General features: G+C 66.5%; 424 protein-coding genes, 3 tRNA genes, 3 rRNA genes, 7 pseudogenes and 1 other annotated feature (2 of these 438 only partly in view). Of the genes and pseudogenes, 226 read left to right on the top strand and 211 right to left on the bottom strand.

Annotated elements, in window-relative coordinates:
* The 3 genes from K0O64_RS23265 to metG all read right to left on the bottom strand — a co-directional run.
* A protein-coding gene (locus K0O64_RS23265) for an NAD(P)/FAD-dependent oxidoreductase (protein WP_220045778.1) crosses the window boundary here: on the bottom strand, window positions 1-299 show its start. Its footprint begins 874 nt before the window's first position; the window shows 299 of its 1,173 coding nt (coding positions 1-299); the start codon lies at window positions 297-299; the stop codon falls past the left edge of the window.
* A gap of 96 nt (window positions 300-395) precedes the next feature.
* Window positions 396-1,745, bottom strand: coding sequence for an NADP-specific glutamate dehydrogenase (gene gdhA, locus K0O64_RS23260; RefSeq protein WP_071949459.1), 1,350 nt, complete (start codon window positions 1,743-1,745; stop codon window positions 396-398).
* A 1-nt stretch (window position 1,746) separates the two neighbouring features.
* Window positions 1,747-3,297, bottom strand: a complete 1,551-nt coding sequence (gene metG / locus K0O64_RS23255; RefSeq protein WP_071949460.1) for a methionine--tRNA ligase — start codon at window positions 3,295-3,297, stop codon at window positions 1,747-1,749.
* 25 nt (window positions 3,298-3,322) lie between these two features.
* Here metG and K0O64_RS23250 point away from each other — a divergent pair, with 25 nt between their 5' ends.
* The 3 genes from K0O64_RS23250 to rsmA all read left to right on the top strand — a co-directional run bounded on the left by K0O64_RS23250 (window position 3,323) and on the right by rsmA (window position 6,309).
* Entirely contained in the window at window positions 3,323-4,150 is an 828-nt protein-coding gene (locus K0O64_RS23250) for a TatD family hydrolase (RefSeq protein ID WP_071950351.1), read from the top strand.
* A 126-nt stretch (window positions 4,151-4,276) separates the two neighbouring features.
* On the top strand, window positions 4,277-5,398 hold the full coding sequence (locus tag K0O64_RS23245; protein ID WP_071949461.1) for a resuscitation-promoting factor: 1,122 nt from the start codon (window positions 4,277-4,279) through the stop codon (window positions 5,396-5,398).
* A complete protein-coding gene (gene rsmA / locus K0O64_RS23240) occupies window positions 5,395-6,309 on the top strand; it encodes a 16S rRNA (adenine(1518)-N(6)/adenine(1519)-N(6))-dimethyltransferase RsmA (RefSeq protein WP_220045777.1) in 915 nt (304 codons plus the stop codon). The genes K0O64_RS23245 and rsmA overlap by 4 nt, the downstream gene beginning before the upstream one ends.
* On the opposite strand, the gene K0O64_RS23235 is transcribed toward rsmA, so the two are convergent.
* Window positions 6,297-7,109, bottom strand: a complete 813-nt coding sequence (locus K0O64_RS23235) for a serine/threonine-protein kinase (RefSeq protein ID WP_071949463.1) — start codon at window positions 7,107-7,109, stop codon at window positions 6,297-6,299. The genes rsmA and K0O64_RS23235 overlap by 13 nt on opposite strands.
* Before the next feature lie 67 nt (window positions 7,110-7,176).
* On the opposite strand from K0O64_RS23235, the gene K0O64_RS23230 reads away from it, so the two are divergent.
* Together K0O64_RS23230 and K0O64_RS23225 are read left to right on the top strand one after the other, a co-directional pair.
* The gene (locus K0O64_RS23230) at window positions 7,177-8,130 is read left to right on the top strand and encodes a 4-(cytidine 5'-diphospho)-2-C-methyl-D-erythritol kinase (protein ID WP_071949464.1); all 954 of its coding nucleotides are present in this window, start codon (window positions 7,177-7,179) and stop codon (window positions 8,128-8,130) included.
* 324 nt (window positions 8,131-8,454) lie between these two features.
* Window positions 8,455-10,089: a fatty acyl-AMP ligase gene (locus K0O64_RS23225; RefSeq protein ID WP_071950352.1), complete on the top strand. Its 1,635-nt coding sequence runs from the start codon at window positions 8,455-8,457 to the stop codon at window positions 10,087-10,089.
* Between the two features lie 10 nt (window positions 10,090-10,099).
* Here K0O64_RS23225 and K0O64_RS23220 read toward each other — a convergent pair whose 3' ends face one another.
* On the bottom strand, window positions 10,100-10,705 hold the full coding sequence (locus K0O64_RS23220; RefSeq protein ID WP_071950353.1) for an O-methyltransferase: 606 nt from the start codon (window positions 10,703-10,705) through the stop codon (window positions 10,100-10,102).
* Window positions 10,706-10,746: 41 nt separating this feature from the next.
* Entirely contained in the window at window positions 10,747-12,759 is a 2,013-nt protein-coding gene (locus K0O64_RS23215; RefSeq protein WP_083542860.1) for a universal stress protein, read from the bottom strand.
* A gap of 177 nt (window positions 12,760-12,936) precedes the next feature.
* Here K0O64_RS23215 and K0O64_RS23210 point away from each other — a divergent pair, with 177 nt between their 5' ends.
* Both K0O64_RS23210 and K0O64_RS23205 read left to right on the top strand, forming a co-directional pair.
* A complete protein-coding gene (locus K0O64_RS23210; RefSeq protein WP_071949465.1) occupies window positions 12,937-13,956 on the top strand; it encodes an epoxyqueuosine reductase in 1,020 nt (339 codons plus the stop codon).
* A gap of 9 nt (window positions 13,957-13,965) precedes the next feature.
* On the top strand, window positions 13,966-14,619 hold the full coding sequence (locus K0O64_RS23205) for a DUF998 domain-containing protein (RefSeq protein ID WP_071949466.1): 654 nt from the start codon (window positions 13,966-13,968) through the stop codon (window positions 14,617-14,619).
* Between the two features lie 35 nt (window positions 14,620-14,654).
* Here K0O64_RS23205 and K0O64_RS30335 read toward each other — a convergent pair.
* The 9 genes and pseudogenes from K0O64_RS30335 to K0O64_RS23165 all read right to left on the bottom strand — a co-directional run.
* Window positions 14,655-15,062, bottom strand: a pseudogene (locus tag K0O64_RS30335) (DUF6611 family protein); the annotation flags it as partial.
* Window positions 15,063-15,144: 82 nt separating this feature from the next.
* Entirely contained in the window at window positions 15,145-15,720 is a 576-nt protein-coding gene (gene pth, locus K0O64_RS23200; protein ID WP_071949467.1) for an aminoacyl-tRNA hydrolase, read from the bottom strand.
* Window positions 15,721-15,726: 6 nt separating this feature from the next.
* Window positions 15,727-16,392: a 50S ribosomal protein L25/general stress protein Ctc gene (locus tag K0O64_RS23195; RefSeq protein WP_071949468.1), complete on the bottom strand. Its 666-nt coding sequence runs from the start codon at window positions 16,390-16,392 to the stop codon at window positions 15,727-15,729.
* 135 nt (window positions 16,393-16,527) lie between these two features.
* Entirely contained in the window at window positions 16,528-17,394 is an 867-nt protein-coding gene (locus K0O64_RS23190) for an oxidoreductase (RefSeq protein ID WP_071949469.1), read from the bottom strand.
* Window positions 17,395-17,433: 39 nt separating this feature from the next.
* Window positions 17,434-18,087 (bottom strand): LpqN/LpqT family lipoprotein, encoded by a 654-nt coding sequence (locus K0O64_RS23185; RefSeq protein ID WP_225933522.1) that lies wholly within the window; start codon window positions 18,085-18,087, stop codon window positions 17,434-17,436.
* Complete coding sequence (arsC, locus tag K0O64_RS23180; protein WP_071949470.1) at window positions 18,084-18,425, bottom strand: arsenate reductase (glutaredoxin); 342 nt, start codon at window positions 18,423-18,425, stop codon at window positions 18,084-18,086. Before arsC ends, K0O64_RS23185 begins: the two co-directional genes overlap by 4 nt.
* Entirely contained in the window at window positions 18,426-19,406 is a 981-nt protein-coding gene (locus tag K0O64_RS23175; protein WP_071949471.1) for a ribose-phosphate diphosphokinase, read from the bottom strand.
* A 94-nt stretch (window positions 19,407-19,500) separates the two neighbouring features.
* Window positions 19,501-20,976 carry a bifunctional UDP-N-acetylglucosamine diphosphorylase/glucosamine-1-phosphate N-acetyltransferase GlmU gene (gene glmU / locus K0O64_RS23170; protein ID WP_071949472.1) on the bottom strand — a complete coding sequence of 492 codons (1,476 nt, stop codon included), beginning with the start codon at window positions 20,974-20,976 and terminating at the stop codon, window positions 19,501-19,503.
* 7 nt (window positions 20,977-20,983) lie between these two features.
* A tRNA-Gln gene (locus tag K0O64_RS23165) sits at window positions 20,984-21,055 on the bottom strand.
* A gap of 51 nt (window positions 21,056-21,106) precedes the next feature.
* On the opposite strand from K0O64_RS23165, the gene K0O64_RS23160 reads away from it, so the two are divergent.
* From K0O64_RS23160 to K0O64_RS23145, 4 genes are all read left to right on the top strand, one after another.
* A complete protein-coding gene (locus K0O64_RS23160) occupies window positions 21,107-21,742 on the top strand; it encodes a TetR/AcrR family transcriptional regulator (protein ID WP_071949473.1) in 636 nt (211 codons plus the stop codon).
* Between the two features lie 62 nt (window positions 21,743-21,804).
* Window positions 21,805-22,314 carry a GAF domain-containing protein gene (locus tag K0O64_RS23155; RefSeq protein WP_220045776.1) on the top strand — a complete coding sequence of 170 codons (510 nt, stop codon included), beginning with the start codon at window positions 21,805-21,807 and terminating at the stop codon, window positions 22,312-22,314.
* Window positions 22,315-22,393: 79 nt separating this feature from the next.
* Window positions 22,394-26,068 carry a transcription-repair coupling factor gene (gene mfd, locus K0O64_RS23150; protein WP_220045775.1) on the top strand — a complete coding sequence of 1,225 codons (3,675 nt, stop codon included), beginning with the start codon at window positions 22,394-22,396 and terminating at the stop codon, window positions 26,066-26,068.
* Window positions 26,065-27,189: a nucleoside triphosphate pyrophosphohydrolase gene (locus tag K0O64_RS23145; RefSeq protein WP_220045774.1), complete on the top strand. Its 1,125-nt coding sequence runs from the start codon at window positions 26,065-26,067 to the stop codon at window positions 27,187-27,189. Before mfd ends, K0O64_RS23145 begins: the two co-directional genes overlap by 4 nt.
* On the opposite strand, the gene efeB is transcribed toward K0O64_RS23145, so the two are convergent.
* The 3 genes from efeB to efeU form a co-directional block, all read right to left on the bottom strand.
* Entirely contained in the window at window positions 27,162-28,463 is a 1,302-nt protein-coding gene (gene efeB / locus K0O64_RS23140) for an iron uptake transporter deferrochelatase/peroxidase subunit (RefSeq protein ID WP_071949477.1), read from the bottom strand. The two genes, K0O64_RS23145 and efeB, sit on opposite strands and share 28 nt — an antisense overlap.
* Window positions 28,444-29,544, bottom strand: a complete 1,101-nt coding sequence (gene efeO / locus K0O64_RS23135) for an iron uptake system protein EfeO (protein ID WP_225933782.1) — start codon at window positions 29,542-29,544, stop codon at window positions 28,444-28,446. Before efeO ends, efeB begins: the two co-directional genes overlap by 20 nt.
* A 62-nt stretch (window positions 29,545-29,606) precedes the next feature.
* Window positions 29,607-30,572 (bottom strand): iron uptake transporter permease EfeU, encoded by a 966-nt coding sequence (gene efeU, locus K0O64_RS23130; RefSeq protein WP_071949479.1) that lies wholly within the window; start codon window positions 30,570-30,572, stop codon window positions 29,607-29,609.
* Window positions 30,573-30,752: 180 nt separating this feature from the next.
* On the opposite strand from efeU, the gene K0O64_RS23125 reads away from it, so the two are divergent.
* From K0O64_RS23125 to K0O64_RS23105, 5 genes are all read left to right on the top strand, one after another.
* On the top strand, window positions 30,753-31,484 hold the full coding sequence (locus tag K0O64_RS23125; RefSeq protein WP_071949480.1) for a lytic transglycosylase domain-containing protein: 732 nt from the start codon (window positions 30,753-30,755) through the stop codon (window positions 31,482-31,484).
* A 75-nt stretch (window positions 31,485-31,559) separates the two neighbouring features.
* On the top strand, window positions 31,560-32,846 hold the full coding sequence (gene eno, locus K0O64_RS23120) for a phosphopyruvate hydratase (protein ID WP_071949481.1): 1,287 nt from the start codon (window positions 31,560-31,562) through the stop codon (window positions 32,844-32,846).
* 15 nt (window positions 32,847-32,861) lie between these two features.
* Window positions 32,862-33,557: an FtsB family cell division protein gene (locus K0O64_RS23115; protein ID WP_220045773.1), complete on the top strand. Its 696-nt coding sequence runs from the start codon at window positions 32,862-32,864 to the stop codon at window positions 33,555-33,557.
* On the top strand, window positions 33,550-34,047 hold the full coding sequence (locus K0O64_RS23110) for a DUF501 domain-containing protein (RefSeq protein WP_071949483.1): 498 nt from the start codon (window positions 33,550-33,552) through the stop codon (window positions 34,045-34,047). The genes K0O64_RS23115 and K0O64_RS23110 overlap by 8 nt, the downstream gene beginning before the upstream one ends.
* Window positions 34,032-34,994 (top strand): Ppx/GppA phosphatase family protein, encoded by a 963-nt coding sequence (locus K0O64_RS23105; RefSeq protein WP_174714142.1) that lies wholly within the window; start codon window positions 34,032-34,034, stop codon window positions 34,992-34,994. The genes K0O64_RS23110 and K0O64_RS23105 overlap by 16 nt, the downstream gene beginning before the upstream one ends.
* Window positions 34,995-35,001: 7 nt before the next feature.
* Here the strand turns inward: K0O64_RS23105 and K0O64_RS23100 are convergent, their stop codons facing one another.
* From K0O64_RS23100 to K0O64_RS23080, 5 genes and pseudogenes are all read right to left on the bottom strand, one after another.
* Entirely contained in the window at window positions 35,002-35,499 is a 498-nt protein-coding gene (locus K0O64_RS23100) for a DUF4383 domain-containing protein (protein WP_225933521.1), read from the bottom strand.
* Between the two features lie 41 nt (window positions 35,500-35,540).
* Window positions 35,541-36,014: a DUF4383 domain-containing protein gene (locus K0O64_RS23095; protein WP_071949484.1), complete on the bottom strand. Its 474-nt coding sequence runs from the start codon at window positions 36,012-36,014 to the stop codon at window positions 35,541-35,543.
* Between the two features lie 276 nt (window positions 36,015-36,290).
* A pseudogene (locus K0O64_RS23090) lies at window positions 36,291-37,396 on the bottom strand (NDMA-dependent alcohol dehydrogenase).
* An 18-nt stretch (window positions 37,397-37,414) separates the two neighbouring features.
* Window positions 37,415-38,689 (bottom strand): cytochrome P450, encoded by a 1,275-nt coding sequence (locus tag K0O64_RS23085; protein ID WP_071949485.1) that lies wholly within the window; start codon window positions 38,687-38,689, stop codon window positions 37,415-37,417.
* Between the two features lie 130 nt (window positions 38,690-38,819).
* Complete coding sequence (locus K0O64_RS23080) at window positions 38,820-40,109, bottom strand: sensor histidine kinase (RefSeq protein ID WP_071949486.1); 1,290 nt, start codon at window positions 40,107-40,109, stop codon at window positions 38,820-38,822.
* Window positions 40,110-40,145: 36 nt separating this feature from the next.
* Between K0O64_RS23080 and K0O64_RS23075 the strand changes: the two genes are divergently transcribed.
* The gene (locus tag K0O64_RS23075; protein ID WP_071949487.1) at window positions 40,146-40,838 is read left to right on the top strand and encodes a response regulator transcription factor; all 693 of its coding nucleotides are present in this window, start codon (window positions 40,146-40,148) and stop codon (window positions 40,836-40,838) included.
* On the opposite strand, the gene K0O64_RS23070 is transcribed toward K0O64_RS23075, so the two are convergent.
* The 7 genes from K0O64_RS23070 to K0O64_RS23040 form a co-directional block, all read right to left on the bottom strand.
* On the bottom strand, window positions 40,825-41,016 hold the full coding sequence (locus K0O64_RS23070) for a ferredoxin (RefSeq protein WP_071949488.1): 192 nt from the start codon (window positions 41,014-41,016) through the stop codon (window positions 40,825-40,827). The genes K0O64_RS23075 and K0O64_RS23070 overlap by 14 nt on opposite strands.
* A gap of 75 nt (window positions 41,017-41,091) precedes the next feature.
* Window positions 41,092-41,778 carry a response regulator gene (locus K0O64_RS23065; protein ID WP_071949489.1) on the bottom strand — a complete coding sequence of 229 codons (687 nt, stop codon included), beginning with the start codon at window positions 41,776-41,778 and terminating at the stop codon, window positions 41,092-41,094.
* Window positions 41,775-44,306 (bottom strand): DUF4118 domain-containing protein, encoded by a 2,532-nt coding sequence (locus K0O64_RS23060; RefSeq protein WP_096312144.1) that lies wholly within the window; start codon window positions 44,304-44,306, stop codon window positions 41,775-41,777. Before K0O64_RS23060 ends, K0O64_RS23065 begins: the two co-directional genes overlap by 4 nt.
* A 7-nt stretch (window positions 44,307-44,313) precedes the next feature.
* Window positions 44,314-45,183, bottom strand: a complete 870-nt coding sequence (locus K0O64_RS23055; RefSeq protein WP_071949490.1) for a potassium-transporting ATPase subunit C — start codon at window positions 45,181-45,183, stop codon at window positions 44,314-44,316.
* Between the two features lie 3 nt (window positions 45,184-45,186).
* Window positions 45,187-47,226 (bottom strand): potassium-transporting ATPase subunit KdpB, encoded by a 2,040-nt coding sequence (kdpB, locus tag K0O64_RS23050; RefSeq protein WP_230986057.1) that lies wholly within the window; start codon window positions 47,224-47,226, stop codon window positions 45,187-45,189.
* Between the two features lie 104 nt (window positions 47,227-47,330).
* The gene (gene kdpA, locus K0O64_RS23045) at window positions 47,331-49,001 is read right to left on the bottom strand and encodes a potassium-transporting ATPase subunit KdpA (protein WP_071949491.1); all 1,671 of its coding nucleotides are present in this window, start codon (window positions 48,999-49,001) and stop codon (window positions 47,331-47,333) included.
* Complete coding sequence (locus tag K0O64_RS23040) at window positions 49,001-49,090, bottom strand: potassium-transporting ATPase subunit F (RefSeq protein WP_071949492.1); 90 nt, start codon at window positions 49,088-49,090, stop codon at window positions 49,001-49,003. Before K0O64_RS23040 ends, kdpA begins: the two co-directional genes overlap by 1 nt.
* Before the next feature lie 262 nt (window positions 49,091-49,352).
* On the opposite strand from K0O64_RS23040, the gene K0O64_RS23035 reads away from it, so the two are divergent.
* On the top strand, window positions 49,353-50,054 hold the full coding sequence (locus tag K0O64_RS23035; RefSeq protein ID WP_071949494.1) for a type III PLP-dependent enzyme domain-containing protein: 702 nt from the start codon (window positions 49,353-49,355) through the stop codon (window positions 50,052-50,054).
* A 10-nt stretch (window positions 50,055-50,064) separates the two neighbouring features.
* Here the strand turns inward: K0O64_RS23035 and rfbB (K0O64_RS23030) are convergent, their stop codons facing one another.
* From rfbB (K0O64_RS23030) to K0O64_RS23005, 6 genes are read right to left on the bottom strand one after another with little or no spacing between them, the layout of a single operon-like run.
* On the bottom strand, window positions 50,065-51,060 hold the full coding sequence (rfbB, locus tag K0O64_RS23030) for a dTDP-glucose 4,6-dehydratase (RefSeq protein ID WP_071950360.1): 996 nt from the start codon (window positions 51,058-51,060) through the stop codon (window positions 50,065-50,067).
* 30 nt (window positions 51,061-51,090) lie between these two features.
* Window positions 51,091-51,948 (bottom strand): LLM class F420-dependent oxidoreductase, encoded by an 858-nt coding sequence (locus K0O64_RS23025; RefSeq protein WP_071949495.1) that lies wholly within the window; start codon window positions 51,946-51,948, stop codon window positions 51,091-51,093.
* 12 nt (window positions 51,949-51,960) lie between these two features.
* On the bottom strand, window positions 51,961-52,800 hold the full coding sequence (locus K0O64_RS23020; RefSeq protein WP_071949496.1) for an LLM class F420-dependent oxidoreductase: 840 nt from the start codon (window positions 52,798-52,800) through the stop codon (window positions 51,961-51,963).
* A gap of 15 nt (window positions 52,801-52,815) precedes the next feature.
* Window positions 52,816-53,649 (bottom strand): LLM class F420-dependent oxidoreductase, encoded by an 834-nt coding sequence (locus tag K0O64_RS23015; RefSeq protein WP_071949497.1) that lies wholly within the window; start codon window positions 53,647-53,649, stop codon window positions 52,816-52,818.
* A gap of 29 nt (window positions 53,650-53,678) precedes the next feature.
* A complete protein-coding gene (locus K0O64_RS23010; RefSeq protein ID WP_071949498.1) occupies window positions 53,679-55,163 on the bottom strand; it encodes an ATP-binding protein in 1,485 nt (494 codons plus the stop codon).
* A gap of 4 nt (window positions 55,164-55,167) precedes the next feature.
* Window positions 55,168-56,868: an NAD(P)/FAD-dependent oxidoreductase gene (locus K0O64_RS23005; protein WP_071949499.1), complete on the bottom strand. Its 1,701-nt coding sequence runs from the start codon at window positions 56,866-56,868 to the stop codon at window positions 55,168-55,170.
* A 284-nt stretch (window positions 56,869-57,152) separates the two neighbouring features.
* Here K0O64_RS23005 and infA point away from each other — a divergent pair, with 284 nt between their 5' ends.
* From infA to truA, 8 genes are all read left to right on the top strand, one after another.
* Window positions 57,153-57,374 (top strand): translation initiation factor IF-1, encoded by a 222-nt coding sequence (infA, locus tag K0O64_RS23000; protein ID WP_005140011.1) that lies wholly within the window; start codon window positions 57,153-57,155, stop codon window positions 57,372-57,374.
* A gap of 63 nt (window positions 57,375-57,437) precedes the next feature.
* Window positions 57,438-57,551: a 50S ribosomal protein L36 gene (gene rpmJ / locus K0O64_RS22995; RefSeq protein WP_003879483.1), complete on the top strand. Its 114-nt coding sequence runs from the start codon at window positions 57,438-57,440 to the stop codon at window positions 57,549-57,551.
* A gap of 167 nt (window positions 57,552-57,718) precedes the next feature.
* Window positions 57,719-58,093, top strand: coding sequence for a 30S ribosomal protein S13 (gene rpsM, locus K0O64_RS22990; protein ID WP_071949500.1), 375 nt, complete (start codon window positions 57,719-57,721; stop codon window positions 58,091-58,093).
* 6 nt (window positions 58,094-58,099) lie between these two features.
* Window positions 58,100-58,513: a 30S ribosomal protein S11 gene (gene rpsK / locus K0O64_RS22985; protein ID WP_047331954.1), complete on the top strand. Its 414-nt coding sequence runs from the start codon at window positions 58,100-58,102 to the stop codon at window positions 58,511-58,513.
* 14 nt (window positions 58,514-58,527) lie between these two features.
* Window positions 58,528-59,133: a 30S ribosomal protein S4 gene (rpsD, locus tag K0O64_RS22980; protein ID WP_036340802.1), complete on the top strand. Its 606-nt coding sequence runs from the start codon at window positions 58,528-58,530 to the stop codon at window positions 59,131-59,133.
* A gap of 93 nt (window positions 59,134-59,226) precedes the next feature.
* On the top strand, window positions 59,227-60,279 hold the full coding sequence (locus K0O64_RS22975) for a DNA-directed RNA polymerase subunit alpha (RefSeq protein ID WP_071949501.1): 1,053 nt from the start codon (window positions 59,227-59,229) through the stop codon (window positions 60,277-60,279).
* A gap of 59 nt (window positions 60,280-60,338) precedes the next feature.
* On the top strand, window positions 60,339-60,947 hold the full coding sequence (gene rplQ, locus K0O64_RS22970) for a 50S ribosomal protein L17 (protein WP_071949502.1): 609 nt from the start codon (window positions 60,339-60,341) through the stop codon (window positions 60,945-60,947).
* Window positions 60,886-61,833: a tRNA pseudouridine(38-40) synthase TruA gene (gene truA, locus K0O64_RS22965; protein WP_164520126.1), complete on the top strand. Its 948-nt coding sequence runs from the start codon at window positions 60,886-60,888 to the stop codon at window positions 61,831-61,833. Before rplQ ends, truA begins: the two co-directional genes overlap by 62 nt.
* On the opposite strand, the gene K0O64_RS22960 is transcribed toward truA, so the two are convergent.
* From K0O64_RS22960 to K0O64_RS22940, 5 genes are all read right to left on the bottom strand, one after another.
* Window positions 61,830-62,513 (bottom strand): cutinase family protein, encoded by a 684-nt coding sequence (locus K0O64_RS22960; RefSeq protein WP_096312143.1) that lies wholly within the window; start codon window positions 62,511-62,513, stop codon window positions 61,830-61,832. The genes truA and K0O64_RS22960 overlap by 4 nt on opposite strands.
* A 3-nt stretch (window positions 62,514-62,516) precedes the next feature.
* Window positions 62,517-63,173 (bottom strand): cutinase family protein, encoded by a 657-nt coding sequence (locus K0O64_RS22955; protein ID WP_096312983.1) that lies wholly within the window; start codon window positions 63,171-63,173, stop codon window positions 62,517-62,519.
* 55 nt (window positions 63,174-63,228) lie between these two features.
* Window positions 63,229-63,900: a cutinase family protein gene (locus K0O64_RS22950; RefSeq protein WP_096312142.1), complete on the bottom strand. Its 672-nt coding sequence runs from the start codon at window positions 63,898-63,900 to the stop codon at window positions 63,229-63,231.
* Window positions 63,901-63,978: 78 nt separating this feature from the next.
* Entirely contained in the window at window positions 63,979-64,572 is a 594-nt protein-coding gene (locus K0O64_RS22945) for a cutinase family protein (RefSeq protein ID WP_083542997.1), read from the bottom strand.
* Window positions 64,573-64,696: 124 nt separating this feature from the next.
* Window positions 64,697-65,698 (bottom strand): EamA family transporter, encoded by a 1,002-nt coding sequence (locus K0O64_RS22940; protein WP_071949505.1) that lies wholly within the window; start codon window positions 65,696-65,698, stop codon window positions 64,697-64,699.
* Window positions 65,699-65,772: 74 nt separating this feature from the next.
* Here K0O64_RS22940 and K0O64_RS22935 point away from each other — a divergent pair, with 74 nt between their 5' ends.
* Both K0O64_RS22935 and eccB read left to right on the top strand, forming a co-directional pair.
* Window positions 65,773-66,339, top strand: coding sequence for a CGNR zinc finger domain-containing protein (locus K0O64_RS22935; protein WP_071949506.1), 567 nt, complete (start codon window positions 65,773-65,775; stop codon window positions 66,337-66,339).
* 36 nt (window positions 66,340-66,375) lie between these two features.
* The gene (eccB, locus tag K0O64_RS22930) at window positions 66,376-67,722 is read left to right on the top strand and encodes a type VII secretion protein EccB (protein ID WP_071949507.1); all 1,347 of its coding nucleotides are present in this window, start codon (window positions 66,376-66,378) and stop codon (window positions 67,720-67,722) included.
* On the opposite strand, the gene mycP is transcribed toward eccB, so the two are convergent.
* Together mycP and K0O64_RS22920 are read right to left on the bottom strand one after the other, a co-directional pair.
* Window positions 67,687-68,997, bottom strand: coding sequence for a type VII secretion-associated serine protease mycosin (mycP, locus tag K0O64_RS22925; RefSeq protein ID WP_071949508.1), 1,311 nt, complete (start codon window positions 68,995-68,997; stop codon window positions 67,687-67,689). The two genes, eccB and mycP, sit on opposite strands and share 36 nt — an antisense overlap.
* The gene (locus tag K0O64_RS22920) at window positions 68,994-70,316 is read right to left on the bottom strand and encodes an EsaB/YukD family protein (protein WP_164520125.1); all 1,323 of its coding nucleotides are present in this window, start codon (window positions 70,314-70,316) and stop codon (window positions 68,994-68,996) included. The genes mycP and K0O64_RS22920 overlap by 4 nt, the downstream gene beginning before the upstream one ends.
* 92 nt (window positions 70,317-70,408) lie before the next feature.
* Between K0O64_RS22920 and eccCb the strand changes: the two genes are divergently transcribed.
* From eccCb to K0O64_RS22900, 4 genes are read left to right on the top strand one after another with little or no spacing between them, the layout of a single operon-like run.
* Entirely contained in the window at window positions 70,409-73,927 is a 3,519-nt protein-coding gene (gene eccCb, locus K0O64_RS22915; protein WP_096312140.1) for a type VII secretion protein EccCb, read from the top strand.
* Window positions 73,915-75,084: a type VII secretion-associated protein gene (locus tag K0O64_RS22910; RefSeq protein ID WP_096312139.1), complete on the top strand. Its 1,170-nt coding sequence runs from the start codon at window positions 73,915-73,917 to the stop codon at window positions 75,082-75,084. Before eccCb ends, K0O64_RS22910 begins: the two co-directional genes overlap by 13 nt.
* 57 nt (window positions 75,085-75,141) lie before the next feature.
* Window positions 75,142-75,441, top strand: coding sequence for a WXG100 family type VII secretion target (locus K0O64_RS22905; protein WP_198044466.1), 300 nt, complete (start codon window positions 75,142-75,144; stop codon window positions 75,439-75,441).
* Between the two features lie 15 nt (window positions 75,442-75,456).
* Complete coding sequence (locus K0O64_RS22900) at window positions 75,457-75,750, top strand: WXG100 family type VII secretion target (RefSeq protein WP_071949512.1); 294 nt, start codon at window positions 75,457-75,459, stop codon at window positions 75,748-75,750.
* 136 nt (window positions 75,751-75,886) lie between these two features.
* Here the strand turns inward: K0O64_RS22900 and K0O64_RS22895 are convergent, their stop codons facing one another.
* On the bottom strand, window positions 75,887-76,159 hold the full coding sequence (locus tag K0O64_RS22895) for a hypothetical protein (RefSeq protein ID WP_071949513.1): 273 nt from the start codon (window positions 76,157-76,159) through the stop codon (window positions 75,887-75,889).
* Between the two features lie 139 nt (window positions 76,160-76,298).
* Here K0O64_RS22895 and K0O64_RS22890 point away from each other — a divergent pair, with 139 nt between their 5' ends.
* Genes K0O64_RS22890 through K0O64_RS22880 form a run of 3 tightly spaced genes read left to right on the top strand, consistent with a single transcriptional unit; the run spans window position 76,299 to window position 80,683 of the window.
* The gene (locus tag K0O64_RS22890) at window positions 76,299-76,859 is read left to right on the top strand and encodes a hypothetical protein (protein WP_321189714.1); all 561 of its coding nucleotides are present in this window, start codon (window positions 76,299-76,301) and stop codon (window positions 76,857-76,859) included.
* The gene (typA, locus tag K0O64_RS22885) at window positions 76,856-78,754 is read left to right on the top strand and encodes a translational GTPase TypA (RefSeq protein ID WP_071949515.1); all 1,899 of its coding nucleotides are present in this window, start codon (window positions 76,856-76,858) and stop codon (window positions 78,752-78,754) included. The genes K0O64_RS22890 and typA overlap by 4 nt, the downstream gene beginning before the upstream one ends.
* A 21-nt stretch (window positions 78,755-78,775) precedes the next feature.
* Window positions 78,776-80,683 (top strand): ABC transporter family substrate-binding protein, encoded by a 1,908-nt coding sequence (locus tag K0O64_RS22880; RefSeq protein ID WP_220045772.1) that lies wholly within the window; start codon window positions 78,776-78,778, stop codon window positions 80,681-80,683.
* 2 nt (window positions 80,684-80,685) lie between these two features.
* Here the strand turns inward: K0O64_RS22880 and K0O64_RS22875 are convergent, their stop codons facing one another.
* The 4 genes from K0O64_RS22875 to K0O64_RS22860 all read right to left on the bottom strand — a co-directional run bounded on the left by K0O64_RS22875 (window position 80,686) and on the right by K0O64_RS22860 (window position 85,334).
* Window positions 80,686-81,630, bottom strand: a complete 945-nt coding sequence (locus K0O64_RS22875; RefSeq protein WP_096312137.1) for a hypothetical protein — start codon at window positions 81,628-81,630, stop codon at window positions 80,686-80,688.
* A 127-nt stretch (window positions 81,631-81,757) separates the two neighbouring features.
* Complete coding sequence (locus tag K0O64_RS22870; RefSeq protein WP_125477487.1) at window positions 81,758-82,729, bottom strand: hypothetical protein; 972 nt, start codon at window positions 82,727-82,729, stop codon at window positions 81,758-81,760.
* Between the two features lie 266 nt (window positions 82,730-82,995).
* Window positions 82,996-84,051 (bottom strand): class I SAM-dependent methyltransferase, encoded by a 1,056-nt coding sequence (locus K0O64_RS22865; protein ID WP_217353540.1) that lies wholly within the window; start codon window positions 84,049-84,051, stop codon window positions 82,996-82,998.
* 32 nt (window positions 84,052-84,083) lie between these two features.
* Window positions 84,084-85,334, bottom strand: a complete 1,251-nt coding sequence (locus tag K0O64_RS22860) for a chloride channel protein (RefSeq protein WP_096312134.1) — start codon at window positions 85,332-85,334, stop codon at window positions 84,084-84,086.
* 40 nt (window positions 85,335-85,374) lie between these two features.
* Here K0O64_RS22860 and mshB point away from each other — a divergent pair, with 40 nt between their 5' ends.
* Window positions 85,375-86,241 carry an N-acetyl-1-D-myo-inositol-2-amino-2-deoxy-alpha-D-glucopyranoside deacetylase gene (gene mshB / locus K0O64_RS22855; RefSeq protein ID WP_096312982.1) on the top strand — a complete coding sequence of 289 codons (867 nt, stop codon included), beginning with the start codon at window positions 85,375-85,377 and terminating at the stop codon, window positions 86,239-86,241.
* 116 nt (window positions 86,242-86,357) lie between these two features.
* Window positions 86,358-86,813 carry a hypothetical protein gene (locus K0O64_RS22850; RefSeq protein WP_096312133.1) on the top strand — a complete coding sequence of 152 codons (456 nt, stop codon included), beginning with the start codon at window positions 86,358-86,360 and terminating at the stop codon, window positions 86,811-86,813.
* Here K0O64_RS22850 and K0O64_RS22845 read toward each other — a convergent pair.
* Window positions 86,810-87,784 carry a hypothetical protein gene (locus tag K0O64_RS22845; RefSeq protein WP_071949522.1) on the bottom strand — a complete coding sequence of 325 codons (975 nt, stop codon included), beginning with the start codon at window positions 87,782-87,784 and terminating at the stop codon, window positions 86,810-86,812. The two genes, K0O64_RS22850 and K0O64_RS22845, sit on opposite strands and share 4 nt — an antisense overlap.
* Before the next feature lie 219 nt (window positions 87,785-88,003).
* Here K0O64_RS22845 and K0O64_RS22840 point away from each other — a divergent pair, with 219 nt between their 5' ends.
* The 3 genes from K0O64_RS22840 (at window position 88,004) to dapC (ending at window position 92,281) form a co-directional block, all read left to right on the top strand.
* Window positions 88,004-90,583 carry a bifunctional FO biosynthesis protein CofGH gene (locus K0O64_RS22840; RefSeq protein WP_096312132.1) on the top strand — a complete coding sequence of 860 codons (2,580 nt, stop codon included), beginning with the start codon at window positions 88,004-88,006 and terminating at the stop codon, window positions 90,581-90,583.
* 253 nt (window positions 90,584-90,836) lie between these two features.
* Complete coding sequence (fdxA, locus tag K0O64_RS22835) at window positions 90,837-91,160, top strand: ferredoxin (protein WP_071949524.1); 324 nt, start codon at window positions 90,837-90,839, stop codon at window positions 91,158-91,160.
* 14 nt (window positions 91,161-91,174) lie between these two features.
* Window positions 91,175-92,281, top strand: coding sequence for a succinyldiaminopimelate transaminase (dapC, locus tag K0O64_RS22830; RefSeq protein ID WP_096312131.1), 1,107 nt, complete (start codon window positions 91,175-91,177; stop codon window positions 92,279-92,281).
* 39 nt (window positions 92,282-92,320) lie between these two features.
* Here the strand turns inward: dapC and mspA are convergent, their stop codons facing one another.
* On the bottom strand, window positions 92,321-92,959 hold the full coding sequence (gene mspA, locus K0O64_RS22825) for a porin MspA (protein WP_096312130.1): 639 nt from the start codon (window positions 92,957-92,959) through the stop codon (window positions 92,321-92,323).
* A 184-nt stretch (window positions 92,960-93,143) separates the two neighbouring features.
* On the bottom strand, window positions 93,144-94,703 hold the full coding sequence (locus tag K0O64_RS22820) for a PucR family transcriptional regulator (protein WP_096312129.1): 1,560 nt from the start codon (window positions 94,701-94,703) through the stop codon (window positions 93,144-93,146).
* Window positions 94,704-94,787: 84 nt separating this feature from the next.
* Here K0O64_RS22820 and pruA point away from each other — a divergent pair, with 84 nt between their 5' ends.
* The 3 genes from pruA to K0O64_RS22805 are packed head-to-tail and all read left to right on the top strand — an operon-like array spanning window position 94,788 to window position 98,136.
* Window positions 94,788-96,419, top strand: a complete 1,632-nt coding sequence (gene pruA, locus K0O64_RS22815; protein ID WP_220045771.1) for an L-glutamate gamma-semialdehyde dehydrogenase — start codon at window positions 94,788-94,790, stop codon at window positions 96,417-96,419.
* Window positions 96,419-97,375: a proline dehydrogenase family protein gene (locus K0O64_RS22810; protein ID WP_220045770.1), complete on the top strand. Its 957-nt coding sequence runs from the start codon at window positions 96,419-96,421 to the stop codon at window positions 97,373-97,375. Before pruA ends, K0O64_RS22810 begins: the two co-directional genes overlap by 1 nt.
* A gap of 14 nt (window positions 97,376-97,389) precedes the next feature.
* A complete protein-coding gene (locus K0O64_RS22805; RefSeq protein ID WP_220046528.1) occupies window positions 97,390-98,136 on the top strand; it encodes a sulfite exporter TauE/SafE family protein in 747 nt (248 codons plus the stop codon).
* Here K0O64_RS22805 and K0O64_RS22800 read toward each other — a convergent pair.
* The 3 genes from K0O64_RS22800 to K0O64_RS22790 all read right to left on the bottom strand — a co-directional run bounded on the left by K0O64_RS22800 (window position 98,111) and on the right by K0O64_RS22790 (window position 100,529).
* Window positions 98,111-99,421, bottom strand: a complete 1,311-nt coding sequence (locus K0O64_RS22800; RefSeq protein ID WP_425574793.1) for an acyltransferase family protein — start codon at window positions 99,419-99,421, stop codon at window positions 98,111-98,113. The genes K0O64_RS22805 and K0O64_RS22800 overlap by 26 nt on opposite strands.
* A gap of 23 nt (window positions 99,422-99,444) precedes the next feature.
* Entirely contained in the window at window positions 99,445-99,948 is a 504-nt protein-coding gene (locus K0O64_RS22795; RefSeq protein ID WP_220045769.1) for an Rv2253 family sensor-like surface protein, read from the bottom strand.
* A gap of 86 nt (window positions 99,949-100,034) precedes the next feature.
* On the bottom strand, window positions 100,035-100,529 hold the full coding sequence (locus K0O64_RS22790) for an NUDIX domain-containing protein (RefSeq protein WP_220046526.1): 495 nt from the start codon (window positions 100,527-100,529) through the stop codon (window positions 100,035-100,037).
* An 81-nt stretch (window positions 100,530-100,610) separates the two neighbouring features.
* On the opposite strand from K0O64_RS22790, the gene K0O64_RS22785 reads away from it, so the two are divergent.
* Together K0O64_RS22785 and K0O64_RS22780 are read left to right on the top strand one after the other, a co-directional pair.
* Window positions 100,611-102,011: an acyl-CoA synthetase gene (locus K0O64_RS22785; RefSeq protein ID WP_220045768.1), complete on the top strand. Its 1,401-nt coding sequence runs from the start codon at window positions 100,611-100,613 to the stop codon at window positions 102,009-102,011.
* Window positions 102,008-102,355 carry a VOC family protein gene (locus tag K0O64_RS22780; RefSeq protein WP_220045767.1) on the top strand — a complete coding sequence of 116 codons (348 nt, stop codon included), beginning with the start codon at window positions 102,008-102,010 and terminating at the stop codon, window positions 102,353-102,355. Before K0O64_RS22785 ends, K0O64_RS22780 begins: the two co-directional genes overlap by 4 nt.
* Window positions 102,356-102,359: 4 nt before the next feature.
* Here K0O64_RS22780 and malQ read toward each other — a convergent pair whose 3' ends face one another.
* Complete coding sequence (gene malQ / locus K0O64_RS22775; protein ID WP_225933517.1) at window positions 102,360-104,324, bottom strand: 4-alpha-glucanotransferase; 1,965 nt, start codon at window positions 104,322-104,324, stop codon at window positions 102,360-102,362.
* Window positions 104,325-104,406: 82 nt separating this feature from the next.
* On the opposite strand from malQ, the gene K0O64_RS22770 reads away from it, so the two are divergent.
* The gene (locus K0O64_RS22770) at window positions 104,407-105,306 is read left to right on the top strand and encodes a hypothetical protein (protein ID WP_220045765.1); all 900 of its coding nucleotides are present in this window, start codon (window positions 104,407-104,409) and stop codon (window positions 105,304-105,306) included.
* Here the strand turns inward: K0O64_RS22770 and dapD are convergent.
* Complete coding sequence (dapD, locus tag K0O64_RS22765; RefSeq protein WP_071949536.1) at window positions 105,303-106,247, bottom strand: 2,3,4,5-tetrahydropyridine-2,6-dicarboxylate N-succinyltransferase; 945 nt, start codon at window positions 106,245-106,247, stop codon at window positions 105,303-105,305. The genes K0O64_RS22770 and dapD overlap by 4 nt on opposite strands.
* A 49-nt stretch (window positions 106,248-106,296) precedes the next feature.
* On the opposite strand from dapD, the gene dapE reads away from it, so the two are divergent.
* Window positions 106,297-107,370 carry a succinyl-diaminopimelate desuccinylase gene (dapE, locus tag K0O64_RS22760; protein ID WP_220046525.1) on the top strand — a complete coding sequence of 358 codons (1,074 nt, stop codon included), beginning with the start codon at window positions 106,297-106,299 and terminating at the stop codon, window positions 107,368-107,370.
* Here dapE and K0O64_RS22755 read toward each other — a convergent pair.
* Window positions 107,360-109,429, bottom strand: a complete 2,070-nt coding sequence (locus K0O64_RS22755; RefSeq protein ID WP_220045764.1) for an AAA family ATPase — start codon at window positions 109,427-109,429, stop codon at window positions 107,360-107,362. The genes dapE and K0O64_RS22755 overlap by 11 nt on opposite strands.
* A 71-nt stretch (window positions 109,430-109,500) precedes the next feature.
* Here K0O64_RS22755 and log point away from each other — a divergent pair, with 71 nt between their 5' ends.
* The 7 genes from log to K0O64_RS22720 all read left to right on the top strand — a co-directional run bounded on the left by log (window position 109,501) and on the right by K0O64_RS22720 (window position 115,136).
* The gene (log, locus tag K0O64_RS22750; protein WP_071949538.1) at window positions 109,501-110,064 is read left to right on the top strand and encodes a cytokinin riboside 5'-monophosphate phosphoribohydrolase; all 564 of its coding nucleotides are present in this window, start codon (window positions 109,501-109,503) and stop codon (window positions 110,062-110,064) included.
* Between the two features lie 50 nt (window positions 110,065-110,114).
* Window positions 110,115-111,926: a long-chain-acyl-CoA synthetase FadD6 gene (fadD6, locus tag K0O64_RS22745; RefSeq protein WP_096312979.1), complete on the top strand. Its 1,812-nt coding sequence runs from the start codon at window positions 110,115-110,117 to the stop codon at window positions 111,924-111,926.
* A gap of 142 nt (window positions 111,927-112,068) precedes the next feature.
* Complete coding sequence (folP, locus tag K0O64_RS22740; protein WP_225933777.1) at window positions 112,069-112,893, top strand: dihydropteroate synthase; 825 nt, start codon at window positions 112,069-112,071, stop codon at window positions 112,891-112,893.
* Window positions 112,890-113,828 (top strand): glucosyl-3-phosphoglycerate synthase, encoded by a 939-nt coding sequence (locus tag K0O64_RS22735; RefSeq protein ID WP_071949541.1) that lies wholly within the window; start codon window positions 112,890-112,892, stop codon window positions 113,826-113,828. Before folP ends, K0O64_RS22735 begins: the two co-directional genes overlap by 4 nt.
* A 51-nt stretch (window positions 113,829-113,879) precedes the next feature.
* Complete coding sequence (locus K0O64_RS22730) at window positions 113,880-114,230, top strand: DivIVA domain-containing protein (RefSeq protein WP_096312119.1); 351 nt, start codon at window positions 113,880-113,882, stop codon at window positions 114,228-114,230.
* 5 nt (window positions 114,231-114,235) lie between these two features.
* Window positions 114,236-114,805, top strand: a complete 570-nt coding sequence (locus K0O64_RS22725; RefSeq protein WP_096312978.1) for a DNA-3-methyladenine glycosylase I — start codon at window positions 114,236-114,238, stop codon at window positions 114,803-114,805.
* A gap of 163 nt (window positions 114,806-114,968) precedes the next feature.
* Window positions 114,969-115,136 carry a DUF3117 domain-containing protein gene (locus K0O64_RS22720; RefSeq protein ID WP_005059648.1) on the top strand — a complete coding sequence of 56 codons (168 nt, stop codon included), beginning with the start codon at window positions 114,969-114,971 and terminating at the stop codon, window positions 115,134-115,136.
* 57 nt (window positions 115,137-115,193) lie between these two features.
* On the opposite strand, the gene glgA is transcribed toward K0O64_RS22720, so the two are convergent.
* Window positions 115,194-116,357 (bottom strand): glycogen synthase, encoded by a 1,164-nt coding sequence (gene glgA, locus K0O64_RS22715; protein WP_164520123.1) that lies wholly within the window; start codon window positions 116,355-116,357, stop codon window positions 115,194-115,196.
* 180 nt (window positions 116,358-116,537) lie between these two features.
* Here glgA and glgC point away from each other — a divergent pair, with 180 nt between their 5' ends.
* A complete protein-coding gene (glgC, locus tag K0O64_RS22710; protein ID WP_071949545.1) occupies window positions 116,538-117,752 on the top strand; it encodes a glucose-1-phosphate adenylyltransferase in 1,215 nt (404 codons plus the stop codon).
* Between the two features lie 33 nt (window positions 117,753-117,785).
* On the opposite strand, the gene K0O64_RS22705 is transcribed toward glgC, so the two are convergent.
* Both K0O64_RS22705 and K0O64_RS22700 read right to left on the bottom strand, forming a co-directional pair.
* Window positions 117,786-118,400, bottom strand: coding sequence for a DUF4126 domain-containing protein (locus tag K0O64_RS22705; protein WP_071949546.1), 615 nt, complete (start codon window positions 118,398-118,400; stop codon window positions 117,786-117,788).
* Between the two features lie 58 nt (window positions 118,401-118,458).
* Complete coding sequence (locus tag K0O64_RS22700; protein WP_096312118.1) at window positions 118,459-119,100, bottom strand: NADPH-dependent F420 reductase; 642 nt, start codon at window positions 119,098-119,100, stop codon at window positions 118,459-118,461.
* 94 nt (window positions 119,101-119,194) lie between these two features.
* On the opposite strand from K0O64_RS22700, the gene K0O64_RS22695 reads away from it, so the two are divergent.
* A complete protein-coding gene (locus K0O64_RS22695) occupies window positions 119,195-119,767 on the top strand; it encodes a TetR/AcrR family transcriptional regulator (protein WP_083542870.1) in 573 nt (190 codons plus the stop codon).
* Here the strand turns inward: K0O64_RS22695 and K0O64_RS22690 are convergent.
* The 7 genes from K0O64_RS22690 to K0O64_RS22660 all read right to left on the bottom strand — a co-directional run bounded on the left by K0O64_RS22690 (window position 119,727) and on the right by K0O64_RS22660 (window position 125,692).
* Window positions 119,727-120,116, bottom strand: a complete 390-nt coding sequence (locus K0O64_RS22690; RefSeq protein ID WP_225933516.1) for a nuclear transport factor 2 family protein — start codon at window positions 120,114-120,116, stop codon at window positions 119,727-119,729. The two genes, K0O64_RS22695 and K0O64_RS22690, sit on opposite strands and share 41 nt — an antisense overlap.
* A 70-nt stretch (window positions 120,117-120,186) precedes the next feature.
* On the bottom strand, window positions 120,187-120,861 hold the full coding sequence (locus tag K0O64_RS22685; RefSeq protein ID WP_071949550.1) for a methyltransferase family protein: 675 nt from the start codon (window positions 120,859-120,861) through the stop codon (window positions 120,187-120,189).
* Window positions 120,862-120,868: 7 nt separating this feature from the next.
* Window positions 120,869-122,458, bottom strand: coding sequence for an ABC transporter permease (locus tag K0O64_RS22680; RefSeq protein WP_071949551.1), 1,590 nt, complete (start codon window positions 122,456-122,458; stop codon window positions 120,869-120,871).
* A complete protein-coding gene (locus K0O64_RS22675) occupies window positions 122,455-123,378 on the bottom strand; it encodes an ABC transporter ATP-binding protein (protein ID WP_071949552.1) in 924 nt (307 codons plus the stop codon). Before K0O64_RS22675 ends, K0O64_RS22680 begins: the two co-directional genes overlap by 4 nt.
* On the bottom strand, window positions 123,344-124,021 hold the full coding sequence (locus K0O64_RS22670; protein WP_071949553.1) for a TetR/AcrR family transcriptional regulator: 678 nt from the start codon (window positions 124,019-124,021) through the stop codon (window positions 123,344-123,346). Before K0O64_RS22670 ends, K0O64_RS22675 begins: the two co-directional genes overlap by 35 nt.
* A gap of 105 nt (window positions 124,022-124,126) precedes the next feature.
* Window positions 124,127-124,387 carry a hypothetical protein gene (locus K0O64_RS22665; RefSeq protein ID WP_125477486.1) on the bottom strand — a complete coding sequence of 87 codons (261 nt, stop codon included), beginning with the start codon at window positions 124,385-124,387 and terminating at the stop codon, window positions 124,127-124,129.
* 639 nt (window positions 124,388-125,026) lie between these two features.
* Window positions 125,027-125,692 (bottom strand): O-methyltransferase, encoded by a 666-nt coding sequence (locus K0O64_RS22660; protein ID WP_071949555.1) that lies wholly within the window; start codon window positions 125,690-125,692, stop codon window positions 125,027-125,029.
* Between the two features lie 220 nt (window positions 125,693-125,912).
* Here K0O64_RS22660 and sigE point away from each other — a divergent pair, with 220 nt between their 5' ends.
* The 4 genes from sigE (at window position 125,913) to tatB (ending at window position 129,239) form a co-directional block, all read left to right on the top strand.
* A complete protein-coding gene (gene sigE / locus K0O64_RS22655; RefSeq protein ID WP_071949556.1) occupies window positions 125,913-126,686 on the top strand; it encodes an RNA polymerase sigma factor SigE in 774 nt (257 codons plus the stop codon).
* A 142-nt stretch (window positions 126,687-126,828) separates the two neighbouring features.
* Complete coding sequence (gene rseA / locus K0O64_RS22650) at window positions 126,829-127,263, top strand: anti-sigma E factor RseA (protein WP_071949557.1); 435 nt, start codon at window positions 126,829-126,831, stop codon at window positions 127,261-127,263.
* Between the two features lie 79 nt (window positions 127,264-127,342).
* On the top strand, window positions 127,343-128,836 hold the full coding sequence (htrA, locus tag K0O64_RS22645) for a serine protease HtrA (RefSeq protein ID WP_071949558.1): 1,494 nt from the start codon (window positions 127,343-127,345) through the stop codon (window positions 128,834-128,836).
* Between the two features lie 4 nt (window positions 128,837-128,840).
* Window positions 128,841-129,239, top strand: coding sequence for a Sec-independent protein translocase protein TatB (tatB, locus tag K0O64_RS22640; RefSeq protein WP_071949559.1), 399 nt, complete (start codon window positions 128,841-128,843; stop codon window positions 129,237-129,239).
* Between the two features lie 72 nt (window positions 129,240-129,311).
* Here tatB and K0O64_RS22635 read toward each other — a convergent pair whose 3' ends face one another.
* From K0O64_RS22635 to K0O64_RS22620, 4 genes are all read right to left on the bottom strand, one after another.
* The gene (locus K0O64_RS22635; protein WP_096312116.1) at window positions 129,312-130,451 is read right to left on the bottom strand and encodes an Mrp/NBP35 family ATP-binding protein; all 1,140 of its coding nucleotides are present in this window, start codon (window positions 130,449-130,451) and stop codon (window positions 129,312-129,314) included.
* Window positions 130,452-130,480: 29 nt separating this feature from the next.
* Window positions 130,481-131,674, bottom strand: a complete 1,194-nt coding sequence (locus K0O64_RS22630; protein WP_096312115.1) for a lytic transglycosylase domain-containing protein — start codon at window positions 131,672-131,674, stop codon at window positions 130,481-130,483.
* A gap of 115 nt (window positions 131,675-131,789) precedes the next feature.
* Window positions 131,790-132,344, bottom strand: a complete 555-nt coding sequence (locus tag K0O64_RS22625; protein ID WP_096312114.1) for a DUF1003 domain-containing protein — start codon at window positions 132,342-132,344, stop codon at window positions 131,790-131,792.
* On the bottom strand, window positions 132,341-133,648 hold the full coding sequence (locus K0O64_RS22620) for a magnesium transporter MgtE N-terminal domain-containing protein (RefSeq protein ID WP_096312113.1): 1,308 nt from the start codon (window positions 133,646-133,648) through the stop codon (window positions 132,341-132,343). The genes K0O64_RS22625 and K0O64_RS22620 overlap by 4 nt, the downstream gene beginning before the upstream one ends.
* 24 nt (window positions 133,649-133,672) lie before the next feature.
* Between K0O64_RS22620 and K0O64_RS22615 the strand changes: the two genes are divergently transcribed.
* Entirely contained in the window at window positions 133,673-134,641 is a 969-nt protein-coding gene (locus K0O64_RS22615) for an HpcH/HpaI aldolase/citrate lyase family protein (protein WP_096312112.1), read from the top strand.
* On the opposite strand, the gene K0O64_RS22610 is transcribed toward K0O64_RS22615, so the two are convergent.
* Window positions 134,638-135,111: a DUF4190 domain-containing protein gene (locus K0O64_RS22610; protein WP_071949565.1), complete on the bottom strand. Its 474-nt coding sequence runs from the start codon at window positions 135,109-135,111 to the stop codon at window positions 134,638-134,640. The two genes, K0O64_RS22615 and K0O64_RS22610, sit on opposite strands and share 4 nt — an antisense overlap.
* A 4-nt stretch (window positions 135,112-135,115) precedes the next feature.
* Entirely contained in the window at window positions 135,116-135,739 is a 624-nt protein-coding gene (locus K0O64_RS22605) for a DUF4190 domain-containing protein (protein ID WP_096312111.1), read from the bottom strand.
* Between the two features lie 152 nt (window positions 135,740-135,891).
* Here K0O64_RS22605 and K0O64_RS22600 point away from each other — a divergent pair, with 152 nt between their 5' ends.
* The 6 genes from K0O64_RS22600 (at window position 135,892) to K0O64_RS22575 (ending at window position 141,521) form a co-directional block, all read left to right on the top strand.
* Window positions 135,892-136,410: a general stress protein gene (locus K0O64_RS22600; protein WP_096312110.1), complete on the top strand. Its 519-nt coding sequence runs from the start codon at window positions 135,892-135,894 to the stop codon at window positions 136,408-136,410.
* Window positions 136,411-136,578: 168 nt separating this feature from the next.
* A complete protein-coding gene (locus K0O64_RS22595; RefSeq protein ID WP_096312109.1) occupies window positions 136,579-137,991 on the top strand; it encodes an ABC transporter substrate-binding protein in 1,413 nt (470 codons plus the stop codon).
* The gene (locus K0O64_RS22590; RefSeq protein ID WP_096312108.1) at window positions 137,988-138,908 is read left to right on the top strand and encodes a carbohydrate ABC transporter permease; all 921 of its coding nucleotides are present in this window, start codon (window positions 137,988-137,990) and stop codon (window positions 138,906-138,908) included. The genes K0O64_RS22595 and K0O64_RS22590 overlap by 4 nt, the downstream gene beginning before the upstream one ends.
* On the top strand, window positions 138,908-139,744 hold the full coding sequence (locus tag K0O64_RS22585) for a carbohydrate ABC transporter permease (RefSeq protein ID WP_096312107.1): 837 nt from the start codon (window positions 138,908-138,910) through the stop codon (window positions 139,742-139,744). The genes K0O64_RS22590 and K0O64_RS22585 overlap by 1 nt, the downstream gene beginning before the upstream one ends.
* 11 nt (window positions 139,745-139,755) lie before the next feature.
* The gene (locus tag K0O64_RS22580; RefSeq protein WP_096312106.1) at window positions 139,756-140,928 is read left to right on the top strand and encodes an ABC transporter ATP-binding protein; all 1,173 of its coding nucleotides are present in this window, start codon (window positions 139,756-139,758) and stop codon (window positions 140,926-140,928) included.
* Window positions 140,925-141,521, top strand: coding sequence for a suppressor of fused domain protein (locus tag K0O64_RS22575; RefSeq protein ID WP_096312105.1), 597 nt, complete (start codon window positions 140,925-140,927; stop codon window positions 141,519-141,521). The genes K0O64_RS22580 and K0O64_RS22575 overlap by 4 nt, the downstream gene beginning before the upstream one ends.
* 3 nt (window positions 141,522-141,524) lie before the next feature.
* Here K0O64_RS22575 and corA read toward each other — a convergent pair whose 3' ends face one another.
* A complete protein-coding gene (corA, locus tag K0O64_RS22570) occupies window positions 141,525-142,631 on the bottom strand; it encodes a magnesium/cobalt transporter CorA (RefSeq protein ID WP_096312104.1) in 1,107 nt (368 codons plus the stop codon).
* 137 nt (window positions 142,632-142,768) lie between these two features.
* Here corA and K0O64_RS22565 point away from each other — a divergent pair, with 137 nt between their 5' ends.
* Both K0O64_RS22565 and K0O64_RS22560 read left to right on the top strand, forming a co-directional pair.
* Window positions 142,769-143,938: an NAD(P)-dependent malic enzyme gene (locus K0O64_RS22565; RefSeq protein WP_071949574.1), complete on the top strand. Its 1,170-nt coding sequence runs from the start codon at window positions 142,769-142,771 to the stop codon at window positions 143,936-143,938.
* Window positions 143,939-143,975: 37 nt separating this feature from the next.
* The gene (locus tag K0O64_RS22560; protein ID WP_071949575.1) at window positions 143,976-144,800 is read left to right on the top strand and encodes a glycine betaine ABC transporter substrate-binding protein; all 825 of its coding nucleotides are present in this window, start codon (window positions 143,976-143,978) and stop codon (window positions 144,798-144,800) included.
* Window positions 144,801-144,805: 5 nt separating this feature from the next.
* Here the strand turns inward: K0O64_RS22560 and K0O64_RS22555 are convergent, their stop codons facing one another.
* On the bottom strand, window positions 144,806-145,636 hold the full coding sequence (locus K0O64_RS22555; RefSeq protein WP_071949576.1) for an SDR family NAD(P)-dependent oxidoreductase: 831 nt from the start codon (window positions 145,634-145,636) through the stop codon (window positions 144,806-144,808).
* Between the two features lie 101 nt (window positions 145,637-145,737).
* On the opposite strand from K0O64_RS22555, the gene K0O64_RS22550 reads away from it, so the two are divergent.
* The gene (locus K0O64_RS22550; RefSeq protein WP_071949577.1) at window positions 145,738-146,112 is read left to right on the top strand and encodes a DUF732 domain-containing protein; all 375 of its coding nucleotides are present in this window, start codon (window positions 145,738-145,740) and stop codon (window positions 146,110-146,112) included.
* An 85-nt stretch (window positions 146,113-146,197) separates the two neighbouring features.
* Here K0O64_RS22550 and K0O64_RS22545 read toward each other — a convergent pair whose 3' ends face one another.
* A complete protein-coding gene (locus K0O64_RS22545) occupies window positions 146,198-149,947 on the bottom strand; it encodes a multifunctional oxoglutarate decarboxylase/oxoglutarate dehydrogenase thiamine pyrophosphate-binding subunit/dihydrolipoyllysine-residue succinyltransferase subunit (RefSeq protein WP_096312103.1) in 3,750 nt (1,249 codons plus the stop codon).
* Between the two features lie 177 nt (window positions 149,948-150,124).
* The gene (locus K0O64_RS22540) at window positions 150,125-150,880 is read right to left on the bottom strand and encodes a hypothetical protein (protein ID WP_096312102.1); all 756 of its coding nucleotides are present in this window, start codon (window positions 150,878-150,880) and stop codon (window positions 150,125-150,127) included.
* Window positions 150,881-151,020: 140 nt separating this feature from the next.
* On the opposite strand from K0O64_RS22540, the gene K0O64_RS22535 reads away from it, so the two are divergent.
* Window positions 151,021-152,268, top strand: a complete 1,248-nt coding sequence (locus K0O64_RS22535; protein WP_096312101.1) for a multidrug effflux MFS transporter — start codon at window positions 151,021-151,023, stop codon at window positions 152,266-152,268.
* On the opposite strand, the gene K0O64_RS22530 is transcribed toward K0O64_RS22535, so the two are convergent.
* The gene (locus tag K0O64_RS22530) at window positions 152,265-153,365 is read right to left on the bottom strand and encodes an Rv2629 family ribosome hibernation factor (RefSeq protein WP_096312975.1); all 1,101 of its coding nucleotides are present in this window, start codon (window positions 153,363-153,365) and stop codon (window positions 152,265-152,267) included. The genes K0O64_RS22535 and K0O64_RS22530 overlap by 4 nt on opposite strands.
* Window positions 153,366-153,663: 298 nt before the next feature.
* Here K0O64_RS22530 and K0O64_RS22525 point away from each other — a divergent pair, with 298 nt between their 5' ends.
* The 3 genes from K0O64_RS22525 to K0O64_RS22515 all read left to right on the top strand — a co-directional run bounded on the left by K0O64_RS22525 (window position 153,664) and on the right by K0O64_RS22515 (window position 156,913).
* The gene (locus K0O64_RS22525; protein WP_225933775.1) at window positions 153,664-155,448 is read left to right on the top strand and encodes an MFS transporter; all 1,785 of its coding nucleotides are present in this window, start codon (window positions 153,664-153,666) and stop codon (window positions 155,446-155,448) included.
* A gap of 59 nt (window positions 155,449-155,507) precedes the next feature.
* Entirely contained in the window at window positions 155,508-156,008 is a 501-nt protein-coding gene (locus tag K0O64_RS22520; RefSeq protein WP_096312099.1) for a DUF4232 domain-containing protein, read from the top strand.
* 74 nt (window positions 156,009-156,082) lie between these two features.
* The gene (locus K0O64_RS22515; RefSeq protein WP_174714141.1) at window positions 156,083-156,913 is read left to right on the top strand and encodes an SDR family oxidoreductase; all 831 of its coding nucleotides are present in this window, start codon (window positions 156,083-156,085) and stop codon (window positions 156,911-156,913) included.
* 40 nt (window positions 156,914-156,953) lie between these two features.
* Here the strand turns inward: K0O64_RS22515 and K0O64_RS22510 are convergent, their stop codons facing one another.
* From K0O64_RS22510 to K0O64_RS22485, 6 genes are read right to left on the bottom strand one after another with little or no spacing between them, the layout of a single operon-like run.
* The gene (locus K0O64_RS22510; RefSeq protein WP_083542873.1) at window positions 156,954-157,517 is read right to left on the bottom strand and encodes a hypothetical protein; all 564 of its coding nucleotides are present in this window, start codon (window positions 157,515-157,517) and stop codon (window positions 156,954-156,956) included.
* A gap of 38 nt (window positions 157,518-157,555) precedes the next feature.
* Window positions 157,556-158,482 (bottom strand): alpha/beta hydrolase fold domain-containing protein, encoded by a 927-nt coding sequence (locus K0O64_RS22505; RefSeq protein ID WP_096312098.1) that lies wholly within the window; start codon window positions 158,480-158,482, stop codon window positions 157,556-157,558.
* 2 nt (window positions 158,483-158,484) lie between these two features.
* Window positions 158,485-159,963 (bottom strand): flavin-containing monooxygenase, encoded by a 1,479-nt coding sequence (locus tag K0O64_RS22500; protein ID WP_096312097.1) that lies wholly within the window; start codon window positions 159,961-159,963, stop codon window positions 158,485-158,487.
* The gene (locus K0O64_RS22495) at window positions 159,945-160,670 is read right to left on the bottom strand and encodes an SDR family NAD(P)-dependent oxidoreductase (protein ID WP_096312096.1); all 726 of its coding nucleotides are present in this window, start codon (window positions 160,668-160,670) and stop codon (window positions 159,945-159,947) included. Before K0O64_RS22495 ends, K0O64_RS22500 begins: the two co-directional genes overlap by 19 nt.
* Window positions 160,667-161,422: an HpcH/HpaI aldolase family protein gene (locus K0O64_RS22490; protein WP_096312095.1), complete on the bottom strand. Its 756-nt coding sequence runs from the start codon at window positions 161,420-161,422 to the stop codon at window positions 160,667-160,669. Before K0O64_RS22490 ends, K0O64_RS22495 begins: the two co-directional genes overlap by 4 nt.
* Window positions 161,419-162,390 carry a zinc-binding dehydrogenase gene (locus K0O64_RS22485; RefSeq protein ID WP_096312094.1) on the bottom strand — a complete coding sequence of 324 codons (972 nt, stop codon included), beginning with the start codon at window positions 162,388-162,390 and terminating at the stop codon, window positions 161,419-161,421. The genes K0O64_RS22490 and K0O64_RS22485 overlap by 4 nt, the downstream gene beginning before the upstream one ends.
* Window positions 162,391-162,494: 104 nt before the next feature.
* Between K0O64_RS22485 and K0O64_RS22480 the strand changes: the two genes are divergently transcribed.
* Together K0O64_RS22480 and K0O64_RS22475 are read left to right on the top strand one after the other, a co-directional pair.
* Window positions 162,495-163,343 carry an SMP-30/gluconolactonase/LRE family protein gene (locus K0O64_RS22480; protein WP_096312093.1) on the top strand — a complete coding sequence of 283 codons (849 nt, stop codon included), beginning with the start codon at window positions 162,495-162,497 and terminating at the stop codon, window positions 163,341-163,343.
* Between the two features lie 2 nt (window positions 163,344-163,345).
* Entirely contained in the window at window positions 163,346-164,152 is an 807-nt protein-coding gene (locus K0O64_RS22475; RefSeq protein ID WP_096312092.1) for a thioesterase family protein, read from the top strand.
* Between the two features lie 72 nt (window positions 164,153-164,224).
* Here the strand turns inward: K0O64_RS22475 and K0O64_RS22470 are convergent, their stop codons facing one another.
* Both K0O64_RS22470 and K0O64_RS22465 read right to left on the bottom strand, forming a co-directional pair.
* On the bottom strand, window positions 164,225-165,577 hold the full coding sequence (locus tag K0O64_RS22470) for an FAD-binding oxidoreductase (protein WP_096312091.1): 1,353 nt from the start codon (window positions 165,575-165,577) through the stop codon (window positions 164,225-164,227).
* On the bottom strand, window positions 165,578-168,964 hold the full coding sequence (locus tag K0O64_RS22465; protein ID WP_096312090.1) for a TM0106 family RecB-like putative nuclease: 3,387 nt from the start codon (window positions 168,962-168,964) through the stop codon (window positions 165,578-165,580).
* Window positions 168,965-169,194: 230 nt separating this feature from the next.
* Between K0O64_RS22465 and K0O64_RS22460 the strand changes: the two genes are divergently transcribed.
* Window positions 169,195-169,467 (top strand): cupredoxin domain-containing protein, encoded by a 273-nt coding sequence (locus K0O64_RS22460; RefSeq protein ID WP_225933515.1) that lies wholly within the window; start codon window positions 169,195-169,197, stop codon window positions 169,465-169,467.
* A 12-nt stretch (window positions 169,468-169,479) separates the two neighbouring features.
* On the opposite strand, the gene K0O64_RS22455 is transcribed toward K0O64_RS22460, so the two are convergent.
* Window positions 169,480-170,025 (bottom strand): LppP/LprE family lipoprotein, encoded by a 546-nt coding sequence (locus K0O64_RS22455; protein WP_071949591.1) that lies wholly within the window; start codon window positions 170,023-170,025, stop codon window positions 169,480-169,482.
* 71 nt (window positions 170,026-170,096) lie between these two features.
* Here K0O64_RS22455 and K0O64_RS22450 point away from each other — a divergent pair, with 71 nt between their 5' ends.
* Both K0O64_RS22450 and K0O64_RS22445 read left to right on the top strand, forming a co-directional pair.
* On the top strand, window positions 170,097-171,803 hold the full coding sequence (locus K0O64_RS22450) for a DEAD/DEAH box helicase (protein ID WP_071949592.1): 1,707 nt from the start codon (window positions 170,097-170,099) through the stop codon (window positions 171,801-171,803).
* Window positions 171,800-172,939, top strand: a complete 1,140-nt coding sequence (locus K0O64_RS22445) for an acyltransferase family protein (protein WP_071949593.1) — start codon at window positions 171,800-171,802, stop codon at window positions 172,937-172,939. Before K0O64_RS22450 ends, K0O64_RS22445 begins: the two co-directional genes overlap by 4 nt.
* 81 nt (window positions 172,940-173,020) lie before the next feature.
* Here K0O64_RS22445 and K0O64_RS22440 read toward each other — a convergent pair whose 3' ends face one another.
* From K0O64_RS22440 to K0O64_RS22415, 6 genes are all read right to left on the bottom strand, one after another.
* Window positions 173,021-173,881 carry an endonuclease domain-containing protein gene (locus K0O64_RS22440; RefSeq protein WP_071949594.1) on the bottom strand — a complete coding sequence of 287 codons (861 nt, stop codon included), beginning with the start codon at window positions 173,879-173,881 and terminating at the stop codon, window positions 173,021-173,023.
* A 60-nt stretch (window positions 173,882-173,941) separates the two neighbouring features.
* Window positions 173,942-174,559, bottom strand: coding sequence for a TetR/AcrR family transcriptional regulator (locus K0O64_RS22435; protein WP_096312089.1), 618 nt, complete (start codon window positions 174,557-174,559; stop codon window positions 173,942-173,944).
* Window positions 174,559-175,797, bottom strand: a complete 1,239-nt coding sequence (locus K0O64_RS22430; RefSeq protein WP_071949596.1) for a cytochrome P450 — start codon at window positions 175,795-175,797, stop codon at window positions 174,559-174,561. The genes K0O64_RS22435 and K0O64_RS22430 overlap by 1 nt, the downstream gene beginning before the upstream one ends.
* A gap of 195 nt (window positions 175,798-175,992) precedes the next feature.
* Window positions 175,993-176,262, bottom strand: coding sequence for a hypothetical protein (locus K0O64_RS22425; RefSeq protein WP_071949597.1), 270 nt, complete (start codon window positions 176,260-176,262; stop codon window positions 175,993-175,995).
* A gap of 60 nt (window positions 176,263-176,322) precedes the next feature.
* Complete coding sequence (locus tag K0O64_RS22420; protein WP_071949598.1) at window positions 176,323-176,952, bottom strand: TetR/AcrR family transcriptional regulator; 630 nt, start codon at window positions 176,950-176,952, stop codon at window positions 176,323-176,325.
* A complete protein-coding gene (locus K0O64_RS22415; protein ID WP_071949599.1) occupies window positions 176,942-178,261 on the bottom strand; it encodes an aromatic ring-hydroxylating oxygenase subunit alpha in 1,320 nt (439 codons plus the stop codon). The genes K0O64_RS22420 and K0O64_RS22415 overlap by 11 nt, the downstream gene beginning before the upstream one ends.
* A gap of 95 nt (window positions 178,262-178,356) precedes the next feature.
* On the opposite strand from K0O64_RS22415, the gene K0O64_RS22410 reads away from it, so the two are divergent.
* The gene (locus K0O64_RS22410; RefSeq protein ID WP_071950372.1) at window positions 178,357-180,117 is read left to right on the top strand and encodes an N-acyl-D-amino-acid deacylase family protein; all 1,761 of its coding nucleotides are present in this window, start codon (window positions 178,357-178,359) and stop codon (window positions 180,115-180,117) included.
* A gap of 4 nt (window positions 180,118-180,121) precedes the next feature.
* Here K0O64_RS22410 and K0O64_RS22405 read toward each other — a convergent pair whose 3' ends face one another.
* The 3 genes from K0O64_RS22405 to tap are packed head-to-tail and all read right to left on the bottom strand — an operon-like array spanning window position 180,122 to window position 183,906.
* Window positions 180,122-181,261: an epoxide hydrolase family protein gene (locus K0O64_RS22405; protein WP_096312088.1), complete on the bottom strand. Its 1,140-nt coding sequence runs from the start codon at window positions 181,259-181,261 to the stop codon at window positions 180,122-180,124.
* 45 nt (window positions 181,262-181,306) lie between these two features.
* A complete protein-coding gene (locus tag K0O64_RS22400; RefSeq protein WP_071949601.1) occupies window positions 181,307-182,674 on the bottom strand; it encodes an FAD-binding oxidoreductase in 1,368 nt (455 codons plus the stop codon).
* A complete protein-coding gene (gene tap, locus K0O64_RS22395; RefSeq protein WP_071949602.1) occupies window positions 182,665-183,906 on the bottom strand; it encodes a multidrug efflux MFS transporter Tap in 1,242 nt (413 codons plus the stop codon). The genes K0O64_RS22400 and tap overlap by 10 nt, the downstream gene beginning before the upstream one ends.
* A 52-nt stretch (window positions 183,907-183,958) precedes the next feature.
* Here tap and K0O64_RS22390 point away from each other — a divergent pair, with 52 nt between their 5' ends.
* Both K0O64_RS22390 and K0O64_RS22385 read left to right on the top strand, forming a co-directional pair.
* Window positions 183,959-184,783 carry a uracil-DNA glycosylase gene (locus K0O64_RS22390; protein WP_096312087.1) on the top strand — a complete coding sequence of 275 codons (825 nt, stop codon included), beginning with the start codon at window positions 183,959-183,961 and terminating at the stop codon, window positions 184,781-184,783.
* Window positions 184,784-184,858: 75 nt separating this feature from the next.
* Window positions 184,859-185,890: an LLM class flavin-dependent oxidoreductase gene (locus tag K0O64_RS22385; RefSeq protein WP_096312086.1), complete on the top strand. Its 1,032-nt coding sequence runs from the start codon at window positions 184,859-184,861 to the stop codon at window positions 185,888-185,890.
* A 17-nt stretch (window positions 185,891-185,907) separates the two neighbouring features.
* On the opposite strand, the gene K0O64_RS22380 is transcribed toward K0O64_RS22385, so the two are convergent.
* Both K0O64_RS22380 and K0O64_RS22375 read right to left on the bottom strand, forming a co-directional pair.
* Window positions 185,908-186,345, bottom strand: coding sequence for a nitroreductase family deazaflavin-dependent oxidoreductase (locus K0O64_RS22380; RefSeq protein ID WP_071949605.1), 438 nt, complete (start codon window positions 186,343-186,345; stop codon window positions 185,908-185,910).
* Window positions 186,346-186,352: 7 nt separating this feature from the next.
* Complete coding sequence (locus K0O64_RS22375; protein ID WP_071949606.1) at window positions 186,353-186,784, bottom strand: HIT family protein; 432 nt, start codon at window positions 186,782-186,784, stop codon at window positions 186,353-186,355.
* 36 nt (window positions 186,785-186,820) lie between these two features.
* Here K0O64_RS22375 and K0O64_RS22370 point away from each other — a divergent pair, with 36 nt between their 5' ends.
* Window positions 186,821-188,212: an amidase gene (locus tag K0O64_RS22370; protein ID WP_096312085.1), complete on the top strand. Its 1,392-nt coding sequence runs from the start codon at window positions 186,821-186,823 to the stop codon at window positions 188,210-188,212.
* Here the strand turns inward: K0O64_RS22370 and K0O64_RS22365 are convergent.
* Window positions 188,209-191,367: an AAA family ATPase gene (locus K0O64_RS22365; RefSeq protein WP_225933514.1), complete on the bottom strand. Its 3,159-nt coding sequence runs from the start codon at window positions 191,365-191,367 to the stop codon at window positions 188,209-188,211. The two genes, K0O64_RS22370 and K0O64_RS22365, sit on opposite strands and share 4 nt — an antisense overlap.
* Window positions 191,368-191,405: 38 nt before the next feature.
* Window positions 191,406-191,909: a DNA-deoxyinosine glycosylase gene (locus tag K0O64_RS22360; protein ID WP_071949608.1), complete on the bottom strand. Its 504-nt coding sequence runs from the start codon at window positions 191,907-191,909 to the stop codon at window positions 191,406-191,408.
* A 26-nt stretch (window positions 191,910-191,935) separates the two neighbouring features.
* Between K0O64_RS22360 and K0O64_RS22355 the strand changes: the two genes are divergently transcribed.
* From K0O64_RS22355 to K0O64_RS22345, 3 genes are all read left to right on the top strand, one after another.
* The gene (locus tag K0O64_RS22355) at window positions 191,936-193,054 is read left to right on the top strand and encodes an adenylate/guanylate cyclase domain-containing protein (RefSeq protein ID WP_071950374.1); all 1,119 of its coding nucleotides are present in this window, start codon (window positions 191,936-191,938) and stop codon (window positions 193,052-193,054) included.
* An 81-nt stretch (window positions 193,055-193,135) separates the two neighbouring features.
* Window positions 193,136-193,693 carry an ATP-binding transcription factor AbmR gene (gene abmR / locus K0O64_RS22350; protein ID WP_071949609.1) on the top strand — a complete coding sequence of 186 codons (558 nt, stop codon included), beginning with the start codon at window positions 193,136-193,138 and terminating at the stop codon, window positions 193,691-193,693.
* Between the two features lie 118 nt (window positions 193,694-193,811).
* A complete protein-coding gene (locus K0O64_RS22345) occupies window positions 193,812-195,023 on the top strand; it encodes a PE-PPE domain-containing protein (RefSeq protein ID WP_125477485.1) in 1,212 nt (403 codons plus the stop codon).
* Here the strand turns inward: K0O64_RS22345 and K0O64_RS22340 are convergent.
* Both K0O64_RS22340 and K0O64_RS22335 read right to left on the bottom strand, forming a co-directional pair.
* The gene (locus tag K0O64_RS22340; protein ID WP_096312083.1) at window positions 195,020-196,930 is read right to left on the bottom strand and encodes an ABC transporter ATP-binding protein; all 1,911 of its coding nucleotides are present in this window, start codon (window positions 196,928-196,930) and stop codon (window positions 195,020-195,022) included. The genes K0O64_RS22345 and K0O64_RS22340 overlap by 4 nt on opposite strands.
* Entirely contained in the window at window positions 196,927-198,672 is a 1,746-nt protein-coding gene (locus K0O64_RS22335; RefSeq protein ID WP_096312082.1) for an ABC transporter ATP-binding protein, read from the bottom strand. The genes K0O64_RS22340 and K0O64_RS22335 overlap by 4 nt, the downstream gene beginning before the upstream one ends.
* Before the next feature lie 148 nt (window positions 198,673-198,820).
* On the opposite strand from K0O64_RS22335, the gene K0O64_RS22330 reads away from it, so the two are divergent.
* Together K0O64_RS22330 and K0O64_RS22325 are read left to right on the top strand one after the other, a co-directional pair.
* Complete coding sequence (locus K0O64_RS22330) at window positions 198,821-199,387, top strand: DUF3558 domain-containing protein (protein ID WP_425574792.1); 567 nt, start codon at window positions 198,821-198,823, stop codon at window positions 199,385-199,387.
* A 50-nt stretch (window positions 199,388-199,437) separates the two neighbouring features.
* Window positions 199,438-199,932 (top strand): DUF3558 domain-containing protein, encoded by a 495-nt coding sequence (locus K0O64_RS22325; protein WP_425574795.1) that lies wholly within the window; start codon window positions 199,438-199,440, stop codon window positions 199,930-199,932.
* Here the strand turns inward: K0O64_RS22325 and K0O64_RS22320 are convergent.
* Window positions 199,929-200,435, bottom strand: a complete 507-nt coding sequence (locus tag K0O64_RS22320; protein WP_425574791.1) for a SixA phosphatase family protein — start codon at window positions 200,433-200,435, stop codon at window positions 199,929-199,931. The genes K0O64_RS22325 and K0O64_RS22320 overlap by 4 nt on opposite strands.
* 116 nt (window positions 200,436-200,551) lie before the next feature.
* On the opposite strand from K0O64_RS22320, the gene K0O64_RS22315 reads away from it, so the two are divergent.
* Both K0O64_RS22315 and K0O64_RS22310 read left to right on the top strand, forming a co-directional pair.
* Window positions 200,552-201,703 carry a metallophosphoesterase family protein gene (locus K0O64_RS22315; protein ID WP_096312080.1) on the top strand — a complete coding sequence of 384 codons (1,152 nt, stop codon included), beginning with the start codon at window positions 200,552-200,554 and terminating at the stop codon, window positions 201,701-201,703.
* The gene (locus K0O64_RS22310) at window positions 201,700-204,321 is read left to right on the top strand and encodes an AAA family ATPase (RefSeq protein WP_096312079.1); all 2,622 of its coding nucleotides are present in this window, start codon (window positions 201,700-201,702) and stop codon (window positions 204,319-204,321) included. Before K0O64_RS22315 ends, K0O64_RS22310 begins: the two co-directional genes overlap by 4 nt.
* A 9-nt stretch (window positions 204,322-204,330) precedes the next feature.
* Here K0O64_RS22310 and K0O64_RS22305 read toward each other — a convergent pair whose 3' ends face one another.
* From K0O64_RS22305 to K0O64_RS22290, 4 genes and pseudogenes are all read right to left on the bottom strand, one after another.
* Window positions 204,331-205,695, bottom strand: coding sequence for a wax ester/triacylglycerol synthase domain-containing protein (locus K0O64_RS22305; protein ID WP_071949618.1), 1,365 nt, complete (start codon window positions 205,693-205,695; stop codon window positions 204,331-204,333).
* A 91-nt stretch (window positions 205,696-205,786) separates the two neighbouring features.
* Window positions 205,787-207,775 (bottom strand): molybdopterin-containing oxidoreductase family protein, encoded by a 1,989-nt coding sequence (locus tag K0O64_RS22300; RefSeq protein WP_096312078.1) that lies wholly within the window; start codon window positions 207,773-207,775, stop codon window positions 205,787-205,789.
* A gap of 66 nt (window positions 207,776-207,841) precedes the next feature.
* A pseudogene (locus K0O64_RS22295) lies at window positions 207,842-209,208 on the bottom strand (LLM class flavin-dependent oxidoreductase).
* 92 nt (window positions 209,209-209,300) lie between these two features.
* Window positions 209,301-210,512: an acyl-CoA dehydrogenase family protein gene (locus K0O64_RS22290; RefSeq protein WP_071949621.1), complete on the bottom strand. Its 1,212-nt coding sequence runs from the start codon at window positions 210,510-210,512 to the stop codon at window positions 209,301-209,303.
* 128 nt (window positions 210,513-210,640) lie between these two features.
* Here K0O64_RS22290 and K0O64_RS22285 point away from each other — a divergent pair, with 128 nt between their 5' ends.
* Window positions 210,641-211,900 carry an alpha/beta fold hydrolase gene (locus K0O64_RS22285; RefSeq protein ID WP_071949622.1) on the top strand — a complete coding sequence of 420 codons (1,260 nt, stop codon included), beginning with the start codon at window positions 210,641-210,643 and terminating at the stop codon, window positions 211,898-211,900.
* 11 nt (window positions 211,901-211,911) lie between these two features.
* Here K0O64_RS22285 and K0O64_RS22280 read toward each other — a convergent pair whose 3' ends face one another.
* Genes K0O64_RS22280 through K0O64_RS22265 form a run of 4 tightly spaced genes read right to left on the bottom strand, consistent with a single transcriptional unit; the run spans window position 211,912 to window position 217,355 of the window.
* Window positions 211,912-213,558: an oligopeptide ABC transporter substrate-binding protein OppA gene (locus K0O64_RS22280; RefSeq protein ID WP_425574794.1), complete on the bottom strand. Its 1,647-nt coding sequence runs from the start codon at window positions 213,556-213,558 to the stop codon at window positions 211,912-211,914.
* A 49-nt stretch (window positions 213,559-213,607) separates the two neighbouring features.
* A complete protein-coding gene (locus K0O64_RS22275) occupies window positions 213,608-215,458 on the bottom strand; it encodes an oligopeptide ABC transporter ATP-binding protein OppD (protein WP_071949624.1) in 1,851 nt (616 codons plus the stop codon).
* Window positions 215,455-216,381, bottom strand: coding sequence for an oligopeptide ABC transporter permease OppC (locus tag K0O64_RS22270; RefSeq protein ID WP_071949625.1), 927 nt, complete (start codon window positions 216,379-216,381; stop codon window positions 215,455-215,457). Before K0O64_RS22270 ends, K0O64_RS22275 begins: the two co-directional genes overlap by 4 nt.
* Window positions 216,378-217,355, bottom strand: coding sequence for an oligopeptide ABC transporter permease OppB (locus K0O64_RS22265; RefSeq protein WP_071950375.1), 978 nt, complete (start codon window positions 217,353-217,355; stop codon window positions 216,378-216,380). The genes K0O64_RS22270 and K0O64_RS22265 overlap by 4 nt, the downstream gene beginning before the upstream one ends.
* A 126-nt stretch (window positions 217,356-217,481) precedes the next feature.
* On the opposite strand from K0O64_RS22265, the gene K0O64_RS22260 reads away from it, so the two are divergent.
* The 10 genes from K0O64_RS22260 (at window position 217,482) to K0O64_RS22215 (ending at window position 226,194) form a co-directional block, all read left to right on the top strand.
* Complete coding sequence (locus K0O64_RS22260; RefSeq protein WP_156909900.1) at window positions 217,482-217,688, top strand: hypothetical protein; 207 nt, start codon at window positions 217,482-217,484, stop codon at window positions 217,686-217,688.
* A gap of 116 nt (window positions 217,689-217,804) precedes the next feature.
* Window positions 217,805-218,050: a hypothetical protein gene (locus tag K0O64_RS22255; RefSeq protein ID WP_156909901.1), complete on the top strand. Its 246-nt coding sequence runs from the start codon at window positions 217,805-217,807 to the stop codon at window positions 218,048-218,050.
* A gap of 74 nt (window positions 218,051-218,124) precedes the next feature.
* Window positions 218,125-218,616 (top strand): beta-class carbonic anhydrase, encoded by a 492-nt coding sequence (locus K0O64_RS22250; RefSeq protein ID WP_071949627.1) that lies wholly within the window; start codon window positions 218,125-218,127, stop codon window positions 218,614-218,616.
* Between the two features lie 99 nt (window positions 218,617-218,715).
* A complete protein-coding gene (gene cysD / locus K0O64_RS22245) occupies window positions 218,716-219,645 on the top strand; it encodes a sulfate adenylyltransferase subunit CysD (protein ID WP_071949628.1) in 930 nt (309 codons plus the stop codon).
* Window positions 219,590-221,530: a sulfate adenylyltransferase subunit CysN gene (gene cysN, locus K0O64_RS22240; protein WP_269147110.1), complete on the top strand. Its 1,941-nt coding sequence runs from the start codon at window positions 219,590-219,592 to the stop codon at window positions 221,528-221,530. Before cysD ends, cysN begins: the two co-directional genes overlap by 56 nt.
* Window positions 221,527-222,255, top strand: a complete 729-nt coding sequence (locus tag K0O64_RS22235) for a 3'(2'),5'-bisphosphate nucleotidase CysQ (RefSeq protein WP_071949630.1) — start codon at window positions 221,527-221,529, stop codon at window positions 222,253-222,255. The genes cysN and K0O64_RS22235 overlap by 4 nt, the downstream gene beginning before the upstream one ends.
* A 9-nt stretch (window positions 222,256-222,264) precedes the next feature.
* Window positions 222,265-222,864: a cysteine hydrolase family protein gene (locus K0O64_RS22230; protein WP_071949631.1), complete on the top strand. Its 600-nt coding sequence runs from the start codon at window positions 222,265-222,267 to the stop codon at window positions 222,862-222,864.
* A 416-nt stretch (window positions 222,865-223,280) separates the two neighbouring features.
* Complete coding sequence (locus K0O64_RS22225; RefSeq protein ID WP_096312072.1) at window positions 223,281-224,366, top strand: hypothetical protein; 1,086 nt, start codon at window positions 223,281-223,283, stop codon at window positions 224,364-224,366.
* Window positions 224,367-224,592: 226 nt separating this feature from the next.
* On the top strand, window positions 224,593-225,684 hold the full coding sequence (locus K0O64_RS22220; RefSeq protein WP_096312071.1) for a hypothetical protein: 1,092 nt from the start codon (window positions 224,593-224,595) through the stop codon (window positions 225,682-225,684).
* Window positions 225,685-225,720: 36 nt separating this feature from the next.
* Window positions 225,721-226,194 carry an Rrf2 family transcriptional regulator gene (locus K0O64_RS22215; RefSeq protein ID WP_071949634.1) on the top strand — a complete coding sequence of 158 codons (474 nt, stop codon included), beginning with the start codon at window positions 225,721-225,723 and terminating at the stop codon, window positions 226,192-226,194.
* On the opposite strand, the gene K0O64_RS22210 is transcribed toward K0O64_RS22215, so the two are convergent.
* Complete coding sequence (locus K0O64_RS22210; RefSeq protein ID WP_071949635.1) at window positions 226,191-226,583, bottom strand: VOC family protein; 393 nt, start codon at window positions 226,581-226,583, stop codon at window positions 226,191-226,193. The genes K0O64_RS22215 and K0O64_RS22210 overlap by 4 nt on opposite strands.
* 92 nt (window positions 226,584-226,675) lie before the next feature.
* Between K0O64_RS22210 and K0O64_RS22205 the strand changes: the two genes are divergently transcribed.
* Window positions 226,676-227,800 (top strand): TDT family transporter, encoded by a 1,125-nt coding sequence (locus tag K0O64_RS22205; RefSeq protein WP_225933512.1) that lies wholly within the window; start codon window positions 226,676-226,678, stop codon window positions 227,798-227,800.
* Between the two features lie 45 nt (window positions 227,801-227,845).
* Here the strand turns inward: K0O64_RS22205 and K0O64_RS22200 are convergent, their stop codons facing one another.
* Window positions 227,846-228,259 carry a VOC family protein gene (locus tag K0O64_RS22200; RefSeq protein WP_071950377.1) on the bottom strand — a complete coding sequence of 138 codons (414 nt, stop codon included), beginning with the start codon at window positions 228,257-228,259 and terminating at the stop codon, window positions 227,846-227,848.
* A gap of 78 nt (window positions 228,260-228,337) precedes the next feature.
* Here K0O64_RS22200 and K0O64_RS22195 point away from each other — a divergent pair, with 78 nt between their 5' ends.
* Genes K0O64_RS22195 through K0O64_RS22185 form a run of 3 tightly spaced genes read left to right on the top strand, consistent with a single transcriptional unit; the run spans window position 228,338 to window position 231,142 of the window.
* Window positions 228,338-229,240, top strand: a complete 903-nt coding sequence (locus K0O64_RS22195) for an LLM class flavin-dependent oxidoreductase (RefSeq protein ID WP_174714205.1) — start codon at window positions 228,338-228,340, stop codon at window positions 229,238-229,240.
* A gap of 53 nt (window positions 229,241-229,293) precedes the next feature.
* On the top strand, window positions 229,294-230,463 hold the full coding sequence (locus K0O64_RS22190; protein WP_096312069.1) for a lactate 2-monooxygenase: 1,170 nt from the start codon (window positions 229,294-229,296) through the stop codon (window positions 230,461-230,463).
* Window positions 230,464-230,467: 4 nt separating this feature from the next.
* The gene (locus K0O64_RS22185; RefSeq protein ID WP_071949637.1) at window positions 230,468-231,142 is read left to right on the top strand and encodes a pyridoxamine 5'-phosphate oxidase family protein; all 675 of its coding nucleotides are present in this window, start codon (window positions 230,468-230,470) and stop codon (window positions 231,140-231,142) included.
* Here the strand turns inward: K0O64_RS22185 and K0O64_RS22180 are convergent.
* The 6 genes from K0O64_RS22180 to K0O64_RS22155 all read right to left on the bottom strand — a co-directional run bounded on the left by K0O64_RS22180 (window position 231,090) and on the right by K0O64_RS22155 (window position 237,203).
* Complete coding sequence (locus K0O64_RS22180) at window positions 231,090-232,523, bottom strand: MFS transporter (protein WP_071949638.1); 1,434 nt, start codon at window positions 232,521-232,523, stop codon at window positions 231,090-231,092. The genes K0O64_RS22185 and K0O64_RS22180 overlap by 53 nt on opposite strands.
* Window positions 232,524-232,733: 210 nt before the next feature.
* A complete protein-coding gene (locus K0O64_RS22175) occupies window positions 232,734-232,982 on the bottom strand; it encodes a hypothetical protein (protein WP_099973841.1) in 249 nt (82 codons plus the stop codon).
* A gap of 85 nt (window positions 232,983-233,067) precedes the next feature.
* Window positions 233,068-233,295 (bottom strand): hypothetical protein, encoded by a 228-nt coding sequence (locus K0O64_RS22170; RefSeq protein ID WP_071949640.1) that lies wholly within the window; start codon window positions 233,293-233,295, stop codon window positions 233,068-233,070.
* 76 nt (window positions 233,296-233,371) lie between these two features.
* On the bottom strand, window positions 233,372-234,448 hold the full coding sequence (locus K0O64_RS22165) for an NAD-dependent epimerase/dehydratase family protein (RefSeq protein ID WP_096312068.1): 1,077 nt from the start codon (window positions 234,446-234,448) through the stop codon (window positions 233,372-233,374).
* A gap of 45 nt (window positions 234,449-234,493) precedes the next feature.
* Window positions 234,494-235,837 carry an APC family permease gene (locus K0O64_RS22160; RefSeq protein ID WP_071949642.1) on the bottom strand — a complete coding sequence of 448 codons (1,344 nt, stop codon included), beginning with the start codon at window positions 235,835-235,837 and terminating at the stop codon, window positions 234,494-234,496.
* A 43-nt stretch (window positions 235,838-235,880) separates the two neighbouring features.
* A complete protein-coding gene (locus K0O64_RS22155) occupies window positions 235,881-237,203 on the bottom strand; it encodes a flavin monoamine oxidase family protein (RefSeq protein ID WP_071949643.1) in 1,323 nt (440 codons plus the stop codon).
* A 102-nt stretch (window positions 237,204-237,305) separates the two neighbouring features.
* On the opposite strand from K0O64_RS22155, the gene K0O64_RS22150 reads away from it, so the two are divergent.
* The 9 genes and pseudogenes from K0O64_RS22150 (at window position 237,306) to K0O64_RS22110 (ending at window position 258,053) form a co-directional block, all read left to right on the top strand.
* Entirely contained in the window at window positions 237,306-238,157 is an 852-nt protein-coding gene (locus K0O64_RS22150) for an ion transporter (RefSeq protein ID WP_071949644.1), read from the top strand.
* Between the two features lie 120 nt (window positions 238,158-238,277).
* Complete coding sequence (locus K0O64_RS22145; protein WP_071949645.1) at window positions 238,278-238,637, top strand: hemophore-related protein; 360 nt, start codon at window positions 238,278-238,280, stop codon at window positions 238,635-238,637.
* Window positions 238,638-238,962: 325 nt separating this feature from the next.
* Window positions 238,963-240,573, top strand: a complete 1,611-nt coding sequence (locus tag K0O64_RS22140) for a PfaD family polyunsaturated fatty acid/polyketide biosynthesis protein (RefSeq protein ID WP_071949646.1) — start codon at window positions 238,963-238,965, stop codon at window positions 240,571-240,573.
* 8 nt (window positions 240,574-240,581) lie between these two features.
* Entirely contained in the window at window positions 240,582-247,310 is a 6,729-nt protein-coding gene (locus K0O64_RS22135; protein ID WP_156909903.1) for a type I polyketide synthase, read from the top strand.
* The gene (locus tag K0O64_RS22130) at window positions 247,307-253,813 is read left to right on the top strand and encodes a beta-ketoacyl synthase N-terminal-like domain-containing protein (protein WP_071949648.1); all 6,507 of its coding nucleotides are present in this window, start codon (window positions 247,307-247,309) and stop codon (window positions 253,811-253,813) included. The genes K0O64_RS22135 and K0O64_RS22130 overlap by 4 nt, the downstream gene beginning before the upstream one ends.
* Complete coding sequence (rfbA, locus tag K0O64_RS22125) at window positions 253,810-254,679, top strand: glucose-1-phosphate thymidylyltransferase RfbA (protein ID WP_071949649.1); 870 nt, start codon at window positions 253,810-253,812, stop codon at window positions 254,677-254,679. Before K0O64_RS22130 ends, rfbA begins: the two co-directional genes overlap by 4 nt.
* Window positions 254,679-255,676 (top strand): annotated as a pseudogene (rfbB, locus tag K0O64_RS22120) (dTDP-glucose 4,6-dehydratase). Before rfbA ends, rfbB (K0O64_RS22120) begins: the two are co-directional and overlap by 1 nt.
* A gap of 16 nt (window positions 255,677-255,692) precedes the next feature.
* Window positions 255,693-257,132, top strand: a complete 1,440-nt coding sequence (locus K0O64_RS22115) for a sugar nucleotide-binding protein (RefSeq protein WP_071950379.1) — start codon at window positions 255,693-255,695, stop codon at window positions 257,130-257,132.
* Window positions 257,133-257,144: 12 nt separating this feature from the next.
* On the top strand, window positions 257,145-258,053 hold the full coding sequence (locus tag K0O64_RS22110) for a class I SAM-dependent methyltransferase (protein ID WP_083542875.1): 909 nt from the start codon (window positions 257,145-257,147) through the stop codon (window positions 258,051-258,053).
* A 277-nt stretch (window positions 258,054-258,330) separates the two neighbouring features.
* On the opposite strand, the pseudogene K0O64_RS22105 reads toward K0O64_RS22110, so the two are convergent.
* The 3 genes and pseudogenes from K0O64_RS22105 to K0O64_RS22095 form a co-directional block, all read right to left on the bottom strand.
* Window positions 258,331-259,417, bottom strand: a pseudogene (locus K0O64_RS22105) (IS3 family transposase).
* 90 nt (window positions 259,418-259,507) lie between these two features.
* A protein-coding gene (locus K0O64_RS22100) for an IS3 family transposase (RefSeq protein ID WP_096312061.1) occupies window positions 259,508-260,772 on the bottom strand; the annotation gives its coding sequence in 2 pieces (ribosomal slippage) (window positions 259,508-260,466 and window positions 260,466-260,772; 1,266 coding nt in all).
* Window positions 260,339-260,470, bottom strand: a sequence feature (AL1L pseudoknot). It overlaps the preceding gene by 132 nt.
* Window positions 260,773-261,222: 450 nt before the next feature.
* A complete protein-coding gene (locus tag K0O64_RS22095) occupies window positions 261,223-261,519 on the bottom strand; it encodes a hypothetical protein (protein ID WP_125477480.1) in 297 nt (98 codons plus the stop codon).
* Window positions 261,520-261,793: 274 nt separating this feature from the next.
* Here K0O64_RS22095 and K0O64_RS22090 point away from each other — a divergent pair.
* Together K0O64_RS22090 and K0O64_RS22085 are read left to right on the top strand one after the other, a co-directional pair.
* A protein-coding gene (locus tag K0O64_RS22090; RefSeq protein ID WP_096311543.1) for an IS3 family transposase occupies window positions 261,794-262,953 on the top strand; the annotation gives its coding sequence in 2 pieces (ribosomal slippage) (window positions 261,794-262,085 and window positions 262,085-262,953; 1,161 coding nt in all).
* A gap of 151 nt (window positions 262,954-263,104) precedes the next feature.
* Window positions 263,105-263,986, top strand: a complete 882-nt coding sequence (locus K0O64_RS22085; protein WP_125477479.1) for an ETEC_3214 domain-containing protein — start codon at window positions 263,105-263,107, stop codon at window positions 263,984-263,986.
* On the opposite strand, the gene K0O64_RS22080 is transcribed toward K0O64_RS22085, so the two are convergent.
* The 3 genes from K0O64_RS22080 to K0O64_RS22070 all read right to left on the bottom strand — a co-directional run bounded on the left by K0O64_RS22080 (window position 263,974) and on the right by K0O64_RS22070 (window position 265,669).
* Window positions 263,974-264,909 (bottom strand): S1 family peptidase, encoded by a 936-nt coding sequence (locus K0O64_RS22080; protein ID WP_071949654.1) that lies wholly within the window; start codon window positions 264,907-264,909, stop codon window positions 263,974-263,976. The two genes, K0O64_RS22085 and K0O64_RS22080, sit on opposite strands and share 13 nt — an antisense overlap.
* A gap of 176 nt (window positions 264,910-265,085) precedes the next feature.
* Window positions 265,086-265,262, bottom strand: a complete 177-nt coding sequence (locus K0O64_RS22075; RefSeq protein ID WP_083542877.1) for a helix-turn-helix domain-containing protein — start codon at window positions 265,260-265,262, stop codon at window positions 265,086-265,088.
* Window positions 265,263-265,596: 334 nt separating this feature from the next.
* A tRNA-Arg gene (locus tag K0O64_RS22070) sits at window positions 265,597-265,669 on the bottom strand.
* 132 nt (window positions 265,670-265,801) lie between these two features.
* Here K0O64_RS22070 and argS point away from each other — a divergent pair.
* From argS to rho, 6 genes are all read left to right on the top strand, one after another.
* Complete coding sequence (gene argS, locus K0O64_RS22065; RefSeq protein ID WP_071949655.1) at window positions 265,802-267,454, top strand: arginine--tRNA ligase; 1,653 nt, start codon at window positions 265,802-265,804, stop codon at window positions 267,452-267,454.
* Window positions 267,451-268,869 carry a diaminopimelate decarboxylase gene (lysA, locus tag K0O64_RS22060; protein ID WP_071949656.1) on the top strand — a complete coding sequence of 473 codons (1,419 nt, stop codon included), beginning with the start codon at window positions 267,451-267,453 and terminating at the stop codon, window positions 268,867-268,869. The genes argS and lysA overlap by 4 nt, the downstream gene beginning before the upstream one ends.
* A 6-nt stretch (window positions 268,870-268,875) precedes the next feature.
* Window positions 268,876-270,180, top strand: coding sequence for a homoserine dehydrogenase (locus tag K0O64_RS22055; RefSeq protein ID WP_071949657.1), 1,305 nt, complete (start codon window positions 268,876-268,878; stop codon window positions 270,178-270,180).
* A 5-nt stretch (window positions 270,181-270,185) separates the two neighbouring features.
* Complete coding sequence (gene thrC, locus K0O64_RS22050; protein WP_220046524.1) at window positions 270,186-271,262, top strand: threonine synthase; 1,077 nt, start codon at window positions 270,186-270,188, stop codon at window positions 271,260-271,262.
* 13 nt (window positions 271,263-271,275) lie between these two features.
* Window positions 271,276-272,220: a homoserine kinase gene (gene thrB, locus K0O64_RS22045; RefSeq protein WP_220045763.1), complete on the top strand. Its 945-nt coding sequence runs from the start codon at window positions 271,276-271,278 to the stop codon at window positions 272,218-272,220.
* A 282-nt stretch (window positions 272,221-272,502) separates the two neighbouring features.
* Window positions 272,503-274,407, top strand: a complete 1,905-nt coding sequence (rho, locus tag K0O64_RS22040) for a transcription termination factor Rho (RefSeq protein ID WP_220045762.1) — start codon at window positions 272,503-272,505, stop codon at window positions 274,405-274,407.
* 89 nt (window positions 274,408-274,496) lie between these two features.
* Here the strand turns inward: rho and K0O64_RS22035 are convergent, their stop codons facing one another.
* The 3 genes from K0O64_RS22035 to K0O64_RS22025 form a co-directional block, all read right to left on the bottom strand.
* Window positions 274,497-275,690: an integrase core domain-containing protein gene (locus tag K0O64_RS22035; protein ID WP_220045761.1), complete on the bottom strand. Its 1,194-nt coding sequence runs from the start codon at window positions 275,688-275,690 to the stop codon at window positions 274,497-274,499.
* A gap of 114 nt (window positions 275,691-275,804) precedes the next feature.
* Entirely contained in the window at window positions 275,805-276,611 is an 807-nt protein-coding gene (locus tag K0O64_RS22030) for an RsiV family protein (RefSeq protein ID WP_225933510.1), read from the bottom strand.
* Between the two features lie 78 nt (window positions 276,612-276,689).
* Window positions 276,690-277,316, bottom strand: a complete 627-nt coding sequence (locus tag K0O64_RS22025; RefSeq protein WP_220045760.1) for a TetR/AcrR family transcriptional regulator — start codon at window positions 277,314-277,316, stop codon at window positions 276,690-276,692.
* A 173-nt stretch (window positions 277,317-277,489) separates the two neighbouring features.
* On the opposite strand from K0O64_RS22025, the gene fadD1 reads away from it, so the two are divergent.
* From fadD1 to K0O64_RS21945, 16 genes are all read left to right on the top strand, one after another.
* Complete coding sequence (gene fadD1, locus K0O64_RS22020) at window positions 277,490-279,064, top strand: fatty-acid--CoA ligase FadD1 (RefSeq protein ID WP_220045759.1); 1,575 nt, start codon at window positions 277,490-277,492, stop codon at window positions 279,062-279,064.
* Between the two features lie 145 nt (window positions 279,065-279,209).
* Entirely contained in the window at window positions 279,210-279,440 is a 231-nt protein-coding gene (rpmE, locus tag K0O64_RS22015; protein WP_096312054.1) for a 50S ribosomal protein L31, read from the top strand.
* A gap of 87 nt (window positions 279,441-279,527) precedes the next feature.
* Window positions 279,528-280,595, top strand: a complete 1,068-nt coding sequence (gene prfA, locus K0O64_RS22010) for a peptide chain release factor 1 (RefSeq protein ID WP_220046522.1) — start codon at window positions 279,528-279,530, stop codon at window positions 280,593-280,595.
* The gene (gene prmC, locus K0O64_RS22005; RefSeq protein WP_220045758.1) at window positions 280,592-281,449 is read left to right on the top strand and encodes a peptide chain release factor N(5)-glutamine methyltransferase; all 858 of its coding nucleotides are present in this window, start codon (window positions 280,592-280,594) and stop codon (window positions 281,447-281,449) included. Before prfA ends, prmC begins: the two co-directional genes overlap by 4 nt.
* The gene (locus K0O64_RS22000) at window positions 281,446-282,099 is read left to right on the top strand and encodes an L-threonylcarbamoyladenylate synthase (RefSeq protein ID WP_071942377.1); all 654 of its coding nucleotides are present in this window, start codon (window positions 281,446-281,448) and stop codon (window positions 282,097-282,099) included. Before prmC ends, K0O64_RS22000 begins: the two co-directional genes overlap by 4 nt.
* A gap of 33 nt (window positions 282,100-282,132) precedes the next feature.
* Window positions 282,133-283,335, top strand: a complete 1,203-nt coding sequence (locus tag K0O64_RS21995; protein ID WP_071942379.1) for a glycosyltransferase family 4 protein — start codon at window positions 282,133-282,135, stop codon at window positions 283,333-283,335.
* A gap of 238 nt (window positions 283,336-283,573) precedes the next feature.
* Window positions 283,574-284,050 carry an ATP synthase subunit I gene (locus tag K0O64_RS21990; protein ID WP_071942381.1) on the top strand — a complete coding sequence of 159 codons (477 nt, stop codon included), beginning with the start codon at window positions 283,574-283,576 and terminating at the stop codon, window positions 284,048-284,050.
* A gap of 7 nt (window positions 284,051-284,057) precedes the next feature.
* Window positions 284,058-284,813 (top strand): F0F1 ATP synthase subunit A, encoded by a 756-nt coding sequence (gene atpB / locus K0O64_RS21985; protein WP_047331758.1) that lies wholly within the window; start codon window positions 284,058-284,060, stop codon window positions 284,811-284,813.
* Between the two features lie 71 nt (window positions 284,814-284,884).
* Entirely contained in the window at window positions 284,885-285,136 is a 252-nt protein-coding gene (locus tag K0O64_RS21980) for a F0F1 ATP synthase subunit C (RefSeq protein WP_036343982.1), read from the top strand.
* 5 nt (window positions 285,137-285,141) lie between these two features.
* Window positions 285,142-285,654: a F0F1 ATP synthase subunit B gene (locus tag K0O64_RS21975; protein ID WP_096312050.1), complete on the top strand. Its 513-nt coding sequence runs from the start codon at window positions 285,142-285,144 to the stop codon at window positions 285,652-285,654.
* Between the two features lie 3 nt (window positions 285,655-285,657).
* A complete protein-coding gene (locus K0O64_RS21970; protein WP_071942385.1) occupies window positions 285,658-286,989 on the top strand; it encodes a F0F1 ATP synthase subunit B/delta in 1,332 nt (443 codons plus the stop codon).
* A gap of 59 nt (window positions 286,990-287,048) precedes the next feature.
* Window positions 287,049-288,698 carry a F0F1 ATP synthase subunit alpha gene (atpA, locus tag K0O64_RS21965; RefSeq protein WP_096312048.1) on the top strand — a complete coding sequence of 550 codons (1,650 nt, stop codon included), beginning with the start codon at window positions 287,049-287,051 and terminating at the stop codon, window positions 288,696-288,698.
* Window positions 288,699-288,716: 18 nt separating this feature from the next.
* A complete protein-coding gene (locus tag K0O64_RS21960) occupies window positions 288,717-289,640 on the top strand; it encodes a F0F1 ATP synthase subunit gamma (RefSeq protein ID WP_096312047.1) in 924 nt (307 codons plus the stop codon).
* A 23-nt stretch (window positions 289,641-289,663) separates the two neighbouring features.
* Window positions 289,664-291,094, top strand: coding sequence for a F0F1 ATP synthase subunit beta (atpD, locus tag K0O64_RS21955; RefSeq protein ID WP_071942391.1), 1,431 nt, complete (start codon window positions 289,664-289,666; stop codon window positions 291,092-291,094).
* Window positions 291,095-291,121: 27 nt separating this feature from the next.
* Window positions 291,122-291,487 carry a F0F1 ATP synthase subunit epsilon gene (locus tag K0O64_RS21950; protein ID WP_071942393.1) on the top strand — a complete coding sequence of 122 codons (366 nt, stop codon included), beginning with the start codon at window positions 291,122-291,124 and terminating at the stop codon, window positions 291,485-291,487.
* 17 nt (window positions 291,488-291,504) lie between these two features.
* Entirely contained in the window at window positions 291,505-291,948 is a 444-nt protein-coding gene (locus K0O64_RS21945; RefSeq protein WP_071942395.1) for a DUF2550 domain-containing protein, read from the top strand.
* Between the two features lies 1 nt (window position 291,949).
* Here K0O64_RS21945 and K0O64_RS21940 read toward each other — a convergent pair whose 3' ends face one another.
* Window positions 291,950-292,543 carry a cob(I)yrinic acid a,c-diamide adenosyltransferase gene (locus K0O64_RS21940; RefSeq protein WP_096312046.1) on the bottom strand — a complete coding sequence of 198 codons (594 nt, stop codon included), beginning with the start codon at window positions 292,541-292,543 and terminating at the stop codon, window positions 291,950-291,952.
* Between the two features lie 62 nt (window positions 292,544-292,605).
* On the opposite strand from K0O64_RS21940, the gene murA reads away from it, so the two are divergent.
* From murA to rrf, 4 genes are all read left to right on the top strand, one after another.
* Window positions 292,606-293,856 (top strand): UDP-N-acetylglucosamine 1-carboxyvinyltransferase, encoded by a 1,251-nt coding sequence (gene murA, locus K0O64_RS21935; RefSeq protein WP_096312045.1) that lies wholly within the window; start codon window positions 292,606-292,608, stop codon window positions 293,854-293,856.
* Between the two features lie 287 nt (window positions 293,857-294,143).
* Window positions 294,144-295,664 (top strand): 16S ribosomal RNA (locus tag K0O64_RS21930).
* 353 nt (window positions 295,665-296,017) lie between these two features.
* Window positions 296,018-299,141 (top strand): 23S ribosomal RNA (locus K0O64_RS21925).
* A 131-nt stretch (window positions 299,142-299,272) separates the two neighbouring features.
* Window positions 299,273-299,385 (top strand): 5S ribosomal RNA (gene rrf, locus K0O64_RS21920).
* Together the 16S, 23S and 5S rRNA genes form the textbook arrangement of a ribosomal RNA operon.
* 63 nt (window positions 299,386-299,448) lie before the next feature.
* Here the strand turns inward: rrf and K0O64_RS21915 are convergent.
* The 4 genes from K0O64_RS21915 to K0O64_RS21900 all read right to left on the bottom strand — a co-directional run bounded on the left by K0O64_RS21915 (window position 299,449) and on the right by K0O64_RS21900 (window position 303,868).
* A complete protein-coding gene (locus K0O64_RS21915) occupies window positions 299,449-299,946 on the bottom strand; it encodes a methylated-DNA--[protein]-cysteine S-methyltransferase (protein WP_220046521.1) in 498 nt (165 codons plus the stop codon).
* An 8-nt stretch (window positions 299,947-299,954) separates the two neighbouring features.
* Entirely contained in the window at window positions 299,955-301,445 is a 1,491-nt protein-coding gene (locus K0O64_RS21910; RefSeq protein ID WP_220045757.1) for a DNA-3-methyladenine glycosylase 2 family protein, read from the bottom strand.
* A 63-nt stretch (window positions 301,446-301,508) separates the two neighbouring features.
* Window positions 301,509-301,892, bottom strand: coding sequence for a hypothetical protein (locus K0O64_RS30330; protein ID WP_344791567.1), 384 nt, complete (start codon window positions 301,890-301,892; stop codon window positions 301,509-301,511).
* Between the two features lie 371 nt (window positions 301,893-302,263).
* A complete protein-coding gene (locus K0O64_RS21900; RefSeq protein WP_071942406.1) occupies window positions 302,264-303,868 on the bottom strand; it encodes an adenylate/guanylate cyclase domain-containing protein in 1,605 nt (534 codons plus the stop codon).
* 49 nt (window positions 303,869-303,917) lie between these two features.
* Here K0O64_RS21900 and nucS point away from each other — a divergent pair, with 49 nt between their 5' ends.
* Window positions 303,918-304,592 carry an endonuclease NucS gene (nucS, locus tag K0O64_RS21895; protein WP_220045756.1) on the top strand — a complete coding sequence of 225 codons (675 nt, stop codon included), beginning with the start codon at window positions 303,918-303,920 and terminating at the stop codon, window positions 304,590-304,592.
* Window positions 304,592-304,888, top strand: a complete 297-nt coding sequence (locus tag K0O64_RS21890) for an Rv1322 family protein (protein WP_220045755.1) — start codon at window positions 304,592-304,594, stop codon at window positions 304,886-304,888. Before nucS ends, K0O64_RS21890 begins: the two co-directional genes overlap by 1 nt.
* 3 nt (window positions 304,889-304,891) lie before the next feature.
* Here K0O64_RS21890 and mce read toward each other — a convergent pair whose 3' ends face one another.
* Window positions 304,892-305,362, bottom strand: a complete 471-nt coding sequence (gene mce, locus K0O64_RS21885; RefSeq protein ID WP_071942412.1) for a methylmalonyl-CoA epimerase — start codon at window positions 305,360-305,362, stop codon at window positions 304,892-304,894.
* A gap of 92 nt (window positions 305,363-305,454) precedes the next feature.
* Here mce and K0O64_RS21880 point away from each other — a divergent pair, with 92 nt between their 5' ends.
* The 3 genes from K0O64_RS21880 (at window position 305,455) to K0O64_RS21870 (ending at window position 308,047) form a co-directional block, all read left to right on the top strand.
* Entirely contained in the window at window positions 305,455-306,636 is a 1,182-nt protein-coding gene (locus tag K0O64_RS21880; RefSeq protein ID WP_096312042.1) for an acetyl-CoA C-acetyltransferase, read from the top strand.
* Between the two features lie 129 nt (window positions 306,637-306,765).
* Window positions 306,766-307,140: a DUF3817 domain-containing protein gene (locus K0O64_RS21875; RefSeq protein ID WP_071942415.1), complete on the top strand. Its 375-nt coding sequence runs from the start codon at window positions 306,766-306,768 to the stop codon at window positions 307,138-307,140.
* Between the two features lie 13 nt (window positions 307,141-307,153).
* Window positions 307,154-308,047, top strand: a complete 894-nt coding sequence (locus K0O64_RS21870) for a tetratricopeptide repeat protein (protein WP_220045754.1) — start codon at window positions 307,154-307,156, stop codon at window positions 308,045-308,047.
* Here K0O64_RS21870 and glgB read toward each other — a convergent pair.
* On the bottom strand, window positions 308,044-310,254 hold the full coding sequence (gene glgB, locus K0O64_RS21865) for a 1,4-alpha-glucan branching protein GlgB (protein WP_220045753.1): 2,211 nt from the start codon (window positions 310,252-310,254) through the stop codon (window positions 308,044-308,046). The genes K0O64_RS21870 and glgB overlap by 4 nt on opposite strands.
* 25 nt (window positions 310,255-310,279) lie before the next feature.
* A complete protein-coding gene (locus tag K0O64_RS21860; protein WP_220045752.1) occupies window positions 310,280-312,367 on the bottom strand; it encodes an alpha-1,4-glucan--maltose-1-phosphate maltosyltransferase in 2,088 nt (695 codons plus the stop codon).
* A gap of 234 nt (window positions 312,368-312,601) precedes the next feature.
* On the opposite strand from K0O64_RS21860, the gene glgP reads away from it, so the two are divergent.
* Together glgP and K0O64_RS21850 are read left to right on the top strand one after the other, a co-directional pair.
* Window positions 312,602-315,184: an alpha-glucan family phosphorylase gene (gene glgP / locus K0O64_RS21855; protein ID WP_220045751.1), complete on the top strand. Its 2,583-nt coding sequence runs from the start codon at window positions 312,602-312,604 to the stop codon at window positions 315,182-315,184.
* 120 nt (window positions 315,185-315,304) lie between these two features.
* Window positions 315,305-316,027, top strand: a complete 723-nt coding sequence (locus K0O64_RS21850) for an MspA family porin (RefSeq protein ID WP_225933509.1) — start codon at window positions 315,305-315,307, stop codon at window positions 316,025-316,027.
* A 70-nt stretch (window positions 316,028-316,097) separates the two neighbouring features.
* On the opposite strand, the gene K0O64_RS21845 is transcribed toward K0O64_RS21850, so the two are convergent.
* The 3 genes from K0O64_RS21845 to K0O64_RS21835 all read right to left on the bottom strand — a co-directional run bounded on the left by K0O64_RS21845 (window position 316,098) and on the right by K0O64_RS21835 (window position 320,901).
* The gene (locus K0O64_RS21845) at window positions 316,098-317,540 is read right to left on the bottom strand and encodes a neutral zinc metallopeptidase (protein WP_220045750.1); all 1,443 of its coding nucleotides are present in this window, start codon (window positions 317,538-317,540) and stop codon (window positions 316,098-316,100) included.
* A gap of 74 nt (window positions 317,541-317,614) precedes the next feature.
* Window positions 317,615-319,573: an ATP-dependent DNA helicase gene (locus K0O64_RS21840; RefSeq protein ID WP_220045749.1), complete on the bottom strand. Its 1,959-nt coding sequence runs from the start codon at window positions 319,571-319,573 to the stop codon at window positions 317,615-317,617.
* 32 nt (window positions 319,574-319,605) lie between these two features.
* Window positions 319,606-320,901, bottom strand: coding sequence for a nicotinate phosphoribosyltransferase (locus K0O64_RS21835; RefSeq protein WP_220045748.1), 1,296 nt, complete (start codon window positions 320,899-320,901; stop codon window positions 319,606-319,608).
* A 66-nt stretch (window positions 320,902-320,967) separates the two neighbouring features.
* Here K0O64_RS21835 and clpS point away from each other — a divergent pair, with 66 nt between their 5' ends.
* The 9 genes from clpS to K0O64_RS21790 all read left to right on the top strand — a co-directional run bounded on the left by clpS (window position 320,968) and on the right by K0O64_RS21790 (window position 328,229).
* A complete protein-coding gene (gene clpS / locus K0O64_RS21830) occupies window positions 320,968-321,273 on the top strand; it encodes an ATP-dependent Clp protease adapter ClpS (protein ID WP_071942432.1) in 306 nt (101 codons plus the stop codon).
* 4 nt (window positions 321,274-321,277) lie between these two features.
* Window positions 321,278-321,865, top strand: coding sequence for an oxidative stress transcriptional regulator AosR (aosR, locus tag K0O64_RS21825; protein WP_071942434.1), 588 nt, complete (start codon window positions 321,278-321,280; stop codon window positions 321,863-321,865).
* Between the two features lie 2 nt (window positions 321,866-321,867).
* On the top strand, window positions 321,868-322,896 hold the full coding sequence (locus K0O64_RS21820; protein ID WP_096312034.1) for a P1 family peptidase: 1,029 nt from the start codon (window positions 321,868-321,870) through the stop codon (window positions 322,894-322,896).
* A gap of 102 nt (window positions 322,897-322,998) precedes the next feature.
* Complete coding sequence (locus K0O64_RS21815) at window positions 322,999-323,667, top strand: rhomboid family intramembrane serine protease (RefSeq protein WP_071942438.1); 669 nt, start codon at window positions 322,999-323,001, stop codon at window positions 323,665-323,667.
* A complete protein-coding gene (gene murI / locus K0O64_RS21810; protein ID WP_071942440.1) occupies window positions 323,664-324,485 on the top strand; it encodes a glutamate racemase in 822 nt (273 codons plus the stop codon). The genes K0O64_RS21815 and murI overlap by 4 nt, the downstream gene beginning before the upstream one ends.
* Window positions 324,486-324,542: 57 nt before the next feature.
* The gene (locus K0O64_RS21805; protein WP_096312033.1) at window positions 324,543-325,316 is read left to right on the top strand and encodes a cyclic nucleotide-degrading phosphodiesterase; all 774 of its coding nucleotides are present in this window, start codon (window positions 324,543-324,545) and stop codon (window positions 325,314-325,316) included.
* A gap of 19 nt (window positions 325,317-325,335) precedes the next feature.
* Entirely contained in the window at window positions 325,336-326,115 is a 780-nt protein-coding gene (gene rph / locus K0O64_RS21800) for a ribonuclease PH (protein ID WP_071942444.1), read from the top strand.
* Window positions 326,112-326,723 carry an RdgB/HAM1 family non-canonical purine NTP pyrophosphatase gene (gene rdgB, locus K0O64_RS21795; RefSeq protein WP_071942446.1) on the top strand — a complete coding sequence of 204 codons (612 nt, stop codon included), beginning with the start codon at window positions 326,112-326,114 and terminating at the stop codon, window positions 326,721-326,723. Before rph ends, rdgB begins: the two co-directional genes overlap by 4 nt.
* A 48-nt stretch (window positions 326,724-326,771) precedes the next feature.
* Entirely contained in the window at window positions 326,772-328,229 is a 1,458-nt protein-coding gene (locus K0O64_RS21790; RefSeq protein ID WP_071942448.1) for an MFS transporter, read from the top strand.
* On the opposite strand, the gene K0O64_RS21785 is transcribed toward K0O64_RS21790, so the two are convergent.
* From K0O64_RS21785 to K0O64_RS21775, 3 genes are read right to left on the bottom strand one after another with little or no spacing between them, the layout of a single operon-like run.
* Window positions 328,219-328,578: a DUF3817 domain-containing protein gene (locus K0O64_RS21785; protein WP_071942450.1), complete on the bottom strand. Its 360-nt coding sequence runs from the start codon at window positions 328,576-328,578 to the stop codon at window positions 328,219-328,221. The genes K0O64_RS21790 and K0O64_RS21785 overlap by 11 nt on opposite strands.
* The gene (locus K0O64_RS21780; RefSeq protein WP_071942451.1) at window positions 328,575-328,970 is read right to left on the bottom strand and encodes a hypothetical protein; all 396 of its coding nucleotides are present in this window, start codon (window positions 328,968-328,970) and stop codon (window positions 328,575-328,577) included. The genes K0O64_RS21785 and K0O64_RS21780 overlap by 4 nt, the downstream gene beginning before the upstream one ends.
* Window positions 328,971-329,019: 49 nt before the next feature.
* Window positions 329,020-329,760, bottom strand: a complete 741-nt coding sequence (locus tag K0O64_RS21775; RefSeq protein ID WP_071942453.1) for an LAGLIDADG family homing endonuclease — start codon at window positions 329,758-329,760, stop codon at window positions 329,020-329,022.
* A gap of 84 nt (window positions 329,761-329,844) precedes the next feature.
* Between K0O64_RS21775 and K0O64_RS21770 the strand changes: the two genes are divergently transcribed.
* The 4 genes from K0O64_RS21770 to K0O64_RS21760 all read left to right on the top strand — a co-directional run bounded on the left by K0O64_RS21770 (window position 329,845) and on the right by K0O64_RS21760 (window position 331,336).
* Window positions 329,845-329,928: transfer RNA gene (locus K0O64_RS21770), tRNA-Leu, on the top strand.
* 407 nt (window positions 329,929-330,335) lie between these two features.
* The gene (locus K0O64_RS30190; protein WP_262871691.1) at window positions 330,336-330,461 is read left to right on the top strand and encodes a hypothetical protein; all 126 of its coding nucleotides are present in this window, start codon (window positions 330,336-330,338) and stop codon (window positions 330,459-330,461) included.
* A complete protein-coding gene (locus tag K0O64_RS21765; protein WP_164520122.1) occupies window positions 330,458-330,622 on the top strand; it encodes a hypothetical protein in 165 nt (54 codons plus the stop codon). Before K0O64_RS30190 ends, K0O64_RS21765 begins: the two co-directional genes overlap by 4 nt.
* Before the next feature lie 531 nt (window positions 330,623-331,153).
* Window positions 331,154-331,336, top strand: coding sequence for a hypothetical protein (locus tag K0O64_RS21760; RefSeq protein ID WP_071942455.1), 183 nt, complete (start codon window positions 331,154-331,156; stop codon window positions 331,334-331,336).
* An 8-nt stretch (window positions 331,337-331,344) separates the two neighbouring features.
* On the opposite strand, the gene K0O64_RS21755 is transcribed toward K0O64_RS21760, so the two are convergent.
* The 9 genes from K0O64_RS21755 to K0O64_RS21715 all read right to left on the bottom strand — a co-directional run bounded on the left by K0O64_RS21755 (window position 331,345) and on the right by K0O64_RS21715 (window position 340,746).
* Window positions 331,345-333,072, bottom strand: a complete 1,728-nt coding sequence (locus tag K0O64_RS21755; RefSeq protein ID WP_225933771.1) for a CocE/NonD family hydrolase — start codon at window positions 333,070-333,072, stop codon at window positions 331,345-331,347.
* A gap of 181 nt (window positions 333,073-333,253) precedes the next feature.
* Entirely contained in the window at window positions 333,254-335,626 is a 2,373-nt protein-coding gene (locus K0O64_RS21750; RefSeq protein WP_071942457.1) for a lysylphosphatidylglycerol synthase transmembrane domain-containing protein, read from the bottom strand.
* A gap of 45 nt (window positions 335,627-335,671) precedes the next feature.
* On the bottom strand, window positions 335,672-336,217 hold the full coding sequence (locus K0O64_RS21745) for a chromate transporter (protein ID WP_071942459.1): 546 nt from the start codon (window positions 336,215-336,217) through the stop codon (window positions 335,672-335,674).
* Window positions 336,214-336,789: a chromate transporter gene (locus K0O64_RS21740; protein WP_071942461.1), complete on the bottom strand. Its 576-nt coding sequence runs from the start codon at window positions 336,787-336,789 to the stop codon at window positions 336,214-336,216. Before K0O64_RS21740 ends, K0O64_RS21745 begins: the two co-directional genes overlap by 4 nt.
* Window positions 336,782-337,771 carry a phospholipase D-like domain-containing protein gene (locus K0O64_RS21735; RefSeq protein ID WP_071942463.1) on the bottom strand — a complete coding sequence of 330 codons (990 nt, stop codon included), beginning with the start codon at window positions 337,769-337,771 and terminating at the stop codon, window positions 336,782-336,784. The genes K0O64_RS21740 and K0O64_RS21735 overlap by 8 nt, the downstream gene beginning before the upstream one ends.
* 90 nt (window positions 337,772-337,861) lie before the next feature.
* On the bottom strand, window positions 337,862-338,455 hold the full coding sequence (locus K0O64_RS21730) for a hypothetical protein (RefSeq protein ID WP_071942465.1): 594 nt from the start codon (window positions 338,453-338,455) through the stop codon (window positions 337,862-337,864).
* Between the two features lie 86 nt (window positions 338,456-338,541).
* Window positions 338,542-339,153: a hypothetical protein gene (locus K0O64_RS21725; RefSeq protein WP_220045747.1), complete on the bottom strand. Its 612-nt coding sequence runs from the start codon at window positions 339,151-339,153 to the stop codon at window positions 338,542-338,544.
* A gap of 14 nt (window positions 339,154-339,167) precedes the next feature.
* Window positions 339,168-339,854, bottom strand: a complete 687-nt coding sequence (locus K0O64_RS21720) for an MspA family porin (protein ID WP_071942469.1) — start codon at window positions 339,852-339,854, stop codon at window positions 339,168-339,170.
* A gap of 208 nt (window positions 339,855-340,062) precedes the next feature.
* Window positions 340,063-340,746, bottom strand: coding sequence for an MspA family porin (locus K0O64_RS21715; protein ID WP_071949661.1), 684 nt, complete (start codon window positions 340,744-340,746; stop codon window positions 340,063-340,065).
* A 386-nt stretch (window positions 340,747-341,132) separates the two neighbouring features.
* On the opposite strand from K0O64_RS21715, the gene K0O64_RS21710 reads away from it, so the two are divergent.
* Window positions 341,133-341,705, top strand: coding sequence for an Rv2240c family protein (locus tag K0O64_RS21710; RefSeq protein WP_083542557.1), 573 nt, complete (start codon window positions 341,133-341,135; stop codon window positions 341,703-341,705).
* A gap of 72 nt (window positions 341,706-341,777) precedes the next feature.
* On the opposite strand, the gene K0O64_RS21705 is transcribed toward K0O64_RS21710, so the two are convergent.
* On the bottom strand, window positions 341,778-343,238 hold the full coding sequence (locus K0O64_RS21705) for a hypothetical protein (protein ID WP_217353539.1): 1,461 nt from the start codon (window positions 343,236-343,238) through the stop codon (window positions 341,778-341,780).
* A gap of 199 nt (window positions 343,239-343,437) precedes the next feature.
* Window positions 343,438-343,962, bottom strand: a complete 525-nt coding sequence (locus tag K0O64_RS21700) for a hypothetical protein (protein ID WP_071942475.1) — start codon at window positions 343,960-343,962, stop codon at window positions 343,438-343,440.
* A 78-nt stretch (window positions 343,963-344,040) separates the two neighbouring features.
* Between K0O64_RS21700 and K0O64_RS21695 the strand changes: the two genes are divergently transcribed.
* Window positions 344,041-344,304: a hypothetical protein gene (locus K0O64_RS21695; RefSeq protein ID WP_099973839.1), complete on the top strand. Its 264-nt coding sequence runs from the start codon at window positions 344,041-344,043 to the stop codon at window positions 344,302-344,304.
* On the opposite strand, the gene K0O64_RS21690 is transcribed toward K0O64_RS21695, so the two are convergent.
* From K0O64_RS21690 to K0O64_RS21680, 3 genes are all read right to left on the bottom strand, one after another.
* Window positions 344,301-345,083, bottom strand: coding sequence for an SDR family oxidoreductase (locus tag K0O64_RS21690; protein ID WP_071942479.1), 783 nt, complete (start codon window positions 345,081-345,083; stop codon window positions 344,301-344,303). The genes K0O64_RS21695 and K0O64_RS21690 overlap by 4 nt on opposite strands.
* A 1-nt stretch (window position 345,084) precedes the next feature.
* Window positions 345,085-345,345, bottom strand: a complete 261-nt coding sequence (locus K0O64_RS21685) for a hypothetical protein (protein WP_071942481.1) — start codon at window positions 345,343-345,345, stop codon at window positions 345,085-345,087.
* A gap of 120 nt (window positions 345,346-345,465) precedes the next feature.
* Window positions 345,466-346,950 carry an aldehyde dehydrogenase family protein gene (locus tag K0O64_RS21680; RefSeq protein ID WP_071942483.1) on the bottom strand — a complete coding sequence of 495 codons (1,485 nt, stop codon included), beginning with the start codon at window positions 346,948-346,950 and terminating at the stop codon, window positions 345,466-345,468.
* Between the two features lie 74 nt (window positions 346,951-347,024).
* Between K0O64_RS21680 and K0O64_RS21675 the strand changes: the two genes are divergently transcribed.
* Entirely contained in the window at window positions 347,025-347,309 is a 285-nt protein-coding gene (locus K0O64_RS21675; protein WP_071942485.1) for a DUF1330 domain-containing protein, read from the top strand.
* 1 nt (window position 347,310) lies between these two features.
* Here the strand turns inward: K0O64_RS21675 and K0O64_RS21670 are convergent, their stop codons facing one another.
* Together K0O64_RS21670 and K0O64_RS21665 are read right to left on the bottom strand one after the other, a co-directional pair.
* Window positions 347,311-347,967, bottom strand: coding sequence for a CoA transferase subunit B (locus K0O64_RS21670; RefSeq protein ID WP_071942487.1), 657 nt, complete (start codon window positions 347,965-347,967; stop codon window positions 347,311-347,313).
* Window positions 347,967-348,728, bottom strand: coding sequence for a CoA transferase subunit A (locus K0O64_RS21665; protein WP_220045746.1), 762 nt, complete (start codon window positions 348,726-348,728; stop codon window positions 347,967-347,969). Before K0O64_RS21665 ends, K0O64_RS21670 begins: the two co-directional genes overlap by 1 nt.
* 177 nt (window positions 348,729-348,905) lie before the next feature.
* Here K0O64_RS21665 and K0O64_RS21660 point away from each other — a divergent pair, with 177 nt between their 5' ends.
* From K0O64_RS21660 to K0O64_RS21640, 5 genes are all read left to right on the top strand, one after another.
* Complete coding sequence (locus tag K0O64_RS21660; protein ID WP_071942491.1) at window positions 348,906-349,661, top strand: IclR family transcriptional regulator; 756 nt, start codon at window positions 348,906-348,908, stop codon at window positions 349,659-349,661.
* Window positions 349,662-349,758: 97 nt separating this feature from the next.
* The gene (locus tag K0O64_RS21655; protein WP_071942493.1) at window positions 349,759-351,336 is read left to right on the top strand and encodes a methylmalonyl-CoA mutase family protein; all 1,578 of its coding nucleotides are present in this window, start codon (window positions 349,759-349,761) and stop codon (window positions 351,334-351,336) included.
* On the top strand, window positions 351,336-351,734 hold the full coding sequence (locus tag K0O64_RS21650) for a cobalamin B12-binding domain-containing protein (protein ID WP_071942495.1): 399 nt from the start codon (window positions 351,336-351,338) through the stop codon (window positions 351,732-351,734). The genes K0O64_RS21655 and K0O64_RS21650 overlap by 1 nt, the downstream gene beginning before the upstream one ends.
* Window positions 351,735-351,737: 3 nt before the next feature.
* Window positions 351,738-352,694, top strand: coding sequence for an LLM class F420-dependent oxidoreductase (locus tag K0O64_RS21645; protein WP_071942497.1), 957 nt, complete (start codon window positions 351,738-351,740; stop codon window positions 352,692-352,694).
* Complete coding sequence (locus K0O64_RS21640) at window positions 352,691-353,728, top strand: CaiB/BaiF CoA transferase family protein (protein WP_071942499.1); 1,038 nt, start codon at window positions 352,691-352,693, stop codon at window positions 353,726-353,728. The genes K0O64_RS21645 and K0O64_RS21640 overlap by 4 nt, the downstream gene beginning before the upstream one ends.
* Here the strand turns inward: K0O64_RS21640 and K0O64_RS21635 are convergent.
* A complete protein-coding gene (locus K0O64_RS21635; protein WP_083542558.1) occupies window positions 353,716-353,988 on the bottom strand; it encodes a 2Fe-2S iron-sulfur cluster-binding protein in 273 nt (90 codons plus the stop codon). The two genes, K0O64_RS21640 and K0O64_RS21635, sit on opposite strands and share 13 nt — an antisense overlap.
* Before the next feature lie 130 nt (window positions 353,989-354,118).
* Here K0O64_RS21635 and K0O64_RS21630 point away from each other — a divergent pair, with 130 nt between their 5' ends.
* The 5 genes from K0O64_RS21630 (at window position 354,119) to K0O64_RS21610 (ending at window position 359,523) form a co-directional block, all read left to right on the top strand.
* Entirely contained in the window at window positions 354,119-355,513 is a 1,395-nt protein-coding gene (locus tag K0O64_RS21630) for a class I adenylate-forming enzyme family protein (protein WP_071949662.1), read from the top strand.
* Window positions 355,491-356,396 (top strand): acyl-CoA dehydrogenase family protein, encoded by a 906-nt coding sequence (locus tag K0O64_RS21625; protein WP_071942503.1) that lies wholly within the window; start codon window positions 355,491-355,493, stop codon window positions 356,394-356,396. The genes K0O64_RS21630 and K0O64_RS21625 overlap by 23 nt, the downstream gene beginning before the upstream one ends.
* Complete coding sequence (locus K0O64_RS21620; RefSeq protein WP_071942505.1) at window positions 356,383-357,471, top strand: acyl-CoA dehydrogenase family protein; 1,089 nt, start codon at window positions 356,383-356,385, stop codon at window positions 357,469-357,471. Before K0O64_RS21625 ends, K0O64_RS21620 begins: the two co-directional genes overlap by 14 nt.
* A 4-nt stretch (window positions 357,472-357,475) precedes the next feature.
* Complete coding sequence (locus tag K0O64_RS21615) at window positions 357,476-358,240, top strand: enoyl-CoA hydratase/isomerase family protein (protein WP_071942507.1); 765 nt, start codon at window positions 357,476-357,478, stop codon at window positions 358,238-358,240.
* Between the two features lie 83 nt (window positions 358,241-358,323).
* Window positions 358,324-359,523 (top strand): IS30 family transposase, encoded by a 1,200-nt coding sequence (locus K0O64_RS21610; protein ID WP_071949663.1) that lies wholly within the window; start codon window positions 358,324-358,326, stop codon window positions 359,521-359,523.
* Window positions 359,524-359,588: 65 nt separating this feature from the next.
* On the opposite strand, the gene K0O64_RS21605 is transcribed toward K0O64_RS21610, so the two are convergent.
* On the bottom strand, window positions 359,589-360,353 hold the full coding sequence (locus K0O64_RS21605; protein ID WP_071942509.1) for an SDR family NAD(P)-dependent oxidoreductase: 765 nt from the start codon (window positions 360,351-360,353) through the stop codon (window positions 359,589-359,591).
* A 91-nt stretch (window positions 360,354-360,444) separates the two neighbouring features.
* On the opposite strand from K0O64_RS21605, the gene K0O64_RS21600 reads away from it, so the two are divergent.
* Together K0O64_RS21600 and meaB are read left to right on the top strand one after the other, a co-directional pair.
* A complete protein-coding gene (locus K0O64_RS21600; RefSeq protein ID WP_071942511.1) occupies window positions 360,445-361,596 on the top strand; it encodes a thiolase family protein in 1,152 nt (383 codons plus the stop codon).
* A gap of 16 nt (window positions 361,597-361,612) precedes the next feature.
* Window positions 361,613-362,494: a methylmalonyl Co-A mutase-associated GTPase MeaB gene (gene meaB, locus K0O64_RS21595; protein ID WP_071942512.1), complete on the top strand. Its 882-nt coding sequence runs from the start codon at window positions 361,613-361,615 to the stop codon at window positions 362,492-362,494.
* A gap of 3 nt (window positions 362,495-362,497) precedes the next feature.
* Here the strand turns inward: meaB and K0O64_RS21590 are convergent, their stop codons facing one another.
* From K0O64_RS21590 to K0O64_RS21555, 8 genes are all read right to left on the bottom strand, one after another.
* Entirely contained in the window at window positions 362,498-363,154 is a 657-nt protein-coding gene (locus K0O64_RS21590) for a TetR/AcrR family transcriptional regulator (protein ID WP_096312031.1), read from the bottom strand.
* A 160-nt stretch (window positions 363,155-363,314) separates the two neighbouring features.
* Window positions 363,315-364,085, bottom strand: a complete 771-nt coding sequence (locus K0O64_RS21585) for an acyl-CoA dehydrogenase family protein (RefSeq protein ID WP_071949664.1) — start codon at window positions 364,083-364,085, stop codon at window positions 363,315-363,317.
* Between the two features lie 24 nt (window positions 364,086-364,109).
* Window positions 364,110-365,225, bottom strand: coding sequence for an acyl-CoA dehydrogenase family protein (locus K0O64_RS21580; RefSeq protein ID WP_425574838.1), 1,116 nt, complete (start codon window positions 365,223-365,225; stop codon window positions 364,110-364,112).
* Window positions 365,226-365,230: 5 nt separating this feature from the next.
* On the bottom strand, window positions 365,231-365,665 hold the full coding sequence (locus K0O64_RS21575) for a nuclear transport factor 2 family protein (RefSeq protein ID WP_071942518.1): 435 nt from the start codon (window positions 365,663-365,665) through the stop codon (window positions 365,231-365,233).
* On the bottom strand, window positions 365,646-366,863 hold the full coding sequence (locus tag K0O64_RS21570; RefSeq protein ID WP_071942520.1) for a metal-dependent hydrolase family protein: 1,218 nt from the start codon (window positions 366,861-366,863) through the stop codon (window positions 365,646-365,648). Before K0O64_RS21570 ends, K0O64_RS21575 begins: the two co-directional genes overlap by 20 nt.
* A gap of 2 nt (window positions 366,864-366,865) precedes the next feature.
* Window positions 366,866-367,195, bottom strand: a complete 330-nt coding sequence (locus K0O64_RS21565; RefSeq protein ID WP_071942522.1) for a hypothetical protein — start codon at window positions 367,193-367,195, stop codon at window positions 366,866-366,868.
* Window positions 367,188-368,519, bottom strand: a complete 1,332-nt coding sequence (locus K0O64_RS21560) for an aromatic ring-hydroxylating oxygenase subunit alpha (RefSeq protein WP_071942524.1) — start codon at window positions 368,517-368,519, stop codon at window positions 367,188-367,190. The genes K0O64_RS21565 and K0O64_RS21560 overlap by 8 nt, the downstream gene beginning before the upstream one ends.
* Before the next feature lie 4 nt (window positions 368,520-368,523).
* Window positions 368,524-369,054, bottom strand: coding sequence for a carboxymuconolactone decarboxylase family protein (locus K0O64_RS21555; RefSeq protein WP_071942526.1), 531 nt, complete (start codon window positions 369,052-369,054; stop codon window positions 368,524-368,526).
* Window positions 369,055-369,291: 237 nt separating this feature from the next.
* Here K0O64_RS21555 and K0O64_RS21550 point away from each other — a divergent pair, with 237 nt between their 5' ends.
* The 7 genes from K0O64_RS21550 (at window position 369,292) to K0O64_RS21520 (ending at window position 376,723) form a co-directional block, all read left to right on the top strand.
* On the top strand, window positions 369,292-370,587 hold the full coding sequence (locus K0O64_RS21550; RefSeq protein WP_071942528.1) for an amidohydrolase family protein: 1,296 nt from the start codon (window positions 369,292-369,294) through the stop codon (window positions 370,585-370,587).
* Window positions 370,588-370,694: 107 nt separating this feature from the next.
* Complete coding sequence (locus K0O64_RS21545; RefSeq protein ID WP_071942530.1) at window positions 370,695-371,861, top strand: acyl-CoA dehydrogenase family protein; 1,167 nt, start codon at window positions 370,695-370,697, stop codon at window positions 371,859-371,861.
* A 34-nt stretch (window positions 371,862-371,895) separates the two neighbouring features.
* A complete protein-coding gene (locus K0O64_RS21540) occupies window positions 371,896-373,110 on the top strand; it encodes a CaiB/BaiF CoA transferase family protein (protein WP_071942532.1) in 1,215 nt (404 codons plus the stop codon).
* Window positions 373,111-373,142: 32 nt separating this feature from the next.
* Window positions 373,143-374,291: a thiolase family protein gene (locus tag K0O64_RS21535; RefSeq protein WP_071942534.1), complete on the top strand. Its 1,149-nt coding sequence runs from the start codon at window positions 373,143-373,145 to the stop codon at window positions 374,289-374,291.
* On the top strand, window positions 374,291-375,439 hold the full coding sequence (locus K0O64_RS21530) for an acyl-CoA dehydrogenase family protein (protein ID WP_071949665.1): 1,149 nt from the start codon (window positions 374,291-374,293) through the stop codon (window positions 375,437-375,439). Before K0O64_RS21535 ends, K0O64_RS21530 begins: the two co-directional genes overlap by 1 nt.
* Window positions 375,440-375,578: 139 nt before the next feature.
* A complete protein-coding gene (locus tag K0O64_RS21525; protein WP_071942536.1) occupies window positions 375,579-376,220 on the top strand; it encodes a TetR/AcrR family transcriptional regulator in 642 nt (213 codons plus the stop codon).
* Window positions 376,217-376,723, top strand: a complete 507-nt coding sequence (locus K0O64_RS21520) for a hypothetical protein (protein WP_071942538.1) — start codon at window positions 376,217-376,219, stop codon at window positions 376,721-376,723. The genes K0O64_RS21525 and K0O64_RS21520 overlap by 4 nt, the downstream gene beginning before the upstream one ends.
* 19 nt (window positions 376,724-376,742) lie before the next feature.
* On the opposite strand, the gene K0O64_RS21515 is transcribed toward K0O64_RS21520, so the two are convergent.
* The 8 genes from K0O64_RS21515 to K0O64_RS21480 form a co-directional block, all read right to left on the bottom strand.
* Complete coding sequence (locus tag K0O64_RS21515; RefSeq protein ID WP_071942540.1) at window positions 376,743-376,940, bottom strand: ferredoxin; 198 nt, start codon at window positions 376,938-376,940, stop codon at window positions 376,743-376,745.
* A complete protein-coding gene (locus K0O64_RS21510) occupies window positions 376,937-378,139 on the bottom strand; it encodes a cytochrome P450 (RefSeq protein WP_071942542.1) in 1,203 nt (400 codons plus the stop codon). Before K0O64_RS21510 ends, K0O64_RS21515 begins: the two co-directional genes overlap by 4 nt.
* Before the next feature lie 106 nt (window positions 378,140-378,245).
* Window positions 378,246-379,052, bottom strand: coding sequence for an NAD(P)-dependent oxidoreductase (locus K0O64_RS21505; RefSeq protein ID WP_071942544.1), 807 nt, complete (start codon window positions 379,050-379,052; stop codon window positions 378,246-378,248).
* Window positions 379,049-379,867: an NAD(P)-dependent oxidoreductase gene (locus tag K0O64_RS21500; RefSeq protein ID WP_071942546.1), complete on the bottom strand. Its 819-nt coding sequence runs from the start codon at window positions 379,865-379,867 to the stop codon at window positions 379,049-379,051. The genes K0O64_RS21505 and K0O64_RS21500 overlap by 4 nt, the downstream gene beginning before the upstream one ends.
* A complete protein-coding gene (locus K0O64_RS21495; RefSeq protein WP_071942548.1) occupies window positions 379,867-380,736 on the bottom strand; it encodes an alpha/beta hydrolase in 870 nt (289 codons plus the stop codon). Before K0O64_RS21495 ends, K0O64_RS21500 begins: the two co-directional genes overlap by 1 nt.
* Entirely contained in the window at window positions 380,733-382,379 is a 1,647-nt protein-coding gene (locus tag K0O64_RS21490; protein ID WP_071942550.1) for a thiolase C-terminal domain-containing protein, read from the bottom strand. The genes K0O64_RS21495 and K0O64_RS21490 overlap by 4 nt, the downstream gene beginning before the upstream one ends.
* Complete coding sequence (locus K0O64_RS21485; RefSeq protein WP_071949666.1) at window positions 382,376-382,660, bottom strand: ferredoxin; 285 nt, start codon at window positions 382,658-382,660, stop codon at window positions 382,376-382,378. Before K0O64_RS21485 ends, K0O64_RS21490 begins: the two co-directional genes overlap by 4 nt.
* An 8-nt stretch (window positions 382,661-382,668) precedes the next feature.
* On the bottom strand, window positions 382,669-383,976 hold the full coding sequence (locus tag K0O64_RS21480; protein WP_071942552.1) for an NADH-ubiquinone oxidoreductase-F iron-sulfur binding region domain-containing protein: 1,308 nt from the start codon (window positions 383,974-383,976) through the stop codon (window positions 382,669-382,671).
* A 53-nt stretch (window positions 383,977-384,029) separates the two neighbouring features.
* Between K0O64_RS21480 and K0O64_RS21475 the strand changes: the two genes are divergently transcribed.
* On the top strand, window positions 384,030-384,503 hold the full coding sequence (locus K0O64_RS21475) for a hypothetical protein (protein ID WP_071942554.1): 474 nt from the start codon (window positions 384,030-384,032) through the stop codon (window positions 384,501-384,503).
* A gap of 14 nt (window positions 384,504-384,517) precedes the next feature.
* On the opposite strand, the gene K0O64_RS21470 is transcribed toward K0O64_RS21475, so the two are convergent.
* The 4 genes from K0O64_RS21470 to K0O64_RS21455 form a co-directional block, all read right to left on the bottom strand.
* On the bottom strand, window positions 384,518-385,426 hold the full coding sequence (locus tag K0O64_RS21470) for an alpha/beta fold hydrolase (protein WP_071942556.1): 909 nt from the start codon (window positions 385,424-385,426) through the stop codon (window positions 384,518-384,520).
* A 61-nt stretch (window positions 385,427-385,487) separates the two neighbouring features.
* Window positions 385,488-385,877 carry a Rieske (2Fe-2S) protein gene (locus K0O64_RS21465; RefSeq protein ID WP_071942558.1) on the bottom strand — a complete coding sequence of 130 codons (390 nt, stop codon included), beginning with the start codon at window positions 385,875-385,877 and terminating at the stop codon, window positions 385,488-385,490.
* A 4-nt stretch (window positions 385,878-385,881) separates the two neighbouring features.
* Window positions 385,882-387,027, bottom strand: a complete 1,146-nt coding sequence (locus K0O64_RS21460; RefSeq protein WP_220045745.1) for an amidohydrolase family protein — start codon at window positions 387,025-387,027, stop codon at window positions 385,882-385,884.
* A gap of 26 nt (window positions 387,028-387,053) precedes the next feature.
* Complete coding sequence (locus K0O64_RS21455; RefSeq protein WP_220045744.1) at window positions 387,054-388,145, bottom strand: amidohydrolase family protein; 1,092 nt, start codon at window positions 388,143-388,145, stop codon at window positions 387,054-387,056.
* Between the two features lie 229 nt (window positions 388,146-388,374).
* On the opposite strand from K0O64_RS21455, the gene K0O64_RS21450 reads away from it, so the two are divergent.
* The 3 genes from K0O64_RS21450 (at window position 388,375) to K0O64_RS21440 (ending at window position 395,413) form a co-directional block, all read left to right on the top strand.
* Complete coding sequence (locus tag K0O64_RS21450; protein ID WP_220045743.1) at window positions 388,375-389,367, top strand: acyl-CoA dehydrogenase family protein; 993 nt, start codon at window positions 388,375-388,377, stop codon at window positions 389,365-389,367.
* Window positions 389,368-390,546: an acyl-CoA dehydrogenase family protein gene (locus tag K0O64_RS21445; protein ID WP_071942564.1), complete on the top strand. Its 1,179-nt coding sequence runs from the start codon at window positions 389,368-389,370 to the stop codon at window positions 390,544-390,546.
* 1,027 nt (window positions 390,547-391,573) lie between these two features.
* On the top strand, window positions 391,574-395,413 hold the full coding sequence (locus tag K0O64_RS21440) for a hypothetical protein (RefSeq protein ID WP_220045742.1): 3,840 nt from the start codon (window positions 391,574-391,576) through the stop codon (window positions 395,411-395,413).
* 63 nt (window positions 395,414-395,476) lie between these two features.
* Here K0O64_RS21440 and K0O64_RS21435 read toward each other — a convergent pair whose 3' ends face one another.
* From K0O64_RS21435 to K0O64_RS21420, 4 genes and pseudogenes are all read right to left on the bottom strand, one after another.
* Window positions 395,477-396,841: a cytochrome P450 gene (locus K0O64_RS21435; RefSeq protein WP_071942568.1), complete on the bottom strand. Its 1,365-nt coding sequence runs from the start codon at window positions 396,839-396,841 to the stop codon at window positions 395,477-395,479.
* Between the two features lie 38 nt (window positions 396,842-396,879).
* Window positions 396,880-397,077 (bottom strand): ferredoxin, encoded by a 198-nt coding sequence (locus tag K0O64_RS21430; RefSeq protein ID WP_071942570.1) that lies wholly within the window; start codon window positions 397,075-397,077, stop codon window positions 396,880-396,882.
* A 34-nt stretch (window positions 397,078-397,111) separates the two neighbouring features.
* Window positions 397,112-397,972 carry a mycofactocin-coupled SDR family oxidoreductase gene (locus K0O64_RS21425; RefSeq protein WP_071942572.1) on the bottom strand — a complete coding sequence of 287 codons (861 nt, stop codon included), beginning with the start codon at window positions 397,970-397,972 and terminating at the stop codon, window positions 397,112-397,114.
* A 59-nt stretch (window positions 397,973-398,031) separates the two neighbouring features.
* Window positions 398,032-398,476, bottom strand: a pseudogene (locus K0O64_RS21420) (SDR family NAD(P)-dependent oxidoreductase).
* 318 nt (window positions 398,477-398,794) lie between these two features.
* Between K0O64_RS21420 and K0O64_RS21415 the strand changes: the two are divergent.
* Genes K0O64_RS21415 through K0O64_RS21355 form a run of 13 tightly spaced genes read left to right on the top strand, consistent with a single transcriptional unit; the run spans window position 398,795 to window position 413,934 of the window.
* A complete protein-coding gene (locus K0O64_RS21415) occupies window positions 398,795-400,297 on the top strand; it encodes an aldehyde dehydrogenase family protein (RefSeq protein WP_220045741.1) in 1,503 nt (500 codons plus the stop codon).
* On the top strand, window positions 400,294-401,499 hold the full coding sequence (locus tag K0O64_RS21410; protein ID WP_220045740.1) for a CaiB/BaiF CoA transferase family protein: 1,206 nt from the start codon (window positions 400,294-400,296) through the stop codon (window positions 401,497-401,499). The genes K0O64_RS21415 and K0O64_RS21410 overlap by 4 nt, the downstream gene beginning before the upstream one ends.
* A gap of 17 nt (window positions 401,500-401,516) precedes the next feature.
* Entirely contained in the window at window positions 401,517-402,728 is a 1,212-nt protein-coding gene (locus K0O64_RS21405; RefSeq protein WP_071942578.1) for an OB-fold domain-containing protein, read from the top strand.
* Complete coding sequence (locus K0O64_RS21400) at window positions 402,725-403,894, top strand: thiolase C-terminal domain-containing protein (RefSeq protein WP_071942580.1); 1,170 nt, start codon at window positions 402,725-402,727, stop codon at window positions 403,892-403,894. The genes K0O64_RS21405 and K0O64_RS21400 overlap by 4 nt, the downstream gene beginning before the upstream one ends.
* On the top strand, window positions 403,884-404,690 hold the full coding sequence (locus K0O64_RS21395) for an MlaE family ABC transporter permease (RefSeq protein ID WP_071942582.1): 807 nt from the start codon (window positions 403,884-403,886) through the stop codon (window positions 404,688-404,690). The genes K0O64_RS21400 and K0O64_RS21395 overlap by 11 nt, the downstream gene beginning before the upstream one ends.
* Window positions 404,690-405,538 (top strand): MlaE family ABC transporter permease, encoded by an 849-nt coding sequence (locus K0O64_RS21390; RefSeq protein WP_005144282.1) that lies wholly within the window; start codon window positions 404,690-404,692, stop codon window positions 405,536-405,538. The genes K0O64_RS21395 and K0O64_RS21390 overlap by 1 nt, the downstream gene beginning before the upstream one ends.
* A 9-nt stretch (window positions 405,539-405,547) precedes the next feature.
* A complete protein-coding gene (locus K0O64_RS21385; RefSeq protein ID WP_220045739.1) occupies window positions 405,548-406,825 on the top strand; it encodes an MCE family protein in 1,278 nt (425 codons plus the stop codon).
* Window positions 406,822-407,847 carry an MCE family protein gene (locus K0O64_RS21380; protein ID WP_071942588.1) on the top strand — a complete coding sequence of 342 codons (1,026 nt, stop codon included), beginning with the start codon at window positions 406,822-406,824 and terminating at the stop codon, window positions 407,845-407,847. Before K0O64_RS21385 ends, K0O64_RS21380 begins: the two co-directional genes overlap by 4 nt.
* On the top strand, window positions 407,847-408,929 hold the full coding sequence (locus K0O64_RS21375; protein ID WP_220045738.1) for an MCE family protein: 1,083 nt from the start codon (window positions 407,847-407,849) through the stop codon (window positions 408,927-408,929). The genes K0O64_RS21380 and K0O64_RS21375 overlap by 1 nt, the downstream gene beginning before the upstream one ends.
* Window positions 408,929-410,356, top strand: a complete 1,428-nt coding sequence (locus K0O64_RS21370) for an MCE family protein (RefSeq protein WP_096312026.1) — start codon at window positions 408,929-408,931, stop codon at window positions 410,354-410,356. Before K0O64_RS21375 ends, K0O64_RS21370 begins: the two co-directional genes overlap by 1 nt.
* Window positions 410,353-411,708 (top strand): MCE family protein, encoded by a 1,356-nt coding sequence (locus K0O64_RS21365; RefSeq protein ID WP_220045737.1) that lies wholly within the window; start codon window positions 410,353-410,355, stop codon window positions 411,706-411,708. The genes K0O64_RS21370 and K0O64_RS21365 overlap by 4 nt, the downstream gene beginning before the upstream one ends.
* Window positions 411,708-413,417, top strand: coding sequence for an MCE family protein (locus K0O64_RS21360; RefSeq protein WP_071942596.1), 1,710 nt, complete (start codon window positions 411,708-411,710; stop codon window positions 413,415-413,417). The genes K0O64_RS21365 and K0O64_RS21360 overlap by 1 nt, the downstream gene beginning before the upstream one ends.
* Before the next feature lie 13 nt (window positions 413,418-413,430).
* Entirely contained in the window at window positions 413,431-413,934 is a 504-nt protein-coding gene (locus K0O64_RS21355; protein WP_156909708.1) for an Rv2253/PknI dimerization domain-containing protein, read from the top strand.
* A gap of 4 nt (window positions 413,935-413,938) precedes the next feature.
* Here the strand turns inward: K0O64_RS21355 and K0O64_RS21350 are convergent, their stop codons facing one another.
* The 3 genes from K0O64_RS21350 to K0O64_RS21340 form a co-directional block, all read right to left on the bottom strand.
* Entirely contained in the window at window positions 413,939-414,394 is a 456-nt protein-coding gene (locus K0O64_RS21350) for an Rv2576c family protein (protein WP_071942600.1), read from the bottom strand.
* Between the two features lie 2 nt (window positions 414,395-414,396).
* Complete coding sequence (locus K0O64_RS21345) at window positions 414,397-414,852, bottom strand: hypothetical protein (RefSeq protein ID WP_071949668.1); 456 nt, start codon at window positions 414,850-414,852, stop codon at window positions 414,397-414,399.
* 134 nt (window positions 414,853-414,986) lie between these two features.
* Window positions 414,987-415,763 carry an Rv1363c family protein gene (locus tag K0O64_RS21340; protein ID WP_156909709.1) on the bottom strand — a complete coding sequence of 259 codons (777 nt, stop codon included), beginning with the start codon at window positions 415,761-415,763 and terminating at the stop codon, window positions 414,987-414,989.
* Window positions 415,764-415,957: 194 nt separating this feature from the next.
* Here K0O64_RS21340 and K0O64_RS21335 point away from each other — a divergent pair, with 194 nt between their 5' ends.
* Entirely contained in the window at window positions 415,958-416,332 is a 375-nt protein-coding gene (locus tag K0O64_RS21335) for a hypothetical protein (RefSeq protein WP_425574839.1), read from the top strand.
* A 43-nt stretch (window positions 416,333-416,375) separates the two neighbouring features.
* Here K0O64_RS21335 and K0O64_RS21330 read toward each other — a convergent pair whose 3' ends face one another.
* The gene (locus K0O64_RS21330; protein WP_071942605.1) at window positions 416,376-417,653 is read right to left on the bottom strand and encodes a cytochrome P450; all 1,278 of its coding nucleotides are present in this window, start codon (window positions 417,651-417,653) and stop codon (window positions 416,376-416,378) included.
* Between the two features lie 139 nt (window positions 417,654-417,792).
* On the opposite strand from K0O64_RS21330, the gene K0O64_RS21325 reads away from it, so the two are divergent.
* Window positions 417,793-418,479, top strand: coding sequence for a TetR/AcrR family transcriptional regulator (locus tag K0O64_RS21325; RefSeq protein WP_071942607.1), 687 nt, complete (start codon window positions 417,793-417,795; stop codon window positions 418,477-418,479).
* On the opposite strand, the gene K0O64_RS21320 is transcribed toward K0O64_RS21325, so the two are convergent.
* A complete protein-coding gene (locus K0O64_RS21320) occupies window positions 418,395-418,808 on the bottom strand; it encodes an Rv2576c family protein (RefSeq protein ID WP_071942609.1) in 414 nt (137 codons plus the stop codon). The genes K0O64_RS21325 and K0O64_RS21320 overlap by 85 nt on opposite strands.
* A 147-nt stretch (window positions 418,809-418,955) precedes the next feature.
* Between K0O64_RS21320 and K0O64_RS21315 the strand changes: the two genes are divergently transcribed.
* Genes K0O64_RS21315 through K0O64_RS21305 form a run of 3 tightly spaced genes read left to right on the top strand, consistent with a single transcriptional unit; the run spans window position 418,956 to window position 422,261 of the window.
* Entirely contained in the window at window positions 418,956-420,170 is a 1,215-nt protein-coding gene (locus K0O64_RS21315) for an acetyl-CoA C-acetyltransferase (protein ID WP_225933770.1), read from the top strand.
* Window positions 420,170-420,943 (top strand): enoyl-CoA hydratase/isomerase family protein, encoded by a 774-nt coding sequence (locus K0O64_RS21310; protein ID WP_071942613.1) that lies wholly within the window; start codon window positions 420,170-420,172, stop codon window positions 420,941-420,943. Before K0O64_RS21315 ends, K0O64_RS21310 begins: the two co-directional genes overlap by 1 nt.
* A 19-nt stretch (window positions 420,944-420,962) precedes the next feature.
* Complete coding sequence (locus tag K0O64_RS21305) at window positions 420,963-422,261, top strand: acyl-CoA dehydrogenase family protein (protein ID WP_071942615.1); 1,299 nt, start codon at window positions 420,963-420,965, stop codon at window positions 422,259-422,261.
* Here K0O64_RS21305 and K0O64_RS21300 read toward each other — a convergent pair.
* Together K0O64_RS21300 and K0O64_RS30400 are read right to left on the bottom strand one after the other, a co-directional pair.
* Window positions 422,258-423,541, bottom strand: coding sequence for an HNH endonuclease signature motif containing protein (locus K0O64_RS21300; RefSeq protein WP_071942617.1), 1,284 nt, complete (start codon window positions 423,539-423,541; stop codon window positions 422,258-422,260). The genes K0O64_RS21305 and K0O64_RS21300 overlap by 4 nt on opposite strands.
* 231 nt (window positions 423,542-423,772) lie before the next feature.
* Window positions 423,773-424,078 (bottom strand): integrase core domain-containing protein, encoded by a 306-nt coding sequence (locus tag K0O64_RS30400; RefSeq protein WP_425574840.1) that lies wholly within the window; start codon window positions 424,076-424,078, stop codon window positions 423,773-423,775.
* Here K0O64_RS30400 and K0O64_RS21290 point away from each other — a divergent pair.
* Both K0O64_RS21290 and K0O64_RS21285 read left to right on the top strand, forming a co-directional pair.
* On the top strand, window positions 423,960-424,268 hold the full coding sequence (locus K0O64_RS21290) for a transposase (protein ID WP_071942619.1): 309 nt from the start codon (window positions 423,960-423,962) through the stop codon (window positions 424,266-424,268). The two genes, K0O64_RS30400 and K0O64_RS21290, sit on opposite strands and share 119 nt — an antisense overlap.
* Window positions 424,225-425,486, top strand: a protein-coding gene (locus K0O64_RS21285) for an IS3 family transposase (RefSeq protein ID WP_096311544.1) whose coding sequence is annotated in 2 segments (ribosomal slippage) — window positions 424,225-424,513 and window positions 424,513-425,486 — 1,263 coding nt in all. Because the reading frame shifts where the segments join, the coding sequence is not laid out codon by codon here. The genes K0O64_RS21290 and K0O64_RS21285 overlap by 44 nt, the downstream gene beginning before the upstream one ends.
* A gap of 384 nt (window positions 425,487-425,870) precedes the next feature.
* Here the strand turns inward: K0O64_RS21285 and K0O64_RS21280 are convergent.
* The 4 genes from K0O64_RS21280 to K0O64_RS21265 are packed head-to-tail and all read right to left on the bottom strand — an operon-like array spanning window position 425,871 to window position 429,224.
* Window positions 425,871-426,836, bottom strand: coding sequence for a phosphotransferase family protein (locus K0O64_RS21280; protein WP_096312020.1), 966 nt, complete (start codon window positions 426,834-426,836; stop codon window positions 425,871-425,873).
* Window positions 426,833-427,618 (bottom strand): SDR family NAD(P)-dependent oxidoreductase, encoded by a 786-nt coding sequence (locus tag K0O64_RS21275; RefSeq protein ID WP_096312019.1) that lies wholly within the window; start codon window positions 427,616-427,618, stop codon window positions 426,833-426,835. The genes K0O64_RS21280 and K0O64_RS21275 overlap by 4 nt, the downstream gene beginning before the upstream one ends.
* Window positions 427,615-428,730, bottom strand: a complete 1,116-nt coding sequence (locus K0O64_RS21270; RefSeq protein ID WP_096312018.1) for an NAD-dependent epimerase/dehydratase family protein — start codon at window positions 428,728-428,730, stop codon at window positions 427,615-427,617. The genes K0O64_RS21275 and K0O64_RS21270 overlap by 4 nt, the downstream gene beginning before the upstream one ends.
* Entirely contained in the window at window positions 428,730-429,224 is a 495-nt protein-coding gene (locus K0O64_RS21265; protein ID WP_225933507.1) for a nuclear transport factor 2 family protein, read from the bottom strand. Before K0O64_RS21265 ends, K0O64_RS21270 begins: the two co-directional genes overlap by 1 nt.
* A gap of 88 nt (window positions 429,225-429,312) precedes the next feature.
* On the opposite strand from K0O64_RS21265, the gene K0O64_RS21260 reads away from it, so the two are divergent.
* From K0O64_RS21260 to K0O64_RS21235, 6 genes are read left to right on the top strand one after another with little or no spacing between them, the layout of a single operon-like run.
* Entirely contained in the window at window positions 429,313-429,957 is a 645-nt protein-coding gene (locus K0O64_RS21260) for a TetR/AcrR family transcriptional regulator (RefSeq protein WP_096312016.1), read from the top strand.
* A gap of 27 nt (window positions 429,958-429,984) precedes the next feature.
* Window positions 429,985-430,803 carry a TauD/TfdA dioxygenase family protein gene (locus K0O64_RS21255; protein ID WP_096312015.1) on the top strand — a complete coding sequence of 273 codons (819 nt, stop codon included), beginning with the start codon at window positions 429,985-429,987 and terminating at the stop codon, window positions 430,801-430,803.
* The gene (locus K0O64_RS21250; RefSeq protein ID WP_071942633.1) at window positions 430,803-431,930 is read left to right on the top strand and encodes an LLM class flavin-dependent oxidoreductase; all 1,128 of its coding nucleotides are present in this window, start codon (window positions 430,803-430,805) and stop codon (window positions 431,928-431,930) included. Before K0O64_RS21255 ends, K0O64_RS21250 begins: the two co-directional genes overlap by 1 nt.
* Window positions 431,927-433,096: a sulfotransferase family protein gene (locus K0O64_RS21245; protein WP_071942635.1), complete on the top strand. Its 1,170-nt coding sequence runs from the start codon at window positions 431,927-431,929 to the stop codon at window positions 433,094-433,096. The genes K0O64_RS21250 and K0O64_RS21245 overlap by 4 nt, the downstream gene beginning before the upstream one ends.
* 7 nt (window positions 433,097-433,103) lie before the next feature.
* The gene (locus K0O64_RS21240) at window positions 433,104-433,937 is read left to right on the top strand and encodes a sugar phosphate isomerase/epimerase family protein (protein ID WP_071942637.1); all 834 of its coding nucleotides are present in this window, start codon (window positions 433,104-433,106) and stop codon (window positions 433,935-433,937) included.
* On the top strand, window positions 433,924-435,132 hold the full coding sequence (locus K0O64_RS21235) for a hypothetical protein (protein WP_071942639.1): 1,209 nt from the start codon (window positions 433,924-433,926) through the stop codon (window positions 435,130-435,132). Before K0O64_RS21240 ends, K0O64_RS21235 begins: the two co-directional genes overlap by 14 nt.
* A 9-nt stretch (window positions 435,133-435,141) precedes the next feature.
* On the opposite strand, the gene K0O64_RS21230 is transcribed toward K0O64_RS21235, so the two are convergent.
* Window positions 435,142-435,858, bottom strand: a complete 717-nt coding sequence (locus K0O64_RS21230) for an enoyl-CoA hydratase/isomerase family protein (protein WP_071942641.1) — start codon at window positions 435,856-435,858, stop codon at window positions 435,142-435,144.
* A gap of 73 nt (window positions 435,859-435,931) precedes the next feature.
* Here K0O64_RS21230 and K0O64_RS21225 point away from each other — a divergent pair, with 73 nt between their 5' ends.
* On the top strand, window positions 435,932-437,461 hold the full coding sequence (locus K0O64_RS21225) for an AMP-binding protein (RefSeq protein ID WP_071949669.1): 1,530 nt from the start codon (window positions 435,932-435,934) through the stop codon (window positions 437,459-437,461).
* A gap of 50 nt (window positions 437,462-437,511) precedes the next feature.
* Here the strand turns inward: K0O64_RS21225 and K0O64_RS30395 are convergent, their stop codons facing one another.
* The gene (locus tag K0O64_RS30395; RefSeq protein ID WP_425574837.1) at window positions 437,512-437,841 is read right to left on the bottom strand and encodes a putative endonuclease domain-containing protein; all 330 of its coding nucleotides are present in this window, start codon (window positions 437,839-437,841) and stop codon (window positions 437,512-437,514) included.
* Here K0O64_RS30395 and K0O64_RS30390 point away from each other — a divergent pair.
* Complete coding sequence (locus tag K0O64_RS30390; RefSeq protein WP_425574836.1) at window positions 437,840-438,046, top strand: hypothetical protein; 207 nt, start codon at window positions 437,840-437,842, stop codon at window positions 438,044-438,046. The two genes, K0O64_RS30395 and K0O64_RS30390, sit on opposite strands and share 2 nt — an antisense overlap.
* 364 nt (window positions 438,047-438,410) lie before the next feature.
* Window positions 438,411-439,813 (top strand): annotated as a pseudogene (locus K0O64_RS21215) (IS1380 family transposase).
* Between the two features lie 362 nt (window positions 439,814-440,175).
* Here K0O64_RS21215 and K0O64_RS21210 read toward each other — a convergent pair.
* The 9 genes from K0O64_RS21210 to K0O64_RS21170 all read right to left on the bottom strand — a co-directional run bounded on the left by K0O64_RS21210 (window position 440,176) and on the right by K0O64_RS21170 (window position 449,810).
* Entirely contained in the window at window positions 440,176-440,508 is a 333-nt protein-coding gene (locus K0O64_RS21210; protein ID WP_220045736.1) for a putative quinol monooxygenase, read from the bottom strand.
* A 24-nt stretch (window positions 440,509-440,532) separates the two neighbouring features.
* A complete protein-coding gene (locus K0O64_RS21205) occupies window positions 440,533-443,487 on the bottom strand; it encodes an FAD-binding and (Fe-S)-binding domain-containing protein (RefSeq protein ID WP_220045735.1) in 2,955 nt (984 codons plus the stop codon).
* Entirely contained in the window at window positions 443,477-444,520 is a 1,044-nt protein-coding gene (locus K0O64_RS21200) for an NAD(P)-dependent alcohol dehydrogenase (RefSeq protein ID WP_071942645.1), read from the bottom strand. The genes K0O64_RS21205 and K0O64_RS21200 overlap by 11 nt, the downstream gene beginning before the upstream one ends.
* Window positions 444,517-444,837, bottom strand: a complete 321-nt coding sequence (locus K0O64_RS21195) for a CBU_0592 family membrane protein (protein ID WP_096312014.1) — start codon at window positions 444,835-444,837, stop codon at window positions 444,517-444,519. The genes K0O64_RS21200 and K0O64_RS21195 overlap by 4 nt, the downstream gene beginning before the upstream one ends.
* A gap of 49 nt (window positions 444,838-444,886) precedes the next feature.
* Window positions 444,887-445,138, bottom strand: coding sequence for a ferredoxin (locus tag K0O64_RS21190; RefSeq protein ID WP_071942647.1), 252 nt, complete (start codon window positions 445,136-445,138; stop codon window positions 444,887-444,889).
* Window positions 445,135-446,517, bottom strand: coding sequence for an NADH-ubiquinone oxidoreductase-F iron-sulfur binding region domain-containing protein (locus tag K0O64_RS21185; RefSeq protein ID WP_071942649.1), 1,383 nt, complete (start codon window positions 446,515-446,517; stop codon window positions 445,135-445,137). The genes K0O64_RS21190 and K0O64_RS21185 overlap by 4 nt, the downstream gene beginning before the upstream one ends.
* On the bottom strand, window positions 446,514-448,043 hold the full coding sequence (locus tag K0O64_RS21180) for a purine-cytosine permease family protein (protein WP_083542562.1): 1,530 nt from the start codon (window positions 448,041-448,043) through the stop codon (window positions 446,514-446,516). The genes K0O64_RS21185 and K0O64_RS21180 overlap by 4 nt, the downstream gene beginning before the upstream one ends.
* Before the next feature lie 2 nt (window positions 448,044-448,045).
* A complete protein-coding gene (locus K0O64_RS21175; protein ID WP_071942651.1) occupies window positions 448,046-448,507 on the bottom strand; it encodes a hypothetical protein in 462 nt (153 codons plus the stop codon).
* A 115-nt stretch (window positions 448,508-448,622) separates the two neighbouring features.
* The gene (locus tag K0O64_RS21170) at window positions 448,623-449,810 is read right to left on the bottom strand and encodes an aromatic ring-hydroxylating oxygenase subunit alpha (RefSeq protein WP_225933506.1); all 1,188 of its coding nucleotides are present in this window, start codon (window positions 449,808-449,810) and stop codon (window positions 448,623-448,625) included.
* Between the two features lie 433 nt (window positions 449,811-450,243).
* Here K0O64_RS21170 and K0O64_RS21165 point away from each other — a divergent pair, with 433 nt between their 5' ends.
* From K0O64_RS21165 to K0O64_RS21130, 8 genes are all read left to right on the top strand, one after another.
* On the top strand, window positions 450,244-450,990 hold the full coding sequence (locus tag K0O64_RS21165) for a TetR/AcrR family transcriptional regulator (protein ID WP_164520121.1): 747 nt from the start codon (window positions 450,244-450,246) through the stop codon (window positions 450,988-450,990).
* Between the two features lie 354 nt (window positions 450,991-451,344).
* Entirely contained in the window at window positions 451,345-451,524 is a 180-nt protein-coding gene (locus tag K0O64_RS21160; RefSeq protein WP_096312012.1) for a hypothetical protein, read from the top strand.
* 30 nt (window positions 451,525-451,554) lie between these two features.
* A complete protein-coding gene (locus tag K0O64_RS21155) occupies window positions 451,555-453,393 on the top strand; it encodes a hypothetical protein (protein ID WP_220045734.1) in 1,839 nt (612 codons plus the stop codon).
* A 30-nt stretch (window positions 453,394-453,423) separates the two neighbouring features.
* Window positions 453,424-454,482: a hypothetical protein gene (locus K0O64_RS21150; protein WP_071942658.1), complete on the top strand. Its 1,059-nt coding sequence runs from the start codon at window positions 453,424-453,426 to the stop codon at window positions 454,480-454,482.
* Window positions 454,483-454,490: 8 nt separating this feature from the next.
* Window positions 454,491-454,748, top strand: a complete 258-nt coding sequence (locus K0O64_RS21145; protein WP_125477476.1) for a hypothetical protein — start codon at window positions 454,491-454,493, stop codon at window positions 454,746-454,748.
* Between the two features lie 108 nt (window positions 454,749-454,856).
* Window positions 454,857-455,240, top strand: a complete 384-nt coding sequence (locus K0O64_RS21140; RefSeq protein ID WP_125477475.1) for a hypothetical protein — start codon at window positions 454,857-454,859, stop codon at window positions 455,238-455,240.
* The gene (locus K0O64_RS21135) at window positions 455,167-455,556 is read left to right on the top strand and encodes a hypothetical protein (RefSeq protein ID WP_220046548.1); all 390 of its coding nucleotides are present in this window, start codon (window positions 455,167-455,169) and stop codon (window positions 455,554-455,556) included. Before K0O64_RS21140 ends, K0O64_RS21135 begins: the two co-directional genes overlap by 74 nt.
* Window positions 455,472-456,875, top strand: coding sequence for an IS1380 family transposase (locus K0O64_RS21130; RefSeq protein ID WP_096312009.1), 1,404 nt, complete (start codon window positions 455,472-455,474; stop codon window positions 456,873-456,875). Before K0O64_RS21135 ends, K0O64_RS21130 begins: the two co-directional genes overlap by 85 nt.
* A gap of 135 nt (window positions 456,876-457,010) precedes the next feature.
* Here the strand turns inward: K0O64_RS21130 and K0O64_RS21125 are convergent, their stop codons facing one another.
* On the bottom strand, window positions 457,011-457,322 hold the full coding sequence (locus K0O64_RS21125; RefSeq protein ID WP_096312008.1) for a type II toxin-antitoxin system PemK/MazF family toxin: 312 nt from the start codon (window positions 457,320-457,322) through the stop codon (window positions 457,011-457,013).
* Window positions 457,319-457,624 (bottom strand): hypothetical protein, encoded by a 306-nt coding sequence (locus K0O64_RS21120; RefSeq protein WP_096312965.1) that lies wholly within the window; start codon window positions 457,622-457,624, stop codon window positions 457,319-457,321. Before K0O64_RS21120 ends, K0O64_RS21125 begins: the two co-directional genes overlap by 4 nt.
* A gap of 139 nt (window positions 457,625-457,763) precedes the next feature.
* Between K0O64_RS21120 and K0O64_RS21115 the strand changes: the two genes are divergently transcribed.
* A complete protein-coding gene (locus tag K0O64_RS21115; protein ID WP_096312964.1) occupies window positions 457,764-458,042 on the top strand; it encodes a hypothetical protein in 279 nt (92 codons plus the stop codon).
* Window positions 458,043-458,053: 11 nt separating this feature from the next.
* Here K0O64_RS21115 and K0O64_RS21110 read toward each other — a convergent pair whose 3' ends face one another.
* The 3 genes from K0O64_RS21110 to K0O64_RS21100 form a co-directional block, all read right to left on the bottom strand.
* The gene (locus K0O64_RS21110; RefSeq protein ID WP_096312007.1) at window positions 458,054-458,542 is read right to left on the bottom strand and encodes a MerR family transcriptional regulator; all 489 of its coding nucleotides are present in this window, start codon (window positions 458,540-458,542) and stop codon (window positions 458,054-458,056) included.
* Complete coding sequence (locus K0O64_RS21105) at window positions 458,535-459,761, bottom strand: coiled-coil domain-containing protein (protein ID WP_225933505.1); 1,227 nt, start codon at window positions 459,759-459,761, stop codon at window positions 458,535-458,537. Before K0O64_RS21105 ends, K0O64_RS21110 begins: the two co-directional genes overlap by 8 nt.
* A gap of 360 nt (window positions 459,762-460,121) precedes the next feature.
* Window positions 460,122-461,373: the 3' portion of a helix-turn-helix domain-containing protein gene (locus K0O64_RS21100; protein ID WP_174714139.1), read on the bottom strand. Its footprint extends 44 nt past the window's final position; only the last 1,252 of its 1,296 coding nucleotides appear in the window; its start codon lies beyond the right edge, outside the window — the gene reads right to left on this strand; it ends in the stop codon at window positions 460,122-460,124.

Genomic DNA, 461,373 nt, shown 5'->3' with positions numbered 1-461,373 from the left:
ATCAGGTAGTCGTAGGGCAGCGGCGGCCCGCTGAACAGTTCGACCTGCCGCGCCGCGGTATCGATGCGGGTGGCGGCGTCGACCACCAGCTCGATGCCCGCGCCGAGGATGTCGGCGTAGGCATGTGTGGCGTCATCTGAACCGGTGATCAGCTGGTGCAGCCGGATCCGTTCGACGAAGTCGGGGCGGGGGTTCACCAGGGTGATGTCCACTCCCGCGCGCAGCCGCAAATGATTGGCCGCGATCACTCCGGCGTAACCGCCGCCGATCACCACAACTTTCACTCGTTGCTCGGTCATCACATCTCTCCTTTGAGGTCGCTGAGCGTGCTGACCTCGAGACACCATCCGCGCCGCGGTTGTGACATCCGCGGTCGCAAGTGTGGTTCAGATCACTCAGACTAAGCCCAGAGCAAGCATCGCGTCCGCGACCCGGATGAAGCCGGCGATGTTGGCACCCGCGGCATAATTTCCCGGCTGTCCGTACTCCTCGGCGGTGGACAGACACCGGTCGTGAATGCGGCGCATGATCTCCGCGAGCCGTGCTTCGGTGTCCTCGAACGTCCACGAATCGCGCGAGGCATTCTGTTGCATCTCGAGCGCGCTGGTGGCCACCCCGCCGGCGTTGGCCGCCTTGCCCGGCGCGAACGTCACCCCGGCTGCGTCGAAGCGCTTCACCGCCTCGGGCGTGCACGGCATGTTGGCGCCCTCGGCGACGATGCGGCAACCAGAGTCGATGAGCATGTCTGCGTCGTCTCCGCCGAGCTCGTTCTGGGTGGCGCAGGGCAGTGCGATGTCGCAGGCCACCTCCCACACACTGCGAGATGTCACCAGGTGCGCCGTGCCGCGGCGGGCTTCGACGTAGTCGGCGATCCTGCCGCGGCGCGACTCCTTCACCTCTTTGAGAAGTTCGAGATCGATGCCCTTCTCGTCGTAGACGTACCCGCTGGAATCCGAGCAGGCGACCACCGAGCCGCCGAGTGCGTGCACCTTCTCGATGGCGTAGATCGCCACATTGCCGGATCCCGAGACCACCACCTTCTTGCCGTCGAACGACTGGCCTTCAGCACGCAGGATCTCGTCGACGAAGAACACCGTCCCGTACCCGGTGGCCTCGGTGCGGACCTGCGAGCCGCCCCAGGTCAGCCCCTTGCCGGTGAACACCCCGGACTCGTAGCGGTTGGTGATCCGCTTGTATTGGCCGAAGAGATAACCGATTTCGCGCATCCCCACGCCGATGTCACCGGCGGGCACATCGGTGTACTCGCCGAGGTGCCGGTACAGCTCGGTCATGAACGACTGGCAGAACCGCATGATCTCGCCATCCGAACGGCCCTTGGGGTCGAAGTCCGAGCCGCCCTTGGCGCCGCCGATGGGCAGGCCGGTCAGCGAGTTCTTGAAAATCTGCTCGAAGCCGAGGAACTTCACGATCCCCAGGTACACCGACGGATGAAATCGCAGTCCGCCCTTGAAAGGGCCCAACGCAGAATTGAATTCGACTCGGAAGCCGCGGTTGATCTGCACGGTGCCGGAGTCGTCGAACCACGGCACGCGGAAGATGATCTGCCGTTCGGGCTCGCACAACCGGCGGATGACCGCGGTGTCGACGTAGTCGGGATGCTTCTCGACTACCGGGCCGAGGCTGTTGAGCACCTCGTACACGGCCTGATGGAACTCGACCTCGCCAGGGTTGCGCCGGGCGACCTCGTCATAGATGTCGTGCAGTTCTCGGTGTAGTTCAGTCATCTCAATCGGTTTGGTAGCGGGGGAAGACACCGGTGGGTGCCGGCAGGTCGGTGCCCGGCGCGATGCGCACCGCGACCGCGCCGAAATCCCGCGCCGACTCGGTCTGCCCGAGCAGATCGAGGAGCTTGCCCGCGGAGTCCGGCATGACTGGCTGCACCAGCAGAGCCGCGATGCGCACGACCTCGAGCGTTACGTACAGCACGGTGCGGAACCGTTCCTGGTCGGCGGCGGCCTCCGACTTGCGCAGGACCCACGGTTCCTGCGCCGAGAAGTAGCGATTGGCCGCCCCGAGCATCGCCCAGATCGCCTCCAGCGCAAGGTGCATGGCGGGCACGTCGAAATGTGCGCGCACCCGCGGCAGCAACTCGTCGGCCAGTGCCAGCAGTTCCCGGTCGGCGTCGGTGAACTCGCCCGGCTCCGGCACAGAGGCGCCGAGGTTCTTGTTGACCATCGACAGCGAGCGCTGTGCCAGGTTCCCGAACTCGTTGGCCAGATCGGCGTTGATACGGCCGATGATGGCGTCCTCGCTGTAGCTGCCGTCCTGTCCGAACGGCACCTCCCGCAGCAGGAAGTAGCGCACCTGGTCGAGCCCGAACGCGTCGACGAGCGCGAACGGGTCGACGACGTTGCCCACCGATTTACTCATCTTCTCCCCGCTGTTGAGCAGGAAGCCGTGCACGAAAACCCTTCGGGGAAGCTCGATTCCGGCCGACATCAGGAACGCGGGCCAGTACACGGTGTGGAACCGGATGATGTCCTTGCCGATCATGTGCAGATCGGCGGGCCAGTACTTGCGGAACGCCTCGGAGTCGATGTCTGGAAAGCCCGCGCCGGTGAGGTAGTTGGTCAACGCGTCGACCCACACGTACATGACGTGGTCGGGGTGGTCGGGGACCGGGACACCCCAGTCGAAGGTGGTCCGCGAGATCGACAGGTCGCGCAGCCCGCCCGAGACGAAGCTGACGACCTCGTTGCGGCGGACGTCGGGGCCGATGAACTCGGGGTGCGCCGCATAGTGGGCGAGCAGCCGCTCGGCGTATGCCGACAGCCGGAAGAAGTAGGTCTGCTCCTCGGTCCACGTCACCGGGGTTCCGGTCTCGATGGAGTACTTCGCACCGTCGGCGCGGGTCTCGAGCTCGTCCTCGGTATAGAAGCGCTCGTCGCGCACCGAGTACCAGCCCGAATAGGAGTCGAGGTAGATGTCGCCCGCGGCGTCCATCCGCTTCCAGATCTCGATGGAGGCGTCGATGTGGTCGGCGTCGGTGGTCCGGATGAACCGGTCGAATGAGGCGCCCAGCTTTTCCTGCATCGCCTGGAACGCATCGGAGTTGCGCCGGGCCAGATCCGCGGTCGGGATGCCCTCGGCCGCAGCGGTCTGCACCATCTTCAACCCGTGCTCGTCGGTGCCGGTCAGGTAGCGCACGTCGAATCCGTCGAGCCGCTTGAAGCGGGCGATCGCATCGGTCGCGATGTACTCGTAGGCGTGCCCGATGTGCGGCGCCCCGTTGGGGTACGCGATCGCGGTGGTGAGGTAGTACGGCGGCTTGGTCATGTCAGGATCACTTTAGGGTGTGGACGTGAGTTCGAAACGCGAGCCGCCGCCCCTGCCAGAGCCGTTGACGCCGCTGATCGATGCCCACACCCACCTAGATGCGTGCGGTGCCCGCACTGCCGACGACGTGCGCGCGATCCTCGACCGCGCAGGCGAAGCCGGAGTGGTGGCGGCGGTGACCATCGCCGACGATCTCGACGCCGCCCGCTGGGCCGCGCAGGCGGCGACGTGGGATCCGCGGGTCTACGCCGCGGTCGCGCTGCATCCGACGCGGGCCAACGCCCTCAACGACGATGCCCGTGCCGAACTCGAACAGCTGGCCGGCCACGAGCGGGTGGTGGCGGTCGGGGAGACCGGCATGGACCTCTACTGGCCGGGCAAGCTCGACGGCTGCGCCGATCCTTCCGCTCAGCGGGAGTCTTTTGCCTGGCATATCGACCTCGCGAAACGCACCGGCAAACCGCTGATGATCCACAACCGCGACGCCGACGCCGAGGTGCTCGACGTGCTGCGCGCCGAGGGCCCGCCGGAGACCGTCATCTTCCACTGCTTCTCGTCTGGCCCCGAGATCGCCCGCACCTGCGTCGATGCGGGCTGGGTGCTGAGCCTGTCCGGCACGGTCAGCTTCAAGAACGCCCGTGACCTGCGGGAGGCGGCCGTCTTGATCCCGCCGGACCAGCTGCTGGTCGAGACCGACGCTCCATTTCTGACCCCGCATCCGTTTCGCGGCGCCCCCAACGAGCCGTATTGCCTGCCCTACACGGTGCGCGCGCTGGCCGAGGTCGTCGACCGCCCGGCGGAGTTGCTGGCCGAGCAGTCATCGGCCACCGCGCGGCGGGTCTACGGTGTCTAAGGGTCTGTTGAGAGCGGCGAGCTCGGGTTGCTCCGGACCGGGATGGTTCGTTACCGTCTTGTGATCAAAGGGGAGCCAGATTGGCGCCCCTGATTGTTTGTTAGTGCCTAGGCAGGACCGAAACTCTTGAATGCGTTGACCAAGCTGCATCAGTCGCCGTCACCGATCCTTCGACTCGTCGTCGCCGCAGTGCTGCTGACGCTGGCCGGTGCCGGGGCGTTCGCGGTGAGTTCCCACAAAACCGTGACTCTGAACATCGATGGTGCCCAGATGAAGGTCAGCACCATGAAGTCGCGGGTCATCGACGTCGTCGAGGAGAACGGCTACTCGGTCGGCGACCGCGATGATCTCTTCCCCGGCGCCAATCAGACCGTCAGCAATGCCGAGACGATCGTGCTGCGCCGCAGCCGTCCCCTACAGATCTCGCTGGACGGTCAGGACGCCAAGCAGGTGTGGACCACCGCCTCGACCGTGGACGAGGCGCTGGCCGAGCTGCGGATGACCGACACCGCGCCGGCCGCGGCCTCGCGCGGCAGCCGCCTGCCGCTGGAGGGCATGGCCCTGCCCGTGGTGAGCGCCAAGACGGTGCAGATCAACGACGGCGGCGTGGTCAGCACTGTGCACCTGGCCGCCCCCAACGTGGCTGGCCTGCTGGCCGCCGCCGGTGTTCCGCTGGAACAGGCGGACTCCGTGGTGCCCGCGCCGTCCTCCCCGGTGATCGCCGGAATGCAGATCCAGGTGACCCGGACCCGGATCGAGAAGGTCACCCAGCAGATGCCGCTGGCGCCGGTGGCCCAGCGGATCGAGGACCCGACGCTGAACATGAGCCGCCAGGTCGTGGAGGATCCGGGAACGCCCGGCGTGCAGGACGTGACTTTTGCTGTCGCCAAGGTCAACGGGGTGGAAACGGGTCGCCTGCCCGTTGCCAACATTGTCGTTGTCCCGGCGCGGGATTCGGTTCTTCGGGTCGGCGCGAAGCCGGGAACCGAGGTGCCTCCGGTGGAAAACGGGCCGATCTGGGATGCCATTTCCAGGTGCGAAGCGGGTGGAAACTGGGCCATCAATACCGGCAACGGTTACTACGGCGGTGTGCAATTTGATCAAAACACCTGGGAAAGAAACGGCGGTCTGCGCTATGCTGAGCGTGCCGATCTGGCGACCAGGGAAGAACAAATTGCGATTGCTGAAGTAACAAGATCGCGACAAGGCTGGGGAGCGTGGCCCGTGTGTGGTAGGGGTGCATCGTGACAATTCGTCTGCTTGGGCGAACCGAGATCCGAAATCTCGCCAAAGAACTCGACTTCAAGCCGCGTAAATCTCTGGGCCAGAATTTCGTGCACGACGCAAATACCGTGCGCCGTATTGTCTCCGCCTCCGGGATCAATAAGCACGACCATGTCCTGGAAGTCGGCCCCGGGCTGGGTTCTCTGACTCTGGCGTTGCTGGACCGCGGCGCGACCGTGAGCGCGATCGAGATCGACCCCGTGCTGGCCCAGCGCCTGCCGAAGACTGTTGCTGAGCACTCGCACAGCGAGATCCACCGGCTCACCGTTCTGAACCGCGACATCCTCGGGATCGAGCGCTCCGACCTCCTCGAGCCGCCCACCGCCGTGGTCGCGAATCTGCCTTACAACATCGCCGTTCCGGCGCTGCTGCACCTGCTCGCCGAATTCCCGTCGATCCGCACCGTGATGGTGATGGTCCAGGCCGAGGTCGCCGAGCGGCTGGCGGCGGAGCCCGGTGGCAAGGACTACGGCGTGCCCAGCGTCAAGGTGCGGTTCTTCGGCAAGGTCCGCCGCTACGGCGTGGTCTCGCCGACGGTGTTCTGGCCGATTCCGCGGGTGTACTCGGGTCTGGTGCGCATCGACCGTCACGAGGTCTCGCCGTGGCCGACCGACGACGGCTTCCGCGAGAAGGTGTTCGAGCTGATCGACATCGCCTTCGCGCAGCGGCGCAAGACGGCTCGCAACGCCTTCCTCGAGTGGGCGGGCACGGGCAACGAGTCCGCCGAGCGACTGCTGGCTGCCAGCATCGATCCCGCCCGCCGCGGCGAGACGTTGACGGTCGCCGACTTCGTCCGGCTGCTGCAGCGCTCCGGTGACTTCACCGCCTCGACGGACTCTTCGGAAGGCCCGTCGCGACCGGCTCAGGTGTTCTGAGCGCTCCGACCCACCGTCTCGGCGAGGTGATGCACCAACTCGGTGCATGACGCATATCGCCGGTCCGGATCCTTGGCGATGGCTCGGGCCAGCACCATGTCGAACGACCTGGACAGCCAGGGCGTCGTCTTCGATACCTCCGGCGGTGGCTGATGCAGGTGCGCGTCCACCAGCGCCAGCGGGTTGTCGCACACGAATGGCGGTGTGCCGGTGAACAATTCAAGAGCCGTGCACGCCAGCGCGTATTCGTCGGTCGCCGCCTGCGGTAGGCGGCCCTGCAGTAATTCCGGCGCGGCGTAGGGCAACGAGGCGATGACTTCCGCGGGGCGGTGCCACACATCCTCGGCGAGGATGTGTGCGACGCCAAAGTCGATCAAGACCGCGCCTTGCGAAAAGTCTTGGTGGACAAGGATGTTCGCTGGCTTGACGTCACTGTGGACGACGCCGTCGTGGTGGGCGTGGTCGAGCGCCGCGGCGATCTGGCCCAGCGCTTCGAGCCGGAGCTCGAGTGATCCCAGCTTCGTCGCATTCCCGCCGTCGACGTACTGCATCGTCAGCCAGTGCGGGCCGTGGTCGTAGACGGTGACGATGTGTGGGTGCCGCAGCCGGTCGGCGATGCGGTATTCGCGTGCCAGCCGGGAGATGCTGGCCGGCGTCCGATGCTCCTCGTCGAGCACCTTCAGCGCGACGAGCTCCGGTGTCCTGCCGGGGTCGCGGGCGAGATACACCGCCGCCTCGCCGCCGCGGCCCAGCTCGTTTTCGACGACGTAGCCCGCGAACGACTGTCCGGGATGAGCCACGGTTCGACCCTAGATCGCGGGTGGACGACGGCCGGGCGAATCGCGCACGGCGCGATAGTCTCGTGCGGTGTCCTCGTCCAACGGCTCCATCGCCACCGAATGGGTGCCGACCGGATCGGTGACCGTGCGGGTGCCGGGCAAGGTGAATCTCTATCTGGAGGTCGGTGACCGCCGTGCCGACGGCTACCACGAGCTGACGACGGTCTTTCATGCCGTGTCCCTGGTCGACGAGGTGACGGTTCGCAACGCCGACGTGCTGTCCCTGCAGACGGTGGGGGAGGGCGCCGAGCAGCTACCGGCCGACGAGCGCAACATCGCCTGGCAGGCGGCCGAGCTGATGGCCGAACATGTCGGGCGCGCACCCGATGTCGAGATCTCGATCGAGAAGTCGATCCCGGTGGCCGGCGGGATGGCCGGCGGCAGTGCCGACGCCGCCGCGGTCCTGGTCGCGATGAACAACCTGTGGGAGCTGGGCCTACCGCGCCGCGACCTGCATGCGCTGGCAGCGCAGCTGGGCAGTGACGTGCCCTTCGCCCTGCACGGCGGTACGGCGCTGGGCACCGGCCGCGGCGAAGAGTTGGCGACGGTGTTGGCCCGCAACACCTTTCACTGGGTGTTGGCCTTCGGTGAGGACGGCTTGTCCACGGCCGAGGTCTACCGCGAGATCGACCGGCTGCGGGCGACGGGAGATCCGCCACGGCTGACCGATCCCGAGCCGCTGCTGGGCGCGTTGGCCGGCGGCAACCCGCGTGAGCTGGCCGCCCTGCTCGGCAACGACCTGCAGGCGGCCGCGCTGAGCCTGAACCCCGCGCTGCGCCGGACCCTGCGCGCGGGCGCCGAAGCGGGCGCGCTGGCCGGCATCGTGTCCGGCTCCGGACCGACGTGCGCGTTCCTCTGCGAGTCGGCTTCCGCCGCGGTGGATGTCGGAACCGAACTGGCGGGCGTCGACGTGTGCCGGACCGTGCGGGTGGCCAGCGGCCCGGTCCACGGCGCCCGCATCGTGCCGGGGCAGGCCGGCTGAGCCGTCCGCTCCAACTGTGACGCGCTTCTCATTAGCCCGTAAAACTTGGCGGTAACTTAAGGGGAGTTTAAGATAGTCGACGGTGATGACTCGCGGCCTGGCACTGCATACATGCGAATCGCCCACCCCGGTCAGGGGCGGGCGGTGGCCCGGCAATACCACCGCTTCCGTCGCATCATCACCATTTCGAGACCGAACCGCTCCCCAGTCGTACCAGCGTGCCTCCTATGCAGCACGTTCTAGCAGGTGGAGCATGAAAAGCAGGGCGTTCGCATCGTCTGGAACGTCGCTGATCCGCCAGCTCCGGATGCCGAGGAGGTCGTCGTGAGCCGTTTCACCGACAAGATGTTCCACAGTGCCTTGACCAGTAGCAAGGGCATGGTCACGGGGGAACCGCACGAGCCGGTTCGGCACACGTGGTTCGAGGTGCACGAACGCGCCCGCCGCATTGCCGGTGGCCTGGCTGCCGCCGGGATCGGCCTCGGTGACGCGGTCGGCGTGCTGGCCGGTGCTCCGGTGGAAATCGCACCGACGGCCCAGGCGCTGTGGATGCGCGGCGCCAGCCTGACGATGCTGCACCAGCCCACCCCGCGCACCGACCTGGAGCAGTGGGCCAAGGACACCGCCACCGTCATCGACATGATCGAGGCCAAGGCCGTCATCGTCTCCGATCCGTTCCTCGTCGCGGTGCCGGTGCTCGAGGAGCGCGGCGTCAAGGTGTTCACGGTCGAGGCGCTGCTGGCCGCCGAGCCCGTCGACCCGGTCGAGACCTCCGAAGACGATGTCGCGCTGATGCAGCTGACGTCCGGTTCGACCGGGTCTCCCAAGGCCGTCGTCATCACCCACCGCAACATCCACTCCAACGCCGAGGCCATGTTCATCGGCGCCAAGTACGACATCGAAAAAGATGTCATGGTCAGCTGGCTGCCCTGCTTCCACGACATGGGCATGGTCGGCTTCCTCACGATCCCGATGTACTTCGGCGCCGAGTTGGTCAAGGTCACGCCGATGGACTTCCTGCGCGACACCCTGCTGTGGGCCAAGCTCATCGACAAGTACAAGGGCACCATGACGGCGGCGCCGAACTTCGCCTACGCGCTGTTCGCCAAGCGCCTGCGCCGTCAGGCCAAGCCCGGCGAGTTCGACCTGTCCACGCTGCGGTTCGCCCTGTCGGGCGCCGAGCCCGTCGAGCCCGCCGACGTCGAGGACCTGCTGGACGCCGGTAAGCCCTTCGGCCTTCAGCCCGAAGCCATCCTGCCGGCCTACGGCATGGCCGAGACCACGCTGGCGGTGTCGTTCTCCGAGTGCGGTGCCGGCCTGGTTGTCGACGAGGTCGACGCCGATCTGCTGGCCGCACTGCGCCGCGCCGTTCCCGCGTCCAAGGGCAACACCCGCCGGCTGGCCACTCTCGGCCCGCTGCTCAAGGACCTCGAGGCGCGCATCGTCGACGAGGACGGCAATGTCTTGCCTGCCCGCGGCGTGGGCATCATCGAGCTGCGCGGCGAGTCGCTGACGCCGGGCTACATCACCATGGGCGGTTTCGTGCCTGCCCAGGACGAGCACGGCTGGTACGACACCGGTGATCTCGGCTACCTGCTGGAGAACGGTCACGTCGTGGTGTGCGGTCGCGTCAAGGACGTGATCATCATGGCCGGCCGCAACATCTACCCGACCGATATCGAGCGGGCCGCCAGCCGCGTCGAAGGGGTGCGCCCCGGCTGCGCTGTCGCGGTTCGCCTCGACGCCGGGCACTCTCGCGAGACCTTCGCGGTGGCAGTGGAATCCAACGCCTGGCAGGACCCGGCCGCGGTGCGGCGCATCGAGCACGAGGTGGCCCACGAGGTGGTCGCCGAGGTCGACGTGCGGCCGCGCAATGTCGTGGTCCTCGGGCCGGGCACCATCCCGAAGACGCCGTCGGGCAAGCTGCGTCGCGCCAACTCGGTCGCGCTGGTCACCTAGACCGGCGGGGTCACACCCGGCAGCTGATCTCCATGGCGTCGGAGTCCCGCACCGGGAAGCTCACGCCCACAAAGCCATTCGCGGGATCGCGGATGTAGGAGACATAGGGTTGCGCGTCGGCCAGGCCCGTGTTGTCGGCGACGACGAGCGCCCCCTCGCGCAGGCGCGGCTCCAGCACCTGAACGACCGGGACGTAGAGGTCCTTCCAGCCGTCGAGCAGGACGAAGCCCACCGGCTCGTTGATGTCGGCCAGCGTCTGGGTCGCATCGCCTTCCAGCACCGTGATCACGTCGTCGAGGCCGACCTCGGCGAACGTGGACCGCGCGGCCGCGACCTTGGCGGCGCTGAGCTCGGTGGTGACCACTCGACCGGTGCCGTTGTCGCGCACCGCACTGGCGAGGTGAATTGTGGAGAGTCCCAACGATGTTCCGAACTCCACCACCAGCTCGGGCCGGGTTGCGCGCACCAGCGTGTAGAGCAGTTGTCCCGACTCTGGGGTCACCGGCAGGTAGAAGTCGCTGAACGCATCGGCCCGTTCCTGGGCGGTCTTCGCCGCGCGCAGCTGGGCGCCGCGCTCGTGAAGCTGGGCCATCTGCTGGCCGGCTTCGGCGTACATGCGGTCGATGGCCGATGCCACCAACGGATCGCGGAGGGTGTTCACCGCGCCGAGACTACTCCCGCTTCCTGACGGATCGGTGGCCTCTCGTGGGCGGGGGCGTCCACAGGCTGGGGGACGAGCAGGACCGGGATGTCGGTGTGCGACACCACGGCCGCCGCGACGCTGCCGTGCAGGTGACCGAGCAGACCGTTGCGCCGATGCGGACCCAGCACGATCATGCTGGCGCGGTGCTCATGCGCGGCTTCGACGATGCCCTTCCAGGTCGGCGCCGCTTCGATCGCCAGGCTGCACGACTCGAATCCGGCGGCACGGGCCAGTGCGGCGCCATGTTCGGCGGTCTGTTCGGCGGCCTGACGGACCTGGCTGGCCCGATCGGAGTCGAAGGGCTGGCTGTCGCAGGGCGTGAAGCCGACGTCGACGGGCTGCCACACGCAGACGACGACAGCGTGACGGTACGGCGAAAGTTGCTGGGCGGCTTGGGAAATCGCATGCCGCGCGAGATCTGAGCCGTCATAGGCGAACAGCACAGGCCCGCTCGGTTGCGATGGGTGACGATGTGCGGCCGGTGCCGCTCGCGGTGCCGGGATCGGGGCTGCCGATGGCAGGCCGCGCAGCCGTGCCAGCAGCGGTGGCGAATACCAGGCGGGGGAGTCGCCGTCCAAGAACTCGTCGAGATCCGGTGTCTGGGGCCGGGCTCCGCTGAGCGCGTAGACCGCGACACCGAACACCGCACCGCCGATCGCGAGCGCGAATCCGACCCACAGCGCGACGCCGATGCCTTCCACGAGGTCGCCGGAGTATCGCGTCGCGAGGTGCGCGAAGATTGGGGCCACCATGAATGCCGCGACGGCGCGCAGCAATTCGATGATTGCGAACACCCGCTGCAGACTGTTGGACTGCAGCGAGAATCCGGCGACGAACAACGCCGGTGCGACCGTGGCGCCCAGTGCCAAACCGGTCAGTGCCGAACCGACAAGGGCGAGTGGCACATTCGCGGGCAGGGACGCCATGAAGAACGCGATGCCGACGGCCAGCAGAGCCATGCCGACCAGGGGCAGGAAGTGCATGCCGCGGCGGGTGATGACGGCGCCGAACACCACGGCCATGACGACCGCGCCGCCGAGTTCCGGCAGATAGATGAGACCGACGTGGACCGGGCTGAAGTGCTGCATGAACACCGATGCCGTCAGCGCGGTCGCGGCGATCGAGGCCGCCGCGGCGAACAGTGCGACACCGACGCCCGCCACCGGGATCGCGCTTGTCAACATCGTCCGGATGGTCAACAGCGGGCGCCGTGCGCGGAACTGGTAGACGATCAGTGTCAGGATCAGCGCCAGACCGCCGAACATCGGTGCGGTGACGGCGAAGTCGGAGATCTCGTGGGTGGTCAGCTGCGCCGCGCCGACGAACGCGGCCGTGCATCCGACGGTCGCGAGCGCGATCGCCTTCAGGTCGCGTGGCGCCTCCGGGTCCGCGGGCGGAGCATCGTCGAACGTGAGCGCCGCCAGGATGAGAGCAAGGAGCGCGACGGCCGCGACAATCCAGAACAGCGGCCGCCAGGCGTGTGCCTCGGCCTGCACGCCGCCGATGAACGGGCCCAGTGCGACAGCGCCGAACACGCACATATTCATGATGACCGCGGTATTGCGGAGCTTCTCCCGCGGAAAGCCGATCGTGAGGGGCGGGGCGGCTGCGATCAACAACATGCTCGTCGCCAGACCCTGCAGGACGTGGCCGGCGATGAATGCCGTCGCATTCGGTGCGGCGGCGGCGATCACGGAGCCGACGACGAGGACCACGGCGTACACCAGCAGCATGCGTCGCTGCGGAAGGTGTTGTGCGAACTGCACGGCGAGCACGGTGCCCACGGCGTAGGCGGCGTTGCCCAGACCCGAACTCAGCGACAGCGTCTGCGTCGTCATGTGCAGTTGCTCGGAGATGATCGGGACCAGCGGATCGAGCGCGGCGGACAACGCCAGGTAGGGGATCAGGGCGAGGGTGACCATCGCGGCCACGGCCGGATAGCGTCCGGCCAACGGGCCCTGGCGCATCAGCTCAGTCCTCCCTTCCCCGCTGAATGAGCGGGCTGCGCTGCCGACAGAAGCTGGGGCGCGGGGAGACAGAGCATGGCGTAAAACAACTTTACATAGGTAACGAATATTCCGCGTGTTGGCGTGGGATGGATCACGCATGACCACCTAGCTGAGTATGGTGTACTGTACTCAGATATGAACATTGCCGACCATCCGACCGTGCGGGCCGTGCGCGCCCGGCAGCGCCAGCAGCGGGCCGCAGTGATCGACGCCGAGTGGTTGCGCGAGCTGTGTCTGGCGGCGGGGGCCGATGACGTCGCGTTCGCCAGCGTCGACAACCCCGACCTGGCGAGTGAACGCGAGCATGTCGAGGCCGCGCTGCCCGGGACGAGGACCTATATCTCGCTGGTGGTCCGGATGAACCGCGACAATGTGCGCTCGGTCGCGCGCAGCGTGGCGAACCAGGAGTTCCACCGCGGCGGGGAAGTCATCAACGAGGCCGCGCACCGCATCACCCGCGCTTTAGAGGATGCCGGTCATCGCGCGCTGAATCCGTCGGCAACGTTCCCGATGGAGATGGACCGCTATCCGGGCCGGATCTGGGTGGTCGCGCACAAGCCCGTCGCGGTGGCCGCCGGTCTGGGTGTGATGGGCATCCATCGCAACGTCATCCACCCGAAGTTCGGCAACTTCATCCTGCTGGCCACCATCCTCGTCGACACCCCGGTCAGCAGTTACGGTGCACCACTGGACTATTCACCGTGCCTGGAATGCAAGCTCTGTGTCGCGGCCTGTCCCGTCGGAGCCATCAAGAAGGACGGCGCGTTCGACTTCGTCGCCTGCTCGGTGCACAACTACCGGGAGTTCATGGGTGGGTTCACCGACTGGGTGCAGACGATCGCCGACAGCGAGGACGCCGACGACTTCCGTTCGCGCGTTACCGATTCGGAGTACGCATCGATGTGGCAGAGCCTGTCGTTCAAGGCGAACTACAAGGCGGCCTACTGCCTGGCGGTCTGCCCGGCCGGTGAGGACGTCATCGAGCCCTACCTCGACGACCGCAAGGCATTCATGAACCTGGTGTTGCGGCCGCTGCAGGAGAAGGTCGAAACCCTTTACGTGCTGCCGAATTCCGCGGCCAAGGAACACGCGGAGCGGCGCTACCCGCATAAACCGGTCAAGGTCGTCGACTCGGGGATACGGGGTCGCGCGTAGGCTGGTTCGATGGTGCGCGCCCTCGGCTGGGTCGGTGTTGTCGGTTCGGCGCTGGCGATAGTCGTTGTGCTCGGGCTCGACGCCACGGTCGGCGGCCGGCACACCCGCGGCCGGGAACTGCGCTCGGCGACCATCTCGGAGTATGTCTACACCGCTGGCAGTGCGGCTTTCGTCGCAGCCGTGCTGATTCTCGCGGTGGCCTCGGCGGCACTCCTGTATGGCCTGATCCGCGCCGGCCGGGTCCGGCTGTGGTCGGCACCGTCGGTGTTGATGATGCTGTGGGTGGTGGCCCTGCTGGCGATCGTCGCGTTCCCGAAGCACAACTGGGTCACCGGTCCGAGTCTGTCCGGCACCGTGCACCGCTACGCGACCCTGGTCGCGTTCGTCGCGCTCCCGGTGGCGGTGCTGCTGATCGCCCGGGGCAGGGACAGTGCCGTCCGAGCGGCCAGATGGCTCACGGTCGTCGGAATCGGTTGGCTCTCCGTGCTATTCGGAGCCATCGCGATCGGTCTGGTCACGGGTCAACGGTGGTGGACGCTGATCCCGCTTGGAGTCGTCGAACGTGGGATCGCCGGATTCGAGGTGGCCGCGCTAGTGGCGCTCGGGGTGTGGCTGGCACGCCACGAGGGTGCTGAACTGGTCGTCGCGTCGAGTAGGTCGTAGACCTGCCACCACCGTGCTTCGTGCTCCGGTGGGGAGATCCGGCCCTCCTCCAGGTCCAGATCCGCATGATCCAGTGCCTGTGCCATGACCCGCAGCTGTGAATACCGCTGATCGGCCTCGTCGTGGCCCAGTCCGGCAATCTTGACCGCCCACAGGGTGCGGACCCGCATTCGCGCCTGGCCCGCGACCGCGAATGTGATTGCGCCCGCGGCGATATAGAGCATCGTCCCGGCGATCAGCGCGGCTGCGGACATTCCGGCCGCCTCGCCGGCGATCTGGAGAACCAGCCACAGCGTGGCACCCCATAGCGGCCAGCTGCGCCAGACCTTCAGCATCCGCCGTTCCCACGCCGTGATGCCGGGAGGAAACACCACCAGGCGATAGCGGGCGACACCATAGCGCGCGGGGTATATGTCGAAAGAGCCCCAAACAGAAGTGGTCACGCACTTAGGTCTACGTCCGCCGCGGGCCCGAGAGGCCGATCTCTACGGAATCCTGACGCCTGCGCGCCGGATCCTTACGACTTCACCAGGCGTGCACCTGATTCTGGGCCGTCTCCAGCCCGACCTCGATCAGCAGCTCGGTAGCATCGGCGGCCTGCTCGCAGATCGCCGGGACCTCCGAGCGCTCGGCGGCGGTGAACGGCTCCAGGACGAACGCCGCCGGGTCCTTACGTCCCGGCGGCCGGCCGACGCCGATGCGGACCCGCTGAAAGTTCTTGGTGCCCATCGAGTTCGCCACCGATCGCAGACCGTTGTGGCCGCCCTCGCCGCCACCGAGCTTCAGCCGGATCCGGCCGAAGTCGATGTCAAGCTCATCGTGGATGACGATGATGTCGGCCGGCATGACCGAGTAGAACTTCGCCAACGGCCCCACCTGGCGCCCCGACTCGTTCATGTAGGTGCGCGGTTTGGCCAGCACGACGGGACGGTGCGCCAGTCGGCCGGTCACGATCTCCGCGCCGGAACGCTTGTGCACCTGAAACTGTCCGCCCATGCGGGCGGCCAGCACGTCGGCCACCATGAAGCCGAGGTTGTGCCGGGTCTTGGCGTACTGCGGACCCGGGTTGCCGAGGCCGACAACCAACAGGGGATCGGCCATTCGGGCTTACTCGGCCTCGGCCGACTCGCCCTCGCCCTCGGCGGCTTCGGCTGCCTCGGCAGCGTCAGCGGCCTGCTCCTCGATCGACTCGCCGCCGCCCTCGGACTCCAGCTCCTCGGCCGACGGAGCGGTGACGATGTTGACGACCAGCAGCTCCGGATCGCTGAGCAGCGTGACGCCCTTGGGCAGCTCGACCTGGCCTGCGGTGATCTGGGTGCCTTCTTCGGCGCCTTCGATCGACACGGTCAGGCTCTCCGGGATGGACAGCGCCTCGGCCTCGATGAGGATGGCGTTGGCGTCCTGGGTGACCAGGGTGCCGGCGGCGGCTTCGCCCTCGAGATGCACGTTGACCTCGACGCTGACCTTCTCGCCGCGGCGGACGATCAGCAGATCGGCGTGCTGGATGTTGCGGCGGATCGGGTGGACGGTGATGGCCTTGGTCAGCGCCAGCTGTTCCTTGCCATTGATGTCCAGGGTCAGCACCGCGTTGGTGCCGGCGTTACGCAGGACGGCGGCGTAGTCGTGGGCGTTGAGCTCAAGGTGCTGCGGCTCGGCACCGTGGCCGTACAGGACGACGGGAACCTTGCCGTCGCGACGGGCTTGGCGCGAGGCGCCCTTGCCGGTCTTTGCGCGCACGTCGGCGGTGAGGTTGTTGGTGGCGTTCTTGGCCATGATCGGTGCTCCTGTGTTGCCTTGTCCGGGTCTTCCGCACGGCTAAGGCAGGCACCAATGAAAGGAAGCCTCGTCGATAACGGTGGCTGGACCACCCTCGCCGTGACGCGGCCCCCAGGGTAGCCGATCAGGGGTTCAGAGCGGAAATTCGATGCCCGTGAGCTGCTCGGACAGCCGCCACAGCGCCGTCGCGGTGGCCTGATTGCGGGCCAGCGGGCTGCGCGGTGACTGACCGGTCGGCCCCCGCATGGCGAACCTGGGGCCGATGAAGCTGTTGCCGGGCAGGTCCACGGCCGCGGCGTACAGGGTCTGCCGGGCACCGAAGTCGGGGCTGGTGGCGAAGACCGCATTGCCGGTGTCCCAGATCCTGGTGCCGAACCGGTTGCCGGTGTGGCCCTGCAGGTTGGTGGCCGAATAGCCGGGATGGGCGGCGTGGGACTTCAGCGGCGATCCGACCGCGTCGAGGCGCTTCTGCAGCTCGCTGGTGAACAGCAGGTTGGCGAGTTTGGACTGGCCGTACGCCAGCCACGCCGAGTAGGGCCGGGCCTTCCAGTTCAGGTCCTTGAGGCTGATCTTGCCCAGCAGGTGCATGAACGACGACACCGTGACGACGCGGTCGGTCACCTTGGGTAGCAGCAGGTTGGTCAGCGCGAAGTGGCCCAGGTGGTTGGTGCCGATCTGGCTCTCGAAGCCGTCCTTGGTGACGGCATAGGGGACCGCCATGATGCCCGCGTTGTTGATCAGGACGTCGACGCTGTCCACACCGTCGGAGAATTCCCGGATCGAGGCCAAGCTCTGTAGGTCGAGGCTGCGCACCTCGACGTCACCGGTCATCGTGGCGGCGGCTTCGGCGCCCTTGCTCTGGTTGCGGCACGCCAGGATCGTCTGGGCGCCGACCCGGGCCAGCTCGCGAGCGGTGACCAGACCCAACCCGCTGTTGGCTCCGGTGACGATGACGGTGCGGCCGGCGAACGACGGCAGATCTGCGGCGGTCCAACTCATGGCGATCACTCTAGGGTCACCGCTCGCGAGGCGGGCGGCCTACTTCTTCAGCGTGACGCTGAAGCCCTTGATGATGGCCTCGACATCGTCGGACGCCGCGGCGGCCTGGTCGGCCAGCGTGGTCACCGTCAGCTGCACCAGATAGCGCTGGAAGGCCGGCGCCGGCGTCACCGGGATCACCACCCGGTTGTAGGAGTGCAGGCGCTTGCCGTTGAGGTCGTAACTGCCCTCGATCATCGAGGACGGGAATCCGTTGAAATCGGCCGTGGAGGCGTTGAGTTTGGTGAAGTTCTGCGACATTTCGGCATCGACGCTGGCGTGCTTGAGTGCCTCACCCACATCGAAGTTGCCGGTCAGCTTGAACACGATCACCATCGCCGTCGGATAGGTGTTGTTCTTCGCGATCACCTCGGTGCCCGGCGAGAAGTTCGAGTTGTTGTATTTGGTCCAGCCCGGTGGCCGCGGCAGTGTCACGCTGATGTCGGTGAGCTTGTCCAGCGGGATCTGCTCACCCATAACACCGACGCCGTAAAGGTATTCGGCGATCGGCTGCGGCTTGGCCGATGTGGTGGGGCTGCTCGCCGTGGTGGTGGCCGGTGTGCTCCAGATCGAGGAGTAGTCCGGCGGCGTCGTCCCGCACGCCGCCACGGTCATGGCCAGCGTGAGGGACAGGGCTGCGCGACGCGCTCTCACAGAATTTCGTGTACCGATTCGATCGGGCGGGCCAACCGAGTGCCCTTGGGCGTCACCACGAACGGCCGCTCGATGAGAATCGGGTTGGCTGCCATGGCATCCAACAGCTCGTCGTCGCTGGCCTCGGCGAGATTCAGCTCGGTGTACAGCGATTCGCGCTTGCGCACCGCGGTGCGTACGTCGATGCCGGCGTCGGCGATCAGTCTGGCGATCTCGGCGCGCGATGGCGGCGTCTTGAGGTACTCGACGATCTCCGGCTGAATCCCGTTGTCGCGCAACAGGTCCAGGGTCTTGCGGGACGTACTGCAGCGCGGGTTGTGATAGATGGTGCTTGACAACTACGCGTCTCCGTCGAAAAGGCCTGTGACCGAACCGTTTTCAAACACGGCGCGGATGGTGCTGGCCAGCAGCGGCGCGATCGACAGCACGGTCAGCTGTGGGAACCGCTTGGCCTCGTCGATCGGCAGGGTGTTGGTGACGATCACCTCGCGCGCACCGCTGTCGGCTAGTCGCTCGCGGGCCGGGTCCGACAGCACGCCGTGGGTGGCGGCGATGATGACGTCCTTGGCGCCGTCGTCGTGCAGCAGCTTGACCGCGCCGGCGATGGTGCCGCCGGTGTCGATCATGTCGTCGGTCAGCACACAGGTCTTACCCGCCACATCACCGACGACCCGGTTCGACTTCACCTGGTTGGGGACCTTCGGGTCGCGAGTCTTGTGGATGAACGCCAGCGGGGTGCCGCCGAGGGCATCGGCCCACTTCTCGGCGACGCGGACCCGGCCCGAGTCCGGCGAGACCACCACGACGTTCTCGCAGTTGTAGTTGTCCCGGATGTAGCCGGTCAGCAGCGGCTGGGCCCGCATGTGGTCGACCGGCCCGTCGAAGAAGCCCTGAATCTGGTCGGTGTGCAGGTCGACAGTGACGATGCGGTCCGCGCCCGCGGTCTTGTAGAGATCGGCGACCAGGCGGGCGGAGATGGGCTCGCGGCCGCGGTGCTTCTTGTCCTGGCGGGCGTAGGGATAGAACGGCAGGATCGCGGTGATCCGCTTGGCGCTACCGCGCTTGAGCGCGTCGATCATGATCAGCTGTTCCATCAGCCACTTGTTCAGCGGCGCGGGATGGGACTGCAGGACGAAGGCGTCGCAGCCGCGAACCGATTCGTCGAAGCGGACGAAGATCTCGCCGTTGGCGAAGTCTCGTGCGGTCTGCGCGGTGACCTGGACGTCGAGCTCTTTGGCGACCTGTTCGGCCAGCTCCGGGTGCGCGCGGCCCGAGAAGAGCATCAGGTTTTTACGGTTGTCGGTCCAGTCCGTGCCCACTGTGTGCTGCCCTTGCCGGTCGGGGGTCGATACGGGCCAATCGTACGGTGCTACGACCCTGGGTTACCAAAAAGGCAACATTCGGCGACGCCGGTCACTCCGTCGGCTCGCCCGACTCGGACTGCTGCGCCTTGGCCGCGGCCTGCGCCGATGCGCTGCCCGGCCGCTTGCGCAGCACCCAGTCCTCGATATTGCGCTGTGGCCCAGCCGACACCGCGAGTGCGCCCGGGGGCACGTCGTCGCGCAGTACCGTGCCTGCGCCGGTGTAGGCGCCGTCGCCGACGGACACCGGGGCGACGAACATCGTGTCCGAGCCGGTGCGCACGTGCGAGCCGATCGTGGTGCGGCTCTTGTTCTCGCCGTCGTAATTCACGAACACGCTGGAGGCGCCGATATTGCTGTACTCGCCGATGTCGGCGTCGCCGACGTAGGTCAGGTGCGGCACCTTGGTGCCTGCGCCGATCACCGCGTTCTTGGTCTCGACGAACGTCCCGAGCTTGCCCTTCGTCCCCAGTTCGGTGCCCGGACGCAGGAACGTGAACGGTCCGACCGTCGCGCCGTCGCCGATCGCCGACTCGCTGCCGTGGGTGCGAACCACCGAGGCCTCGTCGCCGACGCTGACGTCGGTCAGCGTGGTGTCCGGCCCGATCTCGCAGCGCGCGCCGATGCGGGTGGCACCCAGCAGCTGGGTCCCCGGCCGGATCACGGTGTCGCGGCCGATGGTGACATCGACGTCGATCCAGGTGCTCAGCGGGTCGACGACGGTGACCCCGGCGCGCTGATGGGCGGCGACCACGCGGCGGTTGAGCTCGCGGGCCAGGTCGGCGAGCTGCACCCGGTCGTTGACGCCGGCAACCAGGGCTGCGTCGTCGACGTGTTTGGCGTGCACCGCCCGGTGATCGGCGCGCAGGATCGAGATCACGTCGGTTAGGTAGAGCTCGTGCTGGGCGTTGTCGCTCGAGAGCCGGCTCAGCGCTGAGCGCAGCTCGGCGATGTCGAAGGCGTAGACCCCGGCATTGACCTCACGGATCGCGCGCTGCTGCGGGGTGGCGTCGGTCTCCTCGACGATCGCGGTGACCTCGCCGTCCTGGGTGCGCAGGATCCGGCCGTAACCGGTCGAATTCGGCAGCGTCGTCGTGACGATCGTCGCCGCGGCGCGCTGGCCGCGGTGGAGGGCGATCAGTTCGGCCAGCGTCTCGGCATCCAGCAGCGGGACGTCACCGGAGGTCACGACGACGGTGCCGGCGAAATCCTCGGGCAGCCCGGACAACCCGCACAGCACCGCGTGACCGGTGCCGAGCTGCTGCTCCTGCACCGCGACCTCGATCGTGCGGCCCAGCTGGTCGGCGAGTCCGGCGACCACCGGGCCGATGCGTTCGCGATCCTTACCGAGCACCGCGACCAGGTGCTGTGGCGCGACCTTGGCGACCGCGTGCAGCACGTGGGAGAGCATGCTGCGCCCGCCGAGGGTGTGCAGCACCTTGGGGGTGTCCGATCGCATGCGGGTGCCGGCCCCGGCCGCCAGCACCAGGACGGCGGCATCAGTGTTTGTGGTCACCGGGCCTCCCATATGACTGCTCCGTCGCCAGGACTCGAACCTGAACTATCTGAACCAAAATCAGAGGTGCTGCCGATTACACCACGACGGACTGGCCGAAATGTCCGCCTGAGACTCTAGTGCAAACCAGTACTCTTCCTGGATGGCAGCACCGGAGAAGGAGCCGCGCCCACCGCGCGCCCGGATGACGGGCACCGAACGTCGGCGCCAGCTCATCGACGTGGCCCGCACGCTGTTCGCCGAGCGTGGATATGAGGGCACCTCGATCGAGGAGATCGCCCAGCGCGCCAATGTCTCCAAGCCCGTCGTCTATGAGCACTTCGGTGGCAAGGAAGGTCTCTACGCGGTGGTCGTCGACCGCGAGATGTCGGCCCTGCTCGACGGCATCACCTCGTCGTTGACCAATAACCGCTCCCGGGTCCGGGTCGAGCGGGTCGCCCTGGCTCTGCTGACCTACGTCGAGGAGCGCACCGACGGTTTCCGCATCCTGATCCGGGACTCCCCGGCGGCGATCAGCACCGGCACCTATTCCAGCCTGCTCAACGATGCCGTCAGCCAGGTGTCCTCGATCCTGGCCGGCGACTTCGCCCGCCGCGGCCTGGACCCGATGCTGGCGCCGCTGTACGCCCAGGCCCTGGTCGGTTCGGTGTCGATGACCGCGCAGTGGTGGCTCGACACCCGCGAACCGAAGAAAGAGGTAGTGGCCGCTCATCTGGTGAACCTGATGTGGAACGGGCTGACCCATCTCGAAGCCGATCCGCAGTTAGAGGGCGAGTGACCCGCGACCCGCGATAATCTACGCACACGTCCAACAGTGGGGTAGGCAGAGGGGGTCGACGCGTGGTCGACACACGGAACGTGATCGCTCAGGTGCGGGTTCGGCTCAAAGATGCCGAGCGGGTCGAGGACGTCCAGCAGGTCGTCAAGGTCGCGGCTCGGCAGATCGCCGGTGCGCATGGTGCCACGTTCGTGCTCCTCGACGGCGACATGTGCTACTACGCCGACGAGGACTCGATGAGTCCACTGTGGAAAGGCCAGCGGTTCCCCGTCGCCGACTGCATCAGCGGGTGGGCGATGATCCATCGCACCGCGGTGGCGATCGGAGACATTCGCCGCGATGAGCGCATCCCGCAGGACGCCTACCGGCCGACCTTCGTTCGCAGCCTGGTCATGACACCGATGCTGGGGCCCGATCCGCTCGGGGCGATCGGTGTCTACTGGGCTCACCCGGGGCAGCCGGATCCCGCCGTGACCGATGCGCTGAAGGCTCTGGCCGACGTCGCGGTGGCCGCACTCCAGCAATTTCCCGAAGGCATCGCCGACCCGGGCTTCACGGTCGCCGGTCGCTGAGGCGACCTGCGTCACAGCGCGCGAGTGAATCGCGGCCCGCCGCAACGTCTTCGGTGGTGCCGCCTAGACTGTAGTAATCATGACCGCACCGGGGCACCAGTATGTTCAGACCCCGATCGCGGGGCTGGTGGACTTGGCGCTGACCGCGCCGGAATTCGTCGCCCTGGCGCAGCGCGCCGCCGAGCGTCCCGACGAACTCGCCCTGGTCGGACCTGCCAGTGCTCAGCTGTATGCCGCCTGCGCGGTGGCCCGTAAGGGCCCGCTGCTGGTGGTCACCGCGACGGGCCGCGACGCCGACGATCTCACCGCCGAGCTGCGGGGTGTGTTCGGCGAGTCGGCGGCGATGTTCCCGTCCTGGGAGACCCTGCCGCACGAGCGGCTCTCGCCCGGGGTGGACACCGTCGGCGCGCGGCTGATGCTGCTGCGTCGGCTGGCGCACCCCGACGACGAGCGCCTTGGCCCGCCGCTGTGCGTGGTGGTCACCACGGTCCGGTCGCTGCTGCAGCCGATGGCTCCCGATGTCGGCACCGTCGAACCCGTGACGCTGACGCCCGGTGCGGAGTTCGACTTCGACCAGCTGATCGCGCGCCTCGTCGAGCTGGCCTACACCCGCGTCGACATGGTCGGTAAGCGCGGCGAATTCGCCGTCCGCGGCGGCATTTTGGATCTTTTCCCGCCGACGGCCGAGCACCCCGTCCGGGTGGAGTTCTGGGGCGACGAGGTCAGCGAGATGCGGATGTTCTCGGTGGCCGATCAGCGCTCGATCCCCGAGATCGACGTGCCCGCGGTGGTGGCGGTGCCGTGCCGTGAGCTGCTGCTCACCGATGAGGTGCGGACGCATGCCGCCAAGCTGCTCGCCGACCGGCCGCGCGGCGACGGCAATCAGGTCACCGGCAGCGTCGGCGACATGCTGGCCAAGCTGGCCGAAGGCATTCCCGTCGACGGGATGGAAGCCCTGCAGCCGGTGCTGCGGCCCGACGACTTGACTCTGCTCATCGATCATCTGCCCGACGGCTGCCCAGTGTTGGTGTGCGATCCGGAGAAGGTGCGCACCCGCGCGGCCGACCTGATCAAGACCGGCCGGGAGTTCCTCGAGGCGTCGTGGTCGGTGGCCGCCATCGGGGGTGACGCCCCGATCGACGTCGAAGAACTCGGTGGTTCCGGGTTCCGCGAGCTCGACGAAGTGCACGACGCGGCCCGCAAGTCCGGCCACCCGTGGTGGACGGTGAGTCAGTTGGCGGCCGAGGACGCCACCGAACTCGACGTGCGGCCCGCCCCGTCAGCCCGCGGCCAGCAGAGCAACGTCGACGAGATCTTCGCGATGCTGCGCGCCCACGTAACGGCCGGCGGCACAGAAAATTATGCCGCCGTCGTCGCACCGGGCACCGGAACCGCGCACCGGGTCGTCGAGCAGCTCGGCGAGCGCGACACCCCCGCGGCGATGCTCGAGGCCGGCGAGGCCCCGAGGGCCGGTGTGGTCGGCGTCCTCAAGGGTCCGCTGCACGACGGCATCATCGTGCCGGGCGCCAACCTGGTGGTGATCACCGAAACCGACCTGACCGGCAACCGGGTCACCGCCACCGAGGGCAAGCGGCTGGCGGCCAAGCGCCGCAACACCGTTGACCCGCTGGCGCTCACCGCGGGCGACCTGGTGGTGCACGATCAGCATGGCATCGGCCGGTTCGTCGAGATGGTGGAACGCACCGTCGGCGGTGCGCGACGTGAGTACCTGGTGCTCGAATACGCTTCGGCTAAACGCGGTGGCGGGTCCGACAAGTTGTTCGTGCCGATGGACTCCCTCGATCAGCTGTCCCGGTACGTCGGCGGCCAGGAGCCCAGCCTGAGCCGGCTCGGCGGCAGTGACTGGACCAACACAAAGACCAAGGCGCGCAAGGCGGTTCGCGAGATCGCCAGCGAGCTTGTGGCTCTCTACGCCAAGCGGCAGGCCGCGCCGGGCCACGCCTTCGGCCCGGACACCCCGTGGCAGGCCGAGATGGAGGACGCGTTCGGCTTCACCGAGACCATGGATCAGCTGACCGCCATCCAGGAGGTCAAGAACGACATGGAGAAGCCGGTCCCGATGGACCGGGTGATCTGTGGTGACGTCGGCTACGGCAAGACCGAGATCGCGGTGCGTGCGGCATTCAAGGCGGTGCAGGACGGCAAGCAGGTCGCGGTGCTGGTGCCCACCACGCTGTTGGCCGACCAGCATCTGCAGACGTTCACCGCGCGGATGGCCGGGTTCCCGGTGACCGTGAAAGGCCTGTCGCGCTTCACCGATCCCGCCGAGTCGCGGGCGGTGATCGAGGGGATGGCCGACGGCAGCGTCGACATCGTGATCGGCACGCACCGGCTGCTGCAGACCGGTGTGCGCTGGAAAGACCTCGGCCTGGTGATCGTCGACGAGGAGCAGCGTTTCGGCGTCGAGCACAAGGAGCACATCAAGAGCCTGCGCACCCATGTCGACGTGCTGACCATGAGCGCCACGCCGATTCCGCGCACGCTGGAGATGAGCCTGGCCGGCATCCGGGAGATGTCGACCATCCTCACCCCGCCCGAGGAGCGGTACCCGGTGCTGACCTATGTCGGCGGCCACGACGACAAGCAGGTCGCGGCGGCGTTGCGTCGCGAACTGCTGCGCGACGGGCAGGCGTTCTACATCCACAACCGGGTCAGCAGCATCGACGCCGCGGCCGCGCGGGTGCGGGAACTGGTGCCCGAGGCTCGGGTCGTGGTGGCACACGGCCAGATGCCCGAAGAGTTGTTGGAGCGCACCGTCGAAGGCTTCTGGAACCGCGAATACGACATCCTGGTCTGCACCACGATCGTCGAGACCGGACTGGACATCTCGAACGCCAACACCCTGATCGTCGAGCGGGCTGACACCTTCGGCCTGTCGCAGTTGCACCAGCTGCGCGGCCGCGTGGGCCGAAGCCGCGAGCGTGGCTACGCCTACTTCCTGTACCCCAAGGAGATGCCGCTCACCGAGACCGCCTACGACCGGCTGGCCACCATCGCGCAGAACAACGAGCTCGGTGCCGGTATGGCAGTTGCGTTGAAGGACTTGGAGATTCGCGGTGCCGGCAATGTGCTGGGCGCCGAGCAGTCGGGGCACGTCGCCGGTGTCGGATTCGATCTGTACGTCCGGCTGGTCGGGGAGGCGGTCGAGGCGTACCGAGCCGCGGCCGACGGCAAGACGGTGACCACCGCCGAGGAACCCAAGGATGTCCGCATCGACCTGCCGGTCGACGCCAATCTGCCGCCGGACTACATCGAAAGCGACCGGTTGCGTCTGGAGGCCTACCGTCGGCTGGCGGCGGCCGCCGACGATGCCGGCATCGTCGGCGTGGTGGAGGAGTTGACCGACCGCTACGGGCCGCTGCCCGAGCCCGCGCAGCGCCTGGTCGCGGTGGCGCGGTTGCGGCTGGTGTGCCGCAGCTACGGTGTGACGGAGGTGGCGGCCACCGGAAGTGGTTCTCCCACAACGATTCGCGTCTCACCGCTGACCCTGCCGGACTCCGCGCAGCTGCGGCTGAAGCGGGTTTATCCCGGTGCGAGCTACCGCGCGACGACATCGACGGTGACGGTGCCGATTCCGCGGTCCGGCAGCGGTGTCGGCGCCCCGCGGATACGGGACCTGCAACTGGTGCAGATGGTGGCCGATCTGCTCCGCGCACTTGACGGACAACCGCAGGGCGAGCTTGATATAACCACGTTCACACCGGCCGGATCGGCGAAGGGAGAGCGGCGGTGACCGTCATCCTGGTCGATCCGCGCCGCCCGTCGCTGGTGCCCGTCGAGGCGGTCGAACTGCTCGGCGGCGATGTGCAGTACACCGAGGAGCTGCCGATCAAGGTGCCGTGGTCGTTGCCGTCGGGACGGCCGGTGTTCACCGGTCAGGACGCGCCGGTGCTGCTATCCTCGGATCGCAAGCATCCCGAGGTGCGGGCCCGGCTGGCCGCCGGTGAACGGCTGATCGCCGCGCCCGAGCCGCAAGCCGGCGAGCGGCTGGTCGACGCCGTGGCGATCATGGACAAGTTGCGCACCGCCGGGCCCTGGGAGAGTGAACAGACCCACGACTCGCTGCGACGCTATCTGCTGGAGGAGACCTACGAGCTGTTCGACGCGGTCCGCGGCGGCAACCTCACCGAGTTGCGTGACGAACTCGGAGATGTGTTGCTGCAGGTGCTGTTTCACGCGCGGATCGCCGAGGAGGCATCGCACCACGCATTCACCATCGACGATGTGGCCGACGCGCTGGTGCGCAAGCTCGGCAATCGGGTGCCCGCGGTGCTGGCCGGAGAGTCGATCTCGCTGGAAGACCAGATTGCGCAGTGGGAGCAGCGCAAAACTCTGGAAACAAACAACCGCGTCTCCTGCGTCGGCGATGTGCCGACCGGACAACCGGCGCTGGCGTTGGCGCAGAAGGTGATTGCCCGGGTGACGACCGCCGGGATGCCGCCGGAGCTGATCCCGTCCTCGATCCTGTCGGTGACCGTCGCGGCCGAGAAAGACGCCGAGAACGAGCTGCGCACCGACGTCCTGGAGTTCATGGACACCGTGCGCGCCGTCGAACGTGCGATCGCGGCGAACCGCAGAGATGCCGACGCCCCGAGTGAACTGGATGCCGCTTCACCGTTGGGCGCGGTCACCGCCGACGAATGGCGCAGGCACTGGCCTGCGCGGGCCGCCGAGGGACTCGACCTGCCGCTGGTGCCCGAAGTGGTCACCGACGACGACCTGCTCGACGACGTCGAAATGGTCCGTGTCGACGACGAATTGGACCTGCCCGAGCTCGCCGACGACGTCGACCTGGACGACCCCGAGACCGCCGACGAGCCGGCGGATCAGCCGAACAGCGTCGAACCCCAGTAGTCGCCGTCGCGCAGGCCCGGCGGCACGGCGAAGATTCCGCTGCCGGTGTGGGTGATGTATTCGTTGAGCAGGTCGCGGCGGGCCAGTTCCATCTGCATCGGGATGAACTGGGTCGCCGGATTGCGCACGAACGCGATGAAGAACAGCCCGGCATCGAGATGCCCGAATCCGTCGGAGCCGTCGGTGAAGTTGTAGCCGCGGCGCAAGATCTGGATGCCGTTCAGATGCTGCTGGGACGCCAGGCGCACGTGGGCGTCGCGGTCGATCAGCGGCTCGTTCTTGTTGTCGACGATGTCGAAATTGAGCTCCTCGAACTCCTGCTTGAGCCCGTTCGGCGCGCCGCTGCCCTTCTGTCGGCCGATCACCCGCTCCTGTTCGAGAAGCGTTGTGCGGTCCCAGGATTCGATGCGCATCCGGATGCGGCGACTGATCATGTAGCTGCCGCCGGTCATCCAGTCCGGGCCGTCACCTTTGGCCACCCAGACCTGCTGGTTGAGCGTGTCTGTGTCCTCGGCCTTGATATTGGCCGTTCCGTCCTTGAATCCGAACAGGTTTCGCGGGGTGGCCTGTTCCCGGGTGGTCGACGACGTACGGCCGAACCCGAGCTGGGAGTAGCGCACGGCCACCGTGCCGAAGCCGACCCGGGCCAGGTTGCGGATGGCGTGCACCGCGACCTGGGGGTCGTTGGCGCAGGCTTGCACGACGATATCGCCGCCGCAGCGCGCCGGATCCATGGTCTCGTTGGGGAACTTGGGCAGGTTCTCCAGCAGTGGCGGCTTCTGGCTCGCGATCCCGAAGCGGTCCGTACCGTCCTTGAGGAAGAACGACGGACCGAAGCCGATGGTCAGCGTCAACTGCGACGGCGCGAGCCCCAGCGCCTCACCGGTATCCGACGGCGGCGCATAGGGATTGAGGCCGATCGCACCGTCGTGGACGGCTTCCTCGCCGGCGGTCATCCGCTCGGCCATGCCGGTCCACTCTTTGAGCATGGCGACGACATCGGCCCGGTTGTCGGTCGTCACGTCGAAGGTGGCGAAGTGCATCCGGTCCTGAGCGGGGGTGACGATCCCGGCCTGGTGTTCGCCGCGGAACGGAACCGGCTTGTCCAGTCCGTGGTCGAGGGTGCTGGCCGCAGATGCCCGGCCGGCCAACGCCCCGGCGCCGGCCGCGCCGACCACCGCAGCGGTGACGCCGGCCGCGCCGAACAGCTTGCGCCGCGACAATCCTGCGGGTGCCGGCGCCGACTTCTCGTCGTTACTGGGGAGCGATGACACCCTGCACCTGGCTAACTTCCTTGCTCAACGCGTCGATGGCGCGCGAGAGTTCCTGCCGCTGCGGCTCGGTCACGGTGTCGTACAGGACGAACCCGTCACCCTTGCGGTACTTGTTCAACAGCGCCTCCACGTCGGCGAAGCCCTTGTCGACCCGCTTGCCCAGATCGGCGTTGCGGCTGTCGAGGATCGGCCGGACCGACGCCACCGCGGTCTGGCTGCCCTGGACGTTGGCGTTGAAGTCCCACAGGTCGGTGTGGCTGAAGATGTCCTCTTCACCGCTGATCTTGCTGGCCGCGATCTCGTCGAGCAGACCCTGTGCGCCACCGGCGATCTGGGTGGAGTCAATGGTCCAGCCCGGTGCCTCCACACCTTCGTGCAGCTCCTTGATGTCGGCCAGCAGCTGGTCGGCCAGGGCGTTGGCGTCGGGCTGCAGACCGGTGACCCAGAGCTGCTTCTCCAGCGCGTGGAAGCCGGTCCACTTCTGGCCCGGTTCCAGGTCGGCTTCCCGGAGGTCGATGCGCGGGTCGAGATCGTTGGGGAACGATTCGGCCACCGGCTCGATGCGCTCGTAGTAGGTGCGCGCGACCGGGTATTGCGCCTTGGCCGCCGCGACGTCACCCTTCTTGATGGCGTCGACGAACAACTGGGTGGCCGGGATCAGGGCCTCGCTCTGGCTGTTGACGTAGCGCTTGTAGCTGTCGCTGGCTTCCTTGAATTCGCCCTGGGTGTCGACTGAGACGGCGTTACCGGTGACCGTGAAGTCGCCGCGGATACCGTCGCCGATCATGCCGGGTTTGCACGCCGTCTTGTAGGTGCCGGGCTCGGCGAGCTGCACGACCAGCTTGCGCTGCAGTCCGGGGGAGATGTTCTCGACCTCGCCCATCACCCGCTCGCCCTCGCCGTAGACGTAGAACTCGGTGACCTTGGTGCCGTTGTTGGTGATCACGAAGGTGCTCGGCCCGGTGGGGGCCTGCGTGCCCGACAGCTTGCATTCGGTGTCGGAGGCGTTGACGGTGATCTCGGACGCCGCCTTGGTGCTCGAATCCGCGGACTTGTTCTCTTTGGCGGTGCAGGCGGCCATGGAGACTCCGGCCAGAATCGCCGCGGCAGCGGCAGTACCGGTCTTGATGCCGTGGGTCAGCGTCACTGATGGGACCTTTCGGTAAGGGGAGAGCGCTCCGATTCTTCGGAGGCATCGGCATTTTCGGGAGAGACGTCGGTGGCCGGAGCCGGCTTCGGCGCGGGGCGGGTGGGCCGCAGGAACAGCGCCAGGACGACGACGATGTAGGCCAGCCAGCAGATCAGCTGCAGCACAGTCGGGGTGGGGGTGACATTGAGGACGCCCTGGATGATCTCGCCGTACCAGGCCGACCAGTTGAAGGCGCCGCTGATGTCGAAGGCCCGGTTACCGAGGCCGGGCACCCAGCCGACGGTCTGCAGCGCCCCGACGCCGTAGGACAGGACGCCCGCCGCCACCAGGATCAGGAACACGCCGGTGTAGGAGAAAAACTTTGCCAGGTTGATCCGGACGGCGCCGGCGTACATGCCCCAGGCGATCACGGCGGCGACCAGCACGCCGATGAACAGGCCCAGCAGCGGCCACGCGGTTTCGGCCTCGGCGTAGCCCACCATGAACAGCGCCGTCTCGAAGCCCTCGCGGCCCACGGCGAGGAACGACAGGGAGAACACCGCCAGCGCGCCCGTTTCGAGCGCCTTCGTCATGCCTGCGCGCAGATCCCCGGACATGCTGGCCGACGCCTTGCGCATCCACAGCACCATCGAGGTGACGATCACGACGGCGACCAGGGACGCCACCCCGGCGATGGCCTCGGCGGCCAGATTGTCGACCGTGTAGGCGCTGTACTGAATCGTCAAGAACACGCCCACCGTCATCAGGACGGCGGCGCCGACACCGAGCCACACCCACTTCAGGGCGTCGCGGCGGTCGGATTTCACCAGGAACGCGATCAGGACCATGACGATGATCCCGGCCTCGAGACCCTCGCGAACACCGATCAGCCCGCTGCCGAAAAGCTGCGCGCCGACATTCGGGGCGGCAGCGCTGTACGTGGTGTGGATGCCGGTCGAAACAGCCGCCAGGTCGGTCATCGGCGAGTCCTAACTAACTTCATTGGTTGCACGCTCAAGCAAGGCTTACCAAACCAAGGTTCGGCTCACCTTAACAGATGCTTGGTAACCAAATTACCGGCTCGTCGGCATCGCCGGTAGGGACTAACGACACGGCAGCCGTGGGACGATGAACAAGATTATTCAGGCCTGAGGAGTGCTGTGTCGTCAACGCGTTGGCTGCGTGCTGTCGCCGTCATTGCGGCGGCGGCCATGTTGCTGGCGGCAAGTTGCTCCTGGCAGCTGGGCACGCCGATTCCCGACGGTGTCCCGCCGCCGCCGGGCGATCCGGTGCCTGCGGTCGACACCCACGCCAAGGGCCGCCCGGCCGATCAGCTGCACCAGTGGGCCGCGCAGCGGGCACCCGCGCTCGGTATCCCGATCACGTCGCTGGAGGCCTATGCCTATGCCGCGCGGGTGGCCGAAGTGGAAAACCCCAACTGCCATCTGGCCTGGACGACGCTGGCCGGCATCGGCATGGTCGAAAGCCACCACGGCACCTACCGCGACGCGATCATCGCGCCCAATGGCGACGTCAGCCCGCCGATCAGGGGAGTGCATCTCGACGGCACCAACGGCAATCTCGAGATCATCGACGACGAGCAGACCCTGGCCAATGACGAGCCGGTCTATGCCCGGGCGATGGGCCCGATGCAGTTCATCCCCGAGACGTGGCGGCTCTACGGCGTCGACGCCAACAACGACGGGGTAATCAGCCCGGACAACATCGACGACGCAGCGCTTTCGGCGGCGGGGTACCTGTGCTTCCGCGGCAAGGACCTGGCCTCGCCGCGCGGCTGGATGAACGCGCTGCACGCCTACAACCACTCCGACCAGTACGCCCGCACCGTGCGGGACTGGGCGACGGCGTACGCCGAGGGGCACGCGCTCTGACCCAGCTCTACGAGGCCTGCGTGCACGCGACCATTTAGGCTATTCGTCGCACACCACGACGCAAGGAGACAGCCAGTGCCCATCATCGAGCAGGTCGCGGCCCGCGAGATCCTCGACTCCCGCGGCAACCCGACCGTCGAGGTCGAGGTGGCCCTGATCGACGGCACCTTCGCGCGTGCCGCCGTCCCGTCCGGCGCGTCGACCGGCGAGCATGAGGCCGTCGAGCTGCGCGACGGCGCGGCCCGCTACGGCGGCAAGGGTGTGGAGAAGGCCGTCGAAGCGGTGCTCGACGAGATCGCCCCCGCGGTCATCGGGCTGTCGGCCGACGATCAGCGTCTCGTCGACCAGGCGCTGCTGGACCTGGACGGCACCCCCGACAAGTCGCGGCTGGGCGCCAACGCCATCCTCGGCGTCTCCCTCGCGGTGGCCAAGGCCGCCGCGGACTCCGCGGCCCTGCCCCTGTTCCGCTACCTCGGCGGACCCAACGCCCACATCCTGCCGGTGCCGATGATGAACATCCTCAACGGCGGCGCGCATGCCGACACCGGCGTCGACGTCCAGGAGTTCATGGTCGCGCCGATCGGGGCGCCCAGCTTCAAGGAGGCGCTGCGCTGGGGTGCCGAGGTCTACCACTCGCTGAAGTCGGTGCTCAAGAAGCAGGGCCTGTCCACCGGGCTTGGTGACGAGGGCGGCTTCGCGCCGGACGTCGCGGGCACCAAGGCCGCGCTCGATCTGATCGGCACGGCCATCGAGGCGGCCGGCTTCACGCTCGGCACCGACGTCGCACTGGCCCTCGATGTGGCGGCAACCGAATTCTTCACCGCCGGTAAGGGTTACGCCTTCGAGAAAGAGGTCCGCACCGCGGAGCAGATGGGCCAGTTCTACGCCGAACTGCTGGACTCCTACGCGCTGGTGTCGATCGAGGATCCGCTGTCCGAGGACGACTGGGACGGCTGGGTCGAGCTCACCACCGCGATCGGCGACCGGGTGCAGTTGGTCGGCGACGACCTGTTCGTCACCAATCCCGAACGGCTCGAGGACGGTATCGAGCGCGGCGCGGCCAACGCACTGTTGGTGAAGGTCAACCAGATCGGCACGCTCACCGAGACGCTCGACGCGGTCGCGCTGGCCCACAACAGCGGTTACCGCACGATGATGAGCCACCGCAGCGGCGAGACCGAGGACACCACGATCGCCGACCTGGCGGTGGCCGTCAGCAGCGGACAGATCAAGACCGGTGCGCCGGCGCGCAGCGAGCGGGTGGCCAAGTACAACCAGCTGCTGCGCATCGAGGAGGCGCTCGGCGATGCCGCGCGCTACGCCGGCGATCTCGCATTCCCGCGGTTCGTGGTCGGCGAGTAGGACTCGAAAGAGACTGTGGCGGAAAGCAAGCGGCCCGACTCGAGGCGACGCTCACCGGCCTCCCGGCCGGGGGCGTCGGGTCGGGTCCGCTCGCGTACGTCGCCTGCGGCCAAGCGGGAACCGCGGCCTTCCGAGACCAAAGCCGCGCCGGAGGCGGTCGGAGCCGCCGCGGCTACAACCGGTCGAGGCCACAGCGTCACCGAACCGGTCCGGCGCGCGATCGCGGCGTCGGCCGAGCACCAGAGTGAGCAGCGCCTCGGATTCACGGCGCGCCGCGCGGCCATTCTGGCGGCGGTGGTCTGCGTGCTCACCCTGACCATCGCCGGACCGGTGCGCACCTATTTCGCGCAGCGCACCGAGATGAAGCAACTCGCCGCGTCGGAAGCCGCGCTGCGCAAGCAGATTGCCGATCTGCAGGCGCAGAAGGACAAGCTGGCGGATCCGGTGTACATCGCCGCCCAGGCCCGCGAGCGGCTGGGGTTCGTGATGCCCGGCGACATTCCCTATCAGGTGCAGTTGCCCGCCGGTGCCGCCGTCGCCCCCGACACCGGCCCCCAGGTCGCCCCGGTGCATAGCAACGACCCGTGGTACACCTCGTTGTGGCACACCATCGCCGACACTCCGCACGGCCCGCCGCCGGTCCCGGCCACCGACCCCGGACTGCCGTCGCCGGAGCCCGCGCCCGCCCCACCTGCGACGCCCGGTGGTTGATCCCGCCGATCTCGACGCGGTGGCGCGGCAGCTGGGTCGTGAGCCGCGCGGCGTCCTGGAGATCGCCTACCGATGCCCCAATGGTGAACCGGCAGTGGTGAAGACGGCGCCCCGGCTGCCGGACGGCACCCCGTTCCCGACGCTGTACTACCTGACGCACCCGGTGTTGACCGCCGCCGCGAGCCGGCTGGAGTCCGACGGGCTGATGCGGGAGATGAGCGAGCGGTTGCAGCAGGACCAGGAGCTCGCCGCCGCGTACCGGCGGGCGCACAAGTCGTATCTGGCCGAGCGCGACGCCATCGAGCCGTTGGGTACGACGTTCACCGGGGGCGGCATGCCCGACCGGGTCAAGTGCCTGCACGTGGTGATCGCGCATTCGTTGGCAAAAGGCCGCGGCGTCAACCCGTTTGGCGACGAAGCGTTGGCAGTGCTGGCCGCCGAGCCGGGGATGGCGGGAATTCTCGACAAAGGGGAGTGGACATCAACGTAGAGACGAACCGGGTTGCGGCCATTGACTGCGGCACCAACTCGATCCGGCTGCTGATCGCCGACCTGGCCGCCGGGCGCCTCCACGATGTGCACCGTGAGATGCGCATCGTGCGGCTGGGCCAAGGTGTCGACGCCACCGGGCAGTTCGCCCCGGATGCGTTGGCCCGCACGCGGGCCGCACTGGCCGACTACGCCGCCTTGTTGAAACAGTTCGACGTCGGCAAGGTGCGGATGGTCGCGACGTCAGCGACGCGGGATGCGTCCAACCGCGATGAGTTCTTCGCGATGACCGCCGAGGTGCTGGACCCGGCGGTGCCCGGTGCGGTCGCCGAGGTGATCACCGGCAAGGAGGAAGCCGAGTTGTCCTTCAACGGCGCCGTCGGTGAACTTGACAGTGCCGCAGCACCTTTCGTGGTGGTCGACCTCGGCGGCGGTTCCACCGAAGTGGTGCTGGGTAACGAGGCGGGTGGCGTGCAGGCCAGTTTCTCGGCCGATATCGGCTGCGTGCGGCTCACCGAGCGCTGCCTGCACTCCGATCCGCCGACCGCCGCCGAGATCGCGGCCGCGCGGGATGTGGTGCGGGAACGGCTCGGCGAGGCGCTGCGGGTGGTGCCGGTCGATCAGGCCAAAACCTGGGTCGGCGTGGCGGGCACCTTCACCACGATCGCCGCACTGGCCCAACACCTGACCACCTACGACCCGGAGGCGATCCACCTCTCCCGCGTCGGCTTCCCGGATCTCTTGGCGGTCTGCGACCAGCTCGTCGGGATGACCCGCAAGCAGCGCGCCGCGCTCGGCCCGATGCACGAAGGCCGCGTGGACGTGATCGGCGGCGGCTCGATCGTCGTCGAGGAGCTGGCCTACGCGTTGGGGCAGCGGGCCGGCATCGACGAACTGGTGGTCAGCGAGCACGACATCCTCGACGGCATCGCGCTGTCGATCGCCTGAGCGTCGCTCAGTCCTCGTCCTCCGGCAGGATCAGCGGCTCTCCGTCGGCCCCGGTGGGCGTCTTGGTGCCCGCCAGCGTGAGGCCCAGCACGACCATCACCACGCCGATCGTGAAGTGCAGCCAGTTGTCGGCGTTGTTGAGTGGCAGCATGTTTCGCGGTCCGGCGAGGTCGATCAGCAGGCCGTAGACCCACAGGCCGAGATAGATCACCCCGCCGCCGATCAGGTAGGCCCGCGCACGGGCGAACGTGCGCGCGAGCACCAGGCCCGCCACGCCGAAGGCGAGGTGGAGCAGGTTGTGCACCACCGACACCTCGAAGACGCCGAAGAGTTCAGAGTGCGAGCCGTGCGCCCAGTGCAGCTGATCCAAGTGGGTGGTCAGCCCGGGGATGAAGCCGGCGATCGCGACGGCGAGGAATGCCGCGGCGACAAGCACCGCGGCCCCCTGTACCGCCAGCAGGCCGATCCGCGGTCGCTGGAGCCTGCCGGAACGGGCTGTCTCCACGGAAGTCTGCATACCCGTCAATACGCGCGATCAACCCGCGGTCAGCGCGTCGTGCGCGGCACCGCGGTATCCGACGTCACCGCAGTACGCCGGGTGAGGAGCACGCCAAGGGCGATCATCGCGGCACCGAGGACGAAGTGCAGCCAATTGTCGGCGGTGTTGACCGGGATGAAGTTGGCCTGGCTTTCGCGGTCGATCACCAGTCCGTAGAGCCACAGCACCAGGTAGATGACGCCACCGCCGATCAGGTAGCCGCGGGCGGTGTTGACGGCCCGGGCCAGCAGCAGTCCGGCTACGCCGAAGATCAGGTGAACGATGTTGTGCAGCACCGACACGTTGAAGATCCCCAGCAGCTGAGCTCCGGAGTGGTGGCCTGCGCCCTGCAGCATGTCGTAGTTGGTGGTGATGCCCGGGATGAAGCCGAGGATGCCCACCAGAAGGAAGACCGCCCCAACAGCGAATGCTGCCTTCTGGACCGCCGTATATCTCCGCGTTCGGGTGATTGTGACTGACATGGATGTTCCCTCCCTCGAGTTGTCCCAGATCGATACCCGGGGAGGGAGCAGGCAAACAAGAATAGAGACGCCGCCACCGTGATGTCGGTGGCGGCGTCTCTGGAACTAAAGCTTGACCTTGCAGCCGCTACCGATGTTGTGACAGTGGTGGCCGCCGTCGCAGGCATTACAACGACAGGTGCAGCCACCGGTGTGCATGGGATCCGGCATCGTGATCATCTCCTCAGCGTGATCCACCTCACAATAGCCAGTCGCGCCCCGAACGTGAAGGGTCGATCAGAATCGGATCAGACCGCGCAGGTTCACTCCGGCGTGCATGTCGGCATAGCCCTGGTTGATGTCCTCGAGGGAGTACTCGCGGGTGACCAGTTCATCGAGCTTCAGTTGTCCGGAGCTGTGGAGTTCGAGCAGCCGCGGGATGTCGCGGCGGGGACTGGATGAGCCGAAAAGCGATCCGCGGACCTGCTTTTCGTACAGCGTGAGGTCGAAGAGCGACATGTCGACGGAGGTGTCGGCCGGGTGCGGGATAGCCGTCATCACCACTCGGCCCCGCTTGCCGACGAGACTCAGTGCCTGGGCGACGTAGGCACCTTCGGCGACGTCGGTGCTGACCACACAGACGTCGGCCATCGCGCCGCGGGTCATATCGGCGATCAGTGCCTGGGCCTCCTCGACGGTGGCGGCTGCGTGCGTCGCGCCGAACTCCAGCGATCGGGTGCGCTTGTACTCGACCGGGTCGAGCGCGACGATCATCCGGGCGCCGGCGATGCGCGCCCCCTGGACCGCATTGATCCCGATGCCTCCGACACCCATCACCACGACGACATCGCCGTCTCGGGTCTCCCCGGTCCGCACCGCACTGCCGTATCCGGTGGTGACACCGCAACCGACCAGCGCGGCGGTGTCGAGCGCGACCGATGAGTCCACCTCGACCACCGACGACACCGGCACCACCGTGTATTCGGAAAACGTTCCGAGGACACACATCTGACCCAAGCCTTGACCTCGGGCATGGAAGCGGAAGGTGCCGTCGAGTTGGGGCCCGGCGATGATCGCCGCGCCGAGCACGCACAGGTTGCTCATCCCGCGGGCGCACGGCTCGCAACGACCGCAGGCCGGAATGAAGCTGAGCACCACGGGATCACCCTCGGCGACGTCCTTGACGCCGGGACCGACCTCGACGACCACGCCGGCGCCCTCATGACCGCCGACCACCGGCAGTTGCATCGGCATGTCGCCGGTGACCAGATGGTCGTCGGAGTGACAGAGTCCGCTCGCGGTCAACTTGACCAGTACTTCGTCCTGCTTGGGTCCGTCGAGCTCTACCTCCTCGACTTCCCATTTCTGGTGCAGCCCCACAACACTGCGGCCTTCGTCTTCATAGCAGGTCTCCTTGTGTATCAGCGCTTTTCGGGTGTCCAGGTAGCAGGCAGGCTGTTGATGCCGTTGATGAAGTTGGCCAGCGCATAGTCGGGCTGGGGGGCCGAGATGTCCGGAATTCGGGTGTACACCTCGGTCAGCAGTGTGCGCAGCATGGTGCGGGCCAACGCCGCGCCCAGGCAGAAGTGCGGACCACCACCGCCGAAGGCGATGTGCGGGTTCGGATTTCGTAGGATGTTGAAGGTGTGCGGGTCTTCGAAGACATCTTCGTCGCGGTTGGCCGAGTAATACCAGAGGACGACTTTGTCGCCGGCCTTGATCTCCGATCCCCGCACCGTGACGTCTTGGGTGGCGGTTCGGCGCATGTGCAACAGCGGCGACCCCCAACGCAATACTTCCTCGACCGCGGTGTCGATGCGGCCCGGGACATCCGCGACGAGCAGGGCCCGCTGGTCGGGGAATTTGGAGAGCGCGGCGATGGCGTGTGCCGAGGCATGCCGGGTGGTGTCGTTGGAGGCGACACCCATCAGCACGAAGAACGCCTTGAGTTCGTCGTCGGTCATCTTCTTGCCGTCGAACTCGGCCTGCACCATCCAGGTCAGCAGGTCGTCGCCGGGGTGTGCCCGACGTTCTGGGATCAGTTCGGCGGCTACCGCATGCAGGTCCATCACCGCGCCCATGAACAGCTCGAGTTCGCTTTGGTCGCCCCGAATGTTCGGGTCGGTCCAGCCCACCAGGCGCTGCGCGGCCCGGACTGCTTTGTCACGCTGATCGCCTTCCGGCAGCCCGAAGAAACTGCCGAAGATGCGCCCTGGCAGCTTCACCGAGACCAGCTCGACGAAGTCACCCTCACCGAGGTGGGCCATTTCGGTCACCAGGTCGCGGGCGTGCCCGCGGATCCAGTCTTCCAGGCGGCGAACGTTTTTCGGCTTGAATGCCTCGGTCGTGATGCCGCGCAACTGGGTATGTCGGGGTGCGTCCATCGCGATGAACGACTGGGCGATCTCGACCGCCTCGGGCGCGAAGTCCTCCATCGTGATGCCTTGGGCGGAGGAGAAGATCTCGGGGTGGCGGCTGGCCATCCGGATGTCTTCGAGCTTGGTCAACGACCAGAAGCCCTTGGTGTTCAGTTCGGGCGGTAACAGATCCGATTCGGCGGGCCTGCTCCACGGCACCGGGTTCTCCCGGCGGAGCACGGCGAACGCTTCGTCTTTTTCTTCCGGGGTCTTGGCCCAAAACGACCGGGCACTCAGGTCGATGTCACCGTGGGTGGGCGCGGTGGTGGGGGCGGTCATGAGCGTCCTCTCGTGGCTGCCGCGCGCGCTGGTGTGGTTCGCGTCACGTCGGCGTCGCACCCATGGTCGCCGCAGCGGAATGCGCCTGGGACCGGCGCGCGTGCCAATCACTGGCCTGCGCGGGCCAGCGTCAGGACTCGATCGGCGCCCGGAAGGTCACGGCCAGACCGCCGCCGCCGCGTGCGGCGAAGTCGACGCGACCGCCCATCGCCTCGACGATCTGCTGCACGATCCAGAGGCCGAGTCCGGCGGTACCGCGCTGACCGCCGGCGCTGACGTATTTGGCGGTCAGCTCGCCGAGATCCTCGACGGGAATGCCCGGCCCGCGATCGAGCACCGCGATCACCAACTCGTCTTGGTCGCGAGTGCAGGTGACGTCGACCGGGGCGTCGCGGCTGTGCCGGGATGCGTTCTCCAACAGATTGGTCAGCACGCGCCGCAGACCCTGGGCGTTGATGACGATCGCACCGAGGTCACCGGTCGACGTCAGCCGCAACCGCGGCGGAGTCAGCCCGACAGCGTCGGCGGCCGCGGTGACGACGTCCGTGACGTCGACCCGTCGCACCCGGCCGGACGAGAATGTGGGCCGACGGCTCAGCGCGACGTCGGAGAGCGCCTCGATCATGTCGGCGAGGTGGTGCACGTGGCGATCGGCAAGCCGCAGGCTGGTGTCGCGGTCGGCGGACGACATCGGCGGCTCCGAGGTGAGCGCGCTCATCAGCGCCTCCAGAGAGGCGATCGGGGTGCGGAACTCGTGGACCAGGACCTGTAGGCCGTCCTGTTGGGACTGATAGGACCGCAGCAGCCGGGCGCGCAGATCCCGTTCCTCCTCGGCGGCAGCGTGTTCGGCTTCGGCTTCCACCAATGCGTGGACGCGGGAGCGGTGCTCGCGTTCGGCCAGCGCCGAGAGCCCCGCGGTGATGATCGCGATACAGACCACGAAGAACGCCCACCAACCGGTCTGCACCGCCGCGTCGACCGCGAACGGGGTACGGGGCGAGGTCGCCAGCGCGAGCGGGATGAACGCGGCGCTGAACAGCACGGCCGTCGTCAGTGCCTCGGCGAACGAGAGCCGGGCCGCCGAGGCCACGATGACCGCGACCGGAACGGACACCACGGGGCTGTAGGCGCCGCCGGTGAGTGCGACAACGGCCAGGGTGAATCCCGAGTCCAGGGCGGTGATCAGCCACGAGTAGCGGGTGCGCCGCACTTCGAGGTGGGCGTTGGCCAGCACTATCGCGGCGTAGAGCAGCGCGGCGCCGAGGACGGCGAACGTGGCTGCCGCGTGCTGGCGGGCCCAGGCCGGACCGATGAGCAGGACGACGCCGATCGCCAAGACGATCGCCGTGCGGACCGCGACGACGATGCGGGCCAGTGCGTAGCCGTCGTCGGTGTTGGTCAATCGATCCAGCGGTCTCACCCGGCTGACCCTAAGGTTGGGTCTAGCATCGCGGCAATGAACGCCCGCGCCGGGGGAGCGAAGATCATCGTGGCGATCATCGACGACCACGAGCTGTTTGCCCAGGGTCTGGCCCTGCTGCTCACCCGGGAGTGGGGCGAGCTGTTCACCGTCGGCGGCCAGACCACGTATGTCGAAGAGGCCGCCGATCTGGTGGCGGGTTGCCAGGCCGATGTCGCGATCATCGACCTCACCATGCCGCCGCTGGGCGGGGTGGCGGCGATCCGGCACGTCAAGGCCCGGCATCCGGCGACACGCATTCTGGCGCTGTCGGGGACCGACGACATGGGGTTGGCCGAAGAGGCATTACGTGCCGGTGCTGACGGATTCCTACCGAAAACGGCACGGCCGGAAGCTCTGGCCGGCCCGCTGTGGACGATCGCCGAGGGCCTGTGCGTGGTGGACCGGACACTTCTCGACGCGCTGCTGAGCAATACCCGCAGGCCGCCGTCGGCGTTGTTGGACGGTCTCTCCGACCAGGACTTGCGGTTGTGGACACTGCTGGCCACTGGAATGGAAACCACCGACATCGCCGCGCGGATGCTGGTTTCGGAGTGCACGGCCAAGCGGATGGTCGCCGCGTTGTTGCACAAGCTCGGCGTGACGAACCGGATCGCCGCGGCGGCCATGGCGGGTCGCTACCGCTTGCTCGACGACCTTGCCGACGCCGATCGGCTCAGCTCACCGTGATGGCCAGTGCCGGGCACATCGCGGCAGCGCGGGCGGCGCGATCACGTTCGGATTCAGGCGGATTGGCGTCGAGGACGACGACCTGATCGGCGCCGTCCGGAAGGTCGAACAGCTCCGGTGCGGCCATCAGGCATTGTCCGTGGCCCTCGCACAGGGTGTAGTCGACGGTGATGTGCATGGCGCCAGTATCGGCGCGGTGGCGGCGGCGCGGGCGGTCCGTGCGCGCCAGATGTGGCCTGGCCGGGCCAGCGCCTCACAGCTCGAAGCGGTAGCCCATGCCCGCTTCGGTCAGCAGGTGCCGTGGGTGCGACGGGTCGTCCTCGAGCTTGCGGCGCAGCTGCGCCAGGTACACCCGCAGATAGTGGGTTTCCTTGGCGTACGCCGGACCCCACACCTCTTTGAGCAGTTCCTCGCGCCCCACTAGCTTGCCGCGGTTGCGCACCAGCATCTCGAGCATGCCCCACTCGGTGGGGGTCAGATGCACCTCGGCGCCGTTCTTGGTGACCTTCTTGGCAGCCAAATCGACTGTGAACGAATCGGTTTCGATCACCGGTTCGTCGGTCTCCGAGGCGGCCGCGCCGCGGCGCACCGCTGCCCGCAACCGGGCCAGGAACTCGTCCATGCCGAACGGTTTCGTCACGTAGTCGTCGGCGCCGGCGTCGAGCGCGTCGACCTTCTCCGCGGAATCGGTGCGCGCCGACAGTACGATCACCGGCGCGCTGAGCCAGCCGCGCAGTCCGCCGAGTACCTCGATGCCGTCCATGTCAGGCAGTCCGAGGTCGAGCACGATCACGTCGGGCGGGTGCTCGGCGGCGGCCTTAAGCGCGGCGGCACCGGTCGCGGCGGTGATCACCTCGTAGCCGCGTACGCTCAGATTGATCCGCAACGCCCGCAGTATCTGCGGCTCGTCGTCGATCACCAGCACCTTGACCTTGTTCACGGCCGGTCTCCCGGCGGTGCGGCGAGGTCGACGATCACGGTCAGCCCGCCGCCGGGGGTGTCGGTGGCCGAGATTGTACCGCCCATCGCCTCGACGAATCCCCGCGCTACCGAAAGGCCAAGTCCGACACCGTATTTGTTGTTGCGGTCGCCCAGCCGCTGGAACGGCTCGAACAACTGCTCCTCGGTGCCGCGCGGCACGCCGGGCCCTTCGTCGACGACGTTGATCAGCATCCGCGTCCCCACCCGGCCCGCGTTGACCCGCACGATCGAATCCGGTGCGTAGCGCAGCGCATTGTCGATCAGGTTGGCCAGCACCCGTTCCAGGAGACCGGCGTCGGCCAACGCCACCGCGTCGCCGACGTCGACCTTGACGTGGTCGGGCCGCAAGGCCGCGAATCCCGTTGACCCGCGGCTGATGCTGAGCACCGCGCGCTGAACCACCTCCTCGAGATAGACCCGCTTGAGCTCGGGCCGCACGACACCGGCAGCCAGCCGCGACGAGTCCAGCAGATTGTCCACCAGCGCGCTCAGCTGATCGACCGATTCCTCAACTGTGGCAAGGAGTTCGGCGGTGTCTTCCTCGGAGAACCCGATGTCGTCGGAACGCAGGCTCGACACCGCCGCCTTCGCACCCGCCAGTGGGGTGCGCAGGTCATGGCTGACCGCCGACAACAGTGAGCGGCGCAGTTCGTCGGCCTTCTCGATGGCCTCGGCCTTGCTGGCCTCCGCCGCCAACTCCCGCTGACGCACCAGCCCGGCGGCCTGTTTGGCGACGGCGGTCAGCACCCGGCGGTCGCGGGCGGGCAGGCTGCGGCCCGCAAGCAGCATCCAGAACTCGTCGTCACCGACCTCGATCGCGGTGTCCGCGGAATCCACTGTGACACAAGGGTCTTTGCCCACGCACGCGACGATCTGCTCATCCTCGTCGCGCACCCGCAGCACGCTGACTGCGCGCTGCGAATATGTCTCGCGTACCCGTTCGAGCAGGGTATTTAGATCGGCGCCGCGCAGTACCGACCCGGCGAACAGGGTCAGCAGCTCGGCTTCCTGCGAGGCGTGTCTGGCCTCGCGTTGCCTGCTGGCCGCCCGGTCGACCAGTACGGCCACCGCGACGGCGAGCATCAGCAGCACGAGTTCGGTGATCGCCGCGTCGGGTTCGGCGATGGTGAACGAATAGCGCGGCTCGGTAAGAAAGTAGTTGAGCAGCAGGCCCGACAACATGGCCGAGAGCACCGCCGGGATCACTCCACCGAGCAGCGCGACGATCAGCACGCCGACCACGAACAGCGCACTCTCGCCGCCGATGGTCAGGTACCTGTCGAGCAGAATCGCGGTCAGCGCGCAGATGACCGTCGGCACGATGACCGCGGCCAGCCACGAGATCACGCGGCGCTCCCGCGGCGAGGCCGCCCGCAGCGAGAAGCCGCGCCTGGCCTCCTCGTGGGTGACCATGTGCACGTCGATCTTGCCGGAGTCCTGGACGATCGCCGCGCCGATACCTTCATCGAAGATGCGAGCCCACCTCGACCGGCGTGAGGTGCCGATCACCAACTGCGTTGCGTTCATCTCACGGGCGAAGTCCAGCAACGCTTTTCCCACATCGTCACCGACGACGGTGTGCACGGTGGCGCCCACGCTGCCGGCCACCTCACGCACCCGGCCCATCTGCGGCGCCGACACCCCGGACAGTCCGTCACCGCGCACCACGTGGACGACCATCAACTCGGCACTGGATTTCGAGGCGATTCGGGATGCCCGCCGCACCAACGTCTCCGACTCCGTACCGCCGGTGACGGCCACGACGACGCGTTCGCGGGCCTCCCACGTCGCGGTGATCTTGTTGTCGGCGCGGTATTTGGCCAGCGCCGCGTCGACCTGGTCGGCCAGCCACAGCAGCGCCAGCTCGCGCAGCGCGGTCAGGTTGCCCCGGCGGAAGTAGTTCGACAGCGCGGCGTCGACCTTCTCGGGTGCGTAGACATTGCCGTGAGAAAGTCTGCGCCGCAATGCTTCCGGGGTGATATCGACCAACTCGATCTGGGCCGCGCTGCGAACGACCTCGTCGGGAACGGTCTCCTGCTGTTCGATGCCGGTGATCTGCGCGACGACATCGTTGAGGCTCTCCAGGTGCTGGACGTTGACGGTCGAGATCACCGTGATGTCCGCATCGAGCAGTTCTTCGACGTCCTGCCAGCGCTTGGCATTCTTGCTGCCCGGGGTGTTGGTGTGCGCGAGCTCGTCGACCAGGACAACGTGCGGCTTGCGCGCCAGGACCGCAGGCACATCCAGTTCCGGGAAGCGGCCACCGCGGTAGTCGACGTAGCGGGGCGGGATGGTCTCGATCCCCTTCAGCAGTTCGGCGGTCTTCGCGCGTCCGTGGGTTTCGACGACGGCGGCCACCAGATCGGTTCCGCGTTCCAGCCTGCGATGGGCTTCGCCGAGCATGGCGAACGTCTTACCGACGCCGGGTGCCGCGCCCAGATAGATACGCAGCTCACCGCGTTTGGTCGCGTACGCGGGCGTGCTCACCTCAACATCATCCGCCTGGATACTTCTGATCGAGCGCAATGTTGAGTTCGAGCACGTTGACGTGCGGTTCGCCGAAGACGCCAAGCGTGCGGCCGTCGGTGTGTGCGGCCACCAGCGCGCGGATCTGATCGCTGCCGACGCCACGTGCCTTGGCGACCCGGGCGATCTGCAGGTCGGCGTAGGCGGGGGAGATGTCGGGGTCCAGGCCGCTGCCGCTGGCGGTCACCGCATCGGCAGGCACCACCGAATCCGAGCCGGCACCCTTGACGGGCATGATCTGGCCGATCGAATAGTCGGCGCCCGGTGTGGCGCACTGCACCCGGACACCCCGGTACGTGTCGAGGAACGGCCGTGCGGTGGTGTCGCACGGTTCGTTGACGCTGACCACCGTCGTCGGGTGCACGACGGTGCCCGTCGCGTCCCGCGGTCCGATGACCGACAGCACCGCACCCACGCCATTGCCGGTGCAGAACGGCCGGGTGCCGTTGACTCCGTCGAGATCGCCGACGGCCTTGCTGCGGGTGCACACCTGCGTCAGCAGGCTGGGCTTGTCAGGTAGGTCGACGATGTCTTCCGGCCCCAGGTTCGACGCGCTGGTCGACAGGGGGTCGTACCCGTCACCCGCGGCCGAGGGGCGGCTCTGGAAATAGCGCGGTAGTGGGTTGCCCTGAGCGTCGGTGAACGACTGCCCGATCAGGCTGGAGCCCAGGGGTTTTCCGTTCACTTCGATGATCGAGCCGTCGGCTTTGTCGTGCAGTCCGGGGATCTGGCCGACCAGCCAGATGAACAGCGGATAGCCGATTCCGACGATCACCGTGAGTACGAGCAGCGCCCGCAGCGCGGCCCAGTGCTGACGAACGAGACTGGAGAAGGTCATGTTTCACATCCCTGGCAGGAATTGGATGGCGAGGTCGATCAGCTTGATTCCGATGAACGGGGCGATGATGCCACCGAGGCCGTAGATACACAGGTTGCGGCTCAGGAGCTTCGATGCGCTGCTGGGGGTGTATCGAACACCTCTGAGCGACAACGGGATCAACGCGATGATCACCAGGGCGTTGAAGATGACCGCGGACAGGATCGCTGACTGGGGGCTGTGCAACCGCATGATGTTCAGCAGATCCAGGCCGGGGAACAGCGCCACGAACATCGCCGGGATGATCGCGAAGTACTTGGCGATATCGTTGGCGATCGAGAACGTGGTGAGTGCGCCGCGGGTGATCAGCAGCTGCTTGCCGATCTCGACGATCTCGATGAGCTTGGTCGGGTCGGAGTCCAGATCGACCATGTTGCCGGCCTCTTTGGCGGCCGAGGTCCCGGTGTTCATCGCGACGCCGACGTCGGCTTGGGCCAGCGCGGGTGCGTCGTTGGTGCCGTCGCCGGTCATTGCGACCAGCTTGCCGCCCTCCTGCTCGCGTTTGATCAGGGCGAGCTTGTCTTCGGGGGTGGCCTCGGCGAGGAAGTCGTCGACACCGGCCTCGTCGGCGATTGCCTTGGCTGTCAACGGGTTGTCGCCGGTGATCATCACCGTGCGGATGCCCATGCGGCGCATCTCGTCGAAGCGTTCCCGCATGCCGTGTTTGACGACGTCCTTGAGATGAATGACGCCCAGAACCTGGGCTCGGCCGTCGACCACCTGTCCGACCACCAGAGGTGTGCCGCCGCCCGTGGAGACCTCGTCGACGAGCGCGCCGAGCTCCGCGGGCACGCTGCCGCCCTGCGTGCGCACCCAGTCGGCGACCGTACTCGCCGCTCCTTTGCGTAGCAGGTGTCCGTTCTCCAGGTCGATACCGGACATCCGGGTGGCGGCCGAGAATTCCACCCACTGCGCGTGGACGAGCTCACCCGGCGTGCGGGCCCGCAGGCCGAATTTCTCCTTCGCGAACACCACAATCGAACGGCCCTCGGGGGTTTCGTCGGCCAGACTCGAGAGTTGGGCGGCATCGGCGAGCTGCTCGGGTGTCACACCGGGCAGCGGCACGAAATCCGACGCCTGCCGGTTGCCGAGCGTGATCGTTCCGGTCTTGTCGAGCAGCAGGGTGTTGACGTCACCGGCAGCCTCGACGGCGCGTCCCGACATGGCCAGCACATTGCGCTGCACCAGCCGGTCCATCCCGGCGATGCCGATGGCGGACAGCAATGCACCGATGGTGGTGGGGATCAGGCAGACCAGCAGGGACACCATCACGATGCCGGACACACCGTCCGCGGTGAGCGAAAGCGAGTCCAGCACACCGGGATTGTTGGCCTTGGAGAAGATGGCCAGCGGCTGCAGGGTCGCGACGGCGAAGATGAAGATGAGCGTGAGCGCGGCCAGCAGGATGTTGAGCGCGATCTCGTTGGGTGTCTTCTGCCGGTTGGCGCCCTCGACCAGGGCGATCATCCTGTCGATGAAACTCTCGCCCGGCTTCTGGGTGATCTTCACGACGATGCGGTCCGAGAGCACGGTGGTGCCACCGGTCACCGCGGAGCGATCGCCGCCGGATTCCCGGATCACCGGGGCGGATTCGCCGGTGATGGCGGATTCGTCCACCGAGGCAATCCCTTCCAGCACGTCACCGTCACCGGGGATGACCTGGCCGGCCTCGACCACGACGAGGTCGCCCTGGCGTAGTAGCGGCGCGGCCACGAGTTCTTCGTGACCATCGGTGAGCCGGCGAGCCATGGTGTCGGCCTTGGTCTTCCGCAGCGATTCGGCCTGCGCCTTACCGCGGCCTTCGGCCACCGCCTCGGCGAGGTTGGCGAACACCACGGTCAGCCATAGCCAGAACACGATCAGCCAGCCGAACCAGCTCGGGCTCAACGCGGCCAGCAGAGTGGCCCATACCGCGCCGATCTCGACGATGAGCATGACTGGATTTCGCCACAGGGTGCGGGGGTCGAGCTTGCGCAGCGCGTCGGGCAGCGCCTTGGTCAGCATGGCGGGATCGAGCAGGCTCGTGCGGGTCTTGCCGGTGCCGCCCGGCGTGACACCAGAGTGACGTTCGGCGACCAGCGTTGCGCCAGAGTGACGTTCGGCGTTCATCAGTGAATTCCTTCAGCGAGGGGACCGAGTGCAAGCACGGGCAGGAAAGTGAGGGCGACGAGGATGAGCGTCACCCCGGCGACCATCCCGACGAACTGCGGCCGGTGGGTGGGCAGCGTGCCGATCGACTCCGGGGTGTGCCCCTGTCTGGCCAGCGCGCCGGCGAGGGCGAGGACGACGATGATCGGCAAGAACCGGCCGAACACCATCGCCAGGCCCAGTGCGGTGTTGTACCAACCGGTGTTGACGCTGATGCCCGCGAACGCCGAGCCGTTGTTGTTGGCAGCGGAGGTGAACGCGTAGAGCACCTCGGACAGGCCATGCGGGCCGCTGTTCAGCATGCCGGCCCGCTGACCGGGCATCGCCATCGCGACGGCAGTCCCGGTCAGCACCAGCAGCGGGGTGACCAGGAAATAGCTTGCCGCCAGCTTGATTTCGCGCGGTGTGATCTTCTTGCCGAGGTACTCCGGCGTGCGCCCGACCATCAGGCCGGCGACGAACACCGTGATGACCGCGAGGATCAGCATGCCGTACAGGCCCGACCCGGTACCACCCGGCGCGACCTCGCCGAGTTGCATGTTGAACATCGTCATCATGCCGCCGAGGCTGGTGTACGAGTCGTGGAACGAATCCACCGCGCCGGTCGACGTCAAGGTGGTGGCATCGGCGAAGATCGCGGAATCGGCTACGCCGAAACGCTGTTCGACGCCCTCCATCGCCGAGCCGACCGCCGTCGGCACGGTGCCGTGCGCCTGCAACTGGAAGCGCAGCATCAGTGTGACGCTGATCAGAGCCAGCACCGCCATCACCGCGGCGATCGCGTAACCCTGTTTTTTGCTGTCGACCATGCGGCCGAAGGTGCGCGGCAGTGAGAAGCTGATCACCAGAAGCAGAAAGATCTCGACCCAGTTCGTCCATCCGGTGGGGTTCTCGAACGGATGCGCCGAATTGGCGTTGTAGAAGCCGCCACCGTTGGTGCCCAGTTCCTTGATCGCCTCTTGGCTGGCCACCGGGCCACCGGTGATCGTCTGGTGGCCACCGGCCAGGGTGTCGACGGTCTGGTCATGCAGATGGAAGTTCTGGATCACCCCGCCGGCGAGCAGGATGACGGCGCCCACCACCGCGATCGGCAGCAGGATGCGGATGGTTCCGCGCACCAGGTCCACCCAGAAGTTGCCGAGCTCAGCGGTGTTGCGGCGGGCGAACCCGCGCACCAACGCGACCGCAACGGCCATGCCGACCGCCGCCGAGACGAAGTTCTGCACGGCCAGGCCTGCCATCTGCACGAGGTGGCCCTGGGTGGACTCGCCGGAGTAGGCCTGCCAGTTGGTGTTGGTGACAAAGCTGACCGCGGTGTTCCAGGCCAGCGCCGGGGTCATCGGAGTGGCCGGGTCGTGCAGGTGCAGCGGCAGCTTGCCCTGCACGAGTTGGAAGGTGAACAGGAACAGGATGCCGACCGCTGAGAACGCCAGCACGCTGCGGGCGTAGGCGCCCCAGGTCTGCTCAGCTTTGGGGTCGGCGCCGATCAACCGATAGATGCCGCGCTCGACCGCGGAGTCTTTCGACGAGGTGTACACGCGAAACATGTAGTCGCCGAGCGGAATGTGAACCGCTGCCAGCGCGAGGATCAAAAGGACGAGGAAGGCGATCCCCGCTGAGGTCGTACTCACTAGAACCTCTCCGGGAAGAGCAGGGCCGCCGCGACGAACAGTGCCAGCAGCACCGACAGGATCAGGCCGATGACGTTCTCGTAGTTCACAGTCGCTCGACCAGTTTCTGCACCAGGCCGAGCACCGCGAACACCGTCGCGGTCAGTACGACGTATAGGAGGACACTCATGTGGCGACGCTAAGTCGCGAAAACACCCTCGGCCGCCGGCATTGACGGTTTCTTTACGCCGGCGGGGGAGGTCTTTACGCGGTTCGGTCGCCCGTCGGATTCAGCGAGCCCACAGCGATATCGGAGCCACGTCGAGGTTTGGGCGCGCACGGTCGAAGGCGGGGAAGGAAGAAGGTTTTCAGGTGACACTGTCGACAAGCTTTCGGTCATTGGTTCGGGCGCGCCCGGCCGCCGAGCACCCGGACATCCGCCGCATGATCGGCTACCGGGACTCGTGTGCGCCGGCCGAGGTGTCATTTCCCGCCTCGGCTCTACTCGACGCCCGGGTAGCGCGCTGGGTGCGCGAGCAGAGTCTGGTGGTGGATGTGCGCACGATTGCCGAATTGCACTCGGCCATCTCGGCCGGCATTCATCCGGCGCTGATGACCGTCCATGCCGACCTGCTGGGTGCCGGCGGCATCCACCGTGCCAGCGCCGCCGGCGTGGCCCGACTGGTTCTCAGCCGTCCTGAACAGGTCGGATCGTTGCAGACCAACCACACCCATCAGGTCCTGTTGCGCATGGCGGATGCCACGACAAGCTACCCCAACGACACGATCGACGCCGTGATTGGCTGCCGGTCAACGACTTTGATCGGACTGCTGTGCGAGGTGAGCGCTGTCGGGCGTCCGGCAGCGGTCGGCAACATGATCGCCGCGATGGATCACATCCGCCGTCGTCACAAGATCGTGCTGACCCGGCTCATCCTCGGCGTCGGCGATGCCATCCCCACCGCCGGGAGTTCGGTCGTTCGGCGTGACCTCGCCGAAGAAGTCGACGAGTCCGTCGATGATGCGTGCGCCACCCTGCGGTTTCCGCGTCCCACGATCGTCATGACGGCGTGATCACCGAAAGTCATTGACCGCGTTCGGCGTAGGTCGCCTCGACCTGCTCCTTCAGCGGACCCCACCACCACTCGTTGTCGCGATACCACGCGATGGTGCTCGTCAGCCCCTCGGTCAAATCGATGTGTTTGGGCGTCCAGCCGAGTTCTGCGCGCAGCACGCTCGCGTCGATCGCGTAGCGCAGGTCGTGGCCGGCCCGGTCGGGAACGTGGTCGAAATCGCCTGCATCGCAACCCATCAACTGCAGGATCAGGCGCAGCACCGACAGGTTGTCGAGCTCGCCGTCGGCGCCGATGAGATAGGTGGATCCGGCCACCCCGTCTTCCAAGATGCGCCACACCGCGCTGTTGTGGTCTTCGACGTGGATCCAGTCGCGCACGTTGGCGCCGGCACCGTAGAGCTTCGGTCGGCGCCCGGTCAGGATGTTGGTGATCTGGCGGGGGATGAACTTCTCGATGTGCTGATACGGCCCATAGTTGTTGGAGCAGTTGGAGATCGTCGCGCGTAAACCATAGGAACGCACCCACGCGCGCACCAACAGGTCGGCCGAGGCCTTGGTCGCAGAGTACGGGCTCGACGGGTTGAACGGAGTGTCCGCGGTGAACCGTTCGCCGCCGTGCAGGGGCAGCTCGCCATACACCTCGTCGGTGGAGACGTGATGCAAGCGCACGCCGTGCCGACGGACGGCTTCCAACACCGAGAAGGTGCCGACGACATTGCTGCGCACGAACGGCGCGGGACCGGCGAGGGCGTTGTCCACGTGGGTTTCGGCGGCGAAATGCACGACGGCGTCAGATTCGCCGACAAGTGTGTCCACCAACCGCTCGTCGATCAGGTCGCCCTCGACCAGCCGGATCTGATTTTCGACCGACCGCAGCGACTCGCGGCTACCGGCGTAGGTGAGTGCGTCCAGAACAGTCACCGAGACCTCGGGCCGCTCCTGAACGGTGCTGTGGACGAAGTTGGCGCCGATGAATCCGGCGCCCCCTGTCACCAACAGCCGCATGACGCCCACCCTAACGGGCGGGCGCAGCTGTCAGCTCTTCGCGGTCAGCCCCAACGGCCCGGCCAGCTCGGTCAGGGTCGGCAGCAGTTTGTCCCAGCCCCCGAGCACCTGGATCGTCACGTGGTCGGCCCCGTCGTCGAGGTGTTCGGCCAGTCGCGCGGCGATGGCCTCGGCCGTGCCGTGGGCGACCACCGCGTCGATCAGCTTGTCACTGCCCGGCTTTTCGACGTCGGCGTCAGTGAATCCCAGCCGCTTCCAATTGTTCACGTAGTTGCTCAACCCGAGATAGAAGCCCACGCTGTCGCGGCCGAGCGTGCGGGCCTCCTCGGCGTCGGTGCTCAGCACCACCTTGTGCTCGGGTGCCAGGAACACCGTCGGGCCGACCAGATTACGGGCCTGGCCGGTGTGCTCGGGGGTGGTCAGGTACGGGTGTGCGCCGGCGCTGCGCTGTGCGGCGAGCTGCAACACCTTGGGCCCCAGCGCGGCGATCACGCGACGGCTGGTCGGCACATGCTTGTCGTCGAGCCGGTCGAGGTAGCTCACCAGCGCCTCGTAGGGCTTGGTGTACTCCTGGGTGTGTTCGGGATGGCCGACGCCCACGCCCAGCAAAAACCGCCCGGGATAAGCCTTTTCGATGCGGTGGTAGGACTCGGCGACCTCGTCGGCTGGCGCGCTCCAGATGTTGACGATGCCGGTCGCGACCGTCAAATTCTCGGTCTGGGAGAGGATGGGTTCGACGAACGACAGATCGGCGGCCGGGGAGCCACCGACCCACACCGCTCCGTAGCCCAGCTTCTCGATCTCGACGGCCTGCTCCGGTTTGACCGGACCACCGGTCCACACCCCGTAGCGGCCGAGATCTGGTTTGAGCAGCGACGGATTGGTCACGAGTCCCCCTCGTTACGGTTGGTTGAGTCCCAGCGGGCCGGCCAGCGTGGCCAGTGCTTCCACCAGCTTGTCAGACGACGTCAGCACCTGGACGGGCACATGGTCGGCGCCGGCCTCGATGTGCTGGTGCAGCCGGGCTGCGATCGCCTCGGGCGTGCCATAGGCCACGACCGCGTCGACCAGGCGGTCGCTGCCAGGCTTGGCCACGTCTTCGTCGGTGAATCCCAACCGTTTCCAGCTGTTGAGGTAGTTCTGCAGATTCAGGTAGATCTTCAGAGCTTTGCGACCCACCTCGCGGGCCCGGTCTGCATCGGTGGTCAGCACCACTTTGTGCTCGGGTGCGAGGAAGGCCTCGGGGCCGATCAGTTCGCGGGCTTCAGCGGTGTGCTCAGGCGTGGTGAGGTACGGGTGCGCGCCGGCGGCGCGTGCGGCGGACAGCTTGAGCACCTGCGGGCCGAGCGCGGCCACCACGCGGCGGTTCTTCGGGACGCCGTACTCGTCGAGCTTGTCGAGGTAACCGCGCAGCGCGTCGATCGGCTTCTGGTATTCCTGATGCGCCTCGGGATGTCCGACGCCGATGCCCAGCAGGAACCGGCCGGGGTAGGCCTTGTCGATGCGGTGGAACGACTCGGCCACCGGGCCAGGCTCGGCCGTCCAGATGTTGACGATGCCGGTGGCCACCTTCAACGTGGTGGTGTTCTCCAGAATCGGCTCCACCCAAGCCAATTCGGCTGGCGGCGATCCGCCCACCCACACCGCGCCGTAACCCAGCGCCTCGATCTCCTGGGCCTGCTGCGGGGTGACCCCGCGACCGAACGACCCGTACTTGCCCAGATCCGGCTTGTCTGTCATCGATTGTCCTTTCGGTCAGCCCAGCCCGAGTGGACCGGCGAGGTCGGCCAAGGTGGGGATGACCTTGGCGGGTGAGGTCAGCAGCTGAATCGGAACATGGTCGGCACCGGCCTCGATGTGCTCGGTGAGCCGGGCCGCGATCGTCTCGGGGGTGCCGTAGACGATCAGGGAGTCGACGAGCCGGTCGCTGCCGGGGCGGGTGATGTCATCCTCAGTGAAGCCCAACCGCTTCCAGTTGTTGAGGTAATTGCTCAGCCCGAGATAAAGCTCGAGGGTCTTGCGGCCGACGGCCCGGGCCTGCTCGACGTCGGTGGTCGGGACGACGGGCACCGCGGGCGCCAAGAATGCATCCGGGCCGATCAGTTCGCGTGCGCGGGCCGTGTGTTCGGGCGTGACGAGCACCGGGTGGGCACCGGCGCTGCGACGGGCCGACAGCTTCAAGACCTGCGGGCCGAGCGCGGCCAGCGCGCGCCGCTGCGGCGGGACACCGTGTTCGTCCAGCACGTCGAGGTAGGTGTTGAGTGCGGTGATGGGCTTGGTGAACTGCGCGTCGGCCTCGGGATGGCCGACCCCGATTCCCAGGAGAAACCGGCCGGGATAAGCGTTTTCGATGCGATGGAATGAGGCCGCGACCGCCTCCGGCCGCGCCGTCCAGATGTTGACGATGCCGGTGGCCAGCTTCAGTGTGCGGGTCTCTTCGAGAACCGGGTCCACCCAGTCCAGCTCGGCGGGCGGTGAACCGGCCACCCACACCGCGCCGTAACCCAACGCTTCAATGGCGGCGGCATCCTCGGGGGTGACCCCCATGCCGAACGATGCGAACCGGCCGAGATCGGGCTTGGCGCTCATGGCGGCTACAACCCGCGCCCGAATGCCCGCTATTCCGCAGCGGCGGAAAGTTCACCCGGAGTTACCGCGACCGGTGCGGACGCCACCAACGGCAACAGGATGATGAAACGGGTGTTGCCGGGCTGGGATTCGACCCGGATATCGCCCTGGTGCTTCTCGACGATGATCCTGCGGGCGAGATCCAGGCCGAGCCCGTCGCCCTCACCGAACGGCTTGGTGGTGAAGAACGCGGTGAAGATCCGGTCGATGATCTCTTCCGGGATGCCCGGGCCGTCGTCGCAGATCTCCACCCGGATCCGGTCGTCGCCCTGGCGGGCGGTCCGGATCGTCAGCGTGCCGTGACCCTTCATCGCCTGGATGGCGTTGTTGATGATGACGTCCCATACCTCGTTCAAACCGCCTGGGTAGCAAGCGATTTCGGGTAGCAATTTGTCCCATTCTTTGACCAGCTTGATCGGCTTGTCCGGCCCGACCTTGTCGCCGAACAGTGTCTTGAGCGTGCTGTGCAGCAGCTCGTGGACATTCGCGACCTGGTATTCGGCGCGGTCCATCTGGGAGTACTTCTTGGCGCCGGCGAGCAGGCCCGAGATGCGCTCGCTGGCGTCGGCGATCTCGTTCATCCGCAGTTCGGTGTCGATGGTGTATTTCAGCCAGCCGATTGCGCTCTGCATGGTGGCCGAGCAGTCCACCGAGTCGATGGATGCCTCGATGCGTTCCAGCCAGTCGACGTCGAGGCCGGCTTCGACGAACGTGGGGGCGTAGTCCCAGGCGCTGGCGATGCCGTGCTCCTCGAGCCAGTCGCCGATCTGGTCCTCGCGGTCGGAGGTCTCCAGCGCGGTTAGCTCCTGCGCCTTGGACTTCGCGACCTGTTCGGCGACCTCGTCCTGAATCCGGACCAGCGTGCGCAGCGCCTCGGGGCTGAACTTGCCGTCGGCCAGCATGGACAGCTTGTGGCGCATCTTGCCGACGCCCTCGCGCAGATCGGCCACGGCCCGCGCGGTGGCCGCCGCCGGGTTGTTGAGCTGATGGGTCAGACCCGCGGTGATCGTGCCCAGCGCCAGCAGCTTCTGGCGTTGGCCGATGATCTGGCTCTGCCGCCGGCCGCCGACCATGTGGCCCTCGAGCAGGTGCACGGCCATCGGGAACTCGGTCTTCATGAACTGCGCGAAGGCCTCGGCGTCGAGCACGAAGAACCGCGACGGCTTCGTCACCCGCACCGAGGCCTGATAGACCTGCTCCTCGTTGGGGATATAGGCCGACCACGCGCCGCAGTACACGCCGCGCTGCGACGTGCGGGTGGTCTCGACGTCGACCCCGCCGGAGCGTTTGGACATCACCAGCTCACCGTCGAGCAGGACGTAGAAGCAGGTGGCCGGTTCACCCTCGACGACGACCGGGCCGGTCTCGAATGTCGCGATGTGCCCGTTCTCGCACAGCGTCTGCAGCTGTTCGTCGGAGAGTTTCTCGAACAGGAACAGCGTCTTGAGCTCGTCGGGCATGCAGTGTTGACCCATATCCCTATGCCTCCGCCAGGTACCGGTGCACCAACATCACCGCCATCGAACCTTCGCCGACGGCGGCCGCCACCCGTTTTGCGGACTCGGAGCGCACGTCTCCTGCAACAAACACACCGGGCACACTTGTTTCCAGGTGGTGTGGCGGGCGGTCCAGAGTCCATCCGGCCACGTTGAGCAGGTCGGGTCCGGCCAGGACGAATCCGTGGTCGTCGACGGCGACGACCTCTTTGAGCCAGTCGGTGCGGGGCTCGGCGCCGATGAAGCAGCACATCCGGCTGGCGTCGACGGTCTCGCGCTGACCGGTCTGCCGGTTCTCCAGGATCAGTCCGGTCAGGTGGTCGTCCTCGCCGAGGGTGTCCACGACTTCGGTGCAGGTGCGCACCGAGATCGTCGGGTTCTTCTCGATCTGCTGGATCAGGTAGTGCGACATCGACGCTTCCAGCGAGGGGCCGCGCACCAGCATGGTGACCGAGCGCGCCTCGCGGGACATGAACATCGCCGCCTGCCCGGCCGAGTTGGCCCCGCCGACGATGTAGACGTCCTCGCCCTTGCACTCGGAGGCATCCGACACCGAGGCGCCGTAGTAGACGCCGCGCCCCACGTAGTTGCACGACGGATCGTCGGGGTTGTCCCAACAACCGGTGACTTGCAGTTGGCGGTAGGCGACACCGGTCGCCAGGATGACCGCGCGGGCGGCGATGGTGCTGCCGTCTTCGAACTCGATCGTGCGGGCGGTGCCGGCCTCGCCGGCGGACAGCTTGATCGCCTTGCGGGTGGTGATCACCTCGGCGCCGAAACGCTCGGCCTGCCGGCGTGCCGACGTGGTGAGCTCGGCGCCGGAGACGCCGGTGGGGAAGCCGAGGTAGTTCTCGATGCGGGAGCTGCGGCCGGCCTGGCCGCCGGTGGTCTGCTCCTCGATCAGCACGGTCTTGAGTCCCTCGGAGGCGCCGTACACCGCTGCCGCGAGCCCGGCGGGGCCGCCGCCGATGACGGCCAGGTCGTACATCTCCAGCGACGGGGTGGTCGACAGCCCCAGCATCGCGGCCAGCTCGGCGTCGGTCGGGTCGACCAGGATCTGGCCCTGCTCGCTGATGACCACCGGCAGCTGGAAGTCGTCGAGGCCGCCGGCGTCGAGCAGTTGCTTGCCCTTGGGCTCGTCGGCGTTGAACGCGCGGAACGAATGCAGGTTGCGGGCCAGGAACTGGCGCACCTCCCACGAGCGTTCGCTCCAGCGGTGACCGATCACCTTGGTGTGCGGGATGGCCCGGTCGCCGGTGGCGTGCCAGGCCTCCAGCAGCGCGTCGATCACCGGGTAGAGCTTCTCCTCCGGCGGATCCCACGGCTTGAGCAGGTAGTGGTCGAGGTCGATGACGTTGATGGCGTCGATCGCGGCGTGGGTGTCGGCGTACGCGGTCAGCAGAACGCGGCGAGCCATCGGGTAGACGTCCATCGCCTCTTCGAGGAACTGGATGCCGCTCATCTGGGGCATCTGGTAGTCGGCGACGAACACCGCCACGGTCTCGCCGCGGAGCTTGAGTTCGTTGATCGTTTCCAGCGCGTCGAGCCCGGATTCCGCGCGGACGATCCGGTAGCGCTCGCCGTAATGGCGGCGAAAGTCGCGGGCCACGGCGCGCGAGACGGCCGGGTCGTCGTCCACGGTGAGGATTACGGGTTTGCGGGGCTGGGGGGCGGGTCCAGTCATCACCGTCAAGTATGCGCACGATGTCCAGTGCTTATTAGGGTGAGCTTGCAGCCGTTGGCGAGCTCGTCGTGTCTTGTTCGCCAGGAGATTAAAGTGAGGTCAGCACCGCTGCAGCGCGTTTTGGAGTAGCGCGCGCAAGCGGGTATCGTTGACCAACGGTGCGGAATCCGCGCCGACTCTTGCGTGCCCTGTCTGAGGAAATTCTGGAATTTCCTGCTCCCGGCCCACGTTTTGCAGTCGGGGCGAATGCTGCCCCAAACCGAGAAAGCAGGATCGAAGAGGACATGGCCAAGAAAGACGGTGCCATCGAGGTCGAGGGCCGCGTGGTCGAGCCCCTGCCCAATGCGATGTTTCGCATTGAGCTGGAGAACGGACACAAGGTACTCGCTCACATCAGCGGCAAGATGCGGCAGCACTACATCCGCATCCTTCCCGAGGACCGGGTGGTGGTGGAGTTGTCTCCCTACGACCTGACCCGCGGGCGCATTGTGTACCGGTACAAGTAAGCCCAACCGACCGCGAACCAGCATTCAAGACAACCACCGAGAACTACGAAGGATCGAACAGCCGTGAAGGTGAACCCGAGCGTCAAGCCGATCTGCGACAAGTGCAGGGTGATCCGCCGGCATGGGCGGGTCATGGTGATCTGCTCTGATCCGCGCCACAAGCAGCGGCAGGGCTAAGCCCAGTCCAAGCACCACCCACAACTGAATGCAGACCTCCCAGTACCACTGAGGGCGCACGGCCCTCATCACGTCCGGCACGGAGGCCGGACCCCGCTCCTCCAAGTTTCTTGGGCGAGGGAACGGACTGGGAACAGACCTCCGCATAGAGAAGGAATCACTGCCTGATGGCACGTCTCATGGGCGTTGATCTCCCGCGCGACAAGCGCATGGAGATCGCGCTGACCTACATCTACGGCATCGGCCGTACCCGCAGCCAGGAAATCCTGGATGCCACCGGCGTCGACCGGAACCTGCGCACCAAGGACCTCACCGATGATCAGGTGACCGTCCTGCGCGACTACATCGAAGGCAACCTCAAGGTCGAGGGTGACCTGCGCCGTGAGGTTCAGGCCGACATTCGCCGCAAGATCGAGATCGGCTGCTACCAGGGCCTGCGGCACCGCCGCGGCCTGCCGGTGCGTGGCCAGCGGACCAAGACCAATGCGCGCACCCGCAAGGGCCCCAAGCGCACCATCGCCGGCAAGAAGAAGGCCAGGTAACCCCGAATGGCACAGGCAAAGAAGGGCACCGGCGCCAAGAAGGGTCAGAAGACCCGTCGCAGGGAAAAGAAGAACGTCCCGCACGGCGCCGCTCACATCAAGAGCACGTTCAACAACACGATCGTCTCGATCACCGATCCCCAGGGCAACGTCATCGCCTGGGCTTCGTCGGGCCACGTCGGCTTCAAGGGTTCGCGCAAGTCGACCCCGTTCGCCGCACAGCTCGCCGCCGAGAACGCTGCCCGCAAGGCGCAGGAGCACGGCGTGAAGAAGGTCGACGTCTTCGTGAAGGGCCCGGGCTCGGGCCGCGAGACGGCGATCCGCTCGCTGCAGGCCGCCGGCCTCGAGGTCGGCGCCATTTCCGACGTCACTCCGCAGCCGCACAACGGCTGCCGTCCGCCCAAGCGGCGCCGGGTCTAGGGAGGATCTGAATCATGGCTCGTTACACCGGACCCGCCACCCGCAAGTCGCGCCGCCTCGGCGTCGACCTGGTCGGTGGTGATCAGTCGTTCGAGAAGCGCCCCTACCCGCCCGGCCAGCACGGCCGCGCGCGGATCAAGGAGAGCGAATACCGTCAGCAGCTGCAGGAGAAGCAGAAGGCTCGCTTCACCTACGGCGTGATGGAGAAGCAGTTCCGCAAGTACTACGAAGAGGCCAACCGGTCCACCGGCAAGACCGGTGAGAACCTGCTCCAGATCCTGGAGACCCGGTTGGACAACGTCGTGTACCGCGCCGGCCTGGCGCGTACCCGCCGGATGGCCCGCCAGCTGGTCAGCCACGGCCACTTCACCGTCAACGGTGTCAAGGTGAACATCCCGAGCTACCGGGTGTCGCAGTACGACATCATCGACATCAAGGACAAGTCGCTGAACACCTTCCCGTTCGAGCTGTCTCGGCAGACCGCGGGTGAGCGCCCGATCCCGTCCTGGCTGCAGGTCGTCGGGGAGCGTCAGCGAATCCTGGTGCACCAGTTGCCGACTCGCGAGCAGATCCAGGTCCCGCTCGCCGAGCAGCTGATCGTCGAGTTCTACTCGAAGTAAGAAGACGACGCAGTCCTCTGCGGGGCCAACCGGTCCCTGTGGATCACTTAACGGCATCAAATAGCGGGTGCCGAGAAGGAGATAGAAAACACCATGCTGATTTCTCAGCGACCCACACTGAGCGAAGAGGTCATCGCCGAAAACCGCTCCCAGTTCGTCATCGAACCGCTGGAGCCGGGTTTCGGTTACACCCTTGGCAATTCGCTGCGGCGCACGCTGCTGTCGTCGATCCCCGGCGCGGCCGTGACGAGCATCCGCATCGACGGTGTGCTGCATGAGTTCACCACCGTGCCCGGTGTGAAGGAAGACGTCACCGACATCATCCTGAACCTCAAGGGCCTGGTCGTCTCGTCCGAGGAGGACGAGCCCGTCACCATGTACCTGCGCAAGCAGGGTCCGGGTGAGGTGACCGCCGGTGACATCGTCCCGCCCGCAGGCGTGACCGTGCACAACCCCGACATGCACATCGCCACCCTGAACGACAAGGGCAAGCTCGAGGTCGAGCTCGTCGTCGAGCGCGGCCGTGGCTACGTGCCTGCCGTGCAGAACAAGGCGTCGGGTGCCGAGATCGGCCGCATCCCGGTCGATTCCATCTACTCGCCGGTGCTGAAGGTCACCTACAAGGTGGAGGCCACCCGTGTCGAGCAGCGCACCGACTTCGACAAGCTGATCCTGGACGTCGAGACCAAGAACTCGATCAGCCCGCGTGACGCCCTGGCGTCGGCTGGCAAGACCCTGGTCGAATTGTTCGGTCTGGCACGGGAACTCAACGTCGAGGCCGAGGGCATCGAGATCGGCCCGTCGCCTGCCGAGGCCGACCACATCGCGGCGTTCGCGCTGCCGATCGACGATCTGGACCTGACCGTCCGGTCGTACAACTGCCTCAAGCGCGAGGGTGTGCACACCGTTGGCGAGCTGGTCGCCCGCACGGAGTCCGATCTGCTGGACATCCGTAACTTCGGCCAGAAGTCGATCGACGAGGTCAAGATCAAGCTGCACCAGCTGGGTCTGTCGCTCAAGGACAGCCCGGCCAGCTTCGATCCGTCCGAGGTCGCCGGCTACGACGTGGCCACCGGTACCTGGAACAGCGATGCGGGTTATGACCTGGACGCTGAGCAGGACTACACCGAGACCGAAGAACTCTAAGTACAAACAGTCCCGGTCCTACCTGATACGGGGACCGGCCCCATTTAGGAGAAGTCGCAATGCCCAAGCCCACCAAGGGCCCTCGCCTCGGCGGGTCGTCCTCACACCAGAAGGCGATTCTGGCCAACCTGGCCACCTCGCTCTTCGAGCACGGCCGGATCAAGACCACCGAGCCGAAGGCGCGGGCGTTGCGTCCGTACGCGGAGAAGCTCATCACCCACGCCAAGAAGGGCGAGCTGCACAACCGGCGCGAGGTGATGAAGAAGATCCGCGACAAGGACATCGTGCACGCTCTCTTCGCCGAGATCGCGCCGTTCTTCGCTGACCGCAATGGCGGCTACACCCGCATCATCAAGGTCGAGCCGCGTAAGGGCGACAACGCCCCCATGGCGGTCATCGAGCTGGTGCGGGAGAAGACGGTGACCTCGGAGGCCAACCGGGCTCGCAAGAGCTCGGCCGCCAAGGCCGCGCCGGTGGCAGCCGCTGCCGCACCGCAGGCCGCGGTGGAGCCCGAAGAGGCCGTCGGTCCGGACGCCGAGGACTCCGTGGAGGAGATCAAGGCCGAGGATTCGGCGATCGCCGGCGCCCAGACCACCGAGGCTGCCGATGAGGTCGCCGAGGAGCAGGCGGAGGAATCCGCCGAGGATTCGGACGCTGACAAGTCCTGACGCTGTGAACACGAACCTGCCCGTCACCGACACCGGTGGCGGGCAGGTTCGTCTACGGCTCGATATCGCCTACGACGGAACCGAATTCACCGGTTGGGCGGCGCAGGAAGGCTATCGGACGGTCGCGGGCGTCCTCGAAGAGGCATTCTCGACGATCTTCCGAGCACGGACCCGGGTGTTCGGAGCCGGACGCACCGACACCGGTGTGCACGCCACCGGACAGGTGGCCCACCTCGACGTCATGGCCGACGCGCTCGCCCATGTGTATCCGCGTCACGGCCGGCCCGGTGAGCCCGAATTCCGGCCGCTGGTGCGGCGATTGGCCCGATTCCTGCCCCAGGATGTGCGGGTGCGCGAAATCACCCGTGCGCCAGCCGGATTCGACGCGCGGTTTTCGGCGCTGCGCCGGCACTACGAATACCGGCTGTCGCTGGCGCCCTATGGCGTCGAGCCGCACGCCGCGCGGTACGTGACGGCCTGGACGCGACCGCTGGATGTCGCGGCGATGAATGTGGCATCCCGCTATCTGGTGGGACTGCACGACTTTGCCGCGTTCTGCCGTCACCGGCCGGGCGCGACGACGATCCGCGACCTGCAGCGCCTCGAGTGGGTGCGCGACGGCGATGCAGTGACCGCGTACGTCACCGCTGACGCGTTCTGCTGGTCGATGGTGCGTTCACTGGTCGGTGCGCTGCTGGCCGTTGGGGAGGGCCGCCGCAAACCCTCGTGGTGCGCGTCATTGTTGACAGCGGACGCACGCTCCAGCGATTTTGCCGCCGCACCGGCGCGGGGTCTCACCCTGACGGGTGTGGACTATCCGCCCGACGACGAGCTTGCGGCGCGTATCACGGTCACCCGCGATCTGCGGACACTGAACCGGCCCTAGAGTCGGCCTGCCACGAAATCGGCTGCCTGATCGATCATTCCGGCCTTCTGGTACGCGGCGGCCAGGTGATCGGGCCAGTTGGCCTCCCAGGTGTCCGGGTCGGCCGGGTTGCAGATCGGATCGGCTCCGTGGCACAGCTCAATGGTCCGGTCCCGGTATTCCGGGCTGAAATTCGTGATCGGGCCCAGCCATTGCGTTCCGTTGCCGAACAGCGCGACGGCCGCGATGTGGCTCCCGGCATCGGGAGGCAGCAGCGTCTTGAAGCCCAAGATCGTAATGGGAAGTGCCAGAACCATATCCGTGGCCGCCGCACCCAGCGAGTAGCCGCCGAGCACCAGGCGGGTGTTCGGGCAGTTGTTGATGTTGTAGATGATGCGCTGGCTGATGTCGTTGGCGCCGACGTCGACCTGATTGTCGGCGGGATATTTCACCGCGTACACACCGACGTTGCGGTGCACGCGAGAGCGCAGGGCGCTGACGAACGCATTGCCGATCACACCCGCGCCCGGGGATTCCAGACGGCCCCGGGCAAAGATCACTTCGACGTCAGGACACCCGGCGGCGGACGCCTGCGGTGCGGCGCCGAATGCCCCGCGCGGTAGCGCTGACGGACCGAGCACCATGGTCGCGGCCGCGACAAGTACCACGACCGCACTGATCAACGTCCCCGGAATACGCATGAATCACAGCCTGTCTGCGGTGAATTGGGCGGCCTGGTCAACCAGACCGGAACCGATGTAGGCGTCCTGTAGGTGCGTCCACCAGTTACCGACCAGAGTGTTGGGATCGATGCCGTTGCAGATCGGATCGTCGATATTGCACTGGTTGATGGTCTTCGGACCGTAGAGCGGGCTGTTGGCCGCGGACACCAAACCGGGCACGCTGACGCTGCGCGTGCCGCTACCGAACTGCACCACGGCTGCGACGTGCGGGGCGACCGACCCGGGTACCGGGTTGGCCCCGAGTCGGGGGTCGGTCGGGGTGAGGGCGACGTCGACCACCGCAGCACCCAGTGAGTAACCCCCGGGAACTTGGCGGGTGTTCGGGCAATTGGCCGCCATGTACTCCATATGTCGAGCCATGTTGTTGGCGCCCGGCACGATGTCCCAGTCGGCGATGTAGTTGACCGCGTACACGCCCACACTCTTGGGGGTCTTGCTGCGGAGAGCATCGACGAAAGCATCGCCGATGCGGCCGATGCCGGGTGGTTCCTCACGGCCGCGGGCGAAGATGACCTCGGCGTCGGGACACTCCGCTGCCGTTGCCACTGCAGCGGGCAAGATCGAGGAGGCGACGGACATCAACGCTGCCGCCCCGCTCAGCATCGCTTTGACGCGCATGGCAGCCATGGTAGACGAGCCTGGGAGAAAGCTGGCAGCAAATAAAATTGCGAAGCTAGAGCAGGCCTGCCAGGAAGCCGGCGGCCTGCGCGGGCGAATCGCCCTTCTCGTAATCGGTGTGCGCGAACGGATTGCGTCCGCGCGAGCAGATCGGGTCCCCGTCGTTGCAGAAGTCGACGCCCTTACCGGCGAACACCCCGCCGGCCGACGTGATCGGGATGCTGAACTTCGTCGACGGATTACCGAACACCGCGAGCCCGGCGACCCGGTTGGCCAGGTTGCCCGGCAGCGGCGGCGCCGAGCCGATGTCACCGACCTTGTTGCCCAGCGGGGGAATGCCCACCAGCATGTCGACCACCGCGGCGCCCTGCGAGTAGCCGCCGAGAACGAACTTTGTCGACGGGCAGGCCGCGGCCATGCTCGCGATGTGGTTGGTCGCGTCGGTGGCGCCGTCAGCGGCACCCAGGAAGTCGTAGGTCGCGGGGTAGTTCACCGCATAGGCGCTTACCGAGCGTCCACCCAGCTGGCCCTGCAGGTTGTCGACGAGGGCTTGTCCGACACGGCCGATACCGACCGGCTCGCTGGTGCCGCGGGCGAAGACGACTTCGACATCGGGGCACGGCTCGGCCTGCGCAGCCGGAGCGACGGTGATCGGCGTCAGGATCGACAGCGCAGCCATCGATGCGATTCCGAATTTGCGGACTGATGTCATGGTCGGCGTGGCCATGTTGAGGTGACCCCCTTGGTCGCGAGCAGTCGGCTAATACTCACACACCGAGCCGACAGCCCCAAACTTCTTCGCTGCCTACAGGAGCCCGGCGACGAATGTCGCGGCTCGCGTTGCCGACCCGTCGCTGTTGTAGATGCGGTGGGCTTGGACGTCGTCGCCACTGGTGCACACCGGGTCCCCGCCATTGCAGAGGTCGATGGCCCGGCTGCCGTAGACGGCGCTGCTGGTCAGCGGGAGGCCAACCTTGGCGGTGGGGTTGCCGAAGACCGCGAGTGCAGCGACGTGGTCCGGCACGTTGGGCGGCAGCGGGTTGTTGAAGCCGATTGCCGGGAAGGGGACCGCGGTGATGATGTCGATGATCGCCGCGCCCTGCGAATATCCGCCGAGCACCAGGCGGGTGTTGGGGCAGTCGTTCACCACGCCCTGGATGAACGCGCTGGCGTCGTTGGCGCCGTCGGCGGCGGCCAGGAAGTCGTAGCTGGCCGGGTAGTTGACGGCGTAGACGCCCATCGAGCGGTTGCCGATCTTGCCGCGCAGCGAGTTGACGAACGCCTGCCCGACCCGGCCGATGCCGGGTGGCTCGTCCGTGCCGCGGGCGAACACCACCTGCACGTCGTTGCATGCAGCTCCCGCAGTCGGCAGCGTGGCGGGGCTGACCAGCGCGAACATGGCGGTCAGGACGGCGGCCGTGGCGGCCAGCAAGAGGCGCTTTGACGCGGCGGTAGGTAGCACAACTAGATGTTACAGATGAGAGCCCTGATTCATTCCCGACGTTTGCTCGGCGTGCCGCAGGTTACGCGGGAGCGCCGGAGGCGACTTCCTCGATCGGTCCGGCGTCAGGCCACGTCGCGGCGGTCACCTCGGCGCTGCGATCACCTTGTCGGGCCAGCGCCAGGCCGAGCAGCACCACCACACCGCCGACGGCCTGCACCCCGGTGACCGCTTCGCCGAGCAGCACCCAGGCCGAGAGCACCGCGAAGAGCACCTCGCCAAGGCCGACCAGGGAGGCGAAGCTCGGCCGCAACCGGGCCACCCCGCTGATCCCGAGGGTGTAGGCGATCGCGGTGGCCACCACGGCCAGCATCACCACCGGAACCCACCACGGCACGGTGAAGCCGGCGACGTTGGCGTTGTTGGCGGTGAACGTCAGCGGCATCACGCCGGTCAGACCCAGCAGGGCGACGGCGATCGCGCCGACCACGAGACCGCCGGCGGCCAGCGTGATCGAGTTCAGTCCGCTGCCGTCGGCGCTGACCTCGTCGGACATCATGAAGTAGCAGGCCGCGCAGATCGCCGCGCCCAGGCCCCACAGCACACCGGCGGTGTTGATGTGGGCGCCCTCGAAGACGTTGAGCACCAACATGATTCCCGCGATGGCCAGCGCCACCCCGGCCAGCGTCATGGTGCGCGGGCGGCGCCGGGTGGTGCCCCAGATCCAGCCCACGACGAGGATGGGTGCGGTGTATTCGAGCAATAGCGCCACGCCGACCGACAGATGCGAGACGGCGTTGTAGTAGCAGAGCTGGGCACCGGCGATCGGGACGAGGCCGTAGGCCACCACGGTACGGGCGTGGGCGCGGGCCTCGCGGATCCAGCCGGGCTTGACGACGGTGGCGAAGATCGCCATGACCAGCGCGCCGCCGGCCAGGCGGGCGGTGACGGCGGCAGTCGGGGACCAGCCGGCGCCCATCAGCGACTTGGCGAAGGGGCCGGACATCCCGAACGTGAACGCCGATCCGATGGCGAACATCAGCCCGAGCCGGAAGTGGTTCTGGCCGCGGACCAGCGTCGACATGAGGTACTCCCCGGATGTAATGAGTAAAATGATTGTTGGTCATGACACTACGTCCGGAGGAAGTCATGAGTCAAATGCTTTTCACCCATGACACGGAGCTCACACTGCGTGCGGCCTGTGCGCTGATCAACAGCGACCGCGTCGACGGCGAGCAGCTGGCCGACCAGTCCGCGCTGGACGAGTACCTGAACAGCTGGGGCTGGACCGGCCGGCGCGACCGCGACGACGCGGAGGTGTCGGCAGTGCACACGCTGCGCGGCCGACTGGGCCGGATCTGGGCGGCCGCCGGTGACGAGGAGCGGGCCGTCGGGCAGATCAACGCGCTGCTGTCGGACACCCGCGCGTCGCCGTGGCTGACGCGGCACGCTGAGATGCCGGAGTGGCACCTGCACCTGGCCTCGATCCACGATCCGCTGGCGCAGCGGATGGGTGCGGAGATGGCGATGTCACTGGCCGACCTGGTGCGTGCCGGGGAACTGCGCCGGCTGAAGATCTGCGCGGCCCCGGACTGCGAAGCGGTGCTGATCGACCTGTCCCGCAACCGCTCTCGGAGGTTCTGCGACACCGGCAACTGCGGTAACCGGCAGCACGTCGCCGCGTATCGGGAGCGCCGCTCGAAAGAGGGGGCTGTTGATGAGTGAATTCGCCCGGTAGCCAACTGTCCTAGCGTCACTCCGATGGCTGGTGGCCCGTCGCTTCGAGCTCAGCGGAGTGCGCGGCGCTTCACCCTGCGCCGGATGGAGTACGCAATCCTCGGGCAAGCAATGCCGCAGCGGCGGGATCCTCTTCGGTGGCAGAAATTCTCACTGGCAGTCGGGTGCGGGGTGGCAGGCGCCGCGCTGATCCTCGACGCGGTCCTCGGATCGGCTGGATACCGGATCCCCGCCGACGCCGCCGTGGTGATGTCGCGACAGACCGGTGCGCTGTTCGTCCGCGTCGACGACCGACTCCGCCCAGTGGTCAACCTGACGTCGGCTCGCTTGATCCTGGGGTCGCCGGCCACACCGCACCTCGTCGACGAGGCCGCGCTGCGCGACACGAAAAGGGGACCCATGCTGGGCATTCCCGGTGCGCCGCCGGCTCCGGGGCAGATGATGGCGCCGCGCGATCTGCGATGGGCGGTCTGTGACGATGCCGACGGAACCACCACTGTCGCGGTCGGCGACGACTCGGTACCACCGGATCTCGACCCCCGCACCGCCGTCGTCGTCACGGCGGCCGGTGGTGATGGATCGGCGTACCTGCTCTACGACGGCAAGCGGGCCATGCTCGACCCCGGTGACCCCGCCACGGCACGCGTGTTGCGTATCGAGGAAGTGGCAGTGCGCACGGTGTCGACGACGGTCCTCAATGCGATTCCCGAGGTGCCGGCCATCGGTGCACCGCGCATCGAGGGGAGCGGGCAGCCGTCGGGAATCAGCGGTGCTCCGATCGGTGCGGTCATGCGGGTCACTCGAACGGCCTCTGTCGAGTACTACGTCGCGTTGCGGGGCGGGCTGCAGCGCATCGGCCGACTGGCCGCCGAACTGATCCGGTTCAACGACCCGACCGCCCGGCCCGAGATTGCCGATGTAGCAGCGGAACTCATCACGCACAGCCCCCTCGTCGACACCCTCCCGGTGGGCACCTACCCGGATCAGCCGCCGACACTCCTCGACAGCAGTGACAATCTGTGCGCGACCTGGAGCACCGGTCGCAGTGGTGTCACCGTCGGGCCGCGACTGCCCGACGGTGCCGGCATGGTGACGCTGGCCGGTGCCGACGGTGACGGGCCGGCCGTCGACAGGGTGCGGATCCCAGCGGGGGCCAGCCTGGATGTTGTGGACGTGTCGACGATGGGGCGCTACCTCATCACCGGCGCGGGAGTTCGCTTCCCCGTTGATGTTTCGTCGGTGACGGCGCTCGGTCTGAGCGACAGGCCGGGTGAAGCGCCGTGGTCGATCATCGGTGCGTTACCTGCCGGACCCCAGTTGGCTCGCGACGCTGCCCTAGTCGGCCGGGACGTCCTCACGGCGACGCCGTAGCCGCGCGGTTGCCAACAGACCGGCCAGGCACAGTGCCACAGCGATTCCCACCACCGCGTCGGGATGGTTCCCCTTGGAACGGCCCGGTGCCGGCGGTGCGGCCGGCCGTGGGGTGGATTGAGCGGACGCCGCGGTCTGGTCGGTCAGTGCGGCCACCGGGTCGACGACACCGCTGCCGACAATGGCATTCCATCCCTCGGCGGGGTGGTGCGCGGTGGTCTCGATGCGGGCCATCACCTGTCGGGCCGAGAGCCGGGGAAAGCGTGAGCGCACCAGAGCAACCACCCCGGTGACCACCGGTGCGGCGTAGCTCGTTCCCGACATCGGCGATGGCCCCGATGGCGTGGGCATCGCGTTGATCACGCCGTCACCGTCGGGATCCAAGGAGACGACGTTCTCGCCACATGCGGCGACGTCGACCCACGGCCCGTGGAGGCTGAACTCCGACGGTTCCCCGTGCGTGGTCACCGAGGCGACGGTCAGGACGTAGTCGTCATACCAGGCGGGACTTGCGATGACGGTGGGCTGTGCGGTGGTGTTCTGTCCCGGGCACTGCCCGTCGCCGCCGACATTGCCCGCGGCGACGACCACCACCGAATCCTTGACATCGACCGCATACGACAATGCCGCCCCGAGTGTGCGGTCATCCACGGTTGTTTCGGCACAGGCCACCGACGAGATGTTGATCACCGATGCGCCCATGTCGGCGGCGGTGCGCACCGCCATGGCGAGAGTCTTGACGTCGCCGACGCCACGCTCGGACGGATCGGCCAGTGGACCGAACTTGTTGCTGGACTGTCGAATTGCGATCAGCGTCGCCTCCGGAGCGATCCCAGTGAATGTGGTCGCATCGGTCTGGTCGGGCGCCGCGGCGATGATGCCCGCGACCACGGTTCCGTGGCCGTCACAGTCTTGCCGGCCGTCGCCGTTCGAGACGTAATCCCCGCCGGCGACGAGACCGGACAACCGCCGATGTGCGGCGATCCCGGTGTCGATCACCGCGACCCGCTGACCGGCACCACGGGTCAACCGCCACAGTGCGGCCAGGTCGAACGGTGCCAGCTGCGTTGCCGATACGGCGGCTCCTGCGATGGGCGGTGGCAGCGCGCACGCCTGACGTTGTTCGGTCGGCTGGGGTGGGGCAGGCGGCACCGGTGGTGGTAGCAGGGAACTGTCGACCGGGGGTGGGACGACCGCGAAGGCCGGCGGCGCGCAGTGCGCGGCGGTCAGGAACGTCACCGCGGATACCGTCGCGATCTGAGCGGCGAGCTTCACCAGGGCAACCCGACCTCAGCCAGGCCGGCGAAGGCTCCCGCCGCCGCGCAGGAAGCGGGCACGATCGCCGCGCCGAGAATCAGATCCAGTGTCGAGACGGCGCGGTGCAGCGCCGTGGAGAACTCGGCGGGCTCGCGCCGAGCGAACCACGCTGTGCCCGCGACGATCGTCAGTAGTGCACCGCACAGCCACGGTATGCACTGCGGCGCTTCCACCGAGCACGGAACGGCCAGCGCCGTTACTGCTATACCAAACGAAAAGCCCTGAGCGGCAACGCGGTACGGGTCACTGTTCCGGACGGCCCGGATGAGCAGCAGCGCCGCAAGGATGGCGATCAAGGCCGCCGCGGCGCCGGGGTTGTCGGCGGTCGCTGCCGTGAGAACCGCGCCCAGCGCCGCCGTCCAGGCCGTCGCCACCACGATCACGGTCAGCCGGTGATGAGCAACGCGCGCCAGGGCTTTGAGGTGACCATCGGGCGGGCCGGCCGTTGTCAACCCGGAGCTGCGGACCGCCAGTCGCGGCGACACCGTCAGTATGGCCACCGACGCCGCGACGAGCATCGGTCCTACGGCAATGGTGGACCACCACCCGATCACCGCACCGATCGTCGCCGCGGAGGCTGTCATTGCCGTCGCGGCAACAGGTAGGAAAACCGAAGGCGCACAGTCCAGTAGACGCCAGGCGAGAAGCGCGGTCGCCGCCATCGCGGCCATTGCCAGCATGAACGCCGACATACCGGGTCGGGCCGGGATGGTCAGGGCCGCCGTCAAACCTGCGAACACCGCGGCCAGCACGCCGATGCTCACCGCACTCCGTTTCGGTTCAGCGCGTTGCGCGACGGCTGCACCTGCCAGCATCAGAAGCGAGGTCAGCGCGCCGATCACGGGATGTCGATCTGCGCCCGAATCCAGGAGCGGACGCCCGAGCAACACCAGCAGCACTGTGCTCGCCCACCCCAGCGTGCACCACCCACCGGCGCGCCGGGTGATTCGCCATGCCGCAGGCGGCATGGCTGCTAACTCGTCCTCGACGACGGCGCTCGAATCGAATCGGATGATCGGCGCCGGCCGGACGGCCGTCGTGAGGATCAACAGCTCGCCGTCCGGGATCGCGTACTGGGTCAGTGTTGCCGCCGGGTCGAGCCGCTCCCCGCACACGCGGGAGAGATGAGGAGCGCGTCCACTGGACTGGTCTGTGCCGATCAGGTCGACCACGGCGGGCACCAGTTCACCGATCGGGATGTGGGTGGGCAGAACGACATCGGCCTCATGGTCGGCGGTACGGATCGACACCCGGCATGTCTCGTCGATGGCAGCCACGACAGCGGACAGTAACGATCCGGCGGTGCTGCCGAACTCCGTTGTCCACAGGTGAATTGCCGGTCCCGGTTGGTGGTGTTTACCGTCCGTGCATGAAGCGGCCCGCCCGGTTGGCGCCGGAGTTCCCGACCGACGATCTGGTCGTCGACGCGCTCCCGAGGCCCGAGGCGTCGACAGGCCTGTCGCGGTTCATGCCACTGTTCGGCATCGTTGCGATGGCGGGTGTCGGTGCGTTGATGTGGGGGTCAGGGATGGCCTCCCGGGGTCCGACCGCGATCGTGCTGCCGGCCATGATGCTGGTGTCGGTTCTGGGCATGGCGCTGCATGCCGGCGCGCGACGGTCCGGCGGCAGCGTGGATCGGGACCGCAGGCGCTATCTGGCTCATCTCGAGCGGCTCAGCGGTTACGCGCACGAAGCAGCACGAGCCCAGCACGCGGCGATGCTGCGGGCGCACCCGGCACCGGCAGCCCTCTGGACGCTGGTTGGTGGACCACGCATGTGGGAGCGCGGTGAGGCGGACTCGGACTTCTGCCATGTCCGCGTCGGTGTGGGAAGGCAGCGGTTGGCGCGCCGAATCGTGGCCCCTCCCGTCGACCCGGTCGACGAGCTGGACCCGGTGACCGCGGATGCGTTGCGGCGCTTCGTCCGCACCCACACCACGCTCGACGACATGCCCTTTGCCGTCGCGCTGCGCGGGACGGGTGTACTCGTTGTCGACGGTGATCCGACGAGTGCCCGTTCTCTGGTGCGCGCAATGCTCTGCCAGCTTGCGGTGTTGCACGATCCAAGGCAGGTGGCGATCTCAGCGGTGGCCGACGATGAACGCCGGCTGCAGTGGGACTGGTTGAAGTGGCTGCCGCACAACAACAGTGCCGACCACCGGGGTAGGCATCGGGTGGTGGTCGTCGACGGCGTCGATCACCGGGCACACGCCGGGCCCGGCGCGACGGTCATCATCATCGGGGAGGCGGACCGCGCCCCAGACGCACTGCGCTTGCGGATCGACGGCGACAAGCTTGCGGTGGGACGCGCAGGGGGCATCGAGGAATTCGCGACCGCCGACGCCATGACGACGGCGCAGGCGCGGATCTGTGCGCGCCGACTGGCGCGATATCGGGGTGATAGCTCCGAACCCGACGCGAATTACCAGACCTTCGAACCGATGTGGCGGCCGCTACCCGCATCCATGCGGTTACGGGTCCCGCTCGGCACCTCGACGGCGGGCGAACCGGTGTTCCTGGACATCAAAGAAGCGGCCGACGGCGGCCACGGCCCGCACGGATTGTGTGTCGGTGCGACCGGCTCGGGTAAGTCCGAATTGTTGCGCACCATCGCGGCCGGCATGATCGCCCGCCACTCGCCCGATGACCTCAACCTCGTCCTCATCGATTTCAAGGGTGGTGCGACATTTCTGGGCCTGGAGCGCCTGCACCACGTCTCGGCCGTCATCACCAACCTCGCCGACGCGGCACCGATGGTCGCGCGAGCCAAGGACGCGCTCGGCGGTGAGATCCACCGCCGTCAACAGCTCCTGCGCCGAGCCGGCAACTCGGTCCACCGTGCCGCCTATCAACGACAACGGGCCGTCGATCCGAGCCTGCCGCCACTACCCGCACTATTCGTCATCGTCGACGAATTCGCCGAGCTGCTGGCTCAGCAGCCGGACTTCGCCGAGCTGTTCACGATGATCGGACGGGTTGGGCGCTCGCTGGGCGTGCATCTGCTGCTGGCCAGCCAGCGGCTCGACGAGGGACGGCTGCGCGGGCTGGAATCTCACCTCTCCTACCGCATCTGCCTGAAGACCGCGACGGCGGCGGAGTCCCGGGCGGTGCTCGGTGTCGCGGATGCCGCCGAGCTTCCCGCCGCACCGGGGGCCGCCGTGTTGCGCACCGGCGACGGGCGGCTTGTGCGATTCCAGGCGATGTATCTCGGTGGCCCGGCACCGCGGCCCGTCAAGACCGCACCGGTGGCGGCGACCGTGCGCCTGTTCACAGCCGAGCCCGCGGGGCCGGAGATTGACGAGCCCGCCGGGCCACAGCACACCGCACTGGAGGCGATTGTGGAGCGGTTCACCGGTCTCGGCACTCCGGCGCATCGGATGTGGCTCCCGCCGCTGACCAGGTCTCCGAACCTTGCTGACCTGGAACCACATTCGGGCGGTGACCTCATGGCAGTGATCGGCCTAATCGATCTGCCGTTCGAGCAGCGACAGGCACCGATGGCACTCGACCTGGCGGGCGCCCTCGGCAACGTCGCGGTGGTCGGTGCCCCGCAAAGCGGCAAGTCGACCACGGTGCGCACGATCATAACTGCGCTGGCCGTACGCAGCGAGCCACGTCGGATCCAGTTCTACTGCATCGACTTCGGCGGCGGAGCACTCGAAGAGCTCCGACGGTTACCCCATGTGGGATCGGTGGCCGGACGGCGCGAGCCCGAACTGGTCCGCCGGACGGTCAGTCACGTCGGTGCGATCCTGTCTGCTCGCGAAACCCTCGTCAGCGTCGATCAGGACGGCGACGTCTTTTTCGTGGTAGACGGTTGGTCGACACTGCGCGAGGAGTATGCGGATCTCGAGCCAGTGATCACGGGCATCGCCACTCGCGGTCTGTCGTTCGGAGTGCACCTGATCGTCACCGCCGGTCGCTGGGCCGATATCCGACCGGCCCTCAAGGACCAGATCGGGACCAGAGTCGAACTCCGGCTCGGTGATCCGATCGACTCCGAAATGGATCGCAAGCAGGCGGCGCTGGTTCCGGTCGGTGTGCCCGGTCGGGGCATCACCCGCGAAGGCAACCACTTCCTGATCGCCACGCCGGACGGTGTCGAGGTCGACTGCGATGGGCCATGGCGGGCGCCGGGGGTCCGATTGCTGCCGGTGCTCGTCGAACACGGCGAGGTGATCGAGCTGGCCCGTGACGACTCCGACCGCATCCTTCTTGGCGTGGGTGAAGACGACTTCTGCCCGGTGGCCGTCGATTTCGGTCGGCAGGCGCACCTGTTGATTCTCGGCGATCGTGAATGCGGCAAGACCGCCACGCTACGGACACTCTGCGGGGAGATCGTGCGCGTCGCGTCAGGCCGGCCCGCACAGTTGTTCGTCGTCGACTACCGACGCGACCTGCTCGATATCGCCGATTCACCCCATCTGCTCGACTACGCGTTCTCCGAACGCGGACTCGCCGACCGGCTGCCCGACCTGGTTTCCGTCCTGCAGGACAGGCTTCCCACCGCCGACACCCCGATCGCCCAGCTCCGGGATAGATCATGGTGGCACGGACCCGAAATCTTCGTCGTGGTCGACGATTACGACATTGTCGCCGCGACCTCACCGGATGCGTTGAGTCCGCTGCTTGCCCTGCTGCCGCATGCCAGGGATATCGGGTTGCACATGATCGTCGCGCGCCGCTGTGCCGGATCGGCCCGGGCGATGTTCGAACCCCTGTTCGCGCACCTGCGGGACAACGGCAGCACCGTGCTGCTGATGAGCGGCAGCCCGGACGAGGGCCCACTGTCCGGGCCGTATCGCGCGACTGTGCAGCCGCCGGGGCGCGGCCTGCTGGTAAGCCGGGCGGGCACGCAGCTGGTTCAGGTGGGCTGGTGCCCACCGTGACCGGCGCGGTCCTGGAAGTCGGCCCCGCGGCGGTGACGCGGCTCGGGCCCGGCCCACAGGCATTGGTGGAGCACGAACTGGTCGCCGCGGGCCTGAACGGCATCGACGACACGGTGGTGCTGCTACGCGAGCGACCCGTCGCGGTGGCGGATCTGTGGCGCAGAATCATCGCGTCGAGCCTCGGAAAAGGCTGCGAATCAGTGACACTCGTGCACCCGTCCTGGTGGAGTGACGCCCGGGTGGCCACCGTGGTCGGCGCGGCGGCGGTCGTGGTCACCGAGGTGCGGGCACAACCCAGGTCCACGGTGCTCACCGGTGGCGAAGCGGCCACCGTCATCGAGATCGCCGACGATCTCGTGGCCATCACCATCGATCAGCGGACGCCACTGATACGGCGCCGCAGCAACGACCCGTCGGACGTCGCCGCGATGGTCGAGACACGCACTGGCACTGCAGTTCTCATCGACGCGCCGCCGACCGTACCCGGGTCGGCCGAGTACGCGCGCAGCGTGCGGACCGCTCTGCGGCACCGCGGGGTCGAGACCCGGACGGTCTGTATCCGCCCGCCGAGGCCGGTGCCGGAGCCTCATCTCGAACATCTCCAACCTAAGCGGCGGCGCGGGCCGGTACTCGTAGCGACGGGAATGGCGCTGACCCTGTGCGCGATCGGGGCCACCGCCGCCCGGACTCGCACCCTGTCCCCACCCCCGAACACGCTTGTCGTTGTCGAAGGCCGCATCACGGTGCGGATCCCGCCGGATTGGGTGGTCACCCGGATCACGGCCGGACCCGGCTCCCGCCGCATCCAGGCAATCTCGCCGATCGATCCGGGCGACGCCCTGCATATCACCCAATCCTATGTTCCTGGAGAGGCTTTCGAGCGGACCGCCGACATGCTGCGCAGGGCGCTGGACGAGCAACCCGGGGGAGTGTTCGTCGACTTCAATCCCGCTGACCGGCGTGGCGGACGCCCGGCTGTCACCTATCGGGAACTCCGCGTCGCCCGTGAGATCCACTGGTCGGTGATCCTCGACGGTTCGACGCGGATCAGTATCGGCTGCCAGAGCGGGAACGGCCGTCCCGGCGCCATCACCCAACCGTGCGAGCAGGCGATCGAATCGGCCCGGGAATTGAGTGGAACCAAAAGCGGTCCGTGAGCGTCGAAACCATTGTAGGCCTGGATAACTCGATTGGAAGGATCACATGTGACGACTCTGAGCACCGACTTCGATCTGATGCGCTCCGTCGCTGCGGCCGCCGACACGCGCAACGACGAGATCCGGGTTCTGTTGCACGGCTTCATCACCCGGATGGAGGCAGTGCCGCCGACCGTATGGGGTGGGATGGCTGCCGCCCGATTCAAGACCGTTGTGGCGCACTGGAATACCGAGTCGACCAAGCTATCGCATGCCTTGGCCGGGATCGCCGACACGATCCGCAACAACGAACACCAACTGCGTGAGGCCGCGCAGCTGCATGCGCAGCGCATCGCCGCCGTAACCGCCGATCTCTAGCCGAGGAGCAGGACCGTGGACCCCATCCTTTCCTACGACTTCGCCGAGATCGACGCCGCGGTGCTCGCCGACATCCAGGGCACGTCGGCGCGACTCGGCGCTGCGTTGGACGATCTCAGCCGCCAGATCGCGCCGCTTCAGCAGGTGTGGACCAGGGATGCCGCGATGGCGTACCAGGCCGAACAGGCGCAGTGGCAGCAGTCGGCGTCAGCACTGCGCGACATCCTGGTGCGCCTGGGTGTTGCCGTTCGGGACGGGGCGGCCGACGTGGCCGATGCCGACCGTCGCGCTGCCGGGATGTGGGGCTGAGCCGCCCCTGACGATCTCTGTGCGGCCCCCGCGGAGGAGAGCCAACGGGGCCGCACAGCATCGACCGCGCGCCGTGCCCGGCGCGCGCACCGCCCCGGCGTCATGGCAATCCCCACCATGGCGTCGGGGCGGATACCTAATATTTCAGCCGGTCGCCCGCTACCCGCACGTCGGCGAACTGTCGTGGGTGGTGCGCGGCGTGCACCGGATGCATGAGCACCGGATGCCGGCAGTGCGCACAGGTCTGCGGCGACTGGCGATCCCCGGAGACCGTCAGGTGGCGACATCCCGCACACCGCACGACGTAGGCCGCGCCGATCCAGTTGAGCAGCCCGAGATAGATGGCGGCGGTCGCCGCCGTCCCGAGCACGACGATGATGGCCACGGTGAGAACCTCATAGACCGTCATGTCAACCTCCTTTGACGGTATGAATTCACGGTAACTCCGCCAGGTTTGCGAATGGTGTGGAATGCCTGTTGGAATGCCCAGGATGGGGACGCTGGCGACACTTTCGCGGTAGTGCTGGCTGTTCGCGATCGGTTCGGCCTTGTTCGCCGTCGCGACGGTCCCCGGCTTCTCGGCCGTCGCCGGCGCGGGCGCCGCGAACTGGCTGTGCTTCATCGGCTCCTGGTTCTTCACCGCAGCGGCCGGAATGCAGCTGATGCTGGCCAATCCGACGTCCAGGCTCGAATGGCTCTCGGCGGCAATCCAATTCGCCGGGACCATACTGTTCAATATCAGCACCGGCGCCGCGGTGTGGGCCCATGCGACCGGGGTGCGCCGCCACTACGTCTGGGCACCCGACGCCATGGGGTCCATCGCCTTCCTGGTGAGCGCGGCACTCGGCGTGGCGGCGGCCACCATCGCGATCGGTCTGATCGCGCTGGGCTCGCGGGACTGGCAAGCCGAATGGATCAACATGATCGGCTCCATCGCCTTCGGCGTCTCCGCCATCGGCGCTTTTGTACGGCGCACCGGGATCACCGAGGACGCACTGGTGGCCAACCTCGGCACCTTCCTGGGAGCGCTGTGTTTCCTCGGTGCGGCGCTACTGGTGCTTCCTCGTTTTCGCAAAAGGGCACCTGCGCTGCCAGAATCAGGTACGTGAATAACCAGGACTTCCGCAATGTCGCCATCGTCGCGCACGTGGACCATGGCAAGACAACGCTGGTGGACGCCATGCTGCGGCAGTCCGGTGCCCTGCACCATCGTGGTGACGACGCCGTCGAACGCCTGATGGACTCCGGTGATCTGGAGAAGGAAAAGGGCATCACGATCCTGGCGAAGAACACCGCCGTGCACCGCAAGAACGCCGACGGCTCGACGACTGTGATCAACGTCATCGACACCCCCGGGCACGCCGACTTCGGCGGCGAGGTGGAACGCGGCCTGTCGATGGTCGACGGCGTGCTGCTGCTGGTCGACGCCTCCGAGGGTCCGCTGCCGCAGACCCGCTTCGTGCTGCGCAAGGCGCTCGCCGCGCACCTGCCGGTGATCCTGGTGGTCAACAAGACCGACCGGCCCGACGCCCGCATCGCCGAGGTCGTCGAGGAAAGCCACGACCTGCTGCTCGACGTCGCCTCCGACCTCGACGAAGAGGCCCAGGCGGCCGCTGAGAAGGCGCTCGACCTGCCGACGCTGTACGCCTCGGGCCGCGCAGGCATCGCCAGCACCACCCAGCCCGCCAACGGCGAGAACCCCGACGGCGAGAACCTCGATCCGCTGTTCGACGTCCTGCTCGAGCACATCCCGCCGCCGCAGGGCGATCCCGAGGCGCCGCTACAGGCGCTGGTGACCAACCTCGACGCGTCGGCATTCCTGGGCCGGCTCGCGCTGATCCGCATCTACAAGGGCCGCATCAAGAAGGGCCAGCAGGTGGCCTGGATGCGCGAGGTCGACGGCCACCCGGTCATCACGAACGCCAAGATCACCGAACTGCTCGTCACCGAAGGCGTCGAACGCACCCCGACCGACGAGGCCGTCGCCGGCGACATCGTCGCCGTGGCCGGTATCCCCGAGATCATGATCGGTGACACCCTGGCCGACCCCGACCATGCGCATGCGCTGCCGCGGATCACCGTCGACGAACCGGCGATCTCGGTGACCATCGGCACCAACACCTCGCCGCTGGCGGGCAAGGTGTCCGGTCACAAGCTGACCGCGCGAATGGTCAAGAGCCGCTTGGATTCTGAACTCGTCGGCAACGTCTCGATCAAGGTCGTCGACGTCGGTCGCCCGGACGCCTGGGAAGTCCAGGGCCGCGGTGAGCTGGCGCTGGCAGTGCTCGTCGAGCAGATGCGCCGCGAAGGCTTCGAGCTGACCGTCGGCAAGCCGCAGGTCGTCACCCGCACCATCGACGGCAAGCTGCACGAGCCGTTCGAGGCGATGACGATCGACTGCCCCGAGGAGTTCGTCGGCGCCATCACCCAGTTGATGGCCGCGCGCAAGGGCCGCATGGAAGAGATGACCAACCACGCGGCCGGCTGGGTACGGATGGACTTCATCGTCCCCAGCCGCGGGCTCATCGGCTTCCGCACCGACTTCCTGACGCTGACCCGCGGCACCGGCATCGCCAACGCGGTGTTCGACGGCTACCGCCCGTGGGCGGGGGAGATCCGGGCCCGTCACACCGGCTCGCTGGTGAGTGACCGTTCCGGTCAGATCACCCCGTTCGCGATGATTCAGCTGTCCGACCGCGGCCAGTTCTTCGTCGAGCCCGGCCAGGACACCTACGAGGGACAGGTCGTCGGGATCAACCCGCGCGCCGAGGACCTCGACATCAACATCACCCGCGAGAAGAAGCTCACGAACATGCGGTCCTCCACCGCGGACGTGATGGAGACGCTCGCCCGGCCGCTGGAACTCGGTCTGGAACAGGCCATGGAGTTCTGCGCCGAGGACGAGTGTGTCGAGGTGACGCCGGAGATCGTGCGGGTGCGCAAGGTGGAACTCGACTCCACCCTCCGCGCGCGTGCGAAGGCCCGCGCCAAGGCCAGGGGCTGACGCGGACCTATCGCTACTCTGATGGGCGTGCCGACCGGACTACGCAGCGTTCAAGCCCTGGCTGTGCTGCTGTCCGTGCTGGTCACGGCCGCCTGTACGGTCTCCCCGCCCCCGGCTCCGCAGAGCACCGAGACGACGAACGCGCCGCCGCCACCACCGGCCCGGCCCACCCAGATCATCATGGGCATCGATTCGATCGGCGCCGGGTTCAACCCGCATCTGCTCTCTGATCAGTCGCCGGTGAACGCCGCCATCAGCTCGCTGGTGCTGCCCAGTTCGTTCCGCCCGATCCCGGATCCGGCCACGCCGACCGGCTCCCGCTGGGAGATGGACCCCACCCTGCTGGTCTCGGCGGAGGTGACCAACCAGAACCCGTTCACCGTCACCTACAAGATCCGCCCGGAAGCGTCATGGACCGACAACGCGCCGATCGCCGCCGACGACTTCTGGTACCTGTGGCGCCAGATGGTCAGCCAGCCCGGCGTCGTCGACCCCGCGGGCTACGACCTGATCACCGGCGTCCAGTCGATCGAGGGCGGCAAGACCGCGGTGGTCACCTTCGCCCAGCCGTACCCGGCCTGGCGGGAACTGTTCAATGACCTGCTGCCGGCCCACATCGTCAAGGATGTGCCCGGCGGTTTCCCGGCCGGTCTGGCCCGGGCGCTGCCGGTGACCGCTGGCCAGTTCCGGGTGGACAACATCGACCCCCAGCGGGACGAGATCCTGCTGGCCCGCAACGACCGGTTCTGGGGACCGCCCGCCCATCCCGACCAGATCTTGTTCCGCCGTGCGGGTGCTCCCGCCGCACTGGCCGATTCTATCCGCAACGGCGACACCCAGGTGGCACAGGTCCACGGCGGGGCGGCGGCGTTCGCGCAACTGTCGGCCATCCCGGATGTGCGCACCGCCCGGATCGTCACGCCGCGCGTCATGCAGCTGACCCTGCGGGCGCAGGAGCCCAAACTCGCGGATCCCGCTGTGCGCAAAGCGATTCTGGGTCTACTCGACGTCGACCTGCTGGCCGCGGTGGGCGCCGGTAGCGATAACACCGTCACCCTGGCCCAGGCCCAGGTGCGCGCCCCGAGCGATCCGGGCTACGTGCCCACCGCGCCGCCGGCGCTGGGCAAGCAGCGCTCGCTGGAACTGCTCGAGCAGGTCGGCTTCCAGATCGACCGCACACCGACCGAATCGCCGGTGCCCTCGCCGCCCTCGGCGGGCTCGCGCACCCCGACGCCACAGCCGGGACCGCCGGAGATCACCCGCGGCCGGGTCAGCAAGGATGGCGAGATCCTGTCGCTGGTCGTCGGTGTGGCGGCCAACGACCCGACGGCGGTGGCAGTCGCCAACACCGCGGCCGATCAGCTGCGCAGTGTCGGGATCGCCGCGACGGTGCTGCCATTGGATCCGCCGGTGCTCTACGGCGATGCGCTGGTGAACAACCGGGTCGACGCGATCGTCGGCTGGCATGCCGCGGGCGGTGACCTGGCCACCTCGCTGGCATCGCGCTACGGCTGCCCGGCCCTGGAGGCGACGGCGGTGTCGACGGCCGCACCGACCAGCACGACGGCCAGCCCGTCACCCACGGCCTCGCCGAGCCCGTCGCCCAACACCACCACCATGACGCCGACGACCCCGCCGCCACCCGCCCCGGAGTCCGGCGCGCTGGTGCAGGCGCCGTCGAACCTCACCGGCATCTGCGATCGCAGCATTCAGCCCAATATCGAAGCGGCCCTTGATGGTTCGGCCAAGATCGATGATGTCATCAACCTTGTCGAACCGCGGTTGTGGAACCTGTCGGCGGTCCTGCCGATCCTGCAGGACACCACGATCGTCGCGGTCGGCCCCAGCGTGCAAAACGTCAGCCTCACCGGGGCGGTGCCGGTCGGCATCGTCGGTGACGCGGGCCGCTGGGCCAAAGCGGCGCAGTAGACCTACCCGCCGGCGGCGGCCTTGTGTGCTCGTTTCGAGCCGGCGACGCCACTCTTCTTCGCCGTCGACGTGCCGCTGTCGGCGGCGGCTTTCGTCGGCTTCGTGGTCTTGGCCGAGCGGGAGGCGGCCGCGGTCGGCGCCGGAACCGTGGGGATCGGTCGGGTGGTCGCGCCGGGGCCGGTGACGAGGTCGGCGTAGATGGTCGTGCGGCCCTCGTTGATCTCGTTGACGAGGTCGGTGGTGGCCGTCCGGATCGAGTTCTGGATCGGGACACGGCCGGCCGCGAACGCGGCCGCGAAATCACCGGTCTGGGCAAGGGTTCCGGCGAACGTCGTCGTGCCCTCGACCGCACCCGCCAGAACCGTCAGCGGGCCGGTCACGAATGCCTGGGCGGCGATGTTGACCGCGTAGTCGACGGCGTGTTTGTACGCGGCGAACGCTCGGTCCAGCGTGGCCCGTAGCGCGAACCCGCCGGACGGGGTGCGCGGCGCCAGTAGCAGGCTGAACGTGTTGGTGATCGGCACCTGAATGGCCAGGAGTGCGACACCGAGTGCTTGCGCGACGTCCCCGCCGCCCTGCAGTGTGGCGACGAACGCGGCCGGGCTGCTGATCAGTCCCTTGCCCAGCCCGATCAGACCCCACCCGGTGAAGGGCGCGTAGGTCGGGGCGGGCGCGGGGGTGTTCGGCCCGAGGCAGAAGGTCGCACACTGGTCGGTGCTGCCGATCAGGATCGGCGCGGCGGCGATGACGTCGCCGAGGAGATTGATGCCGATCTGGTAGGGGATGGCCCCGAACGCCGGAACGGTCAGGTCGGTGAGCTGGATCTGGGGTAGATGCACCGAGGCGATGGGCGCGGTGTGGCTGGGCATCAGCGGGCTGACGGCGATGACGCCCGCTCCGGCCAGCGCGACGGTCGTCTTATAGAGCGAGGTGACAGCGGCAGGCATTTCTGGCTCCTTCACCGAGGTGTAGCGACCAGGCGAAACTTACCGGACAGCAAACTGATAAACGGCCAGTTGAGCAATCTGGCACGGGTTGCTTGAGCGGTGAACCACTTCCCCGGCGGGAACCGCGTCAGTCGGACGACGAACTGGCGCTCGACGAGCTCTTCGAGTTCCGGGCCGACCCCGCCTTGGAGCGTGACGTGCCCGTCGACGGCTTGCTGCTCCCGGCTCCCTTGGTGGAGGTCGCGGTGTCGCTGTCGGAGTTTGCCGACTTGGACGCGCTCGGCTTCAGGCTTGCGGCCGACGGCGTGGTGTCGCGCTTGCGCGCGGAGTCGGCCTTGTTGTCCCCGCCTGACGAGCTCGTCGGCGTCGTGGTGTCGGTCGATGGGTCCGTCGCGGGTGGCTTGGTCTCGGTGCCGGAACTGGCAGTGGCGGACGCAACCAGGCTCTTCAGCGAGGCTGGTGCCGGGATGGCCGGGGGGCGTCGGCCGTAGAGGACGTCCCTGATGCCGTCGAGAATGATCAGTCCCGGTCCCCAGAACGCGCGGATCGCGGACTTCACGGTGTCGATCGCGCCCGCGATGTCGCCGGCGAGCAGGTCCAGAGCGGCGTTGATGACGAACTGGGGCACCTGGATGATGACGTCGACGACGGCGTACGCCGCCTCGACAACCTTTCCGCCGAGATACGAGGTGTCCAGGACCAGGCCATTGATCGCCTGCACGACGTCGGAGCTGACCACGGCGGAGGCGAAGTTGGTCGACGGTGCAGGAGTGGCATTGGCCGACTCGAGGAATGGTGCCGCGATGGGCCCCGGCCGGGAGGCAGTTTGCTCGGGCATGGCCGCGACCGCCGGCGCTTCGGGACTGATCGCCGAGCTGACCTCGCGGCTGATGCGGTCGGCGTCGGCGGCGAGCGCAGCCAGAATTTGCGCGAGCGCAGGGCCGATATCCGAGATGCCGACCTTCGGCGTCAGTGCGCTGAGCAGGGATTTGTCGGACGGACTGAGTAGATCGGGGCTCGTCGACAGCTGGGTGGTCGAGATCTGCATGTCCCTGGACGGAGGCGCGAGGGGATTGGCCACGACCACAGTCGCCGCCACGAGTGCCACTCCTGTAGTAAGGACTGGCCCCAATGCCCGTCGCATGCCGTCTCCCTATCCCGTGTTTGCGGCACCGGCTACGAGAACGATACCTGAGAATAGGCTGATAAGGGTAAAGACGCCGCCTGAGAATTTTTTTAGCGAAAATTCCCATATCTCGAGGTGGGGGCACAAAACGCTTGGGCGACAACCCATTTAGTTGACCACGGCACCTTAAGCGCAGCTAAGGAAGTTTGCATACGCAGATACCGGCTAATTTTCGTGCGTCACTCGGGCGCCGAGTTTGATCTCTCGTACACCAGCCAGCGCATCTCGATCGGGCGTTCGTCGCGGGGGACGTCGAACACGTCCTGTCCGCTGACCCACTCGGCGTACCAGCTCGTCGGCGGCCACGTCCCGGCCGGCAGATGGTTCTTCTCGTAGTCATAGACCGACATGTCCGACACCAGGGCCAGCGGAAACCCGGCCAGGGCATCGGCCATCTGGGGCTGGGTGAAGATCGTGGTGTAGCACAGCTGGCCGAGCTGCAGTGCCGCGTCATCGGGGGTGTAGTCACGGTGCGCGACGAACGCGTTGAACACCAGGCGGCCGTCCGGCGCCAGGCACCGCGAGGCCAGGTCGAAGATCCCGCGTAGCTGATCCGCCGACCGGAAGTCCGACACCACCTCCGACAGCAAAATCAACCGGTAGTCGCTGCGCAGGTCGTCGGTCGTCGCGAAGATGTCGCGCTGCAACACCCGAACGGGCAGCGACTCGCTCTGCGCGGCGGCGCGAATGCTTTCTGCGAACGAGGCCGTCATCTCTACCACATCGACCGGATGGCCGCGCCGCGCCAGGGCGAGCGAGTTGCGCCCGGTTCCCGCTCCGAGATCCAGGATCGGAAAGGAGGGCGGATCGGCCGCCTCGGCGGACAGCGCCCACACCCGCGCGTCGGGCTCCGAACCGAACAAGGGCGGTTCGCGGGTGGCGATCCAGTTCTCGTACGCGCCTTCGACCGTCCACCACCGGCTCTTCACGTGGTAGTTCAACACCGTGCCCACCGGAGCGCTGTAGGAGATGACGATCTCCGAGCGCGGGGAGGCGGTGAACGCCTCGGTCAGCTGGGCGTGCAGGATTCCGCGGAGTTCGTCGATCTGCTCGGGGCTGAACTCGCTGCCGAGGGTGCCGAAAAGGTTGGCGCACATGGTCACATACGCCTCGAGCATGCCGGGCACGGCGGGCAGACTGATCTCACCGGTGGCGACCGAACGCCGCAACAGCCGGCGCGTCATGGCGCGCTGAAGCGATGTGCCTGCGGTCGGGGGAAGCGGCAAGTTCTCCACCTGAGTCCTTCTACCCGATGCGGCCGCGATTGTCAGTGTCCGGGTGGGGAGTTCACCTGAATTTCTCGGCGCCGCTTGAGGAATCCGTCGAGCAGACTGGCCGCGTACGCGGCGGCGGCGAAGACGATCAGCAGCCACCACGGCGGGCGGGCCAACTCCCACACGAACAGCGCCGCCCAGGCGGGTGCACCCTGTGTGATGGCCAGTATGCCCGCGGCACAGGCCAGCGACACCGCGGGCACGCTGACCGTCACCGGTGTCCAGGTATTGAGTGCCAGGGCGAGGACCGAGCCCATAGCGGCGCCGGTGGCCAACGCGGGCGTGAGCATGCCGCCGACCGCGCCCGCGCGAAGGAACACCGCGGTCACCAACGGCTTCAGAAGCAGGATGGCGGTGGCCGAGGCCAGCGTCAGACCGGACGCGACGCTGACGGTCAACACGCTCTTGCCGTTGCCCGGCAGTTCGGGCCACCAATGCGAGAGCACACCGACCAACAACCCGGCGGCGGCGATGGCCGGTATCAGCAGCCACGAGTCGCCGACGCGGTGGGATTTGGCGTAGCTCATCAGCCGGTTGAAGCCGCGACCGACCGCCAGCGCCAGCGGCGAGATCAGAACGGCGAATCCGGTGAGCAGATAAGACAATTCGGGATCGGGCCAGTGCAGCGGCACCTCGAGGTGGGTGACCGGGGCGGCCACTGCCACCGCGATGCTCGAGGTGATCATCGCGGTGCCGACCGCACGCAGACTCCAGCTGCTCAGCACGATCTGGATCGCGAACAGGGCACCCCCCATCGGCACGCTGTACACCGCCGCCAAGCCCGCACCGGCCGCGCAGCCCAACAGGATCCGGCGGTCGTCCGCGGTCAGCGCCCACCTCGAGGTGCCCAAATCACCGAGCGCGGCGGCGAACTGACGGGGTGCGCCCTCCCGGCCCAACGAAGCACCGGCGCCGACCAGCAGAACTTGGATGCCGGCGTCGAGTGACAACGCCAGCCGCGGCAACGGGCCAGGCGCACTGATCGCGTCGGTCAGCGACGGCACCCGGGTCCGCCGCCGCAGCAACCACCAGCACAGACCGGCCAGTGCACCGCCGACGGTCGGGCCGATCGCGCGGCGCACCGGACTCGACCCGGTGACGCCGTCCAGCAGCGACCCGAAGCTGTAGTGAAACGTGAGGTGTTCGACGGCGTGCAGCAGCAGTGTGGTCGCGGCGCCGGCAAGCCCGGCCAGCAGTCCGATCGCCAGGACCGCGCAGCCGAACTCCAGGTCGCGGCGCTTCACGCGCCGAATCTATGTCACTCGCGGCGGTAGGGTGACGCTCGTGGCTGAGCAGGAGACCCCGCGGTTGTTGTTCGTGCACGCCCATCCCGACGACGAGACGATGAACAACGCCGTCACCATCGCTCGCTACGTGCAGCGCGGCGCTGACGTCACCGTCGTCACCTGCACCCTCGGTGAAGAGGGCGAGATCATCGACGAGCGTTGGCTGCGGCTCGGAGTCGACGAAGCCGACCAGCTGGGCGGCTACCGGATCGGCGAACTGACGACGGCGCTGCAGGCGCTGGGCGTGTCGGCGCCGCGTTTCCTGGGCGGGGCAGGCAAGTGGCGCGACTCGGGGATGCCCGGGACCCCGGCGCGCAAGCACACCAAGTTCGTCGACGCCGACGTCGACGAAGCGGCCGGCCTCCTGGCCGACATCATCGACGAACTGCGGCCACACGTCGTCGCCACCTATGACCCCGACGGCGGCTACGGCCACCCAGACCACATACAGACCCACAGGATCACCACCGCCGCCGTCGCCGCCGCGACCTGGAAGGTGCCGAAGTTCTACTGGGCTGTCATCGGCGCCAGCGCTTTTCGCGACGGGGTCAACGCGCTCGGTCCCGACGATGTACTGGCCGACTGGATCATGCCGCCCGCGGATGTCGAATTCGGTTTCCCCGACGACAAGATCACCGCGATCGTGGATGCGCCCGAGCACATCGAGTCCAAGGTCGACGCGATCGCCGCACACGCCACGCAGATGCTGGTCGGTCCGACCCGGCGCGCATTCACGTTGTCCAACAAGCTCGTACTGCCCGTGCTGGCATCCGAGCATTACGTGCTCGTCAACGGCACCGCGGGACCGACGAACGAGCGTGGTTGGGAGACTGACCTTCTGGCTGGGCTCGGGTTCGGGGAGTAGGTTCAAGCAAGGCCTCGCGGGGTAGGCTTGGCGTGCTCGTGCGACGAAGGGACGGCCATGGACCCCGATCTCGATCCCAACCTGCAGCATTGGCAGGACCGGGCCGACAACTTCCAGTGGGTGGTCGGCTCGTTGGTGTCGCTGCTCGACAGCATCCCGACCTGACCGCCACCAAACGTTCCGTCGAGGTCGCCGAGGACCCAGGCGCGACCCACCCGGCCATTCGCACGGTGGTGCTCGCCCTGCTGGCCGTCGACGGTGTCCTCTCGGCAGTCGCAGGGGCATTACTTCTGCCGCTCTACGTCTGCGGCTTTCCCCTGCCGATCAGCGCGCTGGTCAGTGGATTGGTGAACCTGGCTTTGGTGTGGGCGGCCGCGTACTGGACGGACTCCGCCCGGCTCTCCGCGCTGCCGCTACTGACATGGCTGGTCACCGTCGCCGTGCTGACGCTGGGCGGCCCGGGCGGTGACATCGTGTTCGGCGGCCCGGGCGTGATGGCCTACTCCGTGCTGTTCTTCCTCGCCCTGGGTGCGGCGCCGCCCGCGATCTTCCTGTGGCGGCGCACCCGCTAGCTATCGCCCTTGGCGGACTTGTCGCCCTTGGTGCGCGCCGAGCCGGCCGTCGACTTCTTCTTGCCGGTATCGGCGCCTGACTTGGCCGTGCCGTCCTTGCCTGACGTCGCGGTGCTGTCGGCCTTCGCGGACGTGGTGCCCTTTGTGGCGGCGGCGGCCTTCGGGGTCACTGCGTCCTGCGGTGCCGTCGTGACGGTGTCCGTGGTGACGGTGTCCGTGGTGACGGTCGCGTCGTCGACCGTGTCGGTCGCCTGCTTGGCCACCTGCAGACGGCCCGAGTGGCCGACGCCGGACTGTGCAGTCGTCGTCTCGGTCTTCGCTGCGGCGGTGGTGTCAGCGCTGGCCGCGGCCGCGGGTGTCTTGAGAGCGGCGAACGGCAGCGGCGGCAGCGGCGGAAGGGGGATCGGGAACCACTGCAAGCTGATGACGTAGGCGATCTCTTGGTTCACCGTGGCGCCGAAGCTGTTCCAGGTGGTCTGGGCGAGCGCGGTCAGGCCGTCGCGCCACACGGTGGGGTTCCAGAAGTCGTTGACCACCGGGTCGAGAAAGTCATAGACGAAGCTGGCGGATACCGGCACGGTGAAGGTGTTGAACCAAATCTGGATCTGGTCGCTGATGAGATAGCCGAACGGGACCCAGCCCAGTAAATATGGGCCAAGGTCGTTGGCCCAGTAGTTGGCCCAGTACATGATCACGTTGTAGGCCGAGTCGATGGCGTCCGACGCATTGTTGTTGGCGGTCGCCGAGGCTTGAGCTCGGGGTTGCTGGGCTGTCGTGACTCCGTCGGCCTGGCCAAGCGTTGCCGCGGCGGCGTTGACCTGACTGACCAGCGGCTGAACCGCGGCCGACAGGCGCAGAGAGTGAGCCGAGACCGAGCTGGGAGTCGATGGCTGCGCGGGAGCAATCGCGGCGGCGCCGACGACCGCTGCCGCCATGCCGGCGGTCAGATAGGCGCGGACGGACACGGTCATGGCGAACCCCCTGCTTTCAGATACAGCTAATACTGACAATTTACGTTGCGCACGCGTCAGCGTTACATATTTTGCCGTCGTGTCCCGATCACCGAGAGGGGTCGACGGGCCGGGCCGCACTGCCAACTGCGAGGACTACTGTGTGCAGCATGTCAGTCACCCGAGTTTCAGATTGTGGGACGCGCGGATGATTTCACTGCTGTCGACGGTTACCGGGGAGTGGCCCTGAACTCGCAGCCAACTAGTCCGCTGCCCACACCGGTGGTTCCACCGCGGACTGATGCTCCCTCTCCTGCCGCGCTGAGGCGCGTCCTGCGTCGTGCGCGGGACGGTGTCGCACTCAACGTCGACGAGGCGGCGATCGCGATGACCGCCCGCGGCGACGACCTCGCCGATCTGTGCGCCAGCGCGGCGCGGGTGCGCGACGCCGGCCTGGAATCGGCAGGCCGACGAGGCCCCGGCGGGCGCTTGCCGGTGACGTATTCGCGCAAGGTGTTCATCCCGGTGACGCATCTGTGCCGCGACACCTGCCACTACTGCACATTCGTTACGGTGCCCGGCAAGCTGCGTGCTGAGGGCAAGGGCATGTTCATGGAGCCCGACGAGATCCTCGACGTCGCGCGCCGCGGCGCGGAGTTGGGTTGCAAGGAAGCACTTTTCACCCTCGGCGATCGGCCGGAGGCCCGCTGGGACGAGGCCAAGCAGTGGCTGGACGAGCGCGGCTACGACTCCACATTGGATTACGTGCGCGCGATGGCGATCCGGGTGCTCGAGGAGACCGGCCTGCTGCCGCACCTGAATCCCGGCGTGATGAGCTGGACCGAGCTGTCGCGGCTCAAGCCGGTGGCCCCGTCGATGGGGATGATGCTGGAGACCACGTCGCGCCTGCTGTTCGAGACCAAGGGTCTGGCGCACTACGGCAGCCCGGACAAGGATCCGGCGGTGCGGCTGCGCACGTTGGATGACGCAGGCAGGCTTTCGGTTCCCTTCACGACCGGTCTGCTCGTCGGGATCGGGGAAACCCTGACCGAGCGCGCCGAGACCATGCACGCGATTCGCCGCTCGCACAAGGAGTTCGGACACGTTCAGGAAGTGATCGTGCAGAACTTCCGGGCCAAGGACCACACCGCGATGGCTGCGGTGCCCGATGCCGGCATCGACGACTTCCTTGCCACCATCGCGGTGAGCCGCCTCGTGCTCGGCCCGAAGATGCGCATTCAGGCGCCGCCGAATCTGGTGTCCCGCGACGAGTGCCTGGCGCTGGTCGCGGCGGGCGTCGACGACTGGGGTGGCGTATCGCCGCTGACCCCCGATCACGTCAATCCGGAACGGCCGTGGCCGGCCCTGGACGACCTGGCCGAGGTGACTGCCGCGGCGGGTTATGAACTGGTGGAACGACTTACCGCACAGCCGTCGTACGTCCAGGCGGGAGCGGCGTGGATCGATCCACGGGTGCGCGGGCATGTGGATGCGCTGGCCGATCCGGACACCGGATGGGCGCTGGATACCAAGCCGGTGGGCCGTCCCTGGCAGGAGCCCGACGAGGCGTCGGAGTCGTTGGGGCGCACCGATCTTCACGCCGCCATCGACACCGAGGGCCGGCTGACCGAGACGCGCAGCGATCTGGGTAGCGCGTTCGGCGACTGGGAGTCCATTCGGGAGAAGGTCTCCGAGCTGGCGGCGCGGGCGCCCGAGCGCATCGACACCGATGTGCTGGCAGCCCTGCGGTCGGCCGAGCGCAACCCGGGCGGCTGCAGCGACGACGAGTACCTGGCCCTGGCCACTGCTGAGGGTCCGGCCCTGGATGCCGTTGCAGCCCTTGCTGATTCGCTGCGCCGGGAGGCGGTCGGCGACGACGTCACCTACGTGGTGAACCGGAACATCAACTTCACCAACATCTGCTACACCGGTTGCCGGTTCTGCGCGTTCGCCCAGCGCAAGGGCGATGCCGACGCGTACTCGCTGTCCACGTCCGAGGTCGCCGACCGTGCCTGGGAAGCGCACGTCGCCGGTGCCACCGAGGTGTGCATGCAGGGCGGCATCGACCCCGAACTGCCGGTCACCGGTTACGCGGATCTGGTGCGGGCAGTCAAGGCCCGGGTGCCCTCGATGCATGTGCACGCCTTCTCGCCGATGGAGATCGCCAACGGCGTCACCCGCAGCGGGTTGTCGGTGCGTGAGTGGCTGACTGCGTTGCGTGAGGCCGGCCTGGGGTCCATCCCCGGCACCGCCGCCGAGATTCTCGACGACGAGGTGCGCTGGGTGCTGACCAAGGGCAAGTTGCCCACCTCGGAGTGGATCGACGTGGTGACCACCGCGCACGAGGTGGGCCTGCGGTCGAGCTCGACGATGATGTACGGCCACGTCGACACCCCGAAGCACTGGGTGGGGCATCTCAACGTGCTGCGCGGCATCCAGGACCGCACCGGCGGGTTCACCGAGTTCGTGCCGCTGCCGTTCGTGCACCAGTCCTCGCCGTTGTATCTGGCGGGTGGCGCGCGTCCCGGCCCGACGCACCGGGACAACCGGGCCGTGCACGCGCTCGCCCGGATCATGCTGCACGGCAGGATCTCCCACATCCAGACGTCGTGGGTCAAGTTGGGGATCGAGCGCACGCAGGTGATGCTGCAGGGTGGCGCCAACGATCTGGGCGGCACGTTGATGGAGGAGACCATCTCGCGGATGGCCGGTTCAGAGAACGGCTCGGCCAAGTCCGTGGAGGAATTGGTGGCCATCGCCGCGGGAATCGGACGCCCGGCCCGCCAGCGCACCACGACCTACGCGGATCTTGCGGCCTGACGGCCGACGTTTTTCCCCCGTTGACTCGGCCCGCGGTGTCGCCGCGGCCGTGGCGGGTATAGCTCGCTAATATACGAAACGTCTAGTATCAGTAACCGCGCGGAACACCTTGTGTGGACCGGTGCTCCGATGGCCGACAAGTTAGGGCACACTGAGTCGGCTATCCGGTCACCGGCATCGGATACTAGGCGTTCCCAGTAGCCCTGCGGTACCTACAGCCACACCGAATAGAGCAGACCGAGGAGAACCTCAAGTGACGTACGTGATCGCCGAACCCTGCGTCGACATCAAGGACAAGGCATGTATTGAGGAGTGCCCGGTCGACTGCATCTACGAGGGCGCGCGCATGTTGTTCATCCACCCCGACGAGTGCGTCGACTGCGGCGCGTGCGAGCCGGTCTGCCCCGTCGAGGCGATCTACTACGAGGACGACGTCCCGGATCAGTGGTCGCAGTACACCCAGATCAACGCCGACTTCTTCGCTGAGCTCGGTTCTCCGGGCGGTGCCTCCAAGGTCGGGCAGACCGACAACGACCCGCAGGTGGTCAAGGATCTGCCGCCGAAGGAAGAGGACTGACGGCTCGCGTCCCATTGCGCGTACGGCAGCGTCCGGTCTCCCGGACGCTGCCGGTTTTCCCGTGGGACACCCTCACCGAGGTGACGGCCACCGCGCGAGCCCACCCGGGCGGCATCGTCGACCTGTCGGTGGGCACCCCAGTGGACGAGGTGGCGCCGGTCATCCGTGCCGCCCTGGCCGCGGCCAGTTCGGCACCCGGTTATCCGACCACGGCCGGTACGCCCGCTCTGCGGGCCTCGGCCGTGGCCGCGCTGGATCGCCGCTACGGCATCACCGGACTGCCCGAGCGGGCCGTCCTGCCGGTGATCGGCACCAAGGAGCTGATCGCTTGGCTGCCGACTCTGCTGGGCTTGGGCGCCGACGACTTGGTCGTCGTTCCTGAGCTGGCCTATCCGACCTACGACGTCGCCGCGCGGCTGGCCGGCGCACGTGTCATCCCGGCCGACTCGGTGACCCAGCTCGGCCCCGAGTCGCCCGCCGTCGTGTTCATCAACTCGCCGAGCAACCCCACCGGCAAGGTGCTGGGCCGCGACCACCTCCGCAAGGTCGTCGAGTGGGCCCGCGAGCGCGGCACGCTCGTCGTGTCCGACGAGTGCTATCTGGGATTGGCCTGGGAAGAAGAGCCGACCTCGGTGCTGCATCCTTCGGTCAGCGACGGCGACCACACCGGTCTACTGGCCGTGCACTCGCTGTCGAAGAGCTCCTCGCTGGCGGGATATCGCGCCGGGTTCGTCGCCGGGGATCCCGAGGTCGTCGCCGAGCTGCTGGAGGTGCGCAAGCACGCCGGGATGATGGTGCCGGGCCCCATCCAGGCGGCGATGGTGGCCGCCCTCGACGACGATGCCCATGAACTCGAACAGCGGCAGCGCTATGCGCGCCGCCGCGATGTCATGCTGGCCGCGATGCGGTCGGCGGGCTTCACCGTCGACCACTCCGAGGCAGGTCTGTATCTGTGGGCCACTCGGGGCGAACCGTGCCGGACGACGCTGGCGTGGCTGGCCGAGCGTGGCATCCTTGTCGCCCCCGGCGAGTTCTACGGAGCCCGGGGCGCTCAGCACGTTCGGGTGGCTTTGACCGCGACGGACGAACGTATCGCCGCCGCGGCGGAGCGGCTGGCCTGAGCCAGCCGCTCCACCCAAGCGGGGGTCAGAGACGAACCGTCAGTTCATGTTCCAGGGTTCGCCGTAGGTGGTGACGCTGTCGCCGGCCTTGGAGATCAGGCGGGCGAAGGGCCGCAGCAGCACGCCGCCGGCGGCGCCGGTGACGGTGCCGTGGGCGTTGGCCACGGCCACCGAGCCGTTGGGGCCCGAGACGTCGACGGAGAAGGTGGCGACTTCCTGGATACCGGGGCCGTTGCCCAGGTCGGCGCTGATCGACACACCCGGGAACAGGTTCGGGGTGATCACCGAGCCCAGCGGGTTGAAGCCCGTCGGGGAGATGTTGGCGTCGTCGAGCAGGATGTTGGGGGTGGTGTAGCTGAAGTTGATGCCCACACCCAGCGACCACGGGAAGCCGACCTGGTAGCCCAGCTCCAAGGTGCCCGCGAACTCATCGGCACCCGGGCCGACCACGCTGTAGACGGCCTTGCCGGAGTGGAACCACTCACGGGTGAGCCGGTTGCGGTCCAGGGGGAACACACCATTGAGGAAGGTGTCCCACTGTTGAACCGTCATCGTGCGGCCACCGCCGTCAACCAGACTCAGCTCGTTGTCCAAACCTGCGTGCGAGGTACCTGTCCCGACGAACAACGCCGCGACGGCAGCGATCATCGCCACCAGTACCCGACCCACGTATTTCATGCTGACCCCTTGTGCTCAGTGGTTCGACGGTGATCGGGGGGCCCGGTTCACCGAGGTTTCTGGCGTCGTGACGGGCCTCACAGCCAGTCATGACAAAAGCCTCATCGGCAACAGATGCAACAGTGTTACCAGGTTCGTCAAAAAATTTCTCGACAACTGCGGCGCGGCTGCTTGACGGTGCCGATCAGGCGGTTGCCCGCAGGCTTAGTGACAGTAGTAGCCGGACGTCGGGATCGCTCAGTGAGGTGGAAAGTACCTGTTCAAGGCGGCGTACCCGGTAGCGGACGGTGTTGGGGTGGACGTGCAGCGCCGCCGCGGCGGCCGCCACGTCGCCGAAGCTGTCCAGATACACCCGCAGCGTCTCGGCCAGGATCGGCTCGGTGTCCCGGAGTCCGCGTACCCGCGGATCCACCAGCCGGGCATCGGCGGCGACGAGTGTGACGATCTCGTCGAGCAGCACCGTGGTGCGGGCCTCGGCCAGCGTGGTGACCTGACCGAACACCGGGTGGCGCGCGGCGCTGTCGAAGACGCGGTCGATCTCGCGGCGGGCGGCGGCGACGGCGGCCAGCCCGGCGATCGGGGCGGCGATCACCGCATGCAGGTCCAGTCCGAGCTCGGCGCGCAGCGCGCCGATGGTGCCGCGGATCCACGACACCACCGCGGCGGTGCGCCCGGAGTCCGGCAGTAGGACGTAGACCCGGGATCCGTTGGCGGCCACCTGCGCATCCGGGCGAAAAGCGCTGGCGCTCAACGCCAGTACGTCGGCAACCCGAGCTTCGGCATCGGCGGCGACAAAGCCGATCACGGCGGCGCGTCCGTCGAGCGGTAGGCGAAGCTCGCGGGCCAGCGCGGCGACGTCCGCGTCGTCGGCGTCGGCCAGCCCGAGCAGTTGCTGCACGGCCAGTGAGTGCGCCGACGGCCGGGCAGCCAGTCGGGCCATGATCCGGGCCGCCAGCACCGCCGCGCCGCGCAGCACCTCCTCGGCGTCGTCGGCCAGCGGTCGGGAGCCCTGCTGCAGCCAGATGGTGCCGTCGTATCCGGGCGCTCCTTGCCGGTGGATGCCGATCGCCAGCCGCGGCCGCAGCCCCAACTCGGGCCGCTCGTCGACCGCCACGACGTCGGCCGCCGCCCGGAGCCGGTCGAAGATGCCCCACTGGGCGATCCATTGCAGATGCTCGGGCGGGCCCGCACGGCCCAGGATCGACAGCCTCCGCAGCTCGTCAGCCTCATCGTTGGACGCCGAGTAGGCCAGCACGTGCGACTGCGCGTCCTCGATGCTGACCATGCCGTGGGTGCGGTCGGCGATGGACTGGGCGAGCGCGAACAGATCGGTGCCGGAATCGGTGACCGCATCGGTCCGCCGGTGTTCGAAGACGTGGTTGACCAACCGGTAGAGCCGCTCCCACCGGGCTTTGGGATCGACGGCGACGACGGCCGCGCCCGCCGCGACGGCGCGGGCGACGACGGACTCGGACGGTTCCTTGACGAAGATCGCCGCGGGGGAGCCGTGCGCGGCGACCTGCCGGTCTAGCCATCGAAGTGCGTCGGCGTCGGAAATGCCGAGCAGGAAGAACACGTCGGCCGAGCCGGCGCTGACCGCCAGCCCAAGCCGCACATCGTCGGAGTCGATCAACGCGGCGGAGCGCACCGGGCGGTCCAACCCGCGTGGTGCCTCGATCAACCGGACCAGCGCGGCGTCCAGGGCCAACACCAGCTGACCCAGCCCGACGCCGGTCTCGCGCATGTTGTTCGATTCTACTAGCAGACGTGATTATCCCTGGCCGATCGGCCAACAGTTCGGACCGCCGGGCGCGTCATCCTGAACTGCATGGACGCCCGCACTGAAGTTCCCGCGCCGGCCAACGAGCCGGTTCACGACTACGCGCCTGGATCCGCCGAACGGGACCGCCTCACCGCGGCCCTGCACGATCTGTCCACCAATCCCATTGACCTGCCCCACGTCATCGGCGGCCGTCACCGCCTTGGCGACGGCGAGCGCATCGACGTGGTGCAACCGCACCGGCATAACGCCCGGCTGGGCAGCCTGTCCAACGCCACCGCAACCGATGCCGCTGCCGCGGTCGACGCGGCGATGGCCGCCAAACACGAGTGGGCCGCCACCCCGTTCGACGAACGCGCCGCGGTGTTCCTGCGCGCCGCCGACCTGCTGGCCGGCCCCTGGCGGGAGAAGATCGCGGCGGCCACCATGCTGGGCCAGTCCAAGACCGCCTATCAGGCCGAGATCGACGCCCCCTGCGAGTTGGTCGACTTCTGGCGCTTCAACGTCGCGTTCGCCCGGCAGATCCTGGCCCAGCAGCCGATCAGCAGCCCGGGCGTCTGGAACCGCACCGACTACCGCCCGCTGGACGGCTTCGTCTATGCCGTCACGCCGTTCAACTTCACCGCGATCGCCGCCAACTTGCCGACCGCGCCGGCGCTGATGGGCAACACCGTGGTGTGGAAGCCGTCGATCACCCAGACGTTCGCGGCCTATCTGACGATGCAGCTGCTCGAGGCGGCGGGCCTTCCGCCCGGGGTGATCAATCTCCTCACCGGCGACGGGTTCGCGGTGTCCGATGTGGTGCTGGCAGACCGGCGACTGTCCGGTATCCACTTCACCGGTTCCACCGCCACCTTCCAGCACCTGTGGCGTGAGGTCGGGTCCCGCATCGCCGACTACGACAGCTACCCGCGGCTGGTGGGCGAGACAGGCGGCAAGGACTTTGTGGTCGCGCACAGCTCGGCTAACCCGGATGTGTTGCGCACCGCGCTGATTCGCGGGGCGTTCGACTATCAGGGGCAGAAGTGTTCGGCCGCGTCGCGGGCGTTCATCCCGCGCTCGGTGTGGCAGACGATGGGTGACGAGTTCCTCGGTGCCACTGAGGCTTTGGCCTACGGCGACGTCACCGACCTGTCGAACTACGGTGGTGCCGTCATCGATGCCCGTGCCTTCGCGAAAAATTCGCGCGCGATCGAGCGGGCCAAGAGCGCACCGGGTGTGACGATCGCGGTGGGCGGCGAATGTGACGACAGCGAAGGCTATTTCGTCCGCCCGACGGTTCTGTTGTCCGACGATCCGAGCGACGAGGCGTTTTCTACCGAATACTTCGGCCCGATCCTGGCCGTCCACGTCTACCCCGACGACGAGTTCGACGCGGTTCTCGACGTCGTCGACGGCGGCTCGCGCTACGCGCTGACCGGTGCGGTGATCGCGGACGACCGGGCCGCCGTCCAGGCGGCGGCTGACCGGTTGAGGTTCGCCGCGGGCAACTTCTATGTCAACGACAAGCCGACCGGCGCCGTCGTCGGGCAGCAGCCGTTCGGCGGGTCGCGGGCCTCGGGCACCAACGATAAGGCCGGCTCGCCCCTGAACCTGCTGCGTTGGACGTCAGCGCGCTCGATCAAGGAGACGTTCGTCCCGCCCACCAATCACACCTACCCGCATATGGCGGCGGACTAATGAGTGCCTTTACGGGGGTCGCACGCCCGGCGATTCTGGCGGCCGGCCGCTCGAACCGGTTGCGGCACAGCCTGGAACGACTGCCGATCGCGCGCGACGTGGTGGGCCGTTTCGTGCCGGGGGAGACGGTGGATGACGCACTGGCCGCGGTGGGCGTGCTGCGTGACTCGAAACGCATGGTCAGCATCGACTACCTGGGTGAGGACGTCACCGACGCGGACGCGGCCGAGGCCACCGTGCAGGCCTACCTGCACCTGCTCGACGCGTTGGGCGCCCGGGCCGAGAATGCCGCGACTGTCCGTCCGCTGGAGGTGTCGCTCAAACTGTCCGCGCTGGGCCAGGCGCTGCCAAAAGACGGCGACAAGATCGCGTTCGAGAACGCACACACGATCTGTCGGCGGGCGCAGCAGGTCGGCGCGTGGGTCACCGTCGACGCCGAGGATCACACCACCACCGACTCGACGTTGGCGATCGTGCGGGAGCTGCGCACCGAGTTCGATTGGCTGGGAACGGTTCTGCAGGCCTACCTCAAGCGCAGCGAGGTCGACTGTGCCGAGTTTGCGGCGGCCGGTTCGCGGATCCGGTTGTGTAAGGGCGCCTACGACGAGCCGGCCTCGGTGGCTTACCGCGATGCCGGTGAGGTCACCGAGTCCTACCTGCGTTGCCTGCGCACGCTGATGGCCGGCGCCGGGTATCCGATGGTTGCCTCCCACGATCCTGTGGTGATCGCCGCGGCCGATGAGATGGCACGCGAATTAGGCCGAGGCACAGAGCAATTCGAATACCAGATGCTCTACGGAATCCGCGATGACGAGCAACGCCGGCTCGCCGTCGCGGGTAACCAGGTTCGGGTGTACGTTCCGTTTGGCACGCAGTGGTATGGGTACTTCGTGCGCCGACTTGCCGAACGCCCCGCCAACCTGATGTTCTTCCTGCGGGCACTGACACATCGTTAGAGGAAGGCTCGCAGCTGAGCGCACTGGACGCCGTCACCTTGCTGATCGCCGGTGTGCTCGGAGGTTTGACGGGCAGCATCGCCGGCCTGGCGTCGGTGGCCACCTATCCGGCCCTGCTGGCAGTGGGGCTTGCGCCGGTGACGGCGAACGTGACCAACACGGTGGCCCTGGTGTTCAACGGCGTCGGCTCGGCGTGGGGATCGCGACCCGAACTGGTCGGTCAGGGCCGCTTCATCGCCCGCATGGCGCCGGTGACGATTGCCGGCGGTGCCGCCGGCGCGGCGCTGCTGCTGACCACGCCGGCGGACTCCTTCGAGAAGGTGGTGCCGATTCTGCTGGGGCTGTCGTCGGTGGCGATCGTCGCACCGCGGGGCACACCGCATCCGGGTCGGCGGCGGCGGGCCGTGGTGGTGGCCGAGGCGCTCGCCATCTTCGGAATCGCCCTCTACGGCGGCTATTTCGGGGCCGCCGCCGGCGTGCTGTTCCTGGCCCTGTTGCTCAATGCCGGAGCCGACAGCCTGGCCCACGCCAACGCCGCCAAGAACATCCTGCTCGGGCTCGCGAACTGCGTTGCAGCAGTGGTGTTCGCGGTATTCGCGCCGGTGCACTGGCTCGCGGTGGTCCCGCTGGGTACGGGCTGCCTGATCGGATCCCGCCTGGGGCCCATCATCGTCCGGCATGCGCCGGGCACCCCGCTGCGGATCCTCATTGGTGTGGCCGGGCTGGTGCTGGCGGTCAAACTCGGTTTAGACGCGTACTGACCGGCGCTACCGCTACCAGGGCGACGCCGACGGCGAACCCGACACCGGCTGCGATGGGGAACCGCCCGGCCGGGGCGAAGCCGAGCGTCGCGAACACGGTGATCGTCGCCGCGATGGTCACGGTGCCCGCGAACAGCAGCACTTCGCCGAGCCATGGCGGGATGGCGACTCCAACCGTGGGCAGCGGCGCCGAGAACAACCTGCGACCCCACCACAACAGCACCAGCTCCACGGCCGCGACGACGGCCAGGATCGCGACCCACTCCAGCCGGAACCACCACCAGGCCGCCGAACCGAGCGTGGGCTGCGGCAGCAGCCCGGTCGGATACCCTGCGAGCGCGACGATCACCACCGGAACCATGTGCCACAGATAGAGGGCCATCACGTTATCGTTGGCGATCGCCAGGACTCGTTGAATACGGACAGATTTCACCAATCGATTCACCGTGGGTGCCAGCGCCAGGGCCAGGCCGGCCTGGGCGCCGCCGAGCCCCAGGAGGGCGAGGTTGGGCGGACCGGTGTTGTTCACGGTTGCACCCGCGACGCCGATCATGCTGACCGGGTAGGGCCCGACGGTGACCAGCAGGACCACCACGATCGCCGACAGCACCGCCACCGCGATCGCCGCGCGCCGGCACAGAGTGCCGTCCTGCCAGGCAATCCCGAGTTGATAGAACACCGCCCACACCAACAGATAGTTCAGCCACCCGACGTAGGGCAGGTGGGCGCCGATGGTCGCCACGTCGAGCACCGCCACTGCGACCGTCATAGCGAACGGCACCCACTTGCCCCAGCGCCGGTGTGCGGCCACCGCCAGCGGCGTCAGCGCGACGACCAGCACGTAGATGCCCAGGAACCACAGATGCATGGCTACCGCCCACGCACCGAAGTCCAACTCGGAGCCGGCCACCCCGACACGGCTCAGGACCGCCACGACCAGCAACGCGAAGACGATGTAGACCGCCGTCGGCCCGATGGGCTTGACCAGCCGCCGTCGCAGCCAGGCTTGCCGGGACTCGCTCGCGTCACGATGACTCCACGACGCCGCGCTGGCGTAGCCGGCCACGACGAAGAACACCGGAACGACTTGGAAGATCCAGGTGAGCCATTGGGTCCACGGCATGTCGACGAGCGGATTGTCCCGCCAGAACGCTCCGTCGGAGTAGGTCAGCGACGCCAGGATCCAATGCCCGATGACGACGAACGCCAGGGCACCCGCGCGGTACAGGTCCATGGCGTGGTTGCGGGTAGCCGTGGTGGTGGCGGTGTCGGTCACGTTGTCCATTGTGCGGACGATTCGGCGCCGGGTCAGGCAGGCATCGCCGCGACGGGCATGACGACGCTGCCGCGGCATGGCCCCTGGGCGATATCGGTGTGCCAGGTGCCGCGCAGCGAGCCGTCGGGCTGCGGGGTGTAGAACGCCCACGAGGTGGCCGGGCTCCACTGCTTCTGGTAGCCGTCGCCCAGGAAGCAGTCCCACACCCAGTCGTAGGTGGTGGCCCACTCGGATCCGTTCCAGGTGTATTTGGTCGGCTGCGGGATCGTCGTATTACTCGGTGCGGGGCCCTCGACGACGGTCGCGACGCAGGCGCCGCCCGAGCAGGCGGTGGACAGCGTGAACACCGCGCCGAAGTCGTTCTCCTTCTGGCGGGTGGCGGGACTGGTGCCCGCTTTCTGCGAGGCGTACGTAATCATTTGGTAGCGCCCATTCCAGGCCAGCGGTTGACCGTGCGCCGATGCGGGGGACAGCAGTCCCGCGGCGCAGATCGTCGCGGCGGCCACCAGCGTGGCACCCCAACTGTGGCGGCTCATGACTCCTCGGAAGGTCGTTGCGAGATATCAGCGTAGCCGTCAGAAAACCTCATCTGTCACTTCTGTCCCAGGCGTGCCGGTCACGATTAGGACTCGAAACGCTCCCTGAGCAGCAGTTGCGCGTACGCCGCGAGCGACTGCGCATCGGTGATCTCGCCCGTTCGGATCATCTCCTCGAACCGGCTGCGCTCGAACCACTCGAAGTGCATGTCCTGCTCCTCGTGCTCGCGGTCGGGCTCACCCTCGGTGATGTCGGTGGCCAGGAAAACCCAGCCGCGCTGGCTGCTCATCCCGGCGGCGATGTCCAGACTGCCCAGCACGACATACGAACCGGCGGTCAGCCCGGTCTCCTCCCGCAGCTCTTGGGCGGCGAGCTCGGCCGGCTCGACCTCGGCCCGATCCGGGGCGGTGCCCTGCGGAAATTCCCAACGACGCGCACCGAGCGGGTAGCGGTACTGCTCGACCAACGCCACCCGGTCATTGTCGAGCGCGATGATGAGCGCGTAGTCGGGCTTGTCGACGACACCGTAGATACCGATGGAGCCGTCGGGGCGCTCGACGGTGTCCTCGCGCACCGTCATCCAGTTGTTGCGGTACACCTCGCGGGACGAGAGCTGGATGGTCGGCTTCACCAGGTCAGTATCTTCGGTAGCGTCGCTGGCGTGTTGCTGGCCTCCCTGAATCCCGCCACCGTCGCCGCCGGAGCCGACATCGGTGACGCCGTGCGCATCGACGGCGCCGTCCTGTCCCGCAGCGATCTCGTCGGGGCGGCCACTTCGGTCGCCGAGCGGGTCGGCGGCGCCAGACAGGTCGCCGTGCTGGCCACCCCCACCGCCACCACCGTGCTCGCCATCACCGGCTGCCTGATCGCCGGTGTCCCGTTCGTTCCGGTGCCCGCCGACGTCGGGATCGCCGAACGTGCGCACATCCTGACCGACTCCGGCGCGCAGGCGTGGCTGGGGGAGTCACCCGCCGATCTCGGTGGCTTGCCGCATATTCCGGTCCGGCTGCACGCCCGGTCGTGGCATCGCTACGCCGAGCCGTCACCGCAGAGCACCGCGATGGTGATGTACACCTCCGGCACCACCGGCCTGCCCAAGGGTGTGCTGATCAGCAGGCGCGCGATCGCCGCGCAGATCGACGCGCTGGTGCAGGCCTGGCAGTGGACCCCCGACGACACGCTCGTGCACGGGCTGCCGCTGTTCCATGTGCACGGCCTGATCCTCGGGTTGCTCGGCTCCCTGCGCGTGGGAAATCGCTTCGTGCACACTGGAAAGCCGACACCCGCGGGATATGCCGCCGCCGGTGGCAGCTTGTACTTCGGCGTGCCGACAGTGTGGTCGCGGGTGGTGGCCGATGCTGACGCTGCGGCCGCGCTGGCTTCGGCGCGGTTGTTGGTGTCGGGCAGTGCGGCGCTGCCGGTGCCGGTGTTCACCCGGCTGGCCGAGTTGACCGGACACCCGCCGGTCGAGCGGTATGGCAGCACCGAGTCGCTGATCACGATCAGTACTCGCTTTGACGGTGAACGACGCCCTGGCTGGGTTGGGTTGCCGCTCAACGGGGTTCAGACCCGGATCGTGCATGAGGACGGCTCGGTCGGCCGGCATGACGGTGAGACCATCGGCAGCCTGCAGCTCAAGGCCCCGACGGTCTTCGACGGTTACCTCAACCGGCCCGATGCCACCGCCGATGCCTTCGATCCCGACGGCTGGTATCGCACCGGCGATGCCGCCGTCATCGACGAGGGCGGTATGCACCGCATCGTCGGCCGCGAGTCGGTGGACCTGATCAAGTCCGGGGGCTTCCGGGTCGGGGCCGGCGAGGTCGAGACGGTGCTGCTCGGTCATCCCGGCGTCGACGAGGTGGCGGTGGTGGGCCTGCCCGACCCCGACCTCGGTCAGCGGATCGTCGCGTTCGTGGTAGGCGACGCCCAACCTGACGATTTGATTTCTTTTGTGGCCGAACAGCTTTCGGTGCACAAGCGGCCGCGGGAAGTGCGATTGGTCGACTCGCTGCCACGCAACGCGATGGGCAAAGTCATGAAGAAGGAGCTGATGAAATGACGCTGCGATTCAGCGATGTCTGCGTCGACGCCCGCGACATCCATGCCCTGTCGTCGTGGTGGTCGACGGTGCTGGGCTGGCCTGCCGAGGCGACCGACGATGGTGACGTCGCCCTGCGGGCACCCGATGGCGCCGGACCTGACTGGCTGTTCTTGGCCGTCCCCGACGACAAGGTGGTCAAGAACCGCATCCATTTCGACTTCACCCCCGACGACCAGCAGGCCGAGGTCGAGCGGGTGCTCGCGCTGGGTGCCCGCCGCGTGGACATCGGTCAGGGCGAACAGACCTGGGTGGTGTTGGCCGATCCCGAGGGCAACGAGTTCTGCATCCTGTCGGCGAAGTAGCGGCTCAGCGCTGAAACGCCGCTGCGATCTCGGCGACGCGCGGATCGGCCTGCAACTGCTCGAGGGTCTCCGGCAGGGGCAGCCGCCAATTCGGGTACTCGTCGATGGTGCCCGGCAGGTTGGGTTGCCGCGTCTCGCCGACGACATCGTAAGGCGAGATCAGCTTCAGCCGACTGGGCGTCGATGCCAGGAAGCGGTGCATCGCAACGATGACCGCCGCTTCGTCTGGTTCGCGTTCGTCCAGCAGGCCTTCCGAGCGCAACAGGGTCAGCCATTCGGCGCGCTCCTTGTCCGCGTTGGCCTCCTCCGCCGGAACGTCATCGAGTAGCCCCAGATCGGCGCGGGCACGTACATGCTCGCCGCGGAGAAACCCTGCGGCCGTGGGCAGATCGTGGGTGGACAGGCTCGCCGCGGCGCGCTCCGGCCATGCCTTCGACGGGAGGAGCGGTTGGTCCGGCGCGGACTCGTCGCGGGTGAACCACGAGACCGCCGAACCCAGCATCCCGTTGGCGGCCAGGGCTTCGGTGACCTCCGGCTCGACGGTACCCAGGTCCTCGCCGACGACGACGGCCCCGGCCCGATGGGCCTCCAGCGCGAGCACCGTGAGCATGACGTCGGCGTCGTAGTGCACGTAGGTGCCGCGGTCCGGGGTGTCGCCCGGCGGAATCCACCACAGTCGCCACAGGCCGGCGACATGGTCGATCCGTAGGCCGTCCGCGTGGGACAGGATGGCGCGCAACATGTCTCGCAGCGCCGAATAGCCGGTGGCTGCCAAGCGGTCCGGGCGCCACGGCGGGAGCCCCCAGTCCTGGCCGCGGGGTGTGAAGTTGTCCGGCGGCGCCCCGACGCTCACTCCGCCGGCCAGGACGTCGGCCAGCGCCCACGCGTCGGCGCCGTCGGCGTCGACCCCGACGGGTAGGTCGTGCAGTACACCGAGGGCCATGTCGGCGTCTCGTCCGGCAGCCCGCACCGCGGCCAACTGGTCGGCGCACTGCTGCTGCACCCATGCGTGAAAGTGCACCCGCGAGGCCAACTCTCGGCGTGCCTGCGCCACGGCAGTCCCGGTGACATCGCGAAGCGGCTCAGGCCACCGGCTCCATCGCCCGCCGTGTCGCTCGGCGAGTGCGCAGTAGGTCGCCCAGTCGGCCAGCGCGTCGGTGTCCGGTGATCCGTCAAGGGTGCTGGACCGACCGACGCTGCGCCAGAGTGCTTCCAGTGCAGAGCGTTTCGCTGCCCATACCAGGTCGTGGTCGATCCGGTCGGTCGTCGCCGACACCCGCAGTGCGTCGACCTCGGCGCGGGTGTCCGGATCGGCGCGATGATAGGCGTCGAGGTCCTCGATGCGCAGCGCCAACGGATTGGAGAACCGTCGGCTCGACGGCGTGTAGGGGGACGGTTGGACCGGATGCGTGGGGCCGGGGGCATGCAACGGGTTGAGCAGTACCGCCCCGGCGCCGTGCTCCGGGACCGTCCACTCGATGAACTCCCGCAGATCGCCGAAATCGCCGATGCCCCAGGACCGCGCCGAGCGCAATGCGTAGAGCTGCAGCATCCAGCCCCACGTGTTCGGCGTCTTCGGCACCTCCGCGGGTGCGGCGACCAGCGTGACGTCCTGGCCGTCGCGGGTCTGCAGCCGGTACCAGCCGGGCTCCAAGTCCCCGGGTAGGTCGTCGCGCACCTCGATGCGGCTGCCGTCCTCACCGACCAGACCCTCGGCGCCAGGCATTCGTTTTGGGCTGCCGTCCACCCGCACGGCGATTGTCGGCGGTAAGCGGCCCGCGCGATCGCGGTCAGCGAGCTTGGCCAGCTCGGCGCGCCGGCTGGTTTCGGTGGCCGCATCCACATCGAGCAGCCCCAGCACGCGGATCACCACATCGGCGTCGACCTCGACCGGCTCCCGGCGTTCGTTGCGATAGGAGGTGGCCACCCCGTGCGCGGCCGCCAACTGCCGCAAGTCATCCGAAAACACGCTGCTGCTATACCCGAGCGGCCATGTTTCACACCCGCAATTGTTGGGATCGGTAGGCGAGCCGCGGGTGTCCACTCCCGCTATGAACCTCTCCACGTGCAGCGCCATAGCCCTGACGGCCGGTGTGTTCGCCAGTGCCGGTGTCGGATTGGCTCCCACTGCGAATGCGACGTGCGCCTCGGTCTTCGGGATCGGCAACAGCGCCAACTGCTCGAGCACTCAAACGAGCGTCGCGATCGCGATCGGGCTGTCGGCCACAGCCCATGCCTTCGGCAACTTCGACAGCGCCTTCGCGGTCGGCAACGCAGCCGGCGCATGGACCTACGGCGTGGCGGACAGCACGTTTGCCTTGGGCGACAACACCATTGCCGACGCGGGCGGATACACCAGTTCGGCATTCGGTGTTTCGACCGCAGTGGGTAAGGGCAGCACGTCGCAGACGTACGGATTCTTCTCGCTGGCGTTCTCGGCGCACGGAAAGACCTCGGCGGGCGGATCGAACAGCTTCGGCAATGCGGCCATCGCGCTGGGGCGCACCGGTGTGGCATCCGCGGGGACCACCGGGACTGGCGACCTCGCGATCGACGCTTTCGGACACGGCGATGTCATGGCCATCGGGGCCGGCAATGTCGCCGTCAACCTCGGCGGCAGCACGGTGTTCGTCGAGGCTCGAGGCAACTTAAACAACGCCACCAACGTCCTCGGCGGGGGCAACAGCGTCCTGGTGGGCAACGCCAAGCCGGCCACCGGAAGTTGGGCGTTCGCGGTTCTGGGCACGGGCAACACTGTTCAGGCCGAACCCGGGCCGGTGGCGGTCGCGGGCTCGATCCTGCAGCACGGCGTAACGATCACCAAACAGGGACCGGGCTTCAACATCAACGGCGTGGTCGCCGGCGGAGCCGCCGCGGTGCCTGCCGCACATGCCACCCCCGCCGCGAAGACGCCGCGGCACGCCGGCAGCAGGCGCCACCTGCACACCTAGTTGGCGTGCAGCGCCTCGTTCAGCGCGATGCCCTGACCATCGCGGGCCACCACCTCGACCGCGCCGGTCACCGAATTGCGCCGGAACAGAAGGTTGTTCGCGCCGGACAGTTCGCGGGCCTTGACCGTCGTCCCGTCCGGGGTGGTGACCTTGGTGCCCGCCGTCACGTACAGACCGGCCTCGATGATGCAGTCGTCACCCAGCGAAATGCCCAGGCCCGCATTGGCGCCCAGCAGGCAGCGCTTGCCCACCGAGATCACCTGCGTGCCACCGCCGGACAACGTGCCCATGATCGACGCACCGCCGCCGACGTCGGATCCGTCGTCGACGACGACACCCGCCGAGATCCGGCCCTCCACCATCGACGCGCCGAGGGTGCCGGCGTTGAAGTTCACGAACCCCTCGTGCATGACGGTGGTGCCCGGGGCCAGGTGGGCGCCGAGGCGAACCCGGTCGGCGTCGGCAATCCGCACCCCGGTCGGCAGCACGTAGTCGACCATCCGCGGGAACTTGTCCACGCCGTAGACCGCCACGTGACCGCGGCTGCGCAACCGCAGCCGGACGTTCTCGAAGCCCTCGATCTGGCACGGTCCGAAGTTGGTCCACACCACATTGGTCAGCACCCCGAAGATGCCGTCGAGATTCAGTCCGTGCGGTTCCACCAGCCGGTGCGACAACAGATGCAGCCGCAGATAGGCGTCATAGGTGTCGAGCGGCTTGTCATTGAGGTCCGCGATCACCGTGCGCACGACGATCGTCTCGACTCCGCGGGCCGGGTCGGGACCGGCGACGGCCGCCAGATCGTCGGGCACCTCGGCGACCGAGAGCCGGGTGCTGCCCGACGGGCTGTAGGCGCCCAGTTCGGGGTCCGGGAACCAGGTGTCGAGTACCGTCCCGTCCTCGGTGATGGTGGCCAATCCGACGCCAGCAGCAGAAGTCACGGTGCTCCACGGTAATGCATCGCGTTGCCCGCTAGCCTGGTCAGTTGTGCTGGACCCTTCACTCGACCTACGCGCTGACCCGATCGCGCTGACCGCCGCGCTCGTCGACATCCCGAGCGTGTCGCGCGACGAGGCAAGGATCGCCGACGCGGTGGAGTCGGCGCTGCGGGAACAGACAAGCGGCTACGAGGTCATCCGCAGCGGCAACGCGGTGCTGGCCCGGACGAACTTCGGGCTGCCGTCGCGTGTGGTGCTGGCCGGCCACCTCGACACCGTCCCGATCGCCGACAACGTGCCGTCCCGATTCGACAGCGACCACCTCTTCGGCTGCGGCACATCGGACATGAAATCCGGTGACGCGGTGTTCCTGCACCTGGCCGCCACCATCGCCGAGCCGTCCCACGACATCACGCTGATCATGTACGACTGCGAAGAGATCGAAGCCTCCGCCAACGGCCTGGGCCGCATCGAGCGCGAGCTTCCGGATTGGCTGCAGGCCGACGTCGCGATCCTGGGCGAACCGTCCGGCGGGTACATCGAGGCCGGCTGCCAGGGCACGCTGCGGGTGGTCATCTCCGCCGACGGCGTTCGTGCGCACTCGGCGCGATCCTGGTTGGGCGACAACGCCATTCACAAACTCGGTGCGGTCCTCGACCGGCTCTCGGCCTACGACGCGCGGATCGTCGACATCGACGGCTGCACCTACCGCGAAGGTCTGTCGGCGGTGAAGATCTCCGGCGGCGTGGCGGGCAACGTCATCCCCGACACCGCCGAGGCGACCGTCAACTTCCGGTTCGCGCCCGACCGCTCTCCGGAACAGGCGCTGGCCCACGTGCGCGAGGTGTTCGACGGACTCGACGTGCGCCTGGAACAGACCGATGTGGCCGCCGGCGCGCTGCCCGGGCTGAGTCACCCCGCCGCGGCCGCTCTGGTAGCGGCCGCCGACGGGATGGTGCGCGCCAAGTACGGCTGGACCGACGTCGCGCGGTTCGCCGCGCTGGGCATTCCCGCGGTGAACTACGGCCCCGGCGACCCGAACCTCGCGCACAAGCGCGACGAACGGGTGGCGCTCGCGCAGATCACTGCCGTCACCGAGACCTTGCGGCGCTACCTCACCGGGTGAACGCGCAGTCCACCGTCTCGCCCAGCTTCGCGATCGCACCGGCAGCCTGCGGATCGCCGAGTCGGGCCGCCTCGTTCCACGCCCACACTGCAACCCCCAGCTGACCGCTGCGCTCGGCGCCGCGGGCGGCTTCGCGAGCGGCGTCAATCGCGGCGTGGGTGCCTTCCCCCACTGTGGCCAGCCGCCACGCCCGCGCCACCCCGAGTTCGGGGGCGAACAACGCCGACTTGGTGCCGTGCCGGGCGTCGGCGCGGCTCAACGCCTTGGCCGACTCGGCGATCTCACCCTGCTGGGCCAGCGCGGTGGTCAGATACATCAGCGACAGCGGACCCCACGAATAGCCGGTCCGCTCCAGCGTCGCCGCGGCCGGTCGTAGTAGCTGCGCTGCCGCCGCCGGATCCTTTTGCGCTATCAGGACCTGCGCCAACAGCACCTCACCGATCGCGCGGCCCGGCTGGGCCAGCTCGGCGAAGTCGGTGAACGCACCCGCGGCCTCCAGCGCGGCGTCGGGCTGCCCGGTCATCAACAGCGTCGTCGTCTGCGCCAAGCCGACGGTGAACCGCAACAGCCCGGGATGCTCGGCGTCCAGCGCCCGCTGCACCAGTGCGTCCACCTGATCGAACCGGCCCATCCGCGCCGAGCACAGCGCCGACGCGCTGGCCGCCCACGCCACCGCCATGTCCTCGGCTTCCGGATCGGCCAGTACCCCGGCCGCTATTTCGAGGGCACGGGCCACGTTGCCGGCGTTCATCGCGAACGTCGCGCTCAAAGCATCCAGGGTCAGCCGCGCTGCCGTCGTGCTGATGCGTTTGCGGGTGTTCTGCAGGAACGCGGTCGCACGCTCGGGTTCGGACAGCATCCAGAACTGATTCGCCGCCCGCGGCAGCGCCCACGCCATCACCTCGTCCTCCGACAACGCGGCCGCATCCACCTCGGCCAGCACCGAATCCGCCTCCCGGCCGCGGCCCTGCCAGGCCAGCGCGTAGCTCAGCGCCAGCCGGGCGTCGAAGCGTTCACTGCGCTGCAGCGCCGCACCGGCGAGGCGTTCACTCAAAGTCAGATCGCCGAGTCGCAGCGCCTGCTGGGCCGCGGCCACCACATCGTCGACGGACTCGGGGGAGTCGCTGTCGAGGGCCAGTACCGCGCGGCCCAACCGGTCGCCGAGGTGGCGATGCGGCTGGGTGGTGAGCTGGGCCAGGATTTCGGTGCGCAACCGCCTGGTGTCGGCTGGGTCGGTATCGTGGGCCACGCGCTCGGCGAACAGCGGATGCCCGGCGTACACCGCGGAGTCGAATACCGCTGCGGCCCCGGCATTTTCAGCCTGATCGACCGCTTCGTCGGAGGCCAGTGCGATCAGGTCATCGCGAGAGAGCGGCTCGTGCACGGCCAGGTAGCCGAGCACCGTGCGCGCCGCCGGCGACACCTCCGCGAGGTACGCGTCGACCAGTGGCTCCAGCGACGTGGCCGCCGACCGGGTCTGCAGGTGCAATCGCAACTCCAGTGGATTTCCACCGGTGCGGCGGTACTCGTCATCCAGAGATTCGCCCAATTCGGCTAGCACAGAACGGGTTTCGTCCTCGTCGAGCGGGCCGACGTCGAGCTTGGCCAGCAGACCGTCCTCCCAGAGCGCGGTCACCGCCGACGGCAACGTCGCCCCCGCCCGCACCGTCACGATCAGCCGCGCCGAACCGTGGCGTGCCAGTTGGTAGACCAGACTCGCCGACAGCGGGTCGAGCAGTTGGGCGTCGTCGACGAGGATCAGCGTGCTGCGCGCTTGGGCCAGTAACGATTCCAGCGCCGAGTGGATCAGCGCCGCCGGTTTGCCCACCTCGTGGACCTCGACCAGCGGGCCGAACGCCCCGAACGGCACGGCCGCCTGCGTCGCGGTCGCTTTCACCCGAACCGGGCTCTTCTCGCCGAGACGCTCGGCGATCTGATCGGCCAGCGTCGTCTTGCCGGTCCCGTCGGCGCCCACCAGGGCCAGGCCGCGATGGTTTTCGAGTAGCTCGAGCGCATGGTCACAGGACTGGCGCGGCACGACGGGCCACCGATTGGGCATAGCCGGACTTTATTTGCCGGGCCGCACCGGCACGGCAATAGCCGTAAATCGGCTGCGTTAGGTTTGCCGGTGTGGAACCCGAGAACCGCGACGACGAGTGGGCGGTGTGCGTCTACTGCGCATCCGGACCACGGCACCCCGAACTGCTCGACCTCGCCCGCCGGGTCGGGGAGGCGATCGCCGATCGCGGCTGGACGCTGGTCTCCGGCGGCGGCAACGTCTCGGCGATGGGATCGGTGGCCGAGGGCGCGCGGTCGCACGGCGGGCGGACGGTCGGGGTCATCCCCAAGGCGCTGGTGCACCGCGAGCTGGCCGACGTCGACGCCGACGAGCTGATCGTCACCGACACCATGCGGCAGCGCAAACAAGTCATGGAAGACCGCAGCGACGCCTTCGTGGCATTACCCGGTGGGATCGGCACGCTGGAGGAACTTTTCGAAACGTGGACAGCTGGGTACCTGGGTATGCATGCAAAGCCGGTGGTGCTGCTCGATCCCGCCGGCCACTATGACGGCCTGCGCACCTGGCTGGAGTCTCTGGTCGAGACCGGCTTCGTCGCGCGGGCCGCATTGGACCGGCTGGTGGTCGTCGACGATGTCGAAGCGGCTCTCGACGCCTGCACGCCCGGGACGTGACCAGGGTTACGCTGACCCGCGGGACGGGCGAGATACGGGAGGTGGCAGCGATGGCCGGTAACGATTCCGGTGAATCCGGTTCGAAGGACTCGGCGAAGCACTCGGTCGGGTTACTCGACTTGGCCACCCGGCTGCCGTCGGTGGTGATGGATGCCCCGGTGATCCTGCGCGGTGCGCTGACCGGTCTGCTGGCGCTGCCGACGACGAAGACCTCGATCGGCAAGGTGTTCCAGGAGCGCGCCGCGAAGTACGGCGACAAGGTGTTCATCCGGATGGGCGACGACAAGCTCACCTACCGCGAAGCCAACGAGGCGGCGAACCGCTTCGCGGCGGTGTTGGCCGACAAGGGAGTTGGCCGCGGCGATGTCGTCGGCATCATGCTGCGCAACTCGCCCAACGCCGTGCTGATGATGCTCGCCGCGGTCAAATGCGGTGCGGTGGCCGGCATGCTGAACTATCACCAGCGCGGAGATGTGTTGTCGCACAGCATCGGTCTGCTCGACGCCACCGTCGTCATCGCGGAGTCCGATCTGATCGACCCGATCAAGGAGAGCGGCGCAGAGGTCGCCGATCTGATGACGATCGAGGACTTCGAGGAGCAGGCGAAGGGCAAGCCGACCGACAACCCGGCGTCGGCATCGCAGGTTCAAGCCAAGGACACCGCGTTCTACATCTTCACCTCGGGCACCACCGGGCACCCGAAAGCCAGTGTGATGACCCATCATCGGTGGCTGCGCGCACTGGCCGCGTTCGGCGGACTGGGTCTGCGGCTCAACAGCAACGACACCCTGTACTGCCCGCTGCCGCTCTACCACAACAACGCGCTCACGGTCGCGGTGTCGTCGGTGATCAACGCGGGCGGCACCCTGGCTCTGGGCAAGTCGTTCTCGGCATCGCGGTTCTGGGATGACGTCATTCAGATGGAAGCCACCGCGTTCATCTACATCGGCGAGGTCTGCCGGTATCTGCTCAACCAGCCGCCCAAGGACACCGATCGCGCCCACAAGATCCGGGTCATCGCCGGCAACGGTCTGCGCCCGGAGATCTGGGAGGAGTTCACCAAGCGGTTCAACATCGGCCGGGTCGCCGAGTTCTACGCCGCCAGCGAAGGCAACACCGCGTTCATCAACATCTTCAACATCCCCAAGACCACCGGCATCAGCCCGACGCCGCTGGCCTACGTGGAGTACGACGCCGAGACCGGTGAGCCGGCGCGCGACGAGAACGGCCGTGTTCGCAAGGTGCCACCCGGCCAGCCCGGGCTGCTGATCAGCCCAGTGAACAAGCTTTCGCCCTTCGACGGCTACACCGATAAGGAAGCCAGCGAGAAGAAGTTGGTGCGCAACGCTTTCAAAGAGGGCGACGTGTGGTTCAACACCGGCGACGTGATGAGCCCGCAGGGCATGCGGCACGCCGCCTTCGCCGACCGGCTCGGCGACACCTTCCGGTGGAAGGGCGAGAACGTCGCCACCACCCAGGTCGAAGCGGCGCTGGGCCAGGACAAGAACGTCGAGGAAGCCACTGTGTTCGGCGTCGAGGTGCCCGACACGGGCGGGCGGGCCGGCATGGCGGCGGTCAAGCTGCGCGACGGTGTGGAGTTCGACGGCAAGGCGCTGGCCGAGACCCTCTACAGCAACCTGCCCGGCTACGCCGTGCCGCTGTTCATCCGGATCGTCGAATCGCTGGAGACCACCTCGACGTTCAAGAGCCGCAAGGTCGACCTGCGCAAGCAGGGCTACGGCGCCGACGACGAGAAGGTCGAGGACCCGCTGTACGTGCTGAAGGGCCGCGACGAGGGATACGTCGAGTTCTACGACGACTACCCCAAGGAAGTGGCGTCCGGCTCCCGGCCCAAGGGCTGACCCCGGTTCGCCCAAACCGCCATTTCGCAGAGGAAGTGCGAGTAGACGCCTGCATTTCGTCGATCTCGGCGTTACCAGGCACCATGGTGGGGTGAAGTCGACGTTCTGCGGACGGCCGGTGGCCGGTGATCGCGCGCTGATCATGGCGATCGTCAACCGCACGCCCGACTCGTTCTACGACCGCGGCGCGACCTTCACCGACCAGGCCGCCAAGGATGCTGCCCATCGCGTCGTCGCCGAGGGTGCCGACGTCGTCGACGTCGGGGGGGTGAAGGCAGGCCCCGGAACCACGGTCGACGCCGACGAGGAAACCGCCCGCGTGGTGCCGTTCATCGAATGGCTGCGCAGCGAATACCCCGACCAGCTGATCAGTGTCGACACCTGGCGATCGTCGGTGGCCAAGCAGGCCTGCGCGGCCGGTGCGGACCTGATCAACGACACCTGGGCCGGCGCCGATCCGGCCCTCCCGGAGGTCGCTGCCGAGTTCGGCGCCGGCTTGGTGTGCTCGCACACCGGAGGTGCGACGCCGCGCACCCGCCCGTTTCGGGTCAACTACGGGATCACCGAGACCGGGGTGGTCGACGACGTCATCGCCGAGGTGACCTCCGCCGCCGAACGCGCCGTCGCTCTCGGGGTGGCCAGGGACGCGATCCTCATCGATCCGACCCACGATTTCGGCAAAAATACTCATCACGGTCTTACTTTGTTGCGCCACGTAAAAGATCTTGTTAAGACCGGATGGCCCGTCCTGATGGCACTGAGCAACAAAGATTTTGTCGGGGAGACTTTGGGTGTGGAGCTCACCGAACGCCTCGAGGGCACGCTGGCAGCAACGGCTTTGGCCGCCGCCGACGGCGCCCGGATGTTCCGGGTGCATGAGGTGGGATCCACTCGGCGCGTACTGGAAATGGTCGCGTCGATCCGTGGGGAACGTCCGCCGGCGCGGACGGTGAGGGGCCTGGCATGACCGAACTCTTTGCCAACGACACACTTCCCGGTGACACCTGGCTGTCCGACCACAGCTGGAGCCGGCCGACCTGGACCGTCGACGAACTCGTGGCTGCCAAGCGCGGCCGCACCATCTCCGTCGTCCTGCCTGCGCTGAACGAGGAGGAGACCGTCGGCTCGGTGGTGGAGAGCGTCCGCCCCCTGCTCGGCAGCCTGGTCGACGAGCTGATCGTGCTTGATTCCGGCTCGACCGACGACACCGAGATCGAGGCCATCGCCGCCGGCGCCCGGGTGGTCACCCGCGAGCAGGCGGTGCCCGAGGTCGAGCCGCAACCCGGCAAAGGCGAGGTGCTGTGGCGCTCACTGGCCGCCACGACCGGTGACATCATCGTGTTCGTCGACTCCGACCTGATCGACCCCGACCCGATGTTCGTGCCGCGACTGGTGGGTCCGCTGCTCACCGGCGACGGAATCCACCTGGTCAAGGGCTTCTACCGCCGCCCGCTGAAGGTCGGTAAGGGCGAGGATGCCAACGGCGGCGGCCGGGTCACCGAGCTGGTCGCCCGCCCGCTGCTGGCCGCGCTGCGCCCCGAGCTGGGCTGCGTGCTGCAGCCGCTGGGCGGCGAGTACGCCGGGACCCGGGAGCTGCTGACGTCGGTTCCGTTCGCGCCGGGCTACGGCGTGGAGATCGGCCTGCTGGTCGACACCTACGACAAGCTCGGTCTAGGTGCGATCGCCCAGGTCAACCTGGGTGTGCGCAGCCACCGCAACCGCCCGCTGATCGAGTTGGGTGCGATGAGCCGCCAGGTGATCGCCACCCTGTTGTCCCGCTGCGGTATCACCGACTCCGGGATCGGGCTGACCCAGTTCCTGCCCGACGGGCTCGACGGCTATCTGCCACGGACCACTTCAGTCTCGCTGGCCGACCGCCCGCCGATGAACACCCTGCGCTGAGTTCGCCCCGCCGCGCCGCCCTTGTCAGCCGGTTAAGGCAATATCGGTGACGTGACGTTGATCCTGCTGTACCTGGTGGTGCTGATCCTGATCGGCATCGTCCTGTTCGGTGTGGCCAGCCTGGTGTTCGGGCGGGGCGAGGACCTGCCGCCGCTGCCGCGGGCGACGACGGCCACCGTGCTGCCCGCCTCCGGGGTCACCGGCGAGGACGTCGAGGCCGTCAAGTTCACCCAGGTGTTGCGCGGTTACAAGACCAGCGAGGTGGACTGGGTGCTCGACCGCCTCGGCGCCGAGCTGGACCAGCTGCGCGGCGAGCTGTCCGCGGTGCGCGCGGCCGCGGGCTTCGACGAGCCGGTGGTCACCCACCACGCCGCCCCCGGCGCCGACGAGGAGCCGGTGTGACCGAGCTGTCCCCCGATGACGGCCGCACTCGGTGCGGCTGGGCTCAGGGCCAGTCCGTGCTGTATCGCGACTACCACGACGACGAGTGGGGCCGGGTGCTGCGTGGGCAGGTGCCGCTGTTCGAGCGGATGAGCCTCGAGGCGTTCCAAAGCGGCCTCTCGTGGCTGATCATCCTGCGGAAACGGGACAACTTCCGCGTCGCGTTCAAGGGGTTCGACATCGAGAAGGTGGCCCGCTTCACCGAGCGCGATATCGCCCGGCTGATGGCCGACGAGGGCATCGTGCGCAACCGCGCCAAGATCGAGGCCACCATCGCCAACGCCCGGGCCGTTGCCGACCTCGACGTCGACTTGTCGGACCTGTTGTGGTCCTACGCCCCGCCGCCGCGCCCACGCCCCAAGTCGCTGGCCGACGTGCCGGCGATCACGCCGGAATCGCAGGCGATGGCCAAGGACCTCAAGAAGCGCGGGTTTCGCTTCGTCGGCCCCACCACGGTCTACGCCCTGATGCAGGCCACCGGGATGGTCGACGATCACCTGGCCTCGTGCTGGGTGCCGCGGGCCACCGCCGCCTGAGGGCCAAATCCGACCCCTCAATCGGGCCTTTCACACCCATGCTCGCCGATAAGGAACAATAGAATCGAAAACAAGCAGTTCAGTGCCGGACGCACCAGCCAAGTGCCCGGCGTTGGACCGGGTCCGTGGACACGGGCCGGCTCGAATCTGGAGGGAGCACTCGATGGCGGCGATGAAGCCCCGGACCGGTGACGGTCCGCTGGAAGCAACCAAGGAGGGGCGCGGCATCGTGATGCGAGTACCGCTGGAAGGCGGTGGACGGCTGGTCGTCGAGTTGACCCCCGACGAGGCGGCCGCCCTCGGTGACGAACTCAAGAACGTCACCAGCTAACTGATCCACCTTCGAAACCCCGCGTCGACCCGCGGGGTTTCTTCTCTGCCGGTCGGCCTACGCCGACACCTTGCGGTAAATCTCCAGCGTCTGCTCGGCGATGTGTGCCCAGGAGAACTCGTCGATACAGCGTTGCCGTCCGGCCGTCCCGAAGCGGCGTGCCTTCTCCGAATCGCCCACCAGTGCATTGACGGCGTCGGCCAGTCCGGTCTCGAATCCCACTGGGTCGCTCGACTCGTAGTGCACCAGAGTGCCCGTCACCCCGTCGTCGACCACCTCGGGTATGCCGCCCACGTCGGAGGCCACCACGGCCGTGCCGCAGGCCATCGCCTCCAGATTCACGATCCCCAGCGGCTCGTACACCGATGGACATACGAAAGCCGTTGCTGCCGAGAGTATTTCGCGGATCTTGCCGATCGGTAGGAACTCCTGCACCCAGAACACGCCGCTGCGCTTGGCGGCCAGCTCCTGCACCGCCGAGCTCACCTCAGCCGCGATCTCCGGGGTGTCGGGGGCGCCCGCGCACAGCACCACCTGAATCTCCGGATCGAACCGGTGTGCCGCGGCGATCAGGTGCGGGACGCCTTTCTGCCGGGTGATCCGGCCGACGAACGCCACCATCGGCCGCGACGGGTCGACGCCGAGTTCGGCGAGCACCGACTCGCCGCGTTCCGGCGGCGCCGGATACCAGACATCGGTGTCGATACCGTTCTTCACCACGTGAACGCGGTTGGGGTCCAACGCCGGATAGACGCTCAACACGTCCTCGCGCATACCGGAGCTGACCGCGATCACCGCGTCGGCCGCTTCGACCGCGGTGCGCTCGACCCACAGCGACACCCGGTAGCCGCCACCGAGCTGTTCGGCCTTCCAGGGCCGCAGCGGTTCGAGGGAGTGCGCGGTGAGCACGTGCGGGACCCCGTACAGCAGCGCCGCGAGGTGACCGGCCATCCCGGTGTACCAGGTGTGCGAATGCACCACTGTCGCCTCGGCGGCCGCGTTGGCCATCACCAGATCCGCCGACAGCGTCGACAGCGCCGGGTTGGCGCCTTTGAGTGCGGGGTCGGGCTGGTGGACGAAGACTCCCGGGCGCGGGGCGCCCATGCAGTGCACGTCGACTTCGCAGAGGCGCCGCAACTGTGCGACGAGTTCTGTCACGTGTACGCCCGCCCCGCCGTAAACCTCGGGTGGATACTCCCGAGTCATCATCGCCACCCGCATACGCCCGACGGTAGTAGCCCGCGCTGCGCGGCGCATCCTCTTTCCCGTCGCTTCGCTCGCCCCAACCTTGCGGGTCAACGTGCTTGCGCGCGACCCCAAGTCGCTTCGGCCGCGACACACCCGAACTGCAATCGAGGTGTTGGTCTAGCCGTCGGTTGCGTGTGCCGATAGGTTTGCAGGATGAGGGAATTGCCACATGTGCTGGGCATCGTCCTGGCCGGCGGAGAGGGCAAACGGCTGTATCCGCTGACCGCAGACCGGGCCAAGCCGGCGGTTCCCTTCGGCGGCGCGTACCGACTCATCGATTTCGTGCTGTCGAATCTGGTCAATGCGCGTTATCTCCGCATCTGCGTGCTCACCCAGTACAAGTCGCATTCACTCGACCGGCACATCTCGCAGAACTGGCGGCTGTCCGGTTTGGCGGGCGAGTACATCACGCCGGTTCCCGCTCAGCAACGGCTCGGCCCGCGCTGGTACACCGGTTCCGCTGATGCGATCTACCAGTCGCTGAACCTCATCTACGACGAGGACCCTGACTACATCGTGGTTTTCGGCGCCGACCACGTGTACCGGATGGACCCGGAGCAGATGGTCAAGTTCCACATCGAGAGCGGCGCCGGTGCCACCGTGGCCGGTATCCGGGTTCCGCGCGCGGAGGCGCACGCCTTCGGCTGCATCGACGCCGACGAGTCCGGGCGCATCCGTGAGTTCGTCGAAAAGCCGGCCAATCCGCCGGGCACGCCCGACGATCCGGAGCAAACCTTCGTGTCGATGGGCAATTACATCTTCACCACCAAGGTGCTCATCGACGCGATCCGAGCCGACGCCGACGACGACAACTCGGACCACGACATGGGCGGCGACATCATTCCGCGGCTGGTCTCCGACGGTATGGCCGCGGTCTACGACTTCAAGAACAACGAAGTTCCCGGCGCCACCGAGCGCGACCACGGCTACTGGCGCGACGTCGGGACGCTCGATGCGTTTTACGACGCCCACATGGATTTGGTGTCAGTTCATCCGGTGTTCAACCTCTACAACAAGCGGTGGCCGATCCGCGGGGAGTCGGAGAACCTGGCACCGGCGAAGTTCGTCAACGGCGGCTCGGCACAGGAGTCGGTGGTCGGCGCAGGCAGCATCATCTCGGCGGCGTCGGTTCGAAATTCGGTGCTGTCGAGCAATGTCGTGATCGAGGACGGTGCGATCGTCGAGGGCAGTGTGCTGATGCCCGGTGTGCGCGTGGGCCGCGGTGCGGTGGTCCGACACGCGATCCTGGACAAGAACGTCGTCGTGGGTCCAGGCGAGATGGTCGGCGTCGACTTGGAGAAAGACCGCGAGCGGTTCGCGCTCAGCGCGGGCGGCGTGGTGGCCGTCGGCAAGGGCGTCTGGATCTAACTCACGTTCTCCGCCGAGCAGACACAAACTTCCCTAATTTCGCGGCACATTCGGTGATTGTGTGTCTGCTCGCGCCTTGCGGCGTCGTCGGCGGCGCCACAGCCGAATCGCCGCCCACGCCAACGCGATCAGCACCAGAAGCACCAGGGCGGGGATCAGGATCGCGATGAACACCAGAGCGACACTGGTGATGTCCTCGACCGTGCTGAGCACCGGCGCCGCCATGCCGGCCGAGGCCACGTTGGCGGCCGGTCGAACCGCCGTCTTCGTCAGATGGACCACCAGGGCGGTGACGACACCGACCGCGATCGGAACCCATTGCCCGGTGCGGGCGAACTCGCCGGGGTCGGTGACGGCGGCGGTCTGCGCCGCGGTGCCCGACCCGAACACGATGCCGCCGGCGGTCGGGCGGATGAACGTCTGCACTGCGTCGTTGACGGAGTCGAGCGCTGGGATCTTGTCGGCGACGATCTCGACCACCAGGAGGATCGCGACAATCGTGATCACCCAGCCGTTTGCCAACCACGACCATCCGTGGGGGAGCGTGACCAGGTCGGTGAACCGGGCGAGCAATCCGATCGCCAGCAGCGGGATGTAGGCGTTGAGGCCCGCGGCGGTGGCCAGGCCGAAGCCGGTCATCAGCTCCATGGGCGCCTCCTCGCTGTGACGGTCTCGCATACAGGATGACGCGCGACCGCCCGGAGCGTCAGGCGTCGGCGAGATCCATCTCCGCTGGGTTGGCGCCGCCGAGGGCCTGGGAGATGAAACTTCGGGTGGTCAGTGGCCCGCCGAACTGTTGCAGCAGACCACCCTGATCGTTGCGACCCAGGTCGATCGCCTCGAACCCGAACGTCGTGATGAGTTCGGCCACGGCGCCGTTGGCGCCCGCGTCGTTGCCGGATAGGAACAGCACGCGGCGCCCGCCGCGGCCGTCACCGGGTTCGCGGGCGAGCACCTTGGCCCAGGTGTGTCCGAACGCCTTGACCACCCTCGCGTTCGTCGCCCACTCCTCAATCAGGTCCGAGGATGCGCGACCGCCCAGGTCTGCCGGTGAAAAAGTGCTGTAGTCAATGGCGTTGGTGGCGTCGATGATGATGCGACCGTTCCAGTCCGGCACCTGTTCGACGAGAGCCTTGACGGCATCGAACGGAACCGCCAGCACGACGATGTCGGCCTGCAGGGCGTCGGACACCTCGGTGGGCACGATGTGTGGCCCGAGCTTGTCGGCCAACGGTGTCACCCCGGCCGGCCCCCGCGACGCGGCCACCCCGACATCGACGCCGATGCGCGCGAAGTGGCCCGCGACGGCGGACCCGATGTTGCCGGAGCCGATGATGGCGTAGGTCATGTCAGCATCCTCATAGTTGTGTAGTGGTCGTTAAAGTTATTTTGTTGCGACGGTAGCAGGAATGGGTGACACGGCGGCGCCTAGGATCGACGCCATGGCTCGGCCGCCGAAGTTTGACCGCGAGGAAGCGTTGCGCAGCGCCATGCACCTGTTCTGGGAGCGGGGATTCGAGGGCACCTCCGTCAACGACCTCACCGAGGCCATGGGAATCTCGGCCCCGAGTCTGTATGCGGCGTTCGGGGACAAGCAGGCCCTCTACGATGCGGCAGTCGATCTGTACGAACTGACCGCCGTGGTGCCGCCCGCACTCGAAGCCCCGACCGCGCGCGAAGTTTTCGAACAGATGCTGGATCGGGCGGTGAAGCTCTACACCCGGCCGAACCATCCACGCGGCTGCTTCGTCATCGCCGACCCGCAGCTACGGCAGCGCAGAGCAGTTGGCCGTGCCGCGATCGCCGATCGTCTTCGCCGTGCTCAACGGGCCGGTGATCTCGCTCGCGAGGTAAACGTCGAGGCGCTGACGGACTACATGGACACGGTATTGCGCGGACTATCCGCGAAGGCACGAGATGGTGCCAGCCGCAAACAATTGCGCGCCGCCGCCGATCTCGCGTTGCAGGCCTGGCCTACGCCGACGAAGGGCCGGGTTCCTTCGTCACCACGGTGAACAGCTGCGCGATACGGTCGTTCTCGACGATCGCGACGTCGAAACCGGAGACCAACGGGTCGGTTCCGTCCGAGCCGGGGGCGAAGACATTCCAACCCAGATACCCCATGTTCGCCACCTGGTGCACCGGGCCGGCCTCGACGAAACTCAAGCCCGCGAGGGGGCCGTCGAGCAGCGCCTGGGCCTTCTCGTGCAACCGGTCCTCACCGACGACGGTCTCCTCGGCATCGGCCCACTGCACGTCCTCGGTGTAGTTGCGCCGCACCACGTCGAGCCTTCGCTGCGCATCCCGCTCGTTGAACACCGCCAGCAGGTTCTCCTGCATCAACCGAGTGATGTTCTGGTTCAACGAGTTTCCTCTCGGATCGGCGGAGAGATCACTCGCTAACTTAAACGGTCGTGCAAGTTAGGTCAAGCGCTCACCAAACCAATGGCACGAGTCGGTAGCGCACCTTGTCCATGTATTGCCGATAGCCGCCCAGTTGCTCACTGAGCATCTTCTCCTCGTCGAAGATCCGCACAATCATCAACAACGTTCCGACGACGACCAGCAGCAGCGCCCAGTACGACCCGAGCGCCAGCGCGATTCCGATCATCAAGATCACGTTGCCGAAGTACATCGGATGGCGCACAACGCCATACAATCCCGTGCTCACCAACGGCTGGCCGTCCTCGACGGTGACGTTGGCCGAGGCATAGTTGTTCTGGACGACCACCCACATCGCCAAGCCCAGGCCGGTCGCCACCAGTACGTCGCCGACGATCGACAGCCAGGCCGGCACGTGCGACCAGCCGAAGCGGTAGTCCAGGGCAGGCACCACCAGTATCGCCGCGAAGGCCGCGAACGTCCCGGCCATGACCACCTTCTGCACGGGTCGGCTCTCGGCCTGGGGACCCGCATGGGTACGCCGTTCGACGGCCTCTGGATATTTCCGGCCCAAGTACAGGGTTGGTACCAGACTCACCACGCTGAACACGGCGAGGAAAGCCCAGCCCCGCCAGTAGTTCAGGGTTCCGGCGGGGACGAATAGCAGCAGCGCGAAGGCGGCGATGCCCAGCACGGACGAGACTGCGATGCGAAGTGACGTGTTCATGGTTCTCCTAGACGACATCACGGCGGCGGTAGATCACCCCGGCGATGAGCGTGATCGCGACCGCGACGACGACCATCACACTCAGCGCCACAACGGAAACCGATGACGGCGCGGTGGTGCGGCCCACCGGGGAGGCCTCGATGAGCCATCGCGGCAATCGCAACAGCGCGCCGAGGTACAACGCGACGATCACGAAGGTCACAGCGAGCCAGCCGATACCGGGTTGGCGCACCGCGACGCCGAGCGCAGCGACACCGGCGATCACCGCCATCGCAGGCACGAATGCCAACGCAGCCAGGGTCAGCCGCACGATCGTGGCGGGCTCGCCCAACGTGAGCCCGGCGCCGAGGCCGTTGCCCAGACCCGCACACACCAGTAGGACAATCGACCCGGTCAGCGCGGCGGCCACCGCCGACAACAGCCACTTCCAGCGCGATACCGAGCCGGCCAGCACCGCCTCACCGATCCCGGACTCCTCGTCCCGGCTGAGCCGGATGACCACGGTGACCACATACGCTGTCGTCGCCGCGGCCAGGAACTGCGTCATCGTGGTGTACACCCCGTCGGTGCCCTGCGCCGAAAGCACCCGTGCGAGAAGCTCATTGTCGCGTGCGGCGTCCAGCAGCGACTTGGTCATCGACCCGAACGCCGCCCCGGCGATCAGCAGACCGATTGCCCAGCCCACCGTCAGACCGCGGTGGATCACCAGCTGGAGCCCGAAGACGCCGCCGACCGGCCGGGCCCGGGTGTGCTCACCGGCGGACGCCAGCACGCCGTCGTCGTACTGGCGGCGGCTCTCCGACACCACCGTGGCTGCGACGAGCGCGACGGCCGACACGGCCAGCAGCCCCAGCGGCCACCAGCGCAGTGCCATGAACGGACGCATCTGCTGCGCCCAGGCGATGGGGGAGAACCAACTCAGTGTGCTGCCGGAGTTGTTGATGACGTCGCCGACTCCGCGCACCAGAACCGCAGCCGCCAGGGCTGCGAGTGCCGCGCCGGTGGCAGTCCTTGCCTGCCGCCACAGCTGAGCAGTCAGTGCCGCGAGTACGCCGAAGACGGTGGCCACAGTCGTGATCCCCACACACATCGCTGCGGTATCGAGCACCGCGAAGCCGGTGGCAGCCATTGCGATCGTCATCGTGACCGCCAGCACCGCGTTCACCAGCACCATGAGAATCAGCGCGGCGGCCGTGCGGGAATACCGACCGACGATCGAGGACAGCACCAATTCGGCTGCGCCGCTTTCCTCCTCGGCGCGAGTGTGCCGGATGACCGTCAGGATGGACATGATCGATGCCGCCACGAGCAGCGTCAACGTCAGCTCATTGGCCATCATGACGCCGAGGTCGGTTTCGTTCCCCCCGAACATGGGGCCGCCCAACATGATTCCGGCAGGAGTCTTCAGCAGGTTCACGCGCGCCTGGCGCTGCGCCGCATCGGGATAGGCGAGCTTTATCGCGTTGGGTGCGTACACCATCATCAGGGTCAGGATCGAGACCCACACCGTCAGCCGGATCCGGTCGCGACGCAGGGCGAAGTGGACCAGCGCGGCGGTGCCGGTCAGCGACGATGGCGCAACCGCGGTCGCGATCATCGGTCCGCCGTCCGATATTCGCGCAGGAATAGGTCTTCCAGCGACGCCGGTGTCACCGTCAGATCGACGAGACCCAGCTGCGTGAGATGTGCCATCGTCGCGTCCAGCATGTCACGACCGACAGTGAACCGGACCTGTCCGTCGTCGATGTTCACGTCGTGCACGCCCGGCCATCGGGTCACCACGGTGGGGTCCCGCCGGGTGCGGGCGGTCACGGTGGTGTGCATCAAATGTTGCAGCTGGGCCAGTGATCCGGACTGCACCGTGCGACCGGAACGAATGATGGTGACTGTGTCACAGACCTTTTCGACCTCGGCCAGCACGTGGCTGGAGAGAAGAACCGCCGCTCCGCGACGGGCCACCTCCTGTACACATTGCTGGAAAACCTTCTCCATCAAGGGGTCCAAGCCCGATGTCGGCTCGTCGAGAATGTAGATGTCGGCGTCGATGGCGAAGGCCGCGACGAGCGCCACCTTCTGGCGATTGCCCTTCGAGTAGGTGCGGGCCTTCTTGTGTGGGTCGAGTTCGAAGCGTTCGATGAGCCAGTCGCGCCGGCGTGGGTCGGCCCCGCCGCGCAGGCCACAGAGGAACTCGATCACTTGGCCGCCGGTCAGATTCGGCCACAGCGTCACATCGCCCGGTACGTAGGCGATCCGGCGGTGCAGTGCGACCGCGTCGCGCCACGGATCACCGTCCAGCAAGCGCACGTGCCCACCGTCGGCGCGCAGCAGGCCCAGCAGGATTCGGATGGTGGTCGACTTGCCCGCACCGTTCGGTCCGAGGAAGCCGGCGACCGAGCCGGGTCGCACGATCAGGTCCATCCCGTCCAGCGCACGGGTCCGGCCGAAAGTCTTGACCAGTCCCTGGATTTCGACCGCGGCGGTGTCAGTGTGGGCTGTCGGTGCCGATGCCGTCGTCATCTTGTTCTCCCTCGGTGTGGGTCACAATTTCGCCGTGGGCGGCGAAGCTGTCGAACATTGTCGAATCGGTGAGCAGGCCTTCGGTGTAGATCTCGAGGGCCGGCAGCATCATCTCGTTGGCGTAGTCGTGCAGAACGGCTCGCAAATCCGTTGGGGTGTCGTGCAATTGGAGGTAGAGCAGGAAGGCGCCGCCGCCTGCCATGCCCAGGTACCTCGCCCGGGCAGCCGGGTCCCGGCTCGGCTTGACCGTGCCGGCCCGCACGCCCTCGTCCAGATAGCCCTCAACGTTGGCGAACATAGTCCGCCACAGGTTCTTGGCCAGTTCTCCGCCGGTCTGCATGCTGCGCACCAGATAGGCCATCATCGGTGCGAACGACTCGATCTCGGCCGCCGCGGCCAGCCAGGTGGCGGGATCGGTGGAGCGGATCGTCTCCGACTTCTCGCTGCGGATCTCTTCGGCGATGTAGTCATCGCACGCCTGACGCAGGCCGTCCTTGGACCCGAAGTGATGGATCACCAAACCGGGGCTGACTCCGGCGGCCTCGGCGATCGCGCGCACCCCGACATCGAACCCGCGCGCACCGAACAACTCGATCGCGGCGTCGCGGATCCGTGCCACGGTCGTCAGGTCCGTTGAACGCATGTTTAGGATGCTAAACACTTGTTCAATCGGCGGTCAAGCATTTCCTGGCGGAGTCTCACGACCTATCTGGCGGGTACGCGAGCCCCCACGTACGAACGGGTTTCCTCAGGCGGCCGTGCGCCAGGCGGGGTCCGCGACAGCGTTGTGCGTAGGGTGAGCCGCACGGTTGAGCAGGATCTCGAACGTCCGGGCGGCGCCGATCGATCCGTACGAGTAGGGCTGGTCGCGGTGCAGCGATCGGCCGGGGATGCCGTCGATCTCGACGCGGACGCGATGTGTGCCCGGGTCGCCGGACGAGCCGGTCTCGGTGACGGTTGCCGCCAGACCGGCCAGAGGGATTCGGACCGCGTTTCGGCGGTCGCCCACGAGAAGCAAACTATCGGTGATGCGCAGGTCGCCCCACGCCGCCAGTACGCCGGCACGACGGTTTTGCCCGCTTTGCGAGAGATCGATAATTACTGCGGCTATTCCGATGAGGGCGAACGGTGCGATCAATACCGCGATCATTACGGGACTTATCCGTGCATCCATGTCTTCCCCCGGAAACACCGTGCGTTGTCTGGCCTTAACAGCCGGACAACTATCTGCAATATTTCTGCCTCACACCAACTTTGGCGTGAGGCTGCCCATGTAAACAACGCGGCAAACGCATATCCACCGACTTGTGTCGACCGGGGTAGCCCTCGATCGCGATGACATCACGATTGCAAATCCTATTAATTCGTGAGGTGGAAAGTCTGCACTTTAAGGCGGTTTGCTGGAATTCAACTTGCCTGACTCGCAGCAACGATTACTCAGCTGAGAGATTGTTCTGAGCAGAGGCGGAACTCATGCGTTGCGAAACCGCGGCACTTGTTGCTGGTGAGGGCGGTGTCCCGTCCTGTTAGCAGCGGGTGGACATCGCACGATGCGCACGGGCGGCACCTGCTGGCAAACTTCTGAACGAAAACCCGGCGTGCAGCTGGTCGGCCCCAGCGGTCAGCGGACCACGCTTACATGCCGAAATCAGTCGCGGGCGGCGACGAGGAGTCCGTCGCCCAGCGGAATCAGCACCGGCGTCAGGCGCTCATCCTCGGCGATCAGGCGCGCGGCTTCGCGCACCGCCGTGACCTCGGCGTCGTTGGCTGCTGGATCCCCGGCGCGGCCGCCGAGGGCGGACCGATGCACGACGATCGCGCCACCGGGTCGCAGCAGGCGGATGCCTTCGACGATGAAATCGGCCTGATCGGACGGTGCGGCGTCAAGAAAGACCAGGTCATAGGACTCGTCGGCGAGCCGGGTGAGGACCTCCTGCGCCCGGCCGGCAATCAGCCGAGTGCGCGACGGGCCGATACCGGCCTCGTTGAACGCCTGCTTGGCGATGCGCTGATGCTCGGGCTCGATGTCGATGGTGGTCAGGACGCCGTCCTCGCGCATGCCGGACAGCAACCACAGTCCGCTCACGCCCGCGCCGGTGCCGACCTCGACGACGGCTTTGCCGCCGGACAGCCGCGCCAGTACGCTGAGCAGCGCTCCAACGGCCGGTGTCACCGCTCCGGCGCCCGCGTCCACGGCTCGCTCCCGGGCAGCCGCGACGATGGCGTCCTCAGAGATCGAACCCTCCGCATGGGCCAGGATCCGGTCGGCGCGACTGGCCTCCGGCTGGCCTGATTGGTCCTCGGTGGTGGCCATTCTCAGCAGCGTAGGCGCACTTGGATCGACGGGTGAGCAGGCGCGCCCGGACACTGCGGGCGCCTGGCCACCGCGTTCGCGGCGTCCGTCTCGGACGTCAAGGGTGACGCGCCGTCCAGCAGTGAAAGAGCTGGACACAAAACGATAACGAAAGTATTTCTTAGTCAAACCTTAGTTAGCTCAAACCGTTCCCCCACGGGTGTGGGGAACGGTAGCGGGCATGGAACACAGCCCCCGCTGGTCGGGGAATATGCCCGACAACGGTCGCGTTGTCAGGCTTGATGCGGTCGATGGCATTCAGCCGTCAACGCAGATCAACCAGGAGGATCCGACGACCACCACATTGATGGCTCCGGCGCATATGTCGCACCCCGAGCAGTATGGGGAAGCCGAGTGGGTTGAGCCGTCCGAGGAACTGCAGGGCACCGCGGTGTTCGACGCCACCGGCGACCGGACGGCGATGCCGTCCTGGGACGAGCTGGTGCGTCAGCACGCCGACCGGGTGTACCGGCTGGCCTATCGCCTGTCGGGCAATCAGCAGGACGCCGAGGACCTCACCCAGGAGACCTTCATCAGGGTGTTCCGCTCTGTGCAGAACTACCAGCCCGGCACGTTCGAGGGCTGGCTGCACCGCATCACCACGAACCTGTTCCTCGACATGGTTCGCCGTCGCGGCCGCATCCGCATGGAAGCGCTGCCCGAGGATTACGACCGTGTGCCGGCCGACGAGCCCAACCCCGAGCAGATCTATCACGATTCGCGGCTGGGTGCCGACCTGCAGGCCGCACTGGATTCGCTGGCGCCGGAGTTCCGCGCCGCGGTCGTCCTATGCGACATCGAAGGTCTGTCCTACGAAGAGATCGGTGCGACGCTCGGCGTCAAGCAGGGCACCGTGCGCAGCCGTATCCACCGTGGTCGGCAGGCGCTGCGCGAGTACCTGGCGGCTCATTCCGGCCAGCGTGGGATGGCGGACTTCACCGCCGAATCGGCGTAGACGAGCGGGTAGCGGCCAAACTGTGGCCGTCATGTCATGTCGTCGCGGGCTGCGCGCGCTACATTCGATCTAGCGGCCCCGCGCCAGCGGTAGAACGGCGTGAGCTGACGCGGCCGACGCGAACCCCGAGAGGAGCGCAGTGATGGTCGACCGTGGACACATGTTCCGGCGAGCATTCTCCTGGTTGCCCTCCCAGTTCGCTTCGCAGAGCGATGCGCCCATCGGGGCGCCACGCCAATTCGGCTCGACCGAGCATCTGTCCATCGAAGCGATCGCTGCTTATGTCGACGGTGAGCTGCGGATGAAGTCGTATCTGCGGGCGGCGCACCATCTGTCGCTGTGCCCCGAGTGCGCGGCCGAGGTCGAGGGCCAAACCCAGGCGCGTACAGCATTGCGGGATTCGCTGCCGATCAATATGCCGAGCAGCCTGTTGGGGGTGTTGTCGCAGATCCCGGAGGCGGTGCCGGACGAACACGAGCAGCCTCCGGGCCGGACGCGCAGCGGCGGCGACATCGGAGGGGGACTCGCCGATCAGTTAGCTGACGGCACGGATCGCAGTCGGCGTAAGCGCCGGTAGGGTGGACGTGAAGTCGAGCAGGCACGTGCTCGGTCCCATAGCGCGCGCTCGCCGCTGAGCGCTTGGATAGAGGTTGAACTTGAGCCCCAATCAGGACAGTTCCGGCAGCCCCCGCCTGGCGCCGCGCCCGGTCTCGCGGCCTGCCGTCGATCCGGCCGCCACCCGCACGTTCGGACGTCCCCAGGGTGTCGAGGGATCATTCGTCGCCGAGGAACTGCGGCCCGCGAAGTTCCGCGGCGAGGTGGAATTCCAGCCCAAGGATCATGTGCCCGACCCGGTGCTGGGGGAGGCGTTCGGCCGCCCCTATCCGGGCGGTGACTCGCTGCAGCGCCATCCCGCCGACGCCGGTGCACTCGACGCCGAGCAGGAGGGCGACGACGAGCCCGACGACCCCTGGCGCGATCCGGGTGCCGCGGCCGGGCTGGGCACGCCTGCGCTGCAGCAGGCCGCTCCCGTCGCCGCGGCCGGACCCACCGGCAAGCTCGGCGTGCGCGAGGTGCTGTTCGGCGGGCGGGTGTCCTATGTCTCGCTGGCCGTGCTGGGCATCATCGCGCTGCTGATCGGTTTTGCCGGCGGCTGGGTGGGCCGCAAGACGGCCGAGGTCGTCGAAGCATTCACCACCTCCAAGGTCTCACTGGCCACCAACAGCACCGGCGAGGTCCCGCCCGGCCGGTTCGCCAAGGTCGCCGCGTCGGTGGCCGACTCCGTCGTCACCATCGAGGCGGTCAGTGACGACGAAGGTGCCCAGGGTTCGGGTGTCGTCGTCGACGGCCGCGGCTACATCGTCACCAACAACCACGTGATCTCCGACGCCGCGAACAACCCGAGCAAGTTCAAGATCTCGGTGGTGTTCAACGACGGCAAGTCGGTGCCGGCCAACCTCGTCGGCCGCGACCCCAAGACCGACCTCGCCGTACTCAAGGTGGACAACGTCGACAACCTGACGGTGGCCCGGTTCGGCGACTCCGACAAGGTTCACGTCGGTGACGAAGTGATCGCCGCCGGCGCCCCGCTGGGTCTGCGCAGCACCGTCACCCACGGCATCATCAGCGCGTTGCACCGGCCCATCCCGCTCTCGGGTGAGGGTTCGGACACCGACACCGTCATCGACGCCATCCAGACCGACGCATCGATCAACCACGGCAACTCCGGTGGCCCGCTGATCAACATGAACTCCGAGGTCATCGGCATCAACACGGCCGGAAAGTCGTTGTCGGACAGTGCAAGTGGCCTCGGCTTCGCGATCCCGGTCAATGAGGTCAAGGAGACCGTCGAGGCGCTGATCAAGAACGGCAAGGTCTCGCATCCGACGCTCGGACTCTCGGCACGCTCGGTCAGCAACGACCTTGCGCAGGGCGCCCAGGTGGCCAACGTGAAGGCCGGCAGCCCCGCCGAGAAGGCCGGGATCCTCGAGAACGACATCGTGGTCAAGGTCGGCAATCGCACGGTGGCCGACGCCGACGAATTCGCGGTGGCGATCCGTCAGCTCAAGATCGGTCAGGACGCCCCCATCGAGGTCATCCGCGACGGCCGCAAGGTCACGCTGACGGTGAACCCCGCGCCGGACAACTGACGCGATGTTCGCCAACGTCGGTTGGGGCGAGATGCTCGTGCTGGTCGTCATCGGGCTGGTGGTTCTCGGCCCGGAACGGCTGCCGGGTGCCATCCGGTGGACGTCGAATTCGTTGCGGCAGGCCCGTGATTACATCAGCGGCGCGACCAGTCAGCTGCGTGAGGATCTCGGGCCGGAGTTCGAGGATCTGCGTCAACCGCTGAGCGAGCTGCAGAAGCTGCGCGGTATGACGCCGCGGGCCGCGCTGACGAAACACCTTCTGGACGGCGATGATTCGTGGATCGGCGAGGCCTTCTCCGCACCCGAGAAGCCGCACAGCGCGCCGCCGCCGCAGGCGGTGGTGCCCAAGCCGGAGCCGTTGCCGCCCGGCACGCCGGCGCCGTTCGACGCCGACGCGACCTAGCGACTCATCGACTGAGCGTCTGCGCTCGACATGCACGCTGATTCGCGGACGTCACCACTCACTCAACGCGACCTACAGGTGACGCGTGGTGTCCAAGCCCAGCGACATCCCGGCCAGCCCGCGGCGTCGCGCGGCCAGCTTGTCGGCGATCCCGCGCAATTCCTTACCGGCCGCCGAGTCGGGCGCTGAAAGCACAAGCGGCACACCGGAATCACCGGCCGCCACGAGTGCGGGATCCAGCGGCACCTGACCGAGCAGCGGCACGTCGGCGCCGACGGAGCGGGTGAGGCTTTCGGCGACTTGGCGGCCGCCGCCTTCACCGAAGATCTGCATCGTCGTGCCGTCGGGCATCAGCAGCCCGGACATGTTCTCCACCACGCCGACGATCCGCTGCCGCGTCTGCAAGGCGATCGCACCCGCGCGCTCGGCCACCTCGGCGGCGGCCAGCTGCGGGGTCGTCACGACCAGGATTTCGGCGCCCGGAATCAGCTGCGCCACCGAGATCGCGACGTCGCCCGTGCCCGGCGGCAGGTCCAGCAGCAGCACGTCGAGATCGCCCCAGTACACGTCGGCCAGGAACTGCTGCAGCGCACGGTGCAGCATCGGCCCGCGCCACACGACGGGGGCGTTGCCCTGAGTGAATTGGGCGATCGAGATGACCTTCACGTCGTGGGCGATCGGCGGCAGAATCATCGACTCGACCTGGGTGGGCCGTTCGTCGGTGCCCATCATTCGCGGCACCGAGTGGCCGTAGATGTCGGCGTCGAGCACACCGACGGACAGACCGCGGGCTGCCAGCGCCGCGGCCAGGTTGACCGTCACGCTGGACTTGCCGACGCCGCCCTTGCCGGAGGCGACGGCGTAGACCCGGGTCAACGAGCCCGGCTGGGCGAAGGGGATCACCGGTTCGGCAGCGTCACCGCGCAGCTGCTTACGCAGTTCGGTGCGCTGCTCGTCGTTCATCACATCGAGGGCGACGGTCACTGCCGCGGTGCCCGGCACGTCGGCGACGGCCTGGGTCACCCGCTCGGTGATCTCGGTCTTCTTCGGGCAGGCGGAGGTGGTGAGGTAAACCTCGACGTGCACGGCGCCGTCGTCGGCGACCGAGATGCTCTTCACCATGTTGAGCTCGGTGATCGGCTTGCGCAGCTCAGGGTCGATGACTTTGCCCAGCGCGATGCGCACCTGGGTCTGCAGTTCGTTCTTGGACATCAGCGCCGAGTCTAGGCGGCGCGGCGGACCTAGCTGGCCGGGCCCGGCAGCGCGCCGTGCACGGCGGGCAGGGGTGCCACCGGCACCTCGGCAACCGGCACCTCGGCGACGGGCTCGGGCGCGGGCGCGGGCGGCGGGGGCGGTGCCATCCACGGCGGCTGCCACGCCGGCGGGGCAGCCGGAACCGCCTGAGGCGCAGCCGTCACCGGCAGGGGGGCCTGCGAGCCCAGGCAGATCACCTGGCACGGCGCCGACGGCAACGCAGTGGCCGGGCCGGGAAGCGGGCCGAGGGCCAGCGAGCCGGCGGTCTCGGTGTTGGCGATGTTGAGCTGCGCCAGCGGGTCGGTCGGCGGAAGCCCGATCGCGTTGAGCGGCAGGCCCGGACCCAAGCCTTCCGGGTTCTCCAGGTGGGCGTCGCCGAGGGCAGGCGCCGGCCCGACGATCGGTGGCAGGTTGATCGGCTCGACGCCGGTGGCGTAGGCGGCGGCCCAGCCCAGCACGTTCTGGGCGTAGGCCATCGAGTTGTTGTACCGCAGGATCGCCGTCAGCACCTGCGACTGGTCACGCAGATTCAGTCCACCGCTGCACAGGTAGCGCGCGGCGCCCAACGCCGCGTCGTAGACGTTCTGCGGGTCGGCCTTGCCGTCCCCGTCGCCGTCGGCGGCGTAGCGCGACCAGGTGCCGGGCAGGAACTGCATGGGGCCCATCGCGCGCGCATACACCGGGCGGCCGGCCTGGACGGTCTGCACGATGACCTCATTGCCGGACAGGGTGCCGTCCAGTGTGGGGCCGTAGATCGGGCTGATCGCCGTGCCGCGAGCATCGGTGGCGCCGCCGTTGGCATGCATGGATTCGATGCGTCCGATGCCGGCCAGCAGGTTCCAGCTCAGCCCGCAGCCCGGTGCGGCCACGGCCATCTTCTGCTCGGCATTGCGGTAGGCGGCCAGCGGTACCGAGGGGATGCGCATGGAACCCATCGACCTGACGACCATCGCCGGCGGCGGAGCCGACGGGGTGGCCGCGGCGAAGTGAAAGCTGGTGGGCTTCTTGGTCAAAGCGACGACCGTGGCGCCCGAGGTGTCGACTTGCGGGGACACGGCGGCCAGTGGCATGACCTCTTTGCCGATGACCGGCGCGTGCGGAAGGTCGGGGGACGCGCTCACCGCTCCGGCCAGCACGACCGGGGTGAGCACAGCAATTCCGAACGCAGGTTTCCGCACCATCCGGCTGACGCGGTTTCCTATGCCCACTCGCCCGTCCTCAGAAGATGCCTGCCTGTGTGAACCAAGTCACCATACATACATCCGTGACCTCAGTGGTATCCAATGGTCACCTTTGTCACGAACTCGGCTCCTCGATCGGCGGCCTGTTCTTCTTCGACTTGCGGTCGGAACCGTCCTTGGCCTTGCCGCCGGTGTCGGCGCGCAGCGCTTCCAGCAACTCGCGCACCTCCTCGAGCTCGCGGCGAAGGTAGTCGCGGGTGGCCACTTCGCCGACCGCCAACCGCAGCGAGGCCAGCTCGCGAGCCAGGAACTCGGTGTCGGCTTTCGTCTGCTGCGCCCGCCGCCGGTCCTCCTCGAGGGCGACCTTGTCACGGTTCTCCTGCCGGTTCTGCGCCAGCAGGATCAGTGGCGCGGCGTAGGCGGCCTGGGTGGAGAACGCCAGGTTCAGCAGGATGAACGGGTAGGGGTCCCACTGCCAGCGCACCGCGAACAGATTCAGGCAGATCCAAACGATGACGATGATCGTCTGCCAGGCCAGGTAGCGCCCGGTACCGAGAAAGCGCGCGATCGATTCGCTGAACCGGCCGACGGCCTCGGGGTCGACGTTGAACGACAGCCGTCGCGTCGAGCGGGGGGTATCGAGGCGTTGGCGCGCAGACAGGTCGCTCATGTCTTCCCCTCTGCGCTGATCACCCGGTCGGACAGTTGCGGATCCTCCATGCTTTCCCGCCAGTCGTCGGGCAGCAGATGGTCGAGCACATCGTCGACGGTGACCGCGCCGAGCAGATGGTTCTCCTCGTCGACCACCGGACCGCAGACCAGGTTATAGGCGGCGAAGTACCGCGTCACCCCAGCCAGCGACGTGTTCGGAGTGCAGCTCGGCAGGTCGGTGTCGACGATGCCGCTGACCAGGTTGGCGGGCGGTTCGCGCAGCAGCGCCTGCAGGTGTACGCAGCCCAGATAGCGGCCGGTGGGGGTGGCCGTCGGCGGCCGCACCACGAACACCAGCGACGCCAGCGCCGGCGTCAGGTCGGGGTCACGCACCCGGGCCAGCGCCTCGGCGACCGTGGTGTCGGGGGCGAGCACCACCGGGTCGGAGGTCATCAGACCGCCGGCGGTGTCCGGCGAGTGGCTCAGCAGTCGGCGCACCGGCTCGGAATCCTCGGGGTCCATCCGGCGCAGCAGCACCTCGGCCTCGGTCGGGTTCAGCACACCCAGCAGGTCGGCGGCGTCATCGGGGTCCATGGCCTCCAGCACGTCGGCGGCGCGCTCGGTGTCGAGCTGCAGCAGCAGGACGGTCTGGTCGTCCTCGGGCAGCTCCTGCAGGACGTCGGCCAGGCGCTCGTCGTCGAGTGCGTTGATCACCTCGGTGCGGCGTTTGGCAGGCAGGTCGCGGATCGCGTCGGCCACCTCGATGGGGCGCTGGCCTTCGAATTGGTGCAGCAGCTGGGCCACACCCTGGCCGGGCATCGACAGTGCCGACGGGGTGAGCCCCTGCACGTTGTGCCAATCCACCACCTGGATCGTCGAGCGCCGGCCCAACCGCCGGTGGCTGCGCACCGCCACCCGGGTGACCACCCAGTCTCGTGAGCGGATCTGCTCGATTCCCAGGTCGACGACGATCACGTCGACGCCGGCCATCTGCGGCAGTTCGGGATCGTTGACCCGCACTCGGCTGTCGAGAACCTGACCGAGTACCAGAACCTCGCCGGGGCGCTGCGCGAAACGACGCAGCGACACGTTGCCGGTGTTGAGCGTCACGGCATTCGGTTCGATCGCGGTCACCCGCAGAATCGGAACGAAAATCCTTCGGCGAGTGAGCAATTCGACCACCAGGCCGAGAACTCGCGGCTGCTGACGGACAATGCTCATACTGACCACGACATCACGAACCCGGCCGAGCGATTCACCGTCCGGCCCCAGCACGGCCAGCCCCGCCAGCCGTGCCGCGTACACCCTGTTCACCGACGCCATGACTGAAAGGGTAGGAGTGTAACCGTGGAGAACGCCTATCGACCCCGTAGAACATGCCTGTCAGTTCCGGGCAGCAGTCTCAAGATGATCGAGAAGGCCAAGGGATTGGCTGCCGACGAGGTGTTCCTCGACCTCGAGGACGCGGTCGCCCCAGATGCCAAGGCGCAGGCCCGCAAACAGGTCGGTGCGGCGTTGGCGAGCCCGGGCTGGGCCGGCCAGTTGCGCGGGGTTCGGGTCAACGACTGGACCACACCGTGGACGCATGCCGATGTCATCGACGTGGTGTCCGAGGTCGCGTCCGCGCGCGACGGGCACCTCGATGTCATCGTGCTGCCCAAGGTGACCGACGCCAGCCATGTGCACGCGCTCGACCTGTTGCTGACCCAGCTCGAGCTGACGCACGGTCTGCCGCTCGGGCGGATCGGCATCGACGCCCAGATCGAAGATGCCAAGGGGCTGACCAACATCGACGCGATCGCGGCCGCACCGCGGGTGCAGGCGTTGGTGCTCGGCCCGGCGGATCTGATGGCCAGTCTCAATATGCGCACCCTGGTGGTCGGGGAGCAGCCCGAGGGCTACGACGTCGGCGACGCCTATCACCACGTGCTCATGACGATCCTCGTCGCGGCCCGCGCGCACGGCATCGCTGCGATCGACGGACCGTATCTGAAGGTGCGCGACGTCGACGCGTTCCGGCGAGTGGCCGGGCGGGCGGCGGCGCTGGGGTACGACGGCAAATGGGTGCTGCATCCAGATCAGATCGAGGCGGGCAATGAGATCTTCAGTCCGCGCCAAGCCGAATACGACCGTGCCGAGCTGATTCTCGAGGCTTACGAGTGGCACACCTCGAAGGCCGGTGGTTCTCGTGGCGCGGTGATGCTCGACGACGAGATGCTCGACGAAGCCAGCCGCAAGATGGCACTAGTGGTCGCAGGCAAGGGCCGGGCGGCCGGGATGTCGCGCCAGGGCGAGCGGTTCACCCCGCCGAGCTAGTACGTGCCGGGCGAGTTCGTCGTGCTGGCGGCGAGGACGACCACGAACGCGATGTAGAGCACGATCAGCGCGATGACCACCGCCCCGATGGCCACGCCGGCGACCGCCAGCCCGAAGCCGTCCTGCCCGGTGCGCTTGGTTTCGCGCATCGCGACGATCCCGAGGATGATGCCCGCGATCGAAGGCAGCCCGCAGAACAGCAGGCCTGCCAGCGAGGTGACCAATGCCGCGATGGCTTTGCCGTTGGTGCCCGGCGGCTTCATCGGACGGTAGGGGTCGTACGGGTCGCCGAGAACGGGGTAGCCGGGGTACGCGGGCGGCGGATACGGGTAGCCCGGGTATCCGGTCGGCTGCGGGTACGGCGTCGGGTACATCGGCGGCGGCATCGGCGGGTAATGCGCCGGATAGTCCACCGGGGCATATGGATCAGCCGGCGGCGGGGTGCCCTCCGGGTGAGGCGGGTAGGTCATCGGGTCAGCGCCAGGCGTAGATCGCCCAGATCATGCTGATGATGAGCGTCGCCACACCCACCACGATCCCAGCGATGGCCAAGCCGTAGCCGCCCTGGCGAGTCCGCTTGATCTGGTTGAGCGCGAGGATGCCGCAGACGATCCCGACGATTGAGCCGATCCCGCACAACAATCCGATGACCGAGGCCACCAGCGACGAGATCGCCAATGTGTTGGTGCCGGACTGCGGGGCCGGGTAGCCGTAGCCGCCCTGATAGGGCGCGGCGCCGTACTGCGGTGGCGGCGGTGGTGGGTACCCGCCGGCTGGCGGGGGCGGAAACGCTGACGGCTGCTCGGCATAACCGGGCGCGCCGTACCCGCCCTGTGACGGCGGCGGGTAGCCCGGCTGCGGGCCGTAACCGGGCGGCGGATACCCGGGCGCGGTGTAGCCCGGCGGCGGCGGATAGGCCCCCGGCGCGTCGTAGCCCGGGTACGCCGGCGGCGTGGGCTCGTACCCCGAGGGGGTGCTCTCGTAGCCGGGTGACGCCGGGTTCTGTTCGATGGGCGGGGCCTCGTAGGTCCCTTCGGAAGGTCCCTGATCGCCCGAGTTCTGCGGCTTTTCGCCGGAGTCGCCGCCGGAAGCTGTCATGCTGTTCAACCTAGCGTATGTGCAGGTGGCGCGGGGCTGGCTTGCCGTGGGGCACCAACGCCCGCGGTACCGCGTTGATCAGGTATCTCACCCGCCTCGCGCGGGTGAACACGACGCGACAAACGCCGCGCAGGACAGGAGAATGAGCAGATATGACCAGCCCTTTCCCACCCGGTCAGAACCCCGGTGGCGCAGCCGCCGCGTCACGCCGCGGGCCGGTTGGCCTGCCCACCCCGCCCAAGGGGTGGCCGATCGGCTCGTATCCCACCTACGCCGAAGCCCAGAAGGCCGTCGACTACCTGTCCGACGAGCAGTTCCCGGTGGAGCAGGTGACCATCGTCGGTGTGGATCTGATGCAGGTCGAGAGGGTCACCGGCCGGCTGACGTGGCCCAAAGTGCTGGGCGGCGGCGTGATCACCGGGGCGTGGCTCGGCATCTTCATCGGCCTGGTGCTGGGCTTCTTCAGCCCCAACCCGTGGGCGTCGTTGATCACCGGCGTTGTCGCCGGCGTCATCTTCGGTCTGATCACGTCGGCGGTTCCGTATGCAATGGCGCGGGGCACAAGGGATTTCAGCTCAACCATGCAATTGGTGGCGGGCCGTTACGACGTGTTGTGCGATCCGCAGAGCGCCGAAAAGGCGCGGGACATGCTGGCGCGCTTGAAAATTTAACGGCGGTCACGATCTGGCCGCATCCGGCGCTGGAGTGTTGCACATCACCGCGCCGGAGTTCTACGGTTTGGCCGCGGGGCATTGCCCTGCCGTGATGCAGCCTGCGCCGAGCGCGAACAGTTGCCGCACGTATCGAGAAGGCGGGCGAAGACGGGAGGCGGTTGGGAGATGGCTTGCCCAGGCGCACGCGCTCGGCGGGTGGGTGCGGCCGCGGTCGCTGCTCTGACGTGCGCATCGTTGGTGTCATCGTGCAGCTCCGGCGACCAGGGTCTGGTCGTCAGCCTCTACACACCGGCCAGTGAGACGGCGACATTCACCGCGGTGGCCAAGCGCTGCAACACTGAACTCGGCGGACGCTTTCGCATCGAGCAGCGCAGCCTGCCCAAGGCCGCCGACGACCAACGCCTGCAGCTGGCGCGCCGGCTGACCGGAAACGACCGCACGCTCGACGTGATGGCGCTCGACGTGGTGTGGACCGCCGAGTTCGCCGAAGCGGGCTGGGCGCTGCCGTTGTCCGACGATCCGGCCGGACAGGCCGAGTCCGATGCGACGACCAACACCCTGCCCGGGCCGCTGGAAACCGCGAAGTGGCAGGACAAGCTGTATGCCGCACCGGTCACTACAAACACGCAATTACTCTGGTACCGAGCAGATTTGGTGGCGCCACCACCGGACACCTGGGATGGGATGGTGGCCGAGGCCACCCGCTTGCACGCCGAGGGCAAGCCCAGCTGGATCGCGGTGCAGGCCAAACAGTACGAAGGCCTGGTCGTCTGGTTCAACACTTTGCTGGAAAGCGCTGGCGGACAGGTGCTTTCCGATGACGGCAAGCGGGTCACGCTGACTGACACTCCTGAGCACCGGGCGGCGACGGTCAAGGCGCTGCAGATCATCAAAGCCGTGGCGACCGCGCCCGGCGCCGACCCGTCGGTCACCCAGACCGACGAGGGCACCGCGCGGCTGGCCCTGGAACAGGGCAAGGCGGCCCTGGAGGTCAACTGGCCCTTCGTGTTCGCCTCGATGCTGGAGAACGCCGTCAAGGGCGGGGTGCCGTTCCTGCCTCTCAACGACAAGCCGGAACTAAGCGGCAGCATCAACGACGCCGGAACGTTCTCGCCGACCGACGACCAGTTCACCGTCGCCTTCGACGCGTCCAAAGAAGTGTTCGGGTTCGCCCCGTATCCGGGAGTGATCCCGGGCCAGCCCACCCGCGTCACTCTCGGCGGCCTGAACCTCGCCGTGGCCAAGACCACCCGACACCCGGCCGAGGCGTTCGAGGCCGTCCGCTGCATCCGGAATCTGGAGAACCAGAAGTACACCTCGATCGAGGGCGGTCTACCCGCGGTGCGTGCCTCGCTGTACTCCGATCCGGCGTTCCAGCAGAAGTACCCGCAGTACGCGATCATCCGCGATCAGCTGACCACCGCGGCCGTCCGCCCGGCAACACCGAACTATCAGGCGGTGTCGACCCGCATTTCGGCCACGCTGGCTCCGATCACGCAGATCGACCCGGACAAGACCGCGGACGAACTGGCCGAGCAGGTGCAGAAAGCGATCGACGGACAGGGGTTGATCCCGTGACCGCCCCCGCCCGCACTCCGGCCAATGCTGCGGCCCGCAGCGACGATCGCCGGTCCCAGCGAAAGCTCGCCTACCTGCTGATCACTCCGGCCGTCATCCTCATGCTCGCGGTGACGGCCTATCCGATCGTGTACGCGCTGTGGCTGAGTCTGCAGCGCTACAACCTCGCCAGCCCGGCCGACACGAAGTTCATCTGGTTGGAGAACTATCAGACCATCCTGACCGACCGGTACTGGTGGACGGCGTTCGTCATCACCGTGGTCATCACGGTGGTCTCGGTGGCAATCGAGTTCGTGCTCGGCATGGCGCTCGCACTTGTCATGCACCGCACCATCTTCGGCAAGGGGTTGGTGCGCACCGCGATCCTGATCCCGTACGGCATCGTCACCGTCGCGGCGTCCTACAGCTGGTACTACGCCTGGACTCCGGGCACCGGCTACCTCGCGAATCTGCTGCCCGACGGCAGTGCGCCTCTGACACAACAGATTCCGTCGCTGGCGATCATCATCCTGGCGGAGGTGTGGAAGACCACCCCGTTCATGGCACTGCTGCTGCTGGCCGGTCTGGCGCTGGTGCCCGAGGATCTGCTCAAGGCCGCCGAGGTCGACGGCGCGGGCCCGTGGACGCGGCTGGTCAAGGTGACGCTGCCGTTGATCAAACCGGCGATCCTGGTGGCGCTGGTGTTCCGCACGCTGGACGCCTTCCGCATCTTCGACAACATCTACGTGCTGACCGGCGGTGCCAATGACACCGCCTCGGTGTCGATCCTGGGCTACGACAACCTGTTCAAGGCCTTCAACATCGGCCTCGGCTCGGCGATCAGCGTGCTGGTATTTCTCTCGGTGGCCGTCATCGCATTCATCTACATCAAGCTGTTCGGCGCCTCGGCGCCGGGCACGGACAACGAGGTGCGCTGATGTCTGAGCGGGTTGGCACCCGGCGGGCGGTGAGCTGGGTTGTCATCGATGCACTCGTGGTGATCTACGCGCTCTTCCCGGTGCTGTGGATCCTGAGCCTGTCGCTCAAACCCACGTCAACGGTCAAGGACGGCAAGCTCATTCCGTCGCAGATCACGTTCGACAACTACAAGGGCATCTTCAGCGGTGATGCGTTCAGCTCGGCGTTGATCAACTCGATCGGTATCGGGCTGATCACCACCGTGATCGCGGTGGTGATCGGCGGAATGGCCGCCTACGCGGTTGCCCGGCTGGAGTTCACCGGTAAGAAAGCCCTGATCGGTGCCGCCCTGCTGATCGCGATGTTCCCCCAGATCTCTCTGGTGACACCGCTGTTCAACATCGAGCGCCGGCTCGGCCTATTCGACACCTGGCCTGGTCTGATCATCCCGTACATCACGTTCGCGCTGCCGCTGGCGATCTACACGCTGTCGGCGTTCTTTCGCGAGATCCCCTGGGATCTGGAGAAGGCCGCCAGGATGGACGGCGCGACACCGGCGCAGGCGTTTCGCCGGGTGATCGCGCCGCTGGCCGCGCCGGGCATCGTGACCGCGGCCATCCTGGTGTTCATCTTCGCGTGGAACGACCTGCTGCTGGCGCTGTCGTTGACCGCGACCAACGCCGCGATCACCGCGCCGGTGGCCGTCGCGAACTTCACCGGCAGTTCGCAATTCGAGGAGCCGACCGGATCGATCGCCGCAGGCGCGATGGTGATCACGGTTCCGATCATCGTGTTCGTCCTGATCTTCCAACGACGGATCGTCGCCGGGCTGACCTCCGGCGCGGTGAAGGGGTAGCGAGGTTTTCGATGGCCGAGATAGTCCTGGACCATGTCAGCAAGAATTATCCGGACGGCGCAGTCGCCGTCAAAGACCTGAGCCTGACGATCGCCGACGGCGAGTTCGTCATCCTGGTCGGGCCGTCCGGCTGCGGTAAGTCGACCACGCTCAACATGATCGCCGGCCTTGAGGACATCAGCTCCGGAGAGCTGCGCATCGGCGGTGACCGCGTCAACGAGAAAGCGCCCCGCGACCGCGATATCGCGATGGTGTTCCAGTCGTATGCGCTCTACCCGCATATGACCGTCCGGCAGAACATCGCCTTCCCGCTCACGCTGGCCAAGCTGAAGAAGGCCGAGATCGCCCAGAAGGTTGAAGAGACCGCGAAAATCCTTGACCTGACCGAACTTCTGGACCGCAAGCCATCGCAGCTGTCCGGCGGCCAGCGGCAGCGGGTGGCAATGGGGCGCGCGATCGTGCGCCAACCCAAGGCGTTCCTGATGGACGAGCCGCTGTCGAATCTCGACGCCAAGCTGCGTGTGCAAATGCGTGGTGAGATCGCCCGGCTGCAGAACCGGCTCGGTACCACCACCGTGTACGTCACGCACGACCAGACCGAGGCGATGACGCTGGGGGACCGGGTTGTGGTGCTGCGCGGCGGTGAGGCCCAGCAAATCGGCACCCCGAGCGAGCTTTACGAGCGGCCGGCGAACCTGTTCGTCGCCGGCTTCATCGGCTCGCCGGCGATGAACTTCTTCCCGGCGGTGCTCGAGGGCATGAGCCTGCGGTTGCCGTTCGGCGAGGTGACGCTGAGCCAGGAGGTCCAAGACATCTTGGGCCAGCATCCCAAGGCCGCCAACGTCATTGCCGGCATCCGACCCGAGCATTTCGAGGACGCCGCGCTGCTGGATGCCTACGAGCGCATTCAGGCGCACACCTTCGAGGTGACCGTCGACCTGGTCGAGTCGCTGGGTGCCGACAAGTACGTCTACTTCAAGACCTCCGGTGACGGAGCCAAGGCGGCGCAGCTGGCCGAACTGGCCGCCGAGTCGGGTGCGGGTGAGAACGAGTTCGTGGCACGGCTTTCCGCCGATTCCAAGGCGGCCATCCGGCAGTCGATCGAGCTGGCGTTCGACACCACCAAGTTGCACATCTTCGACGCCGACAGCGGAGTGAACCTCACCATTCCGCCTGCTCAGTGAGTCAGCCCCTGGATGCGGTCCGCGCCCATGTGCGCGGGCATTTCGTCGCCGCCGGAATCGACGCCGAACCGGACTCGGCCAGCGTGACGTTCCTGGGGCTGGAACGCATGGAGGTACTGCGGTTCGGGCCCGACCCGAACGGCGTGGCTCACTATGTGACGCTGGGGTGTTCGCGTCATCCGATGAGCGAGGCGTCGTCTGGTGTGGCGGACCCGGTGCACGGCCCGCGGGCCGAGGTCGTGCTGACCCTGCGCGCCACCGCGCCGACCCCGGGGCTGGCGCGCAGCCTGGCCGTCGTGGCGGCGACGCCCGCCGTCGAGGGCGTGGTGCTGGTCGCCGACGCGCTGATCGACCTGTCCGCGCCGTTGTGGGAGGGTGCGGCGTTCACCGCTGTGCTGCTTGGTGATTCGGCCCTTCCTGATCTTCCGCTAGAGGCGCCGCGCGACCCGGTGCATTTCCTGACCGCGACACCGCTCACCCAGAATGAGGCCGCCTGGGTGCGGCTCAAGGGTGCCGAAGCCATGCGTCAGGCGTGGCTCGACGACGGAGTCGACGTAACCGACCCGAATCGTCGTGCGGCACAACCTGGTTGAGCGCTACAGCCAGTGGTTGCGGCGGAAGTTGTGGTAGAGGAACGCGCACACCGTCACCATCAGCAGCAGCACCGCGGGATAGCCCCACGTCCAGGACAACTCGGGCATGTGCTCGAAATTCATGCCGTAGATACCCGCGATCATCGTCGGCACCGCCGCGATCGCGACCCACGCCGAGATCTTGCGCATGTCGACGTTCTGCTGCATGCCGACCTTGGCCAGGGCGGCCTGCACCAGCGACGACAACATCTCGTCGTAGGAGGCGATGCGGTCGGCGGCCTGGGTCTGGTGATCGAGGACGTCGCGCATGTAGCGCAACACCTCTTTGGTCATCAAGTCCTTGAACTCGGGGTTGAAGCGTGCCAGCGCGACGGTGAGCGGTGATACCGCCCTTCGCAATTCGACGACTTCGCGCTTGAGCAGATAGATCGGCTCGATGTCGGTTTTCTTCAGCGGGGAGAACGTCTCCGATTCGATGGCGTCGATGTCGCTTTCCATCAGCTCGCTGACGTCACGATAGGTGTCCACGACGTGATCGGCGATGGCGTGCATGACCGCGTACGGACCCAGCGACAGGTGCTGGTGCTCCTCCTCCAGGTGCTTGCGCAGGCCCGCCAGCCCGGTGTGATCGCCGTGGCGCACCGTCACAACGAAGTCGGATCCGACGAACACCATGATCTCGCCGGTCTCGACGATCTCGCGGGCCAATGCCACCGACTCGTGCGGCACGTAGGTCACCGTCTTGAGGACCAGGAACAGGGTGTCGTCGTAGCGCTCCACCTTGGGACGCTGGTGGGCGTGCACGGCATCTTCGACGGCCAGCGGATGCAGGCCGAACACCTCGGCCACCGCCTGCATCTGATGCTCGTCGGGTTCGTGCAGCCCGATCCAGACGAACGCCTTCTGGCCGCCGGCTTGCAATTCGCGGACCTTTTCCAACGCGGCCGCGTGGGTGTACTTACCGGCCAGCCGGTTGCCGTCGACATAGATGGCGCAATCGACCATCGCCCGTGCGACGGGGACGTGGATGCGCTTGGCATCGACGGGGGAAGTGGGTCGGGAGCGGTTCCCTCCCAGCAGTGCCTGTGGTCGAGCGCGAAACGACGGCATGATCCGACCTCCCCTCAAGCGGCAGGCAGGGCCCTGACGGGCCCCGCAGAAATGTTACGCGCCAGTAGGCTTCCCGGCGTAGTTCACGGCAGGTCGACCCTGGTCGGTGAGGTTTCGGGGGCGAGTACCCTGACGCCGTGTCCGAAACAGTGAGTACCCCCCGCGTCGTTATCGACGACGAAGAGATCTTCGCCGCTCACGTCGGCGGGAAGCTGTCCGTCGAGCTGAAGGCCCCGCTGGACACCCAGCGCGCCCTGTCGATCGCCTACACCCCGGGCGTAGCCCAGGTCAGCCGCGCGATCGCCTCCGACCACACCTTGGCCAAGAAGTACACCTGGTCGAACCGCCTGGTTGCGGTGATCAGCGACGGCACCGCGGTCCTCGGCCTCGGCGATATCGGTCCCGCGGCGTCGCTTCCGGTGATGGAGGGCAAGTCCGCGCTGTTCAAGACCTTCGGCGGGCTGGATTCCATCCCGATCGTGCTGGACACCAAGGACCCCGACGAGATCGTCGAGACGATCATCCGGCTGCGCCCGACCTTCGGCGCGGTGAACCTGGAGGACATCTCCGCGCCGCGGTGCTTCGAGATCGAGCGACGTCTGATCGAGGCACTGGACTGCCCCGTCATGCACGATGACCAGCACGGCACCGCGATCGTCGTGCTCGCCGCGCTGATGGGCGCCACCAAGCACCTGGATCGCGACATGCACTCGCTGAAGGTCGTGATGTCGGGTGCGGGTGCCGCGGGTGTCGCGTGCACGAACATCCTGCTTGCCGCGGGCATCACCGACATCACCGTGCTCGACAGCCAGGGCATCCTGCAAACCGGCCGCACCGATATGAACTCGGTCAAGGCGGATCTGGCCGCGCGGACGAACCCGCGCGGACTCACCGGGGGGATCGCCGAGGCGCTCAATGGCGCCGACGCGTTCATGGGGGTCTCGGCGGGCCTGGTGCCCGAGGAGTTGATCGCGACGATGACGCCGGGCGGCATCGTGTTCGCGATGTCCAACCCGGATCCGGAGATCCACCCGGACGCGGCCCGCAAGCACGCCGCGGTCGTGGCCACCGGGCGCAGCGACTTCCCGAACCAGATCAACAACGTTCTGGCCTTCCCCGGTGTGTTCCGGGGTGCGCTGGACGCCGGCGCACGGCGCATCACCGAGAAAATGAAAGTCGCAGCGGCTGAGGCGATCTTCTCGGTGGTCGGGGACGACCTGGCGGCCGACCACATCGTGCCGAGTCCGCTGGACCCGCGGGTTGGCCCCGCGGTGGCCGCGGCGGTGGCAGCGGCATCCGAAGCCTGATCGAAACCTGTTGAGGCCGACGGTGTTTCGGCGGCTGATGCTGGGACTGCTGGTTCTGGTGGCGGTGGCCTGCGGGTCGCCGGCGCCGGGACCGTCGTTGGCTGTCGGCGCGACCGCTGACCCGGAGTACACCCTGCTGGCCAATCTGTATGCCGCGGCGCTGCGCTCGTACGGCACCGCCGCGCACGTGGGGATCGTCGCGGATCCGCTGAAGGCAATGGATTCCGGCGCCGTCAGCGTGGTGCCGGGATTCACCGGCCGGCTACTGCAGAAGTTCGCCCCCGGCGCAACGGCCCGCTCGGACTCGCAGGTGTACAAGGCGCTGCTCGGCGTCCTGCCCGAAGGTGTGGCCGCCGGTGACTACACCACCGCCGCCGATGACAAGCCCGCGCTGGCCGTGACCGATGCGACCGCCGCCGCGTGGGGCAGCCGTGACCTGACCGCGTTGGTGAGCCACTGTGCCGGGCTGCGGGTCGGGGCCGTCGCGCACGTGCGGGGGTTGCCGACTGTGGTGGGTGGCTGCACGCTGCCCGCGCCGCGCGAATTCCCGGATGCGGCAACGATGTTCGCTGCGCTGCGGGCAGGCGACGTCACGGCCGCCTGGACGGGGACCGCCGACACCGGCGTGCCCAGTGATGTCGTCGTCCTGGCCGATCGCAAGCCGGAGCTGGTGATGGCCGAAAACATCGTGCCGCTCTATCGGCGCAACGAACTCGACACCCAACAGGTGCGCGCGATCAACGAACTCGCCGGTGTCCTCGACACCGGCTCGCTCGTCGACATGCGGCATCACGTCGCCGAGGGGCGTGACCCGCGCTCGGTCGCCGAAGAGTGGCTGTCGGGACACCCCTTGGGGCGCTAGCGAATTCAGCGCATCGGCGGGGAAAGCTTGGGCAGCACGGTGGAGAACAACTGCTGGTAGCCCGACCCGGTGATACGCACGATCACATCGAGGATCTTGGCGTCCGCGCCGACGAGCACCCGAGCCTTGTTCTTGCGGACCGCATCGAGGATGATCTCGGCCGCGCGCTCCGGCGTCGTCCTGGCGAGCTTCTTGTCGAACGCCTTGGCCATCTCGGCCTGGTCGAGTCCTTCGGCCACGGTGGAGTTGCGCGCGATCGCAGTCTTGATGCCGCCCGGGTGCACGGTGGTGACCTTGACCGGGTGCTTGGCCAGGATCATCTCCTGACGCAGGGCCTCGGTGAACCCGCGCACCGCGAACTTGGCCGCGTTGTAGGCGGCCTGGCCCGGCACCGAGAAGATGCCGAACAGGCTCGAGACGTTGATGACGTGGCCGTCGCCGGACTCGATCAGGTATGGCAGGAAGACCTTGGTGCCATTGACGACGCCCCAGAAGTCGACGTCCATCACTCGCTCGATGTCCTTGTACTGGCTGATCTCGACGTCACCGGAGTACGCGATGCCGGCGTTGTTGTAGATCTGGTTGACCTTGCCGAAGTGCGCCTTGACGCCGTCGGCGTAGGCCTGGAACGCCTCGCGCTCGGTGACGTTGAGCCGGTCCGCCTTGACGTCGACGCCGATCGCCTTCAGGCGCTCCTCGGTGACCGCCAGGCCCTCGGTGTCGATATCGCTGATGGCGAGCTTGGCGCCCGATCGGCCCAGTTCCATCGCGAGTGCCTGGCCGATGCCCGACCCGGCCCCGGTGACGACGGCTACCTTCCCGGCAAACCCCTGCATGAGCGACTCCTCGCGTTGTTTGACGTGTGTCGAATGGGCTCAGGCTATCGGGTGGGCACCCCGCGGGTAACAGCGGGATAGCCGACCGCGATGCTTAGAGCATGACATTTCGCCGTATGGCCAGCGCCGGGGCGGTTGCCGGATTGATCGCCGTCGCTGTCGCGCTGGCCGCGCCCGCGCAAGCCGACACCACCACCGACGACTTCCTGGCCGCGTTGGGCAATGCCGGCATCACCGGCATGGACCCTGCTCAGGCCGTCGAGATGGGGCAGTCGATCTGCCCGCTGCTGGCTGACCGCACCCAGAACACCGCCGACATCGCCTCGACCGTCGCCGACCGGATGGGCCGACCGCTGGGCCCGGCGACCATGTTCACCGGCATCGCCGTGTCCTTCTTCTGCCCGCGCGCCATGCAGGACCTCGCCAACGGCAACTCGCCGATCCCGCTGGACCTGCTCAACAACTTCGGCTTCTAGATTCGAGGCTCCGCCAAGCTTCGACTGTGGGCCTCCTGCAGACGAAATGGCGATTTCGCGTGCATGAGGCCCACACTCGGCAGAACTAGCCGAACGCCTCGTCGATGATCTCCTGCTGCTCGACGACGTGCACCTTCGACGAGCCGGACGACGGCGCCGACATCGCGCGCCGCGAGATCCGCTTGATCCCGGTCAGCTTCTCCGGCAACAACTCCGGCAGCGTCAAGCCGAACGTCGGCCACGCACCCTGGTTGGCCGGCTCCTCTTGAACCCAGAAGAACTCCTTGGCATTCGGGTAGGAATCCAAGGTGTTGCTCAGTCGCCGCTTGGGCAGCGGCGCCAGCTGCTCGACGCGGACGATCGCGACGTCCTCGCGCTTGTCCTTGTCCTTGCGCGCCGCCAGCTCGTAGTAGATCTTGCCGCTGGTCAACAGGATTCGGGTGACCTTGTTGCGGTCGCCGTCGCCGTCGGTGTAGGTCGGCTCCTCCATGATCGACCGGAACTTCTGCTCGGTGAAGTCCCGGATGTCGCTGACGGCAGCCTTGTTGCGCAGCATCGACTTCGGCGTGAACACGATCAGCGGACGGTGCACTCCGTCGAGGCCGTGCCGGCGCAACAGATGGAAGTAGTTCGCCGGGGTCGACGGCAGCGCGATCGTCATCGAACCCTCGGCCCACAGCTGGAGGAACCGCTCGATGCGACCCGAGGTGTGGTCGGGGCCTTGGCCCTCATGGCCGTGGGGGAGCAGCAGCACCACATCGGAGAGCTGACCCCACTTGGCCTCGCCGGAACTGATGAACTCGTCGATGATCGACTGCGCACCGTTGACGAAATCGCCGAACTGCGCCTCCCACATGACGAGTGCGTCCTGATTGCCCACGGAATAGCCGTATTCGAAGCCGACCGCCGCGTACTCCGACAGCGCCGAGTCGTACACCATCAGCTTGCCGCCGGTCGGTGTGCCGTCCGGGTTGACGGTCAGCAGGTCCAGCGGGGTGAACTCCGCGCCGGTCTTGCGGTCGATGATCACCGAGTGCCGCTGGGTGAACGTGCCGCGCCGAGTGTCCTGACCCGACAAGCGGATCAGCTTGCCTTCGGCCAAAAATGTTCCGAGCGCGAGCAATTCGGCGAACGCCCAGTCGACCTTGCCCTCGTACGCCATCTCGCGGCGCTTCTCCAGCACCGGCTTGACGCGGGGGTGCACGTTGAAGTTCTCCGGGAACGCCAGATGCGCGTCACCGATACGGGCCAGCAGCGACTTGTCCACCGCGGTGGTCATGCCGCGCGGGATCATCTGGTCTTCTTCGACCGATTCGCTCGGTTCGACCTCGTGTTTCTCGAGATCGCGGACCTCGTTGAACACTCGCTCCAGCTGACCCTGGTAGTCGCGCAGCGCGTCCTCGGCCTCTTTCATCGAGATGTCGCCGCGGCCGATCAGGGCTTCGGTGTAGGTCTTGCGGACACCGCGCTTGGTGTCGATGACGTCGTACATGTACGGCTGGGTCATCGACGGGTCGTCACCCTCGTTGTGCCCGCGGCGGCGGTAGCACAGCATGTCGATGATGACGTCCTTCTTGAACTTCTGCCTGAAGTCCACCGCCAGCCGCGCCACCCAGACGCAGGCCTCCGGATCGTCACCGTTGACGTGGAAGATGGGCGCTCCCACCATCTTTGCGACGTCGGTGCAGTACTCCGAGCTGCGTGAGTCCTGCGGCGAGGTAGTGAAGCCGATCTGGTTGTTGACGATGATGTGGATCGTGCCGCCAGTGCGGTAGCCGCGCAGCAGCGCAAGGTTGAGGGTCTCGGCCACCACGCCCTGACCGGCGAAGGCCGCATCGCCGTGCAGCATCAGCGGCATGACGGTGAAGCCGTCGTCGCCGTCGCCCTTGTCGAGCAGGTCCTGCTTGGCCCGAACGATGCCTTCCATCACCGGGTCCACGGCTTCCAGGTGCGACGGGTTGGCGGTCAGCGAGACCTCGATGTCGTTGTCGCCGAACATCTGGATGTAGTTGCCGCTGGCGCCGAGGTGGTACTTGACGTCACCGGAACCGTGCGCCTGCGACGGGTTCAGGTTGCCCTCGAACTCGCTGAAGATCTGCGAGTAGGGCTTGCCGACGATGTTGGCCAGCACGTTGAGCCGGCCGCGGTGCGGCATGCCGATCACGACCTCGTCGAGGGCGTGCTCGGCGGCCTGGTCGATCGCGGCGTCCATCATCGGGATGACGGTTTCCGCACCCTCCAGCGAGAAGCGCTTCTGCCCAACGTATTTCGTCTGCAGGAAGGTCTCGAAGGCCTCAGCGGCGTTCAGCTTCGACAGGATGTACTTCTGCTGGGCGACCGTCGGACCTTCGTGCTTGACCTCGATGCGCTCCTGCAGCCACTTCTGCTGCTCGGGCTCCAAGATGTGGGTGTACTCCACACCGATGTGGCGGCAGTAGGCGTCGCGCAGCAGCCCGAGCACGTCGCGCAGCTTCTTGAACTCCTTGCCCGCGAACCCGTCGACCTTGAACACCCGGTCGAGATCCCACAGCGTCAAGCCGTGGGTGTTGACGTCGAGGTCGGGGTGGCTGCGGAAGCGGGTCTTGTCCAAGCGCAGCGGGTCGATGTCGGCCATCAGATGCCCGCGGTTGCGGTAGGCCGCAATGAGTTCGATGACGCGAGCGTTCTTGTCGACGATCGAATCGGGGTTGTCGGTGCGCCAGCGGACCGGCTCGTAAGGGATGCCCAGCTCGAAGAAGATCTCGTCGAAGAAATCGTCCGACAGCAGCAGTTCGTGGATGGTCCGCAGGAAGTCGCCGGACTCCGCACCCTGAATGATGCGGTGGTCGTAGGTCGACGTCAGCGTGATGAGCTTGCCGATGCCCAGTTCGGCGATGCGCTCCTCGCTCGCGCCCTGGAACTCCGCCGGGTACTCCATCGCGCCGGCGCCGACGATCGCACCCTGGCCGGACATCAACCGGGGCACCGAGTGCACGGTGCCGATGGTGCCGGGGTTGGTCAGCGAGATCGTCACACCGGCGAAATCCTCGGCGGTGAGCTTGCCGTCGCGGGCGCGCCGCACGATGTCCTCGTAGGCGGCGATGAACTGGCCGAACCGCATGGTCTCGCAGTTCTTGATCGCGGCGACCACCAGCGAGCGCTTACCGTCCTTGCCTTGCAGGTCGATCGCGAGGCCCAGATTGGTGTGCGCGGGCGTGACGGCGTTGGGCTTGCCGTCGATCTCGGCGTAGTGCCGGTTCATGTTCGGGAACTTCTTGACCGCCTGCACGATCGCGTAGCCGAGCAGGTGGGTGAAGGACACCTTGCCGCCGCGAGTGCGCTTGAGGTGGTTGTTGACGACGATGCGGTTGTCGATCATCAGCTTCGCCGGGATGGCCCGCACACTGGTCGCGGTCGGGATCTCCAGCGAGGTGTTCATGTTGCGGACGACGGCTGCTGCCGCGCCGCGCAACACCTGCGTCTCGTCGCCGCCATCGGACGACGACGACGACGCTGCTGCGGCCTTGGGTGCCGGCTCCTTGGCCGGAGGCTTGGCGGTGTCTTTGACCGGAGCGGCCGAGCTCGACGCGCCATTGCCCGCGGGAGCGGACTTGGCGGGAGCGGACTTGGCCGGCGGGGGGGCCGGTGCGGGTTCCGGTGGTGACACCGGAGCGGCGGTCTTCGCGGCCGGTTGGCCGTTACCACCGGCGGTCGAGTCGCTCGTCGGCTCCGGGTTGTAGTCGACAAGGAACTCATGCCAACTCGAGTCGACCGAGGAGGGGTCCTCGCGGAACTTGCGGTACATCTCCTCGACCAGCCATTCGTTCTGTCCGAATGGTGAACTAGTACTGCTCACGGCAGTTGCTCGCCTCAATTCCTTCGTCCGGGCAAGCCGCACTTGGACGGTTTGCCCCAATTTTGGTGCCCCCACGGCCGCCGTCTAAAAGGCTATCGCTTCTTATCTGTTCCCGAAGCACGTCAGCTCCATGCCCCGGGGTGGTGCGACAACTGGTCGACGGAGGTCGGTGAACGGTTATCCGCCGGGCTCGATCGCAGGCAGCAGGTGCAAGCTCACCGGCCACCGGCTGGGCGCGGGCCCAAACGCCGCGCGGGCATTGTTCACTATCTTTTTGCCCATCATTCGGTTACCGCCGCCACCGACCGCGGCACCGATGCCGACGGGCAGCATTTTGCCGAACGCCATCGCAGAACGCTTGAGCGTGAAGCGCTTCACGAAGTACCGCATCAGGCGGCTGTTCAGCTGTGACAACGCGGGCAGCGGAATCATCTCGGCGCCCTCGGTCAGCCACGCGCCGCTGGTGCGGCTCGGGCCGATCAGGTCGGTGATCGCCCCCTTGCTCTCCTCGCCGACGAGCACTGCCAACACCAGCGCCCGCCGACGCTCCCGCTGCTCGAGCGGGATGCCGTGGACGTCGGCGACAGCGAGCACGAACACCGCGGTGGCCTCCAAGAACACCAGCGTCTCGCCGGCCACTGCCGACAGGGCTGCCAGGGTGCCGATCCCGGGGAACGCGGCGGCCGATCCGACGGCAGCGCCGCTGGCCATCACCGCGGCCAGGTAGCGAGTCTCGAGCTTGGTGACGATCTCCGCCGGGCTCGCCTCGGGGTTCGCCCGCCGCAGCCGGGCGACATAGGCCTTGACGGCCGGCGCCTGGGCTCGGGTGCTGCGCTCGATGATCTGGGAGAGCACCCGCGCGGACATGGTCGCGTCATCCTCGACCTGCGCAGGCAATCGTTCCGGGGAACTGCCTCGTCGGCGGACCTTCATGCGCGTGCCTTCCTAACTTGGCGTGCTCTCAGGCTAACGAACGACCCCCGCAAAAACGTGCCCCGCGGTGATCTGAGTCACCACGGGGTTGGATAGCCGCAGGCGGAACAAATAATCGCTTGAGCGTGCTGTGGGTGTGCATGGCAACATCGCGAACTGTGACTGCCACCCGCCACGAGACGCCCGTGTCAGCGGAGGTGGCAACGCCGAGCCGGCTGCGGATGATCGTCGTGCTGGGCGCGCTGGTGGCGCTGGGTCCGCTGACCATCGACATGTATCTGCCTGCGCTGCCGCGCATCGCCGACGAGCTCGGGGTGTCCTCGTCGGTGGCGCAGCTGACGCTGACCGGCACGCTGGCCGGCCTGGCGCTCGGTCAGCTGATCGTCGGCCCGCTGTCGGATTCGCTGGGCCGTCGCCGTCCCTTGATGGGCGGCATCGCGCTGCACATGCTGGCGTCGCTCGTCTGCCTGTTCGCCCCCAACATCGAGGTGCTCAGTCTGGCGCGCGGGTTGCAGGGGATGGGTGCGGCCGCCGCGGCGGTGGTGGCCGTCGCCGTCGTCGGTGACCTGTTCGACGACAGCGCCGCAGCCACCGTGATGTCGCGACTGATGCTGATCCTCGGCGTGGCGCCGATCGTTGCGCCCTCGCTCGGCGCGGCCGTGCTGCTCAGGGCGTCCTGGCACTGGGTGTTCGCGGTGCTGATCGTGTTGGCCGGCGCGCTGCTTCTGGTCGCCGCGCTCGCGCTGCCGGAAACCCTGCCGGTCGGCAATCGCCGCCCCCTTCAGGTGCGCTCGATCGCCGCGACCTACCTGAGCCTGCTGCGCGACTTGCGGTTCGTCGCCCTGGTCGTCGTTGGCGCACTCGGGATGGCCGGGCTGTTCGCCTACATCGCCGGCGCCGCGTTCGTGCTGCAGGGCCGCCACGGTCTGGATCAGCAGACCTTCGCGTTGGTGTTCGGCGCCGGCGCCATCGCGTTCGTCGCCGCCACTCAGGTGAATGTTCTGCTGCTGCGCCGGTTTTCGCCGCAACGCATCCTGCTGTGGGCGCTGGCCGCCGCGACCGTGGTGGGTGCGAGCTTCATCGTGCTGTCGGTGACGCACACCGGCGGCATCTACGGCTTCCTGGTGCCGGTGTGGGCCGTGCTGGCGATGATGGGCTTCGTCATCCCGAACGCTCCCGCCGTCGCGCTGTCACGTCACCACGAAGCGGCCGGGACCGCCGCCGCGCTGCTGGGTGCCGCGCAGTTCGGTGTGGGTGCCGCAATCGCACCCGTCGTCGGTCTGATGGGCAACGACGAGATCGCGCTGTCGGTGGTGATGACCGCCGGTGTGGGGGTCGCGGTGCTGGCGCTGATCGCCGTCGGCGGCGCCGACGACGACGGCCATTAGGCCGAGCTGTTCTCCGCGTAGCGCAGCACCGCGCCGACGCCGTCGGCCGGGCTCATCCGCTCGTCGGTCCGCACCAGCGCGGCGTCGATGGCCACCGCCTTGATCGGCAAGGCCTCGTCGGCGCGCAGTGTGCGTTCCGGTGCCGCCCCGAGATCGGACAGGGTGTCGGCGTCAGCGGCGATCAACATCAGGTCCGCGTCGGCGACGACGGTGGCGTCCTCGATATCGCCGATGATGAGGGTGTCGACCGCGCCGTCCCGCAGCGCGGCGGTCACGTCGGCCAGGCCCTCGACGGCCAGGCCGGTCCCGCGCCCGGCGGCGAACCGCTGCGCGGCGTCGTCGATCGCGGTGAGCCGCTGCTTGAGGAGTTCCTGACTGATCTCGTGCTGCACCTCCGCCTCGTCGGTGCCTGCGGCGCGTCCGCCGCCTTCGAGCTGCACAGCATTGTCGGCCACCCGCTCGGGCAGCTCGGACGTCAGCTCGCTGCGCGCGCCGACCTCGCCCTCGATGAACACCAGCCCGGCGCCGGACTCGTCGACCAGGTGGGTGACCCGGTCGGCCACCTCCCGGATGTTCTTGCGGACCGCCTCTTCGACGGCCTGCTCCTTGCCGTATTCATGTCCCTCGGACGACTTCGCCTTGTGCACCGGGTAGCCGTCGCCGTCGACGGTCTCGCTGTTCACCCGGCTGGCGTAATGGACGCTGATGTCGGCGCCCGTCGAATCGACGGCGACTCGCAGGTACGCGGTGTGCAGCAGACCGTGCTCGACGATCGGCACCACGTAGGGCAGGTCGGAGACGCGCACGATCGTGGTGGTCGGCGGCCGGATGAGGTGCTCGTCGAGCACGACGGTGTCGCCGGCGACGATCACCGCCCGGCCGCTGCGGCCGACGGGCGGGTGGGCGCCGCGCACCGCAGTGTCGATGGCCTGGATCACTGAACCGTCGACGGACTGCTCCTCGAGCTGTTTGCGAATGTCGCGCAACCGCGCGTCGAGCTGTGCGGCCGCGTCCTCGGTGTCATGAGAGTCGTCGAAATAGATCGAGACGAACGGACCCTTCGCGTCCACCAAAGGCCGAAAGCGATCCGAATGCATGGCTCCTCCTGCGCTGGAAAACGGGATGTGGGCCGCGATTCCGGTCAGGCCCACCGCCGGGTACCCGCTCGACGCAACGATAGTCTCGATCTGGCACGCGTGAGGGGAGTCGGAAGCACAGCAGGTGCTGACGGCGTTACGCACGTGGTGTTGCTGCCGATCGATGAGGCGCGGGGGCCGAGAACGGTTCGTCAGCGCATGCCGACGCCGACGCAACAGCCGAAATGAGGTAGTGGATATGACCAGGAACATGGCCGGCCCGGCGCCGGACGTGGACTTGGACCCCGACCCGACCGCCATGCCCGACGTGCCCGCCAATCCGTGGCACGCGCTGTGGGCCATGCTGGTCGGCTTCTTCATGATCCTGGTCGATTCGACGATCGTCGCCGTCGCCAACCCGAGCATCATGGACGGGCTGGAGATCACCGACTACGACACCGTGATCTGGGTGACCAGTGCCTACCTGCTGGCCTACGCCGTACCGCTGTTGCTGGCCGGTCGCCTCGGTGACCGCTTCGGGCCGAAGAACCTCTACATCGCCGGCCTGGCCGTCTTCACCGCCTCCTCGTTGTGGTGCGGGCTGGCCGGCTCGATCGAGATGTTGATCGCCGCCCGCGTCGTCCAGGGGCTCGGCGCCGCGCTGCTGACTCCGCAGACGCTCTCCACGATCACCCGCATTTTCCCGCCGGAGCGCCGCGGTGTGGCGATGAGCCTGTGGGGCGCGACGGCCGGGGTGGCCACCCTCGTCGGCCCGCTCGCCGGTGGCGTGCTCGTCGGCCGGCTGGGCTGGGAGTGGATCTTCTTCGTCAACGTGCCGGTCGGCGTAATCGGTCTGGCGTTGGCGGTGTGGCTGATCCCGACGCTGCCCGTGCGTAAACACCGGTTCGACTTCATCGGGGTGGCGCTGTCCGGGATCGGCATGTTCCTGGTGGTGTTCGGTCTGCAGGAAGGCCAGGCCCATCACTGGGCGGCGTGGATCTGGGCGGTGATCGTCGCCGGCATCGGCTTCTTCACCGCGTTCGTCTACTGGCAGTCGATCAACCGCGACGAACCGCTGATTCCGTTGGAGATGTTCGCCGACCGGGATTTCAGCCTGTCCAACTTCGGTGTGGCCGTCATCGGTTTCGTGGTCACCGCGATGATGCTGCCGGTGATGTTTTACGCCCAGGTCGTGTGTGGGTTGTCGCCGACGCGCTCGGCGCTGCTGATTGCGCCGATGGCGGTGTCCAGCGGGGTGCTCGCCCCGTTCGTGGGCCAGCTGACCGATCGGGTGCATCCCCGCCCGATCCTCGGGTTCGGCTTCTCGGTGCTGGCGATCGCGCTGACCTGGTTGTCGATCGACATGACGCCGACGACGCCGATCTGGCGACTGGTATTGGCACTGACCGCGATGGGCGTCGGCATGGCGTTCATCTGGGCGCCGCTGGCGGCCACCGCCACCCGTAACCTGCCGTCGCACCTGGCGGGTGCGGGTTCCGGCGTCTACAACGCAACCCGTCAGGTCGGCTCGGTGCTCGGCAGCGCCGGTATGGCTGCGTTCATGGCATCGCGCATCAGCGACGAGATGCCCGCCGCGCCTGCCGATGCGTCACCCAGTGATCTGGCGGTGCTGCAACTGCCGTCGTTCCTGCGTGAACCTTTCTCGGCCGCGCTGTCCCAGTCGATGCTGCTGCCGGCGTTCGCCGCGTTATTCGGGATCGTGGCGGCGCTGTTCGTCCTCGGCGGTCTGGGTCGTCCGTCGGTGCGGGATGACCGCGACGAGATCACCGACGAGATCCCGGTGTACGACGACGGCTATGACGACGACGAGTACGTCGAGTACGAGGTGGATCGGGAGCCGATCGCCCCGCCGCCGCCCGATGCGCGCGACGACGAGACCGACGTCATCAGGTGGCACCGCCCGCCACCGGAGCTCGAACCTCCTGTCGAGCCGATTGAACTCGCGCACAACGGTTTTCATCTTGACGGATACGCCTCACGGCATCGTCTCAGCGATGCCAGTGAGCCACGGCGCGCGCGGCACTACCGCGACGAGCCCGCCGAGGTGCAGTCCTACGGCCGGCACTCGCGGCCGGGTGACTGATCGGAGGAGTTCGTCCCGAATTGGGATCGGTAGCGGCGCAGACGGTCTTCACTGTTGTGATGACGACAAAGCCGGCGTTGACCGCCGCTGCGCTGGTACTCGCGACCCTTGCCTGGTCGCCCACTGTCCACGCCGACAACCCGCCGTCGTGCACATCGGCACAGCTCACGGTGACCACCGGGCCGGCACGCGCGGCGGTCGGCCATCGCGGTGTGCCGTTGGTGTTCAGCCTCGCGCCGGGCGCGGCGGCGTGCACCCTGACCGGTTACCCGGGTGTCGACTCGGGCGACGGCGGACCACTGCTGCACGCCGAGCGCACCGTGCGCGGTTATCTCGGCGGCCTGCCCAGCGTGGTCGACGTCCCGCCGACCGTCACCGTGTGGCCGGGACATCCGGCACAGGCCATCGTGGAAGGTCTGGCCGTCGACGCCGACGGGAATCAGTGCCCGACCTACACCGACCTGCTCGTCACCGCCCCGGACACGTACGACACCGTGACCGTGCCGGCCACGATCGACACCTGCCGGCTGCAGGTGCATCCGGTCACCGCGGTTTCCTGACCCTCCGGTTCGTTCTGCTGCACTGAGTACTATGCTCGCCGAAAAAGAGAATGCAATTTTCAGCGAGGAGAATGATGGCCGACAAGCATTCGCTCACCGACCGCACCCTGGTCGTGTCGGGCGGCAGCCGGGGAATCGGTCTGGCCATCGCGCTCGGCGCGGCCCGGCACGGCGCGAACGTCGTACTGCTGGCCAAGACCGCCGAACCGCACCCGAAGCTGCCTGGCACGGTCTACACCGCCGCCGCGGAGATCGAGGCGGCCGGCGGTAAGGCTGTCGCCGTCGTCGGTGACGTCCGCAGCGAAGAGGACGTCGCACGCGCCGTCGACACCGCGGTGAAGGAATTCGGCGGCGTCGACATCTGCGTCAACAACGCCAGTGCGATCGCCACCGATCCCACCGAGACGCTGTCGGCCAAGAAGTTCGACCTCATGCAGCAGATCAATATCCGCGGCACGTTCCTGCTCACCAAGGCGTGTCTGCCGCACCTGCGCCAGTCGCCCAATGGCCACGTCGTGACCATCGCGCCGCCGCTGAACATGAACCCGCACTGGCTGGGTGCACACCCGTCCTACACCCTGTCCAAGTACGGGATGACCTTGCTGTCGCTGGGCTGGGCGGCCGAATATGCCGACTCCGGAATCGGTTTCACCTGCCTGTGGCCGGAGACCTACATCGCGACCTCGGCGGTGGCCAACTCGGCCGACTTCGAGGATGCGCTCGCGTCCTCCCGCAGCCCCGAGATCATGGCCGATGCGGCCGTCGAAATCATCACGTCGGCGGGTTCGAAGGTCAACGGCGGCTGCCTGATCGACTCTGACGTGCTGCGCGCCGCCGGTGTCGAGGACCTGTCCCGCTACGGCGGCGGTGACAACCCGATCATCGACATCTTCGTCGACCGTTAGCCCGTGCCGCTCAGCGTCACTCCCGTGTGACGTTAGGCGGTCAGCCGACCGGCAGCAGGTCCGGGTAGTCGGTGCGTACCGACTGGCCATAACTGCGGAACACCTCGAAGGGCGCGACTTTCGCGTCGAGTCCGGCGGCGAATGCCGCCTGAGCCTTGAATACCCGTGCCGCAGCGCTGAGTTCGTGTCGCACCTCCGCACCGTGCCGACCGCCGCTGGGCGGCCACAGCTCGCCCCACGCGAGGACCTCGGTGCGCGCCGACCGCACCGAGGCGGCCAGCACATCACGGAGTCGGTCGTCGGTCCGGCATATCGCGCCTGCCACCGCCAGGGCGGTCGGCGTATGCCCGCCGCCGAACATCGCGCTCAACGCGACGGGCTGGACGCCCAGGATGTGCAGGGCGGCGAGGTCGCCGGTGTCGGCGACTGCGACGCGCACGTCCCAGCCCGCCATGACCCGGTCGAACAACCAGCCGCCTGCCGAATCCACGACGTCGGCGACGTGGGCTCCGACGACGTCGAGTTGGTAGCGGGCCAGCCTGGGTGTCCGCTGGCGCGACCGGGACACGTCGCGCTGGCGGTCTCGTTCGTCGAGTTCATGCACGCCACCCAGCGTGACAGTTTAACGACAATCTGTAAAGGTCATGGTTCGACGAAAAAGCGCCGGAGCGCCTCGGCCTGCATCGCCGACACCGCCTGGCTGATCTCCCAGTCGGGGCATAGCGAGTCGAAGCCGTGGCAGGTGCCGCCGAAGATGTGCAGGTCGGTGCGGACCCCGCAGCGCATCAGCCTTCGGGCGTAATCCAGCGCCTCGTCCCGCAGCGGATCCAATTCCGAACAGGTGATGAACGTGCTTGCCGCGCCGATCATTTGGTGACTGCGGGCGGGTATCGCGGCCGCGCTCGGCGCCGTCGGGCCGAGGTAGTGTCGCCACATCTCCTCGGCGGCGACACCGTCAAAACCGGGTGTCGAGGTGAACTCCGCCTTCGACGCGGTGGGACGGTCGTCGAGCACCGGCTGATGCAGTAGTAGGCCGACGACGGGCGGGGCCTCCTCGGCTGCCGCGCGCTGCGCCAGCCCGGCGGCCAGCGCCGCCCCGGCGCTGTTGCCTGCGAGGGCCAACCGGTCACGGTCGACTCCCAGATCGTCGGACGACTCCCACGTCCACCGCAAGACGGCGGCGGCGTCGTCGAGTGCGGCGGGATAGGGGTGTTCCGGGGCCAGCCGGTAGTCCACCGATATCACCGTGCAGGCGGCCCGGCGGGCGAGTTCGATGCATTGGCGGTGGTCGGTGTCGAGATTGCCCAGCACGAACGCGCCGGCGTGGCAGTAGATCACCGCGGGCGATGGGCCGGGCCCGCCACGGTAGATGCGCACCGGAACGCCTGCCGCGTGCTCGTCGGTGATGTCGACGCCGGTGACGTCGATCTGCGCGACGGCCTCGGCTCGTCGGGTGTTCAGCGAGTCCCGAGCGGCGCCAAGACTGTTCAGCGACAGGTCGACGCGCGCGGCGGCGAACCCGTGTAATGCGGGGTCGAGCCGTCGGAGAATCTCGGGGTCGGGTTCCATCGCTAGCCGCCCGGCGGTGCGAACGTGTAGTCACGCGGCCGGAACCGGCGGGTCATCGCCCAGAACGCACCGGCGCTGCGCGGCCACTGAGTCACCACGCGGCCGTTGGGTGCCCGAAAGTAGTTGCTACAGCGGGTCATCCACACAGTGCCTGCCATCCACCGGTCGACGTCGGCCAGGAAGGCGGCCATCGTGTCGGAACGCACCGCGACGTAGCGGCGCCGGGTGCGCCGCAGATATTTCAGCGCCCGCACGATGTAGTGCGCCTGGGCTTCGAGGACGAAAATCACGCTGTTGGAGCCGACGTTGGTGTTGGGCCCGTAGAGCATGAAGAAGTTCGGGAAGCCGGGAACGGTCATGCCCAGGTAGGCGAAGGCCCCGTCGCGCCACGTCTCGCGCAGCGACCGGCCGTCCTCGCCGGTGACCTCGATCTGGCCCAGGTAGTCGGTGGCGGCATAGCCGGTGGCGCACAGCACCACATCGACGTCGAGTTCGGAGCCGTCCGCGGTGATCAGCGAGCGCGCTCGCAATGCGCGGGCCGGGCTGGACACCACCTCGACATGCGGCTGGGTCAACGTGGACAGATAATCGGCCGCGAAAACCAGACGCTTGCAGCCCAGCGGGTGATCCGGGGTGAGTTTGGCGCGTAGCTCCGGATCGGCGACCGACGACTCCAGATAGCGCAGCGAAAGATTCTTGAACTCTTGGGTTTTGTCGCTGCCGTTCTCGATCACCGAGATGTTGCGTTCACTGCGGAGCCACAGCCGGGTGCGGTAGACCTTCTTGGCGAAGGGGATCCGCTTGAACACCCAACGTTCACGGTCGGTGTACGGCCGGTCCGGCTTGGGCAGGATCCAAGTCGGGGAGCGCTGCACCGAGTAGACCTTGTCCGCGACCTTGGCGACTTCGGGCAGCAGCTGCGAGGCGGTGGACCCGGTGCCCAGCACGGCCACCCGGGCTCCGGAGAGGTCCACCGAGTGGTCCCACCGCGCGGTGTGCATCAGCGTGCCGGTGAACGGCTCCTGTTCCGGTAGCTCGGGCAGTAGCGGGCGGGTGAACATCCCTACCGCCGAGACCACGATGTCGAACGTGTGCTGTCCTCCCGACGCGTCGGTCAGGGTCCAGGTTGCGGTGTCGGAATTCCATTGTGCCGAGGTAATTTCGGTGTTCAGTCGCAGGTGAGGCCGCAGGCCGTGGCGGTCGGTGGACCGTTCGAAGTACTCCAGCAGCTCGGGCTGCCCCGGCCACATCCGGCTCCACTCGGCGTTCAGGTCGAACGAGTACGAGTACAGATGCGATTTCACATCACAGGCCAGCCCGGGATAGGTGTTGATCCGCCACGTGCCGCCGACGCCGTCCTCCCGGTCGAAGATCGTGAAGTCCCGAAATCCGGCTTTTGCCAGAAAGATTCCGAGTGCCAGGCCGCCCGGGCCGGCGCCGATGATGCCGACGGACAGCGGGGTCATCCGATCCGCAGGCATTGCCCACCATCGACGACAAGCTCCGCTCCGGTGATGAACGACGCGTGCTCGGATACCAGGAACGCCACCGCGTCCGCGACTTCCATCGGTTGACCGAGCCGGCCGCTGTAGCTGCGTTCGATGAGGCGTTGCCGTGCGGTGTCGTCGAGCATCGGTGTGTCGATCGGCCCGGGAAACACCGCGTTGACCCGGATGCCGTCACCGGCCAGCTCGGCCGCGGCGATCTGGGTGAGGCCGCGCAGCGCCCACTTCGACGATCCGTACGCCGCGTGGAACGGGAACGGCCGGATGGCGCCGGTGCTGCAGGTGTTGACGATCGCCGCGCCATCCGCCTCACGGAGATGGGGCAGCGACGCCCGGATGCCCAGAAACGGGCCCAAAGTGTTGAACCGCCAACTGCTTTCGAAACCCTCCGCGGTCTCGTCGGACAGTGACGCCCGGTGCAGCACCCCGGCATTGTTGATCAGCGTGCTCAACCCGCCGAACCGCTCGGCCACCTCAGCCACCGCGCTCGCCCACAGCTCCTCGGAGGTGACGTCCAGCTCGACGGCGATCACACCGTCGTCGTCGAGTGCGTCGATCTGGGAGCGCAGGTCCTCGATGCGCAAGTCGGCGGCTGCGACCTGAAATCCGTCGGCCCGCAGCCGCCGCACCAGCGCCGCGCCCTGACCCCGGGCCGCACCGGTGATGAGAGCGACCCTGCTCATGCGCGACCCTCAGCTTCGGCGAGATGTGCGATCGCCCCGCGCCGCAGGGCTTGCGACTCCGGGGCCAGGGTGATCAGCTGAAAGCCCAACTCGGCCAGTTCCTTTCCTGTCACACCGTCACCGGCGTGGATACCTGCCACCACACCTGCGGCCGCAGCGGCCTGCTGGACGCGCACGATCGCATCCCGCACCTTCGGCTGGGCGGTGGCTTTGACCACCCCTTCGCCCAGGGAGATCGCCAGGTCAGCCGGCCCCACGTAGACACCGGCCAGACCCGGCACAGCGCAGATGTCGGCGACCGCGTCCAGCCCGGCCGCCGTCTCGATCATCGCGAACACACTCACCCGATCGGCCAGCGCGGCCGGGTCGATGCCCAGGCTGGCTCGCAACGGACCGAAACTCCGAATTCCGTTGGGCGCGTAGCGGGTTGCGGCCACCGCTTCGGCGGCCTGCTCGGGACGGTCGACCATCGCCACGATGATCGCGTCGGCGCCTGCGTCGAGCACCCGCCCGATCGGTGCGGCGTCCGCCGACGGGAGCCGGACCGCGGTGGCGATCGGGAGGTGTTCCATGCGCCGCAGGATGAGGGCCACATCGGCATCGTCGAGATAGCCGTGCTGAATGTCGAAGCCAACGTAGTCGTAACCGGCTCTTGCGAATTCGTCGGGCCCGAGGAACGTCGGACCGGTGATCCAGCCGCCCCAGACGTGCGGCTTGTCGGCCAGCGCCTGCTGCAATCTGCTCACGGTCATGAGGCCACGATCGAGATCTTGACCCGTCCCGGGGTCGGACGGCAGGCGAACTCGAACGCGTCCTGCACCTCGATGATGCCGAAGGTGTGGGTGACGTACATGCTCAGCAGATCCGGATGTTCGCGGGCGAACGCGTCGGCGGCGTCGAGCACTCGCCGACGGTCCAGTGTCACACCGGATTTCAGCGTGAGGTTGTTGCGCAGCATGGTCCGCATGCTGATCGGGTAGCTGTCGTCGTCGGGCACACCGAAGTAGAACACGGTGCCACCGAATCCGGCGGCTTCGACCGCGTTGTTGAGAGTGGCCACCTGATGGCCGACGGCTTCGATGACCACGTCGGGCTTGTCGTGTGGTGCCAGATGCGCCACCCATCGGTCGCTGGTGGACCGCACCACGGTGTCCACGCCGAACTTCGCGCCGATGTCGTCGCGGTAGATCGGGTCGACGCCGGTGACGTGTGCAGCGCCGGCAGCCTTGGCCGCATACGAGAACAGCAGCCCGATCGAGCCCTGCCCGATCACCGCGACCCGCTTGCCGGTCAACGGTGGAAGTTGTTCGAGCGCATAAAGAATGCACGCCAGCGGCTGCAATCCCACCGCGTGTTCGGGGCTGAGCGCGGGATCGTAGGGGGCCAGCCCGTCGCCGTCGGAGACGACGTACTCCATCAGGCCGTCGAAACCGGACGCCCAGCCGACGACTCGGTCGCCGGGCCGGTGATCGGGGTGGGCGCTGGCCACTACTTCGCCGACGATCTCGTGGATCGGGAAGCCCGCCATCTCGGCGGCCAGCGTCCCGGTGTCCCCGGGCAGCCGGCCCTGCACTCCCTTGAAGCCGGGGATGTCGCTGCCGCAGATGCCGGCGGCGAGGAACTTCAGCAGCACCTGCCCATCGCGCAGGCGGTCCGGTGCCGGTTCGGGCACCGTGACGCGCTCGAACGTGTACGGCGCGACAAGCCGATAACACCACACAGGCTCAGGCCTCCGATAACGCGTGGGTCGTTGACAGTGCCACGTACGGAGCGTGACACTTGTGCGAGTTTTTGTAAAGTAAAGCGGAAGCGTAAAGGTACGGCATGACGGTCCTCGGCTCCCTGTCCCGCGCTCAGCTTGCCAGTGGCTTCTGCTTCGGCGAAGGCCCGCGCTGGTTCGAAGGCCTGCTGTGGGTGTCCGACATGCTCGGCGAGGCCGTGCACACGATCACCCTGGACGGGTCGGTGACCACGCTGGCGCTGCCCGGTCACGCGCCGGCCGGTTTGGGGTTCCGTCCCGATGGCACGCTGTTGATTGTCTCCACCGAAGACCGTGTGGTGCTGGGTTATGACGGGGATGTCGTCACCCAGATCGCCGACCTCTCCGCGATCGCCCCGGCCAACCTCGGCGACATGGTGGTCGACGGGCACGGCCGGGCGTACATCGGATCGCAGGCGCGCGAGGGCGGCATCATCGCCCGGCTCGATCTCGACGACTCGGTGACGGTGGTCGCCGACGGCCTCGACTTTCCCAACGGCATGGTGATCACCCCGGACGGCGGCACCCTGATCGTCGCCGAGTCGATCGGGCGGCGGCTGACCGCCTATGACGTCGACGCCGACGGCGGGCTGTCCGGGCGGCGGGTCTTCGCCGATGGCCTCGACGGGCCACCGGACGGGATCGCGCTCGATGGGGCCGGCGGGGTGTGGACGTCGATGACGTTGGCGCATCAGTTCGAGCGGGTCGTGGCGGGCGGCGAGGTCACCGATCGCGTCGACATCGGTGACCGTGCGGCGATCGCCTGCATGCTCGGCGGTCCGGACCGGCGCACCCTGTTCTTGGTTTCGGCCTCGGATGCATATCCGCAGCGGCTCGTCGGTACCCGGCACTCGTGCGTCGACTCGGTCAGGGTCGAGATCCCGGGCGCGGGCTTTCCATCAATCGAAAGGTGAGCATGACCGACAGCTACTACGAACTCGTCGACCCCGATGATTCCCGCGGGGAGAAGTTCCGGGCCACCGATCTGGTTCGCAGCACGTGGACGTCACACATCCAGCACGCCGGGCCGGTGTCGGCGCTGTTGGTGCGGGCCCTGGAGCGCTGCCAGCGCCGTGACGACACCCGGCTCAGCCGCGTCGTCGTGGATCTGCTCGGGCCGGTACCTGCCGAGGGCGACCTTTGGGTCAGTGCCAAGCTCGAACGTGGCGGTAAGCAAATCGAATTGGTGTCCGCCGAGATGCTGGGCATGGGACCCGATGGTCAGCCGCGTCCGGTCGCGCGGGCCAGCGGCTGGCGGATGCTGACGCTAAACACCGTGGCGCTGCTGTCGGCGCCGGTCGCGCCGCTGCCGCCGCGTTCGCAGGGCGTGAACCGCAATCTTGCGGACAACTTCGATCGCAACTACGTGCACAGCCTGGAGTGGCTCTGGTTGACCAAGCCGCTGGCGCCGGGGCCGGGGGAGTCGTGGCTGCGGCCGCTGGTCGATCTGGTGCAGGGCGAGGAGATGACGCCGCTGGAGCGGCTGTCCGCCGTCGCCGACTGCGCGAACGGGATCGGCAGCAAGATCGACATCAGGAAGTACACCTTCCTCAACACCGACCTGGCGGTGCATGTGCATCGGGTGCCGGCCGGCGAGTGGATCGGTGTGCGCGCCGAGACGATGTACGGGCCCGATGGAGTGGGGACGACGGTCGGCACGCTGTTCGACGACGACGGTGCGGTCGGCGTGATCCAGCAGTCGGTGCTGGTGCGGCCGCGGTAGGCCCGCGCCGAGACTGCACTTGTTCGCACGTCTACTCGCGAAACGTGTACAACACCTGCAGTTTGGGCGCGATCAGTCGAACAGCACCGCCGGATTCAGATAGCCCGTCGGGTCGAAGGCCGCCTTGATCGTGCGCATCGCGGCGATGTCCTCGTCAGTGCGCGCCATGCCGAGGTAGTGGCGTTTACGGCTGCCAACCCCATGCTCGGAGCTGACGTTACCGCCATGTGCTGCAATGAGTTCCATCATCGCAGCGTACAGGTGCGATTCCTGCTCGGCGCCGCAGCGCAGCACGTTCAGATGCAGATTGCCTTCGCCGATGTGGCCGAACAACACCGGGATCGCCTCGGGCGCATGCTCGGCGACCAGTGCGGCGGAAGCGGCCGCGAACGTCGAAATCACCGACAGCGGCAGCGAGACGTCGAATTTCAGTGGCGGACCGAATAATCCGACGACCTCCGCGGTCGACTCGCGGACCTGCCACAGCCGCTGCTGCGCAGTGCTGTCCACGCCGACAGCGGGCTCACCGGCCAGCTCGGCGTCTTCGAGCGCATCGGCCAGCCGCTCGGTCAGATCGGTCTCGCCGGCCAGTTCGATCAGCAGCAGCCAGTCCCCGGTGGTCGGCACGGGTACGTCCAGATGCTCGGCGGCCAGCGCCGCCGAGCGGCCGTCGACGAGTTCAAGGGCCGCAATGGATTCGGTGTCGCGCAAGACTCTGCCCGCGGTCACCAGTGCGTCGAGGTCATCGAATCCGCAGATCGCTGTCACCCGATGCGCGGGCACCGGGTGCAGCCGCAGATCCAGCCCGGTGATCACCCCCAGGGTGCCTTCGGCTCCGATGAACAGCGACGCCAGGTCGTAGCCGGTGTTGTCGGCGCGCACCTGGCTGTGCCGGTGCACCACCGACCCGTCGGGCAGCGCGATATCCAGACCGAGCACCTGCTCACCCATGTTGCCGTAACGCACGGTGCGGAGGCCGCCCGCGTTGGTAGACGCCATTCCGCCGACAGTGGCCGAATCACGTGCTGCGAGATCGACTCCGAACAGCAGCCCGGCCGCTGCCGCCGCGCGCTGCACGGCAGCCGCCGTCACCCCGGCCCCCACCAGGATCCGCCGCTCGACGACGTCCACCTCACCGATCTCCGTCAGCCGCTCGGTCGAGAGCAGTACGTCGTCATGCTCGGGCACGGTGCCGGCCACCAGCGAGGTGCGCCCGCCCTGCACCGTCACCGACACCCCGGCGTCGCGGCACTCCCGCAGCACCGCGGCGACCTCGTCGGCCGAACCGGGCCGCACCAGCGCGCTGGCCTTACCGCGATAGCGCCCGGTGTGGTCGACGCTGCGACCGTCAAGGACGTCGGCGTCGGTGACGACGTGCGCGGCACCCACAATGGCCTGGAGCCGTTCGGGCAGCGAGGAACTCACTTAAGTGGGTCTATCACACATCGCGAGAAAAGCCCCCAACTCCACCAACCCCGCCGGGGTCGACGGCAGATAATCGGTCAGCATCGCCGACCGAACGATCACCGCCGCGTACTTGGCCCGGCTCACCGCGACGTTCAGGCGATTGCGGTTGAGCAGGAACGAAATTCCGCGCGGTACCTCGGCGATCGACGAGGCCACCAGCGACACGAACACCACCGGGGCCTGCCGGCCCTGGAACTTGTCCACCGTGCCGGCCTGCACATCGGCCAATCCCGCCGCGTCGAGCAACCGCCGCAGCAGCACCACCTGCGCGTTGTACGGCGTGACGATCAAGACGTCGGCCGCGGTCAGCGGCCGGGTGCCGTCCTCGTCGCTCCAGTCCGATCCCAGCATGCCGGTGATCGCGGCGACGATGGCGTCTGCCTCTTCGCGGCTGTCGGTCGAGTTGCCGTCGTGCTCGACGGTCAGCACCTGCACCCCGGGCCGCACTCCGTCGAGGCGTCGGGCGGCGGTGCGCTCCTCAACCGAATGCAGCCGGTTGTCATAGGAGAGCCGGGACACCGCCGCGCACACCGCCGGATGCATGCGGTAGGAGCGGTCCAGGAAGTAGCCCAGTTCCTCGGGCAGCGTGTGCTGCCCGTCGACCAGCCAGCCGAGCGCCGAGGCATCCACCGGTTCGGGGTGGGTGCCCTGGCTGACCTGAGGGAGTTGCTGCGGATCGCCGAGCAGCAGCAGATTCCGGGCCGCCTGCGCGACGGCGATGGTGTTGGCCAGACAGAACTGACCGGCCTCCTCGATGACCAGCAGGTCGAGACAAGCCGGCGGCACGCGCGATGAGTTCGCGAAATCCCATGCTGTGCCGCCGATCACGCAGCCGTCGTTGTCGGCGATGAACGCGGGGTACATCTTTTCGTCGATCTCTGTCCACGGTCCGCTGCCGCCACGTTTCTTGGCGACCAGAGCCGAGTCGACGCCGGCGCCGATGATGTCCCGAAACAGATTCTCCACCACGGCATGTGACTGCGCGACGACGCCGATGCGCCAGCGGTGCTCGTTGACCAGGGTGGCGATCACCCGCGCTGCGGTGTGCGTCTTGCCGGTGCCGGGCGGACCGTGCACCGCCACGTACGACGAATCCAGCGCCAGCAGTGCTGCGGTGATGTTTCCGACGCAGTCCTCGGTCCGCGGCAGCGGCCCCCCGGTGCGCGGTGGCCGCCGCAGCAGGATGTCGACGACAGCGGACTGCGGCAGGATGGGCAGGCCGGTCGCGATCTCGGCCGCCGCCGCGTCGATCGACTCGCGGAGCGCCTTGGTCTGAAACGGCGGCCCCGGGGTCAAGGCGAACGGCACCGCGTCGAACACCCCGCCGCTCTTCGGTTCTCGCTCCATCACCAACACCTCGGTCGGTGCGGCCGGATCGTCACACTCCAGCACGGTGACCGACGAGTAGGCGCGCCGCTCGGGGTCGTCCGACAGCCCGGCCGGGGTCGGCGGGTGATACATCGCATACATGTCGCGGTCGAGTTCACCGGCCGCGATCGAGCCGGTCAACAGCAGCCGCCGCTGCTGTTTGCGGGCGCGCGGCGGGACGTTCCACGCCGTCTCGACGGTCACGTCGTCGGCGAGGAAAACCCCTGGCGTGTCCGACCATTCGTCGACCGGGCTGTTGAGCCGATCGAAGTGTCCCCACCAGAACGGCTTGTCCTCGCGGCGGTGATAGCCGCGGGCGGCGGCGATCATCGCGACCGCGCGCTGCTCGGGACTGCGCGCGGTGACATCGTCTCCGGCGAAGGCGCCCAAGGTGCGCGCCAGTTCGTCGTCGACATCGACCTCCCCGCCGTCGGTGACCGGCTGTGCGCCCAGCGGCGGCACCCCGGCCTCAAAAGCGCGCTGCAGCAACCAGTCCCGCAGGATCCGGGTGGACCGGCAGTCGTAGAGGTTGTAGTCCTCGATCTGCTTGAGCACCGTCGCGGCTTCGTCGGCGTTGCCGTCGGCGAGTAATTCGCAGTAGCGGGCGTACTCCGTGATCGAGTCGGTGGCGGTGGTGACGTCGCCGCCCCGTAGTTCAGCACCCATGTACAGCGGCTCGAGAGACTTCAGGCTGTAGTTCTCGGTGCCAACCCGAATGCTCTTGCGCACCAGCGGATACAGATCGACCAGCACGCCGTTGCGCAACAGGTCGTCGACTTCGTTCTCGCCCTCCCCATAGCGGCCGGCCAGGCGCAGTAACGCCGTCTTCTCGTATGCCGCGTAATGGTAGATGTGCATCTTCGGGTATCGCTTGCGGCGCTTGCGCACCATGTCCAGAAAAGCCTTGAGCGCCTTGCGTTCCTGGCGTCGGTCGTGGGCCCACAGCGGGCGGAAGTCCCCGCCCGCGCCGAGCACGCCGAACATGTACTCCAAACCCCAGTCGGTACCGTCGGCCGTCCACAGCGGGTCACCCTCGAAATCGAAGAACAGGTCCCCCTTGTCGGGGTCCGGTAGCAGCATCAGCGGCTGCGGGTCGACCACCTCGTACGGCGGCTTGCCGTCCTGTCGCGGTGCGATCTGCAGCCTGGCTTGCCCGCGCAGCGTGGCGACCATCCGGGCCGGCATCTCGGGCACCGGCCCGTCGTGCGAAGCCAGCTGATGGACGGTGGTGATGCCGGCCTCGATCAGCCGCGCGCGCTGGCTGACTCGCATGCCGGCCACCAGCAGCAGGTCATCCTGCTCGCGGACCTGCATCTCGCATTCCGGGCAGCGCATGCACGCTCGCACGGTCTCGTCGGCCCAGCTGACCGGCGCCTGGCCGGCGAGGTGGCGATCCAGCAGGTCCTGCAGTTCGGTGCGACGGGAACGGTAGACCGGCAGCAGTTCGTCGACGCGGTAGGCGCTCGTCGCACCGTTGCCGAGCACCAGCTCCACCTCGTCGTGGACGGCGACGCCTGCGGCGCCGAGCGTCTCGGCGTAGGCAGCCAGCTGCAGCAGCGCCTCTACCTTCACCGACCGGGCCAGCTTGGTGTCGCGCAATCGGTACCGGTCGCCGTCGAGGACGAGGAAGTCGGCGAAACCGACGAAGCGGCCGTCGAACATCGCGGCCTGATAGATCACGGGAGCGCGACGTTCGACGGCATCGAGAGTGGCGGTCGCGGCGGCGGTCAGCCCGGCGACCGAATACGACGGCCTGCCGATGACCGCGACATCGGACAGCGATCGCAGCTCGTCGAGGTGCCGCTGCTCGTGCTGGTCGCCAAGCTCCGCGGTGCGGGCCAGGAGCTCGTCTTCCACCGACACCGCCGGGCCGCGGCCCAGCTTGGCATCGAAGGCGCGCAGCAACGCGTACTCGCACCGCGCGGCGGCGGCGAGGTCGGAGGCGCTGTAGACGACGCGGTCGTCGGCGACGAACACAGACTCACTCTAGGCGCGGGCTACGACGTTCCCGTTCATGGTGACTATGCGCATTTGACGAACCGCGCCGTGCGGAGGCTCGTACCATACGTGTGGGAGGAAAAATCATGGGGCGCTTGGTAATGCTGATGTCGTCATCCTTGCTTGCCGCTGCGGTGTTGAGCGGGTGTGGCGGAGGCGGGAGCCAGCCGCCGGCTCAATCTGCTGCGCCGCTGACGCCACTACCCGTCGTGACGACTACCGCCCCGGCGCCCGGGAGCGAAATCGTCATCTCGAACATGAGTTACACGGTGCCGCCATCGGTCAAACCAGGGCAACAGTTGACGATCGTCAACAAGGACTCCGCGAATCACACCGTCACGGCCGACGAGAACAATCTGTTCGACGTCCGGATATCGGGCGGCGGAGGTACGGAGACCCTCACGGCCCCGACGACGCCCGGCACCTATCCGTTCCACTGCAAGTACCACGCCAGCATGAACGGTGTGCTCACCGTCGCGTAGGCCGGACCGGCGTCAGCCGTTGCCGATCAGCTCCACACCGTTGCCGTTCCAGCGGAACTTCACCACGCTCTGCAAACCCAGGCCGTTGACGTAGGTCAGCGCGACGGTGTCCCCGGTGCTCTGCGTCGTGTCGACACCGTTGAACCCGTACGTGTCGGGCACCCCGGTGGGGATGAACTTGCCGAGGTGGAACATCACCGCGCGGGTGTTGGGTTTGTCGGCGTTGGTGTTGGCCTTGATGATGATCGCCGAGAGCTGCGCGCACTCGTTGTAGTTGCCGGCGATCGGCACGGGGTACCAGCCCTGGTTGCTGTTCGGGTCGCGCGGGAGTTCGGACACGGTCTGCGCGATGGCCGGCGCCGCGAGGTTCACCGCGCACGGATCCGGCGGCGGTGTTGTGGTCGTCGGAGGGGGCGGCGGCGGGGGCGCCTCGGTCGTGGTCACCGCGCTCGAAGTCGGCTGCGGAGTCTTGGCCACCGTCGAGTCACCGGAGCTACAGCCCGCGAGTGCGGCGGCCAGCGCGACTGCCGCCGCAGCTATCTGTAGGCGATCCCACACAGGGGCGACGGTACCGGCCTTCTCGAGCGGAAGCGGGTTACGGCACGCTACGGCAGTAGACTGCAGGTCCGATGACATCCCCGGACGACGCCCCCCAGACCTTCGCCGACCTGCAGATCCACCCTTCGGTGCTGCAGGCCGTGGCCGACGTCGGCTACGAAACGCCCTCGGCCATTCAGGCCGCCACCATTCCGGCGTTGCTGGCCGGCTCCGACGTGGTCGGCCTGGCCCAAACCGGCACCGGCAAGACGGCCGCGTTCGCGATCCCGATTTTGTCCAAAATCGACCCCAACAGCCGCGACACCCAGGCGCTGGTGCTGGCCCCGACACGTGAGCTGGCCCTGCAGGTGGCCGAGGCGTTCAGCCGCTACGGCGCACACCTCAAGGTCAACGTGCTGCCGATCTACGGTGGATCCTCCTATGTGCCGCAGCTGGCCGGTCTCAAACGAGGCGCGCAGATCGTCGTGGGGACGCCGGGGCGCGTCATCGACCATCTGGAGAAGGGCAGCCTGGACCTGTCGCACCTGGACTACCTGGTGCTCGACGAGGCCGACGAGATGCTGCAGATGGGGTTCGCCGAGGACGTCGAGCGCATTCTGGCCGACACCCCGGAATACAAGCAGGTGGCGCTGTTCTCGGCGACCATGCCGCCGGGCATCAAGAAGATCACCGCCAAGTACCTGCATGACCCGGTCGAGGTGACGGTCAAGTCGAAGACCCAGACCGCCGAGAACATCACCCAGCGCTATTTCCAGGTGTCGTATCCGCGCAAGATCGACGCGCTGACCCGCCTGCTCGAGGTGGAGGAGGGCGACGCGATGATCGTGTTCGTCCGCACCAAGCAGGCCACCGAGGAGGTCGCCGAAAAGCTGCGGGCCCGCGGATTCGCCGCGTCGGCCATCAACGGCGACATCCCGCAGGCGGTTCGCGAGCGCACGATCTCGCAACTGAAGGACGGGACGATCGACATCCTGGTCGCTACCGACGTCGCGGCCCGCGGTCTGGATGTCGAGCGCATCTCGCACGTGGTGAACTTCGACATCCCGCACGACCCGGAGTCCTACGTGCACCGCATCGGGCGCACCGGCCGTGCCGGCCGCTCGGGCACAGCATTTCTGTTCGTCACCCCGCGCGAACGCCACCTGCTGAACTCGATCGAACGGGTCACCCGACAAAAGCTGGTCGAGAGCCAGCTGCCGTCGGTTGAAGACGTCAACGCCCAGCGGGTGGAGAAGTTCCGCGACTCGATCACCGACGCGCTGAACGCACCCGGATTCGAGATGTTCCGCCGGTTGATCGAGGACTACGAGCGCGACAACGACGTGCCGTTGGCCGATATCGCTGCGGCGCTGGCATTGCAGAGCCGCAACGGCGAAGAGTTCCTGATGACCGAGCCGCCGCCGGAGAAGCGCCGCGAGCGACCCGATAAGCCGGAGCGCGGTGACCGCGATCGCCCGCCGCGCAAGACCCGCGACGATCTGGCCACCTATCGCATCGCGGTGGGCAAACGGCATAAGGTCGGACCGGGCTCGATCGTCGGCGCGTTGGCCAACGAAGGTGGGTTGCACCGCAGCGATTTCGGGCACATCACCATCAAGGAGAACTTTTCGCTGGTCGAACTGCCGGCGAAGTTGTCCAAGGAGACGTTGAAAAAGCTTGAGAAGACCCGGATCTCCGGAATTCTGATCGACCTCAAGCCCGACCGCGGCAACCCGAAATACGACACTCGTTCCGACTCGCGGCCCTCCGGCGGGAAGCCCCGGCGCACGAGCCGATGATCGCGTCCAGCCAGGTCGACCAGGGCGGACTGGAATCAGTCTCGGGCGTCGACCGGGTCGGCTCGCTGACCGGTGTTCGTGCGGTCGCCGCGCTGCTGGTGCTCGGCACGCACGCCGCCTACACCACCGGCAAGTACACCCACGGCTTTGTGGGACTGGTGTATTCGCGGCTGGAGATTGGCGTGCCGATCTTCTTCGTCCTTTCGGGCTACCTGCTGTTCGGCCCGTGGGTGCGCGCCGCGGCGGCCGGACGGTCGGCGCCCTCGATACGCCGCTACGGGCGGCACCGGGTGCGTCGCATCATGCCGGCCTACGTCATCACGGTGCTGGCGGCCTACCTGATCTACCACTTCCGCACCGCCGGGCCGAACCCCGGCCACACGTGGATCGGCTTGCTGCGCAACCTGACTCTGACGCAGATCTACACCGACAACTACATGTTCGACGGTTATCTGCACCAGGGACTGACGCAGATGTGGAGCCTGGCGGTCGAGGTCGCGTTCTACGTTGCGCTACCTGTCCTGGCGTGGCTGCTGCTGGTCGTGGTGTGCCGGCGGCGGTGGCGTCCCGGGCTTCTGCTGACCGGACTCGGGGTGCTCGCGCTGATGAGCCCCGCGTGGATGATCCTGGTGCATACGACCGACTTCCTGCCCAGCGGTGCGCGGCTGTGGCTGCCCGGCTATCTGGCCTGGTTCATCGGCGGCATGCTGCTGACGGTGTTGCAGGCCATGGGAGTTCGTGTCTTCGGCTTCATCGTGTTGCCACTGGCGGTGGTCAGCTTCGTGATCGTGTCCACGCCGATCGCCGGCGAGCCGACCACGTCGCCGACGGGGTTGACCGAGGCGCTGGTGAAGACCGTGTTCTACGCCGCGATCGCGACTCTCATTGTGGCGCCGTTGGCTCTGGGTAACCGCGGCTGGTATGCACGGGCTTTGGCCACCCGCCCGATGGTGTGGCTGGGCGAGATCTCCTACGAGATCTTCCTGGTCCACCTGGTCGTCATGGAGATCGCGATGGTGGAGGTGCTGCGCTGGCCGGTCTACACCGGATCGGCGCCCGCGTTGTTCGTGGTCACGCTGATCATGACGATCCCGGTGGCGTGGCTGCTGCACCGGTTGACGCGGGTGCGTACTTAATCGCTGCCATCCTCGCTGCCGAGTCTGCGCTCAGCGCTTGATTTTCCGTGAAGATTCGCACTGGACGCAGACTCGATGCGTTCACCGCAGACTCGATGTCCGTCGCTGCAATGCATCTCGCACCCGCCGCACAATGTCGCCTGATGTGTTGCCTGCCAACACCCGGATTACGATCCAGCCCAGTCGCTCAAGGTCCTCGCGTCGCCGATTGTCCTTTTCGTACTGCCAGCGATCTGTGCGGTGGTGTTCACCGTCATACTCGACGGCCACCATCATCTCTGGCCAACCCATGTCCAGGTAGTAAGTCGTGAGGGAGTCAGTGCAGTGGATGGGGATTTGCGTCTGCGGCCGAGGGAATCCGGCCTCGACAAGCGTCAGCCGCAGCCAGCTCTCCCTTGGTGATTGGGCGCCGGGATCGACCAGGTCCAGGACCGTCTCCAGTTGTCGTAAGCCGCGGGCGCCGCGGTGGCCGCCGGCAAACGCGCTGACGTCGTCGACGCCGATACCCGTCGCGCGCAGGAGCGCGTCCATCCTGGCAACGCTCGACCGGGTTGGTGTGCGACGGCCGATATCGAAGGCTGTCCGCAGAGGGGTGGTTACGGGCAAGTCGCCCAACAACATCCACTCATTGGCGCACAGGGACAAGTGACGCGTGCGCAAACCGCGCGGTCGCCTGGCATTCGGTGCTACCAATTCGACCGGCAAGTCGCTATCCACCCACTTCGCGCCGTGCAAACCTGCCGCGGTGAGGCCCATAAGAATGCCCTTTCGGTGCGACCACAGCCACGCGGCGCGGGCACGTTGATCAAGCGTGAGTTCGCATCCCTTGGGGGCGTAGACGTCGGGAAATACGGCGCGATAGCGAGCGCGCAGTTGATGACCGCGCAGAACGCCGTTGGCGACGGCTTCGCTACCGATGAAAGGGTCCTCGAGCTTTGTCATGCCGACACAATCGGACCGATGACCGACTCGATGTCGACCGAATCTGCGTGTAGCGCGCGACTATGTGGATGAATCTCGATCTGTGCGCAGAGTCGTTGCCTTCACTTCAGTCTCGCTGGGGCACACCATCGGAACGACGAACTCTTCGAGGATCGCGCGCTCGTCCTCGGCATCGCGGCCGGGGAAGATCAGCAATGAGGTGAGCACCCGAACCAGCCAGCGGGCGCGGCGGTGGACGACCTCGGGGTCGTCGGGCCACAGCGACAGCAGGAAGCCTGACGTCAGTGCCTGGATGACTTCGGACTGCTCGGCCATCTCGGCGCCGATGGGGGAGTCGGCGGTGGCGAACCACGATGACAGCGCCGGGCTTTCGCGTACCAGTGTCATCGACGTGGTGAGGCCGGTCAGCAGCCGCTCCCGCGGATCGGGGATGCCGGCGATCAATTCGGTCAGCTGCTCGTACAGTCGGTAGGCCTCCCGGTGCACGTACGCCCTGTGCAGCACCTCCCGGTTTTCGAAGTACCGGTAGAGCGTGGCCCTGGAACACCCTGCGGCACGGGCGATGTCGTTCATGCCGACGGTCGACACGTCGTTGCCTGCGAACAGTTCCCCGGCGGCGTCGAGGATGCGGTCGGTGGCGACCTCGGCGCGCCGCGAACTCAGCCAGTCGCCCGCCATCAGCCGCGCACCCGGAACGGCACCGACAGCGGCCGTCGCACGTAACCACCGCCGGCCCAGACGATGCCCTCCTCGTCGATCTCGAAATCGGGGCAGCGGGAAAGCAATTCGGTCAGCGTCACCCGCGCCTGCATGCGGGCGGCCGCTGCGCCGAGGCAGTGGTGGGCGCCGTGGCTGAATGTCAGGATGTTGCGCGGCCGGCGGGTGACGTCGAGTTCGCCGGCGTCCGGGCCGTATTGGCGTTCGTCGCGGTTGGCCGATCCGTACAGCAGCAGGACCTTGCGTCCGGCCGGGATCGTCTTGCCGTGCAGCTCGACATCGCGGGTGGTGGTGCGGGCCAGTCCCTGCACCGGGGAGGTGAGCCGCAGCAGCTCGTCGACGGTATCGGGGATCAGCTCGGGGTGGTCGACGAGCAGCTGTCGCTGGTCGGGACGCTGGTGCAGCAGTGGCATCGAGCCCCCGAGCATGCCGGTCGTGGTGTCGTTGCCACCGGTGACCATCGTGAAGGTGAAGGCCAGCACGGACAGGGTCCCGGCGATGTCGCCGTCGGCGCCGACGCCGGCGGCCACGAGGTGCGACACGGTGTCGTCTTCGGGCTCGACCCTGCGGCGCTCGATCAGTTCGGTGAAGTAGCCCATCATCCCGGCGAGCGCATCGGTGACGGTGCTGAGCGCTCCGCCGATTCCCTCGGCGGACGTATTGGCCGCGACGATCGCCTCGGTCCAGCCGTCGAACTGGTCGCGATCCTGCTCGGGGACGCCGAGGTAGTGCGCAACGACCATCGACGGCAGCGGCTTGAACAGCTCGGTGACGATGTCGCCGCCGCCATTGGCGCGCAGCCGTTCGATCCGCTCGACGACGAATTCGCGCACCTTGGGTTCGACTGCTTCGACCTGTCGCGGGGTGAACCCGCGCGACACCAGCCTGCGAAATTCGGTGTGCACCGGCGGATCCTGCATCACCATTGGTGGATTATCTTGCAGCCCAATCAGTTCCAACTCGTTGTAGTTGACGGTCAGGCCCTGGGCGGAGGAGAAGGTCTCGTGGTCGCGGGCGGCGTCGAAGATGTCGGCGTGCCGGGACAGCACCCAGTAGTCGTGGTCGGGATTCGCCGGCACGACGTGGTGCACCGGATCGTGGTCGCGCAGCGCGCGGTACATCTGCCAGCGATTACCCCAGGTCTCGGCGGTAGCAAGCTCGAAACGGGCTTCCGCCTCGTGAGACACAACAGCGGTCATGTCTTATGATTACGACAGCTCCAGCGTTGTGTCAAGGGCCGTGTGGAGATCTGAGTGGGTTTCCTGGCCCTCAGAGGGCATGGCTGCCCCCCTCTCGGCGCTGGCTGGATCAGCGACGTGGAACTTATCGACGTCGAATAGCCAGGGGCTGCTGGCTTTCGCGCTTCCGTAGGCCGCCGCCGATAGGTGCCCAGCTCAGTCGTCGTTGTCTTTGTCGGACTTGTCGGAGTCGTCGGAGTTGTCAGGCTTGTCGTTCTGATCAGATTCCTTGTGATCCGAATCCCCCTCTCCGCCATCGGATTGGGTGCCGTCGATCTCGAGTACCGCCCAGTGACTCGGCGAGAGGAGCACCGACCACTTGCCCTTCTCGCGGCCCAATTTCAGAACGCCGTCGTCGATCTCCCAGACGGTGTCGTCGTCGTGCTGACTCTCTTGCCCATCGGAGTAGGTCAGTTTGAATGCCATGCTGGTGGATGCCCAGATGACGTTGCTGATAATCGCGACACGTCAGCATCACGATCCTGGCTACGTGTCTGTGGCACTCCCGGGCAAGGTCGCCAGCAGGGCAGCGAGGCTGTATTCGAAGACGGCGTCGTAATCAGTGGGCGCCTGTAAGGCTCGGACCAGCGCACGGTCCGGCCAGTCGTCGGCCCACAGCGTCGGGTCTTCCTCGTCGTGCTTCGGCCCGCGCACCGCCGAGAACTGCATGATCGCCGACGAGATGACGTGGACTTCGATGGCCCGCAGCACCAGCGCGGCCTCGGTCCCGGTGACGCCGAGCCGGGCGAGTTCGGTCGCCAGCCGCTGCTGCACCGGCAGGAACAGCTGGGGGGTTCGGTTGCGTTCGTGCGCGATACCGAGCAGGTGCTGACGGTCGATGAGCGCCCGCCGCTGTGCGCGGGCGAGTTCGGCGATGCGGTCGGCGGGATCGTCGGCGTCGGCGGGCAATGCCGCCATATCGCCGAGCAGTCGTTCGACCAGGCTGTCCAGCAGCTTGTCCTTGCCGCCGACGTGCCAGTAGATCGAGGTGACCGCGACGCCGAGTTGCTCGGCGAGCCCGCGCATCGTGAAAGCGTCCACCCCGTCGTGCTCGATCATCGTGGCCGCGGCGTCGAGGATGGAATCCGCGGTGACCGGGTCGGGGTTACGTGCCACCGGGCTCGCCTCCCGTCATGCGATCTGCCTCCGGAAGGTCCAGATAGCGCTCGAGGTTGCGGTGCAGGTTGATGACGCGCCGCTCCTCGTTGGACAGCGTCAGATGCGTGAAGCCCGGCTGACGCAGTCCGCGCTGGAGGCCGGCGAGCACCGAAATATCCTGGGTCAGAACCAAACCCGGGTGTGCTTCGTCGGCCGTCATGCGGACGTCGATCGGCGTGGTGCGCGGTGCGTCGGGCGCCATCCGGGTCCATAGGTACATGACGAGCTCGCCGTGTTCGGGGTCCGCACCCGGGTGTGACGTCATGACCGTCAGGTGGTCGGCGTTGGTCAGCAACGTCATATTGGGAAAGACGTTGTACTGGTGCAGCAGTAGCACCTGCTCGGTGGTGGCCCAGCTCAGGTCGACCCCGCGACCGGCTGCGAACTCTCGTGTGCGAGAGGCAATCACATCGGGAACCGAGGCGCCGCCCGGAAACGGCGTGCCCTCTTCGACACCCATCAGCGCGCCCTGCGTGGTCACGTACGCGTCCCACACATCGTCGTCGGAGATCGGCTCCTTCAGGTGCGGGCTGGGCACGCCGTAATACTGCTCCGACTTGCCGGTGTGGCCCCAAATCTGTTGCGGTGCATAGACATCATCCATGCACCGGTGCAGCTCGGGGTGCAGCGTCTGGATGTGATATGTCTCGCTGTAGCCGTCGGCGATGGTCTTCCAGTTCGCGTCGACCTCGATCGTCATCGTGGCGTAGCAGCGGAAGTCCGCGAGCCGGTTCCAGGCGATGTCGGCGGGCATTGCCTCCAGGTATTCGTGCAGCGGCATCGCATCGGCGTCGAGATTGACGAACACCAATCGTTCCCAGGCATCCACGCGCACCCCGATGAGGGGGAAGTCGTTCATGTGCAGCGCGCCGAAGCCCTTGCGGTTGGGCACCCGCTTCAACGCGCCGGACAGGTCCCAGGTCCAGCCGTGATAGCCGCAGCGCAACTCGCTCAGCTGTGAGCCGGCGCCCGTGCAGAGCGAGTTGCCGCGGTGCCGGCACACGTTCTGAAATGCGCGCAGTTGGCCGTCACCGTCACGAACGATCAGCACCGAGTAGGGCCCGCACCGGTATTCGAAGTAGTCGCCGGGCTCGGCAACGTGATCGACCGTGCAGGCGACCTGCCAGACGCGCGGCCACATGTGGTCGTTCTCGAGTCGGGCGAACGCAGGGGAGTGATAACGCGCCGCGGGCACCCGGGTCGGGCTGGCCGGAGGGGGGCCGGTCGCGTCATCGCGTCGAACATCGTGCGCCGTGTGCGTCACCATGCGCCTCCTCGCAAATCTTCTCCAAACGGTATTACAGAGCAGCCTGTAACGGTGTTACATTGACGACGGAAATCGCACATCGGACAGGAGTGGCCATGTTCGACCTCAAGATCACCGGTGGGACCGTCGTCGACGGGACCGGAGCCGACCGCTACCTCGCCGACGTGGCGATCAAGGACGGGAAGATCGTCGAGGTGCGGCGCCGCGGGGTGTCCGACGCACCGTTGGAGGGCGAGGCGCGCGAAACCATTGACGCCACAGGCAAAGTCGTCGCACCGGGATTCGTCGACATCCACACGCATTACGACGGTCAGGTCAGCTGGGACAGCCTGCTGGAGCCGTCGAGCAATCACGGCGTGACCACCATCGTCACCGGCAACTGCGGCGTGGGCTTCGCCCCCGTGCGGCCCGGCTCCGAGCAGTGGCTGATCGAGCTGATGGAGGGTGTCGAGGACATCCCGGGCAGCGCGCTCACCGAAGGCATGACCTGGGGCTGGGAGAGCTATCCCGAGTACCTCGACGTGATCGGCAAGGGCCAGTACGCCGTCGACGTCGGCAGCCAGGTGGCGCACGGATCGGTGCGGGCGTATGCGATGGGCGAGCGCGGCGCCAAGAACGAGCCCGCGACCCCCGACGACATCGAGGCCATGGCCCGTCTGGTCCGCGAAGCGATCGAGGCCGGCGCGCTGGGCTTCTCAACGTCCCGCACGCTCGGCCACCGCGCGATGGACGGCGAACCCGTTCCGGGCACCTTTGCCGCCGAGGACGAGTTGTTCGGATTGGGCCGGGCGATGGCCGCGGGCGGTCAGGCTGTGTTCGAGCTCGCGCCGCAGGGCGTCGCCGGTGAGGACATCATCGCGCCGAAGAAGGAACTGGAGTGGATGCAGCGCCTCGGCGCGGAGATCGACCGGCCGATCTCGTTCGGGCTGATCCAGGTCGACGCCGCACCCGACCTGTGGCGCGAGCAGATGGACATCTCCGCGGCCGCACACGCCGCGGGCAGCCGGCTCTACCCGCAGATCGCGGCGCGGCCGTTCGGCATGCTGTTCGGCTTCCCCGGCCACCACGCGTTCACCCACCGCCCGACGTTCCGAAAGCTGAAGGCGGAGTTGGGTCGTGAGGAACTCGCGCACCGGCTCGCCGACCCGGCGGTCAAGGCCGCGATCCTGGGCGAGGACGATCTGCCGCCCGACCCGAACAAGCTGTTCGACAACATGAACATCCTGGTCCAGTACGCGCTGGGACGGATCTACCACCTCGGCGACCCGCCGGACTACGAGCCCACCGACGAGCGCACGGTCGAGAAGATCGCCGCCAACCGTGGTGAGGATCCGCTGGCCACGCTGTACGACCTCATGCTCGAGGCCGACGCCACCAACATGCTGATGCTGCCGTTCTTCAACTACTCGTACGGCAACTGTGACGCCATCCACGAGATGCTGACCCATCCGGCCGGTGTCGTGGGCCTGTCCGATGGCGGCGCGCATTGTGGAATGATTTGCGACGCTTCGTATCCCACGTTCCTGCTGACCCACTGGGCTCGCGACCGGCACCGGGGCGCCAAGCTGCCGCTGGAGCACTTGATCCGCAAGCAGACCCACGACACGGCGCAGCTGTTCGGTCTCGGTGACCGCGGTGTCATCCAGATCGGCAAGAAGGCCGACGTCAACGTCATCGACATGGACGCGCTGCGGCTGCACCCGCCGAAAATGGCATACGACCTGCCCGCCGGCGGAAATCGACTGGTGCAGGGCGCTTCCGGATACACCGCGACGATCGTCAGCGGCACGGTGACGCGGCGTGACGGCGTCGACACCGGCGCGCGGCCGGGCCGGCTGGTGCGCGGCGCCCGTTGAGCGGCTACCTGAAAATGCCCAATTCGTCGAGCACGTCGGCGTAGGCCAGCAGGTCGGCGGCGAACAGCTGCGGCTGTTCGAACGCCGCGAAGTGGCCGCCGCGATCCTGGATCGAGTAGTGCACCAGGCGATAGTGCTTGTCCGCCCACACTTTCGGGATCCGAACCAGCTCGCGTGGGGACACCGCGTAACCGGTCGGGACATCCACGCGGCCCGACCACGGGCTGAGCGCACCGGTGCCGGCGTGGGCCGCCTCGTAGTACAGCCGCGCGGCCGAGGTCGCCGTACCGGTCAACCAGTACATCATCAGGTTGTCGATGAGCCGGCTGGTGCGGATGGGCATGCCGTCGCGGACGTCGCTCCAGGCGTGGAACTTCTCCAGGATCCATCCCGCCAGGCCTACCGGCGAGTCCTCGAGACCGTAGCCGAGTGAATGTGGCCGGGTGCCTTGGATTTCCATGTACGCGGTGCCCTCGGCCATCCGCTCGGCGGACGCGACAAAGGCGGCGACTTCCTCTTCGGTGACGCCGTCCATGGCGTCGGGTCCGTCAGCGGACGCGAACAGCATGTTCGTGTGAATGGCCACGGCGCGGTCCGGGTAGTGCTCGCCGAGGTAGCGCACCACCAATGCGCCCCAGTCTCCGCCCTGGGCCAGGAACCTCTCGTAGCCAAGCTGTGTCATCACCTCGGCGACCGCCGCCGCCACTCGTCCTGTGTCGATGCCTCGTTCGGTGGTGGGCCCCGAGAACCCGTAGCCGGGCATCGAGATCACCACGGGGTGATACCGGTCGTGTAGCAGCGGCACGGCGTCGAGGAACTCGATGATCGATCCCGGCCACCCGTGCACGAGCGCCACCGGAATCGCAGCCTCGTCAGCGGATCGACGGTGCAGGAAGTGCACGCGTTGTCCGGCGGCGGTCGTGATGAAAGACCCGATGACGTTCAGCTCGGCTTCTGTTGTGCGCCAGTCATAGTCACTGCGCCACTGGTCGACGAATGACTTCAAGAACGACTGGTCGGTTCCGTAGTCCCAGTCGCTGCCGGGCAATTCGGCCGGGAACCGCGCATTCTCAAGGCGGCGGTGCAGGTCGTCGAGATCGGATTGCGGGACGGCGATCTCGAAGGGTGCTGGCGAGTGGGTCATTCGCTCACCCTAGTAAGGCGACACCTGCCTGCGCGCCGTCTTGGGTTAGATCACCGCGCCCGGATTCAAAATCCCATCGGGGTCCAGCGCGGCCTTGATCCGGCGATTGAGTTCCATCGCCTCGGGGCCGAGTTGTCCTGCCAGCCACGGTTTCTTGAGTCGACCGACGCCGTGTTCGCCGGTGATCGTCCCGCCCAGCGACACCGCGAGATCCATGATCTCGCCGAATGCCTTCTCCGCGCGTTCGGTCATCGCGGCGTCGGCGGGGTCGTACACGATCAGCGGATGAGTGTTGCCGTCACCGGCGTGCGCGATCACCGAGATCGTCAGATCGCGGTCGGCGGCAATCTTGGCCACCCCGCCGACCAGCTCGGCCAGCGCAGGCAGCGGTACCCCGACATCCTCGAGTAGCAGCGACCCCTTGGCCTCCACCGCGGGGATCGCGAAGCGGCGCGCCGCGACGAACGCCTCGCCCTCGGCCGGGTCGGACGTCGAAAAGCATTCGGTCGCACCGGCTTCGGTGAACACCTGCGCCATGTACTCGGCATCCTCGGCGCCGGCCGGGCCGCGATCGTCGGAGGCGGCCACCATCATCGCCGCCGCCGAGCGGTCCAGGCCCATTCGCAGTTTGTCCTCGACGGCGTTGATGGACACCGCATCCATGAACTCCAGCATCGAGGGCCGGATGCGTCCGGTGATCGTCACGACCGCTCCGGCGGCGGCCTCCACCGAATCGAACGTCGCCACCACCGTGCAGGCCGACGGCTGTGGCGGCAGCAGCCGCAACGTCACCTCGGTGATCACCCCGAGGGTGCCTTCGCTACCCACGAACAGTTTGGTCAGCGACAACCCGGCCACATCTTTGAGGCGTGGGCCGCCGAGGCGCACCGCGGTGCCGTCGGCCAACACCACCTGCAGCCCGAGCACGTAATCGGTTGTCACGCCGTACTTCACACAGCACAGACCGCCGGCGTTGGTGGCGATGTTGCCACCGATGCTGCAGATCTCGTACGACGACGGGTCGGGCGGATACCACAGACCGTGCTCGGCGACCGCCTTCTTCACCTCGGCGTTGAGCAGACCCGGCTGCACGACGGCGGTGCGGGTCACGGTGTCGACGGTGATGTCGCGCATCTTCTCCGTCGACAGCACGATTCCGCCGTCGACGGCGGTCGCGCCACCGGACAGGCCGGTGCCCGCACCTCGCGGCACCACCGCGATGCGGTTCGACGAGGCCCAGCGCAACACCGTCTGTACCTCTTCGGTGCGGGTGGGCCGCACCACGGCCAGCGGCATTCCCGCGGCGGGGTCTGCGGCGCGGTCGTGGCGGTAGGACGCCAGGATGTCGGGGTCGGTGACGACGACCCCGTCGGGAAGCTCGGCGGCCAGGCCGGCCACTGCACTCACGGCCATGGCGCCATCGTAGGCGTGTCGTCGTCCAGTTCCCGCAGTGCGGGCAGCCAGGGGCACAGCAGGCCGATCACAAGGATGGGCACCGCCAGCACCAGGAACGTCACCTTGAGGCCGAACCCGTCGACCAGAGGGCCGGCCAGGGTGAAGCCGATCGGACCGGCGGCGTACGTCATCGACGTCATTACTCCGACCACCCGGCCGCGCAGCTGCACCGGAGTGCGGGTCTGCATGACCGAGTTGTAGATGGGGCCGATCGGCCCGTACACCAAACCGACGATCGCGGCGGACGACAGGATCACCGGCAGCGGTGGCAGGAACGCGATCACCGCGACCGCGATGCCGAACGTCAGCACCGCCGTCAGCACGGTCGCGCGCTTACTGGCGAACCTCGACAGCACCGTCCAGCTCAGCGCCCCGATCAGCCCACCGATCGACAGCGCCATCAAAACCCAGCCCAGCTGCGCCGGCTCGTTGCGGTCGGTGAAGTACTTGGGGAACAGCACGCTTTCCATCGGCAGATACAGGCCCGTGACGGCGAGGTCGATGAGGCCGAGTGTGCGCAGTACCCGATTGCGCCACACGAACTTCAATCCTTCCACGACGCCGGAAACCACACTCTCCGGCAGCTTTTCGCGCGACGGACGCCCGCTGCCCTCCAGGCGCAGCACCGCCATCGTGAGGATCGCCAGGCCGAACAGCGCGGCGGTCACCCACATCGCATGGACGCCGCCGAGTGCGGCGATGAGCAGACCGCCGATGCCGGGGCCGGTGATGTAGGCCAGGTTGAAGACAGCCTCGTAGACGCTGTTGGTGTGATCGAGGGTCCAGCCCGCGCGAGCCGCGGCCTCGGGGAGCATCGATTGGCGCGCGGTCATGCCGGCCGGATCGAAGAACGCGCCCAGGGCGGCGAGCGCCGCGAGCACGGCGGTATTGAGAACGTCGGCGCCGAACGCGATGGCCAAGACCGGGATCGCGGCGACCGCGGTGGCCGACAGCGCGTCGGAGAGCATCGCGACCCGGCGTCGGCCGACGAAGTCGACTGCGGTCCCGGCGATGAGGGTGGCGAACAGCAGAGGCAGGGTCGCCGCACCCGCGACGATCGAGGCGTCCACTGCGTTTCCGGTGCGCTGCAGCACCAGCCAGGGGAAGGCGACCATGGAGATGCCGTTGGCGCCCGCGGCCAGGAAGGCCGAGGACAGGATCAACAGCGCGGGCACGCGCGTGGTGGCCACCGGCAGAGCTTAATTTCTCGCACGCCGCCCAGGACGCAGGCAGAGTGGACCGGTGACCCTCCTTCCGCATCCGCGTACCGGGGTGTTGTTCGATTCGCCCGTCCCGCCGGGCACCGGCTGGCCCGGCGACCCCGCGGTGCCGGAAACCCCGGTGGCCGACGACGCCGCCCAGGTGGCCGCTCTGGCCGCGACGGCGGGCGATATCGCCACCGTGGACGCCCTGGTCAGCGTGTGCCGGGCGTGCCCGCGGCTGGTCGATTGGCGGGAAGAGGTGGCGGTCACCAAACGTCGCTCGTTCGCTGCGGAGCCGTATTGGGGCAGGCCGATCACCGGGTGGGGCGCGGCGCGGCCGAAGATCCTGGTGCTGGGCTTGGCCCCGGCCGCTCAAGGCGGCAATCGGACAGGACGGGTCTTCACCGGTGACCGCTCGGGCGACCAACTGTTCGCCGCGCTGCACCGTGCCGGGCTGGTGAACCAGCCGACCAGCGTCGACGCAGCAGACGGCCTGTCCACCAAGCACATTCGGGTGATCGCTGCCGTGCGGTGCGCGCCGCCGGCCAACAAGCCCGCGCCCGACGAGCGGTCGACGTGTGAGCCGTGGCTGACCGCCGAGTGGCGGCTGATCGCCCCGTCGGTTCGGGTGATCGTCACCCTGGGCGGGTTCGGCTGGCAGGCGGCGCTACGGCTGCTGGCTGATGATCTGCCTGCGCTGGCCAAACCGAAGTTCGGCCACGGGGTCGTCGTCGACCTCCCGTCGGGCAAACAACTGCTGGGCTGCTACCACCCGAGCCAGCAGAACATGTTCACCGGGCGGCTCACCCCGGCCATGCTCGACGACATCTTCACCGACGCCGCCGCACGCGCCGGACTGCGCTGACCCAATTCCCGGGTCGCTTCGCTCCTGCCCTCCGGTGAGGGGAAGCATGCGCACACTCGTATCGTTGAGGTGACTATGCGGCTTTCTGTCCTCGACCTCGTCCCGGTACGCACCGACCAGAGCACCTCCGATGCGCTGGCGGCGACCGTGCGGCTGGCCCAGACCGCCGACCGCCTGGGATTCACCCGCTACTGGGTGGCCGAACACCACAACATGCCTGCCGTGGCGGCGACCAGCCCGCCGGTGGTGCTCGCCTACCTGGCCGCCCAGACCACCCAGCTGCGGCTCGGTTCGGGTGGCGTGATGTTGCCCAACCACGCGCCGCTGGCCGTCGCGGAGCAGTTCGCGTTACTGGAGGCCGCCGCGCCGGGGCGCATCGATCTGGGGATCGGACGGGCGCCGGGCTCGGATCCGGTGACGTCGTACATGTTGCGTGGCACCCGCGACGATTCGGATATCGAGAACTTCCCGCAATACCTGGACGACGTCGCGGCGCTGATGAGTGCGCACGGGGTGCGGATTCCGATCCGCAACCAGGACTACATCCTCAAGGCCACACCGGCGGCGGTGAAGGAGCCGCGGCTGTGGTTGCTGGGCTCGTCGATGTATTCCGCGCATCTGGCGGCCGCCAAGGGTCTGCCGTACGTGTTCGCCCACCACTTCGCCGGGCAGGGCACCGTCGAGGCGTTGGCGACGTACCGGGCGGAGTTCCGGCCGAGTGCGGTGGCCGCGGAGCCCGTCACGTTCATGACGGTGAACGCGGTGGTCGCGCCGACGCGGTCCGAGGCCGAGGCGCTGCTGCTGCCGAACCTGCAGATGATGGCCCGGCTGCGCACCGGCCAGCCGCTCGGCCCGCTGGATCTGGTCGAGGACGCGGCGGCGATCACCATGCACCCGCAAGCCGAAGCCGTGATCGCGGCCGGGCGTGCCAAGGCCGTCATGGGCGCACCGGCGGAGGCCGCCGATCAGATTCGTGCGGTGGCCGAGGAATTCGACGTCGACGAGGTGATGGTCAACCCGGTCGCGTCGGCGCATCGCGGCACCGACCCGGCGACCGCACCGGGCCGCGAGGCGACGCTGGAGCTGCTGGCCAAAGAGCTGTTCTAGCGCAACAGCTTTCGCGCTCAGGGAGTCAGGCGTACGACCGGAATCGGCCGCGTGGTGCCCTTCTGGTAAGAGCTGTAGCGGCCGCCGTTCTTCGCGTCGCAGATCTGCCATAGCCGCGCGTAGTCCGGGTCGTCCGGCAGCAGGATGTGTGCGGTGACCGCCAAACGCTTTCTGCCGAGGTTGATTTCGACCTTCGGCCGCGCGCGCAGATTGTGGTACCAGGCCGGGTTGCGGTCCGCCCCGCCATTGGATGCGACGACGAGGTAGTCGTCACCGTCGCGGTAGTAGGCGAGCAGAATCGACCGTGGCTGACCGGTTTTCGCTCCCACCGTGTGCAGCATCAACGACGGGGGTGCCCCGGGTATCCGGTGCCCAATCCAGCCGTGGGTGCGCCGGTACAACGTGTCGTGCCCCTTGACGAAAAGCATCAGAGCCCGGTTGCTCAACGAGGTCATGGCACTCTCATCCGGTTGTGTCGAGCTGGGACAGGGCTTCGCGCAATATCCGTCCGGTGCCTTCGCGGTCCGGATCGCGGCGCAGCAGCATGCCTTTGGCGAACGACAACTTGTCGCCATCGCGCCGCGGAATCACGTGCAGATGAATGTGGAACACCGTCTGCATGGCCGACTTACCGTCGTTGATGGCGATGTTGTTTCCGGTCGCCCCGAGCTGCGACGCGCGCGTCGCCTGTGCGATCCGCTGCCCGACGGCGAGCATCCCGGCGAGAGTGTCGGCCGGCGTGTCGGTCAGATCGACGCTGTGCCGCTTGGGCACCACCAGCGTGTGGCCCCGGGTGAACGGCCTGATGTCGAGAATGCCGAGAAAATCGTCGTCTTCGTAAACGCGGATGGCTGGCGCCGTACCGGCGACGATCTCGCAGAACACGCATGCCATCTCGCCACCGTAGCGGTCGGGGTTAGGCTGCGGGAGATGGACTCCACCGACATTGCCTTCGCCGGTGCTGCCGAGCAGGCCCGCATGCTCGTCAACGGCACCATCACCGCACCCGCCCTGTTGGAGTTGTACCTGGACCGGATCGCCCGCGTCGATCGGGAACTGCGCGCCTACCGCGTGGTGCTCGCCGAGACTGCGCGGCGGGAGGCCGCAGCCGCACAAGAGTTGCTCGACGCCGGCGAACGGCGGCCACTGCTCGGGGTTCCGATCGCCATCAAGGACGACGTCGACGTCGCCGACGAATTCACCTGCTACGGCAGCAGCGCCTACGGACTGGCGCCGACGGCGGACGCCGAGGTGGTGCGACGGCTGCGTGAGGCCGGCGCGGTGATCCTGGGCAAGACCGCCGTTCCCGAGTTGATGCTGTGGTCGTTTACCGAGACCGTGGCGTTCGGCGCCACGCACAACCCCTGGGACCTGGAACGCACTCCCGGCGGGAGTAGCGGCGGCAGCGGGGCTGCGGTGGCCGCTGGTCTGGCCCCGATGGCATTGGGGTCCGATGGGGCGGGGTCCATCCGCATTCCGTCCACCTGGTGCGGGTTGTTCGGGCTCAAGCCGCAGCGGGACCGGGTGCCGATCGCACCGCACGACGACGCGTGGTGCGGTCTGTCGGTCAACGGTCCGATGACGCGCACGGTCGAGGACGCCGCACTGTTCCTCGATGCGACGACGCAGCTGCCCGGCCCGTCAGGCGGGTTCGTCGCCGCCGCGAGCCGCGAGCCGGGCCGGCTGCGAATTGCCTTGAGCTCCAAGCTTCCCCCGCTGATGATGGGGCGGGTCGGCCTGTCCCAGCAGAAAGCGCTCGACGATGCCGAAACGTTGTTGCGTGACCTCGGGCACGAGGTGATCTGGCGCAACCCCGACTATCCGGCGTGGGCAGCCTACGGCCATGTGCTGCCCCGGATGTGGCGCGGCGCGTACGACGACGCCGCCGCGCTACCGCATCGGGAGCGGTTGGAGCCCAGGACCAAGGGCATCACCCGGCTGGGTCGGATGATCTCGGATGCGCAGATCGCCCGGATCCGGGCCGCGGAGCCGGCTTTGGCGGCGCGGGTGCAGTCGATTTTCGATCACGTCGACGTGTTGATCACGCCCGGCACGGCGACGGGTCCGTCGAAAATCGGGCAGTACCAGCACCGTGGCGGGCTGACGACGCTGGCCATGGTGTCGCGGCGGGTGCCGTTCCAGGCCGTTTTCAACGCGACGGGCCAGCCTGCCGCGGTCGTGCCGTGGGGTCTGGACAACGAAGGGGTGCCGATGTCGTTGCAGCTCGTGGGCCGGCCCTCCGACGAGGCCACGCTGCTGTCGCTGAGCCACCAGATCGAGATCGCTCGCCCGTGGGCGAACCGGCGGCCGCCGGTGTCCTAGGGCATGGCGTCGGCAAGCGCCATATGACCTTGAAAATCAAGCGCGTTCGCCCTTGCCCGATACCGGTCGCGGAAGTCGCGATAGCCGGCGCCGTCACCGTCTGACTGGGCGATTAGAGCGCGCATCCGCAGCAGTGGTAGGTCGAACAATACGAAGCCAGGATCGGTTGGCACCGCGGCAAGCCGATCGATCGCCGAACGTGCTTGGCGCACATCGTCTTCGGCGCCGCGCTGCAGCAGCGCTTCGACCAGTGTCAACGTCGCGGGGCCGCGCAGGATCATGTCACCACTATCGAAGGTGTCGTCAACCACTGTCCGCGACATCCGAATCGCGGCGTCGAGGTTGCCAAATCTCGCGCGGTACGCCGCCAGCGCGATACCCGGCGGGATCGCCCCGAAAAGGTTCTGTACCTGCACGCCCAGTTCGAGAACCTCGTCCAGCACCTGCGCGCCGATCGCCGGGTCGATGTCATCGCGGGCCATTGATGCTGCGCCGTAGGCGAACCCGGCCATGCCGAGCGTGAAGTCGTCGCCCGACTGTTCGGCAGTGCTGAACGCCTCGTGCACCGCACCGAAGTATTCGTCGTCGGCGACGAACACGCCATTGAGAAACAGCATTCCGGACGGATAGGAAACGACGATTACCCGGGTGACCGGATCGGATCCGCTCGCCAGGGTAACCGCTTCGTTGAGGTCTTCGCGCCATCCGGGGCGGCCGAGGACGCACCGAGCGACTCCGCGGAGCATCGTCGCTTGGGCGAGCGGGGACCCGATCAGCAGTTCACCCATTGTCGTATCGCCGGCGGCCTCGTCGATCACGCGCTGTGCGGTCCTCATCGCCGCGACCGCCTCACCGGCGTGCAGCCTGGTGGAGATCACGCCGTGCAACAGTCCGACCGTCAGGAGGGGATCACCGATCGACTCGACGAGCTCTTCCTGTTCGGTGGCGATCACGGCGGCCTCACGAATTCGATTGAGCAGATTCATCGATACCGGCAGGCCGGCCATCGCGATTGCGAGCGACCTCTTGTCACCGGCTTGTTCGCAGAGACCGCGAAGCTCATCGAATCCGGTGTCATCGACTCGGCCGCCACCGCGATAGGCGCTGGCGCACAACAGTGTCCGGGGTGCAATCCGCAGGGACAGCAGATCGCGCTCGCCGGGTGGAAGTCTGTCGGCCACCTGTTTGGCACGTTCCCAACTGGTGCGGGCCGCGGCGATACCGCGGTTGGTCAGCCACTGGCCGGCCCGCATGTGCCAGTCGAATGCGGTGCGCAGGTCGCCCGCCGCCTCGAAGTGCTCGGCGATCGCGGCGGCCTTGTCGTCGCCGCAGCTTTGCGACTGGATGATCCCGGCGAGCCGCCGGTGCAACTCGGTGCGGTTGGACTTGAGCTGCGACTCGTACGCAACAGTGCGAATCAGGGGGTGCCGGAACGCGTAATCGTGTTGCGAGGTGAACTGCACGCGGGTCACGAGTTCGGCATCGATCAACTCATCGAGAGATGGTGTGACGCCCAAGCTCTCGAGAAGATCCGGACTGAAGCGGGAACCGATCACCGACGCCGCCGACAGCGTGCGTTTGGCGGCAGGCCCGAGACGGTCGATGCGCGCGGCGATGGCGGCCTGCAGAGTCGCCGGGACGCGGATATCGGCGAGGTTGACGCCGCAGGTGTACTTGGCCCGAACTCCAGTCAGCACACCGCGTTCGACGAGATCACGGACGATCTCCTCGGCGAAGAACGGATTGCCCGCAGCGCGATCGGCGATGTGCTCGACGAGACCCTGAACTGAGGCGTCCCGCCCCAGCAGTTCGCCGATCAGTGTTGCGGTCTGTGTATTGCTCAATGGCCGAAGGGTGATCGTCTGAGCGCCCTGCGCATTGGCCAGCGCGCCCCGGTACTCCGGCCGGTACGTCACCAGCACGACCGTCGGTGTCTGCGGGGCCACGTCGAGAAGGCTGGTCAATATCACCTCACTCGGCCCGTCGATCCAGTGCGCATCCTCGACCACGAACACCGTCGGCCGGTGCCGGGTCATCAGCGCGATATCCAGGAGCCCGGTCAAGCGGCGCCGTCGGGCGTCGGCCTCGATCGCCGGCGGCTCGACGCCGGGGTCGGCGATCCCGAGAAGGTCGTCGATGAGCAACAGGTCATCGGCCTCGGCGACAACCCGATCACGCACCTTCGCCCTGGCCGTCGCCTTGTCCAACCCGGCGATGTCCAAGCTGGCAGTCAGCAGGGCGGCGGCCGCGTGGAAGGGCAGGTCGCTGGTGTGCGATTCGCAGTAGGCGGTGAACACGTCAACATCGCGCGCATCCGCCTGCGCGGTGATCTCCCGAACAATGCGGCTCTTGCCGATTCCGGCCGGACCCACCAGGCCCACGACGCAGCCGGCTCCGCCGATGGCTTCATCGAGCATGCCCGCGATACTGGCCAACTCCCACGTGCGGCCGACCAACGTGGTCTCGGTGGTCCGCCGGCGCCGCAGGCCGACCGACGTCCCCAACAGGCGTCGCGCCGGTTTGGGTTCTCGGGCACCCTTGACGTGAACCAGTTCCGTCTCACCCAGTTCGACGGTGCCCTCGACGAGGCGGGCCGTGGAGTCACTGAGCATCACCCCGCCGGGCGGTGCCACCGACTCCATTCGTTGAGCCAGCCCGACCTGTTCGCCGATCGCGGTCCAACTCGTCGGGCTCGACGTGATGTCGCCGGTGATGACCTGACCGGAGTTCAAGCCGACGCGCAGCATGAAGTGCTGACCGTCGAGTTTCTGGATGACCGCGGCCAGCTCGCCGGCTTCCTTCTGCAGATCCAGCGCCGCCAGGCACGCACGGAACGCGTGGTCTTCGAGGGCGACTGGCGCCCCGAAAATCGCCATGATGCCGTCACCGGTGAATTTGTCGACGGTGCCGCCGTAGCGGGTCATCACCACGGTGGCGCGGGTGACCAGAGCGGTCATGATCTCCCGCAACCGCTCCGCGCCGAGCGCGGCGGCGAGATCCATCGACCGCACTACGTCGGCGATCAGCACGGTGACCTGCTTGTACTCCGCCGGTATGTCGCTGTAGGCCAGCGACGCGCCGCAAGAGTCACAGAATCGTGCGCCCTCGCGCGGCTGCGCACCACATGTTCGGCACGCCGTGATGTCGACCGCCACTCGACGAGGATAGGCAGACCCGCAGCCTCGTCGGAGCCTTATCGAGCCTCTGCCAGCGCCGCACTCCAGGCCGCCAGTTTGTCGGCGAAACGCATGGTTTGCGCGGGGCTGGTCGACGGCAGACGACGAAACACGACCGGCAGGTCGAGGTGGACGAGTCGGGTGAAGTTGCGTTCGGCGGCCGCACCGTTGAAGTACACCCGCTCGATACGTCGCTGGGCGGCGAAGAACGTGCCGAAGTCGTTGGCCACCATACTGTCAGGCTCGACCGCCGAGTCCAGGCTGCCGACGCGGCGGCAGTGCTTCAGCACGTCCCAGACGGCGATACCGTGGCGCTTCAGCACTTCGGTCCGCTGCTCGTAGGGGGCGTCCGGCTCACCACCGAACAGGTCGGCGATGATGCGCCAGAACGCATTTCGCGGGTTCCCGTAGTAGTGCCCACTGGCCAGCGACAGCACACTGGGCATGTTGCCGAGGATCAGCAGCCGGGCGTCGGACGAGCCGATCGGCGGCAACCCCTCGAGGAGCGGGGACCGTGACATCAGGATCGACGGTATACGTTGTGTCGGTGACCGAAGCTGTCGACCCGGAGGCCGCCGGGCTGCTCGACGGGCTCACGGGCGATGCCCGAAGCCAACGGGCTGAGTTGATTCCGTGGTTGGTGGAGCAGGGCATCACCGTCGAGGAGATCCGGGGAGCCGTCGCGCCGATGCTGCTGCCCGGTCGCCGGATCTTCGGTGATGACGGGACCCGGCTGTCAGCCCGGCAGATCAGTGAGCAGACCGGTCTGGATCTCGACCAGCTCAGGCGATTCCAGCGTGCCAGCGGACTGTCGACGGTCGACGATCCCGACGCGGCGGTGTTCCTCAAACCCGATGCCGAGTCGGCCGTGCACATCAAGCGCTTTCTCGACTTGGGATTCGATCCGGATCGGCTGTTGACCGTGGTTCGCGTTCTCGCAGAAGGACTTTCGCACGCAGCGGAGGCGATGCGCTACACCGCGGTGGCCGCGACGATGCAGCACCCGGGCACCACTGAACTCGAGATGGCCAAGAGTGCTCAGGTGTTGGTCAGCGCCGCCGAACCGTTGATCGGACCGATGGTCCAGGACATGCTGATGCTGCAGTTGCGCCACGCCATGGAGACCGAGGCCATCAATGCCAACGAACGTGCCGTCGGCGCATCGCTTCCCGGCGCCCGACAGGTCGCAATCGCCTTCGCCGACCTCGTGGGCTTCACCCGGCTGGGCGAAATGGTGCCGCCCGAGGAACTCGAGCAACTCGCCAACCGCCTCGCCGACGCGGCCCGCAATGTGGCGGTACCGCCAGTGCGGTTCGTCAAGACGATCGGGGACGCGGTGATGATGGTGTCGACGGATACGGCGGCATTGCTCGATGCGATGTTGAGCCTCGTCGAGGCGACCGAGGCGGATGAGGCGCTGCCGCAGTTGCGTGTGGGCCTGTCCTACGGACCGGCGGTGAGCCGCGCGGGGGATTGGTTCGGCAGCCCGGTGAACCTGGCCAGCCGCGTCACCTCGGTGTCCCGGCCCGGATCGGTCCTGGTGTCCGAAGCCGCCCGGGACGAGATCGGGGAGGACCCGTCGTTCAGCTGGTCGTTCGCCAGGGCACGTCGTCTCAAGGGCATTCAAGATGAGGTCAAACTGTTCCGGGCGCGCCGGGCCGAGTAACACCAACAGCCTCTGAGCTGCGACTGTTCGCTGGGAGCGAAGCTGTCGCGCAAACGGTGTAACGGTGTAATCATGTAATTCATGAAGCACCAACACACACATCGGCGGCCTGGCCGCCCCGGCGGTTGGCAGCAGGCCGACCAGCCCGATGCCACCGACGCCGGCGAGTGGTTCGCCGGACGTCTTCCCGACGGATGGTTCGCCGCAGACCCGACGGTGATCGTCGACCGTGAAGAGATCACCGTCATCGGGCGGCTGCCCGAGGCTGCCGACAAACCCGACAGTGAAGCGCGCGCCGCGGGCCGAGCCTCGCGGTTCCGCGAAGATACCCGATCCGAGCGCATCCGGATCGCCGAAGAGGCCCAGGACAAGTACGGCCGCAAGGTGTCCTGGGGTGTCGAAGTAGGGAATGAGCGAATCCTGTTCACCCACATCGCCGTTCCGGTGATGACCCGTCTGAAGCAACCCGAACGCCAGGTACTCGACACCTTGGTCGATGCCGGCGTCGCCCGGTCGCGCTCGGATGCACTGGCCTGGAGCGTGCGACTGGTAGGTGAGCATGCCGAGGAATGGCTGGCGAAGCTGCGGTCGGCCATGGCTCAGGTGGACGACCTGCGTGCGGAAGGCCCCGGGCTGTAACACGCGGATCCGTTGATCCGTAGTGGCAGCGACCAAGTGCAGTAGTCCACTACTGACCGCGTAGGTCCCGACCCCCGAGATAGTTCCCTGTGGGAGATGCTTCGGGGGAGGGGCTCACGTGTCCAGGTTCTGTATTGGTGTCCGCACAACGACTTCGGCGGTCGTCGCCGGTCTCGCAGCGGCCGCGCTCGCATTGATCACCGCTCTCGCGGCGCCTGCGGTGCACGCGGCGACGGCGATCATCCTCGGCACGACGTTCACACCCGACTCGGGCGCCCCGAGATACGTCCACGGCGCGATGGAGAACTTCGTCAAGCCGACGACGTTGTGCGGGAAGGAATCTTGCGACGTCGAGCCTCTCGTGACACCGGAGCAGTTCTGGCCATTGTCGGGTTGGCAGGACATGACCATCGGTCAGTCGATTGAGCAGGGCGTCACCATCGTCGACGCCGCTCTACTCCAGAAGTTGAGCGCCGGGTCGGACCCCGTTGTCGTCTTCGGTGACTCGCAGAGTTCGACGATCCTCACGCTGGAAAAGCGAAATCTCGCCGATCTGTCCGACGAGGAGAAGAGCCGACTCACCTTCGTCCTGGTGGCGAACCCGGACCGGCCCAATGGCGGACTCCTGCAACGGATCGCACCGTTCTCGATTCCCTTTGTGAATCTCAACGGTTACGGTGCCACGCCGACGGACACCGGCATCAAAACGATCGACATCGTCTGCCAATATGACGGGATCGCGGACTTTCCCCGCTATCCGATGAACCCGTTCGCGATGCTGAACCTCATTGCGGGTGCGGCCATACACAGCAGCTACATCACCGGCCCGATCGAATACACGAGTGCTGAATTGAACGACGCCAGTTCCAACCCAACCAATCAGCAGACCTACGGCGACACCGAATACATCATGATTCCCGCCAAGCAGCTGCCCTTGGTGGTACCGCTTCGGACGTTCGGGGACAAGACCGGATTGAGCGCGGTGACAAAGCCGATCGCCGACCTCGTCGAGCCGACACTGCGCGTTCTCGTCGAACTCGGCTACGACCGCACTACTCCCTACGGTGAGCCCGCGAAATTCGGCCTGTTCCCGAAGATCAACCCGTCTGACTTAGCTTTCGACCTGTCGTCGGCGGCGCAGAGCGGGGTACGGGCCGCGCTCACCGATTTGGGTTTTAGCACGCCGCCTCCGGCGCCGGCCGCCAAGAAGCCCGCTGCAGTCAAAGCGCCCGGGGCCACGCCCGCCAAGTCGGCGGCCGATCGACCGCAGGTCCGGTCCGGTTCGGCCCGGCACACGGTCGCAGGTCCCAAGCGGTCACCGCGACACTAGGCCTGCGTCATCGCGTAGTAGGCGCCGCGGCGTGCGAGAAGCTCGGTGTGACTTCCCGTTTCGACGATCCGGCCGGCCTCCATGACCAGGATGCGGTCGGCGTCACGGATCGTCGAGAGTCGGTGGGCGATGATGAAACTCGTGCGCTCCCGGCGCAATTTGGTCATCGCGTGCTGGATCAGCAATTCGGTCCGGGTGTCCACTGAACTGGTGGCCTCATCCAAAATCAACAACTGCGGACGGGCCAGGAAGGCCCGGGCGATGGTGATCAGTTGCTTCTCGCCGGCACTGATATTGCCGCCGTCGTCGCTGACCCGGGTGTCGTATCCATTGGGCAGCGAGTGGACGAACCGGTCCACGTAGGCGGCCCGCGCCGCCTCGTGCACTTCGTCCTCGGTCGCGCCGGGCTTACCGTAGGCGATGTTCTCGGCGATCGTGCCGCCGAAGAGCCAGGTGTCCTGCAGCACCATGCCGATCCGTGAGCGCAGCGATTCGCGGCTCACATCTCGGATGTCCGCGCCGTCGAGCAGGATTCGTCCGGCGTCGACGTCATAGAACCGCATCAGAAGATTGACCAGCGTGGTCTTGCCGGCCCCGGTCGGACCCACGATCGCCACCGTGCTGCCCGGTTCGGCGATCAGCGACAAATCCTCGATCACCGGGGTGCCGGGGTGATAACTGAACGACACGTTCTCGAATTCGACACGCCCGCTGCCGTTGCCGGGCAGGGCGATTGGCGAGTCCGAAGATTCCTCGGGCTCGTCGAGGAAGTCGAACACCCGCTCAGCGCTGGCCACCCCGGATTGCAGCGTGTTGTACATGCCGGCAACCTGGGTCAGCGGCTGGTTGAACTGGCGGACGTACTGGATGAACGCCTGGATGCTGCCCAGGGTGATCTGCCCGGTGGCCACCTGATAGCCACCGACCACGGCGACCGCGACGTAGCTCAGGTTCCCGATGAAAGTCGTGGCCGGCGAGACCAGGCCGGAGAAGAACTGCGCGCCGAAGCTGGCGTGATAGACGTCGGCGTTGAAGTCACGAAACTTTTCCTGGGCGGCGGCCCGGTGCCCGAAGGTCTTGACCACGGTGAAGCCGCTGTAGGTCTCCTCGATGTGGGCATTCAGCCGGCCGGTGTTGGTCCACTGGGCGATGAACATCTTCTGCGAGCGACGCGCGATCACGCGGGTCACCCACAGCGACAACGGAACCGTGACCACGGTGATCAGCGCCAGTAGGGGGGAAATGCTGAGCATCACCGCGAGCACCGCGAGCACCGTCAGCACCGACGTCAACAGCTGGCTGATCGTCACCGACACCGAAGTCTGAATGTTGTCGACATCGTTGGTCACCCGGCTCAACAATTCGCCGCGCTGCCGGGAATCGAAGTAGGACAACGGCAAGCGATGGATCTTGGCCTCGACATCGGCACGCAATGCCGTGATCGTGCGTTGCACGATCACGTTGAGTAGCCGTGCCTGCGCCCAGACCAGCAGGGCGGCAACGACATACAGCACCAGTGCCAGTAACAGCGTGTGGCCTACCGCGGGGAAGTCGACCCCTCGGCCCGGCACCACGTTGGTACCGGACAGCAGGTCGGCGAACGTGGTGTCACCGCGCGCACGGGCGGCGGCCACGGCCTGCTCCTTGGTGATGCCGGCCGGGAGTTGGCGGCCGATCACACCGTTGAACAACAGGTCGGTGGCGTGGCCGAGGATGCGCGGACCGATGACCCCCAGCGCGATGCCGCCGATGGACAATCCGATGACGGCCGCGGTGGGCCATCGGTGCGGGGTCAGCCGCCGCAGCAGCCGCAGTGCGGAACCCTTGAAGTCCCGGGAGCGGGCCTGTCGCGGGTCTTGGGTCAGCGCGCGCATTCCGCCACCCCGGAACGCCGCGGGCCCGGTCATCGTCCACCCCCGACCCGCAAGCCCATCGACTGGGAGTCGGCGAACTGCGCATAGGTCTCGCAGTCGGCCAGCAGCGCGTCGTGGGTACCGGTCCCGACCACCCGCCCCCCGTCCATCATCACGATGGTGTCGGCCTGCATGACGGTTGAAATGCGCTGCGAGACGATGATGACCGTGGCATCGGCTGATGCCTCGCGCAGCGCGGAGCGAACCCGGGCGTCGGTGTGCACGTCGAGGGCGGAGAACGCATCGTCGAACAGATAGATCGCGGGGCGCCGGATCACCGCACGCGCGATCGCCAGCCGTTGACGTTGGCCGCCGGAGAAATTGATGCCGCCCTGCGCAACCCGCATGTTCAAGCCCTCGGGATGGGCCAGGACGAAGTCGTCGGCGGCGGCGACCCGCAGTGCCCACCACATCTCGTCCTCAGTGGCCTCCGCGTTGCCGTACCGCAGATTGTCGGCGATGGTGCCGGAGAACAGGTATCCACGCTGAGGAACCAGACCCAGTGTGGCCCAGAGGCTCTCGGGGTCGTAGTCGCGTACGTCGATGCCGTCCACCCGGATCGCACCGTCGGTCACGTCGTAGAGCCGGCAGATCAGCGATATCAGGGTCGACTTGCCGGATCCGGTACTGCCGACGATCGCCGTCGTGGACCCGGGCCGCGCAGTCAGCGAAACATCCTCTAGCACAGGGCGCTCCGCACCCGGATAGCAGAACGTCGCCTTGTCCAGCTCGACCGCACCGCGGATTCCGCCGTCGGGCAGCCGGGGCGATGCCGGGGCGCCGATCGCGGGTTCGGTGTTCAGCACCTCGGTGATCCGTTCCGCGCAGACCGAGGCCCGGGGCAGCATCACCAGGATCAGCGTGGCCATCAACACGGCCATCAGGATCTGCATGAAGTAGGACAGGAACGCGATCAGCGAGCCGACCTGCATGTGCCCGGAGTCGATGCGCAGGCCGCCGAACCAGATCAGGGCGACGCTGGAGATGTTGATGGTCAACGTCGTCACCGGCAGCATCAGGGCCTGCCACCGGCCGGCGGCCAGTGCGGTATCGGACACCGCCGCGTTGGCGACCGCGAACCGGTCCCGCTCGAAAGGTTCGCGGGCGAAGGCCCGGATCACCCGGATACCGGAGAGCTGTTCGCGCATCACCCGGTTGATGCCGTCGATGAGCCGTTGCATGCTCCGGAAGATCGGCAACATCCGGGACACGATCCAGAAATTCGACAGCGCCAGGACCGGAACGCTGACCAGCAGCAGCCAGGACAGTCCGGCGTCCTGGTGGATCGCCATGATGATGCCGCCGACGCACATGATGGGCGCGGTCACCAGGATCGTGGTGGTCATCTGGATGAGCACCTGGATCTGCTGGACGTCGTTGGTGGTCCGGGTCAGCAGCGACGGCGCCCCGAACCGCGCGGTCTCCCGCTCCGAGAACGTGGTGACGTGGTGGAACATCGCCGACCGCAGGTCGCGACCGAAGCCCATGCCGGTGCGGGAACCGAAGTAGACCGCGCCGACCGCGCACACCACCTGGAGCCCGGTGACGGCCAGCATCACCAGACCGAGTTCAGCGATCAACCCCGTGTCGCCCTTGGCTACGCCGTCGTCGATGATCGCCGCGTTCACTGTCGGGAGATACAGGGAGGCCAGCGTGCTGACGGTCTGCAGCGCCATCACCGCTGCGACCAGCCTCCGGTACGGCCGGACATAGTGTCTCAGCAGCGCCAAAAGCATCTCGCTACTGTTGCATACCGCCACAACCACGTTGTTGCACCGTGCCGGATGCAACAACTGTGAATCGGGACAAAGCGGCTGGTCAAGCGGCCTGTCGGTGGTTGAGTGAGGGGCCTGCCGCTACAGTGCATGCTGTGACTCGCAGCAGGTGCGCATGACGGCGACGCGCAAACTCGCGCTGGCTGCCGGGGCGGTAGCCCTCGCGGCCTCTATCGGCGCATGCTCGAACAACGGCAGCAGCGGCCCCAGCCAGCCACAAGGCTCGCAGCCGCCCGCGACCCAGTCAGCCAACGCCAAGCACGGGCCGATGTTCCCGGAGTGCGGCGGTATCACCGACCAGACGATGGCCGAGCAGACCCGGGTGACCGGCCTGGTGAACACGGCGAAGAACTCGGTCGGCTGTCAGTGGCTGGCCGGCGGCGGCATCCTGGGGCCGCACTTCTCGTTCACCTGGTATCGCGGCAGCCCGATCGGGCGTGAACGCAAGACCGAGGAGCTGTCGCGCACCAGCGTCGAGGACATCAACATCGAGGGCCACAGCGGGTTCATCGCCGTCGGCACCGATCCGACTCTGGGGGACAACCTGTGCGAGGTCGGCATCCAGTTCAACGACGACTTCATCGAATGGTCCGTCAGCTTCGCGGAGAAGCCCTTCCCGCCGGCGTGCGACGTGGCCAAGGAACTGACCCGGCAATCGATCGTGAATTCCAAATGAGCGCCCGCTGCGTCGGGACCGCGGTGGCGGCCGTGCTCGGTGCGCTCGTCATGGTCAGCGGGTGCGCCAAGACGGTCGACGGAACCGCGGCGAAGTCGGGTTCGGGCAACGTGCCGCGCAACGACAACTCCGCGCAGCAGTACCCGAACCTGCTCAAGGAGTGCGACGTCCTCACCACCGACATCCTGGCCAAGACGGTGGGTGCCGATCCGCTCGATATCCAGAGCACGTTCGTCGGCGCCGTCTGCCGGTGGCAGGCCGCCAACCCCGCCGGCCTGGTGGACATCACCCGGTTCTGGTATGAGCAGGGCAGCCTGGACAACGAGCGGTCGGTCGGCCAGTTCCTCAAGTATCAGATCGAGAACCGGTCGATCGCCGGTGTGCCGTCGATCGTGATGCGGACCAGCGACCCCAACGGTGGCTGCGGCGTGGCCAGCGATGCCGCCGGTGTCGTCGGGTGGTGGGTCAACCCGCAGGCCCCGGGCATCGATGCGTGTGGTCAGGCCATCAAGTTGATGGAGCTGACGCTCGCCACGAATTCCTAGCGCGGCACGTGGAATAGCGCCAGCTCGGCGCCGCCGAGTTCGAGCGCTGCCCAACTGCCGGGCACGTTCAACACCGCGATCGCCGAAGTCGGGTATTTGATCGAGATTTGGTCGGCCGCCTCGGGATCGGAGCGGTCCGGATCGGCCAGACCAAGGGACAGCTGACTCATCGTCGGCTCGTGGCCGACGACCATCACCGTCGCGACATCGTCGGGCACCTGGTTGATCTCGGCGAGCATCGTCCCCGGGGTGGCGCCGTAGAGCCGCTCGGAGTAGTTCACCGGCGCGTCGATCGCGGTGTAATCCAGAGTTTGGCGGGTGCGCGTCGCCGAGGAACACAGCACCAACTCAATCGATGGCACGTTGACCCGCAACCACTCGCCTGCCAGTCCGGCTTCGCGAATCCCGCGGGAGGCCAGCGGCCGGTCGTGGTCGGCCACGCCGTCGGGGTAGTCGGATTTGGCGTGGCGCATGAGTATCAGGGTGCGTTGTCCTGCAGTCACGCCGGTAAGGCTAAACGGTTTCGGTACATGCCGGACGAGGTCCGCGGACTTGTCGGCGGCGCGCCCTACACTCGCCGCAACGCCCATCGAGCAGACACTGAAGGAGGGAGCCGCGCATGCGTTTTCTGCACACCGCCGACTGGCAACTCGGCATGACGCGGCACTTCCTGGAAGGTGAAGCCCAGCCGCGGTACTCAGCGGCCCGACGCGACGCGGTGGCCGGTCTCGGGGCCTTGGCGAAGCAGACCGGGGCGGAGTTCGTTGTCGTGGCCGGCGATGTGTTCGAGCACAACCAGCTCGCACCGAAGGTCATCAGCCAGTCGCTGGAAACCATGCGCGCCATCGGTGTTCCGGTGTATCTACTGCCCGGCAACCACGATCCCCTCGACGCCTCGTCGGTCTATACCAGTGCGCTGTTCCGGGCCGAATGCCCGGACAACGTGATCGTGTTGGACCGCGACGGCGTGTGGGAGGTGCGGCCCGGCGTGGAACTGGTGGTCGCGCCGTGGCGGACCAAGGCGCCGACCACCGACCTGGTGGCCGCGGTGCTGGCGGGCCTGCCCACCGACGGCACGACGCGGGTTCTGGTCGCCCACGGCGGGGTCGACGTCCTCGATCCCGACCCGGGTAAGCCGTCGCTCATCCGGATGGCGGGGCTGTCCGAGGCCGTCGAGCGCGGCGCGGTCCACTATGTCGCCCTGGGCGACAAGCACTCTCGCACCTGCGTCGGCGACAGCCGCCGGGTCTGGTATTCGGGCTCACCGGAAGTGACAAATTTCGACGACGTCGAAGCCGACCCCGGTCACGTCCTGCTGGTCGACATCGACGAGGCCGACCCGGCGCACCCGGTCACCGTCGAGTCCCACCATGTCGGGCGGTGGCGGTTCGTCACGCTGCACCGGCAGGTCGACGACACCCGCGACATCGCCGATCTGGACCTCAACCTCGACCTGCTGGCCGACAAGGAACGCACGGTCGTGCGGCTGGGGTTGACCGGCTCGCTGACCGTCACCGACCGCGCCGCCCTGGACGCCTGCCTGGACAAGTACGCCCGGCTGTTCGCCTGGCTGGGCACCTGGGAGCGGCACACCAGCATCGCGGTGATGCCGGCCGACGGCGAGTTCGACGACCTGGGGATCGGCGGGTTCGCCGCGGCGGCCGTCGACGAACTGGTCAACACCGCGCGCTCCGGTGACGACGAAGCCGCGCAGGACGCCCAGGGCGCGCTCGGACTGTTGCTGCGGCTGGCCGGCGGGAGCGCGGCGTGAAGCTCCACCGGTTGGTCCTCACCAACTATCGCGGAATCACTCACCGCGACATCCAGTTTCCCGATCACGGCGTGGTCGTGGTGTGCGGCGCCAACGAGATCGGCAAGACGTCGATGATCGAGGCGCTCGACCTGCTGCTGGAGTCCAAGGATCGCTCGACGAAAAAGGACGTCAAGCAGGTCAAGCCAACGCATGCCGATGTTGGTTCCGAGGTTCTTGCCGAGATCAGCACGGGCCCATACCGTTTCGTCTACCGCAAGCGCTTCCACAAAAAGTGCGAAACCGAGTTGACCATCACCGCGCCACGCCGCGAACAGCTCACCGGTGACGAAGCGCACGAGCGAGTGCTGGCCATGCTCGGCGAAACCGTCGACACCGGCCTGTGGCACGCGCAACGGGTCCTGCAGGCCGGCTCGACCGCCGCAGTCGATCTGTCCGAATGTGATGCTCTCTCACGGGCTTTGGATCTCGCGGCCGGTGACGACGCCGCACTGTCAGGCACCGAGCCGCTGCTGATCGAACGCATCGATGCCGAATACGGCAAGTACTTCACCGCCACGGGCCGCCCGACGGGCGAGTGGGCGGCGGCGATCGCACAGCTGCGCGCGGCGGACGAGGAGGTGGCCCGGTGCGCAGCCGCGGTCGCCGAGGTCGACGAACGAGTGCGCAGGCACGCCGACCTCACCCAGCAGCAGGCCGCGCTTGCCGATCGCAGCCCGAGCATCGCCGAGCGCCTGACCGCAGCCCAGGCGGCGGCGGGCGCACTCGCCGAGCTCGCCGACCAGGTGCGGCAAGCCGAACTGCTCGCGACCGCGGCACAGGGCACCTGCGCCGCGTCGAGCGCCGCGCAGACCGAACGCATCCGGCTGCGCGAAGATGTAGCGGCGCGCACCGCCGCCGTTGCCGAGGTGCAGTCGCAACTGGCGGCCGCCATCGAAGCCGAACACACCGCGCGCGAAGTCGTCGAAATGGCTTGTGCCGCATCGGCAGAATCAACCGCCACCCTCGCCGCCGCCCAGGAGACAGTCGACGAGGCTCGCCGGGTGGTGGACGCGCTGGCCGCCGATGAGCAGGCGCAGCGCCTCGCCGCCCGCCTGGACCGCATCGAAGCGATCGAAGCGCAGCTGGCGGCGCTGACTGCCGAGCTGTCCCGCATCACGCTGACCGCCGAGGTGATGGCCGATATCGAGTCGGCCGCAGCCCTGGTCGAGCGTATCCAGGTACAGCTCACGGCGACCGCCACCACGGTGAAGTTCACCGCGGGCGCCGATCTCGAGCTGACCGTGGGGGGACAGACCATCCGGCTGGCCGCGGGGCAAACCTGGGCGCCGCCGACGTCTTCACCGACCAGCGTCGAGCTCCCCGGAGTGCTCAGCGTGCGGATCGATCCGGGCGCCACCACATCCGGGGTCCAGGCGAAACTCGAAGCAGCGCAGCAGGTTCTGGCCGAGGCGCTGCGACAGGGCGGTGTGACCGACATCGAGGGCGCGCGAAACCTCGAGCGGCACCGCTGGGAACTCGCCGGCAACCGCGATCGACTGGCGGCGACCCTGACCGGGCTGTGCGAGGACGAAGGGGTCACCGAAATCCGCGCCCGGCTGGCAGCCCTGCGTGAGGCGATCTCGCCGGCGCTGCTCGCCGCGGGCATCGACGGCGGCGCGGCCCGTGCGGCGTTCGTGAGCGCCATCGAAGCCCGCGAGACAGCGCGTGCCGAAGCCGATTTGCACCAGCGTGCGATGGCGGGCGCCAATGTTCGGCTGACCGAGAAGAGCACGGCGGCAACGGTTCTGCGGGCCAAATTGAGCGACGCGAGTGCTGAACTCGACGCCGCGACTGCACGGCTCACGGCACAGCGGGCAACCTGCGGCGACGAGCAGCTCGCCGCCCAGGCCGCCGCGGACGCCGAGGCGCAGCGGCAGGCCGCCTCCGCGGCAGCCGAGCTGGCCAAGCAGTACGCGGCCGCCGACCCTGCCGCGGTGCAGGCGAAGTTGGCCGAGGCCAGCGCCGCCGCCACCGAGCTGGAGCGTGAGCACGCACAGGTCAGTCAGGCACTCAACGACATCACCGTCGAACTGGGCGTGATCGGAAACGAGGGGCGGCAGGGCAGCCTCGACACAGCCCAGATCGCCCGCGAGCATGCCTTTGCCGAGCATTCGCGGGTGTCTCGCCGGGCGCGGGCCGCGCAGTTGCTGCGATCGGTGATGGCGCGGCATCGGGACAACACCCGGCAGCGCTACGTCGCACCGTTCCGCACCGAGATCGAGCGGCTGGGGCGTCCGGTCTTCGGGCCGACGTTCGAGGTCGAGATCGACAGTGATCTGCGAATCTGCAACCGCACGTTGGACGGTCGCACCGTTCCCTACGAGTCACTGTCCGGCGGAGCCAAGGAACAACTGGGCATCCTGGCCCGGCTGGCCGGTGCTGCGCTGGTCGCCAAGGAAGACTCCGTACCAGTGGTCATCGACGACGCGCTGGGCTTCACCGACCCCGACCGGCTGACCAAGATGGGCGCGGTCTTCGACACCGTCGGCGACTACGGGCAGGTGATCGTGCTGACCTGCACACCGACCCGCTACCTGGGCGTGCAGGATGCCCACGTCATCGAGCTGAGCGCATGAAACACCCGATCAATCGGCGAGTGCCAGGACTTCGTTGAAGCTGTCGGCCAGACAGTCGCAGAACTCCTCGAAGTCTGGGATGGCTCCGGCGTCGACATCAATGCCCAGCGCGCAGGTGTCCACATAGGTCAGCAGGGTCACATTGACCGCCGCGCCGACCGTCGGCCCGAAGGCGTACTGCTTGCGCACCGCCGCGCCACCCAGATACACCGGGACCGGCACCCCCGGGACGTCGCTGCACAGGAAATCGACGTGACGCAGAACCGATCCGATGTACCAGCGCGGCATCGCGTTGAGCGCACTGGCGATCAATTGCGTATAGGGGATGGACTTTTCGTGACGCACCCGGCCGGTGCACTCGTGGATGCTCTTGATCCGGCGGGCCGGATCGGTGATGCCGGCCGGAACGTCGAACCGCATCAGGGTGATCCGGTTGCCGCCCGCCCCGTCGTCCTCGGTGCGCAGGCTGATCGGCATGGTCAGATGCAGGTCGTACACCCCGACACCGTGCTTGTCGTGATACCGGCGCAGTGCACCGGCGACGCCCGCGACGAACGCGTCGTTGAGCGCGCCGCCGCTTCGGTGGGCGGCCTCCCGAAGCCGCGGCATCGGCACGTCGAGCACAGCCAACCGGCGGACCAGCGTGCGGTCCGTCATCAACGGCGAGCCCGGCTTGTTCACGGGGCGAACGGTGCGGTAGACCGACGCGGCCAGTTCACCCGCCGCCTCCGCAGTCTGCAGCGGGCTTCGAATCATGTTGAACAACAACCGCGGAGTGTTCTTGGCCGACTCGCTGACCACCGCGCCGACCAGACCTACGTTGTAGCGCAGGGCGTCAAGGTAACCAGCCAGGGGCTGCGGCGCGGGAACGGCCGGCGCTGCCGGTATCGCGTCGATGACTCGGGGATCCTCGTCGAGATCGAAGATGCGCATCGCGATCTGAACGCCACCGACACCGTCGGTCAGCGCGTGATGGAATTTGCACAGCACCGCGGCGCCGCCGTCATCGAGATGGTCGATCAGGGTGACTTCCCACATCGGCCGGGCCCGGTCGAAGTCGGACATCGCGGCCACCCTGGCCATCTCGAGCACGCCGTCGAGCGTTCCTGGCTCGGGCGCCGAGACCCGGCGCAGGTGAAAGTCCAGGTCGAAGTCGGGGGCGTACTCCCACCGCGGCGGGGCCGGCAGCGGTGAGTTCACCACCCGCTGCCGGAACATCGGCAACTCGCGGCTGACCAGATCGAAACGCTCCCGCACAACATCCCAGTCGGGGGACCGGTCGAGAAGAATCACCGTCACCACCGTCGATCTCAGCCGCGGATCGGCTTCCATCGACCAGGTGAACGCGTCTGTGCTGCGCATGAATTCGGTCATGATCTACTCCCACGACAAACCTACGACGCGTGGGCATCGGGCAACACGTCACCCGATCGGTTGGGGACTTTGTCCCCTAACACTGAGGACCTCAGGCGGGGTGCAGGCTGACCGGAGTGCCGGAGTAGCGCACCATGCCGGTGACGGTGTCGATGTCGTCCTTGCTGGTGAGCCGGTTGACGTTGGCCTCGTGGTGGCCGTGCGGGATCGACACCACGCCGCGCCTGATCGACTCGTCGAGCCTTGCGACGCCGGTCAATTCGCCGTTGGCGCTGCGCACCGTCACCGGCCGCCCACCGGCGACACCCGCGGCGGCACCGTCGTCCGGGTTGATCATGATCTCGGCTGATTCGCCGAGGAAGTCGAGCTGTCCGTTGAGTTTCTTGCGTTGCCGGCGTGGCACCATCACCAGGGCCGCCGGCATCGGCTTCAGTGCGGCCAGCTGATCGACCAGCAGCGGCGGCGCCAGCCGCCAGCCACCCATTCGGCCGATGTGGTCGTCGACCCACTGCGCAGGCAAGTCCCGGGGGGCCTCGGCCCAGCCCTTGGCAACCACGTCCTCGAACGAGCAACGCGCGCCGGCGAGCAGGACCGACAGCACGTCGTCGTCAGTGCTGCGGTCGGGATCGCCGAGCGACCCCACGTCGTAGCCCAGCCGTCGACCCAGATCGGCAAACACCCACCACATCGAGCGGCGCTCGCCGACCGGGGCCACGACGGCGGGGGTGTGCTGCACCGAGACTCGTGAGCTGAGGATGTCATGCAGGGTGATGTCCGGTCGTTCCAGCGGGTCCTTGGTCGGCAGCACATGCGTTGCCAATTCGGTGGTGTCGTTGTTGACGATCTCGGTGGTGGCGAATACCTCGAGGTGCTGCAGTGCCGGGATCAGCTTGCCGGTCTCGGGGAACGACGTGACGAGGCTGCCGCCGACATTGATCAGTGCGCGGATGTTGCCTGCGGCGATCTCGTCGGGCAGCACGGCGCAGGGCCATTCGTTGATGAACGCTTGAGCTTCCGGCCGGCTCCGCGGGCCCGGGCCGAACGCGCCCTCGATCGGAGTGACCGGCAGGAATTCACCGAAAGCCTCGAGCTGGTAAGCGAATCCGGGATGGAACCACGTTCCGCCGGGGCGGTTCATCGCGCCGGTGAGGATCATCAGCACCCAGGCCAGCCACTGGGTGACGTTGCCGCGCTCGGCGGTCATGGTGACGCCGGTGCCGGTTTCGATAGCCACGCATCGGGCACTGCGCACGGCGGCCAGGAGCGTCGTCAGCTCGGTCTCGGCGACGTCGCACAACGTCGCGGTGTGCTCGAGGGTGAATGGCTCGACGGCTGCGGTCAGTTCGGCCAAACCTTGAACGGGCACATCGGTTTTCCGGCCGTCGCGCAGGATCTCGCGGACGAGGTACGCCAGTACCGCGTGGTCGGTGCTGGGCCGTGGGGCCAGATGACCGGTGGCCAGCCGCGCGGTCTCGGTGTGCCGCGGGTCGACTACCCACACCTGCCCGCGCTTGGCGATGTCACGCACGGTGCCGGTCGGGTTGGGCATCGAGATCGCGTGCCCGTGCGACACCACCGGATTGATGCCGACGAGCATCAAGAAATCGCAGTTGTCGAGGTCGGTTCTGCCCGAGAGGCCCATGAAGCCACCCACGAGGTCGGAGACCAGTGGTTTGGCCGTGCCGTCGATGGTGAGCGGACTGAACTTGGCCGGAGTGCCGATCGCGGCGTGTAGAGCCTCGGCCATCCGGAAGCCGGCGCTTTCCATCGTGCTGAAGTAGAAGGCGACTGATTGGGGTCCGCGCTCGTCGATGATCGCCTTCAGCCGGGTCGCCAGGTCATCCAGGCACACGTCCCAGCTGGTGTCCTGCAATTGCCCGTCGACCCGCATCCGCGGCTTCTCCAGACGTGCCGGGTGGTGGTGAAGCAGCGGCAGCGCACGGCCTTTCGCGCACGTATACCCCTGGGAGAACGGATGATCCTGATCGCCGCGGACGCGCAGCACCTGATCGCCGTCGACGTCGACGAGGATTCCGCAGACTGAAGTGCAGACCCGACAGAAGCTGCGCACCGTTTGCATAGACCTGCAAACTACTCGCCCGAGGTGGCAAGTACTTGATATTTTCGGAGAATGCTGAGCGAATGCTCAGCCGGCGACGGGCAGCTCCTCGCTCACGGCCCCCACCTTCGAGTCCGCGACGGCACCCAGCCCGAGGTGATCGCGCAGCGTCGTCCCGGTGTACTCGGTGCGGAACAACCCTCGCCGTTGCAGTTCCGGCACCACGGAGTCGACGAAATCGTTGAACGTGCCCGGCGTCGTCGCCGACGACACCATGAACCCGTCGGCCTCACCGCCGGTGAACGACGCCTCGATCTGATCGGCCACCTGCGTCGGCGTACCGACGAACTGCGGCAGCAGCACACCCTGGGCGTACCAGGCGCGGACGTCGCGCAGCGTCAGGTTGTCCCGGTTGGCGACCCGGCGCACCGCATCGAAAAGCCCTTGCGTGCCGCTGACTTGGACGTCTTCCACCGGGGCGTCGAGGTCGTAACCGCTGAAGTCGTGGTCGGTGTGCACGCTCAAGGTGATCAATCCGGAGATCGGGTCGGCGAGCTCGTTGTGGTAGGCGTGCTTCTCCCGCGCGATCGACTCGGTCTCACCGATGAACGGGATGAACGCGGGGAAGATCAACACCGTGTCGGGGTTTCGGCCGAAGTTCTCGGCCCGAGACTTGATGTCGTCGTAGTACGCGCGCCGGCCCTCGGGAGTCGGGTCGATCTCGAAGATCGCCTCCGCCCAGCGTGCCGCGAAATCCTTGCCGGTGTTCGATGAGCCGGCCTGGATCAGCACCGGGCGGCCCTGCGGGGAGTGCGGCACGTTCAACGGGCCGCGAGATCGGAAGTAGCGGCCGTCGTGGTCGACATGCCTGATCCGGCTGGGGTCGGCGAACACGCCGGACTCCTTGTCGAGAACCAGCGCGTCCGGTTCCCAGCTCGACCAAAGCTCCAGGGTGGTGCGGACGAACTCGTCGGCGCGCTCGTAGCGGAACTCGTGGCCGAGGTGATCGTCGTGACCGAAGTTCTGCGCCTCACCCTGGGTCAGCGACGTCACGATGTTCCAGGCGACCCGCCCACGGGTGATGTGGTCGAGGCTGGCGAAGATCCGGGCCAGCTCGTAGGGGTGAAAATAGGTGGCGGACTTGGTGATTGCTAGCCCGAGTCGTGACGTCACTGCGGCGATGCTGGCCGCCACGATCGACGGGTCCAGGGTGGCGGTCGCCTGGGTTCCGCGTCGTAGCGGCTCGGCGATGCCGTCGCCGAAGCGGACCGGCGCGGCCAGCAGGTCGGCGAAGAACAGGAAGTCGAACTTGCCGCGTTCGAGGATCCGGCCGATGCGGTGGTAGTACTCCGGGTGAGGAAGCCGGTGTCGCTGGCCGGATGACGCCAGGCGGCGTGGGAGTGGGTCACCTGGGAAGCGATCTGGAAGCCGCCGAGGTGCAGCTGTCGGGTCATGAGGTGTCCTTGGAGTATGTCGAGATCGACGAAATGCCGTGGTCTACTCGCACTTTCGCGGCGATTTGGCGGTTTGGGCGAGAGAGCTGGACTCAGAAGTAGGCGTTGGCCGGGATCGGGGTGCCGTGCAACAGGTTCTGGCCGATCACCCGAGCCTTGTAGGCCACCGGGTTGTGCAGCGTGATCGTGCGGATGTTGCGCCAGTGCCGGTCGAGGTTGCGTTGACGGCTGGCCGCGCTGGCGCCGCCGAGCTCGAGCAGCCGGGTCGCCGCCGTGGGCGCGACGTCGTCGAGGTGGACCTTCACCTTGGCGACCTTGAGTTGGGCCTCGGTCGCCAGGTCGGGGTCGGGCACGCCGTCGCGCACCGAGTCCGTCGCCGCCTCGATGGCCGACGCCGCGTCCAGTACGGCAGCCCGCGCGATGTAGGCGGTGCTGGCCAGCTCGCCGAGCAGTCGCTGATACAGCGGGTCGTCGACGGGCCGCTCGGACAGCGCGTGGCTGAAGCTGCGGGTGCGCGAGCGCAGCAGGTCGGCACCGTCCTCGACGATGGTCTGCAGCACACCGGCGACGACGGCGTGGATGTAGAGCTGCAGTGCCGCATACTGCACCGTCGGCACCGGTTCGGCGTCGTAGGGACTGTCGGCCAGGATCTCGTCCTCAGCGACGTCGACGCTGGTGAATACGGTGGTGCCGGTGCCGGTCCGGCGCTGACCGAAACCGTCCCAGTCGTCGACCAGGCGCACCCCGTCCCGGTCGGCGGGCACGATCACGGTGGCCACCGAGTCGTGGTCGGTGGTGGCGGTGACGGTCAGGTAGTCGGCGAACAGTGTCCCGGTGCTGTAGTACTTCTCGCCGGTCAACCGGTAGCCGCCGGGAACGGGCAGCAACCGGGTATTGAATACAAGACTGCCGACGGCGTTCGATCCCTTCTCGCTGAAGGCGTTGCCCACGATGTGACCGGCGGCCACCTTGGTCAGCCACTGCCGTGACCGAGGCTGGGAGAGGGTGCGGAGCCGCTCCTCGACAAACCAAAAGTGAGTCCGGAAGATATGCGCCACAATCGGATCGGCGGTGGCGACGTCGATGACAGTCGAAAACAATTGACGGACAGTGAAATTGGATCCGCCGAGGTCCGACGGCAGGCGCAGGGTGCCGAAGCCCGCTCGCTTGAGGGCGTTGACTTGGTCAAAAGGGTTCTCGTCGTTAAGGTCTCGGTCCTTGGCGCCGAGCCGGATCTGGGTCAGGAGATCGGTGAACTCAGGTGTGCCGGGCAGAATGCGGTTGACGGGCTCTACTGTGGTCATCGCCTCGTTCTACCGACGCCCACGCCTGCGGGCACTGCTTTGGCTCACCCCGAACCTAAGGAGACCACCGGCGCATTCCATTCCCGTGCCCGGCGAGGCAGAATCGACGGCATGGCGGGCCGGCGGCGATGACTCTGAATGAGAAGCGCCGCCGCGCTCACGACAAGCTCGCCGCGCTACCGGGTGTCCGCCCGATCCGTCGCCCGGTCACGCCCACCGGCACCGACCACTTCGACCTCTACTACGTGCGCACCGGCCGCAAGACCCGGCACCCGCTGGTCATCATCCCCGGTGGGCCGGGCGCGGCGTCGGTCGCCCTCTACCGGGGGCTTCGCCGCCGAGCCGCCGCCGAGGGCCTCGACGTGATCATGATCGAGCACCGCGGGGTCGGGATGTCGCGTCACGACGACGACGGTGCCGACCTGTCCCCCGAGGCGCTGACCATCGAGCAGGTGGTCGACGACGTCGCTGCCGTGCTCGACGACGCCCAGGTGGACAGCGCCGTCATCTACGGCACGTCCTACGGCACCTACATCGCCGCCGGGGTCGGGGTGCGTCATCCGTCCCGGGTGTTCGCGATGATCCTGGATTCGCCGCTGCTGGCCGGCGACGACATCGAGGTGGTGCGCCAAACCGTGCGCAGCGTCCTGTGGGAGGGCCGGCAGCCCGACACCGAGGAACTGGCCGACAAGGTCCGGCGGCTGGCCGAGGAGGGTGTGATGACTCCCGCCGCCGCGCAGCTCGCCGCGGCCGTGTACGGGCTCGGCGGTGCGCGGCTGCTGGATCGGCAGTTGGATCTGCTGCTGAGTGGTCGCAGCCTGGTCTGGACCGCCATGGGGCATTTCGGCGAATTGATGGTGGACCGAAAAGCGCCGTACCGCAACGAGGCCGATCTGGTCGGCCGGATCGGGTACCGCGAGCTCAACTACGCGGCCGACCCGGACGGCCTGCCATTGGACCCGGCCGTTGCGATGCGCGACTCGGCGCCCGGCGAGCCCCCGCAGTTCGAGGCCGAGCCGTTCGACCTGGTGGCCGAGATGCCGAAGTTCAGCTGGCCGACAGTGGTCATCTCCGGTGGCCGAGACCTGATCACACCGCCCGCGGTCGCCGAGCGGATCGCGGAGCTCATCCCGAACTCGGTGCTGGTGCGGCTACCGTCGACCGGTCACAGCGTGCTCGACACCAAGGAGCGGGCGGCGCTGCGTATCGCCGAAGCGGTGTCCATCGGGCGGATCGACACCCTCCGCCAACAGGAGGCGGCGCTGGACGCGATGCCCAGCCGGCCCGCCGTGCGGCTGATGGTGTCGGCGATGGCCGCGGCGGCACGGGTGGAGGCGGCCCTGCCTGCCGCGGTTCCGCGGGTGGTCACCCGCGCACTGTCGAGTTAGTCCGAAAACGGCTACTTCGTGAAACCTATTGCGGTGTAGTTCAAATCACCCAGCCCGGCCGGTCCGAAGTTGGCCAGATTGCTGCGCACCGCGACGTTGCCCGCGGACTGGAACAACGGCAGGCTGAACACCTCGCCGAAGATCAGCTTGTCCAGCTCGTTGGCCAGTCCCCGCGCCTTGTCCGGGTCGAGTTCGTTGAAGACGTCCTCGACCTTGGCGTCGATCTGCGGGCTGCTGATCTTGCCGAAGTTGCTTTCGGCCCCCGTGGTGTAGATCTGGTTCAGGCAGCACAGCGCGAAAGCGTCACCCACCCAAGAGAATTGAGCGATGTCGAAGTCGCCGGGGATGATGTGGTTGGTGAAGAAGCCGTTACCGGGCTTGGCGTCGATCTGCAGGTTGACCCCGATCTGGGCCAGGTTGTTCTGGGCGATCAGCGCGACCTGTCGGGTGGTTTGCGCGTCGTAGAGGACGTCGCGAATAACCAGCTGTTTGCCGTCTTTCTCCCGGAACTGGCCGTTGAGCTTCCAGCCGAGAGCGTCGAGTTCCTGCTTGGCCTTGTCCTGGTTGTAGGCGACGGCCTCACTGTTGTCCTGGTAGCCCTGCTGGCCCGCCACGTAGATGTGGTTGTTCAGCGGGACGGGTTTGTCGACGAGCCCGCGCTGCGTCACGTCGGCGATGGCTTGCCGGTCGATGCCCTTCGCGACGGCCAACCGCAGCGCCTTGTCGGACAAGATCGACCCGGGCGCGCCGTTGAAGGTGAAGTGGTACCAGCTCAATCCCGGCGCCCGCCGGATCGAGACGCCCGCGGTGCGGCGGGCGATCGTCAGCTCATCGAGCGAGCCCAGCCCGACGGCGTCGATCGTATTGTTCTGCAGCGCAGGGATTCTCGCCGCATCGTCGAGAACCAGAAAGGTGAACGAGTCGAGCAGCGGCGGAGTGCCCCACCACTTGGGGTTGCGGGTCAGCACGATGCGCTGGGCGGTGCGGTCCACCGCCGAGACCAGGAACGGCCCCGCCGACGGCCCTGGCCCGTTGAGCTGGCCTTTGTTGAACACCTCGGGGTTGGCGGTCATGCTCTTGGGCAGCAGCATCGTGTTGCCCGAGAACATTCCGCGCCACTCGGAGTAGTGCTTGGCGAAGGTGATGACGGCCTGGCGGTCGTCCACCCCCCGGGTGACTGACGCGACCCGGTCGCTGCCGTTGGGGGACGCGATGGCGAAGTTCTTGTCTTTACCGCTCGTCGCGTTGATCTGAGAGGCGATGTCCTCCCAGGTGATCGGCGTCCCGTCGGACCAGACCGCCTTGGGGTTGATCGTGTAGGTGACCACCTGCGGGTCGGTGCCGGTCAGTTCGACATTGGTGAAGTAGTCATTGTTGACCTTCATCGAACCGTCGGCGGCGATGACGAATGCACGCGGCATCGTCGGCCGCAGCATCGAGCCGGTGTCGGCCTCGTTGCCGTCAATGTTGAGCGTGTTCCAGTTCGACGGGAACGACGACAGCGCCAGGCGCAGATTGCCGCCCTTTTGCAGGGTGGCGGGGTCTTGCGGGTTGATGTCGCTGGTCGAGCCCAGCTCGGCGTTGCCGCCCGCGGACGGGACATCGCGCTTACCGCTCGAGCACCCCGCCACCACCAGACTTGCCACGACTGCCAGCACTGCGATTCGGCCGGCGCTCCGGCGGATCAATCGGGTCACGCAACTGATGCTAACGGCGAGAGGGATCCGGTTGCGGGATAGCGGCCAGCAACTTCTGCGTGTACTCGTGCTGCGGGTTGGCGAAGATGTCGTCGGCGTCGCCGTATTCCACCATCGCCCCGCGGTACATCACGACCACCCGATCGGCCAGGTGCTTGACCACCGACAGGTCGTGCGAGACGAACAGATACGACAGATCGAACTCGCGCTGCAAGTCCAGCAGCAGGTTGATGATGCCGGCCTGGATCGACACGTCGAGCGCGGACACCGGTTCGTCGAGGGCGAGAATCTTCGGCTGCAGCGCCAGTGCCCTGGCGATGCCGATGCGCTGCTTCTGTCCACCGGAGAATTCGCCGGGGTAGCGGCTGGCGTCGGCTCGGCGCAGGCCGACGACCTCCAGCAGGTCGGCAACCCGCGTGTCGATGCTCTTCTTGTCGAACCCGTTGGCGGACAACGGTTCAGCCAACAACTCGAACACCGGCAGCCGCGGGTCCAGCGAGGCCACCGGGTCTTGAAACACCACCTGCAGATCCCGGCGAAGTTCCCGGCGTTCGCTCTTCGTGAGGGCGGCCACATCTTTGCCCAGCACCTCGATGGAGCCCGACTGCGGTGCGGACAAGTCCAGGATCTGGTGCAAGGTGGTCGATTTGCCGGAACCGGATTCGCCGACGATGCCCAGCGTCTGCCCGCTGAGCAGATCGAAGCTGAGGCCGTCGACCGCGCGGACCTCGCCGATGTTGCGGCGAAACACCACGCCCTTGGTGAGCCGATAGGTCTTGACCAGGTCCCGCACCGCGACGACGACCTCGCGCGGCGACGTGTCCTGCGTGGCTTGTGGCTGCGTGCTCACCCCGTAGATCTCGGCGGCGGTCCGGCCGGTGACGTGCTCGGTGCGGATGCACGCCGCCACATGGTCGGGGACTCCCGGGTCGACCGGAAGCAGCGCAGGCTCTGCCTTCTGGCAGTCATCGATGGCGAGCGGGCAGCGCGGGGTGAACGGGCATCCCGGCGGCAGATCCACCAGCGAAGGCGGCGCCCCCGGGATCGGCACCAGCCGGGTGCCCTGCGGCGAGTCCAGTCGCGGGACCGAACCCAATAGGCCTGCGGTGTAAGGCATTCGGCGATCGCGATACAGCGCGTCCACCGACGCGATCTCGACGGGCCGCCCGGCGTACATCACCAGCGCCCGGTCGGCGAACTCCGCTACGACACCCAAGTCGTGGGTGATGATCAGCACGCCCGCCCCCGTGACGTCGCGGGCGGTCTTGAGCACGTCGAGGATCTGGGCCTGCACGGTCACGTCGAGCGCCGTCGTCGGCTCGTCGCAGATCAACAGGTCCGGATCGTTCGCGATCGCGATCGCGATCACCACGCGCTGGCGTTCACCGCCGGACATCTCGTGCGGAAAGGCCCGCGCGCGCCGCTCGGGCTGGGCGATACCGACCAGCTCGAGCAGTTCGACAGCCCGCTTACGTGCCGCCTGCTTGCCGATGTCGCGGTGGTGCGCGGTAATGGCCTCGGCGATCTGATCGCCGACGGTGTAGACCGGGGTCAGTGCCGACATCGGATCCTGGAACACGGTCCCGATGCGTCGGCCCCGGATCTTCGACATCTCGCCGTCGGACAAGCCGAGCAGCTCTTGACCGTCCAGCCGAACGGAGCCCGACACTTCTGCGTACTCGGGTAGCAAGCCGATCACGGCCATGGCGGCCGCGGACTTGCCCGACCCGGACTCGCCAACCATCGCGACGACCTCGCGTGGACGGACCTGATAGGTCAAGCCGCGCACCGCGGTCAGGTCCTCGCCGTCGGTGGGGAAGCTGACGGCGAGATCGGTGACCTCGAGCAGAGTATCGCTCATGACTTCTTTTTCCTGCGGCCGCGACGCAACGTGGCACTACCGGGGTCCAGTGCGTCACGCAGTCCGTCGCCGGTGAGGTTGGCGCACACCAGGATCAGCACCAGCACGCCGGCGGGAAACAGGAACACCCACGGGAACGTCGTCGCCGATTTGGTGCCGTCGGCAATCAGCGTCCCCAGCGAGATATCGGGTGGCTGAATGCCGAATCCCAGGAAGCTCAAGCCGGTTTCGGCCAGGATCGCCACGGCGACGTTGAGCGCGGCGTCGATGATCAGAATCGAGGCGACGTTCGGGATGATGTGGCGGGTGATGATGCGCCGGCTCGACACCCCCATATACCGTGCGGCCTGGACGAATTCGCGCTCCCGCAGGCTCATTGTGAGTCCGCGCACCATCCGGGAACTCACCATCCAGCTGAATCCGGCGAGCAGCACGATCAACAGGATGACGTTGGCCGAGTTCTTGGTGATCGGGGTGAGGATCGCGATCAGGATGAACGACGGCACCACTAGCAGCAGGTCCACCAACCACATCAGGGTCCGGTCCCGCCAACCGCCGAAGTAACCGGCGATGGAGCCGACGGTGGCCGCGATCCCGGTCGAGATCACCGCCACGCACACGCCGATGAGCATGGATTTCTGCATACCGCGCAAAATCTGGGCGAACAGGTCCTGACCCAATGCGTTGGTGCCGAACCAGTGGTCGGTGCTCGGCGGGTCCTGCAGCGAGTAGAAGTCGAGATCGGTGTAGGACCAAGGCAACAGCGGCGGTAGGGCATAACAGCCGATGAACATCACGGCCAGAATCACCAGTGACGCCATCGCCGCGCGGTTGCGGGCGAAGCGACGCAACACCAGGGTGCGTCGGGAGGCGAACTCCTCGGGCTTGACCCCCGAGCGGGCGGCGTCCGTCGTCTCCGTCATGTCACCCTCACCCGGGGATCCAGCATCGCGTAGATGACGTCGGAGAGCAGCCCGGCCAGCAACACCACCGCGCCGGAGAACACCGTGAGCGCCGCCACGATGTTGGTGTCCTGGGTCGCGATACCCTGCACGGCCCACTCACCCATGCCGTGCCAGCCGAAGATCTTCTCCACGAACACCGCTCCGGCCACCAAACCCGCCACTCCGTAAGCGAACAGCGTGGCCATCGGGATGAGCGCGGTGCGCAATCCGTGCTTGAACAGCGCCCTGCGCCGGGTGAGTCCTTTGGCTCGGGCGGTGCGGATGAAGTCCTGCCCGAGGACGTCGAGCATCGCATTGCGTTGGTAGCGGCTGTAACCGGCGATCGCACCCAGTGCCAGCGTGACCGAGGGCAGGACCAGATGTTGCATACGGTCGACGAACTGGTTCCAGCTGCCCCCGACCGCATCAGGTGACGTCTCACCGATGTACTCGAAAATGCGAACGCCCAGAACGGAATTGACCCGCAGTGCCGCCAGGATCGCCAGGTTGGCGATCACGAACGTCGGCGTGCTGATCACCAACAGCGACAACAGCGTGATCAGCCGATCGGATAATCGGTACTGCCGGATCGCGCCCCAGGCGCCGACCACGACACCGATCACCGTCCCCAGCACCGAGCCGATCACCAGCAGTCGCAGACTGACCCCGATACGGCGCCACAATTCGTCGGAAACCGGCTGACCGGTGACCGTCGTGCCGAAGTCGCCACGTACCGCGCCGGCGACCCAGTGGCCATATCGCAGCGGGATCGGCTTGTCGAGATCGAGCTCGGCGGCCTTGGCGTCGATGACGGCCTGCGGCGGACGCGGATTGCGTTGCAGCAGGCTGTTCAACGGCGCGAACGTCAGCGACGTCAACGAGAACGTGAGGAACGAGGCCAGAGCCAACAGCACCACGTAGTTGAGCAGGCGACGCGCCAGAAATCGCGTCATGGGCCGCTGCCCGGAGCAGGGTGCATGCAGCACAGGGTAGGAGATGGTGTGTCGAAACGACGGGAAGACCCTTCAAGCGCGCGGGGTTTAGCGCCACCGGCGGCGGGAAAAGCTGCAGGCGTGCACGTGAAGCAGATCACACACGGACTGATGCCGGCCGCGCTCGCCGCTCTTGCGGTCATCTCGCTGGCGGCCTGCCAGGACAAGGGTCCGAGTACCGACCCGACGACAACAAGTCCCAGTCCCACCACGGTGCAGACATCCAAACCGATGCTGCCCAGTTCCTCGGTGGCCTCGGCCAGTCCGCAAACTCCGACGCCCAGCGGGGGCTGACCCGCACGTCAGCGGCCCGGAGGTTTGGGTTCACAGCTCGCGGTTAACCAATTGGCAGCGGATTGGCAGCGGAGCCGGTCTGTGGAACTGGTCCGAGACCGATTGGAAGTGTCGAGATGTCGAACATCAAAACGCTGTCCGCCGTGGTCGGCGGCAGTGCAATCGTGGCCATGGGCGCGTTGGCCGTCGCAGTGAGCGAGCAGGGCAGCGGCATGATCGTGTCCGACCCTGGGACATTCACCTCGCCGGTGACCTCGTCGATGACGACGGGGGAGACGTCGAAGTCGTCCTCGGTGGAGGAGACTGTGTCGCCGGCTTCTGCGGCTCCGCCGGTCACGGCCACCACGCCAGAGGCGCCATAGTCGTTTCGCGGGGTGTTCAGATCAGCCTGATCGCTTGTGATGGCAGCGGCAGCGCCCGGAGTTAGCATCGCCGGGTGAGCGTCACCGACGAATATCTGGCCAACAACGCCCAATACGCCAAGACATTCTCGGGACCGCTGCCGCTGCCGCCGAGCAAGCACGTCGCGGTTGTGGCGTGCATGGACGCCCGGTTGGACGTCTACCGCATCTTGGGCCTCAAAGACGGTGAAGCACATGTCATTCGCAACGCCGGCGGAGTGATCACCGACGACGAGATCCGCTCGCTGGCGATCAGTCAGCGGCTGCTTGGCACCACCGAGACCATCCTCATTCATCACACCGATTGCGGCATGCTGACGTTCACCGACGACGCCTTCAAACGCGACATCCAAGACGAGGTCGGCATCAAGCCGGAATGGGCCGCCGAATCCTTCCCCGATCTTGAGGAGGACGTTCGTCAGTCGCTGCGCCGCATCGACACCAGCCCGTTCGTCACCAAGCACGAGTCGCTGCGCGGCTTCGTCTTCGATGTGGCAACCGGCGAGCTCAACGAAGTCTCCCTGTAGTCCTGCCTGCGCCTAACCCTTGACTTGAGCCGTTGCGCTCGCTAGATTCCGGGTTAGCTTTGTAATTCTGGTCAAATCTACCAACTTTACGAGGAAATCATGGCAAGTCCGGTGGTCGAAAGCCCCACGCCGGGGCAATACGAGCTGAGCCACCTGCGGTCGCTCGAGGCCGAGGCAATTCACATCATTCGCGAGGTCGCCGCCGAGTTCGAACGGCCGGTGCTGCTGTTCTCGGGTGGCAAGGACTCGATCGTGATGCTGCATCTGGCGATCAAGGCGTTCGCGCCCGGGCGGTTGCCGTTCCCGGTGATGCACGTCGACACCGGTCACAATTTCGAAGAGGTCATCGCCACCCGCGATGCGCTCGTCGAGCGCTATGGGCTGCGCCTGGTGGTTGCCAGCGTCGAAGACGACATCGAAGCCGGCCGCGTCGTCGACAACGGGCCGTCGCGCAACCCGCTGCAGACCGTCACGTTGTTGCGGGGCATCCGCGAGAACAAATTCGACGCTGCCTTCGGCGGTGCCCGCCGCGATGAGGAGAAGGCCCGCGCCAAGGAGCGCGTCTTCAGCTTCCGCGACGAGTTCGGCCAGTGGGACCCGAAGGCTCAGCGCCCCGAACTGTGGAACCTCTACAACGGCCGCCACCGCAAGGGTGAGCACATCCGCGTTTTCCCGCTGTCCAACTGGACCGAGTACGACATCTGGGCCTACATCGGCGCCGAAGACATCACGCTGCCGGCCATCTACTACGCACACCCCCGGCAGGTGTTCCAGCGCGACGGAATGCTGTTGGCCGTCCACAAATACTTGCAGCCCACCCCCGAGGAGACGGTGTTCGAGACCTCGGTGCGGTTTCGCACCGTCGGCGACGTGACGTGCACCGGATGCGTGGAGTCCACCGCCTCCACCGTCGAGGAGGTGATCGCCGAGACCGCGGTGTCGCGACTGACCGAACGCGGCGCCACTCGGGCCGATGACCGCATTTCCGAAGCAGGCATGGAAGACCGCAAGCGGGAAGGGTATTTCTGATGAGCGCTTGCGCGAAGAAGAGAGTGCACAGCTGATGACAACGCTGTTGAGGATTGCCACTGCCGGGTCCGTCGACGACGGCAAGTCGACGCTGATCGGCCGGTTGCTCTACGACTCCAAAGCCGTGATGGAAGATCAGCTGGCTGCCGTCGAGCGGACGTCGCGCGAACGCGGCAACGACTACACCGACCTCGCCCTGGTCACCGACGGGCTGCGCTCCGAGCGCGAGCAGGGCATCACCATCGACGTCGCCTACCGCTATTTCGCCACGGCCAAGCGGAAATTCATCATCGCCGATACGCCGGGCCACATCCAGTACACCCGCAACATGGTCACCGGAACCTCGACCGCGCAGCTGGCGATCGTGCTCGTCGACGCGCGGCACGGCCTGCTCGAGCAGTCCCGCAGGCACGCGTTCCTGGCCTCGTTGCTGGGTGTGCAGCACGTGGTGCTGGCGGTCAACAAGATGGACCTCATCGACTGGGACCGTGAACGTTTCGAGTGGATCCGCGAGGAGTTCCACGCCTTCGCCGCCCGCCTCGACATCCACGACGTCACCACCATCCCGATGTCGGCGCTCAACGGCGACAATGTGGTGACGAAGTCCGATAAGGCGCCCTGGTATGACGGGCCGCCGCTGCTGAGCCACCTCGAAGAGGTCTACATCGCCGGCGACCGCAACCTGGTCGACGTGCGCTTCCCGGTGCAGTATGTGATCCGACCGCAGACGAAAGACCATGCCGACCATCGCAGTTACGCGGGCACCATCGCCAGCGGTGTGATGCGCCCCGGTGACGAGATCGTCGTGCTACCGAGCGGAAAAACAAGTCGCATCACCAGAATCGACGGCCCGACGGGACCAGTCGACGAGGTGTTCCCGCCGATGGCAGTGTCGATCAGCCTTGCCGACGACATCGACATCTCTCGCGGTGACATGCTGGCCCGCCCGCAGAATCAGCCGGTCGCTACCCAGGAATTCGACGCGACGGTCTGCTGGATGGCAGACCAGTCCTCGTTGGAGCCCGGCCGCGACTACATCATCAAGCAGACCACCCGCACCACGCGGGCCCGTGTCAGCGGGCTGGACTATCGCCTGGACGTCAACACCCTGCACCGCGACAAGAGCGCAACGGCGTTGAAGCTCAACGAACTCGGCCGGGTTACGCTGCGCACTCAGGTGCCGCTACTGCTCGACGAATACTCCCGCAACGCCGCCACCGGTTCGTTCATCCTGATCGATCCCGACACCAACGTGACGGTGGCGGCAGGCATGGTCCGTGACACCGCGCCGACAGCCACCCGCGCCTCATCGCCGAATACGGTGCGTCACCAGTCCTTGGTCAGTGCCGGTGACCGGCTGACCAAAGGCCGCACGTTGTGGTTCACCGGCCTGTCCGGGTCCGGTAAGTCGTCGATCGCGGTACTGGTCGAGCAAAAGCTGCTCGAACATGGTTGTCCCGCATACATTCTCGACGGTGACAACCTGCGCCACGGACTCAACGCCGACCTCGGCTTCTCGATGGCCGACCGAGCCGAGAACCTTCGCCGGCTCGCGCACATCGCCACCCTGATGGCCGACGCCGGTCTGACGATCCTGGTTCCTGCCATCAGCCCGCTCGAGGAGCATCGGGAACTTGCCCGCAAGGTCCATGCCGACCAGGGAGTCGAGTTCTTCGAGATATTCGTCGACACCCCGCTCGAGGACTGCGAGCGTCGTGACCCCAAGGGGCTGTATGCCAAGGCGAGGGCCGGTGAGATCACCCACTTCACCGGGATCGACAGCCCGTACCAGCGCCCGAAGAACCCTGATTTACGACTGACTCCGGACCATGAGTGTGACGAACTGGCCCAGCAGGTCGTCGACCTGCTGGAGGGCGAGCAGTGAGCGACCACGACCTGGCCGCCGAGCTGGCCACCCAGGCCGGTGAGCTGCTCCTCGACGTTCGGGTTCAGCTGGCGGACGCTTCGGGGGCTGAGCGAAAAGCCGCGGGTGACAAGCGATCCCACGAGTATCTGATGGAGGCTCTGGCAAAGGCGCGGCCCGACGATGCGGTGCTGTCGGAGGAGGGCGCCGACGACCCGATCCGGTTGCGCAGCACGCGGGTGTGGATCGTGGACCCGCTCGACGGCACCCGGGAATTCTCCGAACTCGACCGTGACGACTGGGCCGTGCACGTGGCGCTGTGGCAGGACGGCGAGCTGATCGCCGGCGCGGTTGCGCTGCCCGCACAGGGCGTCACGTTGGCCACGCCGATTGTGCCGGTACCGCCGGCCGCACCGGACGTTCCGCGGATCGTGGTGTCGCGGACCCGTCCGCCCGCCGTGGCGCTGCAGGTTCGCGACGCGCTGGGTGGTGTTCTGGTCGAAATGGGTTCTGCCGGAGCGAAAGTCGCCTCTGTGGTGCAGGGCCGTGCAGATGTCTACGTGCACGCCGGCGGGCAGTACGAGTGGGATTCGGCCGCTCCAGTGGCCGTGGCCAGGGCCGCCGGGTTGCACACCTCGCGCATCGACGGCTCCCCGCTGCAGTACAACCGGCCCGATCCGCTGCTGCCCGATGTCGTGGTGTGCCGTCCCGAATTGGCCGAGGCGGTGCTGGCCGCGACGCAGTAGCGTTGCGCCATGACTGAACTCAACACCCTGCGGGGGCTCGCGGGCCTTCCGCTGGATCCGCCGAGCCTGGCCACGTCGACCCTGATCCTGGTCGACTGCCAGAACACGTACACGCAGGGCGTGATGGAACTCGAGGGTGTGCAGGCCGCACTGGACGAGGCGGCGGCGCTGTTGGACCGCGCCAGGACGGCCGGTATCCCGGTGATTCACATCCAGCACGACGACGGTCCCGGTTCGCTCTACGACGTCAACGGGGAGAGCGGAGCGATCGTGTCGCGGGTGGCGCCACGCGATGGAGAGCCGGTGGTGGTCAAGAACTACCCGAACTCGTTCGTGCACACCGATCTCGAGGAACGGCTCGCGTCGGTCGGCGCCCAGAACCTGATCATCGCCGGATTCATGACCCACATGTGCGTGAATTCCACGGCGCGAGGCGCTTTCAACCTCGGCTATGCACCGACGGTCGTGGCCGGCGCGACGGCCACGCGATCGTTGCCAGGTGTCGATGGCGGCGATGTGCCCGCGGCAACGGTGCAGGCGGTAAGCCTTGCCGCTTTGAAGGATTTGTTCGCTGTCGTCGTACAAGCCGGGCAGGCCATCCCGGACTGACGGCTGACGGTGGGCCCTCCCTGAGAAGATGGGCCCTCAAACCTGAGAAAATCAGCCCTTGTTGCGACCCGGCTTGACCGTTTCGGCTGCCAAAATCTGCTAGCTGGCGAACAAATCTATATTTGCTATCCGTATGTTTCAGCTGTCTGAGCACAGAGAGTTTGTCTTGTTGGGTTTGCTGCGACTTAGCCGAGAAGAATTTTGCCCTGTCGGTTGGCAAATAGTTTTAGCAGAATCGTCAATTCCCGTTCTCCCTCAGGTGTTTCTCAGGTACCTTCAGCTTTGTCAGTGTTGACCCCAGCCCGGGAGGGATTGAAATGCAAATTTCCATACGCTCACAGCTCGTTGCGGGAACGGCCGCCGTCGTCGGCGCCAGCGCGATTGCAATGACGCCAGTAACGCAGGCCAGTCTCACATTGCCTGACCTCCGGATCCCGTCGGCCAACCAGGTGGCCCTTGCGGGCTTTGACAGCCCGCTGTCGGAGCTCATCGGCACCTTCAACTCCTTCAATCAGTGGCTGGCAAGCTCCGACAACTCCACCGCCGGCTACACCGACCTCGGCGGGCTGGCGGACGCCACCGGCGTTGCCATCGCAAAGATGGGCTTCAACTTCAATGCGGTCGGCCTGCTTCCGCAGGTGATCAACGACCACCAGCCGATCCTCACTCAGGTCGGGTTGAACGCCGCCGCATCCCTGGAGAGCATGCTTAACGCCGGCACCACCGTCGCATTGATCGCCAGCGAAGGATTGTGGAACCTGCCGGGCGCCTTCCTGACGGCCACCCAGCAAGCGCTGAGCGGTGACTTTGTGGGGGCGATCGCAACCCTGCAGGCCGCCATCGTCACGCCATTCGTGGCCACCGGCCAGGTGATCCTCGCCAGCGGCAACTACATGTTGGATAACGCAATCGCTCGGAGCACCGCTCTGTTGAGTGCCGTTCCGACTCTGGTCAATCTGGTCGTCAAGAGCTCGATCGGCCAAGCTCAGGTGCTCGCCAGCGCGTTCAGCGGCGTCGTTCAGAACGTGATCACCGGCATCACGAACGGAAATCCCGAGGAGGCCTGGAACGCCGCTGTCGACGGGTTCCTCGGCCCGAACGGCATTCCGGGCACGTTCCTCAACCTGACTGTCGGAGCCGGGGTGCAGACCGGCGCGGCCACCGTGGTGCCGAGCGTTCGCGGTGTCATCCAGGCCGCCGTCCATGGTATCGCTGACGCGCTGTCGCAGACCGGATCGGCCCCGCCGGTTCCGCCGCCCGCTGCGGCCAAGACCGCATCCCCGACTGCGTCGGCTCTGCGCGTCGCGGCCGTGGACGAGTCGGCGCCTGCTGACAACGGCGGTTCTGGCAACGTGAAGTCAAGTAGCGACGGCGGCTCGTCTGTCACTGATCGCTCGAACAGCAGCAACGCAAAGAGTGGAACCGCAGGCAAATCGAGCGCCAAGCACGGAGTCGGCGCCTCGAAGCGGGCCAAGGCCTCAGCCAGCAAGTCCTCGGAGTAATCGACCGCACTGAACAGGAGACCCCTCCTTTTCGAAGTCTTCGAAAAGGAGGGGATTCTCCGTTTTCCTATTCGTCAAATTAGCCGAATTACTCTAAATCAAATCGGGTCTTTTCCTCTAAGTTTCCTCTCAGGTATTCTTAAGCCGGCAATAGGCTGGGGTCGCCGGGAGGGAGCACACGGTGCGGCGCGGCATTGGTGCGATTTTCACCACTGGAGTAGCGCTCGTGGGCGCCACCGTCGTGGTCGCCAACCCGGTTTCAGCCCCCCAGTCAGAGGTCCGGGTTCCGCCGGTCAAGCTCTCGGCGGATAGCACCACGAACGCCGCGCTTGACCGGGCTCTGCTCGAGACGCTCACACGAGATGCCGGTAACTCGAGTCCGACGGACCCGTTCAAACGAGTGGTCGCCGGCGTCGTCACCAATGTCACGATGCTCAGTGGGCGCGCGGTGGACGAAGCGTTGTGGACTGAGGTGCCCGGGAAGCCAGCTCCAGTCCGCGGCCCGTCCCCTCAGCCGTACGTGCCGCCCAAGGCGGTCGCCGACCTGATGAGCGGCAAACCGGCCTTTCGTCCGCCACCCAACGCGTCCCCCGCGGTTATCGAGGATCGCGCGCTGCAGCATGCCGTCACCTCGGTGGGCGACTACGTCGGGTATGTCAGCGTGCAGGGCGTCGAAGGGGCCGTTGCGGCCGCCCGAATCGCCGTCGCCAAGCCAAGATTGATCGCGGACACGCTGGCGACGCTCACTGACGGTGACGTCGACGCCGCGATCAGCACCGCCCTTCGGGTGGTGGCGGTGCCCGTGGGTCCGCCGTCGAACATCGTCAAGGCGATCCGCACCCAGGTTCGGCAACGGCTGACCGAGCTGGTTGACACGCTGCGGCGGCCCTCGCAGTCTCGGCCGACAGCGACGTCGACGGCCATCGCGTCGGCCACCGCCGACAGCGTGGCATCGCTGCGCCGCACGTTGGGCCACCGCAGGGGACTTGCCGTCCCGACGAAGGCGGGCGCGTCGACCAGGCCGGGAACATCGACCAACCCGGAGACCACGACTGATCCGGCCGACGCCGGCAATGCTGCCAACACCGAGCCGAAGCGGACGGCTGTCAACGGGGCCACGGATCTAAGCGATGGCAACAAGGCGGTGCCGCACACTAGAGCTCCGCAGTCCCCGGCTCAGCAGGGCACGGAGAGCCCGGTCAACCAGGTTCGCACCTCGCTGGACCGCTTCGCCGACACCCTTCGCAAGGCACTCACTCCACACCGACCGCCTCAGCACACCTCCGCCCCACCAGCACCGTCACCAGACGCCTCGTGACGCTCCTGCCGACGGGGCAGTGGCAGAATTCGCCAAATGCGGATGTCAGCGAAGGCGGAATACGCCGTCCGCGCCATGATCCAGCTCGCATCGGTCGACACCGGCGCGCTGGTCAAGACCGAGGACCTGGCCAAGGCGCAGGGCATTCCCGCACAATTCCTGGTTGACATCCTTTCCGATCTGCGCACCGACCGGTTGGTGCGCAGTCACCGCGGCCGTGACGGCGGCTACGAACTGGGCCGAGCGGCCGCCGACATCAGCATCGCCGACGTGTTGCGCTGTATCGATGGGCCGTTGGCCAGCGTCCGCGACATGGGGCTGGGCGACCTGCCCTACAGCGGCCCCACCGCGGCACTGACCGATGTGTGGCGGGCGTTGCGCGCCAGCATGCGATCGGTGCTAGAAGAGACCAGTCTGGCCGATGTCGCGAGCGGACAGCTGCCAAGCCACGTCGCCGATCTGGCCCGCGACTACCTGAGACAGGAGAACCGGCGCGGACACGGCGCCTAGCCTGCTCCGGATCCATACGGCCGCGTGATGATCTCCAAGTAGTGGCCTGCCGGGTCGCGGAAGTACACGCCGCGGCCACCGTCGTTGTGGTTGATTTCGCCTGGGCGGGCGCCGCGGGGGTCGGCCCAGTGCGGCATCGCCCGGTCGGAAATCTTGCCGTAGATCGTGTCGAAGTCGTCCTCGGTCACCAGAAAGGCGTAGTGCTGCGGGTGAATTGGTTCATCGGCAGGCACGTCGGCGAAGTCGAGGCTCAGCCCATGCTCGAGGGTCACGACGAGGAAATGGCCGAACGGCACCGCGTCCGGTAGCCCGAACAGCTCGGTCAGGAACTGGGCGGACCTCTGCTTGTCGTGCGCGGCGACGATGGTGTGGTTTAGTGCGATTCCCATTACCCTTGCCAGTCAAGCACTTTCGTCGACACCCTGCAATGAATGTCGGCTTGACCGACTACGGCTTCGCCATGCCGTACCGTCTGTTGCTTATGGCAACACCGCAGACCCGGGTCGAGAAGCTGGGCAACATCGGGCCCAACTGGTTCGCATCTGTGATGGGCACCGGGATCGTCGCGACCGCGGGCGCGACGCTGCCGGTCCACGTTCCGGGCCTCCGGGGATTTGCCGAAGTGGTCTGGGTGATCGCGACGGTCTTGCTCGTCGCGCTGATCGCGATTGTCGGGCTGCACTGGCTGCGCCATCCGACTGTCGCCCGCAGCCACGCCCGCAACCCGCAGATGGCGCACTTCTACGGCGCGGCGCCGATGGCGCTGTTGACGGTCGGCGCCGGTGCGGTACTGGTCGGCCGCGACCTCATCGGCGATCGGCTCGCCGTGGATCTGGACTGGGTGCTGTGGACGGCCGGCACCATCGGTGGACTGTTCACGGCGGTGAGCATTCCGTTCCTGATGTTCACCCAGCACAACGTGGAGCCCGATGCCGCGTTCGGCGGCTGGCTGATGCCGGTGGTCCCGCCGATGGTCTCGGCAGCAACCGGCGCCTTGCTGATTCCGCACATGATGCCGGGCACCGGCCGCGCCACGATGCTCTATGGCTGTTACGCGATGTTCGGGCTTTCGCTGGTGGCCGCCTTCATCATCATCACCATGATCTGGAGCCGGCTGGTGCTCTACGGAACCTCCGGCACGGCCAGGGTGCCCACGCTGTGGATCGTGCTCGGTCCCATCGGCCAATCCATCACCGCCGCAGGGCTTCTCGGGCAGGCCGCTGCGCTCGCCGTCGAACACGAGCTGGCTGCCGACCTGAATGCGTTTGCGGTGATCTTCGGCGTCCCGGTGTGGGGCTTCGCGGTGCTCTGGATTGCGCTGGCCACCTCGCTGACGATCCGCACGCTGCGACGCGGCATGCCGTTCGCACTGACGTGGTGGAGCTTGACGTTCCCGGTGGGCACGTTCGTCACCGGCACCACGCAGCTGGCCGTGCACACCAACCTGCCTGCGTTCAAGGTCGCGGCCGGACTCGCCTACCTCGGGCTGTTGAGCACGTGGCTACTGGTCGCGGTGCGCACCGCGCGGGGCAGTCTGCGCGGCACCCTGCTCAACCCGCCGCCGGCCGCGGGGCCGATCAAGGCATACAAAGACCCCGCCCGGTAGGGCGTGCTCTATTGGCGCCCAAACCGCCGATCTCGGCGGCTGCCGTCACTTGCGAGCGGTCAACTCCAGGGCGATGTTGTCGGGATCGCGGAACTCGAGGATGTAGGCGACACCGATGTCCTTGATCGGCTCGTGCGCGATGCCCAGCGAGTCGAGGTGGGCGGCGGCCCGCTCCAGGTCGTCGAGGCTGGGCAGCCCGAGGGCCAGATGATCGAGGCCGACCCGATCCTCGTCGAAGGCGCCCGTACCGGTGGGACGCAGCCCGATCAGGCTGTCACCGATGTTGTAGATGACTCCGCCGAACAGGAACGAAAGCTGCTCGCGGGTCGCGGCATCGGCGTTCTCCGGAAGTTCGGCGTACACCGGCCAACCGAACACGCTGTCGTAGAACCTGCGTGAGGTGGCGATGTCGGTGACGGTCAGCCGCACGTGGGCAATGGTGGAAGTGGCGATCGGCATGGGATCCATCCTCTCAGTAGGACGGATCGGGGCAGTCCCCGCGTGCGCCGTGCCAGAATCGCGAACGTGCAGATTGGCATGACACTGCCGGTGATGGAACCGGACGTCGACGCGGACATCCTCAAGCTCTGGGCGCAGACGATCGACCAGGGACCGTTCTCCTCGCTGTGCTGGGGTGAGCGGATCGCGTTCGGCAATCCCGATTCCCTGACGCTGCTGGGTGCCCTGTCCGGCTGGACCGAACGCGTGCCACTGGTGGCCACCGTGGTTGTCCCTCAGCTGCACGATCCGGTGATGCTCGCGAAGGGACTCGCGACCGGTGACCTGCTATGCGGCGGGCGGCTGACCGTCGGTTTCGGGGTCGGGGGCCGCCACGAGGACTACCGCGCTGTCGGCGCCGATCCGAAGACGCAGACCATGCGGGACATGGCCGAGCGGGTGGCGATCATGAAGCGAGTCTGGGCGGGGGAGAAGCTCACCGAATCGGTGTTGCCGGTCGGGCCGCGGCCCGCCCGCGACGGCGGGCCGCGGCTGCTGGTGGGCACCACGGGTCCCAAGACGATCCGGAGTGCGGCGTCGTGGGCGGACGGGCTTGCCGGTATTTCGATGGATCTCGACCTCGACAAGGAGACCGCCCTGTTCGATGTCGCCCGCGATGCGTGGGCCGCCGCGGGGAAGCCCGAACCCCATCTCGCGACGTCCTTTTGGTTCGCGCTCGGCGAGGGAGATGCACCGCGTCAGCAAGTGATCCAGCATCTGCGCCACTACATGAATTGGATCCCGCGGGATATCGTCGACGTGATCGCGCCGACCAGCGGATGGGCCGGCACCGAGGAGGAGCTCATCGCGGTGCTGCGTCGCTTCGCCGAGATCGGCACCAGCGAGGTGCATCTCATCCCGACCAGCTCCGACATCGACCAGGTGCGCCGGGTGGCCGACCTCGTCGGCGAGATTGCCACCCCGACGGACGTTTCCGCGTAGTACTAGGAGTGGAACCCCGCCACGATGTCGATGTCGAGCCAGAAGGACGTGCCATGACCCAGCCGTACGGCAACTACCAGCTCGAGATCTACTTCCAAGGGCTCACCGGCACATTGCCCAGCCTGCCCATGTCGTTCGCAGAGCTGGAAATCCGTGCTGCCCAGGTGCTTTCACCCTCGCTGTGGTCGTATGTCGCAGGCGGTGCCGGGGACGAACGCACGCAGCGGGCCAACGTCACCGCGTTCGATCACTGGGGCCTGATCCCCCGTATGCTGGTCGGCGCCACCGAACGTGACCTCTCGGTAGAGCTGTGGGGACGGCGCTGGCCCGCTCCGGTGTTCATGGCGCCGATCGGTGTGATCGGATTGTGCACCCAAGACCAGCACGGTGATCTCGCCGCCGCCCGGGCGGCCGCCCGTACCGGGGTGCCGATGTGTGTCTCGACATTGACCATGGACCCGATGGAGGATGTCGCGGCGCAATTCGGGGATACGCCAGGGCTTTTCCAGCTATACACCCCGACCGATCGGGAGTTGGCAGCGAGCTTCGTGCAGCGGGCAGAAGCCGCCGGATACACCGGCATCGTCGTGACGCTGGACACCTGGGTGCCCGGGTGGCGGCCGCGTGACCTGTCGACCTCCAACTTCCCGCAGCTGCGCGGCAAATGTCTATCCAACTACATCAGCGACCCGGTGTTTCGCGCGAAGACCGACGCCGACATCGACGCCGACCCGCGCAACGCGGTGATGGCATGGGTGAGCACTTTCGGGAACTGCGTGAGCTGGGACGACCTACCGTGGCTGCGATCGTTGACGTCATTGCCGTTGATTCTCAAGGGAATCTGTCATCCCGACGATGCCCGTCGCGCGATCGACGCCGGCGTCGACGGCATCTACTGCTCCAATCACGGCGGCCGACAAGCCAACGGCGGGCTGCCGGCGCTCGACTGCCTGCCCGACGTGGTGGCGGCGGCAGGCGACGTGCCGGTGCTGTTCGACTCGGGCATCCGCTCCGGCGCGGACATCGTCAAGGCCCTGGCGATGGGTGCGAAGGCGGTCGGCATCGGCCGCCCCTACGCCTACGGTGCGGCGCTGGCCGGCACCGACGGAATCGTGCATGTGCTGCGCTCGCTGCTGGCCGAGGCCGACCTGATCATGGGCATCGACGGCTACCGGACACTGGCCGATCTGACCCCCGACGCGCTTCGGCCCGTGCGACAGTAGGTCCATGCCGCAACCGTCGACCAGGGTCAGCCGCCTGCCGGAGAAGCAGAACACCGAACGCTCACGACTCGACGAACTTCTCGATGCGACGCCGTTGGCCACCGTAGCGTTGATCCGGGACGGGCACCCGGTGATCTTTCCGATCGGCTTCGCCCGCATCGGTGATGAACTGGTAATCCATGGTTCGACAGGATCGCCGTGGCTGCGTCAACTCGCCGACGGTGCAGCGGCGGCGGTATCCGTCACCGCCCTGGACGGAGTCCTGGTGGCGCGCAGCGGTTTTGAGTCGTCCTTCCAGTTCCGCAGCGCCACGCTGTACGGAACTTTCGAACCGATCGAGGAGTCGGACAAGGTCCGCTACCTCGAGACCCTGACCGACACCTTCATTCCCGGCCGGGTCGCGGAGCTACGAGCCAGCTCGCGCAAGGAGCTGGCTGCGACGATGGCGTTGCGGATGCCCATCACCGATCAAAACTGGTCACTGAAGATCGGCGACGGCTGGCCCGAGGACGGCGAGGAGGACGTCGCCGCTGGGGCATGGGCCGGGGTGGTGCCGTTGACCACCGTGTACGGCGAGCCGCGCCGGGCACCGGACTGCGATCCCGGCACGCCGGTTCCGCCGTCGGTCAGGGCGATGTCCGGTGAGCTGTCGAACCGCCGGGGGAGACAGGCCCGCTGACAAGCGGTTTCGGCCGAAGGATCAGGCTGAACACCAATGCGGCGACGCCGATCCCGGCGGCGATCCAAAACGCATGCTGGAAGGTAGAATCCGTGCCGGAACCGACGATCGGACCCGCCCAGGCGAAGCCAAGCGTGAAGCCCATGCCGTAACTGGCGTTGGCGATGCCGGGCAGTGCGCCGGGCGCTTCGTCGGATGCCTGCAGCACACCGAGTGAGCTCAGCGGGGTGAGTATGACTGCGTGGCAGGTGAATCCGAAGACCGCCATGAGGGCCACCACCGCATACTTGTGGTCGGCGAATACGGCCGTCAACGCGATGACCACGATCGAGGCGACGATTCCCGCGCGCATCACAGTGACGAAGCCGACCCGGACGGCGAGGCGGCCGACGAACGGCGAGGTGAGAACCTGCACGACCGCACCGGGGGTGAGGAACAGCAGTGCCGTCGTGGTCGCGTTGAGCCCGAATCCGGAATCGGGGTCTTCGCTCATACTCGGCACGATGAACCCGAGTACCACCATGAACGAGCCCATCACCAAGATGGTGACGACGATCAACGGCCAGGCTTCCCGAGACCGCAGGTGCTTGAGCCCAATGAGGGGATGATCGACGCGATTGTCGGTGACCCCCAACGCGATTGCGGCCACCACGGTGACGGCGAGATAGACCAGAGCGGGCGTCGACGTCCACCCAGCATGCCCGCCGTCGGACAAGAACATCGTGATACCACCGACGGTCAGCGCGATGAAAACGGCACCGACCCAATCCATCCGGCCATCGGAACGAGAACCCGGTTCGTCGACGGGAACCCATTTCCACACGAAGGCAACCGCGAGGAGGCCGACGACCAAGATGAGGGCGAAGATCGAGCGGTACCCGAACGCGTCGGTCATGATCCCGGCCAAGAACGCGTCGCCGCCGGCCACCCCGCCGTTGATGGATGCCATCACCCCGCAGCACACGCCGAATGTCGCCCCGGACAACCGGGCTCGAAGGATCAGGAAAGCCAGACCGTAGGTGATGTTGGAGGTGCCCTGCAGGAACCTACCGACCACCACGAGGGGCAGCGACGTGCTCAGACACAGCACGGTCCCGATGCACATGACGATCACGATGCCGATCAGGACGCGCTTGCGACCGATGTAATCACTCCACCGGATCAGCACGACGTTGGCGATCGCCCCGGCCAGATAGAACGGGGTGGACATGGCCACGAACGCGCCGGGGCCCAGCGTTTGGTTGATGTCGCGGACCGCCGGGGCCAGCATGGTGGCGTTCAGTGAGAACGACATCAGCGAGAAGACCAGAGCCGCAACCAGAAGGATGATCTGCCGACGGGACAGGGAATCGGTCTCGGCCGACTCGGGTAGCTGACTCACGATGCAAGCATCGTAGGTGACGGCGCGGCCGTGCGCGCAGGTTCAGCGACGGCCTCGGGGACCCAGCAGGGTTCGCCAGAAGTTCCGGAACCACTCGGGGAACGCCGTGTCTTCAGGTTTGCGTGTCGGCTGGTCGCCGCGAGATGCGTCGGACCGTTCGTCACGGCGTGAGTCGTCATGGTCGGTCACAGCGGATCCCGTATGCCTCGGCTAACGCCGGCCCGGTCCGACCGGTCCCGGACCGAGGGGGCCGACCCCGGCGGGGCCCACGTAGCAGCACGGGTTGATATACACCGTCACGTCGTCGTAGTACTCGCACTGATTGGTTTCCCAGTTGAAGTACATCCCGGCTCCGCAGCCATCGTCGGCCGAACTCGGTGGAGCCCAGGCAATCCCGGCGATGGGCGCAGAGGACACAACCATGACGTGGGCGACCATCAGCCTGAGTCGATTCCGCATGGGTCCTCGCTTCCGCCGACCGGTGCTTCACCGTATCGGAGGACGAGCGTGACGTCAGGCGAACGCGAGAGGGTCGCGCCGGTGTCTATGCGGGCAGTTCGTCGGCGGGCTGGCAAGCGATGGCGGCCAACCACTCGGCGCTGACCGTGAGGTCGTCGAGCTGACGGTCGATTCCCTCGATGCGGTGCGAGAGCTCGCGGAGCTGCCGTGCCAGACCGGCCCGCTCCCGGACCAGTTTCACCCGCAATCGCTCGACCATCGCCAACAGCGACTGAGCTTCCGAACTCGTCGGCGTTTCGGCAGTGGCGGTCATCGGCGTCTCCTAGGGAGGGAGGAGATATCCCTATACCCCTGGCTCGGGCCCGCTGAACATCGAATTTCGCCGGCGCTCACGGCAGGTGCCGGGACGAGATCAGCCCATCGGTGAAACTGCGGCGGACCAAGTCGATGACCGAACGCGGTCGCAGCGGCGGACTACTGGTATGGGCGTGATGGGCAACACCGGTCAGCAGATCAGCCAGTGCATCCGTGGCCGACCACTGCGGACTCCACTCCAATTCGGTGCGGGCGCGCGCACAGTCGAGGAGCGGAACGGTGAAGGCCATGTCCAGCCATCCTCGGTCCACCGGTTGCAGTCGCAGACGCCAGGTCGCGTCGACGATTCCGCCCAGCACAGCCGACGGAACGTGCACCGGTTGGGCACCCAACGCACGCGCCACCTGGTCGCGTCCCACGGGAGGTTCACCGGCCACGTTGAAGGCCCCGGTGGCCTGCCGTTCGATGACTCGAACGACCGCGTCGGCGACGTCGTCGGCGTGAACGACCGGTATGCACAGGCTCCGGTCCATGGGCAGCAGTGGCAGCAGCGGCACCAGGCTCATTGGCAGATAGCCGGGCAGCGCATAGCGCAGGAGGCCACTGGCCGCCGATGCCTGCAGAATAAATCCCGGTCGCAGCCTTGCGATCCGGACCGCGGCGTCGCCGTAGTGCTGTTGATACTCGGTGAGGAACGCTTCGACGACCGACTTGTGCCGACTGTAGGGCGAGGACGAGATGCCGGTCGTCGGCCACGATTCGTCGACGCGGCGGCCGTAGCTTCCGGCTGCGTACGTGCCGACCGAGGACATATGCACGAGTTGGCCTACGCCGGCGCGGTGTGCGGCGTCGACCACCGCAGCGGTGCCCCCGATCGCCACCCGGCGCAGATACTCCGTGTCGTGGGTCGGCTGAAATCCCCATGCCAGGTGCACGACACTGTCCGCGCCGTCGAAAGCGGTGGCCAGTTCGTCGCCGGCGGTGGGCTCGGCTACGTCGATGGAATGCCAACGCACCGCGCGGTACCCGTCGAGCGGCGCGGGCGGGCGGCGGACGATGCCGGCGATGTCATGTGTCTCGTCGCAGCGGGCGAGCCGCCGAAGCAACGCCGTCCCGACATTGCCGCTCGCCCCGGTGATGACTATTCGCACGCCAGTTCTCCTGTCTCGGACAGGGACTGCCCGCGCGGCGGCGGACTAAACGGCGGACCGCTCGCCACGGTCGCCGGTGGCACCACTGCGCGCGGCGATCAGGTGCAGGATCAGACCGACCGCCAGCAGGATGGCCGCGAACAACCACACCTTGGCGCTCTGCTGGGTGAGCAGCAGCAGGCAGGACGCCACACCCAGCACCGGAATCGGTGTCCAGACCCGGAAGTGCGAATGGTTCACGTGGTCGCGGCGCAACGCCAACACCGCGATGTTGGTCGAGATGAAGACGAATAACAACAGCAGCACAACAGTTTCGGCGAGCGTCGACAGCTCACCGATCGTGGTCAGCAGCATCGCCACGACAGTGGTCGCGACGATCGCGGCCCACGGTGTGCGCCGGTTCGGCAACACCGCACCCAAGGCGCGAGGTAGCAGGCGATGCTCGGCCATGCCGAAGGTCAGCCGGCTCGCCATGATCATCGTGAGCAGCGCACCGTTGGCCACGGCGATGAGTGCGACGAGGCTGAATACCTTGTCCGGGATGCCGACTCCCGCCGCGGCGACGACGGACAACAGCGGACCCGACGACTTCGACAACTCGTCGGATGGCAGGGCGATGGCGCTGGCCAGTCCGACCAGTGTGTAGACGACGCCGGCCGTGAGGAGCGCACCGAACAGCGCCCGCGGATAGACCCGGCTGGGGTCTCGAATCTCCTCGGCCACGTTGGCCGACGTCTCGAACCCAACAAAGGAGTAGTAGGCGACGATCGCCGCACCGAGGATCGCCAGCGCGGGGGATGCGCCGGGCGGGAAGGCGGTTACCCGCGAGACGTCGCCGCCGCCCCGGCTCATCAGAATGGCCACCGCGACCACGACGATGATCAGTCCGCTGAGCTCGACGACGGTCATCACGGTGTTGCTCTTTACCGATTCGCTGATGCCCCGGGCATTGAGGCAGGCCACCAGCAGCAGGAAGACGAGCGCGGCCGGCACCGCAGGCACGTCGATAAAGGTCCTCAGATAGTCGCCGGCGAACGCCAGTGCGAGGCCGGCCGCGCTGGTCACGCCGGCCGCGAGCATGCTGAACCCGACCAGGAACGAGATCGCCGGGCGTTTGAAGGCGCGCTCGGCGAAGACCGCCGCGCCGCCGGCTCGTGGATATTTCGTCACCAGCTCGGCGTAGGAACCGGCCGTGCACAACGCGAGCAGCATGGCGATCAGCAGCGGTGCCCACAGCACCCCGCCGACTTTCTGGGACAGCACACCCATCAGCGCGTAGACGCCTGCGCCGAGCACGTCGCCGAGGATGAACAGGTACAGCAGCGGCCCGGTGATCTTCCGCTTGAGTTTGGTGTCGCTATGAGTGTCGTGCGTGAGCGCGTCGGTCATGGCGTGGGGGATAGCCGTTCGACGGCGGAAAAATACCGACGCATTATGCGAGAACGCGGTCGGCTTCGCGCAGGCCGCTCATGTAGGCGCCGTGGACAGTGCCGAACCACTCGGGGTTGGTGGCCTCACCGGCGAACATCAGGCGGTCGCCGACCGGCTCGCCGAGGGCGTGCATATCGTCTGGGCTCGACCCGACGGCGATGAAACTGTAAGAGCCGCGGGCATATTGGTCGGCGCCCCATTTGGTCACGATGGACCCGGTGGGCTTGGGTGCGTCAATCGCGGTGATCAGTTCGTCGACCGCGTCGGCGTCGGACATCGACTCCCGTGACCAGGCGGCCTGCCCGCCGCGCAAGCCAACCAGCAGTGGCTTGCCCGCGAAAATCAGTCCGTTGACCAGATCGGTGACCGGCTGGTTGTTGCCCGCGAGTCCGATCATCGGCGTGGACTCCGGCCAGAACGGTTTGTCGAAGGCGACGACAACCTTGTTCAACAAGCCGAATCCGAGCCGCTCGATGGCGCCCTGTTTGGCGTCCGGCAGCGGCGGGTCGAACACGATGGTCTTGGCCTTGAGCACACCGAGCGGCACCGTCACGATCACCCGATCGGCGGTGACGACGCCCTGCGAGGTCTCGATGCGTACCTGGTCGCCACCGTGTGAGATTCGCTTCACCTCGGTGCGGGTGCGGATGTCGAGTCCTGTGGCGAGGTGCTGCGACAGCTGGGTGTAGCCGCCGGGCAGAATGACGTCAGGCCCCTTGAACTGTCCCTCGCTGCCGAACCACCGCAGCGAGAGCTGGCCGGGGTCGGCTGCGTACTCACCGGCGATGCTCGAGGTGACGTTCCACGCGACCAGGGGATCCTCGAGGTTCGCGAGGCCGACCAAGCCGTCGGCGACAGACTCCTCGGGCGCGGCGTCGGCACTGCGGTCGGTGAGTTTCTCCACGATCCGGTGCCAGCCGGTGACCAATGCCGCGGCAGTCTTCTGGTCCACGATCTGGTGATCGTCGACCAGCATGAAGTCCTCGAAATCGGTGGGCACCGTCTTGGCCCCGACATCGTGGGCGAGCGTGGTCAGCGGATTGTTCTCGGTGCCGTGGATCCACGAGGCACCGATGTCGACGGGCGCCCCCAGCGAGGTGTCCCTCCACGTCCGGCCGCCGATCCGATCCCGGGCTTCCAGCACCGTGACCTTCAGACCGGCGGCGGCCAACTTTCGTGCCGCCGCCAGTCCGGCGAATCCGGCGCCGACGACGACCACGTGATCGCGGGTCTTTTCGTCCGTGCCGGCGCACGCCGGCAACAGCGGCGAAGCCGCGAGCGCGCCGAAGCCCACCAGGAACCCGCGCCGCCCGACCGCACGCATGGCGGTGACGGTAGACCCTCACCCCGGCGGTGATGAGGGAATCGCGGATGTGACGGTGCGGTTCACCGGGTGCCGGCCCTGAACCTTTGCTATGTACTAACCGTGCAATCCACGCCGACCGAACAGCAGACGCCCACGCCCGTGCCGACGGTGGTGGCGCTGTGCCGAAGGCTGGTCGGCAACGTGGTCTTCGAGACCGTGATCGTGATCGTGATCGTCGTCAACGCGACCATGCTGGGGCTGGAAACGTTCGACACGGTCACGGCCGGTTATGACCACGCTTTCGACATCGGCTACAACGTCATCCTCGCTGTCTACGTCGTCGAACTGCTGATCCGGTTCACCGCCGCAGGCTGGAACGTCCGAGAGTTCGTCAAGAACCACTGGAACGTCTTCGACTTCGTCGTGATCGCGGCGTCCTTCATCCCCGGCCTGCGGGCGACGGCGATGCTGTTGCGGCTGGTGCGCCTTGCGCGGATCGTGCGCATCATCCGATTTCTACCCGATCTGCATGTGGTCATCGGCGCGATCGCCCGCAGCGTCCCCGGGGTGGCGTCCCTCGCCGCGGCCACCGCCCTGCTCATCTACATCTACGGGATGCTGGGCTGGATCATCTTCGGAAATCACGACCCCGAGCACTACGGGAACATCGGGCGGGCGATGCTGACGATGTACGTGATGCTGACCCTGGAGAACCTGCCCGAGAACGTCGACATGGGCCTGGCGGTGTCGCCGTGGACGGTGCTCTTCTTCATCAGTTACAGCGTCATCCTGAGCTTCCTGGTGTTCAACCTATTCATCGGGATCGTCCTGAACTCGATGGAGGAAGCGCGGGCAGCGGACCGCAAAAAGCACGAGCGCGACGACCTGCTCGAGCGGCTGCGCTCGGCGCGTCAGGCGCTCGAGGATGCCGAACGGGAACTGCAGCGGACACACCGCGACGACCGAAAGTAGGACTGCGGCAGACGTGCGCCACTTGTGACTTGAGGCGTTCTCAGTACCGCGCGAGGACACCGTGATTAACTGACGTATTCGCAAGTTCTCGGAAGTTTGGCAAATGGAAGGCGCTCGTCCATGAACTCAGCACAGCGTTTACGACGAGTCGTCGTCGCCGGAAGTCTGATGGCGGCGATTCCCCTCCTGCCGGTGGCAACGGCGTCGGCAGACCCGATTATGGACGCACTGGCTAACACGACGTGTACCTATCCGCAAGTGACGGCCGCTCTGAACGCGGAGGCTCCAGCCCTGGGCAGACAGCTCAGCGCGCGGCCGGACATGCAGGCGAATATCCAGCAGTTCCTAGCCATGCCGATCGACCAACGGCAGCAGGCGCTGGCACAGCAGCAAGCAGTCAACGGACGGTTGAACGCACTGATTTTCGCGCAGATCGGGCCTCAGATCATGCAGGTCGCGAACACCTGCATGAATTACTGACTCCACGTTTAGCCGGTTCGTCGGTCGGTCGTGCTGGCTGTGCCGCCGAGCTAACCGCGCACCGTAAACGTGGTTATGCTCGCGGCGCGCCACCGGGTCGAACCCGTCCAGCCCTCATCCTGGTCGCAGATGACGCTGAGTATGACTTTTGCTGTGCGGCCGACCACGTAGTCCACGGAAGTGAGGAAGATGGCGCTGGTCGCAGACCACTTCGGCAACGGTGACCCGTCGTAGCGGCGTAGACTGCTCACAGAATTACTGCTGGGTGCCTGAACGTGTTCTAAAACCGGGAATTGTCGTGCGCGTAAAGCTAGAGTCGCACCTCATGCAGGCGACGTTGGCTAACTCTCATCCCACCAATGGCGCCTCTCCGGCGTCGCTTGCTGGGTCGGATGTCAACGATGCACTCACCGCAATTCGCCGACCGGTCGCCGTCGTGAGCTCGGCCTTCGGGCCACGCACTGTCGTCCTCGAAGGTACGGGCGTCCTGACACCGGAGCTGATGCGCCAGGACATCCTGGCGGTCTTGCCACCGATCTATCCCGAGTGGCTGGGTGATCGCAGTTTCACCGCGACGCACGGCGTGCGCTTCCCCTACGTCATCGGTGAGATGGCCCGCGGTATCGCGACGCCCCAGATGACCGTCGAGGGTGTGCGCGCCGGCGTGATGGCGTTCTACGGGAGCGCCGGCCTGGATCTGGCCACCGTGGAAGCGGGTGTGCGGGAAGTTCAGGCCGCACTCGGGCCGAACTCCAGCGGCTGGGGCGCCAACCTGATCCATAACATCCAGAGCGACGGCGTCGAACTCGCGACGGTCGACCTCTTCCACCGCCTCGGTGTCCGCTACGTCTCCGCGTCGGCGTTCATGCGTCTCACACCGGCGGTCGTCCTGTACGCCGCGAGGGGCCTCCGTCGCGATGCGAATGGACAGATCGTCCGAGCCGGGCACATCTTCGCCAAGGTGTCCCGCGACGAGGTTGCCCGACAGTTCCTCTCGCCGGCTCCGGAGGCGATGCTGAGCGCGCTGGTCGCAGAGGGTCGCCTCACCGCGGAGGAGGCTGCGCTCGCCAGCAGCATCCCGATCGCCGAGGACATCACTGCCGAGGCGGATTCGGGTGGTCATACCGACAACCGCGCGTTGACCGTCCTTCTCCCGCGGTTGATCAGCCTGCGCGACGAGATCGCGGCCACGTATCGCTACCCGGTTCTGCCGCGCGTCGGCGCGGCGGGCGGACTGGGAACACCAGCCGCGGTGGCCGCGGCGTACGCCGCAGGAGCGGCATATGTGCTGACGGGTTCGGTGAACCAGTCAGCGGTCGAAAGCGGTCTGTCACCCGATGCCCGAACACTGTTGGGATTGGCCGAGTCGACTGATGTGGCGATGGCGCCGGCGGCGGACATGTTCGAGATGGGCGTGACCGTGCAGGTCCTCAAGCGCGGCACGATGTTTGCTCAGCGCGGCCATCGGCTCGCTGACTTCTACCGGCGGTACAACTCGCTCGAGGAGGCGCCGCCGGAGGAGCTGAAGAACCTGGAAACGACGGTGCTCGGGCGCAGCGTGGCGGATATCTGGGCCGACACCGAGGCGTTCTTCGCCAACACCGACCCCAGTCAGGTGCAACGCGCGGCGGCCGATCCGAAACACCGGATGGCGTTGGTGTTTCGGTGGTACCTGTTCACCGGTTCACAATGGGCCCGCGACGGCAACACGGCTCGTCGCGGCGACTACCAGATTTGGTGTGGGCCTGCGATGGGGGCCTTCAACCAATGGGTCCGGGGAAGTTTCCTCGAACCAGTGGAAGCGCGCACGGTTCGCCAGATCGCGCTCAACCTGCTCGAAGGAGCCGCGACAGTCACCCGTGCCGGCCAGTTACGTGTGGCGGGTGTCCCGATGCCGGCTGCCTCCTTCGATTTTCGTCCACGTCCTCTCGGATAAGGGTTACCTTGACTGACAACACGCACCAGCCCAGCGCCACTCCTATCGCGGTGGTCGCCATGTCGGCGATCTATCCGGGCGAGTCTGGGCTCGACGGGTTCTGGCGCACCATCACCACCGGACGCGACGCCATCGGCGATGTCCCACCCTCGCACTGGCTGATCGAGGACTACTACGACGCCGACCCGAAGGCACCGGACCGCACCTACTGTAAGCGGGGCGGCTTCATCGATCCGGTGAGCTTCGATCCGGTGAAATTCGGGTTGCCGCCCAACGCCTTACCGTCGACGGACACCGGACAGATCCTCGCCTTGGTCGCGGCCAAGCAACTGCTCGATGAGGTTCAGCGTGGGGGAGCTGCAGTGGACCTGGATCGGGTCGACGTGGTACTCGGCGTCGCCTCGACGACCGAGCTCGTGGTCCAGATGGGTTCCCGGATGCAGCGCCCGATCTGGCGTAAAGCGCTGCTGGAGAACGGCTTGTCGGAGAGCGAAGCCGACGAAATCTGCCAGGACATCGCCGATCACTATGTGCCGTGGCAGGAGAGCACGTTCCCGGGTCTGCTCGGCAACGTCATCGCTGGTCGTGTCGCCAACCGCCTCAATCTTGGTGGCGCCAACTTCGTCACCGACGCGGCTTGCGCCAGTTCGCTTTCCGCGCTGCAGTCCGCGCTGCACCGGCTGTACCTGCACGAGTCGGATGTGGTGCTCACCGGCGGCGTAGACGCGCTCAATGACGTGATGATGTACATGTGCTTCTCGAAGACGCCCGCGTTCTCCGCGACCGGTGACTGTCGGCCGTTCTCCGAAGGTGCCGACGGCACGATCATCGGTGAGGGCGTGGGCATGGTGGCCCTCAAGCGCCTCGCCGACGCCGAGCGCGACGGGGACCAGATCCACGCGGTCATCCGCGGTTTGGGGTCGTCCTCGGACGGGCGCGCATCCAGTGTCTACGCTCCTCGTTCCGAGGGGCAGGCCAAGGCGCTGCGTCGCGCGTACGAGCGCGCCGGCTACGACCCCTCGACCGTCGAACTCGTCGAGGCGCACGGTACGGCGACCAAGGCCGGTGACGTCGCCGAGTTCGCCGGTCTGAAGTCAGTGTTCACCGACAATTCGGCGCGGATCGCCCTGGGATCGGTGAAGTCGCAGATCGGTCACACCAAGGCCGCCGCCGGCGCTGCCGGTCTGATCAAAGCCGTTCTGGCGCTACAACATTCGACACTGCCCGGAACTCTGAAGGTCGACCGCCCCAATCCCGCCATGGGAATCGAGGATTCGCCGTTCTACGTCAACGCCAAAACTCGGCCCTGGGTGCGTAAGGGCGATCAGCCACGGCGGGCGTCGGTCAGCTCTTTCGGATTCGGTGGCAGCAACTTCCACGTGACGCTGGAGGAGTACCAGGGTGAGCACCGCGCCAAGCGGCTGCGGACCCTGCCCAGCGAGCTGGTGGTCCTCAGCGCACCGTCGGAGGCCGAGCTGGGCAAGCGCGCTGCCGAGATCGTCGCGGCCGCGCGCTCCGGTGAGAGCCTGGCCCGCATTGCGTTCGATGCCGCCGAAGAGTTCGACGCATCGCAGCATGCGCGCGCGGGCCTGGTGGCTACCGACACCGAATCGCTTGCGACGCTCGCCGACCGGTTGCATGTTGCGCTGGCCGACGGCAAGGCTGCCGAGCTGAAGGACGCCAACATCGCGGTCGGCGTTGGGCCGGCGCGTGAAGGCAAGACAGCATTCCTGTTCCCCGGGCAGGGTAGCCAGTACGTCGGGATGGGCGGCGATCTCGCGCTCGCTTTCCCCGAGGCGCTCGCGGTCTGGGACGGGCTCGAGGGCGATCTCGCCGATCTCCCAAAAGTTGTGTTTCCGGAGCCGGTGTTCGACGCCGCTGCGCTGGACGCGCAGAAGACAGAACTCACCGCGATGGCCAACGCTCAACCCGCCATCGCCGCAACAAGTCTCGCTCAGCTCGCGCTGCTCGACCTCCTCGGGGTGAGCGCGAGTGCGGCAGCCGGCCACAGCTTCGGAGAGGTCACCGCGCTGGCGGCCGCCGGTGTGCTGCCGACCGAGAGTCTGGTCGAGACGGCTCGTACCCGCGGCACGCTGATGAACGAGGCAGGTCAAGGTAAGGACGGCGCGATGCTGGCCGTCACGGCGACCGCCGACGACGTGCGGGCGCTGCTCGCCACCCAGCCCGATTCGGCATCGCTTGTCATTGCCAACGACAACGCACCATCCCAGGTGGTACTGGCCGGATACGAGACTGATATCGCGTGGGCACAGACCGCGGCGAAAGCGAAAGGCTGGACGGCCGTGCGCCTTCCGGTGGCCTCGGCGTTCCACTCCGAGATCGTGGCTGCGAGCAGTGCGCCGCTGACGGCCTACCTCAAGACGCTGAAGATCGGACAACCGAACTTCCCGGTGTATGCGAACGCCACCGCGCAGGTATACAGCGAGGATGTCGCCACGCAACTCGGCGACCAGGTACAGCAGGTGGTGCGGTTCCGCGAGATGATCGAGGCGATGGCCCGCGACGGGGTCACCCGCTTCATCGAGGTTGGTCCCAGCCGCGTCCTGACGGGATTGGTCGGGAAGATACTCGGCAACTCGGCGCACTTGGCAGTGGCGCTGGATGACCCGAAGGCCGATGGTCTGCGGGGTTGGCATCGAGGCCTAGCGGCGCTGGCCGCCGATGGTGTGACCCTTGATCTTGCTGCGTTGTTCGACCACTACGCGGAGCCGGTGAAGTTCGTCCCGCCGCCGAAGCATGCTGTCAAGGTTGGCGGAGCGAACCTCGGTAAGCCGTATCCGCCTGTGGACGGCAAGGTTTCGATCACGGCGAAGCGCACTCGGGTGAGCGCGCCAGCCGCTGCGGCGGCGGTGGCGCCTGCTGTTGCGGCGCCAGCTCCGGCGGTCCAGCGGATGGACGCGCCCGCGGTTCAGACGCCGGTTTCGCAGCAGCCAGCACCGGCACCGGTCGTGCAGCAGTCGCCGGTCGCTCCGCAGCAGGTGGAGATTCAGGCCGAGTTCATCGAGGCGCCGTTGTCCGGTGATGTCTGGAGCATCATCGACAGCATCCAGAAGGAGACGGCCGAGCAGCATCAGCGCTATATGGATGTGATGACGGAAAGCCACCAGGCATTTCTGGACATGTCCACCCAGATGATGGCACAGATCGTCGGCAATTCCGCGACCGTTGCGCAGGCACCGAACGTTGCGCCTCAGCCCGTGGTCGCTCCAGTTGCGGCCGCGCCGGTGAGTGCGCCACCGGTGGCAGTTACTCCTATGGCCCCACCGCCGGTCGTCGAACCGGTGGTGGCAGCCGCTCCCGCTCCGGTTGTCGCGGCCCCCGTGGCCGCGCCCGTCCCTACTCCGGTGGCCGCGCCAGCTGTTGCGGCGGGTGATGTTGTGCTGTCGATTGTTTCGGAGAAGACGGGTTATCCGGTGGACATGCTCGGGTTGGGCATGGAGATGGAGGCTGAGCTCGGGATCGATTCGATCAAGCAGGTCGAGATTTTGGCGGCGTTGCAGGCGAAGTTCCCGGGGGCTCCGGAGATCCCGGCGTCGGAGCTGGCGAATCTGCGTACCTTGCAGGATGTGGTGGACACGGTGGCCGGTTTTGCGGGGTCGGCGCCTGCGCCGGTTGCGGTAGTGCCGGCTGCTGTGGCTGTGGGTCCGGCGGCGGGTGATGTTGTGCTGTCGATTGTTTCGGAGAAGACGGGTTATCCGGTGGACATGCTCGGGTTGGGCATGGAGATGGAGGCTGAGCTCGGGATCGATTCGATCAAGCAGGTCGAGATTTTGGCGGCGTTGCAGGCGAAGTTCCCGGGGGCTCCGGAGATCCCGGCGTCGGAGCTGGCGAATCTGCGTACCTTGCAGGATGTGGTGGACACGGTGGCCGGTTTTGCGGGGTCGGCGCCTGCGCCGGTTGCGGTAGTGCCGGCTGCTGTGGCTGTGGGTCCGGCGGCGGGTGATGTTGTGCTGTCGATTGTTTCGGAGAAGACGGGTTATCCGGTGGACATGCTCGGGTTGGGCATGGAGATGGAGGCTGAGCTCGGGATCGATTCGATCAAGCAGGTCGAGATTTTGGCGGCGTTGCAGGCGAAGTTCCCGGGGGCTCCGGAGATCCCGGCGTCGGAGCTGGCGAATCTTCGTACCTTGCAGGATGTCGTGGACACCGTCGCCGGCTTCGCGACGCCCGCACCGGTCGCCCCTGTCACGGCAGCGCCCGCCGCTCCGGCGGTAGACGCGGGTGATGTTGTGCTGTCGATTGTTTCGGAGAAGACGGGTTATCCGGTGGACATGCTCGGGTTGGGCATGGAGATGGAGGCTGAGCTCGGGATCGATTCGATCAAGCAGGTCGAGATTTTGGCGGCGTTGCAGGCGAAGTTCCCGGGGGCTCCGGAGATTCCGGCCTCGGAGCTGGCGAATCTTCGTACCTTGCAGGACGTTGTCGCCACCGTCGCCGGCTTCGCCTCGGGTGGTCGCGCCGAGCAACCTGCCGCAGTGCAGCATTCGGCACCGGTCACGTCGGCGCCCGTCGGCCTGTCCTGCACCGAGGCAGAGTTGCGCGCCGCGCCGCCCACCGGTCTCGCGATGGCGGGCCTACGCGACGGCGTCGTCCTCATCACCCGTGAGGATCCCGCCTTCGCCGATGCGCTCCAGGCCGCACTGACGGCTCGCGGGGTCAACGCGCACGCGGTCGATGACGTACCCGCCGACGCGGGCGCCGTCATCAGCCTGGCCCCATTGGCGGCTGCTCATACAACCGAAGACTGTGTTGCCATGCACCTGCGCGCATTCCATGCGGCCCGCAGCGTCGCCAGGAGCAACGCCGCGACGCGGTTCTTCGTTACGGTGCAGTCGACGGGGGCCAGGTTCGTCGCTGCCGACGTGCCGGTTGGTGTCGCGAGCCTGGTGAAGACCGCCGGCTGGGAATGGCCGAACGCATCGGTTCGTGCCGTCGACATGGAGAGCCTTGACGCCGAACGGCTGGCGGCCGAACTGCTCGAGGGTGGCAGTGGGATCGAGGTCGCGCTGCGCGCCGACGGCACCCGTCTGGTGGCCGTCGACGATATCGAGTCGTCGGTCGGCGAGGGCGAGACCATCAGCATCAATCCGGGCGGCGTCGTCCTGGTCACCGGCGGTGCCCGCGGTGTGACCGCGGAATCCGCTCTGGCGCTGGCCAAACGGCACGGCCTGCGGCTGGCACTTCTCGGACGCACACCCCTCCGCGAGGTGAGTGCCGACGAGCCGTCCGGCACCACGGCCGCCGAGATCGCCACCGCTTTGGCGGCGTCCGCGCGGGCCCGCGGGGAGCAGCTGAGCTTGCCGCAGGCACGTGCCCAAGCCGAGAGCCTGCTGGCCGAGCGGGAAGTTCGGGCCACCCTGGCGACGGCGGAGCGGCAAGGCACACCGGCACACTACTTCGCGGCCAGCATCACCGACCGCGCCGCGCTGGACAGCGTGCTGAATCAGGTACGTACGACCTTCGGACCGATCGTCGGTGTCGTGCACGGCGCCGGTGTACTCGCGGACAAGCGTCTGGAAGACCTCGACGACGACGGATTTGTCAAGGTGTTTAGCACGAAACTTGTTGGCGCGGAGGCGCTCCTGGATGCGACCTCGTCCGACGAGCTGCGCTTCATCTCGCTGTTCTCCTCAATTGCGGCGCGGGCAGGCAACCCCGGGCAGGCGGCGTACGCGTCGGCCAATGCGGCACTGGAGGCCATTGCGGCCCGGGAGGCTGCGCGTCGCAACGGCGAGTGCGTCGTCCGCGCATTCGGCTGGGGACCGTGGGACGGCGGCATGGTCGACGCAACGCTGAAGAGCCGATTCCTCGCCGGTGGTGTGGGTGTCATCCCGATCGACGAGGGCGCCCAGTTCTTCGCCGACCACGCGCTGTGCCGTTCGTCGGCCACTGCCGTCGTGGTCGCGGCTCCGGCCGAGCCTCGGCTGCGAGCAACGCGGCTGGAATGGACTATGTCGGCCGAAGACCTGCCGGTGCTCACCGACCACCAGGTCCGCGGCCGAGTGGTCGTGCCGGTGGTGATCGCGCTCGACGCGATCCTGCGCGCGGCTCGGGGAGTGGTCGCAGATCCCTGCCCGGTGGTCCGTGATTTCCAGGTGCTGTCGGGTGTCACCTTCGCCGAAGGCGAAAGGCAAACGCTCAGTATCGATTTCGAGCCCACCGGTTCGGAGTACACGGTGTCTGTCCGAGACGCTGAGGGGCGGGCGCGATACCGTGCCACCGTCGACACCGCGACCGTCGCGGCGCCTCAAGTGTCGGTTCCGCAGGTATCCGGTTCAGCGTGGCCGCTCAGTGTCGACGACGCGTACGCCGGTCCGCTCTTTCACGGGCCGCAGTTCGCCGTGATCGAGCAGTTCGATTCCTTCGGCGCTGCCGGCGGGAGTGCGGAGCTGAAGAGTCTGGACGATCTTGGCTGGCCGCAGAACGGGTGGGCGATCGATGCCGCCGGTATCGACGGTGGTCTGCAGCTCGGCATCGTCTGGGCCAGTGCGCAGGGACGCCCACTGGTGCTGCCGATTCGCATCGCACGCGTTGAGCTGCATCGTGCGTTCGGTGAAGGCAGCAGCATCGGACGCTGCCGACTGGCCGCGCATCCGGTCAGCGACAAGCGGGTCGACTTCAACATCGTGTACGAAACCTCCGACGGTGCGCTCATCGCGACGCTGGAGGGTGTGGAGTTCTACGCCGCGGGCGGCGCCGCGGACACGTCGGCGTGAGCGGGTTCGATCCGGTCGCGATCGTCGGGCGCAGTTGTGTGCTGCCCGGTGCGGCTTCACCTGAAGAACTGTTCGACGCGTCGCTGGCGGGCCGTTGCCTGCTGCGAGCCACGCCGCCTGATCAATGGCGCGGGGTGGAGCCCATAACACTGCTCGCCAGCAACAAACAGGGTTTGCGGGTTTCGTCGGCGACTGGCGGCTATGTCAAGACGTCATTCGATCTCACCCAATTCGCTGCGCGGATACCCGATTTCGACCATCTCGATCCGATCGTTGCGTGGCTGGCGCAGTGCGCGCAGCAGGCGCTCGGCGGCCCGCTGGCCGCGCCGGGTACCGGCCTGATCGTCGGCAACCTCTCGTATCCCAGCACCATGGGCACCGCGTTCGTCGAGTCGGTGTGGACCGGCGAGGGTAATGACGATCCGCGCAACCGGTTCTCCTCGGGACTGCCGGTGCACCTGGTGGCCGGTGCCATGGAGATGAACGGCCCGGTCTACGCGCTCGACGCGGCGTGCGCGTCGTCGCTCTACGCCATCAAACTGGCCTGCGACGCCCTGCATGACGGCGAGGCCGACGTGATGCTCGCCGGTGGTGTCAACGGTTCGGATGACCTGTTCCTGCACCTCGGTTTCACATCGCTGCAGGCGCTCAGCCCGTCGGGGCGGTCGCGTCCGTTCCATGCGGAAGCCGACGGGCTCGTACCCGCACACGGTGCCGCGTTGGTCGCACTCAAGCGTCTCGCCGATGCCGAACGCGCAGGTGACCAGATCCTGGGTGTGATTCTGGGCGTGGGACTCTCGAACGACGGTCGGCAAAGCGGCTTCCTGGCTCCCGCGGTGGGTGGCCAGACCCGCGCCATGACGTCGGCGCTGGAGCAGGCCGGGCTGACGCCGGCCGACATCGACTACGTCGACTGCCATGCCACCGGCACCCCCTTGGGTGATGCCACCGAGCTGCAGAGCATTGCGGCGGCCTACGGTGACGTTCCGCTGAAACTCGGTGCGTTGAAAGGCAACTTGGGTCACACCATCACGGTGTCCGGCGCGGCGAGTCTGGTGAATGTCTTGTCGGCCATGCAGGCCTCGACCATTCCGCCGACGTTGTGCGAGAAGCCGACCGACAAGCTCGAGGGTACTCCGTTCACGTTGGTCACCACTGCCACCCCGTGGGATGGCCCGGTCAAACGTGCCGCGGTCAGCAACTTCGGATTCGGCGGCAACAACGCTCACCTGATCGTCGAGAACTACCGCGGGCCGATCGCGTCGGCACCGCGGCCGCAGGCGCCAACGGACGACATCGTCATCTGCGGTATCGGTGTGGTGACCGGAGACGCCCGCGATGCCGACGAGTTCCGGCGCCGCGTGTTGGGGCCGGAGGCGCAACCCACTCCGCTCGACAGTGTTGCGCTCGACCTTGCGGGGCTTGGCTTTCCGCCGAATGAGCTCGCCGGCAGCCTCAGCCAGCAGACCGTGATGCTCGCGGCGGCGGGCCAGGCGTTGCACAACGTGACCACCGACTCGGAGCGCACTGGGGTGTTCGTCGGCATGGGCTGTGACGCCACCATCGCCCGGCAACGGTTGCGGGTGCTGAACGCCGACAACGAGCAGTGGTTGGAGGCCAACAAGGTGGCCGCCCCCAAGCTGACCGCCGACGGTGTGGTGGGCACCATGCCGAACATCCCGGCGAACCGTATCCATGCCCAGCGCGACTTCCGTGGGTTCGGCTTCACCGTCTCCACCGAGGAACTGTCCGCGATCACTGCACTGCAGATCGGCGTCCGGGCGCTGCGGCATCACGAACTCGACGCCGTCGTCGCCGGTGCGGTCGACATGTGTTGTGAGCCTGCGCATTCCCGGGCTGCAGATGCACTCGACGCGGACACGAGCATGGGACACGGCGATGCGGCGGTGGCCTTCGTGCTCAAACGCCGTGCCGATGCCGAGGCTGCCGGTGACGAGATCATCGCAGTCATCGACACCGACGATGAACCACTTCCGACGGAACCCAACTTCGCGGAGGCCCGGATCGGGCGCACCCACGCGGCGAGCGCCGCCGTGGAGATCGCCGCGCGCGTCGAGGCCGTGCGGGCGCGGGTGCGGGTGGACTCCGCCGGTGCACAGCCGGCGCCCGGTGGAACCACCGCGGCGGTGTGGGTAGAGGCGCTCGGTGGGCATGCCGATGGCATCACCGTATCCGCGGCCGATGGTGCGCCCAAACCGTTAGCCGTTGGCGTCGTTCCGGTTTCGGAGCGCTATGCCGCTGGCAGCCGGGCCGATCTGCTGAGCCGGATGCAACGCGGTGAACCGGGTGGCACCGGGTCGGTGCGTTGCTCGCTGGTGGGGGACCGCTCCTCGACGCTGGACAAGCTTCGGCAGCAGGCCGTGCAGAGTCTGGAACGCGGCGAGGCGCCTGCTGTCCCCGGCATCGCGTTCGCCGACACCCCGATGACGGGTGAGCTGGCGTTCACGTTCACCGGTGCGGCCGCCGCCTACCCGGGCGCCGGGCGTGATCTGTTGTTCGCGTGGCCCGAGATCGGTGACGCACTTACCCAGCGGTTCTCCGGCGTCGGCGATCTGGCGCGTGCTCTGCACGGCGACGGGATCACCACGCTGGACCCGCGGACCCAGCTGACCGGGTGTGCTCTGGTCTGCCAGTCGCAAGCGGAGTTCTCTCGGACGGTGTTGAGGCTCAAACCGACTGCTGCTATTGGACTTTCGTCGGGTGAGACCAATTCGCTGATGGCCTTCGGGGTCTGGAGCGACCTGGAACCGATGCTCGATGAGATCGAGGAATCGGGAATGTACGGCGACGAGCTGACCGGCAAGTGCCGGGTGGCAGCAGCCGACTGGGGGCTGGGGGACCAACCGGCTCCGTGGGAGTGCTGGCGTATCACCGCACCCCGGGCGCTGGTCGACGCGGCATTGGCCGTCGAGCCGCGCGCCTACATGACGATCGTGCAGGCGCCGGACGATTGCGTCATCGGGGGGGATCCGGCGGCGTGCCGGCGGGTGATCGACGCCGTTGCCGGCGCCACCGCGATCCCGCTGGGGCTGGACATGGTGATTCATTGCGCGGCGATGGCACCTTTCGCCGATACCTGGCGCAACATTCACACGCGGGAGACGCACGAGGTCCCCGATATTCGCTTCTACACCAACGCCGTCAACCGGGCGTATGTACCGACTCGGGAGGCGGCGGCCGAAGCGATCACGCGGCAAGCCCTCGAGCCGATCGACTTCCCGGCGACGATTCTCCAGGCTTGGGAGGACGGCGTCCGGGTGTTCGTCGAGCACGGTCCTCGCGGCATCTTGACCGGCGCGGTCGGCAAGATCCTCGGTGACCGGCCACATCTGGCCGTCGCGCTGGACCCCCAGGAGCGACGCGGACTGCGTGCCCTGGCCGAAAGTGTCTGCAAGCTCTGGGTGCACGGACTGCCGGTCGACATCGATGCGTTCGAGGCGCGGATCCGGTCATTGCGTGAGCAACGTGAGCCGGCGCCTTCGGATAACACTCGCAAACTCACACTCGCCGCCCACTGGCCGGATATCGTCACCGCGCCGGTTCTGACGCCGGTTTCAGCTCCGGCGGCCGCTGTTTCGGCGCCGGTGGCGCCCCCGAATATCTCGACGCCGGCGGCGTCCAGGAACGGAAGTACACCTATGCCCGACCACGGAACTGTTCAAGTCATGCCGCCTGCGCCGACTCACCCCGTGCCGTTGGTCGTTGCCCAGGAGGCCGTTACGCACACCGTGACCGAGACAAGAACAGTGGTTGCCCGGCCATCGACACCGCAGGCAGTGAACGATCAGACGGCGGCCGCGTTGAATCTGGTCGCCTCGGTCGGCGAGGCCCACACGGCATTCCTCGAGCGTCAGGCCGAGGCCCACGCGTCGTTCTTGAAGTCGCGCGGTGACCTGCTCAACCTGGTTTCGGGGCGGCGGGGATCGGCTCCGACGGTTGCGAGAAGCGCGCCCGCGGCTGCGCCGAAGGTTGCGCCGGCGGCGAGCGCACCGCTGGTGCAGACTCCAACGGCGCCGCCGCCCGCACCTCCGGCACCACCACCGCCTCCGGTGACAGTGACGCCTACCCCCGCGCCGGCGCCCGCACCCAGCGCGCCCACACCCACGTCGAGTAAGCGACCGGCACCGGTCAAGGAACCGCTGTGGACCCGCGCCCAACTGGAAATCCTTGCCGGCGGCAAGGTTTCGGAGGTCATGGGGCCGAAGTTCGCCGAGTACGACCAGTATGAACGCTTGGTCCGGATGCCCGAGCCACCGCTGCTGCTCGCCGACCGGGTGATGAGCATTATTGGAGGACCCGGCGCCCCAGATACTCCAATGGGCACCGGCACAATCGTCACCGAGACCGATGTCGACCCCGACGCCTGGTACATGCACAACGGCCGAATGTCGCCGGGCGTGGTGATCGAGAGCGGCCAGGCCGACCTGCTGCTCGCCTCGTGGCTGGGCGCGGACTTCACCAACCGCAGCGAACGCGTCTACCGCCTGCTCGGTTGCGATCTGACGTTCATGGGCGAACTACCCAAAGGCGGCGACACGCTGCACTACGAGATCCACATCGACGGTCACGCGAAAACCGGGGACACCCGGTTGTTCTTCTTCCACTACGACTGCTACATCGGTGACCGCCTGATGATCTCGGTGCGCAACGGACAGGCCGGCTTCTTCTCCGACGCCGAACTGGCCGAGTCGGATGGGGTGTTGTGGGATGCCGCCGACGACGCTCCGCGCGAGGGTGCGATCCGCGACGCGCCGGCCGTCGTCACGCAGAAGCGGTCGTTCACTCGGGAGGACGTCGAGGCGTTCATTGAGGGTCACGCCTACCGGTGTTTCGGCCCCGGCTTCGAACGGGCCGCCGCCCACACCCGCACGCCGTCATTGCCGAAGGGCAAGCTGCGACTGATCGACGAGATCGCCGAGTTCGATCCCAATGGCGGGCCATGGGGCCGTGGGTATCTGCGTGCCACCGCAGCCGTGCCGAAGGACATGTGGTTCTACGACGGGCATTTCAAGAACGACCCCTGTATGCCCGGGACGCTGATGGCCGATGCGGCCACCCAGGCGCTGTCGTTCGCGATGGCGGCCTATGGGTTCTCGATCGAACGCGACGGCTGGCGATTCGAACCGGTCCCGGATGACATGGCCCGCTTCGTGTGCCGCGGACAGGTGACGCCGGACGCCGACCACATGCTCGACTACGAGGTCTTCATCGAGGAGATCATCGACGGGCCCACACCCACCGTCTTCGCCGCATTGCTGTGCCGCAGTGACGGTTTCAAGGTGTTCCACGCCCGCCGCTTCGGGATGCGCCTGGTTCCGGACTGGCCGATGCCGCCTGGTGCACCAGGCCCGGTGCAGATCCTGGCCGGTACCAACGATGTTCGTGGTGACCAGGGTGCGCTGCTGGCGTGCGGCCGCGGTATGCCGTCGGACGCCTTCGGTGCGTTGTACGCGCCGTTCGATGGCACCCGCCGGGCCCCGCGCCTGCCGGATGAGCCGTACCACTTCATGTCCCGGGTGCTGAGCGTGTCCAGCCCGCCGGGAGTGCCCACCAAGGGTGGCACCGTCGTCGCGGAATACGATGTCCCGCAGGGTGAGTGGTACTTTGGCGACGCCCACGTCGACGCGGTCCCGATGCCGGTGCTGATCGAGATCCTGCTGCAGCTGTGCGGCTGGCTGTCCTCGTACAACGGGTTCGCCGCCAACCGTCCCGACGATGTGGTGTTCCGCAATCTCGACGGTGGCGACGTCGTGCAGCACCGCCCCGCCCGGGTCGGGACGCTGAAGGTGACGTCAACCCTGGCGCGCTTCGCCGACGGCGCCGGCTCGACGATCGTGTTCTTCGACGTCGTCTGCACCCAGAACGACGAAGTCGTCATGACGATGAAGACGGCGTTCGGGTTCTTCAGTCCCGAGGCGCTGCGCAACCAGGTCGGGCTACGCATGAAACCCGGTGTGCTGGAGGCACTGTCCGAACCGGCCCCGGTCGAACTGTCCTACCGCGCGCCAGAGCTCGACGGCGCACCCTGGTTGGACCAGGGCCGGCTTCAGGTGCTCGACCGGGTGAAGTTCTGGCCTGGCGGGGGAGAAGCTGGTCTGGGACGGCTGGTGGCCGAGTATGACGTGACCCCGGAGGCGTGGTTCTTCAAGGCCCACTTCTTCCAGGATCCGGTGCAACCGGGTTCGCTGGGTCTGGAAGCCATGCAGCAAGCGGCCCGTGCGGCGGTTCGGCTGGCGGGGTTGGCCGGCACGGGCGACGAATTCGAGTTCGAGCCCGTCGCTTTGGACCAAATGTTCAGCTGGAAGTTCCGCGGGCAGGTGACACCGACCAACAAGCGGACCAAGTCCGAGATCGAGATCCTGTCCACCCACAGCGACGAGCGCGGTGTACTTGCGGTGTTCGACGGCCGGTTCTGGTGTGACGATCTGTGCATCTACGAGACCCGCGGGATGGGCGTTCGCGTCACCCGCACGGCGTCATGAAGGGCATCATCCTGGCGGGCGGATCCGGAACCCGCCTGCATCCGATCACCCTCGGGGTCTCCAAGCAGCTGATCCCGGTGTACGACAAGCCGATGGCGTACTACCCGCTGTCCACGTTGATGTTGGCGGGCATTCGGGACATCCTCGTGATCACCACACCGCATGATGCGGAGAGCTTCGAGAGATTGCTGGGGGATGGATCGCGGTTCGGGGTCTCGATCACGTTCGCCCAGCAGCCGTCACCTGACGGGCTGGCCCAGGCGTTCACGATCGGCGCGGATTTCATCGGCAACGACAAGGTTGCGTTGATTCTGGGGGACAACCTGCTGTATGGGCCGGGATTGGGCACCCAGCTCAAGACGTTCACCGACGTCGACGGCGGGGTGATCTTCGCGTATTGGGTGGCTGAGCCGTCGGCGTACGGCGTCGTGGAGTTCGACTCCAGGGGCGTCGCGGTGTCGCTGGAGGAGAAGCCCAAACATCCGCGGAGTAACTTCGCGGTTCCGGGTCTGTACTTCTACGACAACGACGTCGTGGAGATCGCGCGGGATCTGTCACCGAGTGATCGTGGGGAATACGAGATCACCGATGTGAATCGGACGTATCTGAAGAACGGCCGGTTGCGGGTACAGGTGCTGCCGCGCGGGACAGCGTGGCTGGACACCGGGACGTTCGACCAAATGACCGACGCCGCCGACTTTGTGCGGACGATGGAGCGGCGGACCGGCCTGAAGATCGGTGTGCCGGAGGAAATCGCCTGGCGCCAAGGCTTTCTCACCGACGACGACGTGCGTGAGCGTGCCGAAAAGCTGGTGAAGTCGGGCTACGGTTCCTACTTGTTGGATCTGCTGGAGAGGGGTCGGTAGTGGCGCAGCTTCTGGTCACCGGAGGCGCGGGGTTCATCGGATCCAACTTTGTGCACTATGCGGTGGAGCACACCGACCATCACATCACCGTGCTGGACAAGTTGACCTACGCGGGCAACCGCGAGTCGCTGGCCGGTCTGCCCGAGGATCGGGTGAGCTTCGTGCACGGCGATGTCGCCAATGCTGAGGTGGTCGACAAACTGGTGGCCGAAGCCGACAGCGTGGTGCACTACGCCGCGGAAACCCACAACGACAACTCGCTGGACGACCCGGAACCGTTCCTGCACACCAACTTGATCGGGACCTTCACATTGTTGGAGGCGGTCCGTAAGTACGGTGTGCGCTATCACCACATCTCGACCGACGAGGTGTACGGCGACCTCGAATTGGACGATCCGGGCCGGTTCACCGAAGCCAGCCCGTACAACCCGTCGTCGCCGTATTCCTCGACCAAGGCCGGCAGCGACCTGCTGGTGCGGGCGTGGATGCGCTCCTACGGTGTGCAGGCGACGATCTCGAACTGCTCCAACAACTACGGGCCGTACCAGCACGTCGAAAAGTTCATCCCTCGCCAGATCACCAACGTCCTGCGTGGGGCACGCCCGAAGCTGTACGGCGAGGGTTTGAATGTCCGCGACTGGATCCACGCCGACGACCACTCCTCGGCGGTGCTGCTGATCTTGGAAAAGGGACGGATCGGGGAGACGTACCTGATCGGCGCCAACGGCGAGAAAGACAACAAGACCGTTGTCGAACTGATCCTGACCCTCATGGGTCAGCCGGCCGACGCCTACGAGAATGTCCCGGACCGGACCGGTCATGACCTGCGGTATGCCATCGATGCGACCAAGCTGCGGGATGAGCTCGGGTGGCGGCCGCGATATCCTGACTTCGAGCACGGGCTCGCCGCGACTATCGAGTGGTATCGCGACAATGAAAGCTGGTGGGCGCCCGCGAAAGACGCCACCGAGGCTTCTACGCCCGACTCGGGCAATGACAGGGGTAGGCGAGTAATGACGGAGCTCGGAAAGACGCTTCGCGCGACAGAGACGGCGATTCCGGGGCTGGTCATCTGGGACCTGCCCGTTCACGGTGACAAACGGGGCTGGTTCAAGGAGAACTGGCAGCGCGAGAAGATGATCGCCGCCGGAATGCCGGACTTCGGGCCGGTGCAGAACAACGTCTCGTTCAACTCCTCGGCTGGCACCACGCGTGGCATTCACGCCGAACCGTGGGACAAGTACATCTCGGTGGCGACCGGACGGATTTTCTGCGCGTGGGTCGACCTGCGAGACGGCCCGACGTTCGGAACTGTGGTGACCGCGGAGGTCGATCCATCGCGGGCCGTCTTCGTGCCGCAGGGCGTCGGCAACGGATTCCAGACTCTGGAGCCGAACACCGCGTACACCTACCTCGTCAACGATCACTACTCGCCGGACGGTGTCTACACGTCGCTGCATCCGGGGGATGCGACTGTCGGGATCGACTGGCCGATTCCGCTCGATCAGGCTGAGCTGTCCGAGAAGGACAAGGCCCAAGGGCCGCTGTCCTCCGTCGTACCCATCCAGCCACGCAAGATCTTGGTGATTGGCTGCAATGGGCAACTCGGACGAGCCCTGCAGGCTGCCTATGAGGGTGTTTCGCACGTGGAGTACGTCGATCTCCCTGAATTCGATCTCAGCTCTTCGGATTTCGCGTCGGCGTGTTCGTGGCGCGAGTATTCGACGATTATCAACGCCGCGGCGTATACGGCAGTCGACGCCGCCGAAACTCCCGAAGGGCGGGTCGCCGCTTGGGCCGCCAATGTCACGGGCGTCGCGAATCTGGCGCGGGTTGCCGCCGCGCATCGGCTGACCGTTGTGCACGTGTCGACGGACTACGTGTTCGACGGGAGTTCCGCGCGACCGTATCTGGAGGACGATCTTCTTTGCCCTCTTGGGGTGTACGGGCAGACGAAGGCGGCTGGCGATCAGATCATCTCGACCGTGCCTCGTCACTACATCGTGCGTACCTCGTGGGTGATCGGTGACGGCCGAAACTTCGTGCGCACCATGCTTTCTCTTGCCGAGCGGGGTGTCGACCCGTCGGTGGTGGACGACCAGATCGGCCGGTTGACGTTCACCTCGGATTTGGCTCGGGCGATCCGGCACCTGGTCGAGACCCGAGCGCTGTACGGGACGTACAACGTGACGGGCTCTGGACCTGTCACGTCATGGGCTGATGTGGCGCGACGCGTGTTCGAGTTGGCCGGCCATGATCCGTCGCGCGTGACCGGGGTGTCTACGGCGGAGTACTTCAGCGCAGCTACGAATCCCGTTGCGCCACGGCCGCTTTACGGGGTGTTGGACCTGGCGAAGGTTGAGTCGACGGGGTTCGTGCCTGCTGATGCCGACAGCAGCTTGCAGAGCTACCTGCGGCTCGAGACACGGCTTGAAGCGCAGAATGCGCACTGAGCCGTTCCGCACATGTCCAGATCACTCGATCGCTACATCCCCAATCTGTACTCGCGCGACATCAGCGTTTATGAGCTCCGGTACCAGGACTTCATTCGACGGGCGATGACGGAGCTACGCCGCCACAAAATATCTGGGCACACCTTGCTATGGGAGGCCGACTGGCTTCAAGGTGACGGGCTGGTACTCGATCTCGGTGTATGGATCGGCTGGTCTACGAGGTTGCTCGCCGAACGGTCAGGTCGACGCGTCTACGGGTTCGACACGTTCGAGGGGTTGGTCGAGGACTGGCAGGTCGACGATGGACCGCTGGTCAAGGCCGGTGCGCTCTCGATCGCCGAACCGTGGGCGCAACGCTTCATCGAGAACACGGGCGTGATCGTCAAAGACGGGATCCCAAGCGCGCTGGGCCGTGACGTGGAGTTCGTCAAGGGCAGCACCTATGACACCCTGACGCCATTCCTCGATGACCATCCCGGTCCGATCCGGCTGTTTCATATGGACCTTGACACCTATGAGAGCTGCCTGCACGCACTCGAAGCGTGCAAAGAACGTTTCGAGGTGGGTTCGATCCTCGTGTTTGACGAATACCTCGTGACAAACGGTGAAATGCGGGCATTTTTCGAGTTTCGCGAGAAGTACGGATTCGACTTTCGCTACCGCGCCTGGGGGCGAGAAATCATGGAGATGAACACCTCCATGGTCACTGATCGCGCGAAACGTGCTTTTCATCGGGCTGAAGCGTTTTACGCGCAACGAATACTGGGCGATGGCAGCTACGTGTGGAAGGTTTGGGACAAGCGATTCTGGCGGTTCTGGCTGGGAGCGCCGTGGGGGGACATCCGCTTCATGCTCGGCGCTGTCGGCCAGCGAAAATCAGTGAGCGTAGAAATCACCGGCCTTGGCCGGCTGGGCACCTAAGTTCCACGTTCTTCCCTGGTCTTCTGGACGTAACCTGGATCGTCGGCAACCCCGCTAGACCGGAACCGTCATACCCACATTCGCGATATTGCCGATGGGGACGACGGCGAACAGGACCAGTGAAACGGCGAAGATCACGTAGGTGCGCCGCGTGGGCGGCCTTGCCTACTCGCCCTGGGAGCTCGCGTACAGCAGGTACACGATGCCCACTTCGAACGTGATCTGAATCGCACTGGTTCTGCCGGAGGTGAGGGGGACCCGTTTGGTGGTCCAGTCGCTATGCAACTTGGGGTTGATGGGTCGTGGCCCACTGTAGGGCAAACTCGTTCGGGGTGAGTTCGCCGTGGGCGGTGTGGGGTCGGTTAGCGTTGTAATCACGGCGCCAGTCCTCGATGATCACCCTGGCCTCGAGCAGCGAGTCGAAGCGCCATGCGTTGAGCAGTTCATCGCGCAGGCGCCCGTTGAACGATTCGATGAAAGCGTTCTGCCACGGTGATCCGGGATCGATGAAAAGTGAACCGGCACTGTTGAATCGGCACCAATCGGCCACGGCGTGCGCGACGAACTCGGGACCGTTGTCGAACCGCACGTAGTGCGGGGCCCCATGCATGAGGGCCAGACGGTCCAGCACAGCGACCACGCCATCGGCATCGATGGATCGATCGACCTCGATTTCGAGGGCTTCGCGGGTGAACTCGTCGATGACGTTGAGCAGTTTGATCGTGCGCCCGTCAGCGGTGGTATCAAACTGAAAGTCCATCGCCCAGATCACATTCGGACGGATCGGGGACATCGCGCCCACGACAACACCGACCCCGGTCAGGCGCTTCTTGCGGCGCCGTTGCGGCACCCGCAGGCCCTCCTCGCGCCACAGCCTGCGAATTCGTTTGTTGTTGACCTTCCAGCCAGCACGGCGCGCCATCTTCGCCGCCCGGCGCCACCCCCAGCGCGGCCGGTCGGTGGAGAACCGGCGCAGCCAGGCCCGCAGCTCGGTCTCTTCGGTGGTGACCGATGCCGGGGTCAGGCGCATCGTGGAACGGTGCAACCCGACGACCGCACAGGCACGCCGTTCGGGGTCAGAAGTTTCCCGCCGAGATCTCCTTGAGCATGTCGATGTCGAGGGCCTGGTTGGCGACCAGCTTCTTCAGGCGGGCGTTCTCGGCCTCGAGTTCCTTGAGCCGCTTGGCGTCGTTGGCCTTCATGCCGCCGTACTGGGCCACCCAGCGATGCCACGTCGATTCCGCGACCTCCAGATGCCGGCACACCTCAGCCAGCTCCTGACCCGACGCGAGCAGCTTGTTGCCCTCGGCCAGCTTGCGGATGATCTGATCCGGCGTATGCCGCCGGCGCTTGTTCGATGCCATGTCGTCGTCGATTCTTCCTGCCCGAGCACTCGGGCAACAGAGTCCCACAACGACTGGACCACTACGACGGGCTCACCTCAGAGGCTCGAACTATTGGATTCCGACCAGGGGTTGGGCGGTCCGTTTCGGAGCATAGAACGCGGCTTCGAACTCGGCGGGGGGTAGGTCGCCGAGGTAGCCGTGGAGTCGGCGGTTGTTGTGCCAGTGCACCCAACCCAGGGTGGCCAGCTCGACGTCCTCGACGGTCTTCCACGGACCGGTGCGGGCCGGCCCGTAGATCAGCTCGGACTTGTAGTAGCCGTTGACCGTCTCGGCCAAAGCGTTGTCGAAGCTGTCACCGACGGTCCCGATGGAGGGTGCTGCGCCGATCTCTGCCAAGCGTTCGCCGTACCGAATCGAGGTGAACTGAGACCCGGCATCGGAGTGACATCGCAAGCCCGACAACGTGTTTCCACGCGACCAGCGGGCCATCTCGATCGCATCGAGGACCATGGTGGTCCGCATGTGCGACGCGACCCGCCACCCCACGATCATCCGACTGAACACGTCGGTGATGAAGCAGACATACCCCACCCCGGCCCACGTCGGTACGAATGTCAGATCCGTCACCCAGAGTTGATTCGGCGCGGAGGCGGTGAACTTACGCTTCACCAGATCGGGATGCCGCGGTGTAGCCGGGTCGGGCTTGGTGGTGCGGACCCGCTTGCCGCGACGCACCCCCTCGATGCCTGAGGCCCGCATCAGCCGTCCGACCTGATCACGACCGACGTCGTTACCGGCCCGCCGAGCCGCCTTCCACAGCTTGCGCACGCCGTAGACCCGGTAGTTGTCCTCCCAGAGCGTCACCAGGGCTGGCCTCATCTCGGTGTCGCGACGCTCCCGCGCCGACGGCCGCCGCGTCTTGGTGTCGTAGTAGGTGCTCGGAGCCATCGTCACCCCTGCGCTACGCAGGACGGTGATGATGGGCTCGACCCCGAACTCCTCGCGGTGAGCATCGACGAAGTCGACTATTTCTTGTGTTGGCGGTCGAGCTCCGCGCCGAAGAAACTCGCTGCCCGCTTCAGAATCTCATTGGCGCGCTTGAGTTCTCGGTTCTCCTGCTCGAGCTGCTTGACCCTTGCCGACTCCTCGGTGGACACCCCCGGAGCATAACCGTCGTCGATGTCGGCCTGGCGCACCCAAGAGCGCACCGACTCCACCCCATACCCCAGCTGGCGAGCAACACGCGACACCGTGCCCTGCTCGGCCCCCAGCTCGGACCGCAAGGTACGCACCATGCGCACCGCCGCGGCCTTCTCCTCAGAGCTGTAACGACGGCTGGTCGGCTTCTTTCCCGATGACGGTTCCGTGGGCATACCTGCATCCTCGTTTCCAAGGTCAGGAGCCTCCGGGATTTCCAGTGCGATTCAGCCCGTCTAACCTGATGGGCTTTCGCGAGCATGTGCAAGCACCGTATCGGGGACTGCGCAGGATTCCCGGCCCAGTTCCGGCCTACCCGATTCAAGAGGCCTTCTTTAGCCGAAGCTTTGGCGTTGGCGTTCGTCGTCGCGGGCAAGCTGCCGTTGTCCAAATCAAGGCCGCCGGCAACTATGACGTGCCGGTGATCCCGAAGTGAGCCAAACAACTGGCCACCAACCGGGCATAGGGTATGACCTGCCGCCGATTGGCACCGCCGAAATCCGTGCCCGCGAGGGTGACGCAACAGAGTTCGGCCTACCTGCGGGCTACGTTGACCTCAACGAGTATCACGGCAAGACACCGCCATGTGGTCGGGTCATCGGGGTAGGCCGGTCCTAGGTGCGCTTTTATGTGCTTGTTCGCTGTCGCGCCGTGAGGTCTAGAGCGGGTAGCTGTTTACGCGGGTAACGCGCCATTGCCTCATCAGATTGCCGCCCGTCCAACTGGCGTTCTAGTTCCTCGCGCGCTGCGAGCACTGTTTCAGAGCGCACGTTTGGGTACTCGCTGACCACACCGTGGATGGCGTGCCATGTCTGGCCGGTCAAGCCGATGCAGTAGACCTCGTGCCGTTCGCCAAAAAAGATCGCGCGGCGCAAGTAGTGGTCAAAACTAGCGCGCACATCAGCATCGGTGATTGGTTCCACGTACCTATTTTACCCGTCTGACGTGCGCAAATGCATCTCCAGAGATGGTTTGTTGACCTTTCTACCAGCGGTTTTGTGTCGGTCAGCGTTCATTCCGGCAAGTTGGTTCGGCAGGTTATTGGCTGTGGGCAGCCGTATAGGCCACTGGTAGCCGATTGGCGCGCGCCTTGGTCGGGATGATGACCCCAGCTAGCGGTCAACGCCTAGGGGACTGCCCCCGGTTTGGTTGACTCCTGACCTGTGAGGATTCGTCCTCGCTGGAAGGATCAATCTCGTGCCGAAGCCGTTTCCTGCCGAGTTCCGTGCTGATGTCATCGCCGTGGCCCGCAAGGGTGAGGCGCCGTTGCGTCAGATCGCGAAGGACTTCGGGATCTCGGAGGCCTGCCTGCACCGCTGGCTCAAGATTGCCGACCGCGAGGACGGTGTCGACCGGCCCGGTCCTGCCGCAGCCGGCGAGGACGTAGCAGCGCAGCTGCGTGAGGCGCACAAGCGGATCAAGCTCCTCGAGCAGGAAGCCGAGGTGATGCGCCGCGCGGTCGGATACTTGTCGCGGGACGCCAACCCAAAATGATGTACCCGCTGGTCCTTGACCTTGCCGCCGACGGGATACCCGTCACGGTGACCTGCCGGGTCCTGGGATTCTCCACCCAGGCGTTCTACAAATGGCGCAAAGCGCCCGTGTCACAGCGTGATTGGGACGATGCGCATCTGATCAACGCTGCCCGCGACATCCACGCCGATGACCCCGCCTTCGGGTACCGGTTCATCGCTGATGAGTTGCCCGAGCGTGGGATCACCGCCGGCGAGAACCGCGTCGCGCGGCTGTGTTCGCAGGAACGAATCTGGTCGATCTTCGCCAAGAAGCGTGGACTGAACCGCAGATCCGGACCACCAGTACACGACGACCTCGTGCAACGTCAGTTCAGCGCCCCGGCCGCCAACCAGGTCTGGCTGGCCGACATCACCGAGCACCGCACCGACGAAGGCAAGCTCTACCTCTGCGCCATCAAAGACGTCTACTCCAACCGGATCGTCGGCTACTCCATCGACTCCCGCATGAAGTCCTCACTGGCGGTGGCCGCCTTGACCAACGCCGTGGCCTTGCGGTCGCCCGTGTCGACGATTGTCCACTCCGACAGAGGCAGCCAATTTCGATCTCGGAAGTTCGTCCAGGCACTGTCACACAACGGATTACACGGATCGATGGGTCGAGTCGGAGCATGCGGTGACAATGCCGCCATGGAGTCGTTCTTCGCCCTGCTGCAACGCAACGTGCTCGACCGACACCGATGGTCCACCCGCGCCGAACTACGCCTGGCGATCGTGTCCTGGATCGAGCGGACCTACCACCGACGCCGCCGGCAACGCGCACTCGGCAGGCTCACCCCGATAGAGTTCGAACTGCTCCACACACCAGTCGCAACCGCGGCCTGAAATTCACACCCCGCGAGTCAACTGAACTCGGGGCAGTCCCTAGGAGCGTGGCGCTGAACGCAGAGCACGAAACGGATCGCATACGCTCGCCACGCGGTCGAACGGTTCCGCCTCATTCAATCCGGCGTGCTGGTCTGCGACCATTCAACCCATGTGGGGGACTAATCCGTCTGAGTGGCTGCACTGGCTTGGGGCGCTCGACTGGTCGCAGCTAAACAACGTGGTCAGTTCGATTGTCGGAGTGCTTGGGCTAACCGGCATCGCTTGGGCAACGATCAGATTTGGCTTAAATCCGCTAGCCGCGTGGTTGGGCCGTCGTCGCGCTCAGTCGAAGTTGTTGGACCAATTGGCCTGCGGTAGTTCGGTCGCTTTTGTTGAATCACTGTTCGGCGCGGCACAATTCATCACATATGAAAACGAGCGCGAACAACGGACCTATCATCTTCGCGGCGCATGGGTGATGATCGAAATAGCTGACGCTAGAGTCATTGCCTTTTCAATCACGATCACCAACCGCCGAATATACTACAACACAAAGCGTCTCACACGCGGCTTTATCGATATGAACCTTGGCAGGGACACCTTTAGCGAGCAAGAAAAATTTTGCGACGGTGAGCAATACTGGATGGCCGCGTATCGGTGGGGATATGCTCGCACATATTATCTAGGTCGTCCTGGCGCATACCTGCGATTCATTGTGTCGCACAATATGTCTGGAACTGGTGATCTTAGTTCTTCCACCTCTCTCCCAAGCGGCGAAATTAAGTCCGGCGCATTCAGTGAGAATTACGAACCGTTTCGCCTGACGGTCCCGGCAACCGATGTCACTGCCAACACGCTAACCGTGATTCATCCTGAAGCGCCAAGCCGTGAGTTCTTAGCCCGGAACATTCACGGACCAGACGAATCACACGTCAAGATGGCAACGGCAATCAGGCCACCCGATAATCGGACGATTCGCACTCGTCTAGCTTATCGGCGGTACCAACTAAAGCAGGGTACTAAGAAAATGCTCGGGCGTCAGACATCGTAGTCAACGTGGATTTTTCCGTCAGCTTCAGTGACTTTCAAATATCCGAAAGACTCATCACAGGACACTAGACCACGCTGAACCATCTCGTAGACCAGCATCTTCCTTCCGCCCAGCGCTTCGCCTGTCATGTACACGTCATACGGTACTTTCATCATAAAGATGTATGGCATTGCGGACACGAACGATGTAGCTCCGGATTCGTCGGTTTCGCCCTGCTGGAACCCTGTTGCTATTACACCGCAGATTGAATCGTTTGGATCTAATACGGGTCCACCGCTCATACCGGCGTCGAATCGGGCAGACGTTTCAAAGCACGGCGCCGGTAGCTTGCCCGTGAAATTTCCATCCAAGTCCACGAACGCATCCCTACCGTTCGGGTACAGCCGCAAGACTTCACCGCTAGATGCGTGAATGTTGTTGTCGGCGTGGATCACATTCTTGTCGTCGACTCGAACGATGAAATTTGGATAGCCAAGCCCAAGGACCGGCACGGTTTCGATTGGTAGCCGTGCAGACAGTTGGATTGTCGGAAATTCTAGGTTTGGCCTACTTGCTCCCAGCAGCGCCAAATCACTGCCGCTGGCCGGATGCCGAACCATGAACCGTACCGGTATTACACCACCCGGCAATTCGGGAACGTCTTGCCCAACACCTGAACCTACCCAAAGAATCGCGATATACGAATCCCCATATCGCTTTTGAAGGTCAAACGCACCGCCGCGACCTTCCAATACGTGACGTGCCGTGACCCACAAACCACGTGATCCGATGCAAAACGCCGTGCCGACAGGGACGATCCTCTCTGGCTCTCTCGTAATGACCACAACTGGCACGATGGTTGAATTGAACGTGGAAAGCTCAAGTTCCCTGAATTCTGGAATGCCGATTCTGATTGTCTCGCCATCCGGCAGTTCCGTGCCCACCCTGATACCTCTCTCTGCGTTCGCAGCCAGATTGTAGGCAGTGGGACCGACAACCCCCCCGCACGTGCTCAGTTGGCGTCGCGGGGCGCCGTGGGGGTGTGTGCGGTGCGGCATCGGCAAACGACTGGCTCAGGGCGTCAAGCGCAACTTGACTCTAGTCGGTTCGTAGTCGGCTACTAGCTTGACGCCACCCGGTCTAGGTAACCTTCAATTTCGTTGGCATCAAGTTTGATGAGACGACCGAGTTTGTAGCCCTTGAACTTTCCGTCTGCGATGAATTGACGAATGGTATTGGGGGAGACGTTTAGCCGCTCGGCGGCTTTGGTCGTTGAAATCAGTTGGCGTCTGGACATTTTGAACCCCTAAAACATGGCAGTTTGAATAGCCAACGCTCTAAGGGCAGGTCCATGAAGACCGCTAGCGTTTTCGCGTGATTTGAATTCCTTCGCGCTGAATTCGGCGCTCACGGGTGGCGCATTAATGGCGGGCTAGGCCACATTGCGAGAATAGCAGACTGAGCGAAAATGCGTGAGGTTCGCGACGCTCGCGGGGTAGCTACCAGCAAACGGATTCGGCCAGGGCAAACGAGAACCGGATAGGTAGCGCATAGGTAGACAGTTTCAAACGGCGCTTGTAGCTACCTTCAAAAGCACCGTCTAGCAGGTATTTCATGTCTGCTAGTTACAGTGCCCCCGGCAGGATTCGAACCTGCGGCCTTCTGCTCCGGAGGCAGACGCTCTATCCCCTGAGCTACGGGGGCGCACTTACAGCTGCGCCAATGGGCTCAGACAGCCTAACGCATCGCAGCGACTGCTCCGCGCCACCGCCGAGCCCGTCACAGCCGAGATATGGATTCGGGCGCTGACCACGTCAGACCATAGGATGGACCCTCGTGACACCCGCCGACCTCGCCGAGCTGCTCAGGACCACCGCCGCCGCGGTGCTCACCGAGCATGACCTGGATCCCGCCGCCCTACCCGCGACGGTGACCGTCGAGCGTCCGCGCAACCCCGAGCACGGCGACTACGCGACCAACCTGGCGCTTCAGCTGGGCAAGAAGGTCGGCGCCAACCCCCGCGAGCTGGCCGGCTGGCTGGCGACAGCCCTGGCCGAGGCCGACGGCATCTCCGCCGCCGAGGTCGCCGGTCCCGGCTTCGTGAACCTGCGTATCGAGGCGTCCGCGCAGGGCGTCATCGTCACCAATGTCCTGGCCGCAGGGGCGAGCTACGGCAACTCCACCACCCTCGACGGCACCGCTATCAACCTCGAATTCGTCTCGGCCAACCCGACCGGCCCGATCCACATCGGCGGTACCCGCTGGGCCGCGGTCGGTGACGCCCTGGGGCGGCTGCTGAGCACCCAGGGCGCGGCGGTCACCCGGGAGTACTACTTCAACGATCACGGTGCCCAGATCGATCGCTTCACCAACTCCTTGATCGCCGCCGCAACCGGCGAGCCGACGCCGGAGGACGGCTACGCCGGCGACTACATCAAAGACATCGCCGACCAGGTGCTGGCCAAGGCGCCCGATGCGCTGAGTCAGGCCGGCGACGAGCAGAAGGAAACCTTTCGCTCCATCGGTGTGGACCTGATGTTCGACCACATCAAGGAATCGCTGCACGAGTTCGGCACCGACTTCGACGTCTACACCCACGAAGACTCGATGCACACCAGCGGGCGTGTCGACCAGGCGATCGCCAAGCTGCGGCAGACCGGCAACATCTACGAGAAAGACGGCGCAACCTGGCTGCGCACAACGGAATTCGGCGACGACAAAGACCGGGTCGTCATCAAGAGTGATGGTCAGCCCGCGTACATCGCCGGTGACCTCGCGTACTACCTGGACAAGCGTCAGCGCGGATTCGACCTCTGCATCTACATGCTCGGCGCCGACCACCACGGCTACATCGCCCGGCTCAAAGCCGCCGCGGCCGCCCTCGGTGATGACCCCGACACCGTCGAGGTGCTGATCGGCCAGATGGTCAATCTGGTGCGCGACGGCCAGCCGGTCCGGATGAGCAAGCGGGCCGGAACCGTCATCACCCTCGACGATCTGGTCGAGGCCATCGGCGTGGACGCCGCCCGCTACTCGCTGACCCGGTCCTCGGTCGACACCCCGATCGACATCGACCTGCAGCTGTGGTCCTCGGCGTCCAACGAAAACCCGGTCTACTACGTGCAATACGCGCACGCCCGGCTCTCGGCTCTGGCCCGCAACGCCGCCGACCTGGGCCTGACGCCCGATACCGCGCACCTGGAACTGCTCACCCACGACAAAGAGGGCGCGCTCATCCGCAACCTCGGCGAGTTCAGCCGGGTTCTCAAAGCCGGTGCCGCGCTGCGTGAGCCACACCGGGTCTGCCGCTACCTCGAAGACCTCGCCGGTGATTACCACCGGTTCTATGACTCGTGCCGCGTGCTGCCGATGGGCGATGAGGAGCCGACCGATCTGCATCGCGCACGGCTCGCGTTGTGCGCGGCAACCCGTCAGGTGATCGCCAACGGTCTGGGCATTCTCGGCGTCTCCGCACCGGAGCGGATGTGAACGCTCACCCCGCCGGACCGCGCCACGCCGAGGAGATTCACCACGGCGGGGCACCGCAGCAGCCGCAGACCGCCGCCGAGGCGCTGTCGCTTGCGCCGAACGTGTGGCCGCGCAACCTGGTTCGTAAAGATGATGGCGAGGTGTCGATCGCCGGTGTCACGGTGACCGATCTGGCAGCCGAGTACGGCACGCCCTTGTTCGTCATCGACGAGGACGACTTCCGCGGCCAGTGCCGCGAGATCGCCGCGGCGTTCGGCGGCGGGCACAACGTGCATTACGCCAGTAAAGCGTTCCTGTGCACCGAGATCGCCCGCTGGGTCGACCAGGAGGGTCTGTCGCTGGACGTCGCCAGCGGTGGTGAGCTCGCCGTGGCACTGCACGCCAACTTCCCAGCTGAGCGAATCGCCCTGCACGGCAACAACAAATCGGTCGACGAGTTGATCACCGCGGTCAAGGCGGGCGTCGGCCACATCGTGCTGGACTCGATGACCGAGATCGAGCGACTCGACACCATCGCCGGCGAGGCCGGCGTGGTGCAGGACGTGCTACTCCGCGTCACCGTCGGCGTCGAGGCGCACACCCACGAGTTCATCGCCACTGCGCACGAGGATCAGAAGTTCGGGCTGTCGCTGGCCAGCGGGGCGGCCATGGACGCGGTGCGGCGGGTGTTCGCCACCGATCATCTGCGGCTGGTCGGCCTGCACAGCCACATCGGCTCGCAGATCTTCGACGTGGCCGGCTTCGAGCTGGCCGCCCACCGCGTCATCGGACTGCTGCGTGACGTCGTCGCCGAATTCGGGGTCGACAAGACCGCGCAGATGGCGATAGTCGACCTCGGTGGGGGACTGGGCATTTCCTATCTGCCGCAAGAAGATCCGCCACCGATCGCGGATCTGGCAGGCAAGCTCGAGGCCATCGTGCGCAGTGAGTCGGCAGCCGTCGGGCTGCCGACGCCGCGCCTCGTCGTCGAGCCGGGCAGGGCGATCGCCGGGCCGGGCACGGTGACGCTCTACCAGGTCGGCACGGTCAAGGACGTCGCGATCGGTTCGGGACAGTCGCGCTGCTACGTCAGCGTCGACGGCGGAATGAGCGACAACATCCGGCCTGCGCTCTACGGAGCCGAGTACGACGTCCGACTGGTGTCGCGGGTCACCGACGCTGCCCCGACGCTGGCCCGAATCGTCGGAAAGCATTGCGAGAGTGGCGACATCATCGTCCGCGACACCTGGGTGCCGGGAGATGTGACACCCGGCGACCTGCTGGCGGTGGCCGCCACGGGCGCCTACTGCTATTCGATGTCCAGTCGATACAACCTGATCGGCCGCCCCGCGGTGGTGGCTGTGCGCGACGGGCGGGCACGTCTGATCCTGCGCCGGGAGACCGTCGACGATCTGCTGAGTTTGGAAGTGAGGTAGGAACCGATGACCGAAAAAGCAATTGGCGTAGCGGTATTGGGCCTGGGCAACGTCGGCAGTGAGGTTGCCCGGATCATTCAGGAGAGTGCACCCGATCTGGCGGCGCGCATCGGTGCGCCGCTCGAACTGCGTGGTGTCGCGGTGCGGAAGGTCACCGATGACCGTGGCCTGCCGACCGAGCTACTGACCGACAACGTCGAGGAGCTGGTCTCCCGCGAGGACGTCGACCTCGTAGTCGAGGTCATGGGTCCGGTCGAACCCGCCCGCAAGGCAATCCTGACCGCACTCGAGGGTGGCAAGTCGGTGGTGACCGCCAACAAGGCACTGCTGGCCCAATCCACCGGAGAGTTGGCCCAAGCCGCCGAACGCGCCCATGTGGACCTGTATTTCGAAGCCGCCGTCGCCGGGGCGATCCCGGTGATCCGGCCGCTGACCCAGTCGCTGGCCGGCGACACGGTGCTGCGGGTGGCCGGCATCGTCAACGGGACCACCAACTACATCCTGTCCGAAATGGCCTCCACGGGAGCTGATTACAGCTCTGCTCTGGCCGACGCGAGCGCTCTGGGATACGCCGAAGCCGACCCGACCGCCGACGTCGAGGGTTATGACGCCGCAGCCAAAGCCGCGATCCTGGCGTCGATCGCGTTCCACACCCGGGTCACCGCCGACGACGTCTACCGCGAGGGCATCACCAAGATCACCCCGGAGGACTTCGAGTCGGCCAAGGCGCTCGGTTGCACGATCAAACTGCTGTCGATCTGCGAGCGGGTCACCGGAAGCGATGGCCAGCAACGAGTTTCGGCCCGCGTGTACCCCGCGCTGGTCCCGCTGAGCCACCCGCTGGCCAACGTCAACGGCGCGTTCAACGCCGTCGTCGTCGAGGCCGAAGCCGCCGGCAGGTTGATGTTCTACGGTCAGGGCGCCGGAGGTGCGCCGACCGCCTCGGCGGTGATGGGTGATCTGGTGATGGCGGCCCGTAACCGCGTGCAGGGTGGCCGCGGTCCGCGGGAGTCCAAGTACGCGCAGTTGCCGATCGCGCCGATGGGCATGATCGAAACCCGGTACTACGTCAGCATGACCGTCACCGACCGTCCCGGCGTGTTGGCTTCGGTCGCAGCTGAATTCGCCAAGCGCGACGTCAGCATCGCCGAGGTGCGCCAGGAGAGCATGGCCGACGAGGGTGCGCGCATCGTGGTGGTGACCCACCGGGCCACCGACGCGGCGCTGTCCGAAACTGTTGCGGCGCTGGCCGATCACGAGGCGGTCCAGGAAGTCAACAGTGTGCTGCGTCTGGAGGGAACCAGCGAATGAGCTCAATCAAAGCGTCTCCCGTGCACACCCCGTGGCGCGGACTGATCGAGGCCTACCGGGACCGGCTGCCGGTCGCTGCGGACTGGACTCCGGTCACCCTGCTCGAGGGCGGCACGCCGCTCATCAGTGCCACGCGGCTATCTGAAAAGACCGGCTGCACAGTCCATTTGAAGGTCGAGGGGCTCAATCCGACCGGGTCGTTCAAGGACCGTGGCATGACCATGGCGGTCACCGATGCCGTCGCCCGCGGCCAGCAGGCCGTGCTGTGCGCCTCCACCGGTAACACCTCGGCGTCGGCGGCGGCCTACGCCGCCCGGGCCGGCATCACCTGTGCGGTGCTGATCCCGCAGGGCAAGATCGCGATGGGCAAGCTGGCACAGGCAGTCATGCACGGCGCCAAGATCATTCAGATCGATGGCAACTTCGACGACTGCCTGGAACTGGCCCGCAAGCTCACCAACGACTATCCGACGATCGCGCTGGTGAACAGCGTGAACCCGGTGCGCATCGAGGGCCAGAAGACCGCGGCCTTCGAGATCGTCGACGCGCTGGGCATCGCGCCCGACGTGCACTCGCTGCCGGTCGGCAACGCAGGCAACATCACCGCGTACTGGCGGGGCTACCGCGAATACCACCGCGATGCGATCTCGGACCGGCTGCCGCGCATGCTGGGCACGCAGGCCGCCGGCGCGGCGCCGCTGGTGTCCGGTGAGCCGGTCACCAATCCGGAGACCATCGCCACCGCGATCCGCATCGGCTCGCCGGCGTCCTGGGGCGGCGCGGTGGCGGCGCAGCAGGAGTCCGACGGCCGCTTCCTGGCCGCCACCGACGATGAGATTCTCGCCGCGTATCACCTGGTCGCCGAACTGGAGGGCGTGTTCGTCGAGCCCGCGTCGGCCGCCAGCATCGCCGGTCTGCTGAAGTCCGTCGAAGACGGCTGGGTCAAGCGCGGCTCGACGGTGGTGTGCACCGTGACGGGCAACGGTCTGAAGGATCCCGACACCGCACTGCGCGACATGCCAGAAGTGAAGCCGTTGCCGGTCGACCCGGGTGCTGTTGTCGCTGAGCTGGGCCTGGTCTGAGAGACGCACTGCGGTGACCCTGACTCTGCCTGCCGGCCTGACCTCGCACGCCACCGTCGCGGCGTCCAGCGCCAACCTCGGCCCGGGCTTCGACAGCCTCGGCCTGGCGCTGGGGCTCTACGACGAGATCGAGGTCGAGACCACCGACGCGGGGCTGATCATCGAGGTCGACGGCGAAGGCGCCGGGCAGGTGCCGCAGACCCCGGAGCACCTGGTGGTCCGGGCGTTGCACCGCGGCTTGGCGGCCGGCGGCGCCGAGGCCGCCGGGCTCGTCGTGCGGTGCCGCAACGCGATCCCGCACTCCCGTGGTCTCGGCTCGTCCGCCGCGGCCGTCGTCGGAGGGCTGGCAGCGGCGAATGGCCTTCTGGCACAAGCGGATCTGGATCCGCTCACCGATGCGCAACTGATCCAGCTGTCGTCGGAATTCGAGGGTCACCCGGACAACGCGGCGGCCGCGGTGCTTGGTGGGGCAGTGGTGTCGTGGACCGACACCCGGACAACGCCCCCGACGTACGCGGCGGTCCCGCTGCGGCTGCATCCTGATATTCGGGTGTTCCCCGGGATTCCGCAGGTGAAGTCGTCGACCGCCGAGACCCGGGTACTGCTTCCCGACCACGTCAGCCACGTCGACGCCCGGTTCAACCTCAGCCGCGCGGCGTTGCTGGTGGTCGCGCTCACCGAACGCCCGGACTTGCTGATGGTGGCCACCGAGGACGTCCTGCACCAGCCGCAGCGGGGCCCGGCCATGCCCGCCTCGGCGGAATACCTGCGGATGCTGCGGCGTTGTGGAGTTCCAGCGGTGCTTTCCGGTGCTGGTCCGGCCGTTCTGGCCCTCACGACCAGCGCAGAACTGCCGGCCGAGGCCGTCGAGTTCGGCACCGCGAAGGGATTCACCGTCCGCGAGATGAGCGTCGGCGAAGCAGTTCGCTGGAGCTCAGGTGTCGCGGTCAGGCCCTGAGTTGCACACACGCCGGTGGCGGTTTCTTGCTTTCCGGCGGTCAAGGGGGATATCCTCGGTCCCGTCCAGGCAATCGCAGCGACTGTTCCTGCGCCGACACTAGGACGACCACCAATTTCTCTCGTGTTCAACTCGTGGACTGACGACGGTTCGCCCAGTAGCCGCGAATCCCGGCGATCACCGTTTGACACACAGACGATGGTGAGACTTCGCATTCAGCGAATCGGCTGAATGCCAGAACCCCTCGCCCCGACAAAATCGGCGAGGGAAGAAAGGAAATCCGTGACCGATACGGACCTGATCACGGCTGCAGAACGCGCCCCGCAGACGGAGGCGCCCGCCGTGACCGCAGAATCGGCGCCTGATTCTCGGCCGGACACCTCCTCGCAAGCCGCCCCCAGTGGGGACGCCGGCCCGACCGGCTCGCTCTCGACGATGGTCCTGCCCGAGCTTCGTGCCCTGGCCAACCGCGTTGGCGTCAAGGGAACCTCCGGAATGCGCAAGAGCGATTTGATCGCCGCCATCAAGGAGCACCAGAACGGCGGCAACGGCGGCAATGGGACCGCCCCCCGCGGCGACGACACTGCCGAGAAGGCGCCGGCCGAGCAGCCGGTCGAGAAGGCGCCCGCCGAGCAACCGGCCGAGGCCCGCGAGACCGCCGCCGAGAACAACGCCGAGAACACCGAAACCAATGGTGGTGAGCCGCGCCGCCGCGAGCGCCGGACGGCCACCCGCGAGGCCGGCGCCGCCGGCTCCGACAACGCTGAGCAGCCGAAATCTCAGGACAACCGCCCCGAGCAGGGCGAGAAGAAGTCCGAGAACCGCGAGTCCGCCGGCGGCCAGCAGAACCAGAACCGCGGCGACAACCAGAACCAGAACCGCGGCAACAACCAGAACCGCGATAACGACGGCGACGACGACGACCGTCAGGGTCGGCGCGGCCGCCGGTTCCGTGATCGTCGGCGCCGCGGTGAGCGGCAAGGCGGCGAGGGCGGCGGCGGCAACGACACCGAACTGCGCGAGGACGACGTCGTCCAGCCGGTCGCCGGCATCCTCGACGTGCTGGACAACTACGCGTTCGTCCGCACCTCGGGCTACCTGGCCGGCCCCAACGACGTCTACGTCTCGATGAACATGGTTCGCAAGAACGGCCTGCGACGCGGCGACGCCGTCACCGGCGCGGTCCGCGTGCCGAAGGAAGGCGAGCAGAACAACCAGCGGCAGAAGTTCAACCCGCTGGTGCGCCTCGACAGCGTCAACGGCGGCCCGGTCGAGGCGGCCAAGAACCGCCCCGACTTCACCAAGATGACCCCGCTGTACCCGAACCAGCGGCTGCGTCTGGAGACCACCTCCGACCGGCTGACCACCCGTGTGATCGACCTGATCATGCCGATCGGCAAGGGTCAGCGTGCCCTGATCGTGTCGCCGCCCAAGGCCGGTAAGACCACGATCATGCAGGACATCGCCAACGCGATCACCCGCAACAACCCCGAGTGCCACCTGATGGTGGTCCTCGTCGACGAGCGTCCTGAAGAAGTCACCGACATGCAGCGCTCGGTCAAGGGTGAGGTCATCGCCTCGACCTTCGATCGCCCGCCGTCAGACCACACCCAGGCCGCCGAGCTGGCCATCGAGCGGGCCAAGCGCCTGGTCGAACAGGGTAAGGACGTCGTCGTCCTGCTCGACTCGATCACCCGCCTGGGTCGCGCCTACAACAACGCCTCTCCGGCGTCCGGGCGCATCCTGTCCGGTGGTGTGGACTCGACCGCGCTGTACCCGCCCAAGCGGTTCCTGGGCGCGGCTCGCAACATCGAGCACGGCGGTTCGCTGACGATCATCGCAACGGCCATGGTGGAGACCGGTTCGACCGGTGACACCGTGATCTTCGAGGAGTTCAAGGGCACCGGCAACGCGGAGCTCAAGCTCGACCGCAAGATCGCCGAGCGCCGGGTGTTCCCCGCGGTCGACGTCAACCCGTCGGGCACCCGCAAGGACGAGCTGCTGCTCAGCCCGGACGAATTCGCGATTGTGCACAAGCTGCGCCGCGTGCTGTCCGGCCTGGACAGCCACCAGGCCATCGACCTGCTGATGAGCCAGCTGCGCAAGACCAAGAACAATTACGAGTTCCTGGTGCAGGTGTCCAAGACTGCGCCGGGTGGCCCGGCCGGCAACGGCGACCTCGACTAGTCCAGAACTTCGGCGCGCCAACCGGCGCTCAGCACCGTGTGGTGTCTCGGGACATCGCTGACACTTATGTCTCGGGACATCGCTGACATTCATGATGTCGGTTTGGGTTCGCGGGTGCGGTAGGTCCGGGTGGTTTTGTCGCTGCGCTGGTAGTTGCGAGTGGGGTCGGCGGTGAAGGATCGGACCAGGGCCGTGCCGCTGAGGATGGTGATGTGCTCGCCGTCGCGGATGACGTCGCAGTCGTGGCCGGCCCAGCGCAGTCCGACGTTGACTTTGTAGGGCGCGACGAAGATGTATCCCGAGGTTTCGCCAACCGTGTGGCGGCTGACCATAACTGGGGCCGGTACCGGTCGGTCAGCGGGCCGGGCCTTGGCGGTGGCGTGGAATACTTCGGCGGGGGTGGCGCCTCGGTGGGCGCGGTGGGGCCGCTGGTGGTTGTAGAAGCTGCGGAACTGCTCGAGCAGGGCGTTGAGCTCGTCGAGGGTGGCGGCGGGGTCGCGGGCGGTGAGCCATTTCTTCAACGTCTTCCAGGACCGTTCGATCTTGCCGCAGGTCTGCGGGTGAAATGGCGCCGAATTGATGGTCCGCACGCCCAGTGCCCGCAGGTTGGTCTCAAACGCCGATTCATAGGCGCGGAACCGTCCGGTGTAGACAAGTCCGTTGTCTGACAACGACATCGACGGAATCCCGCATTCGTCGATGCCGGCCAGGATCACCTCCCAGACCAGCGCGGCGTCGGCATCACCAGCGCAGGCACGCAACCCCACCATGTAGCGGGAGTGATCATCGAGACTGCCCGCGATACCCACCGCAGCGCCATCGGCCAGCGCCCAACCGGTCCAATCGGACTGCCAGCACTCGTTGGGCCGATCAAAGACGAACCGCTTGGTCGCCGACTTCGGGCGTTTCTGCGGCTGCGGGGTGATCGCCCCGCGGCGGGTCAGGACCTGCCACACCGTCGATACCGACGGCACCGCGGCACCGTCGCGCTGCAGCGACCACACGATCGACTGGGCGCCGTGATCGAGGCCCTGCTCAATCAACTGCTTGCGCCGCAACACGATCAGTTCCTCGATCTCGACCGGAGTCTGACCCGGACACCTCAACAGACGCCGCGAGAGCTCCTGCAGCCCCGCGATACCGTCCTCGCGGAATCGTCGGCGGTACTTGTAGAACGTCTGCCTACTGATACCGCTATCGCGGCAAAACTGCGCCACGTTCTCGATCTGCCCGGCCAATGCTGCAGCCATGCGAATGTCCATCGCCGTCACCTTCTGGGCCATGAACCATGCTGGTCCCAGCCACTACCCAGGTGTCAGCGATGTCCCGAGACATACAACTGTCAGCGATGTCCCCGAACAGAACACGGCGCTCAGCACCGGTTTCCGCGCCGAAATCTAGCTCTGCCGCAGCGCGTCCATCCCGGGCGCCAGCAGACCGTCGAGCGCCGACCACGGCACCGTGATCGTCGGCGTGCCGTGGAAGAACTGGTAGTCGGCGAAGTGGATCTCCAGGCCCGCCGGGGTCGGGATCCAGTTGGCGAAGTTCGCTTCTACCGGGGCATTGCCGGGCTCGTCGGCCATGGGCGTCGGCCCGACTCCGCTGACTCCCGGCAGCAGCGCCTTGGTCTGCTCGGAGAGTTTGTCCAACCCGGCCTGCTTGTCGGTGAACAGATCGCCCAGCGTGATGGGCTTGGCCGTGCGGGCATCGATCACCACCGTGCTGACAAAGCTGGTGGGATGGGCCGCGGGCACCGGCACGTAGAGGCCGCTGATCAATTCCGACACTGACGCACCGCCGAAGTAGATCTGCGGCTGAGTCTCGAAAGTCCATGTGCCGTCCGGATCGGCGTCGCGTTTGACCGGTTCGAGCTGCCCGGCCGCCGAGGCGTGCACCGCACTGTTGAATACGCCGGCGACACGGGGATCACCCCCGGTGATGGTGTCGACGACGAGAGTCCAGCGACCCTTGCCGTCGGTGGTGGCATCCCCGGCGGTGGACCGGGTGACCGAGTAGGTCTGCTTGTTGGCGACGCCTCGGGTGGGTGCGTCAGTCGACGGCGACGCGGTGGCGGATGCCGACGAACTGACGGCTGCTGTGGTGGCCGTCGTCTTCGCCGATGTGCTGGTCGAACCCCCACACGCGGTGAGTCCGACGGCCAAAGCTGCAACCAGGACCGCCCCCCGGCGGCTGCATGTCCCCATGGGCGACATTGTGTCAGGCGGCCAGCCCGTGCGGCGCAGAGATCATGATTGCGCTTGGCGCACAATAACTTTCAAGCATCATTCCGATGCGGGCGCCATCTGGAGGCCCGGCAGCACATAGCGCCGCATGAAGCGCAGCACCGCGGAGTGGTCGTCGGGGTCGATCGTCTCGCCGGGAACCGTGCCCAGGGTGATCTGGACCCGAGCCACCCACTCGGCTGCCTCGTCGAGGTCGGTGTCGGCGTGGATCTCTCCGCGGTCACGCGCCGCCTCGAGATACGGCCGCCAGAACCGCCCGAGATCCGGCACCAGGCCCTGCACGCCGGCGCCTGCGCAGGCGGCGAACTCCTCGGGTTCGTCGCGTCGCAGTTGCATCACCAGGGCGCCGGGGGAGTCGTAGGCGCTGCGGCCCAGTCGCACCCCGACGGCCAGCCGGTCCTCGAAGGCGTCGAGCCCGTCGAGCACCTGATGCGATTCGGCCCAGAACGCGTTGTTCAGCCGCACGATCGCAGCACCCAATAGCGACGCCTTGTCGGGATAGTGCCGATAGAGCCAGCCGCGTGACACTCCCGCGGCTTCGGCGACCTCCGAGACCGTGGTCGCCCGGATGCCCTTGGCGCGCAAACAAGATTCCGCGGCGTCGACCAGTCGTTCCTGGACGGACTTCGCTCCCTGCCGGCTGTCGGCGTTGGCGCTGGCAGTCACCTCGGTGTCCCTCCTCGCCTCGACCCGACAGTCCCGCTACCGACATCCTGTCAAACCGGGACCGGAGCAATCGTCCCGCACACCGGTAGACAGATTCGACATTCTGTTTACCCTGCGCTTCTATTGTGACCTAAGGCACCCTGAAATGCGGAAGATACGAAGACGGGAGATCCGTGGCCGAGACCGTCCAGCAACTGCTTCGTGAGCGCCTCGACGACACCACCCCAGCGGTGAAATTCGGCGATCGGGTGTGGACCTGGCGCGAGCATCTCGACGAGGCGGCCCGTCAGGCGGCGGCCCTGATCGAGATCGCCGACCCGGACCGGCCGTTGCACGTCGGGACGTTGCTGGGCAACACCCCCGCGATGCTGACCGCCATGGCGGCCGCCGGCCTCGGGGGCTATGTGCTGTGCGGGGTCAACAACACTCGGCGCGGCGCGGCGCTGGCCCGCGACATCATCAAGGCCGATTGCCAGATCCTACTCACCGACTCGGCCCATCTCGAACTGCTCGACGGTCTAGAGCTGCCCGGCGTCCGGGTTTTCGACGTCGACTCGCAGGAGTGGACAAGTCTGCTGGCGCAGGCGGGCGAGCTGACACCGCACCGAGAGGTCACCCCGAGCGACACGTTCATGCTGATCTTCACCTCGGGCACCAGCGGCGAGCCCAAGGCGGTCCAGGTGGCCCACATCATGGTGCCGTTCGCCGGTGTCGCGCTGGTCGAGCGGTTCGAACTCACCGCCGACGACGTCTGTTACCTGTCGATGCCGCTGTTCCACTCCAACGCGCTGATGGCGGGCTGGGCGGTGGCGCTGAACGCGGGTGCGGCCATGGCGCCCGCGACGTTCTCGGCATCCGGCCTCCTGGACGATCTGCGCCGCTACGGCGCCACCTATATGAACTATGTCGGCAAGCCGCTCGCCTACGTGCTCGCCACCCCCGAACAGCACGACGACCACGACAATCCGCTGCGGGTGGCGTTCGGCAACGAGGCCACCGACCGCGACATCGCCGAGTTCGGCCGTCGCTTCGGCTGCACGGTGTGGGACGGGTTCGGTTCCACCGAGGGCGCGGTGATCATCACCCGCGAGGAGGGCTGCCCGCCCGGTTCGGTGGGGCGCGGCTATCCCGGGGTGGCGATCTACGACCCGGAGACCCGGCAGGAATGCGCGACGGCGGTGTTCGACGACAGCGGGGCGCTGGCCAACCCGGACGAGGCGGTCGGGGAGATCGTCAACACCACCGGCGGCGGCATGTTCGGCGGCTACTACAACGACGGCAACGCCACCGACGACCGCCTGCGCCACGGCATGTACTGGTCGGGGGACCTGGGCTACCGCGACGCCGACGGCTGGATATACCTGGCCGGTCGGACGGCGGACTGGATGCGTGTCGACGGCGAGAACATGGCGGCCGCGCCGATCGAGCGGATCATCCTGCGCCTGCCGCAGGTCAGCCAGGTCGCGGTCTACCCGGTGCCCGACGAGCATGTGGGCGACCAGGTGATGGCCGCGATCGTGCTGGCCGACGACGCCGAACTGACCCCCGTCGAGCTCGAGGAGTTCCTCTCCCAGCAGTCCGACCTGTCGCCCAAGTCGTGGCCGCGGTACGTCTGGATCACCGACGAATTGCCGGCCACCGCGACCAACAAGGTGCTCAAGCGCGAGCTGATCAGGCAGGGGACCAAGCCCGAGAAGGGCGTGCTCTGGACGCGGGCGGCGCGGGGCCGCAGCTACGAAATCGGCTGAGGAATAGGCGGCGGCACCGACGCGTTTGGGCAGGTGACGGTCTACCTGGCATACTGGATCGTCGACCACCTCAGGTACCGGTTCACGTCCGATTACCAGGAAAAACACCAGGGCGACCCGGCGACCATCGATTGCAGAGGACACCATGAAAACTGGGATTCATCCCGCCTACAACGAGACCACCGTGGTCTGCGGTTGTGGCAACTCCTTCACCACTCGCAGCACCAAGGACGGCGGACACATCACCGTCGAGGTGTGCTCGCAGTGCCACCCGTTCTACACCGGCAAGCAGAAGATCCTCGACAGCGGCGGCCGCGTGGCCCGCTTCGAGAAGCGCTACGGCAAGCGCAAGACCGGCGAGGCTGCCGACAAGTAGCTGCTTTACCGACGCCCGCTCTGCTGCCCTGCGCGCAGGCCGGGCGTCGGTTTGCGTTTGGGCCCGATTGACGACAGGAGGAAGGCAATCACACACGCGACCGTTGAAGCCGTGCTGACCGAACACGCCGACCTCGAACGTCAGATGTCCGATCCGGCCCTGCACGCCGACGCGGGCAACGCCCGTCGGGTCGGCCGTCGCTTCGCGCAGCTGGCCCCGATCGTCACGACGTACCGCCGGCTGGAGGCCGCGCGCGGCGACCTCGAGGCCGCCCGCGAACTGGCGGCGGAGGATGCGTCGTTCGCGGCCGAGGTGCCCGACCTGGAAGCCAAGGTCGCCGAGCTCGACGCGCACCTGACCGATCTGCTGGCACCGCGCGATCCGCACGACGCCGACGACATCGTCCTCGAGGTGAAATCCGGTGAGGGCGGCGAAGAGTCGGCGTTGTTCGCCGCCGATCTGGCCCGCATGTACATCCGCTATGCCGAGCGCCACGGCTGGACTGTCACCATGCTCGACGAGACGTGGTCGGACCTCGGCGGCTACAAGGACGCGACGCTGTCGATCCGCAGCAAGGGCGACTCGGCCGACGGCGTGTGGTCGCGGATGAAGTTCGAGGGCGGCGTGCACCGGGTTCAGCGGGTGCCGGTCACCGAGTCCCAGGGCCGGGTGCACACCTCGGCCGCCGGTGTTCTGGTCTACCCCGAGCCCGAAGACGTCGAAGCCGTCCAGATCGACGAAAACGACCTGCGAATCGACGTCTACCGAAGCTCCGGCAAGGGCGGCCAGGGCGTGAACACCACCGACTCGGCGGTCCGCATCACGCACCTGCCGACGGGCATCGTCGTCACCTGCCAGAACGAACGGTCGCAGCTGCAGAACAAGGCCCGTGCGATGGTCGTGCTGGCCGCGCGCCTGCAGGCTCTGGCCGAGGAACAGGCGCAAGCCGACGCCTCCGCCGACCGCGCCAGCCAGATCCGCACTGTCGACCGCAGCGAGCGGATCCGCACCTACAACTTCCCCGAGAACCGAATCGCCGATCACCGGATCAACTTCAAGGCGCACAACCTCGACCAAGTGCTCGACGGCGACCTCGACCCGCTGCTGGATGCCCTGGCCGAGGCGGACAAGCAGTCCCGGCTGCAGCAGGCATGACGATGCGGCTGCGGCAGGCCATCGACAAGGCCACCGTTGCCCTCGCCCAGGCCGGTATCGACTCCGCGCGCATCGACGCCGAGCTGCTGGCCGCCCACCTCGCCGGCACCGACCGCGGCCGACTTCGCACCGTCGACGAACCCGACGCCGAGTTCTTCTCGCGCTTCGACGAGCTTGTCCAGGCCCGTTGCCGACGAATTCCGCTGCAACACCTGATCGGCTCGGCAGCTTTCGGCCCGCTCGACCTGCGAGTCGGACCGGGCGTGTTCATTCCGCGCCCGGAGACCGAGGCGCTGCTGGAATGGGCACTGGCGCAACGGTTGCCGGAGTGTCCGGTGATCGTCGACCTGTGCACCGGCTCGGGTGCCCTGGCGATCGCGCTGGCCACCGAACGCCCGCAGGCGCGGGTGATCGCCGTGGACGACGACCCCGCGGCACTCGACTACGCGCGCGGCAACGCCGCATCGACGAGCGTCGAGTTCGTCGAAGCCGACGTGACCGTCCCCGGGTTGCTCCCAGATCTGACCGGTAGCGTCGACCTCGTGGTGTCCAACCCGCCGTACATTCCGCTCGGGGCAGAGCTGGAACCCGAAGTGGCCGAGCACGACCCGGCGCACGCCCTGTTCGGGGGTGCCGACGGCATGTCCGTGATCGCGCCGATCGCGCGGCTCGCCGGCATCTGGCTCAAGCCAGGCGGGCTGTTCGCCGTCGAGCATGACGACACCACTTCGCGGCAGACTGTCCAAATCCTCAGTGACACAAACCTTTTCACCGCAATCACTCCCCACCGCGACCTGGCCGGCCGGCCGCGGTTCGTGACGGCATGCAGGACCACTACGAAGGAGTCAGCGTGACCCAGGTGTTCGACTGCACCGACCCGCACCAGCGCGCCGATGCCATCGCCGCCGCCGCGGCGGCGGTCAAGAGCAGCCGGCTGGTCGTGATGCCCACCGACACCGTTTACGGCATCGGGGCCGACGCCTTCGACAACGGGGCCGTCGCCGCGCTGCTGGCGGCCAAGGGCCGCGGGCGCGATATGCCGGTCGGTGTGCTGGTCGGCTCCTGGCACACGATCGAGGGCCTGGTGTATTCGGTGCCGCACAGCGCCCGCGAACTGATCCGCGCGTTCTGGCCCGGCGCGCTGAGCCTGGTTGTGCAGCAAGCCCCCTCGCTGCAGTGGGATCTCGGCGACGCGCGGGGGACCGTGATGCTGCGGATGCCGCTGCACCCGGTAGCGCTCGAGTTGCTTCGTGAGACCGGGCCGATGGCGGTCTCCAGCGCCAATCTGTCCGGCCGTCCGGCCGCGACCACTTCCGAGGAGGCGCAGCGCCAACTCGGCGACCTGGTCCAGGTGTACCTCGATGCCGGGACATCGCCGGAGCAGGCCGCCTCGACGATCGTCGACCTCACCGGGTCCACACCGCGACTGCTGCGGGAGGGGCCGATCAGCGCCGCGGCCATCGCCGAGGTGCTCGGCACCGACGTCGCCTCCCTGACCGCCTGAGCCGCCACAGATTGGTGCAGTACGGTTTTTGCGATGGCCAGCACATCGGAATTCGTCGCGAGCACCACGCTCGCGCTCGCTGACCGTGGCGCCGGTGTTCCGTTGCGGGAGTTGGCTCTTGTCGGGCTGACCGCCGCGATCATCACCTACTTCGCCACCGGCTGGGTGCGGGTGTTCGCCACCCGGGTCGGCGCGGTGGCCTACCCCCGCGAACGCGACGTCCACCTCAAGCCGACGCCGCGGATGGGCGGGCTCGCGATGTACGTCGGCGTCGTCGTCGCCGTCTTCCTGGCATCGCAGCTGCCCGCGCTCACCCGTGGCTTCATCTACTCCTCGGGCATGCCCGCGGTCGTGGTCGCCGGCGGCCTGATCATGGGCATCGGGCTGATCGACGACCGGTGGGGTCTGGACGCGCTGACCAAATTCGCCGGCCAGATCACCGCGGCCAGCGTGCTGGTCACCATGGGCGTGGCGTGGAGCGTGCTGTACATCCCGCTCGGCGGTGTCGGCACGATCGTGCTGGACCAGGTGTCCTCGATTCTGCTGACGCTGGCGCTGACGGTGTCGATCGTGAACGCGATGAACTTCGTCGACGGCCTCGACGGTCTGGCCGCGGGCCTGGGGTTGATCACCGCGATGGCGATCTGCATCTTCTCGGTCGGCTTGCTGCGCGACCACGGCGGCGACGTGCTGTTCTACCCGCCCGCGGTGATCTCCGTGGTGCTCGCCGGCGCGTGTCTGGGCTTTCTTCCGCACAACTTCTACCGCGCCAAGATCTTCATGGGTGACTCCGGTTCGATGCTGGTCGGCCTGATGTTGGCCGCCGCCTCGACCACCGCGGCAGGCCCGATCTCGCAGAGCGCCTACGGCGCGCGCGACGTTTTCGCCCTGCTCTCACCGTTCCTACTGGTATTCGCGGTAATGCTGGTTCCGGCCCTGGACACGTTGCTCGCCATCGTCCGTCGCACCCGTGCCGGCCGCAGTCCGTTGAGCCCGGACAAGATGCATCTGCATCACCGGCTGCTGCAGATCGGGCACTCGCACCGGCGCGCGGTCCTGCTGATCTACCTGTGGGTGGGCATCATCGCGTTCGGTGCCGCCGCCACCATCTTCTTCGACCCGCGCTACACCGGGGTGGTCGTGCTGGCCGCGATCGTGGTCGCCATCGTGGTCACCCTCATCCCGCTGTTGCGGCGTCGCGACGACGATTACGAGGCACTTTACGACAGTGAGTAGTAGACGTGTTTTTAGCCGTCTACCATGTGGTACGTTACTGGCAGAACCCGAAGAAACCTCGCGGGTTGCCGGCCCGGCCCATCGGAGTCACGCCCGATCGGCGCCGATTTACGACCGACAAAGGGAGCTGCCCCTTGGGTGATTCCAGCGCGCCTGTCGCCCTCCGATACGCTCGGCGGACCAGGACGACGAATCACTCGATGACCGGCTCCCCAGAACGCAAGATTGAGGTGAACCTGTGACGACACCAGCGCAAGATGCGCCGTTGGTGTTTCCGTCCGTTGCCTTCCGGCCCGTTCGGCTCCTTGCGATCTGTGCTGCCCTGACCGCGCTTGCGGTGGTCCTGGCCGCGCTGGCCGGCTATGTGCTGTTCGGGGTGTTCTTCGGGGTGGGCCTGGCGCTCGGCTTGATCAACGCGGTTCTGGTCCAGCGGTCGGTCGAGTCGATCACCGCAGGCGACCATCCGCTCAAGCGCAAGATGGCGCTGAACTCCGCGACCCGGCTGCTGGTGATCACGACGATCGGCCTGGCCATCGCCATCATCTTCCGCCCGCTCGGTCTCGGCGTCCTCTTCGGCCTGGCGTTGTTCCAGGTTCTCCTGGTTTTGAGCACGGCGTTGCCGGTGTGGAAGAAGATCCGCACCGGTGAGACCGACGCCGACGTGATCGCAAGCCCCGGAGCTGCCGGCTCCGCTGACGAAGCACCGAAGGATTGACCACGCGATGAGTGAACGAATCCTCGCCGAGGCCGCCATCGAGGTCGGCCACCACGACACCGCCAAGTGGCTGGGTCTGACGGTCAATGTCGACACCATCCTGGCGACGGCGATCGCCGCGGTGATCGTGATCGCGCTGGCGTTCGTGCTGCGGGCCAAGGTCACCTCGACCGGTGTGCCCAGCGGCGTGCAGTTGCTGTGGGAGACGCTGACCACCCAGATGCGCGGTCAGATCGAATCCGCGATCGGCATGAAGATCGCCCCGTTCGTGCTGCCGCTGGCGGTGGCGCTGTTCATCTTCATCCTGATCGCCAACTGGATCTCGGTGCTGCCCGTGCAGTACGGTACCGCCGACGGCGGCACGCACGAGCTGCTCAAGCCGCCGGCCGCCGACATCAACTTCGTGCTGGCGCTCGCGCTGTTCGTGTTCTTCTGCTACCACGCCGCCGGCATCTGGCGCCGCGGTCTGCTCGGCCACCCGGTCAAGTTGCTGAAGGGCCACGTCGCGTTCCTCGCCCCGATCAACCTCGTCGAGGAACTGGCCAAGCCGATCTCGTTGTCGCTCCGACTTTTCGGCAACATCTTCGCCGGCGGCATCATGGTCGCGCTGATCGCGCTGTTCCCGCCGTACATCATGTGGGCGCCCAACGCGATCTGGAAGACGTTCGACTTGTTCGTCGGCCTGATCCAGGCGTTCATCTTCGCGCTACTGACCATCCTGTACTTCAGCCAGTCGATGGAACTGGAAGAGGATCACCACTAATAGACGTGTTCGACCCCCGAACCACCCACTCACCTGGTAGGGCTCCTACCAGCAACCAAGGAGGATAAGGAATGGCAGACCCACAGATCGTTATGGGCGCCCTGATCGGCGGCGGCCTCATTCTGGGCGGCGGCGCCATCGGCGCCGGTATCGGTGACGGCATCGCCGGTAACGCCCTGATTTCCGGCATCGCCCGGCAGCCTGAGGCTCAGGGCCGGCTGTTCACCCCGTTCTTCATCACCGTTGGTCTGGTGGAGGCGGCGTACTTCATCAACCTGGCGTTCATGGCCCTGTTCGTGTTCGCCACGCCTGGCGCTTCCTAGTCGGCATGGGGGAGCACAGCGTCACCCTGTTGGCGGCCGAGGAAGGCGGAACGTCGAACTTCCTCGTCCCCAACGGCACCTTCTTCTTCGTACTCGCGATCTTCCTGATCGTGCTGGGCGTGATCGGCAAGTTCGTCGTGCCGCCGGTCCAGAAGGTGCTCGGTGAGCGCGAGAAGATGGTCGCCAAGACCACCGAGGACAACCGCAAGGCCACCGAGCTGGACGCCGCCGCCGACTCCGACTACCAGAAGGAGATGGCTGCGGCCCGCGCCGAGGCGTCGGGTATCCGCGACGAGGCCCGGGCCGAGGGTCGCAAGATCGTCGAGGAGCACCGGGCCCGCGCCAGCGAGGAGGCGGCAGCCACCCTGCAGCAGGCGGCGGATCAGCTCAAGCAGCAGAGCGATGCCATCTCCGACGACCTGAGGTCGTCGGTGGACTCTCTGTCGGCCACGTTGGCCAGTCGCGTCCTTGGTGTCGAGGTCTCCAGCGAGTCGGCGTCTACGGCGTCGGGACGGTAGGACATGTCAACCTTCATCGGACAGCTCATCGGCTTCGCGGTCATCGTCGCGATCATCTGGCGGTACGTGGTGCCGCCGTTGAAGCGCATGATGGCCAACCAGAAGGAGGCGGTGCGCACTCAGCTCGACGAGAGCGCCAAGGCCTCCCAGCGGGTGGCCGACGCCGACAAGCATCACGCCAAGCGGGTCGATGAGGCCAAGGCTGAGGCCAAGCGCATCGTCGAAGAGGCGCGCACCGATGCCCAGGGCATCACCGAGCAGCTACGCGCGCAGGCCGATGTCGAGGTGGAGCGCATCAAAGTCCAAGGCGCGCAACAGGTTCAGTTGCTGCGTGCCCAGCTCATCCGGCAACTGCGCCAGGACCTCGGCAGTGAGTCGGTGCGGCGCGCCGGCGAGTTGGTTCGCGCCCACGTCGCCGACGAGCAGGCGCAGTCGGCCACCGTCGACCGGTTCCTCGACGAACTGGATTCGATGGCCCCGGCCGCCTTCACGCCGGAGACCGGTTCGGAGCTGCGCTCGGCCAGCCGGGCCGCGCAGGCCGAGGTCGTGGGGAAGTTCGACGAGGTGTCGTCGGGCCTGTCCGCTGACGACCTGTCCACGCTGGCTGATGAGCTCACCGCCGTCACCGGACTGCTGATCCGTGAACCGATCCTGGCCCGCCACTTGGCCGAGGCCTCCGGTGAGGTCGACGCCAAGAAGCGGCTCGTCCACCAACTGCTGGACGGCAAGGTCGGGGACAACACCCTGACGCTGCTGGAAACCGCGGCCTCGGTGCGCTGGTCGCTGACCGAGGATCTGGTCGACGCTGTCGAGCACGTCGCGCGGCTGGCTCTGTTGGTCCGCGCCGAACGCGACAACCAGGCCGACGAGGTGGAGGAGCAGCTCTTCCGCTTCACCCGCGTCCTCGATCAGCAGCCCCGGCTGACGTCGCTGCTCGGCGACTACTCCGCACCGGCCGCCGGCCGGGTCGAGTTGCTGCGCAAGATCCTCGGTGATGGCACCGGCGCGAACGCGACGGCAACCGCATTGCTGGTGCAGACCATCAGCCTGCTGCGCGGCAGCCGCGCCGACGAAGCCGTGCTGGCACTGGCTCAGCTGGCCGTCGCCCGCCGCGGCGAGGTCGTCGCTCAGGTGAGCGCGGCCGCCGAACTCAGCGGCGAGCAGCGCACCCGATTGACCGAGGTGCTGACCCGCATCTACAACCACCCAGTTTCGGTACAGCTGAATGTCGATCCTGAACTGCTGGGCGGCCTTTCGGTCGCCGTCGGCGACGAGGTGATCGACGGGACGTTGTCCTCGCGGCTCGCCGCAGCTGTGACCAAATTGCCCGACTGATCCGGCTGAAAAGCCCGAACCACCCAAGACCCAAAACAAAGGCAGGAAGACGAAAAGCCATGGCAGAGTTGACAATCTCGGCTGACGACATCCAGGGCGCCATCAAGGACTACGTCTCGAGCTTCGAGGCGGACTCCGAGCGCGAGGAGATCGGCACCGTCATCGACGCCGGCGACGGCATCGCCCACGTCGAGGGTCTGCCCTCGGTGATGACCCAGGAGCTGCTGGAGTTCCCCGGCGGCGTCCTCGGTGTCGCGCTGAACCTCGACGAGCACAGCGTCGGCGCGGTCATCCTGGGCGAGTTCGAGAAGATCGAAGAAGGCCAGCAGGTCAAGCGCACCGGCGAGGTGCTCTCGGTGCCGGTCGGCGACGCCTTCCTGGGCCGCGTCATCAACCCGCTGGGCCAGCCGGTCGACGGGCAGGGCGACATCGAGGCCGAGGAGCGCCGCGAGCTCGAACTGCAGGCGCCATCGGTGGTGCAGCGTCAGGGTGTCGGTGAGCCGCTGCAGACCGGCATCAAGGCCATCGACGCGATGACCCCGATCGGCCGCGGTCAGCGCCAGCTGATCATCGGTGACCGCAAGACCGGTAAGACCGCGGTCTGCGTCGACACCATCCTCAACCAGCGGGAAGCCTGGGAGACCGGTGACCCGAACCAGCAGGTGCGCTGCGTCTACGTCGCGATCGGCCAGAAGGGCACCACGATCGCTTCGGTGAAGCGCGCCCTCGAAGAGGGCGGCGCGATGGAGTACACCACCATCGTCGCGGCCCCGGCTTCGGATGCCGCCGGCTTCAAATGGCTTGCGCCGTACACGGGTTCGGCCATCGGCCAGCACTGGATGTACAACGGCAAGCACGTGCTGATCGTGTTCGACGATCTGTCCAAGCAGGCCGACGCCTACCGCGCGATCTCGCTGCTGCTGCGCCGCCCGCCGGGCCGCGAGGCATTCCCCGGCGATGTCTTCTACCTGCACTCCCGTCTGCTGGAGCGTTGCGCGAAGCTGTCCGACGAGCTCGGTGGCGGTTCGATGACCGGTCTGCCGATCATCGAGACCAAGGCCAACGACATCTCGGCGTTCATCCCGACCAACGTCATCTCGATCACCGACGGCCAGTGCTTCCTGGAGTCCGATCTGTTCAACCAGGGTGTGCGCCCGGCCGTGAACGTCGGTGTGTCGGTGTCCCGCGTCGGTGGTGCCGCTCAGATCAAGGCCATGAAAGAGGTGGCGGGCTCGCTGCGTCTGGACCTGTCGCAGTACCGCGAGCTGGAGGCCTTCGCGGCCTTCGCCTCCGACCTGGACGCCGCCTCGAAGGCGCAGCTGGACCGCGGTGTGCGCCTGGTTGAGCTGCTCAAGCAGGCCCAGTACAGCCCGATGCCCGTCGAGGATCAGGTCGTCGCGATCTTCCTCGGCACCCAGGGGCACCTGGATTCCGTTCCGGCCGAAGACGTCTCGCGCTTCGAGTCGGAGTTCCTCGAGCACGTCAAGGCCAGCCACTCCGAGATCCTCAGTGGCATCAAGGAATCCAAGAAGCTCTCCGAAGAGGCCGAGGAGAAGCTGGTCTCCGTCATCAACGAATTCAAGAAGGGCTTCGCCGCCTCCGACGGCAGCTCCGTCGTCGCCGACGAGCACGAGGCCGAGGCACTGGACCCCGATGACCTGGAGAAGGAATCCGTCAAGGTCAAAAAGCCGGCGCCCAAAAAGAACTAGTAGAAGAGCTATAAGAAGATGGCAGCCACACTTCGCGAACTACGCGGTCGTATCCGCTCCGCCTCGTCGATCAAGAAGATCACGAAGGCGCAGGAGCTGATCGCCACGTCGCGGATCGCCAAGGCGCAGGCCCGTGTTGATGCGGCTCGGCCCTACTCCAGCCAGATCACCAGCATGCTCACCGAACTGGCGGGCGCCAGCGCACTGGACCACCCGTTGCTCGTCGCGCGGGAGAACCCCCGGCGGGCCGGTGTGCTGGTGGTCTCGTCGGATCGTGGCTTGTGCGGCGGCTACAACGCGAACGTGTTGCGCCGTGCCGAGGAGCTCTTCTCGCTGCTGCGGGAAGAGGGCAAGGACCCGGTGCTCTACGTCGTCGGCCGGAAAGCGCTGGGCTACTACAGCTTCCGTCAGCGCGAGGTCGTGGAGTCGTGGACCGGCTTCTCCGAGCGTCCCGAATACGAGAACGCCAAGGAGATCGCCGACACCCTGGTGACGGCGTTCATGTCCGGGGTCGACGACGAGGGTGACGACGCCGGTGCCGACGGCATCCTCGGTGTCGACGAGCTGCACATCGTCTCGACGGAGTTCCGGTCGATGTTGTCGCAGACCGCGACCGCGCTGCGGATCGCCCCGATGGTGGTCGAGTACGTCGGTGAAGAGGATTCCGGCCCGCAGACGCTGTTCTCGTTCGAGCCCAACGCCGAGGAATTGTTCGACTCACTGCTGCCGCGCTATATCGCGACGCGCGTGTACGCGGCGCTGCTCGAGGCGGCGGCGTCGGAGTCGGCGTCCCGCCGGCGTGCCATGAAGTCGGCGACCGACAACGCCGACGATCTGATCAAGGCACTCACGCTGGCGGCCAACCGCGAGCGTCAGGCGCAGATCACTCAGGAAATCAGCGAAATCGTCGGCGGCGCCAACGCGCTGGCCGACGCGAAATAGGCCCGATAGGAAGCGAAGAGAGAATGACTGCTGCCGTAGAGACCAAGACCGCCGGACGCGTTGTCCGCATCACCGGCCCCGTGGTGGACGTCGAGTTCCCGCGCGGCTCGGTGCCCGAACTCTTCAACGCGCTGCACGCCGACATCACCTTCGGTGCGCTCGCCAAGACCCTGACGCTGGAAGTTGCCCAGCACCTGGGTGACAACCTGGTTCGCTGCATCTCCATGCAGCCGACCGACGGCCTGGTTCGCGGGGTCGAGGTGAGCGACACCGGCGCCTCGATTTCCGTGCCCGTGGGCGACGGCGTCAAGGGCCACGTGTTCAACGCGCTTGGTGACTGCCTCGACGATCCCGGCTACGGCAAGGACTTCGAGCACTGGTCGATCCACCGCAAGCCGCCGGCCTTCGCCGACCTCGAGCCCCGCACCGAGATGCTGGAGACCGGCCTCAAGGTCGTCGACCTGCTGACCCCGTACGTGCGCGGTGGCAAGATCGCCCTGTTCGGTGGTGCCGGCGTGGGCAAGACCGTGCTCATCCAGGAGATGATCAACCGCATCGCCCGCAACTTCGGCGGCACCTCGGTGTTCGCCGGCGTGGGGGAGCGCACCCGTGAGGGCAACGACCTGTGGGTCGAGCTCGCGGACGCCAACGTGCTCAAGGACACCGCGCTGGTGTTCGGTCAGATGGACGAGCCGCCGGGCACGCGTATGCGCGTCGCGCTGTCGGCGCTGACCATGGCGGAGTTCTTCCGCGACGAGCAGGGCCAGGACGTTCTTCTGTTCATCGACAACATCTTCCGGTTCACCCAGGCCGGCTCCGAGGTCTCGACCCTGCTGGGTCGTATGCCGTCGGCGGTGGGTTACCAGCCGACGCTGGCCGACGAGATGGGTGAGCTGCAGGAGCGCATCACCTCGACGCGTGGTCGTTCGATCACCTCGATGCAGGCCGTGTACGTGCCCGCCGACGACTACACCGACCCGGCTCCGGCCACCACGTTCGCGCACCTGGACGCCACCACCGAGCTCTCCCGTGCGGTGTTCTCCAAGGGCATCTTCCCGGCGGTGGACCCGCTGGCGTCGTCCTCGACGATCCTGCACCCGAGCGTGGTCGGTGACGAGCACTACCGGGTCGCGCAGGAAGTCATCCGAATCCTGCAGCGCTACAAGGACCTTCAGGACATCATCGCGATCCTCGGTATCGACGAGCTCTCCGAAGAGGACAAGGTGCTGGTGTACCGCGCCCGTAAGATCGAGCGCTTCCTGAGCCAGAACATGATGGCGGCCGAGCAGTTCACCGGTCAGCCGGGTTCGACCGTGCCGCTGAAGGAGACCATCGAGGCCTTCGACAAGCTGGCCAAGGGCGAGTTCGACCACCTGCCCGAGCAGGCGTTCTTCCTGATCGGTGGCCTGGACGACCTGGCGAAGAAGGCCGAGAGCCTCGGCGCCAAGCTGTGACCTTCACGACGCGAAAGGTGATGTGAGATGGCCGAATTGGACGTCGACATCGTCGCCGTCGAGCGCAAGATCTGGTCGGGTAAGGCGACGTTCGTCTTCACCCGCACCACCGCCGGTGAGATCGGCATCCTGCCTCGGCACATCCCGCTCGTCGCACAGCTCGTCGAGGACGCGATGGTCCGCGTCGAGCGGGAGGGCGAGGACGATCTGCGCATCGCCGTCGACGGCGGCTTCCTGTCGGTTACCGAGGAGGGCGTGACGATCCTCGCCGAGTCCGCGGAGTTCGAGTCCGAGATCAACGCGGACGCGGCGAAATCCGATGCCGACTCCGATGATCCGGAGATCGCTGCTCGGGGACGGGCGCGGCTGCGCGCCCTAGGCCAGATCGACTAGCCGAGAGCCAGCGACTGATGAGCGCGCCGATGATCTTCATGGTCGCGCTGGTCACTGTGCTGATTCTCGTCGTTGTCGCGCTGACCTACCGGCTGTGGAAGCTTCGGCAAGGCGGAACCGCCGCGATCCTGCGGGACACCCCCGCGGTCGGCGGCCACGGCTGGCGGCACGGGGTCATCCGGTATCGCGGTGACGAAGCCAGGTTTTATCGTTTGTCGAGCCTGCGCTGGTGGCCGGATCGCCGGCTGAGCCGGCGCGGGCTGGAGGTCATTTCCCGACGCGGCCCGCGCGGCGACGAGTTCGACATCATGTCCGACGCGATCGTCGTGCTCCAACTGCACGACACCACCCTCGACCGCTGGCGCGGATATGAGATGGCGCTGGATCGCGGGGCGCTGACGGCGTTTCTGTCCTGGGTCGAGTCCAGTCCGTCGCCGCGGGCGCGGCGCCGCACCGCCTGAGTTACTTCTTCGTGGGCCCTTCGGCTTTGGCGCCGCCGGGCTGCCACAGCACGTCGCCGTCGGGATTGGCCACCCGCGACAGGATGAACAGCAGGTCGGAAAGCCGGTTGAGGTAGCGCGCCGGCAGCGGGCTGACGGTGTCGGGGTAGGCCTTCACGGCAATCCACGCCGAGCGTTCGGCCCGTCGGGTCACGGTTCGCGCCACGTGCAGCAGGGCCGATAAGGCGGTGCCGCCGGGCAGGATGAACGAGTTCAGGGCCGGCAGGTTCTCGTTGTAGTGGTCGCACCACGCCTCGAGCCGCTCCACGTATGGCGCGGTGATGCGCAGCGGCGGGTACTCCGGGTTGTCGACCACCGGGGTGGACAGGTCGGCGCCAGCGTCGAACAGGTCGTTCTGGACCTGCACCAGCACCGTGCGCAGCTCGTCGGCGGGTTGCCCGAGTGCAACGGCCACTCCGAGCGCGGCGTTCGCCTCGTCACAGTCGGCGTATGCGACCAGCCGCGGGTCGTTCTTCTCGACCCGTGAGAAATCACTCAGTCCCGACGTACCGTCGTCACCGGTACGGGTATAAATGCGGGTCAGATGTACTGCCATGGGTAAAACCGTACCGGCCGGGTGGCACGGTGCAGGGCGTCGCCTCCACTAAACTCTTCCCCGTGGGCGAGCGTTTCGTGGTGACCGGCGGTAACCGGTTGTCCGGTGAAGTCGCCGTCGGGGGCGCCAAGAACAGCGTCCTGAAGCTGATGGCCGCGAGCCTGCTGGCCGAGGGCACTACGACGATCACCAATTGCCCCGACATTCTTGATGTGCCGCTGATGGCGGAGGTCTTGCGCGGTCTCGGCGCCAACGTGGAGCTCGACGGATCGGTCGTGCGCATCACCTCACCCGATGAGCCGAAGTTTGAAGCCGATTTCGCCGCGGTGCGCCAGTTCCGTGCGTCGGTGTGTGTGCTGGGTCCGCTGGTCGGGCGCCTCAAGCGCGCCCGGGTCGCGCTGCCGGGTGGCGACGCGATCGGATCGCGCCCGCTCGATATGCATCAGGCGGGGCTGCGTCAGCTCGGCGCGGACTGCACGATCGAGCACGGCTGCGTGGTGGCGACCGCCGAGCACCTGCACGGTGCGGATATCCAGCTCGAGTTCCCGTCAGTGGGGGCGACCGAGAACATCCTGATGGCCGCCGTTGTCGCCGAGGGCGTCACCACGATCCACAACGCGGCGCGCGAGCCCGACGTTGTCGACCTCTGCGAAATGCTCTGTCAGATGGGCGCCGAGATCGAGGGTGCCGGAACGTCGACGCTGACGATCACCGGCGTTCCGCAATTGCACCCCACCGAACATCGGGTGATTGGGGACCGGATCGTCGCCGCGACGTGGGGGATCGCCGCCGCGATGACCCGAGGCGACATCGCGGTCACCGGCGTCGACCCGGCTCACCTGCAGCTGGTGTTGCACAAGCTGCACGACGCCGGCGCCACCGTGACTCAGCACGACAACGGTTTCCGGGTGGTGCAGTACGAGCGGCCGAAGGCCGGCAACGTGGCGACGCTGCCGTTCCCCGGGTTTCCGACTGACCTGCAGCCCATGGCGATAGCGCTGGCGTCGGTCGCCGACGGAACGTCGATGATCACCGAGAACGTGTTCGAGGCGAGGTTCCGGTTCGTCGAGGAGATGATTCGGCTCGGAGCCGACGCCCGGACCGACGGCCACCACGCGGTGGTGCGGGGGATCCCGCAGCTCTCCAGTGCGCCGGTGTGGTGCTCGGACATCCGGGCCGGCGCCGGTTTGGTGCTCGCCGGGCTGGTCGCCGACGGAGAAACCGAAGTTCACGACGTGTTCCACATCGACCGCGGCTACCCGCTGTTCGTGGAAAACCTTGTGCGACTTGGAGCTGAGATAGAACGCGTGTAATGTAGGCAGTCGGCCAGCCGCGCCGGACCCAGAAATGGGATGGCAGTGGCAAGTTGACCACGCCAACAACATCAAGTAAGATGGCAGGGTTGCCTGCTGGCGGATGTCAGCCGGGTGTGTTGTTTGAGAACTCAATAGTGTGTTTGGTGGTTTTTGTTTGTTGTTGTTTTTTGCCATGCTCTGATACCCCCGTGTTGGGGTGTGGTTTTTTGATGCCAAGTGTTTGGTGTCTTGCTTTGGTCAGATTGTTCTGATTCGAATTCACCTGTCTGTGGATGGGTTGTTTTTGTTTGGAGAGTTTGATCCTGGCTCAGGACGAACGCTGGCGGCGTGCTTAACACATGCAAGTCGAACGGAAAGTGCTCTTCGGAGTGACTCGAGTGGCGAACGGGTGAGTAACACGTGGGTGATCTGCCCTGCACTTTGGGATAAGCCTGGGAAACTGGGTCTAATACCGGATAGGACCACATGCTTCATGGTGTGTGGTGGAAAGCTTTTGCGGTGTGGGATGGGCCCGCGGCCTATCAGCTTGTTGGTGGGGTAATGGCCTACCAAGGCGACGACGGGTAGCCGGCCTGAGAGGGTGTCCGGCCACACTGGGACTGAGATACGGCCCAGACTCCTACGGGAGGCAGCAGTGGGGAATATTGCACAATGGGCGCAAGCCTGATGCAGCGACGCCGCGTGAGGGATGACGGCCTTCGGGTTGTAAACCTCTTTCAGTAGGGACGAAGCGCAAGTGACGGTACCTATAGAAGAAGCACCGGCCAACTACGTGCCAGCAGCCGCGGTAATACGTAGGGTGCGAGCGTTGTCCGGAATTACTGGGCGTAAAGAGCTCGTAGGTGGTTTGTCGCGTTGTTCGTGAAAACTCACAGCTTAACTGTGGGCGTGCGGGCGATACGGGCAGACTGGAGTACTGCAGGGGAGACTGGAATTCCTGGTGTAGCGGTGGAATGCGCAGATATCAGGAGGAACACCGGTGGCGAAGGCGGGTCTCTGGGCAGTAACTGACGCTGAGGAGCGAAAGCGTGGGGAGCGAACAGGATTAGATACCCTGGTAGTCCACCCGTAAACGGTGGGTACTAGGTGTGGGTTTCCTTCCTTGGGATCCGTGCCGTAGCTAACGCATTAAGTACCCCGCCTGGGGAGTACGGCCGCAAGGCTAAAACTCAAAGGAATTGACGGGGGCCCGCACAAGCGGCGGAGCATGTGGATTAATTCGATGCAACGCGAAGAACCTTACCTGGGTTTGACATGCACAGGACGCCGGCAGAGATGTCGGTTCCCTTGTGGCCTGTGTGCAGGTGGTGCATGGCTGTCGTCAGCTCGTGTCGTGAGATGTTGGGTTAAGTCCCGCAACGAGCGCAACCCTTGTCTCATGTTGCCAGCACGTTATGGTGGGGACTCGTGAGAGACTGCCGGGGTCAACTCGGAGGAAGGTGGGGATGACGTCAAGTCATCATGCCCCTTATGTCCAGGGCTTCACACATGCTACAATGGCCGGTACAAAGGGCTGCGATGCCGTGAGGTGGAGCGAATCCTTTCAAAGCCGGTCTCAGTTCGGATCGGGGTCTGCAACTCGACCCCGTGAAGTCGGAGTCGCTAGTAATCGCAGATCAGCAACGCTGCGGTGAATACGTTCCCGGGCCTTGTACACACCGCCCGTCACGTCATGAAAGTCGGTAACACCCGAAGCCGGTGGCCTAACCCCTTGTGGGAGGGAGCCGTCGAAGGTGGGATCGGCGATTGGGACGAAGTCGTAACAAGGTAGCCGTACCGGAAGGTGCGGCTGGATCACCTCCTTTCTAAGGAGCACCACGAAAACGGTTGAGACACTGGGTCTTGACTGGAGCCGTGAGGAATCTTCGCCTGTAGTGGGTGGGGGTTTGGTGCACAACAAACGTTCGATCGGCGGGGATGCCGGTCGTGAGGAATTGCCAGACACACTGTTGGGTCCTGAGACAACAGACCCATCTCTGCTTGGACTGCGGTTCAGGAGGGCTGTTGTTGCTCCACTTTGGTGGTGGGGTGTGGTGTTTGATTTGTGGATAGTGGTTGCGAGCATCTAGCACGCAAGTTCGCGTCGGTTCTTTGATGAGTCGGCGTGTGTTTGTGTGTGCAAGATGTGCAATTTCTTTTTTCGAATTGGTTTTTTGTGTTGTAAGTGTTTAAGAGCGCATGGTGGATGCCTTGGCACTGGGAGCCGATGAAGGACGTGGGAGGCTGCGTTATGCCTCGGGGAGCTGTCAACCGAGCGTTGATCCGAGGATGTCCGAATGGGGAAACCCGGCACGAGTGATGTCGTGTCACCCGTACCTGAATACATAGGGTGCGGGGGGGAACGCGGGGAAGTGAAACATCTCAGTACCCGTAGGAAGAGAAAACAATTGTGATTCCGTTAGTAGTGGCGAGCGAACGCGGAGGATGGCTAAACCGTATGCATGTGATACTCGGCAGGGGTTGTGTGTGCGGTGTTGTGGGACGTTTCGTCTTCGGTCTGCCGGCCGGGGCGGGAGTGATAAACCGTGGTGTTAGGTGAAGTGGCCTGGGATGGTCTGCCGTAGTGGGTGAGAGCCCCGTAACTGAAAACATCACGGCTCCTGTGGAACTGTTCCCGAGTAGCAGCGGGCCCGTGGAATCTGCTGTGAATCTGCCGGGACCACCCGGTAAGCCTGAATACTTCTCAGTGACCGATAGCGGATTAGTACCGTGAGGGAATGGTGAAAAGTACCCCGGGAGGGGAGTGAAAGAGTACCTGAAACCGTGCGCTTACAATCCGTCAGAGCCCTCGACTTTGTTGTGGGGTGATGGCGTGCCTTTTGAAGAATGAGCCTGCGAGTCAGGGACATGTCGCGAGGTTAACCCGGGTGGGGTAGCCGTAGCGAAAGCGAGTCTGAATAGGGCGTATCCAAGTCGGAGGACTTGGTGTAGTGGTGTGTTCTGGACCCGAAGCGGAGTGATCTACCCATGGCCAGGGTGAAGCGCGGGTAAGACCGCGTGGAGGCCCGAACCCACTTAGGTTGAAGACTGAGGGGATGAGTTGTGGGTAGGGGTGAAAGGCCAATCAAACTCCGTGATAGCTGGTTCTCCCCGAAATGCATTTAGGTGCAGCGTTGCGTGTTTCTTGCCGGAGGTAGAGCTACTGGATGGCCGATGGGCCCTACTAGGTTACTGACGTCAGCCAAACTCCGAATGCCGGTAAGTGAAAGCGTGGCAGTGAGACGGCGGGGGATAAGCTCCGTGCGTCGAGAGGGAAACAGCCCAGATCGCCGGCTAAGGCCCCTAAGCGTGTGCTAAGTGGAAAAGGATGTGCAGTCGCAGAGACAACCAGGAGGTTGGCTTAGAAGCAGCCACCCTTGAAAGAGTGCGTAATAGCTCACTGGTCAAGTGATTGTGCGCCGATAATGTAGCGGGGCTCAAGCACACCGCCGAAGCCGCGGCAATACACGTTTGTGTATTGGGTAGGGGAGCGTCCTGCACTCCGGTGAAGCAGCCTGGTAATGGAGCTGTGGAGGGTGTGGGAGTGAGAATGCAGGCATGAGTAGCGATAAGGCAAGTGAGAACCTTGCCCGCCGAAAGACCAAGGGTTCCTGGGCCAGGCCAGTCCGCCCAGGGTGAGTCGGGACCTAAGGCGAGGCCGACAGGCGTAGTCGATGGACAACGGGTTGATATTCCCGTACCCGTGTATAAGCGTCCCTGATGAATCAGAGGTACTAACCGCCCAAAAGGTGACCAACCAATTCCTTCGGGAAGCGGGGGTCACCGGCTGCGCGGGACCTTCTCTGGTAGTAGTCAAGCGATGGGGTGACGCAGGTAGGTAGCCGTACCAGTCAGTGGTAATACTGGGGTAAACCTGTAGGGAGAAACGTAGGCAAATCCGCGTTTCATATATCCTGAGAGGTGATGCATAGCCGAGTGAGGCGAATTCGGTGATCCTTTGCTGCCAAGAAAAGCCTCTAGCGAGCGTATACACGGCCCGTACCCCAAACCAACACAGGTGGTCAGGTAGAGAATACCAAGGCGTACGAGTGAACTATGGTTAAGGAACTCGGCAAAATACCCCCGTAACTTCGGGAGAAGGGGGACCCCCTACTGTCATCACCCTTGCGGTGGGCAGCGGTGGGGGGTGGCACAAACCAGTGAGAAGCGACTGTTTACTAAAAACACAGGTCCGTGCGAAGTCGCAAGACGATGTATACGGACTGACGCCTGCCCGGTGCTGGAAGGTTAAGAGGACCCGTTAACTCTTTTAGGGTGAAGCGGAGAATTTAAGCCCCAGTAAACGGCGGTGGTAACTATAACCATCCTAAGGTAGCGAAATTCCTTGTCGGGTAAGTTCCGACCTGCACGAATGGCGTAACGACTTCTCAACTGTCTCAACCATAGACTCGGCGAAATTGCACTACGAGTAAAGATGCTCGTTACGCGCGGCAGGACGAAAAGACCCCGGGACCTTCACTATAGCTTGGTATTGGCGTTCGATACGGTTTGTGTAGGATAGGTGGGAGACTGTGAAACTCACACGCCAGTGTGGGTGGAGTCATTGTTGAAATACCACTCTGATCGTATTGGACTTCTAACCTCGGACCGTATATCCGGTCCAGGGACAGTGCCTGGTGGGTAGTTTAACTGGGGCGGTTGCCTCCCAAAATGTAACGGAGGCGCCCAAAGGTTCCCTCAACCTGGACGGCAATCAGGTGTTGAGTGCAAGTGCACAAGGGAGCTTGACTGCGAGACGGACATGTCAAGCAGGGACGAAAGTCGGGACTAGTGATCCGGCACCCCCGAGTGGAAGGGGTGTCGCTCAACGGATAAAAGGTACCCCGGGGATAACAGGCTGATCTTCCCCAAGAGTCCATATCGACGGGATGGTTTGGCACCTCGATGTCGGCTCGTCGCATCCTGGGGCTGGAGCAGGTCCCAAGGGTTGGGCTGTTCGCCCATTAAAGCGGCACGCGAGCTGGGTTTAGAACGTCGTGAGACAGTTCGGTCTCTATCCGCCGCGCGCGTCAGAAACTTGAGGAAACCTGTCCCTAGTACGAGAGGACCGGGACGGACGAACCTCTGGTACACCAGTTGTCCCACCAGGGGCACCGCTGGATAGCCACGTTCGGACAGGATAACCGCTGAAAGCATCTAAGCGGGAAACCTATTCCAAGACCAGGCTTCTCACCCATTAAGTGGGATAAGGCCCCCCGCAGACCACGGGATCGATAGACCAGACCTACACGCACCGCAAGGTGTTCAGGGAACTGGCACTAACCGGCCGAAAACTTACAACAACCAAAACAAACAACCCTTGTTTTCGGAACACTGTAAAGACGCACATCAACGCCCGCAACCACAATCCAGCAGACACACTGCACCCCACCACCAAAACTAAGTTTCACACTCAAAAATGAGTGAATAGAGTTACGGCGGCCATAGCGGCAGGGAAACGCCCGGTCCCATCCCGAACCCGGAAGCTAAGCCTACCAGCGCCGATGATACTACCCACACGGGTGGAAAAGTAGGACACCGCCGAACACAATTTAAGTCCTGTGCCCCCTAATTTCGATTAGGGGGCACAGGCATTTGTATATCTGGATATCAATCGAATAGCGAGAGCTCGGCCGGCATACGGCTTTTCTCCAGCGCCAAGAGTGCGCGCTTTCGGTCAATTCCACCGCCATATCCGGTCAATCCGCCGGTCGAACCGACAACGCGATGACACGGCACGATAATGCCGATCGGATTTCGGCCATTGGCCAATCCCACCGCACGCGATGCGCCGGGTGATCCGATCTGCATCGCAATTTCGCCGTACGACCGCGTCTCGCCATAAGGAATGGTGCGCAGCGCCGCCCAGACTTTCCGCTGGAATTCCGTACCGCCGAGGTCCAGGTCCAGCTCGAATTCGGTCAGTTCGCCGGCGAAGTATGCCGCGAGCTGCTCGACGGCATCGGGGAAGATCTCGTCGTCGGACTGGGCCCACTCGGAACGGTCCGGCTCGTGCGTCTGGTCTGCCATTCGCAGATGCCGCAGCGTCGATCCCGTGCCGGCCAGCGTGAGCGGCCCCACCGGGCTGTCGATGATTCGGTACCGCATTGTCGTCGTCACTTCGTCTCCTTCGGCGGCCAGTGATTCACGGAATGGTCCAGGGTCGTCCACAGGTGCTGCACCGCATACGACCGCCACGGTCGCCATCGTGCGCTGTGTGCGGTCAACGCTCGTACGTCGCTCACCAGACCCAGCTGTTCGGCTGCGAGTCGGACGCCGAGGTCGCTGGCGGGGAAGGCGTCGGGATCGCCGAGGCCGCGCATCGCCACGATCTCGGCCGTCCACGGCCCGATGCCGGGCAGCGCCAGCAGTTGCTGACGGGCCTGCTCCCAGTCACATCCGGGATTCAGCGTCAGCTCGCCGCTGCCGAGCGCCGCGATCAGCGTGGTCAGCGTGCGTCGGCGTGTGGCTGGCATGGCCAGATGCGCCGGGTCGATATCGGCCAGCTGGGCGGTACTGGGGAAGGTGTGGGTCAGGCCGCCGTGCGGATCGGTCACCGGCGTGCCGTAGGCGGCGACCAGCCTGCCCGCGTGCGTACGTGCCGCCTTGGTCGACACCTGCTGTCCGAGCACTGCCCGCACCGTCAGCTCCTCTTCGTCGACGGTCCGCGGAATCCGCTGCCCGGGTGCCTTGGCCACCACTGCCCGCAGATCCGCGTCGGCACCGAGGACGTCGATGACAGCCTCCGGGTCGGCGTCGAGGTCCAACAACCGCCGGCAGCGGGCAATGGCCGTCGCCAGATCCTTGACCTGCTCGAGCACCAGCGTGCAGCGTACGTGGTCAGGCTGCGGCGTCAGGCTCACCACCCCGGACCCCGAAGGCAGGCGCAGCGTCCGGCGGTAGGCGCCGTCGCGCACCTCTTCGCATCCCGGTACCGCGGTGCCGGCCAGGTGCCCGAACACGCCCTCGTAGGCGAACGGGGTGCGCACCGGTAACCGCAGCGACAGCGCCTGACCGCCCGGAGCCGTCTCGGACCAGTCACGGCGAGTCGCCTTGTCCCGCAACGCTGTCGGCGTCATGCCGCAGGCTGCGCGGATGGTGTCGTTGAACTGCCGGATGCTGGCGAAGCCCGCCGCGAACGCGATGTCGCTGAATGCCATGTCCGTGGTCTCGATCAGCACCCGTGCCGTTTGGACCCGCTGTGCTCGGGCCAGGGCCAGCGGGCCGGCACCCACCTCGGCCTGCAGCATTCGTTCGAGCTGCCGGGTGGTGTAGCCCACCCGCCGCGCCAGTCCGGTCACTCCCTCGCGGTCCACCGCGCCGTCGCCGATCAGCCGCATCGCCCGGGCCACGGCATCGCCGCGGACGTTCCATTCCGGCGATCCCGGCGAGGCATCCGGCCGGCAGCGCTTGCAGGCCCGGAAGCCGGCCCGCTGGGCGGCCGCCGAGCTGGGATAGAAGCTCACGTTGCGAGACAGCGGCAGCCGCACCGGACAGCTGGGCCGGCAGTAGATGCCGGTGGTCTTGACCGCGGTGACGAACCAGCCGTCGAACCGCGAGTCCTTGGACTGGACGGCTCGGTAGCAGCGGTCGAAATCGTCATGCACATCTCGACTTTTACACGTCGGCACCGACATCACTGGCGGGAAACCGACATCGTGGTCGAGCAGTCAGCGGCTCGCGCTCTGCAGCGGCCGATCGCCCCAGCCGGATGCTCCGATCAGGTCGAAGAACGTGGGGGCGGGTGCCCCGCTGATCAGGTGGTGAATGTGCTCGGGGAAGGTCAGGGGCGGAGCCTTCTTGGGGTTGGCTCGCGTGTCATCAGCGATCGCCTCGGCGATGGCATAGCCCAAATCATGCCGCGGCCACGCGGTGTGGACCCGCTCGGCGAACCCCTCCGGTAATTTGGTCTTGTCGAATCCGTTGATGTCCAACGCAATTCCGAGATGCGAGACCGCATGGACGGGTCCGAAGCGGTGCGCCAGGCCGACGCTGGTGTGCAGGGCGATCGTTTCCCATACCGCCCGCACCGCGTCGTCGCCGACTCCGCTCACCCAGGAAGCGTGCCGCGGCGTCGGCCCCGTCGACCTCGAAGCGTTGGTCGCCGCCACCGTAGGCGGTGATGCCGAGGTCGTGCAGCACACAGCTGAGGAAGACCAGTTCGTCGTCGTAATCGGTCCCGGCGCGCATCCCGTCGGCGGCGGCCAGCTCGCGGCCGAACAGATAGCTGCGGATGCAGTGGTTGGTCAGGAACGCCGGGGAAACATCGGTCACCAAATGCAGTGCGGCAGAACAGATATCAGAGTCCGGGATATTCCAGCCGGCTACGTCGTTGACGGTCATGCCTCTACAGTGCGCGCGACCGACCGATCAGGGGAGTGGCTTGCAGGTCGGGTACCCCACACATCGGGCCATCCCGGCCTGCTCAGGCGGGAACGGCCAACTGCGTCGGCTCTTCGTGTCCGCGCAGCGTCACCGATTCGGTCAGGACCCAGTGGGACCGTTCCTCCTCGCCGGCATTCGCCACCGTCGACGCCGTGGCCAGCAGTCGGTGCTCGGTGGACTTGGCCAGCTCCGACAGCCGGGCGGCTTCGTTGACCGGCCCGCCGATCACCGTGTATTCGAATCGCTCGTTGGCGCCCACGTTGCCGGCCACCACCTGACCGGCCGCCACCCCGAGACCCGCCGGGCACTCGGGTACCTCCCGCTCGAGCCGCTGCATGATCGTGCGGGCGGCGGCCAGCGCGTCATCCTCCGGATTGTCGAGCGTGACCGGTGCGCCGAACACCGCCAGCGTCGCATCGCCTTCGAACTTGTTGAGCAATCCGCGGTGATTGTTGACCTCGTCGACGATCACGGCGAAGAACCGGTTGAGCAGGTCGACAACCTCGATCGGGGGCAGCGTCGCAACCAGTTGAGTGGATCCGACGATGTCGACGAAAAGCACTGCCACATGGCGCTCTTCGCCACCGAGCTGTGGCCGCTGCAGCTCCGCGGCCGCGGCGACCTCGCGCCCGACATGGCGGCCGAACAGGTCGCGCACCCGTTCGCGCTCCCGCAGCCCGGCGACCATCGAGTTGAAACCCCGTTGCAGCTCACCGAGCTCGGTGCCGTCGAACACCACCGTGCTGGCCTTGAGGTCACCGTCCTCGACGCGTTTGAGCGCCGTACGCACCACGCGCACCGGAGTCGCGATGAGCCAGGACAGAATCCACATCAACACGAAGCCGAACACCAGCGTGACCACCGAGACGATCACGATCGCGACTTCCAGCTGCGTCTTGGTCATGTTGTCCAAGATCAGCGAGATCAGAGCGGTCAGCCCGATGCCGACCACGGGGACGCCGGAGCCCAGCATCCACACCGTCATCGTGCGGCCCATGATCCCGGGTGCCAATCGGTGCGGCGGCGGACCTGCCGCCAGCGCCAGCGCCGCGACGGGCCGCAGGGCGAACTCGGTCGCCATGTAGGCGGCGGTGGACACCAGGACACCGGCGAAGCCCGTCACGAGCGCGATCCGCGGGATGAAGTCGGTGTCGTAAAGCCCGTAGAGCACGGTGAACACCACCGTGCCGACCACCCACAGCGACAGTTGAGCCATCGCGACCCGCCACGGCGTGAAGAACACGTTGCGCTGGTCGACGCGGGTCGGTTGCCGGCCCTCGGCCGCCCACCGGAGATCGTTGACCGTGCGGGTGGTGATCCACCAGCTGCCGAATGCCAGTGCGGCGGCGGCGTAGGCCGGCGCGACGATATAGGTCAGCCAGGGTGGCACGTCGGTGAACACACTGGGTACCGGATAGGCCACGCTGACCAGCAGCGCCGCCACCAGGATGCCGATGACATTCACCGTCAGCAGCGACACGGTGACCAACGTCTGGATTCGGACCCGGCGGCGTGCCGGGCTTTCGCTGACCCGTCCCAGGATCAGCGAGCCGTAGGCCGGCGTGCTGGCCAGCCGGCCGCTCTGCCGGGTCACCCGTTCCAGAACCCGGCCCAACCGCTGCGCAAGGCTCGGATGGGAAGTCATGGTGGTGTCAGCCTAATTCGCCGCGGGCCACAGACCCTAAGCTTGTGCGGTGCGCCTCGTGATCGCCCAATGCACCGTCGACTACCTCGGCCGCCTCACCGCCCATCTGCCCTCAGCTCGTCGGCTGTTACTGATCAAGGCCGATGGCTCGGTCAGCATCCACGCCGACGACCGGGCCTACAAGCCGTTGAACTGGATGAGCCCGCCCTGCTGGCTGACCGAGGAAGCGAAGGACGATTCTCTGCCGATCTGGGTGGTGGAGAACAAAGCCGGTGAGCAGCTGCGGATCACCATCGAGAGCATCGAGCACGATTCCAGCCACGAGCTCGGCATCGATCCGGGTCTGGTGAAGGACGGCGTCGAGGCCCATCTCCAGGAGCTGCTGGCCGAGCACATCGAGCTGCTCGGTGACGGCTACACCCTGGTTCGACGGGAGTTCATGACCGCGATCGGCCCCGTCGACATCCTGTGTCGCGACAACGAGGGTCGCACGGTGGCGGTCGAGATCAAGCGCCGCGGTGAGATCGACGGCGTGGAGCAGCTGACGCGTTATCTCGAACTGCTGAACCGGGACAGCCTGCTGGCGCCGGTGAGCGGAGTGTTCGCCGCCCAGCAGATCAAGCCGCAGGCCCGCACGCTGGCGACCGACCGCGGAATTCGTTGTCTTACTTTGGATTACGACGTCATGCGCGGGATGGACAGCGACGAGTTTCGGCTGTTCTGATGCCTCGGCGCCGGCCACATAGCCGAAAGGACAGCGGTTTTCCGCCGTTGCCGCTGCCGCGCCGTGTCGAGGTGGGTGCCGACGGGTTCGACTACGAGGTGCGACCGATACCGGCGGCGCGGGCCGTCAAGACCTATCGGTGCCCCGGATGCGACCACGAAATACGATCCGGCATCGCACATGTGGCGGTGTGGCGGGCCGACGACGGTGAGGCTGCGCTGGACGATCGGCGCCACTGGCACACCGCGTGCTGGGCCAACCGCGCGAACCGCGGGCCGACCCGGAAGTGGTCGTGAGACTTAGTGTGACGCGGCCGGTTCGACGAGTTCCACCAGGACGCCGCCGGCATCCTTCGGGTGGATGAAGTTGATCCGCGAGTTCGCGGTTCCGCGGCGCGGCGCGTCGTAGATCAACCGCACACCCTGGTCGCGGAGCTGCTCGGAGATGGCGTCCAGATCACTGACCCGGTAGGCCATCTGCTGGATGCCCGGACCACGCTTGTCGATGAACTTCGCGATGGTCGAGGTCTCGTCGAGCGGCGCCATCAGCTGGATCTGGGCGCAGTCGGGGGCCGCGTTCTTCAGCGACAGCATGGCCTCGCGAATGCCCTGATCCTCGTTGATCTCCTCGTGCACCAGGATCATCCCGAGGTGCTCGTGGTACCACTGGATGGCCGCATCGAGATCCGGCACCGCGATGCCGACATGGTCGACGGCGGTGACGAGCGCACTGGCCAGAACTGGACGGGCGTCAACTTGCTCAGCGGTCATAACGCAAAGGTAACCTAACCACATCGGATTCAACACTGGGGGATCCGTGGATAGCCGCATCGGGACGGCTCGAAACGCTCTTGGAGGTAGGTATGACGACGTCGGTGATCGTTGCTGGAGCACGGACTCCCATCGGAAAGCTGATGGGTTCGCTCAAGGATTTCTCCGGCAGTGACCTGGGCGCGTTCGCGATCAAGGGGGCCCTGGAGAAGGCCGGCGTGCCGGCGTCGCTGGTGGAGTACGTGATCATGGGTCAGGTCCTGACCGCAGGCGCGGGCCAGATGCCCGCTCGCCAGGCCGCTGTGGCCGCGGGAATCGGCTGGGATGTGCCCGCTCTGAGCATCAACAAGATGTGCCTGTCGGGGATCGACTCGATCGCGCTCGCCGATCAGCTGATCCGGGCCGGTGAGTTCGACGTCGTCGTCGCCGGCGGCCAGGAGTCGATGACCAAGGCCCCGCACCTGCTGATCAACAGCCGCGAGGGCTACAAGTACGGCGACGTCACCGTGCTCGACTCGATGGCCTACGACGGCCTGCACGACGTGTTCACCGACCAGCCGATGGGCGCGCTGACCGAGCAGCGCAACGACACCGACAAGTTCACCCGCCAGGAGCAGGACGAATTCGCCGCGATCTCGCACCAGAAGGCCGCCGCGGCCTGGAAGGACGGCGTGTTCGCCGACGAGGTCGTGCCGGTCCAGATTCCGCAGCGCAAGGGCGACCCGATCGAGTTCAAAGAGGACGAGGGCATCCGCGCGAACACCACGGCCGAATCGCTGGCCGGGCTCAAGCCCGCGTTCCGCAAGGACGGCACCATCACCGCCGGCTCGGCGTCCCAGATCTCTGACGGCGGTTGCGCTGTCGTGGTGATGAACAAGGCCAAGGCCCAGGAACTCGGCTTGAGCTGGCTGTGCGAGATCGGTGCTCACGGTGTCGTCGCGGGCCCGGACTCGACGCTGCAGTCACAGCCGGCCAACGCGATCAAGAAGGCCGTCGCGCGTGAGGGCATCACCCTCGATCAGCTCGACGTCATCGAGATCAACGAGGCGTTCTCCGCCGTGGCGCTGGCCTCGACCAAGGAACTGGGTGTGGACGCCGAGCGGGTCAACCGCAACGGCGGCGCCATCGCGGTCGGCCACCCGATCGGCATGTCCGGTGCGCGCATCACGCTGCACGCGGCGCTGGAGCTCTCCCGGCGTGGCTCGGGCTACGCGGTGGCCGCCCTCTGTGGGGCCGGCGGCCAGGGCGACGCGCTGATCCTGCGCGCCGGCTGATCCGGGTAGCCGAGTCGACCGATGCCGCCGAGGGACGAGGCGGAGGAGGAGCGAGGCAGTCAGGCGTAGCCCGGCTCGGGTCAACGACGCGGCGTAGTAGCTGGCGCGTCGCTGCGGCACAATGGCGGCATGACGAGCACTTTTGACATCCGCAGCACGGCCGGGCGGTTCCGGTTGGTGGCATTGGCTGAAGCGGTGAGCTGGGTCGGGCTGCTGGTGGGGATGTATTTCAAGTACCTGGGAAGCCCGCGCACCGAGATCGGCGTCAAGGTGTTCGGTATGGCCCACGGGCTGGTCTTCATCGCGTTCGTGATCACTGCTCTCATGGCTGGGCTCGCCTACAAGTGGGGCGCGCTCACGTGGTTGCTGGCGTTGCTGGGCAGTATTGTGCCGCTCGGAAGTGTGATTTTCCTCATATGGGCTGATCGGACGGCCAAATTGAGCGCTGGAGTGGCTCCTGTGACTTCCCGCCAGCCACTCGATTCGGCACCGTCGACGACATGACAGACTTGGGGACGTGACGCGTCCTCGCCCCCAGATCGGCCCGGCTCTGACCGGTGCCGTCGACCTGTCCGGCCTCAAGCAGCGCGCCCAGCAGCCCGCGGGCGGTGCGGCCGCTCCGAGCGTCGGCGTCGAGGTCACCGAGGCGAATTTCGAAGCCGAGGTGCTGGTGCGGTCCGGCCAGGTGCCGGTCGTCGTCGTGCTCTGGTCACCCCGCAGTGATGCCTCGGTGCAGCTGACCGAGATCCTCGGTGCCCTGGCGGCCGATGACAACGGCAAGTGGTCGCTGGCCACCGTGAACGTCGACGTCGTGCCCCGGGTGGCCCAGATGTTCGGCATCGAGGCAGTGCCCACGGTGGTGGCCTTGGCCGGCGGGCAGCCGTTGGCCAGCTTCCAGGGGCCGCAACCGCCCGAGCAACTGCGTCGCTGGGTCGACTCGCTGCTGCAGGCGACAGCCGGAAAGCTTTCCGGCTCAGCCAATTCCGAGGACGAAGCGGCCGTCGACCCGGCGCTGGCGCAGGCACGTGAACTGCTCGATGCCGGCGACTTCGCGGCCGCGGCCGCGGCGTATCAAGCCATCCTCGATGCCGATCCGCAGCACGCCGAAGCCAAGGGCGCCCTGCGCCAGATGACGTTCCTCCAGCGCGCCACCGCGCACAGTCCCGACGCGGTGGCCGTGGCCGATGCCGATCCCGACGACATCGAGGCGGCCTTTGCCGCCGCCGACGTCCAGATCCTCAATCAAGACGTCATCCCGGCCTTCGACCGGCTGATCGCCCTGGTGCGCAAGACATCTGACGACGATCGCACCAGGGTGCGCACCCGCTTGATCGAGCTGTTCGAACTATTCGATCCCGCCGACCCGGATGTGATCACCGGCCGGCGCAACCTGGCCAACGCGCTGTACTAGGCCTTCTCGGTCGGCGCGGGCTCCAGCCAGATCGCCCCGTTGGGCGGCAGCACTAGCGTCGCCGACGCCGGCCGGCCGTGCCAGGGTTCCTCGGTGGCCTCGACGGCACCGTAATTGCCCACTCCAGTGCCGTTGTAGTCCGTTGCGTCGCTGTTGAGCACCTCGCGCCAGGTTCCGGTGTGCGGCAGGCCCAGCCGGTAGCTGCTGTGCTCGGCTCCGGAGAAGTTGAACACGCACGCCAGCACCGAGCCGTCGCTGCCGTAGCGCAGGAAGCTCAGCACGTTGTTGGCCGAGTCGTTGGCGTCGATCCAGGAGTAGCCCTCGGGCTTGGTGTCCTGGCTCCACAATGACGGACGGCTGCGGTACAGCTCGTTGAGGTCGGCGACGAAACGCTGGATCCCGGTGGAATAGCTGTTCTCGTCGAGCTGATACCAGTCGACGCCGCGTTCCTCCGACCATTCCGCCCGCTGGCCGAACTCCTGGCCCATGAAGAGCAGCTGCTTGCCGGGATGCGCCCACTGGTAGGCCAGCAGGCTGCGCAGCCCGGCCGCCTTCACGTGGTCGTTGCCCGGCATCCGGCCCCACAGTGTGCCCTTGCCGTGCACCACTTCGTCGTGGCTGATCGGCAGCACGAAGTTCTCGCTGAACGCGTAGAGCAACGAGAACGTCAGCTCGCCGTGGTGGTAGGTGCGATAGATCGGGTCGCGGCTGATGTAGTCCAGGGTGTCGTGCATCCACCCCATGTTCCACTTCATCGAAAAGCCAAGGCCGCCAAGGTTTGTCGCGCGGGTCACCCCGGGCCACGAGGTGGACTCCTCGGCGATCGTGACGATGCCCGGGTGGCTCTTGTGGACGGTGGCGTTCATCTCCTGCAGGAACTGCACCGCCTCGAGGTTCTCGCGGCCTCCGTAGATGTTCGGCGTCCAACCGCCTTCCGGCCGCGAGTAGTCCAGGTACAGCATCGAGGCCACGGCATCCACCCGCAGGCCGTCGACGTGGAACTCCTGCAACCAGTACAGCGCGTTGGCCACCAGGAAGTTGCGCACCTCGGCACGGCCGAAGTCGAACACGTAAGTGCCCCAGTCGAGCTGCTCGCCGCGGCGAGGGTCGGAGTGCTCGTAGAGCGGTGTGCCGTCGAACCGGCCCAGCGCCCAAGCGTCCTTGGGGAAGTGGGCCGGCACCCAGTCGACGAGCACGCCGATGCCCGCCTTGTGCAGCGTGTCCACCAGGTGCCGGAACTCGTCGGGCGTGCCGAACCGCGACGTCGGCGCGTAGTACGACGTCACCTGATAGCCCCATGAGCCGCCGAACGGATGCTCGGCCACCGGCAGGAACTCGACGTGGGTGAAACCTTGTGCCAGAACGTATTCGGTGAGCTGGTCGGCAAGCTCGCGGTAGCTCAGGCCGGGCCGCCACGAACCGAGGTGCACCTCGAGGGTGCTCATCGGCTCGAACACCGGGTTCTTGGTGGCTCGCTGCTCCATCCAGTCGGTGTCGTCCCAGGTGTAGTCCGAGGAGAACACGCGGGAGGCGGTGTGCGGGGGGACCTCCGTCGCGAACGCGAACGGGTCGGCCCGGTCGGTGACCGACCCGTCGACACCATGGACCCGGAACTTGTACAGCCCGTCGACGGGGAAACCGGGCCAGAACAACTCCCACACGCCCGACGAACCCAGCACGCGCATCGGAGCGTCGTTGCCACCCCAGTTGTTGAACTCGCCGATCAGGTTGATGCCCTTGGCATTCGGGGCCCAGACCGCGAACGACACACCCTCCACCACACCATCTGCCGTCGTGAACGACCGCGGATGCGCGCCGAGGATCTCCCAGAGCTGCTCGTGGCGGCCCTCGCCGAAGAGATAGAGGTCCATTTCGCCCAGGGTGGGCAGGAAACGGTAGCCGTCGGCGACGGTGATGGTGTGTCCGCCCGGATAGGTCACCTCGAGTCGGTAGTCGACGAGGTTCGTGAACGGCAACGCCACCGCGAACACGCCGGAATCGATGTGGGCCATGGGGTGGCGCTCGCCGCCCACCAGCGCCACCACTTCCTCGGCATGCGGCTTGAGTGCGCGGATCACCGTGTGGTCGTCGTACTCGTGCGCGCCCAGGATGCTGTGCGGGCTGTGGTGCGTACCCGAGACCAGCCGGCTCAGCTCGCCGGGGTCGGGCGCCAAGTTCGGGCTGGCGAGTTTCTTGGTTCTCGTCATTGCCAAGGCTCCTTCGTCGTTCCCGTCACTCCCGGCGCAGCAGAATTGCTCTCTGCTCCTGCGGTATCAACGGCATGTTCAGGATGTGCGCGACGGCCCGGGCCGGCTCCAGCCGCACATAGTTCGACTGTCCCCACTGGTATTCCTCCCCGGTGATCTCGTCGCGCACCCAGAAGCGGTCATAGGGCTGCATACCCAAAGCGGCCATATCTAGCCACAGGGTGCCCTCCTCCGGGCCGAAGGCGTTCAGCGTCACCACCACCAGCACGGTGTCGCCGGACACCGGGTCGAACTTGCTGTAGGCCAGCAGCGCGTCGTTGTCGATGTGGTGGAAGGTGATCGTGCGCATCTGGCACAACGCGGGGTGAAGATGACGGATTTCGTTGAGCCGCCGCAGGAATGGCTCCAGCGACTGCCCGTGGGCGAGCGCTGCCTCGAAGTCGCGCGGCCGCAACTCGTACTTCTCGGAGTCCAGGTACTCCTCGCTGCCTTTCCGCACGGGCAGGTGCTCGTACAGTTCGTAGCCGGAGTACACGCCCCACGAGCTGCCCATCGTCGAGGCCAGCACCGCCCGGATCGCGAACATGCCGGGGCCGCCGTGTTGCAGGCTTTCGTGCAGGATGTCCGGGGTGTTGACGAACAGGTTCGGCCGCGTGTAGTCGGCGTGCTCGGCGATCTGGCGGCCGAATTCCTCGATCTCCCACTTGGCCGTGCGCCAGGTGAAGTACGAATACGACTGCGTGAAACCAAGTTTCGCGAGCCCGTTCAACCGGGCTGGTCGGGTGAACGCCTCGGCCAGGAACAGCACGTCGGGGTCGATCGCCTTGACCTGACTGATCAACCACGCCCAGAAGTTCGGTGGCTTGGTGTGCGGGTTGTCAACCCGAAAGATCTTGATGCCGTGGTCCATCCAGTGCCGCACGACGCGCAACACCTCGTCGTAAAGACCCCCGGGATCGTTGTCGAAGTTCAGCGGATAGATGTCCTGGTATTTCTTGGGCGGGTTCTCCGCATAGGCGATGGTCCCGTCGGGCAACTCGGTGAACCACTCCCGGTGATCCTTGGCCCACGGGTGATCCGGGGCGCACTGCAGCGCAAGATCCAGCGCCACTTCCAGCCCGTTGTCGCGGGCCGCGGCGACGAACCGGTCGAAGTCGTCGATCGTCCCGAGGTCGGGGTGGATGGCGTCGTGGCCACCTTCGTCGCTGCCGATGGCCCACGGCGACCCCACGTCGCCGGGTTCGGCCGTCACCGTGTTGTTGCGGCCCTTGCGGTGCACCTTGCCGATCGGATGAATCGGCGGCAGATAAACCACGTTGAAGCCCATGGACGCCACTCGCGGCAGCGCTGCGGCCGCCGTCTCGAACGTGCCGTGCACCGGCCGGCCGTCTTCGTCGCGACCGCCGGTCGACCGCGGGAACAGCTCGTACCAGGCGCTGCACCGCGCCATCGGTCGATCCACCCAGATTCCGTAGGTGGTGCCCCGGGTGACCAGCTCACGAAGCGGGAACTGGGCCAGCAGATCGGTGACTTCGTGGGAAAGCGCCAACGCCGCACGGGTCAGCGGATCGCCGGCCTCGCGCAGCGCTGCGGCGGCCGCCAAAAGCGGCGCACGTCGATCACGCGGCACACCGGTGGCCGCGCGGGCCAGCAGATTACCGCCGACGATCAGGTCGTTGTTCAGTTCCGACTCGCCCTGGCCGGCGTTGAGTTTGACGGTGACGTTATGCCGCCAGGTGGTGAGCGGGTCGCCCCACCCGTCGATCCGGAATGTCCACAGCCCCACCCGGTCGGGCACGAATTGGCCGTGGAAGAGGTCGGGAGTACGGCCCAATTCCATTGGATACAGCTGTGGCTTCACCCGGCTCACGGCGGGCGACGCCTCCGTCAACTCGGCTCCCTCGAGCGCCTTGACCCGCCGAGTCGGGTTCTGGCCCAGCTGGGGGTGGGCTGTTCCGAGGTAGCGCACCACCAACGTCGCCGCCACTGCGTCGTGCCCCTCGCGCCACACCGTCGCGGCCACCGGCACGACTTCGCCGACGACCGCCTTGGCCGGATAGGTACCGCAGGACACGACGGGCGCGACGTCATCGATCTCGATACGACCCGGCACCCAACCACTCCATTCCTGACTTGTGCGGCGTGGTCTGCCCCGCGCCGGCTTGAGTCGGTTTTCTCGTTGTCGTGGCACAGCGACATTCGTTGTCGCCGCACCGGTCGTGAGAGTCCTTGACCCTCGGGGTAACCGCATCGCGCTCTCTTCACACCGTAGTGCGCGGAATGAATGTGGGGGCAAGAAGGCCACGGCCGCTCAACGGCGGGCAGAACCTCAGTAAGGTAAGAACGCGTGAAGGCCCTCCGCAGATTCACGGTCCGTGCCCATTTGCCCGAGCGGCTCGCAGCCCTCGGCCGGCTGTCCACCAACCTGCGTTGGTCCTGGGACAAGCCGACCCAAGATCTGTTCGCCTCGATCGATCCGCGACTGTGGCTGCAGACCGGACAGGACCCGGTGGCGCTGCTGGGTGCGGTCGCCCCGGCGCGGCTGGACGAGCTCGCCGAGGACGAGCAGTTCCTCGCCATCCTCGACCAGCTCGCCGCGGATCTCGACGACTACCTGAGCCGGCCGATGTGGTACCAGGAGCAGGACCCCAAATCGATGCCGACGGGCATCGCCTACTTCTCGATGGAATTCGGCGTCGCCGAGGTGCTGCCTAACTATTCGGGTGGTCTGGGCATTCTGGCCGGTGATCACCTGAAGTCGGCGTCGGATCTGGGGCTGCCGCTGATCGCGGTCGGCCTGTACTACCGGTCCGGGTACTTCCGTCAGTCGCTGACCGCCGACGGCTGGCAGCACGAGAACTATCCGTCGCTGGATCCGCAGGGCCTGCCGCTTCGGCTGCTGACCGACGCGGCCGGCGCGCCCGCGCTCGTCGAGCTGGCGATGCCGGACGCCAAGATGCTGCGGGCCAGGGTGTGGGTGGCGCAGGTCGGCCGGATTCCGCTGCTGCTCTTGGATTCTGACATCCCCGAAAACGAGCACGATCTGCGTAACGTCACCGACCGGCTCTACGGCGGCGACCAGGATCACCGCATCAAGCAGGAGCTGCTGGCCGGCATCGGCGGCGTGCGGGCCATCCGTGCGTTCACCGCGATCGAGGGCCTGCCCGCCCCGGATGTGTTCCACATGAATGAGGGCCATGCCGGCTTCCTCGGTGTCGAGCGGATCCGCGAGTACATCTCCGAGCAGAAGCTCGACTTCGATACCGCGCTGACCCTGGTGCGGGCCAGCACCGTGTTCACCACTCACACCCCGGTGCCCGCCGGCATCGACCGGTTCCCGGTGGAGATGGTGCAGACCTACTTCGGCGACGACGGGAAAACCGGCTTGCTGCCGGAGGTTCCGGTGGGGCGGGTGCTCGCATTCGGTGCCGAGGACGACCCGTCGAAGTTCAACATGGCGCACATGGGCCTGCGGTTGGCGCAGCGTGCCAACGGGGTGTCGCTGCTGCACGGGCGGGTCAGCCGAGCGATGTTCGACGAGTTGTGGCCGGGATTCGATCCGGCCGAGGTGCCGATCGGTTCGATCACTAACGGTGTGCACGGACCGACCTGGGCGGCCCCGCAGTGGCTGGAGCTCGGGCGCGAGCTGGCCGGTTCCACCGAGGCGCTGCGCGAACCCAACGTCTGGGCGCGGCTGCAGCAGGTCGACACCGGCCACATCTGGTGGATCCGCTCTCAGCTGCGCGCATTACTCGTCGAGGACGTCCGGCTACGGCTGCGCCGGTCGTGGCTGGAGCGCGGTGCATCCGAGGCTGAATTAGGCTGGATCGCAACGGCTTTCGATCCGGAGGTGCTGACCATCGGTTTCGCCCGTCGGGTCCCGACCTATAAGCGGCTGACGCTGATGCTGCGCGATCCGGAGCGTCTCGAGGCGCTGCTGCTCGCTAAGGAGAAGCCGCTGCAGCTGATCGTCGCCGGTAAGTCGCACCCCGCCGACGACGCAGGCAAGGCGCTGATCCAGCAGATCGTCAGGTTCGCCGATCGGCCGAATGTGCGTCACCGCATCGCCTTCCTGCCCGACTACGACATGTCGATGGCCCGCCAGTTGTACTGGGGCTGCGATGTGTGGCTGAACAATCCGTTGCGACCGCTGGAAGCGTGCGGCACGTCGGGCATGAAGAGCGCGCTGAACGGCGGGTTGAACCTGTCCATCCGCGACGGCTGGTGGGATGAGTGGTACGACGGCGAAAACGGTTGGGAGATACCGACAGCCGACGGCCTGGCCGACGAGAACCGCCGCGACGACATTGAATCCGCCGCGCTCTACAACCTGCTCGAGAATTCCGTCACCCCGACGTTCTACGACCGCGACGACAAGGGGGTGCCCACTCGCTGGGTGGAGATGGTCCGGCACACCTTGCAGTCGCTCGGGCCGAAGGTGCTGGCATCGCGGATGGTGCGCGACTACACCGAGAAGTACTACGCGCCTGCCGCGCAGTCGTTCCGACGCACCAGCGCGCCGATCGACGGCCTGCCCTTCGGCGCGGCCCGCGACCTGTCGGCCTACCGGCAGCGCGTCCGTGAAGCCTGGCCGAACATTCAGATCACCGATGTGGACAGCACCGGCCTGCCGGACACCCCGCTGTTGGGGTCGGAGCTGACGCTGACGGCCACCGTCGCGCTGGCCGGGTTGAAACCCGACGAGGTGGATGTGCAGGCGGTGCTGGGGCGCGTCGACGCCGCCGACGCGCTGCAGGACCCCATCACCGTGGACATGGTCCACGCGGGTTCCGGTGACGGCGGGGCCGACATCTTCTCGACGACGACGCCGCTGCCGGTGGCCGGCTCGGTGGGCTACACGGTCCGGGTGCTGCCGCATCATCCGCTGCTGGCAGGCGACAACGAGCTCGGTCTCGTCACGCTGGCGTAACGCCGAGAGTTCGGGAAACGGTTAGCAGGGCATGGGAGCCACCTGTAGGTTCCCAACAGGAACGTCGAGGGGTCCCGCATCGGGGCGGACCCTCGGCCTCCGGGAAGGTGTATCGGGGCAGTGTTTGTTCGTCGCGCAGCGCTGATGGCGCTGGTGGGCACCTTGGTGATTGCGCCGGCCTCAGCGTCGGCCGATCCGGATCCCGGCGGCCCCGACCTGGCTCAGCCCGTCGCCGCCGCTGACCCGGCTGCGCCGCCCGTCGATGACGGGAAGGTGGCCTCCACGCCGCCGGCCACCACGAAGTCGCCCGATGGGTGGACGCTGACGATCTCGGCCAAGGACGAGGTGCAGATGCCGATCGCACCGCTGACCACCGCCATCTCCTCGCGGGAATACACCGTCAGCGGCATCTTCAACGGAGCGCTCGACGGGCCCGGTGAGAATCCGAAGGGTGTCTTCGAGGTGGGCTACCAGATCGGGTGCGGCATCGACATGAGCACCTCCAACGGTGTCGCCCTGGGCGGCACCATCGGGGCCAACACCTCGCTCGGCATCATCGGACTGGACTTCCCGAACAACGCGGCCGAGGGCCTGCTGCCCGGTGTCGGCGGCAGCATCGGCGGGGCGATCACCGTCGGCCTCAAGCCCGGCATCATCAACATCGTCCCGGTGACCAAGAAGCAGTACAAGGGCGATCGGCCGTGGGTATCGATCAGCAACTTCCACGTGAAAATCGATGGCTGCGTGGGGGAGTCGTTCATCCGCTCGTATGCCACGCTGAGCAAGTCCACCGACGAGGGTGACGCGATCCTGTCCTGGTACGGGGTCACCAAGAAGATCTAGGGCGCTGAGACCGCACTGAGAGCGAAGAATGTGCGAAAAGGTCGCTCGCAGTGCGGTTTCAACGCAAGGCCTACGGGAAGCGCTTGACGCAGCGGTCCTGATCGCCCAGCACGCCGATGCGGAAGGCGTCGATACGGTTGAACCCGGCAGGCACCGATTCCCCGTTGACGTCGCTGGCAGCCAGGCCGTTGGTGAGCAGTCCGGACACCGCCTCGTCGATGTCGCCGGCCGTCAGCGCCACGGTGTTGCCGTCCGGCGTGGTGACCTCTTTGGACAGCTTGGTGGTGGCCACGCCGGTGAGGCAGGCGGTGCGCAGCCCGGCTTCGGCATTGTCCAGCACCAGGCCGCCGCGCTCATGCTGCAGCGCGAGCATGTAGCGCGACACCAGCGCCGAATACGCGGTGTTGTCGCCGGTGACCAGAACGTTGTCCTGACCTTCGTTGGAGGCGCCCATCTTCTCCAACCCCGGCAGGTCGACGGCGATCGTATTGGTGGCTGGGCAGAACGACACCGGCGTGCTGGGCCGCGCGTCAGGGCATTTCGATGTCGAGGCGGCATCGAAGCTGAGCTTGGGCGGGTTCTTCGGTGCGAACAAGATGTTCATCGCTTCGATGATCGAGCGAACCGACTCCTCGGTGACCGGCCATTCGCCGGTCTGATCGCGCTGCAGTTCGATCGGCAGATCGCCGCGACGCTGACCGATCTCCTGCGCATCGATGGCGGCACACGACGACGGGCCGTCGGTGAATCCGAACTGGAAGGCCGAGATTCGTTCGAACGCTGAGCCGTGCTCGTCGCCGCTGTCGGTGTAGTCGTCCTGGCTCAGCAGCGGGTCGCGGAACGAAATCATCGCTGCGAGAAGGTTGTTCAGACCATCACCGGTACTCAGGGTGAACCGTTTCGAATTGCCTTCGGCCACCCACCGCATGTACACGCCGGCGAAGCAGTCGGCCTGCTGTTCGGCGACCAGCGTCGGGGTGCCCTTCTTGTTGAGCTTGGCCATCTTCTGGATGGCGTGCCCGTACTCGTGTGCCAACACCATCGTGATTGCCATGTCGCCGTTGGCTTGTCGCAGAGCAGGCAGCAGTACGCCGCGATCCCAGCCGATGGTGTTGTCGTCCTCGCAGAAGCCGGCGTTGATCAGGTCGGAGGTGGTGTCGCCGCAGAATTCACCGTCGTAGTCGTTGGAGTCCCAGGAGATCAGTTCCTTGACGGGCCGGAATTCGCCGTCGAACGTGCCCTTGTAGGCGTCTTTCCAGAACGCTTCCAGATCGCTGATCGACTGCACAGCGATCTCGTCGTCCTTGCCGCCGTCGCCGTGCGAGACCTTGCGCGTGGGTTCTTCGGCGTTCGACCGCAATCCGCTGGCCCCGTCGACCGCCTGCAGGCCACCGACTTTGAACGGGTCGTCGAACACCGACACGGCCTTGCCCGAGATCGTTGTGCCGCAGCCGGCCAGCACCGCAGCGACGCTCGCGATCGCGAGCAGGCGTGCGAGGTGTCGTCGGCGCATGGGATCCACCCTCTCCGAGGCATCGAAATTTGCTCTCACCATAGTGCCGTCCGGTTGCCGCTACCGATGCCAACTCACGGCGAAACCTCGTTGCGTAGGCGCTGAAGTGCTTGTTTGACGCGCTCAGGGTCGGTGGTCGACCAGAACGGCGGTAGCGACGCGCGCAAGTAGCTTCCGTACCGCGCGGTCGCCATCCGGGAGTCCAGCACCGCGACGACGCCCCGATCATCGGCGCGGCGCAGGAGCCGGCCCGCCCCCTGGGCAAGCAGCAGGGCGGCGTGCGAGGCGGCGACTGTCATGAACCCGTTGCCGCCGCGCGCTGCGACGGCCCGCTGCCGCGCCGTGAGCAGGGGATCGTCGGGCCGCGGGAACGGGATGCGATCGATGAGCACCAATGACAGCGACGGTCCCGGTACGTCGACGCCCTGCCACAGCGACAGGGTGCCGAGCAGCGACGTCTCGGGGTCGGCGGCGAACTTCTCCACCAGAGCGGCGGTGCTGTCGTCGCCCTGACACAGGATCGGGGTGTCGATCCGCGCGCGCAGCGCCTCGGTCGCGGCCTTGGCGGCGCGCATCGACGAGAACAACCCGAGGGTGCGCCCGCCTGCCGCCTCGATGAGCCCGGCGATCTCCTCGACCTGTTCGGGGGAGCCGGCGGATTCCCGGCCCGGCGGCGGCAGATGCGCGGCGACGTAGAGGATGCCGGACTTGGCGTGCTCGAATGGCGAGCCGACGTCCAGGCCCGTCCATTTCGGGCCGCTGCCCAGGCCCCACGCGCCTGCCATCGCGTCGAACGAGCCACCGATGGTCAGCGTTGCCGAGGTCAAAACCGTTGTCGCACTGTCGAATAGCCGCGTCCGCAAGAGACCTGCCACCGACAGCGGCGCTACCCGCAACACCGGCCGCAGGGTGCCGCGATTGTCCTCGTGGTCCAGCCACACGACCTCGGTGCGATCAGGAATGGCCGGCACGAACGAGTCCAGCACCCGGCCGGCCGTATCGCCGATTTCGGTCAGCGCCGCGATCGCCTCGTTGCGCGCCGCAGCGGCCTTCGGGTCCTTGGGCGCCGGATCGATGTCCCCGCGGGCGGCGGTGGCCGCGTCTCGCAGCGCGGTCAGATAGGTGGCGAGCTCCTCGTCGAGGTAGTCCAGCCGGCCCGGCTGCGCGTCGTGGATGGCCGAGGAGAACGTCGCCACCGCCGCTTCCATCCGCTGGACGAGCATCGGGCTGATCAGCCGCGCGACCCGGCGGGTGGCCACGCCGAGCGGTGCGGGGGTCAGCTCACCGGTGGCCACCGAGGTCACGCGGTCCACCAGTTCATGGGCCTCGTCGACGACGAGGTACTCGTGCTCGGGCAGCACCGCTGCGTCGGCGATGGCGTCGATGGCGAGCAGGGCGTGGTTGGTGACGATGATCTCGGCTCGGCCGGCTTCGCCGCGGGCGCGTTCGGAGAAGCAGTCGGTGCCGTACGGGCAGCGGGCCATCCCAAGGCATTCCCGGGCCGAGACGCTGACCTGCGACCAGGACCGGTCGGGAACGCCGGGGGTGAGCTCGTCGCGGTCGCCGGTCTCGGTCGACGACGCCCACGCCGTCAAGCGCGCGACATCCCGGCCCAGTGCGCTCGCCGCGACCGGTTCGAACAGTTCTTCCTGCGGGGCATCGGTCGGTTCGTCTGCTCCGTTATGAATTTTGTTCAAGCACAGATAGTTTCGCCGCCCCTTGAGCAGTGCGAACTTCGGCCGCCGGGGCAGTTTCTCGGCCAGCGCGTCGACCAGCCGAGGCAGGTCGCGGTCGACGAGCTGGCGTTGCAGCGCGATGGTCGCGGTGGACACCACGACGGGCGATTCCTTCTCCACCGCACGGGCAATCGCCGGGATCAGATACGCCAGCGACTTTCCGGTTCCCGTGCCGGCCTGCACCGCCAGATGCTCACCGTCGGCGAACGCCTTGGCCACCGCCTCGGCCATCTGCACCTGGCCGGGGCGCTCGGCGCCGCCGAGTGCGGCCACCGCCGTCGCCAGCAAGTCGGTCACCGGCGGCACATCGCTGTTTTGGCTGTCCTCGCTCACCGTGACCGCACCGGCACCTGTCGGGTCGGGATCGCCGGCTCGCCCTGAGACAGGGCCAGGCCTTCCCAAGGCAGGCTGCGCAACCCACGCACCACCAGCTCGCGTGCGGCAGTCAGGTCGGCGGACGCCAGCGGCTCACCGTCGCGCACCAGCGGCACGGTCAGCACCCGCGCGGGTTCGGCTACCTCGGGCGGGGCCGCCACCGGGTGGATGACCTCCTCGGTGATCGTGCCCGTCGGCCGGGACAGGCGCAGAGCCGCCTTGCGCCCGCCGTGAGACTCCTTGCGGCTGCTGCGTTTCTGCACGGGAAGCCCGTCGACTTCGACGAGTTTGTACACCATGCTTGCGGTCGGGGCGCCCGAGCCGGTGACCACCGACGTTCCTACGCCGTAGGTGTTGACCGGGTCGGCCCGCAGCGCAGCGATCGAGAATTCGTCAAGGTCGCCCGATACGACGATCTCGGTGCCGGTGGCCCCGAGATCGTCGAGCTGGGCGCGCACCCGGCGGGCCAGCACTCCGAGGTCGCCGGAGTCGATGCGCACGGCGCCGAGGCCGGTGCCGGCGACCTCGATCGCGTTGGCCACGCCCGCCGTCACGTCGTAGGTGTCGACCAGCAGTGTCGTCCCGACGCCCAGCGCGTCGACCTGCGCCCGGAACGCGGCCTTCTCGTCCGGGCCGTCAGAAGTGGTGTGCAGCATCGTGAACGCGTGCGCGCTGGTCCCCATCGCCGGGATGCCGTAGCGGTAGTTGGCTTCGAGGTTCGACGTCCCGGCGAAGCCGGCGATGTAGGCCGCGCGGGCCGCCGCCACCGCGGCCTGCTCGTGGGTCCGCCGCGACCCCATTTCGATCAGCGTGCGGCCGGCCGCCACGCTGACCATCCTGGCGGCCGCCGACGCGATCGCGGTGTCGTGATTGAAGATCGACAGTGCCAGCGTCTCCAGCAAGACGCATTCGGCGAAGGTGCCCGTGACCGACAGTATCGGGGAGCCGGGGAAATACAGCTCGCCTTCGGCGTAACCGTCGACGTCGCCGGTGAAGCGGAAATCCCGCAAGTAGTCCAGCGTCGCCTCGTCGAGGAAGGACCGCAGCGGCGCCAGCGCCGCGTCGTCGAAGATGAAGTCGCCCAAGGCTTCCAGGAATCGACCGGTGCCGGCGACCACTCCGTAGCGGCGGCCTTCGGGCAGTCGGCGGGCGAACACCTCGAAGGTGGTGCGGCGTTCGGCCGAGCCGTCACGCAGCGCAGCGGCGAGCATCGTCAGCTCGTACTTGTCCGTCAGCAGGGCGGCGGTCACAGCGCAACCGTAACGGCCACCCGCCGGGCTGGATAGCGGTGGATGCGGCTCGCTATCCTTGGTCGCATGGGTTCGCAAGCAGCTCCGACCCGGCCGGACGCCAGCGGGCAGCAACGCACTGAATCCGTCGCTGCTGTCGATACCCCCTGGGTCACGATCGTCTGGGACGACCCGGTCAATCTGATGAACTACGTGACCTACATCTTCCAGAAGCTGTTCGGCTACAGCGAGCCGCACGCCACCAAGCTCATGCTGCAGGTTCACAACGAAGGCAAGGCGGTCGTCTCGGCCGGGAGCCGGGAATCCATGGAGGTCGACGTGTCCAAACTGCATGCCGCCGGTTTGTGGGCGACCATGCAGCAGGACCGCTGACCGCGTGCGCAAATGGAAGCGGGTCGACACCGCTGAGGGTCCCCGGTTCCGCTCGGCGCTGGCGCCTCACGAGGCGGCGCTGCTGAAGAACATGGTCGCCTCGGTGCAGGGAATGCTCGACGAGCGGGAAGCGGCGACGCCGTCGGATCCGTTGGAGCAGATCACCGGAATCCGGGCCGGCAACCCCCAGGCGCCCGAAGACTCGACGATGCGGCGCCTGCTGCCGGACTTCTTCAAACCCCAGCGCGATCACCCGGCCGGCTCGGCGGCCGCCGAGAGTCTCAACGGTGCGCTGCGCAGTCTGCACGAGCCGGAGATCATCGACGCCAAAAAGGCTGCGGCGCAACGGCTTCTGGACACTCTTCCGGACGGTGGGGGTCGGTTCGAGATCACTGAGGACGACGCCAACGCCTGGATCTCCGCGGTCAACGACGTCCGGCTGGCACTGGGCGCCATGCTCGAGATCGGACCGGAAGGTCCCGACCGGCTGCCTGCCGACCACCCGCTGGCCGGCCACCTCGACGTATATCAGTGGCTGACGGTGCTGCAGGAGTATCTGGTGCTCGGCCTGATGGGAAAGCCGATCCGATGACCATGGGGTCGATCACCGACGTCGGCGGCATCCTGGTCGGCCACCACCACCGCCTCGACGACGATGCGACCCTGGGCGCCGGCTGGGCATGCGGCACCACCGTGATCGTCGCGCCACCGGGAACGGTCGGCGCCGTCGACGTCCGCGGCGGCGCGCCCGGTAGCCGCGAGACTGACCTGCTCGACCCGGCCAACAGCGTCCGGCACGTCGACGCGGTGGTGCTGACCGGGGGGAGTGCCTACGGTCTGGCCGCCGCGGACGGCGTGATGACCTGGCTGGAGGAGCAGGGCCGCGGAGTGGCGATGGATGGCGGTGTCGTCCCGATAGTTCCCGCCGCGGTGATTTTCGATCTTCCGGTCGGCGGCTGGGCGTGCAGGCCGACCGCCGAGTTCGGGTACGCGGCGGCCAGCACCGCCGGCGCCGAGGTGGCAACCGGCACCGTCGGGGCTGGCGTCGGTGCCCGTGCCGCGGTGCTCAAGGGCGGGGTCGGCACCGCGTCGATGACACTCGAGTCCGGGGTGACCGTCGGGGCGATCGTCGTCGTCAACAGTGCCGGCAACGTCGTCGACCCGGCCACCGGACTGCCGTGGATGAGCCACCTCGTCGCGGAGTTCGGGCTGGTCCCACCGCCCGCCGAGCAGGTCGCCGCTCTGACCGCCCTCGACAAGGAATCCAGCCCACTCAACACCACCATCGCCGTCGTCGCCACCGACGCCGCCCTGTCGCCGGCCGCGTGCCGGCGCTTCGCGGTCGCCGCCCAGGACGGCCTGGCACACACCATCCGCCCGGCGCACACCCCGCTGGACGGCGACACCGTCTTCGCGTTGGCCACCGGCGCCGTCGAGCTGACACCCGACCCCGATACGCCATCGTCGATGGTGCCGGAGACCAAGGCGCTCGCGGCGCTCGGCGCGGCCGGGGCAGACTGCTTGGCGCGTGCGGTGCTGGTCGCTGTGCTGGCAGCCGAGTCGGCGGCCGGAATACCGACCTACCGCGACGTGGTGCCCGGTGCGTTCGGCGCCGGTGCCTGACCCGAGCTCGACCCCCGCAGGAGTGCTCCACCGGTAGCCTTGACGAAGCCGAGGTGGCATTGGAAGGCCAGCTCTGGGCGTAGACGAGGTAATGAGACACAGATGAATCAGCCGCATGCCTACCCGGCGACGTCGCCGCAGCCCAAGAAGCCCCCGGCCTGGAAGGTCGGCGGCGCCACGATCCTGTCGTTCGTCGCGCTGCTCTACATCATCGAACTCGTCGACCAGCTGTCCCGGCATTCCCTGGATCGCAACGGCATCCGGCCGCTGGAGACCGACGGCCTGTGGGGCATCCTCTTCGCGCCGCTGTTGCACGCCAACTGGCAGCACCTGGCCGCCAACACCGTGCCGGCTCTGGTGCTCGGCTTCCTCGTGACGTTGACCGGGATGGCCCGCTTCGTCTGGGCCACCGCAATCATCTGGGTCGTCGGCGGCGTGGGCACCTGGCTGATCGGCAACGTCGGCTGCGGGCTTGAGACCAACCACATCGGCGCCTCCGGGCTGATCTTCGGCTGGCTGACGTTCCTGCTGGTGTTCGGCTTCTTCACCCGGCACGTCTGGTGGATCGTCACCGGCATCGTGGTGCTGTTCGTCTACGGCAGTGTGCTGTGGGGCGCGCTGCCCGAATTGACCACCTGCGGCGGGGTGTCGTGGCAAGGCCACCTGTGCGGAGCGATCGCCGGCGTGCTGGCCGCCTACTGGCTGTCGGGTCCGGAACGCAAAGCGCGGGAACGCAAGAAGGCCGGGCAGTTTCCCGGCCTGACGTCATGAGCGACCGCTTCGCGCCGGTCGGCATCTTCGACTCCGGCGTGGGCGGGTTGACCGTCGCCCGCTCGATCATCGACCAGCTGCCCGACGAGGACATCATCTATGTCGGCGACACCGGCAACGGGCCGTACGGCCCGCTTACGATTCCCGAGGTCCGCGCCCACGCCCTGGCGATCGGCGACGACCTCGTCGAGCGCGGAGTCAAGGCGCTCGTCATCGCCTGCAACACCGCGTCGTCGGCCTGCCTGCGGGATGCGCGGGAACGCTACGACGTCCCGGTCGTCGAGGTGATCCTGCCCGCGGTGCGGCGCGCGGTTGCCACCACCCGCACGGGACGGATCGGCGTCATCGGTACGCAGGCGACGATCGCGTCCGGGGCCTACCAGGATGCGTTTGCGGCGGCCCGCGACGCCGATGTCACCGCGGTGGCCTGCCCGCGGTTCGTCGACTTCGTCGAGCGCGGTGTCACCAGCGGGCGGCAGGTGCTGAACCTGGCCGAGGGTTATCTGGAGCCGCTGCAGCGCGCACAGGTCGACACCCTGGTGCTGGGCTGTACCCATTACCCGTTGCTGTCCGGGCTGATCCAGCTGGCGATGGGCGATTCGGTCACGTTGGTGTCCAGTGCCGAGGAGACGGCCAAGGACTTGCTGAAAGTTCTGACCGAGCGCGATCTGCTGCGGCCGCACGAGGCTCCCGCGGCGACCCGGCTCTTCGAGGCGACGGGCGATCCCGAGGCGTTCACCGCTCTGGCGGCGCGCTTCCTCGGGCCGGCGATCACCGGCGTCCACCCTGTTCAGCGTCACGTCGGCGCGACGAAATGATTCTCTCTGACAAACCCGTCATGTTTTCCTCTTGCGACTACCGGGCATGGCAAGCTAGTGGCTGTGCGAATCACCGTCCTCGGTTGCTCCGGCAGTGTTGTCGGGCCTGATTCGCCGGCGTCCGGATACCTGCTGACGGCACCGGACACCCCTCCGCTCGTGCTCGATTTCGGGGGTGGGGTGCTCGGCGCGTTGCAGCGCTACGCCGACCCCAACGAGGTCCATGTCCTGCTGTCGCATCTGCATGCCGACCACTGCCTGGATCTGCCCGGCCTGTTCGTCTGGCGCCGATACCACCCGAGCCCGGCGCAGGGCCGCGGCATCATGTACGGCCCGAGCGACACCTGGACCCGGTTGGCGGCGGCCTCCTCGCCCCTGGGCGGCGAGCTCGACGACTTCTCCGACATCTTCGACATCCGCCACTGGCAGGACAACCAGCCGGTGCAGTTCGGCGCACTGAGCGTGCTGCCGCGGCTGGTGACCCATCCGACGGAGTCGTTCGGAATGCGGATCACCGACCCGTCGGGCGCCACCCTGGTCTACAGCGGTGACACCGGGGTGTGTGAGTCACTCGTCGAATTGGCGAGCGGCGCAGACGTTTTCCTTTGCGAGGCGTCGTGGACGCACGCCACGGACCGGCCGCCGCACCTGCACCTGTCAGGCACCGAGGCGGGCCAGATGGCCAAGCGCGCCGGTGTCGGCGAGCTGCTGCTGACCCACATCCCGCCGTGGACGTCCCGCGAGGATGTGATCACCGAGGCCAAGGCGGAGTTCGACGGACCGGTGCACGCCGTGGTGTGCGGGGAGACCATCGACGTCCGTCGGCACTGACGCCCATTAGGGTTGCCTCATGTCCCGACGACAAGACGGCAGGCTTGACGACGAGCTGCGCCCGGTCACCATCACCCGCGGCTTCACCTCCCATCCGGCCGGCTCGGTGCTCGTCGCCTTTGGCGAGACCCGGGTCATGTGCACGGCCAGCGTCACCGAAGGCGTGCCGCGCTGGCGCAAGGGGTCCGGGCAGGGCTGGCTGACCGCGGAGTACGCGATGCTGCCGGGGGCCACCCACACGCGATCGGATCGCGAGTCGGTGAAGGGCCGCGTCGGCGGGCGGACCCAGGAGATCAGCCGGTTGGTGGGGCGCTCGCTGCGGGCGTGCATCGATCTGGCCGCGCTCGGTGAGAACACCATCGCCATCGACTGCGACGTGCTGCAGGCCGACGGCGGGACGCGCACCGCCGCGATCACCGGCGCGTACGTCGCGCTCTCCGATGCCGTCACCTATTTGGCCGCCGGCGGCAAACTGTCCGACCCGCGCCCGCTGTCGTGTGCCATCGCCGCAGTCAGCGTCGGTGTGGTCGACGGCCGGGTGCGCGTCGACCTCCCCTACGAGGAGGACTCGCGCGCCGAGGTCGATATGAACGTCGTCGCCACCGACACCGGAACTCTGGTCGAGATCCAGGGCACCGGGGAAGGTGCGACGTTCCCGCGCTCGACGCTGGACAAGATGCTCGACGCCGCGCTCGGCGCGTGCGAGACATTGTTCGCCGTGCAGCGCGAGGCGCTCGAACTTCCGTATCCCGGTGTGCTGCCTGAGGGTCCGCCGTCGAAGAAGGCGTTCGGGAGCTGACACAACTATTGGTCGCCAGCCGCAACGCCAAGAAGCTGGCCGAATTGCGGCGGGTGCTCGACGCTGCGGGGCTGTCCGGACTGACCCTGGTGTCGCTCGACGACGTGCCGCCTTTCGATGAGGCACCCGAAACCGGCGCTACCTTCGAAGAGAATGCGGTAGCCAAGGCGCGAGACGGCTACGCCGCCACCGGATTACCGACGGTCGCCGACGACTCCGGCATCGAGGTCGCCGCGCTCAACGGGATGCCGGGTGTGCTCTCGGCGCGATGGGCCGGCACGCACGGCGAGGACGGCGCCAACAATGCGCTGCTGTTGGCTCAGCTGCGCGATGTACCCGACGAGCGGCGCACGGCGGCGTTCGTGTCGGCCTGCGCGCTGGTCTGGGGTCCCGGCGACGGGGACAGCGCGGTGGTACGTGGCGAGTGGCCCGGGGCTATCGCGCGAGAACCGCGCGGCGCGGGTGGCTTCGGGTACGACCCGCTGTTCATTCCCGCGGGGGAGACCCGTAGTGCCGCGGAGCTCAGCGCTAAAGAAAAGGACGCGGCATCGCATCGCGGTCGCGCCCTGGCGCTGCTCGTTCCGGCGCTGCGCGCGCTGGTCGGCTGAGCGAGAGCGGCGTTTTTCTAGCGCATCTAACTGTGTCATGATGCCCGGATGGGTCGTCACTCGGTCCGGGTGGGGCACCCCGGGGTTCTGATCGCCGTTCTGGCGGCTGCCGGAATCAGTGTGTCGCTGATGCAGACGCTGATGATCCCGCTGATCCCCGAGCTTCCGATGCTGCTGCACACCAGCCCGGACAACGCGTCGTGGGCGATCACGGTGACACTGCTGACCGCCGCGGTCACCACTCCGGTGTTCGGCAGGCTCGGCGACATGTACGGGCCCAAGCCGATGCTGATGGTCTGTGCGGCGACGCTGACGGTCGGATCGTTGATCGCCGCGATGACCAGCTCGCTGCTGCCGTTCATCGTGGGGCGCGGGCTGCAGGGCTTCGGCATACCGATCATCCCGCTGTCGATCAGCGTGCTGCGGGCCTCGATACCGGCCGACCGGGTCGGCTCCGCGATGGGACTGATCAGTTCGTCACTGGGCGTCGGTGGCGCGCTGGGTCTGCCGCTGTCGGCGGTGATCGCCCAAAAGGCTGATTGGCACACATTGTTTTGGGGCGCAAGCGTTCTCGGCGTCGTCGCGATGCTGATGTTCTATTTCCTGGTGCCCAACATTCCGGCCACCTCGGCCGACCGGTTCGACCCGCTCGGCTTCGTCCTGCTGACCACCGGGCTGGTCACGCTGCTGCTGCCGATCTCAAAAGGGTCGACGTGGGGGTGGACGAGTTCGACGACGCTGTCGCTGTTCGTCGTCTCGGTCGTGGTGTTCGCCGTGTTCGCCCGGTGGCAGTTCCGGACCACGGCGCCGATGGTCGATCTGCGAACGACGCTGCGCCGTCCGGTGTTGACCACCAACATCGCGGCGATCCTGGTGTGCTTCTCGATGTTCGCGCTGTCCCTCGTCGCGCCGCAGGTGCTCGAACTGCCCCGCGGCACCGGATACGGCTTGGGACAGTCGATGTTGCAGGCGGGTCTGTGGATGGCGCCCGGCGGGCTGGCGATGATGGTCGCCTCCCCGCTTGCGGCCCGATTGGCCGGCCGCCGCGGCGCCAAGTTCACCTTGGTGTGTGGTGCGGCGATCATCGCCGCGGCCTACCTGGGCGCGGTCTGGTTGCTCGGCAGTCCGGTGGCGGTGATGGTGGTCAACATCGCGATCAGCCTCGGCGTGGGTTTCGCGTATTCATCGTTGCCCGCGCTCATCAACGCGGCGGTGCCCATCTCGGAGACGGCGGCCGCCAACGGAATCAACGCGCTCGCCAGGTCGTTGGGCACCTCGATATCCAGCGCGGTCATCGGTGTCGTACTCGCGACGATGACCGTCACCTACGCCGGCCACACCGTGCCCTCGCTGCAGGGGCTTCGGGTCGCCTTGCTCGTCTCCGCGGGCGTCGCGGCTCTGGCGGCCGTGATCGCCCTGACGTTGCCCGCCGCGGTCGATACCGCGGCGGAGGATTGGTCGCCGGAAGAGCTCGCGCTCTCCGACGACCCGCTGATCAAAGGTTGAAGCGGGTCTTCAGGTCCCGGGTCTGCACCTGCTCGACGATGATGCCCAGCAGCGGGATGGTGCCGGCCAGCAGCACCCCGATGGTCTTGGCGATCGGCCAGCGCACCTTCACCGCGAGGTTGGCGGTGAAGAGCAGGTAGATGAAGTACACCCAGCCATGCACCACGCCGATCCACGTCGGCGGGTCGTCCACCTTGACGATGTACTTGACCACCATCTCGTAGCACAGCGCGATCAGCCAGATGCCCGTCGTCCAGGCCATGAGCCGGTAGCCGTTGAGGGCTTTGCGGATCGTCTCGTTCGGGACGCCCGCCTGCTCCTCGGCTTTGGGCGACTCGGGTGCGGTCATGCGGTGGTCCTGTTCTGATCTTCGGGGGCCTTATCGGCCGCGGCCAGCTCGGCGAGGTAGGCGTTGTAGTCGCGCATTGCGGGGTCGGTCTCATCGGACGTGGCTCGGGCCGTGGGCCTTTCGGGCAGCAGTCCGGCCGGGATTTCGGTGATGGAGTCGGCGTCCGAGGGTGGTTCGGGTGCGCCGTCTTCTTCGTAGCGGATGAACTTGCGGTAGGCGTACACGCAGAAGCCGGCGAACATCGGCCATTGCAAGGCGTAGCCCAGGTTCTGGAAGGTGCCCGACGTCGACTCGAATCTGCTCCATTGCCACCAGCCCAGCGCCAGGCAGCCGCACGCGGCGATGATCACCAAGAGGATCAGCGCAAAGCGACGACGGCGGGTCGTGGACACACCACGACGGTACCCTGCCAGCGGTTATGGGTTCACGAGTGAGTGACGCTCAGCACTTGGGGCCAATGAATTCGTCGAGGCGCGCGGTGGCCGCCTTGCGGTAGATCGAGACGACGTATTGGGTCGACCGTGTCCAGGGGATGCCGAGGCGGTCGAGGGTGCCGGTGAACAAGCCGAGGATGTCTTCGGAGTGGTTAGTGAAGTGGTACCGGATGCTCTTGACGCCGCGGTCATTGGCGATGACCCGGCAGCCGTCGCTGTGGATGAGGCCACGAATGAAGTCTTCGGGTGCTTGTTCAACGAGGTTCTGTTGCCACGGCTCCAACTTGATGGGCCTTCGGTGCTTGAGGCCTGGGCCGTGTTGCGGAAACAGGCATGGCCAGTGATTCGAGCAGAGATAGACGTCGGCGCACGTTCCGCTCGGCCTCGTCCAAACGCCGGCGCGTTGCCCTGGCATCAAAATGTCGATCGCCTCGCGACAGCGTTCGATGATGCCGGGGTACTGCGTGTCGCAGGTGATCCGAAGCATCCACGTACGGCGGCTCCTCGATATGCAGCCATCACCGAGGTACATGCCGAGCAAGTAGCAGTAGACCTCGGCCGGCAGAACGCTGAAGTCATGGGCGCCGTCACACGTTCCCGCTCGGCGTTCACGATCCCATTTGGCTGGTTGGGTCCGCCAGTCCCGCACCGTGCGTCGTGGGACGCCGGTCTCTCTGGAAATCTCGCAGTCGTTAAGCCCCGCAGTAATCAGCTGCTCAACTTGTCGGAATTCGCTTGCGGGGCGCATGAACCGTCCTGTCCTCCGTTGCCTTCAGACTAGGAAGCGCCACCGACAACATCGTCGGACCGCACGGTTAGAATCGGCACGATTGCGGGCGTGGCGGAATTGGCAGACGCCATGGCTTTAGGTGCCATTGTTCGAAAGAGCGTGGGGGTTCGAGTCCCCCCGCCCGCACAAATCTCGAAGCTGAGTAGCCGGATCCTGCATACGAGGCGATCCCTCCGAGGAGCGGTCCGCCGTCGAATGCACCGGCGATTTATTGATCATGCGTGGTGGCCGAGGGTGGGGACTCGTTGACCGCAGTCACGCCGTGCTCCTCGTTCATTCCCGGTCTCGCTCTCACGACGAGCCACAATTCCGAGCCGCCAACCGGCGGTTGCATGTGTTCGTTGGGTCCGCGGCAGCATCCGCCATCCACCGAGACCAGAGTCAGGCAACAGTTTCGTCGCGGTGCCGTCTCCTGCTAGTCACCGTGACTCGGGTTACAAGCTCTGACCTGCCCGCACGATCTCACTGTTACTGCTCTGCAAATCTGCTAGCCCAACTAACTTTTGAACTCTAAGCTCGGTCTCAGGTACTTGATGAAGATCGGAGCTACGGTGATCGCGTTGGGCAAAGTCGTCCATGTCGTTCTCTTCGCGGCGGCGGCACTGCGGCTCTGCCTGACAGCCGAGAAAGAATTGGCACCCAGAGTGGAGAACCGGTGAGCGATCCCATGATGACGTCTGTCGATCTGATCCGCTATGCGATCGCCGACCAGGTGCGTGAGCTCGGCGGTGACTCTGACAAGATCGATCAAATCGCGATGTCGGCCGCTTATGCCATCTTCATCGGCGCAGCCGCCGACGCGGCGCGGCAAACGCGCTGACCTGACGTTCGCCACGGGTGTGGCCCGATAGGTTGCTGCGCCCCCTCGCCGGTCAGGCAATGACCACAAACTTCCGCGTTCGATAGTGACGCAATTTCTGTTCGAAAAGCCCTGTCTTCCAGCTCAATAGCGCGCCCGTCTCGCCGTCTCTCGACAAGAAGCGCGCTCCTTTCGCGCGCCGGCCGTCTTCAGAGGCGAACGCGACGGTTGCTCGCGGTCGCGACATTGATTTGCTGAGCAGCAAACAGCGTGCACATATTGCGCTTCAGAGCAGCACTCCACGACGCTCTTGCGACACCCTCACTGACGGGGACATGAATTCATCGCCATCGGAAAGTGATGCCCGACTGTGATATTCGTCGGCTTGCACGATCACCCCAGATGCCTCATCGGCACCAACTTGTCGTCCGGCGTGGCGTAACGCGATCTTGATTGGCTAAGGTGCAAGTATTAACTGATTTTTCAACTATCGAATGCGTGCTAAGGCTTGTCGGGGGAGCGGGCCCAACGAACGTCAGAACGGAACCCGCGATGGAAGCTTTGCTCGGACTTGCAAAGGCGATCCCGCCGGACACCTGGCTTATCGGGTGCCTGTTGATCAGCGCCGTCGTGATGGGACTGGATTCGGTGGTCGCCGATCTCGTCGGGCGCGACGCGTCGTGGGATGACGCCGACACCGCGTCCACGAGCGATCGGGAGCTACTGGACCGCTGATCACACCTCTACCGCATGGGGACGTGATCCGATTCCGGGCCGCCGGCCGGGACCACGGGAATCACGACGGCCGACGGATGGGCTGCGTCGTGCAGGATCGTCTGCGTCGCGGGCAGCGTCGCCGCGCTCTGCCCAAACCTGTCACCGGTGTTCGGGTTCGGCGCAAACTGGGGGTAGTCGCTACTGGAGATTTCCAATCGGATCCGGTCGCCCGTGCGGAACAGGTAACTCGTAGGCCAGATCGCGATGTGGTACTCGTAGGGCTGATCGGGGACGCCCGGCCGCGGGTCGGACAGCGAGTCGCGAAACGACGTCCGCAGTATGCCGTTGTTGAGGTTGATCGCGTCGCCGTCGGGCTTGACCACGATCAGCTTCGCCGTGAAGTCGGTGTCGATGGCCGAGGACGATGCCCACAGGTCGACAGTCGTCGGTCCGGTCACTTCGGTGTCGCTCGACAATGGATCGCTGGTGTAGACCAGCACATCGGACCGTTGCTCGACGGGTATCTGGTCGTAGGGCCCTTGTGGGCCGGACTTCGCGCCGCAACACGAGTGTCCGCCCACGCTGGGGGCGGGGTCCGTCGGGTCGTAGACATAGTGGTCCGGCGCTTGGCTTGTCCCGGGCGCTGCGGTGCTCAATGTGCCGGTGCGCGAATCGATCTGGCCGTCCCCGGACAGAAAGTAGCGACTCCACTGGGTGTTGGGCAGTGGCCAGCTGTCCGCCGACTTCCACCGGTTCGCGCCCATCAAGAAGTAATCCACCCGCGGCTTGCCTGAGACGTGGTTGTCCACGCCCTTGAGGAAGTGGTCATACCAGGCGAGCATCAGCTCATTGATCGGAGTCTCGCCGACAGGTCCGATGTCTTTGAGCGACGGCGCCGGCTCCGAACCCGGCCGGCCCCAGTCCACGTGGTCCCACGGCCCGATGACCAACCGCTGGTTCCTCCGTCCTTCGGATGTGCCTGCCGAATTGACCATGCCGGTGAAGTTCTCGATGCCGCCGGCGAGGAAAGCGTCATACCAACCTTCGATGTCGAGGACGGGCACCCGGACCGACGGATAGCGGTCACGGATGCTCCACTGCCGCCAGAAGTCGTCTCGCGTCGAGTGGGCTATCCAATCGAAATACCACGGCGCCACAGCAGGATTGGCGGGCTGCATGGGCGGGAGGGCGCGGTAGGGCAGGAAGTCCAGCCACCGGGTCGAGTCGGCCGCGGCGGCCTTTAGCGCCGCAGCGGTGGTGCCGTCATGCCGGTTCTCTGCCGCGGTGGTGGCCAGACCGATCGCCCACGGCTGCACGAACGCCAGCCGGAACTCCCCGCCCTCGTACATCCAGCCGTCGTAGTAGTCCGAGGCGGTGTTCGCCGGCACGATGGTCACCAGGTGCGGGGGAGTCGCGGTAGCGGCCAGCCACTGGGTGGCCCCGACGTAGGACGAGCCGTACATGCCGACTTTGCCGTTCGAGCCTGGCAGTGCGGCCGCCCACTCCACCGAGTCGTACCCGTCGTCGCGGTCGTGGGTGAACTCGCTGAAGGTGCCCGCGGATGCTCCCTGGCCCCGGACATCTTGGATGACAACGAGATAGCAGTGCGAGGCGAACCAATCGGGGCTCTGGTAGCGCGATGGCTGGACCTGGGCGCCCGACTTGCCGTACTGGGTGCGCATGAGGATCACCGGAACCGGGTCGGAGGTGTCCGGCCGGTAGACGTCGGCGCGCAGCACGGTTCCGTCGCGCATCCGGGCGGGTACGTCGGTCTGTTTGCTCACCCCGCACGGGCCGCGGCCGCTCGACGGCGGCCAGGCCGAGTCCGTGCCGTGCCGGCCGGGCCCGGCGCACGCCGACAACACCAGGGCCAGCGCCAACGTCACGGCCAGGGCACGCGTGGTTCGCACGTCTCCACGCTACGCAATCGGTGCGCTAGATCATCTCTTTCGCAGTCAGCCAGCGCATGATGGGCCAGCCGGCGAACACCGGAACCCAGCACGTCAGAACGCGATAGAGCAGTACCGCGGGCACCCCGACGGCCGCGGGCACACCGAATGCCGCGAGGCCACCGATCAGCGCGGCTTCCACCGCGCCGACGCCGCCGGGTGTGGGTGCCGCCGAGGCCAGCGTGCCGCCGACCATAGTGACGATCGTGACGGTAACGAAGGTGGTGTCACCTCCGAATGCCTCGATGCTGGACCACAGCACCAGAGCCATTCCCAGAGTGGTTGTGGCACAGCCCAATACGATGACAGCCAGCCGCTTCGGTTCGCGCATCAGCTCGAGCAGCTCGTGGCCGACCTCCTGCAGCCGAGGCCGCACCGCTGTCCCGAGCCACCGGCGTGCCTTGGGCACCAGCAGGAAGGTGCCCAGGATTCCGAGTGCGACACCGCCGATGAGGTACAGCAGCGTGGTGCTCGGCACGAAGTGTGACAGGTCGGCGGTCGCACCGGCGGCCACGCTGAACAGAATCAGCAGGGACACATGGGTGATCACCTGGACCGCCTGTTGCAGGGCTACCGCGGCGGTGGCCCGCAGCGCCCCCAGTCCGCCCTTCTGCAGGAAGCGGGTGCTCAGGGCCAGGCCGCCGACACCGGCCGGCGTTGTGGTGGCGGCGAAGGTGTTGGCGAACTGCATGATGACCAGATTGCCGAAGCTGACCAGTCCGGATGCGCACGCCCACAACGCCGCTGCCGCACCGACATACGTCATCGCCGACACGGCCAGCCCGAGCAGCGCCCACCACCAGTTCGCGTTGCGCAGCTCGCTGAAGAACGTGGGCACCGTGCTGATGAAGGGATAGGCGACGTAGACCAGTGCGACGAGCAGGACCAGCTGGATGACTTGCTTGCGGGTGAACCGGGTGATGGTCTCGGTCTTGATCTCGTCGGCGCCGGTCTGCCGTTTGACCTCGTCGCGAGCCGCGGCCATGACGGCCTTGGGATCGTTGACGGACTTGCGGATTCGGGCGGGGACGGCCGCTCTGGTCAGGCGCCGCGACGCGTTGAGGACCGTCTCCTTGCCGAGGGTGTGCACCGCGGCCTGCACGGCGGACTCGGGGCCGAACCGATCGGACGTGGTCACCAGAAGCGCCGCGATGTCGGACTGCAGCTGCTCGTCGGTCGCGCCGTATTCGGAGTTGCCGAATCCGCCGAACATCACCCGTCCGGCGTCGACGGTCATCTCCTTGAAACGCAAGCCGCCGTGCGCGATCTGGTGGCGATGCAGCACCCCGAACGCACCCCAGACAGCGGTCACCAGAGTCTCGTCGCAGGCGTCGCCGATCGGATCGCCAAGCGGCGGGGTGTGGGCATACAAGGTCCACCCGCGTTCCAGCGCGGCGACCACCATCGTGGTGGTGTTGGACACCCCGAGATCGCTGACCGCGATCGTCATCAATGCACGATGTTCGACAGCCCGGCGCATCGAGGCCTGCAAGGGCGCGGTTTCGGCGTCGCGCAGGATGAGCCATCGCCAGAACTGGCGTAGCGCACCACCGCTGCGCTGATTGGGTCCGTACATTTCGAGGACCATGCGTACGCCTGCGTCATCGGCCGCCGCCAACTCCAGCGGACCTGATCCGGCGGGCCGCACGACCGTCAGCGACGTCACCAGGAAACCGCGCCGGGCCAGTGCCCGCACGGTTCCGTCGAGCGGGACTTCCAGCGCGGGGGTGCCCACCACCCACACGGTCAGGGCGCCGACGAACCAGCCGACGGACAGTCCGAGCAGGGATCGGGCCGGGATGACCGCACTGACCACCAGGTGGATCGGAACGAAGGCCAACAGAAGCGTCCACCACCACCGCCGCCAGCGGCCCGGCAGCCACGGCCCCGACACGGTCAGGACGGCGGCCAGCATCGCGATCCAGCGGGGGTCGTCGAGGAACTGCGACAGGGTGGTCGACAGTCGCTCGGAGAGGTCGAAATGCCAGCGCGGCGCGGCGATCCCGTTGCCGGTGATCGACAGGGAGAACACGGCGAGGAAGCCGGCCGCGACGTAGGCGGCAAACAGCTTCCACTGCCGCGCGCCGATCAGCCCGATCAGGATCACGAACGGCAGCGCCAGGATCGCCACGCCGTAGGCCAGGTAGACCAGATTGGATTGGGTGGGGGTGAGCACACCCACGATCCGCGAGACCGATTTCTCCAGGCCGACCCAGTCGTTGCGGGTGATCAGTGAGCTGGTGACCACGATGACCAGAACGACCGTCGCCACCGATAGCCGCACGATGTCGTTGGTCCGGCGGGTCAGCGGCAGCAGCACGTCGCCGGAAACGGCAACATCGCGTCCGTCAACTCGCACCGCTGCAACCTATCCCGAGTTGCGCCGGGGAGGTCTCATTGACCGTCAGACGAAGCCGACGTAACCCAGCAGCGCCGCGGCCCCGACCACGACGAGCGGGTTCGTCTTGGTCCGCACGAAGATCAGGGTGGCGACGCCGGTGATCAGGTATGCCCGCCAGTCGTGGTCGGCGGCCTTGCTCATGACCAGCGAGCTGGCCAGGATCAACCCCACGGTCAGCGGGGCGAAGCCCTTCTCCACGGCGTAGCGCAGCTTGGACTTCTGCGCCTTCTGCCAGGACACGGTGATCAGGTACATCAGGCCCGCGGCGGGCACCACCATCGCGATCGTGGCGAGCACGCCGCCGATGATGCCGCCGACAACGCCGAAGACACCGAGGCCGGCCGCGTAGCCGACCAGCGCCACGATCAGGATGCTCGGTCCTGGTGCGGCTTGGGAGATCGAGAAGATGTCGGCGAACTGCGAGTTCGTCAGCCAGTGATGGCCGGTCACCGCCTGCAGGTGCATATCGGGCAGGACGGTGTTGCCGCCGCCGATCGACAGCAGCGACAGCGAGCCGAACATTCCGATCAGCGCCAGGAACGTCTTCATGCGTCGACCGGCTCCGGCGCCTTGCGGGGCCACGCCCAGATCAGGCTCAGCGGCGCGAGGATCGCCAGCGTCAGCAGCAACGGCCAGCGCAGCAGCCCGTTGAGCACGAAGCTCGCCAGGAAGAAGGCGATGGGCATCAGGCCTTTGAGGCACTTCTGCCCGGTCTGGATCACCATGGCGAGCGTCAACGCGACGGCCGCGGCCGAGGCGCCGTGCAACGCACCCTTGACCGCGGGCACTTCCTTGAACGTGAAGTAGACGAAGCCGAGCGTGAGGACGATCGCGACAGGCATCAGGCACAGGCCGATCACCGCCGCGATCGCGCCGGCGAGACCCTTCATCTTGGTCCCCACGAAGACCGCCAGATTCACCTGATTGGCGCCGGGCACGATCCGGCACATCGTCATCGCGCTGAGGAACTCCTCCTCACCCAGCCACTGCTTTTCGACGACGATGACCTCACGCGACCACGCCCCCAGGCCGCCGCCGAAGGACGCCAGCGCGATGTGGTTGAACGTCCGCGCGACCTCGAAGAGTGAGACCTTCTCCCGGGTCGAACCGGACTCACTCATGGACCAGGTCGTGGTCGTGCGGAAACTCGTCCTCGACGGGCCGGTTCTTCTCGAGCGGATCGGGTGGTTCGTAGTGGCTGGAAATCTGCCAGTCGCTTTTGAAGACCTCTTTGAGTCGAGCCACCACGTCCGGGTCATCGGTGGTGACACCGAGCTCGCGGCGAAGGTCGAAGGCGCTGCGATCGATGTTCATCGACCCGACCAGAACTTCTCTGCCGTCGATGATCAACAGCTTGGCGTGCACCCTCAGGTTCTTCTGCTTGCGCACCTCGACGCCGAACCGGCGCAGGGTGCGCAGCGAGGCGAACGTGTCGAGGATGTCCCATTCACTGATGCCGTGCTTGCCCCCGCACAAGACCCGCACCCTGACGCCGCGGTGGGCTGCCGCCGCGATGTGGTCGAGGATCACGGCGTCGACGTACTTGGGGTGCTGGATGTACAGCTTGCGCTCAGCGGAGTCGATGAAGCGCGCCATGTGGTATCGGGAATTGGAGTTACTCCACAGCAGTCCTTCGTATCTGGGCGGTGTGAAGTCTCGATGTTCCCAGTCGGCGTTGAACACCTCGACGATCTGGGCGACGTGCTGCGGGTCGTGGGTGATGATGCCGTAGTCACGGGTGAGCGTGAAGTATTTGATCATCAGGTTGTAGGTCGCGACCATAGCGGCGCTCTCATCAACGACGATTGACTTCTCGTGCGTCACATAGAATTTCGGGCTCGACCACTGGACGTCGATGCCGGCGGTCTTGAACGTCTCGTAGCTTTCGTCGTTCGCCCGATCGCCGCCCGATCGCTGCGGATTGAGCATGATGCGGACGTCGACCCCGGCCTTCTTCCGGTCGATGACGGCGTCGATCAGGCTTGGCTCGGTGAACGTGAATTGCTTTATCAGAAGCGAGGTTTGCGCGCTCATGATGAATTCGAGGACCGGGTCCAAACCGTCGTCTGGTTCGACGATCACGCGCGGGGCGTTAGCAGGCATAGGTTTCGGATGCTAGCACCAGAACACCCTCGGCACTTTGCCGTTGGGTGAATGTCGGGGACGCGTCGCGCTTACGTGCCACCGCTGCGCTCAGGGCGCGGGCGCCGGGTCTGCCAGGCCAAAGCCGAGTCCGGGCGGGACGATGACGCCCGGGGCCGGCGCCGTGCCGGGCAGGGGCTCGCCAAGTTGCTCGTAGGGCACCTGGCCGAGCAGCGCACCGTCGAGAGCGCCCTCGGAGTACATCGCGTGCAGCCGGTGCAGGAAGGCCAGTCGGCCCGTGCCCGGCTGCTCGGCCGTGGGTCCGATGCCGATATCGGGCTCGCCTTGTCCGGGTGCGGCAGGGGCGATGTTCTGTGGCACCAGATATTGGTTGTTGAACGCATGCAGATCGGGGGTCGCCACGGTGTTCGCCGCGCCCGGCGGCGACGGAACCGGGTTCTGTCCCAGCAGAAGTCCCGGTGCGTACGCCGCCAGGTCGGGCAGGCCGAGCGGTCCGGCCGCCGGCGCATCGCTTTGAGCGAGCACACTGCCGACGGTCGCGTTCGGTGGAACGAGTGCCGGCGGCGGTTGGGGCGGGTCGCCCGGTGCGGGATCGGCCGTGGCACATGGCGACCCGAGAAGGGCGGCGGCGACCGCGGCCGCAAGCAACAGCGTCGACGCCAGCGTCCGGTCGCCCATGCTCATCCCGCCACGTCCTCCTGGCCTCGATCCTCGTCACACCGTAGTCGGCGAACGCCGTGCCGGTGCCGGGAACGGCGCCGAGGATGCGATCAGGGGATCGGCGGCGGCGGTGGTGGGAGTGCCGGATCGCCGGGGGCGCCGGGCGGCGGCGGAGCCGCCGGATCAGGCAGGAACTGCTCGGGTCCGGCAGGGATCGTGATTCCTGGAGCTGGGGCTGTCCCAGGCAGCGGCTGTCCGAGCTGGTCTGCCGGCATGCGGCCCAGCGCGCCATGCAGGAACGCGTGAACGCCCTTCCACTGATTCACCCGGGCGAACGGTCCGTCAGCCCCAGGGCCCAGTTGGTACGGCGACGTCTGATCCGGCGTGGGCATGCTGTTGTTCTGCGCCATCAACAGCTGAGCACCGTTGAGAATGTCGGCATTCGGTGGCGTCGCGGGTGCGGTGCCGGCCAGCGCTGGGGTGGGTGTTTGTCCGAGCAGCAGCTGGTTGCCTGCGGGGCCACCCATGTAGTTGGCGAAGCCGCTCACGGAATCCGTGATGGTCGCCGGCGACGGGATCAAGCCCTGCGGAGGAGGCGGAGGCGCGGGCGCCGCGGGGTCGACGGGTAGCGGCTCATCGGCGGCGGCGGTCGCCATGGGTGCGACCGCCGCTCCGAGAGTCAGCGCGGCCACGACCGCGCCTTTGACCAGCATTGCGTACATCTGGCGCACCGGGGTCAGAAGACTTTGGTGACGCCGTAGTAGGCGACGATGTCGTCGGCATCGGTGCCCGAGCTGGTGAGCACCGCGTACGAGCGCAGCGACGAGGCACCGACGCAGTTGTCGATCTTGATATGGACGTCCTTGATCGTCACTCGGGACGAGGTGCCCTTGAATTTCTTCTTGTCGACGACGACGTTGGTGATCGTTCCCGGCCGCGGGTCGACTTCGATCTGACCCTGCACCGGGAAACTGATGGTTCCGGGCAGCGCGAGTCCGCCGGTGCCGAGGCTGGCGTTGCCCAGGCTGGCGCCGACCGACCCGATCAGCTTGACCTTGTCCATTTCGACGCCGCAACCGATCTGATAGCCGGTCTCGAGCGTTCCACCCGACACCGAGCCGGTCGTGGTGCCGGTGAACGTGGCACCGACCACCCAGTCGCGCGAAGACAGCGACGTCGTCAGCGGAGCCACCGGCAGCTGCGTCTCGTCCTTGGCGACCACCGTCAGCGTGCGGCCGTCGGGCGTCTTGGCGATGCCGGGAACCGAGGAGGCGACGGCTCCGTTGTCCGGTGGAGGAGGGGGAGCGCCTGCGTCGACGACGGGTGGCGCCGCCGGATCAGCCGGGTCTGCCAACGCGAGCGGGGTCGCTCCCATCGGAATCAGCATGCAAACTGCAGCTGCGGTGGCAAAGCGATGCAACATATCCTGTCGGCGCCTTCCGTCTCAAATTCACTGGATTCTGGGAAATGATTGATTGGTGGGGTGTCCATTTGGTGAACGGGGCGCCAACGCTCTACGCCCGGTGCTCATCTAATGGGCATTCCCGCGGAGTCTTTGGGTCGTGCAAATCGGCTGCCCACCACCGCGTCGATGACGGGCAGCCGAATGCGGGAACGACGATGTGAAGTTGTCAGACCGCTTTGGTGACGCCGAGGTAGGTCACGACGTCGTCGGTGTTGTCGGTGGAGCTGGTCAGCGTGGCGTAGGACCGGATGAAGGACTGGCCGGCGCAACCGTCGATCTTGATACGGAACCCGGTGATGGAGACTCGGGGAGCAGTGCCCTTGAACTCCTTCTTGCCGACCGGAACGATGTTCACCGTGCCGGGCTTGAGGTCGATCTTCATCTGGTAGGACGCCGAGAGGCCAAGGGTGATCGGCAACAGCGAGCCATTGACGAGCGGGATGCCCACGCCGGGGGTGGCACCCGCGGTGGCGATGGACTCGATGTCGTCTTGGGTTATGCCGCAACCGATTTGGTAGCCGGCCTCCAACGTACCGCCGGCCAGCTTGGTGCTGCCACCGCCGTTCACCGTGGCCGTAAAGGTTCCGTCGACCAGGTACTCGCGGGACCAGGGCGAATTCGTCAGGGACGCCACGGGTTCCATGGACTCGTCCTTGCCGGTCACGCTGAGCGTCCAGCCGTCAGGCGTCTTGAGAACGCCGGGTGCGGCAGAGGGCACGGGCCCCTGCGGCCCGACGTTGGCGGCGGGTGCCGCGTTGGGATCGGCCGGCGGGTCGGCCAAGGCGAGCGGAGCCGCTCCCATCGGGGCCAGCAGGCATACTCCAGCCAATGCGGCAAAGCGTTTCAACATGTCGTGTTGGCGCCTCTCGTCGTTGATATCCACTGTGTCGTTCGGAGGAATCATTGAGTTGAAGGGTGTCTAAACGGTTAACGCCGCCCCAACAACTTCCACCGCATTACCGTCTACCGAGCGTCATTTTTCGGCGATCGAGTTCTGACGCGCCGGTTTGGGTCTCAACCTGATACCAGCTGAGTGCGACGTCGATGACGGGTGACACCCGATCGATCCTCTGAAGGCGCCGGCTGTTCAGTGTCCGTTAACCGATGAGACAGCTATCCCGTCGATCATCTCTTTCGTCCTGACCCTGAAGGGCCCTGTTGTCCCGGGTTCGGGTTGGGCTGGTTTGAAACTTCCAGCCGGACGGTTCGGGGGAACCCACGATCCAGGAGGAAGCGATGAAATCGTCACTGCGATATGGCCAGACGCTGACAGCCATGCTGTTGGTGTCGGGATCGGCATTGTTCGCCGCACCCGTTGCGTTCGCCGACCCGGACACTCAGCAGCCGGTTCCGGTGCCCGGACCGGCGCCCGCGAACGTGGCCGCGCCGGTCGCGCCGTTGGATGTGCCGCCGCCGGATGCGGCACCCTCCAGCGCGATACCGGACGCCTGTAAGCAGTTCGGAGGGGCGCTCGATTACGCGGCGTCGTACTACGAGGACTTCGCTTACGACTCCGCTGGCAATGGAAACAGTGTGAATTACCAAGATCCGAACGTGGCCAATTCAAACGCCATCGGCCGCACCGCACTGCGGGAGGCCGCATCCGCGGCCATGTCGGCGGCGTCGACACCCGGTCTGCCCGCCGACATTTCGGCGCCCATGCGGTCGTGGTCGCTGCGCGCCGCAAAACTCCTGCTGATCATGGGCATTCGCGGCGGCGGCGATTCGCTGAACTCGACGGCCGATGACATGAACACCGATGCGAAGAACGCTCAGATGGCGTGTGCAATGAACGGCGCACGCGCCTGACCGAAATATCAACGCGCTGAAACGAAATCGGCCCCCTCCTTTCGGAGGGGGCCGATTCGCGTATCTGACGGGTTAGCCGCCGGCGCCGCCGGTGCCACCCTTACCGGCGGTCGGTCCGACCCCGCCGGTGCCCTGCTGTCCGGCCGAGCCATTGGTTGCCCCGCCCTTACCGCCGGTGCCGCCGTTACCGCCCTTGCCACCCGAGATGAGGCTGCCGCCGCCGTTGGCGCCGTTGCCACCCTTGCCGCCCGAGCCGGTCGTGGCACCGTTGCCGCCGTTGGCGCCACTGCCGCCTGCGCCGCCGCTGAAGCCGCCGAAGCCGCCGAGGCCACCCTTGCCGCCGGTGCCGCCGGTGGCGCCTGCGCCACCCTTACCACCGGCGCCGCCGGCGCCGCCGTTGTTGCCGGCCAGCCCGCCGCTGCCGCCGCTGCCGCCGCTGCCGCCCGTCGTGGTGCCTGCACCGGCATCGCCACCTGCGCCACCTGCGCCACCGTTACCGACCGCACCACCGGTGCCGCCGTTGCCGCCGGTGCCGCCGTTGCCGCCGGCACCCGCGGAGGCCGTGCCGCCGGTGCCACCCGCGCCACCGACGCCACCGTTACCGGCTGCCAGGCCACCGGTTCCGCCGGTGCCACCATTACCGCCGTTCCCGCCGGCCGTGGTGCCGCCACCGCCCGCGCCGCCGGCGCCAGCCGCGCCGCCCGCCGCGTTGCCGTAGTAGCCGGCCTTACCGCCGTTGCCACCATTGCCGCCGTTGGTGCCTGCGCCCGCCGCGTTGGTGTAACCCGCGCCACCGACGCCGCCGGCACCTGCGGTACCGCCGCCGAGGACGGGGAACGACGCGGCGTCGCCACCGTTGCCACCGTTGCCGCCGTTGACACCGGCGGTCGTGCTGGCGCCGCCCGCGCCACCGGCGCCGCCGCTACCGGCGAACGGGCCGGCGTTTCCGCCGTTACCGCCGGCGCCGCCGGCGATACCCTTGCCGCCGTTGCCGCCGCCGCCACTGAACAGCGCACCGGAGGCGGAGTTGCCCGCGACCAGTCCGCCGTTGCCGCCGTTGCCACCCTTGCCGCCGTTGATGGCGGCGCTCAGGGCGTCGCCGCCGTTGCCGCCGTTGCCGTACAGCCCGGCGCTGCCACCGTTGCCGCCGTTGTAGCCGTTACCGCCGTTGCCCATGAGCAGGCCGCCGCGGCCGCCGTTGCAGGATGCACTGGCGCACTGCGCATCAGCGGCGCTGTAGCTGTAGCCGTTGCCGATGAGCAGGCCGCCGTTGGGGTGCTCGGCAGTGCCGTTGCCGATGAACTCCGCGACGAAGTTGGTGGCGTTGGCAGTGGCGGAAGCCGTCGGGGCGGCCGCCTTGGAGTTGCTGCCGGCAAGGCTGTTGCCGAACAGCAGCAGATCCGACTCGGTCGAGGCCAGCTTGTACGCCGGCGAAGCCGTGGTCTTGGGGGCGTCGGTGGTGGCGAACAAGACGGCCGCACCCACCATCGCCGCACCGGCGACGCCCGTGGTGACAAAGGCTGGCGCAGCCACCCGGAGCGATTTCTTGCGGTGTTTGGACAAGGTCGAATTCCCTTCGAAGAAGACGTTCAGTCCGGCAAATGCGCCGAGTGGTCACTGACATGGAAATCCAAGGAGACGACCCTTACCCCGGACTGGACCCCACTTGGCGCACTGTCGAACTTCGTGCAAACGCCAGTTGAACTGACCCTGTAAAACCCGTCGTAGTGGGCTATTTGCAGAGTTCGGCGATCTTGCTGTTCGTCTTCTCCGCGTTGCTCAGCCGCTCGGCCTGGTTCGGGTCGTCGTTCGGCACCCCGGCTAACGCGTTCATCGAAATATCCTGCAGCCCTGCCGCGAAGGCGCGAATCGCGTCGGCAAGGTCGCTCGGTGTGGCCGGGCTGAGGTGGGCCAGCAGGTAGGTCGCGCCACCGGACATCGCCAGTCGCGCGTTGGCGGCCACGCCCTGAACTTCAGCGCCCGTGTCGGCGTGGGTCTGCAGGGACACCGCCGAACTCACGGTGCGGTAGGCGGCGCAGGCGTTCGCTTTGGGGTCACCGTTCTGCGGCGCGGCAGCAGGGGCGGGCGCGGGCGTCGACGGTGCGGGCCGCAGCAGCGCCCACCCGGCCAGGCCGGTCGCGATCAGTGCGACGACCAGTGCGAGCGGAGCGACCCAGCCCAACGAGGATCGGGTTTGGCGGTTGGGACGGTGAGTTGTCGACGTCGTGTCGTCCACAGCATCGGTCGGCTCCGGCATGCCACCGATCCTAATCACGCGTCGTGGCCCGGCCGTACACGCGTAGTCTGGGCTGCGGAGGGGCAAAGGGGTCTGCCGATGACGACGCACTGGGGACGACGGATCGTCTATGCGGTGGGGGCCGCCGGTCTGATCGTGGGGATCGCCGTCGGAGCGCCCGCGGCGGCCGCGCAAGGCTGCCCGGCGGGGCACATCAACAACCAGTACACCGGTCAGTGTTATCTGGAAGGCAGTGCCCCGACCATCAACGGTGTGCCATGCGTGGCGAGCAATCTCGGTCTGTGCCAATCGTTTCGACAGAATCAGCAGCCGCCGAGGAAGCCGTACACCGCGATCGGCTAATTGCGCGTCAGCGTTTTCGTCATCAACCGTTGCATCCAGTTGGGCGACACCTGCGACAGCGCGGCCAACACTGCGGTCTGACGCCCGACCGGATAGTGCACCCGGGCCAGTCGACCGCGTCGATGCGTGACCGAATAGACCGCGGCCGCTACGTCTTCCGGCTGGAGGTTGACGCCCAGCGATTTGGTGCTGGCGGTCTCGACGCCGTCGGTCATCGCGGTCTTGACGAAGAGCGGCCACAGCGCCAGCACGCGGATCCCGTATTGGCGCCATTCGAGTTCCAGCGCCTCGGTCAGCGCGCGCAGCGCGAACTTGGTGGCCGAGTAGGTGGCGAGTTCGGGCTGGCCGTACATCGCGGAGGCCGAACACATGTTGACCACCTGGGCGCGCGGGGTGTCACGCAGGTAGGGGAATGCGGCATGCAGGCCGGCCAGTGCGCCGTAGACGTTGATGTCCACCATCTGCCGGTGAACGTCGAGCGGTACGTCGGCGAACGCACCCGTGGTCAGCACCCCGGCGTTGTTCACCAGGATGTCGAGTGTGCCTGTGCTACCGGTGAATTCACGCAGCCGTGCGGACCATTGATCGGCATCGGTGACGTTGAGCTCGCCGATCACCACGTCACCGCCCAGTGCGACGATCTCCTCGCGCAGCCCGGCCAGCCCGTCGAGGTCGATGTCGTAGGCGCCCACCCGGTAGCCGTTTCGGGCGAAGGTCAAGGCGGTCGCCCGTCCGATACCCGCAGCGGCTCCGGTGATGAAGACGCTGGGCGTGCTCACCTCATACGACTTTCAGGTGCGCCACGTGCACCTCGGGCTCGGAGGCGATGCGGTCATTGGCGGCGGCCATCGCGGTGTCGACACGCACGGCCGCGGTCTGACAGGCCGCGGTGGCCTTGCGGCCGAGGCCGTCGAGATCGTCGGCGGCGTTGCGCAGGTACGCGGTCAACCTGATGCGCAACCGGTCACCGACGCCGGCCAGCCGATTGCGGAACCGATCGTCGACCGTCACGGTGACATAGGGCAGTTCGAGCTTGATCATGTGCGCCTCCAGATCCGTTCTTGTCGAATGTAGACGACAGGAGGCCGGCGCGTTGAGACCGCACCCGAAGCGAAGTTTCCGTGCACGTTGGGCTCTTGGCGCGGTCTCAACGTCAAAGCCCTACGGCCGCACGCCGATCGTCTTCATGTTCAGGTACTCCCGGTAGCCCTCGTCGCCGTTGCGGTGGCCCAGGCCGCTCTGCTTGGTGCCGCCGAACGGGCTGGTGATTCCGAAGAACGAGTGCCCGTTGGTGGTGACGCTGCCGGTCCGCAGCCGCAGCGCGATGTTCAGCGCGCGCTCGTCGTCACCGCTGGTGACATCCCCGGAGAGCCCGTAGATGGTGTTGTTCGAGATCTCGACGGCCTCGTCGTCGGTGTCGTACGGGGTCACGGTGATCACCGGCCCGAAGATCTCGGTCTGGGCGATCTCCGACGTGGGGTCGACGTCGGCGAGCAGGGTCGGCTGCACGTAGTAGCCGGTCGGCAGGTTCTCCGGAATGCCGCCGCCGGTGACCAGCCTGGCGCCGTCGGCGATACCGGACTGGATCAGGCTGAGCGTCTTCTGTCGCTGCATGGCGCTGATCTGCGGGCCCTGCATGATGCCCGGGGTCCACGGATCCCCGACCGGGAACTGCTCCATCATGGTCTTGAGGATCTCCAGACCTTCGTCATACCGGCTGCGCGGCAACAGGACTCGGCTGCTCAAGATGCAGCTCTGGCCGGACATCACACAGGCGAACATCGCCGCCATCGGTAGGCAGGCGTTGAAATCCGCATCATCGCAGACGATGTGCGTCGACTTGCCGCCGAGCTCCAGCAGGGTCTTCTTGACCGTCGACGCGCCGGCGGTCAGGATCGCCCGGCCGGTGGCAGTGGAACCGGTGAAGGTGATCATGTCCACCCGCGGATCGGCTGACAGCGCCGCGCCCACCTCGTTGGCGTTGGAGGTGACGACGTTGAACACCCCGGCGGGGATGTCGGTCTTCTCGGCGATGATGCGCCCGAGTTCGGTACCCGACGACGGGGTGAGCTGGGCCGGCTTGAGCACGACGGTGTTGCCGGCCATCAGCGCAGGCACGGTCTCGGCGATGTTGAGGTAGAACGGGACGTTCCACGGCGTGATCGCGCCGACGACGCCGACCGGGTCGAACTGGATCTTGCGCCGGGCCGGGCCGAGCTGCGTCTCGTGGATTCCGGTGTCGACGAGGTAGTCGAAGTTGCGACCGTGCTCGGCCCAGTGCTTCACCTCGGCGATCGGGCTCTCGATCTGGGATCCGCTGACCGAGACCGGACAGCCCACCTCGGTGATCACGATGCGCCGCAACCGTTCCTGCTCTTCGGTCAGCGCCTCGTGCAGCTGAGTGAGGCAGTGGTAGCGGAACTCGAGATCGCGGGACCAGTCGGTTGTGTCGAACGCCCGGCGCGCGGCGGCGGTCGCCCGCTCGACGTCGATAACCGTACCGTCGGTGGCTTGGCCGACCACCTGCTCGGAGGCCGGATGCTCGACGTCGAACAAGGCCCCGGAGTCGGTGAACCGGAGCTCGCCGTCGATGAGCATCCGCTGCTCGCCGGCCAGCACACCTGTGTCAGCGTCGACATTGGTCATTGCATTTACCCCTCATGGCGTGGAAACCTGTCACCCGAAATACGAGAACCTGATTCTCACACGAGAGGAACATCATGGCCAAGGGTTACGTGATTCTGACCGAGGACATCAAAGACCCGGAGGGCATGAAGGCCTATGGCAAGGCCGCCGGTGCTGCCATGGGCGGTGTCAAGGTGCTTGCCGTTGACACCAAACCGCAAGTCCTCGAGGGCAATTGGCACGGCCACCAGACCGTCGTGCTGGAGTTCGAGTCGGTCGAGGCCGCGCAGGCGTGGTACGACTCAGACGCCTACCGCGCCGCACGGGAGCTGCGGCACGCCGCCGCCGACACCAATGCGGTAATCCTCTCCGGGTTCTGACCTACGACAGTTCCACGGTGAGCTCGGGTTCGGTGGCGGCGACGATGTCGTCGGTGCTCACCCCGGGCGCCAACTCGCGCAGCACCAGCGTGCCGTCGCCGACCACGTCGATCACGCCGAGGTTGGTGATGATCCGGTCGACCACGCCGACCCCGGTCAACGGCAACGAGCACTGCTTGACGATCTTCGGATTGCCGCCCCGGTCGGTGTGCTCCATCAGCACGATGACCCGGGCAGCGCCGTGGACGAGGTCCATCGCTCCGCCCATGCCTTTGACCATCTTGCCGGGCACCATCCAGTTGGCCAGGTCGCCGGTCTGCGACACCTCCATGCCGCCGAGCACCGCGGTGTCGATGTGGCCGCCGCGAATCATGCCGAACGACAACGCCGAATCGAAGAACGCCGCCCCGGGCAGGACAGTCACCGTCTCCTTGCCCGCATTGATCAGGTCGGCGTCGACCGCGTCATCGGTGGGGTAGGGGCCGGTGCCCAGGATGCCGTTCTCGGAATGCAGGGTCACCCGCACGTCGGAGCTCAGGTAGTTCGGGATCAGGGTCGGCAGCCCGATGCCGAGGTTGACGTATTCACCGTCGATCATCTCGGCGGCGGCCCGGGCCGCCATCTGGTCGCGGGTCCATCCCGTCGCTGCTTGGGTCATCAGTTCGCTTCCTCCGAGCGGACGGTCCGCTTCTCGATGCGCTTGTCCTGCGGTCCGGTGTGGACGATGCGGTTGATGAACACTCCCGGCAGATGAACGGTCGCCGGATCGAGTTCACCCGGCTCGACCAGCTCCTCGACCTGGGCGATGGCGATGCGGCCTGCCATCGCGCACAGCGGGTTGAAGTTCATCGCCGACCGGTTGAACACCAGGTTTCCGTCGGCGTCACCCCGCTTGGCGTGCACCAGAGCGAAGTCGGCGTTGATCGACTCCTCCAGCACGTAGCGCTTGTCGCCGAACACGCGAGTTTCCTTGGGCGGCGACGCAATTGCCACCGAGCCGTCCGCGGCGTAGCGCCACGGCAGCCCGCCGTCGGAGACCACGCTGCCCACCCCGGCCGGGGTGTAGAAGGCGGGAATCCCGGCGCCGCCGGCGCGCAGCCGCTCGGCCAAGGTGCCCTGCGGCGTCAGCTCCACCTCGAGTTCACCGGCCAGGTACTGCCGCGCGAACTCCTTGTTCTCCCCGACGTAGGACGCGGTGATCCGGCGAATACGACCGTCGGACAACAGGATTCCCAGCCCGTAGTCGTCGACTCCGCAGTTGTTCGAGAACACCTCGAGGTCGGTCACGCCCGCGTCGAGCAGCGCTTGGATCAATCGATCGGGGATGCCGCACAGTCCGAATCCACCCACGGCCAACGTCGCACCGCTGGGGATGTCGGCAACCGCGCTGGCGGCCGACTCGTACACCTTCGAAGTCATCGTCCCTTCCCAAAGTCAGCTGGCGTCCACTGGGTAAACGCGCGCGGGCGCCGGGTTCCCACTCAACAACCAGCGCTTTGAGCAGTCAACCACCCACGGCGAACGGCGGCGAAGATGTTCGCCGTGCGGTAATCGATCGGCCAGGTGTCCACTGAATGAACGTTACGATCAACGACCGTGACCGACCGAAACGTCGTCGCGCGCGTCGCCGCGTTGCTGGGTGCCGTCGGTGCGGCGGAACCGAAAGGCGCGTCGACGACGGATCTGGGCCGCGCGACCGAGCTTGCGCGCCCGACCGCGCACCGGCTGCTCACCTCGCTGGCCGAGGTCGGGCTGATCGACCGCGACGCCAAAACCGGACGATGGCTTCTCGGACCCGAGATGTATCTGTTGGGTGCCGTCGCCGCCACGCGGTACGACGTCACCGACAAGGCCCGTGAGGTCGTCACCCGGCTGGCAGCCGAGACCGGGGAGAGTGCGTTCTTCTCCGCGCGGCGCGGCGACGAGACCGTCTGTCTGCTCAGCGTGGAAGGCAGCTTTCCGCTGCGGTCCCACGTCCTGCGGGAAGGCATCCGGTTCCCGCTCGGGGTGGCGTCGGCCGGGCTGGCGATCCTCAGTCACCTTCCCGCCGACGAGGTCGACGACTACTTCGCCCGCTCGCTGCCGGCGACGGCCTGGGGTGACGACCACACCGAAGAATCGATTCGGGCCCGGATCGAGGCGACCCGGCTCACCGGATACGCGGTCAACCCGGCCCTGATCGTGGAGGGCAGCTGGGGCATCGCCGCGGCGGTGTTCGACCGCAACGGCCGGCCGGCCTGGGCGCTGAGCCTCACCGGGGTGGAAACCCGGTTTCGCCCCGACCGCCGCCACGAACTCGGCACACTGCTTCTCGAGGCGGCGCATGTGCTGTCCGGGCGGCTCGGCTCGTAACCGCCGGAAGCCTCACCAGCGCTTTCAGCCGAATCTGCACACGACTTGCCCAAAGCGGTATTGGCATTCTCCTAAACTGCAAGTACGGTATCCAGCGATGGACCACCTATCCCACACGTCGTCGGGGATCCCACTGGAGCCGGTGTATGGACCGGCCGACCGCAGTGGCGATCCTCCCGCGCCGGGCACGTTTCCGTTCACCCGGGGCAACTTCTCCAGTGGATACCGCGGACGGTTGTGGACCTTCCGCCAGTATTCCGGCTTCGGCACCGCCGAGGAGTCAAACGAGCGCTATCGCTACCTGCTCGAGCAGGGTGGCACCGGCCTGTCCGTCGCGCTCGACCTGCCGACCCAGTGCGGCTATGACTCCGACGATCCGGAGTACGGCGAAGAGGTCGGCCGGGTCGGCGTCGCGGTCGACACCCTCGCCGATGCGGAGATCCTGTTCGACAGCATCCCGCTGGACAAGATCAGCACCAGCTTCACGATCAACGGCACCGCCGCGATCCTGCTGGCGTTCTATGTCGCCGCCGCGGAGAAGAAGGGTGTGCCCCGCGAAAAGCTCACCGGCACCATCCAGAACGACATCCTCAAGGAGTACGCCTCCCGGGGGACGTGGATCTGGCCGCCGGAGCCCTCGCTGCGCCTGATCGCCGACACCATCGAGTTCTGTGCGGCCGAGGTGCCGCGGTTCAACGCGATCTCGGTGGCCGGGGCGCACTTCCGGGACGCCGGCGCCAACGCCGTGCAGGAGATGGCGTTCACCCTCGCCGACGGTGTGACCTACTGCGACACCGTGGTCGAGCGCGGCCGGATGACCATCGACCAGTTCGCGCCGCAGATCTCGTTCTTCTTCTACACCCACGGTGATTTCTTCGAGGAGATCGCCAAATACCGTGCGGGACGCCGTCGTTGGGCGACGATCGTGCGCGAGCGTTGGGGTGCCAAGACCGATAAGGCCGCGATGTTCCGGTTCGGCTGCGTGTCCGGCGGTGCGTCGTTGTACGCTCCGCAGGCGCAGAACAACCTGGTCCGGGTGGCGTATGAGGCGCTGGCCTCGGTGCTCGGTGGCGTTCAGTCGATGTTCACCGCAGCCTGGGACGAGCCGTTCGCACTGCCCAGCGAGGAGTCTGCGACGCTGGCGCTGCGCACCCAGCAGATCCTGGCCTACGAGACCGGCGTGGCCCGGGTGGCCGACCCGCTCGGCGGCTCCTACTTCGTCGAGGCGCTCACCGACGCCACCGAGGAGCGCATCATCGAGATCATGTCCGATCTCGAAAAGCACGGCGGAATGGTGCAATCCATCGAGGACGGCTACCTGCAGGGGCTGATCGCCGACGAGGCCTACAAGATCCACCAGGAGGTCGAGTCCGGTGAGCGCCCGGTGGTCGGGGTGAACAAGTTCGTCGTCGACGAGCCCGCCCCGGACCTGGCCACCTACGAACTCGATGCGGAAGGCCGCGACAAGCAACTGCGGCGGCTGGCGAAGGTGAAGGCCGAACGCGACGACGTCGCGGTGAAGGAAGCCCTGGCAGCCCTGGCTCGTTCGGCGGAAGGCGACGACAACCTGATGCACAAGCTGATCGACTGTGCCAACGCGTATTGCACGGTGGGGGAGATGGTGTCGACACTGAAGTCGGTGTGGGGCGAATTCCAGCAGCCGGTGGTGTTCTGATGGCTGCTCGCATCCTGGTCGCCAAGCCCGGCCTGGACGGCCACGACCGTGGCGCCAAGATCGTGGCGCGCGCGCTGCGTGACGCCGGCTTCGAGGTGATCTACACCGGGATCCGTCAGCGCATTGAGGACATCGTGTCGATCGCGCTGCAGGAAGACGTTGCGGTCGTGGGTCTTTCGATCCTGTCCGGCGCGCACCTGGCATTGACCAAGCGCACCGTGGACGCGCTGCGGGAAGCCGACGCAGGTGACATCGCGGTGATCGTGGGTGGCACGATTCCGTTGGGCGACGTACCGAAGCTGAAGGAAGTCGGTGCGGCGGCGGTGTTTCCGACCGGAACGTCGCTCGAGACTCTGGTGACCGACGTCCGCGCACTGACCTCAGAACAGGTGGGGTGAGCAATGCGTCTCGGCGTGATGATCGGTGCCGAGCGGGGCGATATGGCCCGCAAGGTGAAGAAGCTCCTCGAGGATATCGAGTGGGCGGAGGGAGCTGGCTTCGACACCGCGTGGATGCCGCAGGTGCCCAACGACTATGACGCGCTGACGATGGTCGCGCAGATGGGTGCTCGTACCTCGCGCATCGAGCTGGGCACTGCCGTTGTTCCACTGCAGGCGCAGCACCCGATCGCCCTGGCCCGCCAGGCCCTGTCGGTGCATGCCGGCAGCGGTAACCGGCTGGCACTGGGTGTGGGCCCCTCGCACCACTGGATCATTCGCGACATGCTGGGGCTTCCGTATGAGAAGCCGGCGTCGTACACCCGCGACTACCTCGAGGTACTCAACGCGGCCTTGGCCGGCCCGGGTGACGTGGACGTCGAGAACGACACCTTCACCGTGCACAATCCGACTGTGCTGCAGGCGGATTCACCGCTCCCGGTGCTGCTGGCCGCACTCGGCCCGGTGATGCTGCAGATCGCGGGTGAGCTCACCGACGGCACCGTGCTGTGGATGGCCGACGAGCGGGCGATCGGCGACCACATCGCGCCCCGGATCAATAAGGCCGCCGAGAACGCCGGCCGGCCGGCGCCGCGCATCGTCGCCGGTATCCCCGTGTGCCTGTGCGCGAACTCCGAGATCGAGGCGGCCAAGGATCGGGCCAACCGCATTCTCGCCGAAGCGGAGACGTCACCGAACTATCAGAAGCTGCTCGACCGCGGCGACGCGCGCGACGTGGGCGACCTGTGCGCCGCCGGCGACGAAGAGGCAATCCTGGCGCGGTTCCGTGCATTTGCCGACGCCGGGGTTACCGACCTGTCGGTGCGGCTGTTGCCGATCGGGGAGACCCGCGACGAGCTGGTGGCGTCGAAATACCGGACCCGCGAGGTGATCGCGCAGCTCGGCGCCGAGGTTCGATGAAGGGGCCGCTCTCCGGTGTCCGCATCCTCGAGGTCGGCACCATGCTGGCCGGGCCGTACGCCACGATGCTGCTGGCCGACCTCGGCGCGCAGGTCATCAAGATCGAACCGCCCGGCGGGGAGATCTCCCGGCAGGTCGGGGACAGCTATTTCGCCAGCCTGAACCGCAACAAGCGCAGTGTCTGCCTGGACCTCGCGTCCGAGGCCGGCCAGCGGCGGCTGGGTGAGCTGGCGGCGGAATCCGATGCGCTGCTGGTCAATATGAAACCGTCGGTGATCAAGCGCTTCGGGCTCACCTACGAGGCGCTGCGCAAGCACAACGAGAAGATCGTGTGCGTCGCCCTGACCGGCTACGGTCTCAACGGCGGTGACGACCCGGCCTTCGACTACGTGATCCAGGCGGCCACCGGTGTGGCCGCGATGACCGGCGACCCGGATGCGCCGCCGACCCTGCCGGGCTATTCGTCGGCCGACAACTCCACCGGACTGACTGCGGCGCTGGGACTTTTGGCCTTGATCGTCTCCGGTGAGGGTGGCCAGGTCGACGTCTCGCTGCGCGACGTGATGTTCTCGCAGCTGAACTATCGTGCGTCGGCCTACCTCAACGACGGTACGCACCCGCGCCGGCATCCGTACGGCGCCCACTCGTTTTATGTTCCGGCTCAGCTGTTTCCGACCGCGGACGGGTATCTGGCGCTGTTCGTCACCCATGACGGCTTCTGGAAGATCTTCGCCGCCGAGGCCGGCATCGAGGGGTTCCCGACGATGGCCGAGCGGTCAGCCCGCCGGGACGAGGTGCTCGCGATCGTGACGGCCGCACTGGCCGCCGACACCGCGGCCGGCTGGGAAGCCCGGCTGCGTCCGCTCGGCATTCCGGCGGCCGCGGTGCGTTCGCTTCCGGACGCCCTCGAGGCCACTCCGGAGGTTGTCGTCACCGCAGGCGATTACCGTCTTGTCGGTAGTCCGGTGCGGGTGGTGGGGTATGAACCCGACTATCTGCCGCCGCCGGAGCTCGACGAGTTTCAGTCGTCGTAGCTGACGGTCACGTCCGTCTCGGGGACGCCCTGGCAGGTGAGGATCAGGCCCTCATCGATCTCGCTGTCGTCGAGCACCTCGTTGACCCGCATCTTGACCACGCCTTCGGTGACCGTCGCGATGCAGGTGCCGCAGTTACCGGCTTCGCAGCTGTACGGCGGGGTCATACCGGCGCGCCGGGCGGACTCCAGCAGTGTGTCCCCGGGGTTGACCGGCACCGTCACCGTCGTACCGTCCAGCGTGATCGTCGCCGTGCTCACTTCTCTCCTCAGCGTTTGCGCAGTATCATTCTACCCAGATGAGAATACAGTTCTCTACTGGCGATAGTATGTTCTCGTTTGTTGACCTGTCGATGGGATTGTCACTGACCATGTGCGAGCGGACCGCGCGGTGAGCGACGTGAGAGTGCTTGCCTTCGAGGACCGCATCTACACACGATCTCAGGTCGATGCGTTGTCCGCCGGACTGGCCCGCACCCTCGAAAGCCGTGGCGTGCGAGCCGGCCAGCGCGTCGCCGTCATGTCGTCCAACCGGCCCGAGTTCATCTTCGCCGTGCAAGCCATCTGGCGCCTGGGCGCGTCGGCGGTGTTGATCAGCCCCGCCTGGAAGTCCACCGATGTCGGCCACGCGCTGGAGGTGTCGGGTGCCGACCATGCCGTGGGGGACAACCCGTTGCTGGCCGACCTGATGCCCATGTACGACCTCGACGAACCAATCACCCCGGCGGACCCCACCCCGATAGAGCATGCGAGCGACGCCGATGCCGTGCTGGTGTTCAGCTCGGGCACCACGGGCATGCCGAAAGCGGTGCGGCACACGCACGGTTCGCTGGCGGCGAGTATCCGGCACTGGCGCCACGCGCTGGGTCTTACGGCGGTCGACCGCATGCAGATCGTCACACCGCCGTCGCACATCCTCGGCCTGCTCAATATCGCCACCGTGCTCGACGCGGGTGCCTGGATGCGCCTGCACCGTCGGTTCGACATCGACACCATGCTGCAGACGATCCAGGACGACCGCATCACCGTCGAAATGGCCGTCGCGCCAATCGCATTGGCGATCGCGTCGCATCCGAAGCTCGAGACGTTCGACCTGTCCTCACTGCGCTACATCATGTGGTGCGCCACGCCGGTCACGGCCAGTGTGGCCGAAGCGGTGACCGAGCGGACCGGCGTCGGCTGGATCTCGGCGTACGGCACCAGCGAAGTGCCGGTCATCGCGTGTTGCCCGCGCGATGCGGCCCGCCTCGACACGGTCGGTCGGCCCATCCCGCCGGTGCGCATCGTGTCCACCGAGACCGGAGCGCCGGTCGAACCGGGCGCGGTCGGTGAGATCCAGGTGTGCTCCGATTCGGCGATGGCCGGTTACCTGCCCGAGGACGCCACCGCCGACGCGTTCGACGACGGCTGGTATCGCACCGGCGATATCGGCTACCTCGACGACGGCTGGCTGCGAATCACCGACCGGCTCAAGGAAATGATCAAGGTGCGAGGCTTCCAGGTCGCCCCGGCCGAGGTCGAGTCGGTGTTGCATGGTCACCCCGCCGTGCGCGACTGCGCGGTGTTCGGCGTGCCCGACGACGGGGACGGCGAGGCGGTCATCGCCGCGGTGGCGACCGCCGAGCCGGTCAGCGCCGACGAATTGGACGCCCTGATCGCCGAGAAGCTGGCGTCCTACAAGCGTCCCCGTGACATTGTTTTCGTGCCCGAAATCCCGCGCCTGCCATCGGGCAAGGCGTTGCGGCGAGTTCTCAAGGAGCAGTATGGACGCACGTCTGACCAGTGAGCAGCAGCAGCTGCGCGATGCCGCCGCCAAGCTGGCCGATGACTTCGGGCCGGGGTCCGTCGCGGACCTCGACGACGAGTCGCGACGAGCGCGGTTGGCCAAGACCGTCGACGCGACGGGCTGGCGATCGCTTCGTTCCGACGGTGCCAGCGGAGTCGAAGTGGCCTTGGTCGCAGAGGAATTCGCACGCGGTCTCGTCGACGTGCCGTTCCTCGGTCCGGTGCTCGCCGACGATCTCTACCGTCTACTCGAGGCCGAGCCGCAGCCGGCCACCATCGCGGTCGGTGACACGGTCATCGACGCCGACGGTGGGGACGCTGCAGTGCGGCTCACCGGGACTGCGGTGGAGTCCGTCGGCGTCGGCGCGGCCCGCGAGGCCGCCGATCTGACCCGCGTTACCGCCGTCGTCTCCGGTTCGTCGGACGCGCTCGGGGAGCTCACCGCCGAGCAGGCGCAGCGCTGGTATGCCCTCGCGCTGGCCGTCACGACGGCCGATCTGGTCGGCGCGGCACGCGGCACCCACACGCTGGCAACCGAATACGCGAAGGTGCGCGAGCAGTACGGCTCGGCCATCGGGTCGTACCAGGCGGTGGCGCACATGCTGGCTGAGGGCCTGGCCCTCATCGAGGGGTCGGTCAGTGTGCTGCGTCATGCCGCGTGGGCTGTCGACGAGCTGCCCGTGCACGAGGCGGTCGAGGCGGCGCGGGTCGCCAAGATCTATTGCGCGCGAGCGGCACTGGCGGTGTGTGAGATGTCGATCCAGGTGCACGGCGGGATCGGCAACACCTGGGAGTGCCTCGCTCATGTCTATCTGCGTCGGGTGCTGGCCGCCACGGAGGCCTGGCCAGTCAAGTTGGAGGAGTTGACCATTGGACTTTCGTGATTCACCGGACGAGGCCGCCTTCCGGGAGCGGCTGCGCGGCTGGTTGAAAGAACAGAAGGGCAAGTTCCCGACGTCCGGTGACGCCTACTGGGCCAAGGCGGGCGAGTGGCATCAGGCGCTGTACGCCGCCGGGTTCTTCGGCACGTCGTGGCCGCAAGAGTACGGCGGTCAGGGCTTGCCGACGGTGTTCGACGTGATCGTCGACGAGGAGATCGCCAAAGCCGGGGCGCCCGCGCGTCCGAGCCTGGGCTATCTGGTGGTGGGCCTGAGCCATCACGGCAGCGAGGAACTACGGCAACGCTTCCTGCCCGGCATGATCAACGGCACCGAGCGCTGGTGCCAAGGCTTTTCGGAGCCGGGCGCCGGCTCGGACCTCGCCTCGTTGACCACCACCGCGACCCGCGACGGCGACGAGTACATCATCAACGGGCACAAGATCTGGACCAGTTACTCCGATTGCGCCGACTGGTGCCTGGTGCTGGCACGCACCGACAAGGACGTACCCAAACACAAGGGCATCTCGGCGTTCATCGTCACGATGCACCAGCCGGGCATCGTGCAGCGGCCACTGAAGATGATCAGCGGTGTCACCAAAGAATTCGGTCAGGTGGAGTTCGACGGCGCCCGTGTTCCGGCCGCGAACATGGTGGGCGCGCCAGGCGACGGCTGGAAGCTGGCGATGACGGTGGTCAGTCACGAGCGCGAGCCGTCGACGCTGGGCTTCTCGGCACGCTACGGAAAGCTGGTGCGCCAGATGGCCTCCCGCGTGGACGGACCGGCCCCCGACGAACTCATCTGGGCGTGGGTGCAGACAGAGATGCTGCGCCTGCACGTGCGCCGGCGGCTGTCCGAGCAGCTCGACGGCATCAAGCACGGACCGGACGGGTCGCTGGACAAGCTGCTGATGACCTGGACCGAGCAGTCCGTCGGCCATGCCGCGCTGGCGACCGTCGGCACCGACGACGAGGAGCTGTTCGGCGCCTACCTCTACAGCCGCGCCCAGAGCGTCATGGGCGGCACGTCGCAGATTCAGAAGAACATCATCGCTGGACGAATTCTTGGACTGGGAGTTTAACGATATGTACGGAATGCCAGACGAAATCGACGTCACGGCCGACGGCCCGCTGCGCATCATCACGCTGAATCGCCCGGACGATCTCAATGCCGTCAATGACAACCTGCACGTCGGGCTCGCCAAGATCTGGGAGGCACTCAACGAGGACGCCTCCGCGCGGGCGGCCGTCATCACCGGTGCAGGCCGGGCATTCTCGGCAGGCGGTGACTTCAACTACCTCGACGAGCTCCGCAACGATGAGGCGTTGCGGCAGAAGACGATCAAGCACGGCCGTGATCTCGTCATCGGCATGGTCCGCTGCCGCATCCCGGTGATCGCGGCGGTCAACGGTCCGGCCGTCGGCCTGGGCTGCAGCCTGGCCGCGCTGTCCGACGTCGTGTACATAGCCGAGAACGCGTTCTTCGCCGATCCGCATGTGTCGATCGGCCTGGTCGCCGCCGACGGCGGCCCGCTGGTGTGGGGATCGCAGATCAGCCTGCTGCAAGCCAAGGAGTTCGCGCTGACCGGTGTACGCGTCAAGGCGCAGCGCGCGGTGGAGCTCGGCCTGGCGAATCATGTTGTCGCCGACCCGCTTTCGGAAGCAATCGCATGCGCGAAGAAGATCATCGAGCTGCCGCAGCAGGCGGTGGAGGCCACCAAGCGGCTGATGAACATGCAGCTGGAGAAGTCGGTGATGGCTTCGCTGGACTACGCCAACCTCGCCGAGTACGTCTCGTTCGGTACGGCCGACTTCAACAAGATCGTCGACGGGCTGATCGCCAAGAAGTAGATCGCGACAGTAACGCCACGGCGAGAATTCCGTCGGCAGGTTCATACGGTCAACGCATCATTGGTTGATTCGTGGAGGTCATCGTGCCGAGTGGTTATCCGCATCCGAGGTCGACCCGGCGGGAGTTGTTTGATCGGGTGTGCCAAGGCGAGCCGCTGATCCCGACGGCACGGCAGATGGGCGTGTCGACGACGGCAGCGTCGATGTGGTGGCGTGAGGCTGGGGCCATGACGATCCAGATCGGCGGACGCGGTCAGCGTGGTCTGCTCGAACCGGGCAACAAGATGCTGCCTGGCGGGCGTGGCCACCGACTCAGTGTGGAGGAACGGGTCGAGATCATGCGCGGCCGCGATGCTGGCCTGAGTGCGGCCAAGATCGCGGAGAAGCTCGGTCGTGACCGCACGACGATCTATCGCGAGATCCGCCGAAACCGCAACGATGACGGCGACTATCACGCCCTGATGGCTCACGCCCGTGCCGCACAGAAAGCCAAGCGGCCTAAAGCTTTCAAGCTCGAAGACCGTGCGTTGTGTAGAGCCATCGAGGGTTGGATGGATGACGGGTGGAGCCCGAAACTGATCGCCGAGGTGTTGGCGCGTGATCACGGCGATGACAGGCTGGCACGGGTGAGCCACGAAACGATCTATCAGTGCCTCTACGTCCAGGGCCGCGGTCAGCTGCGTGCTGACCTCAATAAGTGCCTGTCGACCAAACGCACCGCCCGCAAGCCCCGTGACCACAGCGAACGCCGCGGGAAGTTCAGCGACGTGATCACCATCAGCCAGCGTCCTGCCGTCGTCGAGGACCGTGCGGTGCCTGGGCACTGGGAAGGCGATCTCATCCTGGGCAGCCGCGGCACCAGCGCGATCGGGACGTTGGTGGAGCGCAGCACCCGGTTCACCATCCTGCTGCACCTACCGGCCGATCACACCGCTGATTCGGTGGCCACCGCGATGATCGAGGCGATGAACGACCTGCCCGCTCACCTACGCCGCAGCCTCACCTGGGACCGGGGTAGCGAAATGGCCGGCTGGCAGGACATCAGCCTGCAGCTACAGGCCCCGGTCTATTTCTGCGACCCGCATTCACCCTGGCAACGCGGCAGCAACGAGAACACCAATCGACTGCTGCGGTTCTGGTTTGAAAAGGGCACCGATCTCAGCGGCCACACCAAAGCTGACCTCAAACGAATCCAAGACAAACTCAACAGCCGACCCCGACCCACCCTCGACCTCGACACCCCAGCCCAACGCCTGGCCACTCTCATCAGCCAAGCCGCATGAACGTTGCACTGGCCACTTGACTTTGAGGTCCGGAATCCGCCGTGGCGTTACTGTCGGCGCGGGCGCTATTTCGGCGGGAAGCGCAGTGCCCCGTCCAGACGGATGGTTTCGCCGTTGAGGTAGTCGTTCTCGGCGATCGAGAGGGCCAGTTGCCCGTACTCGACCGAACGGCCCATCCGCTTGGGGAACGGCACCTGCGGACCCCAGTACGCCTCCAGCTGGTCGGCGGCCTTGCCGTAGGCGGGGGTGTTGATGGTGCCGGGCGCGATCGCCATCACCCGGATACCCAGCGGTGAAAGATCGCGTGCGGCAACCAGAGTCATGGCGACCACGCCGCCCTTGGCGGCGGAGTAGGGGAGCTGGCCGATCTGACCTTCGTACGCGGCGATCGATGCGGTGTTGATGATCACGCCGCGTGCGCCGTTCTCGTCGGGCTCCTGGCGCGCAATCGCGGCCGCGACGTGCCGCATCACGTTGAACACCGCGGTCAGGTAGAAGGTGATGGTCTTGGTGAACGCCTCCATCTCCATGGGGGAGCCGTCCTTGCCGACCAACCGGCCGCCGCCCGCCGGGCCGCCGTGGGTGTCGACCGAGATGCGCAGCGGGCCGAGTTCCTCGGCCGCGGCGATCGCGGCTTGGACGTCGTCGTCGCTGGTGACGTCGGTGCGGACGTAGGGGATGCCGAGCTCGGCGGCCAGTTCCTTGCCCTTGTCATCGGCGAGGTCGGCGATCACGACCTTGACGCCCGCCCCGTGCAGCTTGCGCACGGTGGCCTCGCCGAGGCCGCCCGCTCCACCGAAGACGACGGCGGAACTCCCACTGATCTGCATAGCGTTACCCTTCTTGCAACTGACGCTCTCTACTTGAGAGAATAGTATTCTCATACCGACTGAATTTGGTCAATCGCACGAGGAGAGATCTGTGCCCGAAGCCGTGATCGTGTCCGCATTGCGCACCCCTATCGGCACCGCCATGAAGGGCACGCTGCGCGACACCGACGCCTACCAGCTGGCCGACCACGTCGTGGGTGCGACGGTGGCCGAGCTCGACGAACATGTCGACCGCGCCGACATCGACGACGTCATCCTCGGTGAAGGCCTCTACGGCGGCGGGGTGGTCGCCCGGCACGCCGCGATTACGGCCGGCCTGACGTCGGTGCCCGGCGCGGCCGTCAACCGGCACTGCGCCGCGGGGCAGGCGGCCGTGCAGAGCGCCGCAGCCAGCATTCGCGCCGGCATGGACCGCCTCGTGATCGCCGGCGGGGTGAACTCGGCGTCGACGTCACCGCGGTTCAAGCGCCGCGCCGGGGAGGACATGGTCGACTGGTTCCCGCCGACCCACCCCGACCGCCCAGACGCGCCGAACATGGACATGTCCATCACGGTCGGGTGGAACGCCGCGGTGAAGGCGGGCGTGACGCGAGAAGAGATGGATGCCTGGGCATTGCGGTCACACCGCAACGCGATCGCGGCGATCGACGAGGGCCGATTCAAGCAAGAGATCGTCGCGATCGATACGCCGCACGGATTGTTCGACACCGACGAACACCCGCGCCGCGACACCAGCATGGAACGGCTGGCCGGCCTCAAGCCGCTGCATCCGGAGATCGAGGGCTTCTCGATCACCGCGGGAAATGCCTGCGGCGCCAACGACGCCGCGGCCGCCCTCGCGATCGCCAGCGAAGACCTGGGCCTGCCCGCGCTCGGCGTCATCCGGTCCTGGGCCTCGGTCGGCATCGACCCGGCCGAGACCGGTCTGGCCCCGGTGGCGGCAATCAAGAAAGCGCTTGGGCGGGCCGGTCTTTCGCTCGCCGACGTCGACCTGTTCGAAATCAACGAGGCGTTCGCCGCGATGTGTGTGGCCACCATCAAGCTCCTCGACATCGACCCCGAGCGGGTCAATGTCAGCGGCAGTGGGTGTTCGCTCGGGCATCCGGTGGCGGCCACCGGCGCGCGGATGCTGGTGACGCTGATCCACGAGCTGCGCCGTCGCGGTGGTGGGATCGCGGTCGCCGCGATGTGCGCCGGCGGCGGGATGGGTTCGGCGACGGTGATAGAGGTCGGCGGTTACTGAGCTAGCGTTGCGAGCCATGGACGTCGCCGAGCTGATCACCGCGGCCCGCGGCGGGAACACTCGTGCGGTCGGGCGTCTGCTGAGCCTGGTCGAAAGTGACCGCCGCGACGAGGTGCTGGCCGAGGTCGGTCCAACCGCTGTGCCGGTGGTCGGTATCACCGGGCCGCCCGGAGCCGGCAAGTCGACGACGATCGCGGTGCTCGCCGCGGCGTATCGCGAACGCGCGCAACGGGTCGCCGTGCTGGCCGTCGATCCGTCGTCGCCCTACAGCGGCGGCGCGCTGCTCGGTGACCGGATCAGGATGGCCCAGCACATCAACGACCCCGACGTGTTGATCCGGTCGGTGGCCACCCGCGGGCATCTGGGCGGCCTGGCCGCCGCCGTACCCGCCGCGATCCGCCTGCTCGGTGCGCTGGGCTATGACGTCGTCCTGCTGGAGAGCGTCGGCGTCGGGCAGTCGGAGATCGAGATCGCCGCGGTCGCCGACCCGACGATCGTGATCCTCAACCCGGGCGCCGGTGACGCCGTCCAGGCCGCAAAGGCCGGCCTGCTCGAGGTCGCCGACCTGGTGGTGGTGAACAAGGCCGACCGAGAGGGCGCCGCGCAGACCGTGCGTGACCTGAAGTTCGAGACGCACGTTCCGGTCCTGACGCTGGTCGCCGCCAAGGCCGAGGGGGTGGGGGAGCTGGTCGAGGCGATCGAGGCCCATCGGCGGGCCGACACCCCGGAGCGGCGCGCCGCACGGGCCCGTGCGCAAGTGTTGTCACTGGCGCAGAGCCGGCTGCACCGGCATCCCGATCTCGACGCTTTGGCACAGGCGGTCGCCGACGGCAGCCGCGATCCGTACAGCGCTGCGGAAGCGCTTATCGCACAACAAGTTTCGTCGGTCGAGCCGTAACGCTTACTTGCGGGCGAAGCCCTGGGAGCAGAAGGTCCACACCTCGTCGCCGCTGATCGGTGTGTGGACGTTCTCCTCGTCCTCCACCGAGCTGGACTGGGCGATGAACATGATGGTCTGCATCGTCATCGCCGCGATCCGGCGCGGGTTGGCATCTTCCCGCAGTTCACCCGCCTCCGCAGCCTCGATCATCAGTTCGGCGAACAGCGCCACCAGCGGTGCGTGAGCCACCTTGACCTCGTTGGGGTGCGAGATCAGCAGCTGCGGGGCGAAGTCGGTGAACAGTGGCCGCCGGGCGGTCGGGTCCGGCCGGGACAGTTCGAAGAGCAGGGTGACGGCCACCTTGAGGCGGTCCAGCGGGTCGTCCTGAGCCGACGTCGCGGCGCGGATCTGATCGGCGGCCCGGCTCAGGGCATCCTCGAACAGCGCCAGCAGCAGCTCGTGCTTACCGTCGAACTGCAGGTAGAAGCTGCGCAGTGACTGGCGGGAGCGGTCGACGACCTCCTGCACGGTGAAGTCGGTGCTGCCCTTTTCGGTGATGATGGCCTGTGCGGCATCCAGGAATCGCTGCACGCGCTGCCCGGCGCGCACCTTAGCGGTCCGGATGGACCGCTCGACGGCGCGCTGCTTCCAGGCAGGTTCCTCGCTCGGGCTGTTCACTGCCGGGCTCGAGACGAGCAGATGCGGTTTCGGATGTAGCTCACGGTAAGAGAGTACTACTCTCAGCGACGAGAATTATGTTCTCAACACAATACGAACCCAAAATTTTTGTTCCGCACAGTCTAAAGGGTGACCAGCGCATTCGCCGCCATGGCGTTCGTCACAGGTTTCCCAGCCGGGGCGCATGCCCCAGCGACCGGATGGTGGCACCCGCTTCGCGGGTCAGATCGCGCGCCGATCCGAGCAGGCCGTCCAGCACGAACACGCGCTTCACGTGCCGGTGCAGGTCATGCTCATCGGTGAAGCCGATACCGCCGAGCACCTGCTGACAGTGCTTGGCAGCGGTCAGCGCAGCCTGGCCGGCGGCCGCCTTGCCCAGCAGACACCCGAAGTCGTCGGTGGCCATCAGCAGAGTGGCCTCCGCGCCCTCGACGGCGACGAGCGTCTCGGCGAGCCGGTGGCGCACGGCCTGGAACGACCCGATCGGCCGGCCGAACTGAACACGGTCCACGGCGTGCTGGCGCGCCAGCGCCAGCATCGCGCGCGCCGACCCCACCAGCCACCAGGCGAGCGCGAGTCGACCCTTGGCCAGCGGAATGTCGGTCCCGGCGTCGGTGGCGTGGACGGGAAGCTCGGGATCCATCGCCGACTGCACGCCGTCGGTGCGCTCCCAGGTCACCCAGCGGCCGCCGGTATACGGCAGCGCGATCGTGCCGCCGGGTTGACTGCCTGCCGCGGCGAGCACCACGTCATTGATCACCCCGGCGTGCGTACCAGTCTCACCCAGCAGGCGGAACACCAAACCCGTTGCCTCGTCCGGGATCTCCTCCAGCATCTCCAGCCAGCCGAGATCGCTCAGGACATCCTCGATATTGGGAGAGCCGGCTGTCGCGGCCGCGCTCATCGACTTCTCGAGCGTGTCGGCCAGCATTCCCAGTTCGCCGTCTTCCACGTCTCACTCCTTCCCGAGGTCGAGGAGCCGGCGGGCGATGATGTTGCGCTGGATTTCCGCGGTACCGCCGTAGATGGTGGCCGAGCGCGAGTACAGGAACTCCGAACGCCAGGGCGTCTCATCGAGTTCGAGCACCCCCGGCATCACATCGCGTGCCGTGTCATAGAGGCGCTGCTCGGCGCCGGCCAGCAGCACCTTGTCGATCGATGTCTCCGGGCCCAGCTTGGCGCCTTCGGCGAAGCGGTGCTGGGTGCCCGCTGACCGGCAGCGCACGGTGTGCAGGGCGAGGAAAGCCGCGCCGAGCTCGGCGTCGCCCGCGTCCGTCTCGTCGGCGATCAGCCGGTCGAGCCGGGTGAACAGGTAGGAGATCCGCTGCCAGAAGCACGTCGAACGCTCGAACGGCAGCAGGTCGTTGGCCAGCCGCCAGCCGTCGCCGGGATTGCCGAGCATGCGCTCGGCAGGGACCACGACGTCGTCGAAGTACACCTCGCAGAATTCGTCGACGCCGTGCATGGTGTGCAGCGGCCGCACCGTGATGCCGGGCGAATCCATGTCGATGAAGAACGCGGTGATGCCCTGGTGCTTGGGTGTGTCCGGCGTGCCGGTACGGGTGAGTAGCACGCAGCGTTTGGAGAACTGGGCGAAGCTGGTCCACACCTTCTGGCCGTTGATCACCCACTCGTCGCCGCGCTGGGTGGCCTTGGTGCTCAACGACGCCAGGTCACTGCCCGAGCCGGGCTCGGAAAAACCCTGACACCAGTGCTCTTCGCCGCGCAGATAGCGCGGCACCATCTCGGCGGCGAGCTCCGGGCGGGCGTACGAGATCATGGTCGGCACAAGGACTTCCATCATCGAGTACGGGCCCGGCTCGGCGATGTTACGGCCGAGCACCTCTTCGGCGACGATCATCCGCATGATCACCGAGCCGCCCAGACCGCCGACCTCTTCGGGCCAGCCGTACCGCATCCATCCGGCGTCGTAGAGGGCGCGACGCACGCGGCTCATCTGCTCGATGTGCGCATCCAGCGAATGGTCCGGGCCTGGGCTCAGATCGTTCTTGTCGAGCCAGGCACGCAGATCGGCGCGGAATTCGTCTGCCGTCGTGCCGGATTCGGCCACCGTGGTCATCCGCCGGCCGGCCGGCCGATCGCGTGCGGACGGCCCGAATCGTGCACACCGGTGCGCCGGATGAAGGTCATGGCCCGGGTGTTGAGCCGCCAGCCCTTATCGGTCCGCAGGTAGGTGTCGCGGTAGTAACCGATGCGCATGTCGTGCGCGGAGTGCTCGATGAAGCACAGCGGCTGGGTGCCGGTGGCCTTGTCGGGGTCGTTCTCGTCGAACTCGACCAGCGACTCGCCGGTCATGAACAAACCCTTGGGTGCGGCATCGACGAGCTCGGGAAACCGCCCCAGCGAATAGGTTTCGCCGAAGGCACTGTAGGTGCCGTCCTCGGTGAAGACCTTGACCAGGTTCTCGACATCCAGCTGAGTGATGGTCACCGCGTAGCGGGCGAGCAGCTGCTGAATCTCGACGATGTCGTCAGTCCGCTTTGTTGACATAAACTTTCCCGCCCTTCATGACGAAGCTGACGTTCTGGGTAACGGTGATGTCGGACAACGGATCACCGGGCACGGCGATGATATCGGCAAGTAAGCCCTCGGCGATCCGGCCCCGGTCGGTCGCGTCGATCAGGTCGGCCCCGACGACGGTGGCCGCCCGCAGCACCGCGGCCGGCGGCATTCCCCATTCCACCAGGGTCACCAGCTCGTCGGCGTTCTTGCCGTGCGGGATGGCGGGGGCGTCGGTGCCGACGGCGATCTTCACCCCGGCCTCGTAGGCCGCCTTGATCGACGTCTCCGCCTTCGGGAACATCTCGGCTGCCTTGTCCTGCAGCACCTTCGGTGCGTGCGAGACGTCCATCGCCTGGGCCAGTCGTCGAGTGGTCACCAGGAACCGGTCGTTGTCGACCAGCATCTGGATGGCCTCGTCGTCCATCAGGAAGCCGTGCTCGATGCAGTCGATACCGCATGCCACCGCATGCTTGACGGCCTCGGCGCCGTGGGTGTGTGCGGCGACGCGCAATCCGCGCCGGTGCGCCTCGTCGACGATCACACGCAGCTCTTCGTCCGAATAGTGCTGCGCGCCAGCTTCACCCGTCAGCGACATCACGCCGCCCGAGCAGCACACCTTGATCAGCTGGGCGCCGTGCTTGATCTGGTAGCGCACTGCCTTGCGGATCTCGTCGACCCCGTTGGCGATGCCCTCCTCGATGGTCAGCTCGAGCACACCGGGCATGAACGCCGCGAACATCGTGGGATCCAGATGTCCGCCGGTCGGGGTGATCGCGTGTCCGGCAGGCACGATGCGCGGACCCTCGATCCAGCCCGCGTCGATGGCCTTGCCCAGTGCGACGTCGAGCAGGTAGCCGCCGGTCTTGACGAACAGGCCGAGGTTGCGCACCGTGGTGAACCCCGCCCGCAGCGTGCGGCGGGCGTTGCCGACCGCACGCAACACCCGGGTGGGCGGGTCGTCCTGAACCTGGGAAAGGCCGGGGTTTTCACCCCGGCCACCCATGAGGAGGTTGACCTCCATGTCCATCAGACCCGGCAGCAGGATGGCATCCCCGAGATCGACGATCTCGCCCTCGGGGGTGCCTCCGACAGAAACGATCCGGTCGCCGTCGACCTTCACGATGCCGGGGCGGACGATCTCGCCCGCGTCGACGTCGACGTACCCGGCAGCCTTCAGGGTCAGCACGCTCAGACCACCGGCTCCTTGATCAGATTGATATAGGCGGCACCGCTGTCGAGCACGCGGGGCTGCTTCCACACCTCGACCGGGAAGCTGACCTGAACGATCGACTGTCCTAGATGTACCAGAGCTTTGGCGTCTTCCGGCATGCTCTTGAGCGGAAAGCGGGCGTCGACGTAGACCATGATGTCTTCCAGCCGCGCCATGCCGGCGTCGTAGAGCTCCTGCATCTCTTCCATCGAGGAGTTGAGGCGCTTCTGGTAACGCTCTTCCTCGGTCGGAAGGCACCAGTCGCTGAAGCGCTCCAGGTCGGCGAATTCTTCTGGCAGCTTAGACATTTGCGTCTTCCTTCGCAGGCTTAGCGGCAGCTGAGCCGTTCCCGTTTCCGTTTGCCAATGATTCTTTGTACCGGTCGACGTACTTGTGGGCGGTGTGGTGCAGGTGGCGCAACAAGATTTCCTGGTCACACAGCGGGAAGTCGAGCACGGCGCGGGTGCCGATCTGCGTCTGCGTGGCTTCGAGGGTGTTGGCGTCCTGGAACGCGTACTCCTTGAACGTCACCGCGGCCAATTCCTGGGAGAGCCGCTCGCGCAGGTTCTTCGGCGGCACGAAGTACAGGTCGGCCTCGAAGATGTGCGAGTCGACTCCGGTCGGCCAGTAGTTGTAGGTCAGGTACCAGCCCGGTGCCCAGAACAGCAGCGTGAAGTTCGGGAAGAACTCGAACGAGTCCTGGCCCCACGTCGCGTGCCGGCCCGGGTTGATCGCGGGCGGCAACTCGTCGGGCAGGATGCCCTTGATGTCGGGGCGGTCCCACGGCCCGAACAGACCGCTGTGCAGGATCCGCTCGATGGGCTTGACCATCTTCAGGTCCTTCGGCGGACTCATGCCGCCCCAGGACGAGATCATCGAGTGATCGCCCTTGATGTCGTAATGCAGCGCCTCGAAGCCGAACTTGGCGAGCTTCTCGGCTTCTTCCTTCTCCGCCTGCTTCATGTGCAGGATCGGCGCGTGGTAGAACTCGACGAACGCGTCGATGAACAGCTTCCAGTTCGAGTTGACCGTGGCGCGGTAGCTGTAGTGCTCGGTCATCTCATGGAAGGGGTAACCCTTCAGGCCCTGGCCGAACTCGCCGAGGTACTCCTCGAGCGAGACCGCGTTGTCGTCGAAGTTGACGAAGATGAAGCCTTCCCACACCTCGCAGCGGACCGGCTTGAGCGGGTAGTCGGCCTTGTCGACGTCGAAGAACTCCTGCTCCTGCTGAATGAAGGTCAGGTTGCCCTGGAGGTCGTAGCGCCAGGCGTGGTACTTGCACACGAACTGACGGCAGCTGCCCGAAACTTCTTCGCCCGGGTAGTCATTCCACACCAGCTTGTTGCCGCGATGCCGGCACAGGTTGTAGAAGGCGCGGACCTGCTCACCGTCGTTGACGATGATGATCGACGTGCCGGGGCCGACCGACGGAAGCTCGCGGGTGATGTAGCTGCCCTTCTTGGGGATCAGCTCCACGCGGCCCATCTGCAGCCAGGTCTTGCGGAAGATGGCCTGCTGCTCCAACTTCCAGTGCTCGGGATCAATCGAGTCCTCGTAGTTGACCGGAGCGGTGCCGAGTTCCGGCCAGTTCTCAGTCCAGCTGCCGACATCCGGCTTCTTGAAAAATGCCACGTACTTACCTTTCGTTCTCGAGCTGTACGCCGAAAGTGTTGAACGCCATGGCCAACATGCCGTAGGCGCCGACGGTGAAGACGAAGTCCATGCGCTGACGCTCGGTGAGGTGCTCGCCGAGCTCGGCCCAGGTTTCGTCGGTGAGATTCGATTTGTCCTCGAGTTCATCGGTGGCCCGCACGACCAGCCGGTCGAGCTCGTCGTTGGCCTCGCCGTTGCGAATGGCTTCGACATCGGCGTCGGTCAGCCCTTCGGCCTTGGCCATCTCGACGTGGTGCTCCCACTCGTAGGTGCAGTCCCGGCGATGCGCCACCCGCAGGACCGCCACCTCGCGCAGCCGGGCCGGCAGTGTCGAGCGGAACAGCAGATAGACGTTGAAGCCGAGGTATGCCTTAGTGAGGTCGGGATGGCGAACGAGCGTGGACAGCGCCGTGCCGGCACCCTCGGGGTTCTGCCGATCGCGGGGGAGCATGCCCTTGAGTGCGAGCTGCACCTCGTCGTCCCACTCGTCCGCTGGTAGCGGTGTCAGGCGCATCGGTAACCCCCTCTCAAGGTGGAGAATCTCATTCTCATATCCGGATAACAGGTTTCCATGAACTTGCCGGAAGGTCAATCCCCGCACGTGAGCTGGGCGGAAAATTCGAGGTCGCACCGGCCTGTTGGGGGGTCAGCCTACCGCCCACACTCGCCGGTAAGGCGATTACCGGATGTTGATTCTCGCGGAATGAGAAGCTAGTTTTCATTAGAGAGGTCTGCGACGAGAGGTACTGCCATGCGTAAAGAGGACATGATCCTGATCAGCGTCGACGACCACATTGTCGAGCCGCCCGATATGTTCAAAAACCACTTGTCGAGGAAGTACATCGACGAGGCTCCTCGGCTGGTGCACAACCCTGATGGGTCGGACTGCTGGCAGTTCCGGGACGTGGTCATCCCGAATGTTGCGTTGAATGCTGTCGCTGGTCGGCCGAAGGAGGAGTACGGGTTGGAGCCGCAGGGTCTCGATGAGATCCGGCCGGGCTGCTACAACGTCGATGAACGTGTGAAGGATATGAACGCCGGGGGCATCCTGGGGTCGATGTGTTTCCCGTCGTTCCCCGGTTTCGCCGGCCGGTTGTTCGCCACCGAGGACCCGGAGTTCTCGCTGGCGTTGGTGCAGGCCTACAACGACTGGCATGTCGAGGAATGGTGCGGGGCCTATCCGGCGCGGTTCATTCCGATGACGCTGCCGGTGATCTGGGACCCGGTGGCCTGCGCCGCGGAGATCCGGCGCAACGCCGCCCGCGGCGTGCACTCGCTGACGTTCACCGAAAACCCGGCCGCCATGGGCTATCCCAGTTTCCACGACTTCGAGCACTGGAAGCCGATGTGGGACGCGCTGGTCGACACCGACACCGTGCTCAACGTCCATATCGGTTCCTCGGGACGGCTGGCGATCACCGCCCCGGACGCGCCGATGGACGTGATGATCACCCTGCAGCCGATGAACATCGTCCAAGCTGCCGCCGACCTGTTGTGGTCACGCCCGATCAAGGAATACCCCGACCTCAAGATCGCTTTGAGTGAGGGCGGCACCGGCTGGATCCCGTATTTCCTCGAGCGTGCCGATCGCACCTTCGAGATGCACTCGACCTGGACCGGGCAGGACTTCAAGGGCAAGAAACCATCAGAGGTGTTCCGCGATCACTTCCTGACCTGTTTCATCTCCGATCACGTCGGGGTGCAACTGCGCAACGACGTCGGCATCGACAACATCTGCTGGGAAGCCGACTACCCCCACTCCGATTCGATGTGGCCCGGCGCCCCCGAACAACTCGACGAGGTCCTGCGCGAGCACAATGTGCCCGACGACGAGATCAACAAGATGACCTACGAGAACGCGATGCGCTGGTACCACTGGGACCCGTTCACGCATATCTCCAAGGAGCAGGCCACGATCGGCGCGCTGCGCAAGGCAGCCGAAGGACACGACGTCTCCATCCAGGCGCTGTCGAAGAAGGAGAAGACCGGCGCCAACTTCGCCGACTTCGCAGCGAATGCCAAGGAGCTGTCCGGCAATAAGGACTGAACAAGTCCGCGACAGCCACAAGGCGCCGGTGCGCACGGTCCACATCGCACCGGTGCCTTTGGCTGTGTACTGATTTTGAGTAGAGGAGTGTGGGTGTGTCTTCAGGTATGAGCTTCGAACTGACCGAAGATCAGGAACTGATCCGGAAGTCGGTGCGCGAGCTGGCATCACGCTTCGACGACCACTACTGGATGGAAAAGGACCAGGGGCACGAATTCCCCCAAGAGTTCTACGACGCCATCGCCGGTGGCGGCTGGCTCGGCATGACCATCCCCGAGGAGTACGGCGGCCACGGCCTCGGCATCACCGAGGCGACCATCCTGGCCGAGGAGGTCGCCCGCTCCGGTGGCGGCATGAACGCCGCGAGTTCCATCCACATGTCGATCTTTGGCATGCAGCCGGTGGTGGTGTTCGGATCCGATGAGATGAAGGCCGCCACGCTGCCGCGGATTGTCAACGGCGACCTGCACGTCTGCTTCGGTGTCACCGAACCCGGTGCCGGACTTGATACCTCGCGCATCACGACATTCGCCAAGCGGGACGGTGACCATTACGTCGTCAACGGCCGCAAGGTGTGGATCTCCAAGGCGCTGGAGTCCGAGAAGATCCTGCTGCTGACCCGGACCACTCCCCGCGAAGAGGCGGCCAAGCCGACCGATGGTCTTTCCCTGTTTCTCACCGACATCGACCGCGACCACGTCGACATCCGGCCCATCAAGAAGATGGGGCGCAACGCCGTCAGCTCCAACGAGGTGTTCATCGACGATCTGCGGATCCCGGTGTCCGACCGCATCGGCGAAGAGGGCAAGGGCTTCTCGTACATCCTGCACGGACTCAACCCGGAGCGGATGCTGATCGCCGCCGAGGCCCTGGGCATCGGCCGGGTGGCGCTGGACCGAGCGGTCAAGTATGCCAACGAGCGGGTGGTGTTCGACCGGCCGATCGGGATGAACCAGGGCATCCAGTTCCCGCTGGCGGACTCGCTGGCGCGCCTCGACGCCGCCGAACTGATCCTGCGCAAGGCGACCTGGCTCTACGACAACGGCAAGTCGTGCGGACGGGAAGCCAATATGGCCAAGTACCTGTGCGCGGATGCCGGGTTCGCAGCGGCCGACCGTGCGCTGCAGACCCACGGCGGCATGGGCTATTCCGAGGAGTACCACATCTCCCGCTTCTTCCGGGAGTCGCGCCTGATGAAGATCGCGCCGGTCAGCCAGGAGATGATTCTGAACTTCCTCGGCGCGAACGTGCTCGGCCTGCCCAAGAGCTACTAGTGGCTCGCGCTGTGGCCGACCGTATGGTGATCTGATGACTTCTGCGCAAGGACCGGCAGCACCGCTGGCCGGTATCACTGTCGTGGCGTTGGAGCAGGCCGTCGCGGCACCGATGTGCACGCGCGTCCTGGCCGACTTCGGCGCCCGAGTGATCAAGGTCGAGAACCCGGCCGGCGGCGACTTCGCCCGCCATTACGACGACGTCGTCAACGGCCCGGGTGGCCTCGCGGCGCATTTCGTGTGGGCCAACCGCAACAAGGAATCGATCGCACTGGACCTCAAATCGGCGCAGGGGCTGGAGATCCTGCACCGGTTGCTCGATCGCGCCGACGCTCTGGTGTCCAATCTCGCACCGGGATCAACTGCGCGACTGGGTATTTCACCCGACCAGCTGCGCGAACGGCACCCAGACGTGATCGCCGTCGAGATCGACGGTTACGGGACGGGCGGCCCGCTGTCGAACAAGCGCGCCTACGACTTGTTGGCGCAGTCGGAGTCCGGATCCTGCGCGGTCACCGGCTATCCGGGCATGCCGGCCAAGCCGGGCCCACCGATCGCCGACATCTCCACCGGGCTGTACTCGGCGTTGTCGATCATGGCGCTGTTGCTATCCCGCGACAGCCGGGAGCGGCGCGGCGCGGCGGTGAACGTCAGCCTGTTCGACACCATGATGGACCTGATGGGCTATCCGCTGACCTACGCTCAGCATTCCGGAATCGACCAGCAGCCGCTGGGAATGAACTCCCCGGCGGTCGCGCCGTACGGCTCCTTCTCGACCGCCGACAATCAGACGGTGGTGCTCGGCACCACCAACGATCGCGAGTGGCAACGGCTCGCGCGCGACATCATCGAGCGGCCCGACCTGGCCGACGACCCGCGGTACGCCACCAACTCCGATCGCTGCAGCCACCGCGAAGAACTCAACGAGGCCATCCAAAGCTGGTGTGCCCGGCACGATCTCGCGCATATCCAGAAGACCGCCGACGCTGCGGGCATCGGTAATGCCCGCTACAATCTGCCCAGCGAGGTGCTGGCTCACCCGCAGTTGTCCGATCGGGACCGCTGGCGGACCGTGCAGACCACAGCCGGCCCGATCCAGGCCATCCTGCCGCCGCCGATCATCGAGGACTATGAGCAGCCGATGGGTCCGGTGCCCGGTCTCGGTGAGCACACCGATGCGCTGCTGGCCGAATTGGGCTTGTCGGACAACGAGATCGGCATCCTGCGCGAGCAGGGTGCCGTCGCATGAACAGATTTCAGAACTAAGGAGCAGGAGCAGCCATGCGGGAAACGGTGATCGTCGAGGCGGTGCGCACTCCGGTCGGCAAGCGAAACGGCGGACTGTCCGGCATGCACGCTGCCGACCTGTCGGGATTGGTGTTGAATGCGCTCGCCGAGCGCACCGGCCTGGACCCGGCGACGGTCGACGACGTGGTGTGGGGCTGCGTGTCCCAAGTCGGTGATCAATCGAGCAATATCGGCCGGTTCTCCGTGCTCGCCGCCGGCTGGCCGGAATCCATTCCGGGAACCACCGTGAACCGGGCCTGCGGATCCAGCCAGCAGGCACTGGATTTCGCCGCGCAGGCGGTGATGTCCGGCCAGCAGGACGTGGTGGTAGCCGGCGGTGTCGAGGTGATGAGCCGGGTTCCGCTCGGGTCGGCGCGCGCGACCGGAATGCCCTACGGCCCCAAAGTGCTCGCGCGTTACGACGACTTCTCGTTCAATCAGGGCATCTCGGCGGAGATGATCGCCGAGAAGTGGGGATTCTCGCGCACCGCCCTCGACGAGTTCTCCGCGCGCAGTCACGAACTCGCCGCGGCCGCACAGGATCGCGGGGCGTTCGACGATCAGATCGTCCCCATCACCACCGAGGGCGGTGTGGTCAGCGCCGACGAGGGCATCCGCCGCGGCACTACCGTCGAGAAGCTGGCCGCCCTCAAGCCGGCGTTCACCGAGGACGGTGTCATCCACGCGGGCAACTCCTCGCAGATCTCCGACGGCGCCGCCGCGCTGCTGGTGACCACCGCGGAATACGCTGCGGCACAAGGATGGCGGCCATTGGCGCGGTATGTCGCCGGTGCCGTTGCCGGCGCCAACCCGGTGATGATGCTGACGGGCCCGATTCCGGCAACCGAGAAGGTGCTGGCCAAGACCGGCCTCGGCATCGACGACATCGGCGTCTTCGAGGTCAACGAGGCGTTCGCACCGGTGCCGATGGCCTGGCAGGCCGATCTGGGTGCCAAGGCCGATCGGCTGAACCCGCTCGGTGGCGCGATCGCGCTGGGCCACCCCCTGGGAGGCTCGGGGGCGGTGCTCATGACCCGCATGCTGTACCACATGCGCGACAACGGAATTCGTTACGGACTGCAGACGATGTGTGAGGGCGGCGGCACCGCCAACGCCACCGTCGTCGAGCTGATCGGCGTGTGATGCGCCGCGATCTGTTCACCGAAGATCACGAGGCATTCCGCGAACTCGCTCGCGACTTCATCGAGAAGGAGGTCGTGCCCGCCTACCCGCAGTGGGAGAAGGCGGGCCGGATGCCGCGCGAGACGTTCGCCAAACTGGGCGAAACCGGGATCATGGGGATCACCCTGCCCGAGGAGTACGGCGGTGGCGGGCAGGACGACTACCGCTACAACGTGGTGCTGCAGGAAGAGGCGGCCCGCGCCCTGGTGACGCTGTCGACGGTGCGCACCCAGCTCGAGGTGATCCTGCCGTACTTCCTGCACTACGCGAACGACGAACAGCGCGCCCGCTGGTTCCCGGGGCTCGCGGCCGGGACACTGCTGACCGCGGTCGCGATGACCGAGCCGGGCACCGGCTCGGATCTGGCGGGGGTGCGCACGACCGCGGTGCGCGACGGTGACGACTACATCGTCAACGGCGCAAAGACTTTCATCACCGGTGGCATGCAGGCCGATCTGGTGGTCGTGGTGGCGCGCACCTCCACCGATCCCGACAACCGTCGCGCAGGACTGACTCTGCTGGTCGTCGAGGACGGGATGCCGGGCTTCACCCGCGGCCGGGAACTCGAGAAGATGGGCTGCAAGGTGCAGGACACCGCGGAGCTGTCGTTCGTCGACGTGCGGGTGCCTGCCGCCAACGTGCTGGGGGAGGAGGGCCAGGCCTTCAGCTACCTGGGGCACAACCTCGCGCAGGAACGGCTCACCGTCGCGGTCGGTTCCGTCGCCCAGGCCCGCTCGGCGATCGCCGCGGCCATCGACTACACGCAGAGCCGCAAGGCGTTCGGCACGCCCGTCGCCTCATTTCAGAACACCAAGTTCGAACTCGCTGCCTGCTCGACGGAGGTGGAGGCCGCCCAGGCCATGCTCGACCGGGCAGTGAGCCTGCACGTCGAGGGTGAGCTCAGCGGCGCCGATGCGGCACGGGTCAAGCTGTTCTGCACCGAGATGCAGCAGCGGGTGATCGATCGCTGCCTGCAGCTCTTCGGCGGCTACGGCTACATGATGGAGTATCCGATCGCCCGGCTGTACACCGATGCTCGCGTGGCTCGGATCTACGCCGGAACCAGCGAGGTGATGAAGGTGATCATCGCCAAGTCGCTGGGGCTGTAGCAGCCCGTCGACACCTCGATCTGGAACCCGCGAATAAGCGATCCGATCACTTCAAACTTTTTCCGCTGAGACCCTTGTCACATCGGTCCAAACCAACCTACTGTGTGTTCACTAGGTTGGTCTGGCGGAAGGGAGTGCGGTGACAACGCCCGATACGTCGGCTCTTCGCGCAAGCGCTCATCACCGCCCCTACGCCACTCTTCTCGCCAAGGGCGAGGATCGTAAGCAGCGCATTCTCGATGTCGCGCAGCGGCTGCTGGCCCGCAACGGCTGGCGTAACACCACCCTCGCGCAGATCGCCAAGGAGGCCGGTGTCACCGCGGCAGGGCTGCTGCACCACTTCGAATCCAAGGAGCAACTGCTGCACGCAGTGCTCGACGCCCGCGATGCCGACGACAGCGAACACGCCGACTATCTGACCGGCGATCTGGTCGAGGGCATCGCCAACGCCGCCGACCGGTTCGACCGCTCACCCCAGCTCGTCGGCACCTTCGCGGTGCTGATGGTGGAGAACATCGCACCGGATGCCCCGCTGCACGACCGGCTGGTGGACCGCTATCGGCAGGCGGTCGACATCATTGCCGACCGGATCCGCAGCGGTCAGGCCGACGGCCGATATCGAACAGACGTGAACCCGGCCCGGAAGGCCGTGGAAATCCTGGCATTTGTGAACGGAATGGAGACCTCATGGCTACTCGACCCGTCGATACCGCTGATCGATGTGTTCCGGGAGTACTCCAGGTCGCTGGCGAGCCAGCTGATGCCGGCCGCCGGATCATGAGATACCGGCTCGACATCGTCGCGCCCAGCGTCGCCGAGGCGGTGCAGCACGCCGGCGGTTGGATCTTCGATCGGGTGATGGCGGGCTGGGACGTCAACGTGCTGCTCCCACAGCCGGGCGACACCCGCCCGCTGACGATCCTGGGCGCCCAGACCTCCGACTTCGAGTCGATGATCGCGGCCGGTGACGATCAGCCGCACCCGCAGGCACTGGCGGTGGCCGCCGATCTGGTCGACGCCGACGCCCGGGTCCGCGAAGGTGTCCTGCGCGCGCTGGATTACGGCATGACCGAGGTCGCGCTGTGGGGTGACGCCCAGCCGAGCGATCTCGACCGCAATGTCGACTCGGTCGAGCACCGGCTGAGCTCGGCGGCACGCGTGTTCAAGGCACAGGCACTGGCCGCCGCCGCCATCGACGATGTGGCAGTCGCGGCGACTGAGACCTTCCGCAGCGGTGCGATGACCTGCCCGCCGATCGGCGCCGACCTGGTCCCGGCCGGCTGAGACGCAGCTTTGCGGCCTGCTACTCCTTGATGGAGATGGCCTGCCGCGGGCACTGGCGCACCGCGTCGCGGACCTGCGCCTCGTTCTCCGGGGTCACCTCGTCGGTGAGGACGTGCAGATAATCCTGGTCGTCGACCTGGAACACCTCGGGGATGATCCCCATGCAGATCGCGTTGGCCTCACACAGGCCGAAGTCCACTTCAATCTTCTTCGTCATCGCAGCACCTTCACCGGTACATGGGAAAAGCCGGCCACATTCTGCATCTGTACCCGCCGCAAGCCGTCCCACTGAACCTCATAACGCGGCATGAAGTCGAGCAACTTCTCCAGGGCGATCGCGCTCTCCATGCGGGCCAGGGCGGCGCCGAGGCAGCTGTGGATGCCGTAGCCCAGACCCAGGTTCTGGGCTTCGGTGCGATCGCGGTCGATGTCGAAGGTGTCGGCGTCGGTGAACGCGGCCGAGTCCCGATTCGCTGACGCCAGAAGGAGGAACACCGGCTTACCTGCCGGGATCTTCCCGCTGGGTACTTCGGTGTCGCGCAGCGTGTAGCGCACGTTGTACTGCACCGGGCCTTCATACCGCAGCAGTTCCTCGACCGCGGCCGGGATCTTGCTGCGGTCGTCGAGCAGCTTCTGCCACTGCTCGGGGAAGCGGGCGAAGTTGACCGCGGCGGTGCCCATCAGCTTCGTCACGGTCTCGGCGCCGGCACCACCGAGAAGCGTTGCAAAACCACAGATCTCGATGTCATCGAGACGGCGCAGATTGCCGTCGTCGTCGGGGATCTCGGCGGCGATCAGGCGGCTGATCATGTCGTCCTGCGGGTTCTCCCGCCGTTCCTGCACCAGCCCGTAGTAGTAGATGGCGGTGTCGATATTGGCCTGCATGCCGGCTTCGCTGGTGCCGATCTGCCCGGGTTCGCGGGACAGGCTGGTGTCGATCCAGTGCCGGACCTGCTGGCGGTATTCCTCCGGAACGCCGGCCATTCGGGTGATGACCTCGACCGGGAACGGCCCCGAGAAGTCCTGGACCACGTCGAACTTGTCCGGGTTCGCCGCGGCCAGGTATTTGTCGACCAGTTCGATGACCACCTCGCGCTGGGACTGCACCGCGCGCGGGGTGAAGGCCTTGTTCAGCAGGCTGCGCATGTGCCGGTGCTCGGGCGGATCCATGAAGATGATCGATTTCTGCGGCGGCTCGTCGCTCTTCACCATGGCCAGGTCGCAGCCGCGGGTCGACGAGAAGCTCTCGTGGTCCTTCAACGCCGCCGCGACGTCCTCGTGGCGGGAGATCGCGTAGAAATCCTCTTTCGCGTCGTAGTACAGCGGAGCCTCTGCCCGCATGCGCTCGTAGATGTCGAACGGATTCTCGAAGTACTCCTGCGAGAACGGATCGAAGACGAGTTCGGCCTGAGTCATTGCGTTCTCCTCCGAGGCGAGTGCTGGGCTATAAGCGTTACGGAAGGTTGGTTGATTGTAACGCTAACAGTGGGGCGGACGGGAGAGCGGAAAATGGCTAAATCACCTAATCTTTCGCGCTCGAGAGGGCGGCGTTGACGACGTCGCCGAGCAGCCCCAGGTCGGTGTCCAGATCGGCTGCCGTGGCGCGGACGACGGCCACGTCTTTGCCGATGAATTCGCCGACGGCGCCGATGAATCCGGCTGCCGACCCAACGCGGGCGATCGAGTCCAATGCCCGGCTGGTTCCGCTGCCGTGGGGGAGCGCGCTCAGCAGGGTGGCTTCGTCGACACCGAGGCGACGGCCCAGGTCGACGGCTTCGGCCACGATGCCGATCTGCGCGGCGAACAACGTGTTGTTGACGAGCTTGACTCGTTGACCGGAGCCGGTCGGCCCGACGTGCAGCACCGGGTTGGCATAACTGGACAGCAGCGGACGGGCCTGCGTCAGCGCGTCGTCGTCGCCGCCGACGAACACCGTCACGGTGCCGGCGGCGATGTCATGCGGTCCGCCGCTCACCGGTGCGTCGAGCACGCTGATGCCCGCGTCGGCCGCCTTCGCGGCGATCGTCTCGGCGGTGCGCGGGTTGCCCGTCGTGTGCAGGATCAGCGTCGAGTCGGGCCGCATGGCACCCAGCAGATCGTCGGTCAGCACGATCTGGCGCACCTGCTCGTCGGTGAACACGCAGACGATCACCGCGTCGGCGTCGCGGGCCAGTTCGGCTGGCGTCTCGACCGCAGTTGCGCCCAATTCCTCTGCTGCAGCGAGCTTTTCGGGGGTTCGCCCCAGTGCGGTGACTTCATGTCCGGCGTCGGCCAGTCGGCGCACCATCGGTGCGCCCATTCGGCCCGCGCCGATGAAGCCGACTTTCACCGTGGGTTGTCCATCAACCTCAGGGCGGCGTCAGCGGCGTCGAGCACCGCGCCGGGTTGAGCGCCGGCCTTATCGGCAATGCCCGCGATCAGGCTGACGTCCTTGTGCAGCAGTCCCGCAGCGACCTGCTTGAGAATGTCGAGGCTGCCGCCGAAGCGGGCGACGCTGCCCAGCGCGAAACTGTTGGCCGACCCGCGGGTGATCACCTCGGACAGGTTCTCCGGCGCAATCCCCAGTGCCGCACCGAGATCCAGGGCGGTCTTGGCGGTCGCGATGTTCGCGGTGAACAACAGGTTGTTCAGCAGCTTGGTGACCTGCCCGGAACCGACATCACCCAGGTGCACGATCGGGTCGGCGTATGTGGCGAACACCGGACGGACCTTCTCCACGACGGCCTCGTCACCGCCGACCATCACCAGAAGCTTTCCTTCTTCGGCGGCCGGTCCGCCGCCGCTGACCGGTGCATCGATCACCGAGACACCCTGGGCGGCGGCCTGTTCGGCCAGCTGGCGGCAGGTGTCCGGATGCACGGTGGCGTGCACCGCGATGATGCCACCGGGCTGCAGCCCGGACAGCACACCGTCCTCGCCGGTGGCCACTTCGAGCACGTCGGCATCACCGACCACACACAGGCACACGAGGTCGCTGCCCTCCGCCAGTTCCCGCGGCGAGGCGGCCACCGTGGCCGCGGTGTCCGCGAACGGTTCCACCGATGCCTCGCGCCGCGCCCACAGTGTGAGCGGATAGCCGCCTTCGACGATCCGTCGTGCCATGGGGCCGCCCTGGCTGCCCAGTCCGATGAATCCGACTCGCATTAGCCAGCCTCTCTGTTCACATCAGCGGTGATGCATTGCTCGACGAAGGACAAAACACTCGAGTGATATTGCGCGGCAGCCAAACTCAGGCTCAGATTGTGGCCGGCGTTGTTCTGGTGGTGGATTTCCACGCGCGGCGACTTGGCGAACGCCGCGGCGATATCGGCCAATGCCTCGGGCGTCGAATCCCACACCCGCTCGTGCTCGGCCGCGGTGAAGCGAACAGGCGCGGTGACGCCGCCGGCAAGTGCCGGAAAATCACGCCCGGCCCAGTTGGCCGATATCTCAGCCTCTTGCGGTGGGGCGCCGCCGGATCCGACGGCGTTGATGACGTCGTCGGGGTAGAGCTCTTCAGGTGCCCAGATCAGCTCACGCAGGCCCGCCGGCCGGTGAGTCGGAGTGGCCTGCTTGAGAATGGCTCTGGCGGCCGGGTATTGGCGCAATCCGGTGCCGGCCAGCTCGAGGCCCAACAGATCTCGTCCGCGTTCGGCGACGGCCATCCGCAGCGCGAGTTCGCAGCCGTTGGAATGCGCCAGGATGAACAGTCCGGCTCCGCGCTCCCGCTTGCCGAGCATGGCGTCGGCGGCGCCGTAGGCCAGATCGACCCGGCGCTGCGGCTCCCACATCGCATCCGAGTACGGCGCCGACGCCCCGTAACCCGGCCGGTCGAGTGCCACCGCGCTGAAACCCGCTGCGGCGCATGCGCGTAGGAAGGACAGCTCCGGGTGGTTGGGGCAGTCGAAGTAGGCCGCCGACGACGCGCCGCCGTGCAGCGCGATGATCACTCCCCGCGGATCGGCCGCCTCGGCGAACAGACCCGACATCGGGATCCCGTCGACGGGGACCATCCGGCGCACGGGAGCCGTCATCTGTCGACCCGCATGAGCAGCACCCCACTCGGTGTCAGTCCGCCGCTACTGGCCACGGCGACCTTGGCGCCGTCGACCTGCCGGTCGCCGGCTTCACCACGCAGCTGGCTGACGGCTTCGTGGATCAGTCCCATGCCATGGGTGCGGCCATGGGAGAGCTGACCGCCGTGGGTGTTCAGCGGCAGCAGCCCATCGCGGGCGATGTTGGTGCCGCCGTCCAGGAAGTCCTTTGCCTCGCCGATCCCGCAGAATCCGAGCGCCTCGAGCCACGACAGGCAGTTGAAGGTGAACCCGTCGTACAGCTCAGCGACGTCGACGTCCTTAGGCCGCAGCGAGGTTCGCGTCCACAGATGCGCCGACTGACCCAGCACCTGCGGCTCGTGAGTCAGTGTGGTCTGGTCCCAGTCGGTGCGTTCCACGATCTGGGTGCCGACCGCCTCGAACAACACCGGGGGCTTGGGCATGTCCCTCGCGGCCTCCACCGCGGAGACGATCACCGCGACCGCGCCGTCACAGGGCACGTCGCAGTCGTACAGCCCGAACGGCGTGGTGATCGGCCGTGCCGACAGATAGTCGTCCATCGTCATCGGGTCGCGGTAGATGGCGGTCGGGTTCAGCGCGGCGTTGGCCCGCTGGTTGATCGCGATCCAGCCCAGTGTCTCGCGGGTGGTGCCGTACCGGGCGAAGTGCCGCTGGGCGTTGAGCGCCAACGTGTGTGCGGCCGAGGTGGCGCCGAACGGCATCTGCCAGCTGCTGGTGCGCGCACCGCCGGGCGGGGCCATCTTGCCCTGCTTGAGCAGCTCCTGGAACGTCGACTCCCACAGGGTGCGGAAGCACAACACGTGCCGGGCCATCCCGGTGGCGACGGCCATCATCGCCGCGATGATCGAGCCGCCCGGCCCGAAAGTGTCCATCCCGCCGTTGATCCAGGTGGGTCGCAACCCCAGTGCGCCCTCCAAGGCTGTGACGCCACCTTCGCCCATTCCTGCGATGTCCAAGCCGGGGTAGGTGGACATCCCGTCGATGTCGGCGAACGTCAGGCCGGCATCGGCCACGGCCGCTTCGCAGGCCTCGATGGTCAACGACAGCGGGTTGACCATCAACCGGCGGCCGAGCCGCGATGCGCCGATCCCGGTGATCGCCGACCGCTCTTCGAACTTGGTCGCGGTCAGCGGCGGGCGGATGTGTCGCGCGAAGTCCTGCGGGGCGATCTCGTCGGCGGGTTGTTCGGCGATCTCTCTGGGACTCACCGGACGGAACAGCGGCAGATAGACGTCGTCGTTCTCTTCGAAGACGACCTCCACGAGCTGGCCCTGTTCCAGATCGGCAGGGTCGGCGTCGATGATGTTGGTGGTCAACCGAACTCGGGGATCCTCGACGATCGCCACCTGGGCCACCACGTACGGCGCGGGTAGACCCGGAATGCTGAAGCGCTCGTTGACCGTGAACGCCGACAGCACCGCCCTACCGCTGACCGGCCGGGCCTTCAGGTCGTGGCTTCCGCAGTACCGGCATACCGGTTGCGGCGGGTGGATCAGCGAGTTGCAGCTCTGGCATCCCTGGATGCGCAGCGTGCCGTCGGCGCCGGAGGTCCAGAAGAACTCGTTCTCGTCGGTGACCTGGGGCAGGGGAGCGCGGGTCACTGGGCGAAGCCCCAGCGGGCCTCGAAGACCGGCGAATCGTCGGTCGCCGGTGTGGTCACCGGCCGCGCCTCGCCGTCGAATTCGTTGTCGCTCATCTCGATGATCGCGTGCACCGGGCAGTCGAACAGGGCGCGCAAGACGTCGTCACGGTCGGCCTCGCTCACTGTGCCGTCACCGATCAGCGACGCATAGCCCCAGTCGTCGAGGGAGAAGTGCTTCGGCGCGTGCTTGGCGCAGACGCCGAATCCGTCACAGAGCGTCCGGTCCAACCGAATTCGCATCTCGCCGCTCACGTCTGCGTCACCGCCTCCACTTCGTAGGGTCGCTGGGCACTGAATCGACCCGCCCCGCACGGATCACAGGCGCCGGCGAGATGCTGTTCGACGATCGCGGGGAAGTGCTTGAGCAGGCTGCTCGCCACATTGGCCGCCCCGTCGAGGGTGGCGCAGGCACCCCGGCCGCGAAGCACGACCGACCACCGCTCCAGACGAGCGACGTCTTCGGCGGTCGCGGCACCGTCGCGCAAGGCACCCGCGGCCGCGGCCATTGCCGCCGTGCCGTTGAAGCACGACCCGCACTGTCCGGCGTTCTCGCGATCAAAGTAGGCCAGCACGGACGCCGCCACCGCCACCGGGCAGTCGTCGGTCAGAATCGCGACCGCGCCGCACCCCAGGCCGCAACCCAATTCCCGGAACGTCTCGTGGTCCAGCGTGGTCCCCAGCACGTCGCGGTTCAGCAGGCCCGCGAAGTACCCGCCCATCAGCACACCCTGTACCGAATCCGGCGAAACACCGTGCAGGTCGAGCAGATCCGTGAACGGCATACCGTGCGGCACCTCGTAGAGGGCCGGTGGCCGGCCCGCGCCGGTGATCGTCATCAGGAAGGTGCCCGGCGACCCCGCGGTGCCGGCCGAGCGGAACGCCGCGGCTCCATTGCGCTGCAGATACGGCAGATTCGCCAAGGTCTCGACATTGCTCACCAGGGTCGGGTGCCCGGCGACGCCGTGCTGGAACGGCCGCGGCGGCTTGTCGGTGGGCTTGGCCGGTCCGCCGTTGACCGCCCGCACCGCGGCGGTCTCTTCCCCGGCTACGTACCCGGGGTCCACCGTGACGATCGAAATCTGTAGGCCGCCAAGGGTATCGAAACCGACCTCGCTCAGCGCGGTGTCGACGGCACGCGCCGCATCCAGGTCCGAGACGTACACGAAGGCCCGCTGAGCACCGACCAACCGGGCGGCCAGGCGTACACCGTCGATCACTAAATGCGGACGGTGGCGGAGCAACCAGCGGTCCTTGACCGATGCGGGTTCGCCTTCCTCGCCGTTGGCCAGGACCACGGTGTCGTGGCCGCGAAGGTGCGCCGCACGGACCGTCCGCAACTTGACCGCGAGTGGGAAGGCGGCACCGCCGCGGCCGAGCAAGCCGGAGCTCTCCACGTCGGCGAGCAGGGTCTCCGCATTGTCCAGCGGCGCGTATCCACCTGCGGTCGCGTACGCGCTGTAGGTCTCCACCGTCGCCGGCAAGCGCAACAACCGGGGGGTGCAGCCCGGGGCGGTGGCGGCGGTCAGGGCCGTGCCCGCGGGGGCGGTCGCATTCATCGGTCACCTCTTCTGATTCGGGTACCCGGCACGTGGTCGCTAGGCTGACGCACATGAGAACGGCGGTGGTGCGTGTCGATGTCGACCCGTCCGGTGAGCTGACCCCGGCGCAGCTCACCGAGGGCGTGGCGACGCTGCGCGCGCTGGCCGACGACGGCGGCGTGACCGTGGTGGACAACAACCTGGCCGCGATGCCGCGTGGCCGCCGCGAAGCCGAACTGCTGATTAGCAACACCGCGGTCGACGAGCTCACCCGCATCGGAGTCACCTTGTGCGCCAAGGCGTTCGGCACCGAGCCGGTGATTGGTGTGGTGACCTACGTCAGCCGCGGCACCGACGAAGACGCCCACGGTGTGCTGGCCGGCTTCGGCCTGCGCGGCGAGATCGTCCGCACGGAAGGTGACGACGGGTACGACATCCTTCACGTCACGTTGAGCAAGGCCGACATGGCGCGCATCCCCGAGAGCCGGGTGCACACCGCTCTGGAGGCCTCCACCAACTCTGAGGTCCACATCCATCTGGTCTGAGTTCAGCCGGATGCTCATCGGCCGAGGAAGTCCAGGATGGCCGGGGCCGCCTGCACCCAGGTGTCGAACATGTTGAAGTGCTTGACCTTTCCGGATGCCCGGTCCTCGCCGGCTCGCTCCCAGGCGTCCTCGGGCCACGGCGGGTCGATCAGCGTCGAGCCCTTGATGAGGCAGTTCACCTCGAGTGAGGTCCGCTTGGGGTGGTCCCAGTCGTTTTCCCCGCCGCGGATGATGAGCGTGGGCACCTTGATGTCGCCGAAGAACTCGTCGTCGACACCGGGGATCGCCTGACCGGGTTTGGGCACGAACGCATTGAGCCAGCGCAGCATGACGCGGAGAAACTCGTCGGGATCCATCGCCAGGATCCGGTCCTTGTTGGCCGGGTTCTCGGCGATGCGCTCCTTCCATTCGTCAACGTGCAGAAGGCCTTTGATTCCGAGACCGCGCACCGCGAGAATGCTCGGCACCAGGTAGTAGGAGCCCAGCACGAAGCTGCCGTAAACGCCGCCGACGATATTCCACGTCACCAGTTTGGTGGCGATCTCGGGGTAGAGGATTGTCGTCAGGATCGAATCCCGGGCGCCGCCCGAGCCGCCGGCGATGATGCACGGCCCGATGCCCAGCCCGGTGATCAGCCCGTGCAAGGTCTCGGCGCGCATGTGGGATTCACTCTGCCCGTAGAACTGCAGGTCGGATTTCCCGCAGTTGGGTCGGTCCCACAGCAGCACGCGGTAGCCGCCCTTGACCAATTCCTCGGCCAGCGGACGCAGGCCCTCGATGTCCTTGCTGTACCGTCCGCCCGGCGTCAGGGCGATGAAATCGCCTGTTTCGCCGAGGATTTCGTAGACGACGTTGCCGCCGTTGATCTCCAGGACCTGCTCGCCATCGCGCAACTGCGGACCGGTCGTCGTCGGGGTGCTCATGCGGCCCCCTCGCAGGCTCGGGTGCCGCATGTCCGCTGTTGATTCGCTCCGCAAGCGTCGCTCATGCCATCACCAGAACGTCGTCGCCCACCACGCGTACCGGGTAGGTGCGGATACTCCACTCCGGCTTGACCGCCGTGGTTCCGGTCGCCAGCTCGAAACCCCACTGGTGCCAGGGGCAATAGATGTACTCCAGGTCGCGGACCATCACGGCGTCGCCGGGCACGCTCTCATCGACGATGTTGCGGCCACGCGGGCGTCCCGAACAGAGTGGGCCGCCCTCGTGTGGGCAGTAGTTGGCGATGGCGTAGAACGTGCCGTTGACGTTGTACACGCCGACACCGTGGCGGCCGATCGGCACCAATTTGTGTGTGCCGGGCGGGATTTCGTCCACCGTTGCGACCACGTGCTCTCGGCCCTGCGCCAGGCGGGGCTGCTTCTGTTCTGCCATGTGCTCAGAACACCCGCGTCTGACCCTCGAGGGCCGGGACGGTGTCCGGCAGGCCGTACGTCTCGATGCCGTTGCGGAACATCACCGCTTCCCGCGCGTGCTCGGGAAGGTGCTTCACCAGCCAGCGCGGGTCGTCATAGGTCCAGTGCGGGTAATCGGACGAAAACAGCAGGATCTTCTCGCATTCCATCCACTCGAAGGCCCGCAGCAGTTCGGTCTTGTCCTCCGGGTAGTCCAGCGGTTGGGTGGTGAATTTGATGTGGTCCTTGACGTACTCGCTCGGCTTGCGCTTGATGTCCAGCCAGGACTTGCGGGCCTCATAGATGGCGTCCATCCGCCACATCAGTGGCAGGATCCAGCTGAAAGCGTGCTCCACGAACACGATTCGCAGGGTGGGGAAGCGGTCGAACAGTCCATCGAAGATCATGCTCATCACCTGGTTGGCGGCGAGCAGCGAGTAGCTGACCATGAAATCGTGGTTGTAGCTGGGGAAGCCGACCGGGGGAATCGGCAGGGTCTCGTAGAAGCCCCGCGAGAGATGGCAGCTGACCGGCTTGTTGGCCTTGGTGGCCGCCGCCCAGATCGGGTCGTACTTGGGGTCACCCCAGGACGGCCGCGGTTCCGCCTTGATCATGACTTGGGCCATATACGGGTGTTCGGCCCACTTCTCGATCTCGCGGGCGCCACCTTCGGGGTCTTCGATAGCCACACAGATCGAGCCGCGCCAGCGCTCGTGCCAGTTGGTCCTGCTGTCGAGCCAGTGCTCGACCTGCCAGCTGTTGTGCGCGTACGACAGGGCAGCGGTCGCTTCCGGGATCCGGCACGGTGCATGCGCGGGCTCCAGGATGCAGATGTCGGCGCCAGCCTCCATCACCGCCTGTTTGAGCGCGAGATCGGGGTCGCTGCAGGCGAACTCGCCGTCATCGGGGAAGGTGTCCACCCGCATCGCGTAGGCGTGCGCATAGTCGGGTGCGTCGTAGTAGATCGTCTCGCCAACCCGGTGGTTCTTGAAGTACTTGGTGCGGATCGGCTCAGGGATGTACTCCTGGAGCACCCCGCGCTTGGGCACCGGGTGGACATCGGAGTCGACGCACCGGACCGCGACGCGTTCGGCGGGGGCGACTCGCTCCTGGCTGTGGGTCAGAGTCATCGTGGTCTCCTTAGCTCACCTGTGACTTAGTGTGTTCCGACGCCGGCCGGGATGTCTATGCCGTAGAGCGCCGCGGCGTTGCGCCAGCACACCTTCTCCCGCTGTTCGGCGGTCCACGCGGCGGGCAGAGCCAGGACGTCGCCGCAATGCCAGTGCGGATAACTCGAGCCGAACATGACCATGTCCTCCTTGCCGGTGAAGGACAACCATTCGTCGGCGAAGTCGGCGTCACCGGGCCCGTCGAGGCTGTTGTGGATGAAGTGAACGTGCCCGGGTAGGTAGTCGCTGGGCATCTTCGGCGCCCACGGGGTCTGCTCCAGGTGCGGCCGTCCGAAGCAGTCCATCCGCCACATGAACGGCGTCATCATGTCGCCGGCGCCGTCGGCGAAGACGAACTTCAGGTCGCGCCACCGCTCGAAGACACCCTCCGCGATGAGGTTCATCAGGTGGTAGATGTAGTTCAGCGACATGAAGCCCAGGTACTGCTCGTAGGTCCGGGTGTGTCCGGACGGGGTCGGCGGATAGGCAATGCCCTCACCGGTCTCGATGTGGGTGGCCACCGGCAGTCCGGCGTCCACGGCCGCTTGCCACAGGTCCCAGAACTGCGGCTTGCCATACAGCTCGCGGGATTGCAGCGGGATCCCGATCTGGACGACCCTCGGGTGGTCCTTGTACTTGTCGATTTCGCGCAGTGCACCGCGGATGTCGTCGGGGTTGACCCGGATCGTCCCGCGGAAGCGCTCACCGAATTCGGGATGGTCAAGCCAGCGCGACACCAGCATCTCGTTGTGGGCGGCCAGAATCGCGGTGCCCAGGTGTCGGTCGGGCATGATGCCGCGGCCCATCGGATGCAGCACGGCGACGTCGACCCCGCGATCGCCGAACAGCTGCTGGGCGACGAAGGCCGGATCGGATCCCGGGTATTGGCGGTCCGGCCCGCGGGTTCCCTCGAGGTATTCGCCGCCGGGTGCGCCGTACCAGTCCATCTCGTAGTCGGGGAAACCGCGGCTCTTGAACGGTTCCCGCATCACACCGCGCAACTCAGGGGTGGACCCGAAGAAGATGTGCACGCTCGCGTCGATGACGGGAGTCGTCGTCCCGTCGCGGTGCTCTATCACCACAACCGCCTTCCGGTGGTCCGTCTTCGTGTAAATCCGAGTTCTTCAACGGCAAGAATACTGTTCTCACGATTGAGAGTAGAACCTCGTTACCACTCTGCCTCAACCGACCGTAGGCAGCAAGCAAATCAGCCGGTAGAGTGCGATACCGTCTTAGGAGAACCTATGGCGCATGAATGGAGAATTAGATTTCCATTCAACGGGTTCCCATTCGGGCAGGAGGCAGCGAGTGCTACTGGAATTCGATGCTGATCAGCGGTTGTGGCAGGACACCGTGCGCGACGCGGTGGCCAAGCAGTGCCCGGCCTCGCTGATCCGCGGGATCGCCGAGGACGGGGTCGACCCGACTCCGCTGTGGGAGTCGTACATGGAAGCGGGTTGGACCGAGCTGGCCGAGCCGGAGAACGCGGTCGAATTGGCGATCGTGCTGGAGGAGTTCGGTCGTGCCACCGACCCGACGCCGTTCCTGGCCACCCTCACCCAGTTCGCGCCGCTTGCCGGTGACCGGTACGACCCGCAGTGCGCGGGCACCGCGGTCTACTCGGGCGTCACCGCTCATCGCGACGCCGACGGCTGGGTGCTCACCGGAACCTCGCGATACGTCCTCGACGGAGATCGGGCGCAGAAGCTCGCCGTGGTGACCGACGCCGGTGTGTTCCTCGTCGACGCTTCCGTCGCCACGGCCACCCGGGTGCCGGTGTTCGACCCGGTGATGCACGTCGCCGACCTGACCTTCCCCGGTGTTGTGGTGTCCGACGACGACCGGGTACACGCCGACCCTGAGCGGGCCCGCCACGTCGCGCTGACCGGCATAGCGATCACGACGGTCGGTGCGTGCCAGCGGATCCTGGACCTCGCTCTGCAGCACGTGCGGGATCGCCACCAGTTCGGCGTGCCGATCGGCTCCTTCCAGGCCGTACAGCACAAGGCCGTCGACATGCACGTCGCGATCGAACGCGCCCGCGCCCTGTCGTACTTCGCCGCGCTGACCATCAGTGCCGACGACCCGCGCCGCAGGCTGGCCGCGGCAATGGCCAAGGCCGCGGCCGGCGACTGCCAGTCGGTGGTCTTCCGCCACGGCTTGCAGCTGTTCGGCGCCATGGGCTTCACATGGGAGAACGACGTCCAGTTCGCACTCAAGCGCGCCAAGGCCGGCGAGCTCATGCTGGGCGGCGCCGCCGAACACCGGGCCGTGATCGCCGACGAGTACAGGGAACTGTAGATGCAACTTTCATTCGATCCCGACGTCGAATCCTTCCGCGACGAGTTCAGTGCCTTCCTCGACGCGAACCTGCCGACCGAGGCCGAGACCACGGAGCGGCCCCGGTCGGTGTCACACATGCCGGCGTGGGCGCGCCGCTGGCAGCGCTTGTTGTTCGACAACGGCTGGCTGCTGCCCGGTCAACCCCCCGAGTTCGGCGGCCGTAACGCGTCGATCCTGCAGCAGTTCGTCCATCTCGAAGAGCTGTGCCGGCGCAGGATCTACCACAGCTTCAACCCGCAGGGCGTGAACATCATTGCGGCGTCGCTGATTTCGTTCGGATCCGAGGAGCAGAAGCACCAGTGGGCGGTGCCGGTGCTCAAGGGCGAGAAGACGGCGTCGCTGGGAATGAGCGAGCCGAGCGCGGGATCGGACCTGGCGTCGCTGCGCACCCGTGCCGTCCGCGACGGCGACCACTTCGTGGTGAACGGCCAGAAGGTGTGGACCTCAGGAGCCCACGATGCCGACTTCCTGTTGACGTTCGTCCGGACCGACCCGGATGCGCCCAAGCACAAAGGGATCAGCGTGCTGCTCATCCCGACCGACCTGCCCGGGGTGGTCTGCCGGCCGTTCGCATCGATCTGCGGGATCGACGACAAGGACTTCAACGAGGTCTTCTTCACCGATGTGCGGGTGCCGGCCGAAAACCTGGTCGGTCCGCTCAACGGCGGTTGGGGAGTGGCCAACGGATCGCTGGGTCATGAGCGCACGATGATGTGGCTGGGATTCGCCGACCGCATCGCCAACATGATCGGCGACTTCGAGCCGAAGACGCCGCTGGAGAAAGACCAGTACGCGTCGATGATCATGGATTACCAGGCGCTGCGTCTGATGGGTTCCTCCGGTCTGGCCAAGGCTGCGCGCGGCGAAACCGACGTGGCCTCGGTGTCGGTGGTCAAGCTGTTCGGCTCCGAGGCCGAACTGCGGGCGTCCGAATATGCCCTCACGGCAAGCGGATCCGACGGTCTGGTACATCCGTCCAGCACCGGGCCGTACGCCCACCTCAACCTGGACCACTATTTCGCCAGCTGGTTCGAGCGTCACGCGCGAAGCTTCTCCGGGACGATCGCCGGGGGTACGTCGGAGATTCAGCGCAACATCATCGCTCAGCAGGTGTTGAGCCTGCCGCGGTCGAAGTAGACCCTCGCGGGAAGGCCCGGTCTGCGCCGAAGGCGCGGCCGGGCCTTTGTCGCGCCCGCGGCACGGGGTCGCTGACGGTCTCGTCAGTGCGCAGGTGAACAACGCTTTCTGCACGGTGGTTAATTCGAACCCGGGGTGGGTATTACCCGTGTCACTCCATAGGAGCGCACGCGCTGTAAGCCACCCGGCGCCCGTGTTGAGCCGTTTGCTGACCGGATTCTGACTTCGTCAAGAGCCTCTCAGAAATTCTCAGGTTATCCGGAGTTCGGCGTGCAGATAAATGGCAGTCAGTTAACTCACTTTGCAAGGATTACTGCCGGATATCAGCGACTACAGCGAATATCTAACACCGATCGAACCGGTTGTCTGACATCGCTCGCCAGGCGGGTGACCTGTGCACTCAACGACTGGTCGAGCCACTACCTGACGTCGAAATGCGTAGACCGCGATGTTCCCCGTCGCGGCTGAGTTCAAACCATAGTCTGCAAACTCCACCGGCTCGCGTGATCATGTCGGCCTGAGCGGGCGGTAGGCGTGGTCGCAGCCCACTGGGCGGCGTGTCGCGACTGCGAATCGCGGTGAATTTTTCTGGACGCCCATGACCGGTCCCTGCCAGCGGTAGCGAACCATGCACCACGTCACTCCTGTTACTGAAGTTCTTGCTGATACTTCGCCTGGCTCACGGTTTCGGGTGTTGTCGGCCGACAAGGTCCGGTACGGGGAGGGTATGCGCGCGGTTGGCTGAGTGACCTCATCAACGGTGCTTACATGCGCCGTGTGCGATCCCGGGCACCTGTGTGAGACGGCGCTGTGCCGTCAGCGCGAGCAGACGCATGACTTTTTGCTGGTTCGCTATATGCGGCACCGTCAAATAATTTGGGTTAATTTCCATCCAGCTAACTGGATCCGAATTTGTCGGTAAAACCATCCAGCAACGCCTAAAAACTGTGAGCAAACACTTGGCTACTTAGGTTCTTCTCAGGTATGTTCGCGCATGTCGGGGCACAGCCATTTTGAAGGGATAGTCATGGACGTTGCTGTTCGGTCGTATCTGACCGCGGGGGTGGCAGTCTTCGGGGCCAGCGCGATTGTGCTGGCGCCCATCCAGGTGACACCGCCGGATCTCCATCTGGTGCGTGATCGCGCTATGTCGGCACTCGCCGACGTTTCACTGTCCTCACTCGAAGACGTGATCCAAGCCATCAACAATGGATGGAACGGCGTCAAGGGCGGACTCAACGCCCTCAATAGCGCGGCAGACACCGCGATCACACAGTTCGGTGACGCGCTTCAGGCGACTCTGATCACCGGAATCGGTGCTGGCAACACCGCTCTGCAGTCTGTCGTCGACGGCTTGCTGAACGGCGGAAGCGACCTCGCCCGCGCGGTTGACAACGCCATTGCCGCGTTCCCGACCCCTCAAGCGTTCATCAACGCGCTGGTCCAGGCCTTTGCGAACGTCGACGTCAACCTCGGGCTGGCGATCCAGGCGGCGCTGAACGCCGCTCTGAACCTGAATCTGAACGCGCAAGCTTTGGCGGATGCCCTGATCGCGGGCGGTGCCGCGCTGGCTGCGGCGTTCAACGCCGCAGTCGCGGGCTTCCCCACGCCGGCTGAATTCGCGGCCGCATTCGAAGCTGCGCTCGCCGCGATCAACCCGACGTTGGGCATCGTGGCCAACGTGATCACCGACCTTACCGGTGCGCTGGGCAACGTCATCCAGGCCGCGATCACAGCGAAGGTCGACATGTTCCAGGCGGTGCTCACGGCACTGCGCGACAGTGGCAGTGCACTCGCGGCAGCCTTCCAGGCAGCCCTGGCGGCGTTCCCGAATCCTGCGGCATTCTTCAGCACACTGGTGCAGGCATTCACCAACATCAACGCCAACCTGGGCCTGCAATTGAGGCTCGCGCTGCAGGGAGAGATCACCGGGCTGGGCGACTTCATCCAGGCTCTCGTCGACGCCGGCGGAACCCTGGCTGCGGCGTTCAACGCGGCGCTGGCCAACTTCCCGACTCCGCAGGCGTTCGTCGACGCACTCACCGGTGCGCTGGCCGCGCTCAACCCGACCCTCGGCGTGCTGGCGAATGCGTTCACCACGTTCACCGGTCAGTTGGCTCAGACGATTCAGGCCGGAATTGCGGCTGGGCTCACCGGTTTCCAGGCTCTGCTCAATGCCTTGGCCGATGGTGGCAGTGCGTTGGCAGCGGCATTCCAGGCGGCCTTGGCGGCGTTCCCGAACCCGGCGGCGTTCATCAACGCTCTGGTTCAAGCCTTCAGCAATATCGACGTCAACTTGGGCCTGGCTCTGCAGGCCGCGCTGAACCTGGGTGTCGATGGGTTGCAGGGCTTCGTCAACGCTCTGGTTAACGGTGGTGCGGCCTTGGCTGCGGCGTTCAACGCCGCACTGGCCAACTTCCCGAGCCCGCAGGCGTTCGTCGACGCCCTTGTCGGTGCATTCGCCGCGCTGAACCCGACGCTGGGCATTCTGGCGAACGCGTTCACCACGTTCACCGGTCAGTTGGCTCAGACGATTCAGGCCGGAATTGCAGCTGGGCTCACCGGTTTCCAGGCTCTGCTCGATGCCTTGGCTGATGGTGGCAGTGCGTTGGCGGCGGCGTTCCGGGCGGCGCTGGCGGCGTTCCCGAATCCCGCGGCGTTCTTCAATGCTCTGGTGCAGGCGTTCAGCAATATCGATATCAACCTGGGTCTGGCCTTGCAGGCCGCGCTGAATATCGGTGTCGATGGGTTGCAGGGCTTCGTCAACGCTCTGGTCAACGGTGGTGCGGCGTTGGCTGCGGCGTTCAACGCGGCGCTGGCCAACTTCCCGAGCCCGCAGGCGTTCGTCGACGCGCTTGTCGGTGCGTTCGCCGCGCTCAACCCGACCCTCGGCGTGCTGGCCAATGCACTGACTACGTTCACTGGTCAGTTGGCTCAGACGATTCAGGCCGGAATTGCGGCTGGACTCACCGGTTTCCAGGCTGTGCTCAATGCCTTGGCCAATGGTGGCAGTGCGTTGGCAGCGGCATTCCGGGCAGCCTTGGCGGCGTTCCCGACCCCGGCGGCGTTCATCAACGCTCTGGTGCAGGCGCTCGGCAATATCGATGTCAACCTGGGTCTGGCTCTGCAGGCTGCACTCAACATCGGCGTCGATGGGTTGCAGGGCTTCGTCAACGCTCTGGTTAACGGTGGTGCGGCCTTGGCTGCGGCGTTCAACGCTGCACTGGCCAACTTCCCGAGCCCGCAGGCGTTCGTCGACGCGCTCGTGGGCGCATTCGCGGCGATCAATCCGGCGCTGACGACGCTGGCCAATGCGTTCACTACGTTCACTGGTCAGTTGGCTCAGACGATTCAGGCCGGAATTGCGGCTGGGCTCACCGGTTTCCAGGCTCTGCTCAATGCCTTGGCCGATGGTGGCAGTGCGTTGGCAGCGGCATTCCAGGCGGCCTTGGCGGCGTTCCCGAACCCGGCGGCGTTCATCAACGCTCTGGTTCAAGCCTTCAGCAATATCGACGTCAACTTGGGCCTGGCTCTGCAGGCCGCGCTGAACCTGGGTGTCGATGGGTTGCAGGGCTTCGTCAATGCGTTGGTCAACGGTGGTGCGGCCTTGGCTGCGGCGTTCAACGCCGCACTGGCCAACTTCCCGAGCCCGCAGGCGTTCGTCCAGGCCTTCGCTAATGCACTCGCGGCGCTGAACCCGACGCTGGGCATTCTGGCCAACGCGTTCACCACCTTCACCGGTCAGTTGGCCCAGACAATCCAGGCCGGAATCGCGGCCGGTAGCACCGCCTTCCAGGCCGTGATCGACGCGCTGCGCAACGGTGCCACCGCGCTGTCGGCGGCGTTCCAGGCGGCTCTGGCCGCCTTCCCGAGCCCGCAGGCGTTCATCAATGCGTTGGTCGACGCCCTGGGCAACATCAACGTCAACCTGGCTCTGGCTTTGCAGGCCGCGTTGAACGTGAACCTTGATGGGGTACAGGCGATCATCAACGCATTGGCGAACGGCGGCGCTCAGCTGGCCGCTGCGTTCAACGCGGCGGTGGCCAACTTCCCGAGCCCGGCCGAGTTCGTCAACGCGGTCACGGGAGCACTGGGCGGTGGCCTGCAGGTTGTTCAGCAGGTGTTCAACCAGGGTGCCGCAGCGCTCGAGGCCGGATTGAACGCTGGTGTGGCACTGGGCAACCAGATCATCAATGCGCTGGGCACCGGGCTGGTCCGGGGCGGTGCGGCACTGAACGCCGCTATCACCGCCGCGCTGTCAGCCTTGCCGTCGCCGCAGGCGGTTATCAACGCGCTTGCGACAGCGGGCGCTCGGTTCGCGGCGGGGCTGAACAACCTGGTCAACTCGATCAACGCGAGCCTCGGGATCAACATCAGTTTCAACCTCGGTGGTATTCACATTGGTGGTGGCGTCAACGCCGGAGCAGGGGCCGCGGCCTTGGCCGCGACCAGCGCTGCGGCGGCGTCCGAAGTGAAGGGCACCAACGACACTGTGACCGGGCTCACCGGCAATGCGCCGACAGTCGCGCTGAAGGTTGCACCCGCGCCGACGGCGACAAAGACGGCCGACGCGACGCCGTCGACTCCGGCACCGAGCACGAAGGTCTCCGCCCCCAAGCTGAACCTTCCTGCGCCGCCGAAGATCTCGTTGCCCAAGCTGCCGACGATCTCGTTGCCGGTGGCACCAAAGGTCACGCTGCCCGCGCCGCCGAAGGTGTCGCTGCCGTCGCTGCCGAAGCCGCCCGTCAAGGGATCCTCGGATGCCAAGGCTGGCGGAGCCAAGGTCGACGGCCCGGCAACCGGGAACGGCTCGGACAAGGCCTCGGGCGCCGCGAAGGCTGGCAGTGCGAAGAAGGGTGCTGCCTGACAACCAGCACGAAGCACTGTGGCCCCCTCCGAAAGGAGGGGGCCACAGTCGTGTGTCAGCGGTTCACCAGTCGATGACTGCTGCTTCCTTCCGTTCCGTGATGGGACGCGCGAGACCCTGCTCCTCGCAGATCCGCTGCAATTTGTCGAGCGTCTCGTCGAGCCCGGGGCCCAGCCGCGGTCCGGGGGTGAAGTCGGCGGGCAGGTGCTTCATACCCTGGATGACACCGATTGTCTCGTAATGCACAGTGCCTTCCGGATCGCAGACGTAGTCCGGCATCCGGTCGAGCACGGCGGTGACCATCGACTTGAACACCGTACGCGCCACATTCGACCCGACACAACGATGTACGCCGATGCCGAAGCTGAAGTGCCGGTTGCCCTTTCGGTCGAGCATGACCTCGTTCGGCTTTTCGAACACCGACGGGTCGCGATTGGCCATCGCCCACGACAGCCACAGCCGCTCACCCTCTTTGAACCGATGGCCCTCGACCTCGACGTCCTCGGAGAACGTGCGTCCGTCGCCGGGCGCGGGGGTGAAGTAGCGCAGGAATTCCTCGGTGGCGGGGTCCAGTAGCGTGGCGCGCTCGCGGCTGAGCCGTTCCCGCTCGCGCGGATGCTCGCTCAGCCATTCCAGAGAATGCGCGGTCAGTGCGGTGGTGGTGTCGAACCCGCCACCGATGATCAGCCCGAGATTGCCCAGGATCTCCAGGTCGGGTGCCGGCTCCCCGTCTATGCGCAACTGCAGCAGCGCATTGACCAGACCAGGCCGGGGATTCTCCCGGACCTCCATCATGGTGGTGACCATGTCGAGGCCCATCTGCCGGTTCATCTCCGCGACGCGCGGCGCGTCCGGTGAGTGTTCGGGGGTGGACACCGAGAGGTGGGCGGGCTCGCTGTAGACCGGCCACTTCTTGAGGTTGATACCCATCATCGCCAGGGTGAGCACCGCGGGCACGATGTTGGCGAGGTCGTCGACGAAGTCGATGTGCCCGGACTCGATCTTCTCGTCGAGCGAAGCGCGAACGATCTCGTCGACGAACGGTGCCCACCGCTTGACCGCAGCGGGGGAGAGGTACGGATTCAGCGCCCCGCGGTACGAACTGTGTTCGGGTTCATCCATCTCCAAGATGCCACCGCGAACCACCGTGGCGCGCTGTGCCTTTGGGATCGTGATGCCCTGGTATGGAGTCTCGCCGGTGAGGTCGTGGTGGTTGGAGACCACCGGGCAGCGGGCCAGTTCGAAGACCTCTTTGCTGCCCGCCGCCACCCAGTGGCCGCCGTAGACATCGGTCCACGCCATCGGGCACCGAGACTGCATCTCTTCGGTGATCTTCTCGAATTGCTGCCGATACTCCGGCGTGTGCCGATCAAAGTGATAGGTCGGCTGCTTTCGTTCGGTGTCGTCAGTGACGTCATCGATACTCAAGGCATTGTCTCCCTTGATATTTGGGTGGCAATTGGAGGTCAATCCTCTTCGATGAGGATCGCCTGTTCAGGACAGGAATGTGCGGCTTCCCGCACGAGCTCGATCTGGTCGGCGGGCACCTCTTCAGTCACCGCCGACGAGCTGCCGTCGATATCGTTGAGCTCGAACATGTCTGGAGCGATCATGGCGCACAGCGTGTGCCCCTGGCACCGCTCCTGGTCAACCCGAACCTTCACGAATTCCCTCTCAAATCTGGTGGTTGTTCCGGTGTCAGACGTGGTAGTCGTACCACTTGAGGTAGCCGCCGGCATCGACACGCAGCTGCATACCGGTGACGTAACGGGCTTCTTCTGATGCCAGCCACAGCACCGCATTGCTGATGTCCAACGGCTCAACGAAGTTGACCTTCATCGCCTGCTGGATCCCGAACACCGGCTCGGCGTCGGCACGGGTCGGGTGCTCGAGGTCCGGCCGGAACGACCGGTACATCGGCTCACTCTGCAACATGTCGGTATTGCAGTTGGTCGGGTGAACCACGTTGGCCCGAATGCCCCGCGGCGCAAGCTCGGTGGCGAGGTCGTGAACATAATTCGACAGCAGGCGTTTGGCGACCATGTAGCTCATGCCGCCGGGATCGGCGCCGGGGTTGTCCTTCTGATGGGCGTCCATGAGCGCTGCGGTCGATCCGGTCGCGATGATCGAGGCGCCCGCCTCCAGATGCGGCAGTGCCACCTGGATCGCGTTGATGGTTCCGATCAGGTTGGTGTTGATGACATCGCACCAAGCCTGAAGCGGCGGCTGGCCCTTCATCCCGGCGATGCCGGCCTGCGCGACGACGATGTCGACCTTGCCGAATTCGGCGAGGCCCTGATCGAGCGCAGCCTTGAGTTCGGCGGCTTCGCGGACGTCGCCCTGGACGGTGACGATGCCGCGCCCAGTCTTCTTGACCAGTTCGGCGGTCTCTTCGAGATCCTCGGGCGTCGCCATCTTGTAGCCGATGGTGTCGATGTCCTTGCACAAGTCGACAGCGATGATGTCGGCGCCCTCTTCGGCCAGCCGCAGGGCGTGGCTGCGCCCCTGCCCGCGTGCCGCACCGGTGATGAAGGCGACCTTGCCTTGGACACGTCCCATAGGTGTTCCTTTCTGTGCTTACGTCTTGTCGTGGTGAAACGTGGTGTCGTGCATCGTGCTCAGATGTTGCGTCCGCCGTTGACACCGAGGATCTGGCCGGTGAGGTGGCCGGCTTCCTCGGAGGTGAAGAAGGCACATGCCGCGGCGCGGGTTTCTGAGTCCGCGGCACCCGAGTCGCTGCGCTTCTGCCGGCCGTTCGGCCTTACGCAGCATCGGCGTGTCGCCGATGCGGCCCCAGCCGGCCTCGATCATGTCGGGCAGGACGGCTTGGCAGGTGTGGAAGACCCCATGCAGGTTGATGTCGACGATCTTCTTCCACTTCTCGAAGTTGATGTCGAGGAATCGCTTGAATGAGTCGCGCCCGGCGGCATTGACCGCCGATGGTGACGGCCCCAGCGCGGCCCGAATCTCGGCGACGGCCACGTTGTAGCCGTCGGTGCGCAGCCGGTCGGCCACCGCAGCACCGATCCCCGAATCGCCGCCGGTTACCACCGCCGTCTTCACCAACGGTCTCCGTCGCGGTCGACCAAGGGCGGACACGCTTCACCTCGGCGTCCGCCTCCGGTAGCGTCGCCGATCCAGCGGATCTCGAATGTCAAGAATCTCCCTTTCTGATATGAGAACGCTACTCTCGGTGTGATCCATTTCGCAAGACACTTCGGCGCAATGTGTCTAACTGCGGAGATGTGGCATGAGGCGACGTCTAGGGGCGCGCGCCGGAGGTGTGACGTGTTCGATGAACGCGGCTTGAGTTCTCATGGGCCGAATGTATGATTCGCCGGAGATGAGAACCGAGTTATCCGACGACTGGAGGAGTTGCTGATGCCGGCCCAGGACACGACGGCCACCATCGCGAGCGGCGAGCAAGCGGAGGAAAGCCAGGTGTCCGAGCGGCACATGCTGATCGATGGTCAGCTTGTCAGCGCCCAGCAGACCTATCCGTCGATCAATCCCGCCACCGGAGACGTGGTCGGCTATGCGCCCAATGCCGACGTCGCCGATGCCGAGCGCGCGATCGCCGCGGCCCGCAAGGCCTTCGACACCACCGACTGGTCCACCAACGTCGAGCTGCGGATCCGGTGCATGGAGCAGTTGCACACAGCGCTCGTCGAGCACAGCGACGAACTGCGCGCGCTGACGATCGCCGAGGTGGGCGCCACCAAAGCGCTGACCGAGAGCGCGCAGCTCGACGACCCCATCCGGATCGTGGGCTACTACGCGAACCTGCTGAAGAGCTACGAGATGTCCGAGGACCTCGGTGAGATCGAGAGCCGCGGGCAGCGCCACCACCGCTGGGTGGAGAAGGAAGCCGCCGGTGTGGTGGCCGCGATCATCGCGTACAACTATCCGAACCAACTGGCGCTGGCCAAGCTCGGCCCGTCGTTGGCCGCCGGGTGCACGGTCGTCCTCAAGGCCGCGCCGGACACCCCGCTCACCACGCTGGCACTCGGTGAGGTGATCGCCAAGTACACCGACATCCCCGCGGGCGTCATCAACGTCATCAGCTCCACCGACCCCGCCGTCGGTGCGGCACTGACCACCAGCCCCGACGTCGACGTCGTGACCTTCACCGGGTCGACGGCAACCGGGCGCAAGATCATGGCGGCGGCCAGCGACACCATCAAGAAGGTGTTCCTGGAGCTCGGCGGCAAGTCGGCCATGATCGTGCTCGACGACGCCGATTTCAACAACTGCGCGATGATGGCGGCGTTCATGATCTGCTCGCACGCCGGCCAGGGGTGCGCGATCACGACACGGCTGCTCGTGCCCCGCAAGCACCACGACGAGATCGTCGAGCTGGTGAAGAACTTCATGGGCATGGTCCGCTACGGGGATCCAGCCGACCCAGCCACCTACATGGGCCCGCTGATCAACGACACCCAGCGCGAGAAGGTCGACGGGATGGTCCAGCGCGCGGTAGCCGCCGGCGCAACCGTCGTCACCGGCGGCAAGAAGGTCGACGGCCCGGGCTTCTTCTACGAGCCGACGTTGATCACGAACGTCGACCCGGACAGCGAACTCGCCCAGGAGGAGATCTTCGGTCCCGTGCTGGCCGTCCTGGCATACGAGGACGACGACGACGCCGTGCGGATCGCCAACAACTCCATCTACGGACTGTCCGGTGGGGTGTTCGGCGGCCACGACCGCGCACTGGCGATCGCCCGCCGGATCCGCACAGGCACGATGGGCATCAACGGCGGCAACTACTTCGGACCGGACAGTCCCTTCGGCGGCTACAAGCAGTCGGGCGTCGGCCGCGAGATGGGTGTGGCGGGCCTGGAAGAGTTCCTCGAGCGCAAGACCCTCGCGGCGGTCATCTCATGAGGCCGCTGGACGGAGTGCGCATCCTCGAGGTCGCCATGTACGGCTTCGTGCCGTCGTGCGGCGCGGTGCTGCGTGAGTGGGGTGCTGAGGTCATCAAGGTCGAGCACGCGGTCACCGGCGACCCGCAGCGCGGACTGCGCCAGACCGGACCGCTGCGGGTCGAAGGCGACCCGAATCCCAATGTGGAGCATGCCAATCGGGGTAAGCGCAGCATCGGCCTGGACATGTCGGTGCCCGAGGGCAAAGAGGTGCTCTTGGAGCTCGCCCGTCGATCGGACGTGTTCCTGACCAGCTTCCTGCCCGGACACCGAACGAAGTTCGGCATCGACGTCGACGACATCCGTGCGGTGAACCCGAAGATCATCTATGCGCGCGGCAGCGCCTTCGGCCCACGCGGCCAGGAGGCGGAGAAGGGCGGCTACGACATGACCGCCTTCTGGTGCCGGGCCGGCACCGCGGCCACGATCACGCCGCCGGGAACCGAGGGCATGATCGCCCCGCCCGGGCCGGCCTACGGCGACACCATCTCCGGCACCAACCTCGCCGGCGGAATCGCGGCAGCGTTGTTCAAGCGTGAGCGCACCGGCGAACCGTCGGTGGTCGACGTGTCCCTTCTCGGCAGCGGCCTGTGGGCGTTGGGCCACACCATCGCACTGACCCAGCACCTGGGCGAGCGACTGGTGTCGCCGGTGCCCGGTGTGCACGGCTCGCCGATCAACCCGCTCACCGGGCTCTACGAAACGGCCGACGGCCGCTACATCTCCTTCGTGATGATGCAGCCCACGAAGTTCTGGGCCGACGTCTGCCGGCACATGGACATCACCGAGTACATCGATGACGAACGGTTCTCCTCGGCCGAGCAGATCGCGGCCAACACCGCCGAAGCCGTCGAGATCCTCGGCAAGGCGATGGCCACCCGGACGCTCGCGGAGTGGTCAACGCGGTTCGCCACGCTGGCCGGGCCGTGGGCGCCGGTGCAGGACACGCTGCAGGCAGCGGCCGACCCGCAGGTGCGGGCCAACGAATACCTGGTGAAGGCGGGGGAGTTGGAGCTGGTCGCCAACCCCGTGCAGTTCGACGTCGCCGCACCGCAGAGCGGACCGGCTCCGGGATTCGCCGAGCAGACCGACGAGATCCTCGAAGAGCTCGGGCTGGACTGGGACCGCATCATCGAACTCAAGACCGCTGGCGCGGTCACCTAGGTCGCGCCGGAGAATTCATGCCCTACATCGTCGCCATTGGCACATACCTACCTTCATGGGGGTGTGATGCACATCGCATTGCCGGCGATGACGAGGATGCGATCACACTCGCAGTTGAAGCCGGCCGGGCGGCGCTGTCCGAAGGCGGCGCCGTCGAACGAGTCGTGCTGGTCAGCCGCGATCTCCCGCTGTTGGAGAGCAGCAACGCCGCGGTGCTGTTGGCCGGTCTCGGTCTGGATCCGGAGCTCGAGGTCGACGAGCGGCTCGGCGGTGCGCCGGCGACGCTGGACGCGGTCAGCTCGGCCCGGCCCCGCACGCTGGTCATCGGGTCCGACCTGGATCCGGCCGGGGCGGCGGCGATCCTGACTGGAGAGAACGGACTGCAGGTGCGGACCGCGGCGCGGGTGGCGCGCAGCCTTCCAGTTCGCACTCGCAACGTCGATGGGGTGGTCCACGACTACGGAGATCCGCGGCTGTTGCACGAACGCGGATTGGTCGCGTCGCTGGCGGCGGCCTGGCTCGACACCCCGGTCGCGCTGGCCGGCGTCGACCACGATCGCGCCGTCGAACTGTGCGGTGGCGATCCGCCCGTCGTGCCGACGGCCGGTGCGAGCGCCGGCTTGTTCGCGTTGGCCGCGCTTGCGGAGTCGGGCGCCAACGGCCCGTTGGTGGCGGTCGAGCAGGCCAGCCTGTCCGGTGTGACGGTGGTCGGTGGCGGTGCCGCCGTCTACCGCCGAGAGCCGGACGCCCGGCCGCGGCCGCAGACCAAGGTCGTCGCCGGCCCTGACATCCCGATCTCTCTGGCCGCCTATGAGCGGGCCTTCGAAGCCAAGGTGCGGTGGGAGGCCGGCCGCTACGGCACCAGCGACGAGCTGGACTTCCCACCGCGCTACCGCCTCGACGACGATGGCCGATTGACCACCGACTACGAACTGGTGCCGCTGCCGCGGGTGGGAACCGTGTATACCGAAGTCACCGTGCACATTCCGGTCCCAGGACTGCGCACCCCCTACTCGCTGGTGATCGTCGAACTCGACGGTGTCGCGGTCCGCGCGCTCGTCAAGGTCACCGGCGTCGAGGCGGGCGCGGTGCGGATCGGCGATCGAGGGCGGCTGACCCTGCGCCGAGTGGCCGTGCGCTCCGGCGTGCCCGACTACGGGTACGCGTTCGAGCCGTATCAGCCTGCGGTTCCGCGGGAACCGTCCGCCCGGTCCTGGGGTGCGGCATGAGGCGCGTCGCGATCGTGGGTGCCGGCATGACGGCGTTTGGAGAGCACTTCGCCCTCGGGCTCAAGGACCTGCTCCCGATGGCGTTCGCCGAGTGTGCGGCTCGGGTTGACAAGGGCGTCAACAAGTCTGAGATCGATGCGGCCTGGTTCGGCGCGATGGGAACCCCTGACGGATTCCCCGCGGGAATCCTCGCCGACTCGCTCGGGCTGCCCAACCTGCCGGTGACCCGCATCGAGAACTCCTGTGCGACCGGCAATGACGCCGTCCGCAACGCCCTCTATGGTGTCGCCTCCGGAGCCGCCGACGTCGCGTTGGTGATGGGTGCCGACAAACTGCGCGAGACCGCTTCCAAGCAGTTGCTGTGGGAGTGGGAAGCGATGGCCCGCGACATGGCGTGGGATTACCCGTTGGGATTGGTCGCGCCGGCCGGCTTTGCGCTCCATGTTGCGCGTTATTTGCACGAAACTCCGGCAACGCGTGAACACATGGCAATGGTCGCCGTCAAAAATCATCGTCATGGTCTGTCGAATCCGAAAGCGCGGCTCCGATTCGAGGTCACCATCGACGAGGTGCTGTCCGCGCCGATGGTCGTCACGCCGTTCGGTGTCTACGATTGCGCGCCCCAAAGCGACGGCGCCGCAGCACTTTTGTTAGCTGCCGAGGATGTGGTGGACCGTTTCACCGACCGGCCGGTGTGGATCCGCGGGGTGGGTCTCGGGCTGGACTCGGTGATGCACCAACATAAAGCGGACATGACGACTTTTCCGGCGACAATTCGCGCGGCGAAAAGAGCGTTCAGTATGGCAAATTTGACGCCCGCTGATATCGATGTGGCTGAAGTTCACGATTTCTTCACCGGCATCGAGCTGATCAGCTATGAAGATCTCGGCTTCGCCGAACCTGCGGAGGCCTACAAGTTGATGGAGGCCGAGGTGACTTGTGTCGGTGGAGCTTTGCCGGTGAATCCCAGCGGCGGCTTGAAGGCCAAGGGTCACCCACCCGGCGCTACCGGGGTGGCCCAGTGTGTGGAGCTCTTCGACCAACTGCGCGGTGAGGCCGGCAACCAGGTGGATGGCGCACGAATCGGGCTGGCTCACAACATCGGTGGGCCGACGGCAGTCGCTGCGGTGACGATTCTGGAAGGACCGGGTTCCGATGGCAGTTAAGGGAGCCGACCGCTGGTCGCCAGGTATCTCGCTGAAGAGCGCGTCCGGGCCGATGCAGGCTATTGGTGGTTTGTTTGCGATGTCGGCTGATGCGGTGCGGTTTGTGTTTCGCAAGCCGTTTCAGTGGCGGGAGTTTTTGGAGCAGTCGTGGTTTGTGGCGCGGGTGTCGTTGGCGCCGACGTTGTTGGTGGCGATTCCGTTCACGGTGTTGGTGAGCTTCACCCTCAATATTTTGTTGCGGGAGTTGGGTGCTGCTGATTTGTCGGGGGCCGGGGCGGCGTTTGGTGCGGTGACCCAGGTGGGTCCGTTGGTGACGGTGTTGATCGTGGCCGGTGCGGGGGCGACGGCGATGTGCGCGGATTTGGGGTCACGCACGATCCGCGAGGAGATCGACGCGATGGAGGTGTTGGGCATCAACCCGGTGCAACGCCTGGTGACTCCGCGGATGCTGGCCTCGGGTTTGGTTGCGCTTCTGTTGAATTCGTTGGTGGTGATCATCGGGATCCTGGGCGGTTATGTGTTCTCCGTGTTCGTCCAGGATGTCAATCCGGGGGCGTTCGCCGCGGGCATCACGTTGTTGACCGGGGTGCCCGAGGTCATCATCTCCTGTGTCAAGGCCGCCCTGTTCGGGTTGATCGCCGGGCTGGTGGCCTGCTATCGCGGGTTGACGATCACCGGCGGCGGCGCCAAAGCCGTGGGCAACGCGGTCAATGAGACGGTGGTGTACGCGTTTATGGCGTTGTTCGTGGTCAACGTGGTGGTGACCGCGATCGGTATCCGGATGAGCGCCCGCTGATGGCATCACTGCAGGCGTTGTATCCGCGGATCGCCCGTCAGGTCCGCCGCCCGCTGGGCACCTTCGGCCGCATCGGGGATCACACCATCTTTTATGGCCGGGCGATCGCCGGCACCCCCCACGCGGCCTTGCATTTCCGCAAGGAGATCATCCGGTTGATCGCCGAAATCTCGATGGGGGCGGGCACCCTGGCCATGATCGGCGGCACCGTCGTCATCGTCGGATTTTTGACCCTCGCCGCGGGTGGGACGTTGGCCGTGCAGGGCTACAGCTCGTTGGGCAATATCGGGATCGAAGCGTTGACCGGCTTCCTGGCCGCCTTCATCAACGTCAGAATCTCCGCACCAGTGGTGGCCGGGATCGGGTTGGCCGCCACCTTCGGCGCCGGCGTCACCGCCCAGCTCGGCGCGATGCGGATCAACGAAGAAATCGATGCCCTGGAATCCATGGGTATCCCCCCGGTCGAATACCTCGTCAGTACGCGGATTGTGGCCGGCATGGTCGCCATCACCCCGCTGTACTCGATCGCCGTCATCCTGTCCTTCGTCGCCAGCCAGTTCACCACCGTGGTGCTGTTCGGCCAGTCCGGCGGACTGTATGACCACTACTTCAACACCTTCCTCAACCCCATCGACCTCCTCTGGAGCTTCCTGCAAGCGGTGTTGATGGCCATCACGATCCTGTTGATCCACACCTACTTCGGCTACTTCGCCACCGGCGGACCCTCTGGAGTCGGCGTCGCCGTCGGCAACGCCGTGCGCACCTCCCTGATCGTGGTCGTCTCGGTCACCCTGCTGGTATCCCTAGCCATCTACGGCTCCAACGGCAACTTCAACCTGTCCGGATAGGGAGATGACGTGACACGCAATCTCGGTCCGGGTCCCGCCGACCGATCAGAAACCGAAACCCACGCCGCACCAGTGGCGGCCAAAACGGGAACCAGCTTCGGCGCGACGAGCTGGGCGCGGCCGGTGGCCGGCCTGGCCACCGTGGTCATCGTGGTCGGACTCGTTGCCGTCGCGGTCGGCCTGTTCCGTGGTGACTTCACCAAAACCGTTCCGGTGACCGTGATCTCCGACCGCGCGGGCCTGGTGATGAACCCCGACGCGCGGGTCAAGATGCGCGGCGTCCAGGTCGGCAAGGTCGAATCGATCGAGAGCCGCGCTGACGGAACGGCGGCCCTGCACCTGGCGATGGATCCCGCGCAGCTGCGCAAGATCCCGTCGAACGTCGTCGCCGACATCGCGTCGACGACCGTCTTCGGTGCCAAGTACGTCAACTTCCAGCCGCCCGCGGAGCCGTCGTCGAAACCGATGTACGCCGGGCAGGTTCTGCAGGGCCAGCACGTCACCGTCGAGATCAACACCGTGTTCCAGCAGCTGACCCAGGTGCTGAACAAGATCGACCCGACACAGCTCAACGCGACGCTCGGGGCGCTATCGAAGGCGTTCGCCGGGCGGGGCAAGCAATTCGGCCAGACCATCAAGGATTTCGACGAACTGCTGGCCAAGATGGAGCCGAGCCTGCCGAATCTGGCCAAGGACATCGAACTCAGTGCCCCGGTGTCCGCGGCCTATGCCGATGCCGCACCGGATCTGGTGAAGACCGTACAGAACACCAACACAATCAGTCAGAGCATCGTCGAGGAGCAGCAGAACCTGGACACCTTCCTGGTCAACATGATCGGGCTGGCCGACGAGGGCAATGACGTCCTCGGTACCAATCAGCCTGCGCTGAGCAAGGTGTTGCATCTGCTGACACCCACGACAGATCTGTTGAACGAGTACGCACCGGCGATCAACTGCACGCTCGAAGGCATGAACTTCGTTCGGCTACAACCGCCGCTGATGGATCCGGGCGTTCTGGTCAACGTGGCGTTCACGCTCGGTATCGAGCGCTACCGCTACCCGTCCAACCTGCCCAAGGTCGCGGCCTCGGGTGGCCCGCAGTGCATGGGCCTGCCGTACATCGGTTATGGCAACAAGTCCAAGTATCTGGTGACCGATGTCGGCAGCAATCCGTGGCAGTACGGCAACCAGGGCATCCTGCTCAACTCCGATGGCCTCAAGCAGCTGTTGTTCGGACCGCTGGACGGGCCGCCACGCAACACCGCACAGATCGGACAGCCGGGATGATGCGCACCACAAGCACACTCGTGAAGTTCGGCGTGTTCGCCGTCGTGATGGTGGTTTTGACCGCCTTCTTGTTCCTGACGTTCAGCAACTACCGCAGTGGCTCGACCTCCGGGTACTCGGCGGTGTTCGCCGACGCATCCCGGCTGAAGGACGGCGACACCGTGCGGGTCGCCGGAGTCCGCGTCGGGACGGTCAACAGCGTCGATCTGCAACCGGACAAGAGCGTTCTGGTCAAGTTCGATGCCGATCGCGACATCGTCCTGACCACCGGAACCCAAGCGGCCGTGCGCTATCTCAACCTCACCGGCGACCGGTATCTGGATCTGGTCGACGGACCGGGCTCGACTCGGGTGCTGCCCGCGGGTTCCCAGATACCCAAGGACCGCACGCAGGGCGCGCTGGACCTCGACCTCCTCCTGGGTGGGCTGCGGCCGGTGATCCAGGGGCTCAATCCGCAGGACGTCAACGCGCTCACCGCATCGTTGATCAACATCCTGCAGGGGCAGGGGGATACGCTCGATTCGCTGCTCGGCAAGACAACGTCGTTTTCGAATGCGTTGGCCGACAACAGTCAAACCGTCGAGCAGCTGATCGACAACCTCAAGGTCGTCGTCGACACGCTGGCCAAGGACGGCGACAAGTTCTCCGGAGCCATCGACAAGCTCGAGAAGCTGATCACCGGACTGTCCCAGGATCGCGAGCCCATCGGTACCGCGATCACTCAGCTGGACAACGGAACAGCGTCGCTCACCAGTCTTCTCAACCAGGCCCGCGCCCCACTCAAGGGCGACATCGAACAGCTGAACAGGCTTGCGCCGCTTCTGGACGACCACAAGATCGTCTTCGATCGGGGTCTGCAGCGCGGTCCGGACAACTACCGCAAGATGGCCCGGCTCGGCGCGTATGGCAGCTGGATCATGTACTACATCTGCGGTCTGTCCATCCGTGTCACGGACCTCCAGGGACGGACCGGGGTCTTCCCGATGATCAAACAAGAATCCGGTAGGTGTTCGGAGCCCTAATGCTGAAATACCGAGCTTCAAACCTGTGGCGTGCCGGTTTCCTCGGCGCGGTCTTGATCCTGCTGGTGATCGCCGTCGGGCTGCAGCCTGAGCGGCTGCTGCAGCTGGCCACCTCGGTGCGTCATCAGGCGCTGTTCACCGAGGCCGGCGGGATCACCGTCGGCAATGACGTGACGCTCTCCGGGATCAAAGTCGGTTCTATCACCGATGTTTCGCTGGACAACGGAGATGCGCTGGTCACCTTCACCACCGAAGGCAAATACTCACTGGGCTCACAGACCGCTGCCCACATCCGCACCGGCTCCCTGCTGGGCGAGCGGGTGCTCACCCTGGAATCGGCAGGCAGTGGGAGCCTGCGCTCCAGCGACGTGATCCCCACGACGCGGACGTCGTCGCCGTATTCACTGACCGATGCCGTGAGTGATCTGACCAGTAACACGGCCGGGACGGATACCGCGTCGCTCAACCAGTCGTTGGACACCTTGTCCGCGACGATCGATCAGCTCGCCCCGAAGCTGGGGCCCACGTTCGATGGCTTGAGCCGGCTTTCTCGATCGCTCAACAGCCGCAACGAGAACCTGGCCGGCCTGCTCAAGAGCGCCGCCGACGTCACGGCGGTGCTGGGCCAGCGCAGTCAACAGCTGAACACGTTGATCCTCAATGCCAACGACCTGCTCGGTGTGCTCAACGACCGGCGCGAGGCGATCGTGGACCTGCTGGCCAACACCTCCGCGGTGTCGGCGCAGTTGACGGGGCTGGTCCACGACAACGAGGACAAGCTGGCTCCGACGTTGCAGCGGCTCAATTCTGTTGTGGCCGTGCTGGAGAAGAACAAGGACAACATCGCCCAGATGCTGCCGAACGTGAAGAAGTTCATCCTCTCGGAGGGTGAGACTTTGGCCAACGGCCCGTACTACAACGCGTTCGTGCCGAACCTGCAGCCGGCGCAGTTGCTTCAGCCGTTCTTCGACTACGCCCTCGGCTTCCGGCGTGGTGTCAACGCAGGCCAGCCGCCGGACAACGCCGGGCCGCGCGCCGAATTGCCGCTGCCGTACAACGGTATTCCGGGAGGGTCCCGCTGATGAGCAAGCGTTGGGTGAAGGTGCTGTCGGTCGTCTTGGCCGGCCTGCTCGTGGTGGGTGCCGCGGTGTTGGTGCGCAACATCTTCTTCGGACCGAAGACCGTCTCCGCGGTCTTCACCACCGCCACGGGTATCTACCCGGGCGACGACGTACGGGTGTCCGGCGTGAAGGTCGGCACCATCGACGCCATCGAACCGCAGGGCACCCAGACCAAACTCGTGATGCACGTCGACCGTGACGTGCCGATCCCGGCCGACGCCAAAGCGGTCATCGTGGCGCAGAACCTGGTCGCTGCCCGTTATGTCCAGTTGACCCCGGCCTACCGGAAGAACACCGGGCAGAAACCGATGCCCGACGACACCGTGATTCCGTTGGACCGCACCGCGATCCCGGTGGAGTGGGACGAGGTCAAAGAGCAGCTGACCAGGCTCGCCACCGACCTCGGGCCGCAGAGCGGGGTCTCGGGTACGTCGGTGTCGCGCTTCATCGACAGTGCGGCCAACGCGCTCGACGGGAACGGCGACAAGCTGCGGCAGACCATCACTGAGCTCGCCGGGGTGTCCCGCGTGCTGGCCAACGGCAGCGGCAACATCGTCGACATCATCAAGAACCTGCAGACCTTCGTCACAACCCTGCGTGACAGCAATGAGCAGGTGGTGATGTTCCAGAATCGGCTGGCGACGCTGACCAGTGTGATCGACGGTAACCGGTCGGATCTCGACTCCGCATTGAAGAACCTCTCGGTGGCGATCGTCGACATCCAGCGGTTCGTCGCGGGTAGTCGCGACCAGACGTCCGAGCAGCTCCACCGGCTGACGAATGTCACCACCAACCTGCTCAACAACAAGATGGAGATCGAGAACCTCCTCCACATCGCGCCGAACGCGTTGACCAACGCCTACAACATCTACAACCCGTCGTCGGGTAGTGCGGTTGGACAGTTCGTGCTGAACAACTTCTCCAACCCGACCGAATTCGTCTGCGGTGCAATCGGTGCCATCGAGAACACCACCGCTCCGGAAACGGCGAAGCTGTGCAGCCAGTACCTCGGCCCGGCGCTTCGGCTGTTGAACTTCAACTACCTGCCGATCGGCATCGATCCCTACCTGATGCCGTCCGCCTCCCCGGACGAACTCGTCTACTCCCAAGACAATCTCCGGCCCGGTGCCGCAGGTCCGCCCCCCGACGTTCCGCCGCTGCCGCCGTACCATTCGGCGTACGAGGGCGTGACACCGGGACCGCCAGGGTTCACCGGGCGCGCGCCGGGTGAGGCGCCCCCGGGTGCGGCTCAGCTGCTGCCCGGTGCACCGCCGGTCATCCCGCCCAGTGTGATCTCGTCGCTGCCGAGCATGTTGAACCCGGTGGGCGCGGCGCCAGGCCCGGCGCCCGGTCCTCCGATGGCCGCGGAAGCAGGAGGAACGCCATGATCGGCGGAAAATCGTTGCGGCGAGCGGTGATCGTCGGCTGCGGCGTCGCGATGGCCACCAGTGGGTGCGCCTTCCAGGGCGTCAACTCACTGCCGTTGCCCGGTACGGTGGGCCGCGGATCCGACGCGACCATCTATCACGTCGAGATTGGCAACGTCTCTACGCTGGAACCCAATTCGCCCGTGATGATGAACGACGTCGTCGTCGGCAGCGTGCGCAAGATGACGGTGAAGAACTGGCATGCCGACGTCGAGTTCTCGGTGAAGCCCGATGTGGCCGTACCCGCGAACGTCGTTGCCAGCGTGGGGCAGACGAGCTTGCTGGGCTCCATGCACCTCTCGCTGAATTCGCCTGTCGGACAGGCGCCAAGCGGCAGACTCTCGCCCGGCGCGACGATTCCGCTCAACAAGGCGTCGACCTACCCGAGTACCGAGCAGACGTTGGCCTCGCTGGCCGCGGTGGTCAACGGTGGCGGCCTCGGTCAAATCGGCGATGTCATCCACAACTTCAGCACGGCGGTCAACGGCAACGAGGCCGCATTCCGTGACCTGATCACCCGTCTGGACACCTTCGTCGGAACGCTGGATGGCCAGCGGGACAACATCGTGTCGGTCATTCAGTCGCTGAATCGGATGGCGACGACATTCGCCGGTCAGCGCGACGACCTCACCCGCGCCCTGGAAAAGATCCCACCTGCCATCGACGTGCTGGTCAAGGAAAGGCCAACGCTGACAACGGCCTTGCAGAAACTCGGCACGTTCAGTGACACCGCCACCACGCTGGTCAACGAATCGCAGGCCGACCTGGTCGCAAACCTGAAGAATCTGGAACCGGCGTTCAAGGCCTTCGCCGATGTCGGCCCGGATCTGGATGCGCTGCTCGAATACGCGATCCACTTCCCCTTCACCCAGAGCTTCATGGATCGCGCGATCCGCGGTGACTACTACAACCTGTTCGCGATCATCGACCTGACGATTCCACGGTTGAAGCGCACGCTGATGCTGGGGACCCGGTGGGCTGATGCGGGCGCCCAACTGATCCCGGCGCCCGGTGATCCGGTGTATCTGAACTACACCTACGATCCGCTCAAGACGGGCGTCACCCCACCGCCGCCGGATGTCTTCGACGACAATCCGCCGCCGCAGGCGCCGCCACTGTCGGCGATCGCCGCCGCGGGTCCGATCCTGCCGTTGGTGCCGCCGTCGCCGATCGCGGCGCCGGGTACCCAGATCTATACCCGCGAACAACTCGCCGCAACGGGAGTGCAGCCGATCTTCGCCGGACCGTATGGGGCTCAGGCTAATCCGCCGGCCAACACGGCGCCGGCGCCGCCGACGGGAGGGGGCGGCTAATGCTCACACGTTTTGTCCGGACTCAGCTGATCATCTTCACCGTTGCCTCGATCGTCGGTGTGGCGATCATGCTGTTCGCCTACATCCAGGTGCCGACCCTGCTCGGCCTGGGCCGGCTGACGGTCAAGCTCGATCTGCCCGCGACCGGCGGTCTGTACAAATTCAGCAACGTCACCTACCGGGGCCTGCAGGTCGGCAAGGTCACCTCCGTCGAGCTCACCGACACCGGTGCCCGGGCGACGCTCTCGCTGGATACGTCGCCGAAGATCCCGGCCGACCTCAAGGCCGAGGTGCGCAGCATGTCCGCGGTCGGCGAGCAGTACGTGGAACTGTTGCCGCGCAACGACAAAGCGCCCTACCTGCAGGACGGGTCGGTCATCCCGGTCGGCAACACGTCGATCCCGCAAGCGGTCGGACCGATGCTCGACCAGGTGAGCAAGCTGATGGACACCATCCCGAAAGACAAGCTGAGCCAGCTGCTGGGGGAGACCTACCAGGCCTTCAACGGCACGGGTTACGACTTCGGTTCGTTGGTCGACTCGGGCGCGACAATCACCCGGGACGCCAACAGCGTCTCCGATAACACGCGTGCCCTGATCGATGACGCGCGCCCGTTCGTCGGGGCGCAGGAGATGACCACCGACTCGATCCGCACCTGGGCGCAGAGCCTGGCCGGAATCACCGACCAGGTGGCCAACAACGACCCGCAGTTCCGCGCGATCCTTCGCGACGGCCCGGGGTTCGCCCAGGAGACCTCGAGACTCCTCGAGCAGATAAAGCCGACGCTGCCAGTGCTTTTGGCGAACATGACCACCTTCGGCCAGATCTTCCTCACCTACAACAAGTCGGTCGAACAGCTGCTGGTCCTCGTTCCGCCGTTCGTCGCGCAGATCCAAACGTACGCGCCGACGAACAACCCGACCGGCCTGCCCAACGGTGACTTCTCGCTCGGCCTTGGTGATCCGGCGGCGTGTACGGTCGGCTTCCTTCCGCCGTCGTCCTGGCGGAACCCCGCCGACACATCGGTCATCGACACCCCCGACGGCCTGTACTGCAAGCTGCCGCAGGATTCGCCGGTGGCGGTGCGTGGTGCGCGTAACTACCCCTGCATGGAGCATCCCGGCAAGCGTGCGCCGACCGTCGAACTGTGCAACGATCCCAACGGTTTTCAGCCGCTGGCGCAGCGTCAGCACGTCACCGGTCCGTACCCGATCGACCCCAACCTCGTCGCTCAGGGCATCCCGGTCGACACCCGGGCGCTGCCGAGCTCCAACCTCTTCGGGCCCCTGAACGGCACTCCGCTGCCGCCGGGGGTGACTGCGCCACCGCCGGGCGCGCCGCCGATCGATTCGCCCCCACCGAATTTCGCGGGCACCAATCCCGGGTCGATGTTGCCGGGCCAGCCGACGTACCTAACCCCGCCGGTGACGCCGCCGGGGCCGGAAGGCAACATCGGTCCGGATCCGATCAATCTGCCGGGGCCGGCCAACATGCTGCCGACTGATCTGCAGCCGCCCCCACCGGCCGAACCCGGCACGCCGCAGGTTGCTCCGAGCGCATTCACTCCCAACGGGCAGAAGGCGCCCGTACTGCAGGTCGCCAAGTATGACCCGCGTACTGGGCAGTACATGGGCAGCGACGGCACGCTGTACCGCCAGACGAACCTGGCCAAGCCGGCAACGACGTGGCAGGACATGCTGCAGAGCTGAAAGAGGTATGTCGATGCGTGTACTACGAGCGCTGTCCGCCGTCGGCGCGGTCGCCACGGTGGCTGGGATCTGTTGCGCTGCACCCGCGGTGGCAGACCAGAGTTGGGGCATCAACGGTACGTTCCTGACGTCGTCCAACGGCGAATGGGCAAAAGTCAACTCGCGCTACGAGGACCAACCGTCCGAGCGCGAAACCTGGACGATCTCGACTCAGTGCATCTCACCCACGGAGTGCACCGGAACCGTGCAAAGCGACGCAGGCTGGTCCGCCCCGATCTACACGACCAACAGCTTGTGGTACGTCAAGCGCACGGTCCCGAATTGGCGCTTCTGCGCCGACGGCGCGGCGATCGAAGGCTTCCAGGAATACAAGATCTATCCGGTTGGCTCCGACGGTCACTATGACGGATCGGCGAAGGAGTACACGGGCGTCAACCGTGTCATCGGCCCGAGCGGGTCCTGCGGGCGCAACCAGTGGCCGGTGATCGAGATGCCGTTTTACATGAAACCGGCTTAGGCTCTTACCAGTTCCGAATGGAGCACAGCGCGCCCCTGGGCCCGCTGTTTCGCTTCACCACCTGACCGTTGATCTCCATCGTGCAGTTGAAGCCGGCTGCCGCCTTGGGCAAGGCACCCGTGGCCTGAACGAGAACCATGCCCCACTGGATCGGATCGGTCAGCGTTGCCTCGAGTACCCACGGCTTGTTCGGCCCCACAGTCGCTTCGGTGTTGGGGCTGAAGACATACGGGTCGTGGCTGTACTCCGAGAAATTCGGGGGATCGGTATCTCGGTAATAGATTTCGGCAATCACCGGTTTGTCGGCAGTGACGGTGTAGCGCACGTTGAACATCTGCGGTGGGGGAGGAGCTGGATCGGCGCCGGGGGGCGGGTCGTCGGCCAGCGCGGGTGAAGCGAAACCGGTTGCGGTGCAGGCAATGGCGAGGGCGACGCCCGATATCTTCGAAGTGAATCGCATGGTCACATCCGGTTCAGGCTGAACGGGTAGGTCAAGCTGCCACCGGGGGCGCCGTCGCATCCGGCATCGAAGGTCGAGACCATCGATCCGGCAAGTGTGTTGGCGTCCCAGGTGTACACGTCATGGGTGGGAATGGTTGGCCCGTAGTAGATGTCGCCGCAGCGAAGGCCGAACGGGTCGTCGACGGTGAAGGTGTACTGGTTGTTGACCAGCGGTGCGTCACCGACGCTCTGGACGGCCTTGGCGATCGGGCGCGGCAGCGTGAGGATGTGAATGCAGTTGGGCAGGTTGGTGTTCCCGTCCTTGCACGGAGTCACCGCCGAGAAGACCCAGGTGTGGAAGTCCCTGCGGTCCGGCATGATCAGCTCGTAATTGCCCAGGTACATCTCAGCGGACGCCGGCGGCGCGAGGGCCACGGTTGCCGCCACCACCATCGAGGTGATTACGAGGGACTTCACGCTGGCTTCCTCCACGTTCGGCGCGCTCGGTGCGCAACCCCGATTGTCGCACGCTGCGAGATTGGCATTCTTGTGTTCGGAGAATACCGTCTGCCGGCTGCCCGGAGAAAGGGTTTGGCCGTTCTGTCCGCCGGTCAGGCGAATTCGACGTCCGACACCTTCAACTGGTCGCCTTCGCGCTGCAGGCTGATCACAACCCGCCACACCCGGGGCTGCTGATCTTCCTTCGGCGCATCCGGCCCCGTGCGCTGCGAGGTGGCCGCGACCAGCACGGTGGCCGAATCCTTGTCCATCGATTCGACAGCGGTGTTGTTGACGGTGACTTTGGTGACGACCTTCGCGTCCGTCATCGCCTTGATCAAGTCCTCGGCGCCGTCCTGGAAATTGGACTTGAACTTGCCCGTCGAGTCGTCGATGACCCGCTGCACGCTTTCCTTGGCCTGGTTGAAGTCCATCGACATCAGGTTGACCACGCCTTGGCGGGCCGCGGCCGAGAACTCCGCCACGCGATGGCGCTGAGTTTCGGCGTTGCGGTGTTGCCACACCATGTCTGCGGTGATGCCGAGTAATCCGATGATCGCCAGAATGGCGACTGCGGCAGCGGTGATCTTCGCCCAGGAACGCTTTCTTCGCGGGCCGGCCTCTTTGGTGGCCTCGGGCTCGGGCGTTTCAGCCTCAGCCTCAGCGACTTCGACGGCCTCCGGCGCGTCTTCGTCGGCCGTTTCGGTCTCGGTGCCCGAGACTTCGGGCACCTCGCCACGGGAGGCTTCGAGCTTGCGGCGCAATTCGTTTGCGCGCGCGCGGGCTGCCTCGGCACGCTGCTCGGCGGCCGCGGCCGCAGCTTCCGCCGCCTCGGCGGAGTTCAGGTCGTCGGCGTCGGGAGCCTCGGATTCACGGTTGCCCGGCGGCATGGGACCCTCCTCGTCCATCACGGTCGCATGGCGAAGAGCGACGCTAGCACTGCCGCCCAGCATTCCACAGAGGCAAAACCGCTCTGTGGGAGACAGGTTTTCTTCCGAGTTTCTTCTTCAACGCAGGAGAATTCGGTTACCGAATATGCGAGAGTATTCGGGTGCGATCGACCGTGGCAGTTCTTGCTGCACTCATGACGGCTGGAATGTTGATGCCGGCATCGGCTTCCGCGGATCCCGATGGGCCGCCGATCAACGCCAACGAATGCAATGACGCGTTCTGCACTCCCGGTATCACCCCGGGCGTCGAACTCGGTGCCCCGTGCAGCAATACGACCTACTACGTCTTCGGCGTTGACACCCGCAACAATTGGGGCCGGTTGATCTTCTGCGGCTCACCGCGGCGCTACGAGCCGCGATACTTCCGGTCGCCGCCGATGGTGGGCGTCAAGAATCTGAACGCCGACTGCGTGGGTTACGAGAACTCGGTCGCGCAGGCTCCCGACGGCATGTTCCTGACGTGTATGGCGGCGGGCGGGCGGACCCGCTGGGTGCAGGGCGACGCGTAAGCGCCGGGTGCGGGGCGACGCCTGAGGCGCCGCCCCGGCAGCGTCAGCCTCGGCCGGTGAACCGGACGTGGATGTCGGCCAGCCCACGCAGGATGTAGGTCGGCTCGTAGCTGAAGCGACGATCGTCGGCAGGTCCGTGGAACTCCTCGTCGAGGGTGATCTCGCCCATCCGGTCCAGCATGCGTTCCAGCGACACTCGGCCCTCGACGCGCGCCAGTGGTGCGCCCGGGCAGGAGTGGGCGCCGCGGCCGAACGCGATGTGCTCGCGGACGTTGGGGCGGCGGACCTGGAACTCGTGCGGATCGGTGAAACGCCGCGGGTCGCGGTTGACCGCGCCCGGCAGCACCATCACGACGGTGCCGGCCTTGATGTCCATGTCGCCGATCTTGGTCGACAGACGCGCCAGCCGGGAGTCGCTCTTGACCGGGCTCTCCAGGCGCAGTGACTCCTCGACGAACGTCGGGATCAGGCTGCGGTCCTCGCGCAGGGCCTGCTGAAGGTCGGGCCGGTCCACGAGTGCCTTGATCGCCGCCGACAGCAGCTTGGCGGTGGTTTCCTGACCGGCGGCGAACAGGAACGTCGCGGTGCGGGCCACGTCGAGAACCTCTGGCGTTGAACCGTCCGGGTACTTCGCCGTCGCCAGATCTGTCAGCACATCGCCGCGCGGGTTGCGGCGACGCTCTTCGAGGTAGTTGCAGAACTTCTCGTCCAGGAACTCCAGGGGGTTGAGGCCCATCTTCTCGTGGTCGAGCGAGCCCACCCGCGCGCCCGGCCGATCGGCGCCGAGCACCGTGCGGAATTCCTTGTGGTCCTCCTCGGGAACGCCGAGCAGGTCGGCAATTACCAACAGCGAGAACGGTTTCGCGTATTCAGCCAGGAACTCGCTGTGGCCCAGCGAGATGAACTCGTCGAGCTGGCGGTCGGCCAGTCGCCACATGAAGTCTTCATTTTCCTTGAGCCGCTTGGGAGTCAGCAGCCGGCTCAGCAGCGAACGCGCTTTGGTGTGATCCGGCGGATCCATCGTCACCATGTGCTCGTACATCGGGAATTGGTTGCGGTGCGCGTCGATCTGCGCATTGAGGTCGTCGCCCTCCGGGGTGAACGGCAGGGGCGGGAAGGGGCCGCCGAGGGCCACGATGTTGGAGAAGTCTTCGGGGTTCTTGTAGACCTCCAACGCCTCCTCGTATCCGGTGACGGCGACGAAACCGTGCGGCTCGAGCCGCAGAACGGGGCTCTGCTCGCGCAGGTAGTCGTAATACGGGTAAGGGTCGGGAACCAGCGACTGATCGGTGAGGAAGTCAACGGTCGCGAAATCGGTCATATGCGTTTTTTCCTCCAAGCGGGCTGAATGCTGTGCACCTGCTTAGCATGGCGTAAAGTGCGTGGTCAAGGCTGCATCCCATCGACCCACGTACGATCGGCGTGTTCGATTGGCGGTCAGGGAAAGAACGAGGTGGCACATGGCATCGGCGCGGCGGATCGGTGCGCCCGACGCGAAGAATCGCGTGGTGCTGTTGGATGCCGCCGAACAGCTGCTGATCGAGGAGGGCTACGCGGCGGTCACGTCGCGTCGGGTCGCGGAGAAGGCCGGCCTCAAACCGCAGCTCGTGCACTATTACTTCCGCACGATGGACGACCTGTTCCTGGAGATCTTCCGCCGCTACGCCGACCAAGGGATGGAAGCCCATCAGTACGCTCTGGCTTCGCCGCAACCGCTGTGGGCGCTGTGGCGATTCGGTATCAATCCCGAGGCCAGCCGGCTGACGATGGAGATGGCCGCGCTGGCCAATCACCGCAAGGCGCTGCGTGCGGAGATGTCCCGCTACGCCGAGGTGTTCCGCGAGCAGCAGCGCCAGGCGTTCGTCACCGCGCTGGAACGGCACGGGGCACTGCCCAGCGAGGTGCCGCCCGTGGTGTGGTCGATCCTGTTGACCGGGTTGTCGACGGTCGTGATGCTCGGCGAGGCGCTGGGTGTGACGGCCGGCCACGCCGAAACCATGGAACTCGTCGAGCGCTTCCTCACGCAGATCGAGGGGCCGCCGCAGATCGGCGACGGCCTAGCTCACCAGTGGCGCAGCGAGCAGAGCGCGCCCTTGGCGCCCGAGTTCTCCGCGACGACGACGCCGTCGACGGCAAGCACGCAGTGAATGTTCGGCGGGGTGGGTGACTGCCCGCTCGTCGCCGCCACCATCGCCCACTCGTCGGGGTTCGCCAACTGCACGTTGAGCACCCACTTCTTGCCGGGGCCGATATCGGCCTCGACCTTCGGGCTGAACACATACGGATCGTGGCTGTAGTCCGCCCAGTTCGCGGGTTCGGAGTCCCGGTAATAGATGTCCGCGGCCCGGAACGGCAGTTCCGAGAAGACGCTGTAGGTGACTTGGTGCATCGGCTCTTCGGCGCCGGCCGGAGCCGACGAACTCGCCACGCACACCGCAGCCAGTGCGATCGCAGAACCCGCCCGGACAAAGCTCATGGCTCAGTTTGACATGGGAAAGTCGGCACCGGCGCCGGTTTCCTTGTGTGCGGGACCCTTCTATGCGACAGTGCGCTAGAGAACACAATTCTCGCATTCAGCGAAGCAGCATTCCGATGAAGGGGGCCGGCCATCAGAGACGCGCTCATCCTCGACGCGGTGCGCACTCCCCGCGGCCGGGGTCGCGCCGATGGCGCATTGCACGGCGTCCATCCACAGGATCTGTTGGGGCAGTGCCTTGCTGCGGCTGCCGAGCGAGTGGGCTTCGACCCTGCCGACGTCGACGACGTGATCGCAGGCAACGGCATTCTGTCGGGTGAGCACGGCGACGACATCGCCAGACTGTCGCTGTTGCTGGCGGGTTGGCCGCAGAGTGTTCCGGGGATGACGTTGAACCGGTTCTGCGGCTCGGGGCAGCAGGCCGTCACGGTGGCTGCCGCGGGGATCGCCAGCGGCCAGCAGGAGTTGGTGGTCGCCGGTGGCGTGGAGTCGATGTCGCGGTGGAACGTCACCGTCGGCTCGCCGACGATCGACGGCGCCAATCCTGCCTTTCGGCAGCTTTATCCGACTGTTCCGCAAGGCATTTCGGCGGATCTGATCGCCTCGCTCGAAGGTTTCGACAGGGCAGATGTCGACGCGTTCGCGGTGACCAGCCAGGACCGCGCGTCGGCGGCGATCGCGGGCGGATATTTCGACCGGTCGCTGATCGCGGTTCGAAATGCCGCAGGCGATGTCGTTGCCGACAGGGACGAACATCCCAGGGCGGGAACCACATTGGAGAAGCTCGCCAAGCTGCCGCCCGCCTTTGAGCGCATGGGCGCGGCTCGGGCCGACGGCGAGAACCTCAGCTTCGACGAGATCTGCTTGAGCCGTTATCCCGAGGTCGAGCGCATCGACCACGTCCACCACGCGGGCAACTCGTCGGGCGTTGTCGACGGTGCCGCGGTGGTCACGGTGTCCTCCGGTGAGTGGGCGAAGGCCCACGGTGCGACGCCGCGCGCTCGCGTGCGCGCTGCCGCGGCGATCGGTAGTGAACCGATCATCATGCTCACCGCCCCCGGCCCGGCCGCCGAGCGTGCTATGGCCAAAGCCGGAATGGCGGTCGGCGATATCGACCTGTGGGAGATCAACGAGGCGTTCGCCGCGGTGCCGCTCAAAGCAATTCGCGATCTCGGCCTTGATCCCGAGCGGGTCAACGTCAACGGCGGTGCCATCGCGCTGGGACACCCGATCGGGGCGACCGGCGCGATGCTCATCGGCACCGTGCTCGACGAGCTAGAGCGCCGCGACCTCACCACCGGTTTGGTCACCATGTGCACCGGTGGCGGCATGGGCACCGCGACGATCATCGAGCGGGTCTGATGACCGAGACGCTTGAGCTCGAGACGCCCGCCGACGGCGTCCTGCTCATCCGCCTCAACCGCCCGAAGCAACTCAACGCGATCAACGAGGTCATGCGCGACGAGCTCGCGCGCATGCTGGCGTCGCTGGCCGACGACACGTCGGTGCATGCGGTGGTGATCACCGGTGCCGGGCGCGGGTTCTGTTCCGGCATCGACATCCGAAACTTCGGTCCAGGCATGCTCGACGCCAGCGCCCCGGCCATCGACCGGCTGCGATTCCAGGAGGCGATGGCGGGCCTGGTGCGCGCGGTCGCCGACCTGCCGCAGGCGGTGATCGCGGCCGTCAACGGTGCGTGTGTGGGTGCCGGACTGGCGTTGACCCTGGCTGCGGACATCCGGATCGGCTCCACCGCAGCGACATTCGGCAATGCGGCGATCCTGCTGGGGTTGTCGGGGGCGGAGATGGGCATGAGCTATCACCTACCGCGCATCGTCGGTGCCGGGGTTGCCGCCGATTGGATGCTCACAGGTCGCACGGTGTCGGCCGAGGAGGCCGATCGCCGCGGTCTGGTCAGTCAACTGGTCGCTCCCGAGGAACTGGTCGAGCGATCCATTGACATCGCCCGCGGCGTGGCGGAATTGGCCCCGCTGGGTGTTCAGCTGACGAAACGTGCGCTGCAAGTCAACATCGCGGCCGCGGGCCTGGGCCCGGCGTTGGAACTGGAGAACCGCAATCAGGTGCTCAGCCACGCGACCGATGACACGGCCGCCCGCAGATCCAGATGGTCCTAACCGGAAGGGACGTCAACGTATGTCTTGGGATTTCTCCACCGACCCGGAGTGGGCGGATCAACTCAAGTGGGTCGAAGAGTTCGTCCGCGAAGAGTGTGAGCCGATCGACTACATCGTCAAGGAGTCGCACGACCTCACCGATCCAGTACGCCAGGCGCTGATTCCACCGCTGCAGCAGATCGTCAAGGAGCGCGGGTTGTGGGCCACCCACCTGGGCCCACACCTGGGCGGACCGGGCTACGGCCAGGTGAAGCTGGCGCTGCTCAACGAGATCCTCGGCCGATCAGAATGTGCACCAATCGTTTTCGGTTCGCAGGCCCCGGACTCGGGTAACAGCGAGATCCTCGCGCACTACGGCACACCGGAGCTCAAGGAGCGTTACCTCGAGCCGCTGCTGGACAACCGCATCATCTCCTGCTTCTCGATGACCGAACCGCAGGGCGGTGCGGATCCGAAGATATTCGAGACGACCGCCGTGCAGGATGGCGACCACTGGGTCATCAACGGCGAGAAGTGGTACTCGTCGTTCGCCTCGAAGGCGTCCTTCATCATCGTGATGACCATGACCGATCCGGATGCCGCACCGTACGAACGGTATTCGATGTTCGTGCTGCCCGGTGGCACACCCGGCATCAACGTGCTGCGTGACGTGGGCCTGGGTTACCAGCCGCTCGGCGGTGGTGGCCGTGAGGGGTACGTGCGCTATGAGAACGTTCGGGTGCCGGCCGATCATATGCTCGGCCCGCGCGGCGGCGCCTTCGTGGTGGCACAGACTCGCCTGGGCGGCGGCCGGATTCATCATGCGATGCGGACCGTCGGCCTGGTGCGGCGGATATTCGACATGATCTGCGAGCGGGCGGTGTCGCGGTACACCCAGGGCAGCGTGTTGGCGGACAAGCAGATGGTGCAGGAGATGGTCGCCGACTCCTGGATGGAGATCGAGGCGTTCCGGCTGCTGACCTTGCAGACCGCGTGGAAGATCGATCAGTACAACGACTACAAGGCGGTGCGTGCCGACATCTCGGCGGTGAAGGCGATGATGCAGAAGGTGTTGCATGACGTTTCGGCACGCGCCTTGCAGATTCATGGTTCGCTCGGCACCAGCCACGAGATGCCGTTCGTGCAGTACCTGACCGAGTCGTTCGTACTGGGCCTGGCCGACGGGCCCACCGAGGTGCACAAGGTGACTCTGGCCCGACTATTGCTGAAGAACCGCGAACCGGCGCCGGATCTCTTTCCGTCCGAACACCTTCTGCGGTTGCGGGCCGCCGCCGAGGAGAAGTTCGCCGACAAGCTGGCCGGCATCCCGCGCGACTAGTCCTTCTCGTCGCTGTGAGGCAGGAAGCGTTCGGGGTGGTGGTAGGTGTTGGTGCCGCCGATGAGCGGGACGCCGGGTGGTGGGGTCCAGTGGGTTTGGCCGTTGGCGAGTTGGTGGGTGGTCCATCCGTCGTTTTCGACGAGCAGGTTGTCGCATTTACACGCGAGCGTGAGGTCATCGATGTCGGTTGTGCCGCCGTGCTTCCAGTCTTTGGCAGCGTGATGGACTTGGCTGTTATAGCCGTTAACCGTGCATCCGGGCGCGGTACAGCCGCGGTACTTGGCCAGCAACATGATTCGTTGATCGGCTGAGGCCAGACGTTTGGATCGGCCGAGCCACAGTGATTGGCCGGTCACCCCGTCGAAGACGGCCAGGTAATGGTTGGCCGGTGTCGCCATCCGAATCATGTCGGTGATGGGGATCAGAGTCCCACCGGCGGTGACCGCATGCCCAGCTCCAGCCTGGAGCTCTTGCAGGGTGGTGGTGACGATCATCGTGACCGGAAGTCCGTTGTGCTGCCCCAATTTTGGATCGCCGAGCCGACCGCGCACCAAAGCGGCCAGCGCATCATGCTGGCGTTGCGGGTGGCTGCGCAGATCGTCTGGTTCTGGGGCGGCGAATTTCGCCAACCACGCATCGAGCATCGCCCGTAGCTCTGGATCGGCCACCAGCTTCCCGACGCTCATACCGTCGGCGCGCTGACCGCCGCACCAGGCGAAGCCACGCTTACGGGCCCGGTCCTCCTCGGAGAACGTGCCGTCGGGATTCAGGTGAGTGGCCAGCCGATCGGCAATCTTCTCCAGCTGGTCCGGGCGCATGGTTTGGGCATGCTCGGCCAGGGTGTGCTCGGCCTTCTCGATCTCGACCGGCCCGAGATGATCAGGCAAGTCGCGGAAAAACTTCTGGATGACCCGGACATGTTCGCCATCGAGATGGCCAGCTTCCCAGGCCTTGGCAGTTTCGGGCAGCAGCGGGGCCAGCACTTCGCCGGTCAATGTCGTCCGAGGCGTCAACTGCTCGGCGTCACGGACCCGGCGTTTGGCGGCGGAACGGCTGATCCGCAAAACGTCAGCCAACACGATTGGGATCGGTGGACAGCCCTCGTACTGTTCGAGATGCGTGGTCTGGTCATGGGAGATGGCTACCTGTTGACGGATTGCCTTTTCGAACCGTGCCAGCGCTGCAAATCGTTCCGGCGCGGGCAGCTCGTCGATATCGGCGGCGCCCAGGAGTTCGACCGCTTCTTCGAGCGCATCCAACGCCGCATCGATCGAACCCATGTTCGAAACACTACGCCGGCCATACGACAGAAAGAGGCGCGTTGACTCGTCGTAAATGCGCGCGAAATGGGGATTCGTTGCCTCATTGAAAATGCGCGCGTAGGCCCAGTGGATGGGGTTGACGTTGGCCGAACGCAGAGCAATCACTGAGACGACTGCGGCCCGCTATCAGCGGGCGAGTAAGAGCGCTAAGGGTCGGATTCTCGATGTGAAGTACCCCAGGTTTTGTTCCTAGGTGGGTGCGAGGGCCGGGATTGGCTGGCTCGCGGGGTGTGAGGTGCCGGTGAGGGCGGCCTCGTACTCGGCTGGTGGAACATAGCCGAGGGCTTCGTGCAGGCGTTCCTTGTTGTACCAGGCCACCCATTCGGCGGTCTGAACTTCCCCCGAGACCGTGGAGGCATCAACAATAGGGATCGAGATGCCAGAGAAACGGAAGAAGTACGACCGGGAGTTCCGTGAGGGTGCTGTCCGGATCGTCGAGGAGACGGGCAAGCCGATCGCGGCGGTCGCGCGTGATCTGGGGGTACACGAGGGCACGCTGGGCAACTGGGTCGCGCGGGCGCGGGAAGCCCGTGAAGGCCGCGGTGAGCTGACCCGCGACGACCTCGACGAGCTCAAGCGCCTGCGCAGCGTGAACCGCCCCGGCATGTCCGGAGACTCCATTTGTTGGGAAGGATGGGGTCATGTCAGGTGGTTCGTCGAGGCGGTATCCGCCGGAGCTTCGTGAGCGGGCGGTGCGCATGGTCGCTGAGATCAGCGATCAGCACGAGTCGGAGTGGGCGGCGATGGGCGAAGTCGCCCGGCTACTAGGGATCGGTACGGCTGAGACGGTGCGCAAGTGGGTGCGCCAGGCCCAGGTCGATGCCGGCGCCCGGGCGGGAACTACGACCGAGGAGTCCGCCGAGCTTAAGAAGCTGCGCCGGGAGAACGCCGAGCTCAAGCGGGCCAACGCGATCTTGAAGACGGCGTCGGCTTTCTTCGCGGCCGAGCTGGACCGGCCACACCACTAGTCTGTCGATTCATCGCTGAGCATCAGGGCCGCCGGGAGGGCCCTGATGGTCTGCGGTGGGGTGTCCAGTCGATCTGTGATGAGCTCGTCCGGCTCGGTGTGCAGATCGCCCCGTCGACGTACTACGAGCATCTCGAGCGTGAGCCCAGTCGTCGCGAGATTCGCGACGAGGAGCTCAAAGCCCACGTCAATCGTGTTCACGCCGCGAACTATCGCGTGTACGGGGCGCGCAAGGTGTGGCTAGCACTGAATCGCGAGGGCATCGGGGTTGCCCGCTGCACGGTGGAGCGGCTGATGGCTGAACTCGGCCTGTCCGGTGCGGTACGTGGTAAGGCCAAACCGACCACGATCGCTGATCCGGCCGCAGTGCGTCCGGCCGATCTGGTCGGTCGGCGCTTCGGTCCGGTCGCACCGAATCGGCTCTGGGTGGCCGATCTGACCTATGTGTCGACCTGGTCGGGGTTCGCCTACGTCGCGTTTGTCACCGATGCCTACGCTCGGCGGATCCTGGGCTGGCGGGTGGCGTCGACGATGGCGACCACGATGGTGCTCGACTCGATCGAGCAGGCCATCTGGACGCGTCAGCAAGACGGTGTCCTCGATTTGAAAGATGTTGTCCACCATACGGATAGAGGCTCGCAGTATACGTCGATCCGATTCACGGAACGTCTCGCCGAAGCCGGTATCCAACCGTCGGTCGGTGCGGTCGGCAGCTCGTATGACAACGCGCTCGCCGAGACCATCAATGGGCTGTACAAGACCGAGGTGATCAAACTGGGCAAGCCCTGGCGCACCGTCGAGGACGTCGAGTTGGCGACCGCGCGCTGGGTCGACTGGTTCAACCACCGCCGGCTCTACGAGTACTGCGGCGACGTCCCGCCAGCCGAGATTGAGGCTGCCTACTACGCTCAACAAGCGAGGCCAGCCGCCGGCTGAGTCCTCAAATCAGAAAATCTCCGGACTCCCCGGGGCGGTTCACGAAGAAATACGACACAGCAGCCACCCCTTTCCACCGTGCGATCGATCACCCGACGATCAACGAAGACCAGATCGCAGCCCTAGCCCGAACCCACGCACAGATCAACCCCGCCGCCACCCGCCGCCGAATACAAGCCTTGGCCGGCCAACTACTCACCATTGCCACCAGCAAAGCTGGACCAGCAGCCAAAGCGCAACTTCCCAAGCGCGCACTCTCGCGTGAGGCAACCAACAGCACTACGCGCGCATCTTGACATGAGGCAACAGGAGAGGTCCCCGAAAAGCAGCTGTGGACAAAGTCGCATCTGGGGATAACAACTGAGCCCCAACACAACTCGGGCGCTAGTTGAGGTGCTCCGCGGCTTTGATCAGTAGGCTCGGCAGGCTTGCCGCCATTGCCTCCAATTCGGGATCGGGCGTCGCCCGGCGCCGGTTGTGCTTGACGATCAATGACCAGGTGGCGGTGGATTTGAAGCAGGCCAGCGCCTGAAACCACTCCAGGTGAGGTGTGCTGCTGCCCAACGCTTCCCGATACGCGGCGGCCAGTTCATCCACCGGCGGCGTCGTACCGCGGTAGGGGGTGATCCGGCGGTAGGTGTCCGGGTCGGAGTTGATCAGAAACCAGCCGACATCGACCCGCGGGTCGCCGACCGACCAGATTTCCCAGTCGATCACGGCCGTGACACCCAGTTCGTCGGCCAGTAGGTTGCCCAACCGGAAGTCGCCGTGCACGACCGCCGGTGCGATCGCGGGCGGGGTGGTGGCGCGCAGCGCGTCCGCGACGTCCGGCCATCCGGGTGCCAGCGCGAGATCCACCGTTTGCAATGTGCGACACCATTTGTCGACTTCAGCTACGGGAGCGACGACGGGCTCGTCAGCGAGGCCGAGCTCGGCGGGGGAGAGCCGGTGCACTGCCGCCAGGATCCGGGCGGCCTGCCGAAAGCGCTCGGCCACCACGGCCTCGGGGCCGGCCTGACCGGAGTCGAACAGCGGCTCGACCGATATCCCGTCAGAGAACGACATTGCGAACAACGGCGGTATCTCCGGTGGTTCGCCGGCGTCGTCGAACAGGATCCCCGGCACCGGAACCTCGGTGGGCCCCAGGGCGCGAATGATTTTCGCCTGGCGGAGCACGTCGCGATGGGCGATGGGGGCGTGTCCCGGCGGTGCGACCTTCACCACGATGCGACGTCCGGCGAGCTCGCCGGCGAACGTCAGGCTCGACGCCCCGCCGGCCAATGGCCGCAGCCCCGAAATGCCCTTCGGTGCAAGGCGAGTCTGCAGCTCGTCGAGGAGCTTGGCGGTCAGCTCAGCACACCGATCTCGCGCAGGAAGGTCTGGGTGTGCGCGATGCGGCCGGTCAAGGTCGACGGGTCACCTGTGCACAGTTCCAAGGCGGTCCGCGTGATGAGTTCGATGTCCTCGGTGTCGGTCTTGGCCAGGTCCAGGGTGCCTGCGCCCGGCGTGGCCACCGGATTGGTCGGTGCTGCCGCATTGACCGCGATACGGTCGTCATACAGTTCGGCGGCAAGGCTTTTCGTCATCCGATTCATCGCGGCCTTGACCGTGCCGTAGATCCCGAACCCGGCGGTGCGGTCGAACTCCGAGAACGGCGGCCCGGCCGGCAGGTCACCGCCGACCGAGGTGAGGTTGAGCACCCATCCGCGGCCGCGTTCACGCATGGCGGGGATGGCGAGCTGCGTCAGATGCAGCGGTGCGACCACATGCATCTCGAGCATCAGCCGCATCCGCCGCTCCGGAAAGCCGTCCAGCGGACGCAGGAAAGTCACCGCCGCGTTGTTGACGACGATGTCGGGGGAGCCGACATGCGAAATCGCCTCGGCGAACAGCCGTTCGCGGTCCGCGGAGTCGGACAGGTCCGCCGCAATTGTGACGGCTTTGCCGCCAGCGCTTTCGATCTCCGCCTTTGTCTGCATCAGCGAGCCGTCGTATTTCGGATCGGGCTCCGCGGTACGCGCGGTCAACACCACCGTGGCACCCTCTGCGGCCAGTCGCTGCGCGATCGCCTTACCGAGGCCGCGGCTGCTGCCGGTCACCAGCGCCACCTTGCCCGCGCACCGTCCGGTCACGTCGGCTCCTTTTCCGCGCCGGCCAAGATCTCCGGTCCGTACTTGCTCGCGATGAAGTTCCACGGGTCCGCGTACCGCCCTCGGCCTTCCTGGCGGCGCTGCGCGGCCAGCGCCAGCCGCATCACCGGCCTGATCAGTGGTCCGGCGACCCCGAGTGCTGTCTTCAGCACACCACTCTGTGACCCGGCCACCCAGGCCACGGTCTCTGACCAGGGGTGCTCCTGAAAGTCGAGCAGCGCTTGGGATTCCGTCGTGTCATACCAACCTGTGAAGCTCCAGCCCCGGTCGTCGTCGGGATCGCCGGGCAGGCTCGCGCCTTCACCCAACCGGCCCAGCCCCATCGCGGCCATCATGTCGTCCTCGACGTCGCGGTGGGTGTGCAGGTGGGTTTCGTCGCCGCCGATCAGCAGCACCTTGCCGGTGACGGCCTTGGCGCGGTCGACGGCGTTGGCGAATGCCAACGCGACATCGCGGGCATCCACGGTGTGCAACCGGTTGTCGCCCGGGGTCGCCCGCATGAGGACGAGGTAGTCGCCGTTCATGGAGCCGGCGGCGTCCGGGGAGATGACGCCGGCCAGGCGCAGCATCGCGTACGGCAGCCCGCTGTCGGTGATGACCTTCTCGGCGAGCACCTTGTCCTCGCCGTACTGGTCGATCGGATTCACCGGTGTTTCGGGAGTGATCAATTCGGGATAGCGGTAGGGGTTGCGTGAGCCGTAGACCGACGCACTGGAGGCATACACGATCATCGGCGGTGACGGCAGCGCGGCAGCGGCCTGCACCAGGTTGGTGGTGCCGCCGACGTTGACGCGGCGGGCCACCTTCGGATTTCGGTAGGACGCCGGCGATAGCATGGCGGCCAGATGCACGATCGCGGTCGGCTGGTGATCGCTGATCATGCGGCTCACCGCGTCGGCATCGGTCAGGTCGGCGTAGACCGGCAGGAACTTTCCGGGGTTGGCCGCGCCGGCCAGGCGTGCCGCGACCGTCCGAGACGTCTCAGTCGGCAGATCGGTGCCGACGACGGTGTGCCCGCGGTGCAGCAGGATTTCGGCGGTGCGCCAGCCGACTTGGCCGAACGCTCCGGTGACCAGAACTGTGCCGTTCGACATCAGACCATGCCTCGCTTTCGTGCCAGCCCCGCCGCGGCATCCCGCAGACGTGGCGAAATCCGGATCGAGAAAAGGGGATTGAAGACGTCCTCGCGCAGCCTCGTCAGCGTCGACGTTTTGATCCGCCACTGCCCGTCGGTCTTCTCATAGGTCTCGTGATAGTGACCGTATCCGGCGAGGTTGACGCCGGGGGCAAGCCGCACAACGTCGTTGAGCGCCCAGATGCCGGTCGCCGTGGTCGGCGAGGTCAGCTCGATCTCCGGGGCGTGGACCTGATGCACCGTGGGTTGCGATGGTTTGCCGAGAGTTTTCTTGATGAAGTCGACCATGTTGTCGGCGCCGGTGATGAGCACACCGCCGGACGGGGTGGTGTCGCTGACGAAGTCGTCGGTGAAGATCTGCCGCCAGCCCGCCCAGTCCTTGGTGTCGAGCAGGCGGCAATACCGGGCCTTGAGCTTTTTGATCGCTTCGATATCCGCTGCCTCGTCGGTCACCGGCATAGGCTAACGAACCGGCGCTGCGCCCGAGGCAGACTCACGCGGTCAGACCCGATGTGATAGATCGCGACGTAAACTCTCGCGAATGGCAAAAGCATCGTCGCAGGCGCAGCGGCGGGGCGGTCGGCCGACGCAGGCCGAGGCGGCGGCGCTGCACCACCGGCTCCGGGAAGCGGCGGTGCGGACGTTCCTGGAGAACGGCTATGACGCGACCACGATGGTCGCGATCGCCGAGGCCGCCGGAATCACCAAGCCCACCTTGTATGCCCGCTATCCGGACAAGCGCGCGGTGTTTCTCGACGTGATTCCGTGGGCCTTCAGCCGGGCCGTCCAGGTTGACGTCGACGAGACAGTGACGGACGACGATCTGAGTGCCGCTTTGGTGGCTATCGGCCAGGGTGCCCTGCGCCATGCGTTGAATCCGGATATCGTGCAGCTGCATCGGATCGCGCGAAATGAAGCACATCGCTTTCCCGAATTCGCCCTCAGTGCCGAGTCGCTCGGCTGGGCAGGCCGTCAGCAACAGGTGATGGACCTTCTTCGGCGCCATGCCGAGACCGGTGCCATCGAGGTCGACGACATTGAGCTCGCCGCTGAGCACTTCTTGGCCATGGTCGAGGTGCTGCCGGCCCGGCTGGCCGATTTCGGCCTGTACCGCAGCCGCGCCGAAGAACGGCGCCGTCTGCTGCACGCGGTCGATCTGTTCCTGCGGGGAGTGCTACCGCGGTAACTTTACTTGTGTGTATAGTTACCGCCCATGACGTTGTCGGTCGTCGACATCACGCCGACTATCGCCTCCGAGGTCCGGGCGACCAAGGCGGAGTTACTCAGCGGCGCCCATGCTCACCTTCTTCGTGACCTTCTCGAACGCCGCGGCGTGCTGGTGTTTCCGCAGATCGGCTTCACCGACTCCGAGCAGATCGAATTCACCCAGACGTTGGGCACATTCGCGCCCGAGCGCACCGGTGAGCAGGTCTACTCCGTCACCCTGGACACCAACATCAACGAGCTGGCCGACTATCTGAAGGGCTCGCTGTACTGGCACATCGACGGCACCATGAACGACATGCCGATCCGTGCCTCGTTGCTGTCCAGCAAGGTCGTCTGCCCGGATGGTTCCGGCGACACCGAATTCGCCAATACCTACGCGGCCTACGACGCGCTGGACAATGCTGACAAGCATGCACTCGAATCGCTGCGGGTGATGCACTCGGCGTGGAACACGCTGTTCTACTACGACCCCGAACCCAGCTTCACGACTCTGCGGACGATGATGGCGATCGGGGATCGCGAGCTGCCGCTGGTGTGGAAGCACCGCTCCGGACGCAGGTCACTGGTGTTGGGTTGCACGGCTCGCCATGTGGTGGACATGGACTTCCGCAAGAGCGTCGAACTGCTTGTCCGGCTGCGGGATTGGGCCACCCGGCCGGAGTTCGTCTACCGGCACAGCTGGTCGGTGGGCGATCTCGTCATCTGGGACAACACTGGAACCATGCACCGCGCAACGCCTTACGACCCGCAATCCGGCAGATTGCTGCACCGCACCAAGCTGGAAGGTGAGGAGCCGTTCGCCTGATGGACGTCCAGCCTGCCGCCTTCCTGCGCACGACACTTCCCCTGGACTTGTCGGTTCTCACCGAGTTGGACGGTGGTCGGTACCATTCGGTCTGGCTGCCCGATCACATGGTGAGCTTCTGGCCGGATTCGCTGTGGACACCGGAATTCACCGATCTGGCCACCGTATCGCCGTCGCCGCACCGTCACCTCGACGGGATGGCGGTCGCCGCGGCCGCGGCCGTGCTCACCACCAACGTGTCCCTGGCCACCAGCGTGGTGGACACGGTTCGGCGTCATCCCGCGATGCTGGCCCAGAGCGCCCTGACCATCGACCACCTGTCCCGCGGCCGGTTCATCCTGGGCCTCGGCAGCGGTGAGACCGAGAACATCGTGCCGTACGGCTTCGACTTCGCCAAGCCGGTCAGCCGCTTCGAGGAAGCGCTGAAAGTGATTCGGCTGCTGTGGGATAGCCCGGGTCCGGTCGACTTCGACGGCCACTTCTACCGGCTCGAGCATGCTCGGCTGGATACCGAACCGTACGAGGGCCGGATCCCGCCGATCTGGATCGGTGCCAGCGGCCCACGCATGCTCGAGATCGTCGGGCGCTACGCCGACGGCTGGTGGCCGGCGGGCGCGTGGACACCAGACCACTACGCGCAGATGCTCGGTGCGGTGCGCCAGTCGGCCGAACGCGCCGGGCGTGACCCGCTGGCGATAACCCCGTGCTTCGTGCAGATCTGCCTGATCGGTGAAGACGACGCCGCCCTCGAGCGCATCGTCCGTGCACCGCTGGTGGCGAGCTTCCTGCTGCAGGTGTCGGCAGACGTGCTGCGCGGCTTCGGATTCGATCATCCGATGGGGGAGGACTGGGGCGGGTTCCACGACATCAATCCCGCCACCCTCACCCGGGAACGCATCCTCGAGTTCCTCGGCCGGGTCGATCCCGAGGCGATCCTGGCCGTCGTTCCGCACGGCACGCCCAAACAGGTCGCACACACCATCAAGTCGTATGTCGATGCCGGACTGCGGGTTCCCAAGATCTTGGACTACGCCACGATGGCCGGCCTGGAGTTCAGCGCGGCCTCGGCGGCCAACGTGCGCCGGACCGAAGACGAATTGCTGACGTTGTGTGGAGGACAGTCATGACTACCGGACTGGATGCCGCCGGCCTGCTGGCTCGTGCTCGCGCCGAGACAGGTTGCGACGACTTCGGTGATCCGACCCTTCCGGAGCGGTTCGCCCTGGCTGTCGATCACCTCAACGGTATCGGCATGGACGCCAACGGGATTGCCGAAGCAGAGCGCGTCTGTCACTGGCTGTTGACGTCGCGGCTGGACCTGATCGCCGATCGCACCCGCTATCCGATCGCCGAAGAGGTGATCGACCGGCCGATGTTCGTCACAGGCGAGCCGCGTTCGGGCACCACCCTCATGCATGCGCTGATGTCGGTCGATCCGCATGGGCGCGCATTGCGCTTCTGGGAGGTGATGTATCCCTCGCCGCCGCCGGGCCTTGCCGGCCATGACGATCCGCGCCGGGACAGGGCCGACGCCGACTGGCGCGAGATCAACACCAAGATGCCCAAATGGCTGCACAGTCATCCCTACAACGACATGCTCGGTGACGGGCTTCCCGAAGACGAACGTACCTGGGCCTTCGACTTCCGGGTGATGACGCCGACCGCATGGTGGCGGGTACCGATGCAGACGCTCGTCGGCGGGTTGCCGACTGATCCGGCGGCGCAATACCGCCTCCACAAGGCGATGCTGCAGCAGTGCCAGTACAACCGGCCGCCTAAGTACTGGGTGCTCAAGGGCTTTCACGGCTTCCGTTTGGCGGCGCTCTTCGACACCTATCCCGATGCGAATCTGCTGTGGTTGCACCGGGATCCGGTGCAGGTCGCGGCGTCGCGCACGATGATGATGGCCGACATCCTGGAAGGCATCGTCGGCCCGGTGGACCTGCAGGCCGCCGCGAAGATGCATCTGGAGCTGACCCGGGCCAGCATCGCCAACACAATGAGCTCGCCACTGGTGGACGATCCGCGGATCATGCACATCCCGTACGTCGACTTCATTGCCGATCCGATCGCGACGGTGCGGAACTACTACTCGTTCTGCGGGCGGGATTTCACAGGCGAGGCCGAAGCCGCGATGCGCACCTACCTGGCCGAGAACCGCGGCGACCGCTACGGCAAGTTCCGCTACTCCACCGCACTGCTGACCGACATCGGTGAGAACCTCGACGACCTGCACGCCGAATTCGCGGCGTTCCGGGAGCGCTTCGGCGTTCCCATCGAGAAGCGGGATTGACCCCGCGATGCGCGAGCAGCTCTCCGTCCACGATGTCACCTTTCTGGGGTCGAGTCCGGCTGAACTGCAGCGAAATTGGGCTGAGCTGGGGGTGCGATGCCTCAGCGTCATCGACACCCAACTGCTCGACCCGGACTTCCGGCGGGTCATCGAAGGCAGCCACCATATGGTGCAGGCCGTCTGCCACGTTTTCGGGTCCGGCCGGGTGCCGACCGACGAACGATCGGTCGGCGCCGCCCGCGACGCCCTGCTCCGGGTGATCGACGTCGCCGCATCGGTGGATGCCCGCTGCATCTACATGCTGACCGGCGGTCGCGGCGAGCTCAGCTGGGAGCAGGCCGCCGACGCCTTCGGCGCGGCGATCCAGCCGTGCCTACACGAGGCCGAGCAAGCCGGCGTCAGCCTGGCCATCGAGAACGCGTCGGCCCTCTACGCCGACATCCACATGGCGCACAGCCTGCGCGACACGATCACTCTCGCGGAGTCGGCCGGTCTGGACATCTGCATCGACCTGTTCCACTGCTGGGCCGAGGCCGGCCTCACCGGCCTGCTCCTCAAGGCGCTTCCGCGGACGCGGCTGATCCAGCTCAGTGACTACGTGCTCGGCGACCGCGGACTGCCTGCCCGGGCGGTGCCCGGCGACGGCGCGATACCGATCGAAAGCTTTGTGGCGCAGGCGTTGAGTGGCGGTTACCGATTCGGGTTCGACCTGGAGCTGCTGGGACCGCGGATCGACGCGGAGGGCAGACTGGCCGCCGCGCAGCGGGCGTGCGACGTGGTCCGCGGCATGCTCGACCGGCTCGGTGGCTGCGGCGAGGAGGAGTCCAGTGGCGTTCGGTGACGGCCCGGATGACGCGGCGCTCGACGTCGCGTGGAGCGAGTTCTGTGATCGGTTGAAGGACGCGGGCCGAGAGGCGTTCAAGGATCTCAATGCCACCTCTGGCATCCAGCGTGCTGACGCCTTCCGGTTTCTCACCCAGAACCTGGGCCAGGCGTTCGATCTCGCGCTGGAAACCCGCGATCCGAGCTATCCGAGCATCCATACGTTCTGCAACCCCACCCGTAAGCTCGGCGGGGACTGCGCCGATTTCACCTACCAGCAGGCCTGGATCGACGGCGACTCGATCTACCGAACCATCGGAACCCGGGGCACCGCACGCTTTTTCAACGTCACCGTACAGGGTGCCCGCCCGGTAGGTCCGCATGTGCTGCATGAACCGTTCGGCGACGTGCCGGAGGCCAATGTGTTCGGCCACCAGCTGCACATTGAACCCGACGGTACCTTCGAGCTGTACGTCGGCGGGCCTGAGCGGGGGCCGAACTGGCTGCCGACCACTCCCGCCTCGCGAAAGCTGTTCATTCGCCAGGGTTTCGACCGGTGGGATGAGCGGCCCGGCCACCTGCGCATCGAGCGCATCGATATGGCCGCACCCAAGCCAGTACCCACGGCGGCCACGATGATAGAGGCGATGGAATGGGCAGGTGACTTCGTCACCGGCCTGATGAGCAGCTGGCCCGAATTCCCGTTCACCTATGGCGGTGTCGACAGTGCACACCCGAATCGCTTTCCGGCGATGGACGCCACGGCGGCGGACGCCAAGCGCGGCCGGACGGCGGCGAACATGTACTGGGAACTCGGTCCTGATGACGCGCTCATCGTCGAGTTCGACGCCCACGACGGGTTGTGGATGATCACCAATATGGGCGTGTTCTTCACCAGCATGGACTACCTCTACCGCCCGGTCAGCTACACACCGAGCCGCGCGGCCGTCGACGCCGACGGCAAGGTGCGCCTCGTTCTCGCCCACGACGACCCGGGTGTGCACAACTGGGTCGACACCCAGGGCTTCGAGCGCGGCAACCTCACCTACCGCCACATGCTCGAAGGCGAGCCTGCGGTGCTCTCCACCCGGCTGGTCGCCAGGAGCGAACTCGACCAGGTGCTGCCGCCGGACACCAAGCGCGTCAACGCTTCCGAGCGCACCGCGCAGCTCGGGGAACGGTTCCACGGAGTGCGCGGCAGGTTCCCGCTATAGATGTGGACGCTACTTCGCGCGGTTCATCACCCGGTCGGCGGCTTCCCAGTGTTCGTCGGACACCCACAGTTCGGCGAACGCGTCGATCGCCTCGTTCGGTGTGACGCCGCCGATCACCTTCTTGATCTTTCCGGCCGGTCGGTTGGCCAACGACCGTGCCAGAGTGCGCCATTCGTCGTCGAACGACGCCCGGGGAACCACCCGATCGATCAGGCCCCACCGCTCGGCGTCACCGGCGGTGAGGATCGTGCCGGAACCGGCGAGCAGCAGCGCCTTGCTCTTGCCGACCAACGCCGCCAGACGCTCGGCGCCGCCCCAGGCCGGCATGATCTCCAGCGACACCTGGTTGAAGCCGATTTTGATGTCGTCGGCGGCGATCCGGATGTCGGCGGCGACAGCCACTTCGGCGCCGCCGCCGAGGGCGTGCCCGTTCAGCGCAGCGATCACCGGGGCCGGGAACGCGGCGATGCGGTCGCAGATCGCCCGCATGCGCGCCGCCATGCCCGCGGCCTCCTCGGTGGTGCGCAGCGCGCTGAGCTCCTTGAGGTCGCCACCGGAGACGAACGCCCGGTCGCCGCCGCCGCGGATCACCAACGCCTGCGCCCCAGCCGCCGCGTCGAGCGCCTCTTCGAGCTCGCCCATGGTCGACAGCGCGATCGCGTTGCGGGCATGCGGACGGTCGATCGTGAGGACCGTCAGTCCGTCACTCGACTCCAGATCGACCATGGTTGCGTTCTCCAATTCCGGTATTGGCATTCTCGATGACGGAGAATAGCATCGCCAAGCGGAGGTGCTGCAGTTGAGGAATATCCCGGTTGAGCTGAGCAAACGCTACATCGAGGAGGGCTGGTGGACGCCGGATACGCTCGGTGAGCTCCTCGCCAGGGGCCTGGCGGCGAACCCCGACACCGGGTTCTGGGTGCACTCGGCGGTGCGGCCGTACAGCGGGACATTCCGTGACGTGGAGATCCTGGCGCGCCGGCTGGCGGCCGGCCTGCAGGCCCGCGGCGTCGGGCCGGGCGATGTGATCGCCTTCCAGCTGCCGAACTGGGTCGAGGCCGCGGTGACGTACTGGACGACGTCGTTCCTGGGTGCGGTCGTCGTGCCGATCGTGCACTTCTACGGTCGCAAGGAACTGACCCACATCATCGGCACGTCGCGGCCGAAGGTGTTCATCACCACCGAGCACTTCGGCCACATGAGCTTCCAGCCCGACCTGTGCGCCGACGTCCCGATCGTCGGTCTCGTCGGAGAGAACTTCGACGACCTGCTGGCCGACGAGCCGATGCTCGGCGAACTGCACACCGACCCGGCCGGCCCGGCCCTGATCGCGTTTACCTCGGGCACCACCCGCGACCCGAAGGGCGTGATCCACAGCCACCAGACCCTCGGGTTCGAAACCCGGCAGCTGCTGGCGAACTACGCGCCCGACCGCGGTCGCCAGATCACCGCCACTCCCGTCGGCCACTTCATCGGCATGGTCGGTGCGTTCCTCATCCCGGTGCTCGAGGGTGCGCCCATCGACCTCACTGACGTCTGGGATCCAGGCCGGGTGCTGGAACTGATGGAGTCCGAAGGCATGTCGATCGGCGGCGGCCCACCGTATTTCGTAACCAGCCTGCTCGACCACCCAAAGTTCACCGAGTCTCATATGAGCCGGATCAAGCACGTCGGGCTGGGCGGCTCGACGGTTCCGAACGCGGTGACCCGACGGCTGGCCGATCTGGGAGTGCACGTCTTCCGGTCCTATGGGAGCACCGAGCACCCGTCGATCACCGGCTCAACCCCGGACGCGCCGGAGGACAAGCGACTGCTCACCGACGGCGACCCCCGACCAGGTGTGGAGGTGAGGTTGACCGAGGAGGGCGAAATCCTGTCCCGCGGACCGGATCTGTGCCTGGGCTATACCGATGACGAGCTGACGAAGAAGGCCTTCGACGACGACGGCTGGTACCACACCGGCGACATCGGCGTTCTCGACGAGGACGGCTATCTGACGATCACCGACCGCAAGGCCGACGTGATCATCCGCGGCGGCGAGAACATCAGCGCGCTGGAAGTGGAGGAACTGCTGCTGAGCATGCCCGCCGTGGCCGAGGCGGTTGTGGTGTCCGCGCCGGACGCTCGTCTCGGTGAGCACACCGCCGCCGTGCTGCGCGTCAGGGAAGGCCACCAGATGCCGACGCTGGATGAGGTTCGCGCGCACTTCGAGAGATGTGGGGCGGCGCGGCAGAAGTGGCCCGAGGAATTGCACGAGGTGGCAGGGGACTACCCACGCACCGCCAGCGGCAAGGTACAGAAGTATCTGGTGCGCAAGAGTTTGCGTTGACACCGCACTGAGAGCGGAAATTCTGCGAAATCCTCGCTCTGTGTGCGGTCTCAACGCCACGCTTCGTGCACCCGCCGCACAATGTCCGGCTTTCGGTGGCCGGCGATCACCCTGATGCGACGCCACCCGAGGTGAGCGATGTAGTCGGATCGGATCAGATCGTCGTCGTAAATGCTTCGCTCCAGGCGGTGCTGCTCTCCGTCGTACTCGACCGCGACCATGACCTCGGGCCAACCCATGTCCAAGAAGTAGCGTGAATAGCCGTCCGGTCGAAGGATCGGTATTTGAGTCTGCGGCCGCGGAAAGCCCGCGTCCATCAACAACAGTCGTAACCACGTCTCGCGTGGTGACTGCGCGCCGGCGTCGACAAGTTGCAGCATGCGTTCTACCCGCCGCACGTCCTTTGACGTGGGGGTGATTCGCCGCGACTTCGAGAACATCGTCGCGCGCGAAGCCGGTCGCGGCGGCCAGGGCGTCCAGACGCGCGACCGACTGGCCGACGGCACCGCGTCGCGCCAGGTCGAAAGCAGTTCGCGCGACACCCGTGACGGCAATGCCATTCCGGCAGCTGAGTTCTGCATCTAAAAGAGTCTCTTCACGAACCCGAACCCCAGGCGGTGCCTTGCGGGCGGGCCAGTTCACTTCGACGACGGTGGCGTCGTCCACCCATTTCGCTCCATGCAGCGCGGATGCGGCAGCACCGGTGATGACGCCCTGCCGCTTGGACCACAACCAGGCCGCGACGGTGCGGTCGCGCAGCGATGGTGGGCCCTTGACCGTGTACACATCGGGAAGCAGCCGCTGATAATGAGCTCGCAAGTCGTACTTAGCCTCGATCCACCGATGAATTGGCTGGTCACAGGGTGTCGGAGTGAGGAAAGTGCCCCTTGAGCTGGGAAGATTGGTGTTCTCTACGCAATAATCAGTCCAGGTCAGAAAGGCACTTCCAGTGCAAGTGTCCCATAGGTTCGCCGTGTCATCGGCAGTGTTCGACGATGAGCATCTCGTGTCCTGTGTCGGATTGGTCCCGGTCATGGCACTGGCGGGCCAGACTGGGCTCCCGCAGCTATTAACTGACAAGGTGTTCATCGCCGAGCCGAGGATCCCATCGGGGGCGGCCAACCCCGCCCCGAAGCTGAGCACCCTGATCGCGGGCATGTGCGCCGGCGCCGACTGCATCGACGATCTCGACCTGGTGCGGGCCGGTGGGATGCCGACACTGTTCGACGGCGTGTACGCACCCTCGACCATCGGAACCCTGTTGCGCGAGTTCACCTTCGGACACGCCCGCCAACTCGAATCGGTGCTGCGCGAGCACCTGACCGGACTCTGCGCACGGGTCGATCTGCTGCCCGGCTCCAACGAGCGGGCATTCCTCGACATCGACTCTCTGCTGCGTCCGGTCTACGGCCACACCAAACAAGGCGCCTCCTACGGACACACCAAAATCGCGGGCCGCCAGATCCTGCGCAAGGGCCTGTCCCCATTGATCACCACCATCAGCACCACCACGAGTGCGCCGGTGATCACCGGCGCACGGTTGCGGGCCGGGAAAGCCAACTCCGGCAAGGGCGCGGCCCGGATGATCGCCCATGCCATCGCCACCGCCCGCGCCGCCGGTGTCACCGGACAGATCCTGGGGCGCGGCGATTCGGCCTACGGCAACAGCACCGTGGCCGCAGCGTGCCGCCGCGCCGGTGCCCAGTTCTCGCTGGTGCTGACCAAAACCCGCACCGTCACCGCAGCCATTGAGTCCATCGACGAGAGCGCCTGGACTCCGGTGGAATACCCCGGCGCGGTCCGCGATCCCGACACCGGTGCCTGGCTCTCCGATGCCGAAGTCGCTGAAACACCTACACCGCCTTCACCTCCACCGACCACCCCATCACCGCGCGGTTGATCGTGCGCCGGGTCAAAGACGCCCGCTACCTCGACGCCCTCTTCCCGGTGTGGCGGTATCACCCGTTCTTCACCGACACCGACGAACCCGTCGACGCCGCCGACATCACCCACCGCCGACACGCCATCATCGAAACCGTGTTCGCCGATCTGATCGACGGACCCCTGGCGCATATGCCCTCAGGACGTTTCGGAGCGAACTCGGCCTGGGTCCTGTGCGCGGCGATCGCACACAACTTGCTGCGCGCCGCCGGCGTCCTGGCCGGTGGAGCCCACGCAGTCGCCCGGGGAGCCACCCTGCGCCGCAAAATCATCACCGTCCCGGCACGGCTGGTCCGACCCCAACGCCGACCGATGCTGCACCTACCAAGCCACTGGCCCTGGGCGGCTCACTGGCTTGCGCTGTGGCACAACATCATCGGCTACGACCCACCTCTACCGGCAACAGCCTGACCACCCGGCCGAACAGGCCCCAACCGGAGCGCACAGGAAAAGCTGGGCAGACCAGCGGTTACCTCACGCTCACAGCCCCACGAAACGACAACCAGCCCCAGCAGACACATCAATCACTCAAGTCCACGGATCGAGGCTTAGCGAAATAGCCCAGAAGCACGACGCGAAGCTCCTCCTTCACCGGCGGATCACTGTTGCTAGACTCGCGGAACGCCAACTGCGACAACCATTCTAAGATCTGGCTTCTCGGTCATGGAGCATGATCGTCATGCGACCACCAATCGGCCTGCGCTGCCACACGACGTTGCCTTTACCGCTGACAGGCCAGAGAATGGGAGTGGCGTCGACGTAGCGGCGAACACTCAGTGATGTCGCGGCTGGATTTCGCCCATAGGACCAAAGCCGGCGACTTCCGGCGCATCGACGTAAATGATCTCCGGTTGCGCGGCTACCAGATCACTGGCCTGGTCTACGAAGTCAGAAAAGGCGGTCGTGGCGACGTGCGCCGTTCCGGCTTCGGAGTCACGAAACCCCTCGATGCATACCCATGTGTCTGGCTCAGCGACACTGCGCGACCATTCGAAGAACAAATTTCCCTCTTCTGCATGCACCTGCGCGGCATATTTGTTCGCCAACTCCTGCCAGCGGTCAGCTTGGTCGGCGCGCACTGGGAATTTGACGTTGATCAAGATCATGTCGTGTCCTTCGTCGTTGGAGGGTCAGTTATGAGGTGGGTGGTCGTCTTCGATCAGGGTCGGAGCACTGGTCGTCTGCCGGGTGGCGTGTTCGAGTAGTTCGAGGATGTGCACGTACGGCGCTCCGGTTGCTCGGGTCATGGCGATCTCGCACGTCCGGTTGACCGAGGCGTATGCGCGAGGAGCGTGTCGTCCAATCTCTTCAGCTTCGGCTGCGGTGGCGGCGGCGGTGAGCTCGGGATGCAGCAGGCCGCGGTCGCCAGCGAATCCGCAGCACGCCCACTCCGTGGGATCGATGACTTCGTCCGCGATGACAGAGGCGAGCCGCCGGATCGTCGGGTCGATGCCCAGCCGCGCCGTGGAGCAGGTGCGGTGCACTGCCAGCGAGTCGACTCGGACCGGGGTCGGCAGGTGCGCTAAGACCGTTTGCTCTACGAAGGTGGTGGCGTCGATGACGGTCAGGCCGTCGTCGTTCAGCAATGTCTGCAACCCCTCGGTACACGACGCGGCGTCGACGACGACAGGGAGAGCTCCGGCTTTGGTTGCGGCCTGCAGCGCCGAAGCGACTTTGGTGTGCATGTGCTGCTGGCCGCGGTCGAAGCCCTTCGACTTCCAGGGTGTCGCACAGCACAGGGATGCGATCTCGCCGGGAATCGTGACGGCGATGCCGGCTCGTTCGCATAAGGCGAGGAACGCGTCATGTACTCCGGTGCTGCATTCGGCGGCCCCGAACATTGTCGATAGGCAGGCTGGGAAGTAGACGGCTACGGGGTCGCTGGCCGATTTGGGTTGGCGTCGAGTCCCACCACGCGGCAGGTCAACTGACCATCGCGGCACAGCGTCTGTTCCGATGAGTGCGCGGCCGGCTGTACTGAGAATGACGGGCGCTGCATTCGGAAGGGCCTTAGCGGCGGTGAGCGCGTGTCCGGCTGCGCGGGTCGCGACATCCCAGTGTTTCGCGAGGGTCGACCACGCTGCTCGCGAGACGCTGGTGTGTTGTCGGCTGCGAAGTCGGCGGGTAAGCGCGCCCGTGTCGATGTCGACGGGGCAGGCGAGCTGGCACAGGCTGTCGACCGCGCACGTCTGGGTAGCGTCGTACTCGTAGTCGTGTTCCAGTTCCGCGGCCAGCGCGTCGTTGCCGAGTTGGTGTGCTCTTCTTATTTCACGGCGGAGCGCGATGCGTTGACGCGGCGTGGTGGTCAAGTCCTTGCTCGGGCACACCGGCTCGCAGTAGCCACAGTCCACGCACTTGTCGACTTCCTCCTCAACTGGCGGGGTCGTCTTGAGGTGACGGACGTGTGCGCGTGGATCGTCGGTGATGAGCACCCCGGGGTTGAGCACATTCTTCGGGTCCATGAGGTTTTTGAGATCCCGCATGACCTGCCACAGCTCGTCCCCGTACTGCCGTGCGACATAGGGCGCCATCAGCCGGCCGGTTCCGTGTTCGGCCTTCAGGGTTCCGCCGTGGGCAAGGACGAGCTCGACCATGTCCTCGGTGAAATTCAGATAGCGATCCAAGCCGGCGGCTGAGGAGAAGTCCTCGTTGACGACGAAGTGGATGTTGCCGTCTTTGGCATGGCCGAAAATGACGTTGTCGCGATAATTATGTTGCGCGAACAGGGCCGTCAGTGCGGTGCACGTGGGAAGCAGTTGTGCCACTGGCACCGCGATGTCTTCCAGCAGCGGTGACGCGCCGGCGGGCCTAGCGCTGGCGACCGTGGCGTAGAGGCCTTTGCGAATGCCCCACAGCGAGCCGCGCGTCGCTGCGTCGCGGGTAAAGCTGGGTGTGTCGAGTACGTCAGAGGCGACGATCGCCGACTGTGTACCGGCAACACGTTCGACGAGGCGCAGCTCGTCTGAGTCATGGTGTTCGACAAGCAACGCCGCGTGCGAGCTCACTTCCAGCTCCCGTAGGTCGGCTGTCGAGGCAGGATTGGCTTGCGCCACGCGTAAGCTGGTCGAGTCGAGAAGTTCGATGACATCCAAACCGCTGTCGACCAATGTCGGCAGGACACCCGTTGCGGCGTCCAGGTCCGGGAACAGCAACAGACTGGTGGCAGCGAACTTAGGGTCGGGCACCGTGCGGAAGACCGCTTCGGCGACAAAGACCAGCGTGCCCTCGCTGCCGACGGCGAGATGCAGCAGCAGGTCAACAGGAGAGTCGAAGTCCACGAAGGCGTTGACTCCGTAGCCCATCGTGTTCTTCAGCGCGAAGAGTTTCTCGATGATGCGCCGCGATCGTTCGTTGTTGCGCACGCGGTCGCGCAATTCGGTCAGACCGCGGTAGATGTCTGGTTCTCGGTGTCGCAATTGATCGTCGGCGTCACGGTCGGCTGTATTGACGACAGTGCCACTGGTCAGCACGAGAATCGCTGACTCGATCGTCTGGTAGGTGTTCGCGCGCGTACCGCAAAGCATGCCGCTGGAATTGTTGGCGATGACACCGCCGACGGTGCAAGCGCTTTCACTCGCTGGGTCGGGACCGAGCTTGCGGCGGTAGGGTCGCAGCCTGTTGTTGACCTGGCGAACGGTAGCCCCGGGTTGCACCCGCACACGAGCCCCATCGTCGAGAACTTCGATGCTGCGGAAATGCCGACGTGTGTCCAGCAGCAGACCATCGGTGCCCGCCTGACCAGACAGGCTGGTACCTCCCGACCTGAAGGCGACACTGACGCCGTGGTGCGCGGCGACGCGGACGATCCCGGCGATGTCCTCCGCGCGTTGCGGCGTGACGACTGCCTGCGGGACCAGCAGGTAGTGCGACGCGTCGTGGGCGTGCCTGAGCCGGGCCGAGGCGCGGTCGCTGACACCTCCGGGCGCGATTCGTTCCAAATCCGCCAGCAGTCCTGGGTTTCCCTGCGCGCGGGTTGCCGAGGGGGCTGACAGCGAGCGCGCTCGATCCAGCGGCACCGATGGTGCACGGGTCCCCGGTCCGTCGGTGAGCGATGCCGACGGTGCGGGGTCGCCGTCAGGACGCATTTTTGGGGACGAGAATCCCGCGTCCGACGAGTGTGCCTGATTCCAGGTCGTGGAACGCGTCGAGCGCGGCGTCGAGCGGATAGGTGCGGGTGTGCAGTGTGACCCTGCCCTGGGCGGTGAGCGTCATCAGTTCGACGAGGTCGTGGTAGGTGCCGACAAGGTTGCCAACGACATTGATCTCGCGGGAAATCAATTCGATGGTCGGTATTTTGACTTCGCCTCCGTAGCCGATGGTGTAGTAGCTGCCGCGGTTGCGCAGCATTGCGACGCCGGTGGTCGGGGTGCCGTGTTCGCCGACGAAGTCGAAGGTGACGTGGGCTCCGCCGTCGGTGATGTCGCGGACCTGGGTCAAGATTTGGTCATCGGTCTGATTGGCGTCAAGGGTGTGGTCGGCGCCGATGGAGCCCGCGAGCTCTCGGGCTTCGGACGAGCGGTCGATAACGGTGATCGTGGCGGACGTGAGCGCGGCGAGCACCTGGACGCCGATGTGGCCGAGGCCGCCAGCGCCGATCACGACGGCGTGCGTGCCGGGTGTCAACAGGTCGAGTGACTTGCGCACGGCGTGGTAAGCGGTCAGACCTGCGTCCGCAAGGGCTGCCACGTCGGCCGGCTGCAGGTTGGGTTGCAGCTTGACCACTGCTCGGGCGTTCGTCAGCAGCAGGTCTGCCATGCCGCCATTGACGTTGAGCCCGGGAAACGAGGCGTTGTCGCAGTGCGAGTCCTGCCCGATGCGGCAGGCGCCGCACAGTCCGCAGGTCACCAGCGGGTGCAGGATGACGGCGTCGCCGGGGGCGACGTTGGTGACCGCGCTGCCGACCTCGCGCACCCATCCGGCGTTCTCGTGGCCGAGAGTGTAGGGCAGCGTCGGATCTTGGATCGCTGCCCACTGCCCTTCGACGACGTGCAGGTCGGTGCGGCACAGTCCGGCGGCACCGATTTCGACGAGTACGTCGAGTGGGCCATTAATTGTCGGTTCTTCGACGTCGTCGATGGACGGCTGCTGGCCGTAGGCGTGGACGCGGACTGCTTTCATCGGGCACCTCGTTCGGGAATGGCGTCACAGGATGACGCGGTGGGGGATGGAGAAGGAGAAGCGGACTGGAAACGCCGGCGACTGATTCTGGCCAGGGCGTACTTGCCAAGGGAATGCCATGACACAATCGCCCACACGCTCTCGAGCAAGAGGAAGCCCCATTGGCTCGACAGCGCCGCCAGGACGGCCAGGACGGTCGACCCGACGGCGTTGAATGTGAGGTAGCTGACGCTGGTGGGCCGCATCTTCTTGAATTGCACGAGCATGAATGGGAGCAGGACGCACAGCGAACCTGCGACCTGGATGGTTTGAGTCACGGAGTGGTCCCGTCGTTAATGGCGGACGTATCGAGCCGTTGTGAGCGCTCTAGCCCACTGGGCGCACTGGGTTTCCAGTGCTCGGGTCTTTGGCTTGGGCGGTGGGGGGACTGTCGATCCAGCGGATCGCATGGATCGGGCACTGCTCGAGTGCGTGTTGGACGGCGGCGTGGTGCTCGCCGTCGGCGTCAATCTGCACTGCTTGGACGAATCCCCAGTCGTCGTAGGTGAAGTGCTTCGGCGCGACCTCGACGCAGATGCCGTAACCCTGGCAGCGGGTGGGGTCGATGCGTGCTCTCATGTGCTGCTCCCTACGGTGGAGGCCACCGGTTGGGCGGCGTTGTTGGAACCGGCTGGCTGAGCGTTCCAATCCATGCCGATCGTCATGTAGTCCCAGCGGTTGGTCTGCGGGGCGGCCGCGCATTGCTCGCAGCCGGCCTGCAGGTGGCGTGAGAAGTCGTGGGAGTAGTAGCGCAGGATGGAGCGCAACAGGAGGGCGACGCCATCCGGGACGGCGCATGCCCCGCGTCCACGCAATTGCGTGCTCCACCGAGCCAGCTTTTGGTCGTACTGCTTGCCGGGCTGTCGGTGTCCCAGGGAAGCAAGTACTGAAGCCACCGTCTCGGTCGAAGACATGCAGCTGCGGCATTGGCGCGCGTTGGAGTCGTCGTAGAAGGCGGCGACGTCGGCGGCGACGCGGATGGGGCAGGTGTCTGGTGGCATCAGGTACAGCGCTCCGCATCCGCGGGAGCTGCCCTGCCGCAGGATGGCTTCGAAACTCAACGGAAGACTGGGCCATCCGGGCAGGATGCCGCCGAAGAAGCCACCCATGAGGATGTTGTAGCGAGAGGTGCGTTCTCCGGTGATCTCGAAGACCAGATCGCCGACCGGTAGGGCGTCGGGCAGTTCGTAGAGCCGAGGCTCGATGTCCGGACCGGAAATCGTCGCAAGGAATCCGGGTGACGGTGCGGGGTCCTGCGCGGTGTTCGCGTGGGCAAGCCAGGCGAGCGTCTCGACGTTCAGCACGAGTGTGGGTGAGTCGTCGACACCGACCTGGAACGGGCGCGGCGGCTTGTCGGTCGGTCGGGCAACACCAGTGTTGATTGAACGCACTGCTGCCGACTCTTCGCCCGCGACATAGGTGTCTTGGGCTTCGACGACGCGAATGTCGACACCAATGTCGTGCTCGGCGGTGAGGCGCGCCAGCGCGGTGCCCATCGTGTACCGCGAGACGGCGTCGGCGGCGTAGACGTAGGCGACGTCCGCCCCGACGGCACGAGCGCTAAGCACCAGTCCGTCCAGCACCAGGTGCGGGCGGAACCGCATCAGGTAGCGGTCCTTAAAGCTGAGGGGTTCGCCTTCGGCTCCATTGGCGATGACTTTCGCCGGCTTGCCAGCCGCCGCCGACGCGGCCGCGACGGCGCGCAGTTTAGACGTCGTCGGGAACGCTGCGCCGCCGCGCCCGCGCAGTTTGTCCAGACCAGGCGAACCGGTCACTGCCTCCAGAGCGTCGGCGTTCCTCCCAGCGCCGGTTCCCGCACTGCGGTAGCCTCCGCGGTCGACGTAACCCGCGTAGTCGTGCGGTTGGGCGGCCAGGTGCCCCATCAGACCGGGGGAATCGGTCCAGCGGCGGATATTGGCCGGGTCGAGAATTCGGGCGGGCAATGTCGGTGAGGTCATGAGGTCTCCACCTCCGTTCGCAGGGCAGGCGCCGGTGTTGCTTCCGTGTGGTGGGCGAGCTGTGCAGCATCGCCCGTCGCGGTGCTCAGACCCAGGGTTTGGTCGCGGCGGAAGACTAGGAAGCTGCCGTACATCACAAAGGCCAACGCCGAGGACACGATGAAGCTCAAGTCGACGCCGCCGGCGATGTTGGCCCACGGCCCTGTCAGCACAGGCGGAGTGTTGGCCAGCAGCATCCCGATGATGACCGGCGGAATCCAGGCAGTGATGGCGTAGATGTTCCACCCGTTGTGGAACCAATACGCGCCGCCTGTCTTACGAACATTGAAGACCTGGAGGTCCTCGGGTACGTAACGGCCCCGCGAAGCGAAATGGCCCATGATGATGATGACCAGCCACGGCGCGGTCACGACGTCGAGCAATGTGATGAATGCCGCCACGAGGTCTATCGCGTTCCACACCAGTGATCCCAGGTAGACGAGCGCGAGGCTGACGACGCTGATCGCGAGGGTGGCGTTGACCCGCTTGAGTCTGACGATCAGCGACGACGTGTCCAGGCCAGACCCGTAGAGCGCGATCGCGCCCTGGCCGCACCCGCCGAGCAGACCGACGATGACCAGCGGTATGGCGAACCAGGTCGGCAGCCCGGCGACGAGCTTGTAGATGAAGTCGGACGTGGGATCGGCGAACATCGTGGTGAAGTAAGCGGCGGCGATGAGCCCGAACCAGCAGCCGATGAAGAGGCCGGCGCTAGACATCCAGGCGGCACGCCGTGCAGCGGAGACGGGGATGTAGCGGGCGTAGTCGTTGGCGAAAGGTCCGTACGACAGGGCTAGACCCGCCGAAGTCACGGCGGACAGCAGCCACGTGGGCCAGAACCCCCCGAGCAGGTACTCGCCGCCCGCATAGTCGGCGTGGAAGTCGGGGAGTTTGACCACGATGCCGATCAGGAGGAGCACGGCGAGCAGCGGTGCGAGGTACTTCTGAGCGACCACGACGGTTGCGTGACCGACAAGAGCGACCACGATGGTGATGGCGCCGATGATTGCGTAGGCAATCGCCAGCTCGAGATTTCCTTCGGGCAGGTTGAACAGCCGATGCCCGCCGGCGACGATGGCTTGGCCTCCCGTCCATACCGCAAGGGCGTAGAAGCCGATCGCGATGAACAAGACGACGATCGAGCCGACGATGCGCCCGACGACGCCGAAGAAGGCGCCGCTACTGACGGCACTGTTGGTGCCGGTGCGCGGCCCGACGAGCGCCACGTGCCCGAAGAGAGCGGTGCCGACAGCGGTGCCGATCGTGATGGCCCAGAACGAAGCCCACCAGCTCAGTCCGAATGCGACCGGCAGGCTGCCCAGCACGATGATGCCGAAGCACATCTGCGCCCCGAAGAACACGACACCCATTTCGCGCGGGGTTGAGTTGCGCTCGTCGGCAGGGATGTAGTCCACACCGCGGGTCTCGACACGGCCAATCTCGTCCACACCGTGGCGTGGTCCACCTTCAGCAGCAGCGATGCTCATGATCAGCCTCGCAAGCTGAGACGGCCGGCGCCCTCGATGAGCGCGAGTCCCTTGACCGGCACGCCGGAGTTGAGTGGGATCTCGGCCGTCTGCGAGCAGAACTCCAGATCGACGGCGACCTCGCCAGCCACACCTTCGTAGATGCCTGTTCCGTCGTCGAAGGTGAACTGTCCCTTGTCCCGTCCGTCGACCATGAACCAGTCGACATGGCCCAGCAACAGGTCGCCGGTGCGGTAGTCCTCCAAGCGCACCACGCCGTGTCCGCGCGGGGTGGTGCCGTCCGAGTCGACCTCATCCATGCCGACATACAGAGACCGGAAGTACGCGGGTTCGGCGCCGTCGCGAACGATCTTGGTCATGATGTCAGCCTCAAATGTGACCGTGGTCATCTTGCCTCGCAGCGGCAGGGCTCGGCCCCACTGCGCAATGCCGCCGGCGGTCATGGTGACGTCGTAGTCGGTCATGGTGCTCCTTCAGTTTCGATTTTTCGGTTGGTGAAATAAGGCGTGCGGGCGAAAAGCCGACGCCTTCGATTGGGGATGTCGCACTGCCGCGATGCCTCGGCAGGCTTGATGTCGCCTAGCTGGTCGCCGCCAACACCGCGGCGCCCTGGGCCGCCGCCACGTCATCGTCGGCAACAGGTGCGTCGCTGTCGACGCCGGCGAGGCGCCACGCCAAGTACTTCTGCATCTGCCAGATGGCTTGTTCGTGCCGATGCAGAACACCGCCGCGCGCGTTCATGGAGCGGGTGGTGGTCTGCACGTACTCGTTGATGCTGGAGTCCTCGGCCTGGAAGGTGCGGAAGAAGTCGGCCGCTTCCTTGACAGATTCTTCGAAGTTCTCGACACCGAAGTGCTGCTCGGGCACCATGAGCGCCACCTCGAGGCGGTGGGTTTCGGGGCCGGTGGGGATGGCCTTGAACCAGAACGTGATGTCTGGAGAAGGCACGATCATGAACATCGGAAACTTGACCATGAGCAGCGACTGAGAGCGCTGGTAGGCCGACAATGCCGGGTGGGCCGGTAGCCAACTGGGCTGCTGCAGATAACCGTCCTCTTCGCCTGATGCGGTCTCAGGGCCGGCTTTCATGCGGGAGTAGAACCAATCACGGCCGGTGGGCTCGCCGAGCTCGACCGTGCCGATCGGCCACAGCGGCTGCAGAGTCTCTTTGTGGATGCCGATGTGGTGGTAGCACTCGGCGTAGTTCTCCACCATGATCTTCCAGTTGACTGTCGACTCACCCCAGTCCACGACGTCGGCGGTCTTCCAACCGGTGAAGTCGTACTGGTCGAGAATCTGCTCGAAGCCGCTCATGTCAAGCGGCTCAGCCTGGCCGTCGATGTTGACGAAGACGAAGCCCTGCCAGATCTCGTGTCGGATGGGCCGCAGACCGTAGTCATGACGATCGAAATCGGGACGTTCGAGCATTTCGGGTGCGTTGAGCAGCGATCCGTCCGGCCGGTAGGTCCATGAGTGGTAGGGGCACTCGAACCACTCGGCGCAGCCGCGAGCGCGCTTGTCGGGGGAGGTCTTTCCGCCCAACAGGTCTACGTAGCGGTGCCGGCACACGCGTGAGAGCACCCGCACGACGTCGTCCTGGCCGCGTACCACGATCATCGGCTCCCCGCCGAGATCGACTGCCAGGTAGTCGCCCGGCGCCGGGACGTCTTCGACGCGCGAGACGCACACCCAGTCACTACGGAATATCTGCTCGATCTCGCGCTCGTAGAACTCTGGATCCCAGTACGCCTGCACAGGGAGCGGCACCGCTTGCTCCAACGGCAGCTTCGACTGTGCCGCAATCTGTTCGATGACCGCGTCGATGGGTTAGCGGATCGCCTCGACCATGCTCGTTCTTCCTCTCGCTGACGCTTAGGCGCGACCTGGCGGCCACGGGCTGTGTGATCAACAACATAATCCATATGTCATGGAAAACCAAGCGGCTTCTGGAAATAAATTCCGAGCAAACCGACGCCGGGGGCGATCGGTCGCGGGTCGGGCAGCTCTGGCAACGTGACGGGAGGTGGTCGTCAACGCCGTGAACCGGGCGGGAAGGCTGCGATGGGCCAGCAAGCCTCGCTCAACAGCGGAGGTACACCTCGCGCAGAACTCATTCGACTGGTTCACCAGCTACACTCACGAAAAGCCTTCGCTGCTGAGGCGGCCTTCGGCGGCAGCGTCGACCAAGGGAGATCGAGCCGTGTCCACCGTGAGCCCTCGCGCCCGGCGTGGTCCTGGCCGGCCACGCAATGGGGGAGCGCAAGGCGAGGGCTCCTCGCGCGATCAGATCATTCGCACGGCCAACGCGCTGTTCGCACAACGTGGCTTCGCGAACACGACCGTCACCGAAATAGCGACGGCCGCAGGACTGACCCAGTCGTCCTTCTACTACTACTTCAAGAGCAAAGAAGAAATCCTGCACTCAACTTTGGCGTTGAATCGCCAAGCGCTCGAAGTCGCCGCGCAACTCGAGGCTGACGAGAAGAGCGCAGCCACAAAGCTTTTCACGCTCCTGCGCTACGACACCCTTCAGTTGTGCTTGTCGCCTTTCGATTTCAACGACATCGAACGGACAGCCCAGGTGCAGATCGACGACTTCGCCGATTTTTGGCTCGATTACCGGGCGCTGTATGACCACGTAGAACGACACATCCGCGAGGGTGTTGCCGATCGCAGCTTCATTCCGTGTGACCCGTCGATGACGGCCTACGCCGCACTCAGCCTGAACGAAGGTCTGCAAAAGCGGTTCCACCAACAACTGCTGCACGCACAACGAAGCGAAGAGTTTCTTCCCCGCGAGATCGCCTCGGCCGAGGAGTTCGCCTTGGTCAGCGCGTCGACCACGCTGGCGTCACTGCTCCGCGACCGCAGGCAATTGGACAAACTCCGTAGGCCGTTTCTCGACGGCAGGGAGGACGCTCCAGGGTCGCCGAACATCGCGGTATAACGCGTCAGGTACCCGGTGAAGTGGGCTCCGCAGCACCGATACCGGGCGCCCGACACGATCGCGAGAAAGCGAGAAAGGCATCTAACTTGTTGTGCAACGGCGGCACCGTCTGCATTGAGAGTCGCGGAGCCATTCCGGCTCAAAGCCCAGAAGTCGCATGTTCGAGCGCGGCAGGGTTTTCCTCCTACTGGGAAAATTATTACGTGTCTTTGCCCTACTGCTGTTGATCGCTGATCAGCGACCACGCGCCGAACCGATCCGCGGGTACCGTTGCCGGGGGTTGTTCGGCTCGAAGGGGATCGTGAAACGCTTTCATGTGCAGGTGTCTCGTGCTGGCGCCTTCTGGTCAGCACCGTGCCCGCAGGCAAGGGAGAGGCGCGCGTGCTCGGTATCGCCGACCTGTTGGTCTTAGAGCAGACCCTCGGGCGGTACCAGCTGGGTGAGATCTCGCGGATCGAGAACGTGCTCCGAAGCGAGCAGCGTTCGCGGTCGTTCCGCACCAAGGACTCTACTGAGGTCACGCAGGTCGACTAGACCCAGACGACGACCGACAAAGAGCAGGATTTGTCGATCGACGAGCGGTTTCAGCTCCAGACGGAATCCCAAACCGTCATCAATAACACGGCGAGCAAGGCTGCCGGATTGACGATTCACGCGTCGTATGGCCCCTCGGTTGACGCGACGGCGACCTACAACACGTCGAGCAGCTCCTCGACCCAGCAGTCGAACCAGACCTCCTCCGCCTACGCCCGGGAGGTGACCAGTAAGGCCGTGCAGCGTGTCCAGACGCAGACACTGACCAGCCGGACGGTGACCACGCTGCACGTGGCCACTGAGGTCAACCGGCACGGCTTCGACAACACGGATGGCACAGACGACATCGTCGGCGTCTACCGATTCGTCGACAAGATCTACGAAGCGCAGATCGTCAACTACGGCAAGCGGCTGATGCTGGAATTCATCGTCCCTGAGCCGTCCGCGTTCCTGCGCTATGCGATGACCAACCGGCCGATCGACAGCGTGACGGCGAACAATCCGGACCCGCCGGGCTACTGCCAGGCTGACGGCGCGACGTTCACCGCGTTGCAACCGAGCGACATCACCAGCGACAACTACATGTTCTGGGCGGGCAAGTTCGGCGCCCAGGATGTCACCTCACCGCCACCCACAGTCGTCCTCGCCCAGGGGGTGAAGAAGGCGCCGGACTCGATGCCGACCGTAGGCGATGCACTCCTGGGGTCGGACACATTCGACATCCCCGTCACCGACGGGTACCTAGCCCAGAAGGCGTTCGTGAACATCTACGGCGAAACGCAGGTGGGCATCCACCAAGTCATTGTGCAGATGCAGGATCAGCAGGTGACCTACGTCGAGCCCGATCAGGACCAGCTCGTGCCACTGGACCTGCTGCCCACCTCGACGGTGTCAGTCACGGTCAACTCGCTGCGCTTCCACAACTGGGAGGTGCTGGTCACGATCTTCTGCACCCGCTCAGACGAGAAGTACCACGACTGGCAGCTGAAGACCTTCGGGTCGATCATGAACGCCTACGACGACCTCAAGAGCGCATATGACGAGGCCGTCCGCGAGGCCAAGCTGCAGGCCGCCGACCCGACGGGTAGCGCTGCGAACCCCGAGTCCAAGGTGATCATGCAGCAAGTAGAGCTCAAAAAGGGCTGCATCTCGCTCATGACCGGGCAGCGGTTCGACCTATTCGACGCCGTCAACCGCAACGTCGCGCCGTTCGGTTACCCGGAGATCGACTTCGTCGAGGCTAAGGCAGAGGGGGCGTACATCGCTGCCTTTGAGCAGAGCTTCGAATGGAACAACATGGTCTACCTCTACTACCCGTATTGTTGGGGCAAGAAAATCGACTGGCCGACCATCACTCAATTCAATGACCCCGACCCGGTCTTCCAACAGTTCCTGCAAGCCGGCGCCGCGCGCGTCCAGGTGCCGGTGCGCCCGGGCTTTGAGGCCGGGGTGCTGACCTATCTCTCGACTGGCGCGCTGTGGAACACCGACGGCACTCTGGTCAACGCCGACGACATCGGCGTCGATGCGCAGACGCTGTCGATCATCGACAAGTTGCGCAGCCAAACAGGCAACAACAACGCCGACGGTGTGGGGGTCATCTCGGTCACCAAGGATTCCGCAGATGTGACCGGCCGCGGCACCCTGTTCACCGGCGCGGACGTCAACCGGCGGATCATCATCGCCGGCGCGATGTACGTCATCAAGTTGGTGGCCGGCGCTGAAGCGATCACTCTCGCAGCGCCCTACGCGGGAGAGTCCGCTGCCGAGATCGGCTACGCCACCGGCGGTGTTCTGGTGGGGCAGCCCTGGGAGGTCAGAATGCCCACGAACCTTGTGAAGCTCGACCACACGCTGCAGTTCAGCTGATCGCATTGCCGGCGCAGGCAGAGGCGGCCCATGGGCGATCCATCCGACTCCGACGGATCCAGCGCCGACAGCGCGCTGACCTTCGACGACAATCCCGCCGACTACGACCCGGCCGAAAGTGGCAGTGCCGACAGCGACTGCATGGCGGTGGTCTGGCCCCGATCCGATGCGTTGAGCAAGCTGTTGACCGAGCGGCATTCTCCCACCGACGATGACCGCGACGCGCTCGAGGCGTCGCTGATCATGCAGCTACCGACGCTCTACCTGTACTGGCAGATGAACCTGTTCCAGCAACAAATGCGGTCGGGAGCGACAAGGAATCGGCAGATCAGCCTCTACATCATCCTGTTCCCCGGTGAGGCGCGGGATAACACCGGCATCAAGGACCTCAACGACAACGTCATCGGCCAGTGGTGGAACGGCCAATACCTCCAAAAGCGCTACGACGCGGTCCAGGCAGTCTTCGACGAGCACACCCCCGACGGCTCCGCGGTCGCCGCCCAGAGCTACAAAACCGCTTTCGTCATGACCTACGCCCGAGAGCGGAAGGACTTCGTCGCGAAGCTCCGCGACCTCGATGCGGCGCTGCAGGCGGCCCTGATCGACATTCTCGATCAGGCGGCCGCGGACACGTCCACCACGCAGAAGCAGAAGGCCGCGATCAAGAAGCTGCGGACGGTACTGGATAAGTCGGGCTACCGGTTCGACATCTTCTTCGGGCTGCGGACCCTCGCCCCGCAAGGGAAGTCGATCCTCACCAACGTCTACCTGTTGGTGACCGAGGCGATGAAGGGAGCCGCGATCGCACGCTACGCGGCTAAGGCGCCATCGTTGAAAACCCGTGCCGCGCGGCAGCTAGCTGCCCGGGCGGGCATCTCCACCGACCCGAAGAAGCTCGATCCGCGAGGCAAGGCGTATGACTGGAATGTCTATCTGCGCGCCTCGAACCTCGCCGAGATCATCAAGGACGCCGTCGTCAAGGGCAACATCGGGGGCACCGTGATGGAGCTCAACGCGATCTACGTGAACACAGTCTGGACCTTCGCCTACCTCAAGTACAAAAACCTCTTCTGGGGCAACCCGAAGTGATCCGCGACGTGCGGAAAAAGAAGCTGGAGCGGGCCCCGCTGAGCCACGGGAACGTCACCTACACGTTTGCGGCGCCGAAGGACGCGCTCGAACTCTGGCTGGTGATCCTCAACATGCTCGACTTCGTCAAGGGATTTGAGTCCTCGGAATTCGATAACAAGCTGACCGTCTACCACGACCGTGCGCTGCGTGCGTTCCTTCAACTCGGCCACGCGTCGGCCACGCTCGACTGGGACAATCTGCAGTACGTGCTTACCCACGACTAGCGGCAGAGCGCCCCGATCGCGGTGCTAGGCACAGCGTGCGAGTACCAGTTCTACTGCACCGTCTCGGATTACGCGCAGCGGATCTTCTACAGCCTCGACATTCGGGACATGGGCGTCGATCTGATGCTGCTGTATGAGTATTCCAATCGGCAGGTCGGTCACAACAAGTACAGCGATTCGGACCTGATGGGGGAAACGTTCCGCGCCACCGACCCGATCGATGCCCGCAGGCGCGCAACGTACGACCTGGTGGTAGCCGTTTTCCGAAAACACCACGACCAGCTCATCCGCAACCCCGGAACAGCCTCCAGCGTCGCACGCCGGTACTTCGGCGGGGACGCTGGCGGCACCGTGCGGTCGTCCAGCTTGGTCAGCTTTTGCAGGCAAGCTCGGCTCCTTCGAGCAGAGCGTACAGATCATGCTGGGCGGCGACGAGGTCTACATCGGGGCGCATCCGTTGTTCGCGGCCTCCACGCCAATGATTATCGCTGACCTCGCCGCGGCCACGTTCGACCCTGGTCGGCAGCTGGACCTACGAGCCTCGGTCGCCTTCTCCGATGCGCTGTCCGTCGGGCCCGACAAGCAGCGCGCGGAAAACCAGCGATCTCATCAGGAGGCGATGAAGCATGCCGACGTGGCCGCCGGCACCCTCAAGCAGCTGGAACGTACGGGCCGCCGCATCGCTCGACTGATCGATCGGCACAACTCGGAAAGGCACTTCCGGTGCAAGTGTCCCACAGGTTCACCGCGTCGTCGGCGGTCTTCGATGATGCCCATCTCGTGTCGTGTGCAGGGTTGGTGCCGGTGATGACACTGGCCACCCAGACCGGGCTGTCAAGGCTGCTGGCCGACAAGGTTCGCATCGCCGAACCGCGAATTAAATCCGGGTCGGCAAACCCGGCGCCGAAGCTGACGACGCTGATCGCCGGGATGTGCGCCGGCGCTGACGGTATCGACGACCTCGATATCGTGCGCTCGGGCGGGATGAAGACGTTGTTCGACGGTGTGTACGCACCCTCGACCATCGGAACCCTATTGCGGGAGTTCACCTTCGGCCATGCCCGACAACTCGAATCAGTTCTGCGGGAGCACCTGGCCGAACTGTACCGACGCGTCGATCTGTTGCCCGGCGCCGAAGAGCGGGTGTTCATCGACGTCGATTCACTGTTGCGCCCGGTCTACGGCCACGCCAAACAGGGCGCCTCCTACGGACACACCAAGATCGCCGGGAAACAGATCCTGCGCAAAGGCCTCTCGCCACTGATCACAACGATCAGCACCGCCACCGCCGCCCCGGTGATCACCGGGGCACGGCTGCGCGCAGGCAAGACCAACTCCGGCAAGGGCGCAGCCCGCATGATCGCCCAGGCCGTGGCGACCGCCCGCGGCGCCGGGGTCACCGGCCAGATCCTGGTCCGCGGTGATTCCGCCTACGGCAACAGCACCGTCGTGGCAGCCTGCCGCCGTGCCGGCGCACGGTTCTCACTCGTGCTCACCAAATCGACCACCGTCGCTGCGGCAATCGCCTCGATTCCCGACGATGCCTGGACCCCGGTCAAATACCCCGGCGCCGTCCGCGATCCTGACACCGGCGCATGGATCTCTGACGCCGAAGTCGCCGAAACCACCTATACCGCTTTTGGTTCCACCAACCATCCGGTCACCGCCCGGCTGATCGTGCGCCGCGTCAAAGACGCCCGCTACCCAGATGCACTATTCCCGGTGTGGCGGTATCACCCGTTCTTCACCGACACCGACGAACCCGTCGACACCGCCGACATCACCCACCGCCGCCACGCCATCATCGAGACCGTGTTCGCCGACCTCATCGACGGACCCCTGGCCCACATGCCCTCAGGACGCCTCGGGCCGAACTCGGCCTGGATCCTGTGCGCCGCGATCGCCCACAACCTGCTGCACGCCGCCGGCATCCGCGCCGGCGGCGCCCACGCAGTCGCACGAGGATCAACGTTGCGGCGGCGCCTCATCACCATCCCCGCCCGACTGGCCCGCCCCCAACGCCGGCCGATCCTGCACCTACCACAGCATTGGCCGTGGGCACAGCACTGGCTCACACTGTGGCGCAACACCATCGGATACAGCCCACCTGCACCCACATCAACCTGATCATCTGCCGAAAGGCCCAACCGGAGCACACAGGAAAAGCTGGAGCAGACCAGCCGATACCACCTGCTCACCGCCAAAGTCGACCATCAACAGCCACCCCCAGCACAGCCACCCAATCCATCAGTGGATCGAGGCTTAGGGAAGTGCGATTCGAAGTGCCTTGCTGATCTCCGCCATGGTCGATGGCGACAAGGTGCCCAACGATTCGGTCAGCTCATCGTGGTACAGCTGCACGATGTCATCGACCAAGACGAAGCCCACCAGCGGATCAGCCGCGGTCAACGGCACGACCGTGGGGACGTGCGCGTGCTTGCTCGTAGTCGTAATCCGTGCCGCGAGAACGGTATCGAGGTTTCTGTTCCGCGAGTTGTTGCTCAGGATGACCCATGGCTTCGTGCCATGCCCGAGGTCCACCCGGTACGCCTGGCTGCGTAGCGCGCGGCTCACTGACGCCCCTGGCCCCGGCGCGCATAGCGGTCCCGCGCGGTCCGGCGCTCAGCGTTGGACGGTTCGCTGTTGAACTCGGTAGCCAGCTCGGCGTAGCCGGCGTCGAGGACATGTTCCTGGAGGGCCTCGGCGCCCGCCTGGAGCAGCGCCCTCAACGCCGCGGCTTCCGACTTGATGTCGTCGACATCGCGCTGGCTGGCCCAGTGTCGCAACACCTCGTACGCCGGCGATCCCTGATTCAGGTACGGGGCTATCACGGCCTCGTCAGAGTCGCCGAGGATGAGGCTCACACGCTTACTCATGGTGTACATTTTACACCACTATCAAGCGTATAGGTAAGCGTAATTCTCGGCTCAGATGTGCCGTATAGGCGGGCCAGCGGAGTCGTTGGTTGGCGAGCGGTTGCGCGGCGCTGTCGGGCACCGCGGCGACAATGGTCTGATGAGTGATGACGTTGGCGGTTTGTCCGTTCGGCAGGGGCCGCGCAAGCGAGCCGGCGATGTGCGCGTCGCTGATTTCACCTTGTTGGTACGCGTCGAGGGGCGGCCCGCCGCGGTGCGGGTCTTTACCGATGATGAGGCCGACGAGGCTGCCCAGTACGCGGCAAGTACCGGGGGAGTGGTTGTGCCGCTGCCGCTTTCACCGCCAGCTGGGTATGTACGCGGACCCGATGGTTCTCTGCTACCGGAGGGGGCGGCTGGGGCTTCGCCGCCAGCATGAGCCCGGCCCCGTCAGGGTGATTCGTCGCGAGGGTGTCGGCCCTCGGAGGCCAGCGCGTCGAGGTAGGCGTCGTGGTAGCGGGTGATCGAGAGTCGCTCGGAGGTGAATTGCTCCAGGACGCCGGTGATGAGTGGTTGGCCTCGGAGCGAGGATCCCATTCGGTCGTAGGGCCAGTGGCCGAAACTCATCATGTCGATGCCGAGTGTCTGCTGCGGGTATTCGCGGGCCTCGGTGATGTCGTTTCGGACCGCCTCCAGCTCGGTCTCCAGGCGACGGAGTGCGGACGCGGCACGGCGGAGATGGCGGTCGCGCTGCTCTTTGAGCAGGTTGACGCATTCCGTCCATGTCGGGATGGTGTCGCGAGGGAAGTAGACGTGGCCGGCTTTGCCGCGCACAACCTGGGGGAGCAGCCCGTCTGCGGCCAGCATCTTGAGGACGTCGGCCGGAATCCCGCACAGCTCGGCGGCTTCCGACAGCTTCGCCAGTTGCGGCTCACTCACCCGCCTGGTCCGTTCCCGCGGGCGTGCGTGCTGAATTCTTGCGTGGTGTGGAGCGTTTCGCAGGTGTGCGCGCAGTCGGAGCTGCGAGTTGGCCACGTAACGCCTCAGTAGCCGCCGATGCTACTGCGAGAGCTTCGGTGAGCGCCTGCACCCGATCGTCGGCATTGCGCTGCGCCTGTGCGAGCTGTTCCGCGTGCGCCTGGCGAAGAACATCGCGCTCGGCGACGGTCTCCTCTCGAAGCCGTTCCAGGGCGGTGCGGTCATGTTCAGCGGACCGGCGGGCACTATCGGCCTCGGCGCGACTCGTGGCTAGCTCCACGCGAAGTGTTGCCGCTTCGGCGACCGCCTGCTGCGTAGCTTCATGAGCAGCGTCGATCTCGACTTGCATCCGCTGGCGTGTGTCGTCCATCTCCCTGCGTGCGGCGTCGACCTCGCGGCGGAGCTGGGCTGCGGTATCCCGCTCGCGTGCCGCTTCCGCATCGGACGCGCGCTGCGCGGAGAGCGCTGCTGCGGCCTCCATCCGGGCCGCTGACGCCTGCTGCCTCGCGTCCTCCACGGCCGCGTCACGCTGCGCTAGACGATCCGCGTTCTCCGCGGCTGCGTGGGCTACCTGCTGTTCGGCACTGGTCACTGCAGCGTCTGTTTCGGACCGCATCGCTGCGAGCTGGACTTGGGTTTCCTCCCGCACCCGCGCTAGCTCGGCAGCGGATTCCTCAGCGAGTACGTCCGCTTCTTCCCGGTCACGCTCAGCTTGCTCGGCCCGAGCCTCTGCGAGGCGGGCAGTGCGCTCGGCCGCAGCAGTACGACGCTCGGCTTCGGTGATCTTGCTCAATGCGTCACGATGCGCGTCTTCGACCTCCGCGCCGGCAGCTTCGAGGTCGCGGGCAGCCTGGACCACCGATGCCAGTTCGCCGAGGTAGGTTCGCATGTCATCAAGACGGCCGGGCAATTCGGCCAGCCGTTGATCAAGGGTCGCACGCGCCATCGACACGGGCGCCGCCGTCCCGGGCTCTTCCTGCAGCGTTACCACGCTCTGATGATTCGCTCGGCGGGCCTTGAAAGCCGACGCGCGATTATGCACCGGCCCACCGCCCTCATCGGACTGCTCGCAGTAGCGCGACGGCCGTCCAGTAGCCGGGTCCGGGCGCCGCGGCCGCGTGCATCTGGGATAGCTGCAGTGGTCCCGGTCGAGGATCTCCGCGGTATCGCTCTCGTCCATGCGACCGATATAGTCGTTTCGTCGCCATTGCGACATAACAAAACAAAACGAAACAAAATCCGGTGACGAAACAAAAGTCCGGAGCGTGGCGCGCTCGTTGGGGCTGACAGCCCGTGAGCGGCACCCGGGGGGGCCGGGACGCGTGACCTTCCCCCCGTTCGACCCCGATCCCGGAACCTAGGTGGGAGGACTGAATCCGCGACTACCTGATAGCGCCGGACTGGGGGCCATGGTGTCCGGAACTACCTGACACCGGCGGACACCTCAGCGACCTTCCATGGCGCCCATGGGGGTCTCGCGCAGCTAGCGACTCAGAGGTAACTACGGGGGAAGTTCTGGGAGTTCAGGTGAGCTCCAACATCAAGCCGGGCTGATAGGTCGCTCAGGCATAGGGAACGGCAGGGTGAATTCGGAGAACCACCGCAAAGGGTGCAAATTGACGCCGCCCGCCAGTGACTCGGTGGCCTCCGGCGGCAGATCGTAGAGCGTCAGTACGTCGTGATCCTGAAAGAGGACCTCGGACAACTCATCCCATGATCCGCGGCGGACCTGGCGTGGGCGGGCGGCGGCCTGGGCCCGTCGCAGGACGAGGCGCAGAACCATTTCTTCGCCCGTACACCGGGGAATGGGCGCCCCCCAGAGGCGGGTGTCGGCTGCCAAGCGGTCGGCGGCAGCGGCCAGTTGGTAGCGCCACAGCCGCGACTGCCCGAAGGTGACCGAAGGCAGCGTCGCAAGCACATCGAGCTGGCTGCTATTGACCGGGGTGACCGGACCTGAGCCAAGGGTATCGGCGTCAGATCGGATGGCGGCGGCAATCTCGTCGGCCGCGTTAGCGATGAGGGTTGCTTGCCGAGAGGAGATTAGCTCGACGATCTCGCTGTACTCATCGCCGTTCTCCATCAAGGCCAATTCCTCGTCGTCAGCAGCGCGTGTTCCCCACCGGTCTTCGCCGCTGGCAGCGTCCGTGTCCCCGGGGGTTCGGTAGTCGAGCGAGGTGTAGGGATCGACGCCAGCGGACGTTGCCACCAATTCGTCGTTGTCTCCAACGAAGTAGGTCAGCTCGACGGTCAGAATCTGCCACTCAGGGGCAGTCTCCCGATGGCGGTTCAGTACTGCCCGATAGTCATGGCGCGCATAGGCGTCAACGGCTGCCTGATCTTCGTCGAGACCACATTCGATACCGAGCCGAGCGGCGGCTTTGAGGGCGGCAGCTTCGTCGGGGTAGGCCCAAAGGTCCAGACGGCGGTATCCGCTGTAGCCGCGGTGCGCCACAGTCCAGATTCCCGGGCCGCGCGCCCACTCGTGCACCCGGCTGTCCTCCCGCCCCGAGAAGCCTTCGGCGACGATCACGTTATGAATGAACGCTGCGCCAGCGGTCCTAGGAGTTGAATCGGCGGCGGTGGCATGATCGCCGTCCAGATAGCCGGCATCGTGTAGGGCGGCATCGAGTATCTGCTCATACGAGCAGCCAATCTGGACCGCTGCTGATTTCAGGTTCTGTTGCGTTGGAAGAGAGCGTATTTCGCCAACCCGCCATTGCCGCAGCGCCTGACGGCTGATCCCTATCCTGTCCGCCAGGCCGCCGATGCTAGCGCTGTGGCGGCGCAGGTAC

The sequence above is a fragment of the Mycolicibacterium pallens genome (assembly GCF_019456675.1).
Taxonomy (GTDB): Bacteria; Actinomycetota; Actinomycetes; order Mycobacteriales; family Mycobacteriaceae; genus Mycobacterium; species Mycobacterium crocinum.
This window is presented reverse-complemented; position numbering and strand designations above follow the sequence as displayed.

Coding starts and splice junctions, on each gene's coding strand:
- rfbA (WP_071949649.1), top strand. CDS start 253,810: ATGAAGGGCATCATCCTGGCGGGCGGATCCGGAACCCGCCTGCATCCG.
- K0O64_RS22230 (WP_071949631.1), top strand. CDS start 222,265: ATGACTGAACTCAACACCCTGCGGGGGCTCGCGGGCCTTCCGCTGGAT.
- K0O64_RS21350 (WP_071942600.1), bottom strand. CDS start 414,394: ATGCGATTCACTTCGAAGATATCGGGCGTCGCCCTCGCCATTGCCTGC.
- K0O64_RS21880 (WP_096312042.1), top strand. CDS start 305,455: ATGACGACGTCGGTGATCGTTGCTGGAGCACGGACTCCCATCGGAAAG.
- K0O64_RS21655 (WP_071942493.1), top strand. CDS start 349,759: ATGGACCACCTATCCCACACGTCGTCGGGGATCCCACTGGAGCCGGTG.
- K0O64_RS22580 (WP_096312106.1), top strand. CDS start 139,756: ATGGCCGAGATAGTCCTGGACCATGTCAGCAAGAATTATCCGGACGGC.
- K0O64_RS23015 (WP_071949497.1), bottom strand. CDS start 53,649: ATGAGCGCCAAGCCCGATCTCGGCCGGTTCGCATCGTTCGGCATGGGG.
- K0O64_RS22340 (WP_096312083.1), bottom strand. CDS start 196,930: ATGACCGGGCCCGCGGCGTTCCGGGGTGGCGGAATGCGCGCGCTGACC.
- rpsK (WP_047331954.1), top strand. CDS start 58,100: ATGGCACAGGCAAAGAAGGGCACCGGCGCCAAGAAGGGTCAGAAGACC.
- K0O64_RS21365 (WP_220045737.1), top strand. CDS start 410,353: ATGATCGGCGGAAAATCGTTGCGGCGAGCGGTGATCGTCGGCTGCGGC.
- pruA (WP_220045771.1), top strand. CDS start 94,788: ATGGACGCCCGCACTGAAGTTCCCGCGCCGGCCAACGAGCCGGTTCAC.
- K0O64_RS21255 (WP_096312015.1), top strand. CDS start 429,985: ATGACGTTGTCGGTCGTCGACATCACGCCGACTATCGCCTCCGAGGTC.
- K0O64_RS22205 (WP_225933512.1), top strand. CDS start 226,676: ATGGCAACACCGCAGACCCGGGTCGAGAAGCTGGGCAACATCGGGCCC.
- K0O64_RS21945 (WP_071942395.1), top strand. CDS start 291,505: ATGAGCGCGCCGATGATCTTCATGGTCGCGCTGGTCACTGTGCTGATT.
- K0O64_RS23195 (WP_071949468.1), bottom strand. CDS start 16,392: ATGGCCAAGAACGCCACCAACAACCTCACCGCCGACGTGCGCGCAAAG.
- K0O64_RS21510 (WP_071942542.1), bottom strand. CDS start 378,139: ATGACTCAGGCCGAACTCGTCTTCGATCCGTTCTCGCAGGAGTACTTC.
- K0O64_RS21720 (WP_071942469.1), bottom strand. CDS start 339,854: ATGTTGCATCGCTTTGCCACCGCAGCTGCAGTTTGCATGCTGATTCCG.
- K0O64_RS22480 (WP_096312093.1), top strand. CDS start 162,495: ATGACGGTCCTCGGCTCCCTGTCCCGCGCTCAGCTTGCCAGTGGCTTC.
- K0O64_RS21775 (WP_071942453.1), bottom strand. CDS start 329,760: ATGCGCCCCGCAAGCGAATTCCGACAAGTTGAGCAGCTGATTACTGCG.
- K0O64_RS22600 (WP_096312110.1), top strand. CDS start 135,892: ATGACCAGCCCTTTCCCACCCGGTCAGAACCCCGGTGGCGCAGCCGCC.
- K0O64_RS21270 (WP_096312018.1), bottom strand. CDS start 428,730: ATGTCGAACGGCACAGTTCTGGTCACCGGAGCGTTCGGCCAAGTCGGC.
- K0O64_RS21190 (WP_071942647.1), bottom strand. CDS start 445,138: ATGAGAGCACGCATCGACCCCACCCGCTGCCAGGGTTACGGCATCTGC.
- K0O64_RS21485 (WP_071949666.1), bottom strand. CDS start 382,660: ATGCGAATTCGGTTGGACCGGACGCTCTGTGACGGATTCGGCGTCTGC.
- K0O64_RS22200 (WP_071950377.1), bottom strand. CDS start 228,259: ATGCCGATCGCCACTTCCACCATTGCCCACGTGCGGCTGACCGTCACC.
- K0O64_RS23220 (WP_071950353.1), bottom strand. CDS start 10,705: ATGTACGCCGAAGCCGGCCAGCAGATGGCCCAGCTTCACGAGCGCGGC.
- K0O64_RS21415 (WP_220045741.1), top strand. CDS start 398,795: ATGCCGGCCCAGGACACGACGGCCACCATCGCGAGCGGCGAGCAAGCG.
- K0O64_RS21540 (WP_071942532.1), top strand. CDS start 371,896: ATGACTTCTGCGCAAGGACCGGCAGCACCGCTGGCCGGTATCACTGTC.
- K0O64_RS22285 (WP_071949622.1), top strand. CDS start 210,641: ATGACTCTGAATGAGAAGCGCCGCCGCGCTCACGACAAGCTCGCCGCG.
- K0O64_RS21390 (WP_005144282.1), top strand. CDS start 404,690: ATGGCATCACTGCAGGCGTTGTATCCGCGGATCGCCCGTCAGGTCCGC.
- K0O64_RS21355 (WP_156909708.1), top strand. CDS start 413,431: ATGCGTGTACTACGAGCGCTGTCCGCCGTCGGCGCGGTCGCCACGGTG.
- K0O64_RS22660 (WP_071949555.1), bottom strand. CDS start 125,692: ATGGCCACCACCGAGGACCAATCAGGCCAGCCGGAGGCCAGTCGCGCC.
- metG (WP_071949460.1), bottom strand. CDS start 3,297: ATGACCAAGCCGCCGTACTACCTCACCACCGCGATCGCGTACCCCAAC.
- K0O64_RS22810 (WP_220045770.1), top strand. CDS start 96,419: ATGAGTGCCTTTACGGGGGTCGCACGCCCGGCGATTCTGGCGGCCGGC.
- pth (WP_071949467.1), bottom strand. CDS start 15,720: ATGGCCGATCCCCTGTTGGTTGTCGGCCTCGGCAACCCGGGTCCGCAG.
- K0O64_RS21700 (WP_071942475.1), bottom strand. CDS start 343,962: ATGCCGGAGCCGACCGATGCTGTGGACGACACGACGTCGACAACTCAC.
- K0O64_RS23210 (WP_071949465.1), top strand. CDS start 12,937: ATGAACATTGCCGACCATCCGACCGTGCGGGCCGTGCGCGCCCGGCAG.
- K0O64_RS22375 (WP_071949606.1), bottom strand. CDS start 186,784: ATGGCATGCGTGTTCTGCGAGATCGTCGCCGGTACGGCGCCAGCCATC.
- cysN (WP_269147110.1), top strand. CDS start 219,590: ATGACCGCATTTCCGAAGCAGGCATGGAAGACCGCAAGCGGGAAGGGT.
- K0O64_RS22625 (WP_096312114.1), bottom strand. CDS start 132,344: ATGAGCGACCTGTCTGCGCGCCAACGCCTCGATACCCCCCGCTCGACG.
- truA (WP_164520126.1), top strand. CDS start 60,886: ATGAGGTCGCCGAGGAGCAGGCGGAGGAATCCGCCGAGGATTCGGACG.
- K0O64_RS21405 (WP_071942578.1), top strand. CDS start 401,517: ATGCCCTACATCGTCGCCATTGGCACATACCTACCTTCATGGGGGTGT.
- K0O64_RS22145 (WP_071949645.1), top strand. CDS start 238,278: ATGAACTCAGCACAGCGTTTACGACGAGTCGTCGTCGCCGGAAGTCTG.
- K0O64_RS22735 (WP_071949541.1), top strand. CDS start 112,890: ATGACCGAACTCTTTGCCAACGACACACTTCCCGGTGACACCTGGCTG.
- K0O64_RS22770 (WP_220045765.1), top strand. CDS start 104,407: ATGAACCTCTCCACGTGCAGCGCCATAGCCCTGACGGCCGGTGTGTTC.
- eccB (WP_071949507.1), top strand. CDS start 66,376: ATGGCTGGTGGCCCGTCGCTTCGAGCTCAGCGGAGTGCGCGGCGCTTC.
- K0O64_RS21875 (WP_071942415.1), top strand. CDS start 306,766: ATGACGAGCACTTTTGACATCCGCAGCACGGCCGGGCGGTTCCGGTTG.
- K0O64_RS22430 (WP_071949596.1), bottom strand. CDS start 175,797: ATGACCGCTGTTGTGTCTCACGAGGCGGAAGCCCGTTTCGAGCTTGCT.
- K0O64_RS21185 (WP_071942649.1), bottom strand. CDS start 446,517: ATGACCTCACCGACATTGCCCGCCCGAATTCTCGACCCGGCCAATATC.
- K0O64_RS22115 (WP_071950379.1), top strand. CDS start 255,693: ATGACGGAGCTCGGAAAGACGCTTCGCGCGACAGAGACGGCGATTCCG.
- efeU (WP_071949479.1), bottom strand. CDS start 30,572: ATGACCGACCTGGCGGCTGTTTCGACCGGCATCCACACCACGTACAGC.
- efeO (WP_225933782.1), bottom strand. CDS start 29,544: ATGGCCGCCTGCACCGCCAAAGAGAACAAGTCCGCGGATTCGAGCACC.
- K0O64_RS21785 (WP_071942450.1), bottom strand. CDS start 328,578: ATGACCGCACCCGAGTCGCCCAAAGCCGAGGAGCAGGCGGGCGTCCCG.
- K0O64_RS22530 (WP_096312975.1), bottom strand. CDS start 153,365: ATGCATTCGGATCGCTTTCGGCCTTTGGTGGACGCGAAGGGTCCGTTC.
- K0O64_RS22325 (WP_425574795.1), top strand. CDS start 199,438: ATGGTCAGCGGGTGCGCCAAGACGGTCGACGGAACCGCGGCGAAGTCG.
- murI (WP_071942440.1), top strand. CDS start 323,664: ATGAGCGACCGCTTCGCGCCGGTCGGCATCTTCGACTCCGGCGTGGGC.
- K0O64_RS22405 (WP_096312088.1), bottom strand. CDS start 181,261: ATGACCCACTCGCCAGCACCCTTCGAGATCGCCGTCCCGCAATCCGAT.
- K0O64_RS22450 (WP_071949592.1), top strand. CDS start 170,097: ATGACATCCCCGGACGACGCCCCCCAGACCTTCGCCGACCTGCAGATC.
- K0O64_RS21645 (WP_071942497.1), top strand. CDS start 351,738: ATGCGTCTCGGCGTGATGATCGGTGCCGAGCGGGGCGATATGGCCCGC.
- K0O64_RS21615 (WP_071942507.1), top strand. CDS start 357,476: ATGTACGGAATGCCAGACGAAATCGACGTCACGGCCGACGGCCCGCTG.
- K0O64_RS22560 (WP_071949575.1), top strand. CDS start 143,976: ATGCTGGGACTGCTGGTTCTGGTGGCGGTGGCCTGCGGGTCGCCGGCG.
- K0O64_RS21915 (WP_220046521.1), bottom strand. CDS start 299,946: ATGCGGTACCGAATCATCGACAGCCCGGTGGGGCCGCTCACGCTGGCC.
- K0O64_RS22595 (WP_096312109.1), top strand. CDS start 136,579: ATGGCTTGCCCAGGCGCACGCGCTCGGCGGGTGGGTGCGGCCGCGGTC.
- K0O64_RS21790 (WP_071942448.1), top strand. CDS start 326,772: ATGGGTCGTCACTCGGTCCGGGTGGGGCACCCCGGGGTTCTGATCGCC.
- K0O64_RS22520 (WP_096312099.1), top strand. CDS start 155,508: ATGACGACAAAGCCGGCGTTGACCGCCGCTGCGCTGGTACTCGCGACC.
- K0O64_RS21290 (WP_071942619.1), top strand. CDS start 423,960: ATGCCAGAGAAACGGAAGAAGTACGACCGGGAGTTCCGTGAGGGTGCT.
- K0O64_RS23005 (WP_071949499.1), bottom strand. CDS start 56,868: ATGACTGGACCCGCCCCCCAGCCCCGCAAACCCGTAATCCTCACCGTG.
- K0O64_RS21760 (WP_071942455.1), top strand. CDS start 331,154: ATGGAAGCTTTGCTCGGACTTGCAAAGGCGATCCCGCCGGACACCTGG.
- atpD (WP_071942391.1), top strand. CDS start 289,664: ATGACTGCTGCCGTAGAGACCAAGACCGCCGGACGCGTTGTCCGCATC.
- gdhA (WP_071949459.1), bottom strand. CDS start 1,745: ATGACTGAACTACACCGAGAACTGCACGACATCTATGACGAGGTCGCC.
- K0O64_RS22275 (WP_071949624.1), bottom strand. CDS start 215,458: ATGAGCGATACTCTGCTCGAGGTCACCGATCTCGCCGTCAGCTTCCCC.
- folP (WP_225933777.1), top strand. CDS start 112,069: ATGGCGATCGTCAACCGCACGCCCGACTCGTTCTACGACCGCGGCGCG.
- K0O64_RS22695 (WP_083542870.1), top strand. CDS start 119,195: ATGGCTCGGCCGCCGAAGTTTGACCGCGAGGAAGCGTTGCGCAGCGCC.
- K0O64_RS23205 (WP_071949466.1), top strand. CDS start 13,966: ATGGTGCGCGCCCTCGGCTGGGTCGGTGTTGTCGGTTCGGCGCTGGCG.
- K0O64_RS22670 (WP_071949553.1), bottom strand. CDS start 124,021: ATGCGTTCAACGGACCTGACGACCGTGGCACGGATCCGCGACGCCGCG.
- K0O64_RS21200 (WP_071942645.1), bottom strand. CDS start 444,520: ATGAAAGCAGTCCGCGTCCACGCCTACGGCCAGCAGCCGTCCATCGAC.
- K0O64_RS21890 (WP_220045755.1), top strand. CDS start 304,592: ATGCCTCGGCGCCGGCCACATAGCCGAAAGGACAGCGGTTTTCCGCCG.
- K0O64_RS21545 (WP_071942530.1), top strand. CDS start 370,695: ATGAGCTTCGAACTGACCGAAGATCAGGAACTGATCCGGAAGTCGGTG.
- K0O64_RS22290 (WP_071949621.1), bottom strand. CDS start 210,512: ATGACCACAGTAGAGCCCGTCAACCGCATTCTGCCCGGCACACCTGAG.
- K0O64_RS22950 (WP_096312142.1), bottom strand. CDS start 63,900: ATGGCCACGCCGACCATGACATCAGTCCGCAAATTCGGAATCGCATCG.
- K0O64_RS21470 (WP_071942556.1), bottom strand. CDS start 385,426: ATGAGCACCCCGACGACGACCGGTCCGCAGTTGCGCGATGGCGAGCAG.
- rph (WP_071942444.1), top strand. CDS start 325,336: ATGTCCCGACGACAAGACGGCAGGCTTGACGACGAGCTGCGCCCGGTC.
- K0O64_RS22535 (WP_096312101.1), top strand. CDS start 151,021: ATGGCAACATCGCGAACTGTGACTGCCACCCGCCACGAGACGCCCGTG.
- K0O64_RS21380 (WP_071942588.1), top strand. CDS start 406,822: ATGATGCGCACCACAAGCACACTCGTGAAGTTCGGCGTGTTCGCCGTC.
- K0O64_RS22415 (WP_071949599.1), bottom strand. CDS start 178,261: ATGGTGACGCACACGGCGCACGATGTTCGACGCGATGACGCGACCGGC.
- K0O64_RS21180 (WP_083542562.1), bottom strand. CDS start 448,043: ATGAGCATCGCTGCTGCTGAAGGTGGACCACGCCACGGTGTGGACGAG.
- K0O64_RS22585 (WP_096312107.1), top strand. CDS start 138,908: ATGTCTGAGCGGGTTGGCACCCGGCGGGCGGTGAGCTGGGTTGTCATC.
- K0O64_RS22030 (WP_225933510.1), bottom strand. CDS start 276,611: ATGGGGACATGCAGCCGCCGGGGGGCGGTCCTGGTTGCAGCTTTGGCC.
- mspA (WP_096312130.1), bottom strand. CDS start 92,959: ATGAAATACGTGGGTCGGGTACTGGTGGCGATGATCGCTGCCGTCGCG.
- K0O64_RS21650 (WP_071942495.1), top strand. CDS start 351,336: ATGGCTGCTCGCATCCTGGTCGCCAAGCCCGGCCTGGACGGCCACGAC.
- K0O64_RS21960 (WP_096312047.1), top strand. CDS start 288,717: ATGGCAGCCACACTTCGCGAACTACGCGGTCGTATCCGCTCCGCCTCG.
- atpB (WP_047331758.1), top strand. CDS start 284,058: ATGAGTGAACGAATCCTCGCCGAGGCCGCCATCGAGGTCGGCCACCAC.
- K0O64_RS21670 (WP_071942487.1), bottom strand. CDS start 347,967: ATGACCCAAGCAGCGACGGGATGGACCCGCGACCAGATGGCGGCCCGG.
- K0O64_RS22380 (WP_071949605.1), bottom strand. CDS start 186,345: ATGACCTCGTTGAGCAACCGGGCTCTGATGCTTTTCGTCAAGGGGCAC.
- K0O64_RS21395 (WP_071942582.1), top strand. CDS start 403,884: ATGGCAGTTAAGGGAGCCGACCGCTGGTCGCCAGGTATCTCGCTGAAG.
- K0O64_RS22490 (WP_096312095.1), bottom strand. CDS start 161,422: ATGACCGTGAGCAGATTGCAGCAGGCGCTGGCCGACAAGCCGCACGTC.
- K0O64_RS22110 (WP_083542875.1), top strand. CDS start 257,145: ATGTCCAGATCACTCGATCGCTACATCCCCAATCTGTACTCGCGCGAC.
- K0O64_RS22175 (WP_099973841.1), bottom strand. CDS start 232,982: ATGCGGAATCGACTCAGGCTGATGGTCGCCCACGTCATGGTTGTGTCC.
- K0O64_RS21305 (WP_071942615.1), top strand. CDS start 420,963: ATGTCTTGGGATTTCTCCACCGACCCGGAGTGGGCGGATCAACTCAAG.
- K0O64_RS21710 (WP_083542557.1), top strand. CDS start 341,133: ATGAAATCGTCACTGCGATATGGCCAGACGCTGACAGCCATGCTGTTG.
- K0O64_RS21970 (WP_071942385.1), top strand. CDS start 285,658: ATGTCAACCTTCATCGGACAGCTCATCGGCTTCGCGGTCATCGTCGCG.
- K0O64_RS21240 (WP_071942637.1), top strand. CDS start 433,104: ATGCGCGAGCAGCTCTCCGTCCACGATGTCACCTTTCTGGGGTCGAGT.
- K0O64_RS22505 (WP_096312098.1), bottom strand. CDS start 158,482: ATGGAACCCGACCCCGAGATTCTCCGACGGCTCGACCCCGCATTACAC.
- K0O64_RS21135 (WP_220046548.1), top strand. CDS start 455,167: ATGCTGGGCGGCGACGAGGTCTACATCGGGGCGCATCCGTTGTTCGCG.
- K0O64_RS22185 (WP_071949637.1), top strand. CDS start 230,468: ATGCCGCAACCGTCGACCAGGGTCAGCCGCCTGCCGGAGAAGCAGAAC.
- kdpB (WP_230986057.1), bottom strand. CDS start 47,226: ATGCTGACCAAGGCGCTGCCCGACGCGCTGCGCAAGCTCGACCCCCGC.
- K0O64_RS22960 (WP_096312143.1), bottom strand. CDS start 62,513: ATGCGTATTCCGGGGACGTTGATCAGTGCGGTCGTGGTACTTGTCGCG.
- K0O64_RS23160 (WP_071949473.1), top strand. CDS start 21,107: ATGGCAGCACCGGAGAAGGAGCCGCGCCCACCGCGCGCCCGGATGACG.
- K0O64_RS21585 (WP_071949664.1), bottom strand. CDS start 364,085: ATGCTGGCCGACACGCTCGAGAAGTCGATGAGCGCGGCCGCGACAGCC.
- K0O64_RS21230 (WP_071942641.1), bottom strand. CDS start 435,858: ATGGTCGATCTGGAGTCGAGTGACGGACTGACGGTCCTCACGATCGAC.
- K0O64_RS22445 (WP_071949593.1), top strand. CDS start 171,800: ATGATCGCGTCCAGCCAGGTCGACCAGGGCGGACTGGAATCAGTCTCG.
- K0O64_RS21940 (WP_096312046.1), bottom strand. CDS start 292,543: ATGGCAGTACATCTGACCCGCATTTATACCCGTACCGGTGACGACGGT.
- K0O64_RS22190 (WP_096312069.1), top strand. CDS start 229,294: ATGACCCAGCCGTACGGCAACTACCAGCTCGAGATCTACTTCCAAGGG.
- K0O64_RS22780 (WP_220045767.1), top strand. CDS start 102,008: ATGACGCTGCGATTCAGCGATGTCTGCGTCGACGCCCGCGACATCCAT.
- infA (WP_005140011.1), top strand. CDS start 57,153: ATGGCCAAGAAAGACGGTGCCATCGAGGTCGAGGGCCGCGTGGTCGAG.
- K0O64_RS22500 (WP_096312097.1), bottom strand. CDS start 159,963: ATGCCTGCGGATCGGATGACCCCGCTGTCCGTCGGCATCATCGGCGCC.
- K0O64_RS21310 (WP_071942613.1), top strand. CDS start 420,170: ATGACCGAGACGCTTGAGCTCGAGACGCCCGCCGACGGCGTCCTGCTC.
- K0O64_RS21535 (WP_071942534.1), top strand. CDS start 373,143: ATGCGGGAAACGGTGATCGTCGAGGCGGTGCGCACTCCGGTCGGCAAG.
- K0O64_RS22385 (WP_096312086.1), top strand. CDS start 184,859: ATGCGGCTTTCTGTCCTCGACCTCGTCCCGGTACGCACCGACCAGAGC.
- K0O64_RS22630 (WP_096312115.1), bottom strand. CDS start 131,674: ATGGTGCGGAAACCTGCGTTCGGAATTGCTGTGCTCACCCCGGTCGTG.
- K0O64_RS21685 (WP_071942481.1), bottom strand. CDS start 345,345: ATGATCAAGCTCGAACTGCCCTATGTCACCGTGACGGTCGACGATCGG.
- K0O64_RS21400 (WP_071942580.1), top strand. CDS start 402,725: ATGAGGCGCGTCGCGATCGTGGGTGCCGGCATGACGGCGTTTGGAGAG.
- K0O64_RS21495 (WP_071942548.1), bottom strand. CDS start 380,736: ATGACGGCTCCCGTGCGCCGGATGGTCCCCGTCGACGGGATCCCGATG.
- K0O64_RS21460 (WP_220045745.1), bottom strand. CDS start 387,027: ATGACTCTGACCCACAGCCAGGAGCGAGTCGCCCCCGCCGAACGCGTC.
- K0O64_RS21465 (WP_071942558.1), bottom strand. CDS start 385,877: ATGGCAGAACAGAAGCAGCCCCGCCTGGCGCAGGGCCGAGAGCACGTG.
- K0O64_RS21500 (WP_071942546.1), bottom strand. CDS start 379,867: ATGCGAGTCGGATTCATCGGACTGGGCAGCCAGGGCGGCCCCATGGCA.
- K0O64_RS22845 (WP_071949522.1), bottom strand. CDS start 87,784: ATGACCGTGTCCGTCCGCGCCTATCTGACCGCCGGCATGGCGGCAGCG.
- K0O64_RS22335 (WP_096312082.1), bottom strand. CDS start 198,672: ATGCTTTTGGCGCTGCTGAGACACTATGTCCGGCCGTACCGGAGGCTG.
- K0O64_RS21980 (WP_036343982.1), top strand. CDS start 284,885: ATGGCAGACCCACAGATCGTTATGGGCGCCCTGATCGGCGGCGGCCTC.
- K0O64_RS21445 (WP_071942564.1), top strand. CDS start 389,368: ATGCAACTTTCATTCGATCCCGACGTCGAATCCTTCCGCGACGAGTTC.
- K0O64_RS22895 (WP_071949513.1), bottom strand. CDS start 76,159: ATGACGGTCTATGAGGTTCTCACCGTGGCCATCATCGTCGTGCTCGGG.
- K0O64_RS21335 (WP_425574839.1), top strand. CDS start 415,958: ATGACGGCTGGAATGTTGATGCCGGCATCGGCTTCCGCGGATCCCGAT.
- K0O64_RS22700 (WP_096312118.1), bottom strand. CDS start 119,100: ATGACCTACGCCATCATCGGCTCCGGCAACATCGGGTCCGCCGTCGCG.
- K0O64_RS22605 (WP_096312111.1), bottom strand. CDS start 135,739: ATGACAGCTTCCGGCGGCGACTCCGGCGAAAAGCCGCAGAACTCGGGC.
- K0O64_RS22635 (WP_096312116.1), bottom strand. CDS start 130,451: ATGTCCAAGAACGAACTGCAGACCCAGGTGCGCATCGCGCTGGGCAAA.
- K0O64_RS21740 (WP_071942461.1), bottom strand. CDS start 336,789: ATGAGTGAGTCCGGTTCGACCCGGGAGAAGGTCTCACTCTTCGAGGTC.
- K0O64_RS21340 (WP_156909709.1), bottom strand. CDS start 415,763: ATGCCGCCGGGCAACCGTGAATCCGAGGCTCCCGACGCCGACGACCTG.
- K0O64_RS21725 (WP_220045747.1), bottom strand. CDS start 339,153: ATGTACGCAATGCTGGTCAAAGGCGCGGTCGTGGCCGCGCTGACTCTC.
- K0O64_RS21370 (WP_096312026.1), top strand. CDS start 408,929: ATGAGCAAGCGTTGGGTGAAGGTGCTGTCGGTCGTCTTGGCCGGCCTG.
- K0O64_RS21950 (WP_071942393.1), top strand. CDS start 291,122: ATGGCCGAATTGGACGTCGACATCGTCGCCGTCGAGCGCAAGATCTGG.
- K0O64_RS21530 (WP_071949665.1), top strand. CDS start 374,291: ATGCGCCGCGATCTGTTCACCGAAGATCACGAGGCATTCCGCGAACTC.
- K0O64_RS21425 (WP_071942572.1), bottom strand. CDS start 397,972: ATGGGACGTGTCCAAGGCAAGGTCGCCTTCATCACCGGTGCGGCACGC.
- eccCb (WP_096312140.1), top strand. CDS start 70,409: ATGAAGCGGCCCGCCCGGTTGGCGCCGGAGTTCCCGACCGACGATCTG.
- K0O64_RS23010 (WP_071949498.1), bottom strand. CDS start 55,163: ATGGGTCAACACTGCATGCCCGACGAGCTCAAGACGCTGTTCCTGTTC.
- K0O64_RS22800 (WP_425574793.1), bottom strand. CDS start 99,421: ATGGACAACGTGACCGACACCGCCACCACCACGGCTACCCGCAACCAC.
- K0O64_RS22790 (WP_220046526.1), bottom strand. CDS start 100,529: ATGACGGTGCGCGAGGACACCGTCGAGCGCCCCGACGGCTCCATCGGT.
- K0O64_RS21640 (WP_071942499.1), top strand. CDS start 352,691: ATGAAGGGGCCGCTCTCCGGTGTCCGCATCCTCGAGGTCGGCACCATG.
- K0O64_RS21675 (WP_071942485.1), top strand. CDS start 347,025: ATGGCCAAGGGTTACGTGATTCTGACCGAGGACATCAAAGACCCGGAG.
- K0O64_RS23215 (WP_083542860.1), bottom strand. CDS start 12,759: ATGCGCCAGGGCCCGTTGGCCGGACGCTATCCGGCCGTGGCCGCGATG.
- K0O64_RS22975 (WP_071949501.1), top strand. CDS start 59,227: ATGCTGATTTCTCAGCGACCCACACTGAGCGAAGAGGTCATCGCCGAA.
- K0O64_RS22525 (WP_225933775.1), top strand. CDS start 153,664: ATGCCCGACGTGCCCGCCAATCCGTGGCACGCGCTGTGGGCCATGCTG.
- K0O64_RS30390 (WP_425574836.1), top strand. CDS start 437,840: ATGCGTTCTACCCGCCGCACGTCCTTTGACGTGGGGGTGATTCGCCGC.
- rpsD (WP_036340802.1), top strand. CDS start 58,528: ATGGCTCGTTACACCGGACCCGCCACCCGCAAGTCGCGCCGCCTCGGC.
- K0O64_RS22935 (WP_071949506.1), top strand. CDS start 65,773: ATGCTTTTCACCCATGACACGGAGCTCACACTGCGTGCGGCCTGTGCG.
- K0O64_RS22075 (WP_083542877.1), bottom strand. CDS start 265,262: ATGTCCAGACGCCAACTGATTTCAACGACCAAAGCCGCCGAGCGGCTA.
- abmR (WP_071949609.1), top strand. CDS start 193,136: ATGAAGCACCAACACACACATCGGCGGCCTGGCCGCCCCGGCGGTTGG.
- K0O64_RS21150 (WP_071942658.1), top strand. CDS start 453,424: ATGGGCGATCCATCCGACTCCGACGGATCCAGCGCCGACAGCGCGCTG.
- K0O64_RS22085 (WP_125477479.1), top strand. CDS start 263,105: ATGTGGGGGACTAATCCGTCTGAGTGGCTGCACTGGCTTGGGGCGCTC.
- K0O64_RS23095 (WP_071949484.1), bottom strand. CDS start 36,014: ATGTCAGTCACAATCACCCGAACGCGGAGATATACGGCGGTCCAGAAG.
- K0O64_RS21515 (WP_071942540.1), bottom strand. CDS start 376,940: ATGACGAAGAAGATTGAAGTGGACTTCGGCCTGTGTGAGGCCAACGCG.
- K0O64_RS21360 (WP_071942596.1), top strand. CDS start 411,708: ATGCTCACACGTTTTGTCCGGACTCAGCTGATCATCTTCACCGTTGCC.
- K0O64_RS21730 (WP_071942465.1), bottom strand. CDS start 338,455: ATGAGCATGGGCGACCGGACGCTGGCGTCGACGCTGTTGCTTGCGGCC.
- rpsM (WP_071949500.1), top strand. CDS start 57,719: ATGGCACGTCTCATGGGCGTTGATCTCCCGCGCGACAAGCGCATGGAG.
- K0O64_RS22425 (WP_071949597.1), bottom strand. CDS start 176,262: ATGGCATTCAAACTGACCTACTCCGATGGGCAAGAGAGTCAGCACGAC.
- K0O64_RS22170 (WP_071949640.1), bottom strand. CDS start 233,295: ATGACCGCCACTGCCGAAACGCCGACGAGTTCGGAAGCTCAGTCGCTG.
- K0O64_RS21575 (WP_071942518.1), bottom strand. CDS start 365,665: ATGTCAACAAAGCGGACTGACGACATCGTCGAGATTCAGCAGCTGCTC.
- K0O64_RS21565 (WP_071942522.1), bottom strand. CDS start 367,195: ATGTCTAAGCTGCCAGAAGAATTCGCCGACCTGGAGCGCTTCAGCGAC.
- K0O64_RS30190 (WP_262871691.1), top strand. CDS start 330,336: ATGAAGATCGGAGCTACGGTGATCGCGTTGGGCAAAGTCGTCCATGTC.
- K0O64_RS21410 (WP_220045740.1), top strand. CDS start 400,294: ATGAGGCCGCTGGACGGAGTGCGCATCCTCGAGGTCGCCATGTACGGC.
- K0O64_RS21140 (WP_125477475.1), top strand. CDS start 454,857: ATGGGCGTCGATCTGATGCTGCTGTATGAGTATTCCAATCGGCAGGTC.
- K0O64_RS21260 (WP_096312016.1), top strand. CDS start 429,313: ATGGCAAAAGCATCGTCGCAGGCGCAGCGGCGGGGCGGTCGGCCGACG.
- K0O64_RS22305 (WP_071949618.1), bottom strand. CDS start 205,695: ATGACCGAATTCATGCGCAGCACAGACGCGTTCACCTGGTCGATGGAA.
- K0O64_RS22945 (WP_083542997.1), bottom strand. CDS start 64,572: ATGTTCGCGCTGGTCAGCCCCGCCACGCTGCCGACTGCGGGAGCTGCA.
- glgC (WP_071949545.1), top strand. CDS start 116,538: ATGAGGGAATTGCCACATGTGCTGGGCATCGTCCTGGCCGGCGGAGAG.
- K0O64_RS22540 (WP_096312102.1), bottom strand. CDS start 150,880: ATGAAGGTCCGCCGACGAGGCAGTTCCCCGGAACGATTGCCTGCGCAG.
- K0O64_RS22035 (WP_220045761.1), bottom strand. CDS start 275,690: ATGGCCCAGAAGGTGACGGCGATGGACATTCGCATGGCTGCAGCATTG.
- K0O64_RS22215 (WP_071949634.1), top strand. CDS start 225,721: ATGCGGATGTCAGCGAAGGCGGAATACGCCGTCCGCGCCATGATCCAG.
- K0O64_RS22155 (WP_071949643.1), bottom strand. CDS start 237,203: ATGCGTGCGGTCGGGCGGCGCGGGTTCCTGGTGGGCTTCGGCGCGCTC.
- K0O64_RS21120 (WP_096312965.1), bottom strand. CDS start 457,624: ATGAGTAAGCGTGTGAGCCTCATCCTCGGCGACTCTGACGAGGCCGTG.
- K0O64_RS22440 (WP_071949594.1), bottom strand. CDS start 173,881: ATGACAAAGCTCGAGGACCCTTTCATCGGTAGCGAAGCCGTCGCCAAC.
- K0O64_RS23075 (WP_071949487.1), top strand. CDS start 40,146: ATGAACGCCCGCGCCGGGGGAGCGAAGATCATCGTGGCGATCATCGAC.
- K0O64_RS22680 (WP_071949551.1), bottom strand. CDS start 122,458: ATGATCGCGACCGCGGTTGCGCCATCGTCGCTGACCGGCACCGCCGCG.
- corA (WP_096312104.1), bottom strand. CDS start 142,631: ATGCCGTCGTTTCGCGCTCGACCACAGGCACTGCTGGGAGGGAACCGC.
- K0O64_RS22675 (WP_071949552.1), bottom strand. CDS start 123,378: ATGACGACGGCATCGGCACCGACAGCCCACACTGACACCGCCGCGGTC.
- K0O64_RS21745 (WP_071942459.1), bottom strand. CDS start 336,217: ATGAAGACGTTCCTGGCGCTGATCGGAATGTTCGGCTCGCTGTCGCTG.
- K0O64_RS22940 (WP_071949505.1), bottom strand. CDS start 65,698: ATGTCGACGCTGGTCCGCGGCCAGAACCACTTCCGGCTCGGGCTGATG.
- K0O64_RS22400 (WP_071949601.1), bottom strand. CDS start 182,674: ATGGCCGTGAGTGCAGTGGCCGGCCTGGCCGCCGAGCTTCCCGACGGG.
- K0O64_RS23085 (WP_071949485.1), bottom strand. CDS start 38,689: ATGACCGCCCCCACCACCGCGCCCACCCACGGTGACATCGACCTGAGT.
- K0O64_RS21900 (WP_071942406.1), bottom strand. CDS start 303,868: ATGACTTCCCATCCGAGCCTTGCGCAGCGGTTGGGCCGGGTTCTGGAA.
- glgA (WP_164520123.1), bottom strand. CDS start 116,357: ATGCGGGTGGCGATGATGACTCGGGAGTATCCACCCGAGGTTTACGGC.
- K0O64_RS22820 (WP_096312129.1), bottom strand. CDS start 94,703: ATGCGCGAGACCGGCGTCGGGCTGGGTCAGCTGGTGTTGGCCCTGGAC.
- K0O64_RS22755 (WP_220045764.1), bottom strand. CDS start 109,429: ATGCCCAATCGGTGGCCCGTCGTGCCGCGCCAGTCCTGTGACCATGCG.
- K0O64_RS23020 (WP_071949496.1), bottom strand. CDS start 52,800: ATGACAGACAAGCCGGATCTGGGCAAGTACGGGTCGTTCGGTCGCGGG.
- K0O64_RS22795 (WP_220045769.1), bottom strand. CDS start 99,948: ATGAGCCGCCACAGTTGGGGTGCCACGCTGGTGGCCGCCGCGACGATC.
- K0O64_RS21480 (WP_071942552.1), bottom strand. CDS start 383,976: ATGAATGCGACCGCCCCCGCGGGCACGGCCCTGACCGCCGCCACCGCC.
- K0O64_RS21320 (WP_071942609.1), bottom strand. CDS start 418,808: ATGAGCTTTGTCCGGGCGGGTTCTGCGATCGCACTGGCTGCGGTGTGC.
- K0O64_RS21330 (WP_071942605.1), bottom strand. CDS start 417,653: ATGACCGATTTCGCGACCGTTGACTTCCTCACCGATCAGTCGCTGGTT.
- clpS (WP_071942432.1), top strand. CDS start 320,968: ATGGGTTCGCAAGCAGCTCCGACCCGGCCGGACGCCAGCGGGCAGCAA.
- K0O64_RS21175 (WP_071942651.1), bottom strand. CDS start 448,507: ATGACCGACTACGACGTCACCATGACCGCCGGCGGCATTGCGCAGTGG.
- K0O64_RS22265 (WP_071950375.1), bottom strand. CDS start 217,355: ATGACGCGATTTCTGGCGCGTCGCCTGCTCAACTACGTGGTGCTGTTG.
- K0O64_RS22555 (WP_071949576.1), bottom strand. CDS start 145,636: ATGCAGGGGTTTGCCGGGAAGGTAGCCGTCGTCACCGGGGCCGGGTCG.
- K0O64_RS21210 (WP_220045736.1), bottom strand. CDS start 440,508: ATGATCTTGATCAACGTCAAATTCCCAGTGCGCGCCGACCAAGCTGAC.
- K0O64_RS21680 (WP_071942483.1), bottom strand. CDS start 346,950: ATGACCAATGTCGACGCTGACACAGGTGTGCTGGCCGGCGAGCAGCGG.
- mce (WP_071942412.1), bottom strand. CDS start 305,362: ATGACCGCTGAGCAAGTTGACGCCCGTCCAGTTCTGGCCAGTGCGCTC.
- K0O64_RS22955 (WP_096312983.1), bottom strand. CDS start 63,173: ATGCGCGTCAAAGCGATGCTGAGCGGGGCGGCAGCGTTGATGTCCGTC.
- sigE (WP_071949556.1), top strand. CDS start 125,913: ATGGAACACAGCCCCCGCTGGTCGGGGAATATGCCCGACAACGGTCGC.
- K0O64_RS21755 (WP_225933771.1), bottom strand. CDS start 333,072: ATGCGCGACGGAACCGTGCTGCGCGCCGACGTCTACCGGCCGGACACC.
- K0O64_RS21820 (WP_096312034.1), top strand. CDS start 321,868: ATGGGGTCGATCACCGACGTCGGCGGCATCCTGGTCGGCCACCACCAC.
- K0O64_RS22515 (WP_174714141.1), top strand. CDS start 156,083: ATGGCCGACAAGCATTCGCTCACCGACCGCACCCTGGTCGTGTCGGGC.
- prmC (WP_220045758.1), top strand. CDS start 280,592: ATGACGATGCGGCTGCGGCAGGCCATCGACAAGGCCACCGTTGCCCTC.
- K0O64_RS21250 (WP_071942633.1), top strand. CDS start 430,803: ATGGACGTCCAGCCTGCCGCCTTCCTGCGCACGACACTTCCCCTGGAC.
- K0O64_RS22610 (WP_071949565.1), bottom strand. CDS start 135,111: ATGACCTACCCGCCTCACCCGGAGGGCACCCCGCCGCCGGCTGATCCA.
- K0O64_RS21815 (WP_071942438.1), top strand. CDS start 322,999: ATGAATCAGCCGCATGCCTACCCGGCGACGTCGCCGCAGCCCAAGAAG.
- rseA (WP_071949557.1), top strand. CDS start 126,829: ATGGTCGACCGTGGACACATGTTCCGGCGAGCATTCTCCTGGTTGCCC.
- K0O64_RS21115 (WP_096312964.1), top strand. CDS start 457,764: ATGAGTGATGACGTTGGCGGTTTGTCCGTTCGGCAGGGGCCGCGCAAG.
- K0O64_RS22685 (WP_071949550.1), bottom strand. CDS start 120,861: ATGAACACGTCACTTCGCATCGCAGTCTCGTCCGTGCTGGGCATCGCC.
- K0O64_RS30395 (WP_425574837.1), bottom strand. CDS start 437,841: ATGCTGCAACTTGTCGACGCCGGCGCGCAGTCACCACGCGAGACGTGG.
- K0O64_RS22140 (WP_071949646.1), top strand. CDS start 238,963: ATGCAGGCGACGTTGGCTAACTCTCATCCCACCAATGGCGCCTCTCCG.
- K0O64_RS22055 (WP_071949657.1), top strand. CDS start 268,876: ATGACCGAAAAAGCAATTGGCGTAGCGGTATTGGGCCTGGGCAACGTC.
- K0O64_RS21325 (WP_071942607.1), top strand. CDS start 417,793: ATGGCATCGGCGCGGCGGATCGGTGCGCCCGACGCGAAGAATCGCGTG.
- rpmE (WP_096312054.1), top strand. CDS start 279,210: ATGAAAACTGGGATTCATCCCGCCTACAACGAGACCACCGTGGTCTGC.
- K0O64_RS22495 (WP_096312096.1), bottom strand. CDS start 160,670: ATGAGCAGGGTCGCTCTCATCACCGGTGCGGCCCGGGGTCAGGGCGCG.
- K0O64_RS21205 (WP_220045735.1), bottom strand. CDS start 443,487: ATGCGTCCTGACGGCGACCCCGCACCGTCGGCATCGCTCACCGACGGA.
- atpA (WP_096312048.1), top strand. CDS start 287,049: ATGGCAGAGTTGACAATCTCGGCTGACGACATCCAGGGCGCCATCAAG.
- K0O64_RS21475 (WP_071942554.1), top strand. CDS start 384,030: ATGAGAACGGCGGTGGTGCGTGTCGATGTCGACCCGTCCGGTGAGCTG.
- K0O64_RS21300 (WP_071942617.1), bottom strand. CDS start 423,541: ATGGGTTCGATCGATGCGGCGTTGGATGCGCTCGAAGAAGCGGTCGAA.
- fadD6 (WP_096312979.1), top strand. CDS start 110,115: ATGGCCGGTAACGATTCCGGTGAATCCGGTTCGAAGGACTCGGCGAAG.
- K0O64_RS21605 (WP_071942509.1), bottom strand. CDS start 360,353: ATGCAGATCAGTGGGAGTTCCGCCGTCGTCTTCGGTGGAGCGGGCGGC.
- K0O64_RS21735 (WP_071942463.1), bottom strand. CDS start 337,771: ATGCCTGCTAACGCCCCGCGCGTGATCGTCGAACCAGACGACGGTTTG.
- K0O64_RS22550 (WP_071949577.1), top strand. CDS start 145,738: ATGACATTTCGCCGTATGGCCAGCGCCGGGGCGGTTGCCGGATTGATC.
- K0O64_RS21845 (WP_220045750.1), bottom strand. CDS start 317,540: ATGCGCCGACGACACCTCGCACGCCTGCTCGCGATCGCGAGCGTCGCT.
- K0O64_RS22620 (WP_096312113.1), bottom strand. CDS start 133,648: ATGGCGTCGGTGAACAGGGTGTACGCGGCACGGCTGGCGGGGCTGGCC.
- K0O64_RS22705 (WP_071949546.1), bottom strand. CDS start 118,400: ATGGAGCTGATGACCGGCTTCGGCCTGGCCACCGCCGCGGGCCTCAAC.
- K0O64_RS21550 (WP_071942528.1), top strand. CDS start 369,292: ATGCGTAAAGAGGACATGATCCTGATCAGCGTCGACGACCACATTGTC.
- K0O64_RS22475 (WP_096312092.1), top strand. CDS start 163,346: ATGACCGACAGCTACTACGAACTCGTCGACCCCGATGATTCCCGCGGG.
- cysD (WP_071949628.1), top strand. CDS start 218,716: ATGGCAAGTCCGGTGGTCGAAAGCCCCACGCCGGGGCAATACGAGCTG.
- K0O64_RS22160 (WP_071949642.1), bottom strand. CDS start 235,837: ATGACCGACGCGCTCACGCACGACACTCATAGCGACACCAAACTCAAG.
- K0O64_RS21245 (WP_071942635.1), top strand. CDS start 431,927: ATGACTACCGGACTGGATGCCGCCGGCCTGCTGGCTCGTGCTCGCGCC.
- K0O64_RS22210 (WP_071949635.1), bottom strand. CDS start 226,583: ATGGGAATCGCACTAAACCACACCATCGTCGCCGCGCACGACAAGCAG.
- K0O64_RS22720 (WP_005059648.1), top strand. CDS start 114,969: ATGGCGGCGATGAAGCCCCGGACCGGTGACGGTCCGCTGGAAGCAACC.
- K0O64_RS22435 (WP_096312089.1), bottom strand. CDS start 174,559: ATGGCGGGCGACTGGCTGAGTTCGCGGCGCGCCGAGGTCGCCACCGAC.
- K0O64_RS22315 (WP_096312080.1), top strand. CDS start 200,552: ATGCGTTTTCTGCACACCGCCGACTGGCAACTCGGCATGACGCGGCAC.
- K0O64_RS22370 (WP_096312085.1), top strand. CDS start 186,821: ATGGACTCCACCGACATTGCCTTCGCCGGTGCTGCCGAGCAGGCCCGC.
- K0O64_RS22880 (WP_220045772.1), top strand. CDS start 78,776: ATGGGCGTGCCGACCGGACTACGCAGCGTTCAAGCCCTGGCTGTGCTG.
- tatB (WP_071949559.1), top strand. CDS start 128,841: ATGTTCGCCAACGTCGGTTGGGGCGAGATGCTCGTGCTGGTCGTCATC.
- mfd (WP_220045775.1), top strand. CDS start 22,394: ATGACCGCACCGGGGCACCAGTATGTTCAGACCCCGATCGCGGGGCTG.
- K0O64_RS22410 (WP_071950372.1), top strand. CDS start 178,357: ATGTTCGACCTCAAGATCACCGGTGGGACCGTCGTCGACGGGACCGGA.
- K0O64_RS21440 (WP_220045742.1), top strand. CDS start 391,574: ATGGACGTTGCTGTTCGGTCGTATCTGACCGCGGGGGTGGCAGTCTTC.
- meaB (WP_071942512.1), top strand. CDS start 361,613: ATGGACGTCGCCGAGCTGATCACCGCGGCCCGCGGCGGGAACACTCGT.
- K0O64_RS21975 (WP_096312050.1), top strand. CDS start 285,142: ATGGGGGAGCACAGCGTCACCCTGTTGGCGGCCGAGGAAGGCGGAACG.
- K0O64_RS23070 (WP_071949488.1), bottom strand. CDS start 41,016: ATGCACATCACCGTCGACTACACCCTGTGCGAGGGCCACGGACAATGC.
- glgB (WP_220045753.1), bottom strand. CDS start 310,254: ATGACGAGAACCAAGAAACTCGCCAGCCCGAACTTGGCGCCCGACCCC.
- K0O64_RS22360 (WP_071949608.1), bottom strand. CDS start 191,909: ATGTCACGGTCCCCGCTCCTCGAGGGGTTGCCGCCGATCGGCTCGTCC.
- K0O64_RS21665 (WP_220045746.1), bottom strand. CDS start 348,728: ATGACTTCGAAGGTGTACGAGTCGGCCGCCAGCGCGGTTGCCGACATC.
- K0O64_RS21625 (WP_071942503.1), top strand. CDS start 355,491: ATGGACGCACGTCTGACCAGTGAGCAGCAGCAGCTGCGCGATGCCGCC.
- rplQ (WP_071949502.1), top strand. CDS start 60,339: ATGCCCAAGCCCACCAAGGGCCCTCGCCTCGGCGGGTCGTCCTCACAC.
- K0O64_RS21520 (WP_071942538.1), top strand. CDS start 376,217: ATGAGATACCGGCTCGACATCGTCGCGCCCAGCGTCGCCGAGGCGGTG.
- glmU (WP_071949472.1), bottom strand. CDS start 20,976: ATGGGAGGCCCGGTGACCACAAACACTGATGCCGCCGTCCTGGTGCTG.
- K0O64_RS22300 (WP_096312078.1), bottom strand. CDS start 207,775: ATGCAAACGGTGCGCAGCTTCTGTCGGGTCTGCACTTCAGTCTGCGGA.
- K0O64_RS22270 (WP_071949625.1), bottom strand. CDS start 216,381: ATGACGGAGACGACGGACGCCGCCCGCTCGGGGGTCAAGCCCGAGGAG.
- K0O64_RS21715 (WP_071949661.1), bottom strand. CDS start 340,746: ATGTTGAAACGCTTTGCCGCATTGGCTGGAGTATGCCTGCTGGCCCCG.
- rfbB (WP_071950360.1), bottom strand. CDS start 51,060: ATGCGGCTGTTGGTGACAGGGGGCGCCGGATTCATCGGCGCCAACTTC.
- K0O64_RS23190 (WP_071949469.1), bottom strand. CDS start 17,394: ATGAGTTGGACCGCCGCAGATCTGCCGTCGTTCGCCGGCCGCACCGTC.
- K0O64_RS21995 (WP_071942379.1), top strand. CDS start 282,133: ATGGCCAGCACATCGGAATTCGTCGCGAGCACCACGCTCGCGCTCGCT.
- K0O64_RS21375 (WP_220045738.1), top strand. CDS start 407,847: ATGCTGAAATACCGAGCTTCAAACCTGTGGCGTGCCGGTTTCCTCGGC.
- K0O64_RS23055 (WP_071949490.1), bottom strand. CDS start 45,183: ATGACCTTCTCCAGTCTCGTTCGTCAGCACTGGGCCGCGCTGCGGGCG.
- K0O64_RS21695 (WP_099973839.1), top strand. CDS start 344,041: ATGACGACGCACTGGGGACGACGGATCGTCTATGCGGTGGGGGCCGCC.
- K0O64_RS22255 (WP_156909901.1), top strand. CDS start 217,805: ATGTCGAACATCAAAACGCTGTCCGCCGTGGTCGGCGGCAGTGCAATC.
- K0O64_RS22875 (WP_096312137.1), bottom strand. CDS start 81,630: ATGCCTGCCGCTGTCACCTCGCTCTATAAGACGACCGTCGCGCTGGCC.
- K0O64_RS22195 (WP_174714205.1), top strand. CDS start 228,338: ATGACACTGCCGGTGATGGAACCGGACGTCGACGCGGACATCCTCAAG.
- K0O64_RS21555 (WP_071942526.1), bottom strand. CDS start 369,054: ATGCGCCTGACACCGCTACCAGCGGACGAGTGGGACGACGAGGTGCAG.
- K0O64_RS21105 (WP_225933505.1), bottom strand. CDS start 459,761: ATGGACGAGAGCGATACCGCGGAGATCCTCGACCGGGACCACTGCAGC.